Source organism: Pseudomonas sp. LH21 (assembly GCF_036549575.1).
Lineage (GTDB): Bacteria > Pseudomonadota > Gammaproteobacteria > Pseudomonadales > Pseudomonadaceae > Aquipseudomonas > Aquipseudomonas peradeniyensis.
Map to the genome: position 1 here is coordinate 540,001 of NZ_CP144367.1, position 452,872 is coordinate 992,872.

Sequence of the window (452,872 nt, forward strand, 5' to 3'; positions counted from 1 at the left end):
GGGGTAGAGCACTGTTTCGGCTAGGGGGTCATCCCGACTTACCAAACCGATGCAAACTCCGAATACCTACAAGTGCCGAGCATGGGAGACACACGGCGGGTGCTAACGTCCGTCGTGAAAAGGGAAACAACCCAGACCGTCAGCTAAGGTCCCAAAGTCATGGTTAAGTGGGAAACGATGTGGGAAGGCTTAGACAGCTAGGAGGTTGGCTTAGAAGCAGCCACCCTTTAAAGAAAGCGTAATAGCTCACTAGTCGAGTCGGCCTGCGCGGAAGATGTAACGGGGCTCAAACCATGCACCGAAGCTACGGGTATCACCTCTGGTGATGCGGTAGAGGAGCGTTCTGTAAGCCTGTGAAGGTGAGTTGAGAAGCTTGCTGGAGGTATCAGAAGTGCGAATGCTGACATGAGTAACGACAATGCGAGTGAAAAACTCGCACGCCGAAAGACCAAGGTTTCCTGCGCAACGTTAATCGACGCAGGGTTAGTCGGTCCCTAAGGCGAGGCTGAAAAGCGTAGTCGATGGAAAACAGGTTAATATTCCTGTACTTCCAGTTATTGCGATGGAGGGACGGAGAAGGCTAGGCCAGCTTGGCGTTGGTTGTCCAAGTTTAAGGTGGTAGGCTGAGATCTTAGGCAAATCCGGGATCTCAAGGCCGAGAGCTGATGACGAGTGCTCTTTAGAGCGCGAAGTGGTTGATGCCATGCTTCCAAGAAAAGCTCCTAAGCTTCAGATAACTGGGAACCGTACCCCAAACCGACACAGGTGGTTAGGTAGAGAATACCAAGGCGCTTGAGAGAACTCGGGTGAAGGAACTAGGCAAAATGGCACCGTAACTTCGGGAGAAGGTGCGCCGGTGAGGGTGAAGCACTTGCTGCGTAAGCCCACGCCGGTCGAAGATACCAGGCCGCTGCGACTGTTTATTAAAAACACAGCACTCTGCAAACACGAAAGTGGACGTATAGGGTGTGACGCCTGCCCGGTGCCGGAAGGTTAATTGATGGGGTTAGCGCAAGCGAAGCTCTTGATCGAAGCCCCGGTAAACGGCGGCCGTAACTATAACGGTCCTAAGGTAGCGAAATTCCTTGTCGGGTAAGTTCCGACCTGCACGAATGGCGTAACGATGGCGGCGCTGTCTCCACCCGAGACTCAGTGAAATTGAAATCGCTGTGAAGATGCAGTGTATCCGCGGCTAGACGGAAAGACCCCGTGAACCTTTACTATAGCTTTGCACTGGACTTTGAGCTTGCTTGTGTAGGATAGGTGGGAGGCTTTGAAGTGGGGACGCCAGTTCTCATGGAGCCATCCTTGAAATACCACCCTGGCAACCTTGAGGTTCTAACTCAGGTCCGTTATCCGGATCGAGGACAGTGTATGGTGGGTAGTTTGACTGGGGCGGTCTCCTCCCAAAGAGTAACGGAGGAGTACGAAGGTGCGCTCAGACCGGTCGGAAATCGGTCGTAGAGTATAAAGGCAAAAGCGCGCTTGACTGCGAGACACACACGTCGAGCAGGTACGAAAGTAGGTCTTAGTGATCCGGTGGTTCTGTATGGAAGGGCCATCGCTCAACGGATAAAAGGTACTCCGGGGATAACAGGCTGATACCGCCCAAGAGTTCATATCGACGGCGGTGTTTGGCACCTCGATGTCGGCTCATCACATCCTGGGGCTGAAGCCGGTCCCAAGGGTATGGCTGTTCGCCATTTAAAGTGGTACGCGAGCTGGGTTTAGAACGTCGTGAGACAGTTCGGTCCCTATCTGCCGTGGACGTTTGAGATTTGAGAGGGGCTGCTCCTAGTACGAGAGGACCGGAGTGGACGAACCTCTGGTGTTCCGGTTGTCACGCCAGTGGCATTGCCGGGTAGCTATGTTCGGAAGAGATAACCGCTGAAAGCATCTAAGCGGGAAACTTGCCTCAAGATGAGATCTCACTGGAGCCTTGAGCTCCCTGAAGGGCCGTCGAAGACTACGACGTTGATAGGTTGGGTGTGTAAGCGCTGTGAGGCGTTGAGCTAACCAATACTAATTGCCCGTGAGGCTTGACCATATAACACCCAAGCAATTTGCGCCGAGGCCAAATTGTGGTGGTGAAGACGAAAGAACCGAAAGTTCGCAACATCACAAATCGCATATCCGAATTCGCTGGAGTATCCATCTGGATGTTCTGGCAACAGAATTTCTTGACGACCATAGAGCATTGGAACCACCTGATCCCATCCCGAACTCAGCAGTGAAACGATGCATCGCCGATGGTAGTGTGGGGTTTCCCCATGTGAGAGTAGGTCATCGTCAAGATTCATTTCGCAAAACCCCTATCTGCGCGAGCAGGTAGGGGTTTTGTCTTTTCCGCGTTCCCAAAGCCAACACCGCCTCTACTGTGGAATACACAGCGTGGGAGCGGGCTTGCCCCGCGATTAGGCCAGCCCAGGCAACATCACCGCCTGATCCGGCCCTATCGCGGGGCAAGCCCGCTCCCACGGTGGCCTTCGACCGCGTCGGCTGTGGGGCCGGCGGTAGCCCTTTTCCTATGCAAGCCCGCGGGGCGTGGCTATCATGCCAGCCTTATTCCAAGTCGAGACTGGCATGCTGAAGTTGTTGAATCTCCTCAAGGATGGCCGGTTCCATTCCGGAGAAGCCCTGGGGGCCGCCCTCGGGGTAAGCCGCAGCGCCGTCTGGAAGCAGCTGCAGCACCTTGAGAGCGAACTGAACCTGACCATTCACAAGGTCCGTGGCCGTGGCTATCAGCTGGCAGCGCCGCTGAACCTGCTTGAATCGCAGGCGATCGCCGGGTTTTCGGAGGGTGAGCCGTGGCCGGCCTTCATTCATGACACTATCGACTCCACCAATGCCGAGGGTCTGAGGCTCGCCGCCCAGGGGCAGGCGGCGCCGTTCCTGGTGCTGGCCGAGCGCCAGAGCGCCGGGCGTGGACGTCGTGGCCGCCAATGGGTCAGTCCGTTCGCCGAAAACCTCTATTACAGTCTGGTACTGCGCATCGATGGCGGCATGCGTCAGCTCGAGGGCTTGAGCCTGGTGGTTGGCCTGGCGGTCATGCGCACGCTGAAGACGTTCGGCCTGAAGGATGTCGGGCTGAAATGGCCCAATGATGTCCTGGCCAGCGGGCGCAAGATCACCGGCATCCTCCTGGAGCTGGTCGGCGATCCGGCGGATGTCTGCCATGTGGTGCTGGGTATCGGTATCAATGTGAACATGCAGGGCGGTGAACAGATCGACCAGCCTTGGACCTCCATGCGTGGCGAGACCGGGCAGTTGGTGGACCGTAACCGCTTGGTGGCGGAGCTCAGTCAGCAACTGCAGCACGAGCTGGCTCGTCATCGCCGCTATGGTTTCGCCGCGTTCCAGGAAGAATGGGAGCAGGCGCACCTGTGGCAGGGGCGGAAGGTCTCGCTGGTCGCCGGCACCACTCGCATCGATGGGGTGGCGTTGGGCGTGGATGGGCAGGGCGGCTTGCGCCTCGAGGTGGATGGTGTGGAAAAGAGCTTCAGCGGTGGCGAGCTCAGTCTGAGGTTGCGTGATGATTCTTGAGCTCGATTGCGGAAACAGCTTCATCAAGTGGCGCGTCATCCATGCGGCCGACGCCACCATCAACGGTGGCGGTATCGTCGATTCCGACCAGGCACTGGTTGCGGCCGTCGCGGCGCTTTCATCCCTGCGCCTGATCGGTTGCCGGATGGTCAGCGTGCGCAGTGAAGAAGAAACTTCGGCGCTGTGCGCGTTGATCCTGGCTTCGTTCGGGGTCGAAGTGAGTGTGGCCCAGCCGGTGAAGGAAATGGCCGGCGTTCGCAATGGCTACGAGGACTACCAGCGCCTGGGGATGGATCGCTGGCTCGGCGCGCTGGGCGCCTATCACCTGGCGGGTCGCGCCTGCCTGGTCATCGACTTCGGTACCGCGGCCAAGGCCGACTATGTCGCGGCCGACGGTGAGCACCTCGGCGGGTACATCTGTCCGGGCATGCCGCTGATGCGTAGCCAGTTGCGCACCCACACCCGGCGAATCCGCTATGACGATGCCTCGGCCGAGCGTGCCTTGGGCAGCCTGGCGCCGGGGCGCTCCACCGTCGAAGCGGTCGAGCGTGGTTGTGTGTTGATGCTCCAGGGCTTTGCCCGTACCCAGGTCGAGCAGGCCAGGGCGCTATGGGGTGAGGATTTCACGGTCTTCCTGACCGGGGGCGATGCGCCGCTGGTGCAGGACGCTGCGCCTCAAGCGCGGATCGTGCCGGATCTGGTCTTTGTCGGCCTGGCCATGGCCTGCCCAATTGAGTCGAGGTGACTATGCGCTGGTTGTTTCTGCTGTTGGTTGTGCTCAACGTCGTTTATTACGTATGGCATCAGCAGGAAGCTCCGCTTAAGGTTAAGGAAGTCGCCCCGTTGTCGTTATACAAAGGCTCCCAGCAGGAAATACGTTTGTTGCGCGAGACTGGGGCCGCGGCACCTGCCAGGCGGCGCGACGAATGCCTGGTGGTGGGTGGGCTGGCCGCACGTGAGCAGCTCGATGCCCTGCGTCAGCGCCTGGTCAGCCTTGATATCGCCGCCCTGCCGGTGGTGGGGCAGCTGCCGGGCGCCGAGGGTTTCTGGCTCAAGGTGGCCCCTGAAAGCGAGCGTTTGCTGGACCCTGCGGTGCTCTCGACTCTTTCCAAGGATTTCAAAGACTTAAAACACAAAATTATTTTGTGCGAGGGTATTGCAACTGCTGAATAGCTTGATAGAATGGCGCCCGCTTCACAGGGAACACCACTGAGGTGGTAGAGCTGGAAGCGGTGTCAAAGCAGCTAAGTTTCAGATTTGATTGAAAAAATTTGAAAAAACGCTTGACACTGGGACGGCAGACAAATAGAATGCCGGCCACATCTGGAGGGATTCCCGAGCGGTCAAAGGGGACGGACTGTAAATCCGTTGCGAGAGCTTCGAAGGTTCGAATCCTTCTCCCTCCACCAGTTTTAGCGAGAGCCGCAAGCTCCGCGGGTATAGTTTAGTGGTAGAACCTCAGCCTTCCAAGCTGATGATGCGGGTTCGATTCCCGCTACCCGCTCCAAGTTTGCAGGATTTTGCGCAAAGTGTTTCGCTCTTGTAGCTCAGTTGGTAGAGCACACCCTTGGTAAGGGTGAGGTCAGCGGTTCAAGTCCGCTCAAGAGCTCCATATAAACAAGGCAGATATGAAAATATCTGCCTTTGTTTTATAGGCTGTATGACAATTTCTTCTGCGGAGGACTGTATCGATGGCTAAGGAAAAGTTTGATCGTTCGCTACCTCACGTTAACGTCGGCACTATCGGCCACGTTGACCATGGTAAGACTACTCTGACTGCAGCGCTGACTCGCGTCTGCTCCGAAGTTTTCGGTTCGGCCGTCGTTGAGTTCGACAAGATCGACTCGGCTCCGGAAGAAAAAGCGCGCGGTATCACCATCAACACCGCTCACGTCGAGTACAACTCGAACATTCGTCACTACGCTCACGTTGACTGCCCAGGTCACGCTGACTACGTGAAGAACATGATCACCGGTGCTGCCCAGATGGACGGCGCGATCCTGGTTTGCTCGGCCGCCGATGGTCCGATGCCACAAACCCGTGAGCACATCCTGCTGTCCCGTCAGGTTGGCGTTCCGTACATCGTGGTCTTCCTGAACAAGGCTGACCTGGTAGACGACGCCGAGCTGCTGGAACTGGTCGAGATGGAAGTTCGCGACCTGCTGTCCACCTACGACTTCCCAGGCGACGACACTCCGATCATCATCGGTTCGGCCCGTATGGCCCTGGAAGGCAAAGACGACAACGAAATGGGTACCAGCGCTGTCAAGAAGCTGGTTGAAACTCTGGATGCCTACATCCCTGAGCCAGTTCGTGCCATCGACCAGCCGTTCCTGATGCCGATCGAAGACGTATTCTCGATCTCGGGTCGTGGTACCGTTGTTACCGGCCGTATCGAGCGTGGTATCGTCCGCGTTCAGGATCCGCTGGAAATCGTTGGTCTGCGTGACACCACCACCACCACCTGCACCGGCGTTGAGATGTTCCGCAAGCTGCTGGACGAAGGTCGTGCTGGCGAGAACTGCGGCGTCCTGCTGCGTGGTACCAAGCGTGACGACGTTGAGCGTGGCCAGGTTCTGGTCAAGCCAGGTTCGGTCAAGCCGCACACCAAGTTCACCGCAGAAGTCTACGTCCTGTCGAAGGAAGAAGGCGGCCGTCACACTCCGTTCTTCAAAGGCTACCGTCCTCAGTTCTACTTCCGTACCACTGACGTGACCGGTAACTGCGAACTGCCGGAAGGCGTTGAGATGGTAATGCCAGGTGACAACATCCAGATGACTGTCACCCTGATCAAGACCATCGCAATGGAAGACGGTCTGCGCTTCGCCATCCGTGAAGGCGGTCGTACCGTCGGCGCCGGCGTCGTAGCGAAAATTATTGAATAAGTAGTTGATTTACTTGATCAGGCCGGTATAATGGCCGGCCTGATACAGCGTTATAGGTCAGTAGCTCAATTGGCAGAGCGACGGTCTCCAAAACCGTAGGTTGGGGGTTCGATTCCCTCCTGACCTGCCATTCACCTCGGTGTGATGGCTTTCTTCTCACAGGATCCTCCTCGATGACTCCCAAAACTGAAGCCCAAGAATCGCGTTTTGATCTGTTCAAGTGGCTCGCTGTTGTCGCATTGGTAGTCGTAGGTGTCGTGGGTAATCAGTATTACTCCGCCTCGCCGATCCTGTATCGCGTACTCGTCCTGCTTGTCCTGGCTGCTGTCGCTGGCTTCGTTGCCCTGCAGACCGCCAAAGGCAAGTCGTTCTTTGCGCTGGCGAAGGAAGCTCGTGCCGAGATCCGTAAAGTCGTGTGGCCGACCCGCCAAGAAACCACTCAGACCACGCTGATTGTCGTGGCTGTAGTTCTGGTCATGGCGCTGCTGCTGTGGGGTCTTGATTCCCTGCTCGGCTGGTTGGTCTCCTTGATCGTTGGCTAAGGGTGTCTCGTGGCTAAGCGTTGGTATGTTGTGCATGCTTACTCGGGTTACGAGAAGCATGTAATGCGCTCCCTGATCGAGCGCGTCAAGCTGGCTGGCATGGAAGACGAATTCGGCGAGATCTTGGTCCCGACCGAAGAAGTCGTCGAAATGCGTAACGGCCAGAAGCGCAAGAGCGAGCGTAAGTTCTTCCCTGGCTATGTACTGGTCCAGATGGAAATGAACGAAGGGACTTGGCACCTTGTCAAGGATACCCCTCGGGTCATGGGTTTCATTGGTGGTACCGCAGACAAGCCTGCGCCGATCACCGATAAAGAGGCTGATGCCATCCTGCGTCGCGTTGCCGACGGCAGTGATAAGCCGAAGCCGAAGACGCTGTTCGAACCGGGTGAAGTGGTTCGCGTCATTGACGGTCCGTTCGCCGACTTCAATGGCAGTGTCGAAGAAGTTAACTACGAGAAGAGCCGCCTGCAGGTTGCAGTGCTCATTTTCGGTCGCTCCACTCCGGTGGAGCTCGAGTTCAGCCAGGTCGAAAAGGTCTAGCGGAACGCAGCATCCCATACCCCGCAGCCCTATGTGCTGCGGGGTTTTGTCGTCACTGGGATAAAACGCAAGTCATACGGGGAGCCATCAGGCGTTCGTACCCGAATTTGGAGTAGCTCATGGCTAAGAAGATTCAGGCTTACATCAAGCTGCAAGTAAAGGCCGGCCAGGCCAACCCAAGCCCACCCGTTGGTCCAGCACTGGGTCAACACGGTGTGAACATCATGGAATTCTGCAAGGCCTTCAACGCCCGTACCCAGGGTCAAGAGCCAGGTCTGCCGACTCCAGTGATCATCACTGTCTACAGTGACCGTAGCTTCACCTTCGAGACCAAGAGCACCCCTGCCTCGGTTCTGCTGAAGAAAGCTGCTGGCCTGACCAGCGGTTCGGCTCGTCCGAACACTGTCAAGGTCGGTACCGTCACCCGTGCTCAGCTGGAAGAGATCGCCAAGGCCAAGCAGGCCGATCTGACCGCCGCTGACATGGACGCTGCTGTACGCACCATCGCCGGCTCCGCCCGCAGCATGGGCCTGAACGTGGAGGGTGTGTAATGGCTAAGCTGACCAAGCGCCAAAAGGCTATCGCCGAGAAAATCGAAGCAGGCAAGGCCTACAACTTCGAAGAAGCCGCAACCCTGCTGGCTTCGCTGCCGGCCGCCAAGTTCGTCGAGTCGTATGACATCGCCGTCAACCTCGGTGTAGACCCACGTAAATCCGACCAGGTCGTTCGTAGCGCTACCGTGCTGCCACACGGCACTGGCAAGACCGTACGTGTTGCCGTCTTCACCCAGGGTCCAGCTGCTGAAGCCGCTCTGGCTGCCGGCGCTGACCGCGTAGGTATGGACGACCTGGCTGCCGAAATGAAAGGCGGCGACCTGAACTATGACGTCGTCATCGCATCGCCTGATGCCATGCGCGTTGTAGGTCAGCTGGGTCAGGTTCTGGGTCCTCGCGGCCTGATGCCTAACCCGAAAGTCGGTACCGTGACCCCAGACGTAGCCACTGCCGTGAAGAACGCCAAGGCTGGTCAGGTTCGCTACCGTACCGACAAGAACGGTATCATCCATACCTCCGTTGGCAAGATCGGCTTCGAAGCCGGCAAGCTGAAGGAAAACGTTGAAGCCCTGATCGCTGATCTGAAGCGTATCAAGCCGGCTTCCTCGAAAGGTATCTACGTCAAGCGCGTTACCCTGAGCACCACCATGGGCCCAGGTCTGATCATCGATCAGAGCTCGCTGAACGTGTAATGCTCGGCCGGTGCGGCCTTGGTCGCACCGGCTACTAAATTGGGGTCCCTGCCTGGCGGGGGCTATCCAAGACCGTAGGCGGCGCAAGCCTTAAACCTCAAGCCTACGCAGATGGTGCTCCCGATTCGTTCGCGAATCAGACACCAAAACGACATCCGGCTCCGGCCAGATGAAACGGTAGAAACCAGGAGTAAACCCGTGGCAATTAAACTCGAAGACAAGAAGGCCATCGTCGCTGAAGTCAACGAGGCTGCCAAAGTCGCTCTGTCCGCTGTCGTGGCTGATGCCCGTGGTGTGACTGTAGGCGCAATGACCGGACTCCGTAAAGAGGCCCGCGAAGCTGGCGTTTACGTACGTGTCGTACGTAACACCCTGCTCAAGCGCGCTGTTGAAGGCACCGAATTCTCGATCCTCAACGACGCGTTCAAAGGCCCGACCCTGATTGCTTTCTCCAACGAACACCCGGGCGCTGCTGCCCGTCTGTTCAAAGAGTTCGCCAAGGGTCAGGACAAGTTCGAGATCAAGGCAGCTGCGTTTGACGGCAAGTTCCTTGCCGCTAACCAGATCGACGTGCTGGCAACCCTGCCAACTCGCGACGAGGCTATCGCACAGCTGATGAGCGTAATCCAAGGTGCAACCAGCAAGCTGGCTCGTACCCTGGCAGCTCTGCGCGACCAGAAAGAAGCTGCTGCTGCCTAAGGCACGCGCAACGCTTTCAAAATCATACGTTTAATTTGATGGCTGCGTAGGCTGTCACCCCAATACAGGATTTAAGTCATGTCTCTGACTAACGAGCAAATCATCGAAGCAATCGGCCAGAAAACCGTTCTGGAAATTGTTGAGCTGATCAAAGCGATGGAAGAAACCTTCGGCGTTACCGCTGCTGCCGCTGTTGCCGCTGGCCCAGCTGTTGCTGCTGCCGCTGCTGAAGAGCAGACCGAGTTCAACGTTGTTCTGGTTGAAGCCGGCGACAAGAAAGTGAACGTGATCAAAGCCGTTCGCGAGCTGACCGGTCTGGGCCTGAAAGAAGCCAAAGAGAAAGTCGATGGCGCTCCTCAGGTTGTAGCTGAAGGCGTTTCGAAAGAAGCCGCTGAAGACGCTAAGAAGAAGCTGGAAGAAGCAGGCGCCAAAGTCGAGCTGAAGTAATTTCGACTTTGCGACTCCAGTCCGAGCGTTAAGCGAAGGACTGATGGCTGGTGGCTTATGCCACCGGCCTTTTTCCGTTATTGGTGGCCGATCAGGTCGGCCCCGATAACGAGCTGCAAGACACCCAAGAGGGTGGCGCAAACCAAGGGGTTTGCACGATTTTCGGCTGCTCCCGCCGGGAGATGCCAAACAAGCAGGTGACCAAGCTGGGGAATGCTGATGGCTTACTCATACACTGAGAAAAAACGTATCCGCAAGGACTTTAGCAAGTTGCCGGACGTCATGGATGTGCCTTACCTCCTGGCCATCCAGCTGGATTCGTATCGCGAATTCCTGCAGGCGGGAGCATCCAAGGATCAGTTCCGCGACGTCGGCCTGCATGCGGCCTTCAAATCGGTATTCCCGATCATCAGCTACTCCGGCAATGCTGCCCTGGAGTACGTCGGCTATCGCCTGGGCGAGCCGGCGTTCGATGTGAAGGAATGTGTCCTGCGCGGTGTGACCTTCGCGGTCCCGCTGCGGGTGAAGGTGCGCCTGATCATCTTCGACAAGGAATCGTCGAACAAAGCGATCAAGGACATCAAAGAGCAAGAAGTCTACATGGGTGAAATCCCCCTGATGACTGAGAACGGTACCTTCGTAATCAACGGTACCGAGCGTGTGATCGTATCTCAGCTGCACCGCTCGCCGGGTGTGTTCTTCGACCACGACCGTGGCAAGACCCACAGCTCGGGCAAGCTGCTGTATTCCGCGCGCATCATCCCTTACCGCGGTTCCTGGCTGGACTTCGAGTTCGACCCGAAGGACTGCGTGTTCGTGCGTATCGACCGTCGCCGCAAACTGCCGGCCTCGGTACTGCTGCGCGCGCTGGGCTACAGCACCGAAGAAGTACTCAACACCTTCTACACCACCAACGTGTTCCACCTGTCCGGCGAAAAACTGAGCCTGGAACTGGTGCCTCAGCGTCTGCGTGGTGAAGTTGCGGTCATGGACATCCATGACGGCAGCGGCAAGGTCATCGTCGAGCAAGGCCGCCGTATCACCGCGCGCCACATCAACCAGCTGGAAAAGGCTGGCGTGAAAGAGCTGGACGTACCGCTGGAGTACGTGCTGGGTCGCACCACCGCCAAGGCGATCGTGCACCCTGCCACCGGCGAGATCATCGCCGAGTGCAACACCGAGCTGACCACCGACCTGCTGGTGAAGATCGCCAAGGCCCAGGTTGTCCGCGTCGAGACCCTGTACACCAACGACATCGACTGCGGTCCGTTCATCTCGGATACCCTGAAGATCGACACCACCAGCAACCAACTGGAAGCGCTGGTCGAGATCTACCGCATGATGCGTCCAGGCGAGCCGCCAACCAAGGATGCCGCCGAGACCCTGTTCAACAACCTGTTCTTCAGCGCCGAGCGTTACGACCTGTCGGCCGTCGGTCGCATGAAGTTCAACCGTCGTATCGGTCGCACCGAGATCGAAGGTTCGGGCGTGCTGAGCAAGGAAGACATCGTCGAGGTCCTCAAGACCCTGGTCGATATCCGTAACGGCAAGGGCATCGTCGACGACATCGACCACCTCGGCAACCGTCGCGTCCGTTGCGTCGGCGAGATGGCCGAGAACCAGTTCCGCGTTGGCCTGGTGCGCGTCGAGCGCGCGGTCAAAGAGCGTCTGTCGATGGCCGAAAGCGAAGGCCTGATGCCGCAGGACCTGATCAACGCCAAGCCGGTTGCGGCGGCGGTGAAGGAGTTCTTCGGTTCGAGCCAGCTCTCGCAGTTCATGGACCAGAACAACCCGCTCTCCGAGATCACCCACAAGCGCCGCGTCTCCGCACTCGGCCCAGGTGGTCTGACCCGTGAGCGCGCCGGCTTCGAAGTCCGTGACGTACACCCGACCCACTACGGCCGCGTGTGCCCGATCGAGACCCCTGAAGGTCCGAACATCGGTCTGATCAACTCCCTGGCGGCCTACGCCCGCACCAACCAGTACGGCTTCCTGGAAAGCCCGTACCGCGTGGTGAAGGAAGGCGTTGTCAGCGACGACATCGTGTTCCTGTCGGCCATCGAAGAAGCTGATCACGTCATCGCCCAGGCTTCGGCCGCGATGAACGAGAAGAAGCAGCTGATCGATGAGTTGGTAGCGGTTCGTCACCTGAACGAATTCACCGTCAAGGCGCCGGAAGACGTCACCCTGATGGACGTTTCGCCGAAGCAGGTAGTATCGGTCGCAGCGTCGCTGATTCCGTTCCTCGAGCACGACGACGCCAACCGTGCGTTGATGGGTTCGAACATGCAGCGTCAGGCTGTACCGACCCTGCGTGCCGACAAGCCGCTGGTAGGTACCGGCATGGAGCGCAACGTTGCCCGTGACTCCGGTGTCTGCGTGGTTGCTCGCCGCGGTGGTGTGATCGACTCGGTCGACGCCAGCCGTATCGTTGTTCGCGTGAACGATGATGAGGTCGAGACCGGCGAAGCAGGTGTGGATATCTACAACCTGACCAAGTACACCCGCTCCAACCAGAACACCTGCATCAACCAGCGTCCGCTGGTCAGCAAGGGTGACAAGGTTCAGCGCAGCGACATCATGGCCGATGGTCCGTCCACCGACATGGGTGAGCTGGCACTGGGTCAGAACATGCGCATCGCGTTCATGGCGTGGAACGGCTTCAACTTCGAAGACTCCATCTGCCTGTCCGAGCGTGTGGTCCAGGAAGACCGCTTCACCACGATCCACATCCAGGAACTGACCTGTGTGGCCCGTGACACCAAGCTTGGCCCAGAGGAAATCACCGCGGACATCCCGAACGTGGGTGAGGCTGCGCTGAACAAGCTGGACGAAGCCGGTATCGTCTACGTGGGTGCCGAAGTCGGCGCTGGCGACATCCTGGTCGGCAAGGTCACTCCGAAAGGCGAGACCCAGCTGACGCCGGAAGAAAAACTGCTGCGCGCGATCTTCGGTGAGAAGGCCAGCGACGTCAAAGACACCTCCCTGCGCGTGCCGACCGGCACCAAGGGCACCGTCATCGACGTCCAGGTCTTCACCCGTGACGGCGTCGAGCGCGACAGCCGCGCCCTGGCCATCGAGAAGATGCAGCTGGACGAGATCCGCAAGGACCTCAACGAAGAGTTCCGCATCGTCGAAGGCGCGACCTTCGAGCGTCTGCGTTCCGCTCTGAACGGCCAGGTGGTCGACGGTGGCGCGGGCCTGAAGAAAGGCACCGTGATTACCGATGACGTGCTGAACGGTCTGGAGCACGGCCAGTGGTTCAAACTGCGCATGGCCGAAGATGCACTGAACGAGCAGCTCGAGAAGGCTCAGCAGTACATCGTCGATCGCCGTCGCCTGCTGGACGACAAGTTCGAAGACAAGAAGCGCAAGCTGCAGCAGGGCGATGACCTGGCTCCAGGCGTACTGAAGATCGTCAAGGTCTACCTGGCAATCCGCCGTCGCATCCAGCCGGGTGACAAGATGGCCGGTCGTCACGGTAACAAGGGTGTCGTCTCGGTAATCATGCCGGTCGAAGACATGCCGCACGACGCCAACGGTACTCCGGTCGACGTCGTACTGAACCCGCTGGGCGTACCTTCGCGTATGAACGTCGGTCAGATTCTCGAAACCCACCTGGGCCTCGCGGCCAAGGGTCTGGGCGAGAAGATCGACCGCATGATCGAAGAGCAGCGTAAAGCCGCTGAACTGCGTACCTTCCTCACCGAGATCTACAACGAGATCGGTGGTCGTCAGGAGAACCTGGAAGAGTTCACCGACGAAGAGATCCTCGCCCTGGCGAACAACCTGAAGAAAGGCGTGCCTATGGCTACTCCGGTCTTCGACGGTGCCAAGGAGCGTGAGATCAAGGCCATGCTGAAACTGGCAGACCTGCCGGAAAGCGGCCAGATGGTGCTGTTCGATGGCCGTACCGGCAACAAGTTCGAGCGTCCTGTGACCGTGGGTTACATGTACATGCTCAAGCTGAACCACTTGGTGGACGACAAGATGCACGCGCGTTCCACTGGTTCCTACAGCCTGGTTACCCAGCAGCCGCTGGGTGGTAAGGCGCAGTTCGGTGGTCAGCGTTTCGGGGAGATGGAAGTGTGGGCGCTGGAAGCATACGGCGCGGCATACACCCTGCAAGAAATGCTCACAGTGAAGTCGGACGACGTGAACGGCCGTACCAAGATGTACAAGAACATCGTGGATGGCGATCACCGTATGGAGCCGGGCATGCCCGAGTCCTTCAACGTGTTGATCAAAGAGATCCGTTCGCTCGGTATCGATATCGATCTGGAAACCGAATAACACGTGACGCGAAGGGGAGTGGGCAGGTAATGCCCGCTCCCTGCTCCGCCAGGAGGAAAGGCCTTGAAAGACCTACTGAATTTGCTGAAAAACCAGGGTCAAGTCGAAGAGTTCGACGCCATCCGCATCGGTCTGGCGTCGCCTGAAATGATCCGTTCGTGGTCGTTCGGTGAAGTTAAGAAGCCGGAAACCATCAACTACCGTACGTTCAAGCCTGAGCGTGACGGCCTGTTCTGCGCCAAGATCTTTGGCCCAGTCAAGGACTACGAGTGCCTGTGCGGTAAGTACAAGCGCCTGAAGCATCGTGGCGTGATCTGCGAGAAGTGCGGCGTTGAAGTCGCCCTGGCCAAGGTTCGTCGTGAGCGCATGGCGCACATCGAACTGGCTTCGCCGGTTGCCCACATCTGGTTCCTGAAGTCGCTGCCGTCCCGTATCGGCCTGCTGATGGACATGACCCTGCGTGATATCGAGCGCGTGCTCTATTTCGAGAGCTATGTCGTTATCGACCCGGGCATGACCACCCTCGAGAAGGGTCAGCTGCTCAACGACGAACAGTACTTCGAAGCGCTGGAAGAGTTCGGTGACGACTTCGACGCCCGCATGGGTGCCGAGGCTGTCCGCGAGCTGCTGCACGCTATCGACCTGGAGCACGAGATCGGCCGCCTGCGCGAAGAGATTCCGCAGACCAACTCGGAAACCAAGATCAAGAAGCTGTCCAAGCGCCTGAAGCTGATGGAAGCTTTCCAGGGCTCGGGCAACCTGCCTGAGTGGATGGTCCTGACCGTCCTGCCAGTGCTGCCGCCGGACCTGCGTCCGCTGGTACCGCTGGATGGCGGCCGCTTCGCGACCTCCGACCTGAACGACCTGTATCGTCGGGTGATCAACCGTAACAACCGTCTGAAGCGCCTGCTCGATCTGTCGGCGCCGGACATCATCGTGCGCAACGAAAAGCGCATGCTGCAGGAAGCGGTCGACGCCCTGCTGGACAACGGCCGTCGTGGTCGCGCCATCACCGGCTCGAACAAGCGTCCGCTGAAGTCCCTGGCCGACATGATCAAAGGTAAGCAAGGTCGCTTCCGTCAGAACTTGCTCGGTAAGCGCGTGGACTACTCCGGTCGTTCGGTAATTACCGTAGGCCCGACCCTGCGTCTGCACCAGTGCGGTCTGCCGAAGAAGATGGCCCTCGAGCTGTTCAAGCCGTTCATTTTCGGCAAGCTGGAAATGCGTGGTCTGGCGACCACCATCAAGGCCGCCAAGAAGATGGTCGAGCGCGAGCTGCCAGAGGTGTGGGACGTTCTCGCCGAAGTGATTCGCGAACACCCCGTACTGCTCAACCGTGCACCGACCCTGCACCGTCTGGGTATCCAGGCCTTTGAACCGGTTCTGATCGAAGGTAAGGCTATCCAGCTGCACCCGCTGGTCTGCGCCGCGTACAACGCCGACTTCGACGGTGACCAGATGGCCGTTCACGTGCCGCTGACCCTGGAAGCCCAGCTCGAAGCGCGCGCGCTGATGATGTCGACCAACAACATCCTGTCGCCAGCCAACGGTGAGCCGATCATCGTTCCATCGCAGGACGTTGTACTGGGTCTGTACTACATGACCCGTGAAGCCATCAACGCCAAGGGCGAAGGTCGCGTGTTCGCCGACCTGCAGGAAGTCGACCGCGTATTCCGCGCCGGCGAAGCCGCCCTGCACGCGAAAATCAAGGTCCGTATCAATGAGACCGTGAAGGAGCGCGACGGCTCCATCGTCAAGAACACCCGTATTGTCGACACCACTGTCGGCCGTGCGCTGCTGTTCCAGGTTGTGCCTGCCGGCCTGCCGTTCGACGTGGTCAACCAGTCGATGAAGAAAAAGGCGATCTCCAAGCTGATCAACCAGTGCTACCGCGTGGTTGGTCTGAAAGAGACCGTGATCTTCGCCGACCAGCTGATGTACACCGGTTTTGCTTATTCGACCATTTCCGGCGTTTCGATCGGCGTCAACGACTTCGTGATCCCGGACGAGAAAGCCCGCATCATCGGTACCGCCACCGACGAAGTGAAGGAAATCGAGAGCCAGTACGCCTCCGGTCTGGTTACCCAGGGCGAGAAGTACAACAAGGTCATCGACTTGTGGTCCAAGGCGAACGATGAAGTGTCCAAGGCGATGATGGCCAACCTCTCGAAAGAGAAGGTCGTCGACCGCGAGGGCAAGGAAGTCGAGCAAGAGTCCTTCAACTCGATGTACATGATGGCCGACTCCGGTGCGCGTGGTTCCGCCGCGCAGATCCGCCAGCTGGCCGGTATGCGTGGCCTGATGGCCAAGCCGGACGGCTCGATCATCGAGACGCCGATCACTGCGAACTTCCGTGAAGGTTTGAGCGTACTTCAGTACTTCATCTCGACTCACGGTGCTCGTAAGGGTCTGGCGGATACCGCACTGAAGACCGCCAACTCCGGTTACCTGACTCGTCGTCTGGTAGACGTGGCGCAGGATCTGGTGGTTACCGAGATCGACTGCGGCACCGACCAGGGCCTGCTGATGACCCCGCACATCGAAGGCGGTGACGTTGTCGAGCCGCTGGGTGAGCGTGTACTGGGTCGTGTCATCGCCCGTGACGTGTTCAAGCCAGGCACCGAGGACGTCATCGTTCCGGCCGGTACCCTGGTGGATGAGCAGTGGGTCGAGTTCATCGAGCTGAACAGCATCGATGAAGTGGTCGTGCGTTCGCCGATCAACTGCGAAACCCGTTACGGCATCTGCGCCAAGTGCTACGGTCGCGACCTGGCTCGCGGTCACCAGGTGAACATCGGTGAAGCTGTCGGCGTTATCGCTGCGCAGTCGATCGGTGAGCCGGGTACCCAGCTGACCATGCGTACGTTCCACATCGGTGGTGCTGCAAGCCGTACCTCGGCTGCCGACAGCGTCCAGGTGAAGAACGGTGGTATGGTGCGTCTGCACAACCTGAAGCAGGTCGAGCGTGCCGATGGCAACCTGGTTGCCGTATCGCGTTCCGGCGAGCTGGCTATTGCCGACGAATTCGGTCGTGAACGTGAGCGTTACAAGCTGCCTTACGGTGCGGTGATTTCGGTCAAGGAAGGTGAGAAGGTCGAAGCTGGCGCCATCGTCGCCAAGTGGGACCCGCACACCCACCCGATCGTTACCGAGCTGAAAGGTACCGTGACCTTCGTGGGCATGGAAGAAAACATCACCATCAAGCGCCAGACCGACGAACTGACCGGCCTGACCAACATTGAAGTGATGGACGTCAAGGATCGCCCTGCCGCCGGCAAGGAAATCCGTCCGGCGATCAAGATGGTCGATGCCAACGGCAAGGACCTGTATCTGCCAGGCACCGACGTGCCTGCCCAGTACTTCCTGCCGGCCAACGCCCTCGTCGGTGTGGCTGACGGTGCCCAGATCGGCGTCGGTGACGTTATCGCGCGTATCCCGCAAGAAACGTCGAAGACCCGTGACATCACCGGTGGTCTGCCGCGCGTTGCCGACCTGTTCGAAGCGCGTCGTCCGAAAGAAGCCTCGATCCTGGCTGAAGTCAGCGGCACCATCGCGTTCGGTAAAGAGACCAAGGGCAAGCGTCGTCTGGTCATCACTCCGACCGACGGTAGCGATCCGTACGAAGAGCTGATTCCGAAGTGGCGCCACCTGAACGTCTTCGAAGGCGAACAGGTAAACCGCGGCGAAGTTATCTCCGACGGCCCGAGCGATCCGCACGACATCCTGCGTCTGCTGGGTGTGAGCGCGCTGGCGAAGTACATCGTCAACGAGATCCAGGACGTTTACCGTCTGCAAGGCGTGAAGATCAACGACAAGCACATCGAGACCATCCTGCGTCAGATGCTGCGCAAGGTCGAGATCTCCGAGTCGGGCGATTCCAGCTTCATCAAGGGCGACCAGATGGAACTGACCCAGGTACTGGTAGAGAACGAGCGTCTCGCTAGCGAAGACAAGTTCATCTCCAAGTTCACCCGTGTACTGCTGGGTATCACCAAGGCCTCGCTGTCCACCGAATCGTTCATCTCGGCGGCTTCCTTCCAGGAAACCACCCGCGTACTGACCGAAGCGGCGGTAACCGGCAAGCGCGACTACCTGCGCGGCCTGAAAGAGAACGTGGTCGTGGGTCGTCTGATCCCGGCCGGTACTGGTCTGGCCTACCACAGCGAGCGCAAGCGTCGCCGTGATGCCGACAAGCCGCTGCGTGTGAGCGCCAGTGAGGTGGAAGCCGCACTGACCGAAGCGCTGAACTCCAGCGGTAACTAAGTGCAGGGCAGGGCCCCGGCACCCCTCGCAAGATCGTCGGTGACATGAATTGTTGCCGATGATCGGGCGAGGAGGGCCGGGGCCTCGTCTTGACTGGGTGCAAGATCCTCTTTAGACTTTTGTACCCTTAAATTTGGTGAGGCTCCGTCTCGCCAATTTTTGGCTTTCTTGCAAGACAATAGAGTCGCAAGACAATCAGTGGAGCTAGTAGATGGCAACTATCAACCAGCTGGTACGTCAGCCGCGTAAGCGTTCGGTCGAGAAGTCCGACGTTCCTGCGCTGCAGAACTGCCCGCAGCGTCGTGGCGTGTGCACTCGTGTGTACACCACCACGCCGAAAAAACCTAACTCGGCACTGCGTAAAGTATGCCGTGTGCGTCTGACCAACGGTTTCGAGGTTTCCTCGTACATCGGTGGTGAAGGCCACAACCTGCAAGAGCACAGCGTCGTCCTGATCCGTGGCGGCCGTGTAAAAGACTTGCCAGGTGTTCGTTACCACACCGTTCGCGGCTCTCTGGATACTTCGGGCGTCAAAGGCCGTAACCAGGGTCGTTCGAAGTACGGTACCAAGCGTCCGAAGTAATCGGTCGTTTGCAGACATCCATTTTTTTGAGTCGATAAGAGTAAGGTCGGGCAGGGGTCGAAGACCCACGTCCCGGGCTAACCTGAAGACCGTTTGAGGGCTTATCATGCCAAGACGTCGTGTAGCAGCAAAACGTGAGATCCTGGACGATCCGAAGTACGGATCCCAGATTCTCGCCAAGTTCATGAACCACGTGATGGAAAGCGGCAAGAAGGCCGTAGCCGAGCGCATCGTTTACGGTGCCCTGGATACCGTCAAAGCACGCAAGAACAGCGACCCCCTGGAAATCTTCGAGAAAGCTCTCGACGCCATCGCTCCGCTGGTCGAAGTAAAGTCCCGCCGTGTCGGCGGTGCCACTTACCAGGTTCCGGTTGAAGTTCGTCCGTCCCGTCGTAACGCTCTGGCAATGCGCTGGCTCGTAGACTACGCCCGCAAGCGCGGCGAGAAGTCGATGGCTCTGCGCCTGGCAGGCGAGCTGCTGGATGCTGCTGAAGGCAAGGGTGCTGCAGTCAAGAAGCGTGAAGACGTTCACCGTATGGCTGAAGCCAACAAAGCGTTCTCGCACTACCGCTTCTAATTCAAGCATCAATCATTTTGCGAGGGCTTTATGGCTCGTACTACAGCAATTAACCGCTACCGTAACATCGGTATCTGCGCGCACGTTGACGCGGGCAAGACTACCACTACCGAGCGGATCCTGTTCTACACAGGTCTGAGCCACAAGATGGGCGAGGTGCACGACGGCGCCGCGACCACCGACTGGATGGTGCAGGAGCAGGAGCGCGGTATCACCATTACCTCCGCTGCCGTTACCACCTTCTGGAAAGGTTCCCGTGGTCAGTACGACAACTACCGCGTAAACGTCATCGATACCCCCGGCCACGTTGACTTCACCATTGAAGTAGAGCGTTCGCTGCGTGTACTCGACGGCGCGGTCGTTGTGTTCTGCGGTACCTCCGGCGTTGAGCCGCAGTCCGAAACCGTATGGCGTCAGGCCAACAAGTACGGCGTTCCACGTGTTGTCTACGTGAACAAGATGGACCGTGCCGGTGCCAACTTCCTGCGCGTCGTAGGTCAGATCAAGAACCGTCTGGGTCACACCCCGGTTCCTGTTCAGCTGGCCATCGGTTCGGAAGATAACTTCCAGGGTCAGGTCGACCTGATCAAGATGAAGGCTATCTACTGGAACGACGACGACAAGGGCACCACCTACCGTGAGGAAGAAATTCCTGCGGATATGGTCGAGCTGGCCAACGAGTGGCGCAACAACATGGTTGAAGCTGCCGCCGAAGCCACCGAAGAGCTGATGAACAAGTACCTTGAAGAAGGTGAGCTGACCGTCGAAGAGATCAAGGCAGGCCTGCGCGCGCGCACCCTGGCCAGCGAGATCGTTCCGGCTGTCTGCGGTTCGTCGTTCAAGAACAAGGGCGTTCCCCTGGTTCTCGACGCCGTCATCGACTTCCTGCCTGCTCCGACCGAGATCCCGGCGATCAAGGGTATTCACCCTGACCTGATCGACGTGCCGAAGGACGAAGTCAAGCCTGAGCAGTTCGACGAGCGTCACGCTGACGACGACGAGCCCTTCTCGGCCCTGGCCTTCAAGATCGCCACCGACCCGTTCGTGGGTACTCTGACCTTCGTTCGCGTCTACTCGGGCTTCCTGACCTCCGGTGACTCCGTCATCAACTCGGTCAAGGGCAAGAAAGAGCGCGTTGGTCGTATGGTGCAGATGCACGCCAACCAGCGTGAAGAGATCAAGGAAGTACGCGCTGGTGACATCGCTGCTCTGATCGGCATGAAGGACGTCACCACCGGTGACACCCTGTGCAACGCCGACAAGCCGATCATCCTCGAGCGTATGGACTTCCCGGAGCCTGTGATTTCGCTCTCCGTAGAGCCGAAAACCAAGCAGGACCAGGAGAAGATGGGTATCGCACTGGGCAAACTGGCTCAGGAAGACCCGTCGTTCCGCGTCAAGACCGACGAAGAGACTGGCCAGACCATCATCTCCGGTATGGGTGAGCTGCACCTGGACATCCTCGTTGACCGCATGAAGCGCGAGTTCAACGTCGAAGCCAACATCGGCAAGCCGCAGGTTTCGTACCGCGAGAAGATCACCAAGTCCAACGTCGAGATCGAAGGCAAGTTCGTTCGTCAGTCGGGTGGTCGTGGTCAGTTCGGTCACTGCTGGGTTCGTTTCTCCGAGCCGGACGTGGACGACAAGGGCAACATCACCGAAGGTCTGGTGTTCTCCAACGAAGTCGTTGGTGGTGTGATTCCGAAGGAATACATCCCTGCGATCCAGAAGGGCATCGAAGAGCAGATGAAGAACGGCGTTGTCGCCGGCTATCCGCTGATCGGCCTGAAGGCTGCGGTATTCGACGGTTCGTACCACGACGTCGACTCCAACGAAATGGCGTTCAAGATCGCCGCTTCGATGGCAACCAAGCAACTGGCCCAGAAGGGCGGTGGCGTGGTCCTCGAGCCGATCATGAAAGTCGAAGTTGTAACCCCGGAAGACTACCTGGGTGACGTGATGGGTGACCTGAACCGTCGTCGTGGTCTGGTCCAGGGTATGGATGAGTCGGTCTCCGGCCGCGTCGTCCGTGCTGAAGTTCCGCTCGGAGAGATGTTCGGTTATGCGACCGACGTTCGTTCCATGTCTCAGGGTCGCGCAAGCTACTCCATGGAATTCTCCAAATACGCCGAAGCTCCGTCGAACATCGTCGAAGCACTCGTTAAAAAACAAGGCTAATCCCCTTTAGGCAAGAGGTTCACTGTCGTGGCTAAAGAAAAATTTGATCGTTCCCTTCCCCACGTTAACGTCGGCACCATCGGCCACGTTGACCACGGTAAGACCACTCTGACCGCAGCTCTGACTCGCGTCTGCTCCGAAGTTTTCGGTTCGGCCGTCGTTGAGTTCGACAAGATCGACTCGGCTCCGGAAGAAAAAGCGCGCGGTATCACCATCAACACCGCTCACGTCGAGTACAACTCGAACATTCGTCACTACGCTCACGTTGACTGCCCAGGTCACGCTGACTACGTGAAGAACATGATCACTGGTGCTGCCCAGATGGACGGCGCGATCCTGGTTTGCTCGGCCGCCGATGGTCCGATGCCACAAACCCGTGAGCACATCCTGCTGTCCCGTCAGGTTGGCGTTCCGTACATCGTGGTCTTCCTGAACAAGGCTGACCTGGTAGACGACGCCGAGCTGCTGGAACTGGTCGAGATGGAAGTTCGCGACCTGCTGTCCACCTACGACTTCCCAGGCGACGACACTCCGATCATCATCGGTTCGGCTCGTATGGCCCTGGAAGGCAAAGACGACAACGAAATGGGTACCAGCGCTGTCAAGAAGCTGGTTGAAACTCTGGATGCCTACATCCCTGAGCCAGTTCGTGCCATCGACCAGCCGTTCCTGATGCCGATCGAAGACGTATTCTCGATCTCGGGTCGTGGTACCGTTGTTACCGGCCGTATCGAGCGTGGTATCGTCCGCGTTCAGGATCCGCTGGAAATCGTTGGTCTGCGTGACACCACCACCACCACCTGCACCGGCGTTGAGATGTTCCGCAAGCTGCTGGACGAAGGTCGTGCTGGCGAGAACTGCGGCGTCCTGCTGCGTGGTACCAAGCGTGACGACGTTGAGCGTGGCCAGGTTCTGGTCAAGCCAGGTTCGGTCAAGCCGCACACCAAGTTCACCGCAGAAGTCTACGTCCTGTCGAAGGAAGAAGGCGGCCGTCACACTCCGTTCTTCAAAGGCTACCGTCCTCAGTTCTACTTCCGTACCACTGACGTGACCGGTAACTGCGAACTGCCGGAAGGCGTTGAGATGGTAATGCCAGGTGACAACATCCAGATGACTGTCACCCTGATCAAGACCATCGCAATGGAAGACGGTCTGCGCTTCGCCATCCGTGAAGGCGGTCGTACCGTCGGCGCCGGCGTCGTGGCCAAAATCATCGAGTAATCACTCGATCGGTTGAAAAAACCCCCGCTCAGCGGGGGTTTTTTTTATTGGGTTGACACTAAATTGGGGCGTCTATAGAATCACGCCTCCTTTTAACGGGCGTAGTGCGCCCGATGGGAACAGCCTGGAGTCTGAAATCCAATGCAAAATCAGCAAATCCGTATCAGGTTGAAGGCTTTCGACCATCGCCTGATCGACCAATCCACCCAGGAAATCGTGGAAACCGCGAAACGTACTGGTGCACAAGTGCGTGGTCCAATTCCACTGCCAACCCGCAAAGAGCGTTTCACCGTTCTGATCTCCCCGCACGTCAACAAAGACGCGCGTGATCAGTACGAGATTCGCACTCATAAGCGCGTTCTGGACATCGTCCAGCCAACGGATAAAACCGTTGATGCGCTGATGAAGCTTGATCTCGCGGCAGGCGTGGAAGTGCAGATCAGCCTCGGCTAAGACTTCGGTCTGGTCGTGTAACGCTCTGAAATGGGCGGCCATAGCGGGTGAAAGCCCCGTACACTCATGAGGTTTACAACATGACTATTGGTGTAGTCGGTCGAAAAGCGGGCATGACCCGTATTTTCACCGAAGAAGGTGTCTCCATTCCGGTCACGGTCATCGAGATCGAGCCGAATCGCGTCACCCAGTTCAAAACTGAAGAAACCGATGGCTACCGTGCAGTGCAAGTCACTGTCGGCGAGCGTCGTGCTTCGCGTGTGACTGCCGCTCAGGCAGGCCACTTCGCCAAGGCTAACGTTGCCGCTGGTCGCGGTGTCTGGGAGTTCCGTCTTGAAGAAGGCGATTTCCAGGCTGGCGATCTGATCAAAGCTGAACTCTTCACTGCAGGCCAGCTGGTAGACGTAACCGGTCAGTCCAAAGGTAAAGGCTTCGCCGGTACCATCAAGCGTTGGAACTTCCGTGGTCAGGACAACACCCACGGTAACTCCGTATCGCACCGTGTCCCTGGCTCCATCGGCCAGTGCCAGACTCCTGGTCGTGTATTCAAGGGCAAGAAAATGTCCGGTCACATGGGCGCCGAGCGCGTGACTGTTCAGTCCCTGGAAGTAGTACGCGTAGACGCTGAACGCAACCTGCTGCTGATCAAGGGTGCCGTCCCAGGCGCTACTGGCGGCGACGTGGTCGTGCGTCCGGCTGTCAAGGCTCGCGGTTAAGGGGAAACTGACATGCAACTTAATGTAAATGACGCTCAGGCGATCGAAGTTTCCGAACTGACCTTCGGTGGCGAATTCAACGAGACGCTGGTACACCAAGCAGTCGTGGCCTACATGGCCGGCGGCCGTCAGGGCACCAAGCAGCAGAAGACCCGTTCTGACGTGGCCGGTGGCGGTAAGCGCCCATGGCGTCAGAAAGGTACTGGCCGTGCTCGTGCCGGTACTACCCGTGGTCCGATCTGGCGTGGCGGTGGTGTAACCTTCGCAGCTCGTCCTCAAGATCACTCGCAGAAGCTCAACAAGAAGATGTACCGCGCAGCCCTGCGCTCCATCCTCGCTGAGCTGGTGCGTAGCGACCGTCTGGTCGTGGTTCAGGACTTCGCTGTTGAAGCGCCGAAAACCAAAGATCTGCTGAACAAGCTGAACGGCATGGGTCTGAACGACGTTCTGATCGTTTCCGACGCTGTTGATCAGAACCTGTACCTGGCTGCTCGTAACCTGCCGCACGTCGACGTACGTGACGTTCAAGGTTCCGACCCGGTCAGTCTGATCGCATACGAGAAAGTGTTGATCACTGTCTCGGCCGTGAAGAAATTCGAGGAGCTGCTGGGATGAACCAGGAACGCGTATTCAAAGTCCTCCTTGGCCCGCACGTTTCCGAGAAGGCTACCGTTCTGGCTGAGAAAAAAGGCCAGTTCGTATTCAAGGTTGCTACCGATGCAACCAAGCTGGAAATCAAGAAAGCTGTCGAAGGCCTGTTCAACGTAAAAGTTGAAAACGTGTCGACTGTCAACGTTCTGGGTAAAACCAAGCGTACCGCACGTGGTCTGGGCAAGCGTAATGACTGGAAGAAGGCGATCGTCTCCCTTCAGCCAGGCCAAGATCTCGATTTCAGCAGCAGTGCTGAGTAAGGAAGGGGTGCATCATGGCAATCGTTAAATGCAAACCGACTTCCCCTGGCCGCCGTTTCGTGGTCAAGGTGGTCAACAAGGAGCTGCACAAAGGCGCTCCTCACGCACCGCTGCTCGAGAAGAAATCGAAGTCTGGTGGTCGTAACAACAATGGCCGCATCACCACTCGTCACGTTGGTGGTGGTCATAAGCAGCATTACCGTCTGGTTGACTTCCGTCGCAACGACAAAGATGGCATTCCAGCCACTGTCGAGCGTATCGAATACGACCCGAACCGTACTGCTCACATCGCCCTGCTGTGCTACGCAGACGGCGAGCGTCGCTACATCATCGCCCCTAAAGGCGTGAGCGCTGGCGACCAGCTGATCGCAGGTGCCCTGGCCCCAATCAAGGCCGGTAACTCCCTGCAGCTGCGCAACATCCCAGTAGGTAGCACCATTCACGGCATCGAACTGAAGCCGGGTAAAGGTGCTCAGATCGCTCGTTCCGCTGGTGCTTCGGCTCAGCTGATCGCTCGCGAAGGTGTCTACGTGACCCTGCGTCTGCGCTCTGGTGAAATGCGTAAAGTCCTGGCTGAGTGCCGTGCGACCCTGGGCGAAGTCTCGAACTCCGAGCACAGCCTGCGTTCGCTGGGTAAAGCTGGTGCCAAACGCTGGCGCGGCGTTCGCCCAACCGTTCGTGGTGTTGCCATGAACCCGGTTGACCACCCGCATGGTGGTGGTGAAGGTCGTACCTCCGGTGGTCGTCATCCGGTATCGCCATGGGGCTTCCCAACCAAGGGTGCTAAAACCCGTGGTAATAAGCGTACCGACAACATGATCGTCCGTCGTCGCAAGTAACTAGAGGGATACGACAGTGCCACGTTCTCTGAAAAAAGGTCCTTTTATCGATCTTCACCTGTTGAAGAAGGTCGAAGTGGCGGTGGAGAAGAACGATCGCAAGCCAGTTAAAACCTGGTCGCGCCGTTCGATGATCCTGCCACAAATGGTCGGTCTGACCATCGCGGTACACAACGGTCGCCAACACGTCCCAGTTCTCGTGAACGAAGACATGGTCGGCCACAAACTGGGCGAGTTCGCCGGTACCCGCACCTACCGCGGGCACGTGGCTGACAAGAAAGCCAAGCGTTAAGGGGTAAGGAAATGGAAGTAGCCGCTAAGTTATCGGGCGCTCGCATCTCCGCCCAGAAAGCCCGCTTGGTCGCCGACCAGATCCGCGGGAAGAAGGTGGGCGAAGCGCTCAACCTGTTGGCCTTCAGCAGCAAAAAAGCCGCTGAAATCATGAAGAAAGTCCTCGAGTCGGCCGTTGCCAACGCCGAACACAACGAAGGCGCAGACGTTGATGACCTGAAGGTCTCCACCGTCTTCGTCAACGAAGGGCGTTCGCTGAAGCGCATCATGCCACGTGCCAAAGGCCGTGCTGATCGCATCGTCAAGCGGTCTTGCCATATCACTGTCAAGGTTGCGGACAAGTAACGGAGTCGATCAGATGGGTCAGAAAGTACATCCCACTGGCATTCGCCTGGGAATCGTCAAGGAGCACACCTCCGTCTGGTACGCAGACGGCGCGACTTACGCAGATTACCTGCTGAAGGATCTGCAAACTCGCGAGTACCTCCAGGACAAACTAAAAAGCGCGTCCGTAAGCCGTATCGATATTCATCGTCCGGCTCAAACTGCACGCATCACCATCCACACCGCTCGTCCCGGTATCGTTATCGGCAAGAAAGGTGAAGATGTTGAGAAGCTGCGTCAGGACCTGACCAAGCAGATGGGTGTGCCTGTGCACATCAACATCGAAGAGATCCGCAAGCCGGAACTCGACGCTATGCTGGTTGCTCAGAGCGTTGCCCAGCAGCTGGAGCGCCGCGTTATGTTCCGTCGCGCCATGAAGCGCGCCGTACAGAACGCCATGCGTATTGGTGCCAAGGGCATCAAGATCCAGGTGAGCGGTCGTCTCGGCGGTGCCGAGATCGCACGTACCGAGTGGTATCGCGAAGGTCGTGTGCCTCTGCACACCCTGCGTGCCGATATCGACTACAACACCTACGAAGCTCACACCACCTACGGTGTGATCGGTGTGAAGGTTTGGATCTTCAAAGGCGAAGTAATTGGTGGTCGCCAGGAAGAGCTGAAGCCTCAAGCACCAGCGCCTCGTAAAAAAGCTGCTAAGTAAGGGGTACGCCAAATGTTGCAACCAAAGCGTACAAAATTCCGCAAGCAGATGACCGGCCACAACCGTGGTCTGGCACTGCGCGGTAGCAAGGTCAGCTTCGGCGAGTTCGCTCTGAAAGCTGTCGCCCGCGGTCGTCTCACCGCTCGCCAGATCGAGTCGGCACGTCGTGCCCTGACCCGTCACGTAAAACGTGGCGGCAAGATCTGGATCCGTGTCTTCCCGGACAAGCCGGTTACCAAGAAGCCTCTCGAGGTTCGTATGGGTAAAGGTAAAGGTTCCGTGGAATACTGGGTTGCCCAGATTCAGCCAGGCAAAGTCCTGTACGAGATCGAGGGTGTTTCTGAAGAGCTGGCGCGCGAAGCTTTCGCTCTGGCCGCTGCAAAGCTGCCTCTCGCCACCTCCTTTGTTAAGCGGACGGTGATGTGATGAAAGCGAATGAACTTCGTGAAAAATCCGCACAGCAACTGAATGAGCAACTGCTCGGCTTGCTGCGCGACCAGTTCAATCTGCGCATGCAGAAAGCAACTGGCCAGTTGGGGCAGTCGCACCTGCTCTCGCAAGTTAAGCGTGACATCGCTCGCGTGAAAACTGTGCTCAACCAGCAGGCAGGTAAGTGATCATGGCTGAAGCTGAAAAAACCGTCCGTACGCTGACTGGCCGTGTCGTCAGCGACAAAATGGACAAGACCATCACCGTTCTGATCGAGCGTCGCGTAAAGCACCCGATCTACGGTAAATACGTTAAGCGTTCGACTAAGCTGCACGCGCACGACGAAGCCAACCAGTGCAAGATCGGCGACAAGGTTTCCATCCGTGAAACCCGTCCGCTGGCCAAGACCAAGTCCTGGGCACTGGTTGAAGTCCTCGAACGCGCTGTTGAAGTCTAAGGGCTAAGGGTCGGAGAAATTTTATGATTCAGACTCAATCCATGCTCGATGTGGCCGATAACAGCGGCGCTCGTCGCGTCATGTGCATCAAGGTGCTCGGCGGTTCCCACCGTCGTTACGCCGGTATCGGTGACATCATCAAAGTTACCGTCAAGGAAGCAATTCCTCGCGGTAAGGTCAAGAAAGGCCAGGTGATGACCGCTGTTGTCGTCCGTACCCGTCACGGTGTACGTCGCGCTGACGGTTCCATCATTCGTTTCGACGGCAACGCTGCTGTTCTGCTGAACACCAAGCAAGAGCCGATCGGTACTCGCATCTTCGGGCCAGTGACCCGTGAACTTCGTACCGAGAAGTTCATGAAGATCGTCTCGCTCGCCCCTGAAGTGCTCTAAGGAGATCCGACATGCAAAAGATTCGTCGTGACGACGAGATCATCGTGATCGCCGGCAAAGACAAAGGTAAGCGCGGTAAGGTGCTGAAGGTTCTCGCTGACGACCGTCTGGTCGTCGGTGGTGTCAACCTGGTCAAGCGCCACACCAAGCCTAACCCGATGGCGGGCGTCCAGGGCGGTATCGTCGAGAAAGAAGCGCCTCTGCACGCTTCCAACGTCGCCATCTTCAACGGCGAAACCAACAAGGCTGACCGCGTTGGTTTCAAAGTAGAAGACGGTAAAAAAATTCGTGTCTTCAAGTCGACCCAAAAAGCGGTTGATGCTTGAACACTGCTAGGTAGAAGACCATGGCACGACTGAAAGAGATTTACCGGAACGAAATCGCTCCTAAGCTTAAGGAAGAACTTAAGCTGTCGAACGTGATGGAAGTTCCGCGCGTTACCAAAATCACCCTGAACATGGGTCTGGGCGAAGCGATCGGCGACAAGAAAGTCATCGAGCACGCTGTTGCCGACCTGGAAAAGATCACCGGTCAAAAGCCGGTCGTGACTTTCGCTCGTAAATCCATCGCGGGCTTCAAAGTCCGTGAAGGCTGGCCGATCGGTGTCAAGGTGACCCTGCGTCGCGAAAAGATGTACGAGTTCCTGGACCGCCTGCTGGCGATCTCCCTGCCACGGGTTCGCGACTTCCGCGGCCTGAATGCCAAGTCCTTCGACGGTCGTGGCAACTACAGCATGGGCGTGAAAGAGCAGATCATCTTCCCGGAAATCGATTACGACAAGATCGATGCTCTGCGCGGTTTGGACATCACCCTGACCACCACTGCTCGTTCGGACGACGAAGGCCGCGCTCTGCTGCGTGCTTTCAAGTTCCCGTTCCGCAACTGATTGGAGTAGGAAAATGGCCAAGAAGAGCATGAAGAACCGCGAGCTGAAGCGTCAGCTCACGGTAGCCAAGTTCGCTAAGAAGCGCGCTGAGCTGAAAGCGACCATCGTCAACCTGAACGCCTCTCCTGAAGAGCGTTTCGCTGCCGTTGTCGCCCTGCAGAAGCAACCACGTGACGCCAGCGCCTCGCGCCTGCGTAACCGTTGCCGCCTGACCGGTCGTCCGCACGGTGTATACCCTAAGTTCGGCCTGGGCCGTAACAAGCTGCGCGAAGCCGCCATGCGCGGTGACGTGCCAGGTCTGGTCAAGGCCAGCTGGTAATCCCGGTTGGCGTGACGCCGGCGCAAGGGGAGCGATCTTCCGACCGCCGGTGACCTCGCAACGAAACAAGCCCCTATATGGGGCTTGTTTCGTTTCTGCCTTGTGTCTAGAATGACCGGCTCACCTGAGCCTGGGTTTTTTGCCCTGCCTGCTCGGGTGGTTGTGATAGCCGCAAGGCTAATAATTCTTGTATCAGGAGCATCTAGCCCATGAGTATGCAGGACCCGTTAGCGGACATGCTAACTCGCATCCGTAATGCCCAGATGGCTGAAAAGTCTGTCGTAAGCATGCCTTCTTCCACCCTGAAGGTCGCGGTTGCCAAAGTACTGAAAGACGAAGGCTACATCGCCAGCTACGAAGTGACCGGCGAAGCCAAGCCTTCCCTGTCGATCGAGCTGAAGTACTTCGAAGGCCGTCCGGTCATCGAAGAGCTGAAGCGTACCAGCCGTCCTGGTCTGCGCCAGTACAAGGCCGTTACCGAGCTGCCGAAAGTACGTGGCGGCCTGGGCGTGTCTATCGTCTCCACCAACAAAGGTGTGATGACTGACCGCGCTGCGCGCGCTGCCGGTGTCGGCGGCGAAGTTCTGTGCACAGTGTTCTAAGGGGAGATAGGCATGTCTCGCGTCGCTAAGAACCCCGTTAAGCTGCCAGCAGGCGTCGAAGTCAAATTCGCCGGCCAGCAGCTTTCGGTGAAGGGTGCCAAGGGCACTCTCGAACTGAACGTTCACTCGTCTGTTGAAGTTACCGAAGAAGCTGGTGAGCTGCGTTTCGCACCTCGCAACGGTGATCAGCAAGCTCGCGCCATGGCCGGTACCACCCGCGCCCTGGTCAACAACATGGTCCAGGGCGTAAGCCAAGGCTTCGAGCGCAAGCTCCAGCTGGTCGGTGTTGGTTACAAGGCACAGGCCAAGGGCACCGTCCTGAACCTGGCCCTGGGCTTCTCGCACCCAGTGGATTACGAACTGCCAGCCGGTATCACCGCTGAAACCCCAAGCCAGACCGACATCCTGATCAAGGGTATCGACAAGCAGCTGGTGGGTCAGGTGGCCGCTGAAGTCCGCGGTTTCCGTCCGCCAGAGCCTTACAAGGGCAAGGGTGTGCGTTACGCGGACGAAGTAGTCCGTCGTAAAGAAGCCAAGAAGAAGTAGGGCCTAGCAAATGACCGACAAAAAAGTTACTCGACTGCGTCGCGCTCGCAAAGCACGCCTGAAAATGCACGAGCTCGAAGCCGTGCGTCTGTGCGTGTTCCGCTCCTCGCAGCACATCTACGCCCAGGTCATCTCGGCCGACGGCAGCAAGGTTCTGGCAAGTGCCTCGACCTTGGACAAAGAACTGCGTGATGGCGCCACCGGCAACATCGACGCGGCCACTAAGGTTGGCAAGCTGGTAGCTGAGCGTGCGAAAGCCGCCGGTGTATCTCAAGTTGCCTTTGACCGTTCCGGCTTCAAGTACCACGGCCGCGTCAAGGCGCTGGCTGATGCTGCTCGTGAAGGCGGGCTGGAGTTCTAAGTTATGGCAAATAACGATCAAAAGCGCGACGAAGGCTACATCGAGAAGCTGGTTCAAGTTAACCGCGTAGCCAAAACCGTTAAAGGCGGCCGTATCTTCACTTTCACCGCGCTGACCGTGGTAGGTGATGGCAAGGGTCGTGTTGGCTTTGGCCGTGGCAAATCGCGCGAAGTACCTGCCGCGATCCAGAAAGCCATGGAAGCTGCTCGTCGCAACATGATTCAGGTTGACCTGAAGGGCACCACCCTGCAGTACGCCACCAAGGCCGCCCACGGCGCCTCGAAGGTCTACATGCAGCCTGCCTCGGAAGGTACCGGTATCATCGCCGGTGGCGCAATGCGTGCCGTCCTGGAAGTTGCTGGCGTTCAGAACGTCCTGGCCAAGTGCTACGGCTCGACCAACCCGGTGAACGTGGTTCACGCCACCTTCAAGGGTCTGAAAGCCATGCAATCCCCTGAGTCCATTGCTGCCAAGCGCGGCAAGACTGTTGAGGAGATCTTCTGATCATGGCAACCGTAAAAGTAACGCTGATCAAAAGCACCGCCGGCCGTCTGCCTAACCACAAACTGTGCGTTAAGGGTCTGGGTCTGCGTCGCATCGGTCACACTGTAGAAGTCCAGGATACTCCCGAGAACCGCGGGATGATCAACAAGGCTTACTACATGCTGAAGGTCGAGGGTTAATCGATGAAACTCAATGATCTGAGTCCAGCGCCGGGTTCCCGTCGCGAGAAGCACCGTCCGGGCCGTGGTATCGGTAGCGGTCTGGGCAAGACCGGTGGCCGTGGTCACAAAGGTCAGACCTCCCGCTCCGGTGGCTCCATCGCTCCAGGCTTCGAAGGCGGTCAACAGCCGCTGCACCGTCGCCTGCCGAAGTTCGGCTTCGTTTCCCTGAAAGCCATGGACCGCGCCGAAGTGCGTCTGTCCGAGCTGGCCAAGGTGGAAGGCGATCTGATCACCGTTCAGTCCCTCAAGGACGCCAACGTGATCGGCCAGCACGTACAGCGCGTGAAAATCATGCTGTCGGGCGAAGTCACTCGCGCAGTCACCCTCAAGGGTATCGCCGTCACCAAAGGTGCACGTGCGGCTATCGAAGCAGCTGGCGGCAAGTTCGAGGAATAAATGGCTAAGCAAGGTGCTCTCTCTTCGCTCGGTAAGGGCGGGATGTCGGAACTCTGGGCTCGTCTGCGCTTTCTGTTCATGGCGATCATCGTCTATCGGATTGGCGCGCACATCCCAGTGCCAGGCATTAACCCGGACCGTCTCGCGGATCTGTTCCGGCAGAATGAGGGGACCATTCTTAGCTTGTTCAACATGTTTTCCGGTGGCGCGCTGGAGCGCATGAGCATCTTTGCACTGGGGATCATGCCGTACATCTCGGCATCGATCATCATGCAGCTCATGACCGCTGTCAGCCCGCAGCTGGAGCAGTTGAAGAAGGAAGGTGAAGCTGGCCGTCGCAAGATCAGCCAGTACACCCGCTACGGCACCGTTATCCTGGCGCTGGTTCAAGCCATTGGCATGTCCATTGGCCTGGCCAACCAGGGCGTGGCGTTTTCTGCGGGCCTGGGCTTCCATGTCGTCGCCGTCTCCACCTTCGTGGCGGGCGCGATGTTCATGATGTGGCTCGGCGAGCAGATTACCGAGCGCGGTGTGGGCAACGGTATCTCGATGTTGATCTTCGCAGGTATCGTTGCCGGTCTTCCGAGAGCAATCGGGCAGTCTTTCGAGTCTGCGCGCACAGGCGATATCAACATTTTCGCCCTGGTCGCTATCGGTTTGCTGGCAGTAGCGATTATCGGCTTCGTGGTGTTCATTGAGCGTGGTCAGCGTCGTATCGCCGTTCACTACGCCAAGCGTCAGCAGGGCCGCAAGGTCTTCGCTGCGCAGACCAGCCACCTGCCGCTGAAGGTGAACATGGCGGGCGTAATTCCGGCCATTTTCGCGAGCAGCATCTTGCTGTTCCCGGCTTCGCTGGGTGCCTGGTTCGGTCAGTCCGAAGGTATGGGCTGGCTGCAGGACATCTCGCAGTCGATCGCTCCTGGTCAGCCGTTGAACATTCTGCTGTTTAGTGCAGGGATCATTTTCTTCTGCTTCTTCTACACAGCGTTGATGTTCAACCCGAAAGACGTAGCGGAAAACCTGAAGAAGTCCGGTGCCTTTATTCCGGGTATCCGTCCTGGTGAGCAGTCGGCGCGCTACATTGATGGCGTCCTGACCCGTCTGACCATGTTCGGTGCTCTTTACATGATGGCCGTGTGCCTTCTGCCCCAGTTCCTGGTGGTGGCAGCAAACGTGCCGTTCTACCTTGGCGGGACCTCGTTGCTGATTGTGGTAGTGGTTGTGATGGACTTCATGTCCCAAGTACAATCGCACCTCGTTTCGCACCAGTACGAATCCCTGATGAAGAAAGCCAACCTGAAAGGCTACGGCGGCAGCGGTCTGCTGCGCTGATTTAGCCCCTTAAGGTTCGAGGAGTCGGTAATGAAAGTTCGTGCATCGGTGAAAAAGCTGTGCCGCAACTGCAAGATCATTCGTCGCGAAGGTATCGTGCGCGTGATCTGCAGCGCGGAACCGCGTCACAAGCAGCGCCAAGGCTGAGTGTGATCCGCGCTTCAAACCCAGCAGCTAGTGTGCTGCTGGGTTGATTATTCGTTTCTACAGCGATATTATCTCGCGCCCTATTTCTTGGCTTCCGGGGCGTAGGTAGCTGTCAATTGGAGTCCCACTGAATGGCCCGTATTGCAGGCGTCAACATTCCAGATAACAAGCATACTGTTATCTCGCTGACCTACATCTATGGTGTCGGTCGCACTACCGCGCAGAAAATCTGTGCGGACGCTGGTGTAAACCCAGCCGCTAAGATCAAGGATCTGAGCGACGAGCAAATCGAAACCCTGCGTGGCGAAGTCGCGAAGTTCACCACCGAAGGTGACCTGCGCCGTGACATCAACATGAAGATCAAGCGCTTGATGGACCTGGGTTGCTACCGCGGCCTGCGTCATCGTAAAGGTCTGCCGGTTCGCGGTCAGCGCACCAAGACCAACGCACGCACCCGTAAGGGCCCGCGTAAGCCGATCCGCAAGTAATCGCCCAGGAATATAGACATGGCAAAACCTGCTGCTCGTCCTCGTAAAAAAGTCAAAAAGACAGTGGTTGATGGCATCGCCCACATCCATGCGTCTTTCAACAACACCATCGTGACCATCACCGACCGTCAGGGCAACGCACTGTCCTGGGCTACTTCCGGTGGTTCGGGTTTCCGTGGTTCGCGCAAATCCACCCCGTTCGCAGCCCAGATCGCTGCTGAGCGTGCTGGTCAAGCTGCGCTGGAATATGGTCTGAAGAACCTCGACGTCAACGTCAAGGGTCCAGGTCCAGGTCGTGAATCCGCCGTTCGTGCACTGAACAGCTGCGGCTACAAGATCGCCAGCATCACCGACGTGACGCCAATCCCGCACAACGGGTGCCGTCCGCCGAAGAAGCGTCGCGTGTAATCAGGAGACAGATAAATGGCACGTTACATTGGTCCAAAATGCAAACTGTCTCGCCGTGAAGGCACTGACCTGTTCCTGAAGAGCGGCGTTCGCGCTCTGGAATCGAAGTGCAACATCGAAGCAGCCCCAGGTATCCACGGCCAGCGCCGTGGCCGTCAGTCCGACTACGGTACCCAGCTGCGCGAGAAACAAAAAGTCCGTCGTATCTACGGTGTTCTGGAGCGTCAGTTCCGCGGTTACTACCAAGCTGCTGCCTCGAAAAAAGGCGCAACCGGTGAGAACCTGCTGCAACTGCTCGAGTGCCGTCTGGATAACGTCGTCTACCGTATGGGCTTCGGCTCGACTCGTTCCGAGTCCCGTCAGCTGGTTTCGCACAAAGCGATCAGCGTCAACGGTAAGACTGTGAACATTCCATCCTACCAAGTTCGTCCGGGTGACGTGGTCTCGGTTCGCGAGAAGTCGCTGAACCAGCTGCGCATTGTTCAAGCCCTTGAACTGTGCGCCCAGCGTGGCCGCGTTGAGTGGGTTGACGTGGATGCTGCTAAAAAGTCGGGCGTTTTCAAGAACGTTCCTGCTCGCAGCGACCTGTCCGCCGACATCAACGAAAACCTGATTGTCGAGCTCTACTCCAAGTAAGGGCTAGAAAATAGGTGCATCCATGCAGATTTCGGTAAATGAGTTTCTGACACCCCGTCACATCGACGTGCAGGTTGTCAGTCCAACCCGCGCCAAGATCACGCTCGAGCCTCTCGAGCGTGGCTTCGGCCATACCCTGGGCAACGCGCTGCGCCGCATCCTGTTGTCCTCCATGCCTGGCTGTGCAGTAGTCGAGGCCGAGATCGACGGCGTACTCCATGAGTACTCCGCGATCGAAGGTGTTCAGGAAGACGTCATTGAAATCCTGTTGAACCTGAAAGGCCTGGCTATCAAACTGCACGGTCGTGACGAAGTTACGCTGACCTTGTCGAAAAAGGGTTCGGGGGTGGTTACCGCTGCCGATATTCAGCTGGATCACGATGTCGAGATCGTCAACCCCGATCACGTAATCGCGAACCTGGCGTCCAACGGCGCCCTGAACATGAAGCTCACCGTAGCTCGTGGTCGCGGTTACGAGCCGGCCGACTCCCGTCAGACTGACGAAGACGAAAGCCGCAGCATTGGCCGTCTCCAGCTGGACGCTTCGTTCAGCCCGGTGCGTCGTATCGCCTACGTGGTCGAGAACGCCCGTGTTGAACAGCGTACCAACCTGGACAAGCTGGTCATCGATCTGGAAACCAACGGTACCCTGGATCCTGAAGAGGCTATCCGTCGTGCCGCGACCATCCTGCAACAGCAGCTGGCCGCGTTCGTCGACCTCAAAGGTGACAGCGAGCCGGTTGTGGTCGAGCAGGAAGACGAGATCGATCCGATCCTGCTGCGCCCGGTTGACGACCTGGAACTGACCGTACGTTCGGCCAACTGCCTCAAGGCGGAGAACATCTACTACATCGGCGACCTGATTCAGCGTACCGAAGTAGAGCTGTTGAAGACTCCTAACCTGGGCAAGAAGTCCCTGACTGAAATCAAGGACGTCCTGGCCTCCCGTGGTCTTTCCCTCGGCATGCGCCTCGACAACTGGCCGCCTGCAAGTCTTAAGAAAGACGACAAGGCGACTGCCTGATCGTCGTAATCACCGAACGTAGTGTTTGGTAAGGAATGAATCATGCGTCATCGTAAAAGTGGACGTCACCTGAGCCGTACCAGCTCTCACCGCAAGGCTATGTTCCAGAACATGGCAGTGTCGCTGATCGAGCACGAGCTGATCAAAACCACCCTGCCGAAAGCCAAGGAACTGCGCCGCGTTGCCGAGCCGCTGATCACCCTGGCCAAGGAAGACAGCGTCGCCAACCGTCGTCTGGCCTTCGACCGTACCTGTTCGAAGTCCGCCGTTGGCAAACTGTTCAACGACCTGGGCAAGCGTTACGCCACCCGTCAGGGCGGCTACCTGCGCATCCTGAAGTGCGGTTTCCGCGCTGGCGACAACGCGCCTATGGCGTACGTCGAGCTGGTTGATCGTCCGGTCGGTGGTGCTGTAGAAGCTGCCGAGTAAGACGTTCTGTCTGCTGCAAAGAACCGGGCCTAGGCCCGGTTTTTTGTTGCCTTATGAATTGTTATTTTCTATTGATGTAAGTCAGGTAATGAATTTGTTCTTGTAACATGGGTCGACAATACTCTCTCCAAGCCGATTAGCCGGCAGTTCAAGACCGATCAGGAGAGCCCATGAGCAAGATTCTCACCACCGCAAGCGGCGCGCCCGTAGCCGACAACCAGAACTCCCGTTCCGCAGGTCCTCGCGGCCCGCTGCTGCTCGACGATTTCCACCTGGTCGAGAAGCTCGCCCACTTCAACCGCGAGAACATCCCTGAGCGTCGCGTGCACGCCAAGGGCTCCGGCGCCTACGGCACCTTCACCGTCACCCGCGATATCACCGAACTCACCAGTGCCAAATTGTTCGACAGCATCGGCAAGCAGACCGAGACGTTCCTGCGCTTCTCCACCGTGGGTGGTGAGCGCGGCTCGGCGGACACCGAGCGCGACCCGCGTGGTTTCGCGGTGAAGTTCTACACCGAGGAAGGCAACTGGGACATCGTCGGCAACAACACGCCGGTGTTCTTCATCCGTGATCCGCTGAAGTTCCCCGACTTCATCCACACCCAGAAGCGCCACCCGCAGACCAACCTGAAGAACGCGCAGATGATGTGGGACTTCTGGTCGCACTCGCCCGAGGCGCTGCACCAGGTCACCATCCTGTTCTCCGACCGCGGTATCCCGGACGGCTACCGCCACATGCACGGTTTCGGCAGCCACACCTACAGCCTGATCAACGCCAAGGGTGAGCGCACCTGGGTCAAGTGGCACTTCAAGACCCAGCAGGGCATCAAGAACCTGGCGCCGGCTGAGGCCGCCCGCCTGGCCGGCAGCGACCCGGACTACGCCCAGCGCGACCTGTTCCAGGCCATCGAGCGCGGTGACTTCCCACGGTGGACCGTGTGCATCCAGGTGATGAGCGAAGCCGAGGCCGCCAGCCGTGACGAGAACCCCTTCGACGTGACCAAGACCTGGTCGCAGAAGGACTACCCGTTGATCGAGGTCGGCGTGCTGGAACTCAACCGCAACCCGCTCAACTACTTCGCCGAAGTCGAGCAGGCGGCGTTCGGCCCCAGCAACATGGTGCCCGGGGTCGGCCTGTCGCCGGACCGCATGCTGCAGGGCCGGGTGTTCGCTTATGCCGATGCGCACCGCTACCGCGTGGGTACCAACCACCAGCACTTGCCGGTCAATGCGCCACGCTGCCCGGTGCACAGCTACCAGCGCGATGGTTCCATGGCCTCCGGCGCCTACGGCAGTGCTCCCAACTACGAGCCAAACAGCTACGCGGACGCACCGAAGCAGTCGCCGCGCCATGCAGAGCCTGCATTGGCCCTGAACGGTTCGGCGGACCGCTACGACCACCGCGAAGACAACGACTACTACAGCCATGCCGGCGCGCTGTTCCGCCTGATGAGTGATGAACAGAAGGCGCTGTTGATCGGCAACATCGCCGGCACCATGGCGGGCGTCAGCGAGGATGTCGTCCAGCGTCAACTGCAGTACTTCTTCAAGGCTGATCCAGCCTACGGAGAAGGCATCGCCAAGGCCTTGGGCATCAACCTGGCCTAAGTCGAAGTGATAACAAGAACCGCCCTCGTTTGGGCGGTTTTTCAATGAATATCACTACTGTTTAGCCGAATTTTTGCTTCTAATTGCGCGTTTTTCAGTGACCGCGAGCAAAACCTGGTTCACACTATGTCCCATAGACGTATTCACAGGGAGAAGCAGGGCGATGCAAGGTCACCCGGACGTAATCAACTACCTCGTCACGTTGCTGAAGGGCGAACTGGCAGCACGCGATCAGTACTTCATTCACTCGCGGATGTACGAAGACTGGGGCTTGGGCAAGCTCTACGAGCGTATCAACCACGAGATGGAAGAAGAGACGCAGCACGCCGACGCCCTGATGCGCCGTATCCTCATGCTCGAAGGCACCCCGGACATGCGCGCCGACGACCTGCACGTGGGCAGCACCGTGCCGGAGATGATCGAGGCCGATCTGAAGCTCGAGTACAAGGTCCGTGCCGCGCTGTGCAAGGGCATCGAGCTGTGCGAGCTGCACAAGGACTACATCAGCCGCGATATCCTGCGTGCGCAGCTGGCCGATACCGAAGAAGATCACACCTACTGGCTGGAGAAGCAGCAGGGGCTGATCAAGGCCATTGGCCTGGAGAATTACCTGCAGTCGCAGATGTAAAAGCTTGGGGCTGCCTTGCAGCCCTTTCGCGGCACGAGGCCGCTCCTACATTTGAACGCGTCAACCTAGAGATTACGCGATCGCCTGTAGGAGCGGCCTTGTGCCGCGAATGGGGCGCAAAGCGCCCCCATTGCTTTATGCCCGGTCGCGCTCCAGCAGCGGCTTGAGGTAGTGGCCGGTATACGATTGCTTCTTCTCGGCCAGCTCTTCCGGTGTACCACAGGCAATGATCTGCCCACCCTTGGAGCCACCCTCCGGACCCAGGTCCACCAGCCAGTCGGCAGTCTTGATCACATCCAGGTTGTGCTCGATCACCACCACGGTATTGCCGTGGTCACGCAGGCGGTGCAACACGTCCAGCAGCTGCTGGATATCGGCGAAATGCAGGCCGGTGGTCGGTTCGTCGAGGATGTACAGGGTCTTGCCGGTGTCGCGCTTGGACAGTTCGCGCGACAGCTTGACCCGCTGCGCCTCGCCGCCCGACAGGGTGGTCGCCGATTGCCCCAGCTTGATGTACGACAGGCCGACATCCATCAGCGTCTGTAGCTTGCGCGCCAGGGCCGGGACCGCGTCGAAGAACTCGCGGGCATCCTCGATGGTCATTTCCAGCACCTCGTGGATGTTCTTGCCCTTGTACTTGATCTCCAGGGTTTCGCGGTTGTAGCGCTTGCTCTTGCACACATCGCAGGGCACGTAGATGTCCGGCAGGAAGTGCATTTCCACCTTGATCAGGCCATCGCCCTGGCAGGCTTCGCAGCGTCCGCCCTTGACGTTGAACGAGAAGCGCCCGGGGCCGTAGCCGCGGGAACGCGACTCCGGCACGCCGGCGAACAGCTCGCGGATCGGCGTGAAGATGCCGGTGTAGGTCGCCGGGTTGGAACGAGGCGTGCGGCCGATCGGGCTCTGGTCGATATCCACCACCTTGTCCAGGTGCTGCAGGCCATCGACGCTCGCGTGCGGCGCGGCCTCCAGGCTGCTCGCGCCGTTGAGCGCGGTGGCGGCGAGGGGGAACAGGGTGTTGTTGATCAGCGTCGACTTGCCCGAACCGGACACACCGGTCACGCAGGTCAGCAGGCCGATCGGCACTTCCAGGTCGACGTTCTGCAGGTTGTTGCCGCGCGCGCCCTTGAGCTTGAGCGACAGCTTCTTGTTGCGGGGTGTGCGCTTGGCCGGGACGACGATCTTCTTGCGTCCGGACAGGTACTTGCCGGTCAGCGAGTCGGGGTGCGCCATGACCTCTTCGGGCGAGCCCTCGGCGACGATCTGGCCGCCATGCACGCCGGCACCCGGGCCGATATCCACCACGTAGTCGGCCAGGCGGATGGCGTCCTCGTCGTGCTCGACCACGATCACCGTGTTGCCCAGGTCGCGCAGGTGGTTGAGGGTGGCCAGCAGGCGGTCGTTGTCCCGTTGATGAAGGCCGATGGACGGTTCATCGAGGATGTACATCACTCCCACCAGGCCGGCGCCGATCTGGCTGGCCAGGCGGATCCGCTGGGCCTCGCCGCCGGACAGGGTATCGGCGCTGCGGTCCAGCGTCAGGTAGTCGAGACCGACGTTGACCAGGAACTGCAGGCGCTCGCAGATCTCCTTGAGGATTTTCGCCGCGATCTCGCCACGACGTCCGGTGAGGGTCAACTCGCCGAAGTAGTTGCTGGCTTCGCCGATCGGCAGGTTGGTCACCGCCGGCAGTGTCTTTTCGCCGACCCACACATGGCGCGCTTCGCGACGCAGGCGGGTACCGCGGCAGTCGGGGCAGGGCTGGGTGCCGAGGAACTTGGCCAGCTCTTCACGCACGGTGGCCGACTCGGTCTCGCGGTAGCGGCGCTCGAGGTTGGGCACGATGCCCTCGAAGGGGTGCGAGCGCTTGACGATGTCGCCACGGTCGTTGAGGTACTTGAAATCGACGCTCTGCTTGCCGCTGCCCTGCAGGATGACCTTCTGGTGCTCGGCCGACAGCTCGCCGAACGGTTCCTCGAGGCTGAAACCGTAGTGCGCGGCGAGTGAGCCGAGCATCTGGAAGTAATAGACGTTGCGCCGGTCCCAGCCACGTATCGCGCCTTCGGCCAGGGTCAGCTCGGCGTTGACCAGGCGCTTGGTGTCGAAGAACTGCTTCACCCCCAGGCCGTCGCACGTCGGGCAGGCGCCGGCCGGGTTGTTGAAGGAAAACAGCTTGGGCTCCAGCTCGCTGATCGCATGGCCGCACACCGGGCAGGCGAAGCGCGCCGAGAAGATCACTTCCTCGCCGTCTTCGTCGTCCATCGGCGCGACCAAGGCAATGCCGTCGGCCAGCTTGAGCGCGGTCTCGAACGACTCGGCCAGGCGCTGCTGCAGGTCGGCGCGGACCTTGAAGCGGTCGACCACGACATCGATGCTGTGCTTCTTCTGTTTATCCAGCTTGGGCAGTTCGTCGAGCTCGTAGAGCTTGCCGTTGACCCGCGCGCGAACGAAGCCCTGGGCACGCAGTTCGTCGAACACCGCCAGGTGCTCGCCCTTGCGCTCGCGGATCACCGGGGCCAGCAGCATCAGCTTGCTGCCTTCGGGCTTTTCCAGCACCAGATCGACCATCTGGCTGATCGTTTGCGCTTCCAGCGGGATATCGTGGTCCGGGCAGCGTGGCGTACCGACGCGGGCATAGAGCAGGCGCAGGTAGTCGTAGATCTCGGTGATGGTGCCGACGGTCGAGCGTGGGTTGTGCGAGGTCGACTTCTGCTCGATGGAGATCGCCGGCGACAGGCCTTCGATGGTGTCGACGTCGGGCTTTTCCATCATCGACAGGAACTGCCGGGCATAGGCCGACAGCGATTCGACGTAGCGGCGCTGGCCTTCGGCGTACAGCGTGTCGAACGCCAGCGAGGACTTGCCGGATCCGGACAGGCCGGTGATCACGATCAGTTTGTCCCGGGGCAGGGTCAGGTCGATGTTCTTCAGGTTGTGGGTACGCGCCCCACGGATCAGGATCTTGTCCACTACGGCCTCGCTCGGCGGGCATAAACAAAGGAGTATACGGCGCGCTGCCATTACGCGGCAAAGCGTCACGTATATGCCGTCAAGGCGTCGGACTGATAGAATCGCCGCCGGTTCACACGAGGTTAATCCATGCACGACACCCACAACGAGCGCATGAGTGGCAGCGAAACCCGCGCCGCCAGCGGCCTGGCCCTGGTCTTCGCCTTTCGTATGCTGGGCATGTTCATGGTACTGCCGGTGCTGGCCACCTACGGCATGGACCTGGCCGGCGCCACGCCTGCGCTGATCGGTCTGGCCATCGGTGCCTACGGCCTGACCCAGGCCGTGCTGCAGATTCCGTTCGGGGTGATTTCCGACCGCATCGGCCGCCGTCCGGTGATCTACGTGGGGTTGATCATCTTCGCCCTGGGCAGCGTGCTGGCGGCCCAGGCCGATTCCATCTGGGGCGTGATCGCCGGACGCATCCTGCAGGGGGCGGGGGCGATTTCCGCGGCGGTGATGGCGTTGTTGTCCGACCTGACCCGTGAGCAGCACCGGACCAAGGCGATGGCCATGATCGGCATGAGCATCGGCCTGTCGTTCGCCGTGGCGATGGTGGTCGGCCCGCTGTTGACCCGCGCCTTTGGCTTGTCAGGATTGTTCCTTGCCACCGCAGGACTTGCCCTGGTCGGCATCGGCCTGATCGCCTTCGTCGTGCCCAACTCGCACACTGTGTTGACCCACCGCGAGTCCGGTGTCGCCCGTCAGGCCCTCGGTCCGACCCTGCGCAATCCGGACCTTCTGCGCCTGGATATCAGCATCTTCGTGCTGCACGCGATCCTGATGGCCAGCTTCGTGGCGCTGCCCCTGGCCTTCGTCGAGCGCGGCGGGCTGCCCAAGGAACAGCACTGGTGGGTGTACCTGACCGCCTTGCTGGTTTCATTTTTTGCAATGATCCCCTTCATCATCTACGGGGAAAAGAAGCGCAAGATGAAACGCGTGTTGCTCGGCGCGGTCAGTGTCCTGCTGCTGGTGGAGGTGTTCTTCTGGCAGTGGGCTGACAACTTGCGCGGACTGGTGATCGGCACCGTGGTATTCTTTACTGCATTCAACCTGCTGGAGGCATCCTTGCCTTCGCTGGTCAGCAAGGTGTCGCCTGCCGGTGGCAAGGGGACGGCGATGGGGGTGTACTCCACCAGCCAGTTCCTCGGCGCCGCGCTGGGAGGCATCCTCGGTGGCTGGTTGTTCCAGCACGGTGGCTTGAGCATGGTGTTCCTGGGATGTGCCGTGTTGTGCGTCCTGTGGTTGCTCACTGCGTTGCGCATGAACGAGCCGCCGTACGTGACCAGCCTGCGCATGCCGCTGACGCCGGAAGCGGTCCGGGAAGCCGGGCTGACCGAGCGCCTGATGGCCGTGCCGGGTGTGACCGACGCCGTGGTGGTGGCAGAAGAAGCCGCCATCTATATCAAACTGGATACGAAAATTTTGGACCGTGCGACCCTCGAGCGTCTGGTGAACCCAGCCTCTGCGGCGTGCGAAGCCTAGGAGAACGTTATGGCCCGTGGGGTTAACAAAGTCATTCTGGTCGGTACCTGCGGTCAGGATCCCGAAGTCCGCTACCTGCCCAACGGTAACGCCGTGACCAACCTGAGCCTGGCCACCAGCGAGCAGTGGACCGACAAGCAGTCGGGCCAGAAGGTCGAGCGTACCGAGTGGCACCGTGTGTCGCTGTTCGGCAAGGTCGCCGAGATTGCCGGCGAGTACCTGCGCAAGGGTTCGCAGTGCTACATCGAAGGCAAGCTGCAGACCCGCGAGTGGGAAAAGGACGGCATCAAGCGCTACACCACCGAGATCATCGTCGACATCAACGGCACCATGCAGTTGCTTGGCGGTCGTCCGCAGGGTCAGCAGGGTGGTGGCGACCAATACAACCAAGGTGGTGGTAACAACTACAACCAGGGTGGCCAGCAGCAGTACAACCAGGCTCCGCGCCAGCAGGCCCCACGTCCGCAGCAGGCGCCACAGCGCCCGGCGCCGCAACAGCCGGCTCCGCAGCCAGCCGCTGACTTCGACAGCTTCGACGACGATATTCCGTTCTGATACTTCCTGGGGGCGCCAACGGTGCCCCAGCGAAACAGAGCTGAAACAAGAAACCCGCTTCATACCTGAAGCGGGTTTCTTTTTGTCTGAAGCCGGTGCTCTGACAAGGCGTCAGCCTTCTTCGAGTGCCGTTCTGGCAAATTGGGCGTCCAGTTCCGGCGTTGCTCCGCTGATACCGATGCCGCCGATATGCCTGCCGTTCGCGTCCATGATCGGCAGGCCGCCTTCCAGCAGGGTGAACCCGGGGAGCGAGGCGTAGGGATTGGCCGGCAGCGCGGTGCTGCGCTCGCCGAGCGAGCGGGTCGACAGAGGGAAGCGGGCGGATGTCTCTGCCTTGAGCTGCGCGACCTGGATGCTGCCGCTGCTGGTGCCATCCATGCGGTGGAAGTACTTCAGGTTGCCATGGTTGTCGACGATGCTGATGACGATGGCAAAGCCTTGGGCACGGGCGGCACGTTCTGCGGCATCGGCCATGCTCCGCGCGCGCTCGGTTGTGATCTGCTGGGTGGTGGGAGGCGTGTGAACATTGTCTGCCGTCGCCGCTACGGTGGGTTGAAGGAACACCGAAGTGCCAATCAAGAGGGTGGTCAAAAGGTACTTGATATTCATGCCCGTGAGCCTCGTCCATGTGTGGCCCGTTAACCTAACAGGCACAGGATATTTCGCGACGTAGTACGTTTCCGATAGCGACGTAGGAGCGCGCAATTGCCGACGTAATGCTGTTCTTGAATGCCGTCATGTGGCTTGAACTTTGGACGTGACGATGGCTATCGTCACGCTCCTCCCATTCAGGAACCGAGACATGGATGTGCTCATGGGACTGCTGGCGGCTGTACTTTGGGGAGCCACCGACTTTCTGGTCGGCATGAATGCCCGGGCGGTTGGCGTAAGGCGGGCGGTATTCTTCGGACAGTTGTTGGGCCTGTTGTTGATGGGGCTCATCATTGCCGTATCTTCCCTGCAACTCACCAAGATGGTCGCGGCTCCAGCGAGCGTGCTGCTGCTCGCCTGCCTGGCGGCGCTATGTACCTTGAGCGGCGCATTGGCGCTTTCGAAGGCGTTCGCGATCGGCAAGACCTCGGTGGTGGCGCCGCTGGTGACTTCCTATGGCGTGTTCACCACGCTGCTCGCCTGGCTGGGCGGCGAGGCGCTGGGCACCTGGCAGATCTTCGGGTTGCTGACCTGCTTCTTGGGTGTGGTCCTGGCCAGCCGTGAGGCAAAGGGCGGCAGTGGGCAAACGCATGCGGGCGGTCGTCTGTCGGTCGGCTTCGCCCTGCTGGCGGCGCTGCTGTATGGCGTCAGCTTCTGGGTCCAGGGCAAGTACGCACTGCCAGTGCTGGGGCCGGTGAACATGCTGGCGCTGGGCTACGGAGTAGGGGTTCTGTTCCTGCTGCCTGAGGCGCTGCGAATGCTTCGAGACCAGGTTACGGTCAGGCTCAAGACCTGGGGCACCTTGTGTGGTGCCAGCCTTTTCAACCTGGGAGGCTTCTCGGCGTTTTCCTGGGGCGCGTTGCATGGCTCGATTGCGGTCGTCACGGTGATCAGCACCTTGTCCGGAGGCATTGCCGCGATTCTCGGCTTCCTGTTCTACCGCGAGCGCCTGTCCCTGCTGCAGGTCGTCGGGGTGATCCTGGTGTTGGTGGGCGCTGTCCTCCTGCATCTGTATGGATGAAGCGGCGAAATGCCCTGAGCCTGATCCAGATCATCGCGCTTTGCAGATTCTTGACTAGGCTTAACAGTTGGCGGTGTCTGTCCACCGTCACCGTGAAGTCCCTGAGGCGCCGGCCAAGTCCCGCGCGCCCGAGAACCTGATCAGGAGTGCACGATGGATCTCAACCGTCGGCAATTCTTCAAGGTCGCCGCCGTCGGCCTTGGAGGCTCGAGCCTTGCGGCGTTGGGCATGGCCCCGACACCCGCGTTCGCCGAGCAGGTGCGCCACTTCAAGCTGGCGCATACCAAAGAAACCCGTAACACCTGCCCTTATTGCTCGGTCGGCTGCGGCCTGATCATGTACAGCCAGGGTGACGCGGGCAAGAACGTCAAACAGAACATCATCCACATCGAGGGCGACGCGGACCATCCGGTCAACCGCGGCACCCTGTGCCCGAAAGGCGCCGGCCTGCTGGACTTCATCCACAGCCCCAGCCGCCTCAAGTACCCCGAGGTGCGCAAGCCGGGCAGCAACGAGTGGACCCGCATCGAATGGGACGAAGCCCTCGACCGCGTCGCCGACCTGATGAAACAGGACCGCGACGCCAACTTCATCGAGAAGAACGCCCAGGGTCAGACGGTCAACCGCTGGCTCACCACGGGCTTTCTCGCCGCGTCCGCCGCTTCCAGCGAAGCGGGCTACATGACGCACAAGGTGATCCGTTCGCTGGGCATGCTGGGGTTCGATAACCAGGCGCGTGTCTGACACGGCCCGACGGTGGCAAGTCTTGCCCCGACGTATGGCCGTGGCGCGATGACCAATCACTGGTCTGACATCGCCAACGCAAACCTGGTCCTGGTGATGGGCGGCAACGCCGCTGAAGCGCACCCGTGCGGCTTCAAGTGGGTGACCGAAGCCAAGGCGCACAACAAGGCGCGGCTGATCGTGGTCGACCCGCGGTTTACCCGTACCGCCTCGGTGGCCGATTACTACGCGCCAATCCGCACCGGCAGCGACATCGCCTTCATGGGCGGGCTGATCAACTACCTGCTGAGCAACGACAAGATCCAGCACGAGTACGTGCGCAACTACACCGACGTGTCGTTCATCGTCAAAGAGAACTATGGCTTCGAGGACGGACTGTTCAGCGGCTATGACGCGGCCAAGCGCGTGTACGCCGACAAGTCCGGCTGGGGCTACGAGCTGGGCGAGGACGGTTTCGCCAAGGTCGACCCGACCCTGCAGCACCCGCGTTGCGTCTACCAGCTGATGAAGCAGCACTACAGCCGTTACACGCCGGAACTGGCGAGCATGACCTGCGGCATGCCCCAGGACCAGATGATGAAGATCTGGGAAGAGATCGCCACCTGCTCGGTGCCGGGCAAGACCATGACGATCCTCTACGCCCTGGGCTGGACCCAGCACTCCATCGGCGCGCAGATCATCCGCAGCGCGGCGATGGTGCAGTTGCTGCTGGGCAACGTCGGCATGCCGGGGGGCGGGGTCAACGCCCTGCGCGGGCATTCCAACATCCAGGGCCTGACCGACCTGGGGCTGCTGTCGAACTCGCTGCCGGGCTACCTCACGCTGGCCGGAGACGCCGAGCAGGACTACGCCGCCTACATCGACAAGCGCGCCTCCAAGCCGCTGCGACCGGGGCAGCTGTCGTACTGGCAGAACTATGGCAAGTTCCACGTCAGCCTGATGAAGGCCTGGTACGGCGCCAACGCCACCGCCGCCAACAACTGGGGCTACGACTGGCTGCCCAAGCTCGATGTGCCGGCCTACGACGTGCTGCGTATGTTCGAGATGATGGGCCAGGGCAAGGTCAACGGCTACATGTGCCAGGGCTTCAACCCGATCGCCGCGCTGCCGGACAAGAACCGCGTCACCGCGGCCCTGGCCAAGCTCAAGTGGCTGGTGATCATGGACCCGCTGGCCACCGAGACCTCGGAGTTCTGGCGCAACGCTGGCGCGTTCAACGACGTCGACACGGCCAATATCCAGACCGAGGTGATCCGCCTGCCCACCACCTGCTTCGCCGAGGAAGACGGCTCGCTGGTCAACAGCAGCCGCTGGCTGCAGTGGCACTGGAAGGGCGCCGACGGCCCGGGCGAGACCCGCACCGACGTGCACATCATGAGCGAGCTGTTCCTGCGCCTGCGCAAGCGTTATCAGGCCGAAGGCGGCGCCTACCCCGACCCCCTGCTCAACCTCAGCTGGCCGTACAAGGTCCCGGAAGAGCCTTCGCCCGAAGAGCTGGCCAAGGAGATGAACGGCTGGGCGGTCAGCGACCTCACCGACGCCACCGGCGCCACGCTCAAGGCCGGTCAGCAACTGGCCGGTTTCGCCCAGATGAAGGACGACGGCAGCACTGCGTCGGGCTGCTGGATCTTCGCCGGCTGCTGGACCGAGCAGGGCAACCAGATGGCCCGGCGCGACAACAGCGACCCGTACGGCATGCACCAGGTGCAGAACTGGGCCTGGGCCTGGCCGGCCAACCGGCGGATCCTCTACAACCGCGCCTCCAGCGACCCGCAAGGCAAGCCGTGGGACCCGGAGAAGAAACGCCTGGTGTGGTGGAACGGCAAGGCCTGGACCGGCACCGACGTGCCGGACTTCAAGGTCGATTCGCCACCGGAAGCGGGGATGAACCCGTTCATCATGAACCCCGAGGGCGTGGCGCGGTTCTTCGCCATCGACAAGATGGCCGAGGGGCCGTTCCCCGAGCACTACGAGCCGTTCGAGACACCCATCGGTATCAACCCGCTGCATCCGCAGAACAAGAAGGCCACCAGCAATCCGGCCGGACGGATCTTCGATTCGGTGTGGGACACCCTCGGCACGCACGACGAGTTCCCCCATGCGGCGACCACCTACCGGCTGACCGAGCACTTCCACTTCTGGAGCAAGCATTGCCGGCTCAATGCCATTGCCCAGCCCGAGCAGTTCGTCGAGATCGGCGAGGTGCTGGCAAACGAGAAGGGCATCAAGGCCGGCGACCGGGTAAGGGTGTCGAGCAAGCGCGGCTATATCGACGCGGTGGCGGTGGTGACCAAGCGGATCCGTCCGCTGCAGGTCAACAACCAGACCGTGCACCAGATCGGCATCCCGTTGCACTGGGGCTTCACCGGCAGCACTCGGCACGGCTTCCTGACCAACACCCTGGTGCCGTTCCTCGGTGATGGCAATACGCAGACGCCGGAGTCCAAGTCGTTCCTCGTCAAAGTGGAGAAACTCTGATGGCCAGCCAAGACATCATCGCCCGCTCGGCCACCACCACCGTACCGCCCTCGGTACGCCAGCAGCAGGAAGTCGCCAAGCTGATCGACACCACCAAGTGCATTGGCTGCAAGGCCTGCCAGGTGGCGTGCTCGGAGTGGAACGAACTGCGTGACGAGGTCGGCCACAACCACGGCACCTACGACAACCCCCAGGACCTCAGCGCCGAGACCTGGACCCTGATGCGCTTCACCGAGCACGAGCGCGACGACGGCAACCTGGAGTGGTTGATCCGCAAGGACGGCTGCATGCACTGCGCCGAGCCAGGTTGCCTGAAGGCCTGCCCGAGCCCGGGGGCGATCATCAAGCACGCCAACGGTATCGTCGACTTCAACCAGGACCACTGCATCGGTTGCGGCTACTGCATTACCGGCTGCCCGTTCAACATCCCGCGCATCTCGCAGAAGGACCACAAGGCCTACAAGTGCACCCTGTGTTCCGACCGCGTGAGCGTGGGCCTGGAGCCGGCCTGCGTGAAGACCTGCCCGACCGGGGCGATCGTCTTCGGCAGCAAGGAGGAGATGAAGGTGCATGCCGACGAGCGCATCGTCGACCTGAAGTCGCGGGGGTACGAGAACGCCGGGCTGTACGATCCGGATGGCGTCGGCGGCACCCACGTGATGTACGTGCTGCACCACGCCGACACGCCGCGGATCTACGCCGGCCTGCCGGACCAACCGGTGATCAGCCCGTTGGTGGGGCTGTGGAAGGGCTTCAGCAAGCCGCTGGCGCTGCTGGCCATGGGCGCGGCGGTGCTGGCCGGGTTCTTCCACTATGTACGCGTGGGTCCGCAACGGGTCGAGGAGGACGAACACCCGGCGCCTGTGGATAACACTGTCCACCAGGTGGACCCGGCGGTGCATGTCTATGATCCGAACCGCCCGGGCGGGCAGGGGGAGCAGCGGCCATGAACGACAACAAGCCTATCCTGCGCTACAACGCCAACGAGCGGAGCAACCACTGGGTCGTGGCGATCCTGTTCGTGCTCGCCGGCCTCTCGGGGCTGGCGCTGTTCCACCCGGCGCTGTTCTGGCTCAGCCACCTGTTCGGCGGCGGGCCGTGGACGCGGATTCTCCACCCGTTCATCGGTGTGGGCATGTTCGTGTTCTTTCTCGGGTTGGTGCTGCGCTTCTGGCGCGCCAACTTCATCACCGCCAACGACCGCCTGTGGCTGCGCCGCATCGACCGGGTGATGCTCAACAAGGAAGAGGGCGTGCCGCCGATCGGCAAGTACAACGCCGGGCAGAAGCTGCTGTTCTGGACCTTGCTGGCCTGCATGCTGGTACTGCTGGTCAGCGGCGTGGTGATCTGGCGCGCGTACTTCAGCCATTGGTTCGGCATCGACGTCATTCGCCTGTCCGCGCTGCTGCATGCCCTGGCGGCGTTCGTGCTGATCCTCAGCATCATCGTGCACATCTACGCAGGGATCTGGATCAAGGGCTCGATCGGCGCCATGCTGCATGGCTGGGTCAGCCGCGCCTGGGCACGCAAGCACCATGAACTGTGGTACCGGGAAGTGACCGGCGACAAGACGCCGAACAACCACGGTGGAAAAGAAGGATGACCGTTTGAGCACGATTCTTGAACCTGGGCAGATCGAAGCGTCGGCAGTGATGCCGCCGTTCCTGCACCTGCCCCCCGCCAACCTCTACGAGGTCCGCGCCACGCGGCTGGAGTACCTGGCCGAGGGTAATGCCCTGGGTGACTACCTGCGGCTGATGGCTCGGCTGTGTCGGATTCAGCAGCAGCTTGTGGATAACCCGCCTGCGGACTTACCAGTGGCCGAAGAGCGCCAGCGCTTGTGTATAAGTCATGGGCTGCCGCCCCTGGCGGCCGACAGCCTGGTGCGTGAAGGGCCTTGGTTGGTCTGGTTGCAGGCGTTGCTCAAGCGCTTCGAGGCCGAATCCGACGGGCCACTGGCCGAGGCGCTGGATGCGTTGCGTGGCAGCGACGATGCCCAGCGCAAGGGCTGGGCTATCGCCCTGCTCGGTGGCCAGTACGACGCAGTGCCGGCGGCGCTGGTGCCCTTTATCGGCGCCGCGTTGCAGGCGGCGTGGTCCAGCTGGCTGCTGGCCTTGCCTGCGCCTGAGCTCAAGCCCGCCGGCAGCCTGGCCCAGTGCCCAGCCTGTGGATCGCCGGCCATGGCCGGGGTAGTGCGTAACCGTGGCAAGCACAATGGCCTGCGCTACCTGGCCTGCTCGCTGTGTGCCTGCGAATGGCATGTGGTGCGGGTCAAGTGCGTGTACTGCGAGTCGAGCAAGGACCTGCGCTACAGCAACCTTGAGGATGACCGCCACGCACCGGGCAAGGCGCCGCTGCGCGCCGAGTGCTGCCCGGGGTGCCAGAGCTACCTCAAGCAGTGCTACCTGGAGAATGACGCCGCGGCCGAGCCGTTGGCCGATGACCTGGCGAGCCTGGCGCTGGACATGCGCCTGGACGAGGAGGGTTTCCATCGGCTGGCGCCGAACCTGCTGCTGGCGCCGGGCTAGGGGGTAATTGTCTACACTGCTACACCGAGTCGCCTTCTTCGCGGGACAAGCCCGCTCCTACAGGTGCAGCGCTGGTTACGACGCCAACGTGTCTCCTGTAGGAGCGGGCTTGCCCCGCGAAAGGGCCGGAACAGACAACGGATCAGTCATAGGTAGTACCGAATGTCTTCAACCCTCGCCAGCGACACCCCACGCTTGCCTTCCATCGACACCCTGCTGCGCCACCCAGCCTGCGCTCCACTGATCGACCGCCACGGTCGTGACGCCACGCTGGCCACCCTGCGCCAGCTGCTCGACGACCTGCGCGAGTCAGCTCGCCTCGGTCAACTGAGTGCCACCGAACTGACCGCCGAAGTCCTCCTGGGTCGAGCCGGCGAACGCCTGGCCATCCAGCAGCGCAGCCAGGTGCGCCGGGTGTTCAACCTCACCGGCACGGTGCTGCACACCAACCTCGGTCGGGCCTTGCTGCCCGAAGAAGCGATCGACGCCATGCAAACCGCCGCCCGCTACCCGCTGAACCTGGAGTTCGACCTCAACACCGGCAAGCGCGGCGACCGCGACGACCTGATCGAAGGCCTGATCCGCGAACTGACCGGCGCCGAGGCCGTCACCGTGGTCAACAACAACGCCGCCGCCGTGTTGCTGGCGCTCAATAGCCTGGGCGCGCGCAAGGAAGGGATCATCTCCCGGGGCGAGCTGATCGAGATCGGCGGCGCCTTCCGCATCCCCGACATCATGGCCCGCGCGGGGGTGAAGCTGCACGAGATCGGCACCACCAACCGCACCCATGCCCGCGACTACGAGGGCGCGATCAACCCGCGCACGGGCCTGCTGATGCGTGTGCACTGCAGCAACTACAGCATCCAGGGTTTCACTACCCAGGTGCCCACTGCGGAACTGGCGCGCATCGCCCATGCACATGCGTTGCCGCTGCTTGAAGACCTGGGCAGCGGCAGCCTGCTCGACCTGACCCGCTGGGGCCTGCCGGCCGAGCCGACCGTGCGCCAGGCCCTGGCCGATGGTGCCGACATCGTCACCTTCAGTGGCGACAAACTGCTCGGTGGGCCGCAGGCGGGGATCATCGTCGGGCGCAAGGAGCTGATCGCGAAGATCAAGAAGAACCCGCTCAAGCGTGCCCTGCGGGTGGACAAGATCACCCTTGCGGCACTCGAAGCCGTGTTGGCGCTGTACCGTAATCCGGACCGTCTGGCTGAGCGCCTGCCGAGTCTGCGCCTGCTCACCCGGCCCCAGCCCGAGATCGCCGCCCAGGCCGAGCGCCTGGCGCCTGAACTGGCCGCTAGGCTGGGTACGCAATGGACGGTCAGCGTCGAACCGGCCCTGGGCATGATCGGCAGCGGCAGCCAGCCCGTGGCGCGCCTACCCAGCGCGGCCTTGTGCATGCGTGCGCAGGTGTCGAAGAAACTGCGTGGGCGCAGCCTGCATGTGCTGGAGCGGGCGCTGCGCGACCTACCGGTGCCGGTACTGGGCCGCATCGACGACGATGCCCTGTGGCTCGACCTGCGCCAGCTGGACGACGAGGCCCAGTGGCTGGCGCAACTGCCGGCGTTGCAGTTGGGGCCGGTGCAGTGATCGTCGGTACCGCCGGCCACATCGATCATGGCAAGACCGCGCTGCTCCAGGCCCTGACCGGCCAGGCCGGCGACACGCGCCAGGAGGAGCGTGCCCGGGGCATGACCATCGACCTCGGCTACCGCTATGCGGCACTGGCCGAAGGTGCTCCGCTGACGGGTTTCATCGATGTGCCCGGCCATGAGCGTTTTATCCACAACATGCTCGCCGGCGCCCATGGCATCGATCTGGTGCTGCTGGTGGTCGCCGCCGACGACGGGGTGATGCCGCAGACCCGCGAGCACCTGTCGATCATCGAGTTGCTGGGTATTCCCCAGGCGCTGGTGGTCATCAGCAAGTGCGACCGGGTCGAGCCGCAGCGGCTGGCCGAAGTCCAGGCGCAGGTCACGGCGTTGCTGGCGCCCGGGCCATATGCCGGGGTAGCGCAGTTCCCGGTGTCGAGCCTGAGCGGCGAGGGGATCGACGCTTTGCGCGAAGCGTTGCTGGCCGCCGAGGCCCAGGTGCGTCGACGCAGTGTGCGGGGCGGATTCCGCCTGGCCGTGGACCGCGCCTTCGCGGTGTCCGGGGCGGGCGTGGTGGTCACCGGGACGGCCCTGGCCGGGCAGGTCAGCGCCGGCGACACGCTGTTGCTGGGCAAGGCCGGCAAGCCGGTGCGGGTGCGTGGCCTGCATGCGCAGAACCAGGCGGCGCTGGTGGCCGAGGCCGGGCAGCGGGTCGCGTTGAACATCAGCGCTGAACGGCTGGCGGCAGAGCAGGTGCACCGGGGCGACTGGCTGGTGCCGCAGTGGCTGCATGCACCGAGCGTGCGGGTCGATATCGATTTCACCTTGCTGCCGGGCGAGACCCGGACATTCGAACATTTCAGCGCGGTGCATGTGCACCTGGGGACCCAGGATGTCACGGCCCGTGTTGCGTTGTTGGAGGGTGAACGGCTCGGCGCCGGCCAGCGCATGTTCGCCCAGTTGCTGCTCAACGCGCCGTTGCAGGCGGTGCATGGCGATCGCCTGGTACTGCGCGACCAGCGCGCCCAGCGCACACTCGGCGGTGGCCGCGTGCTCGATCCCTTTGCGCCGAGCCGACAGCGTCGCAGCGAGGCGCGCCTGCGCCAGCTGCAGGTACTGCGTGATGCCACTGAACTGGAGCAGGCCTTGCCGGCGTTGCTCGAGACGGCACCGGGCGGGCTCGACCCGCAGCGGCTCGAGCGCCAGTTCAACCGTCTGCGCGAGACCTGGCAGTTGCCGGAGGATGTACAGGTAATTGCCACCCGCCAGGGCCAATTGCTGTTCTCACGCCAGCAGTGGCATTCACTCAAGCAGCAGGTGCTGGCGAGGCTGGCGCAGTTCCACGAGCAGGAGCCCGACCAGCTCGGTCCGGACCGCGACCGCCTGCGCCGTTTTACCGCGATGCCGCTGGAGCGTCCGGCGTTTGTCAGCCTGCTGGATGAGTTGTTGGGTGAAGGGGGGATTAGCAGCAGTGGTCCGTGGCTGCATCTGCCTGGGCACAAGGTTCAGTTGAGCGAAGCCGATACCGCGCTGTGGGAGCGCTTGCTGCCGCGCTTGCTGGCGGGTGAGTTCGATCCGCCCTGGGTGCGTACGCTGGCTGCCGAGGAGCGCTGCGAGGAGGCCGAGGTGCGGCTGCTGCTGCGCAAGCTCGCCCGCCTGGGCCTGTTGCACCAGGTGGTGCGTGACCTGTTCTACCCGGAGGTGACGCTAAGGCGCATGGCAGAGCTGTTGTTGCAGCAGGCCGAGGCATCGCCGATAGTGCAGGTTGCGGCGTTTCGCGATATGTTGTGCATCGGTCGCAAGCGCAGTGTGCAGATACTCGAGTACTTCGACCGCGTTGGTCTGACCCGGCGGGTCGGTGACCAACGGCATATTCGCGTCGACAGCGCCCTGGCCCAGTCGCAACACGGGCCCTGATTTCAAGGAAGGCAATCGCGCCCGGTGGCGCGGCCGGGCTTCAAACCCGGTTGGGGACGGCAGCCGTTCCCGGGCAGGTTCGACTCCCGCTGCCTTCCGCCAATTTCTTCGTTTAAATCTTGTGGGTTACGATAACTTGCATGTAGTGGGATATCTTTCTTGTCCCATTTGAAGCACTTAGTATATCTGTCGATCTTCGAATCAATTCGTATCTCTTGATCTTGATCTTGATCTTGCTTCTAAGTGCGCGGTAGTTCAGGCGACGCCAATTGCGACTTCAGGAGGCCGAGCGGAGTTCTTGCGGAGGGAGGTGACGGGCATGGATGCCCGTCAAGCGCTGCGCCCCAGGATGGGGCGTTCAGCGCGGTCCTCCCGGGAGCAAGAACGGAGCGAGGGAACCCCGGAGCGAAGCGTAGGGGCCGGATGAATGGAGCGAGGATTTTTTGCTTACTTTTTGATCCTTCAAAAAGTGAGCCGCCGTAAGGGCGGAAAGGTGACTATGCGTCACCATCGCAAATGAATGCGCATATAACTTTCAAAACACATGCTCTAAAAGTCAAAGTCAAAGTCGGTCAGTGCTGGTATTAATAGTTGTAGGTGCATTCATTTGCGATGTCGACGCATAGTCACCTTTTCGCCCTTACGGCGAGTTCCTTTTTGAAGGATCAAAAAGGAACCAAAAAATCCTCGCTCCATTCATCCGGCCCTCCGCTTCGCTCCGGGTTCCCTCACTCCGGCCTTGCTCCCGGGAGGACCGCGCTGAACGCCCCATCCTGGGGCGCAGCGCTTGACGGGCATCCATGCCCGTCACCTCCCTCCGCAAGACCTGCGTTCGGCCTCCTGAAGTCGCGAAGGTACGGGCGGCGCCTGGGCTGACGCAGCTGTCGCTAGTTGGCTATGGCGTTAATCTTCTGATCGCCAAAGCCAAAGCCAAAGCCAAAGCCAAAGCCAAAGCCAAAGCCAAAGCCAAAGCCAAAGCCAGCCCGTATGGCGTTCGGAAGATCAATGCGCTTAAGCGCGCTCACCACAAAGGTCCAGCGCGAACCAATGCTCCGCCGCCTGCACATCCAGCCCCGCGCCGAGCAGCGCAAACAGCTTGCCCAGCGCGGCCTCGCGGGTCATGCCACCGCCACTGACCAGCCCGGTGTCACGCAGCCGGCTGCCAGCGGCATAGGTGTCGAACACCACCGAACCTTCCGGACACTGGCTGATGGCAACGATCATCACCCCACCCTGGCGCGCGTCGTGCAGCACGTCGAGCAGCGCCTGGTCGTCGGACGGCCCGGTACCACTGCCGTAGCACTCCAGCACCAGCCCCTGGATACCGCTGTCGAACAGGCCACGCAGATGTTCGGCGGCCAGGCCCGGGAACACCGGCATGACCGCCAGTTTGACCGGCTGGCGTGGCTGGCGGTAGTCCAGGCGGGTCGGCAGCTCAGGCGCGTGCTCGCTCTCGCGATGGCGCGGGAGCACGGTGAAGGCGTCGAACGCCTCGCTGCGCAGCTTCGAAGCGCGGCAGCCGTGTAGCAGCTGACGGTGGAAGTACAGCTGCACGCCGTCCTCCAGGCCGTTTTCGAACAGGTTCAGGGCTCCGACAAGGTTGGCCCAGGCATCGCTGTCCGGCGCGCCGGCCGGCAGCATGGAACCGGTCAACAGCACCGGCGCCGGCAAACCCAGCAGCAGGAACGACAGGGCCGCGGCGCTGTAGGCCAAAGTATCGGTGCCATGCAGCACCAGCACGCCATCGTGGCCGTCACGCTCGACCGCCTCGACGATGGCGTCGCGCATCGCCAGCCAGTTGGCCTGTTGCATGTTGGCGCTGTCGATCAGCGGGTTCAGCTCACGCAGCGACCAGTGCACCTTCGGCGCATCGCCGCAGCTGGCGAAGTGGTCACGCATGCGCGCTTCGAAGCCACCGGCCGGCGCGAGGCCTTCGGCGGTCTGCAGCATGCCGATGGTGCCACCGGTGTAAAGGACGAGAAGATTCTTGACTGGACGCATGGGAGCATTCCGTAGCGATGTGGCTTCGTACGAAAAGTGCCTGCGCGACGAGCGTTGAAAACAGGCTCGGAATGCTCATTGACAACCCGTCAACTCCGCTTCCTCGCCTGTTTTCGCCTTGCCTGATCGCCGCTCGGCGACTTTTCGTATGAAGCCGCGCGAAAGAAGAGTCAGCCGCCCACGAACGGGGCGGCTGGGGCAGGGGAGAATATCAGCGCTGAGCATGCGCCTGAACGGCAGCTTTGTCAGTGGCTGTTTCAGCCTGCGGATTGGCCGGCCAGGCGGCACGGTCCAGGTCCAGGTCGGTGAACTTGCTGGAGTCGAACACCGGCTGCTTGATACCGGCCTTGCGCTGTGCGTCGTAGTCGCGCATGACGCGCAGGCCGACCTTGAACAGCATGGCCAGGGCGATCAGGTTGACGAACGCCAGGCAGGTCATGGTGATGTCGGCGAAGGCGAACACGGTCGACAGGTCCTGCGTCGAACCCCACACCACCAGCGCCAGCACCAGGCCGCGGAAGGTCATCAGCACGGCGCGGTTGCGGCTGAGGAACTGCAGGCTGTTCTCGCCCAGGTAGTAGTTGTAGAGAATGCAGGTGAAGACGAACAGCGACAGCGCGACGCTGACGAACACACGGCCCCAGTCACCGACCACGGCGGCCAGCGAGTTCTGGGTCAGGACGATGCCGTCACCTTCGAAGCCCGGGGTGTAGAAGCCCGACAGCAGGATCAGCAGCGCGGTGCAGGTGCAGATCACGAAGGTGTCGAGGAACACGCTGAACGCCTGGACCACGCCCTGGGCGCCAGGGTGTTTCACGGCGGCCACGGCGGCGACGTTCGGCGCGCTGCCCAGGCCTGCTTCGTTGGCGAACACGCCACGCTTCACGCCCATGACGATGGCGCTGCCCAGCAGGCCAGCGAACGCAGGGTCGAGACCGAAGGCGCTCTTGAAGATGGTTTCCAGCATGGCCGGGACGTGTTCGATCTGGGTGCCGATCACGTACAGGGTCACGCCGATGTAGGCCAGGGTCTTGACCGGTACCAGCAGGTCGGACACCGCGGCAATGCGCTTGATGCCGCCGATGAAGGTCAGGGCCAGCAGGGCTGCCAGGACGATACCGGTGTGTTTCGGATCGAAGGCAAAGGCGTTCTGCAGCGAGTGGGTCACGGTGTACGACTGCAGGCCGATGAAGGCGAAGCCGTAGGTGACCAGCAGCAGGATCGAGAACACGATCGCCATGCTTTTCAGCTTCAGGCCGTGCTGGATGTAGTACGCCGGGCCGCCGCGGTACAGACCATCGCCATCGGCGCGCTTGTAGACCTGGGCCAGGGTGCACTCGAAGAAGCTGCTGGACATGCCCACCAGCGCGGTGACCCACATCCAGAACACGGCGCCCGGACCGCCGAGGGTCACGGCGATACCGACACCGGCGATGTTACCGGCGCCGACGCGACCGGCCAGGCTCAGCATCAGGGCCTGGAACGAGCTCAGTTGGCCTGCCTGGCCGCGAAGGGATTCCTTGAAGACACCGAACATGTGGCCGAAATGGCGGAACTGGACGAACCGCGAGCGGATCGTGAAGTAACTGCCGAGACCGACAATCAGCACGATGAGAAGCTTCCCCGAAAGGAAATCGTTGAGTGCTTCGAGCATTGGAAAATGACCTCGATTCTTATTCTTCGCGTGGAAAGACCAGCGGGCGGCAGGCGCACCGCTATTCATTGGGGGCGCATGGTTGGCTATGACAACTGTGGTTACAATTTCGCGGGTTGCTCCATTTTGGTGCGACTTGATGCTAGAATGGCGTCACTCGCATCATCCGGACCCACGCATCATGGGCGATCACTTCGCTACCAACCTCAAATTGGCCTGCAGCCACTACCGCTCTATCTCCGAGGTTTGCCGGCAGCTGTCGATCAATCGCGCGCAGTTCAACAAGTACCTGAGCGGCCAGAGCCGTCCGACGGCCTACAACCTCAAGCGCATCGGCGACTTCTTCGGTGTCGAGGATTACGAGCTGGGTCTGCCGGCGGAACAGTTCGCCCGCTTGATCGGCGCACGCAACCAGGAACAGCGTGTCGGTCCCCAGGACGACCCGATCAGCGAATTGTTCAAGCCGCTGCATAAAGAAGCCGGCAACCTGTCGCGCTACTGCGGCTACTACTTCGAATACTCCAACTGCATGTCGGTGCCGGGCTCGATCCTGGTGTCGCTGGTGCACCTGTGGGAGGAGCGCGGCAGCTTTTTGTTCGAGCGCCAGGAACGCCAGGAGCGCAGCAGTGGCCTCGACCAGCACGCCGAGGTACGTTGCCGCTACCTGGGCGCGGCGTTCCAGCTGCAGGACCGGATGTTCCTGATCGACTACGAGTCGCTCACCTTCAACGAGATGAGCCAGACGATTCTCATCCCCAGCTTCAAGAGCCGCATCAGCCGTCTGAACGGCCTCAAGACTGGCGTATCCAGCGGTGACCGGCGCAATCCGGCGTGTACCCGGGTGGTGTGGGAATACCTGGGTGAGGAGATCAACCGCATCAACGCCTACCGGCAGATCAAGCTGTACCGCCCGGACGATCCGCGTATCGATGACGACATCCGTGACCGGCTGAGCGCGGGGATGGTCAGCAACGGGTTGTTCGAGATCGAGTGAGCCATAATTGATGTCGCATTGATTGCGCATTGATGCGTGGGAGCGGGCTTGCCCCGCGATGGCGTCAGCACGACCAACGAGGTCGCCCGATCGGACGCTATCGCGGGGCAAGCCCGCTCCCACGCAAGTACAGCAGTCTTCGACCCACTTCAATCGAGAATGAACGCCGCCACCGTATCGGCCACCTGGTCCGCCACCTCCGGCCGGTCGCGCAGGTGCGCGGCGATGCCGTGGTCGCAGTCGGTCAGCATCAGGCATTCCACATGGGGCGCGGGCACCGAGCGCAGCAAGGCGTGGGTGACCTCCTCGGGAATCGGGCTGTAGCGCTCGACGCCCGCCAGCCGCCGGGTACCGGCCGAGGTGCCGGGCTCCTGGCCGTGGACCCTGGAGTTGAGCCCGTCGTATTCGCCGATCACCAGTAGCACCCGGCCCTGGAACTGGCGCAGGAAGGCGTAGCTGTCGCAGTCGAGGAAGGCAAAAGGCTTGCGGATGGCCTCGCTGAAGGCCGGCCCGAAGGGCGCGGCATGGGCCGCGTCCGGGTAGACCGCCGGGCAGATCAGCACCAGCTTGCGCACGGTGGGGCGCTGGGCGGCCAGCTTCAAGGCGATGGCGGCGCCCAGGCTATGGCCGACCAGGGTGTCGCTGCGCGCGTCCAGATGCCGGTGAAAGCGCAGGGCCTCCTGCAGGTTGATGTCCAACGAGGCGTCCTTGGCCCCTGGTTCGCTGGCCAGGCTGTGGCCGGACAGGTTGCCGGTCAACGAGCCGATGCCCTGCTGCTGGAGGCGGTAGAGCAACGGGTTGAGGCGGGTGAAGTCGGAGCGTGCGCCGCCGACCACGAATACCGTGGGGGCACGCTCGGCGTCCGGCAGCAGCAGGCGCGCCTGCTGGCGATAGTCGGCGAAATCCTCGTCGATGAACCGCTCCGGGCCGGGCGCGGGCTCGTCGAATTGCCATCTGGCGCGTTGCGCAGTGTTCAGTTCGGCATCCATGTTGATCTCCTTGAACAGGCCTGGCGCAGTATAAGTAGCTGTCGGCAAAGGCGGAATACCGCCCCGACCGGTGCCAATCGCCACGCGGCGCGCGCCAGGCCTTGCCTGGGTTGGACTTCCCCTGCCGGAAACAGCAAAATGAACCCTTTCCTCCATCGACCAGACCGGACCTGTTGACTCTATGCGTATGCGCCTGATGCTGTTGGGTGGTGGCAATGCCCTCGGGCAAGCGCTGATTCGTCTCGGGGCCGAGGAAGACATCGCCTTCCTGGCGCCTCGCCCGCCGGAAAACGGCTGGGATCCGGCCAGCCTGACCCTGCTGCTCGACGAGCAACGCCCGCACGCCGTGGTCAACCTGGCCTATTATTTCGACTGGTTCCAGGCCGAGTCCGTCAGCGAGCAACGTCTGGCCCAGCAGGAGCGGGCGGTGGAGCGGCTCGCCGAACTGTGCCAGCACCACGAGATGATCCTTGTGCAACCGTCCAGCTACCGTGTGTTCGATGGCTCGCGCGCCACCGCCTACAGCGAGAAGGACGAGCCGGTGCCGCTCGGCCTGCGCGGCCAGGCGCTCTGGCGCATCGAGCAGAGTGTGCGCGCCACCTGCCCGCAGCATGTGCTGCTGCGCTTCGGCTGGCTGCTGGACGAAAGTATCGACGGCGCGCTCGGGCGCTTCCTGACCCGCGCCGAACAGCCTCAGGAACTGCTGCTGGCCGATGACCGGCGCGGCAACCCGACGCCAGTGGACGACGCCGCGCGGGTGATCCTATCGGTACTCAAGCAGCTCGATTGCCAGGCGCCGCTGTGGGGCACCTACCACTATGCTGGCAACGAGGCCACCACGCCGCTGGTGCTCGGCCAGGCGATCCTCACCGAGGCCACCCAGTGGCGCAAGCTGGCCGTGCAGGCGCCGACCGCCCAGGCCCACGCCGCCCGCCCGGATGCCAGCGAGGAGCCACAGCACGCGGTGCTGGCCTGCAAGAAGATCCTTCACACCTTCGGCATCAAGCCCCGCGCCTGGCGCGCCGGTTTGCCGCCCCTACTGGACCGATTCTACCGACATGGCTGACGCCCCCATCCTGATCACCGGCGGTGCCGGCTTCATTGGCTCCCACCTGTGCGATGCGTTGCTGGAGAAAGGCTACGCGGTGCGTATCCTCGACGACCTGTCGACCGGCAAGCGCAGCAACCTGCAACTCGGCCATCCACGCCTGGAACTGCTTGAGGGCGATGTCGCCGACGCCGCCCTGGTGGCCCGTGCCGCCGGTGGCTGCCAGGCGGTGGTGCACCTGGCCGCGGTGGCCTCGGTGCAGGCCTCGGTGGAAAATCCGGTGAAGACCCACCAGAGCAACTTCATCGGCACGCTCAATGTCTGCGAGGCGATGCGCCTGAACGGCATCCGCCGCGTGCTGTTCGCCTCCAGCGCGGCGGTGTACGGCAACAATGGCGAGGGCCAGTCGATTGCCGAGGACACGCCCAAGGCACCGCTGACCCCCTATGCGGTGGACAAGCTGGCCAGCGAGCAGTACCTGGACTTCTACCGTCGCCAGCATGGGCTGGAGCCGGTGGTGTTCCGCTTCTTCAATATCTTCGGGCCGCGCCAGGATCCTTCCTCGCCGTATTCGGGGGTGATCAGCATCTTCTGCGAGCGCGCCACCCAGGGTACGCCGATCACCGTGTTCGGTGATGGCGAGCAGACCCGTGACTTCCTGTTCGTCGGCGATCTGGTTCAGGTGATGGTGCAGGCGCTTGAACAGCCGGTGGTGGAAGAGGGCGCGGTGAACATCGGCCTGAACCAGGCGACTTCGCTGAACCAGTTGCTCAAGGCGCTGGAGCAGGTGGTGGGCGGTTTGCCGGCGGTCAGCTACGGCCAGGCCCGTTCGGGCGATATCCGCCATTCGCGGGCGGACAATTCGCGCTTGCTGGCACGCTTCGCGTTCCCTGAGCCGACGCCGTTCGTCGAGGGGCTGGCGCGGTTGCTTGGCAAGGTCTGACCCTCTATTGCATGTAGGAGCGGCCTTGTGCCGCGAAAGGGGCGCGAAGCGGCCCCAATTATGCTAATCCCGCAACACTGCCAGGGCTGCTTTGCAGCCCTTTCGCGGCACAAGGCCGCTCCTACAGGATCGTGCATGGCAGGTGGAGCAGGTATCACGAATGCCGGACCACCCGCCGCCGGCAATCCTCCGGCCGCACCTCCCGCCCATCCCGGGCCCGCACCTGCAGCGTCTCCAGGCCCTGGCCACGATCATCGACCAGCTGCGAGCGTGACTCCCCCGCTGTGAACAGGTAGCGCTCCCCCCACTGACGCAAGCCGATCACGATCGGAAACACCGAGCGCCCCCGTTCGGTCAACACATATTCCTTGTAGGCACTGCCATCCGAGGCCGGCTGCTGCACCAGTAGCTCAGCCTCCACCAGCAGCTTCAAGCGCGAAGCGAGGATGTTCTTCGCCAGCCCCAGGTTCTTCTGCAATTCGCTGAAGCGGCGCAGGCCGTCAAAGGCATCGCGCAGGATCATCAGCGCCCAACGGTCGCCGAGCACCTCCAAGGCACGGGCCACAGGGCATTGCTGGTTGTTCTCGTCGAGCATGGCGCGATCCTTGGGTGTCTATCTGGTTGCAGAATAAAACCACATTTGCTAGAAATCCAGTCATGTGGTTTTAAATTGAAACCAGAATTGAAAGGGAGTCTTCGATGTCGACGCTCACCCGTGGATTGACGTTGTTGTTGGCCGCCGCCTGCGCACTGGCCGTGGCCACGGTGTATCTCGCCCAGCCGCTGCTGGAGTCGATGGCGGCGAGCCTTGGGGTGAGCAGCGCCCGCGCCGGCCTGGTAGTGGGGATGACCCAGGCCGGCTATGCCTTGGGGTTGCTGCTGATCGTGCCGCTGGGGGATCTGCTCGATCGCAAGCGGCTGATCCTCGGCCAGTTACTGGTCTCGTCCGGCGCCTTGCTGGCCGTGGCCTTTGCCGTGGACTGGGCCGTGCTGCTGGCCGCGATGGCCCTGGTCGGCCTGGCCGCGGTGGTGGTGCAGGTGATGGTGGCGCATGCCGCCACATTGGCCACGCCCGCCGAACAGGGGCAGGCGGTGGGCACGGTGACCAGCGGCGTGGTGCTGGGCATCCTCTCGGCGCGCCTGATATCGGGCGCAGTGGCCGACCTGCTCGGTTGGCAGGGTGTGTATGGCGTGGCGGCGGTGCTTGCGCTGGCAATGGCGGTGCTGCTCGCCTGGCGCTTGCCCGCTGCCAGGCCGCAGGGGCAGAGGCAGCGCTATCGGGCGTTGCTGGCATCGGTGCTGCGGCTGTATCGACATGACCGCCTGCTGCGTCAGCGCGGACTGTTCGCGGTGCTGGTGTTCGCGGCGTTCAGCGTGCTGTGGAGTGCGATGGTGCTGCCCTTGAGCGCCGCGCCACTGGCGCTGGATCACACGCAAGTCGGGCTGTTCGGTCTGGCCGGCGTGGCGGGGGCGCTGGCGGCATCGCGTGCCGGGCGTCTGGCCGATCAGGGGCATGGACGGCGGGTGACTGGCTGGGCGTTGGGCCTGCTGACCCTGTCGTGGCTCCCCATCGCCTGCCTCGAGCAGTCATTGCTGGCGCTGGTAATCGGGATTCTGATGCTGGACCTGGCCGTGCAGGCGGTGCATGTGACCAACCAGAGTCTGCTGCTGGCGGGGCGCGGCGAGATGGCCAGCCGGCTGGTCGGCGCCTACATGTGCTGCTACTCACTCGGCAGCGGGGTGGGAGCGGTCGTGGCGACCTGGGTGTACGGGCAGTGGGGATGGGTGGCGGTGTGCGGGGTCGGGGCGGGGATAAGCGCGCTAGCCTGGGGCTACTGGGGGTATCTCTGGAGTGTCGAGACGATGCATGGCGGGCCCGCTCCGGAGGGAGCAGGCCCGCCTGCGAATCAGAACTTGTAGCCGATACCGACCATGTAGACCCACGGATCGACATCGACGTCGACCTTGGTCTTGCCGACGCCCAGGGCGCTCGGGCCGTCGATGCTGGCCTTGGTGTCGATGTCGACGTACCAGACCGCGGCGTTGAGCAGCAGGTTGTCGGTGAGCATGTAGTCCATGCCCAGCTGGCCGGCGATGCCGACCGAGTCCTTCAGCTTCATGTTGCTGAAGCCCTGGGCCTTGCGGTCGCTGGTCAGGTCTTCATCGAAGAACATGGTGTAGTTGATGCCCACGCCGGCGTACGGCTGGAACTTCGAGGACGGCGCCATCGGGTAGTACTGCAGCGACAGGGTCGGCGGCAGTTGCTTGATGTCGGCCAGCTTGCCGTCCAGGCCAGGGCCGAGACCCTTGACGCCGACTTTGTGCTGGAACGGGGTGGCGGCCAGCAGCTCGAGACCGATGTGGTCGGTGAGCATGTAGGCGAAGGCCAGGCCCAGCTGGGTGTCGCTGTCCAGGGTCGCCTTGGTGCCCGAGACCTTGGCGCCGTCGAGCTTGATGTCGCCGCTGTTCTCGTTGGGCGCGGTGGTGATGGCGCCGGCGCGGAGGATGAAATCCCCCGCCTGGTGGGCGTGGGCGACAGGGGCTGCAAGCGCCAACGCGACGAGCGAGGCACCGAGCAAGGACTTGTTCATGGAAGCTCCCAGAGGACGTGAGTAATCGAGTAGTCCAATGGTACGAAGCCGACTAAACAGAAAGTTTGACCCAGCTCAAAGAAGCCGTGCTATCGGGGTGACGCAGTGCTCACTTCAGCTCGTAAGCGTAGATTTTCTCTGCTTCCATCTGGTAACCGGCATCCGCCAGCTCGCTGCTGCTGGCCTTGACCTGCATCGTGCCCTCGATCCAGTAGGGCTGGTAAAGGTCTTCGATGCGCACGCCCATCTCGCTGAAGATATGCACGATCTGGTTCGACGGCGGGGGCGGCACATGGATGCAGGCGCCGTAGTAGGGCACCAGGAGGAACTCGGTGGTGCGGCCTTCCTCGCTGACCTCCAGCGGCACGATGTAGCCGGGGATCTTCACCTGCTGGCCGTCCAGGGTTTTCACCACCGGCGCGTTGGGCGCCTGCTGGCGGGCGGCGGGGGCCGCCTCGGCGGACAGCGCGTCGCTGATCTGCGACAGGTCGTGCAGGGGCGTCAGTTGTGGCGGGATGACCGGCGCGCCCTCGGGGATCAGGGCAGGCCAGTCCAGTTCGCGAGGGTCGGCGGCCCACAGGGGCAGCGAAGTCATCAGCATGATCGCGAGCAGCAAGTACTGAATGATCGGTGTTGCCTTCTTCGCGGGTAAACCCGCTCCCACAGGAGGTGAGGCCATCCCTGTGGGAGCGGGTTTACCCGCGAAGAGGGCGGTGAGGTCTGGAGTCATGTCTGTCTCTTACAGATGAATCGACAAACCATCGGCCAACGACTGCCGATAGGCGCGCCAGGCTGGCACGCTGCCCATCAGCAGCGCCGCGCCGAGGATGATGGCCAGCAACGTCCACTCATGGGCGCTCGGCCAGGCCAGTGGCAGGTATAGCCCATAGTTGGCCTGTACATAGCCTTGGGCCAGGGCGATGCCCGCGTACAGCAACCCCAGGCCGGTGGCGATGCCCGCCAGTGCCAGGGCCAGCGCCTCGAGCACCAGCAGCCCGGCGATGTGCCAGGGACGGGCGCCCACCGAACGCAGGATGGCCATTTCCCGGCGGCGTTCGTTGAGGCTGGTGAGAATGGCCGTGAGCATGCCGATCAGGCCGGTGAGCACGACGAACAGCGACACCACGAACAAGGCCTGCTCCGCCGTGCCCATCAGGCTCCACAGCTCCTGCAGGGCCACGCCGGGCAGGATCGCCAGCAGCGGTTCGGCGCGGTACTCGTTGATCTCGCGCTGCAGGCTGAACGTGGCGATCTTGCTGTTGAGCCCGAGCATGAAGGCGGTGATGGCGGCAGGCTGCAGGTCCATGGTGCGGGCCTGCTCGGCACTGATGCGCCCGGCGCCACGGGCCGGCACGCCGTTGTGCCAGTCGATATGGATCGCCTCCATGCCGGCCAGGCTGATGTGCAGGGTGCGGTCCACCGGGGTGCCGGTGCGCTCGAGCACGCCGACCACGGTGAACGGCTTGTCGTCATGCTTGACCAGGCTGATGGCAGCTACGCCATGCGCCAGCACCAGCTTGTCGCCGAGCTTGTAGTGCAGCGCCTCGGCCACTTCGGCGCCGAGCACTACCTCGAACGGATCGTCGGCGAACGCCCGGCCCTGGTCGAGTGCCAGGTGCTGGCGGCGGCCGAACTGGTAATGGCTGAAGTAGTCGGTAGTGGTGCCCATCACCCGGTAGCCACGGTGCGAGTCGCCCAGGGAGATGGGGATGGCCCATTTCACCCGCGGGTCGCTGGCGTAGTGCTGGTAGCTGTCCCAGCGGATGTTGTTGGTGGCGTTGCCGATGCGGAACACCGAGTACAGCAGCAGGTTCACCGACCCCGAGCGGGCGCCGACGATCAGGTCGGTGCCGCTGATGGTGCTGGCGAAGCTGGCGCGGGCCTCGGTGCGCACCCGCTCGACGGCCAGCAGCAGGCACACCGACAGGGCGATGGCGAACGCGGTGAGCAGGGCGGTGAAACGGCGGTTGGCCAGGCTGGCCAGGGCAAGGCGAAGCAGGTACATCAGGCCTCCCGGGGCTTGGCGGCGCGGTTGAGCTCGGCCAGGGACAGGTGCCGGTCGAACAGCGGCGCCAGGCTCTGGTCATGGCTGACGAACAGCAGGCTGGCGCCGGCGTCGCGGCACTCGTCGAACAGCAGGCGGATGAAGGCCTCGCGGGTATCGGCGTCGAGGGCCGAGGTGGGCTCGTCGGCGATCACCAGCTCGGGCTGACCGATCAGCGCCCGTGCCGCGGCAACCCGCTGCTGCTGGCCGATCGACAGGCTGTCGGCGCGGCGGGCGAGCAGGGTCGGGTCGTCCAGGCCCAGGTGGGCGAGCAGTTGGGCAGCGGCCTGGTCGATGCTGCCATGGCGCTGGGCGGCGCGGGCCGCGCGGCTTTTCGAGAAGCGGCAGGGCAGCTCGACATTCTCCCGCACCGACAGGAACGGAAGCAGGTTGAACTGCTGGAAAATGTAGCCGGTGTGATCGACCCGGAAACGGTCGCGCGCGCCCTGGCCCATGGCCGCGAGGTCCTGGCCAAGCAGGCGGATGCTGCCTTGCCCGGGGCGGTTGACGCCGCCCAGCAGGCCGAGCAGGGTGGTCTTGCCGCTGCCGCTGGGGCCCTTGAGGAACAGCGCCTCGCCGGGCTCCAGGCGAAATGCAGGGATTTCCAGCAGCGGCGCCTGGCCGGGCCAGGCGAACACCAGGTCATGCAGTTCGATCAGCGGCTGGTTCATTCAGAACGCGACCACGGCCTTGGCGGGGGTGGCCTCGATGCCTTTCTGGCCGTTGGGGCCGATCAGTTGCACGTTGATCTTCTGGGTCTGCGGGAAGGTCTTGAACAGCGGGCCGAGATCGATCTGGGTGAGTTTGCCCGGGGTGGCGCAGGTCAGCTGATAGTGGGCGTTGACGTCGGCGTGGGCGTGACCGTGCTCATGGCTGTCGCCATCCTCGTCGGTTTGGGCGGCGTCACCGAACAGCGGGCTTTCCAGCTCCTGGGCGTCTTCCTTGCAACCGGCGGCCGGGGCAACGCCAAACAGTTTCAGGGGCTGTTCGAGCTGTTGGCGGGCAGCGGTGACCTTGGCCTTGTCGGCATCGCTGCTGGCCACGTGCTCGAAGCCGACGATGTTCATCGCCGGGCTGTCCAGTTCCAGTTCGAGGGTGTTGCCGTCGAGCACTGCGTTGAGCTTGGCCACGCCATGCTCGTGGGCACCTAGGGTGCCATGGGCGTGGTCATGATCGTGGTCGTCGTGGGCTTGGGCCACGGCCAGGGGCAGCAGGGCGAAGGGCAGGGCGAGCAACAGACGACGCATGGACGGCTCCACAGGCGGCTTGGGAAAGATTTTGTGATGTTATAACAATTGTTGTTTGCCCCGCCAGCCTGCCTGGCACAGGTTTCATGTTCGTGGGAGCATGGCGGCATCGAGACTGGAGGCAGGGTACCTATCGTGAGAATTCGTGGACAGATCGGTGAATGGCCGGTGGACCTGACCGTCGAACTGGCGCCGGAAGAGTGGGCGCAGCTGGGACGTCGGCTGGAAGTGCCGGCAGCTGTCGAGACTCAGCCGGTCAGCGGCAGCCCGGCGCCTCGGCAGGATGACGGGCAGTGGGTGGCGGCGCGTGACGTGCTGCGCCAGGCGGGGCAGATGAGCGGGCCGGAGTTGCTGGAGCGCCTGGAAGGGCTGGCCGGGAGCATGGCGGCGGGCAAGCGGCTGCTGGTGCGCTTGCGCCACAGCAGTGAGGTGAAGGTGGAAAGCGGCGTGGACGCGCCGGTGTATCGCTGGGTGGGCTGAGCGATACATCCCGGGGCAAGCCAGTTCTCCTGGAACTAAATATGAATTGTTGATTTGACTGGATCAGCGTGGGAGCGGGCTTGCCCCGCGATTGGGTAGTGGCACCGGCTTCGCCGGTGATCGCGGGGCAAGCCCGCTCCCACGGGTTTGCCTTGCCGTGGCGTCAGAACAGCGCAGCGGACAGCTTGCGGCGATACACACTGACCAGCGGGTGAGCGTTGCCCAGCAGTTCGAACACCTGCAGCAGCGCCTTCTGCGGCAAGCCGTTCTCGTAGGCGCGGTTGCGCTGGAACAGCTTCAGCAGCCCATCCAACGCGGCCTCGTACTGCTGGCGCGCCAACTGCTGGATGCACAGCTGGTAGGCCGCCTCGTCGTCCTGTGGGTTCTGCGCCAGGCGGCTCTTCAGCTCGGCGGCTTCCGGCAGGCTGGCGGCCTGGCGCAGGAAGGTCAGCTGGGCCTTGGCGCCGGCCAGGGCGGCCTTGTGCTCGTCGGTCTTGACCGCGTCGAGCACCACCTGGGCCTCGCCCAGCTCGCCGCGCTCGGCCAGGCAGCGGGCATACAGGATCAGCGCCTCGGCATTGCTGTTGTCTTCACCCAGCAGCACCTGCAGCAGCGCCTCGGCTTCGCTGAAACGGCTTTCGGCGAACAGCGCCTTGGCCTGCTCCAGCGGCGCGGCGGCGGGCGGCGCGGGCATCTGCACATGGGGTTCTAGCATGGCGCGGATGGCCGACTCGGGCTGGGCGCCGGCGAAACCGTCGACCGGCTGGCCGTCCTTGAACAGCACCACGGTCGGCAGGCTGCGGATGCCGAACTGGGCGACGACCTGCTGCTCGATGTCGCAGTTGATCTTGGCCAGCAGCAGTTCGCCCTGATAACCCTCGGTAATCTTCGCCAGCAGCGGCATCAGCGCCTTGCATGGCGCGCACCACTCGGCCCAGAAGTCGACCAGCACCGGCTTGTGGAAGGAGTTCTCGATGACCAGTTGCTGGAAGTTGGCATCGGTGGCATCGAAGATGTACGGCACATCTTTGTTATCAGAAGCTTGGCTCATCGCAACTCTCGCAAATCCGTGAATACCCTCACTATAAGGGCTCGCGGCTGGCATGGTACAGGCTGACCCGGCGGAATTCGTGCGGCTCGGCCAGATCCGGCAGGGTCAGCGCCTCGAGCACGCCGAGCGGGCGGTACAGCGGGTGGCTGAAGTCGCGCACCCGCGAGTCGGCCACCAGCGCCTGGCGACCACGGCTGAGGAACTCGTCCAGCAGCGGCAGGTTGGCGCGGTCGTAGAGCACATCGGCGACCAGGATCAGGTCGAAGCGGTCGGCCTCGGCGAAGAAATCGCTGCTGTAGCTCAGCGTCACGCCGTTCAGCGCGGCGTTGGCGCGACAGGCGTCCAGGGCCAGCGGATCAAGGTCGCAGGCCACCACCTCCAGCGCGCCGGCCCGGGCTGCGGCGATCCCGGCGATGCCGGAGCCTGCGCCGAAATCCAGCACGCGCTTGCCGCGCACCCACTGCGGGTGCTCGGCCAGGTAGCACGCCATGGCCAGGCCGCTGGCCCAGCAGAAGCTCCAGTAAGGTGGCTCCTCGAGAATGCGCCGGGTTTCCTCGCGGGTGAATTCGCGATCCATGTTCTGGTCGTCGATCAACCAGAGCTTCAGGTCGCACCCGGGCAGCTCGCTGACGATCAGGCGCGCTTCGCCGATCAGGCCGCTCAGGGCCTGTTGCAGGATTGCCGGGGCCATCTAGGGTGCCTTTTCGAAACGCAGCGGGCCGGTGGCCTGGGTCTGGGCCTGGGCAATGCGCACCGGCGGCAGGTGCAGGATCAGCTGGCCGGAGCGGCTGGCGCGGCCGCGCAGTTCGACCCGGGCACCGGCGGGGAAGGCTTCGGGGTTGAAGCGCAGGCGGTAGGGCAGGGCCTGGCCGGTGCCGCTCAGGGTGCTGCTGGCCAGCAGTTGCTGTGGCCGGCCACGCTCGTCGATCACCAGCAGGGCCAGCTCCACGTCGGCGCCCGCCGGGATGTCCAGCAGGGTGCCGCTCAGCTCGCGCTGGTAGGCCGGCAGCGGGCCCAGGGGTTCGGTTTTCTTCGCCACCTTGGCCGGCACCGGGGCCGGGGCCTGTTCCGGCTTGGGGCGGTCGCTGCCGCAGGCGGCGAGCAGGGCGGCGCAACACAGCACGACGAGCGCTCGAGGGTGCATGGGGTAGTCCTTCACGGGCAGATTTGCATGGATGGTAAACCCTTTGGCTTGTCTTGCCAGTGCAATGCGCTACCATGGCCCTCCCTTTTTTTGTTGCCTGCCACCATGCACTGTCCGTTTTGCGGTGCCAACGACACCAAGGTCATCGACTCGCGTCTGGTCGCCGAGGGCGAACAGGTGCGTCGCCGGCGCGAATGCGTCGCCTGCGGCGAGCGCTTCACTACTTTTGAAACCGCCGAGCTGGTCCTGCCCCGGCTGATCAAGCAGGACGGCACGCGCCAGCCCTTCGACGAAGACAAGCTGCGTGCCGGCATGCAGCGCGCGCTGGAAAAGCGCCCGGTCAGCGTCGAGCGCCTGGAAGCGGCGCTGGCGCACATCAAGAGCCGCCTGCGCGCCACCGGCGAGCGCGAAGTGAAGTCGCTGGTGGTCGGTGAGATGGTGATGGCCGAGCTGCGCAAGCTCGACGAAGTGGCCTACATCCGTTTCGCCTCGGTCTACCGGCGGTTCCAGGACCTCGACGAATTCCGCGAAGAAATCGACCGTCTGGCCCGCGAGCCGGCTAAAGAGTAAGCATGTCCAGCCAAGCCATTCTCGACGCCCACTACATGGCCCGCGCCGTGGAACTGGCCCGCAAGGGCCTGTACAGCACCCACCCCAACCCCCGCGTGGGTTGCGTGATCGTGCGTGACGGCGAGGTGGTCGGCGAAGGCTGGCATGTGCGCGCCGGCGAGCCGCACGCCGAGGTCCATGCCTTGCGCCAGGCCGGCGAGCGCGCCCGCGGCGGCTGCGCCTACGTCACTCTCGAACCCTGCAGCCACCATGGCCGCACGCCGCCGTGCGCCGAGGCGCTGGTCAAGGCCGGGGTGGCGCGGGTGGTGGCGGCCATGCAGGACCCCAATCCGCAAGTGGCCGGCAATGGCCTGCGGCGTTTGCGCGAAGCCGGCATCGAAGTCGCCAGCGGCGTGCTCGAGGCCGAGGCCCGCGCGCTCAACCCGGGGTTTCTCAAGCGCATGGAGCAGGGCCTGCCGTTCGTGCGCGCCAAGCTGGCCATGAGCCTGGACGGCCGCACCGCCATGGCCAGCGGCGAAAGCCAGTGGATCACCGGCCCTGCGGCGCGTGCCGCGGTGCAGCGCCTGCGCGCGCGTTCCAGCGTGGTGCTGACCAGCGCCGAGAGCGTGCTGTTCGACCAGGCCCGCATGACCGTGCGCGGCGAGGAACTGGGCCTGGATGACGCCCTCACCGCCCTGGCCCTGTCGCGTCCGCCGTTGCGCGTGCTGGTCGACGGGCGCCTGCGCCTGCCGCTGGACGCACCGTTCTTCCAGGCCGGCCCGGCGCTGGTGGTGACCGCCGCCGGTGAAGACCCGCGCTACGCGGCCGCCGGCCATGAACTGATCAACCTGCCCGGCAGCGAGGGTCGCGTCGACCTGCCTGCACTGCTGCGCACCCTGGCCGGGCGCGGGGTCAACGAAATCCTGCTGGAGGCCGGCGCCGGCCTGGTCGGCGCCTTCGCCCGCCAGGGCCTGGTCGACGAGTACCAGCTGTTCGTCGCCGGCACCTTCCTCGGCTCCGACGCCCGTCCGTTGCTGGACTGGCCGCTGTCGAGAATGAGCGAGGCGCCGCGACTGAAGATCACCGAAATGCGCGCGGTCGGCGATGACTGGCGAGTCACTGCCATCCCCCTGCCGCCCCCCGGCGTATAATGCCAGGCTTGCCTCGCGCAGCCCGTATCTAGGAGAACACCATGTTCACCGGCATCATCGAATCCATCGGCACCATCCGCAGCCTCACCCCCAAGGGCGGTGACGTGCGCGTCTACGTAGAGACCGGCAAGCTCGACCTGGGCGACGTCAAGTTGGGCGACAGCATCGCGGTCAACGGCGTGTGCCTGACCGCCGTCGAGCTGCCCGGCGACGGCTTCTGGGCCGACGTCAGCGTCGAGACCCTCAAGCGCACCGCCATGGTCGATCTCAAGAGCGGCAGCCGGGTCAACCTGGAAAAGGCCCTGACCCCCACCACCCGCCTGGGCGGCCACCTGGTCAGCGGCCACGTCGACGGCGTCGGCGAGATCGTCTCGCGTGCCGATAGCGCCCGCGCCATCCAGTTCCGCGTGCGCGCGCCCAAGGAGCTGGCCAAGTACATCGCCCACAAGGGCTCGATCACCGTCGACGGCACCAGCCTGACGGTCAACGAAGTCGATGGCGCCGAGTTCGAGCTGACCATCGTCCCGCACACCCTGTCCGAAACCATCATGGCCGACTACCGCGCAGGGCGTCGGGTGAACCTTGAGGTCGACCTGCTGGCCCGTTACCTGGAGCGTCTGCTGCTGGGCGACAAGGCCGCCGAGCCGAGCAAAGGCAGTGGCATCACCGAAAGCTTCCTGGCCGCCAACGGCTTCTTGAAATCCTGATTGAGAAGGGGGTGCCGCGTGGCGCTCAACAGCATCGAAGAACTGGTCGAAGACATCCGCCAGGGCAAAATGGTCATCCTCATGGATGACGAAGACCGCGAGAACGAAGGCGACATCATCATGGCGGCCGAGTGCTGCCTGCCCGAGCACATCAACTTCATGGCCAAGCACGCCCGTGGCCTGATCTGCATGCCGATGACCCGCGAGCGCTGCGAAACGCTCAAGCTGCCGCTGATGGCGCCGCGCAACGGCTCGGGCTTCGGCACCAAGTTCACCGTGTCGATCGAGGCCGCCGAAGGCGTCACCACCGGCATCTCCGCCGCCGACCGCGCCCGCACCGTGCAGGCCGCCGCCGCCAAGGACGCCAAGGCCGAGGACATCGTCAGCCCCGGCCACATCTTCCCGCTGATGGCCCAGCCCGGCGGCACCCTGGCCCGTGCCGGCCACACCGAGGCGGCCTGCGACCTGGCGCGCATGGCCGGCTTCGAGCCAAGCGGCGTGATCTGCGAGGTGATGAACGACGACGGCACCATGTCGCGCCGCGCCGAGCTGGAAGTGTTCGCCGCCGAGCACGGCCTGAAGATCGGCACCATCGCCGACCTGATCCACTACCGCATGATCCACGAGCGCACCGTGCAGCGCGTCTCCGAGCAGCCGATCGAGAGCGAGCTGGGCCAGTTCAACCTGGTCACCTACCGTGACGCGGTGGAGGGCGACGTGCACATGGCCCTGACCCTGGGCAAGATCTGCGCCGAAGAGCCGACCCTGGTGCGTGTGCACAACATGGACCCGCTGCGCGACCTGCTGATGGTCAAGCAGCCGGGCCGCTGGAGCCTGCGCGCGGCCATGAGCGCCGTGGCCGAGGCCGGCAGCGGCGTGGTGCTGCTGCTGGGCCACCCGCTGGACGGCGACGTGCTGCTGGCGCATATCCGCGAGAGCGCGGGCGATGCCCCGGCGAAAGCGCCGACCACCTACAGCACCGTCGGTGCCGGTTCGCAGATCCTGCGCGACCTCGGCGTGCGCAAGATGCGCCTGATGAGTTCGCCGATGAAGTTCAATGCGATATCCGGATTCGATCTGGAAGTTGTAGAATACGTGCCCTCCGAGTGACTTGAGGCGGCCTGATCGCCCATAGACTCGAGTCAAAACCCTCCCGAGGCCGCCACCGCGCGGCCTCGCTCTTGAAGATGAGAACTCCGGAATGACCCTGAAGACCATCGAAGGTACCTTCATCGCCCCCAAAGGTCGCTATGCTTTGGTGGTTGGCCGCTTCAACAGCTTCGTCGTCGAAAGCCTGGTAAGCGGTGCAGTCGATGCCCTGGTACGCCACGGCGTCAGCGAAAGCGACATCACCATCATCCGTGCCCCGGGCGCGTTCGAAATCCCGCTGGTAGCGCAGAAAGTCGCCCAGCAGGGTGCTTATGACGCGATCATCGCCCTGGGCGCAGTGATCCGTGGCGGTACCCCGCACTTCGAATACGTGGCGGGCGAGTGCACCAAGGGCCTGGCCCAGGTGTCCATGGAGTTCGGTGTTCCGGTGGCCTTCGGCGTCCTGACCGTCGACTCCATCGAGCAGGCCATCGAGCGTTCCGGCACCAAGGCCGGCAACAAAGGTGCCGAAGCTGCCCTGTCGGCCCTGGAAATGGTCAGTCTGCTGGCGCAGTTGGAGGCCAAGTGATTAGCGACGAAAGCGATCGTTTCAACCCGCGCGATCCAAAACCTGCGGATGCCGGCAAGCCCTCGAAGAGCGCCAAGCGTCGCGAAGCCCGCAAGCTCGCCACGCAAGCGCTCTACCAGTGGCACATGGCCAAGCACTCGCTGAACGAAGTGGAAGCGCAGTTCCGGGTCGATAACGATTTCTCCGATGTCGACGGCGCCTACTTCCGCGAGATCCTGCACGGGGTCCCGGCGAAGAAGGTCGAGATCGACGAGGCGCTCAAGCCTTGCCTGGATACGCCGCTGGAAGAACTCGACCCGGTCGAGCTGGCCGTGCTGCGCCTGTCCACCTGGGAGTTCATGATGCGCGTCGACGTGCCGTACCGCGTCGTCATCAACGAAGGCGTGGAACTGGCCAAGGTCTTCGGCGCCACCGACGGCCACAAGTTCGTCAACGGCGTGCTGGACAAGCTGGCTCCGCGTCTGCGTGAAGCGGAAGTCAAGGCGAACAAGCGCTGATCGCGGCGCTGACCAGCCATGGGTGAGTTCGAGCTGATCCGTCACTACTTCGCCGCCGCGCCTTGTGCGCAGGGCGGCGAGGGCGTGGCCCTGGGGATCGGCGACGACTGTGCCCTGCTGGACCTGCCCGCCGGCGAGCAGCTGGCGATCTCCACCGACACGCTGGTGGCCGCTGTGCATTTCCCTGCAGTCTGCGACCCGCTGCTGCTGGGCCAGCGTTCGCTCGCCGTGGCGGCCAGCGACCTGGCGGCCATGGGCGCCACGCCCATCGGCTTCACCCTCGCCCTGACCCTGCCCGAATTCGGCCCGGACTGGCTGGCAGCCTTCGCCGACGGCCTCGGCCGCATGGCCCACCGTTGCCGCATGACCTTGATCGGCGGTGACACTACCCGTGGGCCGCTGAGCATCACCGTGACCGTGTTCGGCCGGGTACCGGCAGGCCAGGCCCTGCGCCGCAGCGGCGCGCAGCCGGGCGACCTGCTGTGCGTCGGCGGTTTTTTGGGCAACGCGGCGGGGGCCTTGCCGCTGGTGCTGGGCGAGCGCGGGGCGGCTGCCGAGGTGGCCGACCCGCTGCTGGAGCACTACTGGTCGCCCTTGCCCCAGCTGCAGTTGGGCGAGCGCCTGCGCGGCCTGGCCACGGCAGCACTGGATATCTCCGACGGCCTGCTGGCCGACTGCGGGCATATCGCCAAGGCGTCCGGCGTCGCGCTGGAGGTGAACCTGGCGCAGGTCCCCGTGTCTGCTCCTTTACAGGCTTTCCTGGGGCGCGAGGCGGCAGTGCAGGCGGCGCTCACCGGTGGCGACGACTACGTGCTGGCCTTCACCCTGCCGGAAAGCGCACTGACCTCCCTGGCCCGCGAGGTGCACGTCATCGGGCGTGTGCTGCAAGGGCAGGGCGTGACCCTGCGTGACCCGCAGGGCCAGGACATCACCCCCGTGCAGCGGGGCTATCAACATTTCAGGGAGACACCGTGACCGACCACCCCAACCAGGTGCCTGCGGAGTTCGTTCCGCCTTCGGTCTGGCGCAACCCGTGGCACTTCATCGCCTTCGGCTTCGGCTCCGGCACTTTGCCCAAGGCCCCCGGTACCTGGGGCTCGCTGGTGGCGCTGCCGTTCATCCCGTTGTGGCAGATGCTGCCCGACTGGGGCTACTGGCTGCTGCTGGGCATCAGCATGCTGTTCGGCGTGTGGCTGTGCGGCAAGGTGGCCAACGACTTGCGCGTGCACGATCACGAGGGCATTGTCTGGGACGAGATCGTCGGCATGTGGATCACCCTGTGGCTGGTGCCGGAAGGCTGGCAGTGGCTGCTGGCGGGGTTCCTGATGTTCCGCTTCTTCGACATCCTCAAGCCGTGGCCGATCCGCTGGGTCGATCGCCATGTGCATGGTGGGTTCGGGATCATGCTCGACGATATCCTGGCCGGCGTGTTCGCCTGGCTGGGCATGCAGGTTCTGGTGTGGGCGGTGGCCTGATACAGGGAGCGTTGCGATGGCCTTGAGGAGTGTGTTGCTGGCGTGGGTACTGCTCTGGGCGGCGCCCGGCGTCATGGCGCAGGAGCAGCAGGTGCGCCTGGTCAGCGAGGAGTGGCTCGACTACACCAACGCCGATGGCAGCGGGCTGGCCTGGGACGTGCTGCGCAAGGTGTTCGAGCCGGCCGGCGTCAAGGTCAAGGTACTGAGCGCGCCGTACAGCCGCTCGGTCGGCCTGGTGAAGCGGGGCGAGGCCGATGCCTGGGTCGGCTCCTACAAGGAAGAGAACGACGACAATCTCTATCCGCGCTGGCATTTCGACCTGGACCATATCTATGCCCTGGGTCTGGCCGGGAAGCCGCAGCCGACGCTGGACACCATTGGCCAGTACCGCCTGGCCTGGGTGCGTGGTTACGACTACGCCAGCTATCTGCCCAACGTCCACAATTTCCGCGAGGTTCAGCGCCGCGAAGGCATATTGCCCATGCTCGAGCATGACCGGGTGGATTTCTACATCGATGCGCAGACCGAGGTCGAGTACGTGCTCGGTCAGGCGCCCGAGCCACAGCGTTTTCGCAGCACCCATGTCGCCGAGCTGCCGCTGTACCTGGCCTTCACCCGCAGTGCGCAGGGCGAGGCCTTGCGTGACCTGTTCGACCGGCGCATGGCGCAATTGGTACGCAGCGGTGAGTTGAAGCCGATCTTCGAGCGCTGGAAGCAGCCGTATCCGTTTACCAGCGATAGTCAGCCTCACTGACAACGCAAGGCTGGACATCACCCCTGTGGGAGCGGGTTTACCCGCGAAGGCTGCGGTGAGACAACCAACGCATTCGCGGGTAAACCCGCTCCCACAGGAATCTTGTGAGTCCATAAGCATCGAACTTTTCGATCTTAAGCCACCATATTCCTCCTGCGCACCTGCGCCGGGCTGCTGATACAATCGGCCGATCTGAAAAATCCTACTATCCAGGAGCACAACGTGCCCGTCGTCTTTGTTGCCGCCTCTAAACTCCCGACTCCCTTTGCGATCTTCACCATGCATGGCTTCCTCGACGAAGCCACTGGCCGCGAGCATGTGGTGCTCAGCCTGGGTGACATCGCGGACGGCGAGCCGGTGCTGGGGCGCCTGCACTCCGAGTGCCTGACCGGCGATGCGCTGTTCAGCCAGCGCTGCGACTGCGGCTCGCAACTCGAAGCCGCGCTGCAGGCCATCGCCCGCGAAGGCCGTGGCGTGCTGCTGTACCTGCGCCAGGAGGGCCGTGGCATCGGCCTGCTGAACAAGATCCGCGCCTATGAGCTGCAGGATGGCGGCGCCGACACCGTCGAGGCCAACGAGCGCCTGGGCTTCGCCGCCGACCAGCGCGACTACGCCATGTGCCTGCCGATGCTCGAGCACCTGGGCGTGAAGTCGCTGCGTTTGATGACCAACAACCCGCGCAAGGTCAAGGCGTTGACCGACATGAGCATCAAGGTCGCCGAGCGCGTGCCGCTGCACACCGGCCACAACCCGCACAACCGCCTGTACCTGGCCACCAAGGCCGACAAGCTCGGCCACATGATGGGCAACAAGCACCAGGGCGAGGTGCCACAGGCGTGACCCGCGGCGAGGTGAAGCGGCGGCTGGCCCTGGCCTGGTGGCAGTACCTGGCCGTGGGCCTGTTGCCGTTGCCGATAATGGCCTGGGCATTTGGCGGTGGAGAGCCGCTGATCCCGGTGCTGGCCATGCCCTTGTTCATCGCCGGGGCCGCGACCATGTTCCTCAGCCTGCCGCGCTTCGGCGCCTACAAGCGGGCGTTGATCGCCACCGACAAGCAGTTGGGCGCGGCGGAAGAACCCGCTGCCTGGATCGAGCTGGCACGGGTTCGGCGCCTGGCCATGCTGTTCGCCTGCTTTCCGGCCTGGGTCGCGGCGCTATCGGTGCTGGTCGGGCTGGAGGCGGTGCCGCAGATCCTCCTTGCCCTGTCCACCGTGGTGGTGCTGTACCTCTACCGTATCCCGCGCCAGCTCGGCTGATGCGGGCGTCCCTCGCCTTCCTAGCGCTCCTGTGCCTGGGCACCTTGGCCGAGGCCGAACCGCGTGTGGTCAGCCTGGCGCCGTCGATGACCGAGATCGTCCTCGAGCTGGAGGCCGGCGACCTGCTGGTGGGCCTGCTGGACGCGGGTGAGCGTCCGCCGAGCCTTCAGGCCCTGCCCTCGGTCGGGCGCCATGGCCAGCTGGACATGGAGCGCCTGCTCAGTCTCAAGCCTGACCTGCTGCTGCTCTGGCCCGGCAGCGTCGCGCCGGCCCAGCGCGACCAGCTCAAGCGCCTGGGCATCGCCACGTTCAGTGGCGAGCCCGGCGACCTCGACCAGTTGATCGAGCAGATCGAAGCCATTGCCCGGCGCCTCGGGCGGGATGAGCAGGGCCGCGCCTATGCCGCCGACCTGCGTGAGCGACTGCAGGCGCTGCGGGAGCGCTATCGGCGCGACACGCCGCTGCGGGTGTTCTACCAGGTCTGGGACAAGCCGCTGTACACCTTGGGCGGGCGCCAGGTGGTCAGCGATGCCTTGCGCGTCTGCGGGGCGCGCAATGTGTTCGATGACCTGACCCAGCCCGCGCCGCAAGTCAGCGTGGAGTCGGTGCTGCTACGCGATCCCGAGGTGATCCTGGCGGGTGATGCGGCGCAGCTGGCCAGCTGGCGTCGCTGGCCGCAGCTGAGCGCGGTGAAGGAGGAAGGCTTGCTGGTGGTACCGGACAAGGGCCTGGAGCGGCCCAGCGGGCAGATGATCGAGGCCACCGCCCGACTGTGCGCGCTGCTGGAGGCTAGAGGGTCGGGGTCCAGGTAAGGCTCAGCAGCCAGGTGCGGCCTTCTTCGCGATAGCCGTACTGGCTGCCATCGAAGCTGTACAGGGCACGGCTGTATTGCTTGTCCAGCAGGTTGTCGAGTTTCAGTTCTAGCCGAACCTCGTCGCTCGCAGCCCAGCCTCCACGCAATCCAAGCAGGCCGTAGCCACCCAGCGCATTGCGATTGGCCTCGTCATCGTAGCTGCCGCTCACCGCCTGCCAGCTACCGCCCAGGCTGAACCGTTCGAATTGTCGATCCAGATCCAGGCTCAAGGTCCGTCGGGCGCGGCGGGCGAGGGTGTGCCCGCTGTCGCGATCGCGTGGGTCGATCAAGGCCAGGCCCAGTTGGCTGCGCCATTCGCCCCACTGCTGCTCCAGGCCCAGCTCAAAGCCGCTGATCCGGGCCGATGCCACGTTACGGGGGATGGAGCCTGCGCCGAAGATGATCGCGTCACGCAGGTCGGTGCGGTACAGCGAAGCCTCCAGGCGGCTTTCTTTGCTCAGTTGGCTACGCCACTGCAGCTCGTAGCTTTTCGAGCGCTCGGGGTCGAGGTTCGGGTTGCTGTACTGGGGGTAGTACAGATCGTTGAACGTCGGTGCGCGGAAACCTTCGCTGTAGGACAGCAAAACATCGTTGTCGACATTGACCGGTACCGTTACGCTGCCGCTCCAGGTGGTCTGGCCGCCGAACTGCTGGTTCTGGTCGCGGCGCACGCCCAATTCGGTGGAGAAGTGTTCACCGGTGAAGCGATGCTGGATGAACACGGCGCGATTGAAGCGGCTGTCCTCGGTAAAGTCGGTGCTGGCGTGGACGCGATCCTGATACCAGTCGGCCCCCGCCAGCGGTTGTTGTGCTCATCCACGACGAAGTCGTTCTGCCAGATCACCTGGTCGCGATAGGTGTTGAACACGAAGCGCTCATCGCTGAGCTTGTCGCGTTTGTCGTCGCGGTTTTCGCTGTGACCCAACTCCAGGCGCGAATGCCAGGCCTCGGTGAGCTGGGCGTCCAGGTAGGTACCCAGGCTGCTGACCGTGAAATCGGTATAGGGCTTTTGGCCGAAACTCTGGAAAGTGGCCATGTCGAAGCGGCCAAAGGGATTGTCGTACTCGCTGCGTCCTCGGCTGTCGAGCAGGTTCAGGCCGGCTTCAAAACGCTCGTTGAATGCATGGCTCAGGCTCAGATTGAGCGAGCGGTTGCGATAGGCGTCATGGTCGCCATCGCTGGCATACGACGGTCCGGTCGAATCGATGCCAGCGGTTTCGTCCAGGTTGGCGCCGAGGTTGAAGCGGGTCGCGTCATCGCCGCCCGACAACCCCAGGCTGCGTTGCCAGGTCTGGTTGCTGCCGGCCGCCAGGCGCAGGCGCGGTTGTAGGCCCTGGCCATCGCCACGGCGGGTGAAGATCTGGATCACCCCGCCAATGGCGTCGCTGCCGTAGATCGCTGAACGCGAGCCGCGCAGCACTTCCACACGTTCGATCTGGTCGACGTCGAGAAACTGCAGGCCACTGTCGCCAGAGGTGGCGTTGGCGATGCGCACGCCGTCGACCAGCACCAGGGTCTGGGCGGCTTTGGTGCCGCGGATGAAGATGCCGGGCAGGCTGCCGCGACCGCCGGTGGGCGCCACCTGCACGCCAGGGACGCGGGCGAGCAGGTCGGTGACGCCGCTGGGTTGCAGGCGGTCGATATCGGCACGGGTGAATACCGTGTTGGCGGCGCTGGTGGCGGTGCGCGACTCGACCTGGCGGCTGGCGCTGATCAGTACGTCGGGGAGCTTGAGGGCGTCATCGCGTTCGGCGGCCAGCAGGAATGTAGGGGCGCAGAGGAGTGCGGCACAGACGGATTTTTTCATGGGCAGTTCCATCGCATTCGCGGGTAAACCCGCTCCCACAGGATCTCCACAGATCTTGAACACTGTGCAATCCCTGTGGGAGCGGGTTTACCCGCGAAAGGGCCCTAGAGGCCGAGCTTGGCCATCCGGGCTTTGACGGAGGCTTCGATACCAGCCACATCCAGCCCACACTCAGCCAGCATCTGCGCAGGCTTGGCATGCTCGACATAGATGTCCGGCAGGCCCAGGTGCAGCAGCGGCTTGACCACGCCCTCGCGGGCCAGGAACTCGCCGACGGCAGCGCCAGCGCCGCCCATGATGGCGTTCTCCTCGATGGTCACAAGCAACTCATGGCTGGCGGCCATCTCCAATACCAGGGCCTCGTCCAGCGGCTTGACGAAACGCATGTCGACCACGCTGGCGTCGATCTGCTCGGCCACTTGCAGGGCCTCGGCCAGTTGCACGCCGAACACCAGCAGGGCGACCTTGCCGCCCTGGCGGCGGACCACACCCTTGCCGATCTCCAGTGGCTCGAGGTCGCCGCTGATCGGCGCGTTGGGGCCGGTGCCGCGCGGGTAGCGCACGGCGGCCGGGCCCTTGTAGTGGTGGCCGGTGCTGAGCATCTTGCGCAGCTCGTTCTCGTTGCTGGGGGTCATCACCAGCATGCCGGGGATGCAGCGCAGATAGGACAGGTCGTAGGCGCCGGCGTGAGTCGGGCCGTCCTCGCCGACCAGGCCGGCGCGGTCAATGGCGAACAGCACATCGAGGTCCTGCACCGCCACGTCGTGGATCAGTTGGTCATAGGCACGCTGCAGGAAGGTGGAGTAGATCGCCACCACCGGCTTGGCGCCCTCGCAGGCCATGCCTGCGGCAAAGGTCACCGCGTGCTGTTCGGCGATGGCGACGTCGAAGTAGCGCTCGGGGTAGCGCTCGCTGAAGTCGACCAGGTCCGAGCCTTCCTTCATCGCCGGGGTGATGCCCACCAGGCGGTTGTCGGCGGCGGCCATGTCGCACAGCCACTGGCCGAACACGGCGGAATACTTCGGCCCGCTGGCCTTCTTCGGCGCCACTGGTTTGTCGGCCGGCTCCAGCTTGGTGATCGCGTGGTAGCCGATCGGGTCGACCTCGGCCGGGGCGAAGCCCTTGCCCTTCTTGGTGACCACGTGCAGGAACTGCGGGCCCTTGAGGTCGCGCATGTTGCGCAGGGTGGCGATCAGGGTCGGCAGGTCGTGGCCGTCGATCGGGCCGATGTAGTTCCAGCCCAGTTCCTCGAACAGGGTGCCGGGCACCAGCATGCCCTTGGCGTACTCTTCGGTGCGCCGGGCGATCTCCCAGGCCCCGGGCAGGCGCGACAGCACTTTCTTGCTGCCTTCGCGCATGCTGGCGTAGGTGCGGCTGGAGAGGATCTTGGCCAGGTAGTTGGACAGGCCGCCGACATTGCGCGAGATCGACATGTCGTTGTCGTTGAGGATGACCAGCATGTTGGCATCCACTTCCTGCGCATGGTTCAGCGCCTCGAAGGCCATGCCGGCGGTCAGCGCGCCGTCGCCGATCACGGCGATCGACTTGCGCGGATCGTTCTGCAGGCGGGCGGCGATGGCCATGCCCAGGGCGGCGCTGATCGAGGTACTGGAGTGACCGACGCCGAAGGTGTCGTACTCGCTCTCGCTGCGGCGCGGGAAGGCGGCGATGCCGTCCTTCTGGCGCAGGCTGAGCATGCGCTCGCGGCGACCGGTGAGGATCTTATGCGGGTAGGCCTGGTGGCCGACGTCCCACACCAACCGGTCATCCGGGGTGTCGAAGACGTAGTGCAGGGCGATCGTCAGCTCGATGACGCCCAGGCCTGCACCAAAATGCCCACCGGTCTGCCCCACGGTATAGAGCAGGTCCTGGCGCAGCTCGTCGGCCAGGGTCTCCAGGTCGGCTTCGGCCAGCCGGCGCAGGCCGGCGGGCGTGTCGGCGCGGTCCAGCAATGGCGTGACCGGGCGTTCGCGGGGGATCTCTTGAAACGTCGTGGGCATCAGGCGTGTCGTTATAGGTGTGAAGACGCGGCAGTTTACCCCATTGTAGGAAAAGCTGCCCATTCGGACGGGTGTATGAGGGCCACCGGTGCGGCAGAGATCCTGTAGGAGCGGCCTTGTGTCGCGAAAGGGCCGCACAGCGGCCCCGGCAATCTTTGCGTCAAGGCTGAAATCCCGGGGCTGCTGCGCACCCCTATCGCGACACAAGGCCGCTCCTACAGGGGGGATGTGTCAGGTCTTAGTGGCGGCGTTCGACGATGTAGCGGGCCAGCGCCCGCAACGGCTCGGCGTTTTCGTCAAAGCCTTGCAGCGCAGCCAGCGCCTGGTCGCGCAGCTCCAGGGCATAGGCCTTGGCCGCCTCCAGTCCGAGCAGCGCCGGGTAGGTCGGCTTGTCGCGGGCGATGTCGGCGCCCTGGCGCTTGCCCAGCGTCGCGGTGTCGCTCTCGACGTCGAGGATGTCGTCCTGCACCTGGAACGCCAGGCCGATGGCCTGTGCATAAGTCTGCAGGGCATCGAGCTGGGCCTGATCGGCGCGGGCGCTGGCCAGGGCGCCAAGGCGGACGCTGGCTTCGATCAGCGCGCCGGTCTTGTGCCGGTGCATGTATTCCAGGGCTTGCTGGTCGAGCTTGACGCCCACCGAGCCCAGGTCGATGGCCTGGCCGCCGACCATGCCGGCGGGGCCGGCGGCCTTGGCCAGGGCCTGGACCATCTGCAGGCGGATGGCGTCGGCCTGCGGGCTCAGGCGCGAGTCGAGCAGGGCGCTGAAAGCCAGGCTCTGCAGGCCGTCGCCGGCGAGGATCGCGCAGGCTTCGTCGAACGCCTTGTGGGTGGTGGGCTGGCCGCGACGCAGGTCGTCGTCGTCCATCGCCGGCAGGTCGTCATGCACCAGCGAGTAGGCGTGGATCAGTTCCACCGCGCAGGCCGCGCCGTTGGCATGTTCGGGCGGCACGCCGAAGGCTTCGCAGGCGGCATAGGCCAGCAGCGGACGCACGCGCTTGCCGCCGTTCATCACGCTGTAGCGCATGGCGGCGTAGAGGCGTTCGAGCTCCTTCGACGGCGCCTGGAACAGCGGTTCGAGGGCGGCGTCGACCCGTGCCTGGGCGCTCTGCTGGTACTGGGCGATCATGCCTCGGGCTCCGCGTCGAACGGCTGGGCGGCCAGCTCGCCGTCACGCTCCAGCAGGATCTGCACCTTCTGCTCGGCCTGGGCCAGGGCACCCTGGCAATCGCGGGTCAGGGCGATGCCCTGCTCGAAGGCGGCCAGCGACTCTTCCAGCGACAGTTCGCCGTTCTCCAGGCGTTCGACCAGGGCTTGCAGGTCGGCGAGGGATTGTTCGAAATCGATGGAGGTTTTTTTGCGGGCCATGGCGACTGTCTCGGTGGCATTCAGAACGGCGCGACACTAGCAGAGCGGGGCAGGGGGAGCAAATTGCATGGGCCTATCGTTCGTCGCATTTTGTTGCACTTGTTCGGTGTGAGCCATCTTGCAATCCGCGAAGCAATCGAATTGTGGGGGTGACGGGCCTCTGCCATAATCCGCGCGCTCTGGCCTGCGGGTCAGAGACCTTTCTTCCCGACGTCATGTAATGGACTACGTTGTGAGCTTCCTCTCGATCGAATTCGGCCTCTGTTTCACGCTGTTCTTCATGCTTTATTGGAGCCTGTGCTGGAGCATGCGGTTGCAGAACCTGCTGCTGCTGAGCGCCAGCTATGGCCTGGTGGCGAGCTTCAGCCTGCAGTCGCTGTATATCCTGCTGGGCTACAGCGCGCTGGTGTACCTGCTCGGCCTGCTGGCGGGGCGCTATCCCGGGCGCTGGTTCAGCCGTGTGCTGCTGCTGACTCTGGTGCTGGGCTGCTTCTACCTGTTCAAGTACCAGGAGTTCTTCGTCGGCGGCGCCCAGGGTGCCCTGGCGGCGGCCGGGTTCGAGGTGTCGCTGCCGCTGCTGGAAGTGCTGGTGCCGATCGGGCTGTCGTTCTACACCTTCCATTCGGTCAGCTACCTGGTGTCGATCAACCGCCGCGAGCTGGCGCCAGCGGCGCCGCTGGACCTGGCCCTGTACCTGGCGTTCTTCCCCAGCCTGGTGGCCGGGCCGGTCAACCGTGCGCTGCACATGCTGCCGCAGATCCGCCCACCGGCCATGCGCCAGGTGCTGGAACCGCAGCGGGCGCTGGGGCTGATCGCCATGGCGGTGGTCAAGCTGTTCTTCCTCAGCGCCTGGCTGGGCAGCGAGTGGGTCGACCCGGTATTCGACACCCCGGGCAGCGCCAGCCCCGAGCAGGTGCTGCTGAGCGTGTACGGCTACAGCTTGCTGATCTACTTCAATTTCAGCGGCTACACCAATCTGGTCACCGGCATCGCCCTGTTGCTGGGCTTTCGCCTGCCGGACAACTTCGATGCGCCGTACGCCGCGCACAACCTCAAGGAATTCTGGGGGCGCTGGCACATCAGCCTGTCGCGCTTCATCCGCGACTACGTGTACATCCCGCTGGGCGGCAACCGCAAGGGCGTATGGCGCGGCAACCTGAACATGCTGCTGGCGATGCTGGTGTCCGGCCTGTGGCACGGGGCGAGCGTGAACTTCATCATCTGGGGCGCCCTGCATGGTGTCGGCCTGGCCATTTCCAAGCTGTTCAGCCAGTGGTTTCCGGGCTTCGCCCGGCTGCCGGGCTGCGGCCTGCTGGCGCGCCTGATGACCTTCCATTACGTGGCCTTCGCCTGGATCTTCTTCCGCAGCCCGACGCTGGACGGCGCGCTGGAGATGCTCGGCGACATCGGCCAGCTGAGCCTGGCGGGGCTGAACAGCACCACGGGCTTGATGCTGCTGGCCTGCGTGCTGTTCGTGGCCAGTTATCCACAGTGGCTGGCGCTGTTGCGCCAGAGTGGCGCGCTGTTCCAGCGTCTGCCGTGGCAGCTGTATCCGATCCCGCTCGGGGTCGGTGTGTCGTTGGTGATTTTCGCTTCGCAGTCGGGCGTGCCGGGGTTCATCTATGCAAGCTTCTGATAGCAAACAGCTGTTCCAGGTGCAGATGGGCGCCGCCCGTGGCTTGTATGCGATCGTGGTCACCACCGCGTTGCTGTTCTGGCTGAACCAGGACTCGATCAAGCTCTACTGCCAGCAGAAGTACCACCAGAGCTGCGAGATACCGCTGCTGGGCCAGATGCCTGCCTGGCGCGTGGGGGCGCAGCTGACGGCGATGCTGGAAGCGCAGCGCGATGACCTGCTTGAGCAGTTGCTGCCCGCGCCGCAACTGGCCGAGGGGCCGGCGGTCGAGGTGCTGCCCGCACCGCTGCCGGTGGTCACGGTCGATCTGGAAACCCCGGCGGCCGTGGCCAAACCGTTGCCACCAGTGTCGACGCCGGCGCATGTGCAGCCGACGCCTGCGCCGCTTCATGCGCCAGCCCCCGTCGTTGTCGCCCAGCCTGCGCCGCCCGCGCCTGCACCCGCGTTGCTGCAGCCGGGTACCGTGGCTTCGCTGGCCGCTGGCGACGAAGTGTTCCTGGTCGGCGACTCGCTGATGCAGGGCGTGGCGCCGCACCTGGCCAACAGCCTGCGCAAGCGCTACCAGATCCGTACCGTCAACCTCAGCAAGCAGAGCACCGGCCTTGCCTACCCGGGCTTCTTCAACTGGCCGAAGACCGTGGCCGACACCCTCGATCACGAACCCAACGTGCGCCTGATGGTGGTGTTCCTCGGCCCCAACGACCCCTGGGACATGCCCCAGGGCAAGGGCAAGCCGTTCCTGCGCTTCAAGTCGCCGGAGTGGGAGCTCGCCTACCGCGCCCGCATCGATTCGATCCTCGAGCAGGCCCGCGCGCACAACGTGCAGGTGATCTGGGTCGGGCCGCCGAACATGGAGAAGGCGCGACTGTCCACGGCCATGGGCTACCTCAGCGGGCTCTACCAGGAGCAGACCGCGCTGTTCGGCCAGCACTACGTGTCGGCCAATCCGATCCTCGGCTACGCCGACGCCAACTTCTCGTATACGGTGCAGACACCACAGGGCAAGCGGGTCAAGGTGCGGGTCGACGACGGTATTCATTTCACCATCACAGGCCAGAAGATGATCGCCGAACAGGTTCTGTCGCTGATCAGCTTCCCGGGCCTGACCGTTACAGGACATTGAGATGCGCCAATGGCATCACCTGCTGGGCCTGGCCCTGCTGATCAGCGCCGCGCCGGGTTGCAGTACCGGCGCCAACAGCGTGAGCGCCCAGCCCACGGCCCGGCCCGCCGCCGCGCCAGCCGCCCGCCAGGACGGCAACCTCGCCTTGCTCGCCGGCAAGCTGCGCAACGCTGGCCGGGCGCCGGTTGCCATCGTCCAGCTGGGTGACTCGCACACTGCTGCCGACCTGTTCAGCGGCGAGCTGCGCAAGCTGTTGCAGGCGCGCTACGGCGATGGCGGCATCGGCCTGGTGCCGGCTTCGCCGGTGCCGGGAATCCGCAACGACCGGGTGATCATCAAGAGCGAGAAGCGCCAGTGGGAGCTGGTGTCAGCGCGTAACCAGCAGAGTCAGCAGTTCCCGCTGGGGGGCTATCTGTCGCTGCCATTGGCCAATCGCGCCAGTGTGGTGCTTCAGGCGCGGGACGAGGACCACCAGCGCTACAAGGTCTCGGCGCTGTACCAGTCGAGCGCCAGCGCCAGCCTCTTCGTCAATGGCGGCCAGCGCCGCGTGCTGCCGGCCAGCAATGGCCAGTGGCGCTTCAGCCCGGCCTACGCCAATGTCGGCCTGCCGGTGCAGCTGAGTGTCGAGGGCGGCCGGGGTGTCGCTTTGGGTGCCTGGTACATCCAGGGGCAGAAGAATGCCGGGGTGACCTACTCGGCGCTGGGTATCAACGGTGCGCGCCTGGACGTGGTGGACAAGTGGCAACCGGGCTGGCGCGACAGCCTCAAGGCCGTACGGCCTGACCTGGTGATCCTGGCCTACGGCACCAACGAAGCGTTCGATGACAAGCTCGACCTGGCGCTGTACCAGACGCAACTGGACGCGACCCTCACGGGCCTGCGCAAGGACCTGCCGCAGGCGGCGATCCTGCTGGTCGGGCCGCCGGACTCGATCAAGCAGCGCAAGGCGCGCAGCTGTGCGGCGCGCCAGCCCCAACCGCTGGCCTCGGTGATCCGTATCCAGAAGCAGATGGCGCACAAGCACAAGGCGCTGTTCTGGGATTGGCAGGGGTTCATGGGCGGGCCATGCTCGATCGCCGGCTGGCAGGCGGGTGGGTTGGCGCGGCCGGATCTGGTGCACCTGACGGCTGATGGCTATCGCAAGAGTGCGGCGGGGTTGTATGAGTTTCTGAAGGGGCCGTTGGGGTTGCGTTGAGGCCTGGCCTCATCGCGGGGCAAGCCCGCTCCCACGGTGATCGGGGCGGGCTTGCTCAGGTATCAGGCCGGCTCGGCCTGCAGCTCGACCATCGCCTCGCGATAGCGCGCCAGTTCCTCGATGGTCAGTACCGGCAGGTTGTACTGGCGGGCATACACCGCCACCTGCTCGCCGCGGGCCATGCTGCCGTCGGGGTTCATCAGTTCGCACAGCACCGCCGCCGGGCGCAGGCCGGCCAGGCGGGCCAGGTCCACCGAGCCTTCGGTGTGGCCGCGACGGGTCAGCACGCCGCCATCGCGGGCGCGCAGCGGAAACACATGGCCTGGGCTTACGATATGACGTTCCTGCGCGGTCGAGCGCAGCGCGGCTTCGATGGTGGTGATGCGGTCCTGTGCCGACACGCCGGTGCTGACCCCTTCGGCGGCCTCGATGGTGACGGTGAAGCCGGTGCCATGACGGGCCTGGTTGTTCTGCACCATCGGCGCCAACTGCAGGGCATCGACGGTGGCTTCGTCCAGGCACAGGCAGACGATGCCGCTGCAATCGCGGATCATCATGGCCATGGTCTGCAGCGACAGGTTCTCGGCGGCGGCGACGATATCGGCTTCGTCCTCGCGGTCGTCGTCGTCAAGCAGCAGCACGGGGCGCCCGGCCTGGAAGGCGGTGATGGCGGCGCTGACATTGGGGAATTGCTTGTGGTGCATGGTGGACATGAAACGCTCCTCGTGAATGATCGATGAACGTCTCGGGGCGAACAAAATGCGCGCGCAGGGGCGCCCGGACGGCCCCTGCCAAACGCCTTCTTTCATCCGGACTATGACCGTCGGCCCTGGAATCTCACCAGGTCTGCTGACCCCCGGCATGGCCGGGGCGCTCGCGGGCTCATCTTTCGATTTACCGCCGGTGGGGACTTTCACCCCGCCCTGAAGACCGGCCAAGCATACAGCACTGTGCCAGCGGGCTGGCAAGCCCTACGACTTTAGTTGTTGCCAGTCCAGCCCGAAGCGCGCCAGGTACTTGCGCAGGCGGTCGGCGTCGTTGGGGTTGGCCTTCTCCTGGCGCGATACCGCGAACAGCTGACGCCCGGCCTCGGACAGGCTCGGGGCGCGGCGGCAGACCTCGATGACCGCCTGCAACTGCACCTGGTCGAACAGGTCGAGTGCGCGGTCGGCCAAAAGTGGCTCGCTGGCCGACTCCAGGCCCCATGCATAGCGCAGCCGGGCAATCTCTTCCTCGACCATTTCCTCATCGATACGCCCGCTGTCGGCCAGGGTCGCCATGCGCGTGATCGACGCCGACAGCTCGCGGAAGTTACCGGCCCAGCGGGCCTCGCCGGCATGGGCGAAGGCCAGGTAGCGGCGCTTGGCCTCGAGGTTGAAGCGCACCTGGCGCCCTTGTTCGCGGGCATGGCGCTGCAGCTCGAAATCGAGGTTCGGCTCGATGTCCTCGCGGCGTGCGGCCAGGCCCGGGAGGGCGAAGGTCCACAGGTTGATGCGGGCGAACAGGTCCTCGCGGAACGAGCCGTCGGCGACCTTGGCGCGCAGGTCGCGGTGGGTGCCGGCGATCAGCTGGAAGTCGCTTTCCACTTCGCGGTCCGCGCCCAGCGGGAAGAAGCGTTTTTCCTCGATGGCCTTGAGCAGCATGGCCTGTTCGTCGGCGCCCAGTTCACCGATCTCGTCGAGGAACAGCATGCCGCCGTCGGCGGCGCGCAGCAGGCCGTCGCGGGCGTTCTGGGCGCCGGTGAAGGCGCCCTTGGCGTGGCCGAACAGGGTCGACATGGCGCCGTCGCCGCGCAGGGTGGCGCAGTTCACTTCGATGAAGCGTCCGCCCAGCTGATGGCGCCCGCGCTTGAGCTCATGGACGCGGCGGGCCAGGAACGACTTGCCGGCGCCGGTCGGGCCGACCAGCAGCATGGGGGCCTTCGAGCGCAGGGCGACCCGCTCGATCTGTTCGATGGTGCGGTTGAAATCCGGGTTGCGCGTGGCGATGCCGGACTTGAGCAGCGACTGCCCCTCGACCTGCTCGCGGCGAAAGCGCGAGGCGATCGGGTCATAGCGCGACAGGTCGAGGTCGATCAGGGTGGCGATGCCGGCCGGGTCGCTGTTTTCGTCCTGCTTGCGCGAGGGCGAGGTCTGTACCAGGCGCGCCGGCAGGTAGCGCGCCTCGGTGAGCAGGAACCAGCAGATCTGCGCGACGTGGGTGCCGGTGGTGATGTGCACCAGGTAGTCCTCGTGCTCGGTGTCGAAGCTGTAACCGCTGGCGAAGTCGTGCAAGGCGCCGTAGACCTCCTCGAAGTCCCACGGGTTGCGCAGCGCCAGCGGGTGCAGGCGCACCTCGGTGCCGGGCGAGACCTGCTGGATGTCGCCGCGAATGCGGTCGGCCAGGCTCTGGTCGCGCGCGCTGGGGCCGTGGATCAGTTCCAGGCGGTCCAGGGGCAGGTCGGCTTGCTGGCACAGGCCGATGGTCGGTCGCCAGCTGTTCCAGCGTGCGGCGCCCTTGCCGTTGCGGTCGAGGGTGGTGCCGAGGAAGCCGATGGCGACGAGTGGCTTGCTCATCCTTGATTATCCTTGAAGATAAATTGGTATCTGATGGTATACGAAAATCTGAATGTTCACGTGTCATTTGAACTGTACGCGCGTTAATCAGACAAAAATAAATCTATATAAAACAATTATTTAGATAATTTCATCAGTGCCGAATGAAAACCTGGCACGCCGCTCGCAATAACCCTCTCGACCGCATCGCCAGGCAGGCCCTCGGGACAGGGGAACCCCCCGCCGGTGCACGTACCCACCTTCAGGTGTCGGTGTCGTGCATGCCGCCGCCGCAACGACCGGTCATTGCTGCGCTGGGCCCCTGGAAAGGCAGGCGCAGACGCTCGCCGGGCAACGCCCCGGCACTACCCTCCTAAGGTAGCTGTAACCGCAACACCCGCCGGTGGGGCACAGGCAACGCAAGCAGGGCCAGGACGGCCCGTCACTGCGAAGGACGCCTGGCCCACCGCTGGCCCACCCGGCTCGCCGGCCGGGCCTGGCGCAACGATGGTGGCCGCTGGAGCAAGGTTCCCGGCCCCGGACTCCGCCAGGCTTCGCTCGCGACGCCCGCTGGGTTGGCGACCACCGGCAACCAAGGACATTGAACAAAGGATGAGCAAGATGAACATGTTGAAGCGCTTTGTAGTGAAGAAGAACGAACACGGCCTGTTGCTGAACGATGGCGATTTCGAGGCGATCCTCGAGCCGGGCCAGTACAAGCGTTTCGATTGGCAGGGGCGGCTGACGCTGAAGACCTGCCCCCAGGATTCCCCGCTGCACGACTATCCCCTCGAGCGCTATCTGCGCCAACATGAGCTGGCGTTGGTCGAGCAGTATTTCCTTACCCTGGACATGGCCGAAAACGAAGTGGGCCTGCGTTTCGAGGATGGTCAGTTGAAGGAACTGCTGGCAGCTGACAGCCGCCGCCTGCAATGGAAAGGCCAGACCCGGCAGAGCGTGACGCGGATCGACCTGGCCCAGGGGCGGCGCCTGGACACCGAGCTGCTGGCGCGCCTGAACAAACCGGGAATCGCCGGCATGGACAACGTGCTGCTGGTGACGGTGCCGACCTTCAGCGTCGGTGTGCTGCGCATCGACGGTGTCGTGGTCGACCTGCTGCAGGCCGGGCAGCACGGCTTCTGGCGCTGCGGCGCCCAGGTGGTGGTGGACACGGTGGATACGCGTCGTCCGGTTTCGGACGTCAACGTACGGGAGTTGCTCGCCCGGGGCATGGACCAGCACCTGGTGTGCATGGACCTGAGCGAGCATGAGGTCGGGCTGCGCTTCGAGGACGGCAAGCTGGTAGAAGTGCTGCCGCCGGACAGCCGCCGCGCCTACTGGAAAGACCAGGCCAGGCACGAACTGCAGCGTCTCGACCTTACCCACGGCCAGTGCCTGGACGCCGAGTTGGTGACCCGCCTGAACCGTCCGGGTATCGCCGGCATGGACCATGTACTGCTGGCGCTGGTGCCGGCCTTCCATGTCGGCGTGCTGAAGATCGACGGCGTGGTGGTTGGGTTGCTCGAGCCCGGGCAGCATGGCTACTGGCGCTGCGGCAGCCAGGTGGCGGTAGAGATGGTCGACACCCGCCTGCAGGCACTGGAGGTGAGCGGCCAGGAGATTCTCACCCGCGACAAGGTCAACCTGCGCCTGAGCCTGGTGGCCAACTGGCGTTATACCGACGTGCTCGGTGCCCATGGGCAGATGAGCAAGCCGGTTGAGCACCTGTACCGCGAGCTGCAGTTCGGTCTGCGTGCGGCAGTGGGCACCCGGACGCTCGATGAGTTGTTGGAGAACAAGCAACTGATCGACGACAGCGTTACCGAGCACCTGCAGGCGCAGTTGCCGGGCAGTGGCCTGGAGGTGGGCAGCCTCGGGCTGCGCGACATCATCCTGCCGGGCGAAATGAAGACCCTGCTGGCGCAGGTGGTGGAGGCGGAAAAGGCCGCCCAGGCCAACGTGATCCGGCGCCGTGAGGAAACCCAGGCGACCCGTTCGCTGCTCAACACCGCCAAGGTGATGGAAGGCAACCCGACGGCCCTGCGCCTGAAGGAGCTGGAAACCCTGGAGCGGGTGGCCGAGCGCATCGACCGGATTTCGGTGTTCGGTGGCCTGGATCAGGTATTGAATGGAATGGTCAGCCTCAAGGCGGGTTGACCCTTTGCGACACGACGTAGCGCAACAAGGAACAAGGCAATGAACATACTCGAAGTGGCGGGCGGCAAGCCGATCAAACTGTGGACCGACGGTGTGCCGGTCGAGGACGACGCCCGCAAGCAGCTGATGAACACGGCGAAGATGCCGTTCATCTTCAAGCACCTGGCGGTGATGCCGGATGTGCACCTGGGCAAGGGCTCGACCATCGGCAGCGTGATCCCCACCGTGGGCGCGATCATCCCGGCGGCGGTGGGCGTGGACATCGGCTGCGGCATGATCGCCGCGCGCACCTCGCTGCACGCCCGCGACCTGCCGGACAACCTGCACGGCCTGCGCACGGCCATCGAAAAGGCCGTGCCCCATGGCAAGACCTTCGGCCGTCGCGACCAGGGCGCCTGGGACACTGTGCCGAACCAGGCCGACCAGGTATGGAGCGGCCTGGCCGGGCGCTTCAAGGCGATCACCGACAAGCACCCGCGGCTGGAGAAGACCAACAACCGCCAGCACCTGGGGACACTGGGTGGCGGCAACCACTTCATCGAAGTCTGCCTGGACGAGGCCGACCGGGTCTGGTTCATGCTGCACAGCGGCTCGCGCGGTGTGGGTAATGCCATCGGCAACCTGTTCATCGAACTGGCCCAGGCCGACATGCGCCAGCACATGGTCAACCTGCCGGATCGGGACCTTGCGTATTTCGAGGAAGGCAGCCGGCACTTCGCCGACTATGTCGAGGCGGTCGAGTGGGCGCAGGATTTCGCCCGGCACAACCGCGAGCTGATGATGCAGGCGGTGGTCGCCGCCACCCGCAAGGTGCTGGGCAAACCGTTCGAGGCCAGCCTCGAGGCGGTCAACTGCCACCATAACTATGTGCAGAAGGAGCAGCACTTCGGCCGTGAGGTGCTGGTGACCCGCAAGGGCGCGGTGTCGGCGCAGAAGGGCCAGCTGGGCATCATCCCCGGCTCCATGGGCGCCAAGAGCTTCATCGTCCGTGGCCTGGGCAACGAGGAGGCGTTCTGCTCGTGCAGCCATGGCGCGGGCCGGGTGATGAGCCGTACCAAGGCCAAGAGCCGCTTCACCGTCGAGGACCAGCAGCGCGCCACCGCCCATGTGGAGTGCCGCAAGGACAAGGATGTGATCGACGAGATCCCGATGGCCTACAAGGACATCGATGCGGTGATGCAGGCCCAGCGGGAGTTGGTCGAAGTGGTGCATACCCTGCGTCAGGTGGTGTGCGTGAAAGGTTGAAATGGGCGCCATATGGCGCCCTGTACAAGGAACGAAGACATGTATCAGGGCGACCCCCACCCATTGCCCGAGGCCATGCGCGCCCGGGTGCTCGATGAATTGCAACGTATCGAGCGTGAGCACGAGGTGACCGTGCTCTATGCCTGCGAGTCCGGCAGCCGTGCCTGGGGCTTCGCTTCGCCGGACAGCGATTACGATGTGCGTTTTGTCTATGTGCCGCGCAATGACTGGTACCTGCGGGCGGACGAGCCTCGCGATGTGATCGAGCGGCCGCTGAGCGACGAGCTGGACATCAGCGGCTGGGAGCTGCGCAAGACCTTGCGCCTGATGCGCGGCGCCAACCCGAGCTTGCTCGAGTGGCTGGGCTCGCCGCTGGTGTACCGTGCCGACGCCGAAGCTACCGGGCGTTTGCGCGAGCTGGGCGAGGCTTTCTACTCGCCGCGCGCGGTGCGCCACCACTACCTGTCGATGGCACGCAAGAACCTGCGCGGCTACCTGATGGGCGAGACGGTGCGCTTCAAGAAGTACCTGTATGTGCTGCGGCCGTTGCTGGCGGTGCGCTGGATCGACCAGGGCCTGGGCATGCCGCCGACGGCGTTCGCCGCGCTGATGGCGCGTACCGTCGATGACCCGCGGCTGCAGGCGGCGATCGACGCGCTGCTGGCTGTGAAGCGCCGCAGTGGCGAGGCCGAGCACGGACCGCGGGATGAGGTGTTGCACGAGTTCATCGAGGCCGAGCTGGCACGGGCTGATGAGGCGCGGGAGGTGCCGGTGATACGGGGTGACAGCGGCTTGCTGGATGGGTTTCTGCGGGAGACCGTGCACAAGTACCCTGCATGACTGGGTAAACACGTAAACTCATTGACTTAGCGAGATCCTGTGGGAGCGGGTTTACCCGCGGAGCATCCAGTGCGGTGTATGGCACCGGCTCCGCCGGTGTTCGCGGCGGTGCGGCGGTCCGACAAGCCCGCTCCCACAGAGGTACAGTTTCCTGGGCGATCTCCCATGCACTGCTGTGCAAGCATGTGGATATTTCAGCGACTGATGAACATCCCGCCGGCTTCGGCGCGCACGCGCAGGCCATGGCTCTCGCTCAGCATGGCCAGGGCCAGTGGCAGGTCATCGACCGGGAAGCTGCCGGAGACCCGCAACTCGGCCACGGCCGGGTCACAGACCAGGCGCTGGTCGCTGTAGCGCATCAATTCCTGGGCCCACTGCAATAGCGGCATGTCGTCGACCACCAGCAAACCCCTGCGCCAGGCCAGCTGGGTGTCGCGGGCGGTTTCCACCAGGCCGAGCCGGTCGCGGTCGAAGCGCACCTGCGAGCCTGCGTGAATCACGGTGCCACTGCCGGCCTTGGGAGTGACACGCACGGCGCCTTCAAAGACCGCGAGCTGGGTCTCGCGAGGGCGCTGATACACGCTGAAGCGGGTGCCCAGCGCCTGCATCAGGCCGTGCTCGGTCCGCACCCGCAACGGTCGCGATGGGTCCGCCGCGGTGACGATGTACACCTCGCCACGGCGCAGGTGCAGCAGACGTTCCCCGGCCGAATACAGCACTCGCAGCTCGCTGTCGCTGTTGAGGGTGACCTGGGTGCCATCGCTCAGCAACAGCTCGCGGCGCTCGCCCACTGCGGTCTGGTAGTCGACTCCTTCCCGGGTCTGTCGCCATGCCCACCAGCCCAGCGGGGCCGCGCCGATCAGCACCAGCAGGCCACGCAGCACGGTGCGCCGGCTGCTGTCCTGCGGACGAACCAGGGTTTGCCGGGCGAGGGTCGGCGGCAGGGTGCCGAGGCGGGTCAGCAGGCGCTGGGCACGCTTCCAGGCACGTTCGTGGTCCGGGTCGCGGCGCCGCCAGCGCTCCAGTTCGAGCTGTTGCGCCGGCGTCAGCGCGCCTTCCTGCATCAGCAGCAACCAGGCGGCGGCCTCGGCGAGCACGGCCTGGGCAATGGCGGGCTGGTCACTCATCGGGCATCCGGCTCAGGCAGGCCATGTAGCCCTCATGGATGTACTTCTTCACCGTCGGCAGCGCGATGTTCAAGTTCTGGGCGATGTCTTTCTGTTTCATGCCGTCCAGGGTGGCCATCAGGAACGCCTGCCTGACCCGTGGGCGCAGGCCGTCGAGCACCGCGTCGATTTCGTGCAGGGTCTCGAGGATGACGCTCTGCTGTTCCGGGGATGGCTGCAGCGCCTCGGGCACCAGCGCCAGCGCCTCGAGCCAGGCTTGCTCCAGCGAATGGCGACGGCGCCAGCTGACCAGCACGCAGTTGGCGATGCGGGTCAGGTAGGCGCGTGGCTGGCGCAGGGTGTCGGGCTGGTTGCTGTCGCGGCTGGCGAGCACGCGCACGAAGATGTCCTGGGCCAGGTCGTCGGCCACGCCGCGCCCCCAGGAGCGCAACCGGTACGCCAGCCAGCCGCGCAGCCAGGCGTGGTGCTCGATGTACAGCGTGGTGACGGCGCAGTGTTCGGCGGGCTGGGGCGGGGTCTTGAAAAGGGTCATGGCTGGGAGGCGTCAGGGTGTAAATGCAAACAATTATCACTAGATTTGGTTAAATCACAAGATCAAGTGAAAATGCGAATCGCACGCATATACCTTTTTCGCCGTCATGCGACAGAAGGGGTGCAAGCCCGCATCGAGTGCCGGGCACTGACCTCACGAGCGAGAAAAGCATGCCCGCAATCCGTCGGCTCCCCCCTGTTTCGCGTCCTTCGCAACGCTTGTCCCCGATCAGCTTCGCCGTGCGTTGCGCGATGCTCGGCTGCCTGATGGGCACGGCTTCGACCCTGGCCCAGGCCGCCGAGTCCCCGGCCGTGGCGTCCACCCGGCTCGACGATGCCACGCTGCGCGACTACGACATCGCCAAGGGCCCGCTGGGCACCGCGCTGGGCGTGTTTGCCAGCCAATCAGGGCTGCTGCTGTCCTATGACCCCGAGCTGACTCGCGGCCGCGCGGCGCCGGCGCTCAAGGGCCGCTATACCGTGCAGGAGGGGGCCCGGCGTCTGCTGGCCAACAGTGGCCTGCAACTGCTGGCGAACTCGCGGGGCGCGTACATCCTTATCCCGCAGGCCCAGGCATCAGCGACAGCGACGGAGCTGACGCCGACCATGGTCGCGGCCAGCGAGCTGCTTGACCCACAGCGCGACACCTATCGCGCGCCACGCTCGACGGTGCACCTGTCGCGTGAAGACCTCGACCGCTTCAGCACCGTCTCGGTGGGCGACATGCTCAAGGGCGTGGCCGGCGTGCAGGTGGGCGACAGCCGCAACGGCGGCGCGCTGGACGTCAACATTCGCGGCATCCAGGGGCAGAGCCGGGTAGCGGTCAGGGTCGATGGTTCGGAGCAGGCGGTGGATGTCTACCGGGGCTACGGCGGCACCCAGCAGCGCAGCTACATCGACCCCGACCTGATCAGCAGCGTCACTGTGAACAAGGGCCCCAGTACCCGCTCGGGCGCAATCGGCGGCTCGGTGGAGATGAAGACCATCGGCGTCGATGACATCCTGGTCGATGGCAAGGATGTCGGCGTGCGCCTGACCGGCAACCTGTGGAACAACGGTGTGGAGCCCGAGCACCGCAACCGCAACTCCAGGGACGAGGACCTGAGCGCGGTGCCACGCGACGAACGCGGCAGCCTGTTCGGCTCCAAGGCCGAGTCCGGCAGCGCCGCCTTTGGCTACTCCCACGAACGCTTCGACCTGGTGGCGGCCTATGCGCACCGCAACCAGGGCAACTACTTTTCCGGCAAGAAGGGCCAGGACCGCTACCGGCTCTACGACCGCGACGGTGACGAACAGCCGAGCGTCGCCAACACCTACAACGCCGGCGAGGAGGTGCTCAACTCGTCGTCCGAGACCGACTCCTACCTGCTCAAGACCACCTGGCGGCTGGCCGACGACCATACCCTGGACCTGGGTTACCGCCGCTTCGACGGACACATGGGCGAGATCATGCCGTCGGACATCTTCCGCTACGGCACCGCCGGTATCTACCAGTACCCCACCAGCGAAATCCAGATCGACACCTACACCGCCCGCTATCACTACCTGCCCGAGGGCAATCCGTGGGTGGACCTCAGCAGCAGGCTGTGGATGACCGACTCGAAGACCAGTACCTTGAGCGCGGCCTGGATGGCGCCCAAGTCGCAGCTGTACCGTACCGATCGCGCCTGGTCCCGCCAGGACAACCGCCGCATCGGCGGCGACCTGAACAACGTGTCGCGCTTCACCACCGCCCATGGCGATTTCAAGCTCGACCTGGGCGGCGCGTTCCAGCTCGAGGACCTCCAGCCGCAAAGCAACGTGGTCTCCACCCAGCACGACATCAACGCCAACCGCATGCTGCGCGACGCCTCGCGTCAGGAGTTCAGCTTCAACGGCAACCTGGAATACAAACCCACTGAAACACTGACGCTGTGGGGCGGCGGCCGCTATGCCCACTACCAGACCAAGGACAACACCGTGCTGGCCGAGGCGCGCCGCGAGGAGCGGGAAATGCGCTGGATCACCGCCAGCAGCCCGGGGCATTGGGGCAGCATGATGTGGTTCCCCGACCAGAACGGCCAGTACACCGACGCCACCGATCCACGCCTGAACAACGGCATCGTCTTCGAGAACAGCAACGAGCCGTTCAATGGCGTGCCGTTCAACGAGTCCGGCGCGACCAACGTGGAGGTTCATCCCGAAGGTGTCAGCAATGTGGTCACCGGCTACGCCTACACCCCGCAGGGCAAGAGCCGCGGCGGTGGCTTCGCACCGGCCTTCGGCATCAATTTCGAGTTCCTCCCGGACACCTTCGTCTACGCCTCCTACACCGAGGGCCTGCGCCTGCCGTCGCTGTTCGAGACCAGCCAGGGCACCCAGCAGGTCACCCCGGGCAAGCACCTCAAGCCCGAGCGTTCGCGCAGCTGGGAAGTGGGCGTGAGTGCCTTGCGCAGCGACCTGCTGACCGCGGGCGACGAGGCGTCGGCCAAGCTGGCCTGGTTCGACAACGACATCAAGAACTACATCACCCGCTACTACGACCCGAGCCCGGGCCTGTGGGGGCAGATGACCTTCAGCAACACCGACAGCTTCCACACCCGTGGCCTGGAACTGCAGTCGCACTACGATGCCGGGCGCGTGTTCGCCGACCTCTCGGCCACCTACTACCTGATGACCGAGACCTGCGACGCGGCCTTCGCTGCCAAGCTGCGCGCCAGCGCCAATCGCTACCAGCGCACCCAGGACACCCCGGACTGCACGTCGGGCAGCTACATGGGCTCGTACACCAACACCCAGAACCCGCCACGCTTCTCGGCCAACCTGCTTGGCGGGATGCGCTTCTTCGACGAGGCACTGACCGTGGGCGGGCGCATGACCTACAGCTCGGGACCGACCGCGCAGATGGACAAACCCTGGCAGACCGGCGCGACCACGCCGCAGATCGACTACCGCTCGGTGGCGTTGTTCGACCTGTTCCTCAAGTACAAGCTGCTGGAGCACACCGAGTTGAATGTGTCGGTGCAGAACCTGACCGACCGCTACTACCTGGATCCGCTGGCGCAGAGCTTCATGCCGGCACCGGGACGGACCTGGCGGGTGGGGATGGTGGCGCGCTTCTGAGGGGGCGCCCGACTTTTCGCCAGGCATTAAAAAGCCGGCTTGTGGCCGGCTTCTCGGGGACGGTCTTGGCTCATTTTTGATAAGCCGCAACCGCCTTAAACGGTTGGCAACATGGCCTGAAAAAGATGGCGGACGGCTGTGTGAGGCGTCGCCAGGCCCTCTGGAATGCGGCTTGCACCATCAGGGGGCATGATGTGCGGCGTAGCATACCCGTGTGCGCGGCGCATGCCCAGCAAAAAGTGGTGTTTCAGCCGGGGCGTGCCGGGCGCAGGCTTGACCACCAGAACACCCAGCCGAGGATTTCCAGGTTCTGCACCCGGCGCTGATAGGCGGTATAGCGTTCACTGGGGTGGTTGAGGCGGTCATGGCTGTGCAGGCACAGGGTGCCGTTGTGGCCAAGGGTGAGGTGCTGCACGCGCAGGCGGCCGTTGTGCAGCAGGGCGTAGCATTCGCCTTCAACCACCCGGGTGCAGCCGCGGTCGATGGCCAGCAGGGCACCCTGGGGCAGCAGCGGGGCCATGTTATTGCCTGGCATGCCGAGGCAGATGGCCTTTTCCGCGTTGACCTGCACCCACTCCAAGGCTCGCCGGGGTATCGGCTGGTAGTGCCCTGGCAGCACCTGCAGTTTGCCATCGCGCACCTGGTGCAGTGGCAGGTGGGTCAGGTCCGTGTCCAGGGCCTGCAGCGGCGGTGGCAGCGCCAGGTTTGGCGCCGCCGATGTCGCGGGAGCCAGGGGTGTCGGATGCTTCGGTCCCTCGCCACTGCGCAGCCAGCGCCTGCGCACGCAGAACAGGTCGGCAATTTCATCGAGCCGGGCCTGGGGCACGCCGCGCTTGAACCAGTTGTTGACGTGCTGCGACGAGACCTTGCGCTGGGCGGCAAAGTCGGAGGGGGTCAGGTTGCACTCCAGCAGGAGGGCCTTGAGACGGTCACCGGATGTTTTCATGGTGCCGAGTCTATAGGCCCTCGAACGGTGTGGAAATCAACCCGATGTCGAGGAAATTTGTAGGAAACGTAGCGGTTTGTAGGGCAATGCCTAGGATCGCGTGAGAGGTCTCTTTTTATGCCTATTCGAAGGGCGATTTCCCTTGGCGAGCGCCCATAAAAAAGCCCTGCCGAAGCAGGGCTTTTCTTGTGTCAGGCTCAGCCCTTGTAGGCAGCGACCGACTTGGTGATCGCGGCGCGGGCGGCGTCGGCGCCTTCCCAGCCTTCGATCTTGACCCACTTGCCCTTCTCGAGATCCTTGTAGTTCGCGAAGAAGTGCTCGATCTGCTGGATCAGCAGGGCTGGCAGGTCGGTGTATTCCTTCACGTCGACGTACAGCTGGCTCAGCTTGTCGTGTGGAACAGCGATGACCTTGGCATCGCCGCCGCCGTCGTCGGTCATGTTCAGCACGCCGACTGGACGAGCGCGGATCACTGCGCCTGGAGCGACCGGGTACGGAGTCACGACCAGCACGTCCAGCGGATCACCGTCGTCGGCCAGGGTGTTGGGGATATAGCCGTAGTTGGCCGGATAGAACATCGGGGTGGCCATGAAACGGTCGACGAACAGGGCATCGCTGTCCTTGTCGATCTCGTACTTGATCGGCGCGTGGTTGGCCGGGATTTCGATGGCGACGTAGATGTCGTTCGGCAGGTCTTTGCCGGCTGGAATCTTGCTGTAGCTCATTGGGCAATGCCCCCGTGTTTGATCAAAAAAGTGGCGGCGATTATAGGCACATTCCCACGGTGGGTGCCACGCCCGGCCTGATGTGCGGGCGTTCAGGCGTGGCTTTCGCGGTAGTCCGGATGTTCGGCCTGCAGGTGCATCAGGCGCTTCAGCGGATCCTGGCGATAGAACAGCGACAGCTGCTGGTAGACCTGCGGCCAGGCCTGGTGCAGCAGATCGGGGGCGCTGAAGAAGTATTCGCTGGTGACGGCAAAGAACTCGGCCGGGTTCTCCGCAGCGTAGGGATCGATGGCCGTTTCGGCGTCGGGGTCGGCATCGAGCTGGCGATTCATCGCGTCATAGGCCTGCTGCATGGCCTGGGCCCAGTCCTCGACACGCATGCCGTGGTGCAGTGGCGGCAGGCCGTTGGCATCGCCGTTGAGCATGTCCAGCTTGTGCGCCAGTTCGTGGATCACCAGGTTGTAGGCTTCCCAGCCACCGCTGGCCAGGACCCCGGGCCAGGCCAGGATCACCGGGCCCTGTTGCCAGGCCTCGCCGCTGTGCTCGGCGTCCCAGACATGTTCGACACCGCTGGCGTCGCGATGGCGCTGGGGGCTCTTGAAGTCATCGGGGTAGAGGATGATCTCGTGGAAGCCCTGGTACCAGTTCAGCTCGCCCAGGTGCAGCAGCGGCAGCTGGGCCTGGGCGGCGAGGAACAGGCGCTGCTCGTCGTCCAGCTCGACGCCCGGCAGGGTGGTCAGGTGCTTGTCGTGCAGGAACAGCACACTGGCTTCACGCAGCCAGCGGTCTTCCTCGTCGCTGATGCCGTCCAGCAGCGGCAGGCGATCGCGGATCACCTGCCACATGCGTGGGTCGACTGGATAACGGGCCAGGGTGCGCCGGCGGCGCCAGGCGCTGAACGACCACATGCGCCGGTCAGTGGGCCTTGGCCGTGCGGCCGAAGCGACCGCGCAGCAGGCCGAGGATCATCGGCACCAGCGACAGGATGATGATGCCGACCACCATCAGCGACAGGTGCTGCTTGATGAACGGCACGTTGCCGAAGAAGTAGCCCAGGGTCACCAGGCCGCCGACCCACAGCAGCGAACCGGCCACGCTGAAGGCGAGGAAGCGCGGGTAGTGCATGTGGGCGATGCCGGCGACGAACGGCGCGAAGGTACGCAGGATCGGCAGGAAGCGCGCCAGGGTGACGGTCTTGCCGCCGTGGCGCTCGTAGAACTCGTGGGTGCGCTGCAGGTAGTCCTGGCGGAAGATCTTCGATTTGGGGTTGCGGAACAGGCGTTCGCCAGCCGTGCGCCCGATCACGTAGTTGGTGCTGTCGCCGAGGATTGCTGCGGCCATCAGCAGGCCGGCCAGCAGCACCGGATCCATGCCGCCACCGGCGGCCACGGCGCCGGCGATGAACAGCAGCGAGTCGCCCGGCAGGAATGGCATGACCACCAGGCCGGTCTCGCAGAAGATCACGGCGAAGAGGATGGCGTAGATCCAGGGGCCGTAGTTGTTGACCAGCAGATCGAGGTAGGCATCGAGATGCAGGATGAGGTCCAGCGGGTTGAAATCCATGTACAGCACCTGTGTTCTTGACCCGCGTCTACGGGCGCGCGATGACGGACAGCGCCATGGTTGGGGACGGTTTACCGGCTAGGCGGGTAACTTTTCGCACATGACAGGAGGGGGATTATACGGCGAAGTCCGGATTGTGCCCGGAGAGTTTGTAGCGGAGCGTTACGACGGGGTAATTGGGCTTGCAAAGGATGAGTCTGCTGTCACGCGGTTCCTGTAGGAGCGGCCTTGTGTCGCGATGGGGCGCGCAGCGGCCCCCAAAATGTCGACATCATGCAAAACCGTCGGGGCCGCTGCTCGGCCCATCGCGACACAAGGCCGCTCCCACAGAGAGCACAAGTGCGCCAGGCATCAATCCTGACTGATCGGCAAGATATAGTTCTCGAACTCGGTGTCCTTGCGAAACCCCATGGATTCATAGGTCTTGCGCGCCACTTCGTTGTCGCTGCTGGTGGACACGCGCATGCGCACGGCGTTGGATTGCTTGGCCATCTTCTTGGCTTCGCGCATCAGGTTGTCGGCCACCAGCATGCGTCGTGAGTCCTCGGCCACGTAGATGTCGTTGAGGATCCACACGCGCTTGAGCGACAGCGAGGAGAAGCTCGGGTAGAGCTGGCAGAAGCCCAGCAGGCGGTCGTCACCGTCATCCGGCAGGGCCAGGTAGATGATCGACTCCTTGCGCTTGAGGCGCTTCTCGAGAAAGGCCCGCGAACTGTCCGGGTAAGGCAGTTGCCCATAGAACTCACGGTATTTCACGAACAGCGGGGTGAGCAGGTCGAGGTGTTCCAAGGTTGCCTGGATGATGCGCATGGGCGGGCCTCTGAGTCCATTGGGGGTACGGCGGATTGCCTGCAGCGTCCTCTGGCATGCTGCCTAAAGCAGGCCAGAAGCGCAATCCGCCTTCCGTGACATGTTGTTTACCCTTCACCGAGCAGGAAGTTTCCGCTTTTTCCGGCGGTTTCTTCACTGTCGATACTATGGACCTCTGCTTCGTCCTTCAGATTCACCCCCGACAACTGGCGTCGGCACGCTTCGCGCATCAGGTACAGCAGGCGGTGGGCGGCCATGCCATAGCTCAGGCCTTCCAGGCGCACGTTGGAAATGCAGTTGCGGTAGGCGTCGGTCAGGCCGACCTTGGGCGCATAGGTGAAATACAGCCCCAGGCTGTCGGGAGAACTCAGGCCCGGGCGTTCGCCGATCAGCATCACTGTCATGCGTGCGCCAAGCAGCTCACCGACTTCGTCGGCCACCGCGACCCGGCCTTGCTCCACCAGGATCACCGGGGCGCTGGTCCAGCCATCGGCGGCGGCCTGCTCCTCGAAACGGCTCAGGAAGGGCAGGGTGTGGCGGTGCACGGCCAGCGCCGACAGACCGTCGGCGACGACGATCGCCAGGTCGACGCCGCCGGGGTTGGCCTGGGCATGCTCGCGCAGGCGCTGGGCCGAGTCCTCGTGCAGGCGCCGGCCAAGGTCCGGGCGTTGCAGATACTGGTGGCGGTCGCTGGCGGCGCTGTGCAGCAGCAGGCTGTCGCGGCCGCGCTCGCCGAGCTGCTGGCGCAGGCCGACGTGGTCGAACGGCAGGTGCACGGCATCGCGGGCCTGGGCGTGGGCGAACTGGAAGTCCAGCTGGGCGCCGGTCGGCAGGCTGATGCCGGTGCGGCCCAGGGCGATGCGCGCCGGGGTGAGGTTGCGCAGGGCCAGCCAGGGATTGTCCGGAGTGGGTGTGTGTCGTTCCATGGTCACCTCTAGGCCAGCTGCGCCAGGGCCTGGCGGAAGGCCGGCGGCAGGTTGTCGCCGAAGCGGATGCGGCCGTCGGCCTGGGTGAAGATGCCGGTGCGCTCCAGCCACGCCTCGAATTCCGGCCCGGGCTTCAGGCCCAGGGTCTGGCGCGCGTAGAGCGCGTCGTGGAACGAGGTGGTCTGGTAGTTGAGCATGATGTCGTCGGAGCCGGGAATGCCCATGATGAAGTTGATCCCGGCCACGCCCAGCAGGGTCAGCAGGGTGTCCATGTCGTCCTGGTCGGCTTCGGCGTGGTTGGTGTAGCAGATGTCGCAGCCCATCGGCACGCCCAGCAGCTTGCCGCAGAAGTGGTCTTCGAGGCCGGCACGGATGATCTGCTTGCCGTTGTACAGGTATTCCGGGCCGATGAAGCCGACCACGGTGTTGACCAGGAACGGCTTGAAGTGGCGGGCCACGGCGTAGGCGCGGGTCTCGCAGGTCTGCTGGTCGACGCCGTGGTGGGCGTTGGCCGACAGCGCGCTGCCCTGGCCGGTCTCGAAGTACATCAGGTTCTGTCCGAGCGTGCCGCGCTTGAGCGACAGGCCCGCCTCGTAGCCTTCCTGGAGCACGTTGAGGTTGATGCCGAAGCCGGCGTTGGCCGCCTCGGTGCCGGCGATGGACTGGAACACCAGGTCCAGTGGCACGCCACGGTTGATCGCCTCGATCGAGGTGGTGACGTGGGTCAGCACGCAGGACTGGGTGGGAATGTCGTAGCGCTGGATGATCGCGTCGAGCATCTCCAGCAGCGCGCAGATCGAGGCGATGCTGTCGGTGGCCGGGTTGATGCCGATCATGGCGTCGCCGTTGCCGTATAGCAGACCGTCGAGGATGCTCGCGGCGATGCCGGCCGGCTCGTCGGTCGGGTGGTTGGGCTGCAGGCGCGTCGACAGCCGCCCGCGCAGCCCCATGGTGCCGCGAAAGGCGGTGACCACGCGGATCTTCTGCGCCACCAGCACCAGGTCCTGCACGCGCATGATCTTCGACACCGCCGCCGCCATTTCCGGCGTCAGGCCCGGCGCCAGGGCGCGCAGGCTGTGCTCGTCGGCTTGCTCGCTGAGCAGCCAGTCGCGCAGCCCGCCGACGGTCAGATGGCTGACCGGAGCGAAAGCTTGCTGGTCGTGGCTGTCGACGATCAGTCGGGTGATTTCGTCCTTTTCATAGGGAATCAGCGCCTCGTTGAGGAAGTGCTTGAGCGGGATGTTGGCCAAGGCCATCTGCGCCGCCACCCGCTCGCCGTCGTTGCTGGCGGCGACTCCCGCCAGGTAGTCGCCTGAACGCGCCGGGCTGGCCTTGGCCATGACCTCTTTGAGGCTGTCGAAGCGGTAGACCTGGTGGCCCACCGTATGCGTGAAACTTGCCATACAGAATCTCCAGGGCGCCGCAGGCCTGGCCTGCGGCGCAAGTCGGCGATCAGTGCAGGGCCTCTTCGGCCTTCTGGATCGCGGCGAATTCCTCTTCCGGGGTACCGGCCACCAGGTGGTGACGGCTGTAGAAAGCAAAGTAGGCAATTAATACTGCATAGATCACCGCAGCGCCAATCACCACCCGCGGATCGACCAGGAACCCGGCGACCACGGCGATGCAGGCCAGCACCAGGGCCACGCCCGAGGTAAAGATGCCGCCGGGGGTGCGGTACGGACGCTCCATTTTCGGGCGACGGATGCGCAGGGTGATGTGCGCGGCCATCATCAGCACGTAGGACAGCGTCGCGCCAAACACCGCCACCAGGATCAGCAGGTCGCCCTGGCCGGTCAGCGACAGGGCGAAGCCGATGATGCCGGGGATCACCAGGGCCAGCACCGGGGCCTTGCTCTTGTTGGTTTCTGACAGCTTGCGGGGCAGGTAGCCGGCGCGGGAAAGGGCGAAGATCTGCCGCGAATAGGCGTAGATGATCGAGAAGAAGCTGGCGATCAGGCCGGCCAGGCCCACCAGGTTGACGAAGCCGCCCATCCAGGTGGAGCCGCCGTAGGCCTTGGACAGTGCCTCGACCAGCGGGTTGCCCGATGCTTTCAGGGCTTCGGAACCGGCGCCGCCGGGGCCGACCACCAGGATCAGCAGGGCGAAGGCCAGCAGCACCAGCATCGCGCCGATCAGGCCGCGGGGCAGGTCGCGTTTCGGGTTCTTGGTCTCTTCGGCGGCCAGCGGCACGCCCTCGACCGCGAGGAAGAACCAGATCGCGTAGGGAATCGCCGCCCACACGCCGACGTAGCCGAACGGCAGGAAGCTGCTGGCACCCACGGCGTCGGTCTTGGCGATGTCGAACAGGTTGGCTGCATCGAAATGGGGCACCATGCCGATCAGGAACACTGCCAGGGCGATGGCGGCGACGGCGGTGATGATGAACATCAGCTTCAGCGCCTCGCCCACCCCGAAGATGTGGATGCCGATGAACACGATGTAGAAGGCCAGGTAGATCATCCAGCCGCCGATGCCGAACAGCGACTGGCAGTAGGCGCCGATGAACACGGCGATGGCCGCGGGGGCGATGGCGTACTCGATGAGGATCGCCGTGCCGGTGAGGAAGCCGCCCCAGGGGCCGAAAGCGCTGCGGGCGAAGCCGTAGCCGCCGCCGGCGGTGGGGATCATCGACGACAGTTCCGCCAGGGAGAAGCACATGCACAGGTACATGGTGGCCATCAGCAGGGTGGCGAGGAACATGCCGCCCCAGCCGCCCTGGGCCAGGCCGAAGTTCCACCCGGCGTAGTCGCCGGAGATCACGTAGGCCACGCCCAGGCCCACCAGCAGGACCCAGCCGGCGGCGCCTTTCTTCAGTTCACGTTGCTGGAAATAGTCCGATCCGACTTTTTCGAAGTCGACGGAGGAACTCGCCGGCGCGCTGCCGGAATGATCGCTTGGCATAGGGTTCACCTGTTGTTTTTCTTAGGTTGCCGGAGGGACTGCCGGCCCTTGGTGATTTTTACTGCAGGAAGCGAGCCAGAGCCTTTGGGGCCGCTTTGCGGCCTTTTCGCGGCACAAGGCCGCTCCTACATGGGATCGCGTTGTTTCTGTAGGAGCGGCCTCGCCGGGGCGCCGGACCGGCCGGAAAGGGCTGCGCAGCAGCCCCTGGGGCCTGTTTAGAAGAAGCCCAGCGGGTTGATGTCGTAGCTCACCAGCAGGTTCTTGGTCTGCTGGTAGTGGTCGAGCATCATCTTGTGGGTTTCACGGCCGACGCCGGACTTCTTGTAGCCACCGAACGCGGCATGCGCCGGGTACAGGTGGTAGCAGTTGGTCCACACGCGGCCGGCCTTGATGCCGCGGCCCATGCGGTAGGCGCGGTTGATGTCGCGGGTCCACACGCCGGCACCGAGGCCGAACTCGGTGTCGTTGGCGATGGCCAGGGCCTCGGCTTCGTCCTTGAAGGTGGTGACGCTGACCACCGGGCCGAAGATCTCTTCCTGGAACACACGCATCTTGTTGTTGCCCTTGAGCAGGGTCGGCTGGATGTAGTAGCCGCTGGCCAGCGCACCTTCGAGTTGCTCCACCTTGCCGCCGGTCAGCAGCTCGGCGCCTTCTTCCTGGGCAATCTTCAGGTACGACTGGATCTTCTCGAACTGCTGCTGGGATGCCTGGGCGCCGACCATGGTGTCGGTGTCCAGCGGGTCGCCGCGCTTGATCTGCAGGACCTTCTTCATCACCACTTCCATGAACTGCGGGTAGATCGACTCCTGCACCAGGGCGCGCGACGGGCAGGTGCACACCTCGCCCTGGTTGAAGAACGCCAGCACCATGCCTTCGGCGGCCTTGTCGATGAACGCAGGCTCGGCCTGCATGATGTCCTCGAAGTAGACGTTGGGCGACTTGCCGCCCAGCTCGACGGTGGACGGGATGATGTTCTCGGCCGCGCATTTCATGATGTGCGCGCCGACCGGGGTGGAGCCGGTGAAGGCGATCTTGGCGATGCGCTTGCTGGTGGCCAGGGCTTCACCGGCCTCGCGGCCATAGCCTTGGACCACGTTGAGCACGCCCTTGGGCAGCAGGTCGCCGATCAGCTCCAGCAGCACGGTGATGCCCAGCGGGGTCTGCTCGGCGGGCTTGAGCACCACGCAGTTGCCGGCGGCCAGGGCCGGGGCCAGCTTCCAGGCGGCCATCAGCAGCGGGAAGTTCCACGGGATGATCTGCCCGACCACGCCCAGCGGCTCGTGGATGTGGTAGGCCACGGTGGTTTCGTTGATCTCGGCGGCGCCGCCTTCCTGGGCGCGGATGCAGCCGGCGAAGTAGCGGAAGTGATCGACCGCCAGCGGGATGTCGGCGTTGAGGGTTTCGCGGATCGGCTTGCCGTTGTCCCAGGTTTCGGTGATGGCCAGCAGTTCGAGGTTCTGCTCGATGCGGTCGGCGATGCGCAGCAGGACGTTGGAGCGGTCCTGCACCGAGGTGCGGCCCCAGGCGTCGGCGGCGGCATGGGCGGCGTCGAGGGCCTTTTCGATGTCTTCGGCGCTGGAACGGGGGAACTCGGCGATCGGCTGGCCGTTCACCGGTGAGGTGTTGGTGAAGTACTCACCCTTTACCGGAGGAACGAACTCACCACCGATGTAGTTGCCGTAGCGGCTCTTGAAGGAAACCTTCGCGCCCTCGGTACCGGGATGTGCGTAACGCATGGTGTGTCTCCTGGTCGTTGTGATTGTTGCGGAGTTTCCTAGCGTAGAGCAAAGGTCGGGCCAGCGCCTGGAGGTCCTTGTGTATCAATGACTTGGGTCAAGATCGGGCAGTGACTGGCGCGGCCCTGTGCCAGGGCCGGCACGGCCTGGGTGACACTTTGTACCGTTTTCGACGCAGCCCGTGACCGCAGGGTCAGTGCACCATTGCAAAGCGTTCCCGCCTGGAGGATGCTGGCGACACGCTCTATCTGCGGAGAACAACTACAAATGCAGAGCAACCCGTTCAGCCGCCATGCCCAGCAAGTGCTCACGGTCGCCCACGGCCAGGCCAGCGGGCCGGGCAGCGACCCGTCGATCGCACGCTCCTGGCTGCGCTGCCTGGAGGACTATCACCTCGACCCGGCACGGGCCCAGGCCCCGGTGGTGCTCGAGCACGGCCGACTGCTGGAGAGCCGCGAGCGCCTGCACCAGGTACTGCAGATCGCCGACAACGAGATGAACAGCCTGCATCAGCAACTGTCTGGCAGTGGGCACGCCGTGTTGCTGACCGACGCCCGCGGGGTGATCCTCAACTGCGTCACCGCCCCCGGCGAGCGGCGCATCTTCGAGCGCGCCGGGCTGTGGTTGGGTGCCGACTGGAGCGAAGCCCGCGAGGGCACCAACGGCATCGGCACCTGCCTGGTCGAGCGCCAGGCCCTGACCATTCACCAGGACGAGCATTTCCGTGGCCGCCACACCGGGCTGACCTGCTCGGCCAGCCCGGTGTTCGACCCCCATGGTGAACTGCTGGCGGTGCTCGACGTGTCGTCGGCGCGGCCGGATGTATCGCGCCAGAGCCAGTTCCACACCATGGCCCTCGTCAACCTGTCGGCGAAGATGATCGAAAGCTGCTATTTCCTGCGCCATTTCGAGCAGCAGTGGCTGCTGCGCTTCCACCTGCAGGCCGAGTCGGTCGGTCTGTTCAGCGAGGGCTTGCTGGCCGTCGATGGCGACGGGCGGATCTGCGCAGCCAACCAGAGCGCCTTGAACCTGCTGGGCACCATCCGAGGCGGCGTGCTGGGCAAGCCCTTGGACAGGTTCTTCGCCTGCAGTCACGACGAGCTGTTCAGTCGCGCCACGCCCCAGGGCAACAGCGCCTGGCCGCTGCATACCCGCGATGGTCGCCAGGTGTTCGCCAGCCTGCGCGGCCAGGCCCGGACGCCAGTGTGGTCGGTGCCGGTGGCCTTGCCCCGGGCCAGCGAGCCCGGCATCTGCCTGCTCGACCCGGCCCTGCGCGAGGACTTTCGCCGCGCCGTGCGGGTGTTCGAGCGCGACGTGCCCCTGCTGCTGCGCGGCGAGACCGGCTGCGGCAAGGAGGCCTTCGCCCAGGCCGTGCACCAGGCCAGTTCGCGCCGGCACAAGCCGTTCGTGGCAATCAACTGCGCGTCGATTCCCGAGAGCCTGATCGAGAGCGAGCTGTTCGGCTATCGCGGCGGCAGCTTCACCGGCGCGCGCAAGGAAGGCATGCGCGGCAAGCTGTTGCAGGCCGATGGCGGCACCTTGTTGCTGGACGAGATCGGCGACATGCCGCTGGCGTTGCAGACTCGCCTGCTGCGGGTGCTCGAGGAGCGCCAGGTGGTGCCCATCGGTGGCGAGCCGCTGGCGGTGGATGTACGAATCGTCAGCGCCACCCACCGTGACCTGCTGGAACGGGTGGAGCAGGGTGGTTTCCGCGAAGACCTCTATTACCGCCTCAATGGCCTGGAAGTCGCCCTGCCGGCACTACGCGAGCGCAGCGACAAGGCGCAGTTGCTCGACTTCCTGCTGGCGCAGGAAGCCGAGGGCCAGGCCATCACTCTCGACCCGGCCGCCCGCCAGGCGCTGCTGGACTTCACCTGGCCGGGGAACGTGCGGCAGATGAGGAATGTGCTGCGCACCGTGGTGGCCTTGTGCGAAGGCGCGCATATCGAGTTTTCCGATCTCCCGGCAATTGTTCGCAATGGCGCGTCCTCTGTAGGAGCGGCCTTGTGCCGCGAAAGGGCCGCAGAGCGGCCCCAGGATCCTGACCAAGCCGCTGAAATCGCCGGGGCTGCTGCGCAGCCCTTTCGCGGCACAAGGCCGCTCCTACACGCCGAGCGCGATGCACTGCTCGCCGTACTGGAGGCAAACCGCTGGCACCTGACCCGCGTCGCCGAGCACCTGGGCATCAGCCGCAATACCTTGTATCGAAAACTGCGCAAACACGGCATCGCCAGGGCCGGTTGAGCGAAACAGCGAGTGCGATTTCCCTCGCCCTGGGCTACCCTGCCTCGACGTTTTGCGAGGTCGATCATGCACATTCATATTCTCGGTATTTGCGGCACTTTCATGGGTTCGCTGGCCGTGCTGGCCAAGGAACTGGGCCACCGCGTCACCGGCTCCGATGCCAACGTCTATCCCCCGATGAGCACCCAGCTCGAGGCCCAGGGCATCGAGCTGACCCAGGGCTACGACACGGCCCAGCTGGAGCCGGCGCCTGACCTGGTGGTGATCGGCAACGCCATGTCGCGGGGCAACCCGGCGGTGGAGTACGTGCTGAACAAGGGCCTGCCCTATGTGTCCGGCCCGCAGTGGCTGGCCGACCATGTGCTGCAGGGCCGCTGGGTGCTGGCCGTTGCCGGTACCCATGGCAAGACCACTACCAGCAGCATGCTGGCCTGGGTCCTGGAGCATGCCGGCATGAGCCCCGGCTTCCTGATCGGCGGCGTGCCGCAGAACTTCTCGGTGTCGGCGCGCCTGGGCGGTACGCCGTTCTTCGTGGTCGAGGCCGACGAATACGACAGCGCCTTCTTCGACAAGCGCTCCAAGTTCGTCCACTACCACCCGCGCACCGCGATCCTCAACAATCTCGAGTTCGACCACGCGGACATCTTCCCGGACCTGGCGTCCATCGAGCGGCAGTTCCACCATCTGGTGCGCACCATCCCCAGCGAAGGCCTGGTCATCCACCCGACCACCGAGCAGGCGCTGGAGCGGGTCATCGGCATGGGCTGCTGGACCCCGGTGCAGACCACCGGCGAAGGCGGGCAATGGCAGGCGCGCCTGCTCAGCGCCGACGGTTCGCGCTTCGAGGTGCTGTTCGACGGTGAGGCACAGGGTGTCGTGGACTGGGCGCTGACCGGTCAGCACAACGTCGCCAACGCCTTGGCTACCTTGGCCGCCGCCCGCCATGTCGGCGTGGCGCCGGCCATGGGCATCGAAGGCCTGAGCGCGTTCAAGAGCGTCAAGCGGCGCATGGAGAAGGTCGCCGAAGTGCAGGGTGTGACCATCTATGACGACTTCGCCCACCACCCGACCGCCATCGCCACCACCCTCGACGGGCTGCGCAAGCGCGTCGGCGAGGCGCCGGTGATCGCGGTGATCGAGCCGCGCTCCAACTCCATGAAGCTCGGCGCCCACCGCGATGGCCTGCCGGAGAGCGTCAACGACGCCGACCAGGTGATCTGGTACGCGCCGCCCAACCTGGGCTGGGACCTGGCAGGCACCGCCGCGCAGTGCAAGGTGCCGAGCGTGGTGGCCGACAGCCTCGAAGCCATCATCGAGCGCATCAAGGGCCAGGCCCGCCCGGGCACCCATGTGGTGATCATGAGCAACGGCGGCTTCGGCGGCCTGCACGGCAAGCTGGCCGAGGCGCTGAAGTGAACGGGCCGGAACGCATCACCCTGGCCATGACCGGTGCCTCCGGGGCGCAGTATGGCCTGCGTCTGCTCGACTGCCTGGTGCGCGAGGACCGTGAGGTGCACTTCCTCATCTCCAAGGCCGCGCAGCTGGTGATGGCCACCGAGACCGACGTGCTGCTGCCGGCCAAGCCCCAGGCCATGCAGGCGTTCCTCACCGAGTACACCGGTGCGGCCGACGGGCAGATCCGCGTGTACGGCAAGGAAGACTGGATGTCGCCGGTGGCCTCGGGCTCCGGCGCGCCGGCGGCGATGGTGGTGGTGCCCTGTTCCACCGGTACCCTCTCGGCGATCGCCACAGGTGCCTGCAACAACCTGATCGAGCGCGCCGCCGACGTGACCCTCAAGGAGCGTCGGCAATTGATCCTGGTGCCGCGCGAGGCGCCGTTCTCCACCATCCACCTGGAGAACATGCTCAAGCTGTCGCAGATGGGCGCGGTGATCCTGCCGGCGGCCCCGGGTTTCTACCACCAGCCGCAGAGCATCGACGACCTGGTCGATTTCGTCGTGGCGCGTATCCTCAACCTGCTGAACATCCCGCAGGACATGCTGCCGCGCTGGGGCGAGCATCACTACGGGGTCGATGATTGAAGCGGGTTTTGGCGGGGCTGGTGATACTGGCCCAGCTCGGCGGCTGCGCCACGGTGCGCACCCTCGATGCCAACAAACCTGGGGCGCCGGTGGTGTATGCCGGGACGCGGCTTGACCTGTACGTGATCAATGGCGGTTGTTGCCCCGAGGATCGCTTTGGCGCCGAGGCGCCGGCCTATCCGGGGCTGGACCTGCCGGGGAGTGCGTTGCTGGATACCTTGCTGCTGCCCTTGTCGTTGTTGACGGCGGCGGGGGTGGGCTTTAACGCCACCGGCGGTCTGTAGCGGCCCTTTCGCGGGTAAACCCGCTCCCACAGGGTCAGTGCGCTACCTGTGGGAGCGGGTTTACCCGCGAAAGGGCCATGACAGGTCAACGCTATTTCTTGCCGAGTTTTCGCAACTCGTCCGACTCGACCACCCGAATCCCGTCTTCCTCTTCCAGCGCCAGGCGCCACAGCGCCCGGGCCAGGGTACAGGCCTCGATGCCCCGGTACTTGCCGGGTATCAGACGCGCAAACGGCGCCGCCATGCGCTCACCCAGGCGCGGCTCTATGCGCTCTCCGAGCAACAACGAAGGCCGCACGATGGTCAACTGCGGCCAGTCCTGCTGCTTGAGCGCCTCTTCCATCTCGCCCTTGACCCGGTTGTAGAAGACCGACGATTTCGGATCGGCGCCCAGGGCGCTGATCACCAGCAGGTGGCGTGCGCCCATCTCGCGGGCACGCTTGCTGAAGGCCACGACCATGTCCAGGTCGACGGCGCGGAAGGCGTTTTCCGAGCCTGCCTGCTTGAGCGTGGTGCCCAGGCAGCAGAAGGCGATATCGACGCGGCCGGCCAGTTGCGGGAGAAACACTGCCGGGTCACCCACCGGGTTTTCCAGGTGCGGGTGCTCTGCCAGGGGGCGGCGGGTCGGTGCCAGCACGCGGCTGATGGTGGGCTCGTTGAGCAGGCGGTCGAGCAGGTGTTCACCCGTCAGACCCGTGGCACCGGCAAGCAGGACATGTTGAGGCGTCAGGTACATGATGTCTCTCCCTCGTTACTACACAGCTTAGTGGGCGCCAGGTTTTTTGCCTGTTGCCCCGAAGCTGGCTGGGCTTCATTGCGCAGGGCTTGCTCGGCCTGTTGGCGGCGCAGGCGCTGCCAGTGGCTGATCACCGCCGGCGGCGCCCAGAGCTGCGGCTCCGAGGCTTCGAAGCCTTCCCTTCGTTCTCTTTCGGCAACGCTTTGCCGCGCCAGTTCAAACGCCTGTTTCAGGTCGTCGGTCTGGTTCAGCGCCTGGGCGAACAGGGCGTCGCCGAAATAGGTGAAGTCGGCTTCTTCGGAGCAGCCGAACGACACCCGGTCGGGGCGGGCGGCGGTCATGACCAAGGTGCGGTCGTCCTTGAGCGGGGCGATGTAGCCACCGGAATAGCAGGCCGAGATGACGATCACCTTGTCGCGGTCCTTGAGCGGGGCCAGGGCGCTGGCCAGCTCGTCGGCGGACAGGTCGGCCAGTTGCAGGCGCGGCTGGTCGAGCACCAGTTGGTGGTCGTGGCTGCCGTGGCTGGTCAGGTAGATGAACACCAGGTCCTCGGGGCCGCTGCGCTCGGCCAGGGTGCGGGCGGCGCGGGTGAGGTTCTCGCGGGTGGCCATCGGGCGGTCGGCCAGGTGGTCGCGATGGTTGACCAGGGTCACCTGGCCGTGGGCGCCGAAGCGTACCTTGAGCATGTTGCTGACATAGTCGGCCTCGCGCAGGAACACGCTCTGCTGGCCGTCGCCGGCCACCACCAGGCTGTACAGCTGCACTGGCGGCTCCGAGGCCGGCACCTTGGCCAGGGCATCGGCCAGCAGCTTGCCCTGGTTGAGCAGGGCCAGGTCCAGCGGGTCGGGCAGCAGCTTGCCCTGGGCATCGCGCACGCGCACGCCGTTGACCCAGGTGCCGCTCTCGACCCGGCCGTCCGGATGGGTCAGCTTGCCGCGACCGTGGTAGGCGTCATCGGCGAAGCCGCCGACATACTGACTGCCGTCGGCCAGTTGCAAGGTGCCGTTGCCGGCAAAGCGCCAGTCGCGAAAACCACCTTTGTAGCGGCTGCCGTCGCTGCCCAGCAGTTCGCCCTGGCCGACCAGCGATCCATCCTTGAAGTCGCCGATCCAGACGTCGCCGTCGGCGCTCTCGTAGCGGCCCCGGCCTTCGAGGCGGTTGTCCTTGAATTCGCCGATGTACTGCTCGCCGTCGGCGCTGTCGTAGGTGCCGGCGCCTTGCAGCTGGCCGTCGATGAAATGGCCGCTGAACTGGTTGCCGCTGGCGTCGCTGCGCACCCCGGCGCCGTTGGGCTTGCCCTTGGCGAACAGGCCCTGGTAGCGGCTGCCGTCGGCCAGTTCGAGCTGGCCGGCACCTTCGTACTGGTCGTCCTTGAACTGACCGCGGTAGGTCTGGTCGTTCTGCTTGAGCGCGCCCTCGCCGTCGCGGCGGCCATGCTTGAAGGTGCCCGCATAATGGCTGCCGGGGGTGGTCAGGTCGCCCAGACCCTGGAACAGGCCCGCGCTGAACTGGCCGTGATAGACCTCGCCGTTGCTGCCGTGCCATTCGCCCTGGCCATGCCACTGGCCGTCCTTGAAGGTGCCGGCGTACCAGCTTCCATTGGGGTAGTCGATGCGCCCCTCGCCTTGCAACAGGCCGTCGACTACCTGGCCACGGTAGCGACCGCCGTCGGGCAGCCGGGCGTCCGGGGGCGACAGCGGTTCGCCTTCGCCGCAGGCGGCGAGCAACAGGATCAGGGTCAGGGGGAGCAGGCGGCGCATGGCGGGTTCCGGGAAAATCGATGCGTCGAGTATGCCGCAGAATGCCTGGACGGGTGAATTGGGGCCCTTCTTCCGGTAAGCCGACACCCATGGCAATCGCACTGTACCTGTGGGATCGGGCCTGCCCGTGGCAGTGTCGGTACAGATGCCGCGCATACTGGCATTTTTACCTGCTGCCTTCGGCACAACCCTTGCTGTAAGAAGTTTCTGACGATGCCATCAAAGTAATGGCGCCAGAAACACGAGGGTTACAACGTGTCTGCCATCCTTTCACTGTTACGAAGCCGCCTCTTGCGGCCTGTGTTTGTTGCGCTTGGTATCGCTCTTCTGGTGCAGGTGCTGGTTGCCGTTGCACTGACGCGGAGCACGGTCACCGCCCTGGAGGCCGATTTGGGCGCGCGCCTGGGTAACGACAGCCAGAAACTGGCCGCCGAACTGGAGCAGGCCGGGCAGGATGTCCGTGCCGGGCTCGACAGCCTGTCGGCCAGCACCCGCCAACGCCTCAGTGCCGGTCTTTCCGAGCGGCTGCAGGGCGAACAGCAGCAACTGCGCGCTACCCTGGAGAAGAACCTCAAGGACTCGGCCAACGACATGGCCGAGTTGCTGGCCTCGGTCGCGCCGCGGGCGATCTGGGACAATGACGTACCGACGCTGTCGGACTTCGCCCGTCGCGCCCAGCGCAACCCCAATGTGCTGTTCGTGATCTATGACGACGCCCAGGGCCAGCACCTGACCCGCTACCTCAACCGACAGAACCCGATCAACCAGGCGCTGATGGACAAGGGGCAGGGCGAGCGGGCGCTGGACAAGGTACTGGATGCCGCGCGCAAGGATCCGTCGGTGTACTACGTCGAGGCCTCGATCAACCCCAACGGTGCCGAGATCGGCAAGGTGCTGATGGGCGTCTCCACCGCCGGCGTCGACCAGGAGCTCAAGGCCCTCGACCAGCGCTTCGCCGCGCTGATCGCCAGTGGTGAGCAATTGGTCGGCGACAGCCTGGTGGCTGCCGCCGCCGACAGCGGCAAGGCCCTGCGGGCGCGGCTGGAGACGGCGCAGAACAGCGCCACGGCGATGCAGGCCAATACCGCGCAGACCGTGCGCGATGCCGCCGCCGAGCTGCGCTGGCGCATCGGCCTGGGCCTGGTGCTGGTCGGGCTGGGCGTGCTGTTGGTGGTGGCGGTGGTGCTCGGGCGCCGGGTGCTGAGCAAGCTCGGCCTGCTGATCGCCGCGCTGAACGACCTGGCCGCGGGCGAGGGCGACCTGACCAAGCGGGTCAAGCTCGACAGCCGTGACGAGATCGGCGACATGGCCTCGGCGGTCAACCGCTTCGTCGACAAACTCCAGCCCATCGTTCGCGAGGCCGGTGAGGTAGCACAGCGCACCGGCGTGGAGATCGGCAGCATGGCCCAGCGCAATGCGGGGGCCGATGCCGCTGCCGCGCTGCAACGCGACGAAGTGGCGGCCAGCCTGCGCGACCTGTCGAGCATGGCCGACGAGGCCCAGGCCGAGAGTCATGCCATGCAGGCGGCGTTGCAGCAGGTGGTGGACATTCGTCAGGCCACCGACGAGAACAGCCGCGCCTCCACCCAGCTGGCGCGGTTGATCGAGAACCTGGCCGGCGAGGTGCAGACCGGCTCCCAGGTGATCGAGCGCCTGGCCAAGCAGAGCGAACAGATCGAGGTGGTGCTGACGGTGATCCATGGTATTGCCGAGCAGACCAACCTGTTGGCGCTGAACGCCGCCATCGAGGCGGCTCGGGCCGGCGAAACCGGGCGTGGTTTCGCCGTGGTGGCCGACGAGGTGCGGGCGCTGGCGAGCAAGACGCAGAGCTCGACCGGGGATATCCAGTCGCATATCGCCGCCCTGCAGCAGGGGGCCAAGGAAGCGGTGGCGACCATCAGCCAGGCCGGGCGCCAGGCCAGCGAAGGCCTGCTGGTGCTGCGCGACAACGAACGTCGTCAGCAGTCGGTGCAGGCGGCGGTGGAGCAGGTGCACGCGGCGATCGGCCTGGCCACCCGCGCGGCGGAGCAGCAGGCCAATGGCGCGCAGGCGGTGCGCGGGCGGGTGGAGAATATCCATGCCCAGGCCGAGCGCTCGGCCGAGGTGGTGATGCAGACCACGGCCAGCAGCAAGGTACTGGATGACCTGGCGGCGCAGTTGCGTGCCAGCCTGGGGCAGTTCAGGGCTTGAGGGTTGTGCGATCCCTGTAGGAGCGGCCTTGTGCCGCGAAAGGGGTGCGAAGCGCCCCCAGGATTTCGGCGTTGACGCAAAGCTTGCTGGGGGCGCTTCGCGCCCCTTTCGCGGCACAAGGCCGCTCCTACAGGTGCGGTGTGGCCTGTCAGGCCTTGTTCAGATACATCCGCGTGGTCAGCAGATACACCGGCAATCCCGACACCACGATCAGCAACGCCGCATAAGGCGCCGCCGCCGCGAACTCGACGTTGGCGGTGTGCGCCCACACCTCGGTGGCCAGGGTGGTCATGCCGGTCGGGCTGAGCAGCAGGGTCGCGGTCAACTCCTTCATCGCATCCAGGAACACCAGGGCAAATGCCGCCGCCATCGCCGGGAAGATGATCGGCAGGGTGACCCGGCAGAACGCCGCGAAACTGCTCGCACCCAGGGTGCGCGCGGCTTCTTCCAGGGTCGGCGAGGCCTTGTTCAGTGCGGTGCGCACCGGCGACTGCGCCAAGGGCAGGAACAACAGGGCATAGGCCAGGATCAGCAGCGCGGTGGTCTGGTACAGCGCCGGCACATAGTGCAGGGCGAAGAACACCAGGGTCAGGGCGATCACCAGTCCGGGCAGGGCGTGCAGCAGGTACGGCAGGCGCTCGGCCCAGATCGCCAGGCGTCCTTTGTAGCGCACCACCAGGAAGCTGATCGGCAGGGCCAGCAACACGCAGAAGCCGGCGCCGCCCAGGGATACCGACAGCGACGTGGCCAAGGCCTTGCCGATGGCCGCGACCGGGAAGGCCGCCGACGACCCGACGCTGAGCCAGTAGCCGAGCATTGCCAGCGGAATGCCGCTGCCCAGCACCGCCAGGGCCAGGCAGAACAATTGCCCCAGTGGCATCCAGCCGCGCAGGCGAAGCGGCTGCGCGCGACGAGCGACGCCCTGGCCAATGCGCACATGGCGGGCCTTGCCGCGCACCCGCAGTTCCAGCCACAGCATCGCCAGGCACATGACCAGCAGCACCGCCGAGAGCATGGCCGCGTTGGCGTTGCTGAATTCCAGCTCGAACTGCTGGTAGATCGCCGTGGTGAAGGTCTGCAGGCCGAGGATCGACAGGGCACCGAACTCCACCAGCATGTGCAGGGCGATCAGCAGCGCGCCGCCCAGCATCGATGGCCACAGCAGCGGCAGGGTGATCTTGTGGAACACGCCCCAGCGACCGCAGCCCAGGGTGCGCGCCGATTCCTCCAGCGAGGTGTCGAGGTTGCGCAGGGTGGCGGCCACCGGCAGGAACACCAGCGGGTATTTCGACAGCGCCATCACCAGAATGGCCCCACCCAAGCCCTCGAAGTCCGAACTCAGCGACACCCAGGTGAAGCTGCTGACGAACGACGGCACGGCGAACGGCAGGCACAGCACCACGCCCCACAGGCGCCGCCCCGGCAGGTCGCTGCGCTCCAGCAGCCAGGCCAGGGCCACGCCCAGCACCAGGCACAGCACGGTGACGCCGACCATCAGCAGCAGGGTGTTGCGCAGCAGGCCCCAGACAAACGGACGCCAGAGCAGGCGCAGGGCTTCGTGCCAGCCGGCTTCCCAGGCCTTGAGTCCGACATAAAGCAGTGGCAACAGGCTCATCGCCACCAGGAACAACACGGGCAGCACCACCCAGACGGAGGGCCGCTTGCGCTTCGGTACGAAGCGCGACAAGGCGGGCGAGGGCAGGGCGGCAGTCATCAGAGCAGGCCAACCTCACGTTCGAGCTCGATGGCTTCCTCGGCATTGCCAAGGTCGGCCGGCGAGATCTTCGGTGGGCGCAGATCCTCGAACGGCTTCAGACCACGGTCCGAGACCATGCCCTTGTGCAGCGGATATTCGGCGGTGGTCTGGGTGATCACCCGCTGGCCTTCTTCGCTGGCCATCCAGTTGAGCAGGGCCTGGGCTTCCTTGGGGTGCTTGCTGGCCTTGACCACTGCGGCGCCGGAAATGGTGACCAGGTTGCCGGCATCGCCATCGGCCAGGTAGTACAGCTTGGAGTCCAGCTTGCCGCGCTCGCGCTCGAGGGCATACCAGTAGTAGTTGTTCACCAGTACTGCGGCCACTTCGCCTTTTTCCACGGCCTTGAGGGCCACCATGTTGTTGGTGTAGGTCTTGCCGAAGGCTTTCAGGCCGGTCAGCCATTCTTCGGTGGCTTCGCGGCCATGCATCTTCAGGATGGCCACGGCCTGTTCCTGGAAGGCGCCGCTGGTGGGGACGTAGCCGACGCGCCCTTCCCACTCGGGGTTGGCGAAGTCCATGACCGTGGTCGGCAGGTCTTTCTCGTCGATCTTCTTCGGGTTGAACACCACGATACGGGTACGGGCGGTGATGCCCATCCAGGTGCCATTCGCACCTACGTATTCCTTGGGCATCATGTTCGCGGTGGCGTCGTCGATCTTCGCCAGAAGGCCCAGCTCGCCCAGGTTGTTCAGGGGCGGGGATTCCTCGGTGTAGATGATGTCGGCCGGCGAGCGTGCGCCTTCCTCGATGATCTGGCTGGCCAGCTGGTTGCTGCTGCCCTTGCGGATATTGATATGGATGCCGGTCTTGGCCTCGTAGGCCTTGGCGATGGCGTCGCCGATTTCCTTGTGCTGGCCGTTGTACATCGTCAGCGTGACCGGTTCGTCTGCCAGGGCGGCCGGTGCGCCGATCACCAGGCTCAGAACTGCGGCGGCCAGGGTGCGCATCAGCGGTTGCGGGCGGATCGTCATGCGGGTACTTCCTCGCTTACGGCTACATATTTGGAAACAATGGTAAACGAAATTGTTTCTCAAATGGGCGTATGACGGGAAATTCATGGGATCTGTTTAGGAGCGGCCTTTTGCCGCGAAAGGGCCGCACAGCGGCCCTCGGTTTCAGCGTTCACGTCAAGATCGCCGGGGTCGCTGTGCGACCCTTTCGCGGCACAAGGCCGCTCCTACAGGGGGGGGCGCGTTAGATGGCTGCAAAAATCGCAGGCAAGAAAAAACCCACTAGCAAGCTAGTGGGTTTTTGTATGGTGCCCAGGAGAAGACTCGAACTTCCACGACCGTTAAGTCACTGATACCTGAAACCAGCGCGTCTACCAATTCCGCCACCTGGGCAAAGCTTTGCATCATCTGATGAAGGCGACTATCGTTCGCTTTCACACAGTAGTAACAGATCCTTGGTCATCTGTTACTTGAAAAATTTGGTGCCCAGGAGAAGACTCGAACTTCCACGGCCGTTAAGCCACTGATACCTGAAACCAGCGCGTCTACCAATTCCGCCACCTGGGCACACATTCGAGATTACAAGATGCTTTACAGCGTCGTTCATCTCTACTACAACTTCGGGGTTGTCCGTCGTTGTGGTGCGCACTATACGGACGCTCCTGATGCCTGTAAACCCCCCGAACGAAAAAAAATTCAAAAAATTCAACTTGTTGATTCCGCAGGCCTATTGCTGCACGACGGACGCACTGCCGGGGCTGTCCAAGGCTGACATTTCCGGTTTCAATACGCCTATGCCAGAATTCCACTCTATATACCCCAAGGTGAATCCTTTCTGATGGCCGATTGGCAATCCCTCGATCCCGAGGCCGCTCGCGAAGCGGAAAAATACGACAACCCCATCCCCAGCCGTGAGCTGATCCTGCAGCGCCTCGCCGACCGTGGCGAACCGGCTGCCCGCGAACAGCTGGCCGAAGAGTTCGGTCTTTATGAAGAAGACCAGATCGAAGCCCTGCGCCGCCGCCTGCGTGCCATGGAGCGCGATGGTCAGCTTATCTATACCCGGCGCGGCACCTATGCCCCGGTGGACAAGCTCGACCTGATCTGCGGCCGCGTATCCGGTCACCGTGATGGCTTCGGCTTCCTGATCCCCGACGACGGCAGCGAGGACCTGTTCCTCAGTCCGGCGCAGATGCGCCTGGTGTTCGACGGTGACCGCGGCCTGGCCCGGGTCTCCGGCGTCGACCGCCGTGGCCGCCGCGAAGGCGTGCTGGTCGAAGTCATCTCCCGCGCCCACGAAAGCGTGGTCGGCCGCTACTTCGAAGAAGGCGGCATTGGCTACGTGACCCCGGACAACCCGAAGATCCAGCAGGAAGTGCTGGTCACCGCCGGGCGCAACGGCGGCGCCAAGATCGGCCAGTTCGTCTCGATCAAGATCACCCACTGGCCAACCCCACGCTTCCAGCCCCAGGGCGACGTGGTCGAGGTGATCGGCAACTACATGGCGCCGGGCATGGAAATCGACATCGCCCTGCGCAGCTATGACATCCCGCATGTCTGGCCGAAGGACGTGATCAAGGAAGCGCGCAAGTTCCGCTCCGAAGTCGAGGAGAAGGACAAGGAAAAGCGCGTCGACCTGCGCCACCTGCCGTTCGTCACCATCGACGGTGAGGATGCCCGCGACTTCGACGACGCCGTCTATTGCGAACCGCTGGGCAAGCTGCGCCTGTTCTCCGGCGGCTGGCGCCTGTACGTGGCGATCGCCGACGTGTCCAGCTACGTGCGCCTGGGCTCGGCCCTGGATGTCGAGGCCCAGCAGCGCGGCAACTCGGTGTACTTCCCCGAGCGCGTGGTGCCGATGCTCCCCGAGGAGCTGTCCAACGGCCTGTGCTCGCTGAACCCGCACGTCGATCGCCTGGCCATGGTCTGCGAAATGACCATGAACAAGGCCGGCCAGATGGTCGACTACCAGTTCTACGAAGGGGTGATCCACTCCCACGCGCGCCTGACCTACAACAAGGTCAGCAGCATGCTCGAACATGCCCGTACCCGTGAAGGCAAGGCGCTGCGCGAGGAATACAAGGAAGTCCTGCCGGACCTGAAGAACCTGTACAACCTGTACAAGGTGCTGGTCGACGCCCGTCACACCCGTGGCGCGATCGACTTCGAAACCCAGGAAACCCGGATCATCTTCGGCGAAGACCGCAAGATCGACGAAATTCGTCCGACCGTGCGCAACGATGCCCACAAGCTGATCGAGGAATGCATGCTGGCGGCCAACGTCGCCACCGCCGAGTTCCTGCAGAAGCACAACGTGCCTGCGCTGTACCGCGTGCACGACGGTCCGCCGCCGGAGCGCCTGGAAAAGCTGCGCGCCTTCCTCGGCGAGCTGGGCCTGACCCTGCACAAGGGCAAGGACCCATCGCCCAAGGACTACCAGCAACTGCTGGCGAGCATCGCCGGGCGTCCGGACTTCCACCTGATCCAGACCGTCATGCTGCGCTCGTTGAGCCAAGCGGTGTACAGCGTCGAGAACAACGGCCACTTCGGCCTGAACTACGAGGCCTACACCCACTTCACCTCGCCGATCCGCCGTTACCCGGACCTGCTGGTGCACCGTGCCATCCGCAGCGTGATCCGCTCCAAGGTCGATACCCCGCACGTCAAGCGTGCCGGCGCCATGAGCATTCCCAAGGCGCGCATCTACCCGTACGACGAGAACACCCTCGAGCAGATGGGCGAACAGTGCTCGATGACCGAGCGCCGTGCCGACGAGGCTACCCGCGACGTGGTCAACTGGCTCAAGTGCGAATACATGCGTGACCGTGTCGGCGAGACCTTCCCCGGCGTGATCACTGCGGTGACCGGTTTCGGCCTGTTCATCGAGTTGACCGACATCTATGTCGAAGGCCTGGTGCATGTCAGCGCCCTGCCGGGCGACTACTACCACTTCGACCCGGTACACCACCGTCTGTCGGGCGAGCGCAGCGGCCGCAGCTTCCGCCTGGGCGACACGGTCGAGGTCAAGGTCATGCGCGTCGATCTCGAACAGCGCAAGATCGATTTCGAGATGTCCGAGGCCACCGTCAACGCGCCGGTCGGCCGCAAGTCCGCCGCGCCTGCCGGCAAGGCCGCGGCGGAGCCGGCAGCGGCGCCCGAGGCGAAGATCTCGCCCAAGCCGCGCAGCCGCAAGAGCGAGACCGCCGAGGCGTACTTCCCGAAAGACGCGGTGCAGCGCAACGCCGAGGTGCGCAAGAGCCGCGAGATGAAAAAGGCGCTGATGAGCGACGCCAAGCACAGCGCTCACGCTGGCGGCAAGGCGGAGAAGGGCGCCAAGGCGTCGGGCAAGACCAAGCATCGCAAGGGGCCGTCGAAGTCCGGCGCGCCACGTAAGGGCAAGAGCAAGTCATGAGTCAGCTGGAAAAGATCTACGGTGTGCATGCCGTGCAGGCGCTGCTGCAGCACCATCCCAAGCGCGTCAAGCAGATCTGGCTGTCCGAGGGGCGCAGCGAGCCGCGCATCCAGGCCTTGCTGGCCCTGGCCGCAGAAAACCGCGTCCAGGTCGGCCAGGCCGAGCGTCGTGAGCTCGACGCCTGGGTCGAGGGTGTGCACCAGGGCGTGGTCGCCGAGGTGAGCCCGAGCCAGGTGTGGGGCGAATTGATGCTCGAGGAGTTGCTCGAACGCACCGAAACGCCGCCGCTGATCCTGGTGCTCGATGGTGTCACCGATCCGCACAATCTTGGCGCTTGCCTGCGCACTGCCGATGCTGCGGGTGCCACCGCCGTGGTGATTCCCAAGGACAAGTCCGCGAGCCTGACCGCCGTGGTGCGCAAAGTGGCCTGCGGCGCCGCGGAAGTGATTCCGCTGGTGGCCGTGACCAACCTGTCCCGCACCCTGGAAAAACTCCAGCAGCGTGGCCTGTGGGTGGTCGGCACTGCCGGCGAGGCCGAGCAGGAGATCTACCAGCAGGACCTAACCGGCCCGCTGGTGATGATCATGGGCGCCGAAGGCAAGGGCATGCGCCGCCTGACCCGCGAGCACTGCGATTTCCTGGTCAAGTTGCCGATGGCGGGCAGCGTCAGCAGCCTGAACGTCTCGGTGGCGACCGGGGTGTGCCTGTTCGAGGCCGTGCGTCAGCGCCAGGCCAAGCGCTAGCAGGTAAAAACGTGGGAGCGGGCTTGCCCCGCGATGGCGATGGAAGGTTCAACATCGTATCGCGGGGCAAGCCCGCTCCCACGTTGTGCTCCACAAGGCTGAATATGTTTCTGGCTGTTCAAATATTCGCCAATCACCTTGCTTGTCCCCCCGGCCTTCTCTACAATTGCGCCCCTTGCCAGCTGGCCGGTGCGCATGCGCCTACACGCCGGGGCAAGACTTACAGTGTCATTCACTCCTTGTCTGACCAGATTCGCTGGCAGACTACTAACCCGTAAGGAGCATTCATGCGTCATTACGAAATCATCTTCCTGGTTCACCCGGACCAGAGCGAGCAAGTCGGCGGCATGGTTGAGCGTTACACCAAGCTGATCGAAGAAGACGGCGGCAAGATCCACCGTCTGGAAGACTGGGGCCGTCGTCAACTGGCCTACGCAATCAACAATGTTCACAAGGCTCACTACGTGATGCTGAACGTTGAGTGCACCGGCAAGGCCCTGGCCGAGCTGGAAGACAACTTCCGCTACAACGATGCCGTGATCCGTAACCTGGTCATCCGTCGTGACGAAGCCGTTACCGGCCCGTCCGAGATGCTCAAGGCAGAAGAGAACCGCAGCGAGCGCCGTGAGCGTCGCGAACGTCCTGAGCATGCTGATGGCGCCGAAGGCGACGACAGCAATGACAGCGACAACAGCGATAACGCTGACGAGTAATCCACGGACCTTTTGAGGAGCCAATCACATGGCACGTTTCTTCCGTCGTCGTAAATTCTGCCGCTTCACTGCTGAAGACGTGAAAGAGATCGACTTCAAAGATCTCAACACCCTGAAAGCTTACGTATCCGAAACCGGCAAGATCGTTCCAAGCCGCATCACCGGTACCAAAGCTCGTTATCAGCGTCAGCTGGCTACCGCTATCAAGCGCGCCCGCTTCCTGGCCCTGCTGCCCTACACCGACAGCCACGGCCGCTGAGACCGGGTCGTCGACTTAAGTAGCAAGGGATAAGCATGCGAGCGTTGGCAAGTTTCATCATGCGCGGTCGTGTGCAGGCCACCCTCGTGGTGGTCATCAGCGCGGTACTGCCGCTGCTGTTCTGGTTGAGTGCCGCCGCCGGGAGCCTGGTGTTCCTGCGGCGCGGGTTCAAGGACGCGTCATCGGTCATTGCCTGGGGCCTTTTGCCAGCGTTGATCATCGCGTTCTTCGGCGAACCGAGCACCTTGCTGGTGCTGTTGGGAACGCTGAGTCTGGCCGCCTTGTTGCGGGCCGGGCATTCCTGGACCCGGGTGTTGCTGTCCAGTGTCGCATTAGGCTTGCTGTACAGCCTGATCCTGGACGCGGTGATGCGCGAGACCTTCGAGGTGCTGGCCAAGGCGCTTGAAAAAGCCCTGCCGCAGATCGAGGGCCAACCGGTACTACCTGGTGAGCTGATCGGCCCTTTGCTGGTCGCTTCCAGTGCGGTAATGCTGCAGCTGTTCAGCCTGCTGGCTCTGATGCTGGCGCGCTATTGGCAGGCGGCGTTGTACAACCCCGGTGGTTTCGCCCGCGAGTTTCGCGAGCTGAGGCTGCCGCTGGTGCCAATGCTGGTGCTGGTGTCATTGATGGTGCTGGGCCCGTTCCTCGGGTCGTCGTTCATCGTCCTGGCCACCGCCTCCAGCCTGGTGCTGCTGCTTGCTGGCATCGCCCTGGTTCATGGGCTGGTGGCGCAGCGGCGACTGGCCGGTTTCTGGCTGGTGGGGATGTACGTGACGCTGCCGCTGCTCATGCAGCTGATGTATCCGTTGCTCGTGGTTTTGGCCATTGTCGACAGCCTGATTGATTTTCGCGGTCGCAAGTCCCCTTCACAGGGTGACGACTCCGCGAACGGTGAAGGTTAAAAGTTAAGAGGTTTTACCAAATGGAACTGATCCTGCTGGAAAAAGTCGCCAACCTGGGCAACCTGGGCGACAAAGTAAACGTTAAGGCTGGTTACGGCCGTAACTTCCTGCTGCCATTCGGCAAGGCCACCGTTGCCAACGCCGCCAACCTGGCCGCGTTCGAAGAACGCCGCGCCGAGCTGGAAAAAGCCGCAGCAGACAAGAAAGCTTCGGCTGAAAGCCGCGCTGCCCAACTGGCCGAGCTGGAAGTGACCATCACTGCCACCGCTGGCGACGAAGGCAAGCTGTTCGGTTCGATCGGCACCCACGACATCGCTGATGCCCTGACCGCCTCCGGCGTTGAAGTGGCCAAGGCTGAAGTTCGTCTGCCGAACGGCACCATCCGTCAGGTTGGCGAATACGACGTAGCCGTGCACCTGCACAGCGACGTTGAAGCCACCGTACGTGTGGTCGTCGTAGCTGCCTAAGCTGCGCTGACCGGCTGGCTCCCTGTGGGTCAGACGGTTAACATCGGGCACGGTCCTGTGTTGAACAGGCCGTGCCCTTTGTCTTTTTCATCCCCCAGAATTCTTTCGTGGCCATGAACGAGATCACCACTCCCGAACAGCTCGACCTGCAAACCGCCGCCCTGAAGGTGCCGCCGCATTCCATCGAGGCCGAACAGGCCGTGCTCGGTGGCCTGATGCTGGACAACAACGCCTGGGAGCGGGTGCTGGACCAGGTGTCGGACGGCGATTTCTACCGGCATGACCACCGCCTGATCTTCCGCGCCATTCACAAGCTGGTGGACGCGAACCAGCCGTTCGACGTGGTGACCCTGCACGAGCAGCTGGACAAGGAAGGCGTGTCCACCCAGGTCGGCGGCCTGGCGTACCTGGCCGAGCTGGCCAAGAACACCCCGTCGGTGGCCAACATCAAGGCCTACGCCGCGATCATCCGCGAGCGGGCCACGCTGCGTCAGCTGATCAGCATCAGCACCGACATCGCCGACAACGCCTTCAACCCCCAGGGGCGCAACGCCGAGGAGATCCTCGACGACGCCGAACGGCAGATCTTCCAGATCGCCGAGGCGCGGCCGAAGACCGGTGGCCCGGTGGGGGTCAACGAGCTGTTGACCATGGCCATCGACCGCATCGACACGCTGTTCAACTCCGACAGCGACATCACCGGCGTGTCCACCGGTTTCACCGACCTGGACGAGAAGACCAGCGGCCTGCAGGCGGCCGACCTGATCATCGTCGCCGGCCGTCCGTCGATGGGCAAGACCACCTTCGCCATGAACCTGGTGGAAAACGCCGTGTTGCGCAGCGACAAGGTGGTGCTGGTGTTCTCCCTCGAGATGCCCGGTGAATCGCTGATCATGCGTATGCTCTCGTCGCTCGGGCGGATCGACCAGACCAAGGTACGTTCCGGCCAGTTGGACGACGATGACTGGCCGCGCCTGACCTCGGCGGTGAACCTGCTTAACGACCGCAAGCTGTTCATCGACGATACCGCCGGTATCAGCCCCTCGGAGATGCGTGCGCGTACCCGCCGGCTGGCCCGCGAGCATGGCGAGATCGCCATGATCATGGTCGACTACCTGCAGCTGATGCAGATTCCGGGTTCGGCCGGTGACAACCGGACCAACGAGATTTCCGAGATCTCCCGCTCGCTCAAGGCACTGGCCAAGGAATTCAACTGCCCGGTGATCGCCCTGTCGCAGCTCAACCGCTCCCTGGAGCAGCGCCCCAACAAGCGCCCGGTCAACTCCGACCTTCGTGAATCGGGCGCGATCGAGCAGGACGCCGACGTGATCATGTTCGTCTACCGCGACGAGGTGTATCACCCCGAGACCGAGCACAAGGGCGTGGCCGAGATCATCATCGGCAAGCAGCGTAACGGCCCCATCGGCTTCGTGCGCCTGGCGTTCATCGGCAAGTACACCCGCTTCGAGAACCTCGCCCCGGGCATGTACAACTTCGACGACGACGAATAAAGCCCTCGGCCTGGACTGGCCCCCTGTGGTAGCGGATCGTGGGAGCGGGCTTGCCCCGCGATGGCGATGGTGAATTCACCGATGTCATCGCGAGGCAAGCTCGCTCCCACAGTGATATTTGTTCGCACGCTTGAATCCGACCACTACCGTCGGATTTGGTCAAAATTTGTGCTATATTCCGCGCCCGCGATTTTCCTGCACATTAGAACCGGTCACTGACATGCAAGCAGCCAAACCACTCTACGACTATCCCAAGTACTGGGCCGAATGCTTCGGGCCAGCGCCTTTCCTGCCGATGAGCAGGGAGGAGATGGATCAGCTCGGCTGGGATTCCTGCGACATCATCATCGTGACCGGCGACGCCTACGTCGACCATGCGTCGTTCGGCATGGCCATCATTGGCCGCCTGCTGGAAGCCCAGGGTTTCCGCGTAGGCATCATCGCCCAGCCGAACTGGCAGTCGAAGGACGACTTCATGAAGCTCGGCGAGCCGAACCTGTTCTTCGGCGTCGCGGCGGGCAACATGGACTCGATGATCAACCGCTACACCGCGGACAAGAAGATCCGTTCCGATGACGCCTACACCCCCGGCGGCATGGCCGGCAAGCGCCCTGACCGTGCCAGCCTGGTGTACAGCCAGCGCTGCAAGGAAGCCTACAAGCATGTACCGATCGTGCTCGGCGGCATCGAGGCCTCGCTGCGCCGCATCGCCCACTACGACTACTGGCAGGACAAGGTCCGCCACTCGATCCTGGTCGACGCCAGCGCCGACATCCTGCTGTACGGCAACGCCGAGCGGGCGATCGTCGAGGTCGCCCAGCGCCTGTCCCAGGGCGAAAACATCGAGCACATCACCGACGTGCGCGGTACCGCATTCATTCGCCGTGACACGCCGCAGGGCTGGTTCGAGATCGACTCCACCCGCATCGACCGTCCGGGCCGGGTCGACAAGATCATCAACCCGTACGTGAACACCCAGGACACCCAGGCCTGTGCCATCGAGCAGGCCAAGGGCGAGCAGGAAGACCCGAACGAAGCCAAGGTCGTGCAGATTCTCGACAGCCCGAGCGTCACCCGCGAGAAGTCGGTGATCCGCCTGCCGTCGTTCGAGAAGGTGCGCAACGACCCGGTGCTCTACGCCCACGCCAACCGCGTGCTGCACCTGGAGACCAACCCGGGCAACGCCCGCGCCCTGGTACAGAAGCATGGCGACGTGGATGTGTGGTTCAACCCGCCACCCATTCCCATGACCACCGAGGAAATGGACTACGTGTTCGGCATGCCGTATGCGCGTATCCCGCACCCGGCCTATGGCAAGGAGCGCATCCCGGCCTACGAGATGATCCGCTTCTCGGTGAACATCATGCGTGGCTGCTTCGGTGGCTGCACCTTCTGCTCGATCACCGAGCACGAAGGCCGGATCATCCAGAACCGCTCCCACGAATCGATCCTGCACGAGATCGAGGAGATGCGCGACAAGGTGCCGGGCTTCACCGGCGTGGTCTCCGACCTCGGCGGCCCGACCGCCAACATGTACCGCATCGCCTGCAAGAGCCACGACATCGAGAAGCACTGCCGCAAGCCGTCGTGCGTGTTCCCGGGCATCTGCGAGAACCTCAACACCGACCACAGCTCGCTGATCGAGCTGTATCGCAAGGCCCGTGCCCTGCCGGGGGTGAAGAAGATCCTGATCGCCTCGGGCCTGCGCTACGACCTGGCGGTCGAGTCGCCGGAGTACGTGCGCGAGCTGGTCACCCACCACGTCGGCGGCTACCTGAAGATCGCCCCGGAGCACACCGAGCGTGGCCCGCTGGACAAGATGATGAAGCCGGGCATCGGCACCTACGACCGCTTCAAGCGCATGTTCGAGAAGTTCTCGAAGGAAGCCGGCAAGGAGCAGTACCTGATCCCGTACTTCATCGCCGCGCACCCGGGCACCACCGACGAAGACATGATGAACCTGGCCCTGTGGCTCAAGGGCAACGGTTTCCGCGCCGACCAGGTGCAGGCGTTCTACCCCTCGCCGATGGCCTCGGCCACCGCCATGTACCACTCGGGCAAGAACCCGCTGCGCAAGGTCACCTACAAGAGCGAAGGGGTGGAGATCGTCAAGAGCGAGGAGCAGCGCCGGTTGCACAAGGCGTTCCTGCGCTACCACGATCCGAAGGGCTGGCCGATGCTGCGTGAAGCGCTGCAGCGCATGGGCCGCGCCGACCTGATCGGGCCGGGCAAGCACCAGCTGATCCCGCTGCACCAGCCGCAGACCGACAGCTACCAGAGCGCGCGGCGCAAGAACTCGACGCCCGCCGGCAGTCACAAGGTGGGCAAGGACCAGAAGATCCTCACCCAGCACACCGGGCTGCCACCGCGCGCCAGTGACGGCAGCAAGCCGTGGGACAAGCGCGAGAAGGCCAAGGCCGAGGCATTCGCCCGCAACCAGCAGGCGGCCAAGGAGCGCAAAGAGGCAGCCAAGGGCGGCAAGGGCAAGAAGCCGCGCCAGCCGGTCATTCCGCGCTAACTGGTCCATTTTGGGGCTGCTGCGCAGCCCTTTCGCGGCACAAGGCCGCTCCTACAGGGGATCGCATTCACCTGTAGGAGCGGCCTTGTGCCGCGAAAGGACCGCAACGCGGTCCCAGGCTCTCAGTCTTCAATCCGGCTGCTTGTCGACCCACTTCGGCAACACCGGCGATTCGAACCGATCCATCCCGTCCAGCAGCTCATCCGGCTGCTGCCCCAGCAACAGCATCGCCCGATGCTGCGGCCGCACGAAGCCCTCTTCGACGATATGGTCGAGGAACCCGCCCAGCTTTTCATAGAACCCGTTCACATCCAGCAGCCCCAGCGGCTTGGCGTGATAGCCCAGTTGCCCCCAGGTCCACACCTCGAACAGCTCCTCCAGCGTGCCCAGGCCACCCGGCAGGGCGATGAAGGCATCGCTGAGCTCGGCCATGCGCGCCTTGCGCGCGTGCATGCCGTCCACCACTTCCAGGCGGGACAGGCCCTTGTGGCCGATCTCGGCGTTCATCAGGCTTTGCGGAATGATACCGATGACTTCGCCACCAGCAGCCAGCGCGGCATCGGCAACGGTGCCCATCAGGCCGACCGCGCCACCGCCATAGACCAGGGTCAGGCCACGGCGGGCGATGGCCTGGCCCAGGGCCACGGCGGCTTCGCGATAGGCGGGGTTGGCACCGATGCTGGCGCCGCAGAAGACACAAACGGAACGTACAGGCATTGCTTATCTCCCTTTACATGCGCGCACAGGGTAAGGCGCATGCCTGTCGCTTCCAAGGGGGAGATCACTCGGGGCGGGCGAACTCGCAGGTGGCGCCACTGGCACCGTGGGCGTAGGCGGCGAGCAGGCTGTTCATGAAGCTGGAAAGGGACATTTCATTCAACTCCTAAATGAGAGGTTGTCCCATCGTCTATCAAGAGGGCATGATGTGCACTTTGATTGGTTGTATACAATCCATTGAACAAATCTACTGCCTGGCCACTTGACACCCCTTGACCCACATCAGGTACGGGCGTCCGGTTTTCAGGCAGTCTCGCAATTGATAAAACCCTGCCAAGGAGATTCATGATGTTTGCGAAAGCTGTAGCGGTATCCCTGCTGACCCTCGCCAGCGCCTCTGTCTTTGCCGCCGACTGCAAGGTGACTGTCGACTCGACCGACCAGATGTCGTTCAACACCAAGGAATTCACCATCGACAAGAGCTGCAAGACCGTCGAGATCGAACTGACCCACGGTGGCAGCCTGCCGAAGAACGTCATGGGCCATAACCTGGTGATCAGCAAGACCGCCGACATGCAGGCCATCGCCACCGAAGGCATGTCGCAAGGCCTGGACAAGGACTACATCAAGGCTGACAACGCCGCGATCATCGGCCACACCAAGATGATCGGTGCCGGCGAGAAGGACACCATCAAGCTCGACACCTCGAAGCTGGAAGCCGGTGGCGACTACAGCTTCTTCTGCACCTTCCCGGGCCACATCTCGATGATGAAGGGCAAGGTCGTCGTCAAGTAATCAAAACCTGACGCAGTACCCTGTGGGAGCGGGCTTGCCCCGCGATGGCGATGGTGAAATCACCGATGTCATCGCGGGGCAAGCCCGCTCCCACGTTCAACCTCATGCTATTCAGGGCGCGAACGGCAGCTCGCGCTTGTGCTGGGTCTTGCGGTAGGTGGCGACGATGATGTCGAACGCTGCCTGATCGACCGGCTGCCCATGCAGGAACGCATCGATCTGCTGGTAGGTCACGCCGTGTGACGCCTCGTCCGGCTTGCCCGGCTCGAGGTCTTCCAGGTCCGCGGTCGGCACCTTCTCCACCAGCGACTCTGGCGCGCCGAAGCTGCGCGCGATGGCCCGCACCTGGTTCTTCACCAGCCCGCTCAGCGGCGCCAGGTCGCACGCCCCGTCACCGAACTTGGTAAAGAACCCCATCACCGCCTCGGCGGCGTGGTCGGTGCCGATCACCAGGCCCGCGCGGGCGCCGGCGACGGTGTACTGGGCGACCATGCGCGTGCGCGCCTTGACGTTGCCGACGACGAAGTCCACCAGGGTCGGCGAGCCATTTTTCAGCTCCTGAACTTCCGCCGCCAGGGCCTTCACCGCCGGGGCGATGTCGATGGTGTGCACCTCGTCGGCCTTGATCACCTCCAGGCAAGCCTGGGCGTCGTGCTCGTCGTGCTGCACATGGTACGGCAGGCGCACGGCGATGAAGGTGTAGGCCTGGTCACCGGTTTCGCTGCGCAGCTCGTTGATGGCGCGCTGGGCGAGCAGGGCGGCGGTCAGCGAGTCGACGCCGCCGCTGATGCCCAGTACCAGGGTCTTGAGCCGGGCATTGGCCAGGCAGTCCTTGATGAAAGCCACGCGCCGGGCGACTTCCCGCTCGAGCGCGGCGGCGTCTGCGAACGGCGGCTGCACCTTGAGCGCCCGGGCAATCTCTTGCTGAACGGCTTGCATGGGTTACTCCTTGCTGGGGACTTTGAATACGTGACGCAGGTAGGCGACGAAGTTCGCGTCGCGGCACTGGGTCTTGGCGGCTTCGTCGGAAATCTTCGCCACCGGCGAGCCGTTGCAGTCGGTCATTTTAAGCACGATGTTCATCGGTGCCACACCGGGGATGTCGCAGGTCAGGTTGGTGCCGATACCGAAGCTGACATTGATGCGCCCGCGCAGGGCCCGGAAGATCTCCAGCGAGCGGGTCAGGTTCAGGCCGTCGGAGAACACCAGGGTCTTGGTCATCGGGTCGATCCCCAGCTTCTGGTAGTGGGCGATGGCCTTCTCGGCCCAGGCCACCGGCTCGCCCGAGTCGTGGCGCAGGCCGTCGAACAGTTTGGCGAAGTACAGATCGAAGTCCTGGAGGAAGGCATCCATGGTGATGCAGTCGGTCAGGGCGATACCGAGCAATCCACGGTATTCGCGGACCCAGCAGTCCAGCGCGGCGATCTGGCTGTCGATCAGCCGCGGGCCGAGCTGCTGGTGGGCCATGATCCACTCGTGGGCCATGGTGCCCAGGGGCTTGATATCCAGTTTCCATGCCAGGTCGACGTTGCTGGTGCCGACGAAGCGGCCCGGGAACTCATCGCGCAGCACCCGCACTACCTCTTCCTGCACGCGGCTGGAGAAGCGCCGGCGGGTGCCGAAGTCGGCCACCTGCAGGTGGGCCAGTTCGTCGTCGCTGGCGTGGGCGCGCAGCCAGTCGAACTTGCGGTAAAGCTGGTCGCGGGCTTCGGCCAGGCGCATGCGCGGGTGCAGGTGGCGGTTGCGCACCTCGCTGATGATCGCCAGCAACGGCACCTCGAACAGGATCACATGCAGCCAGGGGCCGCGCAGGCGCAGGAACAACTGATCGTTTTCGATGCCGATGCGCACATAGCGCAGGTTGAAGCGGAACAGGCGCAGGAAGCGCAGGAAGTCCGGCTTGAGGAAGCTGATGCGCTCGAGGAAGCCCAGCTGATCGTCATCCAGGGTCAGCTCGCTGAGCAGTTCGAGCTGGTTGCGGATCTCGCCCAGGTAGGGCCGCAGGTCCTCGCCATTGCGGCAACGGAATTCCCATTCGACGTCGGCGTCCGGGTAGTTGTGCAGGACGGCCTGCATCATCGTCAGTTTGTAGAAGTCGGTGTCGAGCAGGTTGTGCACGATGCGCTCGGCGAATGCGCTCTCGCTCATCAGGGGGAAGCTCCAAGGCGGGCAATGGCGACCATTGTGCCAGATCGCGGGGCAGGCCCGCTCCCACGCTGCCTGCCATCGTGGCCTTTGCAGGTATTTTTCCGTGCGCCAGCTAGCCTTCAAACGGTGCCGCCTGTAGCAGTCGCGCACCAGCGGTGTGCAGTTCGGTGACGTCCGCTGTTACAGGTCGGTTGCACGTTAACACTCGCAAGGGTTGCAATGATGGCGCTCGAAGGTTGCTCCTTGTCTAGGCGTGTCGGTGGCGCTCGTTGCGCAGTAGACGGTTGCACGCTCAATAAAGAAAAGGCCGCCGGTCGCCTCTGTTCACCCCCTGTCGTGTGTTTTCCCGGAAGACAAAACCACTGGCACGGCCCTTGCTCGGAGCACAGGGCTGAGAAGTTGTAGTGCCAACCAAAAAAAATACTCTAGGAGCACCACCTCATGTCGCAGACGTTTTACAAGAAAGGTTTCCTGGCACTGGCCGTAGCCACGGCACTGGGTGTTTCTTCGTATGTTCAGGCCGACATCAAGATCGGCGTCGCGGGTCCCATGACCGGGGCCAACGCAGCGTTTGGCGAGCAGTACATGAAAGGTGCGCAGGCAGCGGCCGATGTGATCAACAAGGCCGGTGGCGTGAACGGCGAGAAGATCGTCCTGGTCAAGGGCGATGACGCCTGCGAGCCGAAGCAGGCCGTGGCCGTGGCCAACCGCCTGGTCGACCAGGACAAGGTGGCGGGCGTGGTTGGTCACTTCTGCTCCTCCAACACCATTCCCGCTTCCGAGGTCTACGACGAGGCCGGCGTGATCGCCATCACCCCAGGCTCCACCAACCCGCAGGTGACCGAGCGCGGCCTGTCCGCGATGTTCCGCATGTGCGGCCGTGACGACCAGCAGGGCATCGTCGCCGGCAATTACATCGTCGATGTGCTCAAGGGCAAGAAGGTCGTCGTGCTGCACGACAAGGACACCTACGGCCAAGGCCTGGCCGACGCGACCAAGGCACAACTGGAAAAACGTGGCGTCAAACCTGTGCTGTACGAAGGCCTGACCCGTGGCGAGAAGGACTTCAGCGCCGTGGTCACCAAGATCCGCGCCGCCGGTGCCGATGTCGTCTACTTCGGCGGCCTGCACCCGGAGGCCGGTCCGCTGGTACGCCAGCTGCGCGAGCAGGGCCTGAAGGACGTGGCGTTCATGTCCGACGACGGCATCGTCACCGACGAACTGGTGGCCACCGCCGGCGGCGCCCAGTACACCAACGGCGTGTACATGACCTTCGGCGCCGACCCGCGCCTGCTGCCCGACAGCAAGACTGTGGTGGAGGAGTTCCGCAAGAACGGCACCGAGCCTGAGGGTTACACACTGTACGCCTACGCTTCGGTCCAGGCCCTGGCCGCCGCCTTCAACGGCGCCAAGTCGAACAAGGGCGAAGACGCCGCCAAGTGGCTCAAGGCCAACCCGGTCAAGACCGTCATGGGCGAGAAGAAGTGGGACCAGAAGGGCGACCTGACCGTCTCCGACTACGTGGTCTACCAGTGGGATGCCAACGGCAAGTACCACCAGCTGGAAAAACAAAAATAACAATGGCCAACGGCCCGCGTGCGTTTCGCACCGGGCCGTAGCCCCGCGGTACCTGTCATTGTCAGTAGATCTGCACAGTTCTGCGCTGCGAGGGCCGTTGCATCCGGATCCTGCGTGGTCGGCGCTCGTGCAATCTCAATCAGGTGAGATTGCGTTATGGATGGTATTTTCCTGCAGCAACTGGTCAACGGCCTGACCCTCGGGTCGGTCTACGGCCTGATCGCCATCGGCTACACAATGGTCTATGGCATCATCGGCATGATCAACTTCGCGCACGGCGAGGTGTACATGATCTCCGCGTACCTCGCGGCGATCAGCCTGGCATTGCTGGCCTACTTTGGTATCGAGTCGTTTCCGCTGCTGATGCTGGGCACCCTGTTGTTCACCATCGTCGTTACCGGCGTCTATGGCTTCACCATCGAACGCATCGCCTACAAACCCCTGCGCAACTCCACCCGCCTGGCCCCGCTGATCAGCGCCATCGGCATCTCGCTGATCCTGCAGAACTACGCGCAGATCAGCCAGGGCGCCCGCCAGCAAGGCGTGCCGACCCTGCTCGAAGGGGCCATGCGCATCGAGGTGGGCACCGGCTTCGTGCAGCTGACCTACACCAAGATCTTCATCCTGGTGGCCGCCTTCGTCGGCATGGCGTTGCTCACCTATGTCATCAAGTACACCAAGCTCGGACGCATGTGCCGGGCGACGCAGCAGGATCGCAAGATGGCCTCGATCCTGGGCATCAACACCGACCGGGTGATCTCCTACGTGTTCGTCATCGGCGCGGTGATGGCCGCGCTGGCCGGCGTGCTGATCACCATGAACTACGGCACCTTCGACTTCTACGCCGGCTTCATCATCGGCATCAAGGCATTCACCGCCGCGGTGCTCGGCGGCATCGGCTCGCTGCCGGGGGCGATGCTCGGCGGCATCATCCTGGGGATCTCCGAGTCGTTGTTCTCCGGCCTGATCAACTCCGACTACAAGGACGTGTTCAGCTTCTCGCTGCTGGTGATGATCCTCATCTTCCGTCCCCAAGGCCTGCTGGGTCGCCCGCTCGTGGCTAAGGTGTGAACATGTCCGCTGCCAATTCTGCCTCTGTTGCCCAAACCAAAGGTTTCGACCTCAAACGCAGCCTGCTGGAGACGATCGTCGCCGGCCTGCTGGCCCTCATCGTCTTCGGTCCGGTCGTCGGCGTGGTGCTCGACGGCTACAGCTTCAACGCCGAGCCGGCCCGCGTGGCCTGGCTGGTCGGCGGCGTGATGATCGGGCGCTTCATCCTCAGCCTGTTCCTGCAGACACCGACCGGCCAGCGCATGCTCCAGGGCTTCGACAGCGGTGGCTCGGGTGTGCATGTGCTGGCGCCGGACTACAAGTCGCGGCTGCGCTACATCATCCCGGCGCTGATCGTCATCGCCATCGTGTTCCCGGTGTTCGCCAACAAGTACCTGCTGACCGTGGTCATCCTCGGCCTGATCTACGTGCTGCTGGGCCTGGGCCTGAACATCGTGGTGGGCCTGGCAGGCCTGCTCGACCTGGGCTACGTGGCGTTCTACGCCATCGGCGCCTACGGCCTGGCCCTCGGCTACCAGTACCTGGGCCTGGGCTTCTGGAGCGTGCTGCCGCTGGCGGCGATCGCTGCCGCGCTGGCCGGATGCATCCTCGGCTTCCCGGTGTTGCGCATGCACGGCGACTACCTGGCCATCGTCACCCTGGGCTTCGGCGAGATCATTCGCCTGGTGCTGAACAACTGGCTGTCGTTCACCGGCGGCCCGAACGGCATGCCGGCGCCTTCTCCGACCTTCCTGGGGCTGGAGTTCGGCCGTCGGGCGAAGGACGGCGGAGTGCCGATCCATGAGTTCTTCGGCTTCGATTACAACCCCAACCTGAAGTTCGTGTTCATCTATGCCGTGCTGTTCCTGGTGGTGCTGGCGGTGCTGTACATCAAGCACCGGCTGACCCGCATGCCGGTCGGGCGCGCCTGGGAGGCCCTGCGCGAGGACGAGATCGCCTGCCGTTCCATGGGCCTGAACCACGTGCTGGTCAAGCTCTCGGCGTTCACCCTGGGCGCTTCCACCGCCGGTTTGGCCGGGGTGTTCTTCGCCACTTACCAGGGCTTCGTCAACCCGTCGTCGTTCACCTTCTTCGAGTCGGCGCTGATCCTGGCCATCGTCGTGCTCGGCGGCATGGGTTCGACCGTGGGCGTGGTGATCGCGGCGTTCGTGCTGACCGTGGCCCCGGAACTGCTGCGCAGCTTCTCCGAGTACCGCGTGCTGCTGTTCGGCGTGCTGATGGTGCTGATGATGATCTGGCGACCGCGGGGGCTGATCCGCATCAGCCGCACCGGCGTGGTCCCGCGTAAAGGAGTGGCGCCATGAGCGACGAAATCATTCTGTCGGTCGATAACCTGATGATGCAGTTCGGCGGCATCAAGGCGCTCAGCGATGTCAGCCTGAAGGTCAAGCGCAATCAGATCTTCGCCCTGATCGGCCCCAACGGCGCCGGCAAGACCACCGTGTTCAACTGCCTCACCGGCTTCTACAAGGCCAGCGGCGGGCGTATCGAGCTCAACGTGCGCGGCAGCCACACCAACGTCATCCAGCTGCTCGGCGAGCGCTTCCAGGCGGCGGACTTCGTCTCGCCGGCGCGCTTCGCCAACCGCCTGTACTACAAGATGTTCGGCGGGACCCACCTGGTCAACCGCGCAGGTCTTGCCCGCACCTTCCAGAACATCCGCCTGTTCAAGGAAATGTCGGTGGTGGAAAACCTGCTGGTGGCCCAGCACATGTGGGTCAACCGCAACCTGCTGGCCGGCGTGCTCAACACCCCGGGCTACCGCAAGGCCGAGAGCGACGCGCTGGACCATGCGTTCTACTGGCTGGAGGTGGTCGACCTGGTCGATTGCGCCAACCGCCTGGCTGGCGAGCTGTCGTACGGCCAGCAGCGGCGCTTGGAAATCGCCCGGGCCATGTGCACGCGGCCGAAGATCATCTGCCTGGACGAGCCGGCCGCCGGCCTCAACCCGCAGGAGACCGAGGCCCTGAGCCGCATGATCCGCGTGCTGCGCGACGAGCACGACATCACCGTGGTGCTGATCGAGCACGACATGGGCATGGTCATGAGCATCTCCGACCATATCGTCGTGCTCGACCACGGCAACGTGATCGCCGAGGGCACCCCGCAGGACATCCGCCACAACCCGACGGTGATCGCCGCCTACCTGGGTGCAGACGAAGAGGAGCTGATATGAGCGCGCCCATTCTCGAGTTGAAGGACCTGGATGTGTTCTACGGGCCGATCCAGGCCCTGAAGAAAGTCTCGATGCACATCAACGAAGGCGAGACGGTGAGCCTGATCGGCGCCAACGGCGCGGGCAAGTCGACGCTGCTGATGTCGATCTTCGGCCAGCCGCGGGCGGCCTCCGGGCAGATCGTCTATCGCGGCACCGACATCACCCGCAAGTCGTCGCACTACATTGCCTCCAACGGCATCGCCCAGTCTCCGGAAGGGCGCCGGGTGTTCCCCGACATGACCGTCGAGGAGAACCTGATGATGGGCACCATTCCGATTGGCGACAAACATGCCGGTGAAGACATGCAGCGCATGTTCGAGCTGTTCCCACGGCTCAAGGAACGGCGCAACCAGCGCGCCATGACCATGTCCGGCGGCGAGCAGCAGATGCTCGCCATCGCCCGGGCACTGATGAGCAGGCCCAAGCTGCTGCTGCTCGATGAGCCCTCGCTGGGACTGGCACCGATCGTGGTCAAGCAGATCTTCTCCACCCTGCGCGAGCTGGCGCAGACCGGCATGACCATCTTCCTTGTTGAGCAGAATGCCAACCATGCGCTGAAGCTGTCGGACCGGGCCTATGTAATGGTCAACGGGCAGATTCGCATGACCGGGACGGGGCAGGAGCTGTTGGTCAATGAGGAGGTGCGTAACGCTTATCTGGGCGGGCACTGAGGATTTAGCACGCTCTTTGTAGGAGCGGCCTTGTGCCGCGAAAGGGCCGCGAAGCGGCCCCAAGATCTCAGCATCATGTGAAATCGCCGGGGCCGCTTCGCGGCCCTTTCGCGGCACAAGGCCGCTCCTACAGGGGGTCGCAGCGCTTGGCGATGCTTTCACCGCATGTGGACAACTTGTCGCATATCTTTCTTGAAACACTCCACAACCTCACTGCAAACCCTTGTTTCCACAGGTGCAAAACTTTCCACGGATTATGTGGAGCCGCCTGTGGAAAACATGGTGGCACCTCGCTCCAGCCCAGATAAATCAGTGCGCGCAAGCATTTGGTCGTTTTTTGACCAAGTGCTGCTTGTGCATGATTTTGCATGTGTTTTGCGCAGTCAATGGATCCGCCCTACAGTGTGGGGCTTTCTGTGGATAACTCTGTGGGAAAACCTTGGACAGACCGCCAGAGGCGGCATGGTTGAAAGCGTTGCGCCATCATGCACGGATGTCCACAACGCGCAGAGGTTCCCTTGACCTGACGAGTTGCCCCCAATCCATGGGGAAAGCCTTGTGGATAAGGTGCGCATAGCCCGGCGCAGCCCTTCTAGCACGGGCCTCGGCGGGGTTAGTATGTTTTTTGACCAGTGGCGATGACAGTTGTGGTCGAGCCTTGCGCCGGGCATGCTGCAAGGCCTGTCGACGACAATCCAACGCTGAGGAGAAGAGCATGACATCCACCGTATTCATCACTGGCGCGACGTCCGGTTTTGGCGAGGCCACCGCCCGCCGTTTCGCCGACGCCGGCTGGAAGCTGGTGCTCACCGGTCGGCGCAAGGAGCGCCTGGATGCGTTGTGCCAGGAACTGTCGGCCAAGACCGAGGTGCACGGCCTGGTGGTCGACGTGCGTGACCGTCAGGCAATGGAAGCCGCCATCGCCAGCCTGCCGCCGAGCTTCGACAAGCTGCAGGGCCTGGTCAACAACGCCGGGTTGGCGCTGGGCGTCGACGCCGCGCAGAACTGCAGCCTGGACGACTGGGAAACCATGGTCGATACCAACATCAAGGGGCTGATGTACACCACCCGCCTGCTGTTGCCACGGCTGATTGCCCATGGCCGCGGCGCGTCGATCCTCAACGTCGGTTCGGTGGCGGGCAACTACCCGTACCCGGGCGCGAACGTGTATGGCGGCACCAAGGCCTTCGTCGGCCAGTTCTCCCTGAGCCTGCGCTGCGACCTGCGGGGGACGGGCGTGCGGGTGAGCAATATCGAGCCGGGGTTGTGCGAGAGCGAGTTCTCGCTGGTGCGCTTCGGCGGTGACCAGGCCAAGTATGACGCCACCTATGCCGGCGCCGAGCCGATCCAGCCGCAGGACATCGCCGAAACCATCTTCTGGATTCTGAACCAGCCGGCGCATATCAACATCAACAGTCTTGAGCTGATGCCAGTGAGCCAGGACTGGGCAGGGTTCTCGATCGACCGGTCGGCCAAGGGCTGATACGCCAATGATCGCGGGGCAAGCCCGCTCCCACGATGGCGTGGGAGCGGGCTTGCCCCGCGATTGCGTCAGATCAGGCGCTGCAAGCCTTCCAAGCTGGTTGCCAGGTGATACGGCGTAGTCGATGGCATGTCGTGGCGGCTGACCGCGCCATTACCATCACGGCACTCATGCCAGCCACCGTCATGCAGGAATCGCGACTCCAGCGCCTGTAGCTGCGCCAGCAACCTCGCCTCGCTTCCTGGCCGCAAGGCCAGCGCCCGCAGGTACTCCGCCTGGGCCCAGATCCGCTGGGTCGCATCGATGACCTTGCCGTCCACATCGAGCATCGCCAGCACCGCCGTATCTTTTACTCCGCACTGCTCGGCATAGTCGAAGGCGCGGGTGATGGAGGCGTGCAGCGCTGTCCCGCGCAGCAGCGGCGAGGTGTCAAGCAAGTAGAACCATTCGAACTGGTGCCCTGGCTCGAACCAGTTATCCACAGCCCCGCGTGGTTTCTCCAGCATCAGGCCGTGGCTCGGTTCGATGAATTGCACCTGCAGCGCGTCGCACAACTGCAGCAGCGACTGGCGAACCTCGTCGTCCTCGCGCACGGCCAGCACTTGGAGGAAGGCCTCGGCCAGGTGCATCTGCGGGTTCTGCAGCGGGCCGCTGCCCAGATCCGACCAGTCCTCACCGAGGCTGGCCTCGTACAGGCCATCGTCGCGGGCGAACTGCTCGGCGACGACTTCGAGGGCGCCGTTGAGCGTGGCCTCCACCAGGCCTTCGCCGACCTTGCCCCAGTAATGGGCGCAGGCGAACACGATGAAGGCGTGGGTGTAGAGGTCCTTGCGCCGGTCCAGCGGTTTGCCCTGGGCGTCGATGCTGTAGAACCAGCCGCCGTGCTCGGCGTCGTGGAAGTGCTTCTGCAGCGAGCGGAACAGCGCGGCGGCGCGTTCGGCGGCGCCCGGCTGCTCGATGCGGCTGCTGAACAGGTACAGCTGGCGGGCGCAGGCCATGGCCCGGTAGCGTTGCACCGGCAGCGGGCGGTGGTGGCTGTCGAGGGCTTCGTACGGCAGGGCCATGTCGGCGTTCCAGCCAGGGCCCTGCCACAGCGGCACGATGCGCTCGGCGAAGTGCTGTTGGAAACGGGTCAATGCGGGGCGGGGGTCGGACATGGTCGCGCTCGTGACGGTCGGGCAGGGCGCCATGGTAGCAGAAGTGGCAAGTGCTTCGTGCGCGCGGGCAGCGTGGGAGGGGCAGCGTGGGAGCGGGCTTGCCCCGCGATAGCGCCATCGCGGGCCAAGCCCGCTCCCACGCTGCCCGCGCACACGAACCGTTCCCACGAACCGCTCTGGGCAAAAGTCAGCCGGGATTTCCCAGGCCCTGCCAATGTCGCGCGCCGACGAATATGAAGCGCAACTGTTGAGTGATCTTTTCCTGCGGCGTCAGCGCCTGTGGATGACCCGGCTCGGGGCTGTCGATCAGCTCGGGCAGGGTAGCGAACACGGTCTTGACCACCAGGTCGGCCATCACCGCCAGGGCGGCGCCGTCCAGGTGCTGCCAGCGCGGCATGCGCGCCAGGTCCGTGGCCAGGTCGCTGCTGATGTCCTGGCGCAGGCGGGCGATGGCCTGGCGCACCGGCTGCGAGCCGCCGTACTGCTCGCGGGCAAGGAACAGGAACTGCGCGCGGTGGGCGATGACCACGTCGAGGAAGATGCGCACCGAGGCGTCGGTGATGCCGCCCAGTTCGAACTCATTGTGGCGCACCAGGCGGATGGTCTGGCGGAAGGTGGTGTCCACTTCGGCAACCAGGGCCAGGCCCAGTGCATCCATGTCGGGGAAGTGACGGTAGAAGCCGGTGGGCACGATGCCCGCGGCCTTGGCCACCTCGCGCAGGCTGATGCTGCCGAAGCCACGGCCGCTCTCCATGAGCAGGCAGGCGGCGTCCAGCAGGGCCTGGCGGGTTTGTAACTTCTGTTCGGCGCGCGGCAGCATGGGGCAGGATTCTATGACGGTACGGCTGGGCATTCTGGATAAAAAAACAAAGCCCGGTCAATGGACCGGGCTTGGAGGGTAGCAGGCGCAGTGGGGCGGGTTGTTGTATTCGGCCATGGCGATCAGCTCACACGGCTGAGTTCGACCAGACGATCCGAACCACCTTCGGCGACACGGTTGTTGCGTTCGTTGAGGCGATCGGCGCCACCTTCGGCGACACGGTCGTTGCGTTCGATCAGACGATCCGAGCCACCCTCGGCAACGCGGTCGTTGCGTTGGATCAGACGATCCGAGCCACCCTCGGCAACGCGGTCGTTGCGTTGGATCAGGCGATCCGAGCCACCTTCGGCGACACGGTTGTTACGTTCGAGCAGACGCTCGGAACCGCCTTCGGCCAGGCGGCCTGCGCGTTCCTGCAGGCGCTCGGCGCCGCCTTCTGCCAAGGTGTTCAGCGGTTGGCTGACGGTGGCGGCGCTGGAGCGTGATTCGGCGCTCAGGTGCTGGTCTTCGGCTGGCAGGGCGAAGGCGTTGGCGGCAAGTACGGACAGGGTCAGGCTCAGCAGCAGATGGCGTTTCATGGTTCGGTGCTCCTCGGGGGGGCTGGAAAGTGGTTACGAAGCCAATGCTACGCCTGGTAACTCCAGAGAAAAGTTCATCAGGATAATGGTAACAATCGACGGGATTGATACTGTGCGTGGAGGGCTCTGGATCAATGTTTTCAGGTGTTCCGCAAGCGCTGAGGCACGCTTGAGCCCCGGTAACACTGCCGCCGTCCATGGACGAAAAGCTGAGAAAGGCGTCAGGAAAATCCTGGTTATCATGGCGCACGGATTAAACCCGGCGGTTTTTCATCAGTCCGACATAATGAGTGCCATGCAGCCAGGAGAACCATGCAATGACGCGCCCTGCCAGAATCCTCTTCTGGACCTTCGCCACCCTCGTCACCCTGCTGGCGATCCTGGTGGTGGTGATCGCCACTTTCGACTGGAACCGCGTCAAACCGCTGCTCAACGAGAAGGTCTCCGAAGCCCTGCACCGGCCGTTCGCGATCAACGGCAACCTCGCCGTGCACTGGCGCACCGAGCCCGAGGAAGGCGGCTGGCGGGCCTTCGTGCCCTGGCCACACTTCAGCGCCGAGGACCTCACCCTGGGCAACCCCGACTGGCTCAAGGAGCCGCGCATGGTCGCCCTGGAGCGCGTGGACTTTCGCCTGGCGCCGTTGCCGCTGATCGTCCAGCGCATCAGCATCCCGCGCATCGACCTGGTCAAGCCCAGCGCCAGCCTTACCCGGCTGGCCGATGGCCGGGCCAACTGGGTGTTTGATTTCGGGCCCAAGGATGAGAACGAGGCTCCATCGAAGTGGGAGCTGGACATCGGCGCCATCGGCTTCGACCAGGGCAACGTCAGCTTCGACGACCAGACGCTGAAGACCAGCATGAAGGTGCAGGTCGACCCGCTGGGCAAGCCAATCCCGTTCAGCGACATCGTCGGCAAGGCCCGCGCCGAGAAGGCCGGCAATGCCCAGGCCTACGCCTTCGGCTTCAAGGCCCAGGGCCGCTACAAGGGCCTGGCGGTGGCCGGCACCGGCAAGATCGGCGGCCTGCTGGCGCTGCAGGACGCCAGCCAGCCGTTTCCGCTGCAGGCCGACGCGCGTATTGGTGACACCCAGATCGCGCTGGCCGGGACCCTGACCGATCCACGCAACCTCGGCGCCCTTGACCTGCGCCTGAAGCTTTCCGGCAGCAGCCTGGGCAACCTCTACCCGCTGACCGGCGTGACCTTGCCCGATACGCCGCCGTACGCCACCGATGGTCACCTGACCGCCAACCTGCACGCCGCCGACGGCGCGCAGTTCCGTTACGAGGGCTTCAACGGCAGGATCGGCGACAGCGACATTCACGGCGACCTGGCCTTCGTCGCCAGCCAGCACCGGCCGAAGCTCTCCGGCAACCTGGTATCCAACCAGCTGCTGTTCAAGGACCTGGCGCCACTGATCGGCGCCGACTCCAACAGCGAGCAGAAGGCTCGCGGCGGTGCCAGCAAGCAACCGGCGGGCAAGGTGCTGCCGGTCGAGGAGTTTCGCACCGAGCGCTGGCGGGCCATGGACGCCGACGTGACCTTCGCCGGCAAGCGCATCGTGCATAGCGAGAAGTTGCCGTTCAACGACCTGTCCGCCCATGTGATCCTCGAGGATGGCCTGTTGCGCCTGGAACCGCTGCGCTTCGGCGTGGCCGGCGGCAGCCTTGACTCCAACATCCGCCTGGACGGGCGCAGCGCGCCGTTGCAGGGTCGCGCCCGGCTGACCGCCCGTGGCTTCAAGCTCAAGCAGCTGTTCCCTGGCTTCGCGCCGATGCAGACCAGCTTCGGCGAACTCAACGGCGATGCCGATATCAGTGGCCGCGGCAACTCGGTGGCGGCCTTGCTGGGCACCGCCAACGGCGACCTGCGCCTGTTGATGAACGATGGCGCCATCAGCCGTGGCCTGATGGAGATCGCCGGGCTCAACGTGGGCAACTACGTGGTTGGCAAGCTGTTCGGCGATGAGGACGTGAAGATCAATTGTGCTGCGGCCGATGTCGGGGTCAAGAATGGCCTGGCCACTACCCGGTTGTTCGTCTTCGACACCGAGAACGCGATCATCTACATCAACGGTACGGCCAACTTCGCCAGCGAGCAGTTGGACCTGAAGATCACCCCGGAGTCCAAGGGCCTGCGTCTGTTCTCGCTGCGTTCACCGTTGTATGTGCGCGGACCGTTCGCCAAGCCAAGTGCCGGCGTGCAGGCGGTGCCGCTGGCGCTGCGTGGCGCGGGGATGGTGGCGTTGGGCGTGGTGGCCGGGCCGGCCGCGGGGCTGCTGGCGCTGATCGCGCCGAGCAGCGGGGATGAGCCGAACCAGTGCACGCCGTTGTTGCAGCAAATGCGCGCCGGCAAGGCGCCGGCGGCGGCCGGCAAAGGTCATTGAGGTTCGTGTTTGAGGTTCGTGGGAGCGGGCTTGCCCCGCGATGGCATCGACGCCATCGCGGGGCAAGCCCGCTCCCAGTAAACCTTGGGATCAGAGGCCTTTCAACAGGTCCGACATATCGTCCGCGTGCTCTTCCTCCTGGGCCAGGATGTCCTCGAAGATGCGCCGGGTGGTCGGGTCCTTGTCGCCAATGTACTGGATGATTTCGCGGTAGCTGTCGATGGCGATGCGCTCGGCCACCAGGTCCTCCAGCACCATCTCCTTCAACGAACTGCCCGCCACGTACTGGGCGTGGGAATTCTTCGTCAGGTTGTCCGGATTGAAGTCCGGCTCGCCGCCCAGCTGCACGATGCGTTCGGCCAGCTTGTCGGCGTGCTCGGCTTCCTGGTTGGCATGCTCGAGGAACTCCGCGGCGGCAACGCTGGCCTTGATGCCGCTGGCCATGAAGTAGTGGCGCTTGTAACGCAGGACGCAGACCAGCTCGGTGGCCAGCGACTCATTGAGCAGGCGCAGGATCTTCTCGCGATCGGCGTGGTAACCCTCGGTCACCGCGCCTTGCTCGACATGCTGGCGGGCACGTTCGCGCAGGGTCTTCACATCGGTCAGTTCAACGCTCATGTTCATCTCCGAAAGCATCAGGGTGGTCATGGGGTGTCATGCGCCGTGCGCGGCGTCGCTGTCTTGTTGGCGTTGCTTGCAGGTCTTGAAGCCCTTGGCGTCGACATGGCCGGTGGCGTCGAAGCGCACGTAGTAGGGCTGCTGGTGGCCATCGCGGTTGAGGATGTAGTCGTTGCAGGTGCCGCCGTGGGGCAGGTCGATGACATTCGACGGGCTGCCGCCGATGGCGATGACCTTCTGCATGGTCATGCCGTGCTCGACCTGCTTGACCAGCGGCTCGTCGCGGTAGGTGACGTAGTCCACCGGGTTTTCCGGGCGGCTGCCGCAGGCGGTGAGGGTGGCGCTTGCCAGAAGGATGGCCAGGGTTCGCTTGTACATGGTCCCGCTCCTTGCTCAGGGTCTGTTCTGCTTGGAACCGCGCGGCGCGCCGGGAGTTCGATTGCGCTTGTCGCCGATCGCGCTGTAGGGTGGACCGGTCTGTTCACGGATGAGGGCAAGGGTGATGAGTCAGGAGCTGGCCACGCGTTATCCACTGGTGCTGGTGCCGGGCATGCTCGGCTTCGTACGGGCGCTGGTCTATCCCTACTGGTTCGGCATTGTTCCGGCATTGCGCCGGGGCGGCGCGCAGGTGTTCCCGGTGCAGGTGTCGCCGCTGCATTCCAGCGAAGTGCGGGGCGAGCAGTTGCTGGGCATCATCGAGGACATCTGCCAGCGCACAGGGGCCGACAAGGTCAACCTGATCGGCCATAGCCAGGGCGCCCTCAGTGCCCGCTATGCGGCGGCGAAGCGGCCTGATCGGGTGGCTTCGGTGACGTCGGTGGCCGGCCCCAACCATGGCTCGGAGCTGGCCGACCACCTCGAACGCACGGCGCCTGGTGACTCTGTCCGGGGGCGCATCCTCAAGGCCGTGCTGCATGGCTTCGCTGTGGTGCTGGGTTGGCTGGAGACCGGCTGGCGCCGCGATCCGCTGCCGATCGACGTGCACGCCTCGCACCAGTCGCTGACCAGTGCCGGGGTGGCACTGTTCAACCAGGCTTATCCACAGGGGCTGCCTGAGGTCTGGGGTGGCGAGGGGCCGCCGGAAGTGAACGGGGTGCGCTATTACTCGTGGTCCGGCACCCTGCAGCCTGGGCGTACCGACCAAGGCTTGAACCGTTTTGACGGCAGCAACCGATTTTGCCGGTTGTTCGCCCGCAGTTTCGTCCGGGAGAAGGGGCAATGCGACGGCATGGTCGGGCGCTTCAGTTCGCACCTGGGGCAGGTGATCGGCGATGACTATCCGCTTGATCACCTGGATATCGTCAACCAGTCGCTGGGCGCGGTGGGCAAGGGTGCCGAGCCGGTGAGGTTGTTCACCGAACATGCTGCCCGGCTCAAGGCGGCAGGGGTGTGATGAACCTGGGGCTGCTTTGCGCTCCTTTCGCGGCGCAAGGCCGCTCCTACCGGGGATTGCGTCCGCCTGTAGGAGCGGCCTTGTGCCGCGAAAGGAGCGCAAAGCGCTCCCATCTGTCAACGTCGCACAGGCGTGGTCCAACGCTCAGCCAGCAGCACACCGACCAACGTCAACAGGCCGCCAACCAGGTGATAACTGGCCAACTGCTCATCCAGCACCACCGCAGCGATCACCGCCGTGACCACCGGCAACAGGTTGAAGAACAGCGTGGTACGGCTTGGCCCCAGGCGGTGCACGGCCTGCATCCACACCCGCGGCGCGACCATCGAGGCCAGCAAGCCCGCGTACAGCACCAGGCCGATGTTGTGCCCGTTCAATCCGGTCTTGGGTGACAGCAGGAACAGCGGCAGCAACACCAGGATCGCCACCAGCACCTGCAGGTACAGCAACTGCAGCGGCGGCAGGCGTAGCTGCCATTTCTTCAGCAGGAAGCTGTACAGCGCATAGGCGAAGGTGGCCACCAGCATCATCAGGTCGCCGGCGTTCAGCCCCTGGTGCAACAGCACGCCGGGGTGCCCGGCCGAGACCACCTCCAGCACGCCGAAGAACGACACCAGTGCGCCCAGCAGCGCGCCATAGGTCAGGCGCTGGCCGAGCCAGGCGATGGACAGGGCCAGCGACATCAGCGGCATCAGCGAGAGGATGATGCCCATGTTGGTGGCGCTGGTGATGGCTGCGGCGAAGTAGGCCAGGCTCTGGTAGATGGCCATGCCCAGCACGCCCAGCACGAAGATCTTGCCCAGGTGCGGGCTGATGGCTGCGCGGTTGCGCCAGACCTGCGGCAGCAGGAAAGGGGTGAACAGCAGGCCGGCCAGCAGCCAGCGGTAGAAGCCGATCTCGGCGGGGAAGATGGCCCCGGCGGACATCTTGGTGACCACGGTGTTGCCGGCCCAGATGAGGATGGCGATGAGGGGGAAGAGGTAGTTCATGATGATTCTCGAGTTGCGGTTGACCCGTGTGAGCGGGCTTGCCCCGCGATTGCGCCAGGCCAGGAAATGATGTTGGCCGGGCGGGTGCAATCGCGGGGCAAGCCCGCTCCCACGTGGCGGCCATTATCGCTTGTCTGTCTAAATGCCTATACTTCCATCCAGACAACTCGCCCCGCGAAGCAGACAGCATGACCCGCAAGTACCTCGACATTCCGCAATTCGACCGGCTCCCCGCGCCGGTCTACTTCCGCTACGACGAATTCGGCGCCGATACCCACAGCCCGCCGCACCGTCACACCTGGGGCCAGCTCAACTACGCCTCCCATGGCCTGATGCACCTGGATGTCGAGGGCCAGCGCTTCATCTCGCCCCCGCATTACGCCGTCTGGGTGCCGCCGGACACCGAGCACGGCTGTTACAACCCCCAGGCCATCATCTACCGCTCGGTCTATCTGGAGCGCAGCCTGTGCGCCGAGCTGCCGACGCAGCCCTGCAGCCTGGTGATCAGCGATATCCTCAAGGCGATCCTCGGCGACTTCGCCCGCCGTGACCTGCACATCGCCCAGGACGAGCGCGACCAGCGCCTGGTTCAGGTACTGATCGACCAACTGCACCTGGCGCCTACGCAGACCTGCTACCTGCCGTTCGCCCGCAGCGACAGCCTGCGCCAGGTGCTCGAGGCGTTGCACGCCGAGCCAGGCGACAACCATCCACTCGCCTATTGGGCCGGGCAGGTGCATGTCAGCGAGCGTACCCTGGCCCGGCAGTTCCTGCGCGAGCTGGGCATGAGCTTCGGCGAATGGCGCTTGCGCCTGCGCTTTCTGCGGGCCATCGAGGCACTCGAGGCGGGCACGCCGATCCAGGCCATCGCCTTCGACCTCGGCTACAGCAGCGCTTCGGCCTTCATCGCCATGTTCCAGCGCCAGGCCAATTGCACCCCGGAGCAGTACCGGCGGCGGGCGCGGACAGAGATGTAAGAATTCTTGTCTACACTCAGCTGCGACGAGCGCGCATCCGGCGCGCAGGCAAGGAGACTACTCCATGAAGCTGCTGCACGTACCCCTGCTGGTGTTGGGCCTGTTGATCGCGGGCCAGGGATTCGCCGCCACCGCGCAACAGGAAAAGATGAAGACCTGCAACGCCGACGCCACCACCAAGGCGCTCAAGGGCGATGAGCGCAAGGCGTTCATGAGCACCTGCCTGAAAAAGGATGTGCCGCAGACCCAGCAGGAGAAGATGAAGACCTGCAACGCCGACGCCACCACCAAGGCGCTCAAGGGCGATGAGCGCAAGACCTTCATGAGTGACTGCCTGAAGAAGAAATGACCTGCGCCTATGCCTCTGCCGTGAAGGCTGGCAGACTGCGGGACTTTCCGCTGTCTGCCGTTGAGGCTGTATGACTTTCACTCCCCGCCAGGTCACCCTGGCCAGCTGGATCATCGTCATGGCGGGCCTGTTGCTGGCGCTGCCGCTGAAGCTGCTGCCGAGCCTGCTGGCCGGCCTGCTGGTCTACGAGCTGGTCAACATGCTCACACCGCGCCTGCAACCGCTGATCGCCGGGCAGCGCGCACGCTGGCTGGCGGTGGCGCTGCTCGGCACCCTGGTGGTGAGCACGCTGACGTTGCTGATCGCCGGCGCCTTCAGTTTCCTGCTGCACGAGGCCGAGAACCCCGGCGCCTCACTGGACAAGTTCATGGGCCTGGTCGAGCGCGCGCGAGGCCAGCTGCCGCCGTTCATCGAAGCCTACCTGCCGGCCAGCGCCGCCGAGTTCAAGGTGGCCATCGGCGACTGGATCAAGAGCCACCTGAGCGACCTGCAACTGGTGGGCAAGGGCATGGCGCACATGTTCGTGACCCTGCTGATCGGCATGATCCTCGGCGCCATCGTCGCCCTGCAGCGCATTCCCGACATCTCCCGGCGCAAGCCCCTGGCGGCGGCGCTGTTCGAACGCCTGAGCCTGCTGGTGCAGGCGTTTCGCAACATCGTCTTCGCGCAGATCAAGATCTCGCTGCTCAACACCGTCTTCACCGGCATCTTCCTGGCCGTGGTGCTGCCGCTGTTCGGCGTGCACCTGCCGTTGACCAAGACGCTGATCGTGCTCACCTTCCTGCTCGGGCTGCTGCCGGTAATCGGCAACCTGATGTCCAACACCTTGATCACCATCGTCGGGTTGTCGCTGTCGATCTGGGTGGCGATGGCGGCGTTGGGGTACCTGATCGTGATCCACAAGGTCGAGTACTTCCTCAACGCGCGGATCGTCGGCGGGCAGATCAGTGCCAAGGCCTGGGAGCTGTTGCTGGCGATGCTGGTGTTCGAGGCGGCGTTCGGGCTGCCGGGGGTGGTGGCGGGGCCGATTTATTACGCCTACCTGAAGAGTGAGTTGAAGCGGGCGGAGTTGGTCTGACACCTGTTTCGCATGTGTCGGCCTCTTCGCGGGTAAACCCGCTCCCACAGGGTTACCGATGCCTTGAAGGCTGCGGTGAACCTGTGGGAGCGGGTTTACCCGCGAAGAGGTCGGTACAGGCGATGGAGATGGATCAGATTGACCCGTAACGCTTGCGCGCCTCGATCGCCAGGCCGCTGCCGATGCTTCCGAAGATATTGCCTTCCACATGCCGCGCATTGGGCAGCATCGCCGCCACGCTGTTGCGCAGCGCCGGAATCCCGCTGGAACCACCGGTGAAGAACACCGTGTCCACCTGGCCCTCGCTCACGCCGGCCTTGGCCAGCAGCTCGGTCACGCTGCCGCGCACTCGCTCCAGCAAACCATCGATGGCGTCTTCGAACAGCGCCCGGGTCAGCTCCGCCGACAGTTCCGGCTCGATGCGGCCGAAGTCGATGCGGCGGCTGTCGCGGTCGGTCAGCTCGATCTTGCTCGCTTCCACTTCCATCGCCAGCCAGTGCCCGGCGCGCTGCTCGATCAGGTTGAACAGGCGGTCGATACCCAGCGTGTCCTCGATGTCGTAGCGCATGCTGCCCAGGGCCAGCTGCGACTTTTGCGAATACAGGGCGTTGATGGTGTGCCAGGTGGCCAGGTTGAGGTGGTAGCTGGTGGGCATCAGCGCGCCGCTCTTCATCCGGCTGCCGTAGCCGAACAGCGGCATCACGCCCTGCAGGCTCAGTTGCTTGTCGAAGTCGGTACCGCCGATGTGCACGCCGCCGGTGGCGAGGATGTCGTCCTGACGCTCGGCCACCTGGTGACGCTCCGGCGACAGGCGGATCAGGGTAAAGTCCGAGGTACCACCGCCGATATCGACAATCAGTACCAGTTCTTCACGGCTGATGTCCGACTCGTAGTCGAATGCCGCGGCGATCGGTTCGTACTGGAACGACACATCCTTGAAGCCGATCTTGCGCGCAACCTCCGCCAGGGTGTCCTCGGCCTCCTGGTCGGCGGCGGGGTCTTCGTCGACGAAGAACACCGGGCGGCCCAGCACCACCTGTTCGAATTCGCGGCCGGCATCGGCTTCGGCGCGCTTTTTCAGCTCGCCGATGTACATGCCCAGCAGGTCCTTGAACGGCAGGGCGCTGCCCAGCACGCTGGTGTCGTGCTTGATCAGCTTGGAGCCCAGCAGGCTCTTGAGCGAGCGCATCAGGCGGCCTTCGTAGCCCTCCAGGTACTCGTGCAGGGCCAGGCGACCGTAGACGGGACGACGCTCCTCGATGTTGAAGAAGACCACCGACGGCAGGGTGATCTTGCCGTCTTCCAGGGCGATCAGCGATTCGACGCCCGGACGGTGCCAGCCGACCGTGGAGTTGGAGGTGCCGAAGTCGATGCCAAGGGCGCGGGCCGGGGATACGTCAGACATGGGGGAGAGCTTCCGGAGGCAAAACGGCCGCGCAGTTTATGCCAGTCTGCGGCTAAATCAAGACCGGTCGTCTGCGATAGCGCAACCCCGGATGAACCTTGAAAGGCTATGCTTGACCCCAATCTTCAGTGGCAATACGTACATTCACATCGGTGATCCATAGATGGACTTCAAAGACTATTACAAGATACTCGGCGTCGAGGCGAGCGCGGACGAGAAGGCGATCAAGGCCGCGTACCGCAAGCTCGCGCGCAAGTATCACCCCGACGTCAGCAAGGAGCGTGACGCCGAGGACAAATTCAAGGAGGCCAACGAGGCCTACGAAGTGCTGGGCGACAAGGACAAGCGCGCCGAGTACGACGAGATCCGCAAGTATGGCGGCCAGCATGGCCGGCCGTTCCAGGCACCGCCTGGCTGGGAGTCGCGCGGCGGCGCTGGCGGCGGCTTCGAGGGTGGCGACTTCTCTGACTTCTTCAGCTCGATCTTCGGCGCCCGGGGTGGCAACCCCTTCGGTGGCGGCGGTGGCCGGCAACAACGCAGTGCCGGCAGGCGGGGGCAGGACGTGGAGCTTGAACTGGCGGTATTCCTCGAAGAGACCCTGAACAAGGAATCCAAGCAGATCAGCTTCCAGGTGCCGCAGACCAACGGCGCCGGGCAGCGCACCGGCTTCACCACGAAAACGCTGAACGTGAAGATCCCCGCCGGGGTGACCGACGGCGAGCGCATCCGCCTCAAGGGCCAGGGCGCACCCGGTGTGGGCGGTGGCGCCGATGGCGACCTGTTCCTGACCATCCGCATGGCACCGCACCCGCTGTTCGATGTCGAAGGCCATGACCTGATCATCACCGTGCCCCTGGCACCGTGGGAAGCGGCGCTCGGCGCCAAGGTGGCCGTGCCGACCCTGACTGGCAAGATCAACCTGACGATCCGCCCCGACAGCCAGAGCGGCCAGCGCCTGCGGGTCAAGGGCATGGGCCTTTTGAACAAGCAAGGCGAGCGCGGCGACCTGTACGCCCAGCTCAAGGTAGTGATGCCTGCCCAATCCGACGACGCAACTCGCGCATTGTGGACCCAGCTCTCCGAGAAAGCCGCGTTCAACCCGAGGACTCAATGGAGTAAGTGATCATGAGCAGCACCCTGATCGTTCAACTGGACATGCGTACCCTGTGCCAGGAGGCCGATGTATCGGCCGACTGGGTGATCGAGATCGTCGAGCACGGCATTGTCGAACCGTCGGGGCGAACGCCTGAAGAGTGGGTGTTCGATGACCGCGCGCCGGTGACCTTGAAGCGCGCGGTGAAGCTGCATCAGGAGCTGGAGCTGGAGTGGGAAGGGGTGGCGCTGGCGTTGGAGTTGCTGGAAGAGGTACAGCAATTGCGCAGCGAGAACAGCATGTTGAAGCAGCGGTTGGGCAGGTTTACCCAAATGTAGCTGGGGCTGCTGCGCAGCCCTTTCGCGGCACAAGGCCGCTCCTACAGGCGACCGCGCTCCCTTGTAGGAGCGGCCTTGTGCCGCGAAAGGGGCGCAAAGCGCCCCTAGCTTCACGAAGCTTTCGCAATCACTTTAAAGTACAGCGCTGTCGGCCGATAAACCCCTTCCGGTCCGCAGGCATAATCCGGAATCTCCCCCGCCTTGCTGTACCCCTGCGCCCGATAGAACGCCTCGGCCCCAGACCCCGCCTCGGTATCGAGAAACAGCATCCCCCGCCCGATCCGCCGCGTCTCGGCCTCCAGGGCCCGCATCAACTGCTGCCCCAGCCCACGCCGCCGCGCATTGCTGTGCACCAGCAGTTTCTGCACCTCGGCCCGGTTCAGGCCATTGGGCTTCAGGCACAACCCCAGCTGCACACTACCCAGCACCTCCTGCCCCTGGGCAATGACCCAGAGCAGCTGCTCGCCACCGGCCAGCTTTGCCTTCACCTCATCGAAGTAGGCCTTGGCCTGCTGCTCGTCGATATCGGCCATAAACCCCACCGACGCGCCCTGGCGTACCGCATCGAGCAACAGGGCCACCAGCCCGTGGCGGTAGTACGCCAGGCCTTCGTGGGTGACGCGGTGCAGCTGGGCGGTGTTCATGGGCTTCAGGTCCTTGAAGGGGGAAGGGTGTTGTCATCCAGGTACAGCTGCATGAAGGTCAGGTCCAGCCAGCGCCCGAACTTCACCCCCACCTGCGGCATCTGCCCGGTGATGCTGAAGCCCAGGCGTTCGTGCAGGCGGATCGACGCGGCGTTGCCGCTCTCGATGGCGGCGACCATCACATGCTTGTCGCAAAGGCGCGCCCGTTCGATCAGCACTTCCATCAGAACGGGGCCCAGGCCCTTGCCGCGCTGGTCGCTACGTACGTACACCGAATGTTCGACGGTATGCCGGAAACCCTCGAACGGCCGCCAGTCGCCAAATGAGGCATAGCCCAGCACGCCGCTGTCGTCCACCGCCACCAGGATCGGGTAGCCCTGCTGCGCGCGGGCCTCGAACCAGGCCTCGCGGTTGCCCAGGTCCACCGGGGTTTCGTTCCAGATCGCCGTGGTGTTGCGTACGGCGTCGTTGTAGATGTCGAGGATGCCCGGCACGTCGTCGATCAGGGCGTCGCGGATCTGGTAACTCATGACAGCGTCTCGCAAGGGAAGTGGCTGCAGATTAAATGGTAACCAGGCCGCGCACACCTTCGGCGTGCATGTTTTCGCCTCGACCGCGCTGGACGATCTCGCCGCGGGCCATGACCAGGTACTGGTCGGCTAGTTCCTCGGCGAAATCGTAGAACTGCTCCACCAGCAGGATGGCCATGTCGCCCCGGTCGGCGAGCTTGCGGATCACCGCGCCGATCTCCTTGATCACCGAGGGCTGGATGCCTTCGGTGGGCTCGTCGAGGATCAGCAGGCGCGGGCGGCTGGCCAGGGCGCGGCCGATGGCCAGCTGTTGCTGCTGGCCGCCCGAGAGGTCGCCGCCACGGCGTTGCTTCATCTGCTCCAGCACCGGGAACAGCTCGTAGATGAAGGCGGGTACTTCCCGTGCCTCGCGGGCGGGGAAGCGCGACAGCCCCATCAGCAGGTTTTCCTCGACGGTCAGGCGCGGGAAGATCTCGCGGCCCTGGGGCACGTAGGCGATGCCGGCCTGGACCCGTTGCTGGGGCTTGAGCGTGGTGATGGGTTTGCCTTGCCATTCCACGCGGCCCTCGCGGGCCGGCAGCAGGCCCATCAGGCAGCGCAGCAGGGTGGTCTTGCCCACGCCGTTGCGGCCGAGCAGGCAAGTGACCTCGCCGACCTTGGCCTCGAAGGACAGGCCGCGCAGGATGTGGCTGCCGCCGTAGTATTGGTGCAGGGTGTCGATTTTCAGCATGTTCTGCCCTTGAGTCGTTCAATTCGTGGGAGCGGGCTTGCCCCGCGATTGCGTCAGGCCTGGAAATGATGTTGGCCGGGCTGGCGCAATCGCGGGGCAAGCCCGCTCCCACGCCCCCCCTCACAGGCCTATCTACCGAGATACACCTCGACCACCCGCTCATCCTCCTGCACCTGCGCCAGCGACCCTTCCGCCAGCACGCTACCCTGGTGCAGCACCGTCACATGGTCGGCAATGCTGCCGACGAAGCCCATGTCATGTTCCACCACCATCAGCGAATGCCTGCCCGCCAGCGAGCGGAACAGCTCGGCGGTAAACTCGGTCTCGGCATCGGTCATCCCCGCCACCGGCTCGTCGAGCAGCAGCAACCTTGGCTCCTGCACCAGCAGCATGCCGATCTCCAGGAACTGCTTCTGCCCATGGGACAACAACCCCGCCTGGCGCTGGGCCAGGGGCAGCAGGCGCAGGGTGGTCAGCACTTCCTCGATGCGCTGGCGCTGCTCACCGGACAACCGCGCCACCAAACTGGCCCACACCGACTTGTTGGCCTTGAGCGCCAGCTCCAGGTTCTCGAACACCGTCAGCGCCTCGAACACCGTGGGCTTCTGGAACTTGCGGCCAATGCCGGCCTGGGCGATCTGGCACTCGCTCATGCGGGTCAGGTCGAGGGTGTCGCCGAAAAACGCGGTACCCGTATCGGGCCGAGTCTTGCCGGTGATTACGTCCATCATCGTGGTCTTGCCGGCGCCGTTGGGGCCGATGATGCAGCGCAACTCACCGACGCCGATGTACAGGTTCAGATCGTTGAGCGCCTTGAAGCCGTCGAAGCTGACGCTGATGCCCTCCAGGCTCAGCACCGTGCCATGTCGGGTGTCGAGCCCGGCCTCGCGGCGCCGGCCCAGGCCGATGGCCTCGCGTCCGCTGCCGAGCTGGTCGAAGATCGGTTCCAGCATGAATTCCGGATGCACCGGGGGCACGCTTCTCATGGCTGGCTCCTTTTCTTTACAAGGCCGACCACGCCCTTGGGCAGGTACAGGGTGACGAGGATGAACAGCGCGCCGAGGAAGAACAGCCAGAACTCGGGGAACGCCACGGTGAACCAGCTCTTCATGCCATTGACCAGGCCGGCGCCAAGCAACGGCCCGACCAGCGTGCCGCGCCCGCCGAGGGCCACCCACACGGCGGCCTCGATGGAATTGGTCGGCGACATCTCGCTGGGGTTGATGATGCCCACCTGCGGCACGTACAGCGCTCCGGCCAGGCCGCACAGCACGGCGCTGAGCACCCACACCAGCAGCTTGAAGCCGCGTGGGTCGTAGCCGCAGAACATCAGGCGGTTCTCCGCATCGCGCACGGCGGTGAGCAGGCGCCCGAACTTGCTCTGGGTCAGGCGCCAGCACAGGAACAGGCTGCCCAGCAGCAGGCCAACCGTCAGCAGGAACAGCACGGCCCGGGTGCCCTGGGCGGTGATGTCGAAACCGAGGATGGTGCGGAAATTGGTGAAGCCGTTGTTGCCGCCAAAGCCCGTTTCGTTGCGGAAGAACAGCAGCATCCCGGCGAAGGTCAGGGCCTGGGTCATGATCGAGAAGTACACGCCCTTGATCCGCGAGCGGAAGGCGAAGAAGCCGAACACCAGCGCCAGCAGCCCCGGTGCCAGCACCACCAGGCACAGCGCCCAGGCGAAATGCTGGGTGCCTGCCCAGTACCAGGGCAGCTCGCTCCACGACAGGAAGGTCATGAACCCCGGCAAGCCATCGCCGGCTGCCTGGCGCATCAGGTACATGCCCATGGCGTAGCCGCCCAGGGCGAAGAACAGGCCGTGGCCCAGCGACAGCAGCCCGGCATAGCCCCAGACCAGGTCCAGGGCCAGGGCGACGATGGCGTAGCAGAGGATCTTGCCGACCAGGGTCAGGGTATAGGCCGAGACCTGCAAGGCATGCCCGTCGGGAAGCAGCGACAGCAGCGGCAGGGCCAGCAGCACCAGGACGACAACGGCGCCGACGGCCAGCGACAGCCGTGTGCCGACCTTGCGCGTGGCAGTGACAATCAATGGCTGGTTCATCAGTCGATTACCCGTCCCTTGAGGGCGAACAGGCCTTGCGGGCGCTTCTGGATGAACAGAATGATCAGCGCAAGGATGAGGATCTTGCCCAGCACCGCACCGATCTGCGGCTCCAGCAGTTTGTTGGCGATGCCAAGGCCGAAGGCGGCCCAGAGGCTGCCGGCCAGTTGCCCGACGCCGCCGAGCACCACCACCAGGAACGAGTCGATGATGTAGCTCTGGCCCAGGTCCGGCCCCACGTTGCCGACCTGGCTCAGGGCCACGCCGCCGAGCCCGGCAATGCCTGAGCCGAGTCCGAAGGCGAGCATGTCGACGCGCCCGGTGGACACCCCGCAGCAGGCCGCCATGTTGCGGTTCTGGGTGACGGCGCGCACGTTCAGGCCCAGCCGCGTGCGGTTGAGCAGCAGCCAGGTGAGCAGCACCACGGCAAGGGCGAAGCCGATGATCACCAGGCGGTTGTACGGCAGCACCAGGTTGGGCAGCACCTGGATGCCGCCGGACAGCCAGGCTGGGTTGCTCACCTCGACGTTCTGCGCGCCGAAGATCAGGCGCACGGCCTGGATCAGGATCAGGCTGATGCCCCAGGTGGCCAGCAGGGTTTCCAGTGGGCGGCCGTACAAGTGGCGGATCACCGTGCGCTCCAGGGCCATGCCGACCCCGGCGCTGACGGCGAAGGCCACCGGCAGGGCGATCAGCGGGTAGAACTCGATGGCGCCGGGGGCATAACGCTGCAGCAGCACCTGGACCATGTAGGTGCTGTAGGCGCCGAGCATCAGCATTTCGCCGTGGGCCATGTTGATCACCCCGAGCAGGCCGAAGGTGATTGCCAGGCCCAGCGCCGCCAGCAGCAGGATCGAACCCAGCGACAGGCCGCTGAAGGCTTGGCCGAGCAGTTCGCCGACCAGCAATTTGCGCTGCACTTGGGCCAGGCTGGTTTCAGCGGCGGTGCGCACGGCGGCGTCGGTTTCGGCGTCGGGTTGTAGTAGCGCTTCGAGGCGGGTGCGGGCCAGCGGGTCGCCGGTTTCGCCGAGCAGGCGCACCGCGGCCAGGCGTACCGCGGGCTCGCTGGCGCCCAGTTGCAGGTTGGCCAGGGCCAGGCCGAGTGCGGCGTGCACGGCGGCGTCGGGTTCGCTGGCGAAGCGGCGGTCGAGGAAGGCCATCTGCGCCGGTTGTGCGGTTTTTTGCAGTTGCTGGGCGGCGGCCAGGCGCACGTTGGCTTGGTCGCTGAACAGCTGATGGCTGGCCAGGGCGTTGTCGATCAGGCCGCGCAGGCGGTTGTTCAGGCGCAGTTTGCGCGTGTCGGTTTCGGCGATGCGGCCTTGGCGCAGGTTGTTCAGCAGCGGCAGGCGGGCGGCATCGGGTTGTGCGGCCCAGCTTTCGAGCAGTTGGGCCTGTTCGGCGGGTTTGGCGGTCAGGAAGAACTCGCCTTCGCTGGCTTGGGTGGCCAGGGGTAATAGCAGCAGTAGCGTGAGCAGGAGTCTGAGCATGCGGGCCATCCTGGAAATCGGCAGTGGATTCTTCGCGGGTAAACCCGCTCCCACAGGTACGGTGCAAGGTCTGAAACTGGTGCGGTCCCTGTGGGAGCGGGTTTACCCGCGAATGGGCCGCAAAGCGGCCCCAGTACACTCAGTCCCCTTTCACCGCATAGTCCGGCCGCTTGTCATTCCCCGGAATGAACGGGCTCCAAGGCTGCGCCCGCAGCGGCTCCTCGGTCTGCCACACCACACTGAACTGCCCGTCATCCTGGATCTCGCCGATCATCACCGGCTTGTGCAGGTGGTGGTTGCTCTTGTCCATGGACAGGGTGAAGCCCGACGGCGCCTTGAAGCTTTGCCCGGCCAGCGCCTCGCGCACCTTGTCCACCTCGGTGCTGCCGGCCTTCTGCGCCGCCTGCGCCCACATGTGAATGCCCACGTAGGTGGCCTCCATCGGGTCGTTGGTCACCGCCTTGTCGGCCCCCGGCAGGCCCTTGGCCTTGGCATAGGCCTTCCAGTCGGCGACGAACTTCTGGTTCACCGGGTTATCCACCGACTCGAAGTAGTTCCACGCCGCCAGGTGCCCCACCAGCGGTTTGGTATCGATGCCGCGCAGCTCCTCTTCGCCCACCGAGAACGCCACCACCGGCACGTCGGTGGCCTTCAGCCCCTGGTTGGCCAGCTCCTTGTAGAACGGCACGTTGGAGTCGCCATTGACCGTCGAGATGACCGCCGTCTTGCCGCCGGCGGAGAACTTCTTGATGTTGGCGACGATGGTCTGGTAATCGGCGTGGCCGAACGGCGTGTACACCTCTTCGATGTCTTTGTCGGCCACGCCCTTGCTGTGCAGGAAGGCGCGCAGGATCTTGTTGGTGGTGCGCGGGTAGACGTAGTCGGTGCCCAGCAGGAAGAAGCGCTTGGCGCCGCCACCGTCCTCGCTCATCAGGTATTCCACCGCCGGGATCGCCTGCTGGTTGGGCGCAGCACCGGTGTAGAACACGTTCGGCGACATCTCCTCACCTTCGTATTGCACCGGGTAGAACAGCAGGCCGTTGAGCTCCTCGAACACCGGCAGCACCGACTTGCGTGACACCGAGGTCCAGCAGCCGAACACCACCGCCACCTTGTCCTGGGTCAGCAGCTGGCGGCTCTTCTCGGCGAACAGCGGCCAGTTGGACGCCGGGTCCACCACCACCGCCTCGAGCTGCTTGCCGTTGACCCCGCCCTTGGCATTGATCTCGTCGATGGTCATCAGTGCCATGTCCTTGAGCGAGGTCTCGGAAATCGCCATGGTCCCCGACAGCGAATGCAGGATGCCGACCTTGATGGTCTCGGCGGCCTGGATGCTCCAGCTCAGGCCCATCGCGGCGATCGATGCGCTGAGGGTAAAGGCCTTGATCAGACTGCGTCGCTTCATGTGCTCACTCCGATGTGATGGTGGGTGTTGGCCAGGTCGGAGATTGCAAAGGCTGTGCCGAGGAGCACGAAGTACGAGATAGACGCTGTTGATGGTGTTAAGTGGGCCTTTAAAGAGCCAGTTTGGTGCCCTATGAGGTGATTTGCACAAGATTGGTGCTGGCTTTTCGATACTTATATAACTAGAGCTTTAGTAGCTCTAGTTATAGGGGGTAGGGTTATGGGCGTTTGCTGGCTTTTTTGATTGTTTGAGACTTTGTTTTTGAGTGGTTTTCGCCTAATGAGTTGATAAGGCTTTTTAGTGTCTCAATTTCTTGCTTCAATTTAATGTTTTCATCTTTGAGTTCTTCGATTGCGGGGTTTTTGGGTTTCGGTAGCTTCGAGATATCTAGCAGAGTTTCCAACTCGTCTTTGAATGGCATAAGCGGTTGATAAAGCTGATGGAATGCTTTACCGACAGCGCCTCTGAATAGCTGCATTTGTGGAGTTGCTGTTCCATTCGCCAAAGTGTGAGAGGTTGCGATTCCTGGGTATGGGTCGATATAAACGATTAGGCTTATTCCGAGCTGGTAAGCCTTTTTGGCGCAAAGCTCGCAAGGGCTGGCGGTTGTGAACAGCACACCTCCTTTGAGCTTTTGTCCACCGTATTTTGATATTTGTAGGAAAGCATTTTCCTCTGCGTGGAGGGATCTCGTGTGGACCTGGTTTTTTTCGTTGTCGACCTCGTTTTGCACACTTTTAAAACAGTAAGGTAGATTTCTACCATTGAGCAGTGGCGAGTCAACGTGTGCTGCATATTTTATCTCGATTGCATCATGGAATTCTTTGTTGTTTCTTTCGTAGTCACTATACGCTAATCGGTCCGATCCTTTTAATAAGTCCTCAGCGTTCCTTAAAAGGCACGGGACTTGTCCCTGGGGGGTGTTATTCCATCCTATTGATTTTAGTGAAAATTCATTGTCGGTAACGGCGGCTCCAACTTGGCGCGATATACAGCCTGAGCTCTGCTTGGCGCTGTAGGCAATCTGCATGCACGTCTCTATAGAGGACGGCATCACTAACCCAGGGTGCATTATTAGAGCTATATACCACCCGAGTTGGCATTTAAGTTCTACTTGAGTGAATTTATCCTGCTTGGGGTTGTGAATGTGTATGTCGGAGATTTCTATACATTTCTGGATGTTCTGGGATGTAAAGTTCTTTTCTCCAGTAAGTTTTGAGGGGTATTCTTTCTCGTCAAGATCTTTGATTTGATCTTCAGTGAATTTGTGTGTTTTTCTCAGGTGCTCCAATCGGCTACTGTTTTCGGTATTGATTGAAAATAAATAAAAGTCTGCGTAACGCTCTTTGAAGAAGAAGGCTTCGTATGGATTTCTGAATGCGTCAATAACAATATAGCAGGGTTCGTCTTTGTGCTTACATACTTGGTGGGCGGCTTTTACAGCTTTATTGATTGAGCGGGGTAGGTTGAATATGCATTCGCTGTCGAAAACGCTACTGTTGGCCGTGCCTGATGCTCGTATGTTGTCGCCAGCAGTCTGATAGATTCTTGTATATGCGTTTTCTGAGATTTCTTGTAGGGTGGACTTTATTTCGTCTGAGAATTTTGGAAGGGTTGAGAAGTATAAGTTGTATATTTCGTTGTCTTGAATTCTCGACTCTCTTCTTTCTAGTTGGCTGGTAAGCTCGTAGTCTTGAATGGTTGTTTGTATTTTCAAAAAATCTGTTTTAAGGCGAGTTATTTTTTTGAGAATTTCTTCATGGTCTAGATTTAACGTATTGCTAATGAAGATGGAGAATTCTTCGAAGCTTAATTGAATTAGAAATTTTGAGATGACGGTTCTAATTTGTAGCCATTTAAAGGGTTGCCACTGCTGCGCCAGGTATTTTTTGATGATTTTGTATTTCCGGAACTCGTTGGGAGTTATTCCGTGGTACCCTTGCTCTGGTAGCTCTAGGCTTCTTGAACTAAGTATTTGCGCGCTTGTAGAACATCCTGAACCTGTCCTGCCCGTTAGTGCGATTAGGATGAAGTCCTTTCCCTCTTTGTAAATATGTTCTAGTGCTTTGGATGAAGAAGTGCTGGCAATTATATTGTTCATCAAGGCTACCCTGCCATTACAAAAACATCAGAATAGTGGCTTTTTGATTGTTTCGCAATGGAGTGCTGGTTGGTATTGCTTATTGTTTTCGTTTGTGTTGTTTAGCGTTTGAGATTGAGCGATTGTATGAGTTTATTACGACGTAGTAGCTTTTAGGTGATTTGCTCTTCTCTGAAGAACAGCGCTTGATGGAGTTGAAGGATGGCCTTAGGGGGCGACTAAATCCAGTGATGAACATTTTGACACACCTCTGATACTTGAGTACCGTGCCACACCGCAGTAGATTCTGCGGCTCGGGATTGGCGTCCCGTATTCGGAACCGGGCACTTCGCACTCGCGAAATCTGTGCCCCGCATGGTTGCACCCATTATGGGCGGAGCTGTGTGTGGGAGCCTTCGGGCTCGCCGGCCTTCCGACCGGTAACGCCAACCCGCACGGCTCCGTCCACCCATATTGGCGTATGGGCTCGGAGAAACACTTCGGAAATGTTGCAAGGAGTAGCACCATGCTCAAGAAGATCGTTCCAGATCCACCGTTCGCATTTGTCGAGATCGCCACCTTTCATCGAGAGGTGCAGCCATGAACCAGGAATCGCTGCTCGACCTCACCCCGCGCAAATCACGTCCCGTCACCGCTTGTTCCCACTTTGGCACCTGCAATCACGCCCATGATCCGATTCTCTCGGTACGTGCTGGCGTTGATAGCGAGGATGCGCTGGTGTGCGCGGTGGCGGCGTTGAAGGCGGCGTATGAGACCAATGCTGCCGCGTTGGTGAAGGCGGGGGAGCCGTTGCGCAGTTTGCTGACGGCGACGGAGAACTCGCTGGAAAAAGGCCTGGCGTTGGCCGAAGCCGTGCTTGAAGGGTTGGAGCAAGGCTAGCGGGCCTCATCGCGGGGCAAGCCCGCTCCCACGCCGACCTCACACGGCAGGCGTGGGAGCGGGCTTGCCCCGCGATGGGTTCAGGATCAGTTGTTCGACGCCCCACGCACGGCGGTACGCGGCTGGCGCCTGCTACGCACAAACTGATAGGTCACCGCCAGAATAACAAACCAGATCGGCGTCACCACCAGCGCCGAGCGCGTATCGGCCTCCAGGCTCAACAACACCAGAATGCCGGCGAAGAACACCAGGCACACGTAGCACATGAAGCGCCCGCCGGGCATCTTGTAGGTGGACTGCTCATGCAGCGCCGCGCGCTGTTTGCGGTAGCTCAGGTACGACAGCAGGATCAGCGTCCACACGAACATGAACAGCACCGCCGACACCGTCGTCACCAGGGTGAAGGCTTCGATCACGTTGGGTACCAGGTAGATCAGCACCGCGCCCAGCAGCAGGCAGGTGCAGGAGAAGTACAGGCCGTTGGCCGGCACCGCGCGGCGCGAGAGTTTCTCGAACGCCTTGGGCGCATCGCCCTCCTGGGCCAGACCGAACAGCATGCGGCTGGTGGAGAACACGCCGCTGTTGGCCGACGAGGCCGCCGAGGTCAGCACCACGAAGTTGATGATGCTCGCCGCCGCCGGCAGGCCGGCCAACACGAACAGCTCGACGAACGGGCTCTTGCCCGGCACCACGTCGCGCCAGGGGGTCACCGCCATGATCGCGATCAGCGCCAGCACGTAGAACACGATGATGCGGACGGGGATCGAGTTGATCGCCCGTGGCAGGGTGCGCTCGGGGTTCTTTGCCTCGGCGGCGGTGGTGCCCACCAGCTCGATGCCGACGAAGGCGAACACGGCGATCTGGAAGCCGGCGAAGAAACCCAGCAGGCCATTGGGGAACATGCCGCCGTCATTCCACAGGTTGGCCAGGGTGGCGGTGTGGCCGCTCGGCGACTGGAAGCCGGTGATGACCATGTACAGGCCGGTGGCGACCAGGCCCATGATGGCGATGATCTTGATCAGGGCGAACCAGAATTCCATTTCGCCGAACATCTTCACCGTCACCAGGTTCAGCGACAGCAGCAGCGCCACGCAGCTTAGCGCCGGTATCCACTGTGGCAGGTCGGGAAACCAGAACTGGGTATAGGCGGCGATCGCCACCACGTCGGCGATGCCGGTGACCACCCAGCAGAACCAGTAGGTCCAGCCGGTGAAGTAGCCGGCCCAGGGGCCGAGCAGGTCGGCGGAGAAATCGATGAACGACTTGTAGTTGAGGTTCGACAGCAGCAGCTCGCCCATGGCGCGCATGACGAAGAACAGCATGAAGCCGATGATCATGTAGACGAAGATGATCGACGGGCCGGCCAGGCTGATGGTCTTGCCCGAACCCATGAACAGGCCGGTGCCGATGGCGCCGCCGATGGCGATGAGCTGGATGTGGCGGTTGGTCAGGTTGCGTTGCAGGTGCTGCTCTTCAGAGGGTGTCTGGGAGGTCCGGGTCATAGGCTGCATTCCATTGAGGGTCAGTCTTTTTTGAGCGAAAGCCGAGTAGGCTATCACGTCGCGTTCCGATCGCGGGCGTGGCAGATCGACACGATCTTGGCGGTGCAGCGCGGTGCTCGACATGACGGGAATCAATGGTTGTTGGTGCCGGCCTCATCGCGGGGCAAGCCCGCTCCCACGCTGATCTCACAGGGCAGGCGTGGGAGCGGGCTTGCCCCGCGATTGCGATATCAGGCCCTGACCATGATCTGGCGTCTCACCACCAGGCTATCCACCACCCACATCACCACCATCGAAATCCCCACCAGCGGGAAGGCGACGCCCAGCACCACCATTACCCCCACCGCCGTCTTCCAGCGCGGCAGGTCATGACGCAGCGGCGGCATCCCCAGCCCACCAGCCGGCTTGCGCTTCCACCACATCACCAGCCCGCTCACCGAACCCAGCAGGATCATCAGGCACACCAGCAGAATGACGATCTGGTTCAGCGGCCCAAACATCTTCCCTTCATGCAGCATCACCCCCAGCTCCGTGGCGCGAGCCACCGGGCTGTAGTCCTGCCAGCGCACATCGGCCAGCACCTTTCCAGTGTATTGATCCACATGCAGGGTGGCATCGTTGCGCGGATCGTCGGCGAACACCGCGATGGTGAACACCCCGTCGGCACTGGTCGGCAGGGTGATGCTGTAGCCCGGCTCGACCTCGCGCAGATCGGCGATGTTCTCGACCTGCTGCAGGCTCACCTGCGGCGCTGCGGGAGCGTGATCCATCATGTGATGCCCTGCATGCTCGGCATGGGCACCTGACACCGGCATCGGGGTGTTCTCCATGGCCCACGGCACAGTCTGGCGGTGGGCTTCATTCAGTTCGCTTGCCTGTTTATCGGACTTGGGCACGTCATTCCACATGGCCGCCGGGAACCGGTTCCACAGGTCGGCATACTGCTTGCCCCACAGCCCGGTCCAGGTCATGCCGCTGATCAGCATCATCAGCAGCAAGGCCGAACCCCAGAAGCCGGTGACGGCATGCAGGTCGCGCCACAGCACCCGGCCGCGTGCGCTCAGGCGTGGCCAGAGAACGCCTGCGCTGCTGCGCCCGCGTGGCCACCACAAATAGAGGCCGGACACGATCAGGACGATGCCCCAGCCGGCCGCCAGCTCCACCAGCCGGTCACCGACCGTGCCGACCATCAGTTCGCCATGCAGGGCGCGGGCGATGGCCTGCAGGTTCTGTTTGCCGTCCTGTTCGCCCAGCACCTTGCCGCTGTACGGATCGACGAACACGTTCAGCTCGCGACCGCCATCGTGCACGACGAACTGCGCGCTGCGCTCGGCGCTCACCGGTGGCAGGTACTGCCCCACCTGGCCCTGTGGATAAGCCTGGCGCACGTTGGCCAGGAGCGTGTCGGCGCCCTGTCGGTGATGACCGGCCTCGACCACCATCAGCTCGCGGTACACCAGCGGGTCGAGCTGCGGCTTGAACAGGTAGATGATCCCGGTGATCGCCAGCAGGATCATGAACGGCGCCACGAACAGTCCGGCATAGAAATGCCAGCGCCACGCAAGGTTGTAGAAGGAAACGTTTGGTTTGCTCATGGGAGCCTCCCGTAGACCTCAAGTGGGCGCGGTCAGGTCCCGCGCCCGTTTGTTGTTGTCAGAAGCTGAAGTCGACCTTGGTCCAGAAGGTCCTGCCTGGCTCGTTCACCGGGTCCGTGGCGCTGGCCGGGTAGCCGAACCCGGCATTCCCGGCCAGGTTCAGGTGCTCGGCGTAGGCCTTGTCGAACAGGTTGTCGACGCCCGCGCTGAGCTTGAGGTTGTTGTTGATCTTGTAGGCACCGTTGAGCGAGAACACGCCGAAGCCTGAGCTTGTGTCGTAGTCCTTGCCGACCACGTTGCCCTGGTTCTTGGCAATGCGGTTCTGCTCGGCGACCAGGCGCCACAGGGCACCGACGCTCCAGGTGTCGCGGCTGTAGGTCAGGCCGAGGCGGCTTTCCAGCGGTGGCATCTGTGGCAGGGCCTTGCCGTCGCTGCTGTTCTTGCCCCAGGCGTAGGCCAGGGTGGCGTCGGCCTTCCAGTTTTCGGTCAGCTTGTAGGCCGCGCCCAGTTCGCCGCCCATGATGCGGGCGTCGATGTTCTGTGCCCGGGAAACGAGCCGGTTGCTCATGCCGCCCATGCCTGGCACGTAATCGAACAGGATATAGTCGCGGATCTGCCCGACGTAGCCCGAAGCCCAGGCCTCCAGGCGTTCGTCGCGGTACTGGATGCCGAAGTCGAGCTGGGTGGTCTTTTCCGGCTTGATGCCGTCGAAGGCATTCACCGAGCCGGTGGGTGCCAGGGTTGGCGAGAACAGCTCCCAGTAGTCCGGGAAGCGCTGGGTGTGGCCCAGGCCGATATAGGTGGTGGCGGGTACCGCAGCCAGGTCGTGCTCATAACGCACAAAGCCGCTGGGCAAGGTATCGGCCCGGGTGTTGCCGCTGGTGGCGATGCCCTTGCGGAAATCGCGGGCCGAAGCGCGGTCCAGGCGGGCACCGGTGATCAACCGGTCTTCGCCGGTGGCGTACCAGGTCAGTTCACCGAAGAGCCCGTAGTTGTGGAAGTCGGCGTCCTTGTCCCAGGGCTTGGCCTTGTACGTATCGATGCCCATGCCGCTACGCTTGCGGTGCTCGTTGGTCTGCGCGTCGATACCGCTGATCAGTTGCACATCGGCCCAGCGCCAGGTGGCCTTGATCCGCCCGCCCAGGGTGCGGCGGTCGACGTTGCTGGCCATCGGCATCCCGACGGTCGAGCGCAGGGTGTAGTTGTCCATCACGTGGTCGGCGTAGTTGTAGTAGACCTGCGCCTCGACCTTGTCGAGCACCTCGCCGAGGTTGGACTTTTCGAAACGCAGGCCCAGGCTTTCGCGCTTGAACTGCGAGCCGTCCATGCCGCGCCCGGCGGAGCGAGCCTCGCCGTCGCCCTTGCCGGCGGTCAGTTCCAGCAGGGTGTCGGCGTCCGGGGTCCAGCCGAGGCTGACGTCGCCGTTCCACTTGTCCCAGCGCGACGGCACGGTGTCGCCGTTGCCGTCCTCGAAGTCGTCCGAGTGCGACTGGTTGCCGATGAAACGCACGTAGCCGAGCGAGCCGCCGGCCGCGGCGTCGAGCACCTTGTCGAAGCGGCCATTGGAGCCGGCCAGCACGCTGCCGTTGACCCGGCTGCCCAGCTCGCCGAACTTCTCCGGCTCACGCTCGAAGAGGATGGTGCCAGCGGAGCCACCCGGGCCCCAGATCACGCTCTGCGGGCCTTTGATTACCGTGAGGCGGTCGTAGGTCTCCGGCGAGATATACGAGGTCGGGGCGTCCATGCGGCCAGGGCAGGCACCGAGCATCATGCCGCCGTTGGTGAGGATGTTCAGGCGCGAGCCGAACATGCCGCGCAGCACCGGGTCGCCGTTGGTGCCGCCGGCGCGGATCACCGAGAAGCCGGGGATGGTCTTGAGGTAGTCACCGCCATCGCTGGCCGGTACGGGCTGGCGCGGGTCCTTGGGGTTGGTGACCACGGTCAGCGGCGAGCTCGGGGCGATGGCGGTGATCACCGTCGGGCTCAGCTCGGCCGGGTCGTGCACATGGCCTTCGTGGCCGGTTTCGGCGGCAAAGGCCAGTGGCGCGAGCAGCGAGCCGCAGAGCACGGCGATGGTGCCGCGCAGCGAAAGGGCAAAAACAGGGGTGCAGCCGGACATAATGATTCCAGTCGATCAGTCGTGAGTCAGCGCGAAGCCTCCTGGCTTCGGGCGTTTAGCGTGTTGTGTTCAAGCGACGATCGAGCGGGGCGGCGCGCGGCTGCGGGCGCCGGGGAATACAGCCTGCCGGGCATGGCCCTGGCGCGTGGCGATGGTGAGGTGGGTGGGTGGGGTGACGCTGCCTGCGCTGAGCGGGCTGAGGGTCTGGGGCAGGGCGGGGCAGTTGAACAGCAGGCTGCAATAGCCGCACTTTTCCCACATGACATGCAGCTGGCCATCGTTGCCGTGGCCGTGGTGCTCGTCGTGACCGTGCGCCATGGGCATGCTCATCGACATGTCCATGGGCATGGACATGCCGGCGTGGTGCTCCATCGGCATCGACTGGGAAACCAGCGGGCCGATGAAGATCATCCACATGGCGAACAGGCTCAGCCAGCCGCCACCGACGCGCCTGCGATCAGGGCGGGTAGTGCGGACGGAGCTGTAGCGCGGCAGGCTCATGGCGAGCGCCTGTCAGTCGATCAGGTCAGTGCGCGTGTTCGTGTGCTGCGGCCTGCTCGGCCGGTGGCTGCTTCTGCACGGCGACCTCGACGGTGATGTCACCGGCTTTCTCGAAGTGCAGGGTCAGCGGGAAGCGCTTGCCGTCGGTCAGCAGGCTGCGGTCCTTGGGCTGCATGATCATCACGTGGTAGGCGCTGGGGGCGAAGGTCAGGTCCTTGCCGGCGGGCACCAGCACGCTTTGCACCTGCTGCATCTTCATGGCGCCGGCGGCGCTCATCGCATGCTCGTGCAACTGGGCGTCGGCGCTGATTGGCGTGTCCGCCGAGAGCAGGCGGTCGTCGGTCTTGCCGTTGTTGTGCACGACGAAATAGGCCGCGACGTTGGGCGCGTTCGGCGGCAGCTCCAGCGACCAGGGGTGGGCGATGTGCAGATCGCCTTTGCTGTATTCGTGGGCGTTGGCATAGGCGCCGGGCAGCAGCAGGGCGGCCAGGACGAGGACTTGCTTGAGCATGGGTGAGTCTCCGATCTGTTGAGGTTCAGGCAGACAGCGTAGTGAACTCAAACCAGGGGAGAGGCACGGGGATTGAGCGCGGGCCATAATTGGCGCGGCGTGGGCTGATAGTTGGCGAGTTGCGGCGGGTGGCCGGCAGGCAGCACGGGCGGATTGTGCAACTGCGGCGGGTAGCCGGGCAGGGCCAGCAAGGGCGCGGCACCCAGGCAGCACCAGCAGTTCATCATGCTGGCGCTGTCGTCGCTTTGCGTACCGAGGTCGATCTTGGCCAGGGCCTGGACATCGACCTTGGCCTTGTTGGCCATGCTGGAACAGAAAGCCCCCACAGCAGCTGCTCGGCCGGGCCCTTGGGCGCGGCAGAAGACAGCGGCATGGCCAGCAGGTTGAACAGCACTGCAAGGCAGGCTATCCAGGCGATGTGCCGACGTGGGGGCATGGAGAGATCCGGTCAGGAATCGTGATGGCTATTGTACGGCGGAGTATAGGTAAAAATGCCGGGGTGCGGTGAAGTGCCGCACCTGAAGTAGAGCATGCCGCGCCAGAGACGTGGGTTCGTGGGAGCGGGCTTGCCCCGCGATAGGGCCAGGCCTGGGAATGATGTTGCCTGGGCGGGCCCTATCGCGGGGCAAGCCCGCTCCCACAATGCCCGCTCACACAGGGCTGGGGGTATCAGGCCTTGCCACGCCCCAGCAGCCCGCGCACGGTCTCCTGCAGATCAGCCGGCAGCACCACGACTTTTGCATTGTCGCTACCCGCCAGGTTCTCCATCGCCCCAATGTAACGCTCACCCAGCAGGTACATGGCCGGCACGGTTTCGCTGCCCACCGCTTCCTTGACCAGGGTGATCGCCCGCGCCGACGCCTCGGCCAGGTTGACCTGGGCCTCGGCATCCAGCTTGGCCGCCTGCAGGCGCGCCTCGGCTTCGAGAATCGCCGCCTGCTTGTTGCCTTCGGCACGGGTCACGTCGGCTTTACGCTCACGTTCGGCGGCGGCCTGGCGTTCCATGGCGGTCTGCATGCTCGGCGATGGCTTGATGTCCTGGATCTCCACCGAGCGCACGGTCACGCCCCAGTCTTCGGTCTGCTCGGACATCGCTTCGCGCAGGCGCGCCTTGATCTGCTCGCGGCTGGACAGCGCTTCGTCCAGGTCCATGGCGCCGACGATGGCGCGCAGCGAGGTCATGGTCAGGCTGGTGACGGCGAACGAGAAGTTCTGCACGCCGTACGAGGCCTTCTGCGGGTCGACCACCTTGGCGAAGCACAGGGCGTTGGCGACGATCACCGCGTTGTCCTTGGTGATGATCTCCTGCTGCTGCACGTCGAGGATGATGTCCTTGGTCGGCAGGCGGTAGGCGACCACGTCCATGTACGGGATGACGATGTTCAGGCCCGGCTTGAGGGTGCTGTGGTAGCGGCCCAGGCGTTCGACGATCCACTCCTCGCCCTGGGGCACGATGCGCACCCCCTTGAACACGGTGATCAGGACGAATACGGCGAGGGTGGCGACGACGATCAGGCTGGTCATGCTTGCGAACTTCCTTTTAGTGCGGATTCAGGCCCGGATGACCCGGGCGGTGTTGCCTTCGATGGCGGCCAGGCGCACGCGCTCGCCGGCGGGGATGTCGTTGTCGGCGACGCAGGTCCATTCCTCGTTGCCCAGGATGGGCTTCTGGAAGCGCACCCGGCCTTTCTGGAACTGCGAGACGTTGGCGGTCAGCAGGCCGACCTCGCCGATCACGCTGTCGGCGGTCCAGCGCACGTCCGGCTTCTTGCGGCGGAACACCTTGAACCAGAGCACGGTGGTGATCGATGAGAACACCACCCACAGCAAACCCTGCATATCGAGTTGCAGGCTGGGGGCGAGCAGCGAGACGAGCGACACCAGCACGGCACCGATGCCGAACCAGAGGATGAAGAAGGTGGGGAGCACCAGTTCCAGCAGGATCAGGGCTACGCCGAAGACGAGCCAGATCCACCATTGCATTTCCATATGGGTGGAGCCTTCCAGAAGGGGAGAGGTGATTCTACGGCAGGATCAAGGCACAGGGCCATCTCGTGACCGTCAGCGTGGGTGTGTCACCCAGTCTTCCACACGCAGCCCCGGAACACGCTGGAACTCGCGCAGGTTGTTGGTCACCAGCGTGAGGCCACGAGCGCGGGCGTGGCCGGCAATCATTCTGTCGTATGGGCCGATGGGCGTGCCGGCCTTGGCCAGCTCCGCACGTAGCTGCGCGGTGTGCGCTGCGCCCTGAATGTCGTAGTCAAGCACATCGAGCCGTGCGGCGAACCCCTCGACAATGGCCAGATTACGTTCCGGCGCGGCGGACTTTTCCGCACCGTAGATCAACTCCATCAGGGTTACCGTACTGATGGCCAACTGGCCGTGGTACCGATTGAACGCCTCGCGCACCACTTGTGGCTTGTTCTTGATGGTGAAAATGCAGATGTTGGTATCGAGCATGTACCTGAGCATCAGAATCCTTCGCGCTCCTGGTCGGCTGGCTGTTCCCTGCTCGCCATGAAGTCCGCACTCACATCGTCACCCTCGAACCAGCTGTCCCAGCTTTCGCCGGCAGGCGAGATGATACGGGAACGGCCCACCGCGACGATGTCCACGCGGGTGACGTCTTCTGGAAGGGCGAGGGCTTTTGGCATGCGGATAGCCTGGCTGCGGTTGCTTTTGAAGACTGCACCTTGCTCCATGATGGGCCTCCTTGAAAGCGCAAATGTATGTCCGGAGTTTAATTCCGGGAGTGGATATGTCAATGGGATATACGTAGCGTAATCAGGCCTTGAACAGGCCGAGTGCCTCTAGCAGTGACCCTGCATCGTGAAACGCCCGATCCACTTCCGGCAGCACCGGCCGCTTGAGCACCAGCACTGGAACTCCGCGCTCCCGCGCCACCTCGAGCTTCGGCTCGGTGGCCGTGCTGCCGCTGTTCTTGCTCACCAGCACGTCGATCTGCCGACGTTCGAACAGGGCACGTTCATCGTCGATGAGGAACGGCCCGCGAGCACCGATCACCTCGCAGCGGTCATTGCCGGGGCACGCCTCGAGGGCGCGCAGGGTCCAGAACTGGTGTGGCGGGATTTCGTCCAGATGTTGCAGGGGTTCGCGACCAAGGGTGAACAAGGGGCGTTGGAATGGGGCCAGCGCCTCGATCAGCCCGGCCCAGTCCTCGACTTCGCGCCAGTCATCACCGGGCTGCGCCTGCCACGCCGGGCGGCGCAGGGCCCAGCAGGGAATATCGGCGCTGCGGGCGGCGAGGGCGGCGTTACGGCTGATCTGCGCGGCATAGGGGTGGGTGGCGTCGATCAGCAGGTCGATGCCTTCGGCGCGCAGGTACTCGGCCAGGCCTTCGGCGCCGCCATAGCCGCCAACTCGCACCTGGCAGGCCAGGTCCTGAGGAATGCGGCCGATGCCGGCGAGGCTGTAGACATGTTGCGGACCCAGCTGGCGGGCGATAGCCAGGGCTTCGGTGACGCCGCCGAGGAGCAGGATGCGCCCGTTCATGCCACGCCCGCCTTGCCGACGATGCCACCCTGACGGTCGATGGCGAATACTTCCACCTGCACCTGGGCCGGCACCACGCTGCGCGCGAAGACCAGGGCATGGCGGCACACCTCGTCACCCAGGGCGATGCCGGCGGCATGCGCCAGGGCGAGGGCCTGCTGGCTGGTGTTGGCGGCGACGATCGCCTGTTGCAGCGCCGTGTCCGCGCCAATGGTCGCCGCCCAGCCCGCCAACTGCGGTAGGTCGATGCTCGAATGGCGGCTGTGCAGGTCCATGTGCCCGGCGGCCAGCTTGCTGATCTTGCCGAAGCCGCCGCATAGCGTGAGGCGCGGCACGGGCACCTTGCGCAGGTGCTTGAGCACGGCGCCGACGAAGTCGCCCATCTCGATCAGGGCGATCTCCGGCAGGTTGTAGACCCGGCGCATGGTGTCTTCGCTGGCGTTGCCGGTGCAGGCGGCGATATGGGTGTAGCCGTTGGTATGGGCGACGTCGATGCCCTGGTGGATCGAGGCAATGTAGGCCGAGCAGGAGAATGGCCGGACGATGCCACTGGTGCCCAGGATCGACAGCCCGCCGAGGATGCCCAGGCGCGGATTCATGGTCTTCAGGGCCAGCTGTTCGCCGCCCTGCACGTTGACCGTCACTTCGAAACCGCCGTGGTATCCGCAATCGCCCGCCAGTTGCAGCAGATGGTCGCTGATCATCTTGCGCGGTACCGGGTTGATGGCCGGTTCACCGACTGCCAGCACCAACCCCGGGCGAGTCACGGTACCCACGCCCACGCCCGCGATGAAGCGTACGCCGGGCTCGGTGCGCAGGCGCACCTGGCTGTAGAGCAGGGCGCCATGGGTGACATCGGGATCGTCGCCGGCATCCTTCAAGGTGCCGGCCTCGGCCATGTCGCCCTTTAGGTGGCAGAACTCCAGGCGCATCTGCACCACCTTGCCCTTGGGCAGGGTGATCTCCACCGCGTCGTGCCGTTGCCCGCTCAGCAACAGGCGCGCCGCCGCCAGGCTGGTGGCGGTGGCGCAGCTGCCAGTGGTCAGGCCGCTGCGCAGTGGCGCGGCCTGTTCGCGGGTTTCTTCACGCATCGAGGGGTTTCACCACGTCGAGCAAGGTGATTGGCAGGGCCTGGCGCCAGGTGTCGAAACTGCCCAGTGGTTGAGTGTGGGCGATGTGGATGCGGGTCAGCTCGCCGCCGTGCTGCTCGCGGAACTGCGCCAGGGCGACCTCGCTTTGCAGCGTGACGGCGTTGGCAACAAGGCGTCCGCCCGGCAGCAGGCGCTCCCAGCACAGCTCGAGCACGCCTTCGCGGGTGACGCCGCCGCCGATGAAGATCGCGTCCGGACGTTCCAGCCCAACCAAGGCTTCGGGGGCCTTGCCGCGAATCAGCTGCAGGCCGGGCACGCCAAGGGTGTCGCGGTTGTGTTCGATGTAGCCCTGGCGGCCTTCGTCAGCTTCGATGGCCAGGGTGCGGCAGCTGGGATGGGCGCGCATCCACTCGATGCCGATGGAACCGCAACCGGCGCCCACGTCCCACAGCAGTTCGCCCGGTTGCGGAGCCAGGCGGGCCAGGGTGATCGCTCGCACGTCGCGCTTGGTCAGCTGGCCATCGTGACGGAAGGCGCTGTCGGGCAGGCCGGCCACGCGAGGCAGGCGCGGGGTATCAGGCGAGGCCTGGCATTCGATGGCGACCAGGTTGAGCGTGGCGATGTCGGTGTGTGGCCAGTCGTCGGCGGTGCCGCTCAGCGTTCGCTCCTGTGGGCCGCCAAGGTGTTCGAACACCTGGAGACGGCTGGGGCCGAAGCCACGTTCGCGCAGCTGCGCGGCAATGGCCGCCGGGCTGCTTTCATCGTTACTCAGCACCAGCAGGCGCACGCCGCTGTGCAGATGGGCATTGAGCGCGGCCAGCGGACGGGCGACCACCGAGACTACCTGCACATCCTGCAACGGCCAGCCCAGCCGGGCGGCGGCCAGGGCGCAGGAGGAGGGCATCGACAGCACTTGCAGTTCCTCGGCGGGCAACTGGCGCGCCAGGCTGGCGCCGACGCCGTAGAGCATCGGGTCGCCGCTGGCCAGCACGCATACGGGTTCGCCGCGCAGAGCCATGACCGGGGCCAGGGAGAAGGGGCTGGGCCAGTGCAATTGCTCGGCGGTGACGCAGCGGGGCAGCAGCGCCAGCTGGCGTGGGGCACCGATGATTCGCGTGGCTGACAGCAGGGCACGCCGAGCCTGCTTGCCCAGGCCGCTGAAACCGTCTTCGCCGATGCCTATTACTGTCAGCCAGGGGGCCATTGGGTCCTCTTTGATACCGCATGGGGGCACTACGTGCCCCTTTCGCGGCGCAAGGCCGCTCCTACAGGTGCAGCGCGAACCCTGTAGGAGCGGCCTTGTGCCGCGAAAGGGCTGCGTAGCAGCCCCGAAATTGAACGTTCGACCACCGGTTTTTCATGCCGCCGGACAAAGCAGGCATAATACCGCGCCTTCTACACTGAAGCGCACTTTCACGATTGCCGGATGCTCCCTTGACGCAGCCCCCACCCTCCGAAGTTTCGCCCCGTCCCTCGGCCTGTCCGGGGTTGTGGCGCATCGTCGCCGCGCGCGACGGTGGCATCTGTCGGATCAAGCTGCCTGGCGGCCTGCTGCTGGCCGACCAGGCCGATGCCGTGGCCGACGCTGCCGAGCGCTTCGCCGGCGGGGTGATCGAGGCGACCAATCGGGCCAACCTGCAGATCCGTGGCATTGGCCAGGATCACGGCGGGCTGGTCGAGCATCTGCTGGCCGCCGGGCTCGGCCCGCGTGACGCGGCGGGCGACGATGTGCGCAATCTCATGCTCAGCCCACTGGCCGGGCTCGATCCGGCCATGCTGTTCGACACCCGACCCTTAGCCGGGCAGATCCTCGACCTGCTGGAAAGCACACCCAGGTTCCACAAGCTCTCGGCCAAGTTCGCCGTGCAGCTCGATGGCGGCGAAGCGCTGGCGATGCTCGACCACGCCCATGACCTGTGGCTGTCCGCGATGCATCGCGAAGGGCACATCTGGTTGCGGTTCGGCCTTGCGAGCAGCCTGTCGAATGGCCAGGCGCTGGGTGCGGTACTGGTGGAGCAGGGGCTGGAGTTGGTGCGCGCGGTGCTGGAGCGCTTCCTTGATCTTGCTGCGCCCGAGCAGTCGCGCATGCGTCAATTGCTGCAGGTGTGCCCGGTGGAGCACTTCCTGGAAGGGCTGGCGGTTCAGATCGATACCACGTCGATGGCCTGGCAGCGCCCGGCGACGACAAGTCCGTGGCTGGGCGTGCTGCCCCAGCGCCAGGGTGTGGCCCTGGGCGTCGCGCCACCGCTTGGGCGTCTGACCCCCGCCATGCTTCGCAGTGCCGCCCGCATCGCCCGGCAATGGGGCGATGGCAGCTTGCGCCTGACGCCTTGGCAGAGCCTGGTGCTGACCTCCCTCGCACCGACCGAGCTGGAAAACGCACGCACGCAGCTGGCGGCATCCGGCATGCTCTGCCACAACGAACATCCACTGGCGCGGGTCGTCGCCTGCACCGGCTCCAGCGGCTGCGCCAAGGCCCAGGCCGACACCAAGGCCGACGCCATTGCCCTGGCCGCCCTGCTGCACCACGGTGCCCCAGGCAGCGTGCACCTGACAGCCTGCCCACGTTCCTGCGCCCTGGCCCATGCCGCCCCGGCCACTCTGTTGGCTCGGGCCCCGGGCCGTTATGACCTTTACTTGCGCGACGCGCGCCTGCCAGGCTTCGGCAGGCTGCGCGCCGCCAACCTTACCCCAGAAGAAGCAGGCGCCATGCTCGACCTGCCGACGGAGCACCTTGATGATTGACTACATCCGCGATGGTCAGGAGATCTATCGCAATTCCTTCCGGATCATCCGCGAGGAAGCCCGGCTCGAGCGGATCCCCGCCGATCTTGAAAAGCTCGCCGTGCGCGTGATCCATGCCTGCGGCATGGTCGAGGCCATCGATGGCCTGCAGTTCTCCGAAGGCGCCGGTAGCGCCGGCCGCGAGGCCCTGGCCAAGGGCGCGCCGATCCTCTGTGACGCGCACATGGTCGCCGAAGGCATCACCCGCGCCCGCCTGCCGGCCAACAACCCGGTCATCTGCACCCTGCGCGACCCGAGCGTGCCGGACCTGGCCAAGGCCGAGGGCAATACCCGCTCGGCGGTGGCCCTGGAACTGTGGCGCCCGCACCTGGAAGGCAGCGTGGTGGTGATCGGTAACGCGCCGACCGCCTTGTTCTACCTGCTGGAAATGCTCGATGCCGGCGCGCCGAAACCGGCGCTGATCCTCGGCTTCCCGGTCGGCTTCGTCGGCGCCGCCGAATCCAAGGCCATGCTTGCCGCCGACAGCCGCGGCGTGCCGTTCGTGATCATGCAGGGCCGCCTGGGCGGCAGCGCGATGGCCGCCGCCGCGGTCAACGCCCTGGCCACGGAGGTGGAATGATGCACGCACGCGGACGACTGCTGGGCCTGGGCGTGGGCCCGGGCGATCCCGAACTGATCACGGTCAAGGCCCTGCGCCTGCTGCGCGAGGCCCCCGTGGTGGCGTACTTCGTGGCCAAGGGCAAGCGCGGCAACGCCTTCGGTATCATCGAAGCGCACCTGCAAGCCGAACAGACCCTGCTGCCGCTGGTATACCCGGTGACCACCGAGGCGCTGCCCGCGCCGCTTTCCTATGAGCAGGTGATCAGCGACTTCTACGACGAAGCCAGCCTGCAGGTTGCCGCGCACCTGGACGCCGGCCGCGACGTGGCGGTGATCTGCGAAGGGGACCCGTTCTTCTACGGCTCCTACATGTACCTGCACGATCGCCTGGCCTCGCGCTACGAGGCGCAGGTGATCCCTGGTGTCTGCTCGATGCTCGGTGGCGCTTCGGTACTCGGTGCGCCGCTGGTCTATCGCAACCAGACCCTCACCGTGCTCTCCGGCGTGTTGCCCCATGAAGAGCTCAAGCAGCGCCTGGCCGCTGCCGACGCAGCAGTGATCATGAAGCTGGGGCGCAACTTCCCCAAGGTGCGCCAGGTGCTCGGCGAGCTGGGCCTGGATAGCCGTGCGCTGTACGTGGAGCGGGCCACCATGGCCAACCAGAAGATCGTCGCGCTGGACGAGGTCGACCCGCAGTCCTCGCCGTACTTCTCGCTGATCATCGTGCCGGGTGAGAAATGGCAGGGATGATCAAGGCACCGGCAATCGTCCTGCTCGGCCCGGGCAGCCTGGCCACCGCGCAGCGTATCCAGCAACGTTATCCACAGGCCGTGATCCATGGCCTGCAAGGGCGTGTGGAGGGTGCCGACCGTTACTACGCAGCCTTCGGCGACACCCTGCGCGAGCTGTATCAGCAAGACACGCCGATTATCGCCTTGTGCGCGGCGGGCATCGTCATTCGCACCCTGGCGCCGCTGTTGAGCGAAAAAGGCGTCGAGCCGCCGGTATTGGCCGTGGCCGAGGATGGCAGCGCCGTGGTGCCGCTGCTCGGTGGCCTGGGCGGGGTCAACGTCATGGCCCGCGAAATTGGCGAGGCACTGGGTGTCAGCGCGGCGATCACCACCAGTGGCGAGCTGCGCTTCGGCACCTGCCTGCTCAATCCGCCCGAGGGTTATGCGCTGGCGGACCTGGAGCAGGGCAAGCGCTTCGTCTCCGACCTGCTGGCGGGCGAAACCGTGCGTGTCGAAGGCGACGCGCCGTGGCTCGAGCATGCGCAGTTGCCTGCAGGTGACGATGCGCGGCGCATCATCCATGTGGGGAGTGCGCTTCGCCCGAGCAACCGTGACGAACTGCTGATCCATGCGCGTTGCGTGGTGGTGGCGGTCACGGCCGGCAGCGCTGACCTGGTGCAACAGGTGCGGGAGGAACTGCTGCGAGCGAACATCGCCGAGCCCGCGTTGGCCTGCCTGCTGGCGAGCGAAACCGAGATGGCGGAGCCGACCCTGCACGAGGCTGCCCAGGCGCTGAACGTCGCCCTGCGCTTTGCCCCGGCTGCCGAGAGCCTGGAGCGGATGCTGGCTGATGCATTGCCGCAAGCGCGTGTGGGTTCGTCCGTGGGGCTCGCCCACGCCGTTGCCCCGGCACCGGTCGACATCGACCACATTGGCCGTCGTCGTGGCCGCCTGGCCGTGATCGGCCTGGGCCCCGGTGCTGCCGAGCTGATGGTGCCGGCGGTCAAGGCCGAATTGGCGCGCGCCCAGGATGTGCTCGGCTACGAAACTTACGTGCGCATGGCCGGCCCCTTCCGCGACGATCAAGTGCTGCACTGCACCGACAACCGCGAAGAGATGCAGCGCGCCCGCCATGCCTTCGAGCTGGCGGCCCAGGGCCGTTCGGTGGTGGTGGTGTCGTCGGGTGATCCGGGCGTATTCGCCATGGCCGCCGCAGTGCTCGAAGCGTTGCACGAGTCCAGCGACCCGGCCTGGCAGCGCGTCGAGTTGGAGATTCTTCCCGGCGTATCGGCCTCGCTGGCCACCGCCGCACAAGCGGGGGCGCCGCTGGGGCACGATTTCTGCGTGATGTCGCTGTCGGACAACCTCAAGCCCTGGTCGATCATCGAAAAACGCCTCGACCTGGCCGCCCAGGCGGATCTGGTGCTGGCGTTCTACAACCCGATCTCCAAGGCCCGGCCTCATCAGCTGGGCGTGGCGCTGGAGGTGGTACGTCGTCATCGCGACGCAGGCACCCCCGTGGTGCTGGGCCGTGATATCGGCCGGCCGGGGCAGACCCTGCGGGTAGTGACCCTGGGCGAGCTGCTGCCGGAGATGGTCGACATGCGCACCATGGTGCTGGTCGGCTCCTCGACCACCTGCACCTTCCCCCGGGCCGATGGCGGCCAGTGGGTGTACACGCCGCGCTGGTACCCCGCCAAGCCCTGAGCGCAGCCGGGGTCAGGGCAGCAGGTAGCCCTTGATCCCGGTGAAGATGATCTGCGCCGCCAGGGCGCAGACGAACAGCCCCATCAGGCGGCTGACGATCTGCAGGCCCTGGTCGCCGAGCAGTCGCTCGATACGGTGCGAAAGGTACAGCACCAGGCCGACGGTGAAGCTGGCCAGGGCGATGCTGACGATGGCCAGCAGCTTGTCGTCCCAGTGCGGCTGGCCCACCCCCATCACCAGCAGTGCACCGATGGTGCCCGGGCCGACCGTCAGTGGAATGGTCAGCGGCACGATGGTCACGTCCTGCTGCACGTTGTCGGTCTGCACCGCCGACTTGCCCTGGGCCATGCCCAGCGCCGAGATGAACAGCACCGAGCCCGCGCCGATGCGAAAGGCATCGGCGGTGATGCCGAACACGCCGAAGATCACCCGCCCGAACAGATAGAGCAGCACGCTGGCCACCAGCGTGGCGATCGCCACGCGCCAGGCCAGTTGCTTGCGCTCCTTGCTGGAGTGACCGCGGGTCAGGCCGATGAAGCACGACAGCACGAAGAACGGGCTGTAGAGCACGAGCATCTTCAGGTAGACGCTGAACAACTCATGGAGCATGGAGGCCTTTCCGCAGCGGGGAGGGGTGGCACCTGTATAGCACGGAACCTGCGGGAGTGGTTCTCCCACAAGTACAGCGCTCGATTCAGCGTTTGCGCGATCCTGTAGGAGATTACGCAGCCCTTCCTGGCTGCGCTGTCGTGCAGGGAACAGGGTTCCAGCGTGGGAGCGGGCTTGCCCCGCGATCACCGGCGAAGCCGGTGCCAAACGCCGCATCGCGGGGCAAGCCCGCTCCCACGCTGCTCCAGTCAAATCAAAGAATTATGTTTTGTTCCATGAGAGTGGCCTCGCGCCGCGAAAGGGCCGCAACGCGGCCCCGGCGATATCAGCTTGATGCACAAATCCCGGGGCCGCTACGCAGCCCTTTCGCGGCACAAGGCCGCTCCTACACGACTTATACTGGCCCGACCACAAGCATTAACCTGGACCATCGAATGAAACCCTTTGACGACCTGATAGCCGAGGCCAACGCAGCGGATGTGACCGGCTGGGGCTTCGATTGGCTGGCAGGACGCGCCTCCGAGCAGCGTCCGCCTTGGGGCTATGTCCAGCGCCTTGCGCAGCGTCTGCAGGGCGTCTGCGCCGCGCTGGATCTCGACACCGGCGGCGGAGAGGTACTGGATGAGGCACTGCACTTTCCACCCCTCATGTGCGCAACTGAAGCCTGGCCCCCCAACGCCCGCAAGGCGCACGAGCGTCTGGGGCCGCGCGGCGTTGAAGTCGTGCAGGTCGCGCCCGGTACCGCACTCCCATTCGCCGACGCCTCGTTCGAGCTGGTCACCTCACGCCACCCGGTGCAACCGGACTGGACCGAAATTCATCGCGTCCTCCGGCCTGGCGGGCATTACTTCGCCCAGCACGTAGGGCCAGCCTCGGCCTTCGAGCTGATCGAGCATTTCCTCGGGCCATTGCCACGTGAGCGGCAATTGCGCGATCCGCAGGACGAAGTGGCAGCCGCGCAGGCAGCCGGGTTGACGGTGACTGACCTGCGCACAGCCCATTGCCGCATGCTGTTCCATGACGTCGGCGCAGTCGTGTGGATTCTTCGCAAATGCGTATGGTGGGTGCCGGACTTCTCTGTGGATAAGTACCGCGCTGAACTGCTGGCCCTGGATAGCCAGATGCGCCAGGGCCAGCCTTTTGTCGCGCATTCAACCCGTCATCTCATTGAAGCGAGGCGTTAAGCGGGCGCAGGCCGAGGCAGCCGCTATCGATCGATAGCGGCCATGTACCCTCACATCCCGTTGGCGAATTCCGGCTCGTGCATGTCGACGCGCTCATTCATCCCCCTGAGCGCCCTGGCATATTCGCCCAGTACCTGAAGCGCCCAGTCGGCCCGGCGACGAATGCGCAGGTCTTGCGTACTCGCGCTTTGCGGGCCATTCATCACGTCCTCCACCTGGCGCACGATCAACTGCTCGGGTAGGTAGCAGATGCGGCAATTCTTGTAGCTGGACGCCCGCAATTCAGACAGCGGGTAGCTCCCGCCCTGGCCAGAGGACACCCCGACCAGCAGTGCCGGCTTGTGCCCCAACTCGCGGTAGCCGGCGTAGACGAACAGGTTCTTCAACGCCGGGCAGGCCATGCCGTGCCATTCCGGGGTCAGCACCACCAGGGCATCGGCTTCACGCAGCTGGGCTGCATACTCGAGCCAGAGTCCGTGTTCATCCTTGGCTGGCCACAACGGCAGCGGCGCAAGCCCGAGATCGATCACCCTCGGCAGCTCGCTGAGCTGTAATTCCTGCAGGCGTTGGGCGAGAAAGGCAGCGACCTTCGCCGACTGGCTGTCCGGCTGGCTGGAGCCGGCCACGAGTACGATATTCAGGCTCATTTGGCCAGCTCCTGGTCAGATTCCGTCGGCAGGCTGGTCGACTTGCCGCGCACCAGCGGCCAGAACAGCTCCTCCTGCCAGCTGACTGGGCGCATGCCTTCGATACCGTAATGCTGCGGGCGGCGGCGGGTGATCTTTGCCGTGCCGAACAGCACGTCCCAGAAGAACAGCAGGTTGCCGAAGTTGCCCTTGTAATGCGTCACCCCGTCATCGGCGCTCAGACCGTGATGCGCCGAGTGGGTCGCGGGGGTGGAAATGGTCCGTTCCAGCAGCCACATCACGGGCCGCAGTGCGCGTATGCGGTAAAGCTTGTCATCCCAGGGCACGCTGCTGTGGGCGCCGAAGATGACCAGCATCTTGACGATCAGGTAGCCGAAGTACACAGGCGCCAACCCCAGGTAGATCAGGGCCCCGCTGAACCACAGACCGGGCATCAGCAGGTAATAGAAGCTGTTGTTGCGGTAGACGATGCGGATGCTCATGTAGGGCGCTGAATGGTGCGCACGGTGCAGCGAGTAGAGCAGGGGCACCTTGTGGCTGAGGCGATGCCACCAGTACTGGGTCATGTCGTCCAGCACCAGGAACAGGACGAGCCCAAGCACCCAGTGCAGGCCGGCGAGGCTGCCCTTCAGTTGCGGCACGAAGTGTTCCAGCAGGCTGTTACTGAGGAACGTGACCAACGGCAGGGTGACCACCATCAGCAGGGCGCTGCCGACGATCTCGATGATCGCGTCCCGGCGTTTGCCGTGAGGCTGAAGGAAGCAGGCGCAGGTGATTTCGAGGAGGATGAAGCCGATCAGGATGGCGAGAATAATCGGTATCGGGCTGTTTGTTATTGTTGTGCTCATGGCATTCTCCGGTGGGTGCCGATCAAGGCGGTGCCCACCCATAAGAATTCACGAAGCCGTCAGACGATATGCGCGAAACGGACAGAATCACCCGAGAACCGGCCAATCCATCGCCCGAGCGATTCCACCGCGGCCCGCTCGGGCGGGTGCTGGAGCGCTACCTGCAGACGCATTCGCTGAAGGCGCGCAGCAACTACAGCATGCTTGCGCTGGAGCAGCTTTGGGCCAAGGCGGCCAGTCATGATCCGGCAATCGGCTTGCACCTGTTCTCGCACTTCAGCCGCCAGGACTGGCATGTGCTGGCCCAGGGCTGCCTGTACAGCGCCACGCTGGCCGAGGCCATCCGCTTCTGGGCGCGCTATGCACGGCTGGCATCGGACATGGACACCCTGGCGCTGATCGAGGAGGGTGATTGCCTCGGGGTGGAGTTGCGTATCGATGCGCCAGCCAGCCTGGTGCGCTATATGGTCGAGCACTACAGCGTGATGTCCCTCAGCGTGATGGGCGTGGGGATGGGCGCGGCGGTCGTGCCGCAGCGGGCGTGCTTCGCTCACCCACGACCAGCGTACTACCCGGAGTACCGCGAGTGGTTTGGTGACGATATCCAGTTCGGCTGTGGGTACAACCGTTTGTACTTCAATCGTGGCCAGCTGGACATGCCATTGTTGACCCAGCATGCCGGGATGATGGAGGTGGTGAGCCAGGAGCTGGAGCGTCGGTTGGCGCAGCAGTCCCAGCTTAGTGGCTGGTCGGCCCGGGTGGCCCAGGGCATTCGCCAAGGCCTTATCACGGGACGGTCGCTTACCCTGGAGGGTCAGGCGCAGGACCTTCACCAGAGTGCGCGTACCTTGCGTCGGCGGCTGGAGGATGAGGGGACCAGTTTTCGTGTGCTGCTCGACCGAGTGCGTGCCGAGCTGGAGCAGTATCTGGAGATGCAGGGAGATAGCCGAGCGCAGATCGCTGCACAGCTTGGCTACAGTGACCTGGCGGCTTATGTCCATGCGCGTAAACGCTGGCGGTCGCTTTAGGAGATCACCCAGCCCTTTGGGCTACGCTGTCGCGTAGTTAAGCTGAATTGGCAGGCACAAAAAAGATTTTCAAAGTCTGCATGTTTAATCTTTGTTCTGCTTTGAGTTACGGTTTTGAGGCCATTAATGTTTCCGAGTTTTTCGGCAGCATGTTTTCTGTTCTTTCCCTCCAAAGTTTTGAGAAATTTCCCACTGCGCTACCTGTTGTGAATAGATCCTGTCTAGGGCTACATTCCTCAGGTCGCAGCAAAATCTGCGACCAGGTGTAGGAACCTGCTGGTAAACTTGGCGCTCGCACTAGGCGCCCCATCACAACGGCTGGCGCCTTTTTTGCGTCTGCTGCGATGTCATGGCGGCTGTGTGTGGGCAGGCTTCGGCCTGGCCGGGTTCCAAGTTTCCCGGTATTCCTACCCCACACATAGCTGCCACCCAATCCCGTAGGAAGGATCGTGGTAGCTCCAATCTCAAACTTGGAGTCTCATGCATGCTTATTCGCATTCTGAGCAGGATCCTCGCATCCGCTCTCCGCCGCCCAACCCCCGCGGCCAGCCCATCCCCAACCTTCTACCCGATCGACAGCCAGTCCCTCGCCACACGCGTCAACCGGGAGGTGCCCCATGTCTGACCATGAACGGCTGTCTACCCTCCAGAGCTACGTCTGGACCCTTGAACTGCTCGGCGAGGCGCTGGTGCAGCATGACGAGGTACTCGAGTGCGAGCACAACCCGCAGCTGAGCTTTCGCAACACGGCGGGGATTCATCAGGCGATCCGGATCATCAGCCGGTTGGCCAGCGAGCAGTTCGGCAAGCTGGAGGCGATGAAGGAGGAGGGGAGAGGTGGCGGCGTGGTGTAGGTGCCACTGAGGCACTGAATGCCAGGCACAAAAAGACGCCCATTGGGCGTCTTCTTTTTAGGATTTGGTGGGCCGGGGTGAGTTGAAACAAGTCGGTATCTAGTTGTTTTGTCTAATTAATAATCGATTAGATAACTTGCTTGGAATACCAGTTGGAACGCTGCGTGGTCTGGATTCCGATGGACGGTGCGTTTTGAGAACCGCCTCCAAAAACGAATCGGGGCCGAATCTATCAAGCAAATGGACGCGCTGCTGATTGTTGCTCCTGGGCTCGTAGGTCTGGGGCTCCTAGTGTGGTGTTTCAGAAATACCCCTGGAAATCAGGCCACCGCTTTACCCGTGCTCTGCCAGCCGATAAGGTGGCGCGCATTGTAAAATGATGGCAGCTTGCGTGGTCCAGGGATGGCTCCCTGAATGAAGCGGTGCATTCAAGCGCTGTTTTGAGGCTATCTCAGGTTCCCTCTCGTTTGTTAATTGCCCGTTTGAGTATTGGCCGGCCCATCTGATTGTGGACGGTATGGGAGTGTTGTGCATGAGTGAATTGGCCCAGGCGTTGCTGGCTGCAGTACCGGAAGATGGCGGCAGCATCGGCAATCAGGCCCTTTATGAGCGACTCAAGAGCCAGTTCACCGGCCTGAGTGAAGAGCAATTCTGGGAATCGCGCGACGTGCTGATCGGTGAGGGTGTGCTGGTCAAAGGCCGCGGGCGTGGCGGCTCCGTGCTGCGCGCCCAGGCCGCAGGTGCCAGCCTGGCGGCGCAGGCGCTGAGCAAGGCGCGTGAGCGTTTCGAGCCGGCAGTGGCCGAAGCATCCACCAGCTATGTCGTCGAAGCGGCAACCAGTAAGGCCAAGGCGGTCAAAGTACAGGCTGCCACCAGTATCGAGGCCATGGAGAAAACCCTCTGGGCCACAGCCGACAAGCTGCGCGCCAATATGGATGCCGCCGAGTACAAGCACATCGTTCTCGGGCTGATCTTCCTCAAGTACGTCTCCGACAGCTTCGCCGGCCGCCGTGCTGAGTTGGAGCGCAAACTCACCGACGAAAACGACGACTACTATCTGGGCGATGACGATCCCGATGCGCTCAACGCCGAACTGGAAGACCGCGATTATTACCGCGAGGTCAACGTGTTCTGGGTGCCGGAAGTGGCGCGCTGGGAGTCGATCCGCGCCGCCGCCAAGCAGGTGGATATCGGCAAGCGCATCGACGAGGCCCTGGCTGCGATTGAGGCGGAAAACCCTCGGCTGAAGAACATCCTCGATAAGCGCTACGCCCGTGCGCAATTGCCGGACGGCAAGCTGGGCGAGCTGGTAGACCTGATCTCCACCATCGGCTTTGGTGACGACAGCAGCAAGGCCCGCGACCTGCTCGGCCAGGTGTACGAATACTTCCTAGGCCAGTTCGCCAGTGCTGAAGGCAAGAAGGGCGGGCAGTTCTACACCCCGGCGAGCATCGTCAAAACCCTGGTGGCAGTGCTCAACCCGCACCACGGCAAGGTCTACGACCCTTGCTGCGGCAGTGGCGGCATGTTCGTGCAGTCGGAGAAGTTTATCGAAGCCCACGGCGGCAAGCTGGGTGATGTCTCCATTTACGGGCAGGAGTCCAACCCCACCACCTGGCGTCTGGCGGCGATGAACCTCGCCATTCGTGGCATCGACTTCAACCTTGGCAAGGAGCCGGCAGACACCTTTGTGCGTAACCAGCACAGCGATCTGCGTGCCGACTTTGTGCTGGCCAACCCGCCGTTCAATATTAGCGACTGGTGGCATGGAAGCCTTGAAGGCGACCCGCGCTGGGTCTATGGCACGCCGCCTACGGGCAACGCGAACTACGCCTGGCTGCAACACATGCTCTACCATCTCAAGCCCAATGGCCGCGCCGGCATCGTGCTGGCAAACGGCTCGATGAGTTCTAGCCAGAACAGCGAAGGCGATATCCGCCGCGCCATGGTCGAGGCCGATGTGGTGGAGGTGATGGTCGCCTTGCCCGGCCAACTGTTCTTCAACACCCAAATTCCTGCCTGCCTGTGGTTCCTCGCCAAGGACAAGCGCCATGCTCTGAGCTCCGGCGGCATCGACCGCAGCGGCCAGGTGCTGTTTATCGATGCGCGCAAGCTGGGCACCAGCGTTAGCCGTGTACAGATCGAACTGACCGATGCCGATATCGAACGCATCGCCAGCACCGTGGCTGCCTGGCGTGGCGAGGCGCTGGATGAGGGCGGGCAGGTCAGTGAATACGCCGATATCCCCGGCTTCTGCCGCAGCGTCAACCTCTCGGAGATCGCCGAGCACGGCCATGTGCTGACTCCGGGCCGCTATGTGGGTGCCGAAGAGGTGGAGGATGACGACGAAGCCTTTGCCGAGAAGATGCAGCGGCTGACTCGGCAGTTGGGTGAACAGATGAAGAGGGGCGCGGAACTCGACCAGTTGATCCTGCAGAAGCTGGGGGGGCTGGGGTATGAGTTTTAAAACGGCAGACGTAGGTATCGTTCCTGAAGCCTGGGATGTTGAGGAACTTCGTTACTTCCTCGACTTGATAACATACGGCTTCACAAATCCTATGCCTGACTCCGATGAGGGGCCGTGGAAACTCACCGCCAAGGATATCGTGAATGGACGGATTAATTACGGCACGGCTAGACGGACAACGATTGAGGCATTTAAAAGAAAGCTCACTGATAAAAGTCGGCCAAGAGTGGGCGATGTCCTGCTCACGAAAGACGGTTCCATTGGCAGGGTTGCAGTAGTTGATCGAGATGGAGTCTGCATCAATCAATCTGTAGCTTTGCTTCGTCCAAAGAAAAATATCAATCCTGAGTTCCTGAAATATCTCCTTATTTCACCGCATTACCAGCGAGTGATGGAGAACGATTCTGATGGTTCTACGATTAAGCACATCTACATTACTCGTGTAGATAAAATGCAAGTTGCCGTGCCGCCTCTTGCAGAGCAAAGTGAAATATTAAAAGTAGTCGGCACTATCGACGACCGCATCACCCTGCTACGCGAAACCAACGCAACGCTGGAAGCCATCGCCCAAGCGTTGTTCAAATCCTGGTTCGTCGATTTCGACCCCGTGCGCGCCAAGGCCGAAGGCCGCCAGCCGGAAGGTATGGACGCCACCACCGCCGCGCTTTTCCCCAATAGCTTCGAAGATTCCGAACTGGGTTTGGTGCCGAAGGGGTGGGCGGTTGGGAGCTTGGGAGTCATTGCGCAGATTGTAAGGCGGCAAATTCAAGCTTCTGAGTTACATGCTGGTGTGCGCTACGTTGGGCTAGAGCACATTCCTCGAAAGTCGCTGAGCTTAAGCAGTTGGGGTAATGCCGACGGTTTGGAGAGCACAAAGTCTGCATTTTCCGAGGGGGACATACTGTTCGGCAAGCTTCGCCCATATTTCCACAAGGTGGTCCTCGCCCCGTTCTCTGGGGTCTGCTCGACGGATATTTTGGTCTGCCAGCCCAAGGAGAGAGAGTATTTTGGCGTGGTAGCAATGCACTTGTTTAGTGAGACTTTGATCAGCTATGCGGACCGTCTCTCGAATGGTGCAAAGATGCCCCGCGTGAACTGGAAAGATTTGGCAGAATATCCAATTGTTGTTCCGTCATCAGACATCGCAGCAAAGCTGAATGAGGCGATACATCCACTTTTGGCACGAATGACTGATGGCATTCATCGAGCTCACACACTCACCCAGCTCCGCGACACTCTCTTACCCCGTCTGATCTCCGGCCAACTGCGCTTGCCTGAGGCTGAAGTGCTGATCTAGGAGGCGGTATGAGTCTAAGTGTTAATGCTGATTTCTTTCGGCTGCTGGACTACCTGAAGGCGCAAGGCGCTGCTGTACAAAAGCGCACTGAGGATTCTCAGCAGTACCAGGACTTTCTGCTGGCCTTTCCTCTGAGCCGCCTGAACCAGTTAACGCTGGATGAATACTGCGTGGGCAAGGGCGATGGGAAATCCTTCTGCTGGTGGATCGAGCGCGGCCTGGTACCGGTGCTGGGTCGCTATATGCCCGGCACCGCTAAAGGCCATCTCCTGTACTTTCAGGAAGATGGCAGCCTGTACAAGAATCGCCGTCTGCTGGATCTCGGTGATGAAGAGGCGCTGCGCTACACGCTGAGCATCCAAAGCACCATCTCTGCAGCCGATCCCGCTGATCTGCTCTGGGTGGATGACGACAAGGAAATCTACCGCCGGGCCGGCTTAGAACCGCGTGTCACGATCGGCGCAGGGCGCAAGCTACGCTTGTTGGCCTGTTATCACACGGCTCAGACATTGCCGATTTCCTCCAGCGATCATCTGGGGCATTTCCTGCAGATGGTGGGTTGCCCATCAGCGCTTATCCCGTCGCCGAAGATGCCGGTGGCGCGCATGCTGAAGTTGCGCGAGTACTACCAACTTGCTTGTGAGTCGGTGCCAGGTCTTAGCCCTTATGGATTTATGCGCGGGCTGTACAGCGAGGAGCTGGGGTTAAGACCTGCTAAGCCTGAGTCTGAGGAGGATATTCAGCCAGGGGGAGCAAGCTACCTGCTTACCTGGAATCCAGCTCATTTCAAACTGGGTGGAGACGCCGGCGTAGAGTTGGGGCAGGAGATTGATTGGAGCTGCCATTCGAAACATCCGCAACCGGGCGATGTGGTTTATCTGGTGCGGTTGGGGCAGGAACCACGGGGCATAGTAGCGCGCGGCCTAGTGACGGAGGGGGCGCATGACGGGCCTGACTGGAAGGATTCGAGCAAAACCCGCAACTACATCCGCTTTCGCATCGATGAGCATCGTCCTGACTGTGCTCGCGGCTTGTTGCCCATGTTGCTGCTCAACAAGGCCATGCCTACCCAGCGCTGGAACCCACAGAGTTCGGGCGTCGAGATTGCCCCGGCCATCGCGGCCCGACTGGAGCTGCTCTGGCAGGCGGGCGAAGGGCTGCATAGCCTGAGACAGTACGTGTCCTGGAGTTCGGCGGATCGTAAGGAGTCCTGCCCTGGATGGCTGAATATTTATCAGGAGGTCACATCGCTGGCCAAGGTCCTGTGCACTGGTCAGACGCCTCTGGATCATTCCGCTCTTGTACGTTTGTGGATTGAGCGCGAGAACGGGATTTCCAGCTTGAAGCTGGGGCTGTTCTCTCGAGATGAATTCAATGAACAACAAGCCGTTATTCGGGAAATCACGCAGCGCATCATGGATGCGCCTACGGCGCAGACTCACGCACAGGTGATGAAGGATTGGCGTCTGGCGGTTGAGAGCAAGCAGTTCAGCGCCAATCGACCTGCCATGGTCAATCGAGTGTTTGCCGCTTTTGCGCCGGAGCGGTTCACCACACTGCTCAAGCCTGAAGATTGCCAGCGACTATTGCAGGGTTTGCGTGAGCTTTTTCAGCTGGATGTGACTCAGGAAAAGCAGGACTGGTGTGCGTTGAATGAGCAGATCATGGCGTGCATGAGTCTGGCTGGGCTGGATACAGATTCCGTACTGCCAAACAACATTGCCATGTGGCAGTTGCTAGAGGCGCTGCAGGGTGCCAAAGACGAGGTACTTGAAGACGCTCAAGGGGGAGATGCCAGGGTGGCCGCCAAAGATATTCCGCTGAATCAGATTCTTTTCGGTCCACCGGGAACGGGCAAGACGTTTTCCGTCGTGGAGGAGGCTCTGAAGATTCTGGCACCAGAGGTGCTGGAGACGCCCACGCGCGAGACTTGGAAGAGCGCGTTCGATCAGTTGGTGATGGAAGGTCGAGTGCGTTTCGTCACTTTCCACCAAAGCTTCAGCTACGAAGATTTCGTTGAAGGTTTGCGAGCCGTATCAGAGGGCGGGCAGCTGCATTACAAGGTTGAGCCTGGTGTTTTCAAACTGCTGTGTGACGACGCACGGCACCAAGAAGGAGCGCAGACAGAAGATGATGTGCTCAATGCGTTTCTGGAAGAGGTCACCGAGGGCCCCGTCACGCTTACTACGGTGCGTGGCAAGTCCTTTGATGTCCGCTACAGGCCCGGCAATGGGACTTTCACCTGTCAGACCAAGGCTTCGGAAAATGCGCTGGAGCTGCCGGCCAACATCGAGCATGTGCGCTTGTTCATGCGTGGCGAGAAGCCTGCGTCGGTCTATTGCGAAAGCTATGTGAGAGGGATCGCCGAGCACTTGCGCGGCAAGCTGGAGAACGACGGAGCTGGGCAGTCGAATGGCGAGAGGCTGCCTTATGTGCTGGTGATCGATGAGATCAATCGGGGCAATGTTTCGCGCATCTTTGGTGAGCTGATCACATTGATTGAAACCTCTAAGCGAGATGGTGCGACGGAGAGTTTGTCTGTCACCTTGCCGTACTCGAAGGAGCGTTTCACGGTGCCGGATAATGTCTATCTGATCGGCACCATGAACACTGCAGACCGTTCGCTGGCTGGGCTGGATATCGCCTTGCGTCGCCGTTTTATCTTCAAGGAAATGATGCCCAATCCCTCTTTGCTCAATGGCGTGGTGTTGGAGGGCATCGACATTGGTCAGCTTTTGGCGGTAATGAACCAGCGTATCGAGATGCTGCTCGATCGTGATCATTGCCTCGGACATGCCTATTTCATGTCCCTCAAGAGTGGAGACTCGTTGCCGCAGCTGGAGGTGATTTTCCGCAATCAGATACTGCCGCTGCTGCAGGAGTATTTCTTCGAGGATTGGCAGCGTATCCAGTGGGTGCTTAATGACCACCGCAAGCCTGCGGCAGACCGTTTCGTGGAGCAGGACACGCAAGATGTGGATGCTTTGTTTGGCAACATTAGCGTGCCGGCGCAAGGTGGGGTTTGGCGGATCAATGCGGCTGCATTCCAGCGAGTTTCTGCGTATGCCGGTGTGATTGCGGTTCGGGCCAAGGCTGAGGTTCCAGTAGAAGAGGCGGGTGCGTGAGCGTATTCGTTACCGTGCGTGAATATGCGCGTCTGACCACGGCAGCGGTTGCGTCCGGCAACCTCGATTGTGCGCAGATTTCCGAAAGTGCCTTCGACTGGCTGTGTGATCTGAGCGCTAGCTTCAATCGCAGCGGTGCGACTCTGCTGCAGGTTGAAGGTCGGCGTACTCTTAAGTGGGATTCCTACGTGGGCGTATTGGAAACGCCTTGTGGCACGCGGCTGGAGATTCTGCCCAAGCACCATGAGCAGGACGATTGCCTGGTCAAGAGCCGCCTGTTGCTGCGCAAGCTCATTCAGCAGGCTCTGCAACTCAAGCCTCGTGAGGGTTCGGTAGCCAGCCTTGAGCTGTTCGATGCGCCACTCAGCGAGTGGGTGATGGGGCAGTTCCTGGCGGAGCTGGATTTGTTGGTGAAGCGTGGAGTGCGCTTCGACTATCAGCGAATCGAGGAGGAGCAGCGCTTTCTCCGTGGCCAGCTCAATGTGGTGGCACAGATGCGCCAGCCGCCTGGGCGGCAGCATCACTTCCAGATTCGCCACGATGTATTCCTGCCGGATCGGGCAGAGAATCGCTTGCTCAAGTTGGCGTTGGAGCAGGTGGCAAAAAGCACACAGGATGCCGCCAATTGGCGCCTGGCCAATGAGTTGCGCTCCATGCTGGCGGAGGTGTCTGCCAGCCGGCAGGTGAGCCAGGATTTGCGCGCCTGGAGCCGCGACCGGCTGATGGCGCATTACCAGGCGATCAAACCCTGGTGTGAGTTGATCCTCAATCAGCAGATGCCGATAGCCGTGAGAGGTGAGTGGCGCGGCGTGAGCCTGCTGTTCCCGATGGAAAAGCTGTTCGAGCAGTATGTGGAAGGCTGGTTGCATCAGAAACTGCTGCCCAGCGCTCGTTTGAAAGCGCAGTCAGCTAGCCAGTACTTGTGTGCACATAGCAGTGATCGGATGTTCTGCTTGAAGCCTGATTTGCTGATCGATACAGCGGAGCATCGCTGGATTCTTGATACCAAGTGGAAGCGTATCGATGCCGGTAAACCTGAGAAGAACTATGACCTGAGTCAGAGCGATTTCTATCAGCTGTTTGCCTATGGACACAAATACCAAAGAGGCGATGAGGTGCCGGGGCTGGTGCTGATTTATCCGTATTGGTCTGGACTCCAGAAAGCGCTACCGCTGTTTGATTACGGCAAGGGTATGCAGTTATGGGTTTTGCCTTTTGATCTGGATGCTGAGTCCTTGGTAGATGTGGAGAAAGCGACTTTGCCTTTGAGCCTTGAATCATTTGCTCGCGCCAGCTAGGCGCGCTTGCTGCTCAAGGGCGGCTGCAAGTGGTTGATGGGGTAGTCACGGCAGCCGCTGATTTGGGGTAGATAGCCCGTTATCGCAACTGTAATCGACTAAGTGGATCGCATTGAGCTTGCAGAGATGCCAGGTAAGGCTCGTTAAGGACGGATATGACCGAAGACCAACTGGAACAGGAAACCCTCGGCTGGCTCACTGAGCTGGGTTACGCGCACCTCTATGGGCCGGACATTGCCCATGACGGCGATAACCCCGAGCGCGAGAGCTATCGCGACGTGCTGTTGACCATGCGCCTGCGCACGGCCATCGCCCGGCTAAACCCGCAGATCCCACTGGCGGCGCGTGAGGACGCCTTGCGCCAGGTGCTGGAGCTGGGCGTGCCGGTGCAGCTGTCCGCCAACCGCCTGTTTCATCGTCTGCTGGTCGGCGGTGTGCCGGTGCAATACCAGAAGGACGGCGAGACCCGCGGCGATTTCGTGCGGTTGATCGACTGGATAGATGTGCGGGCCAACGAGTGGCTGGTGATCAACCAGTTCAGCATCCAGGGGCCGAAACATACGCGCCGGCCGGACATCATCCTGTTCGTCAACGGCCTGCCACTGGTGCTGCTGGAGTTGAAGAACCCGGCGGATGTGAATGCCGATTTGGTAAAGGCGTTCGACCAGCTACAGACCTACAAGGAGCAGATTCCGGACGTCTTTCACTACAACGAGATTCTGGTGATCAGCGATGGCAGCGAGGCGCGCATGGGCTCACTGTCTGCAGATATCGAGCGCTTCGCCCGCTGGCGCACCATCGATGGGGTCACGGTGGATCCGCTGGGTGAGTTCAACGAGCTGGAGACGCTGGTGCGTGGCGTGCTGCAGCCGGCGATGCTGCTGGATTACCTACGCTACTTCGTGCTGTTCGAGGATGACGGAAGGCTGGTGAAGAAGATTGCCGGCTATCACCAGTTCCATGCCGTGCGTGCGGCGATCCAGCAAGCGGTGATCGCCTCGCGCCCCGGCGGCACGCACAAGGGCGGGGTGGTCTGGCATACCCAGGGCTCGGGCAAGAGCATCACCATGACCTGCTTCGCCGCCCGAGTGATGCAGGAAGCGGCGATGGAGAACCCGACCATCGTAGTGATCACCGACCGCAACGACCTGGATGGCCAACTGTTCGGCGTGTTCTCGCTGTCGCAGGATCTGCTGCGTGAACAGCCAGTACAGGCGCTTACCCGCGGTGATCTGCGCGAGAAACTGGTCAACCGCCCCAGTGGCGGCATTGTCTTCGCCACCATCCAGAAGTTCATGCCGGGCGAGGATGAAGACAGCTTCCCGGTGTTGTCCACGCGCTCGAATATCGTGGTGGTGGCCGACGAGGCGCACCGCACCCAATATGGCTTCAGTGCTTCGCTGAAGGTGCAGGACTTGAAGGTGGCCGAGGTCAGTGCTCGCTATCAGGTGGGTTATGCCCAGCACCTGCGCGACGCTCTGCCCAACGCTACCTTCGTGGCCTTTACCGGTACGCCGGTGTCCAGCGAAGATCGTGATACCCGTGTGGTGTTCGGCGGCTACATCCACATCTACGACATGCAGCAGGCCAAGGAAGATGGCGCCACCGTGGCCATCTACTACGAGTCGCGGTTGGCCAAGCTGTCGCTCAAAGACTCGGAGCTGGCGCATATCGACGACGAGGTCGACGAGCTGGCCGAGGATGAGGAAGAGGATCAGCAGTCACGCTTGAAGTCGCGCTGGGCCGCGTTGGAAAAAGTCGTGGGAGCCGAGCCGCGTATCAAGAACGTGGCGGCCGATTTGGTGGCGCACTTCGAGGAACGCAACCAGGCGCAAAACGGCAAGGCCATGGTGGTGGCCATGAGTCGTGAGATCTGCGTGCACCTGTACAACGAGATCATCGCCCTGCGCCCCGAATGGCACGATGAGGATCCGGAGAAGGGCGCGGTGAAGATCGTCATGACCGGTAGCGCATCGGACAAGGCACTGCTGCGCCCGCATATTTACCCGGGGCAGGTGAAGAAGCGCCTGGAGAAACGTTTCAAGGACCCTGCCGATCCGCTGCGATTGGTGATCGTCCGCGATATGTGGCTGACCGGTTTCGATGCGCCCTGCGTGCATACCCTGTATGTCGACAAGCCGATGAAGGGCCATAACCTAATGCAGGCTATCGCCCGGGTGAACCGGGTGTTCAAGGACAAGCAGGGCGGCCTGGTAGTGGATTACATCGGCATTGCCAACGAGCTGAAGGCGGCGCTCAAGGAATACACCGCCAGCAATGGCAGGGGGCGGCCCACCGTCGATGCCCATGAAGCCTATGCGGTGCTGGAGGAAAAGCTCGATGTGCTACGTAGCCTGCTGTATGGTTTCGATTACGGCGACTTCCTGACTGGCGGGCACAAGCTACTGGCCGGTGCCGCCAACCATGTGCTGGGGCTGGAGGATGGCAAGAAGCGATTTGCCGACAATGCCCTGGCCATGAGCAAGGCCTTTACCCTGTGCTGCACCCTGGACGAGGCCAAAGTCGTTCGGGAGGAAGTCGCTTTCCTACAGGCCATCAAGGTGCTGCTGACCAAGCGTGACATTAGCGCCCAAAAGAAAAACGACGAAGAACGTGAGCTGGCGATCCGCCAGATTATCGGCAATGCCGTAGTCTCCGGCGAGGTGGTGGATGTGTTCGAGGCGGTCGGTCTGGACAAGCCCAACATCGGCCTGCTCGATGACGAGTTTCTTGCCGAGGTGCGCAACCTACCGGAGAAAAACCTGGCGGTTGAGCTACTGGAGCGCCTGCTGGAGGGTGAGATCAAGAGCAAGTTCGCCAGCAACCTGGCCCAGGAGAAGAAGTTCTCCGAGCTGCTCGATAGCGTGATCAAGCGCTACCAGAACCGCTCCATCGAGACCGCCCAGGTCATCGAAGAGCTGATCGAGATGGCCAAGAAATTTGCCGCAGCGAGCAAGCGTGGAGATGTGCTGGGCCTGAATGATGACGAGTTGGCTTTCTACGATGCGCTGGCCAATAACGAGGCCTCGGTGCGAGAGTTGGGCGATGAGATCCTAGCCAAGATCGCCCATGAGCTGACAGATAGCCTGCGCCAGAACGTGACCGTGGACTGGAGTAATCGTGACAGTGTGCGGGCCAAGCTGCGGCTTCTGGTCAAGCGCATCCTGCGTAAATATAAGTATCCGCCGGATCAGCAGGAGGCGGCGGCACAACTAGTGCTGGCGCAGGCTGAGACGCTCTGTGAGGCATGGATGTAGGGCTGGCTGCCGGTATGTACCTACAAATGCCATGACGGTCACCTCATCGCTCGCTCGCCAACTTGGGACTGGCTGAAGCTGGTCCTCAAACATTAGAAACCAGTTACTAAAAGCCTATGCGATGTATCTTCTGCAAATGCGACTCAACAAGCTCACGTAGTGTTGAACACATCATCCCAGAATCAGCTGGAAACAAAAAACGTGTATTGCCGGTTGGTGTTGTCTGTGATAAATGCAATAACTACTTTGCGCGCAGAGTTGAGCAGTCGATTCTAACTCACTCATGGATGAGAAATGTTCGTGCATGGGAGCAAGTTCCAAATAAGAAAGGAACATACCCATCTCTGATCGGCCACATTGCTGGTACCGATATCGCAGTGAATATGCGCCGCTCGTCAGGTGGGATGTTTCACCTAAATACGGAAAAAGGTAACGACAAGTCTGCTCTTTCTGAAGTTGTTATTGATGAATTTGAGCGGCTACTGATTTTCACACTCAACGATGATCCACCACAACGGGAAATGTCGAGGTTTCTTTGCAAAATGGCTTACGAGGCGGTTGCAGAGTTGTTCTGCGAAAGCCCCCAAGGCCCATATCATTTGAGTAACGAGCCTTTCTTTGACAACGTTCGCGAATACGCTCGGTATGGAAGCAATTTTAAAGAATGGCCATTTTCGCAGAGACGCGTGTTCCCCCACGATACATTGATGCAACACCCTCTCACGAATGAATGGGTTCAAGCCGGCTTTGGCTTTGGACTTTTTATGAACAGGCGGCAGGAAACACTTTTTTGCTTTCTTTTCTATGGCGTCGAGTTCGTCATAAATGTAGGCGGACCATCAATTTCTGGATATAGCGAGTGGATCGATGAGCATGCGGGAATCAGTCCAATGGTTGAGCGCTTAGGTTGTCGCTTAGCACAAGGAGAGGATCGCAAGCACTATCTCCACGGCAGCTTTGAAATATCCAAAGGTCTTGAGTTTGATAAAAAGCATGGCTACTGTCCTTTCCTCCCGTAGCTAATTGACGTCTAACAACTGGTTAAAACCTTTCGTGCGGCTGTGTGTGGGCAGGCTTCGGCCTGGCCGGGTTCCAAGTTTCCCGGTATTCCTACCCCACACATAGCTGCCACCCAATCCCGTAGGAAGGATCGTGGTAGCTCCAATCTCAAACTTGGAGTCTCATGCATGCTTATTCGCATTCTGAGCAGGATCCTCGCATCCGCTCTCCGCCGCCCAACCCCCGCGGCCAGCCCATCCCCAACCTTCTACCCGATCGACAGCCAGTCCCTCGCCACACGCGTCAACCGGGAGGTGCCCCATGTCTGACCATGAACGGCTGTCTACCCTCCAGAGCTACGTCTGGACCCTTGAACTGCTCGGCGAGGCGCTGGTGCAGCATGACGAGGTACTCGAGTGCGAGCACAACCCGCAGCTGAGCTTTCGCAACACGGCGGGGATTCATCAGGCGATCCGCATCATCAGCCGTTTGGCTAGCGAGCAGTTCAGCAAGCTGGAGGCGATTAAGGGGGAGGAGGGAAGGTGACGGCGTGGTGTAGGTGCCGCTGAGGCACTGAATCTCAGGCACAAAAAAAGACGCCCATTGGGCGTCTTCTTTTTCGGATTTGGTGGAGCCGGGGGGATTTGAACCCCCGTCCGCCAGTACTCCGCTGTCGGTACTACATGCTTAGCCGTGTCTACTGATTTAATCCGCAGCCGCCCGACGGGCAGGGTGCTTTGGATGAGTTGGGTAATTTTTAGTCGCTTCGCCCCCAACGTGCTGCACGACGATCCTGTTCTGTATGACAATCATTTCGGGTTTACAGGCATCCCCTGATGATTGCTGGAGCCGAAGCTACCAGGAGAGCGGGCTCAGCTGCTTACGCAGCGAGAGCGTAGCCCTCGTAGTTTTCGTCATTGGCAACTATAGAAAGTTGCAACAGTGGATTTACGAGTTCTGTTACCAACTCGGCATGCACCTAGAGTTTCGCTACCGGCGTCGAATCCTAATCGGCCCCACACTCAGCTCTAGCTGAACGCGCTTTTCAGCACGCAAGGCCGAGTATACGCGCTTACACGGGCGGCGTCGACAGATGGTTCGGCCGCCCGCGCTGGCGCAGGGCTCAAGTACCGCTGCCACCGGCCGAGCCGCTGCCTTTGTCGGTCTTCTCCAGGCGCTCGAGCACCTTGCTGGTGATGGCGATGCATTCCTTGGTGTCGCCTTTTGCCTGGGCGGCCTTGGCCTGGTCCACATGCTCGGTGATGGCCTTGTCCAGGCCTTCGGAGGTGGCGCCGGCGGTGGCCATGCTGTCGTCGATTTTCTGCAGGTTCATGGTGCACAGGTCGTCGGCGGCGAACACAGGCGAGGCCAGCAGGGTGGCGGCCGCGAACAGGGCGGATAGCGCAGTGCCTTTCATGGGAGTCTCCTTTGAGGCCTTGGGATGTGGGCCTGATCGGTGGACTGTGTGGGTTTGGGCGGGGTTCCATTGGGTTGGTGGGGTGATTGGATGGCCTGAGGCATGGGCGATACCTGTAGGCGGTCGCCCAGCCCTTTGGGGCTGCGCTGTCGAGTCGGGAACTGTTATCTCTGTGGGAGCGGGCGCCGCGAACACCGGCGGAGCCGGTGCCATACACCGCGCTGGATTCTTCGCGGGTAAACCCGCTCCCACAGGGGCAAGCTAAATCACTGGGTTGCGTGTTGGGTACGAGCGGCCTTGTGTCGCGAAAGGGGTGCGCAGCAGGCCTGGGGCATTAGCGTCGGGGCACAGATCGCGGGGCCGCTTTGCGGCCCTTTCGCGGCACAAGGCCGCTCCTACACACGAGAGGGGTAGGGCACATCGGCAATAAAAAACCCCGGCACGGGGCCGGGGCTTTTTCATCACGCTAACGCGATCACTCCTGGTTGGCCAGTTTGTGCTCGAGGTAGTGGATGTTGACGCCGCCTTTGCAGAAACCTTCATCACGCACCAGGTCGCGGTGCAGCGGGATGTTGGTCTTGATGCCGTCGACGACGATCTCGTCCAGGGCATTGCGCATGCGCGCCATGGCTTCGTCGCGGTCCTTGCCGTAGGTGATCAGCTTGCCGATCAACGAATCGTAGTTCGGCGGAACCGAGTAGCCGCTGTACAGGTGCGAATCGACGCGCACGCCGTTGCCGCCCGGGGCATGGAAGTGCTTCACCTTGCCTGGGCTCGGGATGAACTTCTTCGGGTCTTCGGCGTTGATCCGGCACTCCAGCGAGTGACCGCGGATCACCACGTCTTCCTGGCGGAACGACAGCTTGTTGCCAGCGGCGATGCTCAGCATCTCCTTGACGATGTCGATGCCGGTGACCATTTCCGAAACCGGGTGCTCGACCTGGACGCGGGTGTTCATCTCGATGAAGTAGAAGCGGCCGTTTTCGTACAGGAACTCGAAGGTACCGGCACCGCGGTAACCGATCTCGATGCACGCGTCGACGCAACGCTTGAAGACTTCCTGACGGGCCTTCTCGTCGATGCCCGGGGCCGGAGCTTCTTCCAGGACCTTCTGGTGACGGCGCTGCAGCGAGCAGTCACGGTCGCCCAGGTGCACGGCGTTGCCCTGGCCGTCGGACAGAACCTGCACTTCCACGTGACGTGGGTTGGTCAGGAACTTCTCCAGGTAGACCATCGGGTTGCCGAACGCGGCACCGGCTTCGGTGCGGGTCAGCTTGGCCGAGGCGATCAGGTCCTCTTCCTTGTGCACCACGCGCATGCCGCGACCACCGCCGCCACCGGCGGCCTTGATGATCACCGGGTAGCCGACGTCACGGGCGATTGCCAAAGCAACCTCTTCGTCCTCCGGCAGCGGGCCGTCGGAACCAGGCACGGTCGGTACGCCCGACTTGATCATCGCGTCCTTGGCCGACACCTTGTCGCCCATCAGGCGGATGGTATCGGCTTTCGGGCCGATGAAGGCGAAGCCGGATTTTTCCACCTGCTCGGCGAAATCGGCGTTTTCCGCGAGGAAGCCGTAGCCCGGGTGGATGGCGGTGGCGCCTGTCACTTCGGCGGCGGCGATGATCGCCGGAATGTGCAGGTACGAATCCTTGGACGATGCAGGGCCGATGCAGACCGACTCGTCTGCCAGGCCCAGGTGCATCAGTTCACGGTCGGCCGTGGAGTGCACGGCGACGGTCTTGATGCCCAGCTCTTTGCAGGCACGCAGGATCCGCAGGGCAATTTCCCCACGGTTGGCAATCAGGACTTTTTCAAGCTTCCCAGACATCGTTGGTTCTCCGCGAATCAAACGATGGTGAACAGCGGCTGGTCGTACTCAACCGGCTGGCCGTCTTCCACCAGGATGGCGTCGATCACACCGCCGATCTCGGCTTCGATGTGGTTCATCATTTTCATGGCTTCGACGATGCACAGGGTGTCGCCTTTCTTCACGGCCTGGCCGACTTCGGCGAAGTTGGCCGAGGTTGGCGAAGGCTTGCGATAGAAGGTGCCGACCATTGGCGAACGAACAACGGTGCCTTTCAGGGCAGGCGCGGCGGCAGCGGCTTCAGCGGCCGGGGCGGCAGCGGCAACAGGTGCTGCGGCGGCAACCGGAGCGGCCATCGGAGCCGGAGCGGCGAAGTACTGGGCGCCGGCCGGGGTCTTGCTGTGACGGCTGATGCGAACGGACTCTTCGCCTTCCTTGATCTCCAGTTCGTCGATGCCAGACTCTTCCAGCAGTTCGATCAGCTTCTTGACTTTACGGATATCCATTAATCATCAACTCCCAAGGTTCGGTCGGGGACGTATTTTTAAAACGTGTCGAAAACGTTTCTTCATGAGCCTCGGCCCGAAGGGGCCAAGGCCTTGTGTCATCAGGGCTGTGCGTTGGCAGCCAGGTGTTCCAGCGCGGATTCCAGGGCCAGCCGGTAACCGGTGGCGCCCAGGCCGCAGATCACCCCTACGGCAACATCGGAAAAGTAGGAGTGGTGGCGGAACGGTTCACGCTTGTGCACGTTGGAGAGGTGCACTTCGATGAATGGGATGCTCACCGCGAGCAATGCGTCACGTAATGCGACGCTGGTGTGGGTGAAAGCGGCCGGATTGATCAGGATGAAGTCCACGCCTTCGTTGCGCGCGGCATGGATGCGGTCGATCAATTCGTATTCGGCATTGCTCTGCAGGTATTGCAGATGGTGGCCGGCGGCGCGGGCGCGTTGCTCCAGGTCCTGATTGATCTGGGCCAGGGTGGCGGCGCCGTAGTGGCCCGGTTCGCGGGTCCCGAGCAGGTTCAGGTTGGGGCCGTGCAGCACCAGTAGGGTTGCCATCTGCGATTCCTTGGTTTTGTAGGGCAATTCGACATAGCGCGGCGACTATGCCGCAAGCGGCGCTGAGTGTCCAGTTCCCGGCAATAGCCAGCACGATGTCCGAGATTCGCGCAAAGTATGTGACCAGATGATTAAGTCTGGTCACTGCTGCGGGGTTTTTTCACTGGACGCGGGAAGTTATAGCCCGAGTTGGCCGCGCACGCGCGTCAATACCTGGGCGAAATCGGCGGCGTTTATCTCGCCGATGACCCGATCGGTGGTCATTTCGCTGCCGTTCGCGGCAAAGAACATCAGCGCGGGAGGGCCGAACAGCCGGTAGCGGTCGAGCAGGGCGCGTTGTTCGGCGTTGCTCTCGGTGATGTCGAAGCGCAGCAGGCGGAAGGCGGCCAGTTGCGGCTGGACCTGCGGCGCGTTGAGTACTTCGTGCTCGATCACCTTGCAGCTGATGCACCAGTCGGCGTACCAGTCGAGCAGCACCGGCTGGCCGGCGGCCTTGGCCTCGGCCAGTGCCGCGTCGAGGGCGGCGGGGGTGGTGAGGGTCTGCCAGGCGTCGGCCTTGGTCGGCGCAACGCCGCTGGCCGCGACTGGTGGCGGCAGCGGGCGCAGCGGATCGCCCTGGCCGCTCAGGGCGCCATACCAGCAGGCCAGGGCGTACACCAGCAGCACCAGGCCCAGCAGTTGCGCCAGGCGCTGGCGCGGGGTCTTGTCCACGAACTCCAGGGCGCCGAGGAACAGCGCCACGCCGGCGGCCAGCAGGCCGACCAGCAGCAGGGTGGCCGGCCCCGGCAGCACGCGGCTGAGCAGGCCGATGGCCAGGCCCAGCAGCAGCACGCCGATGGCGTTCTTCACCGTGTTCATCCATGGCCCGCTCTTCGGCAACCAGGCTGCGCCGCCGGTGGCCACCAGCAACAGCGGCGCGCCCATGCCCAGGCCCAGGGCAAACAGTTTCAGCGCGCCGCCCAGGGCGTCGCCGCTGGCGCTGATGTACAGCAAGGCGCCGGCCAGCGGCGCCGACACGCAGGGCGAGACCAGCAGGCTGGACAGCACGCCGAGCACCGCCGCGCCGAGCAGCGAACCGCCCTTGGTGCGGTGGGCGAGGTGGTCCAGGCGGCTGCTCAGGGCTTGCGGCAGCTTGATGTCGAACAGGCCGAACATGGCCAGGGCGAACAGCACGAAGAACGCGGCGAACGGCACCAGCACCCAGGCCGACTGCAGGCGCGCCTGCAGGTTCAGGCCGGCGCCGAACAGGCCCATCAGCGCGCCGAGCACGGCGAAGCTCGCCGCCATCGGCAGCACGTAGGCCAGCGACAGCGACAGCCCGCGCAGGCCGCCAACCTGGCCGCGTAGGACCACACCGGAAAGAATCGGCAGCATCGGCAGCACGCACGGGGTGAAGGTCAGGCCGACCCCGGCGAGGAAGAACAGCAGCAGCGATTTCCAGGTCCAGCCCTGCTCTGCGCTTGCCGGCAGCGGGGCGCCTTGGCCATCGATGCTCAGCCGCGCGGTTTCCGGCGGATAGCACAGGCCCTTGTCGGCGCAGCCCTGGTAGCCCACCAGCAGGGTGAAGGCGCGCGGGTCGTTGCGTGGCAGCTCGATGTCGAGCACGCCGTGATAGACCTCGACGTCGCCGAAGAACTCGTCGTGCTTGGCCTCGCCCTTGGGGATGTTCGGCGCGCCCAGGCGGATGTCCGCGGGTTCGGTGCGGAACTGGAAGCGGTGGCGGTACAGGTAGTAGCCGTCGGTGGCGATGAAGCGCAGCTTGACGGTCTGGGCGTCGGCCTGGACCAGGCTGAGCTTGAAGGCTTCGTGCACCGGCAGGAAGTCGGCGCTGTTGGAGGCGGCGCCGAGGGTGGCGCTGGGGCGGTTGTCGAGCAGGCCCGTGGCGAAGACGGGGCTGGCCAGCAGCAGGAACAGCAGGAAAAACAGGCGGCGCATGGCGGACTCGCGAGGTGGAACGTGGCGGCATGATAGCGGAGTTGGCCGTCGTTAGGGTCGAGTTGCCTGCAGGGGCGACACATGGCCGCTGGCCTGTGCATCGCCTGTGCCGGCCCTTTCGCGGGTAAACCCGCTCCCACAGGGATCGCGCCGTGTCAGCGACTGCGCGGCCCCTGTGGGAGCGGGTTTACCCGCGAAGAGGCCCTCACAAGCGGAACGCGCGCACCGCCGTATTCAACTCGCCCCCCAGCTTGAGCAACTGCTCGCCCTGCTCACGCCCTTCGCCAATGCGCTGCAGGTTGTCCTCGCCCAGCTCATGAATCCGCTCGCTGTGATCGCGGATCTCGCTCACCGCGCCGGTCTGCTGCGCGGTCACATCGGCGATCCGCACCGCCGTGTCGGCAATGGTGCGGATGGCGCTGACGATCGCATCCAGCGCGCCATCGGCCGACTGCGCCTGGTTGGCCGTGGCCTCGGCATGTTCCAACTGGGTGCGCATGCCGTCCACCGAACTGCGGGCGGCCTGCTGCAGGCGGTCGATCAGCGCCTGGATCTCGCCGGTGGCGCCGGTGGTGCGCTGGGCCAGCGAGCGTACTTCATCCGCGACCACGGCGAAGCCACGGCCCATCTCGCCGGCCCGGGCCGCTTCGATGGCGGCGTTTAGGGCCAGCAGGTTGGTCTGCTCGGCAATCGCCCGGATCACCGTGAGCACGCCGCCGATGGTCGCCGACTCTTCCGCCAGTTGCTCGATCATCCGCGCGTTGCCCTGCACCTCGTCGACCAGCGAACGCAGGCCGGACAGGCTCTGGCCGATCACCGTCTGGCCCTGCTCCACGGCCCGGCCGGCATCGCGGCTGGCCTCGGCGGCGGCGCTGGCATCGCCGGCCACCTGCTGGATGGTCGCCTCCAGTTCGCCCAGGGCGTCGCGGATCTGCGCCGTGTCGCCGGCCTGGCGTTCGGCGCCGTCGTGCAGGGCGCTGCTCATGCCGGCCAGGGCATGGCTGCTGCCGGCCACCTGTTCGGCGTTGTGACGGATGGTGCCGACCAGCTCCACCAGGTACTGGCGCAGGCGGTTCAGCGATTCCTGGATATCGTGCAGCTCGCGGTTGGTGCGGCCCAGGGCGATGGCCTGGGCGAAGTCGCCCTCGGCCCAGCGCGACAGCGCCGGCGCCAGGCCGGTCAGGGTACGTGCCAGGCGACGCTGCAGGGTGTCGATCAGCAGGGCGATCAGCAGGATCAGGCCGATCATCAGGCCCTGGATCAGGCGCACCTCGCCGGCGATGGTGGCGTGCAGGCCACGCACCTCGGGCTCAAGGCCGGCGATGGCCTGCTGCACCGCCTCCAGGCGCTCGCCGGTGCTGGTGGCCAGGGCGGCGCGGCGCTCGATCTGCTCGCGGGTGCGCTGCAGTTCGCCGGGGTAGCGGCCGAGCAGGCTGTGCAGCTCGCGCTTCAGGCCCACGGCCACATCCTCCTGCTGGCTGCTGGCCTGGGATTCCAGGCCCATCATCGCGGCGAAGTCGTCGGCGTTGGATTCGGCGGCGCGGGTCACCCCCAGCAGCGGCAAGCTGTCGATGGCCTGGGCCTGGGCGGCGATCAGTTGCAGTTCGCGCTCTACCTCGGCGGCCAGTTCGGCGCGGCCGCTGCTGACCAGCTTGTCGCGGGCCAGGGACAGGCGGCCCAAGTGCAGCGAGGCCTCCAGCAGCGGTGTCAGGTAACGACTGGCATCGCTGCTGGCGCTGTCGCGGGCGTAGCCGGCCAGTTGTTCGAGGTTGGCCCCCAGCTCCCGCTCGGCCTGCAGCAGCAGGGCCTGGGGATCGCCCGCCAGCTTGCCGGCGGCGAGCAGTTCGTTGGCGGTGAAGCCCTGCAGGCTGTCGAGGCTCGGGCGCAGCTTGGCTGACAGCGCCTCGGGCCATTCGGCCAGGGCGGTTTGCAACTGCTTGTTGGCTTCCATGGCTGCGGCATGGCGCAGGGCATCGCCGCTGCCCAGGTAGGCCTGGATATTGCGCGCGGCGTCGTTCTGGAACTGCTGGGACAGGCCCAGGTAGCGCTCCATCAGTTGGTAGGGACGTTCCAGGGCGCGTTGCGACCACCACAGGGTCGCGCCCAGGGCGATACACACGGTCACCAGCAACAGGGTGTTGAAATTGGTCAGCCACTTCAGGCGCATAGCCGCGAACTTCCTGCGGAGGGGGAGTGGAGAGGTCGGGGCCTGAAGTTATTGCGATTTTGTGACGGGGTGATGACGGCGGAGGGTTGGCGCCATAAAAAAGTGGCACAGTGCCTGTATTGTTTTGCCGGTTGCTCTCTGTAGGAGCGGTCTTGCGCCGCGAAAGGGCTGCGCAGCAGCCCCAGGGTTTGTGCATCGGTGCAAAGAATGTCGGGGCCGCTATGCGGCCCTTTCGCGGCGCAAGGCCGCTCCTACATACACACACCGGCTCATGTCGGCAGTTACGGCTCGACCCTGACCACGCAGTTGCGCCCGGCATGCTTGGCCCGATACAGCGCCTCGTCCGCCGCGCTGGCCATGGTCAGCGCATCGAGGCTGTCGTCCAGCTGCACCACCCCGGCGCTGAAAGTGCATTGCAGGTCGTGGGGCTGGGCCGGGTAGTGGATCTCGGCGAAGCGCCGGCGGATCTCGTCGAGCACCTTGTGCGCCGCCTCCAGCGCGGTGTTGGGCATGACGATGGCGAACTCCTCGCCGCCGTAGCGGCCGATGAAGTCGGTCTTGCGCAGGCGCTGCTTGAGGAACAGCGCCAGGCTCTTGATCACCCGGTCGCCCATGGGGTGGCCGTGGCGGTCGTTGATCTTCTTGAAGTGGTCGATGTCGAGCATGGCGAAGCTCAGCGGCTGCGCTTCGCGGCGGGCGCGGAAGCTGCAGTCCTCGAGCAGTTGCAGGATGTGGGTGTGGTTGTACAGCCCGGTGAGGCTGTCGCGGACCATCCGCGCCTTGAGGTGGCGGGCGCGGGCGGCGCGGTTGCGCACGGTGGTCACCAGGTGCCGCGAGCGGATCGGCTTGGTGAGGAAGTCGTCGCCGCCTTCGCTCATGGCGTCGAGCTGCTTGTCCAGGTCGTCCTCGGCCGACAGGTAGATGATCGGCACGCTGACGTAGCGGTCGTTGTGGCGGATCACCTTGGCCAGCTCCGGGCCGGTGCACTCGGGCATGTACATGTCGAGGATGATCAGGTCGGGCTGGAAGTCGGCCAGCTCGCTCATGGTACGGATCGGCTCGGTCAGGGTGCGGGTGATGATCCCGGCGCTGTTGAGCAGGCGTTCGGTGTGCAGGGCCTGGGCGCGGGAGTCGTCGATCACCAGCACGCGGAACGGGTCGTACTGGGTGGCGCTGGTCAGCAGCTCGAGTTTTTCCAGCAGGCTGGAGGCGTCCAGGGTGCCGGTGAGGAACTCCTGGCCGCCGGCGCGCACGGCGGCCAGGCGGGTCGGGGTGTCGGTTTCGTGCAGGCAGAAGAACAGCAGCGGCACCGGCTGCTCCAGCCCCTGCTGGGCCTGGGCCGCCAGTTGCAGGCCGACGCCGGCGCCGGTGAAGTCCACGTCCATGACGATGGCCGACGGCAGGCGCTCACTCATCGACGCCTGGAACGCCTCGGCGCTGCACAGCGCCTGCACGGTCAGGCCGAAGAATTCCAGCTGCTGGGCCAGGCGCTCGGCGCGGTCGTGGTCCTGCAGAACGATGTACACCGGCTTGCGCAGTGGCGGCAGGGGCACGTTGTCGAGCTGGTCGCCCTTGCGCAGGCCGGTGCGCGACAGGCGCTGCATCAGGCGGTTGAGTTCGCTGATCAGCTCGGAGTTGAGCCGCGCGCTGTTGGCCTCGATGGCGCGCAGGGTCTGGCCGATGGCCGTCGACAGGCTGCCGTGCTCGGGTTGCTCGAAGCGTTCGGCGTAGCGCTGCAGGCGCAGGTTGGCCTCGCACAGTTCGCCCAGGTCGCCGCTGGACCACTCGCCACGCTGCAGGCGCTGCCAGATCTCGAGGATCTGCCGGGCCTGGTGGATCACCCGCTGGGCAAAGTGCTGCTTGAGGCGTTCGTGGCTCGGCTCGGCTGGCTGGGTCATGTCCTGACTACTTATGAGTGGGAGGGCGCAGGTTCAATGATGGCTCTATGCTAGCACTGCTTTTCCGACAAGCGAGTGCCTGGGGTCAACAAAGTGTTCAGGGACCGTCATTCAGTTGCCGACCCGATGGTCGCTTATACGAATGGCGGCGTCTGCTTTATAGTGCTGGCATGCGGGCTTGTCGTGGCACCCTGGCCGAGGCCTGTGGTCCAAGCCCTGAACCGTTCGTGACTGATTAAGGACAATGCCATGCTGGATTGGAAAAACCGCGAGGCCAAGGCCGAGCCCCGTGAGCGGGTCGAAACCCGCGGCGCCGCCACCCGTAGCTACCTCGGCGGCCTCTGGAGCCGTGCCCTGGGCACCCTGATCGGCCTCTACCTGCTGGTGTGCATCGGCCTGGGTTGGTACTGGAGCCAGGAGCCAGAGCTGTTCCCGGTGCAGCAGAACGCCCAGGCCGCCGCCGAGCGCAACGGCCAGCAGATGGTGGTCGGCTATACCACCGTCGAGACCCTCAAGACCGTCGCCGGCACCCTGCTCGACAAGCCGGGCGGCTACATTTCCAACGACCGCTTCCCGCCAGGGCTGTGGATGGACAACATGCCGAGCTGGGAATACGGCGTGCTGGTCCAGGTACGTGACCTGTCCCGCGCCCTGCGCAAGGACTTCGCCCGCTCCCAGTCGCAGTCGACCGAGGATGCCGATCTGGCCAAGGCCGAGCCGCGCTTCAACTTCGACAACAAGAGCTGGATCCTGCCGTCGAGCGAGTCGGAGTTCGAAGAGGGCATCAAGTCGCTGAACCGCTACCAGACCCGTCTGGCCAAGGGTGACCAGGGCGCGATCTTCTACACCCGCGCCGACAACCTGAACAACTGGCTGGGCGACGTGGCCACCCGCCTGGGCTCGCTGTCGCAGCGCCTGTCGGCCAGCGTCGGCCGGGTCAAGCTGAACAACACCCTGAAGACCGAGGCCGTGGCCCCCGGCCAGGCGCCGCAGGTCGACGAGGAAGTGGTCGAGACCCCGTGGCTGCAGATCGACAACGTGTTCTACGAGGCCCGTGGTCAGGCCTGGGCGCTGTCGCACCTGCTGCGCGCCATCGAGGTCGACTTCGCCGACGTGCTGGCGAAGAAGAACGCCACGGTCAGCGTTCGGCAGATCATCCGCGAGCTGGAAGCCTCGCAGGAAGCGCTGTGGAGCCCGATGGTGCTCAACGGCAGCGGCTTTGGCATGTGGGCCAACCACTCGCTGGTGATGGCCAACTACATCTCCCGGGCCAACGCCGCGGTCATCGACCTGCGCCAACTGCTGTCCCAGGGCTGAGATGCCGGTCAATCCTGCCGAGGTCGCGCACCGCGCGGCCTCCGACGCCGAGCTGGTGGCCTGGGTCGACGAGCATGACCAACTGCTCGGCGCCCTGCCACGGGCCGAGCTGCGCGAGCGCGGCCTGATCGGGCGCTGCACCTTCATCCTGCTGTTCAACGGCGCGGGCGAGCTGTGCGTGCATCGGCGCACCCTGAGCAAGGCGCTGTATCCCGGTTACTGGGATGTGGCGGCCGGCGGCATGGTCGGGGTGCAGGAGTCCTACGCCGACTCGGCGGCCCGGGAGCTTGCCGAGGAGCTGGGGGTGAGTGGCGTCGAGTTGCGTTTTCACGAGACGTTCTACTTCGAGCAGCCGGGCAACCGCTTGTGGTGCGCGGTGTATTCGGCGGTGTGGGACGGGGCGCTGCGCTTGCAGCCCGAGGAGGTCATCGAGGCGCGGTTCATCAGCGTCGAGCAGGCCCAGGCCGAAAGCGCGCAGCGGCCGTATTGCCCGGATTCGCTGGTGGCGTTGCAGCGGTACCAGGCTGGCCTGATCTGATGGGGGCGCTTTGCGCCCCTTTCGCGGCACAAGGCCGCTCCTACAGGGATTCGCGATCCCTTGTAGGAGCGGCCTTGTGCCGCGAAAGGGCTGCGAAGCAGACCCTGGGGCCCAAAGGTCGCAAAACTTTCGTAAAATGGCGCAATCCTGTACTTAGCAACAGCCAGATTTATCGTTACACTGCGCGCCCTTTTCGGGCTGTCGCATGACCTTGCGGCAGTAGCGCCGCCCCTGCCAGAGTGGGGCTTCGCGGTCGGCTCCCGCCGACCAGTTTTTTGTCCTCGGCACAGAGGAACAAAAGTGGCCAAGAAAGCTTCTTCCTTCGCCGCCCTTGGCGGTCTCGTATATTCCACCGATGCCGGTCGGCACTGTCCCGACTGCGGCCAGCCGGTGGACGCCTGCATCTGCAAGCAGCAGGTCATCCCCGAAGGCGATGGCATTGCCCGTGTGCGTCGTGAAAGCAAAGGTCGCGGCGGCAAGACCGTGACCACCATCACCGGCGTGCCGCTGCCCCTCGAACAACTCAAGGAGCTCGCCAGCACGCTCAAGCGTCGTTGCGGCACCGGCGGCGCGCTCAAGGACGGGGTCATCGAGATTCAGGGCGACCATGTCGAACTGTTGCTCGGCGAGCTGATCAAACAGGGCTTCAAGGCGAAGAAATCCGGCGGCTGAGGCCGTCGCGCGACTTTTCGCCCAGCGCTTTCTAAACTCGATGCCGTGGCCAGGGTCTATCCGGGGGCACGGACGATTCGTCATTTTCAGCTTCTACACTGCGCCCGCCACCTGACGGGGCAGTGTCTTGGACTTATCTATAGGGGACTTGAATGTCCGTACGACGCACACGCAAAGACGATGGTAGCCAATGGACCGTGGCCGACAGCCGCAGTGTTTATGGCATCCGCCATTGGGGCGCTGGTTATTTCGCCATCAATGAAGCCGGGCGCGTCGAAGTGCGCCCCAACGGCCCGGACAGCGCGCCGATCGACCTGTTCGAGCAGGTCCAGGAGCTGCGCCAGAGCGGCCTGTCGCTGCCACTGCTGGTCCGTTTCCCCGACATTCTGCAGGACCGCGTGCGCCAGCTGACCGGCGCCTTCGACGCCAACATCGCGCGCCTGGAGTACCAGAGCCAGTACACCGCGCTGTACCCGATCAAGGTCAACCAGCAGGAAGCGGTGGTCGAGAACATCATCGCCACCCAGAACGTCTCCATCGGCCTGGAAGCCGGCTCCAAGCCCGAGCTGCTGGCGGTGCTGGCGCTGGCGCCGAAGGGCGGCACCATCGTCTGCAACGGCTACAAGGACCGCGAGTTCATCCGCCTGGCGCTGATGGGCCAGAAGCTCGGCCACAACGTGTTCATCGTCATCGAGAAGGAATCCGAGGTCGCCCTGGTGATCGAGGAAGCCGCGGAGCTGAAGGTCAAGCCACAAGTCGGCCTGCGCGTGCGCCTGTCGTCGCTGGCCTCGAGCAAGTGGGCCGACACCGGCGGCGAGAAGTCCAAGTTCGGCCTGTCCGCCGCCCAGCTGATCTCGGTGGTGCAGCGCTTCCGTGACGCAGGCCTGGACCAGGGCATCCGCCTGCTGCACTTCCACATGGGTTCGCAGATCGCCAACCTGGCCGACTACCAGCACGGCTTCAAGGAAGCCATCCGCTACTACGGCGAGCTGCGTGCCCTGGGCCTGCCGGTCGATCACATCGACGTCGGCGGCGGCCTGGGCGTGGACTACGACGGCACCCACTCGCGCAACGCCAGCTCGATCAACTACGACATGGACGACTACGCCGGCGTGGTGGTCGGGATGCTCAAGGAGTTCTGCGACGCGCAGGGCCTGCCGCACCCGCACATCTTCTCCGAAAGCGGCCGCTCGCTGACCGCGCACCACGCCATGCTGGTGATCCAGGTGACCGACGTCGAGAGCCACAACGACGAGATGCCGACCATCGAGAACAAGGCGTCGCTGCCCGAGACCGTGCAGTGGCTGGCCGACCTGCTCGGCCCCACCGACATCGAGATGGTCACCGAGACCTACTGGCGCGCCACCCACTACATGGGCGACGTGGCCGCGCAGTACGCCGACGGCAAGCTGACCCTGGCTGAAAAGGCCCTGGCCGAGCAGTGCTACTTCGCCGTGTGCCGCCGCCTGCACAACTCGCTCAAGGCCCGCCAGCGCTCGCACCGCCAGGTGCTGGACGAGCTGAACGACAAGCTGGCCGACAAGTACATCTGCAACTTCTCGGTGTTCCAGAGCCTGCCGGACACCTGGGCCATCGGCCAGGTGCTGCCGATCATCCCGCTGCACCGCCTGGACGAAGAGCCGCTGCGCCGCGCCGTGCTGCAGGACCTGACCTGCGACTCCGACGGCAAGATCAACCAGTACGTCGACGAGCAGAGCATCGAGACCAGCATGCCGGTGCACGCGGTCAAGGAAGGCGAGGACTACCTGCTGGGCGTGTTCCTGGTGGGCGCGTACCAGGAGATCCTCGGCGACATGCACAACCTGTTCGGTGACACCGACTCGGTGAACATCTACCAGAACGCCGACGGCAGCGTGTACCACGCCGGCATCGAGACCCACGACACCATCGAGGACATGCTGCGCTACGTGCACCTGTCGCCGGAAGAGTTGATGACCCACTACCGCGACAAGGTGGCCAGCGCACGGATCAGCGCGCGCGAGCGCACGCAGTTCCTTGATGCGTTGCGGCTTGGGTTGACCCGGTCTTCGTACCTGTCTTCATAAACGCCGGGCCGCTTTGCGGCCCTTTCGTGGCACGAGGCCTCTCCTACAGGGAGAATGCACACCCCTGTAGGAGCGGCCTTGCCGAGGCGTCGGACCGGCCGGAAAGGGCCTCACCGAAAGCACAATCTGAAACGCTTTCTTCAAAAGCTGTCCGCCCCATGCGACTACCTTTGAATGCAATGTTCAAGGGAGTGACTCATGGTGCATCAAGGTAACCACCGCCTGCGTAGAGGGCGCTTTTCAGAGGCAGGTCGTCCGTACCTGCTTACAACCACTACCCGCAATCGCACTCCACTGTTTACTGACCTGCGTTTCGCCAGGGCAGTTATCCAGCAACTTCGCTTGAGCGAGCAGGAAGGCACTTGCCAGTCCTTGGCTTGGGTACTCATGCCTGATCACCTGCACTGGCTGGTCGAACTCAGGCAAGGCAGTTTGAGCAGTCTGATGCGTGTGTTCAAATCCTGAAGCAGTTGCGCACTCTTTCGTGTCGGAGTGGATCGTCAACGTGTCTGGCAACCCGGCTTTCATGATCGGGCTTTGCGTCGAGACGATAACGTCAAGGCCGCTGCCCGCTATATCATCGCCAACCCCATTCGTGCCGGGCTGGTTCAGCGTGCTGGTGAGTATTCACATTGGGATTGTGTGTGGCTGTAACCCGGCAGGTGAGGGCTGCGCCCTCATTTCGCGGCACAAGGCCGCTCCTACAGAAGACCGCGATCCCATGTAGGAGCGGCCTCGTGCCGCGAAAGGGCCGCAAAGCGGCCCCAACGTCACTGAATCCAACGCCCCTTTTCCTGCAACCGCCACCCCACCCACCCCAGCGTCCCCGCCCGCAACGCCATGAACCCCAGAAACGCCAGCCACAATCCATGGTTGCCGAACACTCGCATGACAACCGCCACAGGCAACGCGATCGCCACCGACACCAGCATCGCATTGCGCATCTCCCGCGCCCGCGTGGCGCCGATGAACAGCCCATCGAGCAGATAGCTCCACACCGCCACCAACGGCAGCACCGCCAGATAAGGCAAGTACGGATACGCCGCCTCGCGCACACTGGCGATATCGGTCTGCAGGTCGATGAACAGATGGCCACCCAGCAGGAACAGCACCGCAAACCCCAGGCTGACGATCAACGACCACCCGCAGGCCACCACCAGCGCCCGCTTCAGGGCACCACGATCACGGGCGCCAATGGCATGCCCACACAGCGCCTCGACCGCATGGGCCAGGCCATCGAGGGCGTAGGCGGTGAGCATCAGCCCGTTGAGCAGCAGGGCATTGGCTGCCACCGTGGCTTCGCCCAGTCGTGCGCCCTGCACGGTCAGCAGCAGGAACACCAGCTGCAGCGCCAGGCTGCGCAAAAAGATATCGCGGTTCACCGCCAGCAACGGCCGCCAGGCCTGCCAGCGCTTCAATGCGGCCCAGGCAATGTGCCCGGGGTAGGCGCGCAGCGCCGGGCGGGTGAGGGCCAGGCCGAGCAGGGCGGCGCACCACTCGGCGATCACCGAGGCCCGTGCCGAGCCGACCACGCCCCAGTCCAGGCCGAGCACGAACCACAGGTTCAGGGCGATGTTCAGCAGGTTGGTGGTCAGCAGGATCGCCAGCGGCGCCCGGGCGTTCTGCGTGCCGAGGAACCAGCCGACCAGGGCGTAGCTGGCCAGCGCCGCCGGCAGGCCGAGCAGGCGGGTGTGGAAGAACGCCTCGGTGGAGGCATGCAGCGCCTCGCTGGGCTGCATCGCGTGCAGCGCCAGCTGGCTGAAGGGCAGGGCGAGCAGGCCGATCAGCAGGGCGAAGGCCAGCGCCAGCAGCAGCCCCTGCACCAGCACCTGACGCAGCGCGGCGCCGTCGGCGCGGCCGGCGGCCTGGGCGGCGAAGCCGGTGGAGCCCATGCGCAGGAAGCCCATCAGCCCGACCATGAAGGTGAACAGGGTGGCGCCCACCGCCACCGCGCCCAGCTGGTGGGCGTGGGGCAGGTGGCCGATCACCGTGCTGTCGACCAGCGCCACCAGCGGCACCGAGATGTTGGACAGGATCATCGGCGCGGCCAGGGCCCAGACCTTGTGGTGGGTGGGGCGGTCGCGCCAGGCGGTGGACAGTGAAGACATGCGGGCTCCAGCGGGGGATGCAAATTGGGCAATCGCGGGGCAAGCCCGCTCCCACGCAAGTGCACTTCATCACGTGGGAGCGGGCTTGCCCCGCGATTGCCGAACGGATTGTACCGGCCCGGCAACCAATCGGCGCGAACAGGGTCTCACTTGCCGCGCATCGCCAGGTAAGCCCCGCACCGTTGCGCTATAGTTGCCCCCCTCACGTACACGCTGCCGAAGAGTTCTCTCTCAAATGCTCAACAAAGGATTGTTGCTGGCCTGCGCGCTGGCCCTGCTCAGTGCTTGTGATTCCTCCACGCCGGACAAGCCATCGGCGCCTGCCGATGCCGCCACCGCCGTCGCGCCCGCCGAAACCAAGGCGGCCAAGCGCGAAGACCCGGCAGTGCTCGCCAAGCGCTACGCCGGCCGCGAGCTGACCGTGCTGGACGTCTCGGAAGTCCAGCTCGACGGCGCCAGCACCCTGTCGGTCAGCGTCTCCGCGCCGCTGGATGCCAACCAGGACTTCGCCGCCAAGCTGCACCTGGTCGACACCGTCAAGGGCAAGGTCGACGGTGCCTGGGAACTCTCCGACAACCAGATGGAGCTGCGCCTGCGCCACCTGGAACCGCAGCGCAAGATGGTCCTGACCATCGACAAGGGCTTGCTCTCGGTCAACGGCAACGCGCTTGAGGCCGAATCGGTCAGGCGCTTCGAGACCCGCGACATGCAGCCCACCGTGGGCTTCGCCAGCCGCGGTTCACTGCTGCCCACGCGCCTGGCCGAAGGCCTGCCGGTGATCGCCCTGAACGTCGACAAGGTCGATGTCGAGTTCTTCCGCATCAAGCCGGACATGCTCTCCAGCTTCCTGGTCAACTGGGGCCGCAACTCCAGCCTGTACTACTACCAGTCCAAGGAAACCCTGGAGATGGCCGAGCTGGTCTACAGCGGCCGCTTCGACCTCAACCCCGCGCGCAACACCCGCGAGACCGTGCTGCTGCCGATCGCCGGGATCAAACCGCTGCAGGAGCCGGGTGTGTACCTGGCAGTGATGCGCGCCTCGGGTACCTATGACTATTCGCAGCCAGCGACCCTGTTCACCCTGAGCGACATCGGCGTCTCCGCCCACCGCTACCGCGACCGCCTGGACGTGTTCGCCCAGGCCCTGGAAGGCGGCAAGGCGCTCAAGGACGTCACCCTCGAGCTGCACGACGACAAGGGCAAGCTGCTGGCCCAGGCCAAGACCGACGGCGATGGCCATGCCCAGCTGCCGATCACCGCCAAGGCCGATACCCTGATCGCCACCCAGGGCGTGCACACCACCCTGTTGCGCCTGAACACCGCCGCCCTGGACCTGGCCGAGTTCGACATCACCGGGCCCCAGGCCAACCCGCTGCAGTTCTTTATCTTCGGCCCACGCGACCTCTATCGCCCGGGCGAGACCGTGCTGCTCAACGGCCTGCTGCGCGACCAGGACGGCAAGCCGGTCAAGGCCCAGCCGGTGAGCGTGGAAGTGCGCCGCCCGGACGAACAGGTCAGCCGCAAGTTCGTCTGGGAGGCCGACAAGAACGGCCTGTTCCAGTACCAGCTGCAACTGGCCACCGAGGCCCCGACCGGCCGCTGGCAACTGCTGCTGGACCTGGGCGGTGGCCGCAAGCAGGTCTACGAGTTCCTCGTCGAGGACTTCCTCCCCGAGCGCCTGGCGCTGGAGCTCAAGGGCAGCAGCACGCCGCTGGCGCCGGATGAGACCGCCACCATCCAGGTCAATGGCCGTTACCTCTACGGCGCGCCGGCCGCCGGCAATCGTCTCAGCGGCCAGGCCTACGTGCGCCCGCTGCGCGAAGCGGTGAAGGCGCTGCCGGGCTACCAGTTCGGCGCGGTCACCGAGACCGACCTGAACCAGGACCTGGAACTGGACGAAGTCACCCTCGACCAGAACGGCAAGGCCCGCATCGATATCGAAAGCCGCTGGGCCGAAGCCCGCTCGCCGCTGCAACTGACCGTGCAGGCCAGCCTGCAGGAGTCCGGCGGCCGGCCGATCACCCGGCGCCTGGAGCAGCCGATCTGGCCCGCCGACCGCCTGCCGGGCCTGCGCGGCCTGTTCGACGGCGAAGAGACCGACGGCGACGGCCCGGTGGAATTCGAGTTCCTGGTGGCCGATCGCAACGGCAAGAAACTCGCCGCCGACAACCTGAAGGTGCGCCTGATCCGCGAGCGCCGCGACTACTACTGGAACTACTCGCAGAGCGACGGCTGGAGCTACAACTACAACGAAAAATTCCTCACCCAGGCCGAGGAGACCGTCAGCGTGAAGGCCGGCTCCACCGCCAAGCTGAACTTCCAGGTGGAGTGGGGCCCGTACCGCGTCGAGGTGGAAGACCCGCAGACCGGCCTGGTCTCCAGCGCACGCTTCTGGGCCGGCTACCGCGCCCAGGACAACGCCGAAGGTGGCGCCGTGCGCCCCGACCAGGTCAAGATCGCCCTGGACAAGCCTGCCTACAAGGACGGCGGTACCGCCAAGGTCACCGTCACCCCGCCAGCCGCCGGCAGCGGCTACCTGATGATCGAATCCGCCGATGGTCCGCTGTGGTGGCAGGAGATCGACGTACCCGCCGAGGGCAAGACCTTCGATGTCGAGCTGGACAAGAAGTGGGCGCGCCACGACCTATACATCAGCGCCCTGGTGATCCGCCCAGGTGAGCGCAAGGCCAACGCCACGCCGAAACGCGCCGTGGGCGTGCTGCACCTGCCGCTGGACCGCGCCGAGCGCAAGCTGGCCGTGTCGTTGCAGGCGCCTGAGAAGATGCGGCCCAAGCAGCCGCTGACCGTGAAGTTCAAGGCGGTCAACGCCGACGGCAGCGTGCCGAAGCAGGTGCATGTGCTGCTGTCCGCAGTAGATGTGGGCATCCTCAATATCACCGATTTCAAGACCCCCGACCCGTTCGCCAGCCTGTTCGGCCGCAAGGCCTATGGTGCCGACCAGCTCGACATCTACGGTCAGCTGATCGAGGCCGGCCAGGGCCGCCTGGCCAGTCTCGCCTTCGGTGGTGACGCCGCCATGGCCAAGGGCGGCAAGCGCCCGAATACCACGGTGACCATCGTTGCCCAGCAGAGCCTGCCGGTGACCCTCGACGAGAAGGGCGAAGGCCAGGCCACCGTCGAGATCCCCGACTTCAACGGTGAACTGCGCCTGATGGCCCAGGCCTGGACCGAGGAACACTTCGGCATGGCCGAAGGCAAGACCGTGGTCGCCGCGCCGCTGATCGCCGAGCTGTCCGCGCCGCGCTTCCTGGCGGGTGGCGACCGTACCAGCCTGGCGCTGGACCTGGCCAACCTGTCCGGCCGTGCCCAGCAACTGAGCGTGCAACTGAGCGCCGAAGGGCAGTTGAGCCTGGTCGGCGGTGCCCAGCAGAACTTCAGCCTGGCCGAAGGCCAGCGCACCACGCTGATGATTCCGGTGCAGGCCCAGGGCGGCCTGGGCCAGGGCAAGGTGCGGGTGCAGGTCAATGGCCTGCAACTGCCGGGCGAGCCAGCCAACACCTTCGAGCGCGAGTGGACCCTGGGCGTGCGCCCGGCCTACCCGGCGATGCTCAAGCACTACCGCGTGGCCCTCAAGGACCAACCCTGGAGCCTGCCGGAGAGCGACCTGGCCGAGTTCGAACCCGCGGGCCTTGAAGCGAGCCTGGCGCTGTCGAGCCGCCCGCCGCTGAACCTGGCCGAGCAGATCCGCGCCCTGGAAGCCTACCCCTACGGCTGCCTGGAGCAGACCACCAGTGGCCTGTACCCGTCGCTGTACGCCGATGCCGACAGCCTCAAGCGCCTGGGCATCAAGGGCGAGCCGGCCGATGTGCGCAAGCGCAAGATCGAGATGGGCATCGAGCACCTGCTAGGCATGCAGCGCTACAACGGCAGCTTCGGCCTGTGGAGCTCGGACAGCGAGGAAGAGTACTGGCTGACCGCCTACGTCACCGACTTCCTGCTGCGTGCTCGCGAGCAAGGCTACGGCGTACCGGCCGAAGTGCTGAAGAAGGCCAGCGAGCGCCTGCTGCGGTATGTGCAGGAGCGCAACCTGATCGAAGTCGACTACAGCCAGAACGCCGACCACACCCGCTTCGCCGTGCAGGCCTACGCCGGCCTGGTGCTGGCGCGCAGCCAGCAGGCGCCGTTGGGCGCCCTGCGCAGCCTGTTCGAGCGCCGCGCCGACGCCCGCTCCGGCCTGCCGCTGGTGCAGCTGGCGGTGGCGCTGGACAAGATGGGCGACAAGCAGCGTTCGCAGCAGGCATTGCAGGCAGGCCTGGCCGTGACCCGCGGCAAGGGCTGGATGGCCGACTACGGCAGCGCCCTGCGTGACCAGGCGCTGATCCTTGCCCTGCTGCAGGAGAACAACCTCGCCGGCAACCAGGTTGACCAGCGTCTGTTCGGCCTGTCCGACGAGCTGGCCGCCAACCGCTGGCTGTCCACCCAGGAGCGCAATGCGCTGTTCCTCGCCGGCCGTGGCCTGCTGGGCAAGCCGGAAGGCAACTGGAAAGCCCGCCTGGACAGCGCCGGTGAAGTGCGCGAGTTCGATAACAACGACTCGGGCATGAAGCTCGAAGGCCCGCTGCTGGCCTCGCCGCTGACCGTGCAGAACCAGGGCGGCGACACCCTGTACCAGCAGCTGACCCTGTCCGGCTATCCGCGCCAGGCCCCGGCCGCCAGCGGCAACGGCATGGAGATCCGCCGTGAGTACCTGGGCATGAACGGCCAGGCGCTGGATGTGCGTAACCTGCGCAGCGGCGACCTGGTGCTGGTGCACCTGGCGCTCAAGGCCCAGGACCAGGTGCCGGACGCCCTGGTGGTCGACCTGCTGCCGGCGGGCCTGGAGCTGGAAAACCAGAACCTGGCGCAGAGCGCTGCCAGCCTGGACAACGCCAGCAGCGCGGTGAAGCAGTGGCGCGAGTCGATGCAGAACGCCAGCGTGGTGCACCAGGAGTACCGTGACGACCGCTACGTGGCCGCGCTCAAGCTCGACAGCTACGGCACCACCCACCTGCTGTACCTGGCACGTGCCGTGACCCCGGGCAGCTACCGCATCCCGCCGCCGCAGGTGGAGTCGATGTACCGGCCGAACCTGCAGGCGATCGGCGACAGCCAGGGGGAGATGGTGGTACGCGCCCGCTGAGTCCACACGCCCGATGTAGGAGCGGCCTTGTGCCGCGAAAGGGTCGCGCAGCGGCCCCCCGATCTCGACGTCAACGCGAGAATCGCCGGGGCTGCTACGCAGCCCTTTCGCGGCACAAGGCCGCTCCTACAGGGTTTTCAATGCACCACCCAACTCAACACCCACAACCCCAGCAACGCCCAGATGATCCCGAGGATGATCGACGCCCGCATGAACGCGCGCACCGCCGAGTACAGCAGCATCAGGCCAACGACGAGCGCCAGGATGCTGACCAGCGAGGTGTCCATGCCCAGCGTGCGCGCCAGGCCGTCGATGAAATTGCCACCGGCGTTGGCCAGCAGGTTGAACAACCCGCCCAGGCCGTCGACGATGAAACGGATCACCGAACCCAGTACCTGGCCCAGCCACTCGAAAAAACCTTCTACATGCATAGTCGCTTCCTGATCAACGAATCGGCGATTCCCAGCCTTTGGCCATCATCTGGCCCGGTCGGTTCCCGATGCCAAGCTTAGCGCGCCCAGGTCTGCTCAAGCTGCTGCGGCGTGGCGCCGTCACCCTGCTGGCGGCCATCGCCCTGCTGTGGCTGGCCGACCGCATCTGGCCCTTGCCCATGCCGGGCGACGACCTGGCGCGGGTGGTGCTGGCCGAGGACGGCACGCCGCTGTGGCGTTTCGCCGACGCCGACGGTGTGTGGCGCTACCCGGTCGGCCCGGACGAGGTCTCGCCGCTGTACCTCGAAGCCTTGCTCGCCTACGAGGATCGCTGGTTCTATCACCACCCAGGGGTCAACCCCATGGCCCTGGCCCGGGCGGCCTGGCTCAACCTGCGCGGTGGGCGGGTGGTGTCCGGCGGCAGTACCCTGTCGATGCAGGTGGCGCGCCTGCTCGACCCGCACGACCGCACCCTGGCCGGCAAGCTGCGCCAGCTGTGGCGTACGGCGCAGCTGGAATGGCACCTGTCCAAGGCCGAGATCCTGCAGCTGTACCTCAACCGGGCGCCGTTCGGCGGCACCTTGCAGGGCGTGGCCGCGGCCAGCTGGGCCTACCTGGGCAAGTCGCCGAAGCACCTGACCCCCGCCGAGGCCGCGCTGCTCGCCGTCCTGCCCCAAGCGCCGAGCCGTCTGCGCCCGGACCGCCATCCCGAACGTGCCCAGCGCGCCCGGGACAAGGTGCTGCAGCGCCTGGCCGAGTACCAGGTGTGGCCGGCCCAGCGCATCGACGAGGCCCGCGAAGAGCCGCTGTTGCTGGCGCCGCGCCAGGAGCCGGCACTGGCGCCCTTGCTGGCCCGGCGCCTGAACACGCCGGACAGCCCGCCGCTGATCCGTACCACTATCGACGCCGCCCTGCAGCGCCGCCTCGAAGACCTGCTGATGGGCTGGCGCGCGCGTCTGCCCGAGCGCACCTCGGCGGCGCTGCTGGTGGTCGAGACCCAGAGCATGGCAGTGCGCGCCTATCTCGGTTCCATCGACCTGAGTGACGAGCGCCGCTTCGGCCATGTGGACATGATCCACGCCCTGCGCTCGCCCGGCTCGACCCTCAAGCCGTTCCTCTATGCCATGGCCATGGACGACGGCCTGATCCATTCCGAATCGCTGCTGCAGGATGTGCCACGGCGCTATGGCGACTACCGCCCCGGCAACTTCTCCATGGGCTTCAGCGGCCCTGTGTCGGCCAGCTCGGCGCTGGCGCTGTCGCTCAACCTGCCGGCGGTGCAGTTGCTCGAGGCCTACGGCCCGAAACGCTTCGCCGCGCAGATGCGCATGGGCGGCATGCCGCTGGTGCTGCCGCCGCTGGCCGAGCCGAACCTGTCGCTGATCCTCGGTGGCGCGGGCAGCCGCCTGGAGGACCTGGTCGGTGGCTATGCCGCGTTCGGCCGTGGCGGCAACAGCGCGAAGATTCGCCTGCAACCCCAGGATCCCCTGGTGGAGCGCCGCCTGCTGTCGCCGGGCTCGGCCTGGATCACCCGGCGCATCCTCAGCGGCCTGGCCCGGCCGGACCGCGACCCCCATGCCGAACTGGTGCAGCGCCCGCAACTGGCCTGGAAGACCGGCACCAGCTACGGCTTTCGCGATGCCTGGTCGGTGGGCGTGGGCCCGCGTTACCTGATCGGCGTGTGGATCGGCCGACCCGACGGCACCCCGGTGCCGGGCCAGTTCGGCCTGGCCTCGGCGGCGCCGCTGATGCTGCAGGTACACGACTTGCTGAGCAATCGCGACAGCCAGCGCGGCATCGAGGTGCCGGTCGAGCCGGTGCCGGCGTCGGTGGGGGTGGCGGCGATCTGTTGGCCCCTGGGCCAGCCGATGAACCGCCAGGACTCCAACTGCCGTCGCCAGCGTTTCGCCTGGACCCTGGACGGCACCACCCCGCCGACCTTGTTGGCGGCCGACCAGCCTCTGGGGCTGGGTTTGCGCGAGACGGTATGGCTCAACGACCAGGGACTGCGCGTCGATGCCGGGTGCCCCGGGGCCAAGGCCCACGATGTCGCCTTGTGGCCGGCCCCGCTGGAACCCTGGCTGCCCCGGGCCGAGCGCCGTGCGGCGCGGCTGCCCGCGGTGGATCCGGCCTGCCCGCCACAGCAGGTGGCCAGTGCGCCGCCGCTGTCGATCGTCGGTGTGCGTGCCGGCGACAACCTGCGCCGCCCGGCTACCAGTCACGAGCCTTTGCAACTGCGGGTGACGGCCCTGGGCGGTGCGGGGCGGCGCTGGTGGTTCCTCAATGGCCAGCCGCTGGGCGAGACCCAGGGGCAGGACAGTCTGCCGGTGCGTTTCGAACAGGCCGGCAGCATCGAGTTGAGTGCGTTGGATGAAAGCGGCGAGACGGCGCGGGTGGCGTTTCAGGTCAGTGAGTGAGTCGAGCTCGCATCCTCTCGAACACCGAGGCGCCTGCTTCGCGGGTAAAACCGCTCCCACAGGTACTGCGCTGGCCTTGAGGCACAGGTGACCACTGTGGGAGCGGGTTTACCCGCGAAGAGGTCGGCACTGACTGCACAAATCTCAGTGCTTCATGCCGAGTTCGGCATCATCCATCAGCGCCTTGGCCAGTGCGCTCAGGTAGTAAGAGGCCCAGAGCAGTTGGGGCTTTTCCTCCATGATCCCGGTGATGGTCAGGTCGCGCACGCAGCCCATCAGCTCCGAGGCCTGGTCGCGGGCGTGCTGGCAGGGGATGCCGGGCTCGATGCAGAACAGTGGGTCGGTCATGCCTTCGCCTTGGTAGAACTTGGTCTTGCCGGCGGTGGTGGGGGTGTTGTCTGTGGTCATGATTTTTCTCCCTGAAAGGATCGGTGCCTGTGCGGGCGCCATCGCGGGGCAAGCCCGCTCCCACGCAGCCGAGGCCTACTGAGTGCTGGCGTGGGAGCGGCGGTTCGCCGCTGCGACTTGCCCCGCGATTGGGCTTAATGCAACGTCGGCGCCTGCGCCGGCATCTGTACCTGGATCAACGCCGCTTCGAGCAACACACGCAGCGACTCCATTTCATGCATCGACGCCATCATCAACACGGCAGCCGGCGACCTGGGTTTGAGCTGTATGGCGTGATGGGCCACGGTCAAGGCGCACAGGGCGTACTCGGTGGCCTGGATGAGGGTGTCTTCGAGGGAGTGGGGGTTGTGGGGTGGATCTGGAACGATCTTAAGCATGGTCAAGGTCCTGTTCGTGAATAAGGACCACCACCGGTTGCTGTCAAACAAGAAGGTGGCAGCTGTACATGGGTTGACAGACCGGTGAACAAGACCAGAAACCGGCGCACACGAGGTGCCCCACGCACAGCCGCCATAAAACAGCGCCATGCGGTTTTGTTCAGAGCGGCCTGTCAAAGCCGGTCGCTGATTGTGCAGCGACCGTCCGAGACTAGAGGCCAACCCAGACCACCGCAATGGCTTGAAAGGGCTTGGGAGTATGTTTGGGAAATGGACTACAGGGAATGGGGAAAGTCTTATAAATCGGCGATCTATTCGAAATCGCAGGGGCTGCTTTGCAGCCCTTTCGCGGCACAAGGCCGCTCCTACAAAGGAGAACGCGATTCCTGTAGGAGCGGCCTTGTGCCGCGAAAGGGGCGCGTAGCGGCCCCAGCATTCTGTCGGCCAACCGTACTAATGATTTATGACTAGCTCTTTCGATACTGTGCGCTGTCCACCAAACGAAACTAACTGAAATTCATACGCTTATGCTCCACCCCCAGCCCTCTCCCACAGGTACTAACACCAAGTTGTAATCTACCCGTCCCGCCCCCCTCGGCTTTCACTGCTGGTAGCAAGCACAACAACCAGCAGCGGGAGTCTTCCCATGAACACTCAAGCGTGGATCAAGGCCGCAACGGCGCTGACGATGGTCATGTCCCTGGGCCTTACCGGTTGCAGCAGTGGCGGTGGCGGGCATCACAGCGAGGTCGACGGCTCCTCGGCCGACGGCGGCACGGGCGCAGGCGCGGGAGCTGGAGGCGCGGGCGGCGGGGCCGGTGACGGTGGCGCAGGCACCGGTGGTGGTGGCAGCACCCCGGGCGATGGCAGCGCAGGCACGGGTGGAGGCAGCGGCGGCTCCGGCGGCGGCACCACGCCCGGCGGCGGCGATGGCGGCACCGGCGGTGGCACCACGCCCACCGCCCTGGTCACCGGCCAGGTGGTCGATCAGTTGGGCAACACCGTCTCCGGCGTTGGCGACGGCGTGAGCAACCTCGGCCAGGTGATCGGCTCGCTGCCCATTGCCGGCGACACCTCGCTGACTGGCGGCGTGGGCACACTGGTGTCGTCCACCGGCAACGCGGTGAACAGTGTCGGCAGTGGCCTGAGCGACGGCCTGGGGCAACTGGGCACCGGCAACAATGCCGTGGGCACCACGGTCGGGGTGGTCGGCGCGGCCACCGCCGACCTGGGCACGGGCGTCTCTGGCCTTGGCCAGGGCGTGACCGGCCTGGCCAGCAACGGGCCGGTCGAGCAGGTACCGGTGGTCAACCAGCTGGTCGCCGGGGCCGGGCAGGGCGTCGACCGGGTTGGCCAGGCCGTGACGATGCTTGGCAACACCCTCTCGCCGGTTGGCACCAGCGGCCCACTGGCCGGGGCGACCCAAGGCGCGAGCGATGCCCTGGTGCCGGTGGTCTCGCTGGTGGAAAACACCACGGCCAACGTCACCCGGCAGACCGGGCTCGCCGGCCCGCTCAACCAGACGTTGAATCAAACCGGCACCGCCTTGAACCAGGCCGGCCTGCAACTGGCTGGCACGGGCAATCCACTGGGCTCCACGCTCGGGCAGGCGGTCGCTAACACTGGCACCTCCGTGAGCACCGCCAGCGGGCTGGCGCCTGTTACCGGCGGCCCGCGCACTGGGCTGCTGGAAACCGCTGGCGGCGTAGTGGCCGGTGCCGGTAGCGGCCTGGCCGCGAGTATTGGCAGCCCGACCATAAGTGGTATCGGCGGCAGCATGGTGCAGGCGGGCAACAGCGTCGCCAGCCTGGGCCCGGTGCTCGGCGGCAACGGCGTGACCAACACAGCTGCAGGCACCCCTGCCGCAGCGCTGACTCAGCAGGTGGGCTCCGGGCTCAATCCAGTGGTCGCCGGTGTGTCCAGCGTGACCCAGCAGGTCGGCGCCAGCACAGGCGCGGGAGCACCGGTGGCCGGGTTGCTGAACCAGGTCGGTGGCGCGGTGGGCACCGTCGGCACGCAATTGACCGGCGCCACGGCCAACCCGACGGTCAGCCAGCTGGGCGCGACGGTGACGGCGGTGGGCGCAACGGTCGACCAGGCCGGCACCTTGGTCAATGCCAACGGCACGCAGGGCGGTGGCCTCGGCGGTGCGCTAAGTGGGGTGACAGGCGCCCTGGCAGGCGGGCAGCGCTGACGCGACGGGCTACGCTCAAGGTGAGCGAGACCGACCGGCGCGCGCCGGTCGGTCACCCTGCCACCCGTGGATCATGGAGTGTCCGAATGCGCCGATGGCTGGTGACGATACTGGCGCTGTCCGTGGCCAGCCTGGCCCGGGCCGAGCCCTTGCCGAGTTTCCTCAACAGCAACGAGACCGAGCGCCGCCTGCCCACGCCGAACCTCCCGGTGGACGCCTATCGTCCCGGCCCCGCCGGCCTGCGCATACCCACCGTGGACAACGCACGGCAATCGCCGTTGCTGATGAGCACGCGGGTGGCGGTGCGCAAGGTGCGCTTCGAGGGCGGTACCGTCTACCCCCTGAGCGACCTGCGCGAGCACTACCAGCCGCTGATCGGTAGCGAGGTGACCCTCGCCGAGCTGATCGAGGTCACCCGCCGCCTGACCCAGCGCTACCAGCAGGACGGCTACCTGCTGTCGTATGCCTACCTGCCGCCCCAGGACTTCGTCGATGGCCGGGTGCGGGTGGTGCTGGTGGAGGGCTATATCCACGACTATCAGGTCGAGGGCGATATCGGCGCGGCGCGGGCTTACCTGGACCAGCTGATGGAGCGCCTCAAGGCCGAGCGCCCGCTGACCCGCGAAAGCTTCGAGCGCTATACCAGCCTGGCCGGGCGTATCCCCGGAGTGACCTTCCAGGCCCAGGTGCCGCCCCCGGCCACCACCGATGGCGCGACCCGGCTGCTGGCCCAGGTCTCGCGCAAACCGTTTACCACCACCCTGAGCCTCAACGACGGCAGCCGCGACGACCTGCAGGCGCTACTCGGTGCCAGCAGCAACGCGCAGACCCGTTTTGCCGAGCAGCTGAGCGCCAGCGTGCTGGTGCCGCCCGGCGAGGACAAGGAGCATTACTACCGCCTCGACTACAGCCAGTTCCTCGATGCCGAGGGTTCGAAGCTGTTGCTGTCAGCCTCGCGCTATCGCAGCGACCCCAAGGCGCGCATCCGCCTGGACAATGGCATCGACCTGACCCAGCACCGCGAGAATGAACGCTACTCGGTGGGCATCAGCCAGTCGTTGATCGCCTCGCCCAGCGAATGGCTGGAGGTGGTCGGGCGCTTCTATGTGGTCAACGACCAAATCGACTACCAGGTGGTGGGCTTTCCGTTGCGGCTGGACAGCGAGACCGACATTCGCGCGCTGTCCTTCGAAGGCGACTGGCGCAAGGCCGAGGCGGGGCGACTGCGCATCCTCAGTGCCGGGGTCTACCAGGGGCTCGATCGGCTGGGGGCGAACACCAATGCCGATTACGACCTGGACTTTCTGCGCCTGAGGGTATCGGGCGTGCAGAGCGACAACTTCACCGACAACTGGCAGGGCGTGGCCTCGGCGGCAGCCTACTGGAGCAATGACAGCCTGCCCGACAGTGAGCGGGCGGTGTTCGGCGGGCAGAACTTCGGGCGCGGTTACCCCAGTGACCAGGGCTCGGGCGACAAAGGCTGGGGGCTGGCCTACGAGGTCAACTACAGCTTCCACCGCGACGGTGGATGGCTCAAGGTCGTGCAGCCGTATGTGGCGCTCGACACGGCGCGGGCCTGGTTCAACGAGCTGGACGTGAAGGACACGAAAATGTCATCGGCGGCGCTGGGGTTGCGGTTTGGCGATATGCGCTACTACAACATCGCTGTCGAGGTGGCCAAGCCGATGTCGGACATCGCCCTGGACAGCTTCAACCGGCGGCCACGGCTGAACCTGAGTTTCAGTTATCAATTGTAGGAGCGGCCTTGTGCCGCGAAAGGGACGCGTAGCGGCCCCAGCTAATGTCGCGGCGCTGCCGAAATCGAGGGGCCGCTTTGCGGCCATTTCGCGGCACAAGGCCGCTCCTACAGGGGGGTAGCTCCAGCTATTTAACGGCCTGCATCAACGGCTTGGGAAACAGGTTCTCCAGCGTCTCGAGCAGGCGCGCGTGATAGATCGGCTTGCGGAACAGGTCGAGCACCTGCAAGCGCAGCAGGTCGCTGACATCGTCCATGTCGGCATGCCCGGACATGACGATCACCGGCAAATGCTGGCGCGCGGTGTGGTCGCGCAGGCGCTGCACCAGGCCCAGGCCGCTCTCCTCGGGCATACGCAGGTCGGTGATCACCAGGGCGACATCGGGGTGGCGGGTCAGCTGCTGCAGGGCGCCGCGCACCGAGGTGGCGGTGTGGCAACAGAAACCCTCGTTCTCCAGCAGCTCGGCCAGCTCCAGCAGGGCCTCTTCCTCGTCGTCCACCAGCAGGATCTGTTGACGCAAGGAAGAGGTCGGCATGGTCGGCTCCAGGCTGTGGGACTACACGTCATGCAGGTGCTGCGCGATCACTGGGTGATCGCGGTCTGGATGGTGGTCATGATCGCCGACACCTCGGTCGAGATCGGCGTGACGAAGCCGGCCAGCACCACCGCCACCATGGCCGCGATCACGGCGTATTCGATACCGGAGGCGCCGTCCTTGCGCTGGAGGAAAGTCTTCACATGGATGAGGATCTGTTGCAGCAGCATGGCACTACTCCTTGCGCTCGATGGGCGCCGGTCGGCGGGGCTTGATAAGTGATACCCCTTTGCCATCAGAGCATCGCCAAGCTGTGGCGACCTGCAAATGTAAGAAAGCATTAATCCAAAAGTATTGGTTGTAATTGGCGGTGCTAAGTTTTTGTTTTGCCGACGCGTCAATTTCATGGCTCTAAAAATGCGGTACAGGTAATGGCGAAAGATTGCGGCTCAGCTACCGTCCAATAGCGAAATAGTTACCTTTTGCCATCATTGGTCCCAGGCGTAGGGGAGAGCGCAGATGAGCAGTCGCCTGACCATGATCCTCGCCGGCCTGTTCCTGATCGCGGCCTTGCTCGCCGGTTACTGGGGCCTGCGTTTGAGCCATCCGGCCGAACCGGCGCCGGCGCCATTGCCCCCCTCCGGTGAAGCGGTGATTCCCGCCGCGCCGGTCCCCGTCGCTCCTCCCGAACCGCCACGTTCACCCATCGTGGTGCTGCGCAGGGCGGTACCGGCCAACACCCCCTTGAGCGAGGATGATGTGCTGGTCGAACGTCTGCAGGTGGTACCCGCCGGCGCCTTCCAGCAACTCGACCAGGTGCTCGGACGTCGCAGCTCCCGTCCCTTGGCGGCAGGCAGTTGGCTGGACGAGTCGAGCTTCCAGGCCGGTGGCCCGCTGGCGCGGATGATCCGCCCCCACGAGCGCGCCGTGGCGGTGGCCGTCGACGATGTGAGCGCCGCCGCCGGGCAGTTGCGCCCAGGAGACTTCGTCGACGTGCTGCTGTTCCTGCGTGAAGAGAACAACAACCCGCAGTCCTCCGCCCAGGTGGTGCTGCGGGCCTTGCGCGTGCTCAGCGTCGACCAGCAGACCGGGCTGGCCAACGACGGGCGCCCTGCGCAAACGGCCGAAGAACAGAAGGCCCGGCGCGAGCAGCAATCGCTGAACAGCAACACCACCCGCACCGTGAGCCTGGCCGTGCCCGAAGCTTTGGCCAGCCGTCTGATGCTGGCGGCCCAGGCCGGGACTTTGCGCCTGGCGGTGCGCAGCGCCGACGAGCCCCTGCTGGCGGCCTACTGGTCCGGCCAGGATGCCAGCTCGCAGCTGCAGCGCGCCAACCGCGACCTCTATCGCTTCAGTCAGCTGTCCCAGGTGCCCCTGGCCAGCCAGGCGGTCGCCGCCGCAGCCGGTGCGCCGACGATGCAGATCATTCGCGGCGCCCAGAGCGGCGATAACAACAAGTCTCCCTGAACCGGCAAGGATGCGATCCATGCGTAGTTCTTTGCGTGTTACTCCACGAGGCGGATTGACCCTGCCCCTGCTGGCGCCGACGGCGCAGGCGGCGGCCAAGGGGTGCACGGCGTTCGGTCAGTTGCACAGCCTGATCGGCTCGCCCGGCATTCCCCTCGACAACAGCGTCTTCACCATCGTCTGGGTCCATGGCGGGTTGTCCCAATGAACGAAAGCCTGAACCAGACCTACCTGGCCTTGACCCGCACCGACGAGGACCTGCACTGGCTGCAGGGCGCGCTGGCGCCGCTGGGGCAGGTGATCGGTGCCAGCAGCCCGAACCTCGACGAGCTGCTGGCGCTGGTCGACATGACCTTCAGCAACCTGGTGTTCATTGGCCTGGACCGCGAGCAACTGATCGGCCAGTGCGCGCTGATCGAGGGCATGCTCGAAGCCAAGCCGATGCTGGCCATCGTCGCCCTCGGCGACGGCATGGACAACCAGCTGGTGCTGCACGCCATGCGCGCCGGCGCCCGCGACTTCGTCGCCTACGGTTCGCGGGCCAGCGAGGTGGCAGGGCTGGTGCGGCGCCTGGGCAAGCGCCTGCCGACAGTCACCAGCAACCCCAGCCTGGGCGGCCTGACCGTGCTCTTCGGCACCCAGCGCGGCGCCGACGGCGCGCTGCTCACCACGCACCTGGCGCGGGTGGTGCAGGACAGCGGCCAGCAGACCCTGCTGCTCGACCTCGGCCTGCCCCGGGGCGACAGCCTGGCGCTGCTGGGGCTGGAGGCCTCGTTCCATTTCGGTGATGCACTGCGCCATCTGCGCCGGCTCGACACGACCCTGATCGACAGCGCCTTCACCCGCGACAAGGGCGGCCTGCGCATCCTCGCCTACGCCGACAACGACGAGGCCCTGGAACAGTCCAGCGCCGCCGAGCTGTACATGCTGCTCGGCGCCTTGCGCCAGCACTTCCAGCACATCGTCGTGAACCTCACCGGCCAGGCCGACAGCGAGGCCCTGCGCACCATCGTCAGCCACTGCGACAAGCTGATCGTCTACACCGACCAGAACATCCTCGACTGCCGGCGCAATCTGGACGTGCTCGAACAGTGGCGCGACCGCGGCATCAAGCTGGAGCATGCCAGTTTGCTGGTGGACCGCTACCTGCGCCATGTGGCGCCGGATGCAGATGCCCTGGCCAAACGCTACGGGCTGGCCTTGCTCAAGGTCATGCCCTACAGCCCGGAGGTGCGCCTTAACGCCAAGAACCAGGGCCTGAGCCTGTTCGAGCTGGCTCCACGCGAAGGCCTGACCCAGGCCTTGCGCGGCTTGGGTGAACGCCTGGCGCAGCGTTCGGAAAACCTGGCGCCGACAGGCCAGGGCTGGCTCAACCGGCTATGGGGCAACCGATGAGCAACGAAGAACCCTTTGGCGGACCGCGCCATGCGGCCAGCGATCCGCAGGTGCTCAAGCGCGCCCTGCACCGGCATGTCATCGACGCCATCGAGGACAGCGGCCGCAACCTGCTCGAGGGGGCGCGCCCGGTGCTGGCGCAGTTCGTCCTGGAACAGGTGGGCGACTATGTGGCGCGCCTGCGCCTGGCGTTGTCGCGCTACGAGATGGAGCGCCTGGCCGAGGAGATCGTCGACGAGCTGACCGGCTATGGGCCGCTGGAGGTGCTGCTGCGCGACCCGAGCGTTACCGAGATCCTGGTCAACGGCCCATACCGGGTGTTTGTCGAGCGGGCGGGGTTGCTGCAGCAGACCGACCTGCGCTTCATCGACGCCCATCATGTCGAACGAGTTATGCAGCGCATCCTCGCGCCCCTCGGGCGGCGCCTGGACGAGTCGTCGCCGATGGTCGACGCGCGCATGCCCGACGGCAGCCGGGTCAACGCGATCATCCCGCCGGTGGCCCTGGACGGGCCTTGCCTGTCGATCCGCAAGTTCCGCCAGGACATGCTCAAGAGCGCCGACTTGCTGGCCACCCGGGCCATCGACCAGCCGATCTACGACTTCCTCGAACGCGCCGTGGGCCGGCGCTGCAACATTCTGGTCAGCGGCGGCACCGGCACCGGCAAGACCACTTTGCTCAATATCCTCAGCCAGATGATCGCGCCCCAGGAGCGCCTGGTGACCATCGAGGACGTGGCCGAACTGCAACTGCACCACCCGCATGTGGTGCGCCTGGAAACCCGCCCGCCGAATGCCGAGGGCCATGGCGAGATCAAGGCCAGCGAGCTGATTCGCAACGCCCTGCGCATGCGCCCCGACCGCATCATCCTCGGCGAGATCCGCGGCGCCGAGGTGCTCGATGTGATGACCGCGATGAACACCGGCCACGACGGCTCGATGAGCACGGTGCATGCCAACACTGCCCAGGACGCGTTGCTGCGCCTGGAGACCCTGGTCGGCCTGACCGGTCGGCAGGTGGCCGAGAAGACCCTGCGGCAGATGATCTGTGCGGCGCTGGACGTGGTGATCCAGCTGACCCGCCTGGCCGATGGCCGACGCTGCGTCAGCGAAGTGCTGGAGGTGGTCGGCGTGCGTGACGATGTGTATGTCACCAACACCTTGTTCCGCCTCGACCGGCGCAGCGGCGACGGCTTCCTGCGCGAGGCGCCTAACCCGGCCGGCAACAAGCTGCGCCACGAGGGTGTGCTGTGATGGGCCCGCTGCTGCTGGCGCTGTCACCCTTGTGCCTGGGCATGGCGCTGCTGCTGTTGCGCCTGGGCCTGTACAAGCGCGGCGAGGAGCGCATCCTCGAACGCCTGGGCCGGGCCTACCGCGCCGTGCGCAGCGGCAAAGCCCGGCGCGACTGGCTCGACCCGCTGCTGCAGCGGGCGGGCCTGGCCCATGCCGACTTTTCCCCCAGGCCGTGGCTGTTCGCCTGGCTGGCGCTGACCCTGCTCGCCGGTCTGGTTGCGGGTTGGGTGGCGGCGTCGATGGTGCTGTTCGGCCTGCCGCTGCTCGGTCACCTCTACCTGGCCTGGCGCTGCCGGCGGCGCCTGCTGCAGATCGTCCAGCAACTGCCCGGCCTGCTCGACTACAGCGTGCGCAGCCTCAAGGCCGGTCGCACCCTGAACGAGGCGGTGCTCGGCGGCGTCGACAGCACCCGCGAGCCGCTGCGCTCGGCGATGCTGCGGGTGCGGCGCAACGTGCAACTGGGCGTGCCGCTGGAGGATGCGGTCAACGAACTCGCCGAACTCTATGGCCAGGCCGAACTGCGCATGTTCGCCCTGGGGCTGCGCATCAATCAGCGCCACGGCGGCAATGCCAGCGAGCTGATGGAGAACCTGATCAAGCTGATCCGCGAGCACGAGCAGGGCGACCGGCAACTGCGCGCCATGACCGGCGAGACGCGCATCACCGCGTGGATCCTCGGCGCGCTGCCGCTGGCCATGGTCGGCTACTTCCTGTTCGCCAACCCCACCTACCTGCTGGCCATGTGGCACGACCGCAGCGGTCAGCTGATGCTGCTGTTTGCCTTTGCCCTGCAGGCCGTCGGCTGCCTGGTGTTGTGGCGCATGATGAGGAGCCTGTGAGCATGGCCATGTTGCTCTGCGCGCTGTTCCTGTTCGCCGCGTTCGTGCTGCTGGCCTTGCAGGCCGCCCGGCAGTGGCGGGCCGGGCAGCGGGTGGCGCGGCGTCTGCAGGGGCGATTGGCCCGTGACGAGCGGCTCGGTGACTGGTTGCAGTGGCTGGGCAGCAGCCCGTTGGGGCGGCGCCTGCAACGGCTGGATGGCGAGACCCAGGCGCTGCTCGATCGCCTGGGCTGGCGGCGCAGCCGGCAACGGGCGCTGTTCGCCGCCGTGCAGCTGGGCTTGCCGCTGCTGGCGGTGAGCGTGGCGCTGCTGCTGGCCCATGGCTTGCCCGTGGAAAACCGCGGGCACTGGGGCGTGCTGGTGCTCTGCGCGATGGGCGCGGGCTACCTGCTGCCCAAGCGCCTGCTGGTGCTGGCGGCGGCGCGGCGTCAGCGGCAGATCGCCCAGGAGGTGAGCCTGCTGATCCCGCTGCTGCGCATCCTCTTCGAAACCGGGCTGGCGGTGGAGCAGGCCCTGCGGGTGCTGGCCTATGAAGGCCGTAGCCTGGTGCCGAACATCAGCGACGAATTGCGCCTGGTCCTGCAGCGGGTCGATTCCGGCCTGGCCCTGGGCCCGGAGCTGGAAAAGACCGCGCGCCTGCTGGCGGTGGACGAGCTGATCGACACCTGCGTCATCCTCCAGCAACTGCTGGTGCAGGGCAGTGGCTCGATGAAGTCACTGCTGGCGCTCAAGGAGCTGCTCGACGACCGGCGCCTGACTGGCTTGCAGGAACGGGTGTCGAAGATGTCGGCGAAGATGTCGGCGGTGATGATGGTGTTCCTGTTCCCGGCGTTGCTGATCGTCCTGGCCGGGCCAGGTTTTTCCGCCCTGGCGCGGGCCTTGGGTTCATGAACATGCAGTGTAGGAGCGGCCTGGTGCCGCGAATGGGCCGCAGAGCGGCCCCGCAATCTCGACATCAACGCTGGAACCCTGCTTCCTGCGCGACAGCGTAGCCAGTAGGGGCTGTGTGATCTCCTACAAAGCACAAGGTCAATGCGTGGTAAACCGCTGATGCACCGGCGACGAACGCGGGGTCAACGCCAGCGCCAGCTGCGTGCGGTTGTGCATGTGGGTCAGGCGCAGCACCTGTGACACGTACAGCTTCACCGTGTTCTCGGTGATGCCCAGCTCGCAGGCGATCTGGTAGTTGGTCTTGCCCTTGCTCACCAGCCGGGCCACTTCAAGCTGGCGCGGTGACAGCTTCTCGAAGGCGGCGGGCAGCTCCGCCTCGCCCTCCTCGGCGTCGCTGGCGCGGCGGTGGGTGCCCTGGCCCCGGGCTTTTTCCAGGTCCTGGTAGAGATCGTCGATGGACTCGGCCAGCTCCTGCAGGCGCTGGTTGAGGCTGCCCAGCTCGCGGAAATTGCGGCGCCGTTCGAGCAGCGCCGCTTCCTGGCGGCGCACGCCCTCGAGCAGTTCGTCCAGGTCCATGGGTTTCTGGTAGTAGTCGGCGAAGCCCTCGCGCAAGGCGCGGATCACGTCCTGCTTGTCGGCGCGGCCGGTCAGCATGATCGCCTCGAACATGCGCTGCGGCCCGGCGATCTGCTTGAGGGTGCGGACCAGCTCGATGCCATCGCGCTCGGGCATGTGCAGGTCGCAGAGGATCAGGCCGATGGTCTCGTCGGCCTTGTAGCAGTCGATGGCCTGCCCGGTGGAATGGGCGGGGACGCAGCGGTAGCCTTCGCTTTCGAGAAACTCGCACAACTCTTCGACGATCACTGGCTGGTCGTCGACCACCAGCACTTTCACCTCACTGACAGATTTGTTCACGATCAACTCCCTGTTGTATCGGCTCTGCTCCCGGGCCAGAGGCTCTGGCAGGTAGAAAAGTAGTCGCACTTTGCAATTATGTACATGCATCTAGCTCATGGAAGCGACCCAGCGGTCGGTTATTGGATCCAGACGGCCGTCAGCAGGAAACCGGCCAGCACGTACGGAGCAAAGGGCTGCTTGTCGCCGACCTGTTCGGCCAGCGCCTGCAAGCGCTTTTTCACCTTGGGATTGAGCAGGGTCCACAGGCGCCGTCGGCCGAACATCCAGGCCAGCACGGTGACCCCGGCGCCGATGAAGGTGCCGAGCACGTACTGCGGGCTGGTGGCCAGGGCCAGGGCGCCCATCAGCTTGACGTCGCCGGCGCCGAAGCGGCCGAGCATATAGCCGGGCAGGGTGAGCAGCATGACGATGGCCAGGGCCCAGCCGGCTTCGCTGGCGTCGGCGCCGATCCAGCTGCGTCCGGTGGCGAACAGCCAGGCCAGGGCGCACGCCGCGACCCCGAGGGTCAGGGCGTTGGAGATTTGCCGTTCACGGACATCTTGTTCGGTGCACAAGGCAAGCCACATCAGGAGAACAATGCTTTGCATTGGCAAATTGCCATCCCTATTCGTTGAACGGTTCTATGCTTTCAGACAGGTCTCACAGTCAGGGTAGACGCGATCATGAAAGCAGGCCCGGCGGGACGGCAAAAAGGCGCGGCAGCCATCGAGTTTGTCGCGGTATTCATGGTGTTTTTCGCGGTGTTCTATGGGCTGGTCAGCTACGCCTTGCCGATGCTGATGCTGCAGTCGTTCAACCAGGCCAGCAGCGAGGCCGTGCGCCGCTGCGTGGCCGTGGACCCGACCAGCCAGACCTACGAGCTGGACGTGCAGGGGCTGGCCCGCCAGGTGATCGGCCAGCAGTTGGCATGGATGCCCAGCGCGCTGGGGTTCAGTGTGCTTACCGACACCCGGGTCACCGTTGGCGCGGACAAGGTGCTCACGGTGGTGATCGACTACCCGCGCTCGCGCCTGACGCAGGTGCTGCCGACGCTGGTGCTGCCGGTGGTCGGTGACGTACCGAAGCTGCCCGCGCGGTTACAGGCCCAGGCGAGCCTGCAACTGTGAGTGGTGGCCTGTTTGATCGCTGGTTCGCCGCGCCGGTCCCGGCCCAGATGCCCGAGGTGACACCGGCCATCGGCCTGCAGCTGTGGCTCGACGACCAGGCGCGGGTGCTGCGCCTGGCCGGTCCGCTGCGCAGCCTGCTGGCACTTCCCGCTCAGGCGGGTGCGCGGGTGCACGATTTTCTGGAGCGCCATAGCTGGCTGGTGCTCGAAGGGCAACCCGCCGACTGGCAGGGCCAGCCCCTGGACCTGGACTTCCATACCGTCATGGGGCATGCGTTGCACACCCGTGGCTGGCTGCAGCGCCATGAACAGGGCTGGATGCTGCAGCTTTTCGACATCGGCGACCTGCTGCGCGAACAGCGCTGGGACCGTCAGCGCCCCCTGCTCGGCGAGATCGGCCACGCTCTGCGCGAATGCGGCAGCGAGCGCCTGCTACAGACGACCCGCGAACAGTTGTACAGCCTGGCCGAGCACTGGCAGGCGGCCGCGCTACGGCTGATGCTGCGCGAGGCGGGGGGCTGGCGCCACTACGCCAGCAGCGACGAGACCTGGCCCTGGCCTGATGATCGCAAGCTGCGCGAGCGCCTGGAGCGTTGGCCGGCCCATACCCTGATCGGGGTCGATGACGACCCCGAGTTGCTTGCCCTGTGCGGTGCTGCTTCACTGTTTCTGGTGCCCTATCGTCAGGGCCTGGAGGCCGAGGCCTGGGTGCTGTGCGCCGGGGCGCGGCAGGCGCCCCCGGTCGACATGGCCCTGGCGCTGGTGCGGACCTTGACCGAGCCGCTGCTGGTGCGCCATCGCCGCCAGCAACTGCAGCACCAGGCCCATCACCTCGATGACCTGCAGCGCCAGCTGGGCGCGGGGTGGTGGGAGTGGCCGGCGCACGGCGAGCTGCAGCTGGACCCGGCCCTGGCCGCGAGCCTCGGGTTGGCGAACCGGGTCAGCCTTGGCCAATGGCTCGCCCGCCTGCACCCGGCGGACCGCGAGCCGGCGCAACTGGCCCTGGACCAGGCTCGTGACGGGCAGGCGCTGAGCCTGAGCGTGCGTGTGCCGGACCCCGATCCCCTGGCGCCGCCGCGCTGGCTGCATTGGGCCGGGCAGGGCCAGGGCGGCCAATTGCGCGGCTTCCTGCTCGATATCAGCGCCCTCAAGGCCCAGGAGCAGCAGGCCGGCGCGGCCCGTGCGCGGCTGGAGAACCTCATCGCCCGCTCGCCCGCGGTGATCTACGTGCAGCGCTATGCCGAAGGCGCGCTGCACAGCGACTTCTACAGCGCCAGCCTGGCGCCGTTGCTGGGCTGGGCGGCTGACAGCGAACAGGCGCGCCAGCCGGGGCTGGCGGTGCATCCGGACGACCGCCCGTTGTGGCTCGAACGCACCCGCGGCCTGCTGCGCGATGGCCAGGTGCGTTGCCGCTATCGCCTGCGCGATCACCTTGGCGGCTATCACTGGATGCTCGACGAGGCCCGCCTGCTGCGAAACGACCTCGGCCAGCCGCTGGAGGTGGTCGGCCTGTGGCTGGACGTCAGCGAGGCCACCGAAGCCGCCGAGCGCATGCGCCAGAGCGAGGAGCGCTACCGCGTGCTGGTGGAGGACTCGCCGGCGATGATCTGTCGTTATCGTCCGGACCTGACCGTGCTGTTCGGCAATCGGCCCCTGGCCGACTACCTGGGCTGCATGCCCGAGCAGTTGCAGGGCGCGGACCTGGGGCAGTGGTTGTCCGCCGGCCAGCGCGAGGCCTTCCTCCTGCGCCTGCGGGCGCTGACACCGGAGCAGCCGGTGAGCAGCGCGGAGATCTGCCTGCAACTGCCCGGTCGCGAGCATGCCTGGTGGGTCTGGGCCGACCGTGGGTTGTTCGACGCCGAGGGCAACCTGCTGGAGGTCCAGGCCGTGGGCCGCGACAACACCGAGGTGCGGCGCAGCCAGCAGCAACTGCTGCAGGGCGCGAAGATGGCGACCCTCGGCGAGCTGGCCACCGGCCTGCTGCACGAGATCAACCAGCCGCTCAACGTGATGCGCATGGCGGTGGCCAACACCCTCAAGCGCCTGGAGAGCGGCGCCGCCGATCAGGCCTACCTGGAGGACAAGCTGCGCCGTATCGAGGCCCAGGTCGAGCGGGCCGCCCGTCTTGTCGATCATATGCGGGTGTATGGCCGGCGCTCGGCGGTCGAGCGCGAGCCCTTCGCCGCCTGGGCCGCGGTGGAAGGCGCCCGGGCGTTGCTCGAGGAAGGCCTGCGCGGCAAGGGCGTGACGCTGCGCCTGGAGCCGCCCGAGGCCCTGGCGCAGGTGCTCGGGCATCAGGATCAGCTGGAACAGGTGCTGATCAACCTGATGGTCAATGCCCGTGACGCCTTGCTGGAAAAGCAGGTGGCGCAGCCATGGATCCGGGTACGCCAGGCGCTGCATGGCGGGGGCCTGTCGCTGCTGGTGGAGGACAACGCCGGCGGGATCGATCCGCAACTGCACGAGCGGATCTTCGAACCCTTCTTCACCACCAAGCCGGCCGGGGTCGGCACCGGGCTGGGTCTGTCGGTCAGCCATGGCATCGTCAGCCAGATGGGCGGCTGCCTGAGCGTGGACAACGGCGCCGAGGGTGCGTGCTTGCGGGTCGAGCTGCCCCTTCACAGCACCAGTTGAGTGTGGCCGCTGGCGCAACTGAGGTTGGTGCCGACCTGGGCGTCGAGCAGGTCGATCCCCAGCACCTTGAGCAAGCCGTTGACCAGGGGATCGAGCAGGGGGCTGAGCAGGTTCTTGATGACCGGCTCGAGGATGTTCTTCACCCCGTCCAGCAGCCCGGCGGTGAGCACCAGCACCTGACCAAGGCCGCCATTGCCGGTGGGCTTGTAGGCTTCCAGGTGGATGCCCGCCAGGGTGTCGGACAGGCTCGCCACCACCTGGGCCTGGTCGCTGTCCATGGCTTGGTAGGCAGGTTCCTGGCCGATTTCGGTCGGGGCATGGGCGCCGCTGAACAGCAGCGTCTTTTCCACCGGGCCACTGCCCAGCAGCTTGCTGTCCACCCGCAGGCCGATGCCGCCACCGGCATAGGGCACCCGTGTACCGCAGGACGGCGGCAGGATCAGCAGGCGGCTGCAGACATTGGTGCCGATATCGATGACCGGCAGGGCCTTGACCACGGTAGTGCCGTTGCTGAGGAAATCCGCCGGGGAATCGAACCTGCCGATGGCGATCTTCGCCGCCGAGCGCTGGGTGAGGGTGGTCAGGCTCTTCGGGGTGCAGGTGTAGTTGTCGGGCGGTGCCGGGCGCAGGCGGCTGCTGCCTTCGGCGACTTCGATGCCGATATCGATATGCACCTGGCCGTCCAGCAGCTTGATGTCGCTGACCTTGCACGGAATGCCCAGGGCGCAGGTCAACGATTGCACGGTGCCCAGCAGGTTCAGGCTGAGCAGGTTGTTGAGCACGTTGGTCAAGGGTGCCGCCAGGTCCAGCACCGCGTTGAGCAGCCCGGCGATGCCGCTCAGCAGGGGCAGGTCGAGGGAGACCAGCGCCCGGATCTGGGCTGTATGAACACGCAACTCATCGGTACGCGGGTCACCCGCGGCAGAGGTTTGCTGAGGGTCGATCACCTTGAGGTACACGCGACCGTTGACCAGCCCCAATGCATTGATAGGGATTTCGGCATTCACGGCTTGCCGCTTCGCCGCCACCTGAATCATGGCTTGCACCAGCTGCAGCAGTTGAACGTTCGCATCCAGGCCCGCCTGGACCGTCCCGGTCTGGAGATTCAGCAGCTCACCCAGCGTTATCGGCCCCGTCAGGTCTGCCGCAAGCTTGAGCAGGTTGCCGGTCACCTGCGCAGTGGCCCCACTTTGTTGGAGCACCTTGACGGCAACGTCCAACAGCTTCTCGGTAGTGGTCTCCAGGTTCAGCAATTGCTGGTAGTCCCCCAGGTCCAGGTGCAGTTCGGTCGACAGTGCGTCGGTATAGCTGAGCAGGTTGAGCTGGGTATCGGCGATACCTTGCCAGCCCAGCACGCTGAGTTGGGTGCTTGCACCGATGGCCTTCAGCAGCGCGTTGAGAACGGCTGATTGCATCGAGTTGACTTGCAGGAGTGTGGTACGAATGCTCAACATCGCCTGGGGCGGCCCTGGGCTGGCGGCGACCGCGCTGGCACGGAGTGTGGTGGTGCGGGCGATGGCACCGCCCTGGACCAGCGCGTATACCCCGCCGGCGACGCTGGTGACCACCACGTTGCTGACCTCGACCTTGATCGCCTCGTTACGCACGTTGTCGGCGGTGAAGGTGCGCAGGTTGTCGATGCCGGTGCGCAGGTAGCCGCAGCTGGCGATCAGTGGATTGAGGGGCGAGTGGCCGTTGCGGGTGGCTGCGGTGCGGGCCAGGGCGGAGGCCTGCGGGCCGCTGCCGCTGCAGACTCCGCCGTGCTCGGCGGCTTCCAGGGCGGCCATGTCGGCGATGCGCTGCAGCTTGCGTTGTTCGAGGTAGAGACGGCCGCTGTCGACGGTCAGGAGCATTAACACCAGGGCCAGGCCCATGGTCAGCGCGGCCATCAGGCCGATCGCGCCACGTTGGCGCACAGCGGAACGGGGAACCACGGGCACTCCTTTGCCGGCCTGTGGCCCGGCAGCGCGGCGGCGGTGCAAGGAGTGTAGTCAAGGTGATGGCAAGTTGCCTTGTTTACTGCGCTCGACACCCTGTAGGAGCGGCCTTGTGCCGCGAAAGGGCTGCGCAGCAGCCCCTGGATTTCAGCGTTCATGCATAGATCGCTGGGGCCGCTGTGCGGCCCTTTCGCGGCGCAAGGCCGCTCCTACAGGGGGCGCTCAGGTTTCAATGTGGCGGATAGTTGCTCAGCACCTGGGTCACGGTCTTCTGGATCGCAGCATTACGCTCCTGCGGGCTGGGCGGGTAGTTGTTCATGATCTGCTCGGCGCTGCCGCGCCATACCAGCTTGCCGTCACGGCCGTCGAACAGGTCGACCTGGATGGTCGCCACCTTGTAGTCGACGCTGCGCGTCTCGTTGTACATCGGCCCACCCCAGTAACCGCCCCAGTAGCCACCCCAGGCACCGCCGTAGTTGGTGGTGATCTGCTGCTGGCGGTCCTCGACGATCAGGTAGGCGCGCACCTTCACATCCGCCCGGGCATTGCCCTGGACCGGGCGCAGGCCGCGCTGGTCGAGCTGGCCGGCGACTGCCTGGCGAATGCGCTGTTCGGTCAGGTCGCTCTTGATCCGCGGATCGTCCGGGCGATATTGCAGGCCCGGCTCCTGCCAGGCCCAGCTGCGGTAGGCGGCGAAGTCGCGGCTGGCATCGAAGTCGTGCTGCACGTTGTTGCTCGAACAGGCGGCCAGCAGCAGGGCGAAGGACAGTAGAACGAGACGGCGCAACATGATGGTTCTCCGTGGGAGGTTAGCTGGGAGGATAGCCGCTCATCGCCTTGCTCACCGACTCGCGCAGGGCGCTTTCGCGTTCACGCGGCGAGTCCTTGTCGCTGCCGCTTTCGGCGCTGGCGCTCCACACCGGCTGGCCGTTGCGGGCATCGAACAGGTCGATGCGCACCACCATCACCTCGACTTCGTAGGTGCGCACGATCGGCACGCTGGCGTAGCCGCCATAGCCGTTGCGATAGCCACCGTAGCCGACGCCGCCGTAAGGGTAGGGACCGTAATAGGGATCGTAGTCGTAGTCGCGCACCTGGCGCAGGCGCCGTTCCAGGCGCACGTCGGCGCTGACCAGCAGGTCGGCGGGCGCATTGTGCGCCGGGCGCAGGCCGTGCTGGTCGAGGGCGCCGCTCACCGCGTCGGCCAGCTGGCCCGGCGTCGCGTTGACCAGGCCCCCGGGTGGCTGGTTGTTGCGCCAGCTCCAGCTGCGGTAACGGCCGTAGTCGCGTGCCGGCGCGGGATAGGCGCTGGCATCGAAGGTCTTGGCGGCCTGGGGCGGCGCCGGCGGCAGCGGCTTGCCGCTGGCGACATAGGGGTTGCTGCCCTGGCAGGCGGCCAGGGTGAGGGGGAGCAGGGCCAGGCAGAGCAGACGGTACGGCATGGATCCTCCTGGCGAGCGGGTCAGTGGGGGCGGCACATCCAGTGCAGGTAGCGGCCCAGGCCGGCGAAGCTGGGGTGGCGGCGGTGCGCCAGTTCCATCTCCAGCAGGTCGAGCAGCTCGGCCTTGTCCTGGAACTCCTTGGGCATGTAGTCGTGGAATACCCGTACGCCGCTCTCGCTTTCGACCTGCCACAGCGCTTCAAGTTGCGCCCTGAGCTCGCGCGGATCAAGTGGTTTCTGTGGCGTGAGGCTCTGCTTTTCACCGGCCAGGCGATTGTGCCGCAGCTTGCGGAAATGGCCCTTGAGCAGGTTGCGGTAGACCAGCGCGTCGCGGTTGTAGAAGGCCAGCGACAGCCAGCCGCCCGGTGCGGTCAGCTGGTGCAGCACCGGCAGGATGCTCTCGGGTTCGGCCAGCCATTCGAGCACGGCATGGCACAGCACCAGGTCGTAGGGTTCGGTGAGTTGGCCGAGCAGTTCCTGCCAGGGTGCCTGGATGAAGGTCGCCTGCTGGCCGGCCTCGGCGAAGCGTGCGCGGGCGCCGTCGAGCATCGGCGCGGCGGGTTCGGCGAGGGTCACCTGGTGGCCGCGCTGGGCCAGCCACAGGGCCATGTGACCGAGGCCCGCGCCGATATCGAGCACCCGCAGCGGACGATCGGGCAGGGCCTCGGCCAGGTCGGCCTGGAGTACCGCCAGGCGGATGGCGCCCTTGGCGCCGCCGTAGATCTTCTCGGCGAAGCGGCTGGCCAATTCATCGAAGTGACGGTCGTTCATTTTGCGAAGCGCCTCTCGCTGTCGGCGAGCTTGGCCCGCACCACCTCGTCCATGTCCAGGCCCAGTTCGCTGCACAGCAGCAACAGGTAGAGGACGATATCGCCGACTTCCTGGCCGGCGTGGGCGAGCTTGTCGGCGGGCAGCTGGCGGGACTCATCCTCTGTCAGCCACTGGAAGATCTCCACCAGCTCGGCCATTTCGACGCTGGCGGCCATGGCCAGGTTCTTCGGGCTGTGGAATACCCGCCAGTCGTTGGTGTCGCGGATGCGGTGCAGGCGCTCGGTCAGTTCTTGCAGGTTCATCGGGGTCTCCTCGTGGCGCATAGCTTCCGGCGAGGTGCCTTGCAAAGCAAGCCCGATCAGAGCGTGCGCCAACTGCCGAGCATGTGCAGCAGCCCGCCGTGGCCATCCAGGCGCAGCTCGCCGCTTGGCCCCGCCTCGCTGGCGCTCAGTATCACCTCCGAAGGCAGGCGCACCGGTTTGTGGAAGTCCACCGAAAAGGCATACCCGGCCTTGGGCAGGTGCCCCTGCAAAGCCGCCAGCGCCATGGCCTTGCTCCACATGCCATGGGCGATGGCCCTGGGGAAGCCGAACAGGCGTGCCGTGAGGCTGCTCAGGTGGATCGGGTTGTAGTCGCCGCAGACCCTGGCGTAGCGTCGGCCGATATCGCCGTCGGCATACCAGCGGGTGGCCTCGGGCAACGCGACGGGCGTTGTCTCGGCTAGGTCCGCCACCGGTGCCTCGAGCTTGAGGCCGCGCACCAGCATGCGGCTGGTCTCGCGCCAGAGCATGCCGAGGCCGTCCTCTGCCTCGGTCACCAGGTCGAAGGTGCCGCCCTTTTCATGGGGTTGCAGGTTGTCGGCATACACCGCGAAGCGCAGCCCGTCGATGCCGCCCAGGGGGCGCAGCACCTGCAGGCTGTTGTGCAGGTGCACCAGCCCCAGCAGCGGGAAGGGAAAATCCTCGGCGGTGAGCAGCTGCAGTTGCAAACTGAAGGCCATGATGTGCGGGTAGGTACCCGGCAGGCGGCCGTCGTCGGCGAAGTGGCAGAGCCGGCGGTAGGCCGCCAGGTTGGCGGGATCGACCCGCAGATAGCAGCGCAGGCCCTGCTCCGGCAGCTGGCTGCCACGGATCTTGCGTTTGCCGAGGGCGCGCAGGTACAGGCTCAGTCGTGAGTCGGGGCTGTGCAGGTCGTGCCAGGGTCGGGTCATGGTCAGGCTCCCATCAAGGCCTGGCCGCAGACCCGCAAGGCCTGGCCATTGACCGCGCCCGAGCCCGGCTGGCTGAGCCAGGCGATGGCTTCGGCGACGTCCTGCGGCAAACCGCCCTGGCCCAGCGAGCTCAGACGCCGGCCGGCCTCGCGCAGGCCCATGGGCATGGCCGCGGTCATGTGCGTTTCGATGAAGCCCGGCGCCACCGCGTTGATGCTGGCGCCCTGTTCGGCCAGGCGTGGCGCCCAGGCCTGGGCGAAGCCGATCAGCCCGGCCTTGCTGGCCGCATAGTTGGACTGGCCGCGGTTGCCGGCGATGCCGCTGACCGAGGCGAGCAGGGTGATGCGCGCATCCGCGTGCAGCTTGCCGCCCTCGAACAGCGCCTCGGTCAGCACCTGGGGCGCCTTGAGGTTGACGGCCAGCACCGCGTCCCAGTACTCCGGGGTCATGTTGGCGAGGGTCTTGTCGCGGGTGATGCCGGCGTTGTGCACAACGATATCCAGGCCCTGGGGCAGGGCTTCGAGCAGTTGCGCGGCGGCATCGGCGGCGCAGATGTCCAGCGCCAGGGCGCGGCCGCCCAGGCGCGCGGCGAGGGCGTCGAGGTCGCGCTGGGCCTGGGGTACATCGAGCAGCGTCACCTCGGCGCCGTCCCGGGCCAGGGTCTCGGCAATCGCCGCGCCGATGCCCCGGGCGGCGCCGGTGACCAGGGCGTGGCGACCGGCCAGCGGTCGGGTCCAGTCTTGCACCTGGGCGGCGCAGGGCGCCAGGCGCAGGACCTGGCCGGAAACGAATGCGCTCTTGGGCGAAAGGAAGAAGCGCAGCGCGCCCTCGAGCTGGCTTTCGGCGCCTTCGGCGACATACAGCAGGTTGGCCGTGGCGCCATTGCGCAGTTCCTTGGCCAGCGAGCGGCTGAAGCCTTCGAGGGCCCGCTGGGCGACGCTGGCCTGCGCATCGGCCATGGCTTCTGGCGCACGCCCCAGGATCACCACGTGGGCGCTGGAGGCCAGGCTGCGCAGCAGGGGTTGGAAAAATTCGCGCAACTGCTTGAGGTCATCGCTGTCGGACAGGTGACTGGCATCGAACACCACCGCCTTGAGCTTCGGCCCCAGGCCCGCGACCCAGGCAGGGACTTCGAGCGCTTCGCTGCCGAACCCATAGCAGTCGGCAGTCAGGCGCGGAGCGATCGCCGCTACCTGGTCTGCCAGCGGCCCGCCGCCCAGCACCAGTGCGCCCTCGATGGGGCGCAGGCGCCCGGCCTGCCAGCGTTCCAGCGGCACCGGGCGGGGCAGGCCGAGGGCATCGACCAGTTTTCGTCCGAGGGTGGAGTTGGCAAAGCCCAGATAGCGGTCGCTCATGTACGGTTCTCCCTGAAGGCAAGCATGCAAGTGTGGACCAAGTTTGTGGCAGGGTCGTTCGAATGCGCGAAAAGAACCTAGGCTTAAGGATCAAATTGTTTCAGGAGGAATACAGGCATGCAGTCAATTCGCCGGGTCGCGATCCTGGGGGGCAACCGGATTCCCTTCGCCCGCTCCAACGGCGCCTACGCCAAGGCCAGCAACCAGGCGATGCTCACGGCGGCCCTCGAGGGCCTGGTGGAGCGTTACCGGCTGCACGGCCTGCGCCTGGGCGAAGTGGCGGCCGGCGCGGTGCTCAAGCATTCGCGTGACATGAACCTGACCCGCGAGTGCGTGCTCGGCTCGAGGCTGTCGCCGCAGACACCGGCCTACGACATCCAGCAGGCCTGCGGCACCGGCCTGGAAGCGGCGTTGCTGGTGGCCAACAAGATCGCCCTGGGGCAGATCGACAGTGGCATCGCCGGGGGTGTCGACACCACCTCGGACGCGCCCATCGCGGTGAGCGAAGGGCTGCGGCAGATCCTGCTGCAGGCCAACCGCGGCAAGACCCTCGGTGAACGTCTCAAGCCCTTCCTGAAACTGCGCCCGGGCCTGCTCAAGCCCGAGTTGCCGCGCAATGGCGAGCCCCGCACGGGGCTTTCGATGGGCGAGCACTGCGAACGCATGGCGCAGACCTGGCAGATCGGCCGTGAGGAGCAGGATGAACTGGCCCTGCTCAGCCACCAGCACCTGGCGGCGTCCTACCGCGAGGGCTGGCACGACGACCTGCTCACGCCCTACCTCGGCCTGACCCGGGACAACAACCTGCGCGCCGACCTGACCCTGGAGCAGTTGGCCAAGCTCAAGCCGGTGTTCGAGCGCAGCGGCCTGGGCACGCTCACGCCGGGCAACTCCACGCCGTTGACCGATGGCGCCTCGCTGGTGCTGCTCGGCAGCGAGACCTGGGCCGAGGCACAGGGGCTGAAGGTGCAGGCCTACCTGGTGGACGGCGAGGCGGCGGCGGTCGATTTCGTCCATGGCCAGGAAGGCCTGCTGATGGCGCCGGCGTACGCGGTGCCGCGGCTGCTGGCGCGCAATGGCCTGACCTTGCAGGATTTCGACTTCTACGAGATCCACGAAGCCTTCGCCGCGCAGGTGCTGTGCACCCTCAAGGCCTGGGAGGATGCCGACTACTGCCGCACGCGCCTGGGGCTCGAAGGGCCATTGGGGTCGATCGATCGCGCCAGGCTGAATGTGAAGGGCAGCTCGCTGGCTGCGGGGCATCCGTTCGCGGCGACGGGAGGGCGGATACTGGCGAACATGGCCAAGCTGCTCAGCGAGCGTGGCAAGGGGCGTGGCCTGATCTCGATCTGCGCGGCGGGCGGACAGGGGGTGACTGCGATCGTCGAACGCTAGGCGGCGATGGCTGGTACCCTTGTCCGACCCGAGACACCAGGCCTCAGCATGTCGATCACCGGACCGCGTCCCATCCCCGCCCTGGACCACCTGCCCAGGCCACTCTACGCCCGCGCCGAGCGCCTGGGCGCCGGGTCCTGGACCACCCGTCACCAGCATGACTGGGTGCAGTTCTCCTATGCCATCAGCGGCGTGCTTGGTGTCTATACCAGCGACGGCAGCTACTTCGCCCCGCCGCAGTGGGGTGTGTGGATCCCGGCCGGCACCGAGCACGAAGTTCTGACCTCGATGCAGGCCGAGATGCGCAGCCTGTACGTGCGCCGCGACGCCTGCCCCTGGGCGCCGGGTGAGTGCCGGGTACTGGAGGTCACGCCGCTGGCGCGGGAACTGATCAAGCAGTTCTGCACTTTCGCGGTGAACTACCCGGAAGGCGACAGTGCCGAGGCGCGGCTGGTGGCCGTGTTGCTGGACCAGCTGCGCACCCTGCCGCAGGTGGGGTTCTCGCTGCCACTGCCACGTCACCCGGGCCTGCTGGCGTTGTGCAACGGCTTGATCGCCGCCCCCGACCAGCCCCAGACCCTGCAGCAGTGGGCGGTGCAACTCGGGGTGTCGGAAAAGACCTTGATGCGCCTGTTCCAGCGCGAGACGGGGCTGAGCTTTCGCAACTGGCGCCAGCGCATGCGCCTGCTGTCGTCGCTGGCGCTGCTGGAAGCCGGGGAGAGCGTCACCCAGGCCGCGCTGGGCTGCGGGTATGACTCGACCTCGGCCTATATCGCCGCGTTCCGCCAGCTGTTCGGCGCGACCCCGGGGGAGCTGCGGCTGTAGGTGGTGCTGGGAAAAACCACCCCGTCGAACTGGCACCACCTCGTTGCAGCATCACCAGCGTGGGAGCGGGCTGGCCCCGCGATCACCGGCAACGCCGGTGCCATGCAGCGCATCGCGGGGCAAGCCCGCTCCCACGAGGTTCATGAGATGGCTGGGCCATCAGTGACAGCACCCGCTGCCATTGGCCAGGTCCTTGAGGATCGGACAGTCCGGCCGGTCGTCGCCCTGGCAGTGGGCCACCAGCTCGCCGAGGGTGTCGCGCAGGCTTACCAGCTCCTCGATGCGCTTGTTCAGCGCCTCGATATGCTGCATGGCCAGGGCCTTCACGTCGGCGCTGGCACGCTGGCGGTCCTGCCACAGGGTCAGCAGCCTGGCGACTTCCTCCAGGGAAAAGCCCAGGTCCCGCGAGCGCTTGATGAACGCCAGGCTGTGCAGGTCCTCCTGCTGGTACAGCCGGTAGCCGCTTTCGCTGCGCGTGGCGGGGCGCAGCAGGCCGATGGACTCGTAGTAGCGGATCATCTTGGCGCTGAGCCCGCTGCGGCGGGCGGCCTGGCCGATGTTCATGGGGCCTCCTGGTCGATGGCGGTGGGTTTCCAGGTCTTCAGCCACAGGGCATTGCTCACCACGCTGACGCTGGACAGCGCCATGGCGGCGCCGGCCAGCACCGGATTGAGGTAGCCCAGCGCGGCCAGGGGGATGCCGATCAGGTTGTAGATGAATGCCCAGAACAGGTTCTGGCGGATCTTCGCGTAGGTCTTGCGGCTGATCTCCAGGGCGGCAGGTACCAGGCGCGGGTCGCCGCGCATCAGGGTGATGCCGGCCGCCTGCATGGCCACGTCGGTGCCACCGCCCATGGCGATGCCGATGTCGGCGGCCGCCAGCGCCGGGGCATCGTTGATGCCGTCGCCGACCATGGCCACCACGCCCTGTTGCTTGAGCGCGGCCACCGTGGCGGCCTTGTCCGCCGGCAGCACCTCGGCGTGCACGTCGTCGATGCCGAGGGCCTCGGCCACCACCTTGGCGCTGCCGCGGTTGTCGCCGGTCAGCAGGTGGCTGCTGATGTGGCGCGCATGCAAGGCGGCGATGGCCTGGCCGGCGCCGGGCTTGAGGCTGTCGCCAAAGGCGAACAGGCCTAGCACGCGAGGCTGGCTGCCGCGCTCGATCAGCCAGGACAAGGTGCGTCCTTCGGCCTCCCAGGCCTGGGCGCTGGCTGCCAGTTCGCCCGGCAGCAGTTGGCTCTCGTCGAGCAGGCGGCGGTTGCCCAGGGCCAGCTCGCGGCCGTCCACCTGGCCGGCGATGCCACGGCCGGTGAGGGACTGGCTGTCGGTCACTTGCGGTACGTCAAGATTGCGTTCGGCGCAGGCGTCGAACACCGCCTTGGCCAACGGGTGCTCGCTGCCGCGTTGCAGGGCGCCGGCCAGGCGCAGCAGTTCGTTGTCATCGCCGCTGCTGGCCTGCTGATGGACGATGCGCGGGCTGCCGGAGGTGAGGGTGCCGGTCTTGTCGAACACCACGCGGTTGACCGCATGGGCGCGCTCCAGTGCTTCGGCGTCCTTGATCAGGATGCCGTGGCGGGCGGCGACGCCGGTGCCGGCCATGATCGCCGCAGGTGTGGCCAGGCCCAAGGCGCAGGGGCAGGCAATCACCAGCACGGCGACGGCGTTGATCAGCGCGGTTTCCAGCGGTGCGCCGGCCAGCCACCAGCCGACCAAAGTGACCAGGGCCAGTACCAGCACTGCGGGGACGAACACCTGGCTGACCCGGTCGACCAGCTTCTGGATCGGCGCCTTGGCCGCCTGGGCGTCCTCGACCAGGCGGATGATGCGGGCGAGCACGGTCTCGGTGCCCAGCGCCAGGGTCTTCACCAGCAGGCGGCCTTCGCCGTTGATGGCGCCACCGGTCACCGCGTCGCCGGGCTGCTTGGGCACCGGCAGGCTTTCACCGCTGATCAGGGCTTCGTCGGCGTGGCTGCTGCCTTCGAGCACCTGGCCATCGACCGGGAAGCGTTCGCCGGGCTTGACCAGCACCACATCGTCGAGGCGCAGCTGGCTGATGGCGACGTCTTCCTCGCGCCCGTCGATAACCCGCACGGCGCGTTCCGGACGCAGGGCTTCCAGTGCCCGGATGGCGCTGGCGGTCTGGCGCTTGGCGCGGCTTTCCAGGTACTTGCCCAGCAGCACCAGGGCGATCACCACCGCCGAGGCTTCGAAGTACAGGTGCGGCTCCATGCCGCTGTGCGCATTGGCCCATTGGTACAGGCTCAGGCCGTAGCCGGCGCTGGTGCCCAGGGCGACCAGCAGGTCCATGTTGCCGGCGCCGGCGCGCACGGCCTTCCAGGCGGCGACGTAGAAGCGCGTGCCAAGGATGAACTGCACCGGGGTGGCCAGCAGGAACTGCGCCCATGCCGGCAGCATCCAGTGCAGGCCGAACGGTTGCACCAGCATTGGCAGCACCAGTGGCAGTGCCAGCAGCAGGGCGGCGGCGACCGCCAGGCGTTCGTTGCGCAGGCGGCGTCGGGCCTGTGCCTGGTCATCGTGGCTGGCAAGCGGCAGGGTGGCGCTGTAACCGGCCTTCTCGACCGCAGCGATCAGCGCGCCGTCGTCGACGCCCTCGAGCACCTCAAGGTGGGCGCGTTCGCTGGCCAGGTTGACGCTGACCTGCTCGACCCCCGGCAGCTTGCCGAGGGCGCGCTCGACCCGGCCGGCGCAGCTGGCGCAGGTCATGCCGCCGATCTGCAGTTCGAGGGTGCGGGTGGGGACGCTGTAGCCGGCGTCGCGCACCGCGTCGACCAGCGCTGGCAGGCTGTCGGCCGGGGCCTGGACCCGGGCCTGCTCGGTGGCGAGGTTGACGCTGACGTGTTCGGTACCGGTGACCTTGCGCAGGGCGCGTTCGACCCGACCTGCGCAGCTGGCGCAGGTCATGCCGCCGATCGGCAGGTCGAAGGTGGTGGATGCGGGCATGGCTCTCTCCTCCGTGGACAGGCCTCCAGCATCAACCTTGCCATGCGGGCAAGGTCAATAGCCCAGGCCGGCTCTCTTGAGCACCAGGCCATTGTGCCCCATGGCGATCCGGTATTTGTTGATCTGGCCCGCCTGCAGGGTCAGCCGCGTGCTGCGCTGGTCCTCGACGCCGGGGGCGCAGCCGGGTACCTGCCCGGGCAACAGGCGCAGGCGCACATCGACGGGGCCCGGCGGCAGGTTGAACGAGGTCGCCTGTTCCTGGAACAGGCGGCCGGACAGCTGGTCATTGAGGTAGATGCCGATCTCGCAGCTGGTGGCCACCTCCAGGCGTTCCCGGGAAATGATCAGCACGCTGTAGTCCGAATTGCCCTCGGCGCTGGCCGGTGGCACGACGGCCAGTGCGCCCAGCAATCCGACGAGGCCCAATGCTGCCCTGATCATGAAAAATCTCCTGCTTGCCAAAATCGTCAAAGGCGCAGCTTGGCCGAGCCGCGCGCGGATTTCCAGCCCGGCCGTTTTCCGCGGAACTTGACCTTGCCCCGATGGCAAGGCTGAGACTGGGCAAAACCCACAAGGAGGCAACCTCGATGCAAGTATTCAATGTGCAAGGCATGACCTGTGGCCATTGCGTGAAGGGCGTGACCCGCGCGGTGCAGGAGCAGGATGCGGCGGCGCGGGTGGAAGTGGACCTGGCGGCGCGGCAGGTGCGGGTGGAGAGTGCCCTGGCGGCGGATCGGATCCTCGCGGCGATTCGTGAAGAGGGGTATCAGGCCGAAGTGGCCTGATAAGGCAACCTCTGTAGGAGCGGGCTTGCCCCGCGATGGCGCCAGAACAGGCAATGATGTTGGCCTGGCTGGCCTCATCGCGGGGCAAGCCCGCTCCCACGCTGATCCTCCCACGCCGATTCTGCTGCAACCCTGTTCTCTGCCTTTTCCTACAGGACACTCAGATCAATTATTACAAAGGTTTTCAACGCCGGGTGATCCAGTGCAGGTAGACTAGCGAACTTGCTTAGCCTGCTATGGATTCTCCATGAACCTGCGAACCTTGCTGATTCTCGGCGCCCTCAGTGCGTTCGGGCCTCTGGCGATCGACTTCTATCTGCCGGCCTTCCCGGCCATGGCGCATGCCTTCGGCACCGACGAAAAGCATGTGCAGGCCACCCTGGCCGCCTACTTCCTCGGCCTGTCCCTGGGTCAGCTCGCCTACGGGCCGGTGGCCGACCGTTTCGGCCGGCGCCTGCCGCTGCTGTTCGGCGTCGGCCTGTTCACCATGGCGTCGCTGGCCTGCGCCTATGCGCCCAATCTCGACAGCTTGATCCTGGCGCGGTTCGTCCAGGCCCTGGGTGGCTGCGCCGGCATGGTGCTGTCGCGGGCGATCGTCAGCGACAAGTGTGACGCGGTGGCCTCGGCCAAGGTGTTCTCGCAGCTGATGCTGGTGATGGGCCTGGCGCCGATCCTCGCGCCGATGCTCGGTGGCGTGCTGGTCAACGTGGCAGGTTGGCAGTCGATCTTCCTCGCCCTGGGGTTGTTCAGCGCGGCGTGCCTGCTGGCGGTCGGCCTGGGCCTGCCGGAAAGCCTGCCGGCCCATATACCGCGCCAGCCGCTGTCGGGCGCGCTGCGCCAGTACCTGAGCCTGCTCGGCGACCGGGTGTTTGTCGGCCATGCACTGACCGGTGGCATCGCCATCGCCGGGATGTTCGCCTACATCGCCGGTTCGCCGTTCGTGTTCATCAAACTCTACGGTGTGCCGCCCGAGCACTACGGCTGGTTGTTCGGCACCAACGCCGCCGGCTTCATCCTGATGGCCCAGGTCAATGCGCGGCTGCTGGCCAAGCGCGGCCCGGCGTTCCTGCTGGCGCGAGCGGTGTGGTTGTACCTGGTGGCGGCGCTGGCGCTGCTGGTGGTCGCGGCGTTGCGCCCGGCACAGCTCTGGCCATTGCTGGTGCCGCTGTTCGTGTGCATCGCCAGCCTCGGCTGCATCATCCCCAACGCCTCGGCCTGCGCCATGAGCGGGCAAGGTACGCGTGCGGGCAGTGCCTCGGCCCTGATGGGCTGCCTGCAGTTCAGCGTCGCCGCGGGCGCGGCGGCGCTGGTCGGGGTGCTGCATGACGGCAGCGCGGTGCCCATGGCGCTGGTGATCAGCCTGTGCGGCGCGCTGGTGGTCAGTGTCGCAATGCTGACCCGGCGCCTGCAGGCCAGCCGGCCTGCGTGAGCGGGTGGGGCGCGTTGAGGCGCGCCTCCAGCAGGGCAACGAACGACCGTGCCTCGGCCTCGCTACGGAAACTCACCACATGCTGGTCGAGCTGGACCTGCCAGGGGCAGGCGGGATTCCGGTTCGACGCACTGACGACAATCTTCATCGCGATCCACCTCCAGTGAGCGGGAGCGGATCTAGTGTAGCGCTGCCCCCGCCCCGTGCCATGACCAGGGTCAGTACCCTGACTGACGGTCATGACGGTCTGAAGTAGGGAGACCTTCTGTTTTGCAAGGCGGAAATATTCCCCTTCACTGTCGGACATATCGAGCCCCCTGATAGCAGCTGTCAGCTTCGTTCCCGCTACAGCCACGGTAGTACGGGGGATGAGCAGGATCAGCCGTCTATCGCTCTGACAGACGCATCTTTCAGAACGTTTTTTGGGAGGCGAATGCCGACCCGCCTGGGCCATGCCTCCCTCACAGCGAGCGCCTTCCAGCGGCTTATACTGCCTCCGGCGACCAGCGTGGCGTGAGCGTTTTGCGCGGCTGGCGCCGATCATCCGGCACACGAACCATCCCGCGCTTGCCCACGCCGGAGGCAGGGCATCTGCGGCGTTCGCCAGCAGGCGGGATTCATCAGGGAGCTTCAGGTTCATGAACGCAGTCCGCAGCATCAGTCAGGTCGCCAACCTGATGGCCGATCCCAAGCGCAGCGCCATGTTGTGGGCGTTGATCGATGGCACCCCGCGTGCGGCGGACGAGCTTGCCGTGCTCACCGGCTTGAGCACCTCGTCGGCCTGCGCGCACCTGTCGCTGTTGTCCAGTGCCGGGCTGCTCAGGCACGAGGCGCGTGGCCGCAAGCGCTTCTTCCGCCTGGCCACGCCGGAGGTCGGCACCGCCGTGGAGGCGCTGGCCAGCGTTCAACTGGCGAGCCGCTCACCGGCAGAGCAGGGCACGACGCTGCAGATTCCCCTGTCGATGCGCAAGGCGCGCCTGTGTGGCGACCACCTGGGCGGCGAAGTGGCCGCCGCGCTGCTCCACCGCCTGCATGTGGCCGGTTGGTTGGAGGGGAGCGAGCAGTACCTGTCGGTGAGCCAGGAGGGCAAGGAGCATCTGGAGGCGCTGGGGGTGTTCATCGACGCGCTGGCTGCCGGTGACCGGCACGGCTGCGTGATTTGCCACTGCAGCAAATGGAACGATCAGGGCCCGCACCTGGGCGGTTGCCTGGGCAAGGCCCTGCTTCGGCTGTTCACCCAGTCGGGCTGGGTGCGTGAACAGGAGGGCAGCCGGGCGGTGCAGCTCACACCGCTCGGCCAGCAGCAGATCAACGCGATCGCCTGCCTCCCGGCCCGACAGGCCGGCTAGCGGACCAGGCGCGCGTCCAGGCTGTTCTGCGCCAGGCGGCGTGCCTGGTCCTGGGTCATGCCCAGGTGCTGGTGCAGGGCGTGGAAGTTCTCGGTGACATAGCCACCGAAGTAGGCCGGATCATCGGAGTTGACCGTGACCTTCACGCCACGCTCGAGCATGTCGAGGATGTTGTGCTGGCCCATATGTTCGAATACGCACAGTTTGGTGTTGGACAGTGGGCAGACGGTCAGCGGGATCTGCTCGTCGATGATGCGCTGCATCAGGCGCTCGTCCTCGATGGCGCGCACGCCGTGGTCGATCCGCTGGATCTTCAGCAGGTCGAGGGCTTCCCAGATGTACTCGGGCGGGCCTTCCTCGCCGGCATGGGCCACGGTCAGGAAGCCTTCGCTGCGGGCGCGGTCGAAGACGCGCTGGAACTTGCTCGGCGGATGGCCTTTTTCCGAGCTGTCCAGGCCCACGGCGACGAACGCGTCGCGGAACGGCAGGGCCTGGTCCAGGGTCTTGTGCGCTTCGTCTTCGCTCAGGTGGCGCAGGAAGCTGAGGATCAGGCCGCTGCTGATGCCCAGCTGCTCGCGACCATCCTTCAAGGCCCGGTTGATGCCATCGAGCACCACCTCGAACGGGATGCCCCGGTCGGTATGGGTCTGCGGGTCGAAGAACGGCTCGGTGTGAATGACGTTCTGCGCCTTGCAGCGCTTCAGGTAGGCCCAGGTCAGGTCGTAGAAGTCCTGCTCGGTGCGCAGGACATCGGCGCCCTGGTAGTAGAGGTCGAGGAATTCCTGCAGGTTGTTGAAGGCATAGGCGCTGCGCAGGGTCTCGACGTCCGCCCAGGGCAGGGCGATCTTGTTGCGTTCGGCCAGGGCGAACAGCAGTTCGGGCTCCAGCGAGCCCTCCAGGTGCATGTGCAGTTCCGCCTTGGGCAAGGCGTTCAGCCATTCATACATGTGTGCAATCTCGATCAGGTACGGTTGGCCGCCATTCTACAGGGCCTGGCCGGGCAATGCGCCCACCCAGGCCGGTATCGCCCGGGTTTACCAGATGAGCGCCTCGCCCTTGTAGTTGATGAAGCGCAGGCCACCGTTGCCGCTCTGGGCCTTGATCTGCTCGAGCATGCCACGGGTGCTGGTGAGCACGTCGATCTCGGCGTTCTCGCCGCCCATGTCGGTCTTCACCCAGCCCGGGTGCATGGCCAGCACGGCCAGGTCGGGGCGCTGCAGGTCGACCACGAAGCTGTTGATCATCGAGTTGAGCGCGGCCTTGCTGGCCTTGTACAGGCAGACTTCGCCACCGTCGGGGATGGTCACGCTACCCAGGATCGAGCTCATGAAGGCCAGCACGCCGCTGCCTTCGCGCACCTGGCCGGCCAGGCGGCGGGCCACACGGATCGGCGCCACGGCGTTGGTCATGAACAGGTCGCCGATCTGCCGTACCTGCACGCTTTCCAGATCCTGCGGCAGCGGGCCCATCACCCCGGCGTTGACGAACACCAGGTCGAAGACTTCGCCTTGCAGGCGTTGCTTGAGCCCGTCGAGCTGGGCGGTGTCGTTCATCTCCAGGCGCTCGATGCGCACCCCGGAGACTTCGCCCAGCGCACCCGGCTGTTGCGGGTCGCGCACGGTGGCGACGACGTTCCAGCCGTCTTCGCGCAGGCGTTGCACCAGGCCCAGGCCGAGGCCTCGGGAGGCGCCGATGATGAGGGCGGTCTTGTTGGCGGTCATAGCGATACTCCATATCAAGAGCGCGGCGAGCGGTGCTGGGCACAGGTTCGCTTGTCGCGCGGCAACGTGGCGGTTGCCCTCCACTGGGAGGGCCTGGGTGACGAGCATAAACCAGGAAGAGGTCGGCTGCCCTGTCGCGGCTGGTCAAAAAATGATCGAAGGTCTGAAAGGCCTATGGAGACGGGGTCTGACAGGGTGGTTCACGGGTTATCCACAGGCCGCTCCACAGTAATTGTGTGCAAGCGCGACAGCCTGAAAATGCCCGTTTCAGGGAACGCAGTCGCTACTGACTGGGGATAACTCACACGCTTTCAGTGACTTGGGTTAATGTCACACAAATGTGATCAAAATATGCTCAATATACTGCAGGCCTTGCCGAACAAGGCCTGCAGCGGAGTGCCCCAAGCTTATCCACAGGCAGGCCCACAGCAGTTGTGGGCAACGCTCAGGCCCGTTCCAGCAGGATGCGCCCGCGGCTCAGGTCGGCGAGCTGCTGCTGCAGCACCTCGAGGTGGCTGTCACCCAGGGCGATGCGCAGGTCGACGCCGTTGGCGGTGAACTGCTCGTCCAGCACCAGGCCGTCGACTTCGCCCAGGCGCAGCTTGACCAGCGCCAGTTCGCTGAAGGTGCAACTGCAGATGAACTCGCTGCGCTGTACCAGCAAGCGCTTGGGCGCTTGCTGCAGGCACTTGTTGGCGCCGCCGCCATAGGCCCGGGCCAGGCCACCGGTGCCGAGCTGGATGCCGCCGTACCAGCGGATCACCAGGACCACCACCTGGTCGCAGTCCTGGGCCTCGATGGCGGCAAGGATCGGGCGCCCGGCCGTGCCGCCAGGCTCGCCGTCGTCGCTGCTGCGGTATTGGCCGCCGAGCTTCCAGGCCCAGCAGTTGTGGGTGGCCGCCAGGTCGCTGTGGCGTTCGATGAAGGCCATGGCCTCGGCCGGGCTGCTGATCGGGCCGGCGAGGGTGATGAAGCGGCTCTTGCGGATTTCCTCGCGGAACTCGCAGAGCTCGAGCAGGGTAGAAGGCATAAGTCCGGGTCAGGCGGGCGTGCTGATGCCGCAGCCTTTGAGAATGATGTGGATAAGGTTGTTGCTGGCGTCTTCCATGTCCTGCTTGGTCAGCCGGCTGCGGCCGGTCACCTGGCAGATCTGGGTGGCGAAGTCGGCGTAGTGCTGGGTGCTGCCCCAGAGCAGGAAGATCAGGTGCACAGGGTCTACCCGGTCCATCTTGCCGGCGTCCATCCAGGCCTGGAACACCGCGGCACGGCCGCGGAACCATTCGCGGTAGTCGGCGCTGAAGTACTCGCTCAGGCATTCGCCGCCGCTGATCACTTCCATGGCGAAGATTCGCGAGGCCTGCGGGTTGCGCCGGGAGAACTCCATCTTGGTGCGGATGTACTGGCTGAGCGCCTCGGCCGGGTCGTCCTCCACGCTCAGGGCGTTGAAGGTGCTGTCCCACAGCTCGATGATGTTGCTCAGCACCGCGATGTACAGGCCCAGCTTGTTGGTGAAGTAGTAGTGCAGGTTGGCCTTGGGCAGCCCGGCCTTGAGCGCGATGGTGTTCATGCTCGTGCCCTTGTAGCCGTGCCGGGCGAACTCGTCTTCGGCGGCCTGGATGATGGCCTGCTCGTTCTTCTGGCGAATGCGGCCGGCGGGCTTGCCCGAGGCGGGGGAGCGATGCGCAGGGACTTCTAGGGTCATGGACGATTCCGGGCGGGTCGTTACGGATGTCCGACAGATTACCTGCCTGTGCCGAAGTGACAAGCATTAGCGGTAGAGATGCGTATCAACGTGTCGCAGCCAGACTCTCGAGGAAGCTTTCCAGCACCAGGTTCGGCCGGCGGCCCTTGCGCGTCACCCAACTCAGCCCCAGGTCATAGAAGCGCTGGGCGGGCTTGAGCGCACGCAGGCGCCCTTGCTGCACCCAGAACATCGCGTAATGGTCGGGCAGGTAGCCGATGTAGCGCCCGGTGAGGATGAGGAAGGCCATGCCTTCGCGGTCCGAGGCGCTGGCGGTGCAGCGCAGGGCCTGGTAATGGGCCTGGATCTCGGCCGGCAGGCGGAAGGTCGGGGCGATCGCATCCTGGTCATTGAGGCGATCGTCGTCGATCTGCTGGTCATCGGCATAGAACAGCGGATGGCCGACCGCGCAGTAGAGCAGCGAGCGCTCGCTGTACAGCGGCTGGTATTCAAGCCCGGAGAGCGGGCTGGTCTGCGGCACCACGCCGACATGCAGGCTGCCGTCGAGCACGCCCTGCTCGACTTGGCTGGGCGCGATCATGCGGATCTGGATGTGTACGTCAGGGCCACGGTCCTTCAGTTCGGCCAGGGCGTGGGTGATGCGCATGTGCGGCAGGGTCACCAGGTTGTCGGTGAGGCCGATGTTCAGTTCGCCGCGCAGGTGCTGGTGCAGGCCGTTCACTTCGGTGCGAAAGGTTTCCAGGGCGCTGAGCAACTGCAGCGCCGAATGGTAGACCTCGCGGCCTTCCTCGGTCAGCGAAAAACCGGCGCGGCCTCGTTGGCATAGACGCAGCCCCAGGCGTTGCTCGAGGTCGTTCATCTGCTGGCTGATCGCCGAGCGGCCGATCCCCAGCACGTTCTCCGCCGCCGAGAAGCCGCCGCATTCGACGACGCTGCGGTAGATTTTCAGCAGGCGGATGTCGAAATCGCTGACCTGGGCGAGGGGATCGGGGCGTCGGCTCATTAGTTTAGTTATCCGCTGACTGAAGATTAGAAATGCTGGGTTTTTCGAACTTTATCGCCGTGACAATTTAGCTGCAACAACACCCATCGTTGCCTAATCGTCTTCCGAGGAATCGCCCGATGAACATGCCCGAAACCGCCCAGGCCGGTCTGGCCAGCCAGCTCAAGCTGGACGCCCACTGGATGCCGTACACCGCCAACCGCAACTTCCAGCGCGACCCGCGGCTGATCGTGGCGGCCGAAGGCAACTACCTGGTCGACGACAAGGGCCGCAAGGTGTTCGACGCCCTCTCGGGCCTGTGGACCTGCGGTGCCGGGCATACCCGCAAGGAGATCAGCGAGGCGGTGGCCCGCCAGGTCGCCACCCTCGATTATTCGCCGGCCTTCCAGTTTGGCCACCCGCTGTCGTTCCAGCTGGCCGAGAAGATCGTCGACCTGGTGCCGGGCGACCTGAACCACGTGTTCTTCACCAACTCCGGTTCCGAGTGCGCCGACACCGCGCTGAAGATGGTCCGCGCCTACTGGCGCCTGAAGGGCCAGGCCACCAAGACCAAGATCATCGGCCGTGCCCGCGGCTACCACGGCGTGAACATCGCCGGTACCAGCCTGGGCGGCGTCAACGGCAACCGCAAGCTGTTCGGCCAGTTGCTGGATGTCGACCACCTGCCACACACCGTGCTGCCGGCCAACGTGTTCAGCAAGGGCATGCCGGAAGAGGGCGGTATCGCCCTGGCCGACGAGATGCTCAAGCTGATCGAGTTGCATGACGCCTCGAACATCGCCGCGGTGATCGTCGAGCCGCTGGCCGGTTCCGCCGGTGTGCTGCCGCCGCCGAAGGGCTACCTCAAGCGCCTGCGCGAGATCTGCAGCCAGCACAACATCCTGCTGATCTTCGACGAAGTGATCACCGGCTTCGGCCGCATGGGCGCGATGACCGGCGCCGAAGCCTTCGGTGTCACCCCGGACCTGATGTGCATCGCCAAGCAGGTCACCAACGGCGCTATCCCGATGGGCGCGGTGATCGCCACCAGCGAGATCTACCAGACCTTCATGAACCAGCCGACCCCCGAGTACGCGGTGGAATTCCCCCACGGCTACACCTACTCGGCGCACCCGGTCGCCTGCGCCGCCGGTATCGCCGCGCTGGACCTGCTGCAAAAGGAAAGCCTGGTGCAGTCCGCCGCCGAGCTGGCGCCGCACTTCGAGAAGCTGTTGCACGGCATCAAGGGGACGAAGAACGTCGTCGACATCCGCAACTATGGCCTGGCCGGCGCCATCCAGATCGCCGCGCGCGACGGTGATGCCATCGTCCGTCCGTACGAGGCGGCCATGAAGCTGTGGCAAGCCGGCTTCTATGTGCGCTTCGGTGGCGACACCCTGCAGTTCGGGCCAACCTTCAACACCCAGCCGCAAGAGCTGGATCGCCTGTTCGACGCGGTGGGCGAAGCCCTGAACAAGGTCGACTGACTTTTCTGATTTTGACGTCGGGCGCGTGAGTACCACGCGCCTGTCTCTACCTTCTTTATCTGGAGTTCTGCATGAGCATTGTTCAGCACCTGATCCACGGCGAGCTGGTCACCAAGGGCGAGCGCACCGCCGATGTCTTCAACCCGTCCACCGGCCAGGCCGTGCGCAAGGTCGAACTGGCCAGCCGCGCCACCATCCAGCAGGCCATCGATTCGGCCAAGGCCGCCTTCCCGGCCTGGCGCAACACCCCGCCGGCCAAGCGCGCCCAGGTGATGTTCCGCTTCAAGCAGTTGCTGGAGCAGAACGAGGCGAAGATCTCGCAGATGATCAGCGAGGAGCACGGCAAGACCGTGGAGGACGCCGCTGGCGAACTCAAGCGCGGCATCGAGAACGTCGAGTTCGCCTGCGCCGCCCCTGAGCTGCTCAAGGGTGAGTACAGCCGCAACGTCGGCCCGAACATCGACGCCTGGTCCGACTTCCAGCCGCTGGGCATCGTCGCCGGCATCACCCCGTTCAACTTCCCGGCCATGGTGCCGCTGTGGATGTACCCGCTGGCCATCGCCTGCGGCAACGCCTTCATCCTCAAGCCGTCCGAGCGTGATCCGAGCTCGACCCTGTACATCGCCCAGCTGCTGCTGGAAGCCGGCCTGCCGAAGGGCATCCTCAATGTCGTGCATGGCGACAAGGAAGCGGTCGATGCGCTGATCGAGGCACCGGAGGTCAAGGCCCTGAGCTTCGTCGGTTCGACCCCGATCGCCGAGTACATCTATGCCGAGGGCACCAAGCGCGGCAAGCGCGTCCAGGCCCTGGGTGGCGCGAAGAACCATGCGGTGCTGATGCCAGACGCCGACCTGGACAATGCCGTCAGCGCGCTGATGGGCGCGGCCTACGGTTCCTGCGGCGAACGCTGCATGGCCATCTCGGTGGCGGTGTGTGTCGGCGACCAGGTGGCCGATGCGCTGATCGCCAAGCTGGAGCCGCAGATCAAGGCGCTGAAGATCGGTGCCGGCACTTCCTGTGGCCTGGACATGGGCCCACTGGTGACCGCCGCCGCGCGTGACAAGGTGGTGGGGTACATCGATGACGGCGTTGCCGCTGGCGCCAAGCTGGTGGTCGATGGCCGTGGTTACCGTGTGGCCGGTAACGAGGATGGCTATTTTGTCGGCGGCACCCTGTTCGACAAGGTCACCCCCGAGATGCGCATCTATAAGGAAGAAATCTTCGGCCCGGTGCTGTGCGTGGTGCGTGTGAACAGCCTGGAACAGGCCATGCAACTGATCAACGAGCACGAGTACGGCAACGGTACCTGCATCTTCACCCGTGACGGTGAGGCGGCGCGGCTGTTCTGCGACGAGATCGAAGTGGGCATGGTCGGCGTCAACGTACCGCTGCCGGTACCGGTGGCGTACCACAGCTTCGGTGGCTGGAAGCGTTCGCTGTTTGGCGACCTGCATGCCTATGGCCCGGACGGTGTGCGCTTCTATACCCGTCGCAAGGCGATCACCCAGCGCTGGCCACAGCGGGCCAGCCATGAGGCTTCGCAGTTTGCGTTCCCGAGCCTGTAAGGCACAGGGATGAAAGCGGGGCGGCCGACAGGCCGCCCCGTTTTGTTTCTTGGCTGCTTATATAGGTGCTAGGGGTGTGGCGAACACCTGGCAGCCCCGGCGCGGTGTTTTCCCCCCGATATTTCACTTTCATGAAATTAACGGTTGACGCCCTGTCAGATCCCCTTACAATGCGCCCCACTTCCGACGTAGTCGAAACGAAAAACCTCTTGTTAATCAATAGGTTGAACGTTTCAGGTGGTATCGGAGGTGCTTCGATCACCTGATCGGCAGCGGTGAAAAAGGCAGTTGACAGCAGGTTGTAACGCTGTATGATTCGCCTCCCGCTACGAGAGATCGCAGCGAGTCAAGTGTTTGAAGTGAAACGAAAAACTTCAAAATAAACGCTTGACACGAAATGAGGAAAGCGTAGAATGCGCGCCTCGGTTGAGACGAAAAGCGCTTAACCAAACGCTCTTTAACAAATTGAATCAAGCAATTCGTGTGGGTGCTTGTGAGTACGGACTGATAGTCGCCAAGATTATCAGCATCACAAGTGGCCATGCGAGAAATCACATAGTCATTTGAGATTGCTGAGCCAAGTTTAGGGTTTCTTAAAAACCCAAGCAGTATTGAACTGAAGAGTTTGATCATGGCTCAGATTGAACGCTGGCGGCAGGCCTAACACATGCAAGTCGAGCGGATGACGGGAGCTTGCTCCTTGATTCAGCGGCGGACGGGTGAGTAATGCCTAGGAATCTGCCTGGTAGTGGGGGACAACGTTTCGAAAGGAACGCTAATACCGCATACGTCCTACGGGAGAAAGCAGGGGACCTTCGGGCCTTGCGCTATCAGATGAGCCTAGGTCGGATTAGCTAGTAGGTGAGGTAATGGCTCACCTAGGCGACGATCCGTAACTGGTCTGAGAGGATGATCAGTCACACTGGAACTGAGACACGGTCCAGACTCCTACGGGAGGCAGCAGTGGGGAATATTGGACAATGGGCGAAAGCCTGATCCAGCCATGCCGCGTGTGTGAAGAAGGTCTTCGGATTGTAAAGCACTTTAAGTTGGGAGGAAGGGCAGTAAGTTAATACCTTGCTGTTTTGACGTTACCGACAGAATAAGCACCGGCTAACTCTGTGCCAGCAGCCGCGGTAATACAGAGGGTGCAAGCGTTAATCGGAATTACTGGGCGTAAAGCGCGCGTAGGTGGTTCGTTAAGTTGGATGTGAAAGCCCCGGGCTCAACCTGGGAACTGCATCCAAAACTGGCGAGCTAGAGTATGGTAGAGGGTGGTGGAATTTCCTGTGTAGCGGTGAAATGCGTAGATATAGGAAGGAACACCAGTGGCGAAGGCGACCACCTGGACTGATACTGACACTGAGGTGCGAAAGCGTGGGGAGCAAACAGGATTAGATACCCTGGTAGTCCACGCCGTAAACGATGTCAACTAGCCGTTGGAATCCTTGAGATTTTAGTGGCGCAGCTAACGCATTAAGTTGACCGCCTGGGGAGTACGGCCGCAAGGTTAAAACTCAAATGAATTGACGGGGGCCCGCACAAGCGGTGGAGCATGTGGTTTAATTCGAAGCAACGCGAAGAACCTTACCAGGCCTTGACATGCAGAGAACTTTCCAGAGATGGATTGGTGCCTTCGGGAACTCTGACACAGGTGCTGCATGGCTGTCGTCAGCTCGTGTCGTGAGATGTTGGGTTAAGTCCCGTAACGAGCGCAACCCTTGTCCTTAGTTACCAGCACGTTATGGTGGGCACTCTAAGGAGACTGCCGGTGACAAACCGGAGGAAGGTGGGGATGACGTCAAGTCATCATGGCCCTTACGGCCTGGGCTACACACGTGCTACAATGGTCGGTACAGAGGGTTGCCAAGCCGCGAGGTGGAGCTAATCTCACAAAACCGATCGTAGTCCGGATCGCAGTCTGCAACTCGACTGCGTGAAGTCGGAATCGCTAGTAATCGCAAATCAGAATGTTGCGGTGAATACGTTCCCGGGCCTTGTACACACCGCCCGTCACACCATGGGAGTGGGTTGCACCAGAAGTAGCTAGTCTAACCTTCGGGAGGACGGTTACCACGGTGTGATTCATGACTGGGGTGAAGTCGTAACAAGGTAGCCGTAGGGGAACCTGCGGCTGGATCACCTCCTTAATCGAAGACATCAGCCTGCTGATGAGCTCCCACACGAATTGCTTGATTCATGATGTAAAGACGATCAAGACCCAAAGTTTTACCCTTAGGTCTGTAGCTCAGTTGGTTAGAGCGCACCCCTGATAAGGGTGAGGTCGGCAGTTCAAATCTGCCCAGACCTACCAATTTTGGTTGGAATGTAGAGCACCCCACGCCTCTGGGTAAAGAGTGGTGAGGACGGCTCTTCTGCAGTTCAAATCTGCCCAGACCTACCAATATGCGGGGCCATAGCTCAGCTGGGAGAGCGCCTGCCTTGCACGCAGGAGGTCAGCGGTTCGATCCCGCTTGGCTCCACCACTTTCTGTTGTGTCTACTTGATCAGAACTTAGAAATGAACATTCGGCGATGAATGTTGATTTCTGACTTTTGTCAGATCGTTCTTTAAAAATTCGGATATGTGATAGATAGACTGAATACCAGTTTCACTGCTGGTTATTCAGGCTAAGGTAAAATTTGTGAGTTCTGCTCAGCAATGAGCGAAATGCGAATTTTCGGCGAATGTCGTCTTCACAGTATAACCAGATTGCTTGGGGTTATATGGTCAAGTGAAGAAGCGCATACGGTGGATGCCTTGGCAGTCAGAGGCGATGAAAGACGTGGTAGCCTGCGATAAGCTTTGGGGAGTCGGCAAACAGACTGTGATCCAGAGATCTCTGAATGGGGGAACCCAGCCAGCATAAGCTGGTTATCTTGTACTGAATACATAGGTGCAAGAGGCGAACCAGGGGAACTGAAACATCTAAGTACCCTGAGGAAAAGAAATCAACCGAGATTCCCTTAGTAGTGGCGAGCGAACGGGGACCAGCCCTTAAGCTGGTTTGAGATTAGTGGAACGCTCTGGAAAGTGCGGCCATAGTGGGTGATAGCCCCGTACACGAAAATCTCTTGCCAGTGAAATCGAGTAGGACGGAGCACGAGAAACTTTGTCTGAACATGGGGGGACCATCCTCCAAGGCTAAATACTACTGACTGACCGATAGTGAACCAGTACCGTGAGGGAAAGGCGAAAAGAACCCCGGAGAGGGGAGTGAAATAGAACCTGAAACCGTATGCGTACAAGCAGTGGGAGCCTACTTCGTTAGGTGACTGCGTACCTTTTGTATAATGGGTCAGCGACTTATATTCAGTGGCGAGCTTAACCGAATAGGGGAGGCGTAGCGAAAGCGAGTCTTAATAGGGCGCTTTAGTCGCTGGGTATAGACCCGAAACCGGGCGATCTATCCATGGGCAGGTTGAAGGTTAGGTAACACTGACTGGAGGACCGAACCGACTACCGTTGAAAAGTTAGCGGATGACCTGTGGATCGGAGTGAAAGGCTAATCAAGCTCGGAGATAGCTGGTTCTCCTCGAAAGCTATTTAGGTAGCGCCTCATGTATCACTGTAGGGGGTAGAGCACTGTTTCGGCTAGGGGGTCATCCCGACTTACCAAACCGATGCAAACTCCGAATACCTACAAGTGCCGAGCATGGGAGACACACGGCGGGTGCTAACGTCCGTCGTGAAAAGGGAAACAACCCAGACCGTCAGCTAAGGTCCCAAAGTCATGGTTAAGTGGGAAACGATGTGGGAAGGCTTAGACAGCTAGGAGGTTGGCTTAGAAGCAGCCACCCTTTAAAGAAAGCGTAATAGCTCACTAGTCGAGTCGGCCTGCGCGGAAGATGTAACGGGGCTCAAACCATGCACCGAAGCTACGGGTATCACCTCTGGTGATGCGGTAGAGGAGCGTTCTGTAAGCCTGTGAAGGTGAGTTGAGAAGCTTGCTGGAGGTATCAGAAGTGCGAATGCTGACATGAGTAACGACAATGCGAGTGAAAAACTCGCACGCCGAAAGACCAAGGTTTCCTGCGCAACGTTAATCGACGCAGGGTTAGTCGGTCCCTAAGGCGAGGCTGAAAAGCGTAGTCGATGGAAAACAGGTTAATATTCCTGTACTTCCAGTTATTGCGATGGAGGGACGGAGAAGGCTAGGCCAGCTTGGCGTTGGTTGTCCAAGTTTAAGGTGGTAGGCTGAGATCTTAGGCAAATCCGGGATCTCAAGGCCGAGAGCTGATGACGAGTGCTCTTTAGAGCGCGAAGTGGTTGATGCCATGCTTCCAAGAAAAGCTCCTAAGCTTCAGATAACTGGGAACCGTACCCCAAACCGACACAGGTGGTTAGGTAGAGAATACCAAGGCGCTTGAGAGAACTCGGGTGAAGGAACTAGGCAAAATGGCACCGTAACTTCGGGAGAAGGTGCGCCGGTGAGGGTGAAGCACTTGCTGCGTAAGCCCACGCCGGTCGAAGATACCAGGCCGCTGCGACTGTTTATTAAAAACACAGCACTCTGCAAACACGAAAGTGGACGTATAGGGTGTGACGCCTGCCCGGTGCCGGAAGGTTAATTGATGGGGTTAGCGCAAGCGAAGCTCTTGATCGAAGCCCCGGTAAACGGCGGCCGTAACTATAACGGTCCTAAGGTAGCGAAATTCCTTGTCGGGTAAGTTCCGACCTGCACGAATGGCGTAACGATGGCGGCGCTGTCTCCACCCGAGACTCAGTGAAATTGAAATCGCTGTGAAGATGCAGTGTATCCGCGGCTAGACGGAAAGACCCCGTGAACCTTTACTATAGCTTTGCACTGGACTTTGAGCTTGCTTGTGTAGGATAGGTGGGAGGCTTTGAAGTGGGGACGCCAGTTCTCATGGAGCCATCCTTGAAATACCACCCTGGCAACCTTGAGGTTCTAACTCAGGTCCGTTATCCGGATCGAGGACAGTGTATGGTGGGTAGTTTGACTGGGGCGGTCTCCTCCCAAAGAGTAACGGAGGAGTACGAAGGTGCGCTCAGACCGGTCGGAAATCGGTCGTAGAGTATAAAGGCAAAAGCGCGCTTGACTGCGAGACACACACGTCGAGCAGGTACGAAAGTAGGTCTTAGTGATCCGGTGGTTCTGTATGGAAGGGCCATCGCTCAACGGATAAAAGGTACTCCGGGGATAACAGGCTGATACCGCCCAAGAGTTCATATCGACGGCGGTGTTTGGCACCTCGATGTCGGCTCATCACATCCTGGGGCTGAAGCCGGTCCCAAGGGTATGGCTGTTCGCCATTTAAAGTGGTACGCGAGCTGGGTTTAGAACGTCGTGAGACAGTTCGGTCCCTATCTGCCGTGGACGTTTGAGATTTGAGAGGGGCTGCTCCTAGTACGAGAGGACCGGAGTGGACGAACCTCTGGTGTTCCGGTTGTCACGCCAGTGGCATTGCCGGGTAGCTATGTTCGGAAGAGATAACCGCTGAAAGCATCTAAGCGGGAAACTTGCCTCAAGATGAGATCTCACTGGAGCCTTGAGCTCCCTGAAGGGCCGTCGAAGACTACGACGTTGATAGGTTGGGTGTGTAAGCGCTGTGAGGCGTTGAGCTAACCAATACTAATTGCCCGTGAGGCTTGACCATATAACACCCAAGCAATCTGCTACGCAGATTGTGGTGGTGAAGACGAAAGAACCGAAAGTTCGCAGCTTCACAAACATCACATATCCGAATTCGCTGGAGTATCCATCTGGATGTTCTGGCAACAGAATTTCTTGACGACCATAGAGCATTGGAACCACCTGATCCCATCCCGAACTCAGCAGTGAAACGATGCATCGCCGATGGTAGTGTGGGGTTTCCCCATGTGAGAGTAGGTCATCGTCAAGATTCATTTCGCAAAACCCCTATCTGCGCGAGCAGGTAGGGGTTTTGTCTTTTCCATCCTGGTAAAGAAATCTGGCGTGGGAGCGGGCTTGCCCCGCGATGGCGCATGCCCGGATAACCTCACGGCCTGATCTGGCCTTATCCGGGCGGTGCGGCGTTCCGACAAGCCCGCGCCCACGGAGGCCCTCGACCGCGTCAATCGCCTCCGTGATAAGGTTCTCCTTCTGCACCAACCCGCTCCCCGAGACCAGCCAATGCCCCAGACCACCTCACTTCACCCAGGCTTCATGATCGTCCAGGGCAACCGCCTGGACGACCTGCGCAATCTGGTGGTGAGCGTGATGCGCCGTTACCCCCTGGCGCCGCTGGAAAACGAAATCGCCCTGGTGCAGAGCAACGGTATCGCCCAATGGTTGAAACTGGCCCTGGCCGAGGATCCACAGGACGACGACCAGGGCGGTTGCGGGATCGCCGCCGCCATCGATGTGCAGCTTCCGGGCAGCTTCATGTGGCAGCTGTACCGCCGCGTGCTGGGGCGCGACGAAATCCCCGAGGTGTCACTGCTGGACAAGGCGCCCCTGACCTGGCGCCTGATGCGCCTGCTCCCGGAAGTGATCGAACGCCCGCACTTCGAGCCCCTGCGCCGCTTTCTCACCGATGACAGCGACCTGCGCAAGCGCTACCAGTTGGCCGAGCGCCTTGCCGACCTGTTCGACCAGTATCAGGTCTACCGCGCCGACTGGTTGAAGGACTGGGCAAGCGGTGCCCATGTGCTCAACACCGCGCGCGGCGAGCGCAAGCCGCTGGCCGCCGGCAATCGCTGGCAGGCCGAGCTGTGGCGTATCCTGCTCGAGGACGTGGGCGAGGCGGGCATGGCCCAGAGCCGGGCCGGCGTGCACCAACGTTTCATCGAGCGGATCAACGGCCTGGAGCAGGCCCCCGCCGGGCTGCCGGCACGGCTGATCGTGTTCGGCATCTCGTCGCTGCCGGCCCAGATCCTCGAGGCCCTGGCAGGCCTGGCCCGCTTCAGCCAGGTACTGCTGTGCGTGCACAACCCTTGCCGCCATCACTGGGGCGATATCGTCGCCGACAAGGACCTGCTGCGACACCAGTACAAACGCCAGCAACGCAAGCAGGGCATGCCCCTGCAACTGGACGACGAGCTACTGCACCAGCATGCGCACCCGCTGTTGGCGGCCTGGGGCAAGCAGGGGCGCGACTATATCAACCTGCTCGACAGCTACGACGATCCCGGCAGTTACCAGGGCGTGTTCAGCGACGGACGCATCGACCTGTTCAGCGAAGGTGAGCCTAAGACCCTGCTCAACCAGTTGCAGGACGACATCCTCGAACTGCGCCCCCTGGCCGAGACCCGCGAGCAATGGCCGGCGGTTGATCCGGGCAAGGACCGTTCCGTGCGCTTCCACTTGGCCCACAGTCCGCAGCGCGAAGTGGAGATCCTGCACGATCAGTTGCTGGCCCGTTTCAGTGCCGACCCCACGCTGCGGCCTCGCGACGTCATCGTCATGCTGCCGGCCATCGACACCTACGCACCGCATATCCGCGCGGTGTTCGGCCAGCTCGATCGCACCGATCCGCGCTACATCCCGTTCACCCTGACCGACCAGGGCCAGCGTGGTCGCGACCCGTTGCTGATCGCCCTGGAGCATCTGCTCAAGCTGCCTGACAGCCGTTTCGCCGTCAGCGAAGTGCTCGACCTGCTGGACGTGCCGGCAGTGCGCGCCCGCTTCGCCATCCAGGAAAGCGACCTGCCGACCCTGCACCGTTGGATCGAAGGGGCCGGCATCCGTTGGGGATTGAGTGCCGAGCAACGCGCCAGCCTTGGCCTGCCCGAGGGACTCGAGCAAAACAGTTGGCGCTTCGGCCTGAGGCGCATGCTGTTGGGGTACGCGGTCGGCGTGGGCGAAGGCTGTGACGGTATCGAGCCGTACGATGAGATCGGTGGCCTCGATGCCGCGTTGATCGGCCCTTTGGTCGCGTTGCTCGATGCCCTGGACATTGCCTGCCAGGCCCTCTCGCAACCCGCTTCGGCGATGGAGTGGGGGGCACGGCTGCATGCGCTGCTGCAGATCTTCTTCCTGGCCGAGAACGAGCACGACGAACTGCTCCTGGTGCAGTTGCAGGACCTGCGCGACACCTGGCTGGAAACCTGTGACGCGGTCGGCCTGCACGACCTGCTGCCACTGACCGTGGTGCGCGAAGCCTGGCTGTCCGGGCTGGACCAGGGCAAGTTGTCCCAGCGCTTCCTGGCCGGCTCGGTGAACTTCTGCACTCTGATGCCCATGCGTGCCATTCCGTTCAGGGTGGTCTGCCTGCTGGGCATGAATGACGGCGACTACCCGCGTGCCCAGCCGCCCCTCGACTTCGATCTGATGGCCAGCGACTACCGGCCTGGGGACCGTTCCCGTCGGGAGGATGACCGTTACCTGTTGCTCGAGGCCTTGCTCTCGGCACGTGACCAGCTCTACGTCAGCTGGGTCGGGCGCAGTATCCGCGACAACAGCGAGCGCCCATCCTCAGTGCTGATCGGGCAGTTGCGCGATCACCTGGCCGCCGGCTGGCAGCTCGCCAGCGCCAAGTCCGGTCAACGCGAAGACCCGGGGCAGCAGTTGCTGCATGCCCTGACCCAGGAGCATCCGTTGCAGCCGTTCAGCCAGCGCTATTTCCAGAAGGGCAGCCCGTTGTTCAGCTTCGCCCATGAGTGGTTGGCGTTGCACCAGGCCGGGGATGAAGCGCAAGCGCCTACCGCACTGTCGGCCTACGTCAGCGATGAGCCGCTCAATCTGGTGCAGCTTCAGGACTTCCTGCGCCATCCGGTCCGGCATTTCTTCAGCCAGCGTCTGAAAGTGTTCTTCGAGGCCCTGGAGGCTCCGACCCCGGACGAGGAGCCGTTCGTGCTGGACGCCCTGCAACGCTACGGCCTGAGCGAAAGCCTGCTCGGCGCCGCGCTGGCCGATCCAGACAACGCCGAGCGGGCGCTGCAGGCCCAGGCCCGACGCCTCCAGGCCTGCGGGATGCTGCCGCTGGCAGGCTTCGGCGAAGCCTTGCAGGCCGAGCTGATCCAGCCACTGCCGGACCTGCTGCAACGTCATCGGCAACTGCTGCAACGCTGGCCGACCCTGGTCGAGGGTGCCCTGCCGATCCATTTCGAACACGGGCCGCTGCGCCTGGAGGGCTGGCTCGGCCGGGTGTACCAGGCCGAGGACCAGAGCCTGCTGAGCATCGCCACCGTGCCCAACACCCTCAGTGCCGGGCGCAACAGCCTGAAGTGGCACCGACTGGTGCCGGCCTGGGTCATGCACCTTGCCGCCTGCGCCTCGGGCTATCCGCTGCATAGCGCGTTGGTGGCCAGTGACCTGACCCTGCTGCTGGCCCCGTTGCCCCAGAGTGAGGCGGCAGAGCGCCTGGGCGAACTGTTGGTGGCACGCCAGGCGGGCATGAACGCCCCTTTGCCGGTGGCGGTCAAGACCGCCTTCGCCTGGCTGGCCCAGGAGGATCCGGACAAGGCCGTGGCCGCAGCCATCCGCGCCTATGAGGGTGACGGCCAGAACAGCTTCGGCGAGCGCAGCGAAAGCCTGGCCTTGGCCCGCCAGTACCGTGACTTCGCCGCGCTGGCCCTCGACGAAACCTTCGAAGGCTGGTGCGAAGCCTTGTATCGCCCCCTGTTCGCAGCGCCCTGGCAGACCCTGGGTAACCCGGAGAACGCCCAATGACCCAAGCCCGCCCCCTGGCGCTGAGTTTCCCACTGCACGGCAGCCAGCTGATCGAAGCCAGCGCCGGTACCGGCAAGACGTTCACCATTTCGGCCCTGTACCTGCGGCTGATCCTCGGGCATGGCGGTGAACGGGGTTTCAGCTGCGAGCTGCTGCCACCGCAGATCCTCGTGGTGACTTTCACCGACGCGGCCACCAAGGAGCTGCGCGAGCGTATCCGCGCGCGCCTGGCCGAAGCAGCGCGCTTCTTCCGCGGTGAGCTGGACGATGCCGACCCGCTGCTGCACCTGCTGCGCGACGATTATCCACAGGAGCAATGGCCACGCTGCGCCAGCCGCCTGGAGATCGCCGTGCAGTGGATGGACGAGGCCGCCGTCTCGACCATCCACGGCTGGTGCCAGCGCATGTTGCGTGAGCACGCCTTCGACAGCGGCAGCCTGTTCACCCAGAGCCTGGAGACCGATCACAGCGAACTGCTGGGCCAGGTCATGCGCGACTACTGGCGGCGCTTCTGCTACGGCATGCGCGGTGAGTCGCTGGCCTGGGTGCGCGGCAACTGGGGCAGCCCCGATGCCTTGCTGCCAAGGATCAGGCCCCTGTTCGGCCGTGTTCGTGGCCAGGAGGACGCGCAAGACCCGCAGACTTTGATCGAGGCGACCCTGCGCCAGCGCACGGAACAACTGGCGCAGCTCAAGGCGCCCTGGGGCGCCTGGGCCGACGAGCTGCAGCAGATCTGCCGCGATGCCGTGGCGGCCAAGCAGGCCGACGGGCGCAAGTTGCAGGCACGCTATTTCGAACCCTGGTTCGACAAGCTGCGGGCCTGGGCCGGTGATGAGCAGGCCATGGAGCTGGACCTGGGCACCGGCTTCACCCGCCTGACGCCCGCAGGACTGGCCGAGGCCTGGAAGTCCGGCGAGCCGCCGCAGCACCCGGCGCTGCGGGCCATGGAATCCTTGCGCGAGCAGTTGCAGGGGCTGGCCAGCCCCGATGCACGGTTGCTGGAGCATGCCGCCGCCTGGGTTTCGGCGCGCTTCGAGGTGGAGAAACGCCGCCGCGCCGAGATGGGCTTCGACGACATGCTGCTGCGCCTGGAGCATGCCCTGGGCAGCGACTCGGGTGAGCGCCTGGCCGCGTTGATCCGCGAGCAGTTCCCGGTCGCGTTGATCGACGAATTCCAGGACACCGACCCCGTCCAGTACGGGATCTTCGAGCGCATCTACCGCATCACCGAGAACAACCCTGACACCGGCCTGTTCATGATCGGCGACCCCAAGCAGGCGATCTACGCCTTCCGTGGCGCCGACATCTTCACCTACCTGGCCGCGCGCCGCGCCACTGCCGGACGGCTGCACAGCCTGGACACCAACTACCGCTCCAGCCAGGCCATGGTCGCGGCGGTGAATCGGGTATTCCTCCAGGCCGAGGACCGAGCCGAAGGCCGTGGCGCCTTCCTGTTCCGGGCCCAGGGCGATAATCCGCTGCCCTTCGTCGAAGTGCGCGCCAAAGGCCGTGGCGAGCAACTGCTGATCGCCGGACAGCCCAGCGCGGCCCTGCATTGCTGGCAGCTGGAGAGCGACGAGCCGGTGTCCAGCACAGCGTATCGCCAGCAACTGGCGGCCAGTTGCGCCAGCCATATCGTCGAGCTGCTCGAAGGTGGTCAGCAAGGCGTCAGCGGGTTCGCCGATGCCGCCGGCAAGCTGCGGCCCTGCCTGCCTTCCGATATCGCCATCCTGGTGCGCGACGGTCGCGAGGCCCAGATGGTCCGCGCCGAACTGGCGGCCCGCGACGTGCGCAGCGTATACCTGTCGGACAAGGACTCGGTGTTCGCCGCCCAGGAGGCCCATGACCTGCTGGCCTGGCTCAAGGCCTGCGCCGAGCCGGACTCGGAGCGCATGCTCAAGGCCGCCCTGGCCAGCCTGACCCTCGACCTGCCGCTTATCGAACTGGAGCGCCTGAACCAGGACGAGCGGGTCTGGGAAAGCTGGGTGATGCGCTTTCGCCGTTACCGCGACACCTGGCAGCGCCAGGGCGTGCTGCCGATGCTGCGGCGCCTGCTGCACGACTTCCAGCTGCCGCGGGCGCTGATGGGCCGCAGCGACGGCGAACGGGTGCTGACCAACCTGCTGCACCTGGCCGAACTGCTGCAACAGGCGGCGGGCGAGCTGGATGGCGAGCAGGCGCTGATCCGCCATCTCACCGAGCACCTGGCCAACGCCGGGCAGGCCGGAGAAGAGCAGATCCTGCGCCTGGAAAGCGACGAGCAATTGGTCAAGGTGGTGACCATTCACAAGTCCAAGGGCCTGGAATACCCCTTGGTGTACCTGCCGTTCATCTGCACCAGCAAGCCGGTGGATGGCCAGCGCCTGCCCCTGGGCTGGCACGACGATCAGGGCGTGGCGCACCTGACCCTGACGCCGGACGCCGCGCAGGTCGAGCGCGCCGATGACGAACGCCTGGCCGAGGACCTGCGTCTGCTCTATGTGGCCCTGACCCGTGCCCAGCATGCCTGCTGGCTGGGCGTTGCCGACCTCAAGCGCGGCACCCAGCGCAGTTCGCAGCTGCATCGTTCGGCCTTGGGCTACCTGCTGGGCGGTGGCCTGCCGTTGGCGGCTTCCAGCCAGCTGGGCGAATGGCTCGCCACCCTGGCGGCCGGCAATCCGGCCATCACCCATGGTCCGCTGCCCGAGGTCCAGGCCCTGTGCTACCGCACGCCGGACAGCCAGCGCGAGCTGCTGCCGCCGCGCAAGCCTCGTCGGGCCGCTGCGGAACACTGGTGGATCGCTTCCTACAGTGCCTTGCGGGTCGGCGACCAGACCCTGGTCACCGACAGCTCCCAGGCCCAGCAACTGCTGGACGACGAGGTGCTGGACAGCCAGTCGCTGCGTGAGGTGCCGGCGGAGGCGGGTGATATCCACCGCTTTCCCCGTGGTCCGAATCCGGGCACTTTCCTTCATGGCCTGCTGGAATGGGCGGGGCGCGAAGGATTCGCCGAGGTCGCCGCTCAAGGACAGGTGATCGAGCGCACCGTGGGCCAGCGCTGCAATCGACGCGACTGGACCGGTTGGATTCCCACGCTGACCCAGTGGCTGCAGCAACTGCTGGTCCAGCCCATGCTTTTGCAAGGGGCTACCTTGACCCTCGCAGGCCTCGAGCGCTACCAGGTCGAAATGGAGTTCTGGTTCGCCAGCCATCAGGTCGACGCGGTGCGCCTCGACCATCTGGTGGCGCGCCACACCCACGTTGGGATGACGCGGGCGGCCGCCCAGCCGACCGTGCTCAACGGCATGTTCAAGGGTTTCATCGACCTGGCCTTCGAGCTCGACGGGCGCTACTACGTGGCCGACTACAAGTCGAACTGGCTCGGCCCCGACGCCGAGGCCTACGGCGCCTTGGCCATGGAGCAGGCAATCCTCGAGCACCGCTACGATCTGCAGTACGTGCTCTACCTGCTGGCCCTGCATCGCCAGCTGCGCGCGCGCCTGCCCGACTACGACTACGATCGGCACGTAGGCGGCGCCGTGTTCATCTTCCTGCGTGGCGTCACCTCGGCCGGCCACGGGCTGTATCATGCGCGGCCGCCCCGGGCGCTGATCGAACAGCTCGACGCGATGTTCCGGGGTGAGCAAGAACCCGCTCAACAGGACCTGTTTGCCGGAGCCACGCCATGAGCCGCAACCTCGACGACCTGCTGCCCACGCCCTTGCAGGCCGAGCACCTGAGCGCCCTGGCGCCGCTGCGCCACAGTCATGACCTGCTGGCATTGCTCGATCGCTGGGTCGAGCGTGGCTGGCTGCGCGCCCTGGACCGGGCCTTCGTGAGTTTCCTCGAGGAGCGGGCGCCGGGCAGCGATCCGCTGGTGCTGCTGGCCGCCGCCCTGGCCAGCCACCAGCTGGGTCATGGCCATGTCTGCCTCGACCTGCAACAGACCCTCGCCGAGCCGGATTTCGCCCTGTCGTTGCCACCGGAAGGCGATGCCCTGGCCGGGCCGTTGCTGCTGCCTTCGCAACTGCTGGCCAGCCTCGACCTGGGCACCTGGTTGCTTCGGATCGCCGAGAGCCCCCTGGTTGCCACCGGCGATACCGTCGAGCAGCGTGCCCGGCCATTGGTGGTCAGCGGCGAGCGCCTGTACCTGCGCCGCTATTGGACCTACGAGCGACGCATCGACAACGCCCTGCATGAACGCTTGGCGCGCCTTCAGCCGCAGCCGGCCGACCTGGCACTACGCCTGGCGCAACTGTTCGAAGGTGGATCGAGCGCAGGCGAGGTGGACTGGCAGAAGCTGGCCTGCGCCCTGGCCACCCGGGCCGGCTTCAGTGTCATCACCGGCGGCCCCGGAACCGGCAAGACCACCACCGTGGTGCGCCTGCTGGCGTTGTTGCAGGGGCCTGCGGTCGAACAAGGCCGGCCGCTGCGCATCCGCCTGGCGGCGCCGACCGGCAAGGCCGCGGCGCGCCTCACCGAGTCCATCGGCCAGCAAGTGGAGCGCTTGCAGGTGGATGGCGCGGTGCGGGCGCAGATCCCCACCGAGGTCAGCACCGTGCACCGCCTGCTGGGCAGCCGCCCAGGTTCACGGCACTTCCGCCATCATGCCGGCAACCCGTTGCCCCTGGATGTGCTGGTGGTCGACGAAGCCTCGATGATCGACCTGGAGATGATGGCCAACCTGCTCGATGCCCTGCCGGCCAACGCGCGGCTGGTGCTGCTGGGCGACAAGGACCAGCTCGCCTCGGTGGAGGCCGGGGCGGTGCTGGGCGACCTGTGCCGCGACGCCGAGGACGGCTGCTACTGGCCACAGACCCTGGCCTGGCTGGAGCAGGTGGGCGGGCAATCGCTGGCCGACATCGGCCTGAAGACGGGCGACGGCCAGCGTAACCCGCTGGCCCAGCAGATCGTGATGCTGCGCCACTCGCGGCGTTTCGGCGAAGGCAGCGGCATCGGCCAGTTGGCGCGCCTGGTCAATCGCCAGCAAGCCCTGGAGGCGCGTGCGCTGCTGGCGACCCGACCGGCGGATGTCCATTGCCTGACCCTGGGCGGTGAGCATGACAAACGCTTCGACCGCCTGCTGCTCGATGGCCTCAACCAAGGCTCCGAGGGGCCACAAGGATATCGCGGCTACCTGCGTACCATCGGTCGCCTGCGCCCGCCGCCAGGCACGCCAGGCGACGATCCGCGCTGGGAGCGCTGGGCGGCCGAGGTGCTGCAGAGCTTCGAGGCGTTCCAGTTGCTCTGCGCCGTGCGCAAGGGCGCCTGGGGCGTCGAGGGCCTCAATGAGCGGGTCGCCCGCGTGCTGCACAACGCCGGGCTGATCGACAGCCAGCAACCCTGGTACGAGGGCCGTCCGGTGCTGGTCACCCGCAACGACTATGGCCTCGGGCTGATGAACGGCGATATCGGCATCGCCCTGCGCCTGCCGGACGATCAGGGCGAGGCGCTGCTGCGCGTGGCCTTTCCGCGCAACGATGGCAGCGGCGGGGTGCGCTTCGTCCTGCCCAGCCGTCTCAGCGAGGTGGAAACGGTGTTCGCCATGACCGTGCACAAGTCCCAGGGCTCGGAATTCAGCCATACCGCACTGGTGCTGCCCGACGCGCTGAACCCGGTGCTGACCAAGGAACTGGTGTACACCGGCATCACCCGCGCCAAGCATTGCTTCAGCCTGATCGAGCCGCGTGCCGGGGTGTTCGAGGAAGCGGTGGGGCGCAAGGTCCGGCGGGTCTCGGGGCTGATGCTGGAGCAAGTCTGACTCTGGAGTTTGCTGCCGATATGCTATCGTTGCGGCATTATCCGCAAACATTTTGTGAGATTTCCCCCCATGACAGTGGCTGTCTCGGCCCTGGGACGCGTGAAGGGCTGTGCGCTCTCGTTGCTGATGGCCATGCTGTTGTCGAACGGCACGCCCGCCTGGGCGGACAATGCCGTATCGCAGGCGCAGGTGCAGCTACGGGCCAAGGCCGTGACCCAGGTCGTGCTGGGCATCCTCAGCTACGCCCGCTGGCCTGCCGACCCCAATCCCCTACGCCTGTGCCTGGTCGGTCCGACCGAATACGCCGACGACCTGATCAAGGGCAATCTGCAGCAGTCCGGGCAACCCCTGCAGGTGCGCCGCCTGCTCGCCGACGACCCCAGTGTGGCCAGTGCCTGCAACGCCATCTACCTAGGCAAGCTCGACAAGCAGCAACGTGAGCGATTGTTCCAGCGGATCAACGGCCACCCGGTGCTGAGCATCAGCGAGGCCGACGATCCGTGCACGGTGGGGAGCCTGTTCTGCCTGCGGGTCGGCGACCAGCAGGTGGCGTTCGACGTCAACCTCGACTCGGTGGCGCGCAGCGGCGTGCGCATCCATCCCAGCGTGCTGCAGTTGTCGCGACGGCGGGCGGGGCAGCCATGAAACGTTCAGCCAGGCGCTTCAGCCGGCCGACCCTTCGCGCCGTGCTCGGGCGGGGTCATCTGGGCGTGGCCTTGCTCGCCGCGGGGTTGGCCGGGGTGCTGGTGACCCTGCTCGGGGTGGCGGCGTTGCGCGTGTATGCCAACCATAACCTGCACCTGATCGCCCGCTCCATCAACTACACCGTCGAGGCCGCCGTGGTGTTCGACGACAGTGCCGCGGCCAACGAGGCCCTGGCGCTGATCGCCTCCACCGAGGAAGTGGCCGACGCCAAGGTGTACGACAACGATGGCGACCTGCTCGCCCACTGGCAACGCGACGAGCAGGGGGTAATGGCGCAGTTGCAGTCGCAAGTGGCGCGCAGCCTGCTGGAGGAGCCGATCAGCATGCCGGTGCAGCACATGGGCCAGCGGGTCGGTCATATCGAGCTGACCGGGCAGGGCGGCAGCCTGGTGCGCTTCCTGCTCAGCGGCCTGGTGGGCATCCTGGTGTGCACGGTGCTCAGCGCGGTGCTGGCGCTGTACCTGTCGCGACGCCTGTTCGGCGACATCATCCGCCCCTTGCGCAACCTGGCCAGCGTCGCCCATGCCGCGCGGCGCGAGCGCAGTTTCGACCGGCGGGTACCGCAAACCCAGATCGCCGAACTCAACGAACTGGGCAATGACTTCAATGCCCTGCTCGACGAGCTGGAGGTCTGGCAGAGCCACCTGCAGAGCGAGAACGAAAGCCTCGCCCACCAGGCAAGCCATGACAGCCTCACCGGCCTGCCCAACCGCGCCTTCTTCGAAGGGCGGTTGAGCCGCAGCCTGCGCAATGCCGCGCGTAGCGAAGACCACCTGGCGCTGTTGTTCCTCGATAGCGACCACTTCAAGCAGATCAACGATAGCCTCGGCCATGCGGTGGGGGACGAAGTGCTGATCAGCGTGGCCAACCGCGTGCGTGCACAACTGCGCGAGCATGACCTGGTGGCGCGCCTGGGCGGCGATGAGTTCGCCGTGCTGCTGACGCCGCTGCACTCGCGCGAGGATGCCAAGCGCATCGCCGAGAAGATCGTCGCCAGCATGAAGCTGCCGGTGCAGCTGGAGGATGGCACCAGCCTGACCACCTCGCTGAGCGTCGGTATCGCCTATTACCCGGACGACGGCCGCGACCCGGCCAGTCTGCTCAATGCCGCCGATGCGGCGATGTACCAGGCCAAGCGCAATCGCCGTGGCCATTGGCAAGTGGCGCAGACGGAACGCTGCGCCCCTGATGCAAAGAACAGGAGCTGAACCGTGACCAAGCGTTTTTCCGTGCTGCGTTTCCCATTATTCACCCTGCTGCTGGCGCTGCTGACCCTGGCCGGCTGCCAGAGCGTGCCGCCAAAGGGGCTGACCCCCGAGCAGGTCGCCGTGCTCAAGCGCGAGGGTTTCGCCCCGACCGACGAGGGCTGGGCGTTCGACTTGTCGGGAAAGGTGCTGTTCGGCAGTGACCTGGACAGCCTCAACAGCGCCAGCGAGTCGATCGTCGAGCGTATCGGCAAGGCGCTGTTGTCGGTGGATATCCAGCGCGTGCGCATCGACGGCCATGCCGACGCTTCGGGCAAGGCCGCCTACAACCAGCAGCTCTCCGAACGCCGTGCCCAGAGTGTGGCCAAGGCGTTGATCGGCATCGGCATGCAGCCGCAGAACATCCAGACCCGCGGCATGGGCAGCAGCCAGCCGGTGGCGGACAACCGCACCGCGGCAGGGCGCATGGAAAATCGGCGGGTGTCGATCGTGGTGGCGTCGGATTGAGGCACGCATCGCGTGGCAAGCTGGTCCAAACGTGGGAGCGGGCTTGCCCCGCGATGATGTGTACCCTCAATCCCGAGCAAACTTCATCTCCCGCGTCTCCCCCATGAGCAACGGCGCATTGGCCTCGGTCACCTCGCGGATGTAATCCCACAGCAGCGTGATCCGCTTCAACTTGCGCAGATCCTCCCGGCAGTACATCCAGAACTGCCGCGTCACCTCGATCTGCTCCGGCAACACCGTCACCAGTCTCGGGTCCTGCGCCGCCAGGAAGCACGGCAGGATCGCCAGCCCGCGCCCCTGCAACGCCGCCGTGTACTGGGCGATCACGCTGGTGCTGCGCAGGTGTGCGTTGGCGTTGGGGATCAGGTTGGCCAGGTACAGCAGCTCCGAGCTGAACGCCAGGTCGTCCACGTAGCTGATGAACGGATGGCGCCCCAGGTCGGCGATCTCGCGAATCGGCTCGTGGCTGTCGAGGTAGTCCTGGGTGGCATACAGGCGCAGGCGGTAGTCGCACAGCTTGCAGCACACGTAAGGGCCATGTTCCGGGCGCTCCAGGGCGATGACGATATCGGCCTCGCGCTTGGACAGGCTGATGAAGTGCGGCAGCGGCAGGATATCCACCGAGATCGCCGGCCAGGCATCGACGAAATGGCTCAACTGCGGAGTGACGAAGAAACTGCCGAAGCCTTCGGTGCAGCCCATGCGCACATGCCCCGACAACGCCACGCCCGACCCCGAGACCTGCTCGCAGGCCATGTGCAGGGTGCTCTCGATCGACTCGGCATAGCCCAGCAGGCGCTGGCCCTCGGCGGTGAGGACGAAGCCGTTGGTCCGTGATTTTTCGAACAGCAAAGTGCCCAGCGCCCCTTCCAGTGAGCCGATGCGCCGCGACACCGTGGTGTAGTCCACGGCCAGGCGCTTGGCCGCACTGCTGGCCTTGCGGGTGCGCGCCACCTCAAGAAAGAACTTGAGGTCGTCCCAGTTCAGCGCGCTCAGGGAGGTGAGGTCTTTTTGCATGATGATCCGGTTTTTTTGTGCATTCTTGTTGGATGTTTGCACATCTATACTCGAACTCAGCCCCTGAGCGCCACCCCGTTCGCTGCGGCGTAGGCGTCCTCGTTCCGACAATAATTCCAAGGAGAGCGCAGATGAACGCACCCCAGACGCCCGACCAGACCAAGGTCGAGCAGGTCAAGCTGCTGATCGATGGCCAATGGGTCGAGTCCAAGACCACCGAATGGCGTGACATCGTCAACCCGGCGACCCAGCAAGTGCTGGCGCGGGTGCCGTTCGCCACCGTCGAGGAAGTCAACGCCGCCGTGGCCGCCGCCGAGCGCGCCTTCAAGACCTGGCGCGACACCCCGATCGGCGCGCGCATGCGCATCATGCTCAAGCTGCAGGCGCTGATCCGCGAACACAGCAAGCGCATCGCCGTGACCCTCAGCGCCGAGCAGGGCAAGACCATTGCTGACGCCGAGGGCGATATTTTCCGTGGCCTGGAAGTGGTCGAGCACGCCGCCTCCATCGGCACCCTGCAGATGGGCGAGTTCGCCGAGAACGTCGCCGGCGGTGTCGACACCTACACCCTGCGCCAGCCGATCGGCGTGTGCGCCGGCATCACCCCGTTCAACTTCCCGGCGATGATCCCGCTGTGGATGTTCCCGATGGCCATCGTCTGCGGCAACACCTTCGTGCTCAAGCCGTCCGAGCAGGACCCACTGTCGACCATGATGCTGGTCGAGCTGGCGCTGGAAGCTGGCATCCCGGCCGGCGTGCTCAACGTGGTGCACGGTGGCAAGCAGGTGGTCGACACGATCTGCACCCACCAGGACATCAAGGCGATCTCGTTCGTCGGCTCGACCGAGGTCGGTACCCACGTCTACAACCTGGGCAGCCAGCACGGCAAGCGCGTGCAGTCGATGATGGGCGCCAAGAACCACGCCGTGGTGCTGCCCGACGCCAACCGCACCCAGACCATCAATGCCCTGGTCGGCGCCGCCTTCGGCGCGGCCGGCCAGCGCTGCATGGCCACCTCGGTGGCGGTGCTGGTGGGCAAGGCCCGCGAATGGCTGCCGGATATCAAGGAAGCGGCGAGCAAGCTCAAGGTCAACGCCGGCAACGAGCCAGGCACCGATGTTGGCCCGGTGGTCTCCAAGCGCGCCAAGGAGCGTGTGCTGGGCCTGATCGAAAGCGGTATCAAGGAAGGCGCCAAGCTTGAACTGGATGGCCGCGACGTGAAGGTGCCGGGCTACGAGCAGGGCAACTTCGTCGGCCCGACCCTGTTCTCCGGGGTGAAGACCGACATGCAGGTCTACACCCAGGAAATCTTCGGCCCGGTACTGGTGACCCTGGAGGTCGATACCCTCGACGAGGCCATCGCCCTGGTCAACGCCAACCCGTTCGGTAACGGCACCGGCCTGTTCACCCAGAGCGGCGCGGCGGCGCGCAAGTTCCAGAGCGAGATCGATATCGGCCAGGTCGGCATCAACATCCCGATCCCGGTGCCGGTGCCGTTCTTCAGCTTCACCGGTTCCCGCGGCTCCAAGCTCGGCGACCTCGGCCCGTACGGCAAGCAGGTGGTGCAGTTCTACACTCAGACCAAGACCGTCACCGCCCGCTGGTTCGACGATGACAGCGTCAATGACGGTGTGAACACCACCATCAGCCTGCGCTAAGGAGAACGCCATGCGTATCGCTTTCATCGGCCTGGGCAACATGGGCGCGCCCATGGCCCGCAACCTGATCAAGGCCGGGCACCAGCTGAACCTGTTCGACCTGAACAAGACCGTGCTGGCCGAACTCGCCGAGCTGGGCGGCCAGGTCAGCACGTCGCCCAAGGACGCCGCCGCCAACAGCGAGCTGGTGATCACCATGCTGCCGGCCGCCGCCCATGTGCGCGGTGTGTACCTGGATGAAGAAACCGGCGTGCTGGCCGGCATCCGCCCCGGCACCCCGACCGTGGACTGCAGCACCATCGACCCGCAGACCGCCCGTGAGGTCTCCAAGGCTGCGGCGGCCAAGGGTATCGACATGGGCGATGCGCCGGTCTCCGGCGGCACCGGCGGCGCGGCGGCCGGCACCCTGACCTTCATGGTCGGTGCCAGCGCCGAGCTGTTCGCCACGCTCCAGCCGGTGCTGGCGCAGATGGGCCGCAATATCGTGCACTGTGGCGAGGTCGGTACCGGGCAGATCGCCAAGATCTGCAACAACCTGCTGCTGGGCATCTCGATGATCGGTGTTTCCGAGGCCATGGCCCTGGGCAATGCGCTGGGCATCGACACCAAGGTGCTGGCCGGCATCATCAACAGCTCCACCGGGCGTTGCTGGAGTTCGGACACCTACAACCCGTGGCCGGGCATCATCGAGACCGCCCCGGCTTCGCGCGGCTACACCGGCGGCTTCGGTGCCGAGCTGATGCTCAAGGACCTGGGGCTGGCCACCGAGGCCGCGCGCCAGGCGCACCAGCCGGTGATCCTCGGCGCCGTGGCCCAGCAGCTGTACCAGGCCATGAGCCTGCGCGGCGAAGGCGGCAAGGATTTCTCGGCGATCGTCGAGGGGTACCGCAAGAAGGATTGACGAGCGAGTGGACTTGATCGCGGGCCGGGTGGCCCTTCCCCTTGTAACTGCGCACCTTGGGGAAGGGACATCGGGTTCGCGATTTTTTTTGCCCGCTGTGTGGGCGTGGGAGCGGGTCAGGCGAAGACGAAGTACTTGCGCACCGTCTCGACCACTTCCCAGGTTCCCTTCATCCCCGGTTCGATTACGAACACATCCCCTGCTTTCAGATGCTTCGGCTCTTCACCCTCTGGCGTGACGATGCAATAGCCATCGAGGAAGTGGCAGTACTCCCACTTCTCGTAGTTGACCTCGAACTTGCCCGGGGTGCAGATCCAAGTGCCCATGATCTTGCTGCCGTCGGCGGACAGGTAGGCGTTGAGGTTGACGGTGTGCGGGTCGCCGCCGATGCGCTTCCACTTGGTCGCGTCGACCACCGGGGTCGGGCAGGTTTCGCGCAGGACGGTGATGAAATCGGACATGGCGTGGCTCCAGGCAACAAGTGAGATGACGCGTCACCATAGAGTCATCATCGGACGGGCAGTTGCCTGGGGTCGACGCCCAGCTGTCTGCCCGCGCAATGTCAGGACTCGGGCCTTGCAGGTTGTGGACAGTCAGTGGCTCACGCCCACCAGTAACGCACGAAGTGGAAGAACACCGGCGCGGCGAAGCATACTGAGTCCATGCGGTCGAGCATGCCGCCGTGGCCTTCGATCATGTGGCCCCAGTCCTTCACGCCGCGGTCGCGCTTGATCGCCGACATCACCAGCCCGCCGAAGAAGCCCATGGCATTGACGGTCAAGGCCATCAGTGCCGCCTGCCAGAAGGTGAACGGGGTGATCCAGCACAGCAGGGCGCCGACCAGGGTGGCCAGCGCCACGCCGCCGGCCAGGCCTTCGACGGTCTTCGACGGCGACAGGTTCGGCGCCACCTTGCGCTTGCCGAACAGCTTGCCGCACACGTACTGCAGCACGTCGCTGATCTGCACCACCAGGATCAGCCAGGCGATCAGCAGCAGGTTACGGCCCTCGTAGCCGGGGATGTCCAGGGTCATCAACGCCGGCACCGACGACACGCAGTACACCGCGATCATCAGCCCCCACTGCACCTTGGAGGCGCGCTCGAGGAAGCGCGTGGTGTCGCCGCCGAAGCTGGCCAGGATCGGCAGCAACAGGAACAGGTATACCGGGATGAAGATGCTGAACAGCCCATACCAGTCCATGGCGATCAGCAGGTACTGCACCGGCAGCGCCACATAGAACGCCGCCACCAGCGCCGGGTAGTCGCTGCGTCGGGTCGGGGTGAGGGTCATGAACTCGCGCAGGGCATAGAACGACACGCCGTAGAACAGCACGATCACGCCGTACTTGCCGAACAGGAAGGCGATGCCGATCACCAGCACCATCACCCACCAGGCGTTGATGCGCGCGTTGAGGTTGTCGATTACCGAGTGCGGCGCGGGGCCGGCGCGCCATTTGAGCAGACGGCCGATCAGGCTGGCGAGCAGCAGCAGGGCGCCGATGCCGGCGAACAGCGACAGGGTGTTGTGATCCATCTCAGGCTTCCTTCGGGGCCAGGTTCAGCAGGGCCTGGCGGGCCCGCTCGAGAAAGGCGTGCTTGCCCTCGTCCGGCTGCAGGTGCAGCGGCTCGCCGAAGCTCAGGGTGCACAGCAGCGGCAGCGGCAGGGCGCGGCCCTTGGGCATGACCCGGTTGAGGTTGGCGATCCATACCGGCACCAGCTCGACCTGGGGGTTGGCCGAGGCCAGGTGGAACAGGCCGCTCTTGAACGCCAGCAACGGGTCGTCGGTCAGGTTGCGCGTGCCTTCCGGGAAGAAGATCAGCGAGTCGCCCTGGGCGAAGGCATCGAGCACCGGTTGCAGTGGGTTGCCCTCGCCCGTGCCGTGCTGGCGGTCGATCAGCACGCCGTTGAACACCTTACGGATCAGGAAGTCGCGGATCCCCGGCTTGCACCAGTAGTCGGCGCCCGCCACAGGGCGGGTGCGGCGGCGCAGCGGTTCGGGCAACGCGGCCCACAGCAGCACGAAGTCGCCATGGCTGCTGTGGTTGGCGAAGTACAGGCGCTGCACCGGTTGCGGCGTGCAGCCCAGCCACAAGGCGCGGGCGCCGGTGATCAGGCGGGCGGCGGAGGTGATGACGAAGGCGGTCAGGCTGGCGAGCATGGCATTGGTCTTATCCGGTGAAGGGGAGGGTTAGCATTATTGCGACCTGCAGGGCCAGGCACAGGGCCTGGCGCTGCAGCAGGGCCAGGGCGGCCCGGCTGCGGGTCGGCCAGTCGCGCGGGTCGCTGGCCGCAGGCTTGAGGCGCAGGTCGAACAGGGCGTGGTCCAGGGCCTGGGTGTCGGCGGGCAGGTCGCTACTGGCGGCGAGGCGGGCGAACAGGTCGGCATCCAGGGCGACGCGCAGGGCCCAATACTTGTGGGCAAGGCCGAGCAGCAGCAACAGGCCACAGAGCAGATGGGACAGCGGCGCCAATGGCAGGCCGAGCAGCGGTGCCAGGGTGCAGGCCAGGGCCAGCAGGGTCAGACCGTCAGACAGGCGCTCCAGCTGGCGGCCACGGGCGAGCAGGCTGGCGACGAGATGCAACCTCATGGCTGGGCCTCCAGGTGATGCAGTGCCAGGCGGTGGGCCGGATGCAGGACCACGCCGGGGCGCGCCTGGCGAATCAGTGCCTCGGCCTGGTCGGCACTGGCACAGTGGCCGCTGAGCAGCAGCCAGGCGGCGACGGCGCTGGCGCTGCGCGAGTAGCCCAAGGCGCAGCAGACCAGCAGCGGGCCCTGTTGATGGCGGTGTGCGATGGCCTTGGCGGCCTGTTGCAGGATTTCCCGGTCTGGGGCAATCAGGTCCAGGGTCGGCAGGCTCTGGTAGTCCTGTGGTGTTGTCAGCGTCTTCATCGTGGGGCAAGCCGCGTTGTGGGAGCGGGCTTGCCCCGCGATGCTCTGTTGAGGGACAGCAAGACAGGGCAGTTCCGCGCTCAGGTCGACAATCGCCGCGAACGCAGACGCCTCAGTGCGCCCCGGCACTCTGCCGAGATACACGCCATCGGCCACCTCATCCGCCTGCGGATGCCGCCAGGTCCATAGCCGCGAATTGACCCAGGCGCCCAGCAGGTAAGGCGCCAGCAGCCAGGTGACGGCCACGGACAGCCGCCCGTCGGCGCCTTTCTGGAAACCTGCGGCGCCGAACAGGGCATAGTTCAGCGCCACCAGCAGTAACGACAGCGCCGGCCACAGCAACCACAACCCGCCACCGCCGACCTTCATTGCCAGTAGCCCCAGCACGGCCGCGCCCAGGCCATAGCGCAGCGCTAGGCGCCAACGTTTCGGATCCTGCGCCAGACGTGCCTGGCGCCAGGGCAACGGGCCACTGTGCGGCCACAGCCACAGGCAAATGAACCCCGCCAGTGCCCCGGTCGGCACATCGATGAAGTGATGCTGCCAGGTGGTAAGCACCGACAGCCCGATCAGCCCCATCCAGCCATGCACCACCCGGCGCCAGACGGGATGCCGGGTATGCCGGGCGAACATCGTCCAGATGATCACCAGCAACGCGATGTGCAGCGAGGGCGCCTGGTTGTAGGGCTTGTCGAAGCCCATCAGCACATCGAACAGCCAGCCGAACAGCCCTGACAGCTCAGGGCGCTCGAAGGTGAAGCGCAGCGGCCAGAGCAGGAAGCTGGCCACGCAGATCAGTTGCGCCGTCAGCAGCGCCAGGGCATGGCGATCCATCTCCGAACGCGAGCGCGGCAGCAGGAACGACAGCCCGTACAGCAGGTCGATCGACCAGTACGGGATGATCGTCCAGGGCCACAGCGGCATCTGCCGCTCCCAGGCAAACACCAGGCTGCCGATATCATCGCGGCCGGCGGTATAGGTGTTGGCCAGGCCGTAGCTGAGGAAGAAGAACGGCCCGAGCAGCAACAGCCACAGGATACCCCGTCGGACCAGGCCGGCTTCACGGGCCATCAGCGCACCCGCTGGGCCAGGCTGACGCTGAAGATGCCCCACTCGTCGATGCGCTGGGTAATCTTGCGGAACCCTGCTGCTTCGACCAGCTGGTCCATCTCCGCCTGGCTGCGCCGGCGCATCACCCAGGCCTGGCCGCCACGGTGGCTGGTCAGGGCGCGGGCGATCATCTCCAGCTGCGGGTGCCAGGGCTGACCGGTGTAGACCAGGTAGCCGCCGTCCTCGATCGCGTCGGCCAGTCCCGCCAGCGAGTTGCCGACCAGCTCGTTGCTGGGGAACAGTTCGTATAGGCCCGAGACCACCGCCAGTGTCGGATGCGGGCTGAGAGCGGCCAGGCTCTGGCGGTCGAAGGCATCGCCCTGGACGAAACGCGCGATCTCGGCCAGGCCTTTTTCGCTGATCAAGGCGTTGCCCTGTTGCACGTTCAGTTCGCTGTAGTCGCGCAGCAGGATCGAGTCGGGCAATTGTTGCAGGCCTTGCAGCGCTTCAAGGATGTAACGGCCATGGCCGGCGGCGATATCGACGATATGCACCGAGCGCTGTTGTTCACGCAGGCGGGCGATGGCCAGGCGCAGCAGTTCCTCGACGTTCAGCTTGCGCTGGCGGATACCACGCCAGCCGATGGCATCCAGGTAGTTGCGGTCGATCAGCTCGCCCAGCTTGCCCTTGCCGGTCGGGGTGTTGCGGTAGACGTAGTCGAGGGTCGAGCCCGAGTCGAAACCGGTGTCGAAGCCCAGCTTCACCCCTTCGGAAAAGCCTTTGCCCAAGCGCAGGCCGGCGCGGGTGGCGCGCCAGTAGAGGTCGCGTGGCGAATGGCGCGGCAATGGCGTGGCCAGGCTCTCGGCCTCGGCGCAGCTGGCGCCGCTCTTGTCGGCATCGAGCAGCGAAGGCTGCGCCTGTGGTGCGTTGAAGCAGTGCGCGACGAAGCGCTCGATCCGCGCCAGGGCGTGGGCGCGGTCGCGTTCGCCGAGGGTGTCGTGGAAGAAGCCGGGGAGGATGTGCTTCTCTTTGCGTGCGCTGCCCAGGCGGTCGAAGAACTGCTCCTGCGGCTTGCGCTCGACCACCAGGTCGGCGCCGGAGATCAGCAGCTGCGTCGGCACCTGGATCGCCTGGGCATCGGCGACCACGCGGTCGGCGGCGTCGTACAGGCCCAGCAGCATGGTGACGGAGATGGGCCGGCTGATCAGCGGGTCGGCGACATAGGACATGACCCGTTCCGGGTCGTGGGTCAGCAGGCGTGGCTTGACGTAGCTGTTGACGAAAAAGTTGCCGCGCAGGGCCTTCATCAGCTTCAGTCCGGGGCGGGCAAAGGGCACGTAGAGCTTGACCTTGAAGGCCGGCGAGGCGAGCACCAGGCAACGTACCCTGGGCGCATAGTCGTGGGCCCAGGTGGCGACCAGTACCGCACCGACGCTCTGCGCCAGCACCACCATGTCGGCCTCGGCAATGCCGTGCTGTGTCTGGATGTGCTCAATGAAAGTCTGCACATCGCGCACGCTGGTGGCGAAGCCCGGACTGTCGCCGCGAGCCCCCGGCGACTGCCCATGGCCACGGGCGTCCCAGGCGAAGAAGTCGTAGCCGGGCATGTCCAGTTCATCGGCCAGGTGGGCCATGCGCCCGCCGTGCTCGTGGCCGCGATGGAACATCACCACGGCCCGGCGCGGTTGGTGTTCATTACGAGTGGCGGGCCAGTGGCGATAGTGCAGCTCGACGCCGTCATGGGTGCAGAAGTGCAGCGATTGCGCTTGGCGCATGGCGAATATCCTTGTCCGGCAGCGAGGGGCTCAGCGGGTTTCGGCCAGGCCGTGGCGAACCCGGTTGTAGAGGGTATAGAGCGAGAGCAGCAGGATGACCAGCAGCAGGCCGTTGATCCAGGTCGCGCCCAGCAGCCCGAAGCCCACGCCGGTACCCAGCACGCCGAAGGCGAAGGCCCGGTCGCTCTTGCCCATCGGCCCATCGTAGCGGCGTGATGCGCCGGCCAACGGGCCCATCACCCCGGCGTATTCGCTGATCACCGCGAACACCACCACCAGCACCACCAGTGTCGGCGAAACGCCCGGCAGCAGGGCGAAGGGCAGGTAGAGGGCGGTGTCGGCGATCACGTCGCACAGTTCATTGAGGTAGGCGCCGAGTTTGGACTGTTGGCCAAACTCCCGGGCCAGCATGCCGTCGACCGCGTTCAGCGCCATGCGTAGCAGCATCCATACCGGGATCAACAGGAACAGCCAGGTGATCTGGGGCAGCCAGGCCAGCAGCAGGCCCAGCAGGACGGAAACCGCGGCAGCGGTGACCGTGACCTGGTTGGCGGTGACGCCGCGGTCGAACAGGCGCTGGACGGCAGGGCGCAGCAACGCCTGGAAGCGGGGTTTGAGCTGGTAGATCGATGGCACGTTGAATTCCCTGTCGTGGTGCGGCATGGACGCGATTGTGGGGAATCAGGCGGGGGGGCGGCAAGGGGAGCGTAGTGGAGTTGTGAGGAGGACGAGGTAATCGAGGTGGCCTTTGCCGGCATTGATCGCAGGGCAAGCCCGCTCCCACACTGTTCTTCGCGAAGGCAGGGTTGTGCAATTGGCAGGACAATCTCCTACAGATTTGGCGCAATCGTTGTAGGAGCGGGCTTGCCCCGCGATGGGCCGCACAGCGCGTTTCGGTACTCGGCTGTAGTTCATTTCCGAAACTTGTTTCACTGCCGCCTGGCACATTGCGAGGAGGCGGCTGAACGTTCTAGTTTCGCAGTTCACCGACCGGAAACGCTGCCCGGCAGATGCCCAACCATGGCAGCTCGACAAAGCGAGAGAGCCGATGAACCTGCTTGTTGTCCTGCACAAGTCCCGTGAGACCTATTACGGCGTCACCATTCCCGATGTACCTGGCTGTTTTTCCGCAGGCGCCACGGTCCCCCAGGCACTGGAGAACATTCAGGAGGCGCTGGCGCTGCATTATGAAGGGCTGGTGGCCGATGGCGCGCCCCTGCCGCAGGTGCAGGAAATGGATGTGCATGTGGACAACCCAGAGTATGCAGGCGGCCTCTGGGCGTTGGTGGACTTCGACGCAACGCCATACCTGGGGACGGCGGTACGTTTTAGTGCGACGTTGCCCAGGAACCTGTTGCAACGAATCGACGACAGGGTGAAGCAGGATAATCGCTACGCTTCACGCTCCGCATTCCTGGCTTCGGCGGCGCTGCGCGAACTGGCTGAGGTGTACTGAGCCTGCGCGCCCCGATCATATTCAGACACATCCTCATGGCCCAGACTGGCGTTGAAACCTGCCTCATCATGGGTGTCCAGCGGATGTACCAGGGGCATTACCAACACCAGCGGATCAGCGCAGCGCTGTTCAAGCGCTGCTTCTTCATCGGCCTGGCGCTACTGGGCACGCACCAGTTGATCAGCGGTTAGCGGACGAAGCGCTGAGCATGTCGATCATCTGGATATCAAAGTCGCGCTCCAGGTAATCCATGCGCTTTTCGAAGAACGCGGCCATGTGCGGCAGCGCCGAGTGCACGTCCAGGGCCGCCTTGCTCGCCCAGACCTCGAAGAACACGAACAGGCTCGGGTCTTCCTTGTCGCGCAGCATGTGGTACTCGATGCAGCCCGGCTCCTGGCGGCTGGGTTCGACGTAGGGACGGAACAGTTGTTCGAAGGCCTCGGACTGTTCCGGGCGGGTCTTGGCTTTGAGGATGAAGGCGTGTTGCTCGCTCATGGCAGATCTCGGTAAGTGAGGAGGGTGAGCAGATTCTAAATCAACAATATGTTTACCATTCGTGATTCGCAGGCAAATGTATTTTGCCCTGGACCCGCTGTTTCCCCGCCCCGTGAGTGCCTAACCTGCCGGCAACTTCACTTACAGGGCTGACCCTCCCATGAAAAAGATCCTCCTGCTCAACGGTGGCAAACGCTTCGCCCACTCCGACGGCCGCCTCAACCAGACCCTGCACGACGCCGCGCTGGCCCATCTGGACCGTGCCGGCTTCGATGTGCGGGAAACCTTCATCGACGGTGGCTACGACGTCCAGGCCGAGGTGGAGAAATTCCTCTGGGCCGACGTGGTGATCTACCAGATGCCCGGTTGGTGGATGGGCGCGCCGTGGACGGTGAAGAAGTACATCGACGAGGTGTTCACCGCCGGCCACGGCAGCCTGTATGCCAACGACGGCCGTACCCGCTCCGATGCCTCGCAGAAGTACGGCAGCGGTGGCCTGGTCCAGGGCAAGCAGTACATGCTGTCGCTGACCTGGAACGCGCCCCAGCAGGCGTTCGATGACCCCAGTGACTTCTTCGAAGGCAAGGGCGTGGATGCGGTGTACTTCCCGTTCCACAAGGCCAATCAGTTCCTCGGCATGAGCGGGTTGCCGACCTTCCTCGCCGTCGATGTGATGAAGCGGCCGGATGTGCCGGCGGCGCTGGCGGCGTACGAGCAGCACCTGGACGAGGTGTTCGGCAAGGGTAATTGAGTCGCGGGCCATCGCGGGGCAAGCCCGCTCCCACGAGCCCGCGATGGACTAACTGCTTGCGCATGCCTGGCTCAGCAGCTATCAATCACGGCATTCTCCAATCAGGTCCTTTCGTGTGAAAACTCGCTCCGAAGAACTCCAGGTCTTCGTCGCCGTCATCGACAGCGGCTCGATCTCCGCCGCCGCCGAGCAGATCGGCCAGACCCCGTCGGCCGTCAGCCGCACCCTGTCGCGGCTGGAGGGCAAGCTGGGCACTACCCTGGTCAACCGCACCACCCGGCGCATGGACCTGACCGAGGAAGGGCGCTTCTTTCTCGAGCGCGCGCGGCTGATCCTCGAGCAGATGGACGACATGGAAGAGCGTCTGTCGATGAACCGCCAGACCCCGTCCGGGCGCCTGCGCATCAACGCCGCCGCGCCGTTCATGCTGCACGCGATCCTGCCGTGGATCGGCGAATTCCGCCGGCAATACCCCGGCATCGAACTGGAGTTGAACACCGACGACCTGATCATCGACCTGCTGGAACAGAGTACCGACGTGGCCATCCGCATCGGCGAGCTGTCCGACTCCAGCCTGCATGCCCGCTCGCTGGGCTGCAGCCCGGTGCAGGTGCTCGCCAGCCCCGATTACCTGGCGCGCTACGGCGTACCGCAACGGGTCGAGGATCTCGACCAACATTGCCTGCTCGGCTTCAGCACCTTGGAATCACTCAACCGCTGGCCATTGCGACATGCCCAGGGCGACCACTGGGCGATCCGCCCGCAGTTGCTCGCATCCAGTGGTGAAACCCTGCGTCAGCTGGCGATCGCCGGCGAAGGCATCGTCAGCCTGTCGCATTTCATGACTCACGAGGATATCCGCGCCGGCCGCCTGCAGGTGCTGCTCGGCGAGCACAACAACGGCTATCGCCAGCCGATCCACGCGGTCTACTACCGCAACACCCAGCTGGCCCTGCGCATCCAGTGCTTCCTCGATTTTATCCAGAAGAAGCTGGCCGCCTACGCCTGCTGAGTTGCCTGAACGCGACAGCGTCTGTCCGAAGGCGGCGCGATCCTGCAATGGTGTTTGCTTAGTCGGAGGGCTTCGGCCTTAATGACTGATCAACAAAAACAACACCAAGGAAGTGCGCATGCGTATCGTCATGTTCCAGCCGCTGGCCCTCGGGGTCGCGATCCTGAGCTGTTCCTCCGCCTTTGCCGTAACGCTGGAAGGCGGCGCGGTAGCCGCGCCTGATCAATATGGCGCACAGGTGGCCGCCGACATCCTCAAGAAGGGCGGCAACGCGGTGGACGCCGCCGTCGCCACCGCCTTCACCCTGGCCGTGACCTACCCCGAAGCCGGCAACATCGGCGGCGGCGGCTTCATGACCTTGTTCGTCGACGGCAAGCCCTACTTCCTCGACTACCGCGAAGTGGCGCCGAAGGCCGCGACCAAGACCATGTACCTGGACGACAAGGGCGAGGTGATCGAGAACCTCAGCCTGGTCGGCGTGCGCGCCGCCGGTGTGCCGGGTACGGTGATGGGGCTGTGGGAGGCGCACCAGAAGTTCGGCAAGCTCAAGTGGAGCGAGCTGCTGACGCCTGCCATCGGCTATGCGCAGAACGGCTTCAAGATCGCCCAGAAGCAGTACCAGTACCGCGACGACGCCCAGGGCCTGTTCAAGACCGCCACCAACTTCAACGACTACTTCGGCCACATGAAGGTCGGCGAGCTGTTCAAGCAGCCGGAGCTGGCGCAGACCCTGGAGCGCATCGCCGACAAGGGCGTCAGCGAGTTCTACCAGGGCAAGACCGCCGACCTGCTGGTGGCGCAGATGCAGGCCGACAAGGGCCTGATCACCAAGGATGACCTCAAGGACTACAAGGCCGTGTGGCGCGACCCGATCGCCATCAACTGGCGCGGCAATGTGGTCTACACCGCGCCGCCGCCAAGCTCCGGCGGCGTCGCCCTGGCCCAGCTGCTGGGCATCAAGGAAGACCGCGCGGCGGACTTCAAGGGCGTCGAGCACAACTCGGCCAAGTACATCCACCTGCTGGCCGAGATCGAGAAACGCGTGTTCGCCGACCGCGCCGACTACCTCGGTGACCCGGCCTTCACCAAGGTCCCGGTCGACCAACTGGTGGCCAAGGACTACCTGGCCAAGCGCGCCGCCCAGGTCAACCCGAACGCGATCTCCGAGACCGACAAGGTCAAGCCGGGGCTGGAACCGCACCAGACCACGCACTTCTCCATCGTCGACAAGCAGGGCAACGCGGTGAGCAACACCTACACCCTCAACCTCGACTATGGCAGTGGCGTGGTGGTCAAGGGTGCGGGCTTCCTGCTCAACGACGAGATGGACGACTTCAGCGCCAAGCCGGGGGCGGCCAATGCCTTTGGCGTGGTCGGCGGCGATGCCAACGCCATCGCGCCGGGCAAGCGCATGCTCTCGTCGATGAGCCCGAGCCTGGTGACCCGCGATGGCAAGGTGGCCCTGGTACTGGGCACGCCGGGCGGTTCGCGGATCTTCACCTCGATCTTCCAGGTGATGAACAACCTGTATGACTACGGCATGCCGCTGGAGAAGGCGGTGGCGGCGCAGCGCGTGCATCACCAGTTGCTGCCCAAGGATACGATCTACTTCGACAGCTATGCGCCGCTCACCGGCAAGGTGGCGGACGACCTGAAGAAGATGGGCTACGTGCTGGAAGACCAGGGCTGGGAGATGGGCGACATCCAGGCGATCCGGGTCACCGGGGAGAAGCTGGAGACCGCTTCCGATCCGCGTGGGCGCGGGGTGGGGATGATCGTCAGATAAGGCTGGGGTGAAATGATCGCGGGGCAAGCCCGCTCCCACGGATTGGTGGGAGCGGGCTTGCCCCGCGATGCGTTACAGGGTCAGACGCGGAACTGGCTGACCAGGGTCTGCAGGTGACCACCCAGGCGTGCCAGCTCGACGCTGGAGGCGGCGGTCTCGTCGCTGGCCGCGGCGGTCTGCTCCGACACGTCGCGCACGTTGAGGATGCTGCGGCTGATCTCTTCGGCCACGGCGCTCTGCTGCTCGGCGGCGGCGGCGATCTGCTGGTTCATCGACTGGATGTTCGACACCGTGCGGGTGATGCTCTCCAGCGAACCACCGGCCTTGCGCGCCAGCTCGACGCTGCTGTCGGTCAGGCTGCGGCTGCCGTTCATCACTTCGGCGACCTGTTGGGTACCGTGCTGCAGGCTGGCGATCAGGCCTTCGATCTCTTCGGTGGACTGCTGGGTGCGCTGGGCCAGGCCACGGACCTCGTCGGCCACCACGGCAAAGCCACGACCGGCCTCGCCGGCACGGGCCGCCTCGATGGCGGCGTTGAGCGCCAGCAGGTTGGTCTGCTCGGCCACCGACTTGATCACGTCCATGACGCTGCCGATCTTCTGGCTTTCCTGCTGCAGCAGGGTCATCGCCTCGGTGGAGCGGTGCACTTCATGGGCCAGGCGTTCGATCTGGCTGATGGCTTCACCCACCACCTTGTCGCCGACCCGGGCTTCATCGTCGGCGTTGGTCGCCGCGTGGGAGGCCTGCTCGGCGTTGCGCGCGACTTCCTGGACGGTGGCGGCCATCTCGTGCATGGCGGTGGCCACCTGGTCGGTCTCGACCTTCTGGCTGTTGGCGCCGGCGCTGGTCTGCTCGGTCACCGCCGACAGCTCCTCGGCGGCGCTGGCGATCTGGGTGACGCCGTCGCGGATGCCGGTGATCAGGTCGCGCAGGGTGGTGCCCATGCGGGCGATGCCCTGCTGCAGGGCGCCCAGTTCGTCGCGACGGGTGACACACAGTTCCTGGGTGAGGTCGCCGCTGGCGATGCGGTTGACCACGTCCATGGTCTCGCGCAGCGGGCGGGTGATTTGGCGGGTGATGATGAACGCGGCAAGCACGCCGACCAGCAGCGCCAGCAGGGTGGCGGTGGTCTGCAGGCTGCGGGCCTGGACGCTTTCGTCGTCACGGCGTTCGATCTGGATCTTGTACAGCTCGTCGCTGCGCTTGACGATGTCGGCGCCCTGCACGGTCATTTCGGCACGGGCCACGCCGATGGCGGCGGTGGCGTCGCGGAACTGGCGCACGGCGTCGCGGTAGGCCAGCACGGCGCTTTCGAACTGCTGGATGCGCGAGGCTTCGCCCGGCAGCTGACGCTTGAGGCTGTCGATTTCATTCAGGGCGTTTTCCAGCTGGCGCAGGGCGGCCTGCTCGGCTTCGCTGGTCAGGTCGGCGATGTAGCTGCGTACATCCAGGCGCACTTGCACCAGCTGTTGCTTGGCCTTGCTGATCAGCAGGTACTGGGCCAGGCGGCTGGCATCGCTCTCGGAGCTGGACAGCACGGCGCTGCTGATCGCCTCGATGGCGTCATTGGCGCGGGCTGCGGCCTGGTTCATCGATTCACGGGCAGCGAGGGTGGTCTTGTAGCCTTGGCGCATTTTTTCCAGCGAGATCCGGTATTCGCTGATGCTCTGGCCCTGCTCGCGCAGCAGCTTGAGGTTCTCGGGGCTCTTAAAAGTGTTGACCAGGTGCTGCTGCTGGCTGCCGAAGGCGTCGAGCTTGGCCTGGACATTGGCCGCCGAGGCGTCGTCGCCGTTGGTCAGCATCCACTGCAGGCGGGCCACGCGCAGGTTGGTCAGGTCACTGTTGAGCTGGGTGATGTCGCTCATCCAGTTGCTGCGGTCGATGAGGCTGCCCAGGCTGTTCCAGCCGGTCAGGGCCAGCAGGCCGGTCAGGACCAGGACCAGGCCGAAGCCCAGGCCGAGTTTGAGGTTGACGCTGATATTGGCGAACCAACTGTTCATGCACGCTCTCCCAGAGAATGATTTCGCTCACTTGATCTCAAAAGCTGGGCGTTGTTGTTGTCAGATAGCCCGCAGATTTGTGTAGGACTTATCGGCAAAGCAGGGAGAAGCTGAAACGCTTTTTCAGCAAATTTGTAACTTGTTGAATACGTTTGTGTTTTTGATGTGGTCAATCGCGGGGGCACACCCAGTGCGCACCGGCGGGCGCGCACTGGGCTGCGCGTGATATCAAAGGCTACGCGCGCTGAAGGTGTCGCATTGGTTCACGTCGCCACTGGAAAACCCGGCCTTGAACCAGCGCACACGCTGTTGCGAAGTACCGTGGGTGAACGAGTCGGGTACGACCCGGCCTTGCCCCTGCTGCTGCAGGCGATCGTCACCGATGGCATTGGCGGCGTTCAGCGCCTCTTCCACATCCCCCGGCTCCAGCCAGTTCAGGCGTTTCTGCGCCTGGTAGGCCCAGACCCCGGCCAGGCAGTCAGCCTGCAGTTCCTGGCGTACCAGCAGGCCGTTGTCGCCTTCCATGCGCTGGCCATTGCGGCGCGCGGCGTCGACCTTGGCCGAGACGCCGAGCAGGGTCTGCACGTGGTGGCCGATTTCGTGGGCGATCACGTAGGCCTGGGCGAAGTCGCCGGCGGCCTTGAAGCGGGTTTCCATTTCGCGGAAGAAGGTCATGTCCAGGTACACGCGCTGGTCACCCGGGCAGTAGAACGGCCCGACCGCCGACGAGGCGAAGCCGCAGGCGGAATTGACCTGGCCACTGAACAGCACCAGCTTGGGATCGCGGTACTGCTTGCCGGCCTGGGCGAACAGCGCCTTCCAGGTGTCCTCGGTGTCGCCGAGGATCGAGGCGACGAACTCGGCCTGCTCGTCGTTGGCCGGCGGGGCCTTGCCGTCGACGTTGGCCGGTGCGGTCTGCTGCTGCTCCATCTGCCCGGCCAGCTGGCCGAGGATCTGCAACGGGTCCTGCCCGGTGAGCCAGCCGATGCCGACGATCAGCAGGATGGCGCCGAGCCCCAGGCCCTTGCCGCCGCCGAAGCGCATGCCGCCGCCGCCCCCTTCGCCGCGGGCATCGACCACGTTGTCGCTGCGTCGGCCTTTTCGCCATTCCATGTAGAGCTCTCCGGTTTGTGAAACATGAAGTCAAAGATTAGTTCAGCGCTGCCACCGGCGTCGCCTCGGTCGCTGATGCATAACCAAATGGTTATGGCTAAGACCGCTGAATTCAATATTCATCCCGATTGGCCTGCCGGAAACTGCAAGTCCGCCTGGCACGCCCAGGCGCTCGACAATTCCAAGAGAGGAAACCGGCATGCCCGCCCAGGACACCAGCCGCTTCGTGATCCGTGATCGCAACTGGCACCCCAAGGCCTTCACCCCCGACTACAAGACCTCGGTGGCGCGTTCGCCGCGCCAGGCGCTGGTCAGCATCCCGCAGTCGATCAGCGAAAGTACCGGCCCGGACTTTTCCCATCTGCGCTTCGGCGAGCACGACCACGACCTGCTGCTCAACTTCAGCCACGGCGGCCTGCCGATCGGCGAGCGCATCATCGTCGCCGGGCGCGTTGTCGACCAGTATGGCAAACCGGTGCCCAATACCTTGGTGGAGATGTGGCAGGCCAATGCCGGCGGCCGCTACCGGCACAAGAACGACCGCTACCTGGCGCCGCTGGACCCGAACTTCGGCGGTGTCGGCCGTTGCCTGACCGACCGCGACGGCTATTACAGCTTCCGCACCATCAAGCCCGGTCCGTACCCGTGGCGCAACGGCCCCAACGACTGGCGCCCGGCGCATATCCACTTCTCCGTCAGCGGGCCGTCGATCGCCACCAAGCTGATCACCCAGCTGTACTTCGAGGGCGATCCGCTGATTCCGCTGTGCCCGATCGTCAAGTCGATCGCCAACCCCGAGGCGGTCCAGCGGCTGATCGCCAGGCTCGACATGAGCCACGCCAACCCCATGGATTGCCTGGCCTACCGCTTCGACATCGTCCTGCGCGGCCAGCGCCAGACCCACTTCGAAAACCGCTGAGGAGGCCCGTCATGCCTATCGAACTGCTGCCGGAAACCCCTTCGCAGACCGCCGGCCCCTACGTGCACATCGGCCTGGCCCTGGAGGCGGCGGGCAACCCGACCCGCGACCAGGAAATCTGGAACCGCCTGGCCAGGCCGGATGCGCCGGGCGAGCATATCCTCTTGCTCGGCCAGGTGTACGACGGCAACGGCCACCTGGTGCGCGATTCGTTCCTGGAAATCTGGCAGGCCGATGCCGATGGCCACTACCAGGATGAATTCAACCTGGAGAACGCTTTCAACAGCTTCGGTCGTACCGCGACCACCTTCGACGCCGGCGAATGGACGCTGCACACGGTCAAGCCGGGTGTGGTGAACAATGCCGCGGGCGTGCCGATGGCGCCGCACATCAACATCAGCCTGTTTGCCCGGGGGATCAACATCCACCTGCATACCCGGCTGTACTTCGATGACGAGGGCGAGGCGAACGCCCGGTGCCCGGTGCTCAACCTGATCGAGCAGCCGCAGCGGCGCGAGACGCTGATCGCCAGGCGTTGCGAGGTGGAGGGGAAGACGGCGTATCGTTTCGACATCCGTATCCAGGGGGAAGGGGAGACGGTGTTCTTCGATTTCTGAAGGCCTTTACGCGATCTCTGTAGGAGATCGCCCAGCCCTTCGGGCTACGCTGTCGCGCATGGAACAGAGTTCCAGCGTGGGAGCGGGCTTGCCCCGCGATCACCGGCGTAGCCGGTGCCAAACGCCGCATCGCGGGGCAAGCCCGCTCCCACGCTCCAGTCAAATCAAAGAGTTGTGTTTTGTTCCATGAGAGCGGCCTTGCCGAGGCGTCGGACCGGCCGGAAAGGGCCGCAGAGCGGCCCCGGCGATTGATGTGTAAACGCTGAAATCCAGGGGTCGCTACGCGACCCTTTCGCGGCACAAGGCCGCTCCTACACACATACAGCGTGTAGGAGCCTGCCCTGCGGGCGTTTCAGCGCCGAACCAGCAGGACGCCGCTTTCCATATGGTGGGTATATGGGAACTGGTCAAACAGCGCGCAGCGCTCGATACGGTGGGTATCGTGCAGTTGGGCGATGTTCTGCGCCAGGGTTTGCGGGTTGCACGAGATGTACAAGATGCGCTCGAAGCGGCGGGTCAGCTCGCAGGTGTCCGGGTCCATGCCGGCGCGCGGCGGGTCGACGAACACGGTGCCGAAGTCGTAGCTTTTCAGGTCGATCCCTTCCAGGCGGCGGAACGGTCGGACCTCGTTCAGCGCCTGGGTCAGCTCCTCGGCCGACAGGCGCACCAGGCGCACGTTGTCCACGCCGTTCTCGTCGAGGTTGTGCAAGGCAGCGTTGACTGAGGTCTTGCTGATCTCGGTGGCCAGCACCTGGCGCGCGCGGGTGGCCAGCGGCAGGGTGAAGTTGCCGTTGCCGCAGTACAGCTCCAGCAGGTCGTCCTGGCGCTCGCCCATGGCCTCGAAGGCCCAGCCGAGCATCTTCTGGTTCACCGCGCCGTTGGGCTGGGTGAAGGCGCCTTCGGGCTGGCGATAGCTGAAGGTGCGCCCGGCGATGTCGAGTTTCTCCACGGCGTAGTCACGGCCGATCACCACGCGCTTGCCCTTGGAGCGGCCGATCACGCTGACGTTCAGGTCGCTGGCCAGTTGCTGCGCGGCCGCTTCCCAGGCTTCGTCCAGAGGGCGGTGATAGCACAGGGTGACCATTGCGTCACCGGCCAGGGTGGTGAGGAACTCGACCTGGAACAAGCGATTGTCGAGTGCCTCGTTGCCCTGCCAGGCGGCCTTCAGGCGTGGCATCAGTTCATTGATGCGCTCGCTGGCGATGGGGAAGTCGTCGATCAGGATCGCCTTGTGCTTCTCGCCCGGCGCAAACATCGCGTAATGGCGCTGGCCGTCCTCGCGCCACAGGCGGAACTCGGCGCGCAGGCGATAGTGCTCGCGCGGCGAGTCGAATACCGCCGGCTCCGGCGCGCCAAACGGTGCCAGCAGCTCGCGCAGGCGGGCGGCCTTGGCCGCCAGTTGCGCGTCGTATTGGGAAGGATCCAGGACAGCACTCATGCGGGGAACCAGCCCAGCTTGATGACGAACAGGATCGACAGGATCACCAGCGCCGGGTTCAGGTCGCGGTGACGGCCGGAGATCAGCTTGATGGCGGTCCAGGCGATGAAGCCGAAGGCGATGCCGTTGGCGATCGAGTAGGTCAGCGGCATGGCCAGGGCGGTCACCACCACCGGCGCGGCTTCGGTGACGTCATCCCAGTTGATCTCGGCCAGGCCCGAGGCCATCAGCACGGCGACGAACAGCAGCGCCGGCGCGGTGGCGAAGGCCGGCACGCTGCCGGCCAGCGGGGCGAAGAACAGCGCCAGCAGGAACAGCACGGCGACCACGATGGCGGTCAGGCCGGTGCGCCCGCCGGCGCTCACGCCCGCCGCCGACTCGATGTAGCTGGTGGTGGTCGAGGTGCCCAGCAGGGAACCGGCCATGGCGGCGGTACTGTCGGCAATCAGGGCGCGGCCCATCTTCGGCATGTGGCCGTCCTTGCCCATCAGGCCGGCGCGCTTGGCCACGCCGATCAGGGTGCCGGAGTTGTCGAACAGGTCGACGAACAGGAAGGCGAAGATCACGCTGATCAGGCCGACGTCGAGGGCGCCGGCGATGTCCAGCTGCAGGAAGGTCGGGGCCAGCGACGGCGGCATCGAGACCACGCCGCCGAACGGGGTGACGCCCACCGCGATCGAGGCCACGGTCACCGCCAGGATGCCGATCAGCACCGCGCCGCGGACCTTCAGCGACTCGAGGGCGACAATCAGGAAGAAGCCCAGGGTGGCGAGGATCGGCGCCGGTTTGCTGAGGTCGCCCAGGCCCACCAGGGTGGCCGGGTTATCGACGACGATGCCCGCATTATGCAGGGCGATCAGCGCCAGGAACAGGCCGATGCCGGCGGCGATCGCCGAGCGCAGCGGCAGCGGGATGCTGTTCACGATCCACTCGCGGATGCGGAAGATCGACAGCAGGAAGAACAGCACCGCCGAGAGGAACACCGCGCCCAGCGCCACCTGCCAGGTGTGGCCCATGTGCAGGACCACGGTGTAGGTGAAGAAGGCGTTCAGGCCCATGCCCGGCGCCAGGGCGATCGGGTAGTTGGCGATGATGCCCATGGTCACCGAGCCGATGGCCGCGGCCAGGCACGTGGCGACGAACAGCGCGCCCTTGTCCATGCCGGTCTCGCCGAGGATGCTCGGGTTGACGAACAGGATGTAGGCCATGGCCAGGAAGGTGGTGACGCCCGCGAGAATCTCGGTGCGCACATTGGTGTCGTGTGCTTTTAGTTGAAACAGCCTTTCCAGCATGCCTGCTCCCCGGGCGCCCTCGCGCCGTGAATGTATCGACCCCAACAGCAAAGCACAGACCGTACCGGATACCGTGGTTTTGTGTGGGGCGGAAAAAAGCCGCGCATCATACCAGCAAGGATGGCGGGGGCCTATGGCCATTGGGGAGAGGGTTTTTCTGTAGCCTGTGCCGGCCCTTTCGCGGGTAAACCCGCTCCCACAGGTATTTCACAGGCCCTGAGGGCGGCGCGATCCCTGTGGGAGCGGGTTTACCCGCGAAGAGGCCGGTACAGGCAAACGATCAGTTGTTATGCATCCGGTCCCGATGGGTAAGCGTCGGGAACAGCTTCATCCACACCCCGGTCACCACCAGCGTGCCCACGCCACCGAGCACCACCGCTGGCACTGTGCCAAACCAGTGCGCGGTAACACCTGACTCGAACTCGCCGAGCTGGTTCGAGGCACCGATGAACAGCCCGTTCACCGCGCTCACCCGGCCACGCATCTCGTCCGGCGTCTCCAGTTGCACGAAGGCGCTGCGGATGACCATGCTGATCATGTCCGCCGCGCCCAGCACCACCAGTACCGCCAGGGAGAACCAGAACGAAGTGGACAGGCCGAAAGCGATGGTCGCCACGCCAAATATGCCCACTGCGGTGAACATGGTCAGACCCACCTTGCGCTCCACCGGAAAGCGCGCCAGCCACAACGACATCAGCAATGCCCCGACGGCGGGCGCCGAGCGCAACAGGCCCAGGCCCCAGGCGCCGGTCAGCAGGATGTCCTTGGCGAACACCGGCAGCAGCGCGGTGGCGCCGCCGAGCAGCACGGCGAACAGGTCCAGCGAGATCGCGCCGAGGATATCCGGACGACTGCGGATGAAGCGGATCCCGGCCAGCAGCGAGTCGAGGCTGGCCCTGCCTGGCTGCGGCTGCTGCCGACGGGCATCGAGGCTCAGGGTCAAAAGGCAGGCAATGAGATAGAGGACTACGGTCGGACCGTAGACCCAGGTGCTGCCGAGGGCGTAGAGCAGGCCGCCCACCGCCGGGGCGACGATGGTCGCCGCCTGGGACGCCGATGCAGAGGCCGCCACCGCACGCGGGAACAGCCCGGGTGGCACCACGTTGGGCAGCAGGGCCTGGGTCGCCGGCATCTCGAACGAGCGGGCGGCACCCAGCAGGAAGGCCAGCACGAAGATCAGCTCTCGGCTGACGTTGTCGGTAAAGCTGCCCACGGCCAGCGCCAGGGCGATCAGCGCCTGCAGGGTCTGGCACAGGGCGGCGACCTTGCGCCGGTCGTAGCGGTCGGCGACATGCCCGGTGTGCAGCATGAACAGCACCCGCGGGGCGAACTCGACCAGCCCGACCAGGCCCAGGTCGAGCACATTGCCGGTGAGCTGGTAGAGGTGCCAGCCGATGGCCACGGTAAGCATCTGGAAGCCGCTGGCGGTGAATACGCGGGCCAGCCAGAAGGCGAGGAAGGGGCGGTGATGGCGCAGTAATTGCGGGGCGGAATCGGACATCGGGGAGCCTGCAGCCTCGGAGATAGAGGGGCCAGCAGAGTAACATCTGTTTGTAACAAATAGTTGCTGAAAGCCGCGCGGATCAACTTCTCACACGCTAAAAAAGAGGGTGAGGCAACAGGTCACGCGGCAATCGACCACACATCCGGATGGGTCATTCGGGACTATGCTTCCATTCAGTCGTTGATCTGGATCAATCGTTCCAGATGCAACGATCTTGGCCCTTGGGCCGGAATCCCCGCGATCGAACAGAACAATTCCAACGCGCCGCACTCGATACCCGTGGGGGCAGTGGGCGACAGGCCACGAGCCCGGTCGCCGGATTACCTGAAGAGGAAGCACCATGTTCGGATTGGAAGCCTTAGAGCTCGCCCGAATCCAGTTTGCCTTTACCGTGTCCTTTCACATCCTGTTCCCGGCCATCACCATTGGCCTGGCGAGCTACCTGGCGGTCCTCGAAGGCCTTTGGCTGAAGACCGCCGACAACACCTACCGTGACCTCTACCACTTCTGGTCGAAGATCTTCGCCGTCAACTTCGGCATGGGCGTGGTCTCGGGCCTGGTCATGGCCTACCAGTTCGGCACCAACTGGAGCCAGTTCTCCGACTTTGCCGGGTCCATCACCGGTCCATTACTTACTTACGAGGTCTTGACCGCCTTCTTCCTCGAGGCCGGTTTCCTTGGCGTCATGCTGTTCGGCTGGAATCGAGTCGGCCGTGGCCTGCACTTCTTCGCCACGTGCATGGTGGCGCTGGGCACGCTGGTGTCGACGTTCTGGATCCTCGCCTCCAACAGCTGGATGCAGACGCCCCAGGGCTACGAGATCGTCAATGGCCAGGTGATCCCGGTGGACTGGTTCGCGGTGATCTTCAACCCGTCCTTCCCCTACCGGCTGATGCACATGGCCACCGCGGCCTTCGTCGCCACCGCGTTCTTCGTCGGCGCCTCGGCCGCCTGGCACCTGCTGCGCGGGCGCGACAACCCGGCGGTGCGCAAGATGCTGTCGATGGCCATGTGGATGGCGTTGATCGTCGCGCCGGTGCAGGCGGTGATCGGTGACTTCCATGGCTTGAACACCCTCAAGCACCAGCCGGTGAAGATCGCGGCCATCGAAGGCCATTGGGAGAACAAGCCCGGCGAGCCGACCCCGCTGATTCTGTTCGGCATTCCCGACATGCAGGCCGAGACCACGCGCTTCAAGGTCGAGATCCCGGCGCTCGGCAGCCTGATCCTCACCCACAGCCTGGACAAGCAGGTCCCGGCGATGAAGGACTTCCCACCTGAGGATCGACCCAACTCGACCATCGTATTCTGGTCGTTCCGGGTCATGGTCGGGCTGGGCATGCTGATGATCTTCGTTGGCCTGTGGAGCCTCTGGCTGCGTAAGCGTGGCACTTTGTACAGTTGCCGGCCATTCCTGCATCTGGCCTTGTGGATGGGGCCATCCGGATTGATCGCCATCCTGGCAGGGTGGTTCACCACGGAAATCGGTCGCCAGCCATGGGTTGTCTACGGCCTGATGCGTACCGCCGATGGCGTGTCCAACCACAGCTATACGCAACTTGGCTTCACCCTGGTGATGTTCGTGGTGGTCTATTTCGCCCTGTTCGGTACTGGGCTCGGCTACATGATGCGTCTGGTGCGCAAAGGTCCGCACACAGGCGAGGGCGACACGCAGCCCCCCGGAGGCCCTGGCCAGAAACGCACGCCGGCGCGGCCACTGTCCGCCGCCGATGATGGCCATGAGGCCGAGTCCAGCAGCCTGAGCAAGGGGAACTGAGATGGGTATCGATCTTCCGCTGATCTGGGCCGTGATCATCATCTTCGGCGTCATGATGTACGTGGTGATGGATGGTTTCGACCTGGGAATCGGCATGCTCTTCCCGTTCGTCCAGGACGAGCGGGACCGTGATGTGATGATGAACACCGTCGCCCCGGTATGGGACGGCAACGAGACCTGGCTGGTGCTGGGCGGCGCGGCGTTGTTCGGCGCCTTCCCGCTGGCCTACTCGGTGGTGCTGGAGGCGCTGTACCTGCCGTTGATCCTGATGCTGGTGGGCCTGATCTTCCGTGGCGTGGCCTTCGAGTTTCGCTTCAAGGCCCGGGCCAACAAACGCCATATCTGGGACAAGGCGTTCATCTGGGGGTCGCTGGTGGCGACCTTCTTCCAGGGCGTGGCCCTGGGTGCCTTCATCGAGGGCTTCAAGGTGGTCGACCGCAAGTTCGTAGGCGGCACCCTGGACTGGCTGACGCCGTTCACGCTGTTCAGCGGCCTGGGCCTGATCGTCGCCTACACCCTGCTGGGCTGCACCTGGCTGATCATGAAGACCGAAGGGCCGTTGCAGCAGAAGATGCACGACATGGCTCGCCCCCTGGCGCTGGTGCTGCTGGCGGTGATCGGCATCGTCAGCCTGTGGACGCCGATCGCCTACCCGCAGATCGCCGAGCGCTGGTTCAGCATGCCCAACCTGGTCTGGTTCATGCCGGTGCCGATCCTGGTGCTGGTGACCTTCTACGGCCTGCTGCGGGCGGTGGCGCGCAATGCCCATTACACGCCGTTCCTGCTGACCCTGGTGCTGATCTTCCTGGGCTACAGCGGGCTGGGCATCAGCCTGTGGCCGAACATCATTCCGCCGTCGATCAGCATCTGGGACGCTGCGGCGCCGCCGCAGAGCCAGGGCTTCATGTTGGTGGGCACGCTGTTCATCCTGCCGTTCATCCTTGGCTACACCTACTGGAGCTACTACGTGTTCCGCGGCAAGGTGACCCATGAAGACGGCTATCACTAGGAGCGCATCGTGATGAACGTCGAAGAGAAAAAGCCGCTGTGGCAACGCCTGGGTTGGCTGGTGCTGATCTGGGGGCTGAGCGTGGCGGCGCTTGGGGTGGTGGCTTATGGCATGCGCATGTTCATGAGTGCGGCAGGCCTTAGTACTCACTAGGTTGCAAGGGCTGCCTTGCAGCCCGATCGCGGGGCAAGCCCGCTCCTACAGTACCAGTAGGGGCGGGCTTTTTTCGTTTACTTGAGGGCGCTTATTTACGGGCTTTGAGCACCACGAACTTCGGCGTCGCCGCCACCTGCTCGACCCCTCGGAACAGCCGCGCCAGCTTGCTGTGATAGCCCAGGTGGCGGTTGCCGACGATGTACAGCGCCCCACCGACTTCCAGCGCCTCCCGGGCCTGTTGGAACATGCGCCAGGCGAGGAAGTCGCCGACCACCTGTTGCTGGTGGAATGGCGGGTTGCACAGCACCACGTCCAGCGATTGTTTCTCCTGGCCGGCCAGACCATCCGCGGCCCTGATCGTCACTTCGCGCCCGCCCAGCGCCGCCTGCCAGTTCTCCCGTGCCGACTGCACCGCCATGTACGACTCGTCGACCAGAGTGAACTGCGCATCCGGGTTGGCCAGGGCGCAAGCGATCGCCAGCACGCCATTGCCACAGCCCAGATCGGCGACCCGGACGCGGCCCAGGTCCCGTGGCAGGTGTGGCAGGAAGGCGCGGGTGCCGATGTCCAGGCCTTCGCGGCAGAACACGTTGGCGTGGTTGAGCAGTTCCAGGGCCGGGCTGTCCAGAAGGTAGCGGCTGGGGTAGGGGGAGCGTGCGGCCGGGCGTTCGGCGACGGTGGCGATCAGCAGACGGGCCTTCTTCTGCGCCAGCGAAGCCTGGACCGGGCCGATGTACTTCTCCATCAGGTCGCCGGCGGCGCGGGGCAGGTGCTTGATCATGGCCCCGGCGATCACCTGGGCGCCGGGCGCCAGTTGGCCCTGCAGGCGGATCAGCTGTTCCTCGAGCAGGGCCAGGGTCTTGGGCACGCGCACCAGCACGCGGTCGAACGGGCCTTGGAAGGTCTCGCTGGCCGGGATGAAGGGCACGCTGTCGAACGGCTTGCCGTTACCCGCCAGGTTCTTCTCCAGGGCCAGGTGCGCCAGGTGCGAGTCGCCGCTGCTGCTCACCTGCACATGCCCTGCGAGGCTCGCGGCCAGGGCGCCGAAGCTGTCGTTGAGCACCAGCACCTTGCAGCTCGCCTGCGGTGCCTGGGCGGCCAGGTGTTCCAGCAGGTACTGGTCGGCGGCGTCGAAGGCCAGCAGCGGGTCGTTGGCCTGGGCCGGCTGGCGGATCAGGTCGAGGTCGGCGAAGGGGCTGTTGAACAGGGGCATGGCGTACGGCTCAAGGTGGTGCTGGTCATCGCGGGGCGCGATGGACATGAGGTACGCGATTCTACAGATTTCGAGCCATTATCTGGGACTGATCTGTTTGGATTCGATCAGCTTGGCGACGGCATGGGTTTTATTGGCGGCGTTTGTCTTCTCGATGGAACTGCGGATATGGAAGTTCACAGTGCTGGTCGATAAACGCAGGATCTTGGCAATGTCCTCGGCAATTTTGCCTTTCGCGCACCAGTCCATCACTTCCAGTTCACGCACGCTGAGTCCGTAGAGGTGAGTCAGGTGATATTCGCTGAGCAGCGAGTGCAACGTGTTGCACAGCCACATCGTCGCAGCGCACTTTTCGTAGTGTTCTTCGTCGTCGATGGCGCGGGAACGCCGGGACACGCTCAAGTGGCTTTCGTTATGCCGCAGGTCATGCGTTGACTGGGTCCAGCCGTAGGTCAGCCCGTGCGCATGAGCTTCCTCGCGCAGGTGTGGGACGTCGCGGAAGAGATCGTCGCTCCAGACAAAAGGCAGCTCGCCAAGGTGGCACTTTAATATTGTCGGATCCATACTGATGAAATTCTCGTTCTGGTAACGATCATTCCAGCTTTTGGGGTAGTTATTGTAGAGAATTACCTGTGGACCCTTGGCGCAAGCATGCAGATGCAGCGTCAGCCCCAGATACTCCATGTCGAGCTTCTGTATCAGGTCCACGGCGCATGCGAAAATCTGCTTGGGCTCGCGCTCGTCCAGCAATTGCTGGAGATCTTCCGTCTTCCAGTGTGGCATCGATGAAGCTCCCTTCTGCTTCTCGCTGGATCCAATGTAGGTAACGCACGAAGCGAAGTGTAGGAAATCCCCTAACTCTGTGCTGGGTTTTTTTGTTATAGCTGGCGTATTTTCTTAGCTGATTGCGCGCAGTCCCAGGCGATACCTTACAAACCGACGGTGTTTATCTCCGCTGCTTTGCGCGACACTACGCGCATCTGTTCCATGGAGCCCGTCATGACCGCCAGCGCCGACAAATATACCCGCCAGACCCTGCTCGACGTCCAGCCCCTGACGCCCAACCTGTTTTCCCTGCGTGTTACCCGTGATGCCGGATTCCGCTTCCGCGCCGGGCAGTTCGCCCGCCTGGGCGTGAGCAAGGCCGATGGCAGCGTCGCCTGGCGCGCCTATTCCATGGTCAGCGCGCCCCACGACGAGTTCCTCGACTTCTTCTCCATCGTGGTGCCGGGAGGCGAGTTCACCAGTGAGCTGAGCCGCCTGGGCGAGGGCGACACCCTGCTGATCGACCGCCAGGCGTTCGGTTACCTGACCCTGGACCGTTTCGTCGGTGGTCGCGACCTGTGGCTGCTGGCCACCGGCACCGGCATTGCGCCGTTCATGTCGATCCTGCAGGACTTCGAGGCCTGGGAGCGCTTCGACAACATCAAGCTGGTGTACTCGGTGCGCGAGGCGAAGGAGCTGGCGTACGTGGACGAGATCGCCGCGCTGGAGCAACGCGACTACCTGGCGGAGTTCGCGGGCAAGTTACAGTTCATACCTGTGGTCACCCGAGAGCAACATCCGGGCGCATTGAATGCGCGGATCACCACGCTGATCGAGAACGGTGAGCTGGAAAAGGCGGCGGGGCTTGAGCTGTCGCCGGAGCATTCGCGGATCATGCTGTGCGGCAACCCGCAGATGATCGACGAGACGCGCAAGGTGCTCAAGGCGCGTGACCTGCAGCTGAGCCTGAGCAAGCGGCCGGGGCAGGTGGCGGTGGAGAACTACTGGTAAGGCACAACAGCGCCTGTTGGATCGTCGTCACTGGGGCCGCCGCAAAGCGGCCCCAGCCGTTTTGTGCTTCAGGGCTGGCGGTTCTGCGCCTTGAGCAGGTCGCGAATCTCGGTCAGCAGGGTTTCCTCGGCGCTTGGCACTGGCGGTGCGGTCGGTGCCACGGCCTCTTCGCGCTTGAGGCGGTTGATCACCTTCACGCCCATGAAGATGGCGAAGGCGACGATGATGAAGTCGAGGATGGTCTGGATGAATTTGCCATAGGCCATTACCACTGCCGGCACATCGCCTTCGGCGGCCTTGAGCGTGATCGCCAGGTCGCTGAAGTCCACGCCGCCGATCAGCAGGCCGATGGGGGGCATGATCACGTCGCCGACAAAGGAAGAGACGATCTTGCCGAACGCCGCGCCGATGATGATACCTACCGCCATGTCGACGACATTTCCCTTGACCGCGAAGGCCTTGAATTCACTGAGCATGCCCATGCTGTATTCCTTTGTTACGAATGGAGAGAGGTAAACGCAGTGTAAGCCACTAAAACGCTTCATGCGTGACGTTCGCAGCTACAGACTGTGTTTAGCGCGAATAGTTTGGTCGCCCGCCGCGGCCTCCGGGACACGTCCGTGTTCGGCTATCATGGCGGTTTTTTCCAGGAGACCCGCCCATGGCCAAGGCCAAGCGTTTGTATGGCTGCACAGAGTGCGGCGCGACCTTCCCCAAATGGGCCGGCCAGTGCGCTGACTGCGGGGCCTGGAACACCCTGGTCGAGACCATGATCGAGAGCGGCGGCGCCGCGGCGCCGAGCGGACGTGCCGGCTGGACCGGGCAGCAGGCACAGATCAAGACCCTGGCCGAAGTCAGCGTCGAGGAGATCCCGCGCTTCACCACCAGCAGCACCGAACTCGACCGCGTGCTCGGCGGAGGCCTGGTGGACGGCTCGGTGGTGCTGATCGGCGGTGACCCGGGGATCGGCAAGTCCACCATCCTCCTGCAAACCCTGTGCAACATCGCCACGCAGATGCCGGCGCTCTATGTCACCGGCGAGGAGTCGCAGCAGCAGGTGGCCATGCGTTCCCGGCGCCTGGGGCTGCCCCAGGACCAGCTCAAGGTCATGACCGAAACCTGCATCGAGACCATCATCGCCACCGCCCGCCAGGAAAAACCGCGAGTAATGGTCATCGACTCGATCCAGACTATCTTCACCGAGCAGTTGCAGTCGGCCCCGGGCGGTGTCGCCCAGGTGCGCGAGAGCACGGCGTTGCTGGTGCGCTACGCCAAGCAGAGCGGCACGGCGATCTTCCTGGTCGGCCACGTCACCAAGGAAGGCTCGCTGGCCGGGCCTCGGGTGCTCGAGCACATGGTCGATACCGTGCTGTATTTCGAGGGCGAGTCCGATGGCCGCCTGCGCCTGCTGCGCGCGGTAAAGAACCGCTTCGGCGCGGTCAACGAACTGGGTGTGTTCGGCATGACCGACCGTGGTCTGAAGGAAGTCTCCAACCCGTCGGCGATCTTCCTCAATCGCACCCAGGAAGAAGTACCTGGCAGCGTGGTCATGGCCACCTGGGAAGGTACCCGGCCGATGCTGGTGGAGGTCCAGGCATTGGTCGACGACAGCCACCTTGCCAACCCGCGACGGGTGACCCTGGGCCTGGACCAGAACCGCCTGGCCATGCTGCTGGCGGTGCTGCACCGGCACGGCGGTATTCCCACCCATGACCAGGACGTGTTCCTCAACGTCGTTGGCGGCGTGAAGGTGCTCGAAACCGCCTCGGACCTGGCGTTGCTGGCCGCGGTCATGTCGAGCCTGCGCAATCGTCCGTTGGCCCATGGCCTGCTGGTGTTCGGCGAGATCGGCCTGTCGGGCGAGGTGCGCCCGGTACCCAGTGGCCAGGAGCGCCTGAAAGAGGCGGCCAAGCATGGCTTCAAGCGCGCCATCGTGCCCAAGGGCAATGCGCCGAAGGAAGCGCCCGCCGGGTTGCAGGTGATTGCCGTGACCCGTCTGGAACAGGCGCTGGATGCACTCTTCGAATAATGCTGTTTCTTGCAAGTGATTCTCAATAACCAGTAGCATACCGCCACCTTGCGACCACCCCATGGAGAGCGTGTGGCGGAGTTCGACCTCAAGCGGCTGTTCACAAAGCACGCGAAAAATCTTCAGGGCCTGCTCTCGCGCAAGGTGCGCGACCCGCAGCTGGCGGCCGACTTGGTGCAGGACAGTTTCCTGCGCCTGGCCGAGCAGCAACGTCACGAGCCGATCGAAAACGCCCAGGCCTACCTGTACCGCACGGCGCACAACCTGATGATCGATCACGTGCGCCAGCAGCAGCGGCGCAAGACCGACACGGTGCCCCATGAAGCCTTCGAGGCGATCGTCGAGGACGGCCCCGGGCTCGAGGAGCAGGCCGTGCGCGAGCAGCACCTGCGTCGCCTGCAGGCGATCCTCGGCGAGCTGCCTGAACGCACCCGGGAAATCTTTCGCCTCAACCGCCTGGAAGGCATGACCCACGCCGAGGTCGCCCGGCACCTGGGGATCTCCGACAGCTCGGTGCAAAAGCATCTGGCCAAGGCCCTGGCCTATGTGATGCAGTGCCTGCAGGAAACCGAATGACCAACGGTTTACTGACAAATGCCGCCTCAGACGTCAGCCCAGACATAACCAGATCGCGAGAGAACCGTGTGAGCAGCCAGAACGAGCAAGCCATCCGCGAGCAGGCCGCCGAGTGGGTGGTACTGCAGCAGGCCGGTCCCCTGGGCCCGGCGCAGCAGCACGCCTTGGACCAGTGGTGCGCCAGCGATCCCCGGCACGCCCGTGCCTATGGGTTCGCCCAGGCCACCTGGGCTGACCTTGGGCTATTGGCAAGCTTGCCCGCCGTCTCGAGCGCTCGCCCCACGACTCCCCTCCAGGGCAGCCCGATGCGGCGACGGCGGCCTCGGTTGCGCCGGGCTGTCGCCAGCGCGGCGGCGCTGTTGCTGGCCGTGCTGGCCGTGCAGCAAGGGCCGCAGGCCTGGCTAGGCTGGCGCGCGGACTACCTCACGGGTATCGGCGAGGTGCGTCGGGTGACCCTGCCCGATGGCAGCCAGGTCGAACTGGACAGCCGCAGCGCCGTCCAGCTTGCCTTCGACGATCAAGAACGCCGCGTGCGCCTGTTGTCCGGTGAGGCCATCTTCACTGCCGTACCGGTCACGTCCCGGGACGCACGCCCATTCGTGGTCGAATACGCCGGGGCTACCAGCCGCGCCCTCGGTACACGCTTCGTGGTTGGCGCGGCGGGTGAGGGGGGCTGGGTCGGCATGCTGGAGCACAGCGTCGCGGTCGACCTGCAGGTGCCGCCGTTGCAGGGGCAGGCCAGTCAGTTACTGGAGCAGGGCGAGAGCCTGCGCTATGACCAGCACAAGGGGGTACGACCCTGGCCGGGTCACGATCTGCGGCGAGCCACGGACTGGCAGCGCGGCGTGCTGGTATTCGAACGCCAGCCGCTCGCCGAGGTGGTCGCCCGGCTCAATCGCTACCGTGCAGGCCGGCTGGTAGTCGCCAGTGACGCACTGGCCCGGCGTGAGGTCAGCGGCGTATTCCGCCTCGACCAGCTAGGCACCGCCCCGGTGGTGCTCGGTGACGAGCTCAAGGCCCGGCTGATCAAGCTTCCAGGCTTGGCCGTGCTGTACTGAATGCGGCTTCGGCAAAATACTTTCAATTTTATTTACTGACTTTTCCTGCGCAGCACGTCTGATTGTTGAGATTGATTTTCATTACTAGAAAACGCCAACAACGGACGAGCAACCGCAGTGAGCACGCCACGACAACAACCCTTGCGCCCTCTGGGCCGCCTCGCCCTGGCCGGCAGCCTGGTCCTGGGCAGCTGTGCATTGCCGATGGGGATCGGCCAGGCACACGCCGCCGATTCGCCAAGCATCGCCAGCCGCAACCTGGTGCGTTTCGATATTCCGGCCCAGTCGCTCGACAGCGCGGTACTGGCCTACGCCGAGCAGTCCGGTGTGCAGGTGTTCTTCGACAGCCGCAAGCTGGCCGGCCTGCGCAGCGAAGGGCTGCAGGGCAGCTACCCGGCCGAAGAGGGCCTGCGCCAACTGCTGCGCGGCACGCCAGTACGCTACCGCTTCAGTGCCGCCGGGCAGGTCGGCCTGGAGCGAATCGTCCAGGACGGCGAGGCGCTGGAGCTGGGCGCGACCCATGTCGATTCGCAGCGCGATGGTGATTGGGTGTACCAGACCCCGCGATCGGTGAGTGTCATTACCCGTGAGCAGATCGAGCAGCGCGCCCCTCGTCATGCCGCCGACCTGCTTGAGCAGACCCCAGGCGTGTATACCGCCGTCAACCAGCGTGATCCCGGATTGTCGGTGAACATCCGCGGCGTGCAGGACTATGGCCGGGTCAATATGAACATCGACGGCATGCGCCAGAACTTCAACGTCAACGGCCACCAGCAGCGCAACGGCGTGATGTTCATCGACCCGGAGTTCATCCAGGGTGTCGAGATCGACAAGGGCACCTCGGCCGGCATGGGCGGTGCCGGGGTGATCGGCGGCATCGCCAGCTTCAACACCGTCGATGCCCGTGACCTGCTCGGGCCGGGCAAGGAGATCGGTGGTCGCCTGCGCGCCGGCCACGGTATCGGCGAGTTGGGCAACGGCACCTACTTCAATGGCAGTGCACTGTTCGCCGTCGGCAATGAAGCCGGCGATATCCTGCTTGGCCACAGTGAGCGGCATTTCGGCAACTACCGCAGCGGTACGCAGAACGCCGACAACCTGGGCACGCAGATCCGCGGCAAGCTGGAGAATCGCGAGGCCTGGAAGAGCTGGCTGCATGGTGAAGTGGGAGCGATGGACAGCGTGACCCGCTCACAGCTGTTCAAGCTCGGCCTCAACTTCGCCGACGACCAGCGCCTGCAGTTCAGCTACATCGAGACCGACACCGACAGCAAGGACGCCTGGACCTACAACGACAGCAACGCCAACCGCTATTACTACCGGGTCACCGGCACCAACGACATCAATGCGAAGAATGCCGCACTGGACTACAGCTTCACCCCGGACAACGACCTGATCGACTTCAAGGCCAAGCTGTACTACGTGACCACCCGCCAGGACCGTTGGAACGCCGACAACCTGTCCAGCGCCGCCACCGGCAACCGTGTCGAGGCCTACACCGACCGCTTCCAGACCGACACCTGGGGCCTGCAGCTGCAGAACACCTCGCGTTGGCACCTGGGGCAGGCTGATACCCTGAGCTTCAACTACGGCACCGAGTTGTTCCAGGACAGCTTTCGCCCCAGCACCGAGCGCGTCGCCGCGGCCAACGAGGTGGAGTCGCTACCCTACGTGCAGGGCGCCAACCCCAAGGGCAAGCGGGTGATGGCCAGCCTGTTCGGCAAGCTCACCTACGAGCATGACGATTGGCTCACCCTGGATGCCGGGCTGCGCTATGACCGTTATCGCCTGAGCGGCAAGACCGGCGTCACCACCTGGATGTACCCCGAGGGCGTCACCGAGGTCGGCCTTACCCGCCAGCAGACCCACATGATCTTCGACGAGGATACCGAGGAGGGCCGCTTCTCACCGACCTTCGGCATCGCGCTCAAGCCCGGGCCGGACTGGTTACAGGTCTACACCCGCTGGGGCCGTGGCTGGCGCCCGCCAGCGGTGACCGAAGTGTTCATGAGCGGCCGTCCGCATGCCGGCGGCAGTGCCGAGATGGTCTACCCCAACCCGTTCCTCAAGGCCGAGGAGTCGCACAACTGGGAGCTGGGGCTGAACATCTTCAAGGAGTCGCTGCTGCACGACGGCGACCGCTTCGGCGCCAAGGTCGCCTACTTCGATACGCGCATCGACAACTTCTCGTTCCTCGACACCAATGTCTCGCTGCCCGGCAGCAGCGTGGCAGGCATCGCCCTGGGCCGTTCGGCCTACCAGAACAACCTGGAGACCACGCGCTTTCGCGGCGTGGAATACAGCCTGGACTACGATGCCGGTGCCTACTACGGCCAGCTCAGCTACACCCACATGATCGGCAGCAACGAGTTCTGTTCCAACCAGTTCTACATGGGGGGCGCACAGCGTCTGGTCAGCGCCGGCACCGTCATGCGCCCGGTGCGGGTGGGCAGCCGCATCATCATGCTGCCGGTGCGCGTATCACGCGCCGAGGGCGCCGCAGACACCAACAGTATCGTCAGTTGCGGCGACATCATGGGCAACGCTTCGTACATGCCCGCCGACCGTGGCGCCCTGACCCTGGGCATGCGCCTGCTCGAACGCACCCTGGATGTGGGCATGCGCGTGCGCTACAGCGAAGGCAACGGCGAGAACCTCAAGAGCCATACCTACAACCAGATCGACCAGGCCCAATGGCCGCAGTACACGGTCTACGACCTCTACGCCAGCTACTGGATGACCCCCAGCCTGAACCTGGCCCTGTCGTTGGAGAACGCCACCGACGAGGCCTACTTCGTGGCCATGGGCGACGGCAACAACCTGTCGCTGGCCCGCGGCCGCACCTTGAGCGGCATGCTCGAGTACCGCTTCTGAACCAACCGGGTTTGCCCATTTCGGGCGACGCGAAGGCACGGAACGCGCCTTCGTCATCACTGTGCAACAACGAGGAACCGTCATGACCCTTTCCGTTAACTACGACGCCGCCTTCGCCAGCTCGACCGTCGACGACTACCTGGCCTTCTGGAGTGCCGGCTTCGTCACCGCCGGCCATGGCTACAGCAACACCGGCGGCTTCAGCAACGGCACCTTCGATGGCGACCAGTACGCCACCCACGGTCGCAACAACTCGGACTACGCCTTCATTGCCGACAGCGACAGCGCCAACGGTCTGCACTATGTGTTCGACCCGTCCAAGGCCCCGGGCGACAACCTCAACCACTACCTGTGGGGCTCGCTGGACAACGTCTCCCTGGGTGAAGTGCTCGGTGGCGGCAGCGGCAGCGACTTCAGCCTGGGCAACTACGTGGTCAGCTTCAACGGCCTGGATCTGGACGCCGCGCAAGGCGCCGGGCGTGCCGGCAACGAAGTGCAGAGCGTGATCTACGGCCTGATGCAGGGCAACACCTCGGCCCTGGAAGGCGTGCTGGACAACCTGCTGGCCGGTTATGGCGTCTCCACCAACAGTACCTTCGCCGAGATCGGTGCGGCCCTGGCCGCTGGCCCGGCCCACGCCGCTGCCGCCGAAGCGGTCGGCGTGCAGGCGCTGCCCGAGGATCTGGCCCTGGCGACCTGAGCGCAGGCATGAAAAAGCGAATGGAAGGTCACCCCGCCATTCGCTGATCTGATGCACTTACCCCGCAGCCCGTGTCTTTGCCGGGCCCAGGCTGCGGCGGTGCGAATTCTGTGGCGACGACAGGGCGAATGCAATCACCGGTCGGCGCCTTCTATGAGGTTTCCAACAAATGCGAACCGCTCCCGCCGCGGCCAACGAAGTGCTGCGGGCGCTCAGGGCCTGCCGTGCCGGGCTTGGCAACGTTGCGCTGTTCACCGCGGTGATCAACGTGCTGATGCTGGCCCCGGCGCTGTACATGCTGCAGGTCTACGACCGGGTCCTGTCGTCGCGCAACGAGATGACCTTGCTGATGCTCAGCCTCATGGTGCTCGGGGTGTTCGCCTTCATGGGCCTGCTGGAGTGGCTGCGCAGCCAGGTGGTGATCCGCCTGGGCACGCGCATGGACATGGACCTCAACCCACGGGTGTTCCAGGCCGCCTACGAGGCCAGCCTGGCCGGGCACAAGGGCGCCGCGGGGCAGATGCTCGCCGACCTGACCGCGCTGCGCCAGTTCGCCACCGGCCAGGCCCTGTTCGCGTTCTTCGACGCGCCGTGGTTCCCGGTGTACCTGCTGGTGATGTTCATGTTCAGCCCATGGCTCGGCCTGATGGCGCTGCTGGGGGCGGTGCTGCTGACGCTGCTGGCCTGGGTCAACGAGCGCCTGACCCAGGCGCCGTTTGCCGAGGCCGGGCAGCTGTCGCAGCAGGCCGGCCTGGAGGCCAGCGCCAACCTGCGCAACGCCGAGGTGATCGAGGCCATGGGCATGCTGGCGCCGGTGCGCCAGCGCTGGGCGCGCCTGCACCATGGCTTCCTGGCCCGGCAGAACCTGGGCAGCGAGCGTACCGCGGCGGTTACCGCGCTGACCAAGACCGTGCGCCTGGCCCTGCAGTCGCTGGTGCTCGGCCTGGGGGCCTGGCTGGCCATCGAGCAGTTGATCACGCCGGGGATGATGATCGCCGGTTCCATCCTCATGGCCCGGGTGCTGGCACCCATTGACCAGTTGATCGGTGCCTGGCGCCAATGGAGTGGTGCGCGCCTGGCCTATCAGCGCCTCAGCGAGCTGCTGCGGACCCAGCCGCCGCGCCCGGCGGGTACGCCGCTGCCGGCGCCGCTCGGCAAGCTGACACTTGAGCAGGTGGGGGCGACGCAGCCGGGCAGCAGCCGTCTGTGCCTGAACAACCTGGGCTTCGAACTGCCTGCGGGTGAGTCACTGGGGATCATCGGTCCGTCCGGCTCGGGCAAGTCGACCCTGGCGCGGCTGCTGGTCGGCGCAGTTGCCCCGGCGAGCGGCAAGGTCCGCCTGGATGGCGCGGACCTGAGGGTCTGGGACCGTGGCGCGCTGGGCCAGCATATCGGTTACCTGCCCCAGGACGTGCAGCTGTTCGCCGGCAGCATCGCCGACAACATCGCCCGGCTCGGCGCGGTGGATGCCCAGCAGGTGGTGGCCGCGGCGCAGCTGGCGGGGGTGCACGACATGATCCTCAAGCTGCCGGGAGGCTATGACACGCTGCTGGGGGAAAGCGGGCTGGGCCTGTCCGGCGGCCAGCGCCAGCGCATCGGCCTGGCGCGGGCGTTGTATGGGCTGCCGGCGCTGATCGTGCTCGACGAGCCCAATTCCAATCTCGATGAGGCTGGGGAGCAGGCGTTGGTCGAGGCCCTTGCCAGGCTGCGCGAGCACAAGCGCACGTTGATCCTGATCACCCACAAGTCCTCGCTGCTGGCCGGCCTGGACAACCTGCTGATGCTCAAGGGCGGCCAGTTGCAGGCCTTCGGCCCCACCGCCCGGGTGCTGCAGGACGCACAGCGGGCCGCCCGGCCGGCTCCCGCCCCCGTCGGGCCATCCTCCACACGCAACCCTATCGGCCTGAGCGTCACCTTCGGCCAGCCAAGAGCCTGACTTCATGAGCGTACACGCCCTCTCCACGCAAAAGACCGAGGCGAGCCTGCTCAGCCTCGACGAACACCGCCCGGGCCGGGTGGGCCGCTGGCTGGTGCTGGCAGGTTTCGGCGGTTTCCTCCTGTGGGCCGCGCTGGCGCCGCTGGACAAAGGCGTGCCGGTCAGCGGCAGCGTGATGGTCGCCGGTAGCCGACAGGCCGTGCAGCACCCCACGGGCGGGGTGATCGAGCAGTTGCTGGTGCGTGACGGCGACACGGTGAGCGCCGGTCAGGTCGTGCTGCGCATGGACCCGACCCAGGCCCAGGCCCAGGTCGGTTCGCTGCGGGTGCAGTACGTCAACGCCCGCGCCGCCGAGGCGCGCCTGCTGGCCGAGCGCGATGGCAGGGCTTCGATCGACTTCCCCCAAGGCCTGCGTGACCAGGCTGCCAGCGCCTGGGTGGCCACGGTGCTGGAGAGCCAGCGGCAACTGCGCAGCAGCCGCGCTCAGGCGCTGGAGATGGAGCTTGGCGGCCTGCGCGAGAGCATCGCCGGCGCCGAAGCCTCGTTGCAGGGCCTGCAAGGCTCGCTGGCCAGCAAACAGGCCCAGCGTGACGCGCTGGACGAGCAACTGCGCGGCCTGCGCGAACTGGCTCGGGATGGCTACATCGCCCGCAATCGCCTGCTCGACAGTGAGCGGCTGCTGGCCCAGGTCAACGGCTCGATCGCCGAGGACTTCGGCAGCATCGGCCGCACCCAGCGCCAGGTGCTGGAACTCAAGCTGCGCATCGGCCAGCGCCAGCAGGAGTACCAGAACGAGGTGCGCCAGCAGCTCGCCGAGCTGCAGGCCAGCGCCGAGGACCTGGACAACCGCCTGCGCAGCGCCGAATTCGAGCTGGCCCATACCCAGGTGCGGGCTCCCGTGGCCGGCACGGTGGTTGGTCTGAGCGTGTTCACCAACGGCGGTGTCATCGCCCGTGGCCAGCAACTGATGGAGATCGTGCCGCGCGATGCGCCGTTGCTGGTCGACGCCCGCGCTTCGGTGGACATGGTCGACCGCCTGCGCCCGGGGCTGCCGGTGGAACTGATGTTCGTCGCCTTCAACCAGAGCACCACGCCGCGGGTGGATGGCGAGGTCACGTTGGTTTCGGCCGACCGCCTGCTCGACGAAAAGACCCAGCAGCCCTACTACCAGGTGCGCATCAAGGTCAGCGAGCAGGGCCTCGGGCAATTGGCCGGCCTGGATATCCGCCCGGGCATGCCGGTGGAGGCCTTCGTACGGACCGGCGAGCGCTCGATGCTCAACTACCTGTTCAAGCCACTGGCCGACCGGGTGCATGTCGCCCTGGCCGAGGAATAAAAGGATGTCAGTGTTTTTGCGTGCCGTCTGCCCGCTGCTGTTGTTGACCAGCCTCTCGGCCCAGGCCCTGGACCTGGGCGATGCCTATGCCCTGGCGCTGCGCAATGATCCTACCTGGCAGGGTTCGATCGCCGAGCGCGAGGCCGGGCTCGCGAACCTGGCGATCGGTCGCGCCGGCCTGCTGCCGAGGCTGTCGTATCGCTACAACCGCGCCCGCAACGATTCCGAGGTGACCCAGCGCAGCCAGTTCGGCGATGTGACCACCCAGCGCGACTACCGCAGCTACAGTTCGACCCTGACCCTCGAGCAGCCGTTGTTCGATTATGCCGCCTGGAGCGATTACCGCCGTGGCGTGGCCCAGGCCGCCCTGGCCGACGAGCGCTATCGCGGCCGTGGCCAGGAGTTGATGGTGCGTCTGTTCGGCGCCTACAGCGAAGCGTTGTTCGCCAACGAGCAGATCGCCCTGGCCCAGGCCCAGCGACGCACCTACGCCGAGCAGCTGACTCTCAACGAGCGACTGCTCAAGGGCGGCGAGGGCACCCGTACCGATGTACTGGAAACCCGCGCACGCTACGAGCTGGCCCAGGCCCAGGAAATCGAGGCTGGCGACAATCTCGATGCGGCGCTGCGCGCCTTGCAGGCGATCATCGGCGAGCCGGTGGCGGTCGAGGACCTGGCACCGATGACCGGCGATTTCCGTGTCCAGCCACTCACGCCCACGCGTTTCGAGCCCTGGCGCGACCTGGCCGTCGCCCACAACGCCGAGCTGGCCAGCCAGCGCCATGGGCTGGAAGTCGCCGAGCAGAACATCGAGCGGCAACGGGCCGGGCACCTGCCTTCGTTGAGTGCCTATGCCAGCAAGGGCATTTCCAGTTCCAGCTCCGAGAGCAGCTACAACCAGCGTTACGACACCGACAGCATCGGCCTGCAGTTGAGCGTGCCGTTGTTTGCCGGGGGCGGTGTACAGGCGTCGGTGCGCCAGGCCCGGGCCCAGCGTGATGCCGCGGGTTTCGAGCTGGATGCGCAGTTGCGCGACACGCTCAACCAGCTGCGCCGGCAGTTCAACCTGTGCGCCAGCGGCACGGCGAAGATCCGCGCCTACGACCTGGCGGTGAAGGCGGCCTCGGCCCTGGTGCAGGCCACGCGCAAGAGCGTGCGGGGAGGGGAACGGGTCAACCTCGATGTGCTGGACGCCGAGCAGCAGCTGTTCGGTGCCCGGCGCGACCTGGCGCAGGCACGCCATGAGTACCTGCGGGCGTGGTTGCAGTTGCGCTATCTGGCGGGAGTGCTGGAGGCGGGGGACCTGAATGTGTTGAACCGGTACTTCGTGGCGCACGGCTAGGGCGACTCAGCGGATCGATCGTGGGAGCGGGCTTGCCCCGCGATGGCGTCCTGTCAGGAAGTGATGTTGTACCGACAGACCGGATCGCGGGGCAAGCCCGCTCCCACAGTGCCCGCATCCCACAGTGCCTGCTCGCGCACATGCTCGAGACGAAAAAAGGGAGCCGACGATGCGCGTCGGCTCCCCCTCGATGACCGTCCAGGTCAGCGATCAGTGCTCGGCAACCGCCTTGCGCCTGGGCGCCTCGTTGCCGTGCTCATCCAGCTCCAGTACCGGAACCTCGTTGCCGTCGGCGTCGAACAGCTTGCCGTCCTTGAAGTAGTCGCCATCGCGCAGGGCCGAGATGTCCGAGTACTGGATGGTGCGCTCGTAGGCCGCGGCGAACACCGACTGGTTCTCCGAGTTGCCGGTGGTGAAGTGGTTGAAGATCAGGTTCAGCAGGATGGCCATGATCGCCGCCGAGCTGATGCCGGAGTGGAAGATGGTTTCGAACCAGCTCGGGAAGTTGTGGTAGAAGGTCGGCGCCGCGATCGGGATCATGCCGAAGCCCAGCGAGGCGGCGACGATGATCAGGTTGACGTTGTTCTTGTAGTTGACCTTGGACAGGGTACGGATGCCGCTGGCCGCCACGGTGCCGAACAGCACGATGCCCGCGCCACCCAGGACCGGGGTCGGTACCGCGGCGATGACCCGGCCCATGATCGGCAGCAGGCCCAGCACCACCAGGATCACCCCGCCGGTGGCCACCACGTAGCGGCTCTTCACCCCGGTCACGGCCACCAGGCCGACGTTCTGGGCGAAGGCGCTCTGGGTGAACGAGCCGAAGATCGGCGCCAGGATGCTCGACGCCATGTCGGCGCGCAGGCCATTGCCCAGGCGCTTGGAGTCGACCTTGGTGTCGATGATCTCACCCACCGCGAGGATGTCCGCCGAGGTTTCCACCAGGGTCACCATGATCACGATGCACATCGACAGGATCGCGGCGATATGGAAGGTCGGCATGCCGAAGTGGAACGGCGTGGGGAAGGCGAAGATCGGGCCTTCGGTGACCTTGCTGAAGTCGGTCATGCCCAGCGCCCAGGCAATCAGGGTGCCGGCGACCATGGCCAGGAGGATCGACAGGCGCGAGATGCTCGCGCTGCCCAGCTTGCTCAGCAGCAGGACGATGGCGAAGGTCAGCCCGGCCAGGCCGATGTTGGCCACGCTGCCGAACTCCGGCGAGGCGCTGTTGCCGCCCATCACCCAGCGTGCGGCCACGGGCATCAGGGTCAGGCCGATGGTGGTGATGACGATGCCGGTGACCAGCGGCGGGAAGAACTTGGTGATGCGCGAGAACACCGGGGTGATCAGGAAACCGATGAGCGAAGCCGCCATCACCGCGCCCAGCACCGAAGGCAAGCCGCCACCGCTCTGGCTGCCGAGGATCGCACCCATGGTCGCCACGCCGGCGAACGATACGCCCTGCACCAGTGGCAGCTGGCAACCGAAGAACGGCAGGCCAAGGGTCTGCAGCAACGTCGCCAGGCCCCCGGCGAACAGCGAGGCGGCGATCAGCAGGCCGATTTCCGCCGGGGCCAGGCCGGCGGCCTGGCCGAGGATCAGGGGTACGGCGACGATCCCTCCATACATGGTCAGGACATGCTGCAGCCCGTAGGCCAGGTTGGCGCCAAGGCCGAGGTTTTCGTCCTCGGGGCGCGGGGCGGGAGACGTGCTGGGGGACGTGGTCATTGGAGCAGGCTCTCTGTTTATTGTTGTGCCGCTACTGTAGACAACTACCACAAAAAATTGCCACAAAAATTGTATACAAAGTTTTGATCGTAGCGACGGAACGGGTGCGTCCAGGGTGCGTGAAACCTGGATGCAGGTTGCGTTCCAACATGCAGGAGGCTGTTCCAGAGGGGTGTGTACAAACAGGCTGGCGAGTGTAGGAAAGCTGTCTGGCTGGACAGGAAAGCCGTCACAGCCAGATAGATAGCAGGCTAAGAGATATCAATCTTCGATGAGTTCGCGCAGCTCGCGCATCATTTCGGTGCTGTCACCCACGTTCAGTTCCACCAGACGGTGCAGATGGGTCATCGAATCGATATCGATGTGCAGGCAGATGAAACCCAGACGGCTCGGCTCCTCGTGGCGCAGTTCGACCTGCATCAGCACCTGGGTCTTCTTGTCGTTGAGGTGGATGATCGCTTCGAAGTCCTGGGTGAGGTCGGCATTCCAGGGATCGGGGCGCTCGATCAGCAGGCCCTTGAGCGACAGGTCGAGCAGTTTCACCGGCCAGCGCCGCTCGCCCTGGCGCAGTTCAGTGGGGGCATCGAAGGCGATGCGTTGAAAGCGGCGGCGTTCGTCGTGGTCGCTCATGGGAAAAGCCCTCGGGGGTTCAACCTGACTATAGTGGGTTATGTTGCCGTATCAGGTACCGCAATCTGGCCGCAGAGGCTCTAGACCAAAGCAAGTGTGGCAATGCGCGATGACTCGCCCTAGACTCGATGGGCGGTCTTTCCAATCCACCAGCTGGAAGTAAACCATGAACAACAATAATAGCCTGCTACGCCACATTCCGTGGCTGGCGCTGGCAGTCATAGGGGCCTGCGCGCTGGGTGTGGTTGCCCTGCGTCGCGGTGAGGCGATCAACGCCTTGTGGATCGTGGTCGCGGCAGTGGCCCTCTACCTGGTCGCCTACCGTTACTACAGCCTGTTCATCGCCACCAAGGTGATGCAGCTCGACCCCCGCCGGGCCACGCCCGCGGTACTCAACAACGATGGCCTGGACTACGTCCCGACCAACAAGCACATTCTCTTCGGTCATCACTTCGCCGCCATCGCCGGCGCCGGCCCGCTCGTGGGCCCGGTGCTCGCCGCGCAGATGGGCTACCTGCCCGGCACGCTGTGGCTGATCGCCGGCGTGGTGCTGGCCGGCGCGGTGCAGGACTTCATGGTCCTGTTCCTCTCCACACGCCGCAACGGCCGCTCGCTGGGCGACATGGTCCGCGAGGAAATGGGCCGCATCCCCGGCACCATCGCCCTGTTCGGCTGCTTCCTGATCATGATCATCATCCTCGCGGTGCTGGCGCTGATCGTGGTCAAGGCCCTGGCCGAGAGCCCGTGGGGCATGTTCACGGTGATGGCGACCATCCCGATCGCGATGTTCATGGGCATCTACATGCGCTACATCCGTCCGGGCCGCATCGGCGAGATCTCGGTCATCGGCGTGGTCCTGCTGCTGCTGTCGATCTGGCTGGGGGGGCAGATCGCCGCGGATCCGGTGTGGGGCCCGGCGTTCACCTTCACCGGCGTGCAGATCACCTGGATGCTGGTCGGCTACGGTTTCGTCGCCGCCGTGCTGCCGGTGTGGCTGGTGCTGGCGCCGCGTGACTACCTGTCGACCTTCCTCAAGATCGGCACCATCGTCGGCCTGGCCATCGGCATCCTGATCATCGCGCCCGAACTGAAGATGCCGGCGCTGACCCAGTTCACCGACGGCACCGGCCCGGTGTGGAAGGGCACCCTGTTCCCGTTCCTGTTCATCACCATCGCCTGCGGCGCGGTGTCCGGCTTCCACGCGCTGATCTCCTCGGGGACCACGCCCAAGCTGCTGGACAACGAAACCAACGCCCGCTACATCGGCTACGGCGGCATGCTCATGGAGTCGTTCGTCGCCATCATGGCCATGGTCGCCGCCTCGGTGATCGAGCCGGGCGTGTACTTCGCCATGAACAGCCCGGCCGCGGTGGTCGGTGCCGACGTCGTCTCGGTGGCGCAGACCGTCAGCAGCTGGGGCTTCATGATCACTCCCGAGCAGCTCGAGGCCACCGCCCGCGACATCGGCGAGCACACCATCCTGGCCCGTGCCGGCGGTGCGCCGACCCTGGCGGTCGGTATCGCGCAGATCCTCCACCAGGTGCTGCCGGGCGAGAACACCATGGCGTTCTGGTACCACTTCGCCATTCTGTTCGAGGCACTGTTCATCCTCACCGCCGTGGACGCCGGTACCCGTGCCGGACGCTTCATGCTGCAGGACCTGCTGGGCAGCTTCGTGCCAGCGCTGAAACGCACCGAGTCGTGGACCGCCAACCTGATCGGCACCGCCGGTTGCGTGGCGCTGTGGGGCTACCTGCTGTACCAGGGCGTGATCGACCCGCTGGGTGGCATCAACACCCTGTGGCCGCTGTTCGGCATCTCCAACCAGATGCTCGCCGGCATCGCCCTGATGCTCGGCACCGTGGTGCTGATCAAGATGAAGCGCCAGCGCTACGTCTGGGTCACCCTGCTGCCGGCCGTGTGGCTGCTGATCTGCACCACCACCGCGGGCCTGATCAAGCTGTTCGACCCGAACCCGGCGGTCGGCTTCCTGGCCCTGGCCAAGAAGTACAGCACCGCGCTGGACGCCGGCCAGGTGCTGGCCCCGGCCAAGGACATCGGCCAGATGCAGCACGTGATCTTCAACGCCTACACCAACGCCGGCCTGACCGTGCTGTTCCTGGTGGTGGTGTTCAGCGTGCTGTTCTTCGCCGTCAAGGTCGGCCTCGCCGCCTTGGGTCGCAAGGAGCGCAGCGACAAGGAAACCCCGTTCCAGGCCCTGCCTGACGCTTGAGAGGACCGCCGCGATGTTCAACGACCTGGGTCGACTGGGTAAGTACCTGGGGCAGGCCGCCCGCCTGATGGTCGGCATGCCCGACTACGACAACTATGTCGAGCACATGCAGAAGAAGCACCCGGACAAGCCGGTGATGAGCTACGAGGCGTTCTTCCGCGAGCGCCAGGAAGCGCGCTATGGTGGCAAGTCCGGGCCCAAGTGCTGTTGAACCCGCGACACGCGTGAACCAGTGGGAGCCCGGGCAACCGGGCTCCCACTTTCATTTTCAGCTGCAGGAGACAACCGCGTGCAAACGCCGATTCCCGTTACCGTGCTGACCGGCTTCCTTGGCGCCGGCAAGACCACATTGCTCAAGCACATGCTCAAGGCCGAGCATGGCCTGAAGCTCGCCGTGATCGAGAACGAATTCAGCGAGGCCGGCATCGACAGCCAGCTGCTGGGCGATGAACCGGTGCAGGTCATGACCCTGGCCAACGGCTGCGTGTGCTGCAGCATCCATGGCGACCTGACCCGGGCCCTGTACCTGCTGCTCGAACGGCTGGACGCCGGTGAAATCGCCTTCGATCGCCTGGTCATCGAATGCACCGGCCTTGCCGACCCGGCGCCGGTGGCGCAGACCTTCTTCATCGATGAAGAGTTGCGCGAGCGCTATATCCTCGACGGCATCATCACCCTGATCGACACCGCCCACGCCGAGCTGCACCTGACGCAGGCCATCGCCCAGGCCCAGGTCGGCTTCGCCGACCGCCTGCTGCTGAGCAAGACCGACCTGGTCGAGCCACAGGTGGTCGACGCCCTGCGCGAGCGCCTGGCGCGCATCAATGGCCGTGCGGCGATCCGCGTGGTCGAGCACGGCCGCATCGACCTGGCCGAGCTACTCGATGTGCGCGGCTTCAACCTCAACCCGGACCTGGGCATCAGCCTCAAGCCCACTTTGCGCCCGCTGCTCAAGCCCGCTACCCCTGACCGTATCTCGACGTTGGTGCTGCGCACCGAAACGCCGTTGGACATCGATCGGCTCAGCGACTTCATGAACGAGCTGCTGGAAGAGCACGGCAAGCAATTGCTGCGCTACAAGGGGGTACTGAACATTGCCGGTGAGGACCGCCGCCTGGTGTTCCAAGGGGTGCTGAAGCTGTACGGGTTTGACTGGGACGCCGAGTGGAAGGAAGGCGAGAATCGCGAAAGCGTGATGGTGTTTATCGCCGATGAGTTGCCGGAGGAGAAGATTCGGATAGGGTTTGAGGCGTTGAGTCACGAGGGAGTCAGAAGTATCTGACTTGCTAATGCCGCCTTATGGCGGCATTTTTTTACCTCTACTTACTCAAGCGAGGAAGACCGAATGAACCTTCACAAAGGGACGGATTTTGATGACTTCCTTTTGGAGGAGGGCCTGGCTGAAGTGGTATCTGAGGCGGCACTCAAGCAGGTGCTTATCTGGCAATTGATGCAATGCATCAAGAAGATTCACATCGCAAGCGACGATGGCGTTCAGGGGCTGGAGCGCGTTGCCAACCAGGCGAGTGACGCCAACCCAGCGCATAACATAACCAGCACAGTGGGGCTTGTGCCCACGGCGCTGGATATCAAGTTCGTCAGGGCAGCCAGCAGTTGGTGAACAAGAGCGATCAGTGCCATGGCAGGAGAAGCAGCTCCTGTTGACTGCCTGCTTGCCAGTGACAGACTCACTGGGTATGCCATTCCCTGAGCTACAAGCATCAGGCAATAGGGTAGCCAGATCGCGTAAGCCGAGTTTTTCAACAGTGATGATGCAATAAGCATGATGAGTGCGCCAAGTAACAGCAAAGCGCTCGAAAATCGAAGCATCGTTACTTCGTTGTTACCGGTTGCAAGGGTGCTTGCCAGACGAGTGCCGAGCAGATAGGCAATGCTGATTGGCCATCCCAATAGCCCATATTCCCACATGGACCAGTTGAAGGACTGCTGGAGAAGCAAGGGCGCTGTACTGCTAAATACGACGATGATGGAGTACCCAAAACCTCCAGCAAGCACAGGTAGAATGAAGCGTGGTTGCACAATGAGCTTATGGAGATGGGTACTCTCATCTGTTCGGCACGGGAGAACTATGTGCTGAGCTGCGATATTCCAGCCTTTCAGTGTTGCCATGAGTACACAGGGCATCGCGATGAGCAGCATGGCCACTCGCCAGTTCGTGAGCGTAGCAATCATCGCTCCGATAAACTGGGAGGCCCCGAGTGAGAGTACGAAGCAAAGTGAAAGGCTGCTATATGCGCGTGTCAGATCCTTGCCATCATACTGTTCGACCAGCAACGCACGAGCGGCAACTGATATGCCGCCTGCCAGGGCTCCCTGAAGCAGGCGTAGAACAAGAAATGCCCAGGCAACGGGTGATACTGCGAGCAGAAATGTGCAACAGCCGTAGAGTAGTAGCGTCCAGGTCAGCATACGGCTTGAACCGAGAGTGACCCCCAACCGACCCCATAGCATTACGCATGCCCCCATTCCTCCGAGAAACAGGCTCAGGCTGAGTGCGGCGAATTCATCTGTTGCATTCAGATCGTCAGCAATGGCCGGGAGCATGGGTAGGTAGAAGGTTATACCCGACTGGCACAACAGTACGGCTAAGCAACTGAAGTAGAGAATTCGCCGTTTGGTCATGGCTGAGTGTTCAGTAAATGGGCGATGGCAGGGTTGCTGTCCAGGTACTCAGCGACACTCCGGCAGAAGCTCTCGATTTCCCCAGGCTGCATATCTGCTCTGAGCGTAATGCGCAGTGCTGCAGCATTCTTGGGTACGACAGGAAAGAAGACGGCTGAGGTGAGGAACCCGTTGTTGGCCAGGAAGGTCGACGCAGCAATGGCATCTTCAGCCTCTCCAAGCGGTATTAGCCTGATGGGAGATGTTGATCCAGCATGAGGTGTGGGCAAAAGCCTGTCGAACAGTTCGATGTTGTTTCTCAACGCTTGCTGCAGCGTATTCAGCAGAGGGCTGGAGTGAAGTCGGGCGGAGGCCCGGCCTGCACCGATAGCTGCGGCATTGAGACTTTGGGACCAGTTGGTAGGACCGCCATATCTTTGTACAAGGCGTTTCTGTTGGGTATTTGCCAGCATGACCAGGCCACCGCTTGCGGCAAATGCTTTCCCCAAGGACGCTACAATGATGACCCCTTCATCCAGCTCCTGTAGTTGCCCCCTGACAAAGCCCTGCCCAAAAACACCTACCGTAGAAAGGGCATGTGAGTCGTCCAAGTACAAGAACAAACCGTAGCGCTCCTTGAGGTACAGCAAGGCGTCCATGTGTGCCGTCCCGCCCATGCTGTAGTAGCCGTCTGTAACATAGGCAACCCTTCCATGTTGCCTGCAGATGCTCTCGAGCTGGTCCATATCGTTATGGGGAAGCGTCTGGACCTCGGTCTCATCCGCACAAGCTGCTTTGATATGGTTCAGGGAGTAGTGGGCAAACTTGTCGAACACCATATGGGGCGACATTCCATCGGTGAAAATGCCTGCGGCAACAAGAGGCAATACTCCAGAGCTTGCTGCGCTGCATGACAATGTGGCCAGAGACGCGCATCCAAACAGTTCGGACAGTTCAGCCTCATATTGGTCTAGCACTTGAAGCTGGCAGCGATTGCGCGAGTTGGCGATACGTAGGGTGCGCGAATTTTCCAACTCTTCGATCGCCCCTTGGAGGATATCCGGGTGGTAGTCCAGCCCAAGATAGGAGGTCGTACAGAAGTGTTGCAGCGTCATGCCGTGTTGGTCCTGAAGTAGATTTCTGGCGATGGGCTGCACCTGCAATCCGGAAAGATGCTTGGCATACGATGCCTGCCAGTCCGGCTCGGACTTTTGAATCATGCTCCTGTAATTGGTGAATCGATTTCGAGTGACTGCCATGTCAAACACTTCCTGCAATGGTGTGGAGCAAGCAGTGTGCATTGCAGGAAAGCGTCGGTATGTCCGAAGCCGGGTGTTTTGACCGAGGTAATTCTCCGAGAAGAGCGTCAGAAATACCTTGGTGTGTAGCGGAGAATTAAACAATCACGTTCAAGGTTTTGTAGGATATGCATGCGTCCACACAAGGCACAAAAAAGCCCGGCACATGGCCTAATGCCAGTCAGTTAAGCCAATTGGGGTCGCTGCGTGACCCTTCGCGGGTAAACCCGCTCCCACAGGTACAGCGTTCGATTCAGCGTTTGCGCGATCCTGTGGGAGCGGGTTTACCCGCGAAGGGCTGCAAAGCAGCCCCAATAAGTGCGATGAAGCGCTAACTGACTGGCATTAGGCACATGGCCCGGCTTTTCACATCAGGCATCTCCAACCAGATGCTCGCCGGCATCGCCCTGATGCTCGGCACCGTGGTGCTGATCAAGATGAAGCGCCAGCGCTACGTCTGGGTCACCCTGCTGCCGGCCGTGTGGCTGCTGATCTGCACCACCACCGCGGGCCTGATCAAGCTGTTCGACCCGAACCCGGCGGTCGGTTTCCTGGCCCAGGGGGGCTCAAGCTCTATGGCTTTGATTGGGACACCGAGTGGAAGGACGGCGGAGCGCGGGAAAGCGTGATGGTATTCATTGCAGATGAACTGCCGGAGGAGAAGATCCGGGCGGGGTTTGAGGCGTTGAGTTATGGCGCTATTCAAAGTAATTAGCTTAATTTTTCACTTTGCGGCGAGACTTTCCGCTTTACTTTTTAGGGGGCAACCAAGTGAGATTACCAGGACCCAGGGTTCGATGGGCTTGCGTGGGCGACGGTTTGGTCGGAGATATATCGAATGTAGCATTGAAGTTTGGTGCTCAACATTGATATGCATGCTGGGGCTTTAATACTTCATCAACGATGCAGTAGGTTTGAATAAATGCTTCGGAGCATTCTGTGAATGAAAATGAGCATGGCTGCAAATCACGCTCAAGCTTTGTGTGGGGAATTAAAACTCAGAATCAGACGGTACATGAGGCTTGTGGGCTGCCCGACGTTCTTTGAACAGCATACAAAAAACCGGTGCGTCGACGTGGTGCTGCTTACCGTGGGTATACAGTGCTACGGAAACTCACCGGTAATTCAGGCTTTCAAATATATGAATCTTCTCTTGATGGTCTTACTGGCGGAGGGGTTAGATTGAATTCAATATTTTTCAAAGTGAATTTCGGGTCCCTTCCCAAAGATTTTAATACGTTATAGGCACGAATGTAGTTCCAGTGGTGGGCGCCTACAGAAGTTCCCTTTTTATCATCAATTGTCAAGCTTCCGCTGTAAGTTCTTATGATGACTTCAACCTCTTTCAAACTTTTCAGGTCGTCATACAATAGCTCTTTGTGTGTGCTGGCATCAAATAGTTTGAAAATTCGACACCAAGTGCTTTTGTTGGTTTTTTTAAGGTAACCTGAGTTCGTAACGTAAATCCACTGATCGTCGGGGGATACTATTGTAAAGCCACCATGGGCTCCATCTTCTACTGAGTAGCGGAAGTACATCCTTGTATCGTTTGGATGCGTGCTGGAAACAATGTAGCTGGAATCTTTATATTTATAGCCTGAGCTTTCGCCGACGCCGCCGCCGCCGATATATTTTCCGCCTCCCCCTGAGTAGGAAGTCGCTTTAGTGGGGTATTCGAATGTCCAGTTACTAGGTTTTTGGCTTGCGCTGATAAATACAGTTGCAAAAAAAGACTTCTCGCGCCGCTCTTCTTTGCTGGGTTCTTCCATGATGATTCTCCTTTCATCATTCTTCGGAGATATCAAGCTATCAAATTTTCTATTGAGTGAAACCTGGTAAAATTGTCAGGTGACAATCTTTAAGTGGAAGTGTCGTGTTTAGTGGTTTTGTGCTTTTTGGTGGCGCGTTTTTCGCTGCCTTATATTCGTATGAGGTACTGTCGCCATTTTCATATGGCTAAATTTGAGTTCTTACGTGTACAAATTAGTATTTAGCCGAAGGGCATACTGCATTGGGCGCTCCAGCTAGCTAGATTGACTGGGCCCATCTACGGTCCTGGCCGACAAAAAAGTCCGATGCTCGTTACCAAGCATCGGACTGTTCAGCCTACGCATCAAGGGACAGTGAGTCAGTTTTAAAAGACTGACTCAAGGTGCTTGGCCGGGCTTTTTCACATCAGGCGTCCGCCAATCAGTTGCCGTACACCGGCAGCCTCTTGCAGATGGCCTTGACCTTCTCACGCACGGCGTCGATTACCGCTTCGTTGTTCAGGTCGGCCAGGATGTCGCAGATCCAGCCGGCCAGTTCGCGGCACTCGGCTTCCTTGAAGCCACGGGTGGTGACGGCTGGGGTGCCGAAACGCAGGCCCGAGGTGACGAACGGCGAACGTGGGTCGTTCGGGACCGAGTTCTTGTTGACGGTGATGAAGGCCTTGCCCAAGGCGGCGTCGGCGTCCTTACCGGAGATTTCCTGCTTGATCAGCGACAGCAGGAACAGGTGGTTCTGGGTGCCGCCGGAGACGACGTCGAAACCACGCTCGATGAACACTTCGGCCATGGCCTGGGCGTTCTTCACCACTTGCTGCTGGTAGGCCTTGAACTCAGGCTGCAGCGCTTCCTTGAAGCAGATCGCCTTGGCGGCGATGACGTGCTCCAGCGGGCCGCCCTGGGCGCCCGGGAAGACCGCGGAGTTCAGCTTCTTCTCGATGTCGGCGTTGGCGCGGGCCAGGATCAGGCCGCCACGTGGACCGCGCAGGGTCTTGTGGGTGGTGGTGGTGACCACGTCGGCGAACGGAACAGGGTTCGGGTACACGCCAGCGGCGACCAGGCCAGCCACGTGGGCCATGTCGACGAACAGGTAGGCACCGACCTTGTCGGCGATTTCACGGAAGCGTGGGAAGTCCAGGACCTGCGAGTAGGCGGAGAAGCCGGCGACGATCATCTTCGGCTTGTGCTCCAGGGCCAGTGCCTCGACTTCGTCGTAGTTGATCAGGCCGTTGGCGTCGATGCCGTACTGGATGGCGTTGTACAGCTTGCCCGAGGAGGAGACGCTGGCGCCGTGGGTCAGGTGACCGCCGTGGGCCAGGCTCATGCCCAGGATGGTGTCACCGGCCGACAGCAGGGCCAGGTAGACGGCGGCGTTGGCCTGGGAGCCGGCGTGCGGCTGGACGTTGGCGTAGTCGGCGCCGAACAGCTCCTTGGCGCGGTCGATGGCCAGCTGCTCGACGACGTCGACGTACTCGCAACCACCGTAGTAGCGCTTGCCTGGGTAGCCTTCAGCGTACTTGTTGGTCAGTACCGAACCCTGGGCCTCCATGACCGCCGGGCTGGTGTAGTTTTCCGAAGCGATCAGCTCGATATGCTCTTCCTGGCGCAGGGCTTCTTGCTGCATGGCTTCGAAGAGCTCGGCGTCGTACTTGGCAATGGTCAAATCACGGCTGAACATGGCGGTCCTCAAGGATCGGGCAGAATTGGGGGTGCATTCTAACCGATTGATTCGCCGCTGGCATATGAAGTGGCATCAAGTCGCGGACCAATGGCCCTCATGTTGCAACCCGCGCCGTTTCTGGGCTGGAGTTGACTTCGGGGTCCGGTTTTTCGGCGCTGCGCCGTGCCCTTGTAGGAGCGGCCTTGTGTCGCGAAAGGGCTGCGTAGCAGCCCCAGGATTTTGGCGTTGGCTCAAAGATCGCAGGGACCGCCTTGCGGTCCTTTCGCGGCACAAGGCCGCTCCTACAGGGGCCGTGTGCTTCTGCGGTCACTGGAACATGAACAACGTCTCGTTGCTGAACTGCGCCTCGAACTGGTTGGCCGGCATCGGCCGGCCGAACAGGTAGCCCTGTACCTCGTCGCAGCCATGCTCGCGCAGGAACTCCAGCTGCTCGTGGGTTTCCACGCCCTCGGCGATCACCGCCAGGTTGAGGCTGTGGGCCATGGCGATGATCGCCCGGGCGATCTGCGCGTCCTGCTCACCCTCGGGCAGGCCGTCGACGAAGGTGCGGTCGATCTTGAGCACGTCGATGGGGAACTGCTTGAGGTAGTTGAGCGACGAGTAGCCGGTGCCGAAGTCGTCGACCGCGATGCTCAGGCCGAGGTTCTTCAGGCTGTCGAGGATCTGCATGGCCTCGTTGACCTCGCGCATCAGGATGCTCTCGGTCAGCTCCAGCTCCAGGCAGGCCGGGGGCAATCCGGTTTCCTCGAGGATGGTGGCGATGCGCGTGCCCAGCTGGCCGTCGGAGAACTGCCGGGCGGAAATGTTCACCGACACCTTCGGCACCCGCACCTTCTCCTTGTGCCAGGCCTTGAGCTGGCGGCAGGCCTCGCGCAGCACCCAGTCGCCGACGTCGACCACCAGGCCCAGTTCCTCGATCACCGGGATGAAGTCGCCCGGCGGCACCAGGCCGCGGGTCGGGTGGCGCCAGCGCAGCAGCGCCTCGGCGCCGGTCAGGCGCTTGCCGTCGCCGCTGAACTGCGGCTGGTAGTAGAGGATGAACTCGTTCTGTTCCAGGGCATGGCGCAGGTCGCTTTCCAGCTCCAGGCGCTCCAGGGCGCTGGCGTTCATGTCCGTCTGGTAGAACTGGAAGTTGTTCTTGCCGCGCTCCTTGGCGTGGTACATCGCCGTGTCGGCGTTTTTCATCAGCTGGCTGAGCTCGCTGCCGTCCTGCGGGCTCAGGGCGATGCCGATACTGGCGGTGACGAAGAACTCGCGGTTTTCCAGGACGAACGGCGTGACCAGCCCCTCGAGGATGTTCTCGGCGACATGGATGGCCCGGTTGAGCGCCTGCTCGCGGCTGGCCTTGGGCTGCAGCAGCAGGGTGAATTCGTCGCCGCCCATGCGCGCCACGGTGTCGTCGTCGTCGACGCAGGCCAGCAGGCGCTCGGCCATGTCCTTGAGCATGCGGTCGCCCGCGGCATGGCCGAGGGAGTCGTTGATCGGCTTGAAACGGTCGAGGTCGAGGAACATCAGCACCACCCAGGCCTTGTGCCGTTCGGCCTGTTGCAGGGCGGTGTACAGGCGATCCTGGAACAGCGTGCGGTTGGGCAGGTGGGTCAGGGCGTCATAGTAGGCCAGGCGGTGGATGCGCTGTTCGCTGGCCTTGCGCTCGCTGATGTCGGTGAAGAAGCACACGTAGCTGGCCAGGTCGCCCTCGTCGTCGAGTACTGCAGTGATGCCCACCCACGCCGGGTAGTGCTCGCCGTTGCGGCGCTTGAGCCAGACCTCGCCTTCCCAGGTGCCGCGCTGGCTCAGCTGCTTGAGCACGTAGCCCAGCTGGGCGCTCTGCTGCTGTTCGACAGTGAGCATGCCGGGCAGCTGGTCGAGCACTTCGGCCACGGCATAGCCGCTGACCCGGCTGAAGGCCTCGTTGGCCTGGACGATATAGCCGGCCGGGTCAGTGATGAGGATCGCCGAGGTGGAGTGTTCGAACACTGTCGCGGCCATGCGCAGGTCTTTTTCGGCGCGGCGCTGCTGGCTGATGTCGCGGCCCACGCCGAGCACGCCCTCGAAGCGCTCGTGTTCGTCCCACACCAGCACCAGGCGCAGCTCGATGGGGATCTTGCGGCCATCGGCGCGCAGGCAGTCGAACAGGAACAGCTGGGTGGGCAGGGTGCTGCGCAACTGGGCCAGTTGCTCACTGTCGCCCAGCACCTTGCTGACCCGCTCCAACAGGTTGTAGACGCCGCTGAGCTGGGCGGGGTTGGCGACGATCGACTGCCAGCCATTGGCGAAGATCCAGTCGGCCTGGTAGCCCAGCACCGCCTGCACCGAGGGGCTGACGTAGTTCAGCTGCAGTTGGCTGTCGGTGGAGAAGATCACGTCGCTGATGCTCTCGGCGAGCATGCGGTAGCGCTGCTCGCTGTCGCGCAGGGACTCGCTGGCCTCGATCTGCACGGTGACGTCCTTGCCCACGCCGATGATGCGGGTGACCAGGCCCTCGCTGTCGCGGGTCAGCACCTGCTCGCGGATGTCGTAGCAGCGCCAGCCGCCGTCACGGTGACGGAAGCGCAGCTGGCAGTGCAGCGACTCGCCGTAGCTGGTATCGCGCTGCTGCCGGCGCAGGGCGCGGTAGTGCTCGGCGTCGCCGGGGTGCAGGAGCATTTCCCAGAAGCGGTCGCCCATCTGTGCCAGCTCCACGCGGTCGTAGCCCAGGGTCTGGCCAAGGTGGCGGTTGCTGAAGATCATCCGCTGGCTGTTGACGTCCTGCACGTAGAGCTGGTCTGGCACGGTGCGCACCACGTCCGACCAGAAGCCTTCGCGTTCCAGCAGCGACAGTTCCACCTGCTTGCGGCTGGTGATGTCGCTGATGCTCAGGATCACCGCCTGGTAGTCGCGACGCTGCTGGGGCAGGCGGGCCATCAGCCACAGGTGCAGCTCACCGCCCAGCGGGGCGGGCAGGCGCACTTCCAGTTCAAGCTGCTGGCGTTCTTCGATCAGCGCGTCGATCAACTGCATGCCGACACTGTCGCGGCTGTCGCCGCTGCCCTCGATCAGGCGCTGCCAGGCGCCTTCGTGGCAGTCGACGTTGAGCAGCTGGCGCGCCACCTGGTTGATCTCGGTGATCTTCAGTTCCGCCAGCAGCGTGCGGCGCAGCCTGGTGTCCAGCGCCAGGCTCTGCTTGAGCGCGGCGCGGTTGCGCAGGTGGTAGCGGTCGAGCTGGCCGGGCAGGCTGGAGAGGTCGAGCACGCACAGGGCCACGCCGGTGCCCTCGAAAATTTCCTGGTAGCGTCGGCGATCTTCCTGCAGGGCGCGCTGGCGGCGGCGCATGTTGATCAGCGCCAGCACCGGCAGCAGGGCGCAGAACAGCACCAGCACGCACTTGCCGATCAGCGCCGGCAGCAGTTGGTCACGGGCAAGGCCGGCGTCGAACAGGCCGCGCAGCTGCCAGGTGCTGTTATCGATGAACGCGAGCATCACGCTCTGCAACGGCTCGTTGCTGGTCTGGCGGTGGCCGTGGTGCTGGATGATCTCGCCGCTGCGGCTGTTTTCCAGCAGCCACAGGGGATGGGTGGGGCCGTCCAGGTGGCGGGTCAGCTCCTGGTAGTAGTCCGGGCTCAGGCGCAGCAGCCAGTAGCCGCGGTCCTGCTCGGTCGGCTGGCGCAGCAGCAGGTACACCCGCTGGTTGTCGGCACCGTTGCCATAGAAGAAGCCGCGGCCCTGATTCAGTTGCAGGAGGTCGTCAATCAACTGACGGTCCGGCGTGCCGTCGAGGCTGTCACTGCGCACCTGCCCGGTGGCGTCGAGCCAGGCGAGGTCGCGCAAGGCCGGCAGGCGCGCCTGCAAGGTGCTGATCAGGCTCGGCAGGGCGGCGGGCGCCGGTGGTTTGACGTAAGGCTGGACCAGGTTCAGCGATTGCTGGGCCTTGAGTGCCATGTTCAGGCTCAGGTGATCGGCCAGTTCGGCGCTGGTCGCCAGGCTGTGCTGGCGCAGGTCGGCCTGGGTATGGCGGAACTGGGCGAACAGTTGCCACAACAGCAAACCCAGCAAAACCAGGGCGAGCAGGGCCAGCGCCCCCTTGAGCGAGCCACGCAGGTGTGTGCCGGCCGAGGTATCGGCAGGCCGCAGGGATGACGGTTGCGTGAGATTGGTCAAGCGTTGGGTCCTGCGATTTGGCTGGCGATGGCAGGGGTTGCGTCCTCGCAGCATGCACGGCGCGTGCCGTGGTCGCTGGGCGCACTATAAGACGCACGCGAGAAGCCGACTAGCATGCCCGCAAACATGGCAAAGTGCCAGTCTGCTTGTCGGCGACCCGCCCGGCAGCCGGTCATGTCGGTTCGGCAAGCCCCTGCAACCTGTGCGAGAATGCCGCCCGCTTCATAGTCAACGCAACGGAGATGTACGGTTTTGGTTACCCACTATTCCACCAATGGCCTCGATTCCGCCTGTGGGCGCAGCAGTCAGACCCTGGTCAGCACTGCCGTGACCGAGGACGTATCCTGCAAGACCTGCCAGCGTTCGCTGGCCAAGCCGGACACGGCTGCCGCCAGTGCCAACAAGACGCCGTCGCTGGCCGAACTGCGCAAGCAGGCCAAGCCCGCCATCGAGGCCGTCGCCCCGGCGCCTGCCAAGCCTGCTGCCGCGCCCGCCAAGGTCGCGAGCAAGCCCGCCGCCAAGGCTGCTGAAAAACCTGCCCGCAGCGGCGGCTTCAGCGTCAAGGCCGCCTGGGCCGCGCGCCTGGCCGAGCAGTCGGACCGTTGCCGCCTGCCGCGTGGCAAGGTCAAGCAAGCGCACGTCTGAGCCTGCGTCACCTCGATCGCGGGTCAAGTCCGCTCCCACGCAACAACACCTTGGCGTGGGAGCGGGCTTGACCCGCGATAGCCGCCGAACGGCGCCGCCATCTACCCATCTGTGCAACGCCGCGAGTTGGCGTAGAATGGCCCACTTTGTTCAACGACACCCCGTAATCACATCCCCCTGGCCCATGCCGGGGCGCGTGTCTTTACCTATCTGATAGAGGGCTTGGTTTTGGCTCAATACGTCTACACCATGCATCGGCTGAGCAAGGTCGTGCCGCCGAAGCGGGAAATTCTCAAGAACATTTCCCTGTCGTTCTTCCCTGGCGCCAAGATCGGCGTGCTGGGCCTGAACGGCGCGGGTAAATCGACCCTGCTGCGGATCATGGCGGGCGTCGACAAGGAATTCGACGGCGAAGCCCGTCCGATGCCCGACATCAACGTCGGCTACCTGCCCCAGGAGCCGCAGCTGGATCCGACCAAGACCGTGCGTGAAGTGGTCGAGGAAGCGGTCAGCGTGATCAAGGACGCCCAGGCCCGCCTGGACGAGGTCTATGCCGCCTACGCCGACCCGGACGCCGACTTCGACAAGCTGGCCGCCGAGCAGGCCAAGCTCGAGGCCATCCTGCAGGCCGCCGACGGCCATAACCTGGAGCGTCAGCTGGACGTCGCCGCCGACGCCTTGCGCCTGCCGGCCTGGGACGCCAGGATCGAGCACCTGTCCGGTGGCGAGAAGCGCCGCGTGGCCCTGTGCCGCCTGCTGCTGTCGGCTCCCGACATGCTGCTGCTGGACGAACCGACCAACCACCTGGACGCCGACTCGGTGGCCTGGCTTGAGCGTTTCCTCCACGACTTCCCCGGCACCGTGGTGGCGATCACCCACGACCGTTACTTCCTCGACAACGTCGCCGGCTGGATCCTCGAACTGGACCGCGGCGCCGGCATCCCGTACGAAGGCAACTACTCGGGCTGGCTGGAGGCCAAGTCGGAGCGTCTGGCCCAGGAATCCAAGCAGCAGAGCGCCCACGAGAAGGCCATGAAAGAGGAACTGGAGTGGGTGCGCAAAGGCGCGAAAGCCCGCCAGTCCAAGTCCAAGGCCCGTCTGCAGCGCTTCGAAGAGATGCAGTCGCAGGAATTCCAGAAACGCAGCGAGACCAACGAGATCTACATCCCGGCCGGTCCACGCCTGGGCGACAAGGTCATCGAGTTCAAGAACGTCACCAAGGGCTACGGCGATCGCGTGCTGATCGACAACCTGTCGTTCGCCATGCCCAAGGGCGCCATCGTCGGCGTGATCGGCGGCAACGGTGCCGGTAAGTCGACCCTGTTCCGCATGCTGATGGGCAAGGAGCAGCCGGACTCGGGCAGCATCGAGATCGGTGAAACCGTGCAGCTGGCCTGCGTCGACCAGAGCCGCGAGGACCTGGACGGCAGCAAGACCGTGTTCCAGCAGATCTCCGACGGTTCCGACCAGATCCGCATCGGCAGCTACGAGATCCCGTCGCGCACCTACGTCGGCCGCTTCAACTTCAAGGGCGGCGACCAGCAGAAGTTCGTCAAGGACCTCTCCGGTGGTGAGCGTGGCCGCCTGCACCTGGCCCTGACCCTGAAGGAGGGCGGCAACGTCCTGCTGCTCGACGAACCGTCCAACGACCTCGACGTCGAAACCCTGCGTTCCCTGGAAGAAGCCCTGCTGGACTTCCCCGGCGCCGCCATCGTGATTTCCCACGACCGTTGGTTCCTGGACCGTGTGGCCACTCACATCCTGGCATACGAGGACGACTCGAGCGTGGTGTTCTTCGAGGGCAACTACACCGAGTACGAAGCCGACCGCAAGAAGCGCCTGGGCGACGCCGCTGCCCAGCCGCACCGTGTGCGTCACAAGAAACTGGCACAGTAAGCCGGTTTTCGCCGCACCGTAATGGGGCCCTTCGGGGCCCCATTTTTGTGCCTGGAAGATGCTGTTTGTCGTTGTTCGCGTAGGAGCGGGCTTGCCCCGCGATGGCTCGCGTTCAGGCAATCGCGGGGCAAGCCCGCTCCCACGAACCAGTCATTGATTCTGTATACACTTATAGAAAATGCACCAAATAATTTCATAAAAACGACATCTCGCCCTGTTCCAGTGCGATTGGTTCTTGGTACATTCGGGAAAAAACCAAAAACAATCCCTCTTGGTGAGATGTCTACCATGATCGAATCTGTCGACGATTTCCTGGCCCGCCTGCAGCAGCGCGATCCGGCCCAGCCCGAATTCCACCAGGCCGTGGAAGAAGTGCTACGCAGCCTGTGGCCGTTCCTCGAACAAAACCCTCACTACCTCAAGGCCGGTATTCTCGAGCGCATGGTCGAGCCCGAGCGCGCCGTGCTGTTCCGCGTGTCGTGGGTCGATGACCAGGGCAAGGTCCAGGTCAACCGCGGCTACCGCATCCAGATGAGCAGCGCCATCGGCCCGTACAAGGGCGGCCTGCGCTTCCACCCGTCGGTGAACCTGGGCGTGCTCAAGTTCCTGGCCTTCGAGCAGGTGTTCAAGAACTCGCTGACGTCGCTGCCCATGGGCGGCGGCAAGGGTGGTTCGGACTTCGACCCGAAGGGCAAGAGCGACGCCGAAGTGATGCGCTTCTGCCAGGCGTTCATGAGCGAGCTGTACCGTCACATCGGTGCCGACCTTGACGTGCCGGCCGGTGACATTGGTGTCGGCGCCCGCGAGATCGGCTTCCTGTTCGGACAGTACAAGCGCCTGGCCAACCAGTTCACCTCGGTGCTGACCGGCAAGGGCATGACCTACGGCGGCAGCCTGATCCGCCCGGAGGCCACCGGCTACGGTTGCGTGTACTTCGCCGAAGAGATGCTCAAGCGCCAGGACAAGCGCATCGACGGTCGCCGCGTGGCAATCTCCGGCTCCGGTAACGTCGCCCAGTACGCCGCGCGCAAGGTCATGGACCTGGGCGGCAAGGTGATCTCGCTGTCCGACTCCGAAGGCACGCTGTTCTGCGAAGCCGGCCTGAGCGACGCGCAATGGGATGCGCTGATGGAGCTGAAGAACGTCAAGCGCGGACGTCTCAGCGAGCTGGCCGTGCAGTTCGGCCTGGAGTTCCGCAAGGGCCAGACACCATGGTCCCTGCCGTGCGACATCGCCCTGCCATGCGCCACCCAGAACGAACTGAACGCCGAGGACGCCCGTACCCTGCTGCGCAACGGCTGCATCTGCGTGGCCGAGGGGGCCAACATGCCGACCACCCTGGAGGCTGTGGATATCTTCATCGAGGCCGGCATCCTCTATGCGCCGGGCAAGGCTTCCAACGCCGGCGGCGTGGCCGTGTCGGGTCTGGAGATGTCGCAGAACGCCATGCGCCTGCTGTGGACCGCGGGCGAGGTGGACAGCAAGCTGCACCACATCATGCAGTCGATCCACCATGCGTGCGTGCATTATGGGGAAGAGGCTGATGGCAGCATCAACTATGTGAAAGGCGCCAACATCGCGGGCTTCGTGAAGGTCGCCGATGCCATGCTGGCGCAGGGCGTGGTCTGATCTCGGATCGCAGGGGGCCGCTCTGCGGCCCTTTCGCGGCACAAGGCCGCTCCTACAGGGTATTGCGCATTCCTGTAGGAACGGCCTTGTGCCGCGAAAGGGCTGCAAAGCAGCCCCTCAACCCTCAACCTCGATTCCAATAATCTCGATCATCTGATCCCCCGCCGGCCTTCGCCACAACACCTCATCCCCAGGCCCGGCCCCCAGCAACGCCCGCCCCAGCGGTGAACCCCAATTGATCAATCCATGCACCGCGTCAGCCTGGTCCTCACCCACCAGTTGCACCTGATGCTCCCGGCCATCCTCATCGACGAATCGCACCCGGCTGCCAATCTGTACCTTCTCCGTGGACGTGGCCGCAGGCACCACCTGCGCACTTTGTACGCGGGCGTTGAAGTAGCGCAGGTCGCGCTCGGTATCGGCCAATCGCTGTTGGTCGGCCCGCTCGCCCTGCGCCTGCAGTTCGCCGCGCAACGCATTGAGCGCGGCCAGTCGTTGCTGCAACTGGGCAAGACCGGTGGCGGTGACATAGTTGGGCTGGTCGCTGACCCGTCGCTCCACCGGCTGGCTGGCCTGGGCGGCGGCCTGGTCCTCGTTGACGAATGCTCGGCTCATACAGGGGCCTCCTTGTACTGGAGACCATGGTGGCAGGTTGTGGGTTGCATCGGTTGTCCGTTTGCGACGTCACTTGCGGCGATAGGCGCGGGCGGCGTCCTGGTCCTTTTCCTGCTGCCACTCGCGGTCGCGCTCGTCCCAGTAGCGTTCGCGGTATTCGCGCAGGTCTTCGTTGGACTGCATCGCGTGGCACTGGCGAAAGCCGTCGTCCCAGCCGCTTTCGTACTGGCGGTTGTGCAGGTAGCGCGGGACATCCTTGCGAAAGTCGCCGGCCATCAGCCCGGCGGCCTGGCGACCGCTGCTGCAGCCGTCCTGGAAGCCGTCGGCGTAGGCGGGGGGATAGCCCTGGTTGACCATCTGTTCATGGGTGGTCTCGCATCCCGCCAGCAGCAATGCGACACACAGGCCCAACCAATACCGCGACATATCCACAAGACCTTTGACGTAATGGTGGAAAGTCTAGGGGGTGAATTGTCGGCGCGATGTCAAAACGCTGTCGAAGGATTGCGGCGCAGTCGTGGGAGCGGGCTTGCCCCGCGATAAGCCAGCAGACATATCGCGGGGCAAGCCCGCTTCCACGAGGAAGGTCACGTTGATCAGTATTGGTACCACTTGAGCTCCAGCATCACCTCGTTCTGCGCCGTGGCCAGATGACTGAACTGCCGCGAAGCGCTCAACCTCAGCCCCAGGTCCCGGCTGATTTCCCACTGCTGGTTCAGGCTGATGCTGCGCCTTACCTCGCCATTGGTGAAGTAGTCACCCTTGGCCTCCAAGGTCAGGTTGCCCAGCCCATTGCGCCATAGCAGCCCGCCATTGAACCCGGCCGCGGGCGAAATGAATTCGGCGAAATCATTGTGGTGTTCCACCCGCACTGTGCCCAGGGCGAAGCCAAGCAGGTCGTCGCCCAGCTGCCAGGTACCGCCAGCGCCGCCATTGACATGACTGACCAGCACCTCGTCGTCGTGCTTGCCCGGCACCCGCTCCAGGCCCCCGGCAACCTGCCACGACCAGGGCTTGAGCAACTCATTGCGTGGGGTCAGTGAGCGGATGGTGGCCAGGTCCAGGCGCTGCACCTGCCAGTCGTTGCCCTCGTACTGGCGCAGCTTGAGCTGGAGGATCTCGATCTGCGCGCCCAGCGGGAAGCCGTACAGGTTGTCGTTGAGGTCGTGGTAGGCCATGCGCAGGCCGTACTCGGCATAGGCGCGGTCTTCGCGGCTGCCGACGCCCAGTTGCCAGGTGCGCGACTGATGGCCGTCCTCGGGCAGGCCTGGGCGCTCGATCGCCAGCGGTGGCGGCGGGTTGCGGTTGATCGCCCTGAGCAGCTCGAAACTGCGCGCGGCCTGGGCCGGGTCGCGTTCCTGGCCGTTGGCCCGGTAGCGCTCCAGGCGATAGGCGGCATCCTGCACCAGCGCCTGGCGTTCGCGGGGCAGGGCGGTGAAGTCGGGGCTCTGCAACTGAGCGGTATCGGCGCTGATGGCCAGCACCTGCTGTTTTTCCTCATGGTCCAGCGGCTCGGCGCGGGCCAGCAGTTCGCGCTCGCGGGAGGGGCGGTAGCGCACATCGGAGACCAACCCCGATTGCTTGACCGCCTTGACCGTGTCGGTGGGAATGGCGGTCAGCGGGAACTGCGAGGTCAGGTCCAGGCTCGGGCGCGCCACCTGCAGCAGTTCCAGCAGGCGGTAGGAGCAGTTCTCGTCGAAGAAGAAGTAGTCGAACTTGATCTGCTTGAGCTCCCACACGTGCTCGACCATGCGTCCGGTCTCCTCGGGCGTCAGGTCCAACTGGTATTCCCAAAGGTCGCGGTTTTCCAGGCTGCGGTACTCGGACAGCTTCTCTTGGTAGGGCATCATCGCGAACAGCCCGGGATAACCGCCCATCAGGCCTTTCCAGGCGTAGAGGATGCTGTTGTCGCTGCCTTCGATATAGGCGCCGAAGTTGATCGCGTAGCTGAGCAGCGTGGTGTCGTCGCGACGGGTGTTGGACTGGTCGATACGCAGCAGCGTGTGGCCGAACATCGACGACGGGCTGTTGAGATAGGCCGCCGGGAAGATCAGCGTCGCGCTGTGCGGGTCGATGGATGTGTACCAGGTCTTGAACTCCTGGCAGTCCGGGCTCGGCAGGTCGCTGAGGTTCAGCTGTTCGCGCAGCCAGCGGGTACGCGCGGGGAACACGCATTGGGCATGCTTGTCGCCCAGGCTGGTTGGGGCGTACAGGGCGGCGACGGTGGCCTGCAGCTCCTGGTCGGGATGGTGGGCGCCATCCTCGGCGAGGAAATAGCGTTTGTCGTCCACATAGCTGCGCCAGCCGCCGAGCTTGGCGGTTTCGTAGTGCCCGAGGGCGATCCAGTAGGGCGTGGCCGCCAACTGCTGGACGCGGGCCGGGTCGAGCTGTGGCGCGGCATGAATCGGTGCGCTGACGAGCAGCGCCAGGGGAGCGAGGCGTTTGAACATGTCGGGCAACTACATCCTGATGATGCCGGAAGGTGAAGCGCCAAGCCCGCCCCGCTGCCGGGGCGGGAGGCGTGGTACTTAAGCCTCGGTGGCGTACTTGGCCAGTTGTGGGTCGCTCTTGAGCACGGCCAGGGTGTTGGAGTGGACAGTTTCGGCAGTCACGTCGGCGCTGCTGAAGATCTGCTGGAAGTGCTCGTGGGTGACGGCGGCGAAGCGCGCGCGGTCTTCAGGGGCCACACCGAGGACCACGGCATAGGTGGTCAGGGCTTCGCCCTGGCCCTGGGCCATGTCTTCGGAGAGCTCGTTCATCATGCCGTTCATGGCAAACCAGGATTTGCCGCCATAGGTGAGCGCGGCCTTGGTCGAGCAGCCGTTGGTGCCCGAGGTCATGCCGAAGGTTGCGTTGCCGGAGGTGCCGTTGGTGGTGGAAGCCAGGAAGTGGGCCGGTGTGCCGCGCTGGCCCTCGAACAGCAGGTTGCCCCAGCCGCAGTTCGGGCCGCCCGGCGCTTCGGCCATGGCGTTGATCGAGACAGCGGCGAACAGAGTACCCAGAAGAATCCGTTTCATAGCGTTGTTCTCTTTCTCAAGTGACGTACCAATGGTCAGGGTTCTGGCAACGTAGTTGCCAAGGCGGGAGGATTTCCATCCCCCTGCGCAGCTTGGAGTTTAGGCACGATCCAAAGGTTGCGTTGTTTATTGCGAAAAATTGCTTGCGCGATCGGCCATGTTGGGCTGTGACATAAAGTCCCACGGAGCCTTGCCGCTGCGCGCTGGCAGCGCCAGAATGCCTTTCATCCGCCCCGCCGAAGTAAGGAAACCCAATGCCCGATCCTGTCGCCTCGCGCCTGCGTCTCGCGCCCGAAGCCCTGACCCGGCGTTTCTCCGCTGAACAGTTCGCTTTCTCCAACACCGACGACCTGGAGCCGTTTCGTGGCGTCCTGGGCCAGGAGCGTGCCGTCGAGGCCCTGCAGTTCGGCGTGGCCATGCCACGCCCCGGTTACAACGTGTATGTGATGGGCGAGCCCGGCACGGGCCGTTTCTCGTTCGTCAAGCGTTACCTCAAGGCAGAAGGCAAGCGCCAGCACACCCCGGCCGACTGGCTGTACGTCAACAACTTCGAGGACTCCCGCGAGCCCCGTGCCCTCGAGCTGCCGTCCGGCAGCGCCCATGAGTTCATCAACGACATGAACGGGCTGATCGACAACCTGCTGGCCACCTTCCCGGCGGTGTTCGAGCACCCGTCGTACCAGCAGAAGAAGAGCGCCATCGACCGCGCCTTCAACCAGCGCTACGACCGGGCGCTGGACGTGATCGAGCGGGCCTCGCTGGAAAAGGACGTGGCGTTGTACCGCGACAGCAGCAATGTCGCCTTTACCCCCATGGCAGATGGCAAGGCGCTGGACGAGGCCGAGTTTGCCCAACTGCCGGAGGAGGTGCGCGAGCGCTTCCATGAAGACATCGCCGCGCTCGAGGACCGGCTGAACGAGGAGCTGTCCAGCCTGCCGCAGTGGAAGCGCGAGTCGAGCAACCAGTTGCGCCAGCTCAATGAAGAGACCATCACCCTCGCCCTGCAGCCGCTGCTGGCGCCGCTGTCGGAGAAATACGCGGAAAACGCCGCGGTGTGCGCCTACTTGCAATCGATGCAGTTGAACCTGCTACGCACCGTGGTCGAACAGCTGGTCGACGACAGCAAGACCGACGCCGTGGCGCGCAAGATGCTCGAAGAGCAGTACGCGCCCAACCTGGTGGTTGGCCATCCCGGAAAGGGCGGGGCGCCGGTGGTGTTCGAGCCGCATCCGACTTACGACAACCTGTTCGGCCGCATCGAATACAGCACCGACCAGGGCGCGTTGTACACCTCCTACCGCCAGCTGCGCGCGGGGGCATTGCACCGCGCCAATGGCGGCTTCCTGATCCTGGAAGCGGAGAAGATGCTCGGCGAGCCGTTCGTCTGGGACGCCCTCAAGCGCGCCCTGCAATCGCGCAAGCTGAAGATGGAGTCGCCGCTGGGCGAACTGGGCCGCGTCGCCACCGTCAGCCTGACGCCGCAGGTGATCCCGCTCAGCGTCAAGCTGGTGATCATCGGCTCGCGCCAGCTGTACTACGCGCTGCAGGACCACGACTCGGACTTCCAGGAGATGTTCCGGGTGCTGGTGGACTTCGACGAAGACATGCCGATGGTTGACGAGAACCTGGAGCAGTTCGCCCAGCTGTTGCGCACCCGCACCAACGAAGAAGGCATGGCGCCGCTGACCAGCGACGCGGTGGCGCGCCTGGCCACCTACAGCGCGCGCCTGGCCGAGAACCAGTCGCGGCTGTCGGCGCGGATCGGCGATTTGTTCCAGCTGGTCAGCGAGGCGGATTTCATCCGCCAGCTGGCCAACGAGGCCATGACCGACGCAGGCCACATCGAGCGCGCGCTCAAGGCCAAGGCTCAGCGCACCGGGCGGGTCTCGCAGCGGGTGCTCGACGACATGCTCGCCGGGATCATCCTGATCGATACCGAAGGCGCGGCAATCGGCAAGTGCAACGGCCTGACCGTGCTCGAGGTCGGTGATTCGGCGTTCGGCATGCCAGCGCGGATTTCCGCCACGGTCTATCCGGGTGGCAGCGGCATCGTCGACATCGAGCGCGAGGTCAACCTCGGGCAGCCGATCCACTCCAAGGGGGTGATGATCCTCACCGGCTACCTGGGCAGCCGCTATGCCCAGGAGTTCCCCCTGGCGATTTCGGCGAGCATCGCCCTGGAGCAGTCCTACGGCTACGTCGACGGCGACAGCGCCTCGCTGGGCGAGGCCTGCACGTTGATCTCGGCGCTGTCGCGCACCCCGCTCAAGCAGTGCTTCGCCATCACCGGCTCGATCAACCAGTTCGGCGAGGTACAGGCGGTCGGCGGGGTCAACGAGAAGATCGAAGGCTTCTTCCGCCTCTGCGAGGCCCGTGGCCTGACCGGCGAGCAGGGCGTGATCATCCCGCGGGCCAACGTCGCCACGTTGATGCTCGACGAGCGGGTGGTACAGGCGGTCGAGGCCGGGCGCTTCCATGTCTACGCCGTCAGCCAGGCCGACGAGGCGCTGAGCCTGCTGGTCGGCGAGGAAGCCGGCGCGGTCGACGACAAGGGCGAGTTTGCCGAGGGCAGCGTCAACGCCCGGGTGGTCGAGCGCCTGCGGGTGATCGCCGAGATGATCAGCGAGGAAGAGATCAAGGAGGCCGAGAAGGAGCGCATGGAGGAGGTCATCGCCCAGGCCAAGCCTGCTTGAGTCAATAAACCGGCGTTGGCGGCCATGTGCTACCGTTCAGCGCCGGTTTTCCAACTTTTCCCTCGGGTCGGCTAAAGTGGAACTTAAGGACGTTGTCAGGGTTCAGGATGGAAACAGCCTGAGGGTTTCAGGCTGAACAGGGCTTTACAGAGGGGACGCCGCCATGCGCAACCTCAGCCTCACCCGCCAGTGCCTGGGCCTGGTGACCCGCATCGAATGCAGCATCCGTCCGCTGGCCGGGGACAACGGCATGTGGACCTTGCTGTTCGCCGCCGGCATGGCCGGTGAACAACCCTCGGCGATCAAGGCCCAGGGCCCGTTCCATGGGCCGATGGTGGCCGAGTCGGTGATGAACGCCATCGTCGACAGCCTCACCCTTCATGGCTATCAGGTCGCGGAAGACCCGCAGATCTGGTGCCTGCACCTGCAGGCGCAGTTGCGTCGGATCAACGGTGAGCGGTGCCGCAATCTTGGGGACTATCAGTTCCATCCGGAGACCTGAGCGTTTTTCCTGTGCAACCAGGTTCCCGTGGGAGCGGGCTTGCCCCGCGATAAAGGCCCGGCCTGGCCATTGTGACAGCGTGGCTGGCGCCATCGCGGGGCAAGCCCGCTCCCACGAAGTCGCCTCCACAAAGGCTGCTCGCACGATGCACTGCGGCAACCGACCGCAGGCTTTTGCTGTCACAGGTGGCTGGCTATACTCGCGCTCGCTATTCCAGTCACTTCACGAGTCCCCCTACTGTCCATGGAACGTATCCTCGAAAACGCGATGTATGCCTCGCGCTGGCTGCTCGCCCCTATCTATTTCGGCCTCTCGCTGGGCCTGCTGGCACTGGCCCTGAAGTTCTTCCAGGAAATCATCCATGTCCTGCCCAACGTCTTCAGCCTCGCCGAAGCCGACCTGATCCTGGTGATCCTGTCGCTGATCGACATGTCGCTGGTCGGCGGTTTGCTGGTGATGGTGATGATCTCCGGCTACGAGAACTTCGTCTCGCAACTGGACATCGACGACAGCAAGGAAAAGCTCAACTGGCTGGGCAAGATGGACTCCTCTTCGCTGAAGATGAAAGTCGCCGCGTCCATCGTCGCCATCTCCTCGATCCACCTGCTGCGGGTGTTCATGGATGCGCAGAACATCTCCACCGACTACCTGATGTGGTACGTGATCATCCATATGACCTTCGTCATCTCGGCGTTCGTCATGGGTTACCTGGATCGCATTACCAAGCACTGATGCCTGCAAGGGCCATTCGCGGGTAAACCCGCTCCCACAGGTTCTCTGCCAACCCTGTGGGAGCGGGTTTACCCGCGAAGAAGGCAATGCGCTGCAACTGACGAGCGGTGCCTTGTCTAATCCAAGGTTCTGTACAAAAAATGAGCACTCATGCGTGGTTCCCGCAGCGAGGTACGCCCATGAACCTGCATCAGCTCAATACCGAGGCCAGGGCTGGCCATGTCGACGAACTCAACCTGATCGCCATCGAAGGCGGTGACTACCTGCTCGAGGCCCGGGTCAAGGGCCGTGCCCACCCATTGGACGATGCGCGTGGCAAGCGTCTGCGTGTGCACTCTGTCGAAGATGCGCGTCAGCTCCTGCAAGCGCTTCCCCTGCTGTCGATGAACCTGGTGCACTGGTCCGTGCAGGATGAGATGTGCGGCCTGGGCCTGCACCCGGAAGAAGACCTCAAGGTCCCGATTTCCCAGCGTTCGGCCTGGTAGCTGCTTCGCGCGGCACCAGTGTGCTAGGCTGCTCGCCCTTTTCATTAGGGCGCGGATGCAGTGCGCCCTTAAGCGGAGCAAGCCAATGTCCGAACTCAACCTGTCCACCGACGAATCCCGCGTCAGCTACGGCATCGGCCGCCAACTGGGCGGCCAGTTGCGTGACAACCCGCCACCTGGCGTCAACCTGAACGCTATCGTTGCCGGCCTGACCGACGCCTTCAACGGCGCTGACAGCCGCGTCAGCGAAGAAGACCTGTCGGCCGCCTTCAAGGTCATCCGCGAAGTGATGCAGGCCGAAGCCGCTGCCAAGGCCGAAGCCGCCGCTGCCGCCGGCAAGGACTTCCTGGCCTTCAACGCCAAGCGCGAAGGCATCGTGACCCTGGCCTCGGGCCTGCAGTACGAAGTGCTGACCGCAGGCGAGGGCGCCAAGCCGACCCGCGAAGACAACGTGCGTACCCACTACCACGGTACCCTGATCGACGGCACCGTGTTCGACAGCTCCTACGATCGCGGCCAGCCAGCCGAATTCCCGGTCGGTGGCGTGATCGCCGGCTGGACCGAGGCCCTGCAGCTGATGAACGCCGGCAGCAAATGGCGTCTGTACGTGCCGAGCGAGCTGGCCTACGGCGCCCAGGGCGTCGGCAGCATCCCGCCGCACAGCACCCTGGTGTTCGACGTCGAGCTGCTCGACGTTCTGTAATGCCTGATCGCGGGGCAAGCCCGCTCCCACTGGTGCTCTGCTACCTCGTGGGAGCGGGCTTGCCCCGCGATGCCTTTCAGTTCCAATCCGTTCCCCCCGGGCGCAACGCCCGCGCATAGCAGAACAGAAACAGATTCCTCACCAGCTCCTTGAGCACCCCGGGTTCACTCGAATTCAGCCCCGTGAGGTCCAGGTCACCCTGGTCACGCAGTTCGTCGAGCGCGTCTTCCTCGAGCACGGCGCACACTTCGCCGGTCTCGCGATGCAGGATGCGCAGGTAGGGGTGGGGGCGGTCGAGCCAGGCGTCGATCAGATAGGTCATGGCTATTCTCCTTGGATAGCGTTTCCAATGAGAATAATTCTTATTATCAAAATAGCAAGGGACTATTGGAAGAAATCTTCCGAATGGTGCAGGCGATCCTGTTGCAGGATCTGTCAGGGCCGCCCGCTGGGCAGCCCCGAGGGGCAGGGGATCAGACCTTGCGCACGAACTCGGACTTGAGCTTCATCGCGCCGATGCCGTCGATCTTGCAGTCGATGTCGTGGTCGCCATCGCACAGACGGATGTTCTTGACCTTGGTACCGACCTTGACCACCAGGGACGATCCCTTGACCTTGAGGTCCTTGATCACGGTGACGGTGTCGCCGTCCTGCAGGACGTTGCCGACCGAATCCTTCTTCACCACATCGTCGCTGGCGGCTTCGGCTTCGCCGCTGGCCGACCACTCGTGGGCGCATTCGGGGCAGATCAGTTGGGTGCCATCCTCATAGGTGTATTCGGAGTTGCATTTGGGGCAGGGTGGCAGAGTGCTCACGGCGTTTCCTTTCAAGTACAGGCGGGTAAAGGCGCACATTGTATAAGGTTTTGGTGCTGGCTGCACAAATGCATCGCGGGGCAAGCCCGCTCCCACAAAAGCGCTACAGGCTTCGTGGGAGCGGGCTTGCCCCGCGATGAGGGTGTTGCGATGAATCAGTGGGTGCGTGCGACCGCGAACTCGCTCAGCTCGACCAGGGCATCCCGGTACTCGCTGGCCGGCAGCACTTCCAGGCAGGCGATGGCACGGGCGACGTAGTCGCGGGCCATCTGCGCGGTGTAGTCCAGGGCGCCGGACGCCTCGACGGCGATGCGGATCTGCTCCAGGTCTTCCAGACCACCCTTCTGGATCGCCTGGCGCACCAGCGCGGCCTGCTCCGGGGTGCCTTCGCGCATGGTGTAGATCAGCGGCAGGGTCGGCTTGCCTTCGGCCAGGTCGTCGCCGACGTTCTTGCCCAGGGTCTCGGAGTCGCCCTTGTAGTCCAGCAGGTCGTCGACCAGCTGGAAGGCCACGCCCAGGTGGTCGCCGAAGGTGCGCAGGGCTTCGCGCTGCTCGTCGGTGGCGCCGGCCAGCGCGGCGGCGCTGTGGGTCGAGGCCTCGAACAGCATCGCGGTCTTGCCGCGGATGACGTCCATGTACACCTCTTCGGTGGTGCTGGCGTCGCGCACCCGCGACAGTTGCAACACCTCGCCCTCGGCGATCACCCGGGTGGCCTTGGAGAGGATCTGCATGACCGGCATCGAGCCCAGCTCGACCATCATCTCGAACGAGCGCGAATAGAGGAAGTCGCCCACCAGCACGCTCGGCGCGTTGCCCCACAGGGCGTTGGCGGTGGAGCGGCCACGGCGCATGCCGGACATGTCGACCACGTCGTCGTGCAGCAGGGTGGCGGTGTGCAGGAACTCGATGGTCGCTGCCAGCAGGCGCAGGTCGTCGCCTTCGCGGCCCAGGGCCTTGCCGCACAGCAGCACCAGCAGCGGGCGCAGGCGCTTGCCGCCGGCGGACGTGATATAGTCGCCGATCTTCGATACCAGCGGGACGCGCGAGGTCAGCTGCTTCTTGATGATCTCGTCGACGGCGCTGAAATCATCAGCTACCGCGCGGTAGAAGGATTGGGGTTGCATCGGCTGCTCCATTGAGGTTGCGCGGCATGCTAGGTCGCAGGTACCGGTGTGTCAAGGCGCGGTGCCCGTGGGCCCTGGCCAGTACTTGCAAGCATTTATGGGGTTGCGTACAATCGCGCACCCTAACTTCCTGGGCAGCACCTGCCTTACGCAATTGCACCGGGCCGTTCCAGCCCTGTGCAGCCATGCCAGCCAATACTCATCATATAAAGCGCTGGGTGAGCAGGATTATCGGAGAAATACCATGTCTTACGCAGTAATCGTTACCGGCGGCAAGCAGTACAAAGTCGCTGAAGGTGAATTCCTCAAGATCGAAAAACTGGAAGTCGCCACTGGCGAATCCGTGACCTTCGATCGCGTCCTGCTGGTCGCCAACGGTGAAGAAGTCACCATCGGCGCTCCAGTTGTTGCTGGTGCTAAAGTAGTGGCCGAAGTCGTTTCGCAAGGCCGCCACGACAAGGTTCGCATCATCAAGTTCCGTCGTCGTAAGCACCACATGAAGCGCATGGGCCACCGCCAGTGGTTCACCGAAATCAAAATCACCGGTATCCAGGCTTAATCGCCCCGATCCCCTGAATTTATTGGAGAATTGAACCATGGCTCACAAGAAGGCTGGTGGTAGTACTCGTAACGGTCGCGACTCAGAATCTAAACGCCTTGGCGTCAAGATGTATGGCGGCCAGGTGATCAAGCCGGGCAACATCATCGTCCGTCAGCGCGGCACCGAATTCCACGCTGGCTACGGCGTTGGCATGGGCAAGGATCACACCCTGTTCGCCAAGATCGAGGGCGTGATCAAGTTCGAGAAGAAAGGCGAGTTCATGCGCCGTTACGTGAGCATCGTCGCCGCTTAATCGCGACGTCGCTCCAGAAGCCCCGTCATGCGACGGGGCTTTTTCGTTTGTGGTGAGCCTCTTGCAAAGCTGTTTGAATGGGCTGCCGGCGTTGGTTTCTGGTTCGTACGGGGCCGCCGCGCTCATCTTCGCAAGAGCCTCATGGTTTTCTGGTTTTCGACTCGTCATCCGACGAGAGGCGGTTTTGAATGAAGTTTGTAGACGAAGTATCGATCCGGGTTAAGGCCGGTGACGGCGGCAACGGTTGCATGAGCTTCCGCCGCGAGAAATTCATCGAGAACGGCGGTCCCAACGGCGGTGACGGTGGCGACGGCGGTTCGGTGTACATGGTGGCCGACGAGAACCTCAACACCCTCGTCGACTATCGCTACACCCGCCACCACGAAGCCCAGCGCGGCTCCAACGGCGGCAGCACCGACTGCACCGGCAAGAAGGGCGACGACCTGTTCCTGCGCGTGCCGGTGGGCACCACCGTGATCGACGCAGCCACCCAGGAAGTCATCGGTGACCTGATCACCCCGGGCCAGAAGCTGATGGTCGCCCAGGGCGGCTGGCACGGCCTGGGCAACACCCGCTTCAAGTCCAGCACCAACCGTGCGCCGCGCCAGACCACCCCGGGCAAGCCTGGCGATCAGCGCGACCTGAAGATGGAAATGAAGGTCCTGGCCGACGTCGGCCTGCTGGGCCTGCCGAACGCCGGCAAGAGCACCTTCATCCGTTCGGTCTCGGCCGCCAAGCCGAAAGTCGCCGACTACCCGTTCACCACCCTGGTGCCGAACCTGGGCGTGGTCAGCGTCGACCGCTGGAAGAGCTTCGTCATCGCCGACATCCCCGGCCTGATCGAAGGCGCTTCCGAAGGTGCCGGCCTGGGTATCCGCTTCCTCAAGCACCTGGCGCGTACCCGCGTGCTGCTGCACCTGGTCGACCTGGCGCCGCTGGACGGCAGCAGCCCGGCCGATGCCGCCGAGATCATCATCAACGAGCTGGCGCAGTTCAGCCCGGCGCTGGTCGACCGTGAGCGCTGGCTGGTGCTGAACAAGGCCGACATGATCATGGACGACGAGCGTGACGAGCGCGTCAAGGAAGTGGTCGAGCGCCTGAACTGGGAGGGGCCGGTCTATGTGATCTCGGCCATCGCCAAGCAGGGCACCGAGAAGCTCAGCCACGACCTGATGCGCTACCTCGAAGACCGCGCCGACCGCCTGGCCAACGACCCGGCCTACGCCGAGGAACTGGCCGAGCTCGACCAGCGCATCGAAGACGAGGCCCGTGCCCAGCTGCAGGCCCTGGATGACGCCCGCACCCTGCGCCGCACCGGCGTCAAGAGCGTGCACGACATCGGCGACGATGACGACTGGGATGATTTCGAGGACGACGAAGACGGCCCGGAAATCATTTACGTGCGCGACTGATCGGTTGCAGTACACTGAACGCCGCTCTCTGGAGCGGCGTTTTTGTATCCACGGTATCTACAGATTCGACATAGGTTGGAAGAGAAGATGCGAAGCAAGGTGACTGGCGCCAAGCGCTGGGTCGTGAAGATCGGCAGCGCGCTGCTGACCGCCGATGGCAAGGGCCTCGACCGCGGCGCCATGGCGATATGGGTCGAGCAGATGGTGGCCCTGCGTGAAGCGGGCGTGGAACTGGTGCTGGTCTCCTCCGGGGCCGTGGCCGCCGGCATGAGCCAGCTGGGCTGGACCTCGCGACCGAGCGCGATGAACGAGCTGCAGGCCGCCGCCTCGATCGGCCAGATGCGCCTGGTGCAGGCCTGGGAGTCGAGCTTCGGCGAGCACGGCAAGCACACCGCGCAGATCTTGCTGACCCACGACGACCTCTCCGACCGCAAGCGCTACCTCAATGCCCGCAGCACCCTGCGCACCCTGGTCGACCTGGGCGTGGTGCCGGTGATCAACGAGAACGACACCGTGGTCACCGACGAGATCCGCTTCGGCGACAACGACACCTTGGCCGCCCTGGTGGCCAACCTGGTGGAAGCCGACCTGCTGGTGATCCTCACCGACCGTGACGGCATGTTCGACGCAGACCCGCGCAACAACCCCGAAGCCCAGCTGATCTACGAAGCCCGTGCCGACGACCCGTCGCTGGACGCCGTGGCCGGCGGTACCGGTGGCGCCCTGGGCCGTGGCGGCATGCAGACCAAGCTGCGCGCCGCGCGCCTGGCCGCCCGTTCCGGTGCCCACACCATCATCATCGGTGGCCGTATCGAGCGCGTGCTGGATCGCCTGAAGGCCGGCGAGCGCCTGGGCACCCTGCTGTCGCCCGAGCGCGGCATGCTTGCCGCACGCAAGCAGTGGCTGGCTGGTCACCTGCAGACCCGTGGCACCCTGGTGCTCGACGACGGTGCCGTGAAGGCCTTGCGCGAATCGAACAAGAGCCTGCTGCCGGTCGGCGTGAAGACCGTGCAGGGCAGCTTCCGTCGTGGCGAGATGGTGGTCTGCGTCGGCCCCGACGGCCTGGAAGTGGCCCGTGGCCTGGCCAACTACAGCGCCCTGGAGGCGCAAAAGATCATCGGCCAGCCGTCCGATGCCATCGAGAGCCTGCTGGGCTACAGCGCCGAGCCTGAGCTGGTGCACCGCGATAACCTGGTCCTGGTCTGAAGGAGGTCACTGTGCTGAAAAGGATGTTTGCCGTGACGGCGCTGCTGCTGCCGATGCTGGCCGGGGCCGAGGAGATCGGCCAGGTGTCCACCGTGTTCAAGTTCGTCGGGCCGAATGATCGGATCGTAGTCGAGGCCTTCGATGACCCGAAGGTCGACGGCGTGACCTGCTACCTGTCGCGGGCCAAGACCGGCGGCTTGAAAGGTGGGTTGGGTTTGGCCGAGGACCGTGCCGAGGCGTCGATCGCCTGTCGTCAGGTCGGGCCGATCCACTTCAAGGGTGAGCTGAAAGATGGCGAGGAGGTGTTCAAGGAGCGCACCTCGCTGGTGTTCAAGACCATGCAGGTGGTGCGTTTTCTCGACAAGAAGCGCAATACGCTGGTGTACCTGGTGTACAGCGACCGGGTGATCGAAGGCAGCCCGCAGAATGCGGTGACGGCGATTCCGATCGTGCCTTGGGCACAGCAGTAAAAACCGGTTGAAATGATCGCGGGGCAAGCCCGCTCCCACGCCATTATTTGTGTGCTGGCGTGGGAGCGGGCTTGCCCCGCGATGCTTTACCGGCTGAATTAGGCCAGTTCTTCGGTTTCATCCTCGCGCACAATGGCCTTCACTTCGTCGCGACGGCTGATGTACTTCCAGTCCGCCTCGTCGATGTAGATGCCGTTCGGCCCGCTGCCGCCTTCCAGGTCGATCGCCACCCGCGCCGATACCTGCGGCTTCACGCTCGCCAGGATCGGCACGAAGCCCAGCTGCTGGCTGGTCTCCAGCAACGCTGCCTGGTTGCGTTCGTCGATGTCCGCCGCCTCGTCGAGGTAGTACGGCAGGCGAATGCGCCCGGCCAGGTCGCGGTCCATCAGGTGCAGCAACAGGTACATGTTGGTCAGCGCCTTGATGGTCATGGTGGTGCCGTTGGACGCGGCGCCGTCGATGTCGGCGTGGATCACCGGCTGGCTGTTGATCTTGGTGATCTCGAAGGCCAGCTCGAACAGGTCCTTCAGGCCCAGCTGGTTATGGTTGGCCGCCACCAGTCGTGCCAGGTACTCCTTGGCCTCTTCGTTCTTGTGATCCTGCTCGGCGCTCTGGGTCAGGTCGAACACCGACAGCGTCTCGCCTTCCTCGTACTGGCCGGCGCTGTGGATGATCTGGTCGATGTGCCGGAGCGCTTCCTTGTTCGGTGCCAGCACCACGCGGAAGCTCTCCAGGTTGGACACCTGGCGCTTGTTGATCTCGCGGTTGAACAGCGCCAGCTGGTGCTCGAGGCTGTCGTAGTCGCTGCGGATGTTGCGCAGGGTCCGGGCGATGTCGGTGACTGCGGCGCGGCGGGCCTTGGCCAGGGTCAGCGCTTCCTCGGTGCGGTGCGAGTAGGCGTTGATCAACAGCTGCAGGCGGCGCTCCATGTCGTCTTCGCTGTCGAACTTGGCCACGCCCTTGAGGCGCACCTGGGCGTACAGCGCCTCGATCTGGTTGTCCACCCGTTGCAGCGCCTGCCAGCTGTCCTGGTAGTCGTTGAGCAGCGGCAGCAGGTTGTCCATGGAGTCGTCGATAGCCTCCATGAACGGCGTGCCGAACGGCAGGTCGGCCGGCAGCAACTGGCGACGACGCAGGGCGTCCTCCAGGGTGCGCTGCTTGGCTTCGAGGTCGGCGATCTGCCGGCCCACCAGCTGCAGCTTGGCCGACAGCTGCTGGACGCGTTCGGTGAAGGCGTCGCTGGAGCGCTTGAGCTCGTCCTGGGCGGCTTCCAACTGGCCCAGTTGCTCCATCTTCTCCGGCTCTTCGGCAGCCAGGGTCTCGGTGCGGCGGAAGTCTTCCAGGGCCTTCTGCGCATCCAGCACCTGCTGGTACAGGGCCTCGGTCTGCGCCTTGCTGGCGGCGCGGTCGAGGGCCACGGCCTGCTGGGTCTTGAGCTGCTTGAGTTCTTTTTCCAGACGCTCCTTCTGGTCGCGCAGGGCGGCGCGGTCGGCCAGGGCCTGCAGCGCGGGCGGGTCGATGTGCGAGATGTCGATGGACAGGCCCGGCACTTCGAAGCGTTCGCCCTTGAAGCGGTCGAGCACGCCTTCGAGGGTCTTCACCCAGACGTCGCTGTCGTCCAGCTCGATGCCGCGGTCGCCCAGCGGCAGGCTGAACAGCGCGCCGTTGAACAGGCGCATCAGGCGGTCGACGTCCTGCTGCGAGAACTCTTCGCGCAGGCGGGCATAGCTGTTGTTGTCGGCGTGGTCGAGCTGCTGCTTGACCGCCTTCACGCGTTTTTCCAGGTCGCGCACGCGCTCGTCGAGGTCCTCGGCGGAGAACTGCCGCGACTGGGCCAGGGCGCCGGCCAGTTCGTCGTGGGCGTCCTTGGCGGCCAGCAGCTGCTGCTCCAGTACCTTGACGTCGGTGACCAGGGCGAAGCGGTGCTTGAGCACCGACAGCTCACCCAGCCAACGCTGGATACCGGTGATCTCGCGCTCCAGGCGCATCAGCTCCTGGGTGCCGCCGCGCTGGTCGTTCTGCAGGCGGTCCTGCTCGCCACGGTAGTGCTCGGCCTGGATGGTCAGCTCTTCCTTGCGCGCCATGGCGTATTCCTGCCAGGTGCCCAGCAGGTTGTCGAGAAGGGGCGAAATACGGTGCAGCTTGCCACGCAGGATGTCGCGCTGGGCCACGCCGCCGGCCAGGGCTTCGACCAGGGGACCTGCGGCCACCAGGGCGTTGTAGTCGCCCTCCATGCGGCGTACGTCGCGGAAGGCCTCTTCGCAGGCGGCGATGTAGTCGACGCTGCCCGAGCGCAGGCTGTGCTCGAAGGCGTCGAGGAACAGCTGCTTGAGCTTGGCGGCGGTGATCTCGCGCATGTGCAGCAGGTTGATGAACAGCGCGCGGAAGGTCTTCAGGCTCTGCTCGCTGGTCGAGCGCAGCGGGATCAGGGTCAGGTCCAGCGGCACCGAGGTGTGGCCACCGACCAGCAACCGACGCAGCTCGTCCGGCTTGAGCTCGTAGGCTTTCAGGCCATGACGCTCGAGGTTGGTGAACAGCTCCTTCTGGCGCAGGCAGGTGTCGTCTTTCTGGTAGTGGGCCAGGTCCAGCTCGCCCTGGTAGGCGAAGAACTGGTGGCCGAAGCCGCCGCCCGGGCCGCGACCGACCACGCCGATCACGTGCGGACCGTGGGGCAGGTTCAGTTCGGTGAGGATGTAGCTGGTGTCGCTGGCGAAGTAGAAGCGGCGCGACTGCTCCAGGCTGTACTTGCCGAAGCTCATGTCGGACATGCGCGCCAGGATCGGGAACTGCAGGGCGTTGATCGACGCCGATTTACCCAGGTTGTTGGCGCCGTAGACCGACAGCGGGTGTTCCAGGGGGAACAGGCCGAGGCTGTAGCCGGCGGTGTTGAGCAGTGCGAAGCGGCGGATGCCGTAGCGTTCCTGGCTCATGCGTCAATCTCCTGTTGCTCTTCGCGGATCGCCCGGGCCAGGGCGTCCTCTTCGCTTTCCTCGCCGTCGAACGGGGTGAGGTCGAGCGGGTCGTCGGTGCGGTTGAGTTCCTCGGGGGTTTCTTCCACCACCAGCACGGGCACCGGCAGCGGCAGGTCGCTGTGCAGGGTGGCGGCCAGGTCGCGGTCCTGCTGGACCGACAGGCACACGTCGAGGAAACGGTGCATCGGCGGCATGAAGCGGTAGATGCCGCCCTCTTCGAAGGCGAAGCCCAGCTGGGTCATGCGGCGCATGATCTTTTCTTCGAGCTCGTCGACGGTCTGCACTTCGGCCTGCAGGAACAGGTCGCGGTACTTGTCCAGCAGCGATGGCAGTTCGTCGCGGCCGATGCTGCCGCCGTCGAGCACGGCCATCGGGTCGCGGCCCTGGTCGGCCAGGTGCTCGACCAGGATGAAGGTGAACAGCGACAGGCGCTGGGCGGTCTTGTTGACCTGCGCGGCGGCCTGCTCGGGGACGAAGTAGTAGAAGCCGCGGGTGTCGCAGACCAGCTCGAAGCCCAGGGCCTTGAACAGGGTGCGGTACTGGTCCTGGAAGTTCGACAGCTGGGCGTACAGCTCCGGGTCGCGGCGGCTGATGTGGAAGCCCTTGAACAGCTCGCGGAAGATCGGCGCGAGCTGGGACAGTTCGGAAAGATCAAGATGCATGGACGGGGCTCGCGGTGGATTCGGTCGGGGTCGCCGGCTTGTTGTCGCGGCTGGAGGTCAGGGCGAAGGAGCGCAGGCTGACCAGGTGTTCGCGGGTAAGGTACTGCTGGCGATCGAGGCGCTCGCGGCTGAAGCGCTTTTCCCGCGACAGGCGCGAGAACCAGTACAGCAGCTCGTCGGTGGCGCCCTCGGGCTCCTGTTCCAGCAGCCAGACCATCAGGTCCGGCAGCGGCAGGGCGTCCTCGCAGCGCTCGAGCATTTCCTTGACCGTGCGCGGGGCGCGGGGCAGCGGGCCCTTTTGCGTCTTGTGTGCCTTGGGGAAGCGCGCAGGCTTGGGCTCGAAGCGAGCCAGGGCGTAGACGTAGGCCTCGACTTGGCTGGCGCTGCCAAGGAAGGTGCTCTGCGGGCGGGTGAACAGCGGCATGGCCGCCTGCGGCACGGCGTCGATGCCCTTCTTGCGGATCACCGACAAGGCCAGGGCGGCGCCACGGGTCACGGCGTTGTGCCGGCGCGCTTCTTCGCGCAGCGGCAGCAGCAGTTCGCGGGCGTGACGCAGGGTCAGCTGGGCGCTGGTCTGCATTTCGAGGATGCGCGCGTGGGTGCGCAGCAGCATGTCGTCGTCGACCAGGTGGCCCAGGCGCGCCTGCTCGCCCAAAAGGCGCAGCAGCACGGTCTCGACCTTGCGCACGCCCTGCTCGAAGGCGCCGTCGGCGTTGACCAGCTGGATCATCGGCTCGACGTACTCGTCCCAGGTCGCCAGTACTTCGGCGTAGCGCTGGCGCAGGGGGATCTGCCGGTTGCTGGTCTTGGCCCGTTCGGCCACGGCCACCAGCGCCTGTTCGTCGTTGTCGAGCTTCTTCAGTACATCGCGCACGCGCATGTCGAGCAAGCGCAGCTGACGCGCCAGATCGTCGCTGTCGCGGTTGTCGAAGGCGTCCTGGATATGCCCGGCCAGGCGTTCCAGGTGGCGCAGGTAGGCCTCGATCTCCAGGCACAGGCCCAGCCGGTGTTCGCGGCGCAGGTAGGCGAGGAAGTCGTGGATCTGCGCGTTGAGCTCGAAACGGTTCGGGCTCTTGGCCACCGGGACCAGGATGTCCAGGCGAATCCACACGTCGAGCAGCTGGGTGATGTCCTGCGGGGTGCTTTCCACCTGCTGGCGGGCCAGCTGCTGGCGCAGCTCGACCAGGCTCAGGGTGCCCTGGTCGAAGCGCTCGCACAGCGGCTCGATCAAGGCCCAGTGTTCGGCTAGGGCGCGCAGGACGCGCTTGGGTTCGATCATTGGCGGGTCGACTCGTTGCCAAATAAAAGGGGCGATTGTACTGCATCCGGGGGGGAGGTTTTCACCCCTTGGTCTGTAATGGGGGATAACCCGAGTTACAGGGTGGCCTGCACTGGCCCTTTCGCGGGTAAACCCGCTCCCACAGGGCCTGCACGCCCTCTGTGGGAGCGGGTTTACCCGCGAAAGGGCCAGTGCAGGCAGTAAAATTCCGTCGACCTGTTGCGCCACGATGCTGCCAACGGCGTTAGAATGCCCGACTGTTTCGTCTATCCCCGGATACCCGCGCCTTGCTGATCGAGTCCCGCCGCCGCGCCTACCTGTCCGCCATGCAAGTGGTGCACTGGCTGCCGCGCGCCGAACTGCCGTTCGCCGCCCCGTCGCGGCCGGAGCTGCTGTTGCCGGTGGCGCCGGTCGAGGACGTCGACTTCGAGGTGCGTCCGGCCGCCCCCGCACCTGCGCCGAGCGCCACCCCGGTGGCCCCCCAGGCGCGTGCCGAGCGGCCGAAGATCGAAATCCCGCGCCCGGGCAGCGCGCCAAAACCGGCCGCCAAGCCGGTCGAGGCCGAGCAGGAGGCCCCTGCGCCACGCCCGGCGCCGGTGCCGCCACCACGCTTCGCCCTGCAGTTGCTGCGCGCTGGCAGTTGCCTGCTGCTGGTCGAGCTGGCCACCGGCCAGCCGTTCCAGAGCCGCGACCCGTCCTACCTGCTGCTCAAGGACATGCTGCGCGCCGCCGGCTTGCCGGATGCCCCGCAGATCATCGGCGAGCCGGTGCGCTGGCCGCTGCTGATGCGCGGCAACATGGACCAAGGCCCGGACGCCGCCCGCGACTTCGTCCAGGGTTTCATCGCCGCGCGCCTGGAAGAGGCGCCGTGCACCTGCCTGTGGCTGCTCGGCCTGCCGGCCATCCGCTTCGCCGGCCAGGCCGATGCCCAAGCCTACTACCAAGAACTCGAGGTCGACCTGCTCGGCAACGCCTGGGCCTTGCCCGGCCTTGAACTGTTGATGGACGAGCCGCAACGCAAGGCGGACGTCTGGAAAGCCATGCGCCAGCTGATGGCGCGCTGGAAGAGCGTTGAATGAGTGACTCGATCAGTTTCCGCCCGGCAACCGAGGCGGATCTGGATGCCCTGCTTAAGATCGAATATGCCGCCTTCAGCCACCCCTGGACCCGCGGCATCTTCCTGGATGCGCTGAAGTCCTATGAAGTGTGGCTGATGTTCGTTGGCCAGCAGCAGGTCGGCCATGGCGTGATCAACGTGATCATCGACGAGGCGCACCTGCTCAACATTACCGTCAAGCCGGAGAACCAGGGCTGCGGGCTGGGCTTGCGCCTGCTCGAGCACCTGATGGCGCGGGCCTACCAGCTCAATGGCCGCGAGTGCTTCCTCGAAGTGCGCGCCAGCAACCAGTCGGCCTATCGCCTGTACGAGCGCTATGGGTTCAACGAGATCGGCCGGCGTCGAGACTACTATCCGGTGGCGGGTGGGCGCGAAGACGCGCTGGTGATGGCCTGTACGTTGCTGGAGGACTGAGGCGCGCCGCCGCGGGCACCGGTTCAAGCCAGTGCCTGGCGACGGCTGAGGTTCAGGCGGCGAGAATCAACGCTCGATTGCCAGGGCTACGCCCTGACCGCCGCCGATGCAGAGGGTCGCCAAGCCCTTCTTCGCATCGCGCTTGATCATCTCGTGCAGCAGGGTCACCAGCACTCGACAGCCCGAGGCGCCGATCGGGTGGCCCAGGGCGATGGCGCCGCCGTTGACGTTGACCTTCGCCGCATCCCATTCCAGCTGTTTGCCCACCGCCAATGCTTGGGCGGCAAAGGCTTCGTTGGCCTCGATCAGATCCAGGTCGGCCAATTGCCAGCCGGCCTTGTCCAGGCAGCGCTGGGTCGCCGACACCGGGCCGATGCCCATGATCGCCGGGTCCACGCCGGCGCTGGCGTAGGCGGCGATCTTCGCCAGTACCGGCAGGCCCAGGGCCTTGGCCTTGCTGGCGCTCATCAGCAGCACCGCGGCGGCACCGTCGTTGAGGCTGGAGGCGTTGCCGGCGGTGACGCTGCCGTCTTTCTTGAACGCGGCGCGCAGCTTGCCCAGGGATTCGGCAGTGGTGCCGGGGCGGGGCTGCTCGTCGGTGTCGAACACCAACGGCTCGCCTTTTTTCTGCGGGATGTGGATCGGGGTGATCTCGTCCTTGAAGCGCCCGGCCTCGATGGCGGCCACGGCCTTGCGCTGCGACTCGGCGGCGAAGGCATCCTGTTGTTCACGGGTGAGGGCGTACTTGTCCACCAGGTTCTCGGCGGTGATACCCATGTGGTAGTCGTTGAAGGCGTCCCACAGGCCATCGCTGATCATGCTGTCGATCAGCTGGCCGTGGCCCATGCGCTGGCCGGTGCGCGCCGAAGGCATCACGTAGGGCGCCAGGCTCATGCTCTCCTGGCCGCCGGCGATCACCACCTCGGCGTCGCCACAGCGGATGGCCTGGGCAGCCAGGTGCAGGGCCTTGAGGCCCGAGCCGCAGACCTTGTTCAGGGTCAGCGCCGGGACCTCGAACGGCAGGCCGGCCTTGACCGCGGCCTGGCGTGCGGGGTTCTGGCCGGCCCCGGCGGTGAGCACCTGACCGAGGATCACTTCGTCGACCTGGGCCGGGTCCAGCTGGGTCTGGGCCAGCAGCTGGCGGATCACGGCGGCGCCCAGCTCCACGGCGGACACGTTGGCCAGGGCCCCCTGGAAACTGCCGATGGCAGTGCGGGTGGCGGCGACGATGACGACTTCGTTCATTGTTGTTCTCCGGGATGCGGGCGTGCTCCTCACAGCATCCCCGCCCGGGGCTTATTTGAGAAGTTTGTTTTTCTTTGCCATTGTTCTGAAATTCAAATGAATGATTGGTGCGCGGTGGAGCCTTCAATCGGGCAGGGCCAGGCTTGGCTGGCCGATGGTGACGGGGCGAAGGCGGTCCGATGAGCCCCGACTTGCCACGCGATGATCGTCTCTACACCGCCGGGCACTGGTTGGTAACGCAGTGAATCCCGCCCCCTCCCGCGGCAATCGCATCGATATCCAGCTGCACCACCTTGCGCCCCGGATACAGCTTCACCAGCAACGCCCGGGCCTTCTCGTCGGCACTGCGATCACCAAACTGCGGCGCAATCACCGCGCCGTTGATGACGAAGTAGTTGATGTACCCTGCCGCGAAGTCCGGGTTGTCATCGTTGAACTTGCTGCGCCGTGGCTTCAGTGGCGGCGAAATCGTGTGGATCTCCAGCTTGCGCTCGTCGGCATCGGTGGCGTTGCGCAGGATTTCCAGGTGCTCGAGAGTCACCTCGTGGTCGTAGGAATCCGGATCGTTGTCCAGGTTCGCCACCACCACGCCGGGCGCCGCGAAGCGCGCATAGAAGTCCACATGGGCGTCGGTGATGTCCTTGCCCTTGATGCCCGGCAGCCAGATGATCTTGCGCAGCCCCAGGCGTTCCTTCAGTTCGGCCTCGACCTGGGCCTTGCTCCAGCCCGGGTTGCGGTTGCTGTTGATCCAGCTGCTCTCGGTCATGATCCCGGTGCCGTGGCCGTCCACTTCGATACCGCCGCCTTCGCCCACCAGTTCGCTCTGCTGGTACTGGGCGCCGGCCAGCCTGGCGACGCGGGCCGCGAGCTTGGCGTCGTAGCGGTGCTGCTGCTTGCCGCCCCAGCCGTTGAAGTTGAAGTCCACCGCGCCCAGCACGCCGTCGTCGACCACGAAGTTGGCGCCGATGTCGCGCATCCAGATATCGTCCAGCTCGCTCTCGACATAGGTGATGTTGTGGCTGCCGCATTCCTCCTCGGCGATGTCGCGCTCGCTGGCGCGGCAGAACACCGTCACCGGCTGGAACGCGGCGATGGCCCGGGCGATGCGCCCGAGCGCGGCCTGGACGTCTTCGGTGAAGTCTTCCCAGATGGCGTCCTGGGCGCCAAAGGCGATGTAGGCGCGTGCGTGCTTTTCGCCTTCGTCGGGCATGAACCAGCGGCCCGGTTCGGCGGCGCGGGCGCTGTTGCCGCCAAACGGCAGGCCAAAGCTGGCGGCGGCGCCGAGGCCGGCGACGACGCTCATGTGCTGGAGGAAGGTACGGCGAGTAGGCATGGGGTCAGTCCTGTGCAGTCTTGAAGCGGGTCCAGACGCGCATGCGCGCACGCATGTCGGCCTGGGGGATGTCCTTGCCCGGGATCAGCCGGGTGTAGGTGGCATCGCCGAGGAAGATGTCCGGGTTGTCACGCAGGCGCGCATCCACCAGGGGGCGGGCCTTGGCGCTGGCGGTGGGGTAGCCGGTGAAATTGCTGATCGCGGCCATGTTCTCCGGGCTCATGACGAAGTTGATGAAACGATAGGCGTATTCCGGGTGCTTGGCGTCGGCGGGGATGGCCATGGTGTCCATCCACACCGTGGTGCCTTCGCGGGGCACGCGGTACTGGAAGTCGATGGCCTTGCCGGCGGCCTCCGCGGTGCGCTGGGCCTGGATCACGTCGCCGCTGTAGCCCAGCGACAGGCAGGTGTTGCCATTGACCAGCTCGGTGACCGGTTGCGACTGCAGCTTGCGCACATAGGGGCGGATGCCCTTGAGCAGCTCGCTGGCGGCGGCCAGGTCCTCGCGCTTGGCGCTGCGCGGCTCACGGCCCAGGTAGTGGAGCACCACGGCCAGCACTTCGTCGGGCGAGTCGATCATCGAGATGCCGCAGTCGGCGAACTTGGCCGCCAGCTCCGGCTTGAACAGCAGGTCGAGGCTGTCCAGCGGGGCGTCGGGCATGCGCTCGCGGATCTTCTTCGCATCCATGGTCAGGCCGATGGTGCCCCAGGTGTAGGGCACGGTGGCCTGGCTGGCCTTGGGGTAGCGGTCGTGCAGCTGGCGCAGGCCGGGCTCGATATCGTCGAGCGCGGTCAGTTGCTTGCGATCAAGGGCTTGCAGGCTGCCGGCACGCATCAGCCGTTCGGCCACGGTGTCGCCGGGGAATACCAGGTCATAGCCGCTGCGCCCGGACATCAGCTTGGCCTCGAGCACTTCGCTGCCGTCCATGACGTCGTAGATCACCGGGATGCCGGTCTCGGCGGTGAAGCGCTTGAGGGTGTCCTCGGCAAAATAGTCGGCCCAGTTGTACAGGCGCAGGGCGTCCTGCTCGGCCTGGGCGACGCCGGCGCAGGCCAGCAGGGCGGCGATGGCGAGCAGTTTCGATGGACGGCTTGGCATGGTTCAGGCCCTCGCGGTCTGTGGGGTGCGGCCGTCCAGGCTGAGCAACGGCGCGTACATGCTGGGGCGACGGTCGCGGTAGATGCCCCAGGTCAGGCGGTCCTCGCGCATGCGTTCCAGGTCCAGGTCGTGCAGCCAGACGCCGCTGCTGTCGCGGTCGGCCTCTTGCAGCATCGCGCCCTTGTGGTCGCAGATGAACGATGAACCGTAGAAACGCATCGACAGGTTGTCGTCGCTGCGCGCCACTTCATGGCCGACGCGGTTGGCGGCCACCACCGGCAGCAGGTTGGCGGCGGCGTGGCCGCGCATGGCCATCTGCCAATGGTCACGCGAGTCCAGCTCGGCGGCGCCCGGCTCCGAGCCGATGGCGGTGGGGAACAGCAGCACCTCGGCGCCCATCAGCGCCAGGCAGCGGGCGGTCTCGGGGAACCACTGGTCCCAGCAGATGCCGATGCCCAGGCGGCCGAAGGCGGTGTCCCAGACCTTGAAACCGGTATCGCCGGGGCTGAAGTATTCCTTTTCCTGGTAGCCGATGGCGTTGGGGATGTGGGTCTTGCGGTACACCCCCAGCAGGCGACCGTCGGCGTCGGCCACGGTCAGCGAGTTGAAGAAGGCATTGCCGGCGCGCTCGTACCAGCTCAGCGGCAGCACCACGCCCAGCTCCTTGGCCAGGGCGGCGAAGCGTTTGAGCAGCGGGCTGTCGTGGTAGTCCTGGGCCAGTGACTGGTGGCTGTGGCACTGCTCGATGCAGAAGTACGGGGTGGCGAACAGCTCTTGCAGCAGGATCACCTGGGCGCCCTGGGCGGCGGCCTGGCGCACCAGCTGCTCGGCGCGCTCGAGGTTGGCGGCCAGGTCCCAGCTGCAGGCCATCTGCGTGGTGGCGATGCGCAAGGTGCTCATGGGCGGGCTCCCTGCCAGGCCGGCTGCTGCTGGGTGATGCAGTGGATGCCGCCGCCGCCGTGGGCGATGTGGTCGATGCGCACCGGCACGACTTCGCGGCCGGGGAAGGCCAGGGCCAGCTGCTGCGCGGCGGCCTGGTCGGCGTCGATCCCGTAGGCCGGCATGATCACTGCGCCGTTGGCCAGGTAGAAGTTGGTGTACGAGGCGCAGAACACCTCGGCCTCGGTATCCACGGCCGCCGTGGCCTCGTACAGGTCGAGCAGCTCGAACGAGCGGCCCTGGGCGTCGGTGGCCAGTTCCAGGGCGCGACGGTTCTCGCGGGCCACTTCGGCGTACACCGAACCCTGGTCGTGGGTGGCGTCCACCAGCAGCACGCCGGGGCGGGCGAAGGCGCACACGCCATCGACATGGCCGTCGGTCATGTCGCCGGTGACGTATTGCGGATCGCCCGGCAGCCAGATGGTCTTGCGGATGCCCAGCAGGCGGGCGAAGCAGTCCTCGAAATCGGCCTTGCTCAGGCCTGGGTTGCGGTTGGGGTTGAGCAGCACCGACTCGGTGGTGATCAGCGTGCCTTCGCCGTCGACGTGGATGGCGCCGCCTTCGTTGCACAGCGGGGTGCTCAGGCCTTCGAGGCCGAGGTGGTCGAGGATGCGCCGGGCCAGGCTGCGGTCCTTGCCATGCTCGGACTTGTCGCCCCAGGCGTTGAAGCGCCAGCTCAGGCCGGCCACGCCCTGCTGCGGGTGGATGAGGAAGGTCGGACCGCTGTCGCGGCACCAGCTGTCGTCGACGGCCAGTTCGACCAGCTCGATGCCGGGGCCGCACAGTTCGCGGGCCATGGCCATGGCCGAGGGGTCGACCACCATCTTCACCGGCTCGAAGCGGGCGATGGCGGCGGCCACGCGGGCATAGTCGCGCTGCACGTCGGCCAGGGTCACGCCCCAGCCCGACTCCCACAGCGGCTTGTTGTGTGGCCAGATCATCCAGGTGGCGGCGTGGCGGGCCCATTCGGCAGGCATGCGCCAGCCGCTGTCGCGGGACAGGGTCATAGTGAACTCCGATCTATTAGGGATTTTTATCAACGAAGCCCGCCGTCGCGGGTGTTGCTGCCCATGTTATGGCTGGGAAACCGCAGCGACAAACGATAGATTTAGCGTATTTCTGATCAGTCAGGCTTATCAGCATGCTCAAACACTGGCCCCCGCTCAACGCCCTGCGCGGCTTCGAAGCCGCCGCCCGCCTGGGCAGCTTCCACAAGGCCGCCGAGGCCCTGAACCTCACCCAGTCGGCGATCAGCCAGCAGATCCGCAGCCTGGAGAGTTACCTGGAACAACCGTTGTTTCACCGCAGCGGGCGCAGTGTCAGCCTGACCGACGCCGGGCATGACCTGCTCAGCACCACCCAAGCCTTGCTGCAGCAGCTGGCGGTGGGGATTCGTCGCCTTGACCAATACCGCAAGCCCAACCAATTGGTGGTCAACACTACCCCGGCCTTCGCCCGGCATTGGCTGTTACCGCGCCTGGCGGATTTCCATCAGCGTCACCCGGATGTGGACCTGTGGCTGTTCACCAGTTTCGAGGTGCCGGACATGGCCAACGAGACCATCGACCTGGCGATTCGCGACGATATCGGGCCGCAGGCTGAATGCAGCTTCACCGTGCTACACCAGGACACGCTGTATCCGGCCTGTCACCCGACGTTGCCCGAGACCGGGCGCACGACCTTGCACGGCGAGCGCGAGATGGACTGGAGTCACTGGCAGCTGGAGGGCGGCGAGGAGGTGGGGCAGCAGGGCAAGGGGCTGAATTTCTCCGACCCGGGGCTGCTGCTGGAGGCGGCGGGCGAGGGGCTGGGGATCGCCCTGGTCAGTCAGTTGCTGGCACAGCGGATGGTCGACGAGGGACGTTTGCGGCCCTTGTCGGCACAGCGCGTACGCGGGCCGGTGTGGAGCTGCCTGGTGCATTGGGAAAGCCAGGAGGATCCATTGGCGCGGCAGTTTCTCGCGTGGTTGCGCGAAGCCCTGCGGCCAGCACCGTCCCTGTAGGCGCGAAAGGGCTGCGCAGCAGCCCCAGATTTCGGAGGATCGCTGAAATTGTCGGGGCCGCTTCGCGGCCCTTTCGCGGCACAAGGCCGCTCCTACAAAATGTTCGAGGATTTTGAATCACCCCGTAATATGTGTCGGATATCCCACGAGGGTAGTCTCACCCTCTAGATCAAACGGCAGTGCCCCGAATCCGGGCGCTGTCCCAGCCTAAACCTGACGAGGTACAGACATTGGCCATCATTCATCCCAAGGTTCGCGGTTTCATCTGCACCACGACTCACCCCAAGGGCTGCGAGCTCAACGTCCGTGACCAGATCGAAGCCACCCGCAAGCTGGGCGTGCGCGAGGATGGTCCGAAGAAAGTCCTGGTGATCGGCGCCTCCAGCGGCTACGGCCTGGCCGCGCGCATCACCGCGGCGTTCGGCTTCAAGGCCGATACCCTGGGCGTGTTCTTCGAAAAGCCGGGCACCGAGACCAAGGCCGGTACCGCCGGCTGGTACAACGCCGCCGCCTTCGACAAGTTCGCCAAGGCCGAAGGCCTGTACAGCAAGTCGATCAACGGTGACGCCTTCTCCGACGAAGCCCGCGCCAAAGTGATCGAGCTGATCAAGAACGAAATGGGCGGCCAGGTCGACCTGGTCATCTACTCCCTGGCCTCGCCGGTGCGCAAGCTGCCGCAGACCGGTGAGCTGGTGCGTTCGGCACTGAAGCCGATCGGCCAGCCGTACAAGTCGACCGCCATCGACACCAACAAGGACATCATCATCGAGGCCAGCATCGAGCCGGCCACCGAGCAGGAAATCCAGGACACCGTCACCGTGATGGGTGGCCAGGACTGGGAGCTGTGGATCGACGCCCTGAACGCCGCCGGCGTGCTGGCGCCGCAGGCCCGCACCGTGGCCTTCAGCTACATCGGGTCCGACATCACCTGGCCGATCTACTGGGACGGCGCGCTGGGCAAGGCCAAGCAGGACCTGGACGAAACCGCCCAGCGCCTGGGCAAGAAAGTCGGTGGCAGTGCCAACGTTGCGGTGCTGAAGTCGGTCGTCACCCAGGCCAGCTCGGCGATCCCGGTGATGCCGCTGTACCTGTCGATGGTCTTCAAGATCATGCAGGAGAAGGGTATTCACGAAGGTACCCAGAACCAGCTGGACCGCATGTTCCGCGACCGCATGTACCGTGCGGATGGTGCGCCGGCTGCCCTGGACGACGAAGGCCGCCTGCGTCTGGACGACTGGGAACTGCGTGATGACGTGCAGGACGCCTGCCGTGCGATGTGGCCCAAAGTCACCACCGAAAACCTGTTCGAGCTGACCGATTACGCGGGCTACAAGAAGCAGTTCCTCAACCTGTTCGGCTTCGAGCGCGCTGACGTCAACTACGACGAAGACGTGGCCACCGACGTACGGTTCGACTGCATCGAGCTGTAAGCAAGTCCTTGACCGCGCAGCCGTTGATGACGGCTGCGCGGTTCCCGCCGACGACTTGTTAATATTCTGAAACAAATCACCCAATGGCCCTTGGCCATGAGCACGCTCCGCCTGATCTATACCCCAGCTATTGGCCTGGCAATTCCGCCGGGGCCGAGGAGGGAGCAATGGGCGCGCTGCAAAAACTACAAGAACGCATTCGCCAGAAGGGCCTCAAGCGCACCTTCAAGACCTTGTTCGAACGTTACGTGTTCTTCCACTGGGAATTGTTGTGGATGGAACGCGACCTGATCAGTCCGGTGCCTCCCTACAGCCTCAAGGCCCACACGCCGGTCACCCTGGTGCAGATCACCACCGCCAACGCCGACGCCTTCGCCGCGAATTTCGGCGACCGCGTCGAGACCATGCGTGAACTGGCCGCCGAAGGGCACACCGGGCACATGTACCTGGACGAGCAGGGCGACGCCGTGGCCTTCATCTGGGCCAGCGTGGTCGACTATCACGACAAGCACTACTACGGTTGCACCTTTCCGGTGAAACCGGGCGAATTCTTCGAGTTCGGCGGCGAGATGACCCGGCCCTACTTCGGCAGCGAGCTATCGGTGACGGCCCAGGTCGAGCTGTGGAACGCCATGCGTGAGAAAGGCTGCCACAAGGTGGTGGACGTGGTGGAGACCCACAATGTGCCGGCCATGAAGCTGCACCTGCGCATGGGCTACCACGAGCAGGGGCGGGTGATGCATGTGTACGGCCTGTTCGGCCGCTGGAAGCTGTTCCGCGAGACCCGCTACGACGGCTCGCGCCTGGCGGTGTTGCGCAAGCCGGGTGTGGCGGGGGCCTTGCCGACTGCTTGAACCTATCGCGGGGCAAGTCGCAGCGGCGCACCGCCGCTCCCACGCTACCTTGGCTAGTTCTGAGTAGCGTGGGAGCGGGCTTGCCCCGCGATAGGGCCGGTACAGCCACCGATTTTTTTGCTAGCGTGGGCGCACGACAACAGCCCGTCCGCCAGCATGGCGCGACGCCGCAGGGAGCGCGCCATGAGCAGCCTCACCCAACCCGCCTGTGCCTTTCGTCATGTCGCCGCCGACGGCTACAGCCTCGGCGGATTCCGTTGGCGCCACGCCGAACCCGATCCCGGGCGAGCGCTGGTGATCATCAACGCTGCCACCTCGGTGCGCTGCCGTTACTACTCGCGCTTCGCCGACTACCTGTTCGCCCAGGGTTTCGACGTGCTCACCTACGACTACCGCGGCATCGGCGAGTCGCGCCCGGCCACGCTGCGTGGTTTCCAGGCGTCCTGGAGCGACTGGGGGCGGCTGGACTTCGAGGCGATGCTGCAACTGGCCGCCGCCGAGCATCCGGGCCAGCCGGTGCATGTAGTCGGCCACAGTTTCGGCGGCTGGGCGCTGGGGCTGGCGCCGTCGGCGGGGCAGGTGCGCCATGCGGTGCTGGTGGGGGCGCAGTTCGCCTACTGGCGTGACTATGCGGCGGAGCAGCGTTGGCAGCTGTTCGGCAAATGGCATGTGCTGATGCCGCTTTTGACCCGGCTGTTCGGCTACTTCCCCGGCAAGCGCCTGGGCTGGCTGGAGGACACCCCGGCCGGGGTGGTGCGTGACTGGAGCACCCGCACGCCGCGCTACGAACACCGCCCCAGCGGGCGCCTGCTCGAGGCGGTGCCGTTCGAACAGGTGCGGGCGGCGACCCTGGCCGTCAGCCTGACCGATGATCCGTTCGGCACGGTGGCGGCCACCGAGCGGTTGTTGGGGTACCTGCGCCAGGCCGAGCGTCGGCACCTGCGGGTGGCGCCTGTGGATATCTCGGTGGAGGAGATCGGGCATTTCGCGTTCTTTCACGATAGGTTTCGTGAAAGTTTGTGGCCGATTGCACTTGAGTGGTTACGAGAAGGGCGATTGGGGGACCAGGTGCCGGGTAGCGTTATCAGGTGAGGGTCTCATCGCGGGGCAAGTCGCATCGGCGCACCGCCGCTCCCACAGAAACTGGAGCGGACTTGGGCATGACACGCTATTAGGCCAGGCGCGCCAACGGCTGGGCGGTGAACTTCACGCCGGCCAAACCATGCTTGATCAGCGCACGGATGTTGCCATGGTCGCTGCCCTCGGGGGTGGCCACCACGCTGCGGTAGTGCTCGCCGAAGGCCAGCAGCGCCTCTTGGTCGCTCAGCCCTTCCAGCAGCGCCAGGCCCAGGGTCTTGCACGAACCTTCGTTCTGCCCGGCGGCGTTGTGCACGTCGCCGTTGTCGAAGGCCTGGGGTTGGTAGCTGTAGTTCGCGGCGATGAACGCCAGGGTCTCGGCGAAAACGTGTTCGCCGCTGGCGAGGCTGCTGCGCAGGGTGTTCAGGTCAGTCACGAGGTTTTCCTTGTTCGAACGCCGCCTGTTGCTCGGCGCTGGCTTCTTTCTGGTGTTGGGCTTTCCACTCGGCGTAGGGCATGCCGTACACCTGCTCGCGGGCATCATCCAGGCTCAGCTCGATCTGGCGATCGTCGGCGGCGGCCTTGAGCCATTTCGACAGGCAGTTGCGGCAGAAGCCGGAGAGGTTCATCAGGTCGATGTTCTGCACGTCGGTGCGCTTCTGCAGATGGTCGACCAGGCGCCGGAACGCGGCGGCTTCGAGTTCGAGCTGTTGTTGCGGGGTCATGGGCGGTGTCTCTTCAGGTCATGCGGTTCTTCAGATGGCGGCCACCGTTGATGACCACCTGGCTGCCGGTGCTGTACTGGCTTTCGAGCAGGAACAGCACGGCGTCGATCAGCGGGCGGGCGCCGGGTTCGAATTCGAGCAGGGCCTTTTTCAGGGTCTGCTGGCGGTACTGCTCGTCGCCGCCTTCCTTGAGGATCAAGAGGCCCGGCAGGATACCGTTGACGCGCACCTTGGGCGCGTACTTTTCGGCGAACGACAGCACCATGTTCTGCAGCGCGGCCTTGGTCGCGGCGTAGCCGATATGGCTCTTGCTGCCGCGCGAGGAGGTCTCGTCGCAGATGTGGATGATATCGGCCTTGTCCACCTTGTTCAGCCACTCGCCGAGGGCCAGGTTGAGGTGGTAGGGCGCCTCGACGTGCAGGCGGAACATGGTGTCGAGGTTGTCCAGGCCATCGTCGAGCCACAGCGAGGCGTTGTGGATGATCGCACGCAGGCCGTCGTAGTGGCCGTGCAGGTGGTCGATCAGGGCCTGGCGGTCTTCGCTGCGGGTCAGGTCGGCCTGGAACTGCCGGATGTTCGGGTGGGCCGCCTGGGCATGCAGGCTGCGGCTGGCGCTGACCACCGTATGGCCGGCCTGGGCCAGCTCCAGGGCCAGGGCCAGCCCGACGCGCTGGCTGGCGCCGGTGATGAGGATTGGGCTGTTCATGTGCGGGCGGTCTGTTCGTCTGTCCGTGCGTGATGCCCCAGCATACCCGAACTGCGCGGCCTTGCGAGCCCGTGCCTCAGCGGCTGCGCAGCCCCTGGGCGCGGTCGCTCGGGGCATGCGGCGCGGCGTTCAGCCAGCCGGCCAGCAGGCGGGTGGACAGTGGGATGAACAGGTACACCATCAAGGGGGTCAGGGCCAGGGTGCTGAGCAGTACGCGGGGCAGCAGTTCCAGCGCTGCCAGCCAGTGGCCGAACAGCAGGTTGAACAGCAGCGAGACCGGGAAGAACGCCAGCCAGATGGCCGTGGCCTGTTTCCAGCGCGGCGGTTTCTGCACCGTATTGGTGCCGAACCAGTCGTCGATGCCGCTCACGCGCCTCTCTTTGGGGCGTTCGAACAGGCCGTCGCCACGCTCAAGCCAGGCTCGGCGCGAGGCGGAATGCTCCCAGGCGTGCAGGGTCTGCTCGTCGGTGAAGCGGAAGATGATCTGGAATTCATCGCCCTCGGCCGGCGGCGCGAGGATGCCCGAGCCCAGGTAACCGGGGAAGTCGGTGGCCAGCTGCTCGCCTTCATGCAGCCAGGCCAGCAGGTCCTGGTAGCGGCCACAGGCGGCGCGGCGCGACACCATCAGGGTGACGGGTGGGGTAGACATCGTGTATCTCCTGGCGACGGGGCTGGCGGGTAGCCGGCCCCTTGGCATGCGGCCCGGGGTGGTGGGCGGCGCAGGCGTGCTTGCAAGAATCGGGCGCAGATTATGCGCGATCACCCATGACCGGTCAGTTTCAGCGGCTGGACGGTCGTCAGAAGGCGGCGGGAGCCTGGGCGTGCAGCTCGGGGTGGGCCTGGCGGTGGGCCTGCAGGATGTACTCGCGCAGGCGTTCGATTTCTTCGGCCGGGCTGTGCGACAGGTCATAGGCGGCCAGGCGCGGGCCGATGCGCCGGCGCAGCACGCCATGCAGGCCGATCGGCGGGATATCCGCGGCGGCGAAGCGCAGCTTGAAGTGGGACGGCGCCTCGCGCCGGCCACGGACTTCCAGCAGCACGCCCTTGAACGAGATGTCACGCACCCACAGATCGCTGGCCTGGCCATGGTCGTCGAGCAGGGCGCTCGGCTGCTCCAGCGACAGGCGCCAGGGTCGCAGCATGGGGCCGTCCTCGTAGATGTCCGGCGAGCCCAGTTGCAGGTGCAGGGCGTGGAATTCATCCTCGACCAGTTGCAGGGGGAAGCTCAGTTGCTGGTTGTTGAAGCTGGCCTGCAGGGTTACCTGCTCGTTGGCCACCAGGCGGGTGAGCAGGTCCTTCAGACGACGGTCGCCATTGACCAGCAGGCTCGACATGGGGTCGGCCAGGTTCAGTTGGGGCGAATGCTGCATGTCCTGGATGAAATCCAGTTCGTCCTGGGAGAGTAGGGCGTCTGCTTGCATGGTCGAACTCGAAGGGGCGATCGGTAAGGGCGATTTCTTCACGGCTGTCGACAGTGGGCAATACGCTTCGTTCCGGTCATTCGTCGGATAATCCTGAAGTGTGTGACTTTAGGCATAGGCGGCCTTTTGCCACTGTCGAGTGCTAGTATCCTACGTTTTCACTCAGTTTCGGAATCCTCACCCGATGAAAGTCGCCATTATTTCCGGTTCGGTCTACGGCACCGCCGAAGAAGTCGCCCGTCACGCCGAGTCGCTGCTCAAGGCCGCCGGCCTTGAAGCCTGGCACGCCGCCCGCGCCACCCTGCAGGACATCGAAGGCTTCGCCCCGGACGCGCTGCTGGCGGTGACCTCGACCACTGGCATGGGTGAGCTGCCCGACAGCCTGATGCCGCTGTACAGCACCATTCGCGATGTGTTGCCGGCGGCCTGGCGTGGTTTGCCCGGGGCGGTGATCGGCCTGGGCGACTCGAGCTATGGCGACACCTACTGCGGCGGCGGCGAGCAGATGCGCGAGCTGTTTGCCGAGCTGGGGGTGAACGAGGTGCTGCCGATGCTGCGGCTCGATGCCAGCGAGACGGTAACGCCGGAGACCGATGCCGAGCCGTGGTTGGCGGAGTTTGTGGCTGTCCTTAAAGGCTAATCTTCTGAGGCTCGGCGGTCCCTGTAGGAGCGGCCTTGTGCCGCGAAAGGGCGGCAGCCATTTACGTGTAGACGCTCAGTACCTGGGGCCGCTTTGCGGCCCTTTCGCGGCACAAGGCCGCTCCTACACGTTCGCGTCAGTCGTTCTGTTCACGCAACAACGCCAGCCACGCCTGCGCCGCCCGCGACAGATAAGCCCCGCGCCGCCAGATGAAGGCGATGTCCCAACGCAGGTACTCAGGCGCCCGCAACGGCAAACGCACCACCCCGGGCCGCTCCAGCGCCCGCGCGACGATCGCCGGCAGCAGCACCACGCCTTGACCGGCCGCCACCAGCGCGGCGAGAAAGTCCGCCTGGCCGCTGCGTCCGCCCTCCCTGGGCGTGAAGCCCTCCTGCTGGCAGGCACTGAGCAACCGATCGTTCAACACGAAGCTGCGCTGGTACAGCAGGAACGGCGTGTCAGCCAGTTGCGCCAGGGCGACGTCGGCTTGCCCGGCCAGCGCGTGGTCGGCGGGCAGCAGGGCCTCCAGCGGCTCGTTGCAAAAGGGTTGGTAGTCGAACGCCGGATCGTTCGGCGTCAGGCTGCCGCCCAGTTCCAGCTCGCCACTTTTCACCGCCTGCTCGACCATGCGGCTGCCGCCTTCGAGCAGCTGGATCGAGATGTTCGGATGCCGCCGCCGGTACTCGGCGAACAATCCGGCGAACAGCGCGTCGCTGCCCAGTAACGGCAGACCAAGGCGCAGCTCGCCGCGGGCCATCTGGCTGAGGTCGTCCAGTTCGCTCTGCAGCTCCTGGCGCTGGCGCAACAGCGCCTCGCCCCGCTCAAGGACGATGCGCCCGGCGGCGGTCAGCAGCAACTGCGAACCCTGGCGCTCCAGCAGGGGCTGGCCGATATCCTGTTCCAGCTGGGCGACCTGCTTGCTCACCGCCGACTGGCTGATGTGCAGGGTGGTCGCCGCCTGGGTGAAGCCGCCCTTGTGGACGACTTCGATGAAACTGCGCAGTTGTTTGAATTCCATGATCACTGAATTCCATTCTGGAATGGCTGTCAGTCTAACAATTCGCTTCTGGCCTAGGTGCGCGAATTCTACAATGGGCACGTTGTCGAGGAACCCCCGCCCATGAATCCTGCATTGCTGAAGAAAACCCTGCGCCTGCTCGCCGAGCTGGCGGTGCTGCTGGCCCTGGTCCTGATCGGTGGGCAACTGGCCGCCTGGCTGGCCTGGCCGATCCCCGCCGGGGTGATGGGCCTGGCGTTGCTGCTGGTGCTGTTCGCTACCGGTGTGCTCAAGCCGGCCACCCTGCAACTGGGCGCCGGCTGGCTGATGGCCGAGATGCTGCTGTTCTTCATCCCGGCGCTGATGAGCCTGCTGGACTACGGCAGCCTGCTGCGCAGCGAAGGCTGGCGTATCCTGCTGGTGATCGCCCTGAGCACCCTTCTGGTGATGGTGGTCACCGCGCTGACCGTGGAACTGGTGTGCCGCTGGAGGCTGCGCCATGAGCCTTGAACCCATGCCGCTGTTCTGGCTGGTGCTGACCCTGGGCGCCTACCTGGGCAGCCGCTGGCTGTATCGGCGCAGCGGGCGCTACCTGCTGTCGCCGCTGATCCTGGTGCCGGCGCTGCTGCTTGCGGTGGCGGTGCCGCTGCACACCGCCTACGCCGAGTACGCTCGCAACACCCACTGGCTGATGGGCGTGCTGGGCCCGGTCACGGTGGCTTTTGCGGTGCCGATCTGGCAGCAACGGGCATTGCTGGCGCGGCACTGGCCGGCACTGCTGGTGGGCATGCTGGCCGGCAGCGTGGCCTCGATCGGCAGCTCCTGGGCGCTGGCGCACTTGCTGGCGCTGGACGAGGCGGTCAGCCTGTCGCTGCTGCCGCGTTCGATCACCACGCCGTTCGCCATGCCGGTGGCCCAGGACCTGGGCGGTGTGCCGGAGCTGACGGCGGTGTTCGTGATGTTCACCGGCGTGCTCGGGGCGATGTTCGGCGGCATCCTGCTGCGCTGGTTGCCACTGCGCACGCCGTTGGCGCGGGGCGCGCTGTTCGGCGTCGGCGCCCATGGCGCGGGCGTCAGCCGGGCCCAGGAGGTCGGCCGCGAGGAGGGCTCGGTGGCCGGGCTGGTCATGGTCCTGACCGGGTTGCTCAACCTGCTGGCTGCGCCGCTGCTGATAAAGTTGATCTGACCGTTCGTGCCACTGACTCGCACGGTCATCAGGCTGGCTGCCAAGGCGACTTATCACCTTCGTATAGGCTTCTAGACTGAGCCTCGACATAGAGAGCACATGTATGTGCCGAGGTGACATGCAATGAACGCAGCCTTGCCCTCTTCCGACACTTATCCACCGGGACGACCGTGATGCCACTGGCCGAGATTCCATTGTGCGTCTGGCGCACCCGGAGCCAGGGTTTCACCTTCCGGGGCCAGAGCATCCGCTACTGGACGGCAGGGCAAGGAGAGCCCCTGCTATTGCTTCACGGTTTCCCCACGGCCAGCTGGGATTGGCACTACCTGTGGGCACCCCTGACCCAGCGTTTTCGCGTGGTGGCCTGCGACATGCTCGGCTTCGGCGACTCGGCCAAGCCCGCGGACCACAACTACAGCCTGCTCGAGCAGGCCGACCTGCAGCAGGCGTTGCTGGCGCACCTGCGCATCGACCAGCCGCTGCACCTGCTGGCCCATGACTATGGTGGCAGCGTCGCCCAGGAACTGCTGGCCAGGCACCATGAGCGGCGGCTCGAGGTGGCCAGTTGCGTGTTCCTCAACAGCGGGCTGTTCCCCGAGAGCTGCCGCGTGCTGCTGGTGCAGAAGCTGCTGCTCAGCCGCCTGGGCTGGCTGGTCGGGCGCTCGTTCGGGCGCGACGACCTGGTGCGCAACGTCACCCAGGTCTACGGCCCCTGCACCCACCCCAGCGAAAGCGCCCTGGACGACTACTGGAGCCTGATCGCCTCCAATCGCGGCCCACGCATCCTGCATCGGCTCATCAGCTTCCTGCCCGAGCGCAGGGCCCAGCGCGAACGCTGGGTCGCGGCGCTGCAACGCCCGGGCGTGCCGCTGCGCTTCATCAATGGCGCGGTGGATCCGCTGTCCGGCGCGCACATGGTCGAACGTTACCGCGAACTGGTGCCGGAGCCGGATACCGTGGTGCTGCAGGGCATCGGCCATTACCCGCATACCGAGGCGCCGGTGCAGGTGCTGCGCCACTACCTGGCCTTTCGTGAACAACCGATGAGCTATGTGCCGCTGAAGGTCGCCTGGTCCTGACCGGGCGATCATCGCCAGGCGTTATCGGGCGGCATTCGCCATGGTGCGCTTGATTGCCCGGCCCCGGCGGCTGACGGAGACTGCGTTGCATCCTTTCATTGCCAGGAGCCTTGAGCATGAGCGAACCAGTACGTCTGCAGGATCGAGTGGTGATCGTCACGGGGGCCGGTGGCGGCCTGGGCCGGGCCCATGCGTTGCTGTTCGCCGCGCGCGGTGCGCACGTGGTGGTCAATGACCTGGGCGGGTCGACCCATGGCGAAGGCGCCAACGCCTCGGCGGCCGACCGCGTGGTGGAGGAGATCCGCGCCGCGGGCGGTTCGGCGATCGCCAACCATGACTCGGTCACTGACGGCGCGCGCATCGTCGAGCAAGCCCTGGACACCTTCGGCCGGGTCGATGTGCTGGTCAACAACGCCGGCATCCTGCGCGACAAGACCTTCCACAAGATGGAGGACAGCGACTGGGACCTGGTCTACCGCGTGCACGTCGAGGGCGCCTACAAGGTCACCCACGCCGCCTGGCCGCACCTGCGGGCGCAGAACTGGGGGCGGGTGATCTTCACCTCGTCCACCTCGGGCATCTACGGCAACTTCGGCCAGGCCAACTACGGCATGGCCAAGCTCGGCCTCTACGGGCTGACCCGCACCCTGGCCATCGAGGGCCGCAAGCACGGCATCCTGGTCAACGCCATCGCCCCGACCGGCGGCACGCGCATGACCGAGGGGCTGATCCCGCCGCAGGTGTTCGAGCGGCTGCAACCCGAGCTGATCAGCCCACTGGTGGTGTACCTGGGGAGCGATCAGTGCCAGGACAGCGGCGAGCTGTTCGAGGTGGGCGGCGGCTGGGTCGGCAAGGTGCGCTGGGAGCGCAGTCAGGGCGTGGGGTTTGACCCGCGCGAAGGGTTCACGCCCGAGCAGGTGGCGGACAACTGGGCGCGGATCGGCGACTTCGAGGGCGCCGGGCATCCGCAGGACAGCCTGCAGGCGTTGCAGCAGATGATGGCGAACCTGCAGAAGTATCCGTTGGGTTGAGGCGCGCGTATCACGGCATGGTCGGGTTTGCGTGCGTGGCATGTGAGCAGGCTTGTGAGCGGGCATGCGAGCGGGGTATGCGTGGGAGCGGGCTTGCCCCGCGATGAGGCCGGTCCAGGCAACGGCGCCACATGGCACGGGCTTCGCCCGTGATCGCGGGGCAAGCCCGCTCCCACGCGGTCTCGCTCGCATACCCGCTCCTACGCAGCCTCGTTCGCACGCAGCCCGCACTCAGCCTGCCCATTCCCACCAGGCTCCGCCAGGCGATTCTTGCACAAATAAAAAAGGCCGCTGCAATCGCAGCGGCCAATCGAGACGTTAGATCAAGGAGCTTCAAAATCAACGTCGGTGAACCTGGGCGGGCCCGAAAGGCGGGGGGGGAGAGCCCTTCGTGCCGGCCAGTGAGATCAGAATAAGCGCTTGATCCCGTGGGAAAAATAGCGGCTTATGACATTCACCTTTACGTTTCGGGTAAAAGTGCAAGGCGGACTATAGCCAGCCTGTGCAGTGAAAATCCGTAATGCTTTGTAAGCCCTTTCACTGATCCGCGCCGTATCCCATCCGCCAGCTGGTGGCCTGGGTGGCGGCGAGCAGGCGCCGGGCAGCCGGGCCGTGCTCGTCGGCATGGAAGATCGAGGTCGGCCCGACCACGGTCATCACCGCGGCGATCTGGCCCATGGCGTTGAACACCGGCGCGGACAGCGCATCCACCCCCGGCATCAGCAACCCGTGCACATGGTGCAGGCCGCGCTGGCGGATCTGTTCCAGCAGGGGCGCATAGTCGGCCGCCGTCTGGCCGAGCGTGGCCAGTTCCTGGTCGCGCAGCTCCACGGTCTCCCGCTCGGGCAGATGGGCAGCGAACACCAGCCCGGTGGACGAACTCAGCAACGGCAGCACCGAGCCGATCTGGGTCACCACCGTCACCGCCCGCACCGCCGGCTCGATGCTCACCACGGTCGCGCCCTGGTTGCCCCACACGGCGATGAAGCAGCTTTCGTTGAGCTCGTCGCGCAGCTGCGACAGCGGCAGCGCGGCCACCTTCAGCACATCGATGCTGCCCAGGGCCGCCATGCCTACCCGCAACGCCTCGCGGCCCAGCCCATAGTGGTTGGTGGCCGGATCCTGCTCGGCGAAGCCACTGGCGATCAGCGCCTGCAGGTAACGGTGCACCTTGCTTGCCGGCATCTCGACATGCTCGGCCAGGCGCGACAGCGAGGTGGAGGGGGAGAGCTCGGCCAGGGCCTTGAGGATGTCGGTGCCGACTTCCGCCGAGCGGACCTTCTGTTTGCCGTTGTCGGCGCTGCTGCTGGCTTTGGCCATGGGGGACTTCTATGCGGATTTCTTGGGGTGGCGCCTTTATAGCTTGACGCCTGCGCGCGGGCAAATTACGTTATTCGTAATCTGATTACGATAAAAACAATGCAGACGCGCTGCCGCCCTTGGTGCCGGTTTCAGGATCGGGCCCGCAGCCAGCTGCCCGCAACGGCTCCCAGCAGCCCGGAGGCACCGATGACCCGCGACACTTCCCCTGAACTCGAGTACCTGAGCGGCTTCGGCAACGAATTCGCCAGCGAAGCCTTGCCCGGCGCCCTGCCGGTCGGGCAGAACTCGCCGCAGAAGGCCCCCTACGGGCTGTACGCCGAGCTGCTGTCGGGCACCGCCTTCACCATGACCCGCAGCGAACTGCGCCGTACCTGGCTGTACCGCATCCGTCCGTCGGCGCTGCACCCGCGCTTCGAGCGCCTGGAGCGCCAGCCGCTGACCGGCGCGCTGGGCGCCATCAACCCTAATCGCCTGCGCTGGAGCCCCCAGCCGATCCCGTCCGAGCCGACCGACTTCATCGATGGCTGGCTGCCGATGGTGGCCAACTCGGCATCGGAGAAACCGGCTGGCGTGAGCATCTACATCTACCGCGCCAACCGTTCCATGGAGCGGGTGTTCTTCAATGCCGACGGCGAGCTGCTGCTGGTGCCTGAACAAGGTCGCCTGCGCATCGCCACCGAGCTGGGCGTGCTCGAAGTCGGGCCGCTGGAGATCGCGGTGATCCCGCGGGGCATGAAGTTCCGTGTCGAACTGCTCGATGCCCAGGCCCGTGGCTACATCGCCGAGAACCACGGCGCGCCGCTGCGCATTCCGGACCTCGGCCCGATCGGCAGCAACGGCCTGGCCAACCCGCGTGACTTCCTCACCCCGGTCGCCCATTACGAAGAAAGCACCGGCCCGGTGCAGCTGGTGCAGAAGTTCCTCGGCGAACACTGGGCCTGCGAGCTGCAGCATTCGCCGCTGGACGTGGTCGCCTGGCACGGCAGCAACGTGCCGTACAAGTACGACCTGCGCCGCTTCAACACCATCGGCACGGTCAGCTTCGACCATCCCGACCCGTCGATCTTCACCGTGCTGACCTCGCCCACCAGCGTGCACGGCATGGCCAACATGGACTTCGTGATTTTCCCGCCGCGCTGGATGGTGGCCGAGAACACCTTCCGTCCACCATGGTTCCACCGCAACCTGATGAACGAGTTCATGGGCCTGATCCACGGCGCCTACGACGCCAAGGCCGAAGGCTTCCTGCCCGGCGGCGCCTCGCTGCACGGGGTGATGAGCGCCCACGGTCCGGACGCCGAGACCTGCGACAAGGCCATCTCGGTGGACCTGGCGCCGCACAAGATCGACAACACCATGGCCTTCATGTTCGAGACCAGCCAGGTGCTGCGTCCGAGCCGCCAGGCCCTCGAAAGCCCGCAATTGCAGGCCGACTACGATAGTTGCTGGGCCACCTTGCCGAGCACCTTCAACCCGAACCGGAGATAACCGATGAACCACACCGCCATTGCCCGCAGCTGGGTCGAGCACGCCAACGGGCACCGCGACTTCCCGCTGCAGAACCTGCCCCTGGGCATCTTCAGCCGTCCAGGGCAGGCGCCACGTTGCGGCGTGGCCATCGGCGACGCGATCCTCGACCTGGAGGCCGTGCTGGCCGCCGGCCTGTTCGACGGCGCGGCCAAGGCCGCCGTCGAGGCCACCGTCGGCGGCGCGCTGAATGCCTTCTTCGCCCTCGGCCGCGCGGCCCGTGTGGCCCTGCGCGAGCGCCTGCTGGCACTGCTGGGCGAGGGCAGCGAGCACCAGGCTGCGCTGAAGGCTGCGCTGTACCCGGCCCGCGAATGCCAACTGCACCTGCCGGCGAAGATCGGTGACTACACCGACTTCTATGTCGGCATCGAGCATGCCAAGAACGTCGGCAAGCTGTTCCGCCCGGACAACCCGCTGCTGCCCAACTACAAGCACGTGCCGATCGGCTACCACGGCCGCGCCTCGACCATCCGTGCCTCCGGCGCCGATGTACGCCGCCCCAAGGGCCAGACCCTGCCGGCGGGCCAGACCGAGCCGAGCTTCGGCCCTTGCGCGCGCCTGGACTACGAACTGGAGCTGGGCATCTGGATCGGCCAGGGCAACGACATGGGCCAGCCGATCCCGGTGGGCGATGCCGCCGAGCACGTGGCCGGCTTCTGCCTGCTCAACGACTGGTCGGCGCGGGATATCCAGGCCTGGGAATACCAGCCGCTGGGCCCGTTCCTGTCCAAGAGCTTCATCACCACGGTGTCGCCGTGGGTGGTCACCGCCGAGGCCCTGGAGCCGTTCCGCTGCGCCCAGCCGGCCCGTCCGGAGGGTGACCCGCAGCCGTTGTCGTACCTGCTGGACAAGCGCGACCAGGCCGCCGGCGCCTTCGACATCGAGCTGGAAGTGCTGCTGCTGACCGAGCGCATGCGCGAGCAGAACCTGCCGGCTCATCGCCTGACCTTGAGCAGCACCCGCAGCATGTACTGGACCGTGGCGCAGATGGTTGCCCACCACAGCGTCAACGGCTGCCAGCTGCAACCGGGCGACCTGTTCGGCTCGGGCACCCTGTCGGGCGCCGCGCCGGGTTCGTTCGGCAGCCTGCTGGAGATCACCGAGGGCGGCAAGCACCCGGTGGAGCTGGCCAGCGGCGAGGTGCGCAAGTTCCTCGAGGACGGTGACGAGATCATCCTGCGTGCCCGTTGCGTGCGCGAGGGCGTGGCCAGCATCGGCTTCGGCGAATGCCGCGGCACCATCGTCGCGGCCAACTGAGGGGGCAGGGCGATGGAACTGTTCACCTACTACCGCTCCACCTCGTCGTATCGGGTGCGCATCGCCCTGGCGCTCAAGGGCCTGGACTACCAGGCCCTGCCGGTAAACCTGCTCAAGGGCGAGCAGCGCGGCGCGGACTACCTGGCGCTCAACCCCCAGGGCCGGGTGCCGGCCCTGCGCCTGGAGAGCGGCGAACTGCTGGTGCAGTCGCCGGCGATCATCGAGTACCTGGAGGAAGCCTTCCCCGAAACGCCACTGCTGCCCCGTGTGGCCGAAGCCCGGGCCAGGGTGCGCGGCGTGGCGGCGATCATCGGTTGCGATATCCACCCGTTGCACAACGTCAGCGTGCTCAACCAGCTGCGTCAGCTGGGGCACGACGAGGCCCAGGTCAACCAGTGGATCGGCCACTGGATCAGCCAGGGGCTGGCGGCGGTGGAGCAACTGATCGGCGATGACGGCTTCTGCTTCGGAGCGACGCCGGGCCTCGCCGACGTCTACCTGATCCCGCAGCTGTACGCGGCCGAGCGCTTCAACATCGACCTCGGCGGCTACCCGCGCATCCGCCGGGTGGCCGCCCTGGCCGAGCAGCACCCGGCCTTCCACCAGGCCCACCCGGCGAGGCAGCCCGACACGCCCGACTGATCGCCACCGCCCGCACCTGCACTCATAACAACAAAAGACAGGGACCTTGCGATGCACAACCAGATAGCCAGCTTTCGCGCGGCGCTCGACGCGCGCCCGGTGTCACCCTACCAGTGGCGCCTGCTGCTGCTGTTGATCCTGCTGTTGGTCACCGATGGTTATGACGCCCAGGTGCTGGGCTATGTGATCCCCGCGCTGGCCCAGGACTGGGGGCTGGAAAAGGCCGCCTTCGGGCCGGTGTTCAGCGCCAACCTGCTGGGGCTGACGGTCGGTTCGCTGGCGGTGACGCCACTGGCTGACCGCTTCGGCGTGCGCCGTGTGCTGCTGTGCTGCGTGCTGCTGTACGCCAGCCTGACGGTGCTGATGGTGTTCGCCTCCTCGCTCGACAGCCTGATGCTGGCGCGCTTTCTCTGCGGCATCGGCATGGGCGGCGCCATGCCCAGCGCCATGGCGCTGATGGCCGACTATGCGCCGCCTCGACTGCGCACCCTGATGGTCACTCTGGCGGCCTGTGGCTTCTCCCTGGGCGGCGCGGCGGGGGGATTCGTCGCTGCGGGCTTCATCGACCATTACGGTTGGCAGGCGGTGTTCCTTGCCGGCGGCGTGGCGCCGCTGCTGTTGATCCCGTTCCTGGCCTTGTACCTGCCCGAGTCGCTGCCGCGCCTGCTGCGCGATGCGCCGCCGTATGCCCGGTTGCAAAGGATTACTACCCGCCTGCTGCCGGGCTGGCAGGTGCCGGCGGCGCAGGTCGCCACCGATGAGCCAGCGGATAGCAAGCTCACCATGGTGGCGTTGTTCCGCGACGGTTTCGCCCGGCCGACCTTGCTGCTGTGGGGTACCTTCTTCGTCAGCCTGATCCTGTTGTACTTCATGATCAGTTGGCTACCGTCGCTGTTGCAGGAAAGCGGGCTGGCGTTGAACCAGGCCAACCTGGTCACCTCGCTGTTCCTGTTCGCCGGCACCTTCGGCGCGGTGTGCCTGGCCTGGTGCGCCGACCGAATGAAGAACAAGGCCCGCCTGTTGGCTGGCGTATTGCTAGGGGCGGCAGTATTCAGCGTGCTGGTCGGCCTCAACCACGACGACCCGCGCTGGCTGGTCCCCAGCGTATTCGCCGCAGGCTTCTGCATCATCGGTGGCCAGCTGACGCTCAATGCCTTCGTCAGCAACTTTTACCCGGCCCAGGTGCGCGCCACCGGTACCGGCTGGGCGCTGGGCGTCGGGCGCTTCGGCTCGATCCTTGGACCGCTTATCGGCAGCTTGCTGCTGACCCTGCACATGCCGGTGGAGCAGATCTTCTTCTTCTGCGCCATCCCGGCATTGCTTGGGGCGCTGCTGGTCAGCCAGGTGCGGGCGCCACGGCCACGTGAAGTGGCGCCCAAGGGTGAAGCGCTAATGGATTGAGCGCTTGCCGCTGGGCAACTGACCGAGGCGTTCGCTGAGTTTCAGGCGCTGCAGCGGGTCGTCGGTCAGCAGCAGGGCATGCTCCAGGTCGAAGCGTTCGGCCTGGGGGCAGTCCAGGTGCTGGTACAGCGTCGCGCGGGCCAGGTAGTCGCTGACCTGCACCGGACCCAGTTGCATGACCCGTTCGGCATCGACCAGCGCGGCCAGGTCGTTGTCGTTGCTGGTATGCAACTGGCGCAGGTTGCGCGACAGGCGCTGGAGCATCTGCATCGGCGAGGCGCTGCGCAGGTGCTCGGCGCTCAGCGGCATCTGCGGGCCGTACTGGCGGGCGAGCAGTTCGCGGCAGTCGCTGGGATAGAGGCGTCGGCCTCCGCAGGGGTCGAGCAGATGATCGGCGCCGGGGACGCGCAGCAGGAAGTGGCCGGGGAAGTTGACGCCCTCCAGCGGAATCGACAGACGGCGCGCCAGTTCCAGGGCGAGGATGGCCAGCAGCAACGGCTGGCCGCGGCGGCGCTGCAGCACCTTGTCCATCAGGGCCGCCTGCGGTCGCAGCGGGTGGTACTCGTCCTGCTGGAAGCCCAGGGCGTTGAGCTGGCGCAGCAAGGGTTGGGCCAACTCGTTGAGCGGCAGTATCGGCAGGCTGGTGCTGATGTCGCGTTGCAGTTCGTGCAGCCGGGCCAGGCCGGCCGTGGGGTCGACAGTGCCATCATGCTCGGCGGCGATCCACAGGGCGGCTTCCAGCAGGGCGACCGGCTCGCGTTCCAGGCAGGCCAGGCAGGCTTGGCGTGGGTTCATGGGACCTCTCCATCACGCTTAACTTGTAGCCCTGGCGCGGCTTTTCGTCCAGTGGTCCGCCCGTGCGGTGTCCGGCCTCGACCTGTTTATACTGGTAGGAGCACCTCTTTGGGGAGCCCGTCTATGTTCGAGCTCATGCAAAGCACCCGCGCCCAGTCACTGCACCTGTTCATCGACCCGCCCACGGGCCTGAAGGCCGTGGTGGTGATCCACAGCGAACAGCTGGGCCCAGCCATGGGCGGCTGCCGCTACCTGCCCTATGCCGACGACGAGAGCGCCATGACCGACGCCATTCGCCTGGCCCAGGGCATGAGCTACAAGGCGGCCCTGGCCGGGCTGCCGATGGGCGGTGGCAAGGCGGTGATCGTGCGCAATCCGCATGTGGAAAACCGCGCGGCGCTGTTCGAGGCCTTCGGACGCTTCGTCGACAGTCTCCAGGGGCGTTTCATCACGGCGGTGGACAGCGGCACCTCGACCCTCGACATGGACTGCATCGCCCAGTCCACTCCCTACGTGACCAGCACCACTGCTTCGGGCGACCCGTCGCCCCATGCGGCCATGGGCGTGTTCGCCGGCATTCGCGCCACCTCCATGGCCCGGCTGGGCAGCGACAACCTGGAGGGCCTGCGGGTGGCGGTGCAGGGCCTGGGCAACGTGGGCTATGCCCTGGCCGAGCAACTGCACGCGGCGGGCGCCGAGTTGCTGGTCAGCGACCTGGACCCGGGCAAGGTGCGCCTGGCGGTGGAGCAGTTCAGTGCCCACCCGGTGGCCCACGAGGCCTTGATCAGCACCCCGTGCGACATCTTCGCGCCCTGTGGCGTGGGGCCGGTGCTCAACGGGCAGAGCGTGATGCAGCTGCGCTGTGCGGCGGTGGCCGGGTCGGCGAACAACCAGCTGACCACCTTGCAGGTGGCCGACCAGCTGGAGAGCCGGGGGATCCTGTACGCGCCGGACTACGTGATCAACGCGGGCGGGTTGATCTATGTGGCGTTGACCCATCGGGGTGAGGCCGTGGGCACCATCACCGCGCACCTGGCGCGAATTCCCACGCGCCTGACCGAGGTGTTCGCCCATGCCCAGGCGGAAAAACGCTCGCCGGCAAGGGTGGCGCAGATGTTGGCGGAGCGGTTGCTGTATGGCTGAGGCTCGGACCGGCGGCTTGTGGTGAAGATCGTTCCTCAATACCATCGAAAGGACCTCCGTCGTATTGCGCAGGGCGACTCCGAGCGGTCGTCATCTGTTATGTTCCCAGGTAGACATGAACCCATTACCCACCCTTATTCGTGAAACCTTCCCCGTCGGCCCGCTGCAGTGCAACTGCACCCTGATCGGCGACCCGCTCAGCAAGAAGGCCATCGTCGTCGATCCGGGCGGCGACGAGCAGAAGATCCTCGCCCGCCTGCAGCACCACGGCCTGACCCTGGTGAGCATCATCCACACTCATGCTCACTTCGACCATTTCCTCGCCTCGGGCAAGCTCAAGGAACTGACCGGTGCCACGCTGCACCTGCACAAGGCCGACCAGCCGCTGTGGGAAAACCTGGAAATGCAGTGCCAGATGTTCGGCATGCCCTACACGCCGGTGCCGTCGCCGGATCGCTGGCTGAGCGACGACGAGGAGCTGGCCTGCGGTTGCGGCGTGGCCTTGCACACCCCAGGGCATACGCCGGGCTCGATGAGTTTCTGGTTCGCCGAGCACAAGTTGCTGATCGCCGGCGATACCCTGTTCCGCCGTGGCGTCGGGCGCACCGATTTGTGGGGTGGCGATCAGCGGGCTATCGTTCGTTCCATCAAGGAACGGCTGTACCGCCTGGATGAGGAAGCCATCGTGGTGACCGGTCATGGCCCGGACACCCGCCTCGGCGACGAGATGCGCGAGAATCCGTTCGTGCGTGCCTGAGGTTTCATGGAATTTTTCCGCTGCGCTGCAATCCAAGGCTGGCATAGATCCGTAGTCGATCCGCTGCACTTTTGAATTTCAGTAGGAGCTTGTCCATGTTCACCATGCGTCGTCTGATTATCGTCGCTACCGCCGCCGCCCTGATGTCCGGTTGTGCCAGCCCCAACCCGTATGACAACCAGGGCCAGGCGCAGGGCTCCACAGGGATGAGCAAGACAGCCAAGTACGGTGGCCTTGGCGCGCTGGCCGGCGCCATCGCCGGTGCCGCCATCGATCACAACAACCGCGGCAAGGGCGCGCTGATCGGCGCCGCCGCGGTGGGCGCCGCCGCCGCCGGCTACGGCTACTACGCCGACAAGCAGGAAGCCGAACTGCGGGCGAAGATGGCCAACACCGGCGTCGAGGTGCAGCGCCAGGGCGACCAGATCAAGCTGATCATGCCGGGCAACATCACCTTCGCCACCGATTCGGCGAATATCTCCCCAAGCTTCTACTCGCCGCTGAACAACCTGGCCAACTCGTTCAAGCAGTTCAACCAGAACACCATCGAGGTGGTGGGCTTCACCGACAGCACCGGCAGCCGCCAGCACAACATGGACCTGTCGCAGCGCCGTGCCCAGGCGGTCAGTACCTACCTGACTTCCCAAGGCGTGGATTCGTCGCGGGTCAGCGTGCGTGGCATGGGGCCGGACCAGCCGATCGCCAGCAACGCCGACGCCAATGGCCGTGCGCAGAACCGCCGGGTCGAGGTCAACCTGAAGCCGATCCCGGGTCAGCAGTATGACCAGCAGGGGACTGTGCAGCAGTACCCATAATTTGTAGTTCTGAACAGATGGGGCTGCTTCGCAGCCCTTCGCGGGTAAACCCGCTCCCACAGGGTTTGTGCATGACTTTGGCCTTGCGCGATACCTGTGGGAGCGGGTTTACCCGCGAAGGGACGCGTAGCGGCCCCATCTGTTTTCAGCGCTCGGTACTGGCCTGAATCGCCGTCAACGCAATGGTATGCACGATATCGTCCACCTGCGCCCCACGGGGCAGGTCGTTGACCGGCTTGCGCAGCCCTTGCAGCATCGGCCCGAGGCTGACGCAGTCGGCGCTGCGCTGCACCGCCTTGTGGGTGGTGTTGCCGGTGTTCAGGTCGGGGAACACGAACACCGTGGCACGTCCGGCCACCGGGCTCGACGGCGCCAGTTGCCGGGCTATCTCGGGGTTGGCGGCGGCGTCGTACTGCAACGGCCCGTCGATCACCAGGTCGTGCTCGGCCTGTTGCGCCAGGCGCGTGGCCTCGCGCACCTTCTCGACCTCCTCGTCGCTGGCCGCCGAATCGCTGGAATAGCTGAGCATCGCCACCCGTGGCGCGATGCCGAACGATTCAGCGGACTCGGCGCTCTGCCGGGCGATCTCGGCCAGCTCGGCGGCACTGGGGTGCGGGTTCATCACGCAGTCGCCGTAGACCAGCACCTGGTCGGGGAACAGCATGAAGAACACCGATGACACCAGGCTGCTGCCCGGCGCGGTCTTGATCAGCTGCAAGGCCGGGCGGATGGTATTGGCGGTGGAGTGCACCAGGCCGGAGACCAGGCCGTCCACTTCGCCGAGGGCCAGCATCATGGTGCCGATCACCACCGGGTCTTCCAGTTGCTGTTCGGCCATCGGCGCGTTGAGGTTCTTGCTCTTGCGCAGTTCGACCATCGGTTCGACATAGCGGCCACGGATCAGTTCGGGGTCGAGCACCTCCAGGTCCGGTGGCAGGCTGATGCCCTGGGCGCGGGCCACGGCCTGCACGTCCTCGGGCTTGGCCAGCAGCACGCAGCGGGCGATGCCACGGGCCTGGCACAGGGCGGCGGCCTGCACCAGCAGGGGCTCGGCGCCCTCGGGCAGGACGATGCGCTTGTTGGCCTGTTGGGCGCGCTGGATCAACTGGTAGCGGAACACCGCCGGCGACAGGCGCAGTTCCCGTGGCGTGCCGCAACGCTGGTGCAGCCAGGCGGCGTCCAGCTGGCTGGCGACGAAGTCGGTGATGAACTCGGCGCGCTCGCGGTCGTCCACCGGGATCTCGCGGTTCAGCGAGTTGAGCTGGTTGGCGGTGTCGTAGGAGCCGGTGCTCACCGACAGGATCGGCAGGCCGGCCTGCAGGGCGCCGCGGCACAGCTCGAGGATGCGCGGGTCGGGCTTGCTGTCGCTGGTCAGCAAAAGGCCCGCCAGGGGCACGCCGTTGATCGCGGCCATGCACACGGCGAGGATGATGTCGTCGCGATCGCCCGGCGTCACCACCAGGGTGCCGGAGGTCAGCAGCGGCACGGTGTTGGCCACGGTGCGGGCGCAGATGATGATCTTGCTCATGCGCCGCTGGTCGTAGTCGCCGGCGTTGAGTACCTGGGCACCGAGCAGCTCGGCCACGTCGCGGGTTCGCGGGGCGTTGAGCTCGGCCTGGTAGGGGATGCAGCCGAGCAGGCGGAAGTCGTTGCCGCGCAGCAGCGGCGAATGCTCGCGCAGGCGCGTGGCGAAGTCGGCCATGCTTTCGTCGGTGCGCACCTTGTTGAGGATCACCCCGAGCACCTTCGGGTCGCGCGGGCCGCCGAACAACTGGGCCTGCAGCTCGACGCGGCCGGACAACTCGCTCAGTACCTCGTTCTCCGGCGCCGATACCAGGATCACTTCGGCGTCCAGGCTCTTGGCCAGGTGCAGGTTGACCCGGGCGGCATAGCTGGCATGGCGGGTCGGCACCATGCCCTCGACCACCACCACGTCCTTGCCGACGCAGGCCTGCTGGTAGAGGCGGATGATTTCCTCAAGCAGCTCGTCGAGCTGGCCGTCACCGAGCATGCGCTCGACATGGCCCAGGCTCAGGGGCGTGGGTGGCTTGATGCCGTGGGTGCGGGCGACCAGTTCGCTGGAACGCTCCGGGCCGGTGTCGCCGGGGTGCGGCTGGGCGATCGGCTTGAAGAAGCCGACCTTGAGCCCGGCGCGCTCCAGGGTGCGAACCAGGCCCAGGCTGATGGAGGTCAGGCCGACACCGAAGTCGGTCGGCGCGATGAAAAATGTCTGCATGCGTGCTTCTCGAAATAAGCGGTGCAAGGAATTCAGCGACCAAGGGTATCGCTAACCGCCCCTTGCGCGCACCAGCCGCAGGCGAATACCTGGCCGATGCGCCGGGCGCGCTCGTCGGCATCGAGCACCCAGGGCCGCGCCTGCCACGGCGGCTGGTGGCGCAGGTGCTGGGTATGGCCGCAGGACAGCTCGACCACCCAGTGGCCCTCTTCGTCGAGGTGGAAGCCGGTGATCCGACTGATGGGCGGCCCTTGGTCCGAGTCGCGTTCGCAATCGGTCGATGCGTTGGTTACACTTGTCCGTTCTACATTCTTTTGCAAAAGGTCTTGCCCCATGCTGATCGCCGCCAACAAGGCTGTCTCCATCGACTATACCCTCACCAACGACGCTGGTGAGGTCATCGACAGCTCCGCCGGTGGTGCGCCGCTGGTCTACCTGCACGGTGCCGCCAACATCATCCCGGGCCTGGAAAAAGCCCTGGAAGGCAAGCAGGCCGGTGACGAGCTGACCGTTGCCATCGAACCGGAAGAAGCCTACGGCGAGTACTCGGCCGAACTGGTCAGCACCCTGAACCGCAGCATGTTCGAAGGCGTCGACCAACTGGAAGTCGGCATGCAGTTCCACGCCTCGGCGCCGGACGGCCAGATGCAGATCGTCACCATCCGCGACATCGACGGCGACGACGTCACCGTCGACGGCAACCACCCACTGGCCGGCCAGCGCCTGAACTTCAAGGTCAAGGTCGTCGACGTGCGTGACGCCAGCGAAGAAGAAATCGCTCACCGTCACATCCACGGTGAAGGTGGTCATCACCACTGATTTTCTGCGCTAAGCTCAGAGAGTCGCCAGGCGCTCGGGCAAGCCGGACTTGCCCTCCTCAGGAGGGTGGACGGTTTGGCCGCGCGCCTTTTTAGTGGGCGGGATTCGCCCCAGCGGCAATCGGGAACCTGAGAGGGGATTTCATCATGAGTGCATTTCACGACCTGACGTTGAAGGCGTTGAACGGCGAGGACCTGCCGCTGGCCCCGTTCAAGGGCCAGGTGGTGCTGGTGGTCAATGTCGCCTCCAAGTGCGGGCTGACGCCGCAGTACAAGGCCCTGGAGAACCTGTATCAGGATTACCGGGACAAGGGCTTCAATGTGCTGGGCCTGCCGTGCAACCAGTTCGCCGGCCAGGAACCTGGCAGCGAGAAGGAAATCCAGGAATTCTGCAGCCTCAACTATGGGGTGAGCTTCCCGCTGGGCGCCAAGCTCGAGGTCAACGGGCCACAGCGTCATTCGCTGTATCGCCTGCTGGCGGGTGAAGGGGCCGAGTTCCCCGGCGATATCACCTGGAACTTCGAGAAGTTCCTGGTTGGCAAGGATGGCCGTGTATTGGCGCGTTTCGCCCCGCGTACCGCGCCGGATGATCCGACCGTGGTGCAGGCGATCGAGAAGGCGCTGGCCTGATCTGCACCCACACTCCTGTAGGAGCGGCCTTGTGCCGCGAAAGGGCTGCGTAGCAGCCCCAGGATTTCAGCTACGCAGCCAATATTGCCGGGGCCGCTTCGCGGCCCTTTCCGGCCGGTCCGACGCCTCGGCAAGGCCGCTCCTACAGAGGGAACGGCGTCATCCACCTCTGCCCTAGGCCGTCAGAACGCTACCGACGTCTGCACATACAACGTCCGCGGCTCACCCACGTACTTGCCCTTGTTGTTGTCGTCGAACGAGCGGGTGTAGTACTCGCGGTTGAACAGGTTCTTCACCCCCACCGCCACCTTCAGGTTCGAAAGCGCAGGGCCGAAGTCATAGCCGGCGCGGGTGCTGACCAGCATGTAGCCGGGGATGCGCCCGGTGCTGCCGTCGGCGCTCTCGCTGGCGGTGTTGGCGTTGTCGGCGTACTGGCTGCTCTGGAAGCTGCTGTCCAGGTTCAACTGCCACGGGCCTTCGGTGTAGCCGATCCCCAGCGTGCCCTTGTGGCGGGACGAGAACGGTACCTGGTTGCCCTTGTTCGGGCCGTCCTCGCGGATGCTGGCATCGACGAAGGCGTAGCCGGCGTGCACGTCGAAGCCGGCCAGGGCCGGGCTCAGGCCGTCGAGGGCGTAGCGCACGCTGGTCTCGATGCCCTGGTGGCGGGTTTCGCCGCGGGCGATCACCGAGTCGTTGGTCTGGTTGCTTTCGTACTGGTTGTCGAAGTTGATCAGGAAGGCGCCGATCTCGGCCTGCAGGTCGCCATTGTCGTAGCGGGTGCCGACTTCCCAGGTGCGCGCCTTCTCCGGCTTCACTTCGCCGCTGCTGACACGGTTGGGCATCTGGCTGTACTGCACGCTGCCGAACGAGCCTTCGGTATTGGCGTAGAGGTTCCAATTGTCGGTGAGGTGGTACATCACGTTCAGGGCCGGCAGGGCGGTGTTGTAGCTGCCCTGGTACTGCTGGCCGTTGAGCTTGTTGCTCTGCTCGGAGTCGATCATCTCGTAGCGGATGCCCGGGGTGATGGTCCAGCGGCCGATGTCGATGCGATCATCCAGGTAGATGGCGTGGGCTTCGGTGCTGCCGCGGGTGTCGCGGTCGTTGCGGCTGGCGGTGGTCGGCAGGGCGCCGTTGACCGGCTCGCGGTAGCGCAGTTCATGCCCGGCCTCGTTGACGTAGCGGTAGCCGATGCCCAGTTCGTGCCAGCTGTCGCCCAAGGCCAGGCCCTGCGAGAAGCGGGTCTCGATGCCGCGTACCCAGTACTCGCGTGGCGACATCGAGACGAAGCTGCCCTGGTCGAGGTAGCCGCTGCGCAGGGTCTTGGTGAAGAAGCTGTTGACGCTGAACTGGCGGTTGTCCTGCTTGTAGTCGTAGCCCATGTTGAACAGGGTGCGGCGGCCCCAGAACTTGTCTTTGAGGCGGGTCGACTGGTACGGGTCGGCGTCGAAGGCGGCGGTGCTCAGGCCGCCGGGCATCTCGGCTTCGCCCTCGTAGTACTGGGCCATGGCGTGCAGGCTGTTGGCGTCGTCCAGTTGCAGCTTGCCCTTGAGCATCAGGTCGTCGATCTGCGTATTGCTGTGCTCGCGCCAGTCGCTGCCCCGGGTGCCGGAGTAGAGCAGGGCGCCGCCGAGGCCGTTGGCATTGGTGCCACCGATCAGCAGGTTGGCGCTGTTCTTCAGGCCATCCTGGCTGGACGACGGGCTGATCTGGTTCTGCATCGCTGCCTTGAAGGTGGCTTCTTCAGGGATGGCGCGGGTGACGAAGTTGACGATGCCGCCGACGTTCTGCGGCCCGTAGCGCACCGCGCCGCCGCCGCGCACCACGTCCACGGCGTCCATGTTGCCCAGGCTGATCGGCGCCAGCGACAGCTGCGGCTGGCCGTAGGGCGCGAAGGGCACCGGAATGCCGTCCATCAGCACGGTGGAGCGCGAGGCCAGGCGTGGGTTCAGGCCACGGATGCCGAAGTTCAGCGCCAGGTCGTGGCTGCCGGTACCGTTGTTCTCCGGAGCGTTGACGCCGGGAATGCGGTTGAGCACTTCGCGGGCGCTGCTGGCGCCGCTGCGTTCGAATTCCTCGCGGCGCACCACGTCGCGGGCGCCTGGGTGCTCGAAGACGTTGTCCTGGCGGGCCTCGGCCAGCCAGTCGCCGACCACGGTCGAGGCGCCCAGCTCGACCGGGGCATTGCTGCCCGTGGCCGGCAGCGGTTGCAGGCTGTAGGCGTTGTCGGTCTCCAGGCGCGCCTGCAGGCCAGTGCCGCGCAGCAGGGCATCGAGCCCCTGGCCGACCTCGTACTGGCCTTCCAGGCCGGGGCTGCTCAGGCCCTGGGTGAGGCCCGGGCTGAACGAGATCAGCGCGCCACTTTCGCGACCGAACTGGTTCAGGGCCTGTTCCAGTGTGCCAGGAGCGATGTGATAGCCGCGGGGTTCGCCGGCCAGGGCGAGCGGGGCGGCGAGGATCAGGGCGTAGGCGAGGGGACTGAGGCGCAGGGGCATGTGACGGAGGTCCTGTGACAAGGGGGTCTGTCTTCTCTGTCACGCGAGGTTCGGGAAATGGCTCAACAGAAATGAAATAAATTTGGGTTGGAGTCGGGATTCGTGGAAGCGGGCTTGCCTCTCAGCCCGTTGACGCCGCCTCGAGCGACACCCAGTACCGGGTGAACCGTCGCACCTTCACCGGCAGCGTCACTTCCAGCATCTCCAGGATCCGCTCACTGTCTGCCAGCGGATACGATCCGGAAATCCGTAAATCCGCCACCCGCTCGCTGCATCCCAACTGCCCGAGTCGATACCGCGACAGCTCGGCGAGAAAGTCAGCCAGGCGCATCTGTGACACCACCAACATACCTTCCACCCACGCCGCCCGGTTGGGGTCCAGCGGTGCGACCGCCTGCCAGCCGCCACGGGCGAAGCGCGCCTGGTGCCCGGCCAGCAGCGGTGTGCCGGCCACGCTGGCGCTGCCGCTGAACACCGATACCAGGCTGTAACTGTCGAACTGACGGACGTCGAAGCGTCCGCTGTGCAGATGCAGCTCGCCCTGGGCCGTGGCCAGGCGCAGTGGCCGTGGATCGTTGCTCACCTCGAGCAGCAGCTCGCCTTCCTGCAAGCGCACCAGGCGCTGCTGGCCGTCGAAGCGCACGTCGGCGGCGCTGCGGGTGTTCAGGTGCAACTGGCTGCCGTCGTCGAGGGTCAGACGGCGGCGCTGGCCGACCGGACTGCGGTAGTCGGCCGTCAGTCCTGGTAGCGGATTGTGTTGTTGCAGGCCGAGCCCGGCGGCACTGGCCACCCCTACCAGCAGTAGCGCCTTGAGGGCGCGACGCCTGCCTGGCGACGGCGGCGCCTGCAGGGTGGCGTGGACCACCGGAGCGGTGACGCCACGCAGGCGCTGGTTGACCTGCTGGATATGGGCCCAGGCCCGCTGATGTTCGCTGTCGGCCTGCAGCCAGCGCTCCAGGGCCTGGTGTTGGTCGAAGTCGTCGCTCTGCGACTCGATCAGCCAGTGCACCGCCTGTTCGGCGATTTGCGAGGAAAAGGCTGCGTTCACAGGGGCAGCCCTTTCAGCGTATTGAGAATTGGCGTCCGGTTTGGATTTGCCGGGGCTGCTTTGCAGCCCTTTCGCGGCACAAGGCCGCTCCTACAGGCGACCGCGCCCCCTGTAGGAGCGGCCTTGTGCCGCGAAAGGGTCGCAAAGCGACCCCAGCAATCTCGAATTGGATCAGTCATATCTCAAACATCGCAAAACCTTGAAAGGCAGGATTCACAGGGCGAAATAGCAGCGCAAGGCCGCCTTGTGCAGGTAGCGCTTGACCGTCGCCAGGGAAATGCGCAGCTCGCGGGCGATCTCGCCCTGGCCCAGGCCATCGACCTGGGCCAGCAGGAAGGCGCGCTTGACCAGCGGCGGCAGGCTATCTAGCAGGCGGTCGAGTTCGAGCAAGGTATCGAGGATGATGGCTTTGTCTTCCTCGCTGGGGGCCACCTGCTCGGGCAGTTGGGCCAGGGCCTCGAGATAGGCGCGCTCCAGTTCCTGGCGGCGGAAGTGGTTGCACAGCACACGCTTGGCCACGGTGGTGAGGAAGGCACGGGGTTCGATCAGCTGCGGCGTCTCGCGGGCCTGCAGCAGGCGCAGGTAGGTGTCCTGGGCCAGGTCGGCGGCACTCTGCGGGCAGCCCAGGCGCCGTCGCAGCCAGCCGGTCAGCCAACCGAGATGGGCGTGGTAGAGGCCTTCGACGGTGGAAGAGAGGGCACTGGACACCGATACGACTCCGGCGCCGCAAAGCGCAACTGGAAGTAAGAATTGTTCGCATTGTATTCATGCCGTCGGTGTTCGGCAATCGCTGCCGACGCAAGGCAGGCGTACCGCTGGTGCCGGCATGCTTTGCTTATGAGAATTGAAATCATTAGTATTGCAGCCCCATTTCCCGGACCCTCGCCATGAAGAGTAAAGCCGCCGGCCTTCCCCTGAGCTACCGCCTGGCCGTGACCTCACGCAGCCTGGCCGCGTTGCTGGGCGGTTACCTGCTGGCGTCGATGGCCAGTGTCTGCATCACCCTGCTTGCGCCGATGACCCAGGCCGACGCGACGATGACCGGGATGATGCTGTCGTTCCTCTTCTACCTGATCGCCTTCATCTGGTGCTTCGCCTGCCGCAGCGCCTGGCGCGCCTGGTTGGGCATGCTGCTGCCAAGCCTGGCGCTGGGGCTGATCAACGCACTGGCCTACTGGATGAACCTGCCATGAAAGAAGGCTTCCGCCAGGCCATGGCCTGGCTGCACACCTGGACCGGCCTGATCTTCGGCTGGCTGCTGTTCGCCATCTTCCTTACCGGGACGCTGTCGTACTTCAAGGAAGAAATCAGCCACTGGACCCAGCCCGAGGTGCAGAGCCATCCGCTCGACCCGGTGAGCAGTCTTGGCCTTGCCCAGCGATACCTGGAATCCAATGCCGGCCACGCCAGCACCTGGTTCATCCGCCTGCCCAGCGAGCGCGAGGCGGCGCTGAGCGTCAGCTGGCGCGACCCGAACGGCGGCGGGCGCCGGGGTTTCACCGACAAGGAACTCGACGCCCGCACCGGCGAGGCGGTCGAGGCCCGTGACAGCCGTGGCGGCGAGTTCTTCTACCGCTTCCACTTCCAGTTGCAGATGCCCCACCCCTGGGGTCGCTGGCTGTCGACCTTCTGCGCCTTCATCATGCTGCTGGGGCTGGTCACCGGGATCATCACCCATAAGAAGATCTTCAAGGAGTTCTTCACCTTCCGCCCGGGCAAGGGCCAGCGCTCCTGGCTCGATGGCCACAACGCCATCGGCGTGCTGGTGCTGCCGTTCCACCTGATGATCAGCTACAGCAGTCTGGTGATCTTCATGTACATGGTCATGCCGGCCAGCATCCTGGCCAGCTACGGCGACAGCAGCGGCTATTTCAACGATGTGTTCGGCCGCGACGAAGTCCCCAAGGCGGCGGCCCAGGCCGCGCCGCTGGCGCCACTGACCGAACTGTACGCCAAGGTCCAGGAACAGGCGCCGGGGGCGCGCATGGGCTACATCCAGGTGCACAATCCCGGCGACCGCAACGCCCGGGTCACCTTCACCCGCGCCTCGGCCGACAGCGTCGCCTACCAGCGCAGCGCCATCTGGACCTTCGATGGCGTCAGCGGCGAGCTGCTGCGTCGCGGCGCGCCGGAAAGCGCGGCGATGACCACCTCCTTCACCTTCGTCGGCCTGCACATGGGCAATTTCGCCGGGCCCTGGCTGCGCTGGCTGTACTTCGCCTTCGGCGTGGCCGGCACAGCGGTGATCGGCACGGGGCTGGTGATGTGGCTGGGCAAGCGCCAGCTCAAGCATGCCAAGAGCGAGCGCATGCCCGGCGAGCTGCGCCTGGTCGAAGTGCTGAACATCGCCAGCATGAGCGGCCTGTTGCTGGGCGTGGCGGCGTTCTTCTGGGCCAATCGCCTGCTGCCTACGGCCATGGATGGGCGGGCCGACTGGGAGATCAATGCTTTCTTCCTGGCCTGGGGCGCCTCATTGCTCCACGCCATGTTGCGCAGCGGGCGCCGTGCCTGGGGCGAACAACTGACCCTGGGGGCGCTGGCGTTCGTCGTGCTGCCGCTGCTCAACGCGCTGATCACCGACAAGGGCCTGGATCACTCCATCGCCGCGGGTGACTGGGCGATGGCCGGTTTCGACCTGACGGCGCTGGCCACTGGCCTGTTCCTGGCCTGGGCTGCCGGCAAGATGCTGCGTGCGCCCAAGGCGGTCGCCAAGCGTGCGCCACGTGCCGCCAAGACCGTGGAGGCGAGCTGATGCTGGGGATCGCGCTGATGGGCTTCGCCGGTTTCGCCGGCCTGTGCCTGGCCATGGAAAAGCATTTCAACGACCTGCTCGGGCGCAAGCCCACGGGCCGGCAACTACGAGCCTTGAAGGTCGCGGGCTGGGCCTTGCTGCTGCTGTCGTTGATCCTTGCCGTGCACGGGCGCGGCTGGGCCCTGGGCCTGGTGGAATGGATCGCCTTGCTGATGGCCGGGGTTACGTTGTGGGTGTTCGGCCTGCCGTACCAGCCGCGCCTGCTGCTCGGGGCGGCGCTCGCCAGCCTGGTGCTCGGGCCACTGCTGGCCGTGTTGGCGGTCTAGGCCCTTGAGCGACTCCGAGGCTGGCGGCGGTCGGGCGCGTTTTGTCCAGGTATTCCTGGCCCAGCGCGCGCGCATGGAGGCGCTGGTCAGCCGGCGCGTCGGCTGCCGCGCCACGGCGTCGGACCTGGTCCAGGACCTGTTCCTGCGCTTCTGGCGGCGCCCCGAGGTGAAGGTCGAGGCGCTCGACACCTACCTGCTGCGCAGCGCCAGCAACCTGGCCATCGACTACCTGCGCAGCGAAGGCAGCCGCGACCGGGCCGCCGAAGGCCTGCACGACCCCGATGAGCCGCAGGGCAGCCAGGCCCCCGAGCAGGCCCTGGAGGTCGACCACGACCTGCAGCGTATCGAGATGGCCCTGCGGGCTTTGCCCGAGCGCACGCGGCAGATCTTCCTGCTCAACCGCATCCATGGCTGCACCTACGGCGAGATCGCCAAGGCCATGCAGTTGTCCCAGAGCGCGGTGGAAAAGCATATGATGCGCGCCCTCGAAGCGTGCAAGGCGAGCGTCGCCGAACCCGCGTCCCCACTGCGCCGGCCAGGGAGCGCCCGTCGATGAGTCTTGAACAGCCGATCACTGCCGCACAGTCCCAGGCCGCCCTGCGCTGGCTGGGGCGCATCCAGCAGCAGCCGGCGCAAGCCGAGGGCGCGGCGTTCAAGCGCTGGTTGCTGGAGAGCCCGGCCCATCGCCAGGCCTATGTCGAGGCCCAGGCGCTGTGGCGCCTCAGCGAAGCACCGGCGGCGCGGCTGGCACTCGAGGAGCGAGAGGGCCTGCAACAATATCTGGACGCCATGCGCCGACCCGCGCGCAAGCGGCCGTGGCGCGGCCTGGCGGTGGCAGCGTGTCTTGTGCTGGCGCTGGGATGCGCGGCGGGCTGGCAGCCGCAGTTCTGGCTGCAGGACCTGCGTGCCGACTACACCAGCGGCGCGCAGGTGCGGCAGGTGACCTTGGCCGATCATTCGCGGCTGACCCTGGATGCCGGCACTGCCGTGGCGGTGGATTTTGCCCAGGGCGAACGGCGCGTGCGGTTGCTGCGCGGCGCCGCGTTCTTCGAGGTGACCCATACCGGCGAGCAGTTCCTGGTAGATGCCCAGGGCGGTGAAGTGCGAGTGCTGGGGACCCAGTTCGAGGTGCGCGGGCAGGGCGATGGCGCCCAGGTCACCGTGCGCAGCGGGCGGGTGGCGGTGACGCCGGCCCAAGGACAGGCGGCCCGCGAGCTGACGGCCAACCAGCAACTGGCCTATGCCGGCGGCGTGGCCGGCGGGGTCGAGGCGGTGGACAGCGACAGCCGCCTGGCCTGGCGCCAGGGCTGGCTGAACTATTACCAGGTGCCGTTGGCGCAGGTGATCGAGGACCTGGGGCGTTACTACCCCGGGCGGATCCTGTTGCTCGACGGGGAGCTGGGGCAGCGCAGGGTCAGTGGCAGTTTCCCGGTGGCGGAACCACTAGCGGCGCTGGATTCGCTGGGCAAGGTGATGGGCTTCTCGCGGCAGACGGTGCTGGGTCGGCTGACCGTCTTGCGTTGACCTGTTCCGACGCCATCGCGGGGCAAGCCCGCTCCCACGAGGCTTGCGCGGTCCCTGTAGGAGCGGGCTTGTCCCGCGAAGACGTCGGTAAAGCAAAAATTTTTCGATCAGGTGATGAGGTATCCCCCCACGGCATCCGTGTAGTGAGTGGAAGTGCGATTCATTCGCAAACGATCATCCCTCTCACAGGTCCGCGTCCATGAAGTTCACCCCGCGTTGCGTCCCGCTCTGGTTCGGCCTCTGCTCCCTGCCCGCTATCGCCATCGTGCCCCAGGCCCTGGCCGCGCAGCAGAGCCAGGTCTACAGCTTCGCCCAGCCAAGCCAGCCGCTGGCCCAGGCACTCAACGCCTTCAGCCGCGCGACCGGGCAGAGCGTGGTCTACACCCTGGCCCTGCCGGATGTGCAGGCCCCGGCACTCAACGGCACCTTCGACGCCGACCAGGCGCTGCAGCAGTTGCTCGGCAACTCGGGCCTGGCCTGGCGCCGGATCGATGCCCGCACCCTGACCCTGGAGCCGCTCGACACCTCCGGCGCGCTGAACCTGCAGGCCACCACCATCAACTCACAGCTGGATGACTACAGCTATCAGCCGCCGGACAGTGCCTCGATCATGCGCGGCCAGGGCGCGACGCTGGACATCCCCCAGGCCGTCAACGTGGTCCCGGCCCAGGTGATCCGCGACCAGGCGCCGCGCAACCTGGACGATGCGCTGTACAACGTCAGCGGCATCACCCAGGGCAACAACTTCGGCGGCACCGCCGACACCGTGATGAAGCGCGGCTTCGGTGACAACCGCGACGGCTCGATCATGCGCGACGGCATGCCGATCGTGCAGGGCCGCGCCCTCAACGCCAGTACCGAGCGGGTCGAGGTGCTCAAGGGGCCGGCGTCGCTGCTGTATGGCATCCAGGACCCGGGTGGGGTGATCAACGTGGTCAGCAAGCGCCCGCAATTGCAGCAGTACAACGCCCTGACCCTGCGGGGCTCGACCTACGGCAGCGGCAAGAACGGCAGCGGCGGCGGCCTGGACAGCACCGGGGCGCTGGGTGACAGCAACCTGGCCTACCGCCTGATCGTCGATCACGAGGACGAGGACTACTGGCGCAACTACGGGGTGCACCGCGAGTCGCTGGTGGCGCCGTCGCTGGCCTGGTACGGCGAGGACACCCAGGTGGTGCTGGCCTATGAGCACCGCGAGTTTCTCTACCCGTTCGACCGTGGCACCGCCTTTGGCAGTGACGGCCACCCGTTGAACATTCCCGCCACCCGCCGCCTCGACGAGCCGTTCAACGATATGGAGGGTCGCTCCGACCTGTACCGCCTGGAGGTCGATCATCGCCTGGCCGACGACTGGAAACTGCACTTCGGCTACAGCTTCAACCGCGAGACCTACGACGCCAGCCAGGTCCGCGTGACCGGCGTGGATGAAAGCAAGGGCACGCTGTCACGCAGCATCGATGGCACCCAGGGCGCCCTGAGCCGCGACCAGTTCGCCACCCTCAGCCTCAACGGCAGCGTTGAGCTGGCGGGCATGCGCCACGACCTGGTGGTCGGTGTCGACCACGAGGACCGCAAGGTCTACCGCGCCGACCTGATCCGCCAGAACAGCCGCTCGACCTTCAGCTACCTGAACCCGGTCTATGGCCGCGAAGTGGAAGGCACCAGCGTGCGCGCCAGCGACAGCGACCAGACCGACAAGCTGCGCACCGATTCGCTGTTCCTGCAGGACGCCTGGCACCTGGACGAGCACTGGATCCTGGTGGCCGGCGGGCGCTTCCAGCAATACGACCAGTACGCCGGTCGCGGCCGGCCGTTCAACGTCAACACCGACACCAGCGACCAGACCTGGGTGCCCCATGCGGGCGTGGTGTACAAGGTCGATGACCAGTTGTCGTTCTATGGCAGCTACAGCGAGTCGTTCAAGCCCAACTCGACCATCGCCCCGCTGAGCATCGGCGGTGGTCGCACCCTGACCCTGGACTCAGGCATCGCGCCGGAGGAGGGCAAGTCCTGGGAAATCGGGGCCAAGCTCGATGTGCCGGGGGCGCTGACGGGTACCCTGGCGTTGTTCGACATCACCAAGCGCAACGTGCTGGTGGCCGACGGCGACACCCTGCCGGGCACCATTCTCTACAGCAACGCGGGCGAAGTGCGCTCACGGGGCGTCGAGCTGGACCTGACCGGCCAGCTCAGCGAGCGCTGGAGCCTGATCGGCGCCTACGCCTTCACCGACGCCGAGGTGACCAAGGACCCGCAGCTCAAGGGCAATCGCCTGCAGAACGTCGCCCGGCACAGTGGTTCGCTGTCGGCGGTGTATGACTATGGCAGCTTGTTCGGCGGTGATCGCCTGAGGCTGGGGGCCGGTGCGCGCTATGTGGGTGAACGTGCGGGGAACGCCACCAATGACTTCGACCTGCCGGCGTACACGGTGGCGGATGCCTTTGCCAGCTATGAAACGAAACTGGACGAGCACAAGGTGCGGTTGCAGCTGAACGTGAAGAACCTGTTCGACAAGGTGTATTACAGCTCGGCGGTGAACCGGTATTTCGTCGCGGTGGGGGATGCGCGGCAGGTGAGCTTGTCGAGCACCTTGGAGTTCTAGATCGCCGGGACCGCTTTGCGGTCCTTTCGCGGCACGAGGCCGCTCCTACAGAGGTACGCGGTCTCCTGTAGGAGATCACACAGCCTTCCGGGCTGCGCTGTCGCGCAGGGAACAAGGTTCCAGCGTGGGAGCGGGCTTGCCCGCGATCACCGGCGAAGCCGGTGCCAAACGCCGCATCGCGGGGCAAGCCCGCTCCCACGCTGCCCCAGTCAAATCAAAGAATTATGTTTTGCTCCATGAGAGCGGCCTCGTGCCGCGAACGGGCCGCAAAGCGGCCCCAGTATTCAACTGGCGAACGCCGCCCGATACGCCCCCGGCGTCGCCCCCAGCGCCTGCCTGAACCGGTTGCTGAAATGACTGGCACTGGCAAACCCGCACAGCAACGCCACCTCGCCCAAAGGCAACGTGCCCATGCGCAGCAACCGGCACGCCCGCTGCAGCCGCCGGGCCAGCAGGTACTGATGCGGCGGCAGTCCAAAGCTCGCCCGGAACATCCGCGCGAAGTGGTACTCGGACAGGTTGCAGCGCAGCGCCAGCTCCCCCAAGGTCAGCGGTTGGTCGAGGTTGGCCTCGATATAGTCCACCAGTTGCCGGCGCTGGTGCGGTGCCAGTCCGCCCTTGAGCTTGAGGCCCTGGCGCAGGCCGACCTGGTTGAGCACGGCGTGGTCGATGATGTCGTGGGCCAGGCTGCTGGCCAGCAGGCGTTCGCCGGGCTCGGCCCAGTCCAGGCCGATCAGCTCGCGAAAGCGTCGGGCCTGCTGCGGGTCGTCGAGGAAGGTCGCCTCGCGCAGTTGCATCTCCCGCGGCTCGCGGTCCAGCAGGCGGGTGCAGCCGAGGGCGAACTGTTCCTCGCTGATGTACAGGTGGGCCAGGCGGATCGAGCCGTTGATTATCCAGTTCGACTCATGGCCGGCGGGCATCACGCACAGCTTGTCCGGCGCGCCGCGATCACTGGGGCGCTGGCGGCGGAAGGTGCCGGTGCCGTCGGCGATGTAGCACGACAGTGTGTGATGGCTGGGCGCCTGGTAGTCGCGGGCATCGTCGCGGTTGCTCCACAAGGCCGCCGCCAGCCCGTCGCCCAGCTGCGCGCTCAGCTCCAGCCGGGCGTGGGGCGAGGCGTTCAGGACGTTGAAGACCTGCAGGTGATCGAGTGGGGGCATGGGCGGTTCCTCTGCTGGCCATCGTACTGCGCCGGCGCCGGGATGGCAGCTAGCCGGGGAGGAAAAGCGCAAGTTTATGCAAGCGCCGAACAGCGATGGCGCAAGAAACTGGGCTCATGGGGTTTTCATCGCGGGGCAAGCCCGCTCCCACCGAGGTCGCAATGCGCCCTGTGGGAGCAGCTTGCCCCGCGATAGGCCTGATACCTGTCGAGGGAGTCCATCATGAACCTGTCGCTCTACCTGCTCACCGTCCTGATCTGGGGCACCACCTGGATCGCCCTGAAACTGCAGCTGGGCGAGGTTGCCATCCCGGTGTCGATCGTCTACCGCTTCGCCTTGGCCGGGCTGATCCTGTTCGCCTTCCTGCTGCTCACCCGCCGCCTGCAACCGATGAACCGGCGTGGTCACCTGGTATGCCTGGCCCAGGGCTTGTGCCTGTTCTGCGTCAATTTCATGTGCTTCCTTACCGCCAGCCAGTGGGTTGCCACCGGCCTGATCGCCGTGGTGTTCTCCACCGCCACCTTGTGGAACGCCATCAACGCCCGGATCTTCTTCGGCCAGAAGATCGCCGCCAATGTGCTCGGTGGCGGCGCCTTGGGCCTGCTCGGTCTGGGACTGCTGTTCTGGCCGGAACTCTCGCACCACGCCGCCAGCCGCGAGACCTTGTACGGCCTGGGATTGGGCCTGCTCGGCACGCTGTGCTTCTCGGCCGGCAACATGCTGTCCAGCGTGCAGCAGAAGGCCGGGCTCAAGCCGATGACCACCAATGCCTGGGGCATGCTCTATGGCGCCTCGATGCTGGCGGCGTACTGCCTGGTCAAGGGCATCCCCTTCGACATGGAATGGAACGCCCGCTACATCGGCTCGCTGCTGTACCTGGTGATCCCGGGTTCGGTTATCGCCTTCACCGCCTACCTGACCCTGGTCGGACGCATGGGGCCGGAGCGGGCAGCCTATTGCACCGTGCTGTTCCCGCTGGTGGCGTTGAATGTGTCGGCATTCGCCGAGGGCTACCAATGGACGGCGCCGGCGTTGCTGGGCCTGGTAGCGGTAATGGCGGGGAATGTGCTGGTGTTCCGCAAGCCGAAATCCAGGCCGGTCGAAGGCGTGCTGGCAGTCAAGTAACCTTGTCCCATCGCGGTACCCCGCGACAGGTTAGGTAACTCGGGCTGAAAAGCTCAGCCCTTCCACACCTGCGGATTCACCAGGTCCCGCGGCCGCTCACCCAGCAACGCCGCCCGCAGGTTGTCCAGCGCACGGTTGGCCATGGCCTCGCGGGTCTCGGCGGTGGCCGAGCCGATGTGCGGCAGGGTCAGGGCGTTGGGCAGCTTGAACAGCGGCGAATCGGCGAGCGGCTCCTTTTCGTACACATCCAGCCCGGCGCCGCGAATGGTGCCATTGCGCAGTGCCTCGACCAGCGCCGCCTCATCCACTACAGGTCCCCGGGCGATATTGACCAGGAACGCGCTGGGCTTCATCAGTTGCAGCTCGCGGGCGCCGATCAGCTTGCGGGTTGCCTCGGACAGCGGCACCACCAGGCAGACGAAATCGGCTTCGCCCAGCAATGCGTCCAGGCTGCGGAACTGCGCGCCCAGTTCCTGTTCCAGCGCGGTCTTGCGACTGTTGCCGGTGTACAGCACCTGCATGTTGAAACCGAAGCGGCCACGACGGGCGATGGCCGCGCCGATGTTGCCCATGCCGACGATACCCAGCGTCTTGCCGTGCACATCGCAGCCGAACTGCGCCGGGCCGACGGTGGCCTGCCAGTGGCCGGCCTTGGTCCAGGCATCCAGCTCGGCGGTGCGCCGAGCGCAGCCCATGATCAGGGCAAAGCCCAGGTCGGCGGTGCTTTCGGTGAGCACGTCGGGGGTGTTGGTCAGGGCGATGCCGCGCTCGTTGAAGTAGTCCAGGTCGTAGTTGTCGTAGCCGACCGAGACGCTGGACACCACCTCCAGCTTGCCCGCGCCTTCGAGCTGCGCGCGGCCGAGCTTGCGACCGACCCCGATCAGGCCGTGGGCCTCGGGCAGGGCCTCGTTGAACTGGGCGCTGATGTCGCCGCGTTTCGGGTTCGGCACGATCACGTTGAAGTCTTGTTGCAGGCGTTCGGCCATGGCTGGCGTGATGCGGCTGAAGGCCAGGACGGTCTTTTTCATCGGGCTGCTTCTCTGCAAGGCGTGAGGTGGAGCCGGGCAGAAGAGCGGGGCCGCTGTGCGGCCCTTTCGCGGCACAAGGCCGCTCCTACAGGTACCGCGTAACCCTGTAGGAGCGGCCTTGTGCCGCGATGGAGGGCGAAGCCCTCCCATGACCCTGTCTGCCAGACGCTGGAATCAATGGTTAGCAACCTACCATTGTCCTTACCCCCAATGCAGCCGCTTTTTTCAGTTGGCGATCAGCAGCTCATGGGTCTTCAGGTCGGCCTCATGGGCGGCAAGAATCTCCGGCAGCGAATTGCGCAGGTACTCGACCCAGGTCTTGATCTTGGCATCCAGGTACTGGCGCGACGGGTAGATCGCGTACAGGTTCAGCTCCTGCAGGCGGTACTCCGGCATGATCCGCACCAGGCTGCCATCGCGCAGGCCGTCGATGGCCGAATAGATCGGCAGCACGCCCACGCCCATGCCGCTGCGGATCGCGGTCTTCATCGCGTCCGCCGAGTTGACCTGGAACGGCGAGGTGGTGATGTTGACCATCTCCTGGCCTTCCGGCCCGTCGAACAGCCACTTCTCCAGCGGGATCACCGGGCTGACCATGCGCAGGCAGGCATGCTTGAGCAGGTCGGCCGGCTTGTGCGCGCTGCCGTGACGGGCCACGTACTCGGGCGAGGCGCAGACGATGCTGTAGGTGATGCCCAGGCGCTGGGAGACGAAGCCCGAGTCCGGCAGCTCGCTGGCCAGCACGATGGACACGTCGTAGCCCTCGTCCAGCAGGTCGGGCACGCGGTTGGCCATGGTCAGGTCGAAGGTCACGTCCGGGTGCGACTCGCGGTAGCGGGCGATGGCGTCGACCACGAAGTGCTGGCCGACGCCGGTCATCGAATGCACCTTCAACTGCCCCGCGGGGCGGGCGTGGGCGTCGCTGGCCTCGGCCTCGGCTTCTTCCACGTAGGTAAGAATCTGTTCGCAGCGCATCAGGTAGCGCTTGCCAGCCTCGGTCAGCGCGATGCGCCGGGTGGTGCGGTTGAGCAGGCGGGTTTGCAGATGGGCTTCCAGGTTGGAGACCGCCCGCGACACGTTCGCGGTGGTCGTATCCAGTTGCGCCGCGGCAGCGGTGAAGCTGCCGAGCTGGGCCACGCAACTGAAAGCACGCATGTTTTGCAGGGTGTCCATGGGTCACTCTCGGTTTAGAGGACAAAATTGTGACATGAAGTTGCGGAATTTCGCTTCCGACTAAAGCCGGATTATCGCTGTTTTGGTAACAAAGATTCGCAGGAATATGCGCTTATCGCCAATGAAACCCGCCCCTAGAATTGCCCGGCCCCTCCACCTCTTCCTCGGGAAATCGCAGCTGTGCCGCGTCGCCACATCAGAGCGCTCCATGCGTTCAGTGCCTGTGCCCTTTGTCTCACCTTGAGCGGCTGTATCGGAACCTGGGGCATCGCCCCGCAAAGCAAGACCCTCCAAGCCAACCAACTGACCACCGACGCCGCGATCCGCGAGGCCGCGCGCGACGCCCACTGGCCGGCCCAGCAATGGTGGCGCGCCTACGGCGACCCGCAGCTGGACGCCTGGATCGCCCAGGCCCTGGCCGGCAGTCCGAGCATGGCCATGGCCGCCGCCCGGGTGCGGGAAGCCAAGGCCATGGCCGGCGTGGTCGAGTCGGCGGAAAAACTGCAGGCCAACGGCAACGCCACCCTCAAGCGCCACAACTGGCCCGAGGATCAGTTCTACGGCCCGGGCGCGCTGTCCGGCGCCAACACCTGGGACAACAATGCCGCCATCGGTTTCAGCTACGCCCTGGACCTGTGGGGCCGCGAGCGCAATGCCAGCGAGCAGGCCGTGGACCAGGCGCACATGAGCGTCGCCGAGGCGCGCCAGGCTCAGCTGGAGCTGGAGAACAACGTGGTGCGCGCCTATATCCAGCTCAGCCTGCACTACGCCCGGCGCGATATCGTCCAGGCCGAGCTTGCGCAGCAGGAGCAGATCCTCGCCCTGGCCAAGCGCCGCCTCGACGGTGGCATCGGCACCCATTTCGAGGTCAGCCAGGCCGAGGCGCCGCTGCCGGAAACCCACCGCCAGATCGACAGCCTCAACGAGGAGATCGCCCTGACCCGCAACCAGCTGGCCGCCCTGGCCGGCAAGGGACCGGGGGAGGGCGCGAAGCTGCAACGCCCGACCCTGACCCTCGGCGCGCCGCTGAAACTGCCGTCGAACCTGCCCGCCGAATTGGTCGGCCAGCGCCCCGACGTGGTCGCCAGTCGCTGGCAGGTGGCGGCCCAGGCCCGTGGCATCGACGTGGCCCACGCCGGCTTCTTCCCCAACGTCGACCTGGTCGGCGGCCTTGGCTTCATGGCCACCGGTGGCGGCCCGCTGGAGTTCCTCACCGGGCGCAAGTTCAACTACAACGTGGGGCCGGCCATCAGCCTGCCGATCTTCGACGGCGGTCGCCTGCGCTCGCAGCTGGGCGTGGCCTCGGCCGGCTATGACGTGGCCGTGGCGCGCTACAACCAGACGGTGATCGGCGCGCTGAAGAACATCTCAGACCAACTGATCCGCCGCGAGTCGATGAAGGAGCAGGCGCATTTCGCCGCCGAATCGGTGGCCGCCGCGCAGAAGACCTACGACATCGCCACCGTCGCTTTCCAGCGTGGCCTGACCGATTACCTCAACGTGCTCAACGCCCAGACCCTGCTGTTCCGCCAGCAACAGGTGCAGCAGCAGGTGCAGGCCGCGCGCCTGACCGCCCATGCCGAGCTGGTCACCGCCCTGGGCGGCGGCCTGGAGGCGGGCAAGGATGTGCCTGATCAAGAACGCCAGGCCGCCCCGAAAACGCCGGCCACCCTGGCCATCTTCGACCAGCCGGACCACGCCGAATGAGCACATCGAGCTTGCCCCTGCGCTGGCTGCGGAGCCTGGAGTGGCGCCGGGGCTTCTTCGCCTGGTCGCGCACCGACGGGGTCACCTGGGTCTACATCTTCAAGGTGCTGGCCGCCGCGTTCATCACCCTGTGGCTGGCCATGCGCCTGGAGCTGCCGCAGCCGCGCACGGCGATGATCACCGTGTTCATCGTCATGCAGCCGCAGAGCGGCCATGTGTTCGCCAAGAGCTTCTACCGGGTGCTCGGCACCCTGGCCGGCTCGGCGATGATGGTCGCGCTGATAGCGATCTTCCCGCAGAACACCGAGCTGTTCCTGCCCAGCCTGGCGCTGTGGGTCGGCTTGTGCTCGGCGGGGGCCATGCGCTACCGCACCTTCCGCGCCTATGGCTTCGTGCTGGCCGGCTACACGGCGGCGATGATCGGCCTGCCGGTGCTGCAGCACCCTGACCAGGCGTTCATGGCGGCGGTGTGGCGGGTGCTGGAGATCGCCCTGGGGATTCTGGTCTCGACTTTCGTCAGCGCCGCGATCCTGCCGCAGTCGGCCAGTGCCGCCATGCGCAACGCCCTGTACCAGCGCTTCGGCGTGTTCGCCGGGGTGGTGGTCGAGGCCCTGCGCGGCGACAGCCAGCGCGACCGCTTCGAGACCAGCAACGTGCGCTTCGTCGCCGAGGCGGTGGGCCTGGAGAGCCTGCGCAACGTCACCGCCTTCGAAGACCCGCACATGCGCCGACGCTCCGGCCGCCTGGTGCGGATGAACAGCGAGTTCATGGCCATCACCACGCGCTTCAATGCCTTGCACCGGTTGCTGGAGCGACTGCGCGCCCGTGGCCCGTTGCAGATCGTCGGCGCCATCGAGCCCGGCCTGGACACCCTGGCCGAGCTGCTGCAGCCCTATGTCGGTCGGGCTCTGACCGACGCCGATGCCTTGCGCCTGGCACTGGAGCTGGGCACCTACAAGGAAGGCCTGCAGGCCCAGGTGCGTGGCCTTCGCGCCGAGTACCTGGAGACCAACCCGAGCGAATCCGACCTGCTCGACTTCCATACCGCCTTCGAGCTGCTCTACCGCTTCGTCGACGAGATGTACAGCTACGCCGAGACCCACGCCTCGCTGGCCGTGCACAAGCACGAACGCGAACAGTGGGACGAACCCTACGTGGCCCAGACCAGCTGGCTGGTATCGCTGGCCGCCGGCGTGCGCGCCTCGGCGGTGCTGCTGTTGCTGGGCAGCTACTGGCTGCTCAGTGACTGGCCCAGCGGCGCCATGATGACCTTGATCGCCACGGTCACCGTGGGCCTGTCGGCGGCCTCGCCGAACCCCAAGCGCATGTCGTTCCAGATGGCCTGCGGCACGGCGATCGGCGCCTTCGTCGGGTTCTTCGAGACCTTCTTCGTGTTCCCCTGGATCGACGGTTTTGCGCTGCTGTGCATGGTGTTGGCGCCGGTGTTCGTGCTTGGCGCGTTCCTCGCCTCGCGCCCGGCCTATGCCGGTTATGGCCTGGGCCTGCTAGTGTTCTTCGCCATCGGTTCGGTGCCGAACAACCTGACCATTTATGACCCCTATACCTTCATCAACGACTACATCGGCATGGTCATCGGCATGTTCGTCTGCGCCGCAGCCGGGGCGATCATCCTGCCGCCCAACAGCCGCTGGCTGTGGAGCCGCCTGGAGCAGGAGCTGCGCGAGCAGGTGCTGTTCGCCATCGGCGGGCGCCTGCGCGGGTTGGGCTCGGCGTTCGAGAGCCGCACCCGCGACCTGCTGCACCAGGCCTATGGCCTGGCCGCCGGCAAGCCGCAGGTGCAGAGCGAGCTGATGGGCTGGATGTTCACCGTACTGGAGGTTGGCCACGCCATCATTGAGCTGCGCAAGGAGCAGGATCGCGCGCCGATCCACCCGGCGTACGCCGAGTCGCAGCCCTGGCGCCAGGCCATCCGCGTGATGGGCCGGGCGCTGGCGCGGTTGTTCCTGCAACCCAGCGCCAGCAACCACGAGCGCGCCCTGGTGGCGGTGGACCACGCCATCAGCCGCGTGCAGGCCACCGACGAACCCTTCGCCCGGCACTTCGACACCTCGGTGCTGCGCCGGGCGCAGAGCTACCTGCACTTCATCCGTTCCTCCCTGCTCGACCCACAGTCGCCGCTGGCCCCGGCGAAAGGATTGCACCATGCCCCGTGAGATCGCCTTCCATGGCGTGTACATGCCCACCATGACCTTGATGTTCCTGTTCGCCCTGGGCCTGGCCTGGGGCCTGGACCGGTTCATCGCAAGCGTTGATGGCTATCGCTTCTTCTGGCACCCGGCGCTGCTGCGCCTGTCGCTGTTCGTCTGCCTGTTCGGCGCCCTGGCGCTGTCGCTCTACTGGTGAGAATCCTGCAATGAAAAAGTTCTTCAGCCTGATCGCCACCCTGCTGGTGCTGGCCGCTGCCGTGGCGATCGGCCGTCAGTTGTGGCTGCACTACATGACCACGCCGTGGACCCGCGACGGCCGGGTGCGCGCCGACATCATCAACGTTGCCGCCGATGTGCCGGGCTATGTGGTGGACGTGCCGGTCAAGGACAACCAGCGGGTGAAGAAGGGCGACGTGCTGATCCGCATCGACCCCGAGCACTATCAGCTGGCGGTGGACCAGGCCAAGGCGCTGGTGGCCTCGCGCAAGGCCACCTGGGAAATGCGCAAGGTGAATGCCAAGCGCCGAGCCGACCTGGACAACCTGGTGATCTCGAAAGAGAACCGCGACGACGCCAGCAACATCGCCGATTCGGCGCTGGCCGACTACCAGCACGCCCAGGCCCAGCTGGCGGCCGCCGAGCTGAACCTCAAGCGCACGCAGATCGTCGCCACCGTCGATGGCTATGTGACCAACCTGAACATCCATAAGGGCGATTACGCCCGCACCGGCGAGGCGGTGATGGCGGTTGTGGATGAGCAGTCGTTCTGGGTGTACGGCTTCTTCGAGGAGACCAAGCTGCCCCATGTGAAGGTGGGCGATGTTGCCGAGCTGCAGATGATGAGCGGCGAGCGGATCAAAGGGCATGTGGAGAGCATTGCCCGTGGCATCTACGACCGTGACAACCCGCAGAGCCGTGAGCTGATCGCCGACGTGAACCCGACCTTCAACTGGGTGCGTTTGGCGCAGCGGGTGCCGGTGCGGATCCATATCGATGAAGTGCCGGACGGGTTCCTGCTGGCGGCGGGGACGACCTGTACGGTGGTGGTCAAGCCGAGCGAGGACTGATCGGGTTACTGCGCTGGCTCCATCGCTGGATTGGCGGGCAGGTGTCAGCGCTTGAGGGTGGCGTTGAATCGAGCTGTTGCCGCGGTCGCTTCCTGCAACAGCTGGTCCCAGTCATCAGGAGGGTGTCCGCTGCCCAGCATGCGACGGAACACTTTGTAGGCATCGTCACTGCTTTCGTAAGCGCGCTTGCTGTCGTCATCGTTCACCCACGCCAACACGATGATCTTGCTGGAGGCGTGATAGCGATAAAACAAGCGGTATTGCTGAAAGAACTTTGCGCGAAACCAGTGCTTGTGTTCCGCGCCCAGTGTGCCGCCCATTCGATGGTCAGGGTTGCCAGGCGCCTGGGCAATGACGTCGAAGGCCAAGCGTCTGACGGCCTTCAATCGTTTTGCCGCATTTTTCTTTACGTAGCCGACCGGATCCTTCTTCTGAAGCACTTCGACTTCATCGATGAGTGCCTCCAGCTTGTCGAGAAAGAGGGGGTGGGCGAACACGCTCCAGCCATGCACGCAAAGAGGTTTGCGCCTCGTTTCAGTCATTCATCGTCCGCCGAGAGAGGTTGATCGAGATCGATTTCAACGTCGCCCACCAGTGCATCCAGGCGAGCGACGAGCTCTGCATCGACAACCTTCAATCGTTGCGGATTGGTGGCGATATCCCGGGCCAGGAAATCCAGGAACTGCCCTACGGCGGGGTCTTCCTCGGCTGTCTCTGCGCGGGTCAGTATCACCGCTCCGTCAGGGCGGATCGAGTAGTGAATCTTGTCACGCTTTTTCAGGCCCAAGGCACGGCGAACGGTTTCGGGGACCGTGGTCTGGTAACGCTCGGTCAGGGTCGACTCGGCTTCGAAGGTAGTGGCCATGATCGTAGGTCCGCGAGGGGTAGTATCAAGCAAGGTAATGCGAGTGCATTACCTGGTCAATGCAATTGCATTACCTCGTGTGTACTGCCTGATCAACGGCTATTCGGGCTCAGGCAGCCCCGACCAGCACGGGCACCTGCACCCGGTCGATGACCTTGGCACTGATCGAGGGGTCCAACAGCCTTCCGACCCGTGACAGGTGGCGGTGGCCGATGATGATCAGCTCGCATTCAAGCTCCCGGGCCTTGGCGACGATCACCTCCACCGGCTGGCCGGCGACCATGCAGCCCAGGCTGTCGAACCCGGCTTCGCGCAGGGTGCCCACGGCGCTGTTCACGGCGTGCTCGGCCAGTTGCTGTTCGTCGCAGGCGGCGGGGTATTCTTCCAACTCTTCCTCGGTGTAGGCCGCACGGTGGTCGTGCACGGCAAAGGTAGCGTCGATGGCCAGCAGCACGTGCAGGGTGTGTTCGCCCGGGCGGCAGTAACGACGGGCGAGGTCGAGCAGGGCGTGGCTGGCGGGGGAGGCGTCGATGGCGATCAGGACCGGGCGGGGCATGGGGGTTCCTTGCAGGGTGGTGACATTTGTAGAAACCTAATCTCCCCATCGCGGGGCAAGCCCGCTCCCACGAACCTTGTGTGGCTGGCGTGGGAGCGGGCTTGGCCCGCGATCGGGCCGGTACAGGCTGAAGCATTGACCGGCCGGGATAAATGGCCCTTCACGCACGGTGCCATTGCGCCTGACGCAATCCACCAACCTGATACCATCGCGTTTCCCACAGCTGTCACGGAAAACGGCCATGCAACTCCCGGACATGAATCTGCTCGTCGCCCTCGACGCCCTGCTTGACGAAGGCAGCGTGGTCGGCGCCGCCCAGCGCATGAACCTGAGCCCGGCGGCCATGAGCCGCACGCTGGGGCGCATCCGCGAGGCCATGGGCGACCCGATCCTGGTGCGCGCCGGCCGTGGCCTGGTACCGACGCCCCGGGCGCTGGCCCTGCGCGACCAGGTACGAGCGCTGGTGGAACAGGCCGGTCTGGTGTTTCGCAGTGGCGACGAGGTCGACCTGCCGAACCTCGACCGGGCCTTCAATATCCGCACCAACGACCTGTTCATCGCCCTGTATGGCGCGCGCCTGCTGCACATGATGCTCGAGCAGGCGCCGAACACCGTGCTGCGCTTCGTCCCCGAGCACCAGGGCGACGACGACCTGGTGCTGCGCCACGGACAGATCGACCTGGTGGTCAGTTCGAGCATCGACATGGGGCCGGAGATCAAGGTGCAGAGCCTGTTCGACACCTGGTTCGTCGGGCTGGCGCGGGCCGACCACCCGATCTTCGACGCCGAGATCACCCCGCAGCGCTTTGCCCGCTATCCGCAGATCAGCGTGTCGCGACGCGGACGGGCCAATGGGCCGATCGACGTGGAACTGGGCGCCCATGGCGTGCAGCGCAGGGTGGCGCTGATCACGCCGAGTTTCCATTCGGCGATGTTCTCGTTGCCGGAGTCGGACCTGATCCTGCCGATGCCGGCGAACATCCTCGGCAGCGTGACCAAGTTCGGCCTGCCGCTGCGCTCGTTCGAGATCCCGGTGCCGCTGGAGCGGGTGCGGGTGATGCAGGCCTGGCATCCGCGTTTCGACAACGACCCGGCGCATCGCTGGTTGCGCCAGACCATGCGCGCCTGCTGCGCGGGGGAGCCTTGATATTGGCGGCGCCTTCTTCGCGGGTAAACCCGCTCCCACAGGATCCAAGTGCAGCAATGAACCTGTAGGAGCGGGTTTACCCGCGAAGAAAGCGCCGCCGATTCCGGTGGATTGCGTCTGACGCAACATAAACCTGCCAACAAGTCAGTTTTCGTCAGCATTCGACCTTCATAGACTTGCTCCAGCCCTGAATTTGTTGCTGGAGATGTCTATCCATGAGTTCCCTGACCGCGCCCTCCGCCGCGCTGGCCGCTGCCCCCGCACCGGCCGCCCCCGCGCAGACGGCGTTCGGCCTGCGGGTGGTGGTCGGGCTGTTCGGCGTGTTGCTGGCGGTGCTGTGCGCCGGGCTCAACGAGGCGGTGACCAAGATTTCCCTGAGCGACATTCGTGGCGCCATGGGCATCGGCGCCGACGAAGGTGCCTGGCTGCTGGCGGTCTATGCCGCCGCCTCGGTCTCGGCCATGGCCTTCGCGCCCTGGCTGGCCACCACCTTCTCGTTGCGCCGCTTCACCATGAGCGCCGTCGGCGTGTTCGCCGTGCTCGGCCTGATTCAACCCTTCGCGCCCAACCTGCACAGCCTGATGCTGCTGCGCGTGCTGCAGGGCTTCGCCTCGGGCGCCTTGCCACCGATGCTGATGAGCGTGGCGCTGCGTTTCCTGCCGCCGGGCATCAAGGTCTACGGCCTGGCCTGCTACGCCCTGACCGCCACCTTCGGGCCGAACCTCGGCACGCCGTTGGCGGGCCTGTGGACCGAATACGTCGGCTGGCAGTGGGCGTTCTGGCAGATCATCCTGCCCTCGCTGCTGGCGATCGCCTGCGTCGGCTGGGGCCTGCCCCAGGATCCGCTGCGCCTCGAGCGTTTCAGGCAACTGGACTGGCGCGGCGTGCTGCTCGGCCTGCCGGCGATCAGTTGCATCGTCCTCGGGCTGTCGCTGGGCGACCGCTGGGGCTGGTTCGACTCGCCGCAGATCTGCTGGCTGCTCGGCGGTGGCGTGTTGCTGCTGGTGCTGTTCATGTTCAACGAATGGTCCGAGCCGCTGCCGTTCTTCCAGTTGCGCATGCTCACGCGGCGCAACCTGAGCTTCGCCCTGGTGACCCTGGCCGGGGTGCTGATCGTGCTTTCGGGGGTGGGCAGCATTCCGTCCGCCTACCTGGCGCAGATCCAGGGCTATCGCCCGGCGCAGACCAGCCCGTTGATGATGCTGGTGGCCATGCCGCAGCTGATCGCCCTACCGTTGACCGCGGCGCTGTGCAACATCCGCGCGGTGGACTGCCGCTGGGTGCTGGCGACGGGCCTGGCCATGCTGGCGGTTTCGTGCGTGGGCAGCAGCCTGCTGACCTCGCAGTGGATCCGCGGCGATTTCTATCCGTTCTACCTGCTGCAGGTGTTCGGTCAGCCCATGGCGGTGCTGCCGCTGCTGATGCTTTCCACCAATGGCATGACCCCGCAGGAAGGCCCGTTCGCCTCTGCCTGGTTCAACACGGTCAAGGGCCTGTCGGCGGTGATCGCCGGCGGCCTGCTCGATGCCCTGGGCACCGTGCGCCGGCATTTTCACTCCAATCACCTGGTCGACAGCCTGGGCAACGCGCCACTGATCGACGACAACACCACTGGCTTGGCCAAGCGCATCCATGAACAGGCCCTGGTACTGACCTCGGCCGACCTGTACCTGGTGATGGCGGGCATCGCCGTCGCCCTGATCTGCCTGATCCCCTTCGTGCCTACCCGGATCTTCCCGCCGCGTGCGGTGGCCTGAATCCGTGGATGAATCCGAGACCTTGAAATGACCAACAAGCGCAAGACAATCCTTATTGGCTCGGTGCTCGCCGTGGCCGTGCTGGCCGCCATCGTCGGCCCCTGGATGTTCGGCAGCGACCATCGCCAGAGCACCAACGACGCCTATGTGACCGCCGACTACACCGTGGTCGCGCCGAAGGTGGCGGGCTTCATCAAGGAGGTGCTGGTAGAGGACAACCAGCAGGTGAAGGCCGGCCAGTTACTGGCGACCATCGACCCGCGCGACTACCAGGCCGCCCTCGACGCGGCCCAGGCCCAGTTGCTGGTGGCCAGGGCGCAGAGCCTGGATGCCCGCGCCACCCTTGAGCGCCAGGCTTCGCTGATCGCCCAGGCCGAGGCCGCAGTGAAGGCGGCCCAGGCCGAGGCGGCATTCGCCGATCACGAAGTGACCCGCTACAGCCGCCTGGCCGAGCAGGGCGCCGGCACTGTGCAGAATGCCCAGCAAGCGCGCAGTGGCGTCGACCAGGCCCGTGCCCGGCTGGCCAACACCCAGGCGGCGTTGGTGGCGACGCGCAAGCAGGTGGATATCCTCGGCGCCCAGGTTGCCAGTGCCGACGGTCAGTTGAAACGGGCCGAGGCCGGCCTGGAGAAAGCCCAGCTGGACCTGTCCTACACCCGCATCACCGCGCCAGTGGACGGCATGGTCGGCGAGCGCGCCCTGCGCGTCGGCGCCTACGTAAACCCGGGCGCGCGGCTGTTGTCGGTGGTGCCGCTGGAGCGCGCCTACATCGTCGGCAACTTCCAGGAGACCCAGCTGACCCACGTGCAGCCGGGCCAGCCGGTAAGCATCAGCGTCGATACCTTCTCCGGCGAGAAACTCCACGGCCGCGTCGAGAGCATCGCCCCGGCCACGGGGGTGACCTTCGCCGCGGTGAAGCCGGACAACGCCACCGGCAACTTCACCAAGGTGGTGCAGCGCATTCCGGTGAAGATCGTCTTCGATGACGGCCAGCCGTTGCTGGAGCGCCTGCGGGTGGGCATGTCGGTGGAGGCGGTCATCGATACCCAGGGCGACAAGTTGGCGGGTAAAGAGGTGACCGCGCGATGAGCATTGTGGTTGAAAGAATTGAGAGCGCCGGGGCTGCTGCCCAGCCCTTTCGCGACACAAGGCCGCTCCTACAGAGGATCGCGGTCGCCTGTAGGAGCGGCCTTGTGCCGCGAAAGGGGCGCGTAGCGGCCCCCTTGCTGCTGGCCGCAATGCTGGCCGGCTGCACCCTCGGACCGGACTTCCAGAGCCCGTCCAGCGAAGCGCCTCAGGATTGGGCCTCGCTGCAAGGTGAGGCCGCGGCCAGCCAGCCGGTAGCCGGTCCGCTGGAACTGCGCTGGTGGGACAGCTTCCACGACGCCCAGCTGAGCGCATTGATCCAGAAGGTCGCCGAGCGCAACCTCGACCTGCAGATGGCCAGTGCCCGCCTGCTGCAGAGCCGCGCCTTGCGCAGCACCGTGGCGGCTGACGAGATGCCTTCGGTGGATGCAAATGCGGGCTACAGCCGGGCGCGCAACAGTGCAGAAGGGTTGAACGACCCCTCCGGCAAGGCCGGCAAGTCGGCGTATAACCTGTGGCAGGGCGACCTTGTCGCCGGCTGGGAGCTGGACCTGTGGGGGCGCGTGCGCCGTCAGATCGAGGCCGCCGACGCGACCGTGGCGGTCGCCGAGAACGACCGCCGTGGCGTGCTGCTGGCGCTGTTGTCGGAAACCGCTGGCAACTACATCCAGCTGCGAGCCGTGCAGCACACCCTGGAAATCACCCAGGACAACCTCAAGGTCGCCCGGCACAGCCTGAAGCTGTCCGAAGGCCGGCAGGCTGAAGGTGTCGCCACCCGGCTCGATGTCGCCCAGGCCAGCGCCCAGGTAGCGTCGATCGAGGCGCGCCTGCCAACCCTGGAGGCGCGCCGCGACGACCTGATCAATGCCCTGAGCCTGCTCGCCGCCGAGCCGCCGCGCAGCTTGCAGGCACAGTTGCTGCCGGACGGTAAGCTGCCCGCGCCGCAGCAGCGCTTCGCCATCGGCGTGCCGTCGGAGCTGGCCGAACGCCGCCCGGATATTCGCCAGGCCGAGGCCCGGTTGCATGCCGCCACCGCCAGCATCGGCGTGGCCAAGGCCGATTTCTACCCGAGCATTCGCTTGTCCGGGAGTGTTGGTTTCCAGGCCATGCAGTTGTCCGATTTCGGGGCCTGGGATTCGCGCCGGTTCGCCTTCGGGCCGCAACTGTCGTTGCCGATCTTCGAGGGCGGACGGCTCAAGGGCCAGCTGGAGCTGCGCGAGGCCCAGCAGCAGGAGGCGGCGCTGAACTACCGCAAGGTGGTGCTCGGCGCCTGGCATGAGATCGACGATGTGCTGCGCCTGTACAACGCCAGCCAGTTGCGCCGCGATCACCTGGCCGAGGCGGTGCGGCAGAACCGCATCGCCCTGGAGACCGCGCAGCGCCAGTATGTGGAAGGGGCGGTGGACTTTCTCAACGTGCTGACGGTGCAGTCGGCATTGCTGGCCAGCGAGGAGCAGTGGATCGACAGCTCGGCGGCGGTGTCGCAGGCGCTGGTGGGGCTGTACAAGGCGCTGGGTGGCGGCTGGCAGGCGTTCGACCAGGTCTGAGCAGTATCGCGGGGGCTCCCAGGTATGCGTGGGAGCGGCGGTGCGCCGATGCGACTTGCCCCGCGATGACGTCAGAGCGGTCGCAACAAACCGAAGCGCTTGCGCAACACCCAATCCAGCAGGCGCTGTGGCAACAGGCGGGCCATCAACGGCAAGGCCGTGCTGCCATTGCCGATACGCACCAGCGCAGGCACAGGCGATTTGCGCGTCGCCGCCAGCAACCCCTGGGCGAACACCGCCGCCGACGTCGGCCGATCCTGCGACGCCCGAGCCCGCGCCTGCACCTGCTCACGCAACGGCCACCACGGCGAACCGCTCGCCAGTACCTGTTCGGCCTGCTGCTGCGCATTGCTGGCGAACTGCGAGGCGATCGCGCCCGGCTGCACCTCCATGACCCTGATCCCAAAAGGCGCCAGCTCCAGGCGCAGGGCATCGCTCAGCCCGTGCACGGCGGCCTTGGATGCACAGTAGGCACCGGCGAAGGGCGTTACCAGCACGCCTGACACGCTGCCGATGTTCACCACCAGCCCACGGGAACGGCGCAGCAGCGGGAACAGTGCCTGGGTCACGCCGACCAGGGCGAAGACGTTGGTCTCGAATTGCTGGCGCATGGCCTCGACGCCGCCGTCGAGCAGCGGGCCCATGGCGCCGTAGCCGGCGTTGTTGATCAGGATATCGAGGTTTGGCAGTTCCTCGGCCAAGCGGGCGAGGGCTTCGGCGTCATTCACATCCAGTTGCCGGGAATTGAAGCCGGCGGCGGTCAGCTGTTCGACATCCTGCTGCTTGCGGGCGGTGGCCCAGACTTCATGGCCGGCATCGCGGAAGGCGTCGGCCAGGGCGCGGCCGATGCCGCTGGAACAACCGGTGATCAGGACGGTGGGCATGGGGCGGGCCTGTGTTCAGTTGGACATGGGGGGCGTGGCTACCGGCCTCATCGCGGGGCAAGCCCGCTCCTACGATGCTATGGGCCGGTGTCGTGGGAGCGGGCTTGCCCCGCGATGAGGCGGGCTCAATTGGCGAATGTACCTTGCAGATGCTCGGCACGAAACTCCAGCGTTTGTGGCCGATAGCCCGAGCGCAGTGGCGGCAATGGCAGGCAATCGCTCCATTCGGCGCCCGGCTGCAACTCGCCGGGGCCACGATAGCGCGGGGCGGCGTAGGTGTTCTCGGCCAGGTTCACGGTATCACCAGGGGCATAGGCGCCGACGCGCCAGCGCAGTTCACTGAGCGGGACTTTGTTGCCGTTCTTCATGCGCACCTGCAGGGCACGGTCGGCGGGGCACTGGTCGGGGGCGTAGACCAGGCGGATATCGAGGCGGGCCAGTTGCGAGGCTTCGCGGGTGTCCTGCCAGACCACGTACAGCGCCACCAGCCCCAGGCCACAGACGCCAGCCATGGAAATCGGCAGGGCCTTGGCCGGGTAGCGCAGCAGCAGGACCAGCCAGGTGAGGACGAGCAGGGCACCGATGATCATGGTGGGGCAGGCCTTGGTGGCAAGGGGTTCGATCATCGTAGCGGGAAAAGGGTGTTGGCTCAAAAGCGGGAGGGCTTGGCCCTCCTTTCGCGGCACAAGGCCGCTCCTACAGAGGATCGCATTCCCTTGTAGGAGCGGCCTTGTGCCGCGATGGACCGCGAAGCGGTCCCAACGTTTTACTGCGCGATGGTCTTCACCGAAACCCCACGCTCGACCGGGGTGGAAGTCCGCCCATACACATCCTCGAAGCGTTCGATATCATCCTCGCCCAGGTAGCTCCCGGACTGCACCTCGATGATCTCCAGCGGGATCTTGCCCGGGTTGCGCAGGCGGTGCACCGAGGCGATGGGGATATACGTGGACTGGTTCTCGGTGAGCAGGAACACGTTCTCGTCGCAGGTCACTTCGGCGGTGCCGGACACCACGATCCAGTGCTCGGCACGGTGATGGTGCATCTGCAGCGACAGGCTGGCGCCGGGCTTGACGGTGATGTGTTTGACCTGGAAACGCCCGCCCATGTCCACCGAGTCGTACGAGCCCCACGGGCGGTACACCTCCAGGTGGTTCTGGGTTTCCGTGCGGCCCTGGGCGTCGAGGGTGTTGACCAACTGCTTGACCCCCTGAACCTTGTCCTTGTGGGCGATCATCATGGCGTCCTTGGTCTCGACCACCACGATGTTCTCAAGGCCGATCACCGACACCAGCTTGCCGTTGCCGTGGATCATGCAGTTGCGGCTGTCCTGCACCACCACATCGCCCTTGGTGACGTTGCCGTCGGCGTCCTTCTCGTGCACGTCCCACAGCGACGACCAGCAGCCGACATCGCTCCAGCCGGCCGACAGCGGCACCACGCAGGCGCGCTGGGTCTTTTCCATCACCGCGTAGTCGATGGAGTTGTCCGGGCAGCAGGCGAAGGTGGCTTCGTCGATGCTCAACGCATCGGCGTCCTCCTGGCTGCGCTCCAGGGCCAGCAGGCAGGTGTCGTAGATGTCCGGGTCGTGCTTTTTCAGCTCTTCGAGGAAGCGGCTGGCGCGGAAAAGGAACATGCCGCTGTTCCAGAAGTAGCCGCCGGCGCGGACGAACTCGTTGGCGCGCTTCTCGTCAGGTTTCTCGACGAACTGCGCGACCCGCGCCACGCCTTCGGGCAGCAGCGCGTCCTGGCTGGAGCGAATGTAGCCGTAGCCGGTCTCGGGCTTGGTCGCCGGCACGCCGAACAGCACCATCTCGCCGCGCTCGGCGGCCACGGTGGCCAGGGCCAGTGCGCGCTGCAGGGCCTTCTGGTCCTCGATCACGTGGTCTGCCGGCAGAACCAGCATCAGCTCGTCACGGCCTTCGTTGACCAGCTTCATCGCGGTCATGGCCACCGCCGGCGCGGTGTTGCGGCCGAACGGCTCCATGAGGATGGCCTGGGTTTCCAGCTTCAGTGCATTCAGCTGCTCCTGGACGATGAACTTGTGGTCCTTGTTGCAGACCACGATGGGGGTGTCCATGCCGTCGAACACCAGGCGCTCGATGGTCTGCTGGAACAGGGTGTGCTCGCCGGTCAGGGCCAGGAACTGCTTGGGGAACTGCTTGCGCGACAGAGGCCACAGACGCGAACCGCTACCACCAGAAAGAATTACCGGGATCATCATGTTTCTCCAATAGTCGTTTAGAGGCAGGGGAATCAGTTGCTAGCCACGGGGCGAGTGACCCACACCGGCGACAGGCTGTTGCCGGAACCGGTGACATACAGCACGGCGGCTTCGCCGCGCGCCAGGGCGACGGGTTTGACGTCGCCGACTTTCTTGTCGCCTTGATACAGGGCCAGGTTGACCTTGACCGGGTTGATCTCGCGCTCGCCACGGCCCTTGGCGGCCACGGGGCTTACCACTTCGGTCTTGCCGTCGGCGGTCTTCAGGGTCAGCGACTGGTCGCTGAGGTTCTGCACCCGCACCAGGGCCTTCTGCTTGTTCTTGAACGGCGGCTCCTCGATCAGCTGCGGGTTGCCGCTGCTGCTGTTGACCAGGGTGTAGTACTTGTCGGCGGCGAGCTTCACCGGGACGCTCTTGCCGCCGACCTGGGCGGTGTAGTCACCGCCGGGCAGGAAGCTGAAGTCGCTGCTGGCCTGGGCGCCGACCTGCTTGATCTGGGTGTTGCCGACCGATGCGGCGGCGGGGCTGCCGGCGGCGTTGTACAGGCGCACGAAGGTCGAGCCCTTCGGCGCGCTCGGGCCATAGAGGGCGGCATCGGCGCCGGCGAAGGCCTGCAGCGAGGCCAGGGACAGGCCGGCGGCGAGGGTGAGGGCTTTGGCAATGGAAGTCTTGGTGGTCATGTGCGTATTCCTCTCTATCTTCAGTGGTCCGTCCGATTGGACGACAGGGCCAGGTTTTCTTCGGATTGACGGGATTTCTTCAGCTGCGCGATCCACTGCGGATCGAAGGCGCTGAGGTCGTTCTTCATTGGCAGATACCGTTCCGGGAATTCCCACACCACGACCTGTGGCGGGGCGTTCTTGAAAGCGTCGCTCTGCAGGTACTTGAGCATCGGCAGCAGCGGGCCGTGGCCGTCCTCGGCGTAATTGGCGACGTCGCTGCGCAACGCCTGCTGCAGGGCGCCGAGGAAGTTCCAGTGCGGGTTGGCGCTGTAGCTGGTGCCCACCAGCGCCACCGGGATCCGGCTGTCGGCGAACAGCGCGTCGTCGCCTTCGCCCTCGGCCTGCACCGGGTGGGTCTTGCGCTGCTGCAGGTTGTCCGGGGTCGGCAGCAGGTTGCTGAACAACGGATCCAGCGGCAGGAAGTTGGTCAGGTCACCCTTGTACGGCGCGGTGGCGCCGGCCTCGGTGATAAACGCCTGGGGTTCGCCGTCGAGCAGGTTCTGACGGCTGACCGCCTCGGCGATGGACTGCGCGACCACCTCGGCGCCCATGGGCGTCCAGTGGGTGTCGGTGCGCAGGAACACCTGGCCGCGGGCCTTGGCCTGCTCCAGTGGCGCCAGCAGGTCGGGGGCGAACACATTGGCCTGGCGCGCCTGGGCGTGGAAACGATTGAACAGCTCGTCGTGCAGGCTGGCCGGCGCCTCCTTGCCGAGGTACTCGGCGTACAGGCGCGCCTTGGCCGGCACGATCGCCAGCACCAGTTGGCTGCCGTGGCGCTGCAGGGTGTCACGGATGCCGCGCACCAACGCCAGGTTGTCCTGCATCAGTTGCTCGGCGCCGGCGGTGGGTTTGAACTCCTCGTCGGTGAACAGCCACTGGTCGCGGCCCAGCACCACGCCGGGGCGGCCTTCGTTGAACAGTTTGAAGTCCAGCGCGGCCCACAGGTTGGTGCCAACGCGCTTGATCGGGAACTGCTCGTCGTAGTGGGTTTCGGCAGCCTTGGCGAGCTTGCCGTCGAGCAGGGTCATCTGCCCTGTGCGGTTGAAACTTTCCAGCCCGCCGACCGACCATGCGCCCAGCCCGACCAGCAGGCCCATGAACGTCAGCGAATAGGTGATGCGAAGTGTCCGGTTCATGATTCAGGCCTCAGAACTGGAAGTAGAGGAACGGTGAGTAGCTCTGCGCCGAGAGCTTGAGCACCGAGGCGGCGAACAGCAGCAGGACCAGGGTACGGGTCATGATCCGCGTCCAGTCCAGGCCCACCGAGCCGTCGGCGTTCACCTGTACCGGGGTGGCCTTGGGCGCGGGCGTTGCATTGCGGTAGAAGTCGCGCAGGCCGAAGAACGCCAGGGTCAGGTAGGCGACGATCAGCGTGGCCACCTGCAGGCCGGTGAGGTTGGCGCGGTTGAGTTCCGACAGCTGCCAGTCGCCGAAGCTGAACATGGCGCCGTACATGCGCGCCGCCACGTGCAGGTTCTCGGCGCGGAAGATCACCCAGCCGACCACCACCAGGAGGAAGGTGAAGGCCCATTTCACCGGGTTGAAGCGCTGCGGGTTGGTGTCCAGCCCCAGTGCGCGCTCGATGGCCAGCCACAGGCCGTGCCAGGCGCCCCAGATGATGTAGGTGAAGTTGGCGCCGTGCCACAGCCCGCCCAGCAGCATGGTCAGGAACAGGTTGCGGTAGGTGTTGAAGGTGCCTTTGCGGTTGCCGCCCAGGGTGATGTACAGGTAGTCGCGCAGCCAGGTCGACAGGCTGATGTGCCAGCGCCGCCAGAACTCGGTGATCGACTGGCTGATGTAGGGTTGCTTGAAGTTCTCCATGAAGCGAAAGCCCATCATCAGGCCCAGGCCGATGGCCATGTCGCTGTAGCCGGAGAAGTCGAAGTACAGCTGCGCGGTATAGGCCAGCGCGCCGAGCCAGGCGTCACCGGTGGTGGGGTTCTCCAGGGCGAAGCAGTGGTCGGCGACCACCGCCAGGGTGTCGGCGATGAACACTTTCTTGATGAAGCCCTGCATGAAGCGGGTGCAGCCTTCGGAGAACTTGTCCAGGGTGTGGGTGCGGTTGTTGAACTGGTCGACCAGGTCCTTGAAGCGCAGCACGGGGCCGGCGATCAGGTGCGGGAAGATCGCCACGAAGGCGGCGAAGTCGATCAGGTTGCGGGTGGCCGGGGTGTCGCCGCGGTACACGTCGATGATGTAGCTGATCGACTCGAAGATGTAGAACGAGATGCCGATCGGCAGCAACACGTGGGTGAGGATGAACGGCTCCAGCCCCATCGAGGTCATGATCGCGTTGAGGCTGTCGACGCCGAAGTTGGCGTACTTGAAGTAGCCGAGGATGCACAGGTCGACGCCCACGCCAAGCAGCAGCCAGCGCTGCGCGGGCTTGGTGCGCACGCCGGCGGCGCCGACCTTCAGGCCGATCCAGTAGTTCCACAGGGTGACCCCGGCGAACAGGGCGAGGAAGTCCACCCGCCACCAGGCGTAGAAGATGTAGCTGGCAACCAGCAGCAGCAGGTTGCGATAGCGGTTCCCGCTCACGTAGTACAAGCCGAGGAAAACCGGCAGGAACAGGAACAGGAACACGTTGGACGAGAAGACCATCCCGGTTCTCCTTGTTGTTCACAGCATCCGGGGCACAGCGCCCCCCAAACCCCCCACACGAATGTGGAAGATCACCATGGCGTGGGAGCGGGCTTGCCCCGCGATGGCGTCGGCAGAGCCAACACCATTGCCCTTGCGGGCCTCATCGCGGGGCAAGCCCGCTCCCACGCAAACGACTTACTTTTTCTGTTCGGCTTGCGGGTCATAGACCCGCGTCACATCCCCACCCAGCCTGAAACTGTTGAACGGCTGCATGTCATGCTTGCGCTCGAGGGTGTCGCCGACGCACTGGTACAGCGCGCACCATGGCTCGAGCCAGGCGTACTTGCTGTCGATCTTCAGGTCCTTGAGGTCCTGCTTCACGCCGGCGCGAGTGTTGAAATGAACAGGATCGCGGGCACCGGCCAGCACGCCTTCGCCGAGGCGCTGCAGGGCGAAGTTGTTTTCCTTGCGCAGGTCCACGCCGTTGGCCTGGGCGAAGCTGGCGATCATCGCCAGCGGCGGCAGGGCGTAGTTGTGGTAGGCCAGGGCGCGCTGGCGGCGCTTGAGCTCGTTGGGCAAAAAGCCCTGTTCATCGACCTGGTTGGCGCCGACCTTGTATTCCTTCACCGCCCAGTCGAAGAGGTCCTGGCGGTCGGTGGCCACCGCGGTGGCCATCACCGACCAGGCCGCCCAGTAGCTGTGGTTGTTGATCTTCTCCAGCGGCAGGTCGCTCCAGTCGCGCACGGTCTGCCGCGCCAGGCGCACGAACCATTTCTCGATCTGCTCGGCCTCGGCCCTGTGCGCGGCCAGTGGCTGCGAGTTGGAGAACTTCAGGCGCAGCCACGACCCGCTCATGCTGCCCAGCGCCCATTTGCGCATGGACTTGCCGGTGTGGTTGTAGTCGGTGGACATCAGCGCATCGGCGCGTGCCCAGGTGTCGAGCCAGGTCAGGGCGCAGTCCAGCTGCGCGGGGCGGCCATCGCGCATGTACTGGCCGACCATCTTGCTCACGCCCTTCTCGAGGGTGGTGATGTCCTCGGTGGACTTGCGAAAGGCCTTTTCTGAAGCAGCATTGAGGGTCGCCCGGGCTTTGTCGGACCCCTCGTACTTGCTGCGAAACACCAACGCGCCGGTGTAGGGCTTGGGCGCGGCCTCGCAGCGGAAATTGCCGTCGCCGGTCTTCAGTTTCTCGATGCCCTCGTAGTACCCCTGGGGCGGTACCAGCGCGGCCTGCGCCGCCCCGCCGAACAGGGCGAGGGCGAGCAGGGCGGGTGCGGTCTTGCGGTGGATGGCTGTCATGCTTGCCTCACTGGCCGGCCTGCGCGGTGTGCTGCGCGGGGCTGGCGAAGTTGTTGCGTTTGCAGAGTTTGGCTTCGACTTTCTGCGTGCCGCTTTCCGGCCCCTGGACCTCCAGGGCGAGCAGGTTCTGGCCTGCCCAGTCTTCGTCCTCGCGCATCTGGAAGACGAAGCGCCCATCGGTGTCGGAGGTCTCGGGCTTCTCGATCTTGATGTCCTCGTGGCGGCCGTTGAGGTACCACAGGGTGGCCTGCAGCACTTTCACCGAGGTGTCCTCGAACTTGATGTCGAGCTGGTGGTTGCGGTTGACCAGGTCCTTGATCACGCCATTCTTGCCGTTGACCATCAGCTCGTTCTTGCCCGGCTTGAGGGTGGCGCTGGCGCTCATCTGCGCGGGACGGTCGTCGCAGCCGTCGTCGAGCAGGCCGAGGATCTGTCGCCAGATGGTTTCCTGGTCCAGGCGGTAGAGCGGGGAGAACTCCCAGACCAGGATCTTCGGCGGGTTGTTCTGGAACTCCTCGCTGCCCAGGTACTGGATCATCGAGCCTTCCAGGCCGCCGCCGGGGAAGGCGACGTTGAGCACGTCGGCACCGATGTACTGCTCGAGGAAGCCCGAGAAGTTGTAGTTCTTGCCGCTGTGGCTGGTGCCGACCAGGGTGATCTGCGCGTTGCCCGAATCGCCGAACAGGTCGTCGCCGCCGCTGGCGCCGCCCTTGGGTTCGGTGGCGAACTGGTCCATGTACTGCACCGCGTAGCTGGTGCCGCACAGCTGGCCGGCGACGTTGTGCAGGGTGCCGGTCTTGCCCATGCGTCCGGATTTTTTGGTCTCGAATTCCTTGCGCGGGATGCCTTCGAAGGCCGGCATCTGGTGCACGGTATCGGCGACGATCTTCGCCGCGCGCTCGGCGCCGTAGGGCGTCCAGTGCTGGTCGCCACGGAAGTAGAAGTCCTTGCCCTGGTCGGCCGCGGCCAGTTGCTCGTTGGTCAGCGGCGACAGGTCGGGCACGTTGTAGCCCATCTTGGCGAAGCGCTGGAGCATGGCCTGGTAGTTGCGCAGGGCCTTCTGGTAATCGAAGGCGGCTTTCTCCTCGGGCTTGAGCATGTTGCGGTTCACCAGGCCACGGGTCGGCTGGTACACCACCACCAGCTCGACGCCGCGCTTCTTGAACGCGTCGTGCACCTGCTGCAGGCGCTTGTAGCCGCCCGGGGTGGTGTCGAACTCGGTGCGCAGGTCTTCGCGGGTACGGAACAGCCAGTCGCCCTGGGCCTGCACCAGGGTGGTGAAGTTCTGCTGGTAGCGCGTGGTGTAGCGGCTGGCGTCGTGGGCCTCGGGGCACAGCTGGCAGCAGGGCTCGGCGCTGAAGGTCGGCGCCTTGACCTCTTCGGCGCGCACGCCCTGGCTGATGGCCAGGAGGGCGGCGGACAGGCCCAGCAGTTTCATCAGGTGTGGAGTCATGGTCTGGGCTTCCTTAGTCGATCATTTCGGTCTGGCGTTCGACCGGGTCGATCAGCACGGCCTTCTGCTGGCGTACCAGCAGGTCGAGGATTTCGTCCTGGCGCTCGCCGAGCACGCCGTTGAAGCTGATGCCGTTGGCCTTGCGCGGCATCAGCATCGACACCTTGTACAGCTCCACCGACAGGGGCGAATCGATCGACAGCGGGCCGGAGCCGTTGGCCGCCAGCTCGCCGCCGACCACGATCAGCGACACCTTGGTGTCGAACGGGTCGAGGGCGATGTCGCGGTCGGTGTCGGAGAGGTCCTTGATGTGCCCGTACACGCCCACCAGGCCGTTGGCCATGGCGACGTTCTCGTACAGGCGGATGTTCACGCTGTTGCGCACGCGGATGCCGTGGCGACGGTTGTTGATCAGCTTGTTGCCCCAGATCAGGTTGTCGCCGCTCTCGTACAGGGTGATGCCGTCGGTGTGGTTGCGGTAGATCTCGTTGTAGGCGATCAGGTTGTTGACGCTGTTGCGGTCGATCACCACGCCCGAGAGCTTGTTGTCGTAGCTCTTGTTGTTGATGATCCAGCTGTCGTTGACCTCGCGCGAAACGATGATCCCGTGCTTCTTCTTGGTGCCGTACACGGTGTTGCCGGCGATGATCAGGCGGTGCGAACGGTCGTGGGGGTCGATGCCGTAGACGATGTTGTCGCGGTAGGTCGAATCCTTGATCACGAAGTCCTGGGTTTCGTAGCAGTAGAAGCCGTACCACATGTCGCTGAACTCGGAGCCGATGATCCAGCCGGTGGGTTCCGGGCGGCCCATCTGCTTGGCCATGTTCGGCGTGTACTGCGAGATGCTCACGCCGTACGACTTGGACTTGGCGTAGCCGAAGCTGGCCATCTTGCTGTTGACGATATAGGTCTCGGTGCCGCCCCAGCTGAGCAGGAACGGGCGGAATTCGTCGGGCTTGCGGAAGGTCGCCGGGCCGTTGGCTTGCTCGCGCCAGCCGGTCACCCGGGTATCGCTGACGAACAGCTTGCCGTCGTTGACGATGAACGACCCACCTTCTTCGGACAGGCGCAGTTCCTTGACCTTGCCGTCGATCTCCAGCACGCCCTTGCGCCCGACCACGATTGGCAGGCGCGCGAGGTAGACGCCCGGCGCGGTCTCGCGCAGGTACTGGTCGGGCACCTTTTTGCTCAGTTCCACCAGGTCGACATGCCCGTCGTCGACGAAGATCGCCTGGGGAATGCCGTGCTGGCGACGCACCCACTCGGCGCCCTTGTTGTCGCCGCCGATGAACTCCTTGAGGGTGTCCTCCTGGAGCATGCGGCGCACGCTGACCTTGCCTTTGTGGCGGCGGTCGATCTTCTTCTGCACGGCCTCGGCGGTGTAGCCGGACAGGTCGGGCAGCTTGGGCGGGTCCATCAGCAGCGGCTCGATCGGCGCACTGGCAACGGTGTAGGTCTTGGCCTGTTGCAGCCCCTTGGCCATTTCCGGCTCGGCGGCCTGGGCCAGGCCTGCGGCCAGCAGCAGGGCGCTGGCCAGCAGGCTGTGGCGAAGGTTCGGGTGCAGGTTCATGTCAAATCCCCTCCCGGCCTCAGTAGCGCCAGATCACGTCGACGAAGGCGCGATGCATGTACGAGTCGGCCTCTTTGCCATAGGCGTCGCCCGGCTTGAACACGCCGGCACGCAAGCGCACCAGGGCCGACGGCTCATCGATCGACTGGCTGATCGAGGCCGGCAGCAGGCCTTGCTTGAAGTACTTGGTGACGACCACGTCCATCTCCTGGCCCAGGTCTTTCTCGCCCTGCACCAGCGGACGGCTGATGCCGCCGTCATCGACCACCGCGTTGATGCCGCTGGAGCCGATGTTCTGCTTGCCGTCGACGCGCCAGAACTTGTGGTAGATGAAGCTGGCGTCGTAGTCGTCGCGCAGCTGCCAGGAGGCGAACAGGGTGGCCGCCTGCAGGTTGCCCAGCTCGCCGCGGAACGCCTCGCCGAAGCGGTGCACGCGCGAGCGGGTGCCGGTAAAGTTGGAGCGGTTGCTCTCAAGGCCGGTCTGCTCGAAGTTGTTCGAACCGTCGCTGCCGCCACCGCCGCTGCCCCGGGCATAGGCCGCGCCGACCTGCCATTGCGGGTCCAGGCGCAGGCGGATGCCGAGGTCGGTGGCCCAGGCGTTGACGTCGCCGCTCTGCTTGCCGGTGGCGACCTGGTCGTTGCCCACCGCCTGGCTGCTGAGGGTGTCGCGATCGCCGGTCAGCCAGGTGACGCTGCCCCAGTAGTTGACGGTATGGTCGTTGCGCCAGTTGTAGGCGTCGCTGTTGGCCTCCAGGCCCAGCCAGGTCAGGTCGCCCGTGCGGGTCTTGTCGAGGGCGTCGACGGTTTCGCCGGGGCTTTTCAGGCTGCCGCCGTCATGAGTGTGGTGGGCGCGCAGGCCGACCCAGTGGCCGGGTGTCCACTGCGTGGCGACGTTGCCGTAGACGTGGGTGCGGTCCTTGTCCTCCGGGGCCAGCTCGGTGAGGTCGGTGCGGTATTCGCTGAAGCGCTGGGCCACGCCCAGGTCGGCCTTGAGCAGGGTGGTGTCGAAGGTCCAGTTCAGCGCCTCGATATTGGTGTCGCGCCACATGCCGTCGTCGCTGCGCAGGCGCTGGCGGCCGAAGCGCAGCTGCTCGCCGGGGTAGGGGGTCAGGCCGCTGTAGCCGATCCAGAACTCGCGCATGGCCAGGTAGCTCTTGTCCGGCTTGCGGCTGTCGTCACCGTTGTCGCTGGTGGTGCCGTCGTCGTTCTGGCGCAGGGTGTCGGTCTCGATGATGTCGGTGGCGGCCACCGCCTGGCCCATGGCGAAGGCGCTCCAGTGGCCGCGCTCGCCGTACACCCAAGGCCGCAGGTCCAGGCCCAGGCCGTTGACGTCGCCGCCGGAGCGGGTGCCCAGGTCGCGGTCGTCCTCGGACTGGCCGGTGATCTTCACGTCGAGGCCGAAGTTCTTCTGCGCGGTTTCGGCCGCCAGGGTCGGCATCGACCACAGCAGGGCGAAGCCCAGGCCGATGCCGGCTTTCACGAAGGGGTTGAGCGTCATAGCGAATCCTCGGCGTCTACGTCGTCTTTCTCGTCCTGCAGCGCTTCGATGGCCAGGGTGCTGTTGGCGCCCTGGGCCATGCTGCCGCGTGCCTGCTTCTCCTGCGCCAGCAGGTTCTGCGCCTGGCTGCGCTGGTCGGGCGTGAGCTGCTGGTCGAGTTGTTGCAGCAGTTCGGTCGACTGCGGGGTCGGGTTGACCTGTGAGAGCTGGGCGAACACCCAAGCATTGGTCGGTGCCGGGCGGATGCCGTGGCCTTCGCTGAACAGCTGGGCCAGGGCGTAGTCGGCGCTGTTCTGGCCGCCGCGGGCGGCGGCCAGCAGGTGGTCCACGGCCTTCTGCGGCTCGACCTGACCCAGGTAGCCACGGCGGTAGAGCTGGCCGAGGTAGTAGTCGGCGCTGACCTCGCCGGCATCGGCGGCGGCCTGCAGGTGCTCCTGGGCTTTCTGGGCGTCGGCGGGCACGGTCTTGCCTTCGTAGTAGAGGCGGCCCAGCAGCAGTTCGGCGCGGGGCTGTTCGGCCTCGCGGCCCTTGTCGATGTAGGCCATCAACTGGTCGGTGTCGCCCAGTTCGGGGAAGTCGTAGAGCAGTTGCGCCAGGCTCACCCACGAGGCCGGGTTGGCCGGGGCGATGTGTTCGAGCAGGTCCTTGGCGGTCTTCTCGTCGGTCTGGCCGAGGCTGCGGTCGGCCAGCACGCGGGCGACGCTGTCGACCCGGGTGGCCGGGACGGCGCCACGGGCATGGGCGGCCTTCAGTTGTTCGAGCAGGGCGGCCTGCTGGTCGGGCTGGGCGCGTTTCTGGTAGACGGTAGCCAGTTCGACATAGCAGATGTCAGTGCTGGCCAGCGCCGCCTTGCAGATTTTCTCCACATCGCCCAGGTGCTGGTCGTACGTGCCCTGGGTGCGGTACAGCAGGACCTGGGCCAGGCCCGCCTCGGGGTTGCCGGCGGCGCGCCACTGGTCGATCTGCTGCTGGGCGTTGACCTTGGGGAAGCTCTGCGGGTACTGCAGGTAAAGCATCGCCAGCGGGATCAGGGTGTTGCTTTCGCCCTGTTGTGCGGCGTGCTTGAGCAGGGTTTCGGCCTCCTCGCGCTCGGCCTGGGTGCTGTCGGGCTTGGCCACCAGCAGGCGGCCAAGACGTGCCTGGGCGCGGGGCGAGGTGGCGGCGGCGGCGCGATAGGTGGCTTCGGCCTCCTTGAGTTGCGCCGGGTCGCGGGTGGCGACCTGGATATCGGCCAGGCCTACCTGGGCATCGCTGTAGCCGAGGTCGGCCAGGGCCTTGTAGTTGCGCTCGGCGGTGGCGGTGTCGCCGCGCTTGAGCGCTTCATTGGCCAGGCGCTGGTCGGGCAGGCCGGCGCAGCCGGCCAGGGTGATGGCCAGGGCCAGGGTGCACCAGGTGTAGGGGCGAGCGCTTTGCGCTCGATCGCGGGGCAAGCCCGCTCCTACAGGGTGCGGCGCGGTCCCTGTAGGAGCGGCCTTGTGCCGCGATCCAGGCGACGCCACTCCAGCAGGAGAAAAACCATTCAAAGGTTTCATCGTCCGATCCTCTTACAACCCACGGGCCACGGCCTTGTCGATCAGCCAGTTCAGCGACGGGCCACGGTCGCTGTTGACCGCGGCCGGGCGCCCGGCGAGCTCGGCCGGCAGGCCGCCGTCGGGCTTGATCTGCACGCGGATGTCGGAGGCCAGGTTGTCGGTGTCCAGGCTGGAGCTGCCGGTGATCCGTCCGGTGCGCACTTCGTCCTCGCCGGCGATCTGGAAGTTGACCCGGGTACCCGGCTTCACTTCGTCGAACTGGCGATAGCTGAAGCGCGCCTCGATGGTCGGGACGCTGGTGCGCGGGATCAGCGCGAACACCGGCTGGCCCTTGCTGGCGTACTGGCCGTCATCCACCAGCTGGCGCGAGACCACGCAGTCGCACGGGCTGGTGAGGGTGCCGGAGAGCTGCTTGCCGAACAGCTCCTCGACCTTGGCCGGCTCCAGCTGCGAGTCGTCCAGGTGGCCCTTGAGCAGGTCGAGCATGCTGGTGTTGAAGGTCGCCAGCGGTGCGCCCTTGGCCACGGTCGCGCCGCTTTCCACCAGGCTCTGCAGACTGCCGTCGCGGGGCATGGTGACGTTGGTGGTGGGCACCGCGACCACGCCGGCCTCGGCATGGCTGACGAAGTACAGGCCGTACAGCGACTTGGCGACGAAGCCGAAGGCCACCAGGCCGACCACGAACACCCCGGCGGTCACGCTGACCGCGCGCAGGCGGCCGAAGGCGGAAAGGCCCGAGCCACCGTCCTTCTGCTTGCGCGCCTTGGTGAAGTTGTCGCGCTGCAGAGTACTGAGCACGTCGCCGACGCTGATCAGCTCGCCGGACAGGTGGCTGGTGATGATGTGGCGCAGGGTGGCGATGTCGCGCGGTTCGAGGTTCTGGAACTCGGCGCCGGTGCGGGCGGTCTCGCGGCTGCTGGTACGCACCAGCAGTTCGACGTCCATCGACAGGCCGAGGTTGTCGACCACGAACTGCAGGCGACCGCGCAGCACTTCGCCTTCAGGCAGCGGTTTCTTCGCGTGGAAGGACAGGCCTCCGGCGGACAGGTCGTCGACCTTCACCTCGTGCGCTTCGCGGTTGCCGTCCAGGTAGCGGAGCTTGGCGGGGATGCGCACCCGGGCGTGCTGGCGCTGCGCTTCGGATTCATGCACGACATTGACGTTCACGGCGGTATTCATGGCGATATTCGTTCCTGTTGTCCGATCCGGGGGCTCACACGACCATGAACAGCACGGCGACGAAGATGCTCGCGGCCGAGAAGGTCATGGTCCGCGAGGACCAGGTGTTGAACCATTGTTGAAAACTTGCGAGGTCGCGCTTGAGGGCAGTGGGCTGGCGGGTCCAGGACTGCCTGTCGAGGCGGAAGAACACGTAGATCTTCATCACCGCGCCGACGATCTGGTTGTAATAGAGAATCAGCGGGTAGGCCGGGCCGACGTTGTGGCCCGAGCACAGCAGCATGACGGTGAGAATCAGGCGGGTGATGCCGATCCACAGCAGGTACACCAGCAGGAACTGCAGGCCGAACTTGAAGCTGGCGATCACCGCCACGGTCAGGCCCAGCAGGCTGGTCCACATCGACACGCGCTGGTCGAGCAGCACGATGCTGGTGAACAGTCCCAGGCGCTTGAGGCCCAGGCCCAGGGCGCGGGAGTTCTGCCGCAGGTTGTTGCCGTACCAGCGGTACATCAGCTTGCGGCTGGCCTTGACGAAGCTTTTTTCCGGCGGGTGCTCGACCGTGTTGATCGCGGCATCGGGCACGTAGAAGGTGTCGTAGCCCAGGCGCATCAGGCTGAACCAGCTGGACTTGTCGTCGCCGGTGAGGAACTTGAAGCGGCCCAGGCGCCAGTGCATCAGCGAGTCGCTCTCGACGTCGGCGATGAACTCGGGGTTGGTCACCACGCTTGCGCGGAACATCGACATGCGCCCGGTCATGGTCAGCACGCGCTTGGACAGGGCCATGGAGCACATGTTGATGTGACGCTGGGCGAAGCGCAGCTTGTGCCACTCGCTCATGATGTAGCCGCCACGGACTTCGCAGAACTCGTTGGTGGTCAGGCCACCGACGTTGGGGTACAGGCGGAACCATGGCACGGTCTTGCGCACCACGCCCTCGGCCAGCACGGTGTCGCCGTCGATCACCGCCACCACGGCGTTTTCATCCGGCAGCATCCGCGAGATGGCGCGGAAACCATAAGCCAGGCCGTCACGCTTGCCGGTGCCGGCGATGCGCACGATGTCCAGAGTCACGCGGGACGGCGGGTTGTACTTGGCCCACAGGCTTTTCACCAGCAACTCGTCGGACTTCTCCACCAGCGAGCAGACAACGGTGGTGGGGAAGCCGCAGTCGATCGCCTCGCGGATCACCGAGCTGTACACCTGGGCGGTGGTCAGGGCCTCGATGCGAAAGCTGGTGACCATCAGGTACACGTGCGACGGGTCGGCCGCCTGGCCCAGCTTGCGCACCTTGCGGCGCAGGTAGGGGTACACGATGTACAGGAAGATCATGCCGCGGATGAAATGGGTGGCGCCCATGGAGTAACGCCAGATGCCGACGGCACCGACCAGGAAGATGAAGTGCTTCGACTGCGAGTCGAAGATATCGCTGGGCAGGGCCAGGGCGATCAGCATGAGCAGGCTCATGTAGAGCAGCCAGCCGGCGCATTGCAGCAGCATGGTCTGGAACCTTTGCATGTTCGGCATCCGTCGAGAATTCGGGGGAGGGCGGGCGGCGCGCTGGGGAGGGACGCGCCGCCCGACCGGGTTTACCAGCAGATACCTTCGGTGCGGCTGGTGGCGCAGGTCGGCTTGCTCATGAAGCCGACCAGGTCGATCACCTGCTTGCCTTCCGGCGCCTGCTGGGCCAGGGCACGGAACTGCTCGTCACGGTTGCCCAGGATGATGATCTCGGCGTTGTCCACCACCTGCTCGAAGTTGGCATTGAGCAAGGAGGAAACGTGGGGGATCTTCGACTCGATGTAGTCCTTGTTGGCGCCGTGGACACGGGCGTACTCGACGTTCTGGTCGTAGATGTCGAGCTGGTAGCCCTTGCCGATCAGGCGTTCGGCCAGCTCCACCAGCGGGCTTTCGCGCAGGTCGTCGGTGCCGGCCTTGAACGAAAGGCCGAGCAGGGCGACCTTGCGCTTGTCGTGGCTCTCGATGATGTCGAAGGCGTTCTGCACCTGGGATTCGTTGCTGCGCATCAGCGAGTCGAGCAGCGGGGCGCGCACGTCGAGGCTGGCGGCGCGGTAGGTAAGGGCGCGCACGTCCTTCGGCAGGCACGAACCGCCAAAGGCGAAGCCCGGGCGCATGTAGTACTGCGACAGGTTCAGCGCCTTGTCCTGACAGACCACGTCCATCACCTCGCGACCATCGACGCCGACGGCCTTGGCGATGTTGCCGATCTCGTTGGCGAAGGTGACCTTGGTCGCGTGCCAGACGTTGCAGGTGTACTTGATCATCTCGGCCACTTCGACCGGCTTGCGGATGATCGGCGCGTCGAGCTCTTCGTACAGGGCCTGCAGCACGTCGCCGCTGGCGCTGTCCAGCTCGCCGATGACGGTCATCGGTGGCTGGTCATAGTCCTTGATCGCGGTGCTTTCGCGCAGGAACTCAGGGTTGACCGCGACGCCGAAGTCGACGCCGGCCTTCTTGCCCGAGCAGTCTTCCAGAATCGGAATGACCACGTTCTTCACGGTGCCCGGAAGCACGGTGCTGCGCACCACCACGGTGTGACGGCTGGCCTTGTCGCGCAGCACGTAGCCGATCTCGCGGCACACCGACTCGATGTATTCCAGGCCCAGGTCGCCGTTCTTCTTGCTCGGCGTGCCGACGCAGATCATCGACACGTCGCTGGCACGGATGGCCTCGGCGAAGTCGGTGGTGCCGCGCAGGCGGCCGTTGGCGATGCCTTGCTGCAGCAGCTCTTCCAGGCCCGGTTCGACGATGGGCGACTTGCCCTTGTTGATCAGGTCGATCTTGGTGCTGGACACGTCCACACCAATCACTTCGTGGCCTCGTGCCGACAGGCAACCTGCACAGACTGCACCCACATAACCCAAACCAAAGATGCTGATACGCATCGCATTCACCTCGTGTGTTTATCACGCCAGCCCTTCAGCGAAGAGCCGACCGGGTTGATTGACCAGCAGTTTTCGGGCGCACGGATCCATGGCGAATTGACACTTCACCGAACGCAGGCATGAATAAATCCGGAGCGCAAAAAGTTATGCACTCAAAGTTGGCAGTCAAAGGCCAGTATTAAAAAGGCGTGCCCTGAAATGCAGCCGTCTTTATTGCAATTCACCGTTGGTGAAGTGCTGTGCTTGTTTTTTCAAGTGGATAAATCCTTTGAAATCAACCACTAGGACGAATTTTAGGGGCGCTTGTCTCCTGCATGGATCATGGCTTTTGGCACTTCCTGTACCGCCGTTGAAGTTTTCAGGCCGGCTGAGAATGGCGGCCCTTTGTCATCTGTAAGTCATCTCTCACGCCGGGCGCTTGAAACTCGTTACGGGTGCTATGAGCCATCTCCCTTGGCAGAAGTTCCGGGGGCGGTTTCGTCACGATGAAAGATTTCTAAATATTTTTTCAGAGGGAAATACTTTCAATCTGATAGCACGCGGCAGTTTCGTCCCCGTATATAAAGGGCGAAATCGCAGGGGGATGGTTTTAGGCCAGCATGCGAAAATTTTTTTCAATTTTCGTCAAAAAACTACGAACGGTCTTATGGCGTTTTGCAATAAGGATAGGGTAGATGGTTTTTTGGCGTCTGTTATTTGGCGATCTTCAAGCGCAAGCGTGCCCTGTTGCAGGGCGAGGGGGGCTGCTTCGCAGCCCTTTCGCGGCACAAGGCCGCTCCTACAGAGAACAGCGCGGTCCCTGTAGGAGCGGCCTTGTGCCGCGAAAGGGGCGCAAAGCGCCCCCCTGGGCCATCAGCCCTCAGTGTGATCGCGCAGGAACACCAGATGATCCGGCTTCGACTGCTCGGCACTGTAGTAGTAACCCTGCACATCAAAGCGCTTGAGCTGCTCCGGATCGTTGATCCGCTCCTGGATCACGAAGCGGCTCATCATCCCGCGGGCCTTCTTGGCGTAGAAGCTGATGATCTTGTACTGGCCGTTCTTCAGGTCCTTGAAGTCGACATCGATCACCCGCGCCTTCAGCGCGCTCTTCTTCACCGCGCTGAAGTACTCGTTGCTGGCCAGGTTCAGCAGCACGTCGTCACCCTGGTCGGCCAGGGCCTGGTTCAGCCATTCACTGATACGTGTGCCCCAGAAGGCGTACAGGTCCTTGCCGCGGGCATTGGCCAGCTTGGTGCCCATTTCCAGGCGGTAGGGCTGCATCAGGTCCAGCGGGCGCAGCAGGCCGTACAGGCCCGAGAGCATGCGCAGGTGGTCCTGGGCGTAGCTGAAGTCGTCCTCGCCCAGGCTCTCGGCGTCGAGCCCGGTGTACACGTCGCCCTTGAACGCCAGCAGTGCCTGCTTGGCGTTGGCCGGGGTGAAATCCGGGGTCCAGCTGCCGAAGCGTGCGGCGTTGAGGCCGGCGAGCTTGTCGGAGAGGTGCATCAGCTCGGCGATCTGCGCCGGCGCCAGTTCGCGCAGTTGCACGATCAGTTCCTGGGAATCGTCCAGGTACTGGGGCAGGGTGTGGCGCTGGGTTACCGGCGGGGTGTCGTAGTCGAGGGTCTTGGCGGGGGAAATCACCGTCAGCATCGGGTCGGCTCCTGGAATCGTCGGGCGAATTCTACGGGGCCGCTGGCACAACGCCAAACTATGGCGACGATAGTCACCGAACATCGCCACATTAAACCGCGGGCGGTCGCGCTATAGTGCGCGCCATGCCTTCAAGGAGATTGCTCATCGTGCGTATCGCGTTTGCCCTGTTCGCCGGGCTGCTCAGCCTGGGCGCGCAGGCGGCCCCGGCGGATTTCGTCAGTTTCGACCGTGAGCTGTGGCCCGAGCAGCTGGACAGCCCGACGCTGTTCGACGTGGCGTCGCGGGCGGAGATCCTGTCGTTCGCCCGGGTGCTGCACGAAAGCGAGATGCTCGACGAGCAGGCGCTCAAGAGCCGGCTGGGCCTGCGTCAGATCAACCTGACCGTCGTGCGGGCCGTACGGGCACGTCTGTGGCAGCGCCTGTGGACAAGTTATCAACAGGCGCAGAAGAGTTGCGAGCAGGATGCCTCGTTCTGCTACCCGGTCGAGTCCATGGCCGACCTGCGCACGCAGTCCGCCGTTTTCGCCGAGGATGTCGGCACGTTCTATACCGGATGGGTCGAGCCCAGTCACCAGTTCCACACTCGATACCTGGATGAGCAGTTGCGCAAGGCCGCGCTGTTCCCGCAGACCACCAGCGAGGTGGCCAAGCTGTCCGGTCGCGAGCGCAATGGCGAGGAACTCAACGACCGGATGTTCCTCCTAACCTTCGCTGGCGGCCCGGGGCCCCAGGGCGGCAGCACCGATGCGGTGGCTGACTACCTGCGGCGGCAGAAGCTCGACGGGATATTCTTCGTGCTCGGCAATCGCCTTCAGCAACGTCGCGACGCCGGCCCGGTGAATGAGCTGTATGCCGGCCAGTGCGTGGGTATCCAGGGGTGGGAGTACCGCTCCCACGCCCAGTGGCAGGACTGGCAGGACTCGCTGCGGCGCAGCCAGGCGCGGGTCCAGGCCGACCTGGCGGAGCAGTACGTGCCCTTGTTCCGCCCGCCCTACGGCCAGCGCCGCGCCGATGGCGAGGCATTCATGGACAGCCAGCAGATGCAGGTTTCGCTGTGGGACATCGACGCCCAGGATGACGGGCCGCTGACCGCCGAAGCCTCGGCACAGCGGGTGCTGACGCTGATGCTGCTTTGGCGCAAGGGCGTGATCCAGTTCCGCGACAACCAGCCCAAGACGCAGCCGGCGTTGGAGTGGCTATTGCAGCACACGGCCCAGAGCGGGATCGGTTGGGAGGATTGTCGGGAGTATGCTCGGCGGGAATAAAGGAGAGCGGGCGGATCAGTGCGCCAAGGCGCCGCATTGCGCCTCCCGTTGCATCGACTCCAGGTTGCGTTCGATCGTCTCGCAGATCGTGTCCATCGGGATCTGGTGCTCGCTGAAGCGGAACGGGCTCTGCAGGTCCGTGCCGATCCGCTCGATGGCCAGCAGCATGAAGCCGACCACCGTCGAGGCCAGCGGCGTGAACCAGCCCAGCGACTCCACCAGCCCCACCGGCACGATCAGGCAGAACAACGTGATGAACAGCCGCGGGAAGTACACATAAGGGTAGGGCAGCGGCGTATTGGCGATCCGCTCCATCCCGCCCTGGGCGTTGGACATGTCCACCAGGGTCGATTCCAGCCGTGCCAGGCGAATGCTGTCCAGGCGCCCGGCCTGGTATTCCTGGGCCAGCAAGGCCGCCGAGCCGCCGAGGATGTCGTTGGCGAAATTGTTCGAACGATTGCGCCGCTCGAACTCCCCGGGTGGTATGAAGGCCATCAGCTCATCCGGGCACTGCTCGCCCTTGAGGTGCGCCGCCAGGCAGTTCACGTAGGCGATATGCCGGCGCAGCAAGGTCGCCTTCACCGGGTTCGGCCCGTCGGCCGGATCGTCGACCAGCGTCAGCACCTGCCGGGCGAAGCTGCGCGAACTGTTCACCAGCGCGCCCCACAGCGTGCGCGCCTCCCACCAGCGGTTGTAGGCGCTGCTGTTGCGAAAGCTCACCAGCACCACCAGCGCCGAGCCCAGCAGGGTGAGCGGGATCAGCGGCAGGCTGAACTTGCTGTTGAAGAACAGCATGAAGTCGATGGTGACCAGCACGTCCCAGATCAGCAGCCAGAACAGCGACCAGCCGATGTAGCCGAAGGTCTTGACCACCAGGCGGTATTTGCGGGCGAGGAGGGCTTTCACGTGGGGGGAACCTCGATGCGGGGGATGCAGGTTCCGACGTCGCGGGAGGGGCAAGGTTCGGTGGGATTTGACGCAGGGTGTAACGGGAATTTACCGATCGCTCAAAGGTTTCGCGGGCGATTGTAGGAGCGGGCTTGCCCCGCGATGGGCTGCAACGCACCCCCAATCCAGGCCATACCGAGCACCCCGTAAACCACCTCAACCTCAGCCCAACACCTGCTTCATCTGCACCAGCGCTACCCGGGACCCATCCGGCGCCCGCCGCTCCTCGATCCCGAACGGCACAAAACCCAGCTGTGGATAAAGCAGCAGCCCAGCGGTGTTATGGTTGAAACACGACACCCAGATCTCCCGCGCCGCGAAATCTTCGCGAGCCAGGGCGATCATGCATTGCACAAGGTAGCGCGCCACACCTTGGCCTCGCGCGGTCGGGGCCACCACCACATTACCTAGCGCGCAGACTCCGTCATATTCAGCCTTATAGAAATTGGCGAAGCCAACGATCGCCCCGTCAGCCTCGATCACCGTCGAACCGCTGCGCTGGGCGATGGCTTCGCTCAGTTGCGCGGATGTGAGCGGGTAAGTGGCTTTGGGGAACATATAGAAGAGTTCGTCCGCGCTTTGAGGGAAACTACAGAGCGTGGCGATGTCGGCAGGTTGGACAGGGCGATGGCTTAGTGGCACGGGGAATGTTCCGATGGGGCTAGAAGCTACTTACCCTGTGCGGTCGGTAACATGAAGTCAATGCTGTGGCTCTACAGTAAATTGCACCAAGTGTGATTTTCTGTGCAGTCAGGACTGTCGTAAAGGCTTGGCTAGGTTTGGGAAATGGACTGCTGGGAGTGGGGGAGGCCTTAGAGTACTCGGCGTAAAACGAGCTCGAAGTCGCTAGGCTTGCACGTTTTTTGTAGGAGCGGCCTTGTGTCGCGAAAGGGCCGCAGCGCGGCCCCAGGATCCTGATCATGTCGCTGGAATCGCCGGGGCTGCTGTGCAGCCCTTTCACGACACAAGGCCGCTCTCATGGAGCAAAACACAATTCTTTGATTTGACTGGGGCAGCGTGGGAGCGGGCTTGCCCCGCGATGCGACGTTTGGCACCGGCTGCGCCGGTGATCGCGGGGCAAGCCCGCTCCCACGCAGGAACTCTGTTACCTGCGAGACAGCGTAGCCCGAAGGGCTGGATGATCTCCTACAGGGGCCGCGTAAGCGATGGATGCCGCAATCGACAAGCACAAAAAAACCGACCATAAGGTCGGTTTTTTCTGGATCTTGGTGCCCCGAGGGAGACTCGAACTCCCACTCCTTTCGAAAACGGATTTTGAATCCGCCGCGTCTACCAATTCCGCCATCAGGGCTTGTGGCGCCGCAGTATAGAGAGGTGCCTTGGGTCGGTCAATCGGCTTTCATGGTCAATTTTCACGCATTGGGCTAAACTTTGCGGCCCTGTCGAACCGAACATCATCATGCGCGTCGCCGATTTTTCTTTCGAACTCCCCGATTCCCTGATCGCCCGCCACCCTCTGGCCGAGCGCCATGGCAGCCGCCTGCTGGTGCTCGATGGCCCCAGCGGCACGCTGGCCCACAAGCAGTTCACCGATCTGCTCGAGTACCTGCGCCCGGGCGACCTGATGGTGTTCAACAACACCCGGGTGATCCCGGCGCGCCTGTTCGGCCAGAAAGCCTCCGGCGGCAAGCTGGAAGTGCTGGTCGAGCGCGTGCTTGACAGCCACCGCGTGCTGGCCCATGTGCGTGCCAGCAAGGCGCCGAAAGAGGGCACGCAGATCCTCATCGACGGCGGTGGCGAGGCCGAGATGGTCGCCCGCCACGACACGCTGTTCGAACTGCGCTTCAGCGAAGAGGTGTTGCCGCTGCTCGAGCGCGTCGGCCATATGCCGCTGCCGCCGTACATCGACCGTCCCGACGAGGGCGCCGACCGCGAGCGCTATCAGACCGTCTACGCCGAGCGCGCCGGCGCCGTGGCCGCGCCCACCGCCGGCCTGCACTTCGACGAAGCGCTGCTGGCGAAGATCGCCGCCAAGGGCGTCGAGCGCGCCTTCGTCACCCTGCACGTGGGCGCCGGCACCTTCCAGCCGGTGCGGGTCGACAAGATCGAAGACCACACCATGCACAAAGAGTGGCTCGAAGTCAGCCAGGACGTGGTCGACGCCGTCGCTGCGTGCCGCGCCCGTGGCGGCCGGGTGATCGCCGTGGGCACCACCAGCGTGCGTTCGCTGGAGAGCGCGGCGCGCGATGGCGAGCTCAAGGCTTTCAGCGGCGACACCGACATCTTCATCTTCCCGGGCCGGCCGTTCCATGTGGTCGATTGCCTGGTCACCAACTTCCACCTGCCGGAGTCCACGCTGCTGATGCTGGTCTCGGCCTTCGCCGGTTACCCCGAGACCATGGCTGCCTATGCGGCAGCGGTCGAGAACGGGTACCGCTTCTTCAGTTACGGTGATGCCATGTTCATCACCCGCAATCCGGCGCCACGCGGCCCAGAGGATCAAGCATGAGTCGCACCTGTCGAATGTCGTTCGAACTGCTGGCCACCGACGGCAAGGCCCGTCGTGGCCGGCTGACCTTCCCCCGTGGCACCGTCGAGACCCCGGCCTTCATGCCGGTGGGCACCTACGGCACGGTCAAGGGCATGCTGCCGCGTGACATCGAGGCGATCGGCGCCGAGATCATCCTCGGCAACACCTTCCACCTGTGGCTGCGCCCGGGTACCGAGGTCATCAAGAAACACAACGGCCTGCACGACTTCATGCAATGGAAAGGCCCTATCCTCACTGATTCCGGTGGTTTCCAGGTGTTCAGCCTGGGCGCCATGCGCAAGATCAAGGAGGAAGGCGTGACCTTCGCGTCGCCAGTGGACGGTTCCAAGGTGTTCATGGGCCCCGAGGAGTCCATGCAGGTCCAGCGCGACCTGGGCTCGGACATCGTGATGATCTTCGACGAGTGCACCCCGTACCCGGCCGAGCACGACGTGGCGCGCACCTCCATGGAGCTGTCGCTGCGCTGGGCCCAGCGCTCGAAGAACGCCCACGGCGACAACACCGCGGCGCTGTTCGGCATCGTCCAGGGCGGCATGTACCAGGACCTGCGCATGCGCTCGCTGGAAGCGCTGGTCAACATCGACTTCGATGGCCTGGCCATCGGCGGCCTGTCGGTGGGCGAGCCCAAGCACGAGATGATCAAGGTGCTGGACTACCTGCCTGCGCAGATGCCGGCTGACAAACCTCGTTACCTTATGGGGGTAGGCAAGCCGGAAGATCTTGTAGAGGGTGTGCGCCGCGGCGTCGACATGTTCGACTGCGTGATGCCCACGCGCAATGCGCGCAACGGCCATCTGTTCGTCGATACCGGGGTGATCAAGATCCGCAACGCGTTCCATCGCCACGATGAATCGCCGCTGGATCCGACCTGCGATTGCTATACCTGCACCAACTTCTCCCGCGCCTATCTGCATCATCTGGACAAGTGCGGCGAAATGTTGAGCAGCATGCTGAATACCATCCACAACTTGCGCCATTACCAGCGCTTGATGGCCGGTTTACGCGAGGCTATTCAACAGGGTAAATTGGCCGCCTTTGTCGACGCCTTCTACGCCAAGCGCGGGCTGCCTGTGCCGCCCTTGGACTGACTGTTCGCATCCATTATTAGAAAATATCCATTAGGAGTGCCCAATGAGCTTCTTGATTCCCGCCGCTTACGCGGACGCAGCAGCCCCAGCCGCCGGCCCAGCCGGTACCGGCTTCGAGTGGATCTTCCTGGTCGGCTTCCTGGTCATCTTCTACCTGATGATCTGGCGCCCGCAGGCCAAGCGTGCCAAAGAGCAGAAAAACCTGCTGAGCAACCTGCAAAAAGGTGACGAAGTGGTCACCACCGGCGGCATCGCCGGCAAGATCGTCAAGGTTGCCGACGACTTCGTGGTCCTGGAAGTGTCCGACAACGTCGAGCTGAAGTTCCAGAAGGGCGCCGTGGCGGCGACCCTGCCGAAAGGTACGCTCAAGGCTATCTGAGTTACCGGTTTCATTTTTCCAGTCGGGGCGCGCAAAGCGCCCCGCGTCTTGAACGGGCGGCGTGATGCTGAACAAATACCCTCTGTGGAAATACCTGCTGATCGTGGTGGTACTGGCGGTCGGCTTCATTTATTCCGCACCCAACCTCTATCCGGATGATCCGGCGGTGCAGATCAGCGGCGCCAGCTCCGCCCTGCATGTGAGCCAGGCCGACCTCGATCGCGTGACCAAGGCGCTGACCGATGCCGGTATCGCCGTCAAAGGCGGCAGCCTGGGCGAGAAGGGCAGTGCGCTGGTGCGTCTGACCAACCAGGAAGCACAGCTGCCGGCCAAGGATGTGGCGCGCAAGACCCTCGGCGACGACTATGTCGTGGCCCTGAACCTGGCCCAGACCACTCCGCAGTGGCTGCGCAACCTGGGTGCCAGCCCGATGAAGCTGGGCCTGGACCTGTCCGGTGGTGTGCACTTCCTGCTGGAAGTGGACATGGACAAGGCCATGACCGCTCGCATGAAAGTCTACGAAGGCGAGGTCAAGACCTTGCTGCGCAAAGAGCGCGTCCGCTACCGCAGCCTGCCCCAGCAGGACGGCGGCATCATGCTGGGCTTCGCCGACGATGCTACCCGCGAACAGGCCCGCAGCCTGATCCGCAAGAATTTCAATGACTTCGACCTGACCACCACCGAGCGCAACGAGCTCGCCGTGCTGCGTCTGGCGCTGACCCAGGCGAAAGTCGCCGAGATCCGCGAATACTCGATCAAGCAGAACCTGACCACCGTGCGCAACCGGGTCAACGAGCTGGGCGTGGCCGAGCCGCTGGTCCAGCGCCAGGGCGCCAACCGCATCGTGGTCGAGCTGCCGGGCGTGCAGGACACCGCCGAAGCCAAGCGTATCCTCGGCAAGACCGCCAACCTGGAGTTCCGCTTCGGTGCCGAGCCGGGCGCGTCCAAGGCTACCACCGAGGTGTTCGAGTTCCGCGAAGGCGGCCGCTCCGCTGCGGTCGAGCGTGGCCTGATCATCACCGGTGACCAGGTCACCGACGCCCAGGCCAGCTTCGACGAGCACGGTCGCCCGCAGGTGAATATCCGCCTCGACGGCCACGGCGGCGAGCTGATGAGCCGCGCCACCCGTACCAACGTCGGGCGCAGCATGGCGGTGATCTTCATCGAGCAGAAGCCGGTCACCCGCTACCAGAAGCAGGTGGTCGACGGCGTCGAGAAAGAAGTCGCGGTGCAGACCTTCCAGGAAGAGAAGAAGATCATCAGCCTGGCGACCATCCAGTCGCCGCTGGGCAGCCAGTTCCGCATCACCGGCCTGAACGGCCAGGGCGAATCGTCCGAACTGGCCCTGCTGCTGCGTGCCGGTGGCCTGGCCGCGCCGATGTACTTCGCTGAAGAACGTACCATTGGCCCAAGCCTGGGTGCCGACAACATCACCAAGGGTATCGATGCATCCCTGTGGGGCATGCTGTTCGTCTCGCTGTTCATCATCGCCATCTATCGCGCCTTCGGTGTGCTGGCGACCATCGCCCTGGCGGGCAACATGGTCCTGCTGCTGGCGCTGATGTCGCTGCTGGGCGCCACCCTGACCCTGCCGGGTATCGCGGGTATCGTGCTGACCATGGGCATGGCGGTGGACGCCAACGTGCTGATCTTCTCGCGTATCCGCGAAGAGATCGCCGCCGGCATGTCGGTGCAGCGCGCCATCCACGAAGGTTTCAACCGCGCCTACTCGGCGATCGTCGACGCCAACCTGACCACCCTGCTGGTCGGCGGCATCCTGTTCGCCATGGGTACCGGCCCGGTCAAGGGCTTCGCGGTCACCATGTCCCTCGGGATTTTCACCTCGATGTTCACCGCCGTCATGGTGACCCGCGCACTGGTCAACCTGACCTGCGGCGGGCGTGACATCAAGAAGCTGTGGGTTTGAGGGAGCTGCGATGAAAACCATCAACTTCATGGGCGTGCGCAATGTCGCGTTCGCCATTACCGTGCTCCTCACCGTGCTGGCGCTGTTCAGCTGGTGGCACAAGGGCCTGAACTTCGGCCTGGACTTCACCGGCGGTACGCTGATCGAGCTCACCTACGAGCGTCCGGCGGACCTGGAAAAGGTCCGTACCGAGCTGGTCGGCTCCGGCTTCCACGATGCCGTGGTGCAGAGCTTCGGCGCCACCACCGACCTGCTGGTGCGCATGCCGGGCGATGACCCGCAGTTGGGCAACCGCGTGGCCGAGGCACTGCAGAAGATCGGCGGCGACAACCCGGCCACGGTCAAGCGCGTCGAGTTCGTTGGCCCGCAGGTGGGCGAGGAGCTGCGTGACCAGGGCGGCCTCGGCATGCTCCTGGCACTGGGCGGCATCCTCATCTACCTGGCGTTCCGCTTCCAGTGGAAGTTCGCCGTGGGCGCGATCATCTCGCTGATCCACGACGTGGTGGTCACCCTGGGCATCCTGTCGTTCTTCCAGATCACCTTCGACCTGACGGTGCTGGCGGCGGTGCTGGCGATCATCGGCTACTCGCTCAACGACACCATCGTCGTGTTCGACCGGGTGCGCGAGAACTTCCGCGTGCTGCGCAAGGCCTCGCTGATCGAGAACATCAACATCTCGACCACCCAGACCCTGCTGCGGACCGTTGCCACCTCGGTGTCGACCTTGCTGGCCATCGCCGCGCTGCTGTTCTTCGGCGGCGACAACCTGTTCGGCTTCTCCCTGGCGCTGTTCATCGGCGTCATGGCGGGTACCTACTCGTCGATCTATATCGCCAACGTGGTGCTGATCTGGCTGAACCTGAGCAGCGAAGACCTGATCCCGCCGGTCAAGACCGAGGGTGTGGACGAGCGTCCGTAAGGCTTGTCTCGCGCCGTTTGGCGCAAAGAGAGGCGCGAGTGTTGAACTCGCGCCTTTTTTTTTGCTCCAAGGCAGGGAGAAGGCGGGCTGGAGCCCGCGGGTACGATCAGGAGGTTCACGTGAACAAATCAATGCTGGTGGGTGCGGTTCTGGGTGCTGTCGGTGTGACTGCCGGAGGTGCTGTGGCGACCTACAGCTTGGTGAACAAAGGGCCTGAGTACGCCCAGGTCACCGACGTGCAGCCGATCAAGCAGCAAGTGAAAACGCCGCGTGAGGTCTGCAAGGATGTCACCGTGACGCGCCAGGCGCCGGTCAAGGACCAGCATCAGATTGCCGGTACGGTGGTTGGTGCCATCGCCGGTGGCCTGCTGGGCAACCAGATCGGTGGCGGTACCGGCAAGAAGATTGCCACCGTGGCCGGTGCGGTCGGTGGCGGCTATGCCGGCAACAAGGTGCAGGAAGGCATGCAGGAGCGTGATACCTACACCACCACGCAAACCCGCTGCAACACGGTCAATGACATCAGCGACAAGGTGGTGGGTTACAACGTGACCTATTCCATCGGTGACCAGGTGGGCAAGGTGAAGATGGATCACGAGCCGGGCTCGACCATTCCGTTGGACAAGAATGGCAAGTTGGTCCTGGGGCAGAACCAGCCGGGGCAGTGAGCCGTTTGCAGGCCGCTTTTCTGTAGGAGCGGCCTTGTGCCGCGAAAGGGGCGCGAAGCGGCCCTAGGGTATTGCGTCTTTCTCAAGACTGTCGGGGCTGCTTCGCAGCCCTTTCGCGGCACAAGGCCGCTCCTACATGGGAAGGCGATGCCAGGCTGAATTCAGGCACAAAAAAAGCACCCCGAGGGGTGCTTTTTTGTGCCCGTGCAATCCGCGCTTAGCGCTTCATGTGCTCTGGCAGGTGCGGCTGGATGGCAGTCAGCACGGCCTTGAAGCACTTGATGTTGCCTGCAACGATGTGGCCCTTCTCAAGGAAGTCGTGGCCACCGTTGAA

General features: G+C 64.4%; 402 protein-coding genes, 10 tRNA genes, 5 rRNA genes, 1 other RNA gene, 11 pseudogenes and 1 riboswitch (2 of these 430 running past the window's edge). Of the genes and pseudogenes, 247 read left to right on the forward strand and 182 right to left on the reverse strand.

Annotated elements, in window-relative coordinates; genetic code table 11:
• The 53 genes from VUG52_RS02570 to bfr all read left to right on the forward strand — a co-directional run.
• A 23S ribosomal RNA gene (locus tag VUG52_RS02570) occupies positions 1-2,047 on the forward strand (it extends 846 nt beyond the left edge of the window).
• 132 nt (positions 2,048-2,179) lie between these two features.
• Positions 2,180-2,295, forward strand: a 5S ribosomal RNA gene (rrf, locus tag VUG52_RS02575).
• 288 nt (positions 2,296-2,583) lie between these two features.
• Positions 2,584-3,543: a bifunctional biotin--[acetyl-CoA-carboxylase] ligase/biotin operon repressor BirA gene (birA, locus tag VUG52_RS02580; protein WP_050703548.1), complete on the forward strand. Its 960-nt coding sequence runs from the start codon at positions 2,584-2,586 to the stop codon at positions 3,541-3,543.
• Positions 3,533-4,288: a pantothenate kinase gene (locus tag VUG52_RS02585; protein WP_050703549.1), complete on the forward strand. Its 756-nt coding sequence runs from the start codon at positions 3,533-3,535 to the stop codon at positions 4,286-4,288. Before birA ends, VUG52_RS02585 begins: the two co-directional genes overlap by 11 nt.
• 2 nt (positions 4,289-4,290) lie before the next feature.
• Positions 4,291-4,716 (forward strand): hypothetical protein, encoded by a 426-nt coding sequence (locus tag VUG52_RS02590; protein WP_050703550.1) that lies wholly within the window; start codon positions 4,291-4,293, stop codon positions 4,714-4,716.
• A 152-nt stretch (positions 4,717-4,868) separates the two neighbouring features.
• Positions 4,869-4,952, forward strand: a tRNA-Tyr gene (locus VUG52_RS02595).
• Between the two features lie 24 nt (positions 4,953-4,976).
• Positions 4,977-5,050: transfer RNA gene (locus tag VUG52_RS02600), tRNA-Gly, on the forward strand.
• Positions 5,051-5,079: 29 nt separating this feature from the next.
• Positions 5,080-5,155, forward strand: a tRNA-Thr gene (locus tag VUG52_RS02605).
• A gap of 79 nt (positions 5,156-5,234) precedes the next feature.
• Positions 5,235-6,428 carry an elongation factor Tu gene (gene tuf, locus VUG52_RS02610; protein ID WP_182323863.1) on the forward strand — a complete coding sequence of 398 codons (1,194 nt, stop codon included), beginning with the start codon at positions 5,235-5,237 and terminating at the stop codon, positions 6,426-6,428.
• Positions 6,429-6,482: 54 nt separating this feature from the next.
• A tRNA-Trp gene (locus VUG52_RS02615) sits at positions 6,483-6,558 on the forward strand.
• Positions 6,559-6,601: 43 nt separating this feature from the next.
• Positions 6,602-6,970: a preprotein translocase subunit SecE gene (gene secE / locus VUG52_RS02620; protein ID WP_050703551.1), complete on the forward strand. Its 369-nt coding sequence runs from the start codon at positions 6,602-6,604 to the stop codon at positions 6,968-6,970.
• A 9-nt stretch (positions 6,971-6,979) separates the two neighbouring features.
• Positions 6,980-7,513 carry a transcription termination/antitermination protein NusG gene (gene nusG, locus VUG52_RS02625; protein WP_050703552.1) on the forward strand — a complete coding sequence of 178 codons (534 nt, stop codon included), beginning with the start codon at positions 6,980-6,982 and terminating at the stop codon, positions 7,511-7,513.
• 119 nt (positions 7,514-7,632) lie between these two features.
• Complete coding sequence (gene rplK, locus VUG52_RS02630; protein WP_028692261.1) at positions 7,633-8,064, forward strand: 50S ribosomal protein L11; 432 nt, start codon at positions 7,633-7,635, stop codon at positions 8,062-8,064.
• Complete coding sequence (rplA, locus tag VUG52_RS02635) at positions 8,064-8,759, forward strand: 50S ribosomal protein L1 (RefSeq protein WP_028692260.1); 696 nt, start codon at positions 8,064-8,066, stop codon at positions 8,757-8,759. Before rplK ends, rplA begins: the two co-directional genes overlap by 1 nt.
• Before the next feature lie 198 nt (positions 8,760-8,957).
• Positions 8,958-9,458, forward strand: a complete 501-nt coding sequence (gene rplJ, locus VUG52_RS02640) for a 50S ribosomal protein L10 (protein ID WP_003257082.1) — start codon at positions 8,958-8,960, stop codon at positions 9,456-9,458.
• Between the two features lie 78 nt (positions 9,459-9,536).
• Entirely contained in the window at positions 9,537-9,905 is a 369-nt protein-coding gene (rplL, locus tag VUG52_RS02645; protein ID WP_050703553.1) for a 50S ribosomal protein L7/L12, read from the forward strand.
• 50 nt (positions 9,906-9,955) lie between these two features.
• A complete protein-coding gene (locus tag VUG52_RS02650) occupies positions 9,956-10,144 on the forward strand; it encodes a hypothetical protein (protein ID WP_156329573.1) in 189 nt (62 codons plus the stop codon).
• Positions 10,125-14,198: a DNA-directed RNA polymerase subunit beta gene (gene rpoB, locus VUG52_RS02655; protein ID WP_050703555.1), complete on the forward strand. Its 4,074-nt coding sequence runs from the start codon at positions 10,125-10,127 to the stop codon at positions 14,196-14,198. The genes VUG52_RS02650 and rpoB overlap by 20 nt, the downstream gene beginning before the upstream one ends.
• 63 nt (positions 14,199-14,261) lie before the next feature.
• Positions 14,262-18,461 carry a DNA-directed RNA polymerase subunit beta' gene (gene rpoC / locus VUG52_RS02660; RefSeq protein WP_028692258.1) on the forward strand — a complete coding sequence of 1,400 codons (4,200 nt, stop codon included), beginning with the start codon at positions 14,262-14,264 and terminating at the stop codon, positions 18,459-18,461.
• 211 nt (positions 18,462-18,672) lie between these two features.
• A complete protein-coding gene (gene rpsL / locus VUG52_RS02665; RefSeq protein ID WP_003255492.1) occupies positions 18,673-19,044 on the forward strand; it encodes a 30S ribosomal protein S12 in 372 nt (123 codons plus the stop codon).
• Between the two features lie 106 nt (positions 19,045-19,150).
• Positions 19,151-19,621 carry a 30S ribosomal protein S7 gene (gene rpsG, locus VUG52_RS02670; protein WP_003246741.1) on the forward strand — a complete coding sequence of 157 codons (471 nt, stop codon included), beginning with the start codon at positions 19,151-19,153 and terminating at the stop codon, positions 19,619-19,621.
• A 30-nt stretch (positions 19,622-19,651) separates the two neighbouring features.
• Positions 19,652-21,799 carry an elongation factor G gene (gene fusA, locus VUG52_RS02675; protein WP_050703554.1) on the forward strand — a complete coding sequence of 716 codons (2,148 nt, stop codon included), beginning with the start codon at positions 19,652-19,654 and terminating at the stop codon, positions 21,797-21,799.
• A gap of 27 nt (positions 21,800-21,826) precedes the next feature.
• Positions 21,827-23,020, forward strand: a complete 1,194-nt coding sequence (gene tuf / locus VUG52_RS02680) for an elongation factor Tu (protein WP_182323863.1) — start codon at positions 21,827-21,829, stop codon at positions 23,018-23,020.
• A 141-nt stretch (positions 23,021-23,161) separates the two neighbouring features.
• Positions 23,162-23,473 carry a 30S ribosomal protein S10 gene (gene rpsJ, locus VUG52_RS02685; protein WP_003103876.1) on the forward strand — a complete coding sequence of 104 codons (312 nt, stop codon included), beginning with the start codon at positions 23,162-23,164 and terminating at the stop codon, positions 23,471-23,473.
• Between the two features lie 80 nt (positions 23,474-23,553).
• Positions 23,554-24,189: a 50S ribosomal protein L3 gene (gene rplC, locus VUG52_RS02690; protein ID WP_011531887.1), complete on the forward strand. Its 636-nt coding sequence runs from the start codon at positions 23,554-23,556 to the stop codon at positions 24,187-24,189.
• Between the two features lie 12 nt (positions 24,190-24,201).
• Positions 24,202-24,804 carry a 50S ribosomal protein L4 gene (gene rplD, locus VUG52_RS02695; RefSeq protein ID WP_008089819.1) on the forward strand — a complete coding sequence of 201 codons (603 nt, stop codon included), beginning with the start codon at positions 24,202-24,204 and terminating at the stop codon, positions 24,802-24,804.
• Positions 24,801-25,100: a 50S ribosomal protein L23 gene (gene rplW, locus VUG52_RS02700; protein WP_003255484.1), complete on the forward strand. Its 300-nt coding sequence runs from the start codon at positions 24,801-24,803 to the stop codon at positions 25,098-25,100. The genes rplD and rplW overlap by 4 nt, the downstream gene beginning before the upstream one ends.
• 14 nt (positions 25,101-25,114) lie before the next feature.
• The gene (gene rplB / locus VUG52_RS02705; protein ID WP_027915105.1) at positions 25,115-25,939 is read left to right on the forward strand and encodes a 50S ribosomal protein L2; all 825 of its coding nucleotides are present in this window, start codon (positions 25,115-25,117) and stop codon (positions 25,937-25,939) included.
• 16 nt (positions 25,940-25,955) lie between these two features.
• A complete protein-coding gene (rpsS, locus tag VUG52_RS02710; RefSeq protein WP_003255482.1) occupies positions 25,956-26,231 on the forward strand; it encodes a 30S ribosomal protein S19 in 276 nt (91 codons plus the stop codon).
• An 11-nt stretch (positions 26,232-26,242) separates the two neighbouring features.
• Entirely contained in the window at positions 26,243-26,575 is a 333-nt protein-coding gene (rplV, locus tag VUG52_RS02715; RefSeq protein ID WP_003103908.1) for a 50S ribosomal protein L22, read from the forward strand.
• Positions 26,576-26,588: 13 nt separating this feature from the next.
• Complete coding sequence (gene rpsC, locus VUG52_RS02720) at positions 26,589-27,275, forward strand: 30S ribosomal protein S3 (protein ID WP_011531889.1); 687 nt, start codon at positions 26,589-26,591, stop codon at positions 27,273-27,275.
• 12 nt (positions 27,276-27,287) lie between these two features.
• Positions 27,288-27,701 carry a 50S ribosomal protein L16 gene (rplP, locus tag VUG52_RS02725; protein ID WP_009397508.1) on the forward strand — a complete coding sequence of 138 codons (414 nt, stop codon included), beginning with the start codon at positions 27,288-27,290 and terminating at the stop codon, positions 27,699-27,701.
• On the forward strand, positions 27,701-27,892 hold the full coding sequence (rpmC, locus tag VUG52_RS02730) for a 50S ribosomal protein L29 (protein ID WP_002555481.1): 192 nt from the start codon (positions 27,701-27,703) through the stop codon (positions 27,890-27,892). Before rplP ends, rpmC begins: the two co-directional genes overlap by 1 nt.
• A gap of 2 nt (positions 27,893-27,894) precedes the next feature.
• Positions 27,895-28,161, forward strand: coding sequence for a 30S ribosomal protein S17 (rpsQ, locus tag VUG52_RS02735; protein WP_003255478.1), 267 nt, complete (start codon positions 27,895-27,897; stop codon positions 28,159-28,161).
• 23 nt (positions 28,162-28,184) lie between these two features.
• The gene (gene rplN, locus VUG52_RS02740; RefSeq protein ID WP_008089810.1) at positions 28,185-28,553 is read left to right on the forward strand and encodes a 50S ribosomal protein L14; all 369 of its coding nucleotides are present in this window, start codon (positions 28,185-28,187) and stop codon (positions 28,551-28,553) included.
• An 11-nt stretch (positions 28,554-28,564) separates the two neighbouring features.
• Positions 28,565-28,879 (forward strand): 50S ribosomal protein L24, encoded by a 315-nt coding sequence (gene rplX / locus VUG52_RS02745; RefSeq protein WP_016715319.1) that lies wholly within the window; start codon positions 28,565-28,567, stop codon positions 28,877-28,879.
• A gap of 20 nt (positions 28,880-28,899) precedes the next feature.
• Positions 28,900-29,439, forward strand: a complete 540-nt coding sequence (rplE, locus tag VUG52_RS02750) for a 50S ribosomal protein L5 (RefSeq protein WP_012316517.1) — start codon at positions 28,900-28,902, stop codon at positions 29,437-29,439.
• Between the two features lie 13 nt (positions 29,440-29,452).
• Positions 29,453-29,758: a 30S ribosomal protein S14 gene (gene rpsN / locus VUG52_RS02755; protein ID WP_331832390.1), complete on the forward strand. Its 306-nt coding sequence runs from the start codon at positions 29,453-29,455 to the stop codon at positions 29,756-29,758.
• A 209-nt stretch (positions 29,759-29,967) separates the two neighbouring features.
• Positions 29,968-30,360 (forward strand): 30S ribosomal protein S8, encoded by a 393-nt coding sequence (rpsH, locus tag VUG52_RS02760; RefSeq protein ID WP_028690236.1) that lies wholly within the window; start codon positions 29,968-29,970, stop codon positions 30,358-30,360.
• A 12-nt stretch (positions 30,361-30,372) separates the two neighbouring features.
• On the forward strand, positions 30,373-30,906 hold the full coding sequence (gene rplF, locus VUG52_RS02765; protein ID WP_028690237.1) for a 50S ribosomal protein L6: 534 nt from the start codon (positions 30,373-30,375) through the stop codon (positions 30,904-30,906).
• A 10-nt stretch (positions 30,907-30,916) separates the two neighbouring features.
• Positions 30,917-31,267, forward strand: a complete 351-nt coding sequence (gene rplR, locus VUG52_RS02770; protein WP_011531893.1) for a 50S ribosomal protein L18 — start codon at positions 30,917-30,919, stop codon at positions 31,265-31,267.
• A gap of 3 nt (positions 31,268-31,270) precedes the next feature.
• Entirely contained in the window at positions 31,271-31,771 is a 501-nt protein-coding gene (gene rpsE, locus VUG52_RS02775; RefSeq protein ID WP_011531894.1) for a 30S ribosomal protein S5, read from the forward strand.
• A 2-nt stretch (positions 31,772-31,773) separates the two neighbouring features.
• Complete coding sequence (gene rpmD / locus VUG52_RS02780) at positions 31,774-31,950, forward strand: 50S ribosomal protein L30 (RefSeq protein ID WP_028690238.1); 177 nt, start codon at positions 31,774-31,776, stop codon at positions 31,948-31,950.
• A gap of 3 nt (positions 31,951-31,953) precedes the next feature.
• The gene (gene rplO / locus VUG52_RS02785; protein ID WP_011531896.1) at positions 31,954-32,388 is read left to right on the forward strand and encodes a 50S ribosomal protein L15; all 435 of its coding nucleotides are present in this window, start codon (positions 31,954-31,956) and stop codon (positions 32,386-32,388) included.
• Positions 32,389-33,720: a preprotein translocase subunit SecY gene (secY, locus tag VUG52_RS02790; protein WP_003255459.1), complete on the forward strand. Its 1,332-nt coding sequence runs from the start codon at positions 32,389-32,391 to the stop codon at positions 33,718-33,720.
• Between the two features lie 30 nt (positions 33,721-33,750).
• Entirely contained in the window at positions 33,751-33,867 is a 117-nt protein-coding gene (gene rpmJ / locus VUG52_RS02795; RefSeq protein ID WP_011531897.1) for a 50S ribosomal protein L36, read from the forward strand.
• A 131-nt stretch (positions 33,868-33,998) separates the two neighbouring features.
• Positions 33,999-34,355: a 30S ribosomal protein S13 gene (gene rpsM, locus VUG52_RS02800; RefSeq protein ID WP_003255457.1), complete on the forward strand. Its 357-nt coding sequence runs from the start codon at positions 33,999-34,001 to the stop codon at positions 34,353-34,355.
• Between the two features lie 18 nt (positions 34,356-34,373).
• Positions 34,374-34,763 (forward strand): 30S ribosomal protein S11, encoded by a 390-nt coding sequence (rpsK, locus tag VUG52_RS02805; RefSeq protein WP_003255454.1) that lies wholly within the window; start codon positions 34,374-34,376, stop codon positions 34,761-34,763.
• A gap of 15 nt (positions 34,764-34,778) precedes the next feature.
• A complete protein-coding gene (gene rpsD, locus VUG52_RS02810) occupies positions 34,779-35,399 on the forward strand; it encodes a 30S ribosomal protein S4 (protein ID WP_023629185.1) in 621 nt (206 codons plus the stop codon).
• A gap of 22 nt (positions 35,400-35,421) precedes the next feature.
• A complete protein-coding gene (locus VUG52_RS02815; protein ID WP_003255452.1) occupies positions 35,422-36,423 on the forward strand; it encodes a DNA-directed RNA polymerase subunit alpha in 1,002 nt (333 codons plus the stop codon).
• 42 nt (positions 36,424-36,465) lie between these two features.
• Positions 36,466-36,852, forward strand: coding sequence for a 50S ribosomal protein L17 (gene rplQ / locus VUG52_RS02820; RefSeq protein ID WP_331832396.1), 387 nt, complete (start codon positions 36,466-36,468; stop codon positions 36,850-36,852).
• Positions 36,853-37,022: 170 nt separating this feature from the next.
• Positions 37,023-38,462 carry a catalase gene (locus VUG52_RS02825; protein ID WP_262952440.1) on the forward strand — a complete coding sequence of 480 codons (1,440 nt, stop codon included), beginning with the start codon at positions 37,023-37,025 and terminating at the stop codon, positions 38,460-38,462.
• A 163-nt stretch (positions 38,463-38,625) separates the two neighbouring features.
• Positions 38,626-39,090 carry a bacterioferritin gene (bfr, locus tag VUG52_RS02830; RefSeq protein WP_050703558.1) on the forward strand — a complete coding sequence of 155 codons (465 nt, stop codon included), beginning with the start codon at positions 38,626-38,628 and terminating at the stop codon, positions 39,088-39,090.
• 135 nt (positions 39,091-39,225) lie between these two features.
• Here bfr and uvrA read toward each other — a convergent pair whose 3' ends face one another.
• The gene (gene uvrA / locus VUG52_RS02835) at positions 39,226-42,060 is read right to left on the reverse strand and encodes an excinuclease ABC subunit UvrA (protein WP_050703559.1); all 2,835 of its coding nucleotides are present in this window, start codon (positions 42,058-42,060) and stop codon (positions 39,226-39,228) included.
• Positions 42,061-42,189: 129 nt separating this feature from the next.
• Here uvrA and VUG52_RS02840 point away from each other — a divergent pair, with 129 nt between their 5' ends.
• Complete coding sequence (locus VUG52_RS02840) at positions 42,190-43,584, forward strand: MFS transporter (RefSeq protein WP_050703560.1); 1,395 nt, start codon at positions 42,190-42,192, stop codon at positions 43,582-43,584.
• Positions 43,585-43,593: 9 nt separating this feature from the next.
• Positions 43,594-44,139, forward strand: coding sequence for a single-stranded DNA-binding protein (locus VUG52_RS02845; protein WP_028690243.1), 546 nt, complete (start codon positions 43,594-43,596; stop codon positions 44,137-44,139).
• Between the two features lie 111 nt (positions 44,140-44,250).
• On the opposite strand, the gene VUG52_RS02850 is transcribed toward VUG52_RS02845, so the two are convergent.
• Positions 44,251-44,748 carry a GlcG/HbpS family heme-binding protein gene (locus VUG52_RS02850; RefSeq protein WP_082337615.1) on the reverse strand — a complete coding sequence of 166 codons (498 nt, stop codon included), beginning with the start codon at positions 44,746-44,748 and terminating at the stop codon, positions 44,251-44,253.
• Positions 44,749-44,941: 193 nt separating this feature from the next.
• Between VUG52_RS02850 and VUG52_RS02855 the strand changes: the two genes are divergently transcribed.
• From VUG52_RS02855 to VUG52_RS02890, 8 genes are all read left to right on the forward strand, one after another.
• Positions 44,942-45,811, forward strand: coding sequence for a DMT family transporter (locus tag VUG52_RS02855; protein WP_050703561.1), 870 nt, complete (start codon positions 44,942-44,944; stop codon positions 45,809-45,811).
• A gap of 153 nt (positions 45,812-45,964) precedes the next feature.
• The gene (fdnG, locus tag VUG52_RS02860; protein WP_156329574.1) at positions 45,965-49,033 is read left to right on the forward strand and encodes a formate dehydrogenase-N subunit alpha; all 3,069 of its coding nucleotides are present in this window, start codon (positions 45,965-45,967) and stop codon (positions 49,031-49,033) included.
• Positions 49,033-49,983, forward strand: coding sequence for a formate dehydrogenase subunit beta (gene fdxH / locus VUG52_RS02865; protein WP_050703564.1), 951 nt, complete (start codon positions 49,033-49,035; stop codon positions 49,981-49,983). Before fdnG ends, fdxH begins: the two co-directional genes overlap by 1 nt.
• Positions 49,980-50,636, forward strand: a complete 657-nt coding sequence (locus tag VUG52_RS02870) for a formate dehydrogenase subunit gamma (protein WP_050703565.1) — start codon at positions 49,980-49,982, stop codon at positions 50,634-50,636. Before fdxH ends, VUG52_RS02870 begins: the two co-directional genes overlap by 4 nt.
• 4 nt (positions 50,637-50,640) lie before the next feature.
• Complete coding sequence (gene fdhE, locus VUG52_RS02875; protein ID WP_050703566.1) at positions 50,641-51,561, forward strand: formate dehydrogenase accessory protein FdhE; 921 nt, start codon at positions 50,641-50,643, stop codon at positions 51,559-51,561.
• A gap of 162 nt (positions 51,562-51,723) precedes the next feature.
• Complete coding sequence (gene selA / locus VUG52_RS02880; protein WP_050703567.1) at positions 51,724-53,151, forward strand: L-seryl-tRNA(Sec) selenium transferase; 1,428 nt, start codon at positions 51,724-51,726, stop codon at positions 53,149-53,151.
• Positions 53,148-55,070, forward strand: a complete 1,923-nt coding sequence (gene selB, locus VUG52_RS02885; RefSeq protein WP_050703568.1) for a selenocysteine-specific translation elongation factor — start codon at positions 53,148-53,150, stop codon at positions 55,068-55,070. Before selA ends, selB begins: the two co-directional genes overlap by 4 nt.
• A 6-nt stretch (positions 55,071-55,076) precedes the next feature.
• Positions 55,077-55,172, forward strand: a tRNA-Sec gene (locus VUG52_RS02890).
• A 785-nt stretch (positions 55,173-55,957) separates the two neighbouring features.
• Here VUG52_RS02890 and VUG52_RS02895 read toward each other — a convergent pair.
• The 3 genes from VUG52_RS02895 to VUG52_RS02905 all read right to left on the reverse strand — a co-directional run bounded on the left by VUG52_RS02895 (position 55,958) and on the right by VUG52_RS02905 (position 58,725).
• On the reverse strand, positions 55,958-56,095 hold the full coding sequence (locus VUG52_RS02895; protein WP_331832397.1) for a hypothetical protein: 138 nt from the start codon (positions 56,093-56,095) through the stop codon (positions 55,958-55,960).
• Positions 56,082-57,071, reverse strand: a complete 990-nt coding sequence (locus tag VUG52_RS02900) for an asparaginase (RefSeq protein ID WP_050703569.1) — start codon at positions 57,069-57,071, stop codon at positions 56,082-56,084. The genes VUG52_RS02895 and VUG52_RS02900 overlap by 14 nt, the downstream gene beginning before the upstream one ends.
• A 211-nt stretch (positions 57,072-57,282) precedes the next feature.
• A complete protein-coding gene (locus VUG52_RS02905; RefSeq protein WP_050703570.1) occupies positions 57,283-58,725 on the reverse strand; it encodes an alanine/glycine:cation symporter family protein in 1,443 nt (480 codons plus the stop codon).
• A 181-nt stretch (positions 58,726-58,906) separates the two neighbouring features.
• Between VUG52_RS02905 and VUG52_RS02910 the strand changes: the two genes are divergently transcribed.
• Positions 58,907-59,719 (forward strand): helix-turn-helix domain-containing protein, encoded by an 813-nt coding sequence (locus tag VUG52_RS02910; protein WP_050703571.1) that lies wholly within the window; start codon positions 58,907-58,909, stop codon positions 59,717-59,719.
• Positions 59,720-59,868: 149 nt separating this feature from the next.
• On the opposite strand, the gene VUG52_RS02915 is transcribed toward VUG52_RS02910, so the two are convergent.
• Entirely contained in the window at positions 59,869-60,708 is an 840-nt protein-coding gene (locus VUG52_RS02915; RefSeq protein ID WP_050703572.1) for an alpha/beta hydrolase, read from the reverse strand.
• 181 nt (positions 60,709-60,889) lie between these two features.
• On the opposite strand from VUG52_RS02915, the gene VUG52_RS02920 reads away from it, so the two are divergent.
• Together VUG52_RS02920 and VUG52_RS02925 are read left to right on the forward strand one after the other, a co-directional pair.
• The gene (locus tag VUG52_RS02920; protein WP_028690262.1) at positions 60,890-61,774 is read left to right on the forward strand and encodes a sugar nucleotide-binding protein; all 885 of its coding nucleotides are present in this window, start codon (positions 60,890-60,892) and stop codon (positions 61,772-61,774) included.
• The gene (locus VUG52_RS02925; protein ID WP_110739061.1) at positions 61,767-62,699 is read left to right on the forward strand and encodes an NAD-dependent epimerase/dehydratase family protein; all 933 of its coding nucleotides are present in this window, start codon (positions 61,767-61,769) and stop codon (positions 62,697-62,699) included. Before VUG52_RS02920 ends, VUG52_RS02925 begins: the two co-directional genes overlap by 8 nt.
• A 154-nt stretch (positions 62,700-62,853) precedes the next feature.
• On the opposite strand, the gene VUG52_RS02930 is transcribed toward VUG52_RS02925, so the two are convergent.
• Positions 62,854-63,294 (reverse strand): winged helix-turn-helix transcriptional regulator, encoded by a 441-nt coding sequence (locus VUG52_RS02930; protein ID WP_062575347.1) that lies wholly within the window; start codon positions 63,292-63,294, stop codon positions 62,854-62,856.
• A 104-nt stretch (positions 63,295-63,398) separates the two neighbouring features.
• On the opposite strand from VUG52_RS02930, the gene VUG52_RS02935 reads away from it, so the two are divergent.
• Positions 63,399-64,619: an MFS transporter gene (locus VUG52_RS02935; RefSeq protein ID WP_220689966.1), complete on the forward strand. Its 1,221-nt coding sequence runs from the start codon at positions 63,399-63,401 to the stop codon at positions 64,617-64,619.
• Here the strand turns inward: VUG52_RS02935 and VUG52_RS02940 are convergent.
• The 5 genes from VUG52_RS02940 to VUG52_RS02960 form a co-directional block, all read right to left on the reverse strand.
• Positions 64,607-65,290 (reverse strand): OmpW/AlkL family protein, encoded by a 684-nt coding sequence (locus VUG52_RS02940; RefSeq protein WP_028690266.1) that lies wholly within the window; start codon positions 65,288-65,290, stop codon positions 64,607-64,609. The genes VUG52_RS02935 and VUG52_RS02940 overlap by 13 nt on opposite strands.
• Before the next feature lie 109 nt (positions 65,291-65,399).
• On the reverse strand, positions 65,400-65,969 hold the full coding sequence (locus VUG52_RS02945; protein ID WP_262952036.1) for a DUF3299 domain-containing protein: 570 nt from the start codon (positions 65,967-65,969) through the stop codon (positions 65,400-65,402).
• A 60-nt stretch (positions 65,970-66,029) separates the two neighbouring features.
• Positions 66,030-67,295, reverse strand: coding sequence for an ABC transporter permease (locus VUG52_RS02950; RefSeq protein ID WP_262952030.1), 1,266 nt, complete (start codon positions 67,293-67,295; stop codon positions 66,030-66,032).
• On the reverse strand, positions 67,295-68,005 hold the full coding sequence (locus VUG52_RS02955) for an ABC transporter ATP-binding protein (protein WP_050703578.1): 711 nt from the start codon (positions 68,003-68,005) through the stop codon (positions 67,295-67,297). Before VUG52_RS02955 ends, VUG52_RS02950 begins: the two co-directional genes overlap by 1 nt.
• Positions 68,006-68,581, reverse strand: coding sequence for a DUF2796 domain-containing protein (locus VUG52_RS02960; RefSeq protein ID WP_050703579.1), 576 nt, complete (start codon positions 68,579-68,581; stop codon positions 68,006-68,008).
• 135 nt (positions 68,582-68,716) lie between these two features.
• Between VUG52_RS02960 and VUG52_RS02965 the strand changes: the two genes are divergently transcribed.
• Positions 68,717-69,061 (forward strand): hypothetical protein, encoded by a 345-nt coding sequence (locus tag VUG52_RS02965; protein ID WP_050703580.1) that lies wholly within the window; start codon positions 68,717-68,719, stop codon positions 69,059-69,061.
• A 163-nt stretch (positions 69,062-69,224) separates the two neighbouring features.
• On the opposite strand, the gene trxA is transcribed toward VUG52_RS02965, so the two are convergent.
• Genes trxA through VUG52_RS02980 form a run of 3 tightly spaced genes read right to left on the reverse strand, consistent with a single transcriptional unit; the run spans position 69,225 to position 71,256 of the window.
• On the reverse strand, positions 69,225-70,112 hold the full coding sequence (trxA, locus tag VUG52_RS02970) for a thioredoxin (RefSeq protein ID WP_050703581.1): 888 nt from the start codon (positions 70,110-70,112) through the stop codon (positions 69,225-69,227).
• A 31-nt stretch (positions 70,113-70,143) separates the two neighbouring features.
• Entirely contained in the window at positions 70,144-70,803 is a 660-nt protein-coding gene (locus VUG52_RS02975) for a class I SAM-dependent methyltransferase (RefSeq protein WP_050703582.1), read from the reverse strand.
• Entirely contained in the window at positions 70,804-71,256 is a 453-nt protein-coding gene (locus VUG52_RS02980) for a hypothetical protein (protein WP_050703583.1), read from the reverse strand. It lies immediately after the preceding gene.
• 105 nt (positions 71,257-71,361) lie between these two features.
• On the opposite strand from VUG52_RS02980, the gene nrdR reads away from it, so the two are divergent.
• The 12 genes from nrdR to VUG52_RS03040 all read left to right on the forward strand — a co-directional run bounded on the left by nrdR (position 71,362) and on the right by VUG52_RS03040 (position 80,135).
• Positions 71,362-71,826, forward strand: a complete 465-nt coding sequence (gene nrdR / locus VUG52_RS02985; protein ID WP_009685710.1) for a transcriptional regulator NrdR — start codon at positions 71,362-71,364, stop codon at positions 71,824-71,826.
• Between the two features lie 2 nt (positions 71,827-71,828).
• Positions 71,829-72,956: a bifunctional diaminohydroxyphosphoribosylaminopyrimidine deaminase/5-amino-6-(5-phosphoribosylamino)uracil reductase RibD gene (gene ribD / locus VUG52_RS02990; RefSeq protein ID WP_050703584.1), complete on the forward strand. Its 1,128-nt coding sequence runs from the start codon at positions 71,829-71,831 to the stop codon at positions 72,954-72,956.
• A gap of 41 nt (positions 72,957-72,997) precedes the next feature.
• Positions 72,998-73,663: a riboflavin synthase gene (locus VUG52_RS02995; protein ID WP_050703585.1), complete on the forward strand. Its 666-nt coding sequence runs from the start codon at positions 72,998-73,000 to the stop codon at positions 73,661-73,663.
• Between the two features lie 18 nt (positions 73,664-73,681).
• Positions 73,682-74,773, forward strand: a complete 1,092-nt coding sequence (ribBA, locus tag VUG52_RS03000; RefSeq protein WP_050703586.1) for a bifunctional 3,4-dihydroxy-2-butanone-4-phosphate synthase/GTP cyclohydrolase II — start codon at positions 73,682-73,684, stop codon at positions 74,771-74,773.
• Between the two features lie 91 nt (positions 74,774-74,864).
• Entirely contained in the window at positions 74,865-75,341 is a 477-nt protein-coding gene (ribH, locus tag VUG52_RS03005) for a 6,7-dimethyl-8-ribityllumazine synthase (protein WP_003255395.1), read from the forward strand.
• Entirely contained in the window at positions 75,338-75,838 is a 501-nt protein-coding gene (gene nusB / locus VUG52_RS03010) for a transcription antitermination factor NusB (RefSeq protein WP_028690278.1), read from the forward strand. The genes ribH and nusB overlap by 4 nt, the downstream gene beginning before the upstream one ends.
• Positions 75,839-75,856: 18 nt before the next feature.
• Positions 75,857-76,813 carry a thiamine-phosphate kinase gene (gene thiL / locus VUG52_RS03015; protein WP_050703587.1) on the forward strand — a complete coding sequence of 319 codons (957 nt, stop codon included), beginning with the start codon at positions 75,857-75,859 and terminating at the stop codon, positions 76,811-76,813.
• Positions 76,810-77,313, forward strand: coding sequence for a phosphatidylglycerophosphatase A family protein (locus VUG52_RS03020; protein ID WP_023632630.1), 504 nt, complete (start codon positions 76,810-76,812; stop codon positions 77,311-77,313). Before thiL ends, VUG52_RS03020 begins: the two co-directional genes overlap by 4 nt.
• A 16-nt stretch (positions 77,314-77,329) precedes the next feature.
• Entirely contained in the window at positions 77,330-78,067 is a 738-nt protein-coding gene (locus VUG52_RS03025; protein WP_262974347.1) for a substrate-binding periplasmic protein, read from the forward strand.
• 222 nt (positions 78,068-78,289) lie between these two features.
• Entirely contained in the window at positions 78,290-78,907 is a 618-nt protein-coding gene (gene ribA, locus VUG52_RS03030; protein ID WP_011531972.1) for a GTP cyclohydrolase II, read from the forward strand.
• The gene (locus VUG52_RS03035) at positions 78,904-79,323 is read left to right on the forward strand and encodes an MFS transporter (protein WP_262974348.1); all 420 of its coding nucleotides are present in this window, start codon (positions 78,904-78,906) and stop codon (positions 79,321-79,323) included. Before ribA ends, VUG52_RS03035 begins: the two co-directional genes overlap by 4 nt.
• Positions 79,323-80,135 (forward strand): cobalamin-binding protein, encoded by an 813-nt coding sequence (locus VUG52_RS03040; protein WP_262974349.1) that lies wholly within the window; start codon positions 79,323-79,325, stop codon positions 80,133-80,135. The genes VUG52_RS03035 and VUG52_RS03040 overlap by 1 nt, the downstream gene beginning before the upstream one ends.
• Here VUG52_RS03040 and VUG52_RS03045 read toward each other — a convergent pair.
• The 4 genes and pseudogenes from VUG52_RS03045 to VUG52_RS03060 all read right to left on the reverse strand — a co-directional run bounded on the left by VUG52_RS03045 (position 80,113) and on the right by VUG52_RS03060 (position 85,348).
• Positions 80,113-81,995 (reverse strand): annotated as a pseudogene (locus VUG52_RS03045) (TonB-dependent receptor domain-containing protein). The gene VUG52_RS03040 and the pseudogene VUG52_RS03045 sit on opposite strands and share 23 nt — an antisense overlap.
• 92 nt (positions 81,996-82,087) lie before the next feature.
• A complete protein-coding gene (gene dxs, locus VUG52_RS03050) occupies positions 82,088-83,983 on the reverse strand; it encodes a 1-deoxy-D-xylulose-5-phosphate synthase (protein WP_262974350.1) in 1,896 nt (631 codons plus the stop codon).
• Between the two features lie 238 nt (positions 83,984-84,221).
• The gene (ispA, locus tag VUG52_RS03055; protein ID WP_050707159.1) at positions 84,222-85,109 is read right to left on the reverse strand and encodes a (2E,6E)-farnesyl diphosphate synthase; all 888 of its coding nucleotides are present in this window, start codon (positions 85,107-85,109) and stop codon (positions 84,222-84,224) included.
• Positions 85,106-85,348, reverse strand: coding sequence for an exodeoxyribonuclease VII small subunit (locus VUG52_RS03060; protein ID WP_028690287.1), 243 nt, complete (start codon positions 85,346-85,348; stop codon positions 85,106-85,108). The genes ispA and VUG52_RS03060 overlap by 4 nt, the downstream gene beginning before the upstream one ends.
• Before the next feature lie 220 nt (positions 85,349-85,568).
• On the opposite strand from VUG52_RS03060, the gene VUG52_RS03065 reads away from it, so the two are divergent.
• From VUG52_RS03065 to VUG52_RS03075, 3 genes are read left to right on the forward strand one after another with little or no spacing between them, the layout of a single operon-like run.
• Positions 85,569-86,984 carry an MBOAT family O-acyltransferase gene (locus VUG52_RS03065; RefSeq protein ID WP_050707158.1) on the forward strand — a complete coding sequence of 472 codons (1,416 nt, stop codon included), beginning with the start codon at positions 85,569-85,571 and terminating at the stop codon, positions 86,982-86,984.
• Positions 86,971-88,107, forward strand: a complete 1,137-nt coding sequence (locus VUG52_RS03070; RefSeq protein WP_050707157.1) for an SGNH/GDSL hydrolase family protein — start codon at positions 86,971-86,973, stop codon at positions 88,105-88,107. Before VUG52_RS03065 ends, VUG52_RS03070 begins: the two co-directional genes overlap by 14 nt.
• Position 88,108: 1 nt before the next feature.
• Positions 88,109-89,302 carry an SGNH/GDSL hydrolase family protein gene (locus VUG52_RS03075; protein WP_050707156.1) on the forward strand — a complete coding sequence of 398 codons (1,194 nt, stop codon included), beginning with the start codon at positions 88,109-88,111 and terminating at the stop codon, positions 89,300-89,302.
• Positions 89,303-89,364: 62 nt separating this feature from the next.
• Here VUG52_RS03075 and ribB read toward each other — a convergent pair whose 3' ends face one another.
• Positions 89,365-90,015 carry a 3,4-dihydroxy-2-butanone-4-phosphate synthase gene (gene ribB / locus VUG52_RS03080; protein WP_050707155.1) on the reverse strand — a complete coding sequence of 217 codons (651 nt, stop codon included), beginning with the start codon at positions 90,013-90,015 and terminating at the stop codon, positions 89,365-89,367.
• An 80-nt stretch (positions 90,016-90,095) separates the two neighbouring features.
• Positions 90,096-90,237: riboswitch (FMN riboswitch) on the reverse strand.
• 36 nt (positions 90,238-90,273) lie between these two features.
• Positions 90,274-91,857: an RNA repair transcriptional activator RtcR gene (rtcR, locus tag VUG52_RS03085; protein WP_050707154.1), complete on the reverse strand. Its 1,584-nt coding sequence runs from the start codon at positions 91,855-91,857 to the stop codon at positions 90,274-90,276.
• Between the two features lie 1,227 nt (positions 91,858-93,084).
• Between rtcR and VUG52_RS03090 the strand changes: the two are divergent.
• The 3 genes and pseudogenes from VUG52_RS03090 to VUG52_RS03100 form a co-directional block, all read left to right on the forward strand.
• Positions 93,085-93,993 (forward strand): annotated as a pseudogene (locus VUG52_RS03090) (slipin family protein); the annotation flags it as partial.
• Positions 93,994-94,032: 39 nt separating this feature from the next.
• On the forward strand, positions 94,033-95,238 hold the full coding sequence (locus tag VUG52_RS03095) for an RtcB family protein (RefSeq protein WP_050707153.1): 1,206 nt from the start codon (positions 94,033-94,035) through the stop codon (positions 95,236-95,238).
• Positions 95,239-95,277: 39 nt separating this feature from the next.
• Positions 95,278-96,078, forward strand: coding sequence for a nucleotidyltransferase domain-containing protein (locus VUG52_RS03100; protein ID WP_050707152.1), 801 nt, complete (start codon positions 95,278-95,280; stop codon positions 96,076-96,078).
• Positions 96,079-96,272: 194 nt separating this feature from the next.
• Here VUG52_RS03100 and VUG52_RS03105 read toward each other — a convergent pair whose 3' ends face one another.
• Positions 96,273-97,205 carry a FecR family protein gene (locus VUG52_RS03105; RefSeq protein WP_262974351.1) on the reverse strand — a complete coding sequence of 311 codons (933 nt, stop codon included), beginning with the start codon at positions 97,203-97,205 and terminating at the stop codon, positions 96,273-96,275.
• Positions 97,198-97,737 carry a sigma-70 family RNA polymerase sigma factor gene (locus VUG52_RS03110; protein ID WP_050707150.1) on the reverse strand — a complete coding sequence of 180 codons (540 nt, stop codon included), beginning with the start codon at positions 97,735-97,737 and terminating at the stop codon, positions 97,198-97,200. The genes VUG52_RS03105 and VUG52_RS03110 overlap by 8 nt, the downstream gene beginning before the upstream one ends.
• 170 nt (positions 97,738-97,907) lie before the next feature.
• On the opposite strand from VUG52_RS03110, the gene VUG52_RS03115 reads away from it, so the two are divergent.
• Positions 97,908-100,838: a TonB-dependent receptor gene (locus VUG52_RS03115; RefSeq protein WP_156329672.1), complete on the forward strand. Its 2,931-nt coding sequence runs from the start codon at positions 97,908-97,910 to the stop codon at positions 100,836-100,838.
• Positions 100,839-101,085: 247 nt separating this feature from the next.
• Here VUG52_RS03115 and VUG52_RS03120 read toward each other — a convergent pair whose 3' ends face one another.
• From VUG52_RS03120 to exaC, 9 genes are all read right to left on the reverse strand, one after another.
• Positions 101,086-101,784 (reverse strand): LexA family transcriptional regulator, encoded by a 699-nt coding sequence (locus VUG52_RS03120; RefSeq protein ID WP_050707148.1) that lies wholly within the window; start codon positions 101,782-101,784, stop codon positions 101,086-101,088.
• A 197-nt stretch (positions 101,785-101,981) separates the two neighbouring features.
• Positions 101,982-102,509, reverse strand: coding sequence for an inorganic diphosphatase (gene ppa, locus VUG52_RS03125; protein WP_050707147.1), 528 nt, complete (start codon positions 102,507-102,509; stop codon positions 101,982-101,984).
• 92 nt (positions 102,510-102,601) lie between these two features.
• Positions 102,602-103,417, reverse strand: a complete 816-nt coding sequence (locus tag VUG52_RS03130; protein ID WP_050707146.1) for a zinc-dependent peptidase — start codon at positions 103,415-103,417, stop codon at positions 102,602-102,604.
• A gap of 7 nt (positions 103,418-103,424) precedes the next feature.
• Complete coding sequence (locus VUG52_RS03135) at positions 103,425-104,072, reverse strand: DedA family protein (protein ID WP_050707161.1); 648 nt, start codon at positions 104,070-104,072, stop codon at positions 103,425-103,427.
• A gap of 351 nt (positions 104,073-104,423) precedes the next feature.
• Positions 104,424-104,882, reverse strand: coding sequence for a GNAT family N-acetyltransferase (locus VUG52_RS03140; protein WP_028690317.1), 459 nt, complete (start codon positions 104,880-104,882; stop codon positions 104,424-104,426).
• A 107-nt stretch (positions 104,883-104,989) separates the two neighbouring features.
• Positions 104,990-105,808 (reverse strand): ethanolamine ammonia-lyase subunit EutC, encoded by an 819-nt coding sequence (gene eutC, locus VUG52_RS03145; RefSeq protein ID WP_050707145.1) that lies wholly within the window; start codon positions 105,806-105,808, stop codon positions 104,990-104,992.
• An 8-nt stretch (positions 105,809-105,816) separates the two neighbouring features.
• Positions 105,817-107,211 (reverse strand): ethanolamine ammonia-lyase subunit EutB, encoded by a 1,395-nt coding sequence (locus VUG52_RS03150; protein ID WP_050707144.1) that lies wholly within the window; start codon positions 107,209-107,211, stop codon positions 105,817-105,819.
• Positions 107,212-107,260: 49 nt separating this feature from the next.
• Complete coding sequence (gene eat, locus VUG52_RS03155; RefSeq protein WP_028690369.1) at positions 107,261-108,709, reverse strand: ethanolamine permease; 1,449 nt, start codon at positions 108,707-108,709, stop codon at positions 107,261-107,263.
• A gap of 215 nt (positions 108,710-108,924) precedes the next feature.
• Complete coding sequence (exaC, locus tag VUG52_RS03160) at positions 108,925-110,445, reverse strand: acetaldehyde dehydrogenase ExaC (RefSeq protein ID WP_050707143.1); 1,521 nt, start codon at positions 110,443-110,445, stop codon at positions 108,925-108,927.
• Between the two features lie 267 nt (positions 110,446-110,712).
• Between exaC and VUG52_RS03165 the strand changes: the two genes are divergently transcribed.
• The 4 genes from VUG52_RS03165 to VUG52_RS03180 all read left to right on the forward strand — a co-directional run bounded on the left by VUG52_RS03165 (position 110,713) and on the right by VUG52_RS03180 (position 115,015).
• Entirely contained in the window at positions 110,713-112,689 is a 1,977-nt protein-coding gene (locus VUG52_RS03165; protein WP_331832403.1) for a sigma-54-dependent Fis family transcriptional regulator, read from the forward strand.
• Between the two features lie 66 nt (positions 112,690-112,755).
• A complete protein-coding gene (gene mpl, locus VUG52_RS03170) occupies positions 112,756-114,105 on the forward strand; it encodes a UDP-N-acetylmuramate:L-alanyl-gamma-D-glutamyl-meso-diaminopimelate ligase (protein ID WP_331832404.1) in 1,350 nt (449 codons plus the stop codon).
• Entirely contained in the window at positions 114,102-114,731 is a 630-nt protein-coding gene (gene ubiX / locus VUG52_RS03175; RefSeq protein ID WP_050707140.1) for a flavin prenyltransferase UbiX, read from the forward strand. Before mpl ends, ubiX begins: the two co-directional genes overlap by 4 nt.
• Positions 114,728-115,015, forward strand: coding sequence for a YceK/YidQ family lipoprotein (locus tag VUG52_RS03180; RefSeq protein ID WP_050707139.1), 288 nt, complete (start codon positions 114,728-114,730; stop codon positions 115,013-115,015). Before ubiX ends, VUG52_RS03180 begins: the two co-directional genes overlap by 4 nt.
• 91 nt (positions 115,016-115,106) lie before the next feature.
• On the opposite strand, the gene VUG52_RS03185 is transcribed toward VUG52_RS03180, so the two are convergent.
• Positions 115,107-115,751, reverse strand: a complete 645-nt coding sequence (locus VUG52_RS03185; RefSeq protein ID WP_028690375.1) for an oxidoreductase — start codon at positions 115,749-115,751, stop codon at positions 115,107-115,109.
• Positions 115,742-117,511: a C13 family peptidase gene (locus VUG52_RS03190; protein WP_331832406.1), complete on the reverse strand. Its 1,770-nt coding sequence runs from the start codon at positions 117,509-117,511 to the stop codon at positions 115,742-115,744. Before VUG52_RS03190 ends, VUG52_RS03185 begins: the two co-directional genes overlap by 10 nt.
• 1,071 nt (positions 117,512-118,582) lie before the next feature.
• Here VUG52_RS03190 and VUG52_RS27185 point away from each other — a divergent pair.
• Both VUG52_RS27185 and VUG52_RS27190 read left to right on the forward strand, forming a co-directional pair.
• Positions 118,583-118,795: pseudogene (locus VUG52_RS27185) on the forward strand (methyl-accepting chemotaxis protein); the annotation flags it as partial.
• A 201-nt stretch (positions 118,796-118,996) separates the two neighbouring features.
• A complete protein-coding gene (locus VUG52_RS27190; protein ID WP_371349751.1) occupies positions 118,997-119,701 on the forward strand; it encodes a methyl-accepting chemotaxis protein in 705 nt (234 codons plus the stop codon).
• 148 nt (positions 119,702-119,849) lie between these two features.
• Here the strand turns inward: VUG52_RS27190 and VUG52_RS03200 are convergent, their stop codons facing one another.
• From VUG52_RS03200 to VUG52_RS03215, 4 genes are all read right to left on the reverse strand, one after another.
• Positions 119,850-121,415 carry an ABC transporter permease gene (locus tag VUG52_RS03200; RefSeq protein WP_262951981.1) on the reverse strand — a complete coding sequence of 522 codons (1,566 nt, stop codon included), beginning with the start codon at positions 121,413-121,415 and terminating at the stop codon, positions 119,850-119,852.
• Positions 121,415-122,428 (reverse strand): extracellular solute-binding protein, encoded by a 1,014-nt coding sequence (locus VUG52_RS03205; protein WP_050707134.1) that lies wholly within the window; start codon positions 122,426-122,428, stop codon positions 121,415-121,417. The genes VUG52_RS03200 and VUG52_RS03205 overlap by 1 nt, the downstream gene beginning before the upstream one ends.
• A gap of 285 nt (positions 122,429-122,713) precedes the next feature.
• Positions 122,714-122,800 (reverse strand) — tRNA-Leu (locus VUG52_RS03210).
• An 87-nt stretch (positions 122,801-122,887) separates the two neighbouring features.
• Positions 122,888-122,974: transfer RNA gene (locus VUG52_RS03215), tRNA-Leu, on the reverse strand.
• A 271-nt stretch (positions 122,975-123,245) separates the two neighbouring features.
• Here VUG52_RS03215 and rnr point away from each other — a divergent pair.
• The 8 genes from rnr to VUG52_RS03255 all read left to right on the forward strand — a co-directional run bounded on the left by rnr (position 123,246) and on the right by VUG52_RS03255 (position 132,932).
• Entirely contained in the window at positions 123,246-125,819 is a 2,574-nt protein-coding gene (rnr, locus tag VUG52_RS03220) for a ribonuclease R (protein WP_050707133.1), read from the forward strand.
• Positions 125,816-126,562, forward strand: a complete 747-nt coding sequence (rlmB, locus tag VUG52_RS03225) for a 23S rRNA (guanosine(2251)-2'-O)-methyltransferase RlmB (protein ID WP_050707132.1) — start codon at positions 125,816-125,818, stop codon at positions 126,560-126,562. Before rnr ends, rlmB begins: the two co-directional genes overlap by 4 nt.
• Positions 126,563-126,849: 287 nt before the next feature.
• On the forward strand, positions 126,850-127,275 hold the full coding sequence (rpsF, locus tag VUG52_RS03230; protein ID WP_011535936.1) for a 30S ribosomal protein S6: 426 nt from the start codon (positions 126,850-126,852) through the stop codon (positions 127,273-127,275).
• A 28-nt stretch (positions 127,276-127,303) separates the two neighbouring features.
• Positions 127,304-127,534, forward strand: a complete 231-nt coding sequence (gene rpsR, locus VUG52_RS03235) for a 30S ribosomal protein S18 (RefSeq protein ID WP_003249563.1) — start codon at positions 127,304-127,306, stop codon at positions 127,532-127,534.
• 35 nt (positions 127,535-127,569) lie between these two features.
• Entirely contained in the window at positions 127,570-128,436 is an 867-nt protein-coding gene (locus VUG52_RS03240; RefSeq protein ID WP_262951946.1) for a hypothetical protein, read from the forward strand.
• 20 nt (positions 128,437-128,456) lie between these two features.
• On the forward strand, positions 128,457-128,903 hold the full coding sequence (gene rplI, locus VUG52_RS03245; RefSeq protein ID WP_011535934.1) for a 50S ribosomal protein L9: 447 nt from the start codon (positions 128,457-128,459) through the stop codon (positions 128,901-128,903).
• 113 nt (positions 128,904-129,016) lie between these two features.
• Positions 129,017-130,414, forward strand: a complete 1,398-nt coding sequence (gene dnaB, locus VUG52_RS03250) for a replicative DNA helicase (protein WP_023629368.1) — start codon at positions 129,017-129,019, stop codon at positions 130,412-130,414.
• 220 nt (positions 130,415-130,634) lie between these two features.
• Positions 130,635-132,932 carry a YgiQ family radical SAM protein gene (locus VUG52_RS03255; protein WP_262951943.1) on the forward strand — a complete coding sequence of 766 codons (2,298 nt, stop codon included), beginning with the start codon at positions 130,635-130,637 and terminating at the stop codon, positions 132,930-132,932.
• 129 nt (positions 132,933-133,061) lie between these two features.
• Here the strand turns inward: VUG52_RS03255 and VUG52_RS03260 are convergent, their stop codons facing one another.
• A complete protein-coding gene (locus tag VUG52_RS03260) occupies positions 133,062-133,649 on the reverse strand; it encodes a TIGR00730 family Rossman fold protein (RefSeq protein WP_062572684.1) in 588 nt (195 codons plus the stop codon).
• A 348-nt stretch (positions 133,650-133,997) separates the two neighbouring features.
• On the opposite strand from VUG52_RS03260, the gene azu reads away from it, so the two are divergent.
• Positions 133,998-134,444 (forward strand): azurin, encoded by a 447-nt coding sequence (gene azu / locus VUG52_RS03265; RefSeq protein ID WP_050707129.1) that lies wholly within the window; start codon positions 133,998-134,000, stop codon positions 134,442-134,444.
• A gap of 111 nt (positions 134,445-134,555) precedes the next feature.
• Here azu and nadE read toward each other — a convergent pair whose 3' ends face one another.
• Together nadE and pncB are read right to left on the reverse strand one after the other, a co-directional pair.
• Positions 134,556-135,383 (reverse strand): ammonia-dependent NAD(+) synthetase, encoded by an 828-nt coding sequence (gene nadE / locus VUG52_RS03270; RefSeq protein WP_050707128.1) that lies wholly within the window; start codon positions 135,381-135,383, stop codon positions 134,556-134,558.
• 3 nt (positions 135,384-135,386) lie between these two features.
• Positions 135,387-136,592 (reverse strand): nicotinate phosphoribosyltransferase, encoded by a 1,206-nt coding sequence (gene pncB, locus VUG52_RS03275; protein WP_050707127.1) that lies wholly within the window; start codon positions 136,590-136,592, stop codon positions 135,387-135,389.
• 441 nt (positions 136,593-137,033) lie between these two features.
• On the opposite strand from pncB, the gene VUG52_RS03280 reads away from it, so the two are divergent.
• The 6 genes from VUG52_RS03280 (at position 137,034) to VUG52_RS03305 (ending at position 143,613) form a co-directional block, all read left to right on the forward strand.
• The gene (locus VUG52_RS03280) at positions 137,034-138,170 is read left to right on the forward strand and encodes a branched-chain amino acid ABC transporter substrate-binding protein (protein ID WP_050707126.1); all 1,137 of its coding nucleotides are present in this window, start codon (positions 137,034-137,036) and stop codon (positions 138,168-138,170) included.
• Positions 138,171-138,326: 156 nt separating this feature from the next.
• Positions 138,327-139,241, forward strand: a complete 915-nt coding sequence (locus VUG52_RS03285) for an ABC transporter permease subunit (RefSeq protein WP_028688242.1) — start codon at positions 138,327-138,329, stop codon at positions 139,239-139,241.
• A gap of 2 nt (positions 139,242-139,243) precedes the next feature.
• Complete coding sequence (gene livM, locus VUG52_RS03290) at positions 139,244-140,545, forward strand: high-affinity branched-chain amino acid ABC transporter permease LivM (protein WP_050707125.1); 1,302 nt, start codon at positions 139,244-139,246, stop codon at positions 140,543-140,545.
• The gene (locus tag VUG52_RS03295) at positions 140,542-141,417 is read left to right on the forward strand and encodes an ATP-binding cassette domain-containing protein (RefSeq protein WP_050707124.1); all 876 of its coding nucleotides are present in this window, start codon (positions 140,542-140,544) and stop codon (positions 141,415-141,417) included. The genes livM and VUG52_RS03295 overlap by 4 nt, the downstream gene beginning before the upstream one ends.
• Complete coding sequence (locus tag VUG52_RS03300; protein WP_028688239.1) at positions 141,414-142,130, forward strand: ABC transporter ATP-binding protein; 717 nt, start codon at positions 141,414-141,416, stop codon at positions 142,128-142,130. Before VUG52_RS03295 ends, VUG52_RS03300 begins: the two co-directional genes overlap by 4 nt.
• 715 nt (positions 142,131-142,845) lie before the next feature.
• Positions 142,846-143,613, forward strand: a complete 768-nt coding sequence (locus VUG52_RS03305) for an SDR family oxidoreductase (protein WP_023629361.1) — start codon at positions 142,846-142,848, stop codon at positions 143,611-143,613.
• 68 nt (positions 143,614-143,681) lie between these two features.
• Here VUG52_RS03305 and VUG52_RS03310 read toward each other — a convergent pair whose 3' ends face one another.
• The 3 genes from VUG52_RS03310 to VUG52_RS03320 all read right to left on the reverse strand — a co-directional run bounded on the left by VUG52_RS03310 (position 143,682) and on the right by VUG52_RS03320 (position 146,168).
• Positions 143,682-144,770, reverse strand: a complete 1,089-nt coding sequence (locus tag VUG52_RS03310) for an AGE family epimerase/isomerase (protein WP_050707122.1) — start codon at positions 144,768-144,770, stop codon at positions 143,682-143,684.
• 187 nt (positions 144,771-144,957) lie between these two features.
• On the reverse strand, positions 144,958-145,590 hold the full coding sequence (locus VUG52_RS03315; protein ID WP_050707121.1) for a TetR family transcriptional regulator: 633 nt from the start codon (positions 145,588-145,590) through the stop codon (positions 144,958-144,960).
• Between the two features lie 122 nt (positions 145,591-145,712).
• Positions 145,713-146,168, reverse strand: a complete 456-nt coding sequence (locus tag VUG52_RS03320) for a hypothetical protein (protein WP_050707120.1) — start codon at positions 146,166-146,168, stop codon at positions 145,713-145,715.
• A gap of 317 nt (positions 146,169-146,485) precedes the next feature.
• Here VUG52_RS03320 and VUG52_RS03325 point away from each other — a divergent pair, with 317 nt between their 5' ends.
• Positions 146,486-148,552 carry an AsmA family protein gene (locus VUG52_RS03325; protein WP_331832419.1) on the forward strand — a complete coding sequence of 689 codons (2,067 nt, stop codon included), beginning with the start codon at positions 146,486-146,488 and terminating at the stop codon, positions 148,550-148,552.
• A 90-nt stretch (positions 148,553-148,642) separates the two neighbouring features.
• Here VUG52_RS03325 and VUG52_RS03330 read toward each other — a convergent pair whose 3' ends face one another.
• Together VUG52_RS03330 and osmE are read right to left on the reverse strand one after the other, a co-directional pair.
• Positions 148,643-149,170: a ferritin-like domain-containing protein gene (locus VUG52_RS03330; protein ID WP_442964602.1), complete on the reverse strand. Its 528-nt coding sequence runs from the start codon at positions 149,168-149,170 to the stop codon at positions 148,643-148,645.
• 36 nt (positions 149,171-149,206) lie between these two features.
• A complete protein-coding gene (gene osmE, locus VUG52_RS03335) occupies positions 149,207-149,548 on the reverse strand; it encodes an osmotically-inducible lipoprotein OsmE (protein WP_331832420.1) in 342 nt (113 codons plus the stop codon).
• 124 nt (positions 149,549-149,672) lie between these two features.
• On the opposite strand from osmE, the gene VUG52_RS03340 reads away from it, so the two are divergent.
• Positions 149,673-150,563, forward strand: a complete 891-nt coding sequence (locus VUG52_RS03340) for a lipase family alpha/beta hydrolase (RefSeq protein ID WP_050707117.1) — start codon at positions 149,673-149,675, stop codon at positions 150,561-150,563.
• A 116-nt stretch (positions 150,564-150,679) separates the two neighbouring features.
• Here the strand turns inward: VUG52_RS03340 and VUG52_RS03345 are convergent, their stop codons facing one another.
• Entirely contained in the window at positions 150,680-151,552 is an 873-nt protein-coding gene (locus tag VUG52_RS03345; protein WP_050707116.1) for a DMT family transporter, read from the reverse strand.
• A gap of 188 nt (positions 151,553-151,740) precedes the next feature.
• Between VUG52_RS03345 and VUG52_RS03350 the strand changes: the two genes are divergently transcribed.
• From VUG52_RS03350 to VUG52_RS03360, 3 genes are all read left to right on the forward strand, one after another.
• Positions 151,741-152,529 (forward strand): AraC family transcriptional regulator, encoded by a 789-nt coding sequence (locus VUG52_RS03350; protein WP_262952545.1) that lies wholly within the window; start codon positions 151,741-151,743, stop codon positions 152,527-152,529.
• Positions 152,530-152,593: 64 nt separating this feature from the next.
• Positions 152,594-152,878 (forward strand): PsiF family protein, encoded by a 285-nt coding sequence (locus VUG52_RS03355; protein ID WP_050707114.1) that lies wholly within the window; start codon positions 152,594-152,596, stop codon positions 152,876-152,878.
• A 70-nt stretch (positions 152,879-152,948) separates the two neighbouring features.
• Positions 152,949-153,956 carry an AI-2E family transporter gene (locus VUG52_RS03360; RefSeq protein WP_110734957.1) on the forward strand — a complete coding sequence of 336 codons (1,008 nt, stop codon included), beginning with the start codon at positions 152,949-152,951 and terminating at the stop codon, positions 153,954-153,956.
• Between the two features lie 133 nt (positions 153,957-154,089).
• Here VUG52_RS03360 and VUG52_RS03365 read toward each other — a convergent pair whose 3' ends face one another.
• Positions 154,090-155,361: an Hsp70 family protein gene (locus tag VUG52_RS03365; RefSeq protein WP_331832422.1), complete on the reverse strand. Its 1,272-nt coding sequence runs from the start codon at positions 155,359-155,361 to the stop codon at positions 154,090-154,092.
• A gap of 163 nt (positions 155,362-155,524) precedes the next feature.
• Between VUG52_RS03365 and cbpA the strand changes: the two genes are divergently transcribed.
• Positions 155,525-156,484, forward strand: coding sequence for a curved DNA-binding protein (gene cbpA, locus VUG52_RS03370; RefSeq protein WP_331832423.1), 960 nt, complete (start codon positions 155,525-155,527; stop codon positions 156,482-156,484).
• Between the two features lie 2 nt (positions 156,485-156,486).
• Positions 156,487-156,792 (forward strand): chaperone modulator CbpM, encoded by a 306-nt coding sequence (locus VUG52_RS03375; protein ID WP_011535907.1) that lies wholly within the window; start codon positions 156,487-156,489, stop codon positions 156,790-156,792.
• Positions 156,793-156,902: 110 nt separating this feature from the next.
• On the opposite strand, the gene VUG52_RS03380 is transcribed toward VUG52_RS03375, so the two are convergent.
• From VUG52_RS03380 to VUG52_RS03415, 8 genes are all read right to left on the reverse strand, one after another.
• Positions 156,903-157,436 carry a GNAT family N-acetyltransferase gene (locus VUG52_RS03380; RefSeq protein WP_050707110.1) on the reverse strand — a complete coding sequence of 178 codons (534 nt, stop codon included), beginning with the start codon at positions 157,434-157,436 and terminating at the stop codon, positions 156,903-156,905.
• A gap of 5 nt (positions 157,437-157,441) precedes the next feature.
• Positions 157,442-157,966: a GNAT family N-acetyltransferase gene (locus tag VUG52_RS03385; protein WP_331832426.1), complete on the reverse strand. Its 525-nt coding sequence runs from the start codon at positions 157,964-157,966 to the stop codon at positions 157,442-157,444.
• A gap of 31 nt (positions 157,967-157,997) precedes the next feature.
• Positions 157,998-158,696, reverse strand: a complete 699-nt coding sequence (gene urtE, locus VUG52_RS03390) for an urea ABC transporter ATP-binding subunit UrtE (RefSeq protein WP_331832428.1) — start codon at positions 158,694-158,696, stop codon at positions 157,998-158,000.
• A 128-nt stretch (positions 158,697-158,824) separates the two neighbouring features.
• Positions 158,825-159,682 (reverse strand): urea ABC transporter ATP-binding protein UrtD, encoded by an 858-nt coding sequence (urtD, locus tag VUG52_RS03395; RefSeq protein WP_331832429.1) that lies wholly within the window; start codon positions 159,680-159,682, stop codon positions 158,825-158,827.
• A complete protein-coding gene (gene urtC, locus VUG52_RS03400; protein ID WP_050707106.1) occupies positions 159,679-160,758 on the reverse strand; it encodes an urea ABC transporter permease subunit UrtC in 1,080 nt (359 codons plus the stop codon). Before urtC ends, urtD begins: the two co-directional genes overlap by 4 nt.
• Positions 160,758-162,269 carry an urea ABC transporter permease subunit UrtB gene (gene urtB / locus VUG52_RS03405; RefSeq protein WP_442964604.1) on the reverse strand — a complete coding sequence of 504 codons (1,512 nt, stop codon included), beginning with the start codon at positions 162,267-162,269 and terminating at the stop codon, positions 160,758-160,760. The genes urtC and urtB overlap by 1 nt, the downstream gene beginning before the upstream one ends.
• Positions 162,270-162,384: 115 nt before the next feature.
• Positions 162,385-163,650, reverse strand: a complete 1,266-nt coding sequence (gene urtA, locus VUG52_RS03410; protein ID WP_331832430.1) for an urea ABC transporter substrate-binding protein — start codon at positions 163,648-163,650, stop codon at positions 162,385-162,387.
• A 217-nt stretch (positions 163,651-163,867) separates the two neighbouring features.
• Positions 163,868-165,751, reverse strand: coding sequence for a hypothetical protein (locus VUG52_RS03415; protein ID WP_331832431.1), 1,884 nt, complete (start codon positions 165,749-165,751; stop codon positions 163,868-163,870).
• A gap of 579 nt (positions 165,752-166,330) precedes the next feature.
• Here VUG52_RS03415 and VUG52_RS03420 point away from each other — a divergent pair.
• Entirely contained in the window at positions 166,331-166,630 is a 300-nt protein-coding gene (locus tag VUG52_RS03420; RefSeq protein WP_331832432.1) for a hypothetical protein, read from the forward strand.
• A gap of 86 nt (positions 166,631-166,716) precedes the next feature.
• Here the strand turns inward: VUG52_RS03420 and cycA are convergent, their stop codons facing one another.
• The 13 genes and pseudogenes from cycA to cbiE all read right to left on the reverse strand — a co-directional run bounded on the left by cycA (position 166,717) and on the right by cbiE (position 178,666).
• The gene (gene cycA, locus VUG52_RS03425) at positions 166,717-168,132 is read right to left on the reverse strand and encodes a D-serine/D-alanine/glycine transporter (protein WP_028691296.1); all 1,416 of its coding nucleotides are present in this window, start codon (positions 168,130-168,132) and stop codon (positions 166,717-166,719) included.
• Between the two features lie 230 nt (positions 168,133-168,362).
• Positions 168,363-169,727 carry a PepSY-associated TM helix domain-containing protein gene (locus tag VUG52_RS03430; RefSeq protein ID WP_050707102.1) on the reverse strand — a complete coding sequence of 455 codons (1,365 nt, stop codon included), beginning with the start codon at positions 169,725-169,727 and terminating at the stop codon, positions 168,363-168,365.
• A gap of 58 nt (positions 169,728-169,785) precedes the next feature.
• The gene (locus VUG52_RS03435; RefSeq protein WP_050707101.1) at positions 169,786-171,846 is read right to left on the reverse strand and encodes a TonB-dependent copper receptor; all 2,061 of its coding nucleotides are present in this window, start codon (positions 171,844-171,846) and stop codon (positions 169,786-169,788) included.
• A 69-nt stretch (positions 171,847-171,915) separates the two neighbouring features.
• On the reverse strand, positions 171,916-172,347 hold the full coding sequence (locus VUG52_RS03440) for a DUF2946 domain-containing protein (protein ID WP_220689970.1): 432 nt from the start codon (positions 172,345-172,347) through the stop codon (positions 171,916-171,918).
• 25 nt (positions 172,348-172,372) lie between these two features.
• Positions 172,373-172,858, reverse strand: coding sequence for a copper chaperone PCu(A)C (locus VUG52_RS03445; RefSeq protein ID WP_050707099.1), 486 nt, complete (start codon positions 172,856-172,858; stop codon positions 172,373-172,375).
• Positions 172,859-172,905: 47 nt separating this feature from the next.
• Positions 172,906-173,294, reverse strand: a pseudogene (locus VUG52_RS03450) (DUF2946 domain-containing protein).
• A 233-nt stretch (positions 173,295-173,527) separates the two neighbouring features.
• Complete coding sequence (locus VUG52_RS03455; protein ID WP_050707097.1) at positions 173,528-174,382, reverse strand: SPFH domain-containing protein; 855 nt, start codon at positions 174,380-174,382, stop codon at positions 173,528-173,530.
• Positions 174,383-174,409: 27 nt separating this feature from the next.
• Positions 174,410-174,847, reverse strand: coding sequence for an NfeD family protein (locus tag VUG52_RS03460; RefSeq protein ID WP_050707096.1), 438 nt, complete (start codon positions 174,845-174,847; stop codon positions 174,410-174,412).
• 72 nt (positions 174,848-174,919) lie between these two features.
• The gene (gene vapC, locus VUG52_RS03465; RefSeq protein WP_050707095.1) at positions 174,920-175,330 is read right to left on the reverse strand and encodes a type II toxin-antitoxin system tRNA(fMet)-specific endonuclease VapC; all 411 of its coding nucleotides are present in this window, start codon (positions 175,328-175,330) and stop codon (positions 174,920-174,922) included.
• A complete protein-coding gene (gene vapB / locus VUG52_RS03470; protein ID WP_011535889.1) occupies positions 175,330-175,560 on the reverse strand; it encodes a type II toxin-antitoxin system VapB family antitoxin in 231 nt (76 codons plus the stop codon). Before vapB ends, vapC begins: the two co-directional genes overlap by 1 nt.
• Positions 175,561-175,642: 82 nt before the next feature.
• Positions 175,643-176,371 (reverse strand): cobalt-precorrin-6A reductase, encoded by a 729-nt coding sequence (locus VUG52_RS03475; protein WP_331832436.1) that lies wholly within the window; start codon positions 176,369-176,371, stop codon positions 175,643-175,645.
• Complete coding sequence (locus VUG52_RS03480) at positions 176,368-177,462, reverse strand: cobalt-precorrin-5B (C(1))-methyltransferase (RefSeq protein ID WP_050707093.1); 1,095 nt, start codon at positions 177,460-177,462, stop codon at positions 176,368-176,370. Before VUG52_RS03480 ends, VUG52_RS03475 begins: the two co-directional genes overlap by 4 nt.
• The gene (gene cbiE / locus VUG52_RS03485; protein ID WP_331832437.1) at positions 177,455-178,666 is read right to left on the reverse strand and encodes a precorrin-6y C5,15-methyltransferase (decarboxylating) subunit CbiE; all 1,212 of its coding nucleotides are present in this window, start codon (positions 178,664-178,666) and stop codon (positions 177,455-177,457) included. Before cbiE ends, VUG52_RS03480 begins: the two co-directional genes overlap by 8 nt.
• Before the next feature lie 215 nt (positions 178,667-178,881).
• On the opposite strand from cbiE, the gene cobG reads away from it, so the two are divergent.
• From cobG to cobJ, 4 genes are read left to right on the forward strand one after another with little or no spacing between them, the layout of a single operon-like run.
• Complete coding sequence (gene cobG / locus VUG52_RS03490; protein WP_050707091.1) at positions 178,882-180,207, forward strand: precorrin-3B synthase; 1,326 nt, start codon at positions 178,882-178,884, stop codon at positions 180,205-180,207.
• Entirely contained in the window at positions 180,200-180,826 is a 627-nt protein-coding gene (locus VUG52_RS03495) for a precorrin-8X methylmutase (RefSeq protein WP_046854044.1), read from the forward strand. The genes cobG and VUG52_RS03495 overlap by 8 nt, the downstream gene beginning before the upstream one ends.
• Entirely contained in the window at positions 180,823-181,557 is a 735-nt protein-coding gene (locus VUG52_RS03500; protein ID WP_177330861.1) for a precorrin-2 C(20)-methyltransferase, read from the forward strand. The genes VUG52_RS03495 and VUG52_RS03500 overlap by 4 nt, the downstream gene beginning before the upstream one ends.
• The gene (cobJ, locus tag VUG52_RS03505) at positions 181,554-183,245 is read left to right on the forward strand and encodes a precorrin-3B C(17)-methyltransferase (protein WP_331832438.1); all 1,692 of its coding nucleotides are present in this window, start codon (positions 181,554-181,556) and stop codon (positions 183,243-183,245) included. The genes VUG52_RS03500 and cobJ overlap by 4 nt, the downstream gene beginning before the upstream one ends.
• A gap of 12 nt (positions 183,246-183,257) precedes the next feature.
• Here the strand turns inward: cobJ and VUG52_RS03510 are convergent, their stop codons facing one another.
• Complete coding sequence (locus tag VUG52_RS03510; RefSeq protein ID WP_028691281.1) at positions 183,258-183,854, reverse strand: MarC family protein; 597 nt, start codon at positions 183,852-183,854, stop codon at positions 183,258-183,260.
• A 434-nt stretch (positions 183,855-184,288) separates the two neighbouring features.
• Between VUG52_RS03510 and VUG52_RS03515 the strand changes: the two genes are divergently transcribed.
• The gene (locus tag VUG52_RS03515; RefSeq protein ID WP_262974467.1) at positions 184,289-185,038 is read left to right on the forward strand and encodes a class I SAM-dependent methyltransferase; all 750 of its coding nucleotides are present in this window, start codon (positions 184,289-184,291) and stop codon (positions 185,036-185,038) included.
• A 50-nt stretch (positions 185,039-185,088) separates the two neighbouring features.
• Here VUG52_RS03515 and VUG52_RS03520 read toward each other — a convergent pair whose 3' ends face one another.
• Positions 185,089-185,685, reverse strand: a complete 597-nt coding sequence (locus VUG52_RS03520) for an NADPH-dependent FMN reductase (protein ID WP_331832439.1) — start codon at positions 185,683-185,685, stop codon at positions 185,089-185,091.
• Entirely contained in the window at positions 185,682-186,533 is an 852-nt protein-coding gene (locus tag VUG52_RS03525; RefSeq protein WP_331832440.1) for a sterol desaturase family protein, read from the reverse strand. Before VUG52_RS03525 ends, VUG52_RS03520 begins: the two co-directional genes overlap by 4 nt.
• Positions 186,534-186,601: 68 nt before the next feature.
• Between VUG52_RS03525 and VUG52_RS03530 the strand changes: the two genes are divergently transcribed.
• From VUG52_RS03530 to VUG52_RS03570, 9 genes are all read left to right on the forward strand, one after another.
• Positions 186,602-187,561 (forward strand): AraC family transcriptional regulator ligand-binding domain-containing protein, encoded by a 960-nt coding sequence (locus tag VUG52_RS03530; protein WP_262974470.1) that lies wholly within the window; start codon positions 186,602-186,604, stop codon positions 187,559-187,561.
• Between the two features lie 617 nt (positions 187,562-188,178).
• Positions 188,179-188,415, forward strand: coding sequence for a hypothetical protein (locus tag VUG52_RS03535; RefSeq protein ID WP_220689971.1), 237 nt, complete (start codon positions 188,179-188,181; stop codon positions 188,413-188,415).
• 532 nt (positions 188,416-188,947) lie between these two features.
• The gene (locus tag VUG52_RS03540; protein ID WP_050703594.1) at positions 188,948-190,882 is read left to right on the forward strand and encodes a class I SAM-dependent DNA methyltransferase; all 1,935 of its coding nucleotides are present in this window, start codon (positions 188,948-188,950) and stop codon (positions 190,880-190,882) included.
• On the forward strand, positions 190,872-192,179 hold the full coding sequence (locus tag VUG52_RS03545) for a restriction endonuclease subunit S (protein ID WP_256205957.1): 1,308 nt from the start codon (positions 190,872-190,874) through the stop codon (positions 192,177-192,179). The genes VUG52_RS03540 and VUG52_RS03545 overlap by 11 nt, the downstream gene beginning before the upstream one ends.
• A gap of 8 nt (positions 192,180-192,187) precedes the next feature.
• A complete protein-coding gene (locus VUG52_RS03550) occupies positions 192,188-195,304 on the forward strand; it encodes an McrB family protein (protein WP_050703595.1) in 3,117 nt (1,038 codons plus the stop codon).
• Positions 195,301-196,602, forward strand: coding sequence for an McrC family protein (locus VUG52_RS03555; protein ID WP_050703596.1), 1,302 nt, complete (start codon positions 195,301-195,303; stop codon positions 196,600-196,602). The genes VUG52_RS03550 and VUG52_RS03555 overlap by 4 nt, the downstream gene beginning before the upstream one ends.
• 155 nt (positions 196,603-196,757) lie before the next feature.
• Complete coding sequence (locus VUG52_RS03560; RefSeq protein WP_050703597.1) at positions 196,758-199,859, forward strand: type I restriction endonuclease subunit R; 3,102 nt, start codon at positions 196,758-196,760, stop codon at positions 199,857-199,859.
• A 116-nt stretch (positions 199,860-199,975) separates the two neighbouring features.
• Positions 199,976-200,878, forward strand: a complete 903-nt coding sequence (locus VUG52_RS03565) for an HNH endonuclease (protein ID WP_082337621.1) — start codon at positions 199,976-199,978, stop codon at positions 200,876-200,878.
• A gap of 301 nt (positions 200,879-201,179) precedes the next feature.
• Positions 201,180-201,404 (forward strand): hypothetical protein, encoded by a 225-nt coding sequence (locus VUG52_RS03570; protein ID WP_050703598.1) that lies wholly within the window; start codon positions 201,180-201,182, stop codon positions 201,402-201,404.
• 80 nt (positions 201,405-201,484) lie between these two features.
• Here the strand turns inward: VUG52_RS03570 and ssrA are convergent.
• From ssrA to VUG52_RS03610, 8 genes are all read right to left on the reverse strand, one after another.
• Positions 201,485-201,876: a transfer-messenger RNA gene (ssrA, locus tag VUG52_RS03575) on the reverse strand.
• Between the two features lie 105 nt (positions 201,877-201,981).
• A complete protein-coding gene (locus tag VUG52_RS03580; RefSeq protein ID WP_050703599.1) occupies positions 201,982-202,275 on the reverse strand; it encodes a hypothetical protein in 294 nt (97 codons plus the stop codon).
• 475 nt (positions 202,276-202,750) lie between these two features.
• Positions 202,751-204,106 carry an acetyl-CoA carboxylase biotin carboxylase subunit gene (accC, locus tag VUG52_RS03585; RefSeq protein ID WP_028691199.1) on the reverse strand — a complete coding sequence of 452 codons (1,356 nt, stop codon included), beginning with the start codon at positions 204,104-204,106 and terminating at the stop codon, positions 202,751-202,753.
• 17 nt (positions 204,107-204,123) lie between these two features.
• Positions 204,124-204,591, reverse strand: a complete 468-nt coding sequence (gene accB / locus VUG52_RS03590) for an acetyl-CoA carboxylase biotin carboxyl carrier protein (protein WP_028691198.1) — start codon at positions 204,589-204,591, stop codon at positions 204,124-204,126.
• A gap of 101 nt (positions 204,592-204,692) precedes the next feature.
• Positions 204,693-205,145: a type II 3-dehydroquinate dehydratase gene (gene aroQ, locus VUG52_RS03595; RefSeq protein ID WP_011535870.1), complete on the reverse strand. Its 453-nt coding sequence runs from the start codon at positions 205,143-205,145 to the stop codon at positions 204,693-204,695.
• 177 nt (positions 205,146-205,322) lie between these two features.
• The gene (locus tag VUG52_RS03600) at positions 205,323-207,080 is read right to left on the reverse strand and encodes a protein-disulfide reductase DsbD (RefSeq protein ID WP_262974471.1); all 1,758 of its coding nucleotides are present in this window, start codon (positions 207,078-207,080) and stop codon (positions 205,323-205,325) included.
• A gap of 205 nt (positions 207,081-207,285) precedes the next feature.
• Positions 207,286-209,247, reverse strand: a complete 1,962-nt coding sequence (locus VUG52_RS03605) for a methyl-accepting chemotaxis protein (protein ID WP_331832443.1) — start codon at positions 209,245-209,247, stop codon at positions 207,286-207,288.
• Positions 209,248-209,528: 281 nt separating this feature from the next.
• On the reverse strand, positions 209,529-211,145 hold the full coding sequence (locus VUG52_RS03610; RefSeq protein ID WP_186734452.1) for a diguanylate cyclase: 1,617 nt from the start codon (positions 211,143-211,145) through the stop codon (positions 209,529-209,531).
• Between the two features lie 249 nt (positions 211,146-211,394).
• Between VUG52_RS03610 and VUG52_RS03615 the strand changes: the two genes are divergently transcribed.
• The 5 genes and pseudogenes from VUG52_RS03615 (at position 211,395) to VUG52_RS03635 (ending at position 216,392) form a co-directional block, all read left to right on the forward strand.
• Positions 211,395-212,462: a DUF2333 family protein gene (locus VUG52_RS03615; protein WP_050703603.1), complete on the forward strand. Its 1,068-nt coding sequence runs from the start codon at positions 211,395-211,397 to the stop codon at positions 212,460-212,462.
• 1 nt (position 212,463) lies between these two features.
• Positions 212,464-213,000: an NUDIX hydrolase gene (locus VUG52_RS03620; protein WP_062572769.1), complete on the forward strand. Its 537-nt coding sequence runs from the start codon at positions 212,464-212,466 to the stop codon at positions 212,998-213,000.
• A 300-nt stretch (positions 213,001-213,300) separates the two neighbouring features.
• Entirely contained in the window at positions 213,301-213,672 is a 372-nt protein-coding gene (locus tag VUG52_RS03625; RefSeq protein ID WP_050703605.1) for a translation initiation factor Sui1, read from the forward strand.
• A 152-nt stretch (positions 213,673-213,824) separates the two neighbouring features.
• Positions 213,825-215,738 carry an arginine decarboxylase gene (speA, locus tag VUG52_RS03630; RefSeq protein ID WP_186734453.1) on the forward strand — a complete coding sequence of 638 codons (1,914 nt, stop codon included), beginning with the start codon at positions 213,825-213,827 and terminating at the stop codon, positions 215,736-215,738.
• A gap of 198 nt (positions 215,739-215,936) precedes the next feature.
• Positions 215,937-216,392, forward strand: a pseudogene (locus VUG52_RS03635) (REP-associated tyrosine transposase).
• A 116-nt stretch (positions 216,393-216,508) separates the two neighbouring features.
• Here VUG52_RS03635 and VUG52_RS03640 read toward each other — a convergent pair.
• Entirely contained in the window at positions 216,509-217,846 is a 1,338-nt protein-coding gene (locus VUG52_RS03640; protein ID WP_331832445.1) for an MATE family efflux transporter, read from the reverse strand.
• 235 nt (positions 217,847-218,081) lie between these two features.
• On the opposite strand from VUG52_RS03640, the gene VUG52_RS03645 reads away from it, so the two are divergent.
• Entirely contained in the window at positions 218,082-222,986 is a 4,905-nt protein-coding gene (locus VUG52_RS03645; protein ID WP_331832446.1) for an alpha-2-macroglobulin, read from the forward strand.
• Positions 222,987-223,123: 137 nt separating this feature from the next.
• Here the strand turns inward: VUG52_RS03645 and VUG52_RS03650 are convergent, their stop codons facing one another.
• Positions 223,124-223,417, reverse strand: coding sequence for a hypothetical protein (locus VUG52_RS03650; protein ID WP_186714973.1), 294 nt, complete (start codon positions 223,415-223,417; stop codon positions 223,124-223,126).
• Between the two features lie 68 nt (positions 223,418-223,485).
• Here VUG52_RS03650 and pbpC point away from each other — a divergent pair, with 68 nt between their 5' ends.
• Complete coding sequence (gene pbpC, locus VUG52_RS03655; RefSeq protein ID WP_331832447.1) at positions 223,486-225,834, forward strand: peptidoglycan glycosyltransferase PbpC; 2,349 nt, start codon at positions 223,486-223,488, stop codon at positions 225,832-225,834.
• Positions 225,835-225,978: 144 nt separating this feature from the next.
• Here the strand turns inward: pbpC and VUG52_RS03660 are convergent, their stop codons facing one another.
• Both VUG52_RS03660 and VUG52_RS03665 read right to left on the reverse strand, forming a co-directional pair.
• A complete protein-coding gene (locus VUG52_RS03660) occupies positions 225,979-226,242 on the reverse strand; it encodes a DUF3077 domain-containing protein (RefSeq protein ID WP_102685470.1) in 264 nt (87 codons plus the stop codon).
• Between the two features lie 134 nt (positions 226,243-226,376).
• Positions 226,377-226,619: a hypothetical protein gene (locus VUG52_RS03665; protein ID WP_050703611.1), complete on the reverse strand. Its 243-nt coding sequence runs from the start codon at positions 226,617-226,619 to the stop codon at positions 226,377-226,379.
• 646 nt (positions 226,620-227,265) lie between these two features.
• On the opposite strand from VUG52_RS03665, the gene VUG52_RS03670 reads away from it, so the two are divergent.
• A complete protein-coding gene (locus VUG52_RS03670; protein ID WP_331832450.1) occupies positions 227,266-228,813 on the forward strand; it encodes a collagen-like triple helix repeat-containing protein in 1,548 nt (515 codons plus the stop codon).
• A gap of 86 nt (positions 228,814-228,899) precedes the next feature.
• Positions 228,900-230,570, forward strand: coding sequence for a ShlB/FhaC/HecB family hemolysin secretion/activation protein (locus VUG52_RS03675; protein WP_331832452.1), 1,671 nt, complete (start codon positions 228,900-228,902; stop codon positions 230,568-230,570).
• Between the two features lie 127 nt (positions 230,571-230,697).
• Here the strand turns inward: VUG52_RS03675 and VUG52_RS03680 are convergent, their stop codons facing one another.
• Positions 230,698-231,105: a response regulator gene (locus VUG52_RS03680; protein ID WP_050703614.1), complete on the reverse strand. Its 408-nt coding sequence runs from the start codon at positions 231,103-231,105 to the stop codon at positions 230,698-230,700.
• Between the two features lie 47 nt (positions 231,106-231,152).
• Positions 231,153-231,335 carry a Flp family type IVb pilin gene (locus tag VUG52_RS03685; protein ID WP_050703615.1) on the reverse strand — a complete coding sequence of 61 codons (183 nt, stop codon included), beginning with the start codon at positions 231,333-231,335 and terminating at the stop codon, positions 231,153-231,155.
• A 289-nt stretch (positions 231,336-231,624) separates the two neighbouring features.
• Between VUG52_RS03685 and cpaB the strand changes: the two genes are divergently transcribed.
• From cpaB to VUG52_RS03715, 6 genes are read left to right on the forward strand one after another with little or no spacing between them, the layout of a single operon-like run.
• A complete protein-coding gene (gene cpaB / locus VUG52_RS03690; protein ID WP_050703616.1) occupies positions 231,625-232,572 on the forward strand; it encodes a Flp pilus assembly protein CpaB in 948 nt (315 codons plus the stop codon).
• 19 nt (positions 232,573-232,591) lie between these two features.
• The gene (locus VUG52_RS03695) at positions 232,592-232,780 is read left to right on the forward strand and encodes a hypothetical protein (RefSeq protein ID WP_156329575.1); all 189 of its coding nucleotides are present in this window, start codon (positions 232,592-232,594) and stop codon (positions 232,778-232,780) included.
• Positions 232,777-233,967: a pilus assembly protein gene (locus VUG52_RS03700; protein ID WP_050703617.1), complete on the forward strand. Its 1,191-nt coding sequence runs from the start codon at positions 232,777-232,779 to the stop codon at positions 233,965-233,967. Before VUG52_RS03695 ends, VUG52_RS03700 begins: the two co-directional genes overlap by 4 nt.
• Complete coding sequence (locus tag VUG52_RS03705; RefSeq protein WP_028691362.1) at positions 233,964-235,220, forward strand: CpaF family protein; 1,257 nt, start codon at positions 233,964-233,966, stop codon at positions 235,218-235,220. Before VUG52_RS03700 ends, VUG52_RS03705 begins: the two co-directional genes overlap by 4 nt.
• Positions 235,217-236,098, forward strand: coding sequence for a type II secretion system F family protein (locus VUG52_RS03710; RefSeq protein WP_050703618.1), 882 nt, complete (start codon positions 235,217-235,219; stop codon positions 236,096-236,098). Before VUG52_RS03705 ends, VUG52_RS03710 begins: the two co-directional genes overlap by 4 nt.
• Before the next feature lie 2 nt (positions 236,099-236,100).
• The gene (locus tag VUG52_RS03715) at positions 236,101-236,988 is read left to right on the forward strand and encodes a type II secretion system F family protein (protein WP_050703619.1); all 888 of its coding nucleotides are present in this window, start codon (positions 236,101-236,103) and stop codon (positions 236,986-236,988) included.
• A 138-nt stretch (positions 236,989-237,126) separates the two neighbouring features.
• Here the strand turns inward: VUG52_RS03715 and VUG52_RS03720 are convergent, their stop codons facing one another.
• On the reverse strand, positions 237,127-237,909 hold the full coding sequence (locus VUG52_RS03720) for a response regulator transcription factor (RefSeq protein ID WP_189657100.1): 783 nt from the start codon (positions 237,907-237,909) through the stop codon (positions 237,127-237,129).
• A 113-nt stretch (positions 237,910-238,022) separates the two neighbouring features.
• On the reverse strand, positions 238,023-238,493 hold the full coding sequence (locus VUG52_RS03725; protein ID WP_028691368.1) for an A24 family peptidase: 471 nt from the start codon (positions 238,491-238,493) through the stop codon (positions 238,023-238,025).
• Between the two features lie 75 nt (positions 238,494-238,568).
• Here VUG52_RS03725 and VUG52_RS03730 point away from each other — a divergent pair, with 75 nt between their 5' ends.
• Together VUG52_RS03730 and VUG52_RS03735 are read left to right on the forward strand one after the other, a co-directional pair.
• Entirely contained in the window at positions 238,569-239,012 is a 444-nt protein-coding gene (locus VUG52_RS03730) for a TadE/TadG family type IV pilus assembly protein (protein ID WP_050703621.1), read from the forward strand.
• Positions 239,013-239,059: 47 nt separating this feature from the next.
• The gene (locus VUG52_RS03735) at positions 239,060-241,645 is read left to right on the forward strand and encodes an ATP-binding protein (protein ID WP_442964605.1); all 2,586 of its coding nucleotides are present in this window, start codon (positions 239,060-239,062) and stop codon (positions 241,643-241,645) included.
• On the opposite strand, the gene VUG52_RS03740 is transcribed toward VUG52_RS03735, so the two are convergent.
• The 7 genes from VUG52_RS03740 to VUG52_RS03770 all read right to left on the reverse strand — a co-directional run bounded on the left by VUG52_RS03740 (position 241,630) and on the right by VUG52_RS03770 (position 248,359).
• On the reverse strand, positions 241,630-243,579 hold the full coding sequence (locus VUG52_RS03740; protein WP_256205958.1) for a pilus assembly protein TadG-related protein: 1,950 nt from the start codon (positions 243,577-243,579) through the stop codon (positions 241,630-241,632). The two genes, VUG52_RS03735 and VUG52_RS03740, sit on opposite strands and share 16 nt — an antisense overlap.
• 232 nt (positions 243,580-243,811) lie before the next feature.
• Positions 243,812-244,372 carry a DUF4136 domain-containing protein gene (locus VUG52_RS03745; RefSeq protein WP_050703622.1) on the reverse strand — a complete coding sequence of 187 codons (561 nt, stop codon included), beginning with the start codon at positions 244,370-244,372 and terminating at the stop codon, positions 243,812-243,814.
• 19 nt (positions 244,373-244,391) lie between these two features.
• Complete coding sequence (locus tag VUG52_RS03750; RefSeq protein WP_050703623.1) at positions 244,392-245,024, reverse strand: DUF4136 domain-containing protein; 633 nt, start codon at positions 245,022-245,024, stop codon at positions 244,392-244,394.
• Positions 245,025-245,044: 20 nt separating this feature from the next.
• Positions 245,045-245,794 carry a methyltransferase domain-containing protein gene (locus VUG52_RS03755; RefSeq protein WP_050703624.1) on the reverse strand — a complete coding sequence of 250 codons (750 nt, stop codon included), beginning with the start codon at positions 245,792-245,794 and terminating at the stop codon, positions 245,045-245,047.
• Positions 245,791-246,096 (reverse strand): MazG-like family protein, encoded by a 306-nt coding sequence (locus VUG52_RS03760; RefSeq protein WP_050703625.1) that lies wholly within the window; start codon positions 246,094-246,096, stop codon positions 245,791-245,793. Before VUG52_RS03760 ends, VUG52_RS03755 begins: the two co-directional genes overlap by 4 nt.
• Before the next feature lie 56 nt (positions 246,097-246,152).
• A complete protein-coding gene (locus VUG52_RS03765) occupies positions 246,153-247,004 on the reverse strand; it encodes a MaoC family dehydratase (RefSeq protein WP_050703626.1) in 852 nt (283 codons plus the stop codon).
• A gap of 2 nt (positions 247,005-247,006) precedes the next feature.
• On the reverse strand, positions 247,007-248,359 hold the full coding sequence (locus VUG52_RS03770) for a 3-oxoacyl-ACP reductase (protein WP_262974475.1): 1,353 nt from the start codon (positions 248,357-248,359) through the stop codon (positions 247,007-247,009).
• A gap of 117 nt (positions 248,360-248,476) precedes the next feature.
• Between VUG52_RS03770 and VUG52_RS03775 the strand changes: the two genes are divergently transcribed.
• Both VUG52_RS03775 and VUG52_RS03780 read left to right on the forward strand, forming a co-directional pair.
• Positions 248,477-249,754, forward strand: a complete 1,278-nt coding sequence (locus tag VUG52_RS03775; protein WP_050703628.1) for an acetyl-CoA C-acetyltransferase — start codon at positions 248,477-248,479, stop codon at positions 249,752-249,754.
• A gap of 48 nt (positions 249,755-249,802) precedes the next feature.
• Entirely contained in the window at positions 249,803-250,579 is a 777-nt protein-coding gene (locus VUG52_RS03780; RefSeq protein WP_262974476.1) for an AraC family transcriptional regulator, read from the forward strand.
• Between the two features lie 159 nt (positions 250,580-250,738).
• On the opposite strand, the gene cueR is transcribed toward VUG52_RS03780, so the two are convergent.
• Genes cueR through VUG52_RS03795 form a run of 3 tightly spaced genes read right to left on the reverse strand, consistent with a single transcriptional unit; the run spans position 250,739 to position 253,980 of the window.
• Positions 250,739-251,143: a Cu(I)-responsive transcriptional regulator gene (gene cueR, locus VUG52_RS03785; RefSeq protein WP_050703630.1), complete on the reverse strand. Its 405-nt coding sequence runs from the start codon at positions 251,141-251,143 to the stop codon at positions 250,739-250,741.
• Positions 251,140-253,539, reverse strand: a complete 2,400-nt coding sequence (locus VUG52_RS03790; RefSeq protein ID WP_050703631.1) for a heavy metal translocating P-type ATPase — start codon at positions 253,537-253,539, stop codon at positions 251,140-251,142. The genes cueR and VUG52_RS03790 overlap by 4 nt, the downstream gene beginning before the upstream one ends.
• Before the next feature lie 54 nt (positions 253,540-253,593).
• Positions 253,594-253,980: a hypothetical protein gene (locus VUG52_RS03795; RefSeq protein ID WP_050703632.1), complete on the reverse strand. Its 387-nt coding sequence runs from the start codon at positions 253,978-253,980 to the stop codon at positions 253,594-253,596.
• 146 nt (positions 253,981-254,126) lie between these two features.
• Between VUG52_RS03795 and VUG52_RS03800 the strand changes: the two genes are divergently transcribed.
• Positions 254,127-254,324 carry a heavy-metal-associated domain-containing protein gene (locus tag VUG52_RS03800; RefSeq protein WP_050703633.1) on the forward strand — a complete coding sequence of 66 codons (198 nt, stop codon included), beginning with the start codon at positions 254,127-254,129 and terminating at the stop codon, positions 254,322-254,324.
• 247 nt (positions 254,325-254,571) lie between these two features.
• The gene (locus tag VUG52_RS03805; RefSeq protein ID WP_050703634.1) at positions 254,572-255,753 is read left to right on the forward strand and encodes a multidrug effflux MFS transporter; all 1,182 of its coding nucleotides are present in this window, start codon (positions 254,572-254,574) and stop codon (positions 255,751-255,753) included.
• Here the strand turns inward: VUG52_RS03805 and VUG52_RS03810 are convergent.
• Positions 255,704-255,901, reverse strand: a complete 198-nt coding sequence (locus tag VUG52_RS03810; protein WP_082337625.1) for a hypothetical protein — start codon at positions 255,899-255,901, stop codon at positions 255,704-255,706. The genes VUG52_RS03805 and VUG52_RS03810 overlap by 50 nt on opposite strands.
• Positions 255,902-256,391: 490 nt before the next feature.
• On the opposite strand from VUG52_RS03810, the gene VUG52_RS03815 reads away from it, so the two are divergent.
• On the forward strand, positions 256,392-257,102 hold the full coding sequence (locus tag VUG52_RS03815; protein WP_050703635.1) for an ArsR/SmtB family transcription factor: 711 nt from the start codon (positions 256,392-256,394) through the stop codon (positions 257,100-257,102).
• Here VUG52_RS03815 and VUG52_RS03820 read toward each other — a convergent pair.
• The 5 genes from VUG52_RS03820 to VUG52_RS03840 all read right to left on the reverse strand — a co-directional run bounded on the left by VUG52_RS03820 (position 257,099) and on the right by VUG52_RS03840 (position 261,528).
• On the reverse strand, positions 257,099-258,049 hold the full coding sequence (locus VUG52_RS03820) for an adenosine deaminase (RefSeq protein WP_050703636.1): 951 nt from the start codon (positions 258,047-258,049) through the stop codon (positions 257,099-257,101). The two genes, VUG52_RS03815 and VUG52_RS03820, sit on opposite strands and share 4 nt — an antisense overlap.
• 87 nt (positions 258,050-258,136) lie before the next feature.
• Complete coding sequence (locus VUG52_RS03825) at positions 258,137-258,823, reverse strand: SDR family oxidoreductase (RefSeq protein WP_050703637.1); 687 nt, start codon at positions 258,821-258,823, stop codon at positions 258,137-258,139.
• A 445-nt stretch (positions 258,824-259,268) separates the two neighbouring features.
• Positions 259,269-259,853 (reverse strand): IMPACT family protein, encoded by a 585-nt coding sequence (locus VUG52_RS03830; RefSeq protein WP_050703638.1) that lies wholly within the window; start codon positions 259,851-259,853, stop codon positions 259,269-259,271.
• Positions 259,854-259,862: 9 nt separating this feature from the next.
• Positions 259,863-260,525, reverse strand: a complete 663-nt coding sequence (locus VUG52_RS03835) for a TetR/AcrR family transcriptional regulator (protein ID WP_023629633.1) — start codon at positions 260,523-260,525, stop codon at positions 259,863-259,865.
• 85 nt (positions 260,526-260,610) lie between these two features.
• Positions 260,611-261,528 carry a LysR family transcriptional regulator gene (locus VUG52_RS03840; protein WP_050703639.1) on the reverse strand — a complete coding sequence of 306 codons (918 nt, stop codon included), beginning with the start codon at positions 261,526-261,528 and terminating at the stop codon, positions 260,611-260,613.
• Between the two features lie 119 nt (positions 261,529-261,647).
• On the opposite strand from VUG52_RS03840, the gene VUG52_RS03845 reads away from it, so the two are divergent.
• From VUG52_RS03845 to VUG52_RS03905, 13 genes are all read left to right on the forward strand, one after another.
• The gene (locus tag VUG52_RS03845) at positions 261,648-262,994 is read left to right on the forward strand and encodes an aspartate aminotransferase family protein (protein ID WP_050703640.1); all 1,347 of its coding nucleotides are present in this window, start codon (positions 261,648-261,650) and stop codon (positions 262,992-262,994) included.
• 71 nt (positions 262,995-263,065) lie between these two features.
• Positions 263,066-264,559 (forward strand): CoA-acylating methylmalonate-semialdehyde dehydrogenase, encoded by a 1,494-nt coding sequence (locus VUG52_RS03850; protein WP_050703641.1) that lies wholly within the window; start codon positions 263,066-263,068, stop codon positions 264,557-264,559.
• 613 nt (positions 264,560-265,172) lie between these two features.
• Positions 265,173-266,709, forward strand: a 16S ribosomal RNA gene (locus VUG52_RS03855).
• 87 nt (positions 266,710-266,796) lie between these two features.
• Positions 266,797-266,873: transfer RNA gene (locus VUG52_RS03860), tRNA-Ile, on the forward strand.
• A gap of 96 nt (positions 266,874-266,969) precedes the next feature.
• A tRNA-Ala gene (locus VUG52_RS03865) sits at positions 266,970-267,045 on the forward strand.
• A 242-nt stretch (positions 267,046-267,287) separates the two neighbouring features.
• Positions 267,288-270,180: ribosomal RNA gene (locus tag VUG52_RS03870) — 23S ribosomal RNA — on the forward strand.
• A 130-nt stretch (positions 270,181-270,310) separates the two neighbouring features.
• Positions 270,311-270,426, forward strand: a 5S ribosomal RNA gene (rrf, locus tag VUG52_RS03875).
• Together the 16S, 23S and 5S rRNA genes with 2 tRNA genes alongside form the textbook arrangement of a ribosomal RNA operon.
• A 251-nt stretch (positions 270,427-270,677) precedes the next feature.
• A complete protein-coding gene (recC, locus tag VUG52_RS03880; protein ID WP_331832455.1) occupies positions 270,678-274,157 on the forward strand; it encodes an exodeoxyribonuclease V subunit gamma in 3,480 nt (1,159 codons plus the stop codon).
• The gene (gene recB, locus VUG52_RS03885) at positions 274,154-277,825 is read left to right on the forward strand and encodes an exodeoxyribonuclease V subunit beta (protein ID WP_331832456.1); all 3,672 of its coding nucleotides are present in this window, start codon (positions 274,154-274,156) and stop codon (positions 277,823-277,825) included. The genes recC and recB overlap by 4 nt, the downstream gene beginning before the upstream one ends.
• Positions 277,822-279,897: an exodeoxyribonuclease V subunit alpha gene (recD, locus tag VUG52_RS03890; RefSeq protein ID WP_331832458.1), complete on the forward strand. Its 2,076-nt coding sequence runs from the start codon at positions 277,822-277,824 to the stop codon at positions 279,895-279,897. The genes recB and recD overlap by 4 nt, the downstream gene beginning before the upstream one ends.
• A gap of 69 nt (positions 279,898-279,966) precedes the next feature.
• Complete coding sequence (locus VUG52_RS03895) at positions 279,967-280,542, forward strand: YfiR family protein (RefSeq protein ID WP_262952730.1); 576 nt, start codon at positions 279,967-279,969, stop codon at positions 280,540-280,542.
• Complete coding sequence (locus VUG52_RS03900; RefSeq protein ID WP_050706944.1) at positions 280,539-281,810, forward strand: diguanylate cyclase domain-containing protein; 1,272 nt, start codon at positions 280,539-280,541, stop codon at positions 281,808-281,810. Before VUG52_RS03895 ends, VUG52_RS03900 begins: the two co-directional genes overlap by 4 nt.
• A gap of 3 nt (positions 281,811-281,813) precedes the next feature.
• A complete protein-coding gene (locus VUG52_RS03905) occupies positions 281,814-282,314 on the forward strand; it encodes an OmpA family protein (protein ID WP_052896095.1) in 501 nt (166 codons plus the stop codon).
• Positions 282,315-282,380: 66 nt separating this feature from the next.
• Here the strand turns inward: VUG52_RS03905 and VUG52_RS03910 are convergent, their stop codons facing one another.
• Complete coding sequence (locus VUG52_RS03910) at positions 282,381-283,331, reverse strand: LysR family transcriptional regulator (protein WP_031316500.1); 951 nt, start codon at positions 283,329-283,331, stop codon at positions 282,381-282,383.
• Positions 283,332-283,462: 131 nt separating this feature from the next.
• On the opposite strand from VUG52_RS03910, the gene VUG52_RS03915 reads away from it, so the two are divergent.
• Together VUG52_RS03915 and mmsB are read left to right on the forward strand one after the other, a co-directional pair.
• Positions 283,463-284,989: a CoA-acylating methylmalonate-semialdehyde dehydrogenase gene (locus VUG52_RS03915; protein WP_050706943.1), complete on the forward strand. Its 1,527-nt coding sequence runs from the start codon at positions 283,463-283,465 to the stop codon at positions 284,987-284,989.
• Between the two features lie 10 nt (positions 284,990-284,999).
• Complete coding sequence (mmsB, locus tag VUG52_RS03920; protein ID WP_050706942.1) at positions 285,000-285,890, forward strand: 3-hydroxyisobutyrate dehydrogenase; 891 nt, start codon at positions 285,000-285,002, stop codon at positions 285,888-285,890.
• A 116-nt stretch (positions 285,891-286,006) separates the two neighbouring features.
• On the opposite strand, the gene VUG52_RS03925 is transcribed toward mmsB, so the two are convergent.
• The 7 genes from VUG52_RS03925 to VUG52_RS03955 all read right to left on the reverse strand — a co-directional run bounded on the left by VUG52_RS03925 (position 286,007) and on the right by VUG52_RS03955 (position 292,242).
• Positions 286,007-286,351, reverse strand: a complete 345-nt coding sequence (locus VUG52_RS03925) for a cupin domain-containing protein (RefSeq protein WP_023631693.1) — start codon at positions 286,349-286,351, stop codon at positions 286,007-286,009.
• Between the two features lie 140 nt (positions 286,352-286,491).
• Positions 286,492-287,424, reverse strand: a complete 933-nt coding sequence (locus VUG52_RS03930; RefSeq protein ID WP_050706941.1) for a phosphatidate cytidylyltransferase — start codon at positions 287,422-287,424, stop codon at positions 286,492-286,494.
• Between the two features lies 1 nt (position 287,425).
• Entirely contained in the window at positions 287,426-288,049 is a 624-nt protein-coding gene (locus VUG52_RS03935; RefSeq protein ID WP_050706940.1) for a lysophospholipid acyltransferase family protein, read from the reverse strand.
• A gap of 10 nt (positions 288,050-288,059) precedes the next feature.
• Positions 288,060-288,479, reverse strand: a complete 420-nt coding sequence (locus VUG52_RS03940; RefSeq protein ID WP_050706939.1) for a hypothetical protein — start codon at positions 288,477-288,479, stop codon at positions 288,060-288,062.
• A complete protein-coding gene (locus tag VUG52_RS03945; RefSeq protein WP_050706938.1) occupies positions 288,476-289,852 on the reverse strand; it encodes a phosphatase PAP2/dual specificity phosphatase family protein in 1,377 nt (458 codons plus the stop codon). The genes VUG52_RS03940 and VUG52_RS03945 overlap by 4 nt, the downstream gene beginning before the upstream one ends.
• Positions 289,852-291,606: a bifunctional alpha/beta hydrolase/class I SAM-dependent methyltransferase gene (locus VUG52_RS03950; protein ID WP_050706937.1), complete on the reverse strand. Its 1,755-nt coding sequence runs from the start codon at positions 291,604-291,606 to the stop codon at positions 289,852-289,854. The genes VUG52_RS03945 and VUG52_RS03950 overlap by 1 nt, the downstream gene beginning before the upstream one ends.
• A 30-nt stretch (positions 291,607-291,636) precedes the next feature.
• Positions 291,637-292,242, reverse strand: coding sequence for a CDP-alcohol phosphatidyltransferase family protein (locus VUG52_RS03955; RefSeq protein WP_050706949.1), 606 nt, complete (start codon positions 292,240-292,242; stop codon positions 291,637-291,639).
• Positions 292,243-292,654: 412 nt separating this feature from the next.
• Between VUG52_RS03955 and VUG52_RS03960 the strand changes: the two genes are divergently transcribed.
• The gene (locus VUG52_RS03960; RefSeq protein ID WP_028691320.1) at positions 292,655-293,062 is read left to right on the forward strand and encodes a type II toxin-antitoxin system HicB family antitoxin; all 408 of its coding nucleotides are present in this window, start codon (positions 292,655-292,657) and stop codon (positions 293,060-293,062) included.
• Between the two features lie 101 nt (positions 293,063-293,163).
• Positions 293,164-293,253: pseudogene (locus VUG52_RS03965) on the forward strand (sulfite exporter TauE/SafE family protein); the annotation flags it as partial.
• On the opposite strand, the gene VUG52_RS03970 reads toward VUG52_RS03965, so the two are convergent.
• Positions 293,243-293,557 carry a putative quinol monooxygenase gene (locus VUG52_RS03970; protein WP_050706936.1) on the reverse strand — a complete coding sequence of 105 codons (315 nt, stop codon included), beginning with the start codon at positions 293,555-293,557 and terminating at the stop codon, positions 293,243-293,245. The pseudogene VUG52_RS03965 and the gene VUG52_RS03970 sit on opposite strands and share 11 nt — an antisense overlap.
• A gap of 160 nt (positions 293,558-293,717) precedes the next feature.
• Here VUG52_RS03970 and VUG52_RS03975 point away from each other — a divergent pair, with 160 nt between their 5' ends.
• The 3 genes from VUG52_RS03975 (at position 293,718) to ggt (ending at position 297,106) form a co-directional block, all read left to right on the forward strand.
• The gene (locus VUG52_RS03975) at positions 293,718-294,308 is read left to right on the forward strand and encodes an NAD(P)H-dependent oxidoreductase (protein ID WP_050706935.1); all 591 of its coding nucleotides are present in this window, start codon (positions 293,718-293,720) and stop codon (positions 294,306-294,308) included.
• Between the two features lie 115 nt (positions 294,309-294,423).
• Positions 294,424-295,320 carry a LysR family transcriptional regulator gene (locus VUG52_RS03980; RefSeq protein WP_050706934.1) on the forward strand — a complete coding sequence of 299 codons (897 nt, stop codon included), beginning with the start codon at positions 294,424-294,426 and terminating at the stop codon, positions 295,318-295,320.
• 118 nt (positions 295,321-295,438) lie between these two features.
• Complete coding sequence (gene ggt, locus VUG52_RS03985; RefSeq protein WP_050706933.1) at positions 295,439-297,106, forward strand: gamma-glutamyltransferase; 1,668 nt, start codon at positions 295,439-295,441, stop codon at positions 297,104-297,106.
• Between the two features lie 80 nt (positions 297,107-297,186).
• On the opposite strand, the gene VUG52_RS27195 is transcribed toward ggt, so the two are convergent.
• The 3 genes and pseudogenes from VUG52_RS27195 to ypfJ form a co-directional block, all read right to left on the reverse strand.
• Complete coding sequence (locus tag VUG52_RS27195) at positions 297,187-298,050, reverse strand: methyl-accepting chemotaxis protein (protein WP_371877790.1); 864 nt, start codon at positions 298,048-298,050, stop codon at positions 297,187-297,189.
• Between the two features lie 39 nt (positions 298,051-298,089).
• Positions 298,090-298,971 (reverse strand): annotated as a pseudogene (locus VUG52_RS27200) (methyl-accepting chemotaxis protein); the annotation flags it as partial.
• A gap of 363 nt (positions 298,972-299,334) precedes the next feature.
• Positions 299,335-300,219, reverse strand: a complete 885-nt coding sequence (gene ypfJ / locus VUG52_RS03995; protein WP_050706931.1) for a KPN_02809 family neutral zinc metallopeptidase — start codon at positions 300,217-300,219, stop codon at positions 299,335-299,337.
• Positions 300,220-300,418: 199 nt separating this feature from the next.
• On the opposite strand from ypfJ, the gene pcaH reads away from it, so the two are divergent.
• Both pcaH and pcaG read left to right on the forward strand, forming a co-directional pair.
• Positions 300,419-301,138 (forward strand): protocatechuate 3,4-dioxygenase subunit beta, encoded by a 720-nt coding sequence (gene pcaH / locus VUG52_RS04000; protein ID WP_050706930.1) that lies wholly within the window; start codon positions 300,419-300,421, stop codon positions 301,136-301,138.
• Between the two features lie 11 nt (positions 301,139-301,149).
• A complete protein-coding gene (gene pcaG / locus VUG52_RS04005; protein WP_050706929.1) occupies positions 301,150-301,755 on the forward strand; it encodes a protocatechuate 3,4-dioxygenase subunit alpha in 606 nt (201 codons plus the stop codon).
• A 352-nt stretch (positions 301,756-302,107) separates the two neighbouring features.
• Here pcaG and trmA read toward each other — a convergent pair whose 3' ends face one another.
• The 3 genes from trmA to VUG52_RS04020 form a co-directional block, all read right to left on the reverse strand.
• Positions 302,108-303,193, reverse strand: coding sequence for a tRNA (uridine(54)-C5)-methyltransferase TrmA (gene trmA / locus VUG52_RS04010; RefSeq protein ID WP_050706927.1), 1,086 nt, complete (start codon positions 303,191-303,193; stop codon positions 302,108-302,110).
• A complete protein-coding gene (locus tag VUG52_RS04015) occupies positions 303,190-304,485 on the reverse strand; it encodes an NCS2 family permease (RefSeq protein WP_050706926.1) in 1,296 nt (431 codons plus the stop codon). The genes trmA and VUG52_RS04015 overlap by 4 nt, the downstream gene beginning before the upstream one ends.
• A 280-nt stretch (positions 304,486-304,765) precedes the next feature.
• Complete coding sequence (locus VUG52_RS04020) at positions 304,766-305,986, reverse strand: MFS transporter (RefSeq protein WP_050706925.1); 1,221 nt, start codon at positions 305,984-305,986, stop codon at positions 304,766-304,768.
• Positions 305,987-306,329: 343 nt separating this feature from the next.
• Between VUG52_RS04020 and VUG52_RS04025 the strand changes: the two genes are divergently transcribed.
• Genes VUG52_RS04025 through VUG52_RS04035 form a run of 3 tightly spaced genes read left to right on the forward strand, consistent with a single transcriptional unit; the run spans position 306,330 to position 308,928 of the window.
• The gene (locus VUG52_RS04025) at positions 306,330-307,766 is read left to right on the forward strand and encodes a cytochrome ubiquinol oxidase subunit I (protein ID WP_050706924.1); all 1,437 of its coding nucleotides are present in this window, start codon (positions 306,330-306,332) and stop codon (positions 307,764-307,766) included.
• Position 307,767: 1 nt separating this feature from the next.
• The gene (gene cydB, locus VUG52_RS04030) at positions 307,768-308,775 is read left to right on the forward strand and encodes a cytochrome d ubiquinol oxidase subunit II (RefSeq protein WP_050706923.1); all 1,008 of its coding nucleotides are present in this window, start codon (positions 307,768-307,770) and stop codon (positions 308,773-308,775) included.
• Positions 308,776-308,787: 12 nt separating this feature from the next.
• Positions 308,788-308,928, forward strand: a complete 141-nt coding sequence (locus VUG52_RS04035; protein WP_036986195.1) for a DUF2474 domain-containing protein — start codon at positions 308,788-308,790, stop codon at positions 308,926-308,928.
• A gap of 91 nt (positions 308,929-309,019) precedes the next feature.
• On the opposite strand, the gene VUG52_RS04040 is transcribed toward VUG52_RS04035, so the two are convergent.
• Complete coding sequence (locus VUG52_RS04040; protein WP_050706928.1) at positions 309,020-310,144, reverse strand: methyltransferase; 1,125 nt, start codon at positions 310,142-310,144, stop codon at positions 309,020-309,022.
• Between the two features lie 78 nt (positions 310,145-310,222).
• Positions 310,223-310,927 carry an autoinducer binding domain-containing protein gene (locus tag VUG52_RS04045; protein WP_050706922.1) on the reverse strand — a complete coding sequence of 235 codons (705 nt, stop codon included), beginning with the start codon at positions 310,925-310,927 and terminating at the stop codon, positions 310,223-310,225.
• Between the two features lie 216 nt (positions 310,928-311,143).
• On the opposite strand from VUG52_RS04045, the gene VUG52_RS04050 reads away from it, so the two are divergent.
• Positions 311,144-311,920 (forward strand): ferredoxin--NADP reductase, encoded by a 777-nt coding sequence (locus tag VUG52_RS04050; RefSeq protein WP_050706921.1) that lies wholly within the window; start codon positions 311,144-311,146, stop codon positions 311,918-311,920.
• A gap of 68 nt (positions 311,921-311,988) precedes the next feature.
• Here VUG52_RS04050 and mscL read toward each other — a convergent pair whose 3' ends face one another.
• Positions 311,989-312,402 (reverse strand): large-conductance mechanosensitive channel protein MscL, encoded by a 414-nt coding sequence (gene mscL, locus VUG52_RS04055; protein WP_050706920.1) that lies wholly within the window; start codon positions 312,400-312,402, stop codon positions 311,989-311,991.
• Positions 312,403-312,581: 179 nt separating this feature from the next.
• Here mscL and radA point away from each other — a divergent pair, with 179 nt between their 5' ends.
• The 8 genes from radA to VUG52_RS04095 all read left to right on the forward strand — a co-directional run bounded on the left by radA (position 312,582) and on the right by VUG52_RS04095 (position 323,771).
• Entirely contained in the window at positions 312,582-313,949 is a 1,368-nt protein-coding gene (radA, locus tag VUG52_RS04060; protein WP_050706919.1) for a DNA repair protein RadA, read from the forward strand.
• A gap of 72 nt (positions 313,950-314,021) precedes the next feature.
• A complete protein-coding gene (locus VUG52_RS04065; RefSeq protein ID WP_050706918.1) occupies positions 314,022-314,525 on the forward strand; it encodes an RNA polymerase sigma factor in 504 nt (167 codons plus the stop codon).
• A 68-nt stretch (positions 314,526-314,593) separates the two neighbouring features.
• Positions 314,594-315,583 (forward strand): FecR family protein, encoded by a 990-nt coding sequence (locus tag VUG52_RS04070; protein WP_050706917.1) that lies wholly within the window; start codon positions 314,594-314,596, stop codon positions 315,581-315,583.
• A gap of 204 nt (positions 315,584-315,787) precedes the next feature.
• The gene (locus tag VUG52_RS04075) at positions 315,788-318,457 is read left to right on the forward strand and encodes a TonB-dependent receptor (RefSeq protein WP_256206022.1); all 2,670 of its coding nucleotides are present in this window, start codon (positions 315,788-315,790) and stop codon (positions 318,455-318,457) included.
• 82 nt (positions 318,458-318,539) lie between these two features.
• Complete coding sequence (locus VUG52_RS04080) at positions 318,540-319,157, forward strand: heme acquisition protein HasA (protein WP_331832462.1); 618 nt, start codon at positions 318,540-318,542, stop codon at positions 319,155-319,157.
• A gap of 169 nt (positions 319,158-319,326) precedes the next feature.
• Positions 319,327-321,093 (forward strand): type I secretion system permease/ATPase, encoded by a 1,767-nt coding sequence (locus tag VUG52_RS04085; RefSeq protein ID WP_331832463.1) that lies wholly within the window; start codon positions 319,327-319,329, stop codon positions 321,091-321,093.
• Positions 321,094-321,097: 4 nt separating this feature from the next.
• The gene (locus VUG52_RS04090; protein WP_331832464.1) at positions 321,098-322,429 is read left to right on the forward strand and encodes an HlyD family type I secretion periplasmic adaptor subunit; all 1,332 of its coding nucleotides are present in this window, start codon (positions 321,098-321,100) and stop codon (positions 322,427-322,429) included.
• Positions 322,430-322,433: 4 nt separating this feature from the next.
• Entirely contained in the window at positions 322,434-323,771 is a 1,338-nt protein-coding gene (locus VUG52_RS04095) for a TolC family outer membrane protein (protein ID WP_262952558.1), read from the forward strand.
• A gap of 210 nt (positions 323,772-323,981) precedes the next feature.
• On the opposite strand, the gene VUG52_RS04100 is transcribed toward VUG52_RS04095, so the two are convergent.
• Positions 323,982-325,499 carry a nucleobase:cation symporter-2 family protein gene (locus tag VUG52_RS04100; protein WP_050706911.1) on the reverse strand — a complete coding sequence of 506 codons (1,518 nt, stop codon included), beginning with the start codon at positions 325,497-325,499 and terminating at the stop codon, positions 323,982-323,984.
• Positions 325,500-325,760: 261 nt separating this feature from the next.
• Positions 325,761-326,129 carry a PilZ domain-containing protein gene (locus VUG52_RS04105; protein WP_028691346.1) on the reverse strand — a complete coding sequence of 123 codons (369 nt, stop codon included), beginning with the start codon at positions 326,127-326,129 and terminating at the stop codon, positions 325,761-325,763.
• Positions 326,130-326,295: 166 nt separating this feature from the next.
• Between VUG52_RS04105 and VUG52_RS04110 the strand changes: the two genes are divergently transcribed.
• The 4 genes from VUG52_RS04110 (at position 326,296) to VUG52_RS04125 (ending at position 329,983) form a co-directional block, all read left to right on the forward strand.
• A complete protein-coding gene (locus VUG52_RS04110; RefSeq protein ID WP_050706910.1) occupies positions 326,296-328,362 on the forward strand; it encodes a carbon starvation CstA family protein in 2,067 nt (688 codons plus the stop codon).
• A 13-nt stretch (positions 328,363-328,375) separates the two neighbouring features.
• On the forward strand, positions 328,376-328,573 hold the full coding sequence (locus VUG52_RS04115; protein WP_050706909.1) for a YbdD/YjiX family protein: 198 nt from the start codon (positions 328,376-328,378) through the stop codon (positions 328,571-328,573).
• 78 nt (positions 328,574-328,651) lie between these two features.
• Complete coding sequence (gene yjiA, locus VUG52_RS04120) at positions 328,652-329,644, forward strand: GTPase (RefSeq protein WP_050706908.1); 993 nt, start codon at positions 328,652-328,654, stop codon at positions 329,642-329,644.
• Between the two features lie 63 nt (positions 329,645-329,707).
• Positions 329,708-329,983 (forward strand): hypothetical protein, encoded by a 276-nt coding sequence (locus VUG52_RS04125; protein WP_050706907.1) that lies wholly within the window; start codon positions 329,708-329,710, stop codon positions 329,981-329,983.
• A gap of 38 nt (positions 329,984-330,021) precedes the next feature.
• Here VUG52_RS04125 and VUG52_RS27205 read toward each other — a convergent pair.
• Positions 330,022-331,005 (reverse strand): annotated as a pseudogene (locus VUG52_RS27205) (MFS transporter); the annotation flags it as partial.
• Positions 331,002-332,252, reverse strand: a complete 1,251-nt coding sequence (locus VUG52_RS04130; RefSeq protein WP_442964606.1) for an aminotransferase class I/II-fold pyridoxal phosphate-dependent enzyme — start codon at positions 332,250-332,252, stop codon at positions 331,002-331,004. The gene VUG52_RS04130 and the pseudogene VUG52_RS27205, both read right to left, overlap by 4 nt.
• Before the next feature lie 365 nt (positions 332,253-332,617).
• Between VUG52_RS04130 and VUG52_RS04135 the strand changes: the two are divergent.
• Positions 332,618-332,866, forward strand: a pseudogene (locus VUG52_RS04135) (carbon starvation CstA family protein); the annotation flags it as partial.
• Positions 332,842-332,997, forward strand: a pseudogene (locus tag VUG52_RS04140) (GTP-binding protein); the annotation flags it as partial. The pseudogenes VUG52_RS04135 and VUG52_RS04140, both read left to right, overlap by 25 nt.
• A gap of 418 nt (positions 332,998-333,415) precedes the next feature.
• Here VUG52_RS04140 and VUG52_RS04145 read toward each other — a convergent pair.
• The 3 genes and pseudogenes from VUG52_RS04145 to VUG52_RS04155 all read right to left on the reverse strand — a co-directional run.
• On the reverse strand, positions 333,416-334,051 hold the full coding sequence (locus tag VUG52_RS04145; protein WP_156329668.1) for a hypothetical protein: 636 nt from the start codon (positions 334,049-334,051) through the stop codon (positions 333,416-333,418).
• Between the two features lie 421 nt (positions 334,052-334,472).
• Positions 334,473-335,726, reverse strand: a complete 1,254-nt coding sequence (gene glyA / locus VUG52_RS04150) for a serine hydroxymethyltransferase (RefSeq protein WP_050706903.1) — start codon at positions 335,724-335,726, stop codon at positions 334,473-334,475.
• Between the two features lie 309 nt (positions 335,727-336,035).
• Positions 336,036-339,167 (reverse strand): annotated as a pseudogene (locus tag VUG52_RS04155) (sensor domain-containing protein); the annotation flags it as partial.
• A gap of 951 nt (positions 339,168-340,118) precedes the next feature.
• Between VUG52_RS04155 and VUG52_RS04160 the strand changes: the two are divergent.
• The 3 genes from VUG52_RS04160 to gdhA all read left to right on the forward strand — a co-directional run bounded on the left by VUG52_RS04160 (position 340,119) and on the right by gdhA (position 344,036).
• Positions 340,119-340,511, forward strand: coding sequence for a hypothetical protein (locus VUG52_RS04160; RefSeq protein WP_050706901.1), 393 nt, complete (start codon positions 340,119-340,121; stop codon positions 340,509-340,511).
• Positions 340,512-340,739: 228 nt separating this feature from the next.
• Positions 340,740-342,407 carry an energy-dependent translational throttle protein EttA gene (ettA, locus tag VUG52_RS04165; RefSeq protein WP_050706900.1) on the forward strand — a complete coding sequence of 556 codons (1,668 nt, stop codon included), beginning with the start codon at positions 340,740-340,742 and terminating at the stop codon, positions 342,405-342,407.
• Positions 342,408-342,695: 288 nt separating this feature from the next.
• A complete protein-coding gene (gene gdhA / locus VUG52_RS04170; RefSeq protein WP_050706899.1) occupies positions 342,696-344,036 on the forward strand; it encodes an NADP-specific glutamate dehydrogenase in 1,341 nt (446 codons plus the stop codon).
• Positions 344,037-344,153: 117 nt separating this feature from the next.
• Here the strand turns inward: gdhA and VUG52_RS04175 are convergent, their stop codons facing one another.
• The 4 genes from VUG52_RS04175 to VUG52_RS04190 all read right to left on the reverse strand — a co-directional run bounded on the left by VUG52_RS04175 (position 344,154) and on the right by VUG52_RS04190 (position 347,668).
• Complete coding sequence (locus tag VUG52_RS04175) at positions 344,154-344,651, reverse strand: GreA/GreB family elongation factor (RefSeq protein ID WP_220689973.1); 498 nt, start codon at positions 344,649-344,651, stop codon at positions 344,154-344,156.
• Positions 344,652-344,720: 69 nt separating this feature from the next.
• On the reverse strand, positions 344,721-345,077 hold the full coding sequence (locus VUG52_RS04180; protein ID WP_050706896.1) for a hypothetical protein: 357 nt from the start codon (positions 345,075-345,077) through the stop codon (positions 344,721-344,723).
• A gap of 170 nt (positions 345,078-345,247) precedes the next feature.
• Positions 345,248-347,101 carry an Lnb N-terminal periplasmic domain-containing protein gene (locus VUG52_RS04185; RefSeq protein WP_050706895.1) on the reverse strand — a complete coding sequence of 618 codons (1,854 nt, stop codon included), beginning with the start codon at positions 347,099-347,101 and terminating at the stop codon, positions 345,248-345,250.
• Positions 347,102-347,179: 78 nt separating this feature from the next.
• Positions 347,180-347,668, reverse strand: a complete 489-nt coding sequence (locus tag VUG52_RS04190) for a DUF3015 domain-containing protein (RefSeq protein ID WP_028691183.1) — start codon at positions 347,666-347,668, stop codon at positions 347,180-347,182.
• Positions 347,669-347,922: 254 nt separating this feature from the next.
• Between VUG52_RS04190 and VUG52_RS04195 the strand changes: the two genes are divergently transcribed.
• The 5 genes from VUG52_RS04195 to VUG52_RS04215 all read left to right on the forward strand — a co-directional run bounded on the left by VUG52_RS04195 (position 347,923) and on the right by VUG52_RS04215 (position 352,783).
• On the forward strand, positions 347,923-350,361 hold the full coding sequence (locus VUG52_RS04195) for a Lon protease family protein (protein ID WP_050706894.1): 2,439 nt from the start codon (positions 347,923-347,925) through the stop codon (positions 350,359-350,361).
• A gap of 163 nt (positions 350,362-350,524) precedes the next feature.
• Positions 350,525-350,863, forward strand: coding sequence for a PA4575 family protein (locus VUG52_RS04200; protein ID WP_023631147.1), 339 nt, complete (start codon positions 350,525-350,527; stop codon positions 350,861-350,863).
• A 243-nt stretch (positions 350,864-351,106) separates the two neighbouring features.
• Positions 351,107-351,595 (forward strand): TIGR00645 family protein, encoded by a 489-nt coding sequence (locus VUG52_RS04205; RefSeq protein ID WP_050706893.1) that lies wholly within the window; start codon positions 351,107-351,109, stop codon positions 351,593-351,595.
• A 179-nt stretch (positions 351,596-351,774) separates the two neighbouring features.
• The gene (locus VUG52_RS04210) at positions 351,775-352,080 is read left to right on the forward strand and encodes a DUF6482 family protein (protein ID WP_186712960.1); all 306 of its coding nucleotides are present in this window, start codon (positions 351,775-351,777) and stop codon (positions 352,078-352,080) included.
• An 85-nt stretch (positions 352,081-352,165) separates the two neighbouring features.
• Positions 352,166-352,783: an FKBP-type peptidyl-prolyl cis-trans isomerase gene (locus VUG52_RS04215; RefSeq protein ID WP_050706891.1), complete on the forward strand. Its 618-nt coding sequence runs from the start codon at positions 352,166-352,168 to the stop codon at positions 352,781-352,783.
• 76 nt (positions 352,784-352,859) lie between these two features.
• Here the strand turns inward: VUG52_RS04215 and VUG52_RS04220 are convergent, their stop codons facing one another.
• The 3 genes from VUG52_RS04220 to VUG52_RS04230 all read right to left on the reverse strand — a co-directional run bounded on the left by VUG52_RS04220 (position 352,860) and on the right by VUG52_RS04230 (position 354,722).
• Positions 352,860-353,105, reverse strand: a complete 246-nt coding sequence (locus VUG52_RS04220) for a PA4570 family protein (protein WP_028691179.1) — start codon at positions 353,103-353,105, stop codon at positions 352,860-352,862.
• A gap of 151 nt (positions 353,106-353,256) precedes the next feature.
• On the reverse strand, positions 353,257-353,598 hold the full coding sequence (locus VUG52_RS04225; RefSeq protein WP_023382397.1) for a zinc ribbon domain-containing protein YjdM: 342 nt from the start codon (positions 353,596-353,598) through the stop codon (positions 353,257-353,259).
• 155 nt (positions 353,599-353,753) lie between these two features.
• Positions 353,754-354,722 (reverse strand): polyprenyl synthetase family protein, encoded by a 969-nt coding sequence (locus VUG52_RS04230; RefSeq protein ID WP_186712958.1) that lies wholly within the window; start codon positions 354,720-354,722, stop codon positions 353,754-353,756.
• Positions 354,723-354,966: 244 nt separating this feature from the next.
• Between VUG52_RS04230 and rplU the strand changes: the two genes are divergently transcribed.
• From rplU to VUG52_RS04255, 5 genes are all read left to right on the forward strand, one after another.
• Positions 354,967-355,281, forward strand: coding sequence for a 50S ribosomal protein L21 (rplU, locus tag VUG52_RS04235; protein ID WP_003247466.1), 315 nt, complete (start codon positions 354,967-354,969; stop codon positions 355,279-355,281).
• A 37-nt stretch (positions 355,282-355,318) separates the two neighbouring features.
• Positions 355,319-355,576 (forward strand): 50S ribosomal protein L27, encoded by a 258-nt coding sequence (rpmA, locus tag VUG52_RS04240; protein ID WP_003247464.1) that lies wholly within the window; start codon positions 355,319-355,321, stop codon positions 355,574-355,576.
• A 188-nt stretch (positions 355,577-355,764) separates the two neighbouring features.
• Complete coding sequence (cgtA, locus tag VUG52_RS04245) at positions 355,765-356,988, forward strand: Obg family GTPase CgtA (protein WP_050706889.1); 1,224 nt, start codon at positions 355,765-355,767, stop codon at positions 356,986-356,988.
• Positions 356,989-357,075: 87 nt separating this feature from the next.
• Positions 357,076-358,194 (forward strand): glutamate 5-kinase, encoded by a 1,119-nt coding sequence (gene proB / locus VUG52_RS04250; RefSeq protein WP_050706888.1) that lies wholly within the window; start codon positions 357,076-357,078, stop codon positions 358,192-358,194.
• Positions 358,195-358,217: 23 nt separating this feature from the next.
• Positions 358,218-358,664, forward strand: a complete 447-nt coding sequence (locus VUG52_RS04255; RefSeq protein ID WP_050706887.1) for a CreA family protein — start codon at positions 358,218-358,220, stop codon at positions 358,662-358,664.
• A 98-nt stretch (positions 358,665-358,762) separates the two neighbouring features.
• On the opposite strand, the gene mksF is transcribed toward VUG52_RS04255, so the two are convergent.
• From mksF to mksB, 3 genes are read right to left on the reverse strand one after another with little or no spacing between them, the layout of a single operon-like run.
• Entirely contained in the window at positions 358,763-361,594 is a 2,832-nt protein-coding gene (gene mksF, locus VUG52_RS04260; RefSeq protein ID WP_050706886.1) for an Mks condensin complex protein MksF, read from the reverse strand.
• On the reverse strand, positions 361,591-362,298 hold the full coding sequence (gene mksE, locus VUG52_RS04265) for an Mks condensin complex protein MksE (protein WP_011532174.1): 708 nt from the start codon (positions 362,296-362,298) through the stop codon (positions 361,591-361,593). The genes mksF and mksE overlap by 4 nt, the downstream gene beginning before the upstream one ends.
• Complete coding sequence (mksB, locus tag VUG52_RS04270) at positions 362,288-363,577, reverse strand: Mks condensin complex protein MksB (protein ID WP_050706885.1); 1,290 nt, start codon at positions 363,575-363,577, stop codon at positions 362,288-362,290. The genes mksE and mksB overlap by 11 nt, the downstream gene beginning before the upstream one ends.
• Before the next feature lie 287 nt (positions 363,578-363,864).
• On the opposite strand from mksB, the gene VUG52_RS04275 reads away from it, so the two are divergent.
• Together VUG52_RS04275 and rimI are read left to right on the forward strand one after the other, a co-directional pair.
• Positions 363,865-364,656 (forward strand): hypothetical protein, encoded by a 792-nt coding sequence (locus tag VUG52_RS04275; RefSeq protein WP_050706884.1) that lies wholly within the window; start codon positions 363,865-363,867, stop codon positions 364,654-364,656.
• Complete coding sequence (gene rimI / locus VUG52_RS04280) at positions 364,653-365,108, forward strand: ribosomal protein S18-alanine N-acetyltransferase (RefSeq protein WP_050706883.1); 456 nt, start codon at positions 364,653-364,655, stop codon at positions 365,106-365,108. The genes VUG52_RS04275 and rimI overlap by 4 nt, the downstream gene beginning before the upstream one ends.
• A gap of 66 nt (positions 365,109-365,174) precedes the next feature.
• On the opposite strand, the gene VUG52_RS04285 is transcribed toward rimI, so the two are convergent.
• The 5 genes from VUG52_RS04285 to VUG52_RS04305 all read right to left on the reverse strand — a co-directional run bounded on the left by VUG52_RS04285 (position 365,175) and on the right by VUG52_RS04305 (position 370,731).
• Positions 365,175-366,353, reverse strand: coding sequence for an acetyl-CoA C-acetyltransferase (locus tag VUG52_RS04285; RefSeq protein WP_050706882.1), 1,179 nt, complete (start codon positions 366,351-366,353; stop codon positions 365,175-365,177).
• A 211-nt stretch (positions 366,354-366,564) separates the two neighbouring features.
• Positions 366,565-367,686 (reverse strand): agmatine deiminase family protein, encoded by a 1,122-nt coding sequence (locus VUG52_RS04290; protein ID WP_050706881.1) that lies wholly within the window; start codon positions 367,684-367,686, stop codon positions 366,565-366,567.
• 4 nt (positions 367,687-367,690) lie between these two features.
• A complete protein-coding gene (locus tag VUG52_RS04295) occupies positions 367,691-368,785 on the reverse strand; it encodes an extracellular solute-binding protein (RefSeq protein ID WP_050706880.1) in 1,095 nt (364 codons plus the stop codon).
• A gap of 3 nt (positions 368,786-368,788) precedes the next feature.
• A complete protein-coding gene (aguB, locus tag VUG52_RS04300) occupies positions 368,789-369,685 on the reverse strand; it encodes an N-carbamoylputrescine amidase (RefSeq protein ID WP_050706879.1) in 897 nt (298 codons plus the stop codon).
• Complete coding sequence (locus tag VUG52_RS04305) at positions 369,682-370,731, reverse strand: agmatine deiminase family protein (protein WP_050706878.1); 1,050 nt, start codon at positions 370,729-370,731, stop codon at positions 369,682-369,684. Before VUG52_RS04305 ends, aguB begins: the two co-directional genes overlap by 4 nt.
• A gap of 134 nt (positions 370,732-370,865) precedes the next feature.
• On the opposite strand from VUG52_RS04305, the gene VUG52_RS04310 reads away from it, so the two are divergent.
• From VUG52_RS04310 to VUG52_RS04325, 4 genes are all read left to right on the forward strand, one after another.
• Positions 370,866-371,726, forward strand: a complete 861-nt coding sequence (locus tag VUG52_RS04310) for a LysR substrate-binding domain-containing protein (RefSeq protein WP_050706877.1) — start codon at positions 370,866-370,868, stop codon at positions 371,724-371,726.
• 230 nt (positions 371,727-371,956) lie between these two features.
• Positions 371,957-373,156, forward strand: a complete 1,200-nt coding sequence (gene fabV, locus VUG52_RS04315) for an enoyl-ACP reductase FabV (RefSeq protein WP_050706876.1) — start codon at positions 371,957-371,959, stop codon at positions 373,154-373,156.
• Positions 373,157-373,323: 167 nt separating this feature from the next.
• Positions 373,324-374,010 carry a GNAT family N-acetyltransferase gene (locus VUG52_RS04320; RefSeq protein ID WP_050706875.1) on the forward strand — a complete coding sequence of 229 codons (687 nt, stop codon included), beginning with the start codon at positions 373,324-373,326 and terminating at the stop codon, positions 374,008-374,010.
• Between the two features lie 183 nt (positions 374,011-374,193).
• Positions 374,194-375,102, forward strand: coding sequence for an alpha/beta hydrolase family protein (locus VUG52_RS04325; RefSeq protein WP_050706874.1), 909 nt, complete (start codon positions 374,194-374,196; stop codon positions 375,100-375,102).
• A 79-nt stretch (positions 375,103-375,181) separates the two neighbouring features.
• On the opposite strand, the gene VUG52_RS04330 is transcribed toward VUG52_RS04325, so the two are convergent.
• The 5 genes from VUG52_RS04330 to VUG52_RS04350 all read right to left on the reverse strand — a co-directional run bounded on the left by VUG52_RS04330 (position 375,182) and on the right by VUG52_RS04350 (position 377,939).
• On the reverse strand, positions 375,182-375,523 hold the full coding sequence (locus tag VUG52_RS04330; protein WP_050706873.1) for a HopJ type III effector protein: 342 nt from the start codon (positions 375,521-375,523) through the stop codon (positions 375,182-375,184).
• A complete protein-coding gene (locus tag VUG52_RS04335) occupies positions 375,516-375,812 on the reverse strand; it encodes a DUF1244 domain-containing protein (protein ID WP_050706872.1) in 297 nt (98 codons plus the stop codon). Before VUG52_RS04335 ends, VUG52_RS04330 begins: the two co-directional genes overlap by 8 nt.
• Before the next feature lie 13 nt (positions 375,813-375,825).
• A complete protein-coding gene (gene folM, locus VUG52_RS04340) occupies positions 375,826-376,518 on the reverse strand; it encodes a dihydromonapterin reductase (protein ID WP_050706871.1) in 693 nt (230 codons plus the stop codon).
• Between the two features lie 76 nt (positions 376,519-376,594).
• On the reverse strand, positions 376,595-377,167 hold the full coding sequence (locus VUG52_RS04345) for an antibiotic biosynthesis monooxygenase (protein WP_050706870.1): 573 nt from the start codon (positions 377,165-377,167) through the stop codon (positions 376,595-376,597).
• Between the two features lie 148 nt (positions 377,168-377,315).
• Complete coding sequence (locus VUG52_RS04350) at positions 377,316-377,939, reverse strand: hypothetical protein (protein ID WP_050706869.1); 624 nt, start codon at positions 377,937-377,939, stop codon at positions 377,316-377,318.
• A gap of 184 nt (positions 377,940-378,123) precedes the next feature.
• Between VUG52_RS04350 and VUG52_RS04355 the strand changes: the two genes are divergently transcribed.
• Positions 378,124-378,579: a flavodoxin gene (locus VUG52_RS04355; RefSeq protein ID WP_050706868.1), complete on the forward strand. Its 456-nt coding sequence runs from the start codon at positions 378,124-378,126 to the stop codon at positions 378,577-378,579.
• A gap of 136 nt (positions 378,580-378,715) precedes the next feature.
• Here VUG52_RS04355 and VUG52_RS04360 read toward each other — a convergent pair whose 3' ends face one another.
• On the reverse strand, positions 378,716-379,597 hold the full coding sequence (locus VUG52_RS04360) for a LysR family transcriptional regulator (RefSeq protein WP_050706867.1): 882 nt from the start codon (positions 379,595-379,597) through the stop codon (positions 378,716-378,718).
• Between the two features lie 102 nt (positions 379,598-379,699).
• Here VUG52_RS04360 and VUG52_RS04365 point away from each other — a divergent pair, with 102 nt between their 5' ends.
• The 4 genes from VUG52_RS04365 (at position 379,700) to VUG52_RS04380 (ending at position 382,872) form a co-directional block, all read left to right on the forward strand.
• A complete protein-coding gene (locus VUG52_RS04365; RefSeq protein ID WP_331832475.1) occupies positions 379,700-380,086 on the forward strand; it encodes a CidA/LrgA family protein in 387 nt (128 codons plus the stop codon).
• Positions 380,076-380,762, forward strand: coding sequence for an LrgB family protein (locus VUG52_RS04370; protein ID WP_262974181.1), 687 nt, complete (start codon positions 380,076-380,078; stop codon positions 380,760-380,762). The genes VUG52_RS04365 and VUG52_RS04370 overlap by 11 nt, the downstream gene beginning before the upstream one ends.
• 173 nt (positions 380,763-380,935) lie before the next feature.
• On the forward strand, positions 380,936-381,841 hold the full coding sequence (locus tag VUG52_RS04375; RefSeq protein ID WP_050706864.1) for an alpha/beta fold hydrolase: 906 nt from the start codon (positions 380,936-380,938) through the stop codon (positions 381,839-381,841).
• A gap of 116 nt (positions 381,842-381,957) precedes the next feature.
• Positions 381,958-382,872 (forward strand): SDR family oxidoreductase, encoded by a 915-nt coding sequence (locus VUG52_RS04380; protein ID WP_050706863.1) that lies wholly within the window; start codon positions 381,958-381,960, stop codon positions 382,870-382,872.
• Between the two features lie 537 nt (positions 382,873-383,409).
• Here VUG52_RS04380 and VUG52_RS04385 read toward each other — a convergent pair.
• Positions 383,410-384,192, reverse strand: coding sequence for an IclR family transcriptional regulator (locus VUG52_RS04385; RefSeq protein ID WP_050706862.1), 783 nt, complete (start codon positions 384,190-384,192; stop codon positions 383,410-383,412).
• A 189-nt stretch (positions 384,193-384,381) separates the two neighbouring features.
• Between VUG52_RS04385 and hmgA the strand changes: the two genes are divergently transcribed.
• Genes hmgA through VUG52_RS04405 form a run of 4 tightly spaced genes read left to right on the forward strand, consistent with a single transcriptional unit; the run spans position 384,382 to position 389,022 of the window.
• Positions 384,382-385,683 (forward strand): homogentisate 1,2-dioxygenase, encoded by a 1,302-nt coding sequence (hmgA, locus tag VUG52_RS04390; protein ID WP_050706861.1) that lies wholly within the window; start codon positions 384,382-384,384, stop codon positions 385,681-385,683.
• Positions 385,684-385,686: 3 nt separating this feature from the next.
• Positions 385,687-386,979 (forward strand): fumarylacetoacetase, encoded by a 1,293-nt coding sequence (fahA, locus tag VUG52_RS04395; protein ID WP_262952235.1) that lies wholly within the window; start codon positions 385,687-385,689, stop codon positions 386,977-386,979.
• Between the two features lie 12 nt (positions 386,980-386,991).
• Positions 386,992-387,621: a maleylacetoacetate isomerase gene (maiA, locus tag VUG52_RS04400; RefSeq protein WP_050706859.1), complete on the forward strand. Its 630-nt coding sequence runs from the start codon at positions 386,992-386,994 to the stop codon at positions 387,619-387,621.
• A gap of 51 nt (positions 387,622-387,672) precedes the next feature.
• Positions 387,673-389,022: an MFS transporter gene (locus VUG52_RS04405; RefSeq protein ID WP_050706858.1), complete on the forward strand. Its 1,350-nt coding sequence runs from the start codon at positions 387,673-387,675 to the stop codon at positions 389,020-389,022.
• On the opposite strand, the gene VUG52_RS04410 is transcribed toward VUG52_RS04405, so the two are convergent.
• On the reverse strand, positions 389,011-389,817 hold the full coding sequence (locus tag VUG52_RS04410) for a SirB1 family protein (RefSeq protein WP_050706857.1): 807 nt from the start codon (positions 389,815-389,817) through the stop codon (positions 389,011-389,013). The two genes, VUG52_RS04405 and VUG52_RS04410, sit on opposite strands and share 12 nt — an antisense overlap.
• Positions 389,818-389,940: 123 nt before the next feature.
• On the opposite strand from VUG52_RS04410, the gene VUG52_RS04415 reads away from it, so the two are divergent.
• From VUG52_RS04415 to VUG52_RS04425, 3 genes are all read left to right on the forward strand, one after another.
• Entirely contained in the window at positions 389,941-390,960 is a 1,020-nt protein-coding gene (locus tag VUG52_RS04415; RefSeq protein ID WP_050706856.1) for a Leu/Phe/Val dehydrogenase, read from the forward strand.
• Between the two features lie 115 nt (positions 390,961-391,075).
• On the forward strand, positions 391,076-391,717 hold the full coding sequence (locus VUG52_RS04420; protein WP_050706855.1) for an MBL fold metallo-hydrolase: 642 nt from the start codon (positions 391,076-391,078) through the stop codon (positions 391,715-391,717).
• Positions 391,718-391,812: 95 nt separating this feature from the next.
• Positions 391,813-392,532, forward strand: coding sequence for an OmpA family protein (locus VUG52_RS04425; protein ID WP_028689530.1), 720 nt, complete (start codon positions 391,813-391,815; stop codon positions 392,530-392,532).
• 145 nt (positions 392,533-392,677) lie between these two features.
• Here the strand turns inward: VUG52_RS04425 and pta are convergent, their stop codons facing one another.
• Positions 392,678-394,768 carry a phosphate acetyltransferase gene (gene pta / locus VUG52_RS04430; RefSeq protein ID WP_050706854.1) on the reverse strand — a complete coding sequence of 697 codons (2,091 nt, stop codon included), beginning with the start codon at positions 394,766-394,768 and terminating at the stop codon, positions 392,678-392,680.
• A gap of 32 nt (positions 394,769-394,800) precedes the next feature.
• On the reverse strand, positions 394,801-395,103 hold the full coding sequence (locus tag VUG52_RS04435) for a DUF3565 domain-containing protein (protein WP_062572837.1): 303 nt from the start codon (positions 395,101-395,103) through the stop codon (positions 394,801-394,803).
• On the opposite strand from VUG52_RS04435, the gene VUG52_RS04440 reads away from it, so the two are divergent.
• Both VUG52_RS04440 and VUG52_RS04445 read left to right on the forward strand, forming a co-directional pair.
• Positions 395,102-395,587 carry an FKBP-type peptidyl-prolyl cis-trans isomerase gene (locus tag VUG52_RS04440; RefSeq protein ID WP_050706853.1) on the forward strand — a complete coding sequence of 162 codons (486 nt, stop codon included), beginning with the start codon at positions 395,102-395,104 and terminating at the stop codon, positions 395,585-395,587. The genes VUG52_RS04435 and VUG52_RS04440 overlap by 2 nt on opposite strands.
• Positions 395,588-395,733: 146 nt before the next feature.
• Positions 395,734-396,216 carry a glutathione peroxidase gene (locus VUG52_RS04445; protein ID WP_050706852.1) on the forward strand — a complete coding sequence of 161 codons (483 nt, stop codon included), beginning with the start codon at positions 395,734-395,736 and terminating at the stop codon, positions 396,214-396,216.
• Between the two features lie 182 nt (positions 396,217-396,398).
• Here the strand turns inward: VUG52_RS04445 and fecA are convergent, their stop codons facing one another.
• The 3 genes from fecA to VUG52_RS04460 all read right to left on the reverse strand — a co-directional run bounded on the left by fecA (position 396,399) and on the right by VUG52_RS04460 (position 400,464).
• Entirely contained in the window at positions 396,399-398,708 is a 2,310-nt protein-coding gene (fecA, locus tag VUG52_RS04450; RefSeq protein ID WP_331832476.1) for a TonB-dependent Fe(3+) dicitrate receptor FecA, read from the reverse strand.
• Positions 398,709-398,829: 121 nt separating this feature from the next.
• On the reverse strand, positions 398,830-399,756 hold the full coding sequence (locus tag VUG52_RS04455) for a FecR family protein (protein ID WP_331832477.1): 927 nt from the start codon (positions 399,754-399,756) through the stop codon (positions 398,830-398,832).
• A gap of 213 nt (positions 399,757-399,969) precedes the next feature.
• Positions 399,970-400,464, reverse strand: coding sequence for a sigma-70 family RNA polymerase sigma factor (locus VUG52_RS04460; protein WP_331832478.1), 495 nt, complete (start codon positions 400,462-400,464; stop codon positions 399,970-399,972).
• A 179-nt stretch (positions 400,465-400,643) separates the two neighbouring features.
• Between VUG52_RS04460 and VUG52_RS04465 the strand changes: the two genes are divergently transcribed.
• The 6 genes from VUG52_RS04465 (at position 400,644) to VUG52_RS04490 (ending at position 406,960) form a co-directional block, all read left to right on the forward strand.
• On the forward strand, positions 400,644-400,949 hold the full coding sequence (locus tag VUG52_RS04465) for a DUF3649 domain-containing protein (protein ID WP_050706848.1): 306 nt from the start codon (positions 400,644-400,646) through the stop codon (positions 400,947-400,949).
• On the forward strand, positions 400,946-402,508 hold the full coding sequence (locus tag VUG52_RS04470; protein ID WP_050706847.1) for a PepSY-associated TM helix domain-containing protein: 1,563 nt from the start codon (positions 400,946-400,948) through the stop codon (positions 402,506-402,508). Before VUG52_RS04465 ends, VUG52_RS04470 begins: the two co-directional genes overlap by 4 nt.
• Entirely contained in the window at positions 402,508-402,834 is a 327-nt protein-coding gene (locus tag VUG52_RS04475; RefSeq protein WP_050706846.1) for a DUF3325 domain-containing protein, read from the forward strand. The genes VUG52_RS04470 and VUG52_RS04475 overlap by 1 nt, the downstream gene beginning before the upstream one ends.
• Positions 402,835-402,838: 4 nt before the next feature.
• Positions 402,839-403,390, forward strand: a complete 552-nt coding sequence (locus VUG52_RS04480) for an RNA polymerase sigma factor (protein ID WP_050706845.1) — start codon at positions 402,839-402,841, stop codon at positions 403,388-403,390.
• On the forward strand, positions 403,387-404,358 hold the full coding sequence (locus tag VUG52_RS04485) for a FecR family protein (RefSeq protein WP_050706844.1): 972 nt from the start codon (positions 403,387-403,389) through the stop codon (positions 404,356-404,358). Before VUG52_RS04480 ends, VUG52_RS04485 begins: the two co-directional genes overlap by 4 nt.
• Positions 404,359-404,557: 199 nt before the next feature.
• Positions 404,558-406,960: a TonB-dependent siderophore receptor gene (locus VUG52_RS04490; protein ID WP_050706843.1), complete on the forward strand. Its 2,403-nt coding sequence runs from the start codon at positions 404,558-404,560 to the stop codon at positions 406,958-406,960.
• 284 nt (positions 406,961-407,244) lie between these two features.
• On the opposite strand, the gene VUG52_RS04495 is transcribed toward VUG52_RS04490, so the two are convergent.
• On the reverse strand, positions 407,245-408,120 hold the full coding sequence (locus VUG52_RS04495) for an AraC family transcriptional regulator (RefSeq protein ID WP_050706842.1): 876 nt from the start codon (positions 408,118-408,120) through the stop codon (positions 407,245-407,247).
• A 222-nt stretch (positions 408,121-408,342) separates the two neighbouring features.
• Between VUG52_RS04495 and VUG52_RS04500 the strand changes: the two genes are divergently transcribed.
• Positions 408,343-409,245, forward strand: coding sequence for a DMT family transporter (locus VUG52_RS04500; protein ID WP_050706841.1), 903 nt, complete (start codon positions 408,343-408,345; stop codon positions 409,243-409,245).
• A gap of 53 nt (positions 409,246-409,298) precedes the next feature.
• Here the strand turns inward: VUG52_RS04500 and VUG52_RS04505 are convergent, their stop codons facing one another.
• Positions 409,299-410,273, reverse strand: a complete 975-nt coding sequence (locus tag VUG52_RS04505; RefSeq protein WP_050706840.1) for a 2-hydroxyacid dehydrogenase — start codon at positions 410,271-410,273, stop codon at positions 409,299-409,301.
• Between the two features lie 225 nt (positions 410,274-410,498).
• Positions 410,499-411,446, reverse strand: coding sequence for a LysR family transcriptional regulator (locus VUG52_RS04510; protein ID WP_028689548.1), 948 nt, complete (start codon positions 411,444-411,446; stop codon positions 410,499-410,501).
• A gap of 180 nt (positions 411,447-411,626) precedes the next feature.
• On the opposite strand from VUG52_RS04510, the gene VUG52_RS04515 reads away from it, so the two are divergent.
• Genes VUG52_RS04515 through VUG52_RS04530 form a run of 4 tightly spaced genes read left to right on the forward strand, consistent with a single transcriptional unit; the run spans position 411,627 to position 416,388 of the window.
• On the forward strand, positions 411,627-413,153 hold the full coding sequence (locus tag VUG52_RS04515; protein ID WP_050704324.1) for an efflux transporter outer membrane subunit: 1,527 nt from the start codon (positions 411,627-411,629) through the stop codon (positions 413,151-413,153).
• Positions 413,150-415,327, forward strand: a complete 2,178-nt coding sequence (locus VUG52_RS04520) for an FUSC family protein (RefSeq protein WP_050704325.1) — start codon at positions 413,150-413,152, stop codon at positions 415,325-415,327. Before VUG52_RS04515 ends, VUG52_RS04520 begins: the two co-directional genes overlap by 4 nt.
• Entirely contained in the window at positions 415,317-415,517 is a 201-nt protein-coding gene (locus VUG52_RS04525; RefSeq protein WP_028689551.1) for a DUF1656 domain-containing protein, read from the forward strand. The genes VUG52_RS04520 and VUG52_RS04525 overlap by 11 nt, the downstream gene beginning before the upstream one ends.
• A gap of 10 nt (positions 415,518-415,527) precedes the next feature.
• Positions 415,528-416,388: an efflux RND transporter periplasmic adaptor subunit gene (locus tag VUG52_RS04530; protein WP_050704326.1), complete on the forward strand. Its 861-nt coding sequence runs from the start codon at positions 415,528-415,530 to the stop codon at positions 416,386-416,388.
• Positions 416,389-416,432: 44 nt separating this feature from the next.
• On the opposite strand, the gene VUG52_RS04535 is transcribed toward VUG52_RS04530, so the two are convergent.
• From VUG52_RS04535 to VUG52_RS04545, 3 genes are all read right to left on the reverse strand, one after another.
• The gene (locus VUG52_RS04535) at positions 416,433-416,930 is read right to left on the reverse strand and encodes a type II toxin-antitoxin system YhaV family toxin (protein ID WP_050704327.1); all 498 of its coding nucleotides are present in this window, start codon (positions 416,928-416,930) and stop codon (positions 416,433-416,435) included.
• Positions 416,927-417,253: a type II toxin-antitoxin system PrlF family antitoxin gene (locus tag VUG52_RS04540; protein WP_050704328.1), complete on the reverse strand. Its 327-nt coding sequence runs from the start codon at positions 417,251-417,253 to the stop codon at positions 416,927-416,929. The genes VUG52_RS04535 and VUG52_RS04540 overlap by 4 nt, the downstream gene beginning before the upstream one ends.
• 109 nt (positions 417,254-417,362) lie before the next feature.
• Positions 417,363-417,809 carry a universal stress protein gene (locus tag VUG52_RS04545; RefSeq protein WP_052896297.1) on the reverse strand — a complete coding sequence of 149 codons (447 nt, stop codon included), beginning with the start codon at positions 417,807-417,809 and terminating at the stop codon, positions 417,363-417,365.
• 241 nt (positions 417,810-418,050) lie between these two features.
• Here VUG52_RS04545 and VUG52_RS04550 point away from each other — a divergent pair, with 241 nt between their 5' ends.
• The 4 genes from VUG52_RS04550 to VUG52_RS04565 all read left to right on the forward strand — a co-directional run bounded on the left by VUG52_RS04550 (position 418,051) and on the right by VUG52_RS04565 (position 423,346).
• The gene (locus tag VUG52_RS04550; RefSeq protein ID WP_050704330.1) at positions 418,051-418,956 is read left to right on the forward strand and encodes a LysR family transcriptional regulator; all 906 of its coding nucleotides are present in this window, start codon (positions 418,051-418,053) and stop codon (positions 418,954-418,956) included.
• Between the two features lie 215 nt (positions 418,957-419,171).
• Positions 419,172-420,713: an MFS transporter gene (locus VUG52_RS04555; RefSeq protein WP_050704331.1), complete on the forward strand. Its 1,542-nt coding sequence runs from the start codon at positions 419,172-419,174 to the stop codon at positions 420,711-420,713.
• Positions 420,714-420,740: 27 nt separating this feature from the next.
• Positions 420,741-421,802 carry an HlyD family secretion protein gene (locus VUG52_RS04560; RefSeq protein ID WP_050704332.1) on the forward strand — a complete coding sequence of 354 codons (1,062 nt, stop codon included), beginning with the start codon at positions 420,741-420,743 and terminating at the stop codon, positions 421,800-421,802.
• Positions 421,803-421,951: 149 nt separating this feature from the next.
• Positions 421,952-423,346 (forward strand): efflux transporter outer membrane subunit, encoded by a 1,395-nt coding sequence (locus VUG52_RS04565; protein WP_050704333.1) that lies wholly within the window; start codon positions 421,952-421,954, stop codon positions 423,344-423,346.
• A 71-nt stretch (positions 423,347-423,417) separates the two neighbouring features.
• On the opposite strand, the gene VUG52_RS04570 is transcribed toward VUG52_RS04565, so the two are convergent.
• The 15 genes from VUG52_RS04570 to yaaA form a co-directional block, all read right to left on the reverse strand.
• Entirely contained in the window at positions 423,418-424,230 is an 813-nt protein-coding gene (locus VUG52_RS04570) for an SDR family oxidoreductase (protein WP_050704334.1), read from the reverse strand.
• A 125-nt stretch (positions 424,231-424,355) separates the two neighbouring features.
• A complete protein-coding gene (locus VUG52_RS04575; protein WP_050704353.1) occupies positions 424,356-424,820 on the reverse strand; it encodes a hypothetical protein in 465 nt (154 codons plus the stop codon).
• 176 nt (positions 424,821-424,996) lie between these two features.
• Positions 424,997-426,451, reverse strand: a complete 1,455-nt coding sequence (locus tag VUG52_RS04580) for a mannose-1-phosphate guanylyltransferase/mannose-6-phosphate isomerase (protein WP_050704335.1) — start codon at positions 426,449-426,451, stop codon at positions 424,997-424,999.
• Between the two features lie 35 nt (positions 426,452-426,486).
• Positions 426,487-427,134 (reverse strand): alginate O-acetyltransferase AlgF, encoded by a 648-nt coding sequence (locus tag VUG52_RS04585; protein ID WP_028689561.1) that lies wholly within the window; start codon positions 427,132-427,134, stop codon positions 426,487-426,489.
• Between the two features lie 20 nt (positions 427,135-427,154).
• Positions 427,155-428,312 carry an alginate O-acetyltransferase gene (locus tag VUG52_RS04590; RefSeq protein ID WP_050704336.1) on the reverse strand — a complete coding sequence of 386 codons (1,158 nt, stop codon included), beginning with the start codon at positions 428,310-428,312 and terminating at the stop codon, positions 427,155-427,157.
• A 10-nt stretch (positions 428,313-428,322) separates the two neighbouring features.
• The gene (locus VUG52_RS04595) at positions 428,323-429,780 is read right to left on the reverse strand and encodes an MBOAT family O-acyltransferase (RefSeq protein WP_050704337.1); all 1,458 of its coding nucleotides are present in this window, start codon (positions 429,778-429,780) and stop codon (positions 428,323-428,325) included.
• Positions 429,781-429,957: 177 nt separating this feature from the next.
• The gene (locus VUG52_RS04600; protein ID WP_050704338.1) at positions 429,958-431,061 is read right to left on the reverse strand and encodes a mannuronate-specific alginate lyase; all 1,104 of its coding nucleotides are present in this window, start codon (positions 431,059-431,061) and stop codon (positions 429,958-429,960) included.
• A gap of 7 nt (positions 431,062-431,068) precedes the next feature.
• Entirely contained in the window at positions 431,069-432,514 is a 1,446-nt protein-coding gene (locus tag VUG52_RS04605; protein WP_050704339.1) for an alginate O-acetyltransferase, read from the reverse strand.
• Between the two features lie 13 nt (positions 432,515-432,527).
• Positions 432,528-434,084, reverse strand: a complete 1,557-nt coding sequence (gene algG, locus VUG52_RS04610; protein WP_050704340.1) for a mannuronan 5-epimerase AlgG — start codon at positions 434,082-434,084, stop codon at positions 432,528-432,530.
• A 19-nt stretch (positions 434,085-434,103) separates the two neighbouring features.
• Entirely contained in the window at positions 434,104-435,582 is a 1,479-nt protein-coding gene (locus VUG52_RS04615; protein WP_050704341.1) for an alginate export family protein, read from the reverse strand.
• Positions 435,579-437,114: an alginate biosynthesis TPR repeat lipoprotein AlgK gene (algK, locus tag VUG52_RS04620; protein ID WP_256205964.1), complete on the reverse strand. Its 1,536-nt coding sequence runs from the start codon at positions 437,112-437,114 to the stop codon at positions 435,579-435,581. Before algK ends, VUG52_RS04615 begins: the two co-directional genes overlap by 4 nt.
• 12 nt (positions 437,115-437,126) lie before the next feature.
• Positions 437,127-438,293, reverse strand: coding sequence for an alginate biosynthesis protein Alg44 (locus tag VUG52_RS04625; protein WP_050704343.1), 1,167 nt, complete (start codon positions 438,291-438,293; stop codon positions 437,127-437,129).
• Between the two features lie 34 nt (positions 438,294-438,327).
• The gene (locus VUG52_RS04630; protein WP_050704344.1) at positions 438,328-439,809 is read right to left on the reverse strand and encodes a glycosyltransferase family 2 protein; all 1,482 of its coding nucleotides are present in this window, start codon (positions 439,807-439,809) and stop codon (positions 438,328-438,330) included.
• Positions 439,810-439,880: 71 nt separating this feature from the next.
• Positions 439,881-441,197 (reverse strand): nucleotide sugar dehydrogenase, encoded by a 1,317-nt coding sequence (locus tag VUG52_RS04635; protein WP_050704345.1) that lies wholly within the window; start codon positions 441,195-441,197, stop codon positions 439,881-439,883.
• 852 nt (positions 441,198-442,049) lie between these two features.
• Entirely contained in the window at positions 442,050-442,829 is a 780-nt protein-coding gene (gene yaaA / locus VUG52_RS04640; RefSeq protein WP_262951908.1) for a peroxide stress protein YaaA, read from the reverse strand.
• A gap of 149 nt (positions 442,830-442,978) precedes the next feature.
• Between yaaA and VUG52_RS04645 the strand changes: the two genes are divergently transcribed.
• Positions 442,979-444,097 (forward strand): polysaccharide deacetylase family protein, encoded by a 1,119-nt coding sequence (locus tag VUG52_RS04645; protein ID WP_050704354.1) that lies wholly within the window; start codon positions 442,979-442,981, stop codon positions 444,095-444,097.
• Positions 444,098-444,112: 15 nt separating this feature from the next.
• Here VUG52_RS04645 and VUG52_RS04650 read toward each other — a convergent pair whose 3' ends face one another.
• The 3 genes from VUG52_RS04650 to VUG52_RS04660 form a co-directional block, all read right to left on the reverse strand.
• Entirely contained in the window at positions 444,113-445,003 is an 891-nt protein-coding gene (locus tag VUG52_RS04650; protein ID WP_203650680.1) for a bestrophin family protein, read from the reverse strand.
• Between the two features lie 204 nt (positions 445,004-445,207).
• Positions 445,208-445,687: a GNAT family N-acetyltransferase gene (locus VUG52_RS04655; RefSeq protein WP_050704348.1), complete on the reverse strand. Its 480-nt coding sequence runs from the start codon at positions 445,685-445,687 to the stop codon at positions 445,208-445,210.
• A 585-nt stretch (positions 445,688-446,272) separates the two neighbouring features.
• Positions 446,273-446,357, reverse strand: a tRNA-Leu gene (locus tag VUG52_RS04660).
• A 108-nt stretch (positions 446,358-446,465) separates the two neighbouring features.
• Between VUG52_RS04660 and queA the strand changes: the two genes are divergently transcribed.
• The 6 genes from queA to VUG52_RS04690 all read left to right on the forward strand — a co-directional run bounded on the left by queA (position 446,466) and on the right by VUG52_RS04690 (position 452,538).
• The gene (queA, locus tag VUG52_RS04665) at positions 446,466-447,515 is read left to right on the forward strand and encodes a tRNA preQ1(34) S-adenosylmethionine ribosyltransferase-isomerase QueA (protein ID WP_050704349.1); all 1,050 of its coding nucleotides are present in this window, start codon (positions 446,466-446,468) and stop codon (positions 447,513-447,515) included.
• 14 nt (positions 447,516-447,529) lie between these two features.
• Positions 447,530-448,645 (forward strand): tRNA guanosine(34) transglycosylase Tgt, encoded by a 1,116-nt coding sequence (gene tgt / locus VUG52_RS04670; protein WP_023629281.1) that lies wholly within the window; start codon positions 447,530-447,532, stop codon positions 448,643-448,645.
• A gap of 43 nt (positions 448,646-448,688) precedes the next feature.
• Positions 448,689-449,024 (forward strand): preprotein translocase subunit YajC, encoded by a 336-nt coding sequence (gene yajC, locus VUG52_RS04675; RefSeq protein WP_050704350.1) that lies wholly within the window; start codon positions 448,689-448,691, stop codon positions 449,022-449,024.
• Between the two features lie 64 nt (positions 449,025-449,088).
• Positions 449,089-450,951 (forward strand): protein translocase subunit SecD, encoded by a 1,863-nt coding sequence (gene secD / locus VUG52_RS04680; protein WP_050704351.1) that lies wholly within the window; start codon positions 449,089-449,091, stop codon positions 450,949-450,951.
• Positions 450,952-450,961: 10 nt separating this feature from the next.
• Entirely contained in the window at positions 450,962-451,870 is a 909-nt protein-coding gene (gene secF, locus VUG52_RS04685; protein ID WP_110735797.1) for a protein translocase subunit SecF, read from the forward strand.
• A 119-nt stretch (positions 451,871-451,989) separates the two neighbouring features.
• On the forward strand, positions 451,990-452,538 hold the full coding sequence (locus tag VUG52_RS04690; protein WP_050704355.1) for a glycine zipper 2TM domain-containing protein: 549 nt from the start codon (positions 451,990-451,992) through the stop codon (positions 452,536-452,538).
• 217 nt (positions 452,539-452,755) lie between these two features.
• On the opposite strand, the gene suhB is transcribed toward VUG52_RS04690, so the two are convergent.
• Positions 452,756-452,872, reverse strand: the end of a protein-coding gene (gene suhB / locus VUG52_RS04695) for a type III secretion system regulator SuhB (protein ID WP_050704356.1). It continues 702 nt past the right edge of the window; the window shows 117 of its 819 coding nt (coding positions 703-819); its start codon lies off the right edge, out of view; its stop codon occupies positions 452,756-452,758.

Excerpts from the sequence above, each read along its gene's own strand:
- VUG52_RS04185 (WP_050706895.1), bottom strand. The coding sequence starts at position 347,101 with ATGTTCAAACGCCTCGCTCCCCTGGCGCTGCTCGTCAGCGCACCGATT.
- VUG52_RS03825 (WP_050703637.1), bottom strand. The coding sequence starts at position 258,823 with ATGACCGCCAACAAGACCGCCCTCATCATCGGCGCCTCCCGAGGCCTC.
- VUG52_RS03165 (WP_331832403.1), top strand. The coding sequence starts at position 110,713 with ATGCAGAGCAACCCGTTCAGCCGCCATGCCCAGCAAGTGCTCACGGTC.
- VUG52_RS03435 (WP_050707101.1), bottom strand. The coding sequence starts at position 171,846 with ATGTCCGGCTGCACCCCTGTTTTTGCCCTTTCGCTGCGCGGCACCATC.
- VUG52_RS03960 (WP_028691320.1), top strand. The coding sequence starts at position 292,655 with ATGAACCTGCTTGTTGTCCTGCACAAGTCCCGTGAGACCTATTACGGC.
- urtC (WP_050707106.1), bottom strand. The coding sequence starts at position 160,758 with ATGAACCAGCCATTGATTGTCACTGCCACGCGCAAGGTCGGCACACGG.
- VUG52_RS04110 (WP_050706910.1), top strand. The coding sequence starts at position 326,296 with ATGAACAACAATAATAGCCTGCTACGCCACATTCCGTGGCTGGCGCTG.
- VUG52_RS03300 (WP_028688239.1), top strand. The coding sequence starts at position 141,414 with ATGAGCGCGCCCATTCTCGAGTTGAAGGACCTGGATGTGTTCTACGGG.
- VUG52_RS04100 (WP_050706911.1), bottom strand. The coding sequence starts at position 325,499 with ATGACCACGTCCCCCAGCACGTCTCCCGCCCCGCGCCCCGAGGACGAA.
- VUG52_RS03100 (WP_050707152.1), top strand. The coding sequence starts at position 95,278 with ATGTATCAGGGCGACCCCCACCCATTGCCCGAGGCCATGCGCGCCCGG.
- rpsQ (WP_003255478.1), top strand. The coding sequence starts at position 27,895 with ATGGCTGAAGCTGAAAAAACCGTCCGTACGCTGACTGGCCGTGTCGTC.
- maiA (WP_050706859.1), top strand. The coding sequence starts at position 386,992 with ATGGAACTGTTCACCTACTACCGCTCCACCTCGTCGTATCGGGTGCGC.
- VUG52_RS03610 (WP_186734452.1), bottom strand. The coding sequence starts at position 211,145 with ATGACCCAGCCAGCCGAGCCGAGCCACGAACGCCTCAAGCAGCACTTT.
- rplE (WP_012316517.1), top strand. The coding sequence starts at position 28,900 with ATGGCACGACTGAAAGAGATTTACCGGAACGAAATCGCTCCTAAGCTT.
- VUG52_RS03805 (WP_050703634.1), top strand. The coding sequence starts at position 254,572 with ATGAACCTGCGAACCTTGCTGATTCTCGGCGCCCTCAGTGCGTTCGGG.
- eat (WP_028690369.1), bottom strand. The coding sequence starts at position 108,709 with ATGCCAAGCGATCATTCCGGCAGCGCGCCGGCGAGTTCCTCCGTCGAC.
- mksB (WP_050706885.1), bottom strand. The coding sequence starts at position 363,577 with ATGATCGAACCCAAGCGCGTCCTGCGCGCCCTAGCCGAACACTGGGCC.
- VUG52_RS04285 (WP_050706882.1), bottom strand. The coding sequence starts at position 366,353 with ATGAACGAAGTCGTCATCGTCGCCGCCACCCGCACTGCCATCGGCAGT.
- VUG52_RS02850 (WP_082337615.1), bottom strand. The coding sequence starts at position 44,748 with ATGAATATCAAGTACCTTTTGACCACCCTCTTGATTGGCACTTCGGTG.
- VUG52_RS04625 (WP_050704343.1), bottom strand. The coding sequence starts at position 438,293 with ATGAATACCGCCGTGAACGTCAATGTCGTGCATGAATCCGAAGCGCAG.
- ppa (WP_050707147.1), bottom strand. The coding sequence starts at position 102,509 with ATGAGCTACAGCAAGATTCCAGCCGGCAAAGACCTGCCGAACGACATC.
- algK (WP_256205964.1), bottom strand. The coding sequence starts at position 437,114 with ATGAAACCTTTGAATGGTTTTTCTCCTGCTGGAGTGGCGTCGCCTGGA.
- VUG52_RS03135 (WP_050707161.1), bottom strand. The coding sequence starts at position 104,072 with ATGGATTTCAACCCGCTGGACCTCATCCTGCATCTCGATGCCTACCTC.
- VUG52_RS03940 (WP_050706939.1), bottom strand. The coding sequence starts at position 288,479 with ATGAGGTTGCATCTCGTCGCCAGCCTGCTCGCCCGTGGCCGCCAGCTG.
- VUG52_RS04385 (WP_050706862.1), bottom strand. The coding sequence starts at position 384,192 with ATGGCCAAAGCCAGCAGCAGCGCCGACAACGGCAAACAGAAGGTCCGC.
- rplL (WP_050703553.1), top strand. The coding sequence starts at position 9,537 with ATGTCTCTGACTAACGAGCAAATCATCGAAGCAATCGGCCAGAAAACC.
- rlmB (WP_050707132.1), top strand. The coding sequence starts at position 125,816 with ATGAGTCAGCTGGAAAAGATCTACGGTGTGCATGCCGTGCAGGCGCTG.
- VUG52_RS04520 (WP_050704325.1), top strand. The coding sequence starts at position 413,150 with ATGAGCACATCGAGCTTGCCCCTGCGCTGGCTGCGGAGCCTGGAGTGG.
- dxs (WP_262974350.1), bottom strand. The coding sequence starts at position 83,983 with ATGCCCACGACGTTTCAAGAGATCCCCCGCGAACGCCCGGTCACGCCA.
- VUG52_RS04560 (WP_050704332.1), top strand. The coding sequence starts at position 420,741 with ATGACCAACAAGCGCAAGACAATCCTTATTGGCTCGGTGCTCGCCGTG.
- VUG52_RS04555 (WP_050704331.1), top strand. The coding sequence starts at position 419,172 with ATGAGTTCCCTGACCGCGCCCTCCGCCGCGCTGGCCGCTGCCCCCGCA.
- VUG52_RS03745 (WP_050703622.1), bottom strand. The coding sequence starts at position 244,372 with ATGTTGCGCCGTCTCGTTCTACTGTCCTTCGCCCTGCTGCTGGCCGCC.
- VUG52_RS03305 (WP_023629361.1), top strand. The coding sequence starts at position 142,846 with ATGACATCCACCGTATTCATCACTGGCGCGACGTCCGGTTTTGGCGAG.
- rplB (WP_027915105.1), top strand. The coding sequence starts at position 25,115 with ATGGCAATCGTTAAATGCAAACCGACTTCCCCTGGCCGCCGTTTCGTG.
- VUG52_RS04380 (WP_050706863.1), top strand. The coding sequence starts at position 381,958 with ATGAGCGAACCAGTACGTCTGCAGGATCGAGTGGTGATCGTCACGGGG.
- VUG52_RS04425 (WP_028689530.1), top strand. The coding sequence starts at position 391,813 with ATGTTCACCATGCGTCGTCTGATTATCGTCGCTACCGCCGCCGCCCTG.
- VUG52_RS04405 (WP_050706858.1), top strand. The coding sequence starts at position 387,673 with ATGCACAACCAGATAGCCAGCTTTCGCGCGGCGCTCGACGCGCGCCCG.
- VUG52_RS04175 (WP_220689973.1), bottom strand. The coding sequence starts at position 344,651 with ATGAGCCGAGCATTCGTCAACGAGGACCAGGCCGCCGCCCAGGCCAGC.
- VUG52_RS04215 (WP_050706891.1), top strand. The coding sequence starts at position 352,166 with ATGTCCGAACTCAACCTGTCCACCGACGAATCCCGCGTCAGCTACGGC.
- VUG52_RS03500 (WP_177330861.1), top strand. The coding sequence starts at position 180,823 with ATGATGCACGCACGCGGACGACTGCTGGGCCTGGGCGTGGGCCCGGGC.
- VUG52_RS04040 (WP_050706928.1), bottom strand. The coding sequence starts at position 310,144 with ATGCCCCTGTTCAACAGCCCCTTCGCCGACCTCGACCTGATCCGCCAG.
- VUG52_RS04095 (WP_262952558.1), top strand. The coding sequence starts at position 322,434 with ATGTCAGTGTTTTTGCGTGCCGTCTGCCCGCTGCTGTTGTTGACCAGC.
- VUG52_RS03660 (WP_102685470.1), bottom strand. The coding sequence starts at position 226,242 with ATGACCACAGACAACACCCCCACCACCGCCGGCAAGACCAAGTTCTAC.
- VUG52_RS03800 (WP_050703633.1), top strand. The coding sequence starts at position 254,127 with ATGCAAGTATTCAATGTGCAAGGCATGACCTGTGGCCATTGCGTGAAG.
- VUG52_RS04475 (WP_050706846.1), top strand. The coding sequence starts at position 402,508 with ATGCTGGGGATCGCGCTGATGGGCTTCGCCGGTTTCGCCGGCCTGTGC.
- VUG52_RS04320 (WP_050706875.1), top strand. The coding sequence starts at position 373,324 with ATGGGCGCGCTGCAAAAACTACAAGAACGCATTCGCCAGAAGGGCCTC.
- VUG52_RS04530 (WP_050704326.1), top strand. The coding sequence starts at position 415,528 with ATGAAAAAGTTCTTCAGCCTGATCGCCACCCTGCTGGTGCTGGCCGCT.
- VUG52_RS04490 (WP_050706843.1), top strand. The coding sequence starts at position 404,558 with ATGAAGTTCACCCCGCGTTGCGTCCCGCTCTGGTTCGGCCTCTGCTCC.
- VUG52_RS03460 (WP_050707096.1), bottom strand. The coding sequence starts at position 174,847 with ATGGAAATGCAATGGTGGATCTGGCTCGTCTTCGGCGTAGCCCTGATC.
- VUG52_RS03910 (WP_031316500.1), bottom strand. The coding sequence starts at position 283,331 with ATGCAAAAAGACCTCACCTCCCTGAGCGCGCTGAACTGGGACGACCTC.
- fecA (WP_331832476.1), bottom strand. The coding sequence starts at position 398,708 with ATGCCCCTGCGCCTCAGTCCCCTCGCCTACGCCCTGATCCTCGCCGCC.
- rpmC (WP_002555481.1), top strand. The coding sequence starts at position 27,701 with ATGAAAGCGAATGAACTTCGTGAAAAATCCGCACAGCAACTGAATGAG.
- cueR (WP_050703630.1), bottom strand. The coding sequence starts at position 251,143 with ATGAACATCGGCCAGGCCGCCCGCCGCAGCGGGCTCAGCGCCAAGATG.
- VUG52_RS03330 (WP_442964602.1), bottom strand. The coding sequence starts at position 149,170 with ATGAGCGTTGAACTGACCGATGTGAAGACCCTGCGCGAACGTGCCCGC.
- vapB (WP_011535889.1), bottom strand. The coding sequence starts at position 175,560 with ATGGAGCAAGGTGCAGTCTTCAAAAGCAACCGCAGCCAGGCTATCCGC.
- thiL (WP_050703587.1), top strand. The coding sequence starts at position 75,857 with ATGGGTGAGTTCGAGCTGATCCGTCACTACTTCGCCGCCGCGCCTTGT.
- VUG52_RS03365 (WP_331832422.1), bottom strand. The coding sequence starts at position 155,361 with ATGTCTGACGTATCCCCGGCCCGCGCCCTTGGCATCGACTTCGGCACC.
- cydB (WP_050706923.1), top strand. The coding sequence starts at position 307,768 with ATGGGTATCGATCTTCCGCTGATCTGGGCCGTGATCATCATCTTCGGC.
- azu (WP_050707129.1), top strand. The coding sequence starts at position 133,998 with ATGTTTGCGAAAGCTGTAGCGGTATCCCTGCTGACCCTCGCCAGCGCC.
- VUG52_RS03310 (WP_050707122.1), bottom strand. The coding sequence starts at position 144,770 with ATGTCCGACCCCCGCCCCGCATTGACCCGTTTCCAACAGCACTTCGCC.
- VUG52_RS04210 (WP_186712960.1), top strand. The coding sequence starts at position 351,775 with ATGAACCTGCATCAGCTCAATACCGAGGCCAGGGCTGGCCATGTCGAC.
- VUG52_RS03750 (WP_050703623.1), bottom strand. The coding sequence starts at position 245,024 with ATGCCGTACCGTCTGCTCTGCCTGGCCCTGCTCCCCCTCACCCTGGCC.
- VUG52_RS03130 (WP_050707146.1), bottom strand. The coding sequence starts at position 103,417 with ATGTGGTCGTTCAGCGCCTGGCGCCGCCGGCGCACCCTGGCCCGTTAT.
- VUG52_RS04445 (WP_050706852.1), top strand. The coding sequence starts at position 395,734 with ATGAGTGCATTTCACGACCTGACGTTGAAGGCGTTGAACGGCGAGGAC.
- VUG52_RS03675 (WP_331832452.1), top strand. The coding sequence starts at position 228,900 with ATGCGCCGATGGCTGGTGACGATACTGGCGCTGTCCGTGGCCAGCCTG.
- VUG52_RS04350 (WP_050706869.1), bottom strand. The coding sequence starts at position 377,939 with ATGCAAGCAGACGCCCTACTCTCCCAGGACGAACTGGATTTCATCCAG.
- rpsN (WP_331832390.1), top strand. The coding sequence starts at position 29,453 with ATGGCCAAGAAGAGCATGAAGAACCGCGAGCTGAAGCGTCAGCTCACG.
- VUG52_RS04565 (WP_050704333.1), top strand. The coding sequence starts at position 421,952 with ATGCTGGCCGGCTGCACCCTCGGACCGGACTTCCAGAGCCCGTCCAGC.
- osmE (WP_331832420.1), bottom strand. The coding sequence starts at position 149,548 with ATGTACAAGCGAACCCTGGCCATCCTTCTGGCAAGCGCCACCCTCACC.
- cbiE (WP_331832437.1), bottom strand. The coding sequence starts at position 178,666 with ATGGCCCCCTGGCTGACAGTAATAGGCATCGGCGAAGACGGTTTCAGC.
- VUG52_RS04335 (WP_050706872.1), bottom strand. The coding sequence starts at position 375,812 with ATGACCCCGCAACAACAGCTCGAACTCGAAGCCGCCGCGTTCCGGCGC.
- VUG52_RS03755 (WP_050703624.1), bottom strand. The coding sequence starts at position 245,794 with ATGAACGACCGTCACTTCGATGAATTGGCCAGCCGCTTCGCCGAGAAG.
- dnaB (WP_023629368.1), top strand. The coding sequence starts at position 129,017 with ATGAACGAGATCACCACTCCCGAACAGCTCGACCTGCAAACCGCCGCC.
- eutC (WP_050707145.1), bottom strand. The coding sequence starts at position 105,808 with ATGGAACGACACACACCCACTCCGGACAATCCCTGGCTGGCCCTGCGC.
- rplK (WP_028692261.1), top strand. The coding sequence starts at position 7,633 with ATGGCTAAGAAGATTCAGGCTTACATCAAGCTGCAAGTAAAGGCCGGC.
- vapC (WP_050707095.1), bottom strand. The coding sequence starts at position 175,330 with ATGCTCAGGTACATGCTCGATACCAACATCTGCATTTTCACCATCAAG.
- ypfJ (WP_050706931.1), bottom strand. The coding sequence starts at position 300,219 with ATGGAATGGCGAAAAGGCCGACGCAGCGACAACGTGGTCGATGCCCGC.
- VUG52_RS03915 (WP_050706943.1), top strand. The coding sequence starts at position 283,463 with ATGAACGCACCCCAGACGCCCGACCAGACCAAGGTCGAGCAGGTCAAG.
- VUG52_RS03760 (WP_050703625.1), bottom strand. The coding sequence starts at position 246,096 with ATGAACCTGCAAGAACTGACCGAGCGCCTGCACCGCATCCGCGACACC.
- VUG52_RS03600 (WP_262974471.1), bottom strand. The coding sequence starts at position 207,080 with ATGCGCCGCCTGTTTTTCCTGCTGTTCCTGCTGCTGGCCAGCCCCGTC.
- VUG52_RS04635 (WP_050704345.1), bottom strand. The coding sequence starts at position 441,197 with ATGCGTATCAGCATCTTTGGTTTGGGTTATGTGGGTGCAGTCTGTGCA.
- VUG52_RS03680 (WP_050703614.1), bottom strand. The coding sequence starts at position 231,105 with ATGCCGACCTCTTCCTTGCGTCAACAGATCCTGCTGGTGGACGACGAG.
- VUG52_RS04470 (WP_050706847.1), top strand. The coding sequence starts at position 400,946 with ATGAAAGAAGGCTTCCGCCAGGCCATGGCCTGGCTGCACACCTGGACC.
- VUG52_RS03705 (WP_028691362.1), top strand. The coding sequence starts at position 233,964 with ATGAGCAACGAAGAACCCTTTGGCGGACCGCGCCATGCGGCCAGCGAT.
- tgt (WP_023629281.1), top strand. The coding sequence starts at position 447,530 with ATGTCGTTCGAACTGCTGGCCACCGACGGCAAGGCCCGTCGTGGCCGG.
- VUG52_RS03350 (WP_262952545.1), top strand. The coding sequence starts at position 151,741 with ATGACCCGCAAGTACCTCGACATTCCGCAATTCGACCGGCTCCCCGCG.
- VUG52_RS03895 (WP_262952730.1), top strand. The coding sequence starts at position 279,967 with ATGACAGTGGCTGTCTCGGCCCTGGGACGCGTGAAGGGCTGTGCGCTC.
- glyA (WP_050706903.1), bottom strand. The coding sequence starts at position 335,726 with ATGTTCAGCCGTGATTTGACCATTGCCAAGTACGACGCCGAGCTCTTC.
- VUG52_RS04200 (WP_023631147.1), top strand. The coding sequence starts at position 350,525 with ATGCGCAACCTCAGCCTCACCCGCCAGTGCCTGGGCCTGGTGACCCGC.
- VUG52_RS03040 (WP_262974349.1), top strand. The coding sequence starts at position 79,323 with ATGCGGGCGTCCCTCGCCTTCCTAGCGCTCCTGTGCCTGGGCACCTTG.
- VUG52_RS03550 (WP_050703595.1), top strand. The coding sequence starts at position 192,188 with ATGAGTCTAAGTGTTAATGCTGATTTCTTTCGGCTGCTGGACTACCTG.
- VUG52_RS04080 (WP_331832462.1), top strand. The coding sequence starts at position 318,540 with ATGACCCTTTCCGTTAACTACGACGCCGCCTTCGCCAGCTCGACCGTC.
- VUG52_RS03415 (WP_331832431.1), bottom strand. The coding sequence starts at position 165,751 with ATGAACAATATAATTGCCAGCACTTCTTCATCCAAAGCACTAGAACAT.
- radA (WP_050706919.1), top strand. The coding sequence starts at position 312,582 with ATGGCCAAGGCCAAGCGTTTGTATGGCTGCACAGAGTGCGGCGCGACC.
- VUG52_RS03355 (WP_050707114.1), top strand. The coding sequence starts at position 152,594 with ATGAAGCTGCTGCACGTACCCCTGCTGGTGTTGGGCCTGTTGATCGCG.
- VUG52_RS03205 (WP_050707134.1), bottom strand. The coding sequence starts at position 122,428 with ATGACGATCCGCCCGCAACCGCTGATGCGCACCCTGGCCGCCGCAGTT.
- accB (WP_028691198.1), bottom strand. The coding sequence starts at position 204,591 with ATGGATATCCGTAAAGTCAAGAAGCTGATCGAACTGCTGGAAGAGTCT.
- rplA (WP_028692260.1), top strand. The coding sequence starts at position 8,064 with ATGGCTAAGCTGACCAAGCGCCAAAAGGCTATCGCCGAGAAAATCGAA.
- VUG52_RS04255 (WP_050706887.1), top strand. The coding sequence starts at position 358,218 with ATGTTTGCCGTGACGGCGCTGCTGCTGCCGATGCTGGCCGGGGCCGAG.
- VUG52_RS03115 (WP_156329672.1), top strand. The coding sequence starts at position 97,908 with ATGCCCGCAATCCGTCGGCTCCCCCCTGTTTCGCGTCCTTCGCAACGC.
- VUG52_RS02935 (WP_220689966.1), top strand. The coding sequence starts at position 63,399 with ATGTCGACGCTCACCCGTGGATTGACGTTGTTGTTGGCCGCCGCCTGC.
- mscL (WP_050706920.1), bottom strand. The coding sequence starts at position 312,402 with ATGGGCATGCTCAGTGAATTCAAGGCCTTCGCGGTCAAGGGAAATGTC.
- rpsC (WP_011531889.1), top strand. The coding sequence starts at position 26,589 with ATGGGTCAGAAAGTACATCCCACTGGCATTCGCCTGGGAATCGTCAAG.
- VUG52_RS03560 (WP_050703597.1), top strand. The coding sequence starts at position 196,758 with ATGACCGAAGACCAACTGGAACAGGAAACCCTCGGCTGGCTCACTGAG.
- VUG52_RS03315 (WP_050707121.1), bottom strand. The coding sequence starts at position 145,590 with ATGCTGCCGCGCGCCGAACAGAAGTTACAAACCCGCCAGGCCCTGCTG.
- VUG52_RS03730 (WP_050703621.1), top strand. The coding sequence starts at position 238,569 with ATGAAAGCAGGCCCGGCGGGACGGCAAAAAGGCGCGGCAGCCATCGAG.
- rpsH (WP_028690236.1), top strand. The coding sequence starts at position 29,968 with ATGAGTATGCAGGACCCGTTAGCGGACATGCTAACTCGCATCCGTAAT.
- VUG52_RS02995 (WP_050703585.1), top strand. The coding sequence starts at position 72,998 with ATGTTCACCGGCATCATCGAATCCATCGGCACCATCCGCAGCCTCACC.
- VUG52_RS04360 (WP_050706867.1), bottom strand. The coding sequence starts at position 379,597 with ATGGAATTCAAACAACTGCGCAGTTTCATCGAAGTCGTCCACAAGGGC.
- VUG52_RS03790 (WP_050703631.1), bottom strand. The coding sequence starts at position 253,539 with ATGCCCGCATCCACCACCTTCGACCTGCCGATCGGCGGCATGACCTGC.
- rpsJ (WP_003103876.1), top strand. The coding sequence starts at position 23,162 with ATGCAAAATCAGCAAATCCGTATCAGGTTGAAGGCTTTCGACCATCGC.
- VUG52_RS04375 (WP_050706864.1), top strand. The coding sequence starts at position 380,936 with ATGCCACTGGCCGAGATTCCATTGTGCGTCTGGCGCACCCGGAGCCAG.
- VUG52_RS03780 (WP_262974476.1), top strand. The coding sequence starts at position 249,803 with ATGTCGATCACCGGACCGCGTCCCATCCCCGCCCTGGACCACCTGCCC.
- VUG52_RS04050 (WP_050706921.1), top strand. The coding sequence starts at position 311,144 with ATGACCGCCAGCGCCGACAAATATACCCGCCAGACCCTGCTCGACGTC.
- VUG52_RS27190 (WP_371349751.1), top strand. The coding sequence starts at position 118,997 with ATGGCCGACGAGGCCCAGGCCGAGAGTCATGCCATGCAGGCGGCGTTG.
- VUG52_RS03475 (WP_331832436.1), bottom strand. The coding sequence starts at position 176,371 with ATGAACGGGCGCATCCTGCTCCTCGGCGGCGTCACCGAAGCCCTGGCT.
- VUG52_RS03685 (WP_050703615.1), bottom strand. The coding sequence starts at position 231,335 with ATGCTGCTGCAACAGATCCTCATCCATGTGAAGACTTTCCTCCAGCGC.
- VUG52_RS04205 (WP_050706893.1), top strand. The coding sequence starts at position 351,107 with ATGGAACGTATCCTCGAAAACGCGATGTATGCCTCGCGCTGGCTGCTC.
- accC (WP_028691199.1), bottom strand. The coding sequence starts at position 204,106 with ATGTCTGGGAAGCTTGAAAAAGTCCTGATTGCCAACCGTGGGGAAATT.
- cycA (WP_028691296.1), bottom strand. The coding sequence starts at position 168,132 with ATGACCCGGACCTCCCAGACACCCTCTGAAGAGCAGCACCTGCAACGC.
- VUG52_RS03775 (WP_050703628.1), top strand. The coding sequence starts at position 248,477 with ATGCAGTCAATTCGCCGGGTCGCGATCCTGGGGGGCAACCGGATTCCC.
- VUG52_RS03540 (WP_050703594.1), top strand. The coding sequence starts at position 188,948 with ATGAGTGAATTGGCCCAGGCGTTGCTGGCTGCAGTACCGGAAGATGGC.
- VUG52_RS04370 (WP_262974181.1), top strand. The coding sequence starts at position 380,076 with ATGAGCCTTGAACCCATGCCGCTGTTCTGGCTGGTGCTGACCCTGGGC.
- recC (WP_331832455.1), top strand. The coding sequence starts at position 270,678 with ATGCCCCAGACCACCTCACTTCACCCAGGCTTCATGATCGTCCAGGGC.
- bfr (WP_050703558.1), top strand. The coding sequence starts at position 38,626 with ATGCAAGGTCACCCGGACGTAATCAACTACCTCGTCACGTTGCTGAAG.
- VUG52_RS04510 (WP_028689548.1), bottom strand. The coding sequence starts at position 411,446 with ATGGACACCCTGCAAAACATGCGTGCTTTCAGTTGCGTGGCCCAGCTC.
- VUG52_RS03835 (WP_023629633.1), bottom strand. The coding sequence starts at position 260,525 with ATGACCCTAGAAGTCCCTGCGCATCGCTCCCCCGCCTCGGGCAAGCCC.
- ribD (WP_050703584.1), top strand. The coding sequence starts at position 71,829 with ATGTCCAGCCAAGCCATTCTCGACGCCCACTACATGGCCCGCGCCGTG.
- VUG52_RS04075 (WP_256206022.1), top strand. The coding sequence starts at position 315,788 with ATGGGGATCGGCCAGGCACACGCCGCCGATTCGCCAAGCATCGCCAGC.
- VUG52_RS03815 (WP_050703635.1), top strand. The coding sequence starts at position 256,392 with ATGAACGCAGTCCGCAGCATCAGTCAGGTCGCCAACCTGATGGCCGAT.
- VUG52_RS04020 (WP_050706925.1), bottom strand. The coding sequence starts at position 305,986 with ATGTCCGATTCCGCCCCGCAATTACTGCGCCATCACCGCCCCTTCCTC.
- trxA (WP_050703581.1), bottom strand. The coding sequence starts at position 70,112 with ATGAGCCAAGCTTCTGATAACAAAGATGTGCCGTACATCTTCGATGCC.
- VUG52_RS03295 (WP_050707124.1), top strand. The coding sequence starts at position 140,542 with ATGAGCGACGAAATCATTCTGTCGGTCGATAACCTGATGATGCAGTTC.
- VUG52_RS03185 (WP_028690375.1), bottom strand. The coding sequence starts at position 115,751 with ATGTACCTGACGCCTCAACATGTCCTGCTTGCCGGTGCCACGGGTCTG.
- VUG52_RS03150 (WP_050707144.1), bottom strand. The coding sequence starts at position 107,211 with ATGGCAAGTTTCACGCATACGGTGGGCCACCAGGTCTACCGCTTCGAC.
- rpsG (WP_003246741.1), top strand. The coding sequence starts at position 19,151 with ATGCCAAGACGTCGTGTAGCAGCAAAACGTGAGATCCTGGACGATCCG.
- rplF (WP_028690237.1), top strand. The coding sequence starts at position 30,373 with ATGTCTCGCGTCGCTAAGAACCCCGTTAAGCTGCCAGCAGGCGTCGAA.
- VUG52_RS03820 (WP_050703636.1), bottom strand. The coding sequence starts at position 258,049 with ATGTATGAATGGCTGAACGCCTTGCCCAAGGCGGAACTGCACATGCAC.
- tuf (WP_182323863.1), top strand. The coding sequence starts at position 5,235 with ATGGCTAAGGAAAAGTTTGATCGTTCGCTACCTCACGTTAACGTCGGC.
- VUG52_RS02845 (WP_028690243.1), top strand. The coding sequence starts at position 43,594 with ATGGCCCGTGGGGTTAACAAAGTCATTCTGGTCGGTACCTGCGGTCAG.
- VUG52_RS02980 (WP_050703583.1), bottom strand. The coding sequence starts at position 71,256 with ATGCACCCTCGAGCGCTCGTCGTGCTGTGTTGCGCCGCCCTGCTCGCC.
- VUG52_RS02590 (WP_050703550.1), top strand. The coding sequence starts at position 4,291 with ATGCGCTGGTTGTTTCTGCTGTTGGTTGTGCTCAACGTCGTTTATTAC.
- VUG52_RS03530 (WP_262974470.1), top strand. The coding sequence starts at position 186,602 with ATGCGCGAAACGGACAGAATCACCCGAGAACCGGCCAATCCATCGCCC.
- pcaG (WP_050706929.1), top strand. The coding sequence starts at position 301,150 with ATGCCTATCGAACTGCTGCCGGAAACCCCTTCGCAGACCGCCGGCCCC.
- VUG52_RS02960 (WP_050703579.1), bottom strand. The coding sequence starts at position 68,581 with ATGCGTCGTCTGTTGCTCGCCCTGCCCTTCGCCCTGCTGCCCCTGGCC.
- VUG52_RS03060 (WP_028690287.1), bottom strand. The coding sequence starts at position 85,348 with ATGGCCCGCAAAAAAACCTCCATCGATTTCGAACAATCCCTCGCCGAC.
- VUG52_RS04345 (WP_050706870.1), bottom strand. The coding sequence starts at position 377,167 with ATGTCTACCCCACCCGTCACCCTGATGGTGTCGCGCCGCGCCGCCTGT.
- mksF (WP_050706886.1), bottom strand. The coding sequence starts at position 361,594 with ATGAGCCAGGAACGCTACGGCATCCGCCGCTTCGCACTGCTCAACACC.
- VUG52_RS02815 (WP_003255452.1), top strand. The coding sequence starts at position 35,422 with ATGCAGATTTCGGTAAATGAGTTTCTGACACCCCGTCACATCGACGTG.
- VUG52_RS03515 (WP_262974467.1), top strand. The coding sequence starts at position 184,289 with ATGAAACCCTTTGACGACCTGATAGCCGAGGCCAACGCAGCGGATGTG.
- VUG52_RS04605 (WP_050704339.1), bottom strand. The coding sequence starts at position 432,514 with ATGACTCCACACCTGATGAAACTGCTGGGCCTGTCCGCCGCCCTCCTG.
- VUG52_RS04465 (WP_050706848.1), top strand. The coding sequence starts at position 400,644 with ATGAAGAGTAAAGCCGCCGGCCTTCCCCTGAGCTACCGCCTGGCCGTG.
- VUG52_RS03525 (WP_331832440.1), bottom strand. The coding sequence starts at position 186,533 with ATGAGCACAACAATAACAAACAGCCCGATACCGATTATTCTCGCCATC.
- VUG52_RS04615 (WP_050704341.1), bottom strand. The coding sequence starts at position 435,582 with ATGACGCTCAACCCCTTCGTGAAAGCCGGCATCGGCCTGGGCTTCGCC.
- VUG52_RS04195 (WP_050706894.1), top strand. The coding sequence starts at position 347,923 with ATGCCCGATCCTGTCGCCTCGCGCCTGCGTCTCGCGCCCGAAGCCCTG.
- VUG52_RS04125 (WP_050706907.1), top strand. The coding sequence starts at position 329,708 with ATGAACCTTCACAAAGGGACGGATTTTGATGACTTCCTTTTGGAGGAG.
- VUG52_RS03945 (WP_050706938.1), bottom strand. The coding sequence starts at position 289,852 with ATGGCCCGTGAAGCCGGCCTGGTCCGACGGGGTATCCTGTGGCTGTTG.
- VUG52_RS03650 (WP_186714973.1), bottom strand. The coding sequence starts at position 223,417 with ATGCATGTAGAAGGTTTTTTCGAGTGGCTGGGCCAGGTACTGGGTTCG.
- trmA (WP_050706927.1), bottom strand. The coding sequence starts at position 303,193 with ATGAGTGCTGTCCTGGATCCTTCCCAATACGACGCGCAACTGGCGGCC.
- VUG52_RS04570 (WP_050704334.1), bottom strand. The coding sequence starts at position 424,230 with ATGCCCACCGTCCTGATCACCGGTTGTTCCAGCGGCATCGGCCGCGCC.
- rplQ (WP_331832396.1), top strand. The coding sequence starts at position 36,466 with ATGCGTCATCGTAAAAGTGGACGTCACCTGAGCCGTACCAGCTCTCAC.
- VUG52_RS04525 (WP_028689551.1), top strand. The coding sequence starts at position 415,317 with ATGCCCCGTGAGATCGCCTTCCATGGCGTGTACATGCCCACCATGACC.
- VUG52_RS04595 (WP_050704337.1), bottom strand. The coding sequence starts at position 429,780 with ATGGTCTTCTCGTCCAACGTGTTCCTGTTCCTGTTCCTGCCGGTTTTC.
- rpmD (WP_028690238.1), top strand. The coding sequence starts at position 31,774 with ATGGCAACCGTAAAAGTAACGCTGATCAAAAGCACCGCCGGCCGTCTG.
- VUG52_RS03845 (WP_050703640.1), top strand. The coding sequence starts at position 261,648 with ATGAACATGCCCGAAACCGCCCAGGCCGGTCTGGCCAGCCAGCTCAAG.
- rpmJ (WP_011531897.1), top strand. The coding sequence starts at position 33,751 with ATGAAAGTTCGTGCATCGGTGAAAAAGCTGTGCCGCAACTGCAAGATC.
- urtA (WP_331832430.1), bottom strand. The coding sequence starts at position 163,650 with ATGAAGCGACGCAGTCTGATCAAGGCCTTTACCCTCAGCGCATCGATC.
- VUG52_RS04295 (WP_050706880.1), bottom strand. The coding sequence starts at position 368,785 with ATGCCAAGCCGTCCATCGAAACTGCTCGCCATCGCCGCCCTGCTGGCC.
- VUG52_RS04535 (WP_050704327.1), bottom strand. The coding sequence starts at position 416,930 with ATGACTGAAACGAGGCGCAAACCTCTTTGCGTGCATGGCTGGAGCGTG.
- rplO (WP_011531896.1), top strand. The coding sequence starts at position 31,954 with ATGAAACTCAATGATCTGAGTCCAGCGCCGGGTTCCCGTCGCGAGAAG.
- VUG52_RS04585 (WP_028689561.1), bottom strand. The coding sequence starts at position 427,134 with ATGACCACCAAGACTTCCATTGCCAAAGCCCTCACCCTCGCCGCCGGC.
- rpoB (WP_050703555.1), top strand. The coding sequence starts at position 10,125 with ATGGCTTACTCATACACTGAGAAAAAACGTATCCGCAAGGACTTTAGC.
- VUG52_RS02940 (WP_028690266.1), bottom strand. The coding sequence starts at position 65,290 with ATGAACAAGTCCTTGCTCGGTGCCTCGCTCGTCGCGTTGGCGCTTGCA.
- VUG52_RS03420 (WP_331832432.1), top strand. The coding sequence starts at position 166,331 with ATGAACCAGGAATCGCTGCTCGACCTCACCCCGCGCAAATCACGTCCC.
- rpsE (WP_011531894.1), top strand. The coding sequence starts at position 31,271 with ATGGCAAATAACGATCAAAAGCGCGACGAAGGCTACATCGAGAAGCTG.
- VUG52_RS02955 (WP_050703578.1), bottom strand. The coding sequence starts at position 68,005 with ATGAACCAGCCGCTGATCGAACTGCATGACCTGGTGTTCGCCTGGCCC.
- VUG52_RS03950 (WP_050706937.1), bottom strand. The coding sequence starts at position 291,606 with ATGCGCCAAGCGCAATCGCTGCACTTCTGCACCCATGACGGCGTCGAG.
- VUG52_RS03615 (WP_050703603.1), top strand. The coding sequence starts at position 211,395 with ATGCTGGATTGGAAAAACCGCGAGGCCAAGGCCGAGCCCCGTGAGCGG.
- VUG52_RS03075 (WP_050707156.1), top strand. The coding sequence starts at position 88,109 with ATGCGCCAATGGCATCACCTGCTGGGCCTGGCCCTGCTGATCAGCGCC.
- urtD (WP_331832429.1), bottom strand. The coding sequence starts at position 159,682 with ATGAGAAGCGTGCCCCCGGTGCATCCGGAATTCATGCTGGAACCGATC.
- VUG52_RS02950 (WP_262952030.1), bottom strand. The coding sequence starts at position 67,295 with ATGTACCTGCTTCGCCTTGCCCTGGCCAGCCTGGCCAACCGCCGTTTC.
- VUG52_RS04230 (WP_186712958.1), bottom strand. The coding sequence starts at position 354,722 with ATGCAACCCCAATCCTTCTACCGCGCGGTAGCTGATGATTTCAGCGCC.
- recD (WP_331832458.1), top strand. The coding sequence starts at position 277,822 with ATGAGCCGCAACCTCGACGACCTGCTGCCCACGCCCTTGCAGGCCGAG.
- VUG52_RS02930 (WP_062575347.1), bottom strand. The coding sequence starts at position 63,294 with ATGCTCGACGAGAACAACCAGCAATGCCCTGTGGCCCGTGCCTTGGAG.
- ribH (WP_003255395.1), top strand. The coding sequence starts at position 74,865 with ATGACCCTGAAGACCATCGAAGGTACCTTCATCGCCCCCAAAGGTCGC.
- birA (WP_050703548.1), top strand. The coding sequence starts at position 2,584 with ATGCTGAAGTTGTTGAATCTCCTCAAGGATGGCCGGTTCCATTCCGGA.
- ispA (WP_050707159.1), bottom strand. The coding sequence starts at position 85,109 with ATGATCGCCCAGTACCAGCAGAGCGCCCAGGCACGGGTCGACGCCGCC.
- VUG52_RS04290 (WP_050706881.1), bottom strand. The coding sequence starts at position 367,686 with ATGCCTACTCGCCGTACCTTCCTCCAGCACATGAGCGTCGTCGCCGGC.
- livM (WP_050707125.1), top strand. The coding sequence starts at position 139,244 with ATGTCCGCTGCCAATTCTGCCTCTGTTGCCCAAACCAAAGGTTTCGAC.
- queA (WP_050704349.1), top strand. The coding sequence starts at position 446,466 with ATGCGCGTCGCCGATTTTTCTTTCGAACTCCCCGATTCCCTGATCGCC.
- urtE (WP_331832428.1), bottom strand. The coding sequence starts at position 158,696 with ATGCTGAAAATCGACACCCTGCACCAATACTACGGCGGCAGCCACATC.
- VUG52_RS03440 (WP_220689970.1), bottom strand. The coding sequence starts at position 172,347 with ATGAGCCTGCCGCGCTACAGCTCCGTCCGCACTACCCGCCCTGATCGC.
- VUG52_RS04550 (WP_050704330.1), top strand. The coding sequence starts at position 418,051 with ATGCAACTCCCGGACATGAATCTGCTCGTCGCCCTCGACGCCCTGCTT.
- VUG52_RS03240 (WP_262951946.1), top strand. The coding sequence starts at position 127,570 with ATGCGAGCGTTGGCAAGTTTCATCATGCGCGGTCGTGTGCAGGCCACC.
- VUG52_RS03840 (WP_050703639.1), bottom strand. The coding sequence starts at position 261,528 with ATGAGCCGACGCCCCGATCCCCTCGCCCAGGTCAGCGATTTCGACATC.
- fusA (WP_050703554.1), top strand. The coding sequence starts at position 19,652 with ATGGCTCGTACTACAGCAATTAACCGCTACCGTAACATCGGTATCTGC.
- VUG52_RS03340 (WP_050707117.1), top strand. The coding sequence starts at position 149,673 with ATGAGTCAGGAGCTGGCCACGCGTTATCCACTGGTGCTGGTGCCGGGC.
- mmsB (WP_050706942.1), top strand. The coding sequence starts at position 285,000 with ATGCGTATCGCTTTCATCGGCCTGGGCAACATGGGCGCGCCCATGGCC.
- VUG52_RS02855 (WP_050703561.1), top strand. The coding sequence starts at position 44,942 with ATGGATGTGCTCATGGGACTGCTGGCGGCTGTACTTTGGGGAGCCACC.
- yaaA (WP_262951908.1), bottom strand. The coding sequence starts at position 442,829 with ATGCTGACGGTGATTTCCCCCGCCAAGACCCTCGACTACGACACCCCG.
- VUG52_RS04600 (WP_050704338.1), bottom strand. The coding sequence starts at position 431,061 with ATGACAGCCATCCACCGCAAGACCGCACCCGCCCTGCTCGCCCTCGCC.
- nrdR (WP_009685710.1), top strand. The coding sequence starts at position 71,362 with ATGCACTGTCCGTTTTGCGGTGCCAACGACACCAAGGTCATCGACTCG.
- VUG52_RS03325 (WP_331832419.1), top strand. The coding sequence starts at position 146,486 with ATGACGCGCCCTGCCAGAATCCTCTTCTGGACCTTCGCCACCCTCGTC.
- VUG52_RS04220 (WP_028691179.1), bottom strand. The coding sequence starts at position 353,105 with ATGACCTATCTGATCGACGCCTGGCTCGACCGCCCCCACCCCTACCTG.
- VUG52_RS04575 (WP_050704353.1), bottom strand. The coding sequence starts at position 424,820 with ATGATCATCGGTGCCCTGCTCGTCCTCACCTGGCTGGTCCTGCTGCTG.
- VUG52_RS03900 (WP_050706944.1), top strand. The coding sequence starts at position 280,539 with ATGAAACGTTCAGCCAGGCGCTTCAGCCGGCCGACCCTTCGCGCCGTG.
- cbpA (WP_331832423.1), top strand. The coding sequence starts at position 155,525 with ATGGACTTCAAAGACTATTACAAGATACTCGGCGTCGAGGCGAGCGCG.
- VUG52_RS03510 (WP_028691281.1), bottom strand. The coding sequence starts at position 183,854 with ATGCTCCATGAGTTGTTCAGCGTCTACCTGAAGATGCTCGTGCTCTAC.
- VUG52_RS03640 (WP_331832445.1), bottom strand. The coding sequence starts at position 217,846 with ATGTCTTCACTGTCCACCGCCTGGCGCGACCGCCCCACCCACCACAAG.
- VUG52_RS04365 (WP_331832475.1), top strand. The coding sequence starts at position 379,700 with ATGAATCCTGCATTGCTGAAGAAAACCCTGCGCCTGCTCGCCGAGCTG.
- rplW (WP_003255484.1), top strand. The coding sequence starts at position 24,801 with ATGAACCAGGAACGCGTATTCAAAGTCCTCCTTGGCCCGCACGTTTCC.
- VUG52_RS03850 (WP_050703641.1), top strand. The coding sequence starts at position 263,066 with ATGAGCATTGTTCAGCACCTGATCCACGGCGAGCTGGTCACCAAGGGC.
- rpsD (WP_023629185.1), top strand. The coding sequence starts at position 34,779 with ATGGCACGTTACATTGGTCCAAAATGCAAACTGTCTCGCCGTGAAGGC.
- VUG52_RS03565 (WP_082337621.1), top strand. The coding sequence starts at position 199,976 with ATGCGATGTATCTTCTGCAAATGCGACTCAACAAGCTCACGTAGTGTT.
- VUG52_RS03520 (WP_331832439.1), bottom strand. The coding sequence starts at position 185,685 with ATGAGCCTGAATATCGTACTCGTGGCCGGCTCCAGCCAGCCGGACAGC.
- VUG52_RS02870 (WP_050703565.1), top strand. The coding sequence starts at position 49,980 with ATGAACGACAACAAGCCTATCCTGCGCTACAACGCCAACGAGCGGAGC.
- VUG52_RS03930 (WP_050706941.1), bottom strand. The coding sequence starts at position 287,424 with ATGGATCACAACACCCTGTCGCTGTTCGCCGGCATCGGCGCCCTGCTG.
- VUG52_RS03260 (WP_062572684.1), bottom strand. The coding sequence starts at position 133,649 with ATGCCTGTACGTTCCGTTTGTGTCTTCTGCGGCGCCAGCATCGGTGCC.
- VUG52_RS04085 (WP_331832463.1), top strand. The coding sequence starts at position 319,327 with ATGCGAACCGCTCCCGCCGCGGCCAACGAAGTGCTGCGGGCGCTCAGG.
- mksE (WP_011532174.1), bottom strand. The coding sequence starts at position 362,298 with ATGCATCTTGATCTTTCCGAACTGTCCCAGCTCGCGCCGATCTTCCGC.
- ggt (WP_050706933.1), top strand. The coding sequence starts at position 295,439 with ATGCGTATCGTCATGTTCCAGCCGCTGGCCCTCGGGGTCGCGATCCTG.
- VUG52_RS03455 (WP_050707097.1), bottom strand. The coding sequence starts at position 174,382 with ATGACCAGCCTGATCGTCGTCGCCACCCTCGCCGTATTCGTCCTGATC.
- VUG52_RS03480 (WP_050707093.1), bottom strand. The coding sequence starts at position 177,462 with ATGCGTGAAGAAACCCGCGAACAGGCCGCGCCACTGCGCAGCGGCCTG.
- folM (WP_050706871.1), bottom strand. The coding sequence starts at position 376,518 with ATGAACAGCCCAATCCTCATCACCGGCGCCAGCCAGCGCGTCGGGCTG.
- rnr (WP_050707133.1), top strand. The coding sequence starts at position 123,246 with ATGGCCGATTGGCAATCCCTCGATCCCGAGGCCGCTCGCGAAGCGGAA.
- VUG52_RS04580 (WP_050704335.1), bottom strand. The coding sequence starts at position 426,451 with ATGATCCCGGTAATTCTTTCTGGTGGTAGCGGTTCGCGTCTGTGGCCT.
- rplD (WP_008089819.1), top strand. The coding sequence starts at position 24,202 with ATGCAACTTAATGTAAATGACGCTCAGGCGATCGAAGTTTCCGAACTG.
- ribB (WP_050707155.1), bottom strand. The coding sequence starts at position 90,015 with ATGTCCACCATGCACCACAAGCAATTCCCCAATGTCAGCGCCGCCATC.
- VUG52_RS04540 (WP_050704328.1), bottom strand. The coding sequence starts at position 417,253 with ATGGCCACTACCTTCGAAGCCGAGTCGACCCTGACCGAGCGTTACCAG.
- VUG52_RS03770 (WP_262974475.1), bottom strand. The coding sequence starts at position 248,359 with ATGAGCGACCGCTATCTGGGCTTTGCCAACTCCACCCTCGGACGAAAA.
- selA (WP_050703567.1), top strand. The coding sequence starts at position 51,724 with ATGTCTTCAACCCTCGCCAGCGACACCCCACGCTTGCCTTCCATCGAC.
- VUG52_RS02945 (WP_262952036.1), bottom strand. The coding sequence starts at position 65,969 with ATGGCCTCACCTCCTGTGGGAGCGGGTTTACCCGCGAAGAAGGCAACA.
- VUG52_RS03065 (WP_050707158.1), top strand. The coding sequence starts at position 85,569 with ATGGACTACGTTGTGAGCTTCCTCTCGATCGAATTCGGCCTCTGTTTC.
- aguB (WP_050706879.1), bottom strand. The coding sequence starts at position 369,685 with ATGAGCACCTTGCGCATCGCCACCACGCAGATGGCCTGCAGCTGGGAC.
- pncB (WP_050707127.1), bottom strand. The coding sequence starts at position 136,592 with ATGAGCGAGAGCGCATTCGCCGAGCGCATCGTGCACAACCTGCTCGAC.
- rimI (WP_050706883.1), top strand. The coding sequence starts at position 364,653 with ATGAGTGACTCGATCAGTTTCCGCCCGGCAACCGAGGCGGATCTGGAT.
- VUG52_RS03200 (WP_262951981.1), bottom strand. The coding sequence starts at position 121,415 with ATGACTGCCGCCCTGCCCTCGCCCGCCTTGTCGCGCTTCGTACCGAAG.
- VUG52_RS03535 (WP_220689971.1), top strand. The coding sequence starts at position 188,179 with ATGTCTGACCATGAACGGCTGTCTACCCTCCAGAGCTACGTCTGGACC.
- VUG52_RS03765 (WP_050703626.1), bottom strand. The coding sequence starts at position 247,004 with ATGACCCGACCCTGGCACGACCTGCACAGCCCCGACTCACGACTGAGC.
- gdhA (WP_050706899.1), top strand. The coding sequence starts at position 342,696 with ATGATCGAATCTGTCGACGATTTCCTGGCCCGCCTGCAGCAGCGCGAT.
- rplC (WP_011531887.1), top strand. The coding sequence starts at position 23,554 with ATGACTATTGGTGTAGTCGGTCGAAAAGCGGGCATGACCCGTATTTTC.
- VUG52_RS04045 (WP_050706922.1), bottom strand. The coding sequence starts at position 310,927 with ATGCCACACTGGAAGACGGAAGATCTCCAGCAATTGCTGGACGAGCGC.
- VUG52_RS04105 (WP_028691346.1), bottom strand. The coding sequence starts at position 326,129 with ATGAGCGACCACGACGAACGCCGCCGCTTTCAACGCATCGCCTTCGAT.
- VUG52_RS03285 (WP_028688242.1), top strand. The coding sequence starts at position 138,327 with ATGGATGGTATTTTCCTGCAGCAACTGGTCAACGGCCTGACCCTCGGG.
- fdxH (WP_050703564.1), top strand. The coding sequence starts at position 49,033 with ATGGCCAGCCAAGACATCATCGCCCGCTCGGCCACCACCACCGTACCG.
- cobJ (WP_331832438.1), top strand. The coding sequence starts at position 181,554 with ATGATCAAGGCACCGGCAATCGTCCTGCTCGGCCCGGGCAGCCTGGCC.
- VUG52_RS03190 (WP_331832406.1), bottom strand. The coding sequence starts at position 117,511 with ATGCGCCGCCTGCTCCCCCTGACCCTGATCCTGTTGCTCGCCGCCTGC.
- VUG52_RS03645 (WP_331832446.1), top strand. The coding sequence starts at position 218,082 with ATGCTCAACAAAGGATTGTTGCTGGCCTGCGCGCTGGCCCTGCTCAGT.
- VUG52_RS04415 (WP_050706856.1), top strand. The coding sequence starts at position 389,941 with ATGTTCGAGCTCATGCAAAGCACCCGCGCCCAGTCACTGCACCTGTTC.
- VUG52_RS04440 (WP_050706853.1), top strand. The coding sequence starts at position 395,102 with ATGCTGATCGCCGCCAACAAGGCTGTCTCCATCGACTATACCCTCACC.
- VUG52_RS03025 (WP_262974347.1), top strand. The coding sequence starts at position 77,330 with ATGGCCTTGAGGAGTGTGTTGCTGGCGTGGGTACTGCTCTGGGCGGCG.
- VUG52_RS04485 (WP_050706844.1), top strand. The coding sequence starts at position 403,387 with ATGAGTCTTGAACAGCCGATCACTGCCGCACAGTCCCAGGCCGCCCTG.
- VUG52_RS03970 (WP_050706936.1), bottom strand. The coding sequence starts at position 293,557 with ATGAGCGAGCAACACGCCTTCATCCTCAAAGCCAAGACCCGCCCGGAA.
- algG (WP_050704340.1), bottom strand. The coding sequence starts at position 434,084 with ATGAACCTGCACCCGAACCTTCGCCACAGCCTGCTGGCCAGCGCCCTG.
- VUG52_RS04435 (WP_062572837.1), bottom strand. The coding sequence starts at position 395,103 with ATGGGGCAAGACCTTTTGCAAAAGAATGTAGAACGGACAAGTGTAACC.
- VUG52_RS04325 (WP_050706874.1), top strand. The coding sequence starts at position 374,194 with ATGAGCAGCCTCACCCAACCCGCCTGTGCCTTTCGTCATGTCGCCGCC.
- VUG52_RS03545 (WP_256205957.1), top strand. The coding sequence starts at position 190,872 with ATGAGTTTTAAAACGGCAGACGTAGGTATCGTTCCTGAAGCCTGGGAT.
- VUG52_RS04090 (WP_331832464.1), top strand. The coding sequence starts at position 321,098 with ATGAGCGTACACGCCCTCTCCACGCAAAAGACCGAGGCGAGCCTGCTC.
- VUG52_RS04410 (WP_050706857.1), bottom strand. The coding sequence starts at position 389,817 with ATGAACCCACGCCAAGCCTGCCTGGCCTGCCTGGAACGCGAGCCGGTC.
- rpmA (WP_003247464.1), top strand. The coding sequence starts at position 355,319 with ATGGCTCACAAGAAGGCTGGTGGTAGTACTCGTAACGGTCGCGACTCA.
- VUG52_RS02920 (WP_028690262.1), top strand. The coding sequence starts at position 60,890 with ATGCGTATGCGCCTGATGCTGTTGGGTGGTGGCAATGCCCTCGGGCAA.
- VUG52_RS03495 (WP_046854044.1), top strand. The coding sequence starts at position 180,200 with ATGATTGACTACATCCGCGATGGTCAGGAGATCTATCGCAATTCCTTC.
- VUG52_RS03375 (WP_011535907.1), top strand. The coding sequence starts at position 156,487 with ATGAGCAGCACCCTGATCGTTCAACTGGACATGCGTACCCTGTGCCAG.
- aroQ (WP_011535870.1), bottom strand. The coding sequence starts at position 205,145 with ATGGCAACCCTACTGGTGCTGCACGGCCCCAACCTGAACCTGCTCGGG.
- VUG52_RS02910 (WP_050703571.1), top strand. The coding sequence starts at position 58,907 with ATGGGCGATCACTTCGCTACCAACCTCAAATTGGCCTGCAGCCACTAC.
- hmgA (WP_050706861.1), top strand. The coding sequence starts at position 384,382 with ATGACCCGCGACACTTCCCCTGAACTCGAGTACCTGAGCGGCTTCGGC.
- VUG52_RS04145 (WP_156329668.1), bottom strand. The coding sequence starts at position 334,051 with ATGGAAGAACCCAGCAAAGAAGAGCGGCGCGAGAAGTCTTTTTTTGCA.
- rplX (WP_016715319.1), top strand. The coding sequence starts at position 28,565 with ATGCAAAAGATTCGTCGTGACGACGAGATCATCGTGATCGCCGGCAAA.
- VUG52_RS03670 (WP_331832450.1), top strand. The coding sequence starts at position 227,266 with ATGAACACTCAAGCGTGGATCAAGGCCGCAACGGCGCTGACGATGGTC.
- VUG52_RS02975 (WP_050703582.1), bottom strand. The coding sequence starts at position 70,803 with ATGGCCCCGGCAATCCTGCAACAGGCCCTGAGCGGCCTGATCGGCGAA.
- VUG52_RS03715 (WP_050703619.1), top strand. The coding sequence starts at position 236,101 with ATGGCCATGTTGCTCTGCGCGCTGTTCCTGTTCGCCGCGTTCGTGCTG.
- VUG52_RS04190 (WP_028691183.1), bottom strand. The coding sequence starts at position 347,668 with ATGAAACGGATTCTTCTGGGTACTCTGTTCGCCGCTGTCTCGATCAAC.
- VUG52_RS03385 (WP_331832426.1), bottom strand. The coding sequence starts at position 157,966 with ATGAGTTACCAGATCCGCGACGCCCTGATCGACGACGTGCCGGGCATC.
- VUG52_RS03345 (WP_050707116.1), bottom strand. The coding sequence starts at position 151,552 with ATGAACTACCTCTTCCCCCTCATCGCCATCCTCATCTGGGCCGGCAAC.
- rplI (WP_011535934.1), top strand. The coding sequence starts at position 128,457 with ATGGAACTGATCCTGCTGGAAAAAGTCGCCAACCTGGGCAACCTGGGC.
- VUG52_RS02905 (WP_050703570.1), bottom strand. The coding sequence starts at position 58,725 with ATGCTCGAAGCACTCAACGATTTCCTTTCGGGGAAGCTTCTCATCGTG.
- VUG52_RS04630 (WP_050704344.1), bottom strand. The coding sequence starts at position 439,809 with ATGCAAAGGTTCCAGACCATGCTGCTGCAATGCGCCGGCTGGCTGCTC.
- VUG52_RS04115 (WP_050706909.1), top strand. The coding sequence starts at position 328,376 with ATGTTCAACGACCTGGGTCGACTGGGTAAGTACCTGGGGCAGGCCGCC.
- rplP (WP_009397508.1), top strand. The coding sequence starts at position 27,288 with ATGTTGCAACCAAAGCGTACAAAATTCCGCAAGCAGATGACCGGCCAC.
- VUG52_RS27195 (WP_371877790.1), bottom strand. The coding sequence starts at position 298,050 with ATGGGCACCACCCTGCGCGACCTGATCACCGGCATCCGCGACGGCGTC.
- VUG52_RS03620 (WP_062572769.1), top strand. The coding sequence starts at position 212,464 with ATGCCGGTCAATCCTGCCGAGGTCGCGCACCGCGCGGCCTCCGACGCC.
- proB (WP_050706888.1), top strand. The coding sequence starts at position 357,076 with ATGCGAAGCAAGGTGACTGGCGCCAAGCGCTGGGTCGTGAAGATCGGC.
- pcaH (WP_050706930.1), top strand. The coding sequence starts at position 300,419 with ATGCCCGCCCAGGACACCAGCCGCTTCGTGATCCGTGATCGCAACTGG.
- recB (WP_331832456.1), top strand. The coding sequence starts at position 274,154 with ATGACCCAAGCCCGCCCCCTGGCGCTGAGTTTCCCACTGCACGGCAGC.
- VUG52_RS02900 (WP_050703569.1), bottom strand. The coding sequence starts at position 57,071 with ATGCGTCCAGTCAAGAATCTTCTCGTCCTTTACACCGGTGGCACCATC.
- VUG52_RS03975 (WP_050706935.1), top strand. The coding sequence starts at position 293,718 with ATGAAAAAGATCCTCCTGCTCAACGGTGGCAAACGCTTCGCCCACTCC.
- cgtA (WP_050706889.1), top strand. The coding sequence starts at position 355,765 with ATGAAGTTTGTAGACGAAGTATCGATCCGGGTTAAGGCCGGTGACGGC.
- VUG52_RS04035 (WP_036986195.1), top strand. The coding sequence starts at position 308,788 with ATGAACGTCGAAGAGAAAAAGCCGCTGTGGCAACGCCTGGGTTGGCTG.
- rpsR (WP_003249563.1), top strand. The coding sequence starts at position 127,304 with ATGGCACGTTTCTTCCGTCGTCGTAAATTCTGCCGCTTCACTGCTGAA.
- cpaB (WP_050703616.1), top strand. The coding sequence starts at position 231,625 with ATGAGCAGTCGCCTGACCATGATCCTCGCCGGCCTGTTCCTGATCGCG.
- VUG52_RS04420 (WP_050706855.1), top strand. The coding sequence starts at position 391,076 with ATGAACCCATTACCCACCCTTATTCGTGAAACCTTCCCCGTCGGCCCG.
- pta (WP_050706854.1), bottom strand. The coding sequence starts at position 394,768 with ATGCAGACATTTTTCATCGCGCCGACCGACTTCGGTGTCGGCCTGACC.
- VUG52_RS03605 (WP_331832443.1), bottom strand. The coding sequence starts at position 209,247 with ATGCGCCTGAAGTGGCTGACCAATTTCAACACCCTGTTGCTGGTGACC.
- VUG52_RS04310 (WP_050706877.1), top strand. The coding sequence starts at position 370,866 with ATGCTCAAACACTGGCCCCCGCTCAACGCCCTGCGCGGCTTCGAAGCC.
- VUG52_RS03725 (WP_028691368.1), bottom strand. The coding sequence starts at position 238,493 with ATGCAAAGCATTGTTCTCCTGATGTGGCTTGCCTTGTGCACCGAACAA.
- VUG52_RS03255 (WP_262951943.1), top strand. The coding sequence starts at position 130,635 with ATGCAAGCAGCCAAACCACTCTACGACTATCCCAAGTACTGGGCCGAA.
- VUG52_RS03110 (WP_050707150.1), bottom strand. The coding sequence starts at position 97,737 with ATGACCCTTTTCAAGACCCCGCCCCAGCCCGCCGAACACTGCGCCGTC.
- VUG52_RS03695 (WP_156329575.1), top strand. The coding sequence starts at position 232,592 with ATGCGTAGTTCTTTGCGTGTTACTCCACGAGGCGGATTGACCCTGCCC.
- VUG52_RS04545 (WP_052896297.1), bottom strand. The coding sequence starts at position 417,809 with ATGCCCCGCCCGGTCCTGATCGCCATCGACGCCTCCCCCGCCAGCCAC.
- VUG52_RS03700 (WP_050703617.1), top strand. The coding sequence starts at position 232,777 with ATGAACGAAAGCCTGAACCAGACCTACCTGGCCTTGACCCGCACCGAC.
- secD (WP_050704351.1), top strand. The coding sequence starts at position 449,089 with ATGCTGAACAAATACCCTCTGTGGAAATACCTGCTGATCGTGGTGGTA.
- VUG52_RS02840 (WP_050703560.1), top strand. The coding sequence starts at position 42,190 with ATGCACGACACCCACAACGAGCGCATGAGTGGCAGCGAAACCCGCGCC.
- rplU (WP_003247466.1), top strand. The coding sequence starts at position 354,967 with ATGTCTTACGCAGTAATCGTTACCGGCGGCAAGCAGTACAAAGTCGCT.
- rplV (WP_003103908.1), top strand. The coding sequence starts at position 26,243 with ATGGAAGTAGCCGCTAAGTTATCGGGCGCTCGCATCTCCGCCCAGAAA.
- VUG52_RS04505 (WP_050706840.1), bottom strand. The coding sequence starts at position 410,273 with ATGAAAAAGACCGTCCTGGCCTTCAGCCGCATCACGCCAGCCATGGCC.
- rtcR (WP_050707154.1), bottom strand. The coding sequence starts at position 91,857 with ATGAGCAAGCCACTCGTCGCCATCGGCTTCCTCGGCACCACCCTCGAC.
- rplR (WP_011531893.1), top strand. The coding sequence starts at position 30,917 with ATGACCGACAAAAAAGTTACTCGACTGCGTCGCGCTCGCAAAGCACGC.
- VUG52_RS02585 (WP_050703549.1), top strand. The coding sequence starts at position 3,533 with ATGATTCTTGAGCTCGATTGCGGAAACAGCTTCATCAAGTGGCGCGTC.
- VUG52_RS03320 (WP_050707120.1), bottom strand. The coding sequence starts at position 146,168 with ATGAAACGCCATCTGCTGCTGAGCCTGACCCTGTCCGTACTTGCCGCC.
- secE (WP_050703551.1), top strand. The coding sequence starts at position 6,602 with ATGACTCCCAAAACTGAAGCCCAAGAATCGCGTTTTGATCTGTTCAAG.
- speA (WP_186734453.1), top strand. The coding sequence starts at position 213,825 with ATGTCCGTACGACGCACACGCAAAGACGATGGTAGCCAATGGACCGTG.
- rpsM (WP_003255457.1), top strand. The coding sequence starts at position 33,999 with ATGGCCCGTATTGCAGGCGTCAACATTCCAGATAACAAGCATACTGTT.
- VUG52_RS04015 (WP_050706926.1), bottom strand. The coding sequence starts at position 304,485 with ATGCTGGAAAGGCTGTTTCAACTAAAAGCACACGACACCAATGTGCGC.
- fahA (WP_262952235.1), top strand. The coding sequence starts at position 385,687 with ATGAACCACACCGCCATTGCCCGCAGCTGGGTCGAGCACGCCAACGGG.
- exaC (WP_050707143.1), bottom strand. The coding sequence starts at position 110,445 with ATGCGTTACGCACATCCCGGTACCGAGGGCGCGAAGGTTTCCTTCAAG.
- rpsL (WP_003255492.1), top strand. The coding sequence starts at position 18,673 with ATGGCAACTATCAACCAGCTGGTACGTCAGCCGCGTAAGCGTTCGGTC.
- VUG52_RS03935 (WP_050706940.1), bottom strand. The coding sequence starts at position 288,049 with ATGCTCGCCAGCCTGACCGCCTTCGTCATCACCTCCGCCGCCCGCCTG.
- VUG52_RS03380 (WP_050707110.1), bottom strand. The coding sequence starts at position 157,436 with ATGAACACCGCCCAGCTGCACCGCGTCACCCACGAAGGCCTGGCGTAC.
- VUG52_RS03810 (WP_082337625.1), bottom strand. The coding sequence starts at position 255,901 with ATGAAGATTGTCGTCAGTGCGTCGAACCGGAATCCCGCCTGCCCCTGG.
- nadE (WP_050707128.1), bottom strand. The coding sequence starts at position 135,383 with ATGCAAGCCGTTCAGCAAGAGATTGCCCGGGCGCTCAAGGTGCAGCCG.
- VUG52_RS04025 (WP_050706924.1), top strand. The coding sequence starts at position 306,330 with ATGTTCGGATTGGAAGCCTTAGAGCTCGCCCGAATCCAGTTTGCCTTT.
- VUG52_RS04590 (WP_050704336.1), bottom strand. The coding sequence starts at position 428,312 with ATGAACCGGACACTTCGCATCACCTATTCGCTGACGTTCATGGGCCTG.
- mpl (WP_331832404.1), top strand. The coding sequence starts at position 112,756 with ATGCACATTCATATTCTCGGTATTTGCGGCACTTTCATGGGTTCGCTG.
- VUG52_RS02825 (WP_262952440.1), top strand. The coding sequence starts at position 37,023 with ATGAGCAAGATTCTCACCACCGCAAGCGGCGCGCCCGTAGCCGACAAC.
- VUG52_RS04495 (WP_050706842.1), bottom strand. The coding sequence starts at position 408,120 with ATGCCCCCACTCGATCACCTGCAGGTCTTCAACGTCCTGAACGCCTCG.
- rplN (WP_008089810.1), top strand. The coding sequence starts at position 28,185 with ATGATTCAGACTCAATCCATGCTCGATGTGGCCGATAACAGCGGCGCT.
- VUG52_RS03430 (WP_050707102.1), bottom strand. The coding sequence starts at position 169,727 with ATGAGCAAACCAAACGTTTCCTTCTACAACCTTGCGTGGCGCTGGCAT.
- VUG52_RS03665 (WP_050703611.1), bottom strand. The coding sequence starts at position 226,619 with ATGCTTAAGATCGTTCCAGATCCACCCCACAACCCCCACTCCCTCGAA.
- VUG52_RS04500 (WP_050706841.1), top strand. The coding sequence starts at position 408,343 with ATGAACCTGTCGCTCTACCTGCTCACCGTCCTGATCTGGGGCACCACC.
- VUG52_RS03140 (WP_028690317.1), bottom strand. The coding sequence starts at position 104,882 with ATGCGCATCATCCAGGCAACCTTGGAACACCTCGACCTGCTCACCCCG.
- VUG52_RS04355 (WP_050706868.1), top strand. The coding sequence starts at position 378,124 with ATGAAAGTCGCCATTATTTCCGGTTCGGTCTACGGCACCGCCGAAGAA.
- VUG52_RS03795 (WP_050703632.1), bottom strand. The coding sequence starts at position 253,980 with ATGATCAGGGCAGCATTGGGCCTCGTCGGATTGCTGGGCGCACTGGCC.
- VUG52_RS03120 (WP_050707148.1), bottom strand. The coding sequence starts at position 101,784 with ATGAAAACATCCGGTGACCGTCTCAAGGCCCTCCTGCTGGAGTGCAAC.
- VUG52_RS03095 (WP_050707153.1), top strand. The coding sequence starts at position 94,033 with ATGAACATACTCGAAGTGGCGGGCGGCAAGCCGATCAAACTGTGGACC.
- secF (WP_110735797.1), top strand. The coding sequence starts at position 450,962 with ATGAAAACCATCAACTTCATGGGCGTGCGCAATGTCGCGTTCGCCATT.
- VUG52_RS03925 (WP_023631693.1), bottom strand. The coding sequence starts at position 286,351 with ATGTCCGATTTCATCACCGTCCTGCGCGAAACCTGCCCGACCCCGGTG.
- rpsF (WP_011535936.1), top strand. The coding sequence starts at position 126,850 with ATGCGTCATTACGAAATCATCTTCCTGGTTCACCCGGACCAGAGCGAG.
- VUG52_RS02915 (WP_050703572.1), bottom strand. The coding sequence starts at position 60,708 with ATGGATGCCGAACTGAACACTGCGCAACGCGCCAGATGGCAATTCGAC.
- secY (WP_003255459.1), top strand. The coding sequence starts at position 32,389 with ATGGCTAAGCAAGGTGCTCTCTCTTCGCTCGGTAAGGGCGGGATGTCG.
- VUG52_RS03580 (WP_050703599.1), bottom strand. The coding sequence starts at position 202,275 with ATGAAAGGCACTGCGCTATCCGCCCTGTTCGCGGCCGCCACCCTGCTG.
- VUG52_RS03105 (WP_262974351.1), bottom strand. The coding sequence starts at position 97,205 with ATGAGTGACCAGCCCGCCATTGCCCAGGCCGTGCTCGCCGAGGCCGCC.
- VUG52_RS03445 (WP_050707099.1), bottom strand. The coding sequence starts at position 172,858 with ATGCTCAAGCAAGTCCTCGTCCTGGCCGCCCTGCTGCTGCCCGGCGCC.
- pbpC (WP_331832447.1), top strand. The coding sequence starts at position 223,486 with ATGCCAAGCTTAGCGCGCCCAGGTCTGCTCAAGCTGCTGCGGCGTGGC.
- rpsK (WP_003255454.1), top strand. The coding sequence starts at position 34,374 with ATGGCAAAACCTGCTGCTCGTCCTCGTAAAAAAGTCAAAAAGACAGTG.
- VUG52_RS03570 (WP_050703598.1), top strand. The coding sequence starts at position 201,180 with ATGTCTGACCATGAACGGCTGTCTACCCTCCAGAGCTACGTCTGGACC.
- VUG52_RS04180 (WP_050706896.1), bottom strand. The coding sequence starts at position 345,077 with ATGTCGCGGTATTGGTTGGGCCTGTGTGTCGCATTGCTGCTGGCGGGA.
- VUG52_RS03280 (WP_050707126.1), top strand. The coding sequence starts at position 137,034 with ATGTCGCAGACGTTTTACAAGAAAGGTTTCCTGGCACTGGCCGTAGCC.
- VUG52_RS04305 (WP_050706878.1), bottom strand. The coding sequence starts at position 370,731 with ATGACCCTGTCCCGCGACAGCGGCTGGCGCATGCCTGCCGAATGGGCC.
- VUG52_RS03735 (WP_442964605.1), top strand. The coding sequence starts at position 239,060 with ATGCCCGAGGTGACACCGGCCATCGGCCTGCAGCTGTGGCTCGACGAC.
- VUG52_RS03360 (WP_110734957.1), top strand. The coding sequence starts at position 152,949 with ATGACTTTCACTCCCCGCCAGGTCACCCTGGCCAGCTGGATCATCGTC.
- yajC (WP_050704350.1), top strand. The coding sequence starts at position 448,689 with ATGAGCTTCTTGATTCCCGCCGCTTACGCGGACGCAGCAGCCCCAGCC.
- VUG52_RS03830 (WP_050703638.1), bottom strand. The coding sequence starts at position 259,853 with ATGCCTTCTACCCTGCTCGAGCTCTGCGAGTTCCGCGAGGAAATCCGC.
- VUG52_RS02925 (WP_110739061.1), top strand. The coding sequence starts at position 61,767 with ATGGCTGACGCCCCCATCCTGATCACCGGCGGTGCCGGCTTCATTGGC.
- VUG52_RS03070 (WP_050707157.1), top strand. The coding sequence starts at position 86,971 with ATGCAAGCTTCTGATAGCAAACAGCTGTTCCAGGTGCAGATGGGCGCC.